Source organism: Salmonella sp. SAL04202, assembly GCF_046550775.1.
GTDB lineage: Bacteria > Pseudomonadota > Gammaproteobacteria > Enterobacterales > Enterobacteriaceae > Salmonella > Salmonella enterica.
Genome location: NZ_JBGDXK010000002.1, coordinates 154,907 through 563,676 on the forward strand (window position 1 = coordinate 154,907; position 408,770 = coordinate 563,676).

The window sequence follows — 408,770 nt, forward strand, 5'->3', positions numbered from 1 at the left end:
TATCCATTTCGAGTTTTGAATCTTTTCCCGGCGCGCCTAAACCATCAATATCCTGAACCATTTTTTGTAATGGCGTCAGATCAACGGTGACGACATAACCGGATCCATAAGATTTCAGGCAGCTATTCGGCAAATTCAATTCACTGAGCCACTGTCTCGCTTCCGCTTCAGTAGCTACTTTAACGCCGCTGCCTGACTGCGCTGGGAATAAAACGGTATTACTGTTTATTTGATTATATTTATTGACTAAACTGTTTAAATCATTTTTGAGTGAGGTAACATCTAGCTTAACGGTATTACCGTCCTTACCTGGTAATAACCAGCCTCCCATTTTGGAAAGAATATCACTGAAGGCCTGATAAAAATCGGTATAGACTGCGACAACGTTTTCATAAACGCCCAGATAGCTGTCACCTATCGCCGATATATTTTGGGAAACCATATCCCAAATCTCAGCATCAGAAATGGTTGTTCTCGGCTGCGCCATAGGCGAAGCGCTAAATAAGGCCGACGTCGGCGCAGAAAACGCGCTCCGCAGGTTCTCATTTTGTTCTGCGGATAATGACACGCCGGACTTCGCCAGCGCATTCAGGCTGCTGGTCAACTGTTGGCGCGCCAGCGTGCGCTCGTCATTATTCTCTTCAGAAATCGGTGGCGTTGACTGCAGCGTCTGCTGTGCCTGCTGGATTTTAGTAGCCGCCTGCGATAATGAAATGATATCTGTGCCGCGATGTTCTGTGGTAGACGGTACCACGGCAGCCTCGACATGCTCGCTCGCCGAGGGAGTCTGCGGCCGTTCAGCAACGATCCCCGGATGAGGAGAAGCGGAATAATTTTGAATATTAAGCATAATATCCCCAGTTCGCCATCAGGAGCGCGATTAAATCCCCCCCCTGATGGCGTATAGATGACCTTTCAGATTAAGCGCGAATATTGCCTGCGATAGCAGCAAGTGCGGATGCTTTCGACTGGTTAATGCTCTCCATTGTTTTCAGCATTTCCTGAATCAGGCTGGTCGATTTACGTGAACTTTCACGGGCTTCGTCCGATGCGGTGCTGGCAACCCGGTTATTAACCTGGCTAATTTGCTGCTCGGAACGTTCCTGAGTAGCGGCGTACTGCCCGGACGCCCCTGCAATACCACCGACCGTGACCGAGTTCTTCATAATCAGATCGCCCGTCATCTGCATCTTGCGCGCATCGATTCGGGTCATATCCATGGTATTCTGCTCAAGACGAATATCGGATTCGACAGACTCAAGACGTTTCGACAGAATAGCCTGATGTTCAGGGGAGATTTGTTTATTACTGTCTTTAATACCCAGACTTTCCGTGGCGCTGGTTCCGGCATTAGATTTAAGCGTCGCATCATTAAGATTTTTCGTCGCATCGGTACCGGTTTTCTTCATATTTAACGATTTCAGAGAATCGACGCCTTCAGCACCGAGTTTGACGCTATTCTGCCCGTTCAGCACGTTTTTAATACTGTGGCTTTCAGTGGTCAGTTTATCGATCTTCGCGGCATTATGTTTAAGCGCGCCTCTTTCATTCTGCAGCCCCTTATATTCCAGTTTGGCGCCCACGCCAGTGATCCCCAACTGAAGCGCGCTCTGGGAAATACTACCGGACAACGCATTCATCCCTTCGCGCATCATGGAGCTTGCCGTCGTTTTAGCTGCATCAAAACTGACTAATGACAACTTACCAGACAGTTTGCTATCAGCCTGGTTCAACGTCAGCATTAACGTATTCGCGGCAGCCAACAGCGCAACGGCACTGGAAGACATTCCGCTAATATCAAAAAACTTTCCGACTTCTGCCTGCTGCTCGCGTAACTGGGTTTGCACAACCTCATTCGCTTTAGTCGTGACATTATTTGCCAGGGCATTCAAATCCTGATTCATGTCGGTATTTTGAATACTGGCTTTTAAAAAGGACGTGATCGTTCCGGGGGTTTGCGTTAATACCCCTGGCGCAGGCGCGCTCAGTGTAGGACTCAACCCCAGGTCACTGACTTTACTGCTGCTAATACCAATACTATTCAGAATATCTTTAGCGCTAACGGATTGCGAAGCTGTCTGTGAACTATTCTCAACAGAATGATTATTTAAATAAGCGGCGGGATTTATTCCCACATTACTAATTAACATATTTTTCTCCCTTTATTTTGGCAGTTTTTATGCGCGACTCTGGCGCAGAATAAAACGCGAAGCATCCGCATTTTGCTGTACCGCAGAAGACATGGCTTTTTGCAGTTCCGCCGTTACCTTCTGGTTTTCACCAAATATTTCTACGGATTGTTTAAGCCACTGCTGAATCTGATCCATGGCAAAACGGGCGAGCATAAAATCAGCAAGCGCCTCGCTGGCATTTTTAATAAATACGCCCTCGGCAACACCACCGGCTGACTGGGCTGCGGTATTCGTGACTTCCATGCCCAACGCCACTTTATTTAGGGTATTACCTACCAGCTCTTTACTTAAGGCATTCGTTTGCAGGCCCATCTTGCTACCCACATTACCCAGGCCGCTAGTAATACGTTGCATCCCCTGGGTAAAGAGTTTGCTGCCGTTTTGCGCCAACTGTTTCAGCACGTTAGGCACCAACTTCTTAATCGTTTCGCCCATCATTTTGCTCAGCGCGTTACCCAGTTTCGCCGCCGCGCCTTTCCCGACAACTGCGACCACCACAATGACCGCTACCATCGCAATAGCGGCAACAATCGCACCAACAATGCTGCCGGCCATCTCTGCCGTTTTCTTATCGACGCCTAATCCTTCCAGCGCTTTGGTAATCGCCTTGCCAATCAGCTCCATTAACGGCTTCAGCACATGCTCCATAATCGGGTTTAGCGCCTGCTGAATAAACGACACCCCCGTCGCCGCCTTCACAATTTCATCGGCCACCATTACCGCAAGTCCCACCGCAGCCAGCGCCAGACTCGCCCCACCGGTAAAAACAGCGGCCACAACGCTGACAATGGTTAGCAGCGCGCCGAGGACTTTCCCGATACATCCCATAATGCGGTTCGTTTCCTCGGCTTTGCGCGTCTCTTCCTGGAATTCAGCCGATTTCTTTTCCATCTCCGCCTGACGCCCTTCCTGCAAGGCGTTGAAAAGCGCAAGATCGTTTTGCAGGCTTTCTTCCGTATTTTTGCCCACAATCTCAATAAACATGGCCATGAGCATAGTGAGGCGGGCGACATTTGACAGATTATCCTGCTCACCCTGGGAAACCTGATTCTGAGAGGCGGCATTAGCCGTTCCCTGGAATTTGGTCAGAATGTTATCCGCTTTCTCGGCTTTCGCTTTGGCGTCTGTGCCTGCTTTAACCGTCGCATCCGTGGCCTTATCTAAGGCCTCTTTCGCCTCTGTCGCTTCTTTTCCGGCCTGTTCTACCGCGGCTTCAGCTTGTGCATAGCCGGGGTCAGCCGGGTCCAGCGATTGCAATTTATTTTGTGCCTGCGTCAGTTTTTTGGCCGCAGCGTCATAAACACTCTTGGCGGTATCCGTCTTTTTGATGCTGGCTTCATAGAGATCCGTCGCCTCCTGAGCCTCTCCCAGAGCCGTCTGGAATTCTTTCGATACCTGAATCCCCATCTCTTTTTGTGACTCAATCATCGCCTGCCATACCGCCAGACGAGACTCCAGTTGAGACAGCGAAACATCACCCAGTAGCGTCATTAACTTGCCAAGCAGTAATGTCAATTGCCCTTCGCTGGAGAGTTTTTCCCGGGCGGCGTCCGTAGGCGGCTTCAGACCCACCGTATTAATAGCGCTCTCGCCGGACTTTGTTCCGGCTTTAAGGTCGCCCGCTTTCGTTGCCACCACATCTTTAAAAGCTTTATCCGCCGCTTTTAAAAAGTCCGTGTTCTTACGAACGCCTTCAAAAGCCGCCTCAGCGAGGCGCGGATTTTGGGTATATCCGCTACGGCTAATGCTACTTGCGTCATTTACCATAATTATTCCTTTTCTTGTTCACTGTGCTGCTCTGTCTCCGCCGTTTTTAGCGCCTCCAGATAGACCAACGCTTTTGCCCGCAGAGACTCATCTTCAGTACGTTCATTGACAAGTTCAAAACACTGTCTGGCTTTTGCCGCCTTACGCATTAATAATTGACACTGCCCGGTAAAAAAAACGGGGCGATAATCATTTTTAAGTAACGTAAACGCTACTGCATAAAGGTCACATGCTTTCTGAAATTGTTTTTTCAGTTGGCATACCGCCGCCAGTCCCATGGTGTAATCGGGATTGTAAAAATCATAAATGCATAAGAAACGAAAGAACGTCTCAGCTTCATCCAGTCGTCCCTGGTTATAAAACTCATAAGCATGAGCATATAAACCGTCCATCATATCTTGAGGGATCCCATGAACGTCTTTTAGCGTGGCGCCTTCACTAACGGCATCCCAAATCATTTCCGCAACACGTTCTTCGCTGACATTATTTTGATAATCCATTACTTACTCCTGTTATCTGTCACCGACTTTGTAGAACTTAACGACTGCGTTTATCTGATGCAGTTATTAAACCCCGACGGTGGTTAGTGAACATTCAAAAAACGCCCAATGAATACATCGCTACTGCTTTACGCGGCTCAATGCCGTACCTCGTTTTCTTGTGGCTGAATAACGTCTTTGCCCGCGTTTTCTACCTCTTCCAGCCAAACCAGAAGACGTAAAACTTCATCAATTTCTTCCAGACTCACCAGATCATAACGGCGATGGGTTTTGAAAAGACTGCGCGCCAGTTTGATATCGACGATCACAGGTACGCCAACCTTCTCCGCATAGGCGCGGACGGCCAGCGCGCGCTGATTCGTTTCATACACTGAGATCATCGGAATCGGCATCAATTCGGGTTTAAAATAAATCCCGATCGTAATATGCGTGGGGTTGGCAACAATCAGGCGTGAGTTTTCAATATCGGATTTCACCTGTTCAGACAGAATTTCCATATGAACTTCACGTCTTTTAGATTTAACCTCTGGGTTCCCTTCCTGCTCCTTCATTTCACGCTTCACTTCTTCCTTATCCATTTTCATATCTTTCATGGTCAGGAAATATTCCGCAATAGCATCCAATAATAAGACAATCAATGCGCAAGCAAGGCAAGTTAATACCAATGCGAGGAGAAGTTCACGCCAAATGACGGCAATATCCACAACATTGCCATTTAACTGAGAAAAGATTTCAACCTTATATTTCTTCCAGCAAATGATGGCGGCCACCACAAAGGATGAGAGATACAGTAGGGTTTTGACCGTATCTTTAACCGTGCGCATACTAAAAAGTTTTTTCGCCCCTTCTACCGGGTTTAACGCCGATAAATTAGGTTTTAATGCTTCTGTCGCCAGCACGAAACCGGCCTGTAATAACGCCGGTAATGCGGAACACACTAAACAGAGCAGCATAAATGGAATCAGATATTTTAATCCTATCCCAAAAACGGCCAAACTGTAATCAGCCATGCTCTGATCAAAATTATCCGCAATAATGATCTTAATTATCCCCATAAACTCATTAAATGAGCCATACGACACCAGATAGGCAATTCCTCCCAGCGTCAGGCAGGCGATAATGAGATCTTTACTTTTAAATGACTGGCCTTTTTTAGCAGAGTCTTCCAGCCGTTTTTTAGTCGGTTTTTCTGTTTTATTCGAGGACATGCGTCGCCCCTCGCTCGTAAAACCAACTGCTTAACCCTGTGGCCTGGAAAGAGAGTCGCAGTACATTGTCCGGTAGTACCGGAGAGAAATAAAGCAGCATAATTAAAACGGCAATGCCGCTTTTTACCGTCAGTGAAATCGCAAAAGCGTTCATTTGCGGAGCAAAGCGCGACAATAAACCCAGGAATACTTCTGACAGCAACAGCACTAATACCACCGGGCTGGCCAGAACCAACGCGTTTTGAGCCACCTGATTAATAAACGTTAATAGCGGCGGTAATGAAGGCGTGCACTCGTTCATCGGATCGCATAGCTGATAGCTTTTATTTAACACGTCAACCATCGTGACCAGACCGCCGTTTTGTAAATAAACGACAGCGGCAAACATATTCAGGAAATTAGCCATTTCCGAGGTATCAATACCGTTTGCCGGATCGATACTGCTACTTAGCGTTGCCCCTCGCTGGTTATCGATAATACAACCCAGCGCATGCATAACCCAAAAAGGCCATGACAGCAGACAGCCCAGCATGACGCCTACCGCCGCTTCTTGCAGAACTAACGGGATCATCGCCACCGATAAAAACGGCGGCGCCTCGTTCAATGCATGCGGCCATACTCCCAATGCCACCAGGATGATAATGGCGTTTCTCGGCGCACCGCTTAATACCCCGCTATTCAAAAACGGCAGGAAGAAAAAAATCGGCGCCACGCGAGCAAACCCTAGCGCCGCAGACGCAACCAGGTGATGAATTTCAAAGTACAACGCGTAAAACATTTTTTACCCCTTAGCCAACGCCAGGAATATCACCTGACGCCCGTAAGAGAGTAAAACTTCGCCATACCAGCCAGACAGTAAAAACAAGCATAAACACACGCCAAGTAATTTAATGCCAAAAGGCAGCGTCTGTTCCTGTAATTGCGTTACCGTCTGGAATAACCCTACCAGGAGGCCGATAATCGTTGCGACAATCGTCGGCCACCCTGACAGGATCAAAACAAGATAGAGCGCCTTATTACCTGCAAACACTAAATCATCCATTTAACTATCCCGTCTCGTAATGATGTCATGTTGCAATGTCCATATACTGTAATATCAATCCCTTAGACAGTAAGGTCCAGCCATCAAGCGCGACAAAAAGCACCAGCTTAATAGGTGTAGATATCGTCACCGGACTCATCATCATCATCCCCAGCGCCAGTAGCACGCTGGATACCACCAGGTCGACGACGACAAAGGGTAAATAGAGATAAAAACCAATTTTAAACGCGCTTTTTATTTCGCTCAGCGCATAAGCAGGTAATAACGCAAATATTGATGGTTTTTCAATTTCATCTTTGTCACGCTTTACCGTCTCGGTATCTTCTCCATACTGACGCTTCAGTTGCGCGTTTTCAAAAAACTGAACTAACTCGCGATCTGAATATTTGATCAGATAATCGCGATAACCATCCAGACCTTCATCAACGTGTTTACTTAATGACGAAATATCATTAAAGGTGACATCTTCGTCCTCAAAATAGACGTAGGCATCATGCATTATTGGCCACATAACAAACATAGAAAGCAGCAATGCGACGCCGTTAAGCGTCATATTTGAAGGTATCTGCTGCAATCCCAGGGCGTTACGCACCATGACAAATACAATAGAAAATTTAACGAAACAGGTTCCTGACGCAATAATAAATGGCAACAGGGTGGAAAATGCCAGTAAGGCAATTAATGAGATATCATTCCCCATTACCAGACTCGCTCAGCCATTCATGGATCTCAACGCCTAAGGTGTCATTCATCTGTACCAGTTCGCCATTACCCAGCAAAACACCATTCGCCATAATTTCAACGTTAAGTTCAGCATTGGTCGGCAGTGATAATAGCTGTTGCTGCCCCATGGCTTCGAGTTCGGCGAGGGTAACGTTCTTACGATACAAAACAAATTCCAGTTTGACGGGCAATTGGTTCAAGCCAGGCAGAGTTTCTGCAGTTTCAGTTGTATTATTTTCTTCTTCGATATGTTGAATATCTAACGTTTCCACAATAATTCCCCCTTCAACACGGTTGAAATGACCTAACTTTTTCGCGTAGCAATAAACTTCCGCACGGGAAGTACGAATCAGGAGTACATCTCCGATCCCGATTCGGCCCAGCAACGAACGCTGCGTATCACTGCTACCGATTACAAAGCGCAACGGCCAACGCAGCATTTTCGGCCTGCCGCCCCCGACTGCAGGCAGTTCAGGAAGATGCTCAAACCACAGGCCGCCCCGATCGCTCATAATGTGCAACAATTTCCCTTCCGGCAGCGCGCTTCCCGGCACGGGGTTCTCTACGCATAAACGCCGACAGGACAAATGCGGCACGGGCAACTCAAACGGTCGCTCTGTTGCAGCAAGCCAGGGAACGACCAGGTGCTCAGCGCCAGCAGAAACCGCCGCCCCCGCCAGAGCGGGAGAGACATGCTCAAGCCAGTCCCCAGGTTTAATCCAGGCCGACCACCGTTTTTCTGCATCGCTCAACCGAACCCACATTCCCTGTCGCGTCGGATATTCCAGCGTAGCTTCCCGGCCATGGCGCTGGCATTCTGTCGCGGTTTGCGCCAATAGCCATTCGCGACGATCAATCTGTCTCACACGCAATGACATCAGGCGTCATCCTCCTCGCCAGATTGCTGTCTGTGCTGTTGCTGCTGCGGATTTTGTTGATCGTCTCGCGTCAGGTGCCAGCGCTGGGGATTACCGTTTTGCCATTGATCATGCAAACGATGTTCAACCTGCGTATTTGACGGTATTAACGAAAACTCCCCTGCTTGCCGCGCCTGAATATTGACGGAATAGTCATTTCCCCAGCGCTGAAAACGGTAAGTCAGCGAGCTATCCTCTCCTTTCACGCCATCGGCAGTGGGAAAAATAGTCATCATCGGCTTTGATTGCGCCGCTAAAGGCATTTTTTCATCGCCGCCGGTTAATTGGCTAAGATCGGCGATAGTGGTTGGTTGCAGCGGAAGCTGAGAAACATCTTTAACCTTTTTATGATCTTTATCGTCAGGCTTACCGGTATTGGCTGCGGCCATTCGGGCAGGTGCGACATCCCGCGCCAGCGGCGCGCCCTCTTTACGAACGCCTTCGCCCGCGATGGCTTTATTATCCCCAGGCAATGCCTTGATATTATCGTCAGAGATTCCCGTGGCGTTATCGGCTACTTCACTAGCGGATTCCACGGCTTTTAAATCAGCAGATAATTTTTTACCGCTTACGCTTTCTAACGGCCTATTTTTAGACGATAGCAACGCTGCGGATTTATCTACTTTGGCCTCCGCAGAAATCAAACCGACAGATTTTTCAGCAGTGACTTTCAACAGTTTTTCAGCAATCCTGAGTTCGCCTTTTCCGTTATGATGCAGACCAGAAACGTTGCCATTGTGATGTTCTGATTTCGCTGGCGCGCCATGTCGCCATGCCGCCAGTAATACCGGTAAAGCCGTTTCTTTATGCATTACGAAAGCATCGCCATAGTCGCGATCTTTTTTATCACCGGAATATTCTGTCTTATGTTTTTCCACCGCTTTTTTTAATGCTTCTGATAAACCGCCAACCTCATCCTGCTGCGGCAGTAAAATGTTCCCGGATGAACTGACAGCTGACACATCGCCCATTAAATTATCTCCTCTGACTCGGCCTCTTCCTGCTGTATCTCTCGCTGGATATAGTGTCTTTTCTGACGGATTATCCAGCGTTGATAGTTCCCTTCTTTGCGCAACCAATATTTACTTTTTTTCTGAAACTCTTCCCTTTTCTTTTCCAGCTCGCTCCGTTTTTCCTGAATTTGTATAATCTGGAGTTCTAAATCTTTTATCTGCCGGCGAACAATAGACTGCTTACGTAATAACGTATAAATTTCCTCACGACTGAGCTGTCTGTTTTCTGCACGCAGCGTATCTAATAACAATTTCAGACCCGCTATTTGTTCAAGGATCGCCTCCTCCTCGGCCTGCAGCCCGCGGTCCTCATCCTGATAGCGAAGTAATATCGACTCACACTGTGAATGAAATACCGTACAGCGCCGCTGCAATACTTTAATTCTGGTCAGCGAATGCATTCATACCGCTCAACGTGTCATCAAAGGATGAATACTGCGCTACCGGCTGGCATAACCAGGCTTTCAGGCTATCCCGCATCTGCATCGCCCGATCGTTATCGATATTTTCGCCAGGACGATATTCTCCCAAGTCAATGAAAAGCTGGAGCTCTTCCAGACGCGTCATTAATTTACGCACGGCAGATGCCTGTTCAGCATGTGTCGGCGTCGTGACTTGTCCAAAAACGCGGCTTACGCTTTTCAGTACATCGATTGCCGGGTAATGTCCCTGCCCGGCCAGCTTTCTGCTCAGATACAGGTGACCGTCAAGGATAGAGCGAATTTCATCCGCCATCGGGTCCGCCTCTTCCTCGCTTTCCAGCAGTACCGTATAAAAGGCAGTAATGCTTCCCTCGCTGGTCGCCCCGGGGCGTTCCAGCAAGCGGGGCAAATTATCGAATACGGAGGCGGGATAACCTCGACGGGCCGGACGCTCTCCCGACGCCAGTGCCACGTCTCGCAAAGCACGCGCATAACGGGTCATGGAATCGATAAAAAGCACGACCCGTTTTCCCTGGTCGCGAAAATATTCCGCTACGGTTGTCGCCAGTTGCGCCGCATTGCAGCGATCGACCGAGGGGAAATCGGAAGTGGCAAAAACCAGCACGCATTTTTCTTTCTTATGCGAAGCGCGCAACATATCCACGAATTCAGTGACCTCACGGCCTCGTTCACCGATAAGACCAATAACAAAGACATCCGCCTCCGTTTGCTCGATCAGCATATGCATCAGCATGGTCTTACCGCATCCTGCGGAGGCAAAAATGCCCATTCGCTGGCCTACGCCACAGGTCAATAACCCGTCAATCGCGCGCACACCGGTAATCAGCGGTTCACGGACGCCAACGCGCGAAGCGTAAGACGGCGGTGCGACATCAATAACGCGTTCTTCGCTAATCGGCGCCACTTCAGGGGTAAAACGCTCAACGATTTTCCCCGTCGGATCCAACACCGCGCCTAATACCGAGTATCCCACCCACGCCGATAACGCACGTCCAGTGGGATAAAGCACGACATCGCGGCTCAGCCCCTGGGCATTGCCGATAAGGCTCAGCACGGTGCGTTCCCGCTGTAAGCCAACCACCTGCGCACGTGCAACAACCTGTTTTTGGTGCCAGCCACGGCGTATTTCACACAGTTCGCCAATGGCTACATCGCGCAATTCCGCCTCAATAATTGGGCCGGTTATTTTTTGTGGGTAGGCCAGATATTGCAGTAAACGAGGTGTTTTCATCTCATTAGCGACCGACTAAAAACTTCCAGATAGTTGTAAAACCCATTCAAGGCAGTAGAGAACTTTTCACCGTCAGATAAAAAATCCGGATGCACTAAGGCTTTAAGCGTTAGCTCCCCATTCTGCTCCCCCAGTAGTAATTGCCCGCCGCGGGCAAAATGGCATCCTTCCATTATGGTCATTAAGATTTCATAAGCCCGCTGTTGTAATACCACCATGCTGTCAGCACCCAATTGCGCCCAGATCCATACATCATCGTCCTTGACGCTGATACAGATACTTGGCAATGCAAATAAATCCAGAACAATTGTTGAATGGCTATCTATTCCTCCGATGAGTGAAGGATCGCAACCACTTACTTCCAGTGCGGAACGAACTAATTCAGCGATATCCAAATGTTGCATAGATCTTTTCCTTAATTAAGCCCTTATATTGTTTTTATAACATTCACTGACTTGCTATCTGCTATCTCACCGAAAGATAAAACCTCCAGATCCGGAAAACGACCTTCAATCATTTTCTTAATAAATCGACGGACATCGACAGACGTAAGGAGGACAAGATCTTTATGTGCAATCAATAAATCATCCAACTTAAGTGTAATGAGATCCATCAAATTAGCGGAGGCTTCCGGGTCAAGGCTGAGGAAGGTACTGCCAGAGGTCTGACGGATCCCTTTGCGAATAACATCCTCAACTTCAGCAGATACCATTACTGCTCGTAATTCGCCGCCATTGGCGAATTTATGACAAATATAACGCGCCATTGCTCCACGAATATGCTCCACAAGGTTAATGACATCTTTTTCTCTTGGCGCCCACAATGCGAGCGCTTCCATAATTAATTTCATATTACGCACGGAAACACGTTCGCTTAACAAACGCTGCAAAACTTCAGATATACGTTGTACCGTGGCATGTCTGAGCACTTCTTTAAGTAAATCAGGAAATTTCGCTTCCAGTTGGTCCAGCATATGTTTTGTTTCCTGAATACCGAAATATTCATTGACGTTGCGCGCCAGCGTCACCGCCAGACAGTGGTAAAGCTCATCAAGCGCGTTCCGCAACACATAGCCAAGCTCCCGGAGTTTCTCCCCCTCTTCATGCGTTACCCAGAAATACTGACTGCTACCTTGCTGATGGATTGTTGGATTAATACCAAAGGACACGACTTCATCGGAATAATTTACCACTCGCATCAAATCAAAATAGACCGTAAATTGTTCAACACGGATCTCATTAATCAACAATACGATGCTGTTATCGTCCAGGCCCTCGCCATCGCGTAACAATACTTCCGGCAGGCGCACGCCATAATCAATAAAGAACTGACTACGTAGACGCTCCGCAAGTTGAGCTTTTTCCAGATCTTCACGCCGGCTCTTCGGCACAAGTAATATCAACGGTACAGTCTCTGTAGAGACTTTATCGAGATCGCCAATCAGTCCTAACGACGACCCTTCTTTTTCCTCAATACTGAGCGGCTGCTCGCCTTTGCTGGTTTTAGGTTTGGCGGCGCTACGTTTTGCTTCACGGAATTTAAAATAGAAGAGTACGCTTAAAACCACCGATAAAATAACAAAAACCGGCAGCGGGAATCCCGGCAGAGTTCCCATTGAAATGGTCAAAATAGCCGTAACAACCAATACAAATGGGTTGTTCAACAGCTGCGTCATGATATTCCGCCCCATGTTATCGCTATCGCCATTTACGCGAGTCACGATAAAACCGGCACTAATCGCAATCAACAATGCGGGGATCTGGGCGACAAGACCATCACCAATGGTCAGCATGGTATAAGTAGACAGAGCGGAGGACAAATCCATACCATGGCGGGTCATCCCCACCGAAATACCGCCAATAAAGTTCACAAAGATGATAATGATGCCGGCAATAGCGTCACCTTTGATAAACTTCATCGCACCGTCAAAAGAACCGTAAAGCTGGCTTTCCCTTTCCAGTACGCTTCGCCGTTCGCGCGCAGCATCCGCATCAATAATACCGGCCTTCAAATCGGCATCAATACTCATCTGTTTACCGGGCATACCATCCAGAGAAAATCGGGCCGCGACTTCCGCGACGCGTTCTGAACCTTTGGTAATAACGATAAACTGAACCACGGTGACAATAGAGAAGACAACAAAACCCACCGCCAGGCTATCGCCAATAACGAATTGCCCGAACGTGGCGATAATTTCACCGGCATCGGCTTCAATCAAGATAAGACGGCTGGTACTGATCGATAATGCCAGACGAAAGAGCGTGGTAATTAACAGTACCGCAGGAAACGTTGAAAAACTGAGGATTCTGTCAATATAGAACGACCCCATAAACACCAATATCGCCAGTACGATATTCAGTGCGATCAGGAAATCAACCAGATAGGTAGGTAATGGAATGACGAACATAGAAATGATCATCACCATTAGTACCAGAATCAGTAATTCAGGTCGTAAACGAGCACTGTTAAGTAGAGAAAGCAGCACTATAGGTATCCTGTTAATATTAAATTAAGACAGCTTTTCAATAGTACGACGCTGTTCTGCCATTTCATGCTTGTAGGCAATATCGGTCATACTACGTAACGCCATTAACAATTCTTCCTGCCAATATTCTTCATAAAAGAGTGAAGAGGGTATGGCTTTACATACTTGATAAAATATCTGCAAAAAGGATGCATGTTCTTTATGACTAAGCAATAACGCATTCAAACCTATAATATCGGCTAACAGCGAATCCACTTCATGTGGCTGTTGCAATAGCGAAAGCATCAGTAGTAGCCACGACGACTCCTCCGCATTAAACGCTTTGGTAAACGAATACGACAACAATGTACTCACAAACAGTAGGTCAGCGGAGCGCAACATTTTGAGTTGCGTCAGGCGTCGTAAAAGCTGGCCAAACTCCAGACGCGAACAGCTGGCGTCATTCGCGTCAATATCGGTTAATAGCGAACCCTCGATAAAATCCAGTACCACTAGTCGACGTTGATAGCCATAACTGGCTATCCAGTCAGAGTAAATCTCCACTTCATGTGATTCACTCTGGATAAATTGCCGATAACTGGCGCGCAATAAGCCTGGTTTTAACGATAATGTTTTCCCAAAAAGCCGGGCCTTCAACGCACAATTAATCCCTGCCTTGAGGGTCTTCGGATCGGTTTGCTCTTCAACGTGCTTAAGTAACGACTCCAGCTTTTTCCGCACGATCTCTTCCAGGTCTTTACGACGAAGCAATTCGCGTAACACAAGGACTAAATCACTGGGGTCAGGAAATAAGCTACGCGCCTGACGTAAAAAATCTTCTAACGCGCCGCCATGTACGCTAATTAGCTTTAATATTTGCTTCGCCTTCGGTAAAGCCTCATCCTCCAGCACGCGTTCAAAACTGTTAGATAAATTACTGGATTTTTTTTCATAATCGCGACGGTTACGAAATTGCGCCAGCGCCGCTGACATTTCGTCCGTCGACTGGACAAATTTTTGTACTTCCGCCCCTGGAGACGAATCCTCTGCGGCCTGTTGTATTTCCGCCTGTTGCGCATCAGTATGCTGGGTCGCATCCTGATGAGATGCCTGCCGGGACAATATTCTGGAAAATGAAATACCAGAGGTTGAGCCAGGAATCATTTAATTACCTCCTGACCTCTATCCAGATAAACACGAACCCATTTCTGTAACTTATCGTCCCCACTCCAGGCACCGCTTTGCTTCAGAATATTGTTTACCGATTCGCTGGCATCCGGCGTTAACGGGTCGACAATTTCTTTTGGTTCAATCATGAACACACGAACAACATTACTTTTATTCTTACTGGAATAACGGAACAGGCTACCAATAAGCGGTAATTTGCCTAAAAACGGAATACTTTGGACAGTATCGGTATTTGCATCCCGTGTATAACCACCGACCAGCAAACTTTTTCCGTGCGGCACTCTTGCAATAGTGCTAATTAACGTTCGCCCGACTTCGGGTAACGCATCTACGGAGGTGGTAGTATCGGATTGCGGCGTCTTATCGTTGCCATCTTCAATGTCCAGCGACATTTCTATCTGACCATCTGCGGAAAAACGGGGCAGCACTCGGATCATTGTTCCGTATGTTACATGCTCAAGCGCCACATTACGTTCCCCAATCAGCTTGGTGTAAAACGTTCTGTTGTTATCAAAAATAGCGGGAACATTTTCCTGAGTCAGTAATACCGGGCGCGAAACCACCGTCGCCTGTTTCTTCTCTTCTAACGCATTTACCGCGGCGATGAATCGACTGCCATCGAGGGTACTTATTGAAGACTGGTTTAATGACACGCCAAGTTTATCCCCAATAGTAATGCTGCCGCTCCATGAAGTGCCCAAACGCTCCAGATCGCTTTTATTAAGATCGACAATCCACAGGGATAATTCTACGTGACGTTTGGCGACATCCAGCGCTTTAACCAGCATTTCGATAAAATGCACCTGCTCAGCCGTTCCCTTTACTAACAAACTGTTGGTATCCGGATAGGCCACGATTTTAATATTGCCCGCCGCGGCATTTTGCTTTAAAGCTTCCTGCAGACTCATGCCACCGGCATAATTTGCTGCTTTACCTTTTTCTCCATTCGCTGAAAACGCTGGCATCGCCGGGGGTTCGCTACTGACAATATTACCTAAGGGTTGCTCTTCTCCCTGCAACAACCTTTCAATGGCCGTGGCAATACCGGGGATAACCATTTTCTGATCGCGCAGATTGTAGGTACGATCGCCCACGAAGGTATTGTTCAGACGCATCACCCCTATTTTCTGACGTCCCAGCTCAATACCATCGTTTTGCTTGTCCATCATGGTGGCGGCGTTGACCACCATATCAACATAGACGGGTGGCCCTGAAACATAGAATGTTCCTTTACGGTTATCGCCACGTAGCGGGTAATTTTTGTTATATAAACCTGAGCGTTTTAGAAAATTGTTGAACTCATTGAGTGAGACGTTGCGTAAAGAAACCACGGCATTGCGCATTTCACTGGCGTCATAAATATAGATAGCCTGCCCATCGAAATACCAAATCAGCCCCAGTTGTAGGGAAAGCTTCTCCAGTAATGCGTTAGGATCGTGAAACTCAAAGTTGCCCGTAATTTTTTTTCGTGCCGCCATTTTGCTAACAATGACAGGCTCCTTTAGCTGTAGCGCCATGGCATCGAAAAATGTCCGCAGGCTATCGTCTTTCGCAACAAACCCACTTCCCGTTACAGGTATTTTTTCACTAGAATAACCAGGTGCAACCAGAACAAGCGCGGCACATGCCAGCACTCTGGCCAAAAGAATATGTGTCTTCATTTGTCTGCCAATTGAATAATATTTGATAATTTCCGCGGCGAAACGCCGATCAGCTCTTTGATCTCACTAGAAAAATGTGAAGGCGATGAGTAACCATGATTAACGGCTAATTGGGTGATGTTCTCGTGGCCTTCTACACTATTCAGCAGCGATTGCGCCATACGCCAGTTTCGTAATTCACTCTTCGCTTTTCCGCCCAACGCTCTGCTGCACAAACGACGAAAATGGGTATAAGAAACGCCATAGTCTTCTCCCAGCATTCTCATCGTGTTGCCGCTGGTTGACTGAGCGAGTAAATAGCCAACCAACCAGTAACTCTCGCTTTTTCGTAACAGCGCCAGTACCTTATTGAAGGCCGGAGAAGGCGTAATAATTTGCTGCAAAAACCAGTACTCGCAGCGTTTACGATCTTGCCAAATAGCGCGAAACTCAGGACTCAGCAAAACCCATTTATCGGATTCAGCATATGTCGTGTCCACGAATCCTGCGCCATCGATAAATGCCAGTAATTTGCTGAGTACTTCAATTTTTAACGGTCGAAAAACCACGTCTCCTGATACTGGTGCGACAACGGCCTGCTCGCAAAAAAGCAGCGCGCCTTCCTGAATCAGGCAGTTTTCATTGTGTCGGCTTTCAGAAAATGACATATGCAGCTTTTGCGCGGAACACGTCTGTATAAACCATGCTTCCGGGCTGCGGATTTTCCGCTTCTCTCCTTCTTTAAGTACTTCCTGCGTATTTAGCATAGTTGTCAGCACCAGTTAAAAATCATTTTAATATGTAAACAATACCGGGAGCGGGTGGCAAAATCCTGATGCAATCATTATGAAACTGATGCCACCCGCTAATTAAATTAGCCAACTTGCACAGCACCCGCTGATTTAAAATAGAAAATCAGCTCATAGTATATAAATTCTGGCTTATTGTTCTACAGCAGCAAAAATTCAGATATTGTCATCGGGATGGAGAATTAATTATTTATATCAGGAGTTTTTTTTGCTAGCATTCCTGAAACGCATTCGCCCCCTTATAACTATTGTCAGATAACGTTCTGACGGTTGTGTAAAAACATGGCGCCTCATTCTTCTGTAGTTGGAGTTAATATGAAAAAATTTTATAGCTGTCTTCCTGTCTTTTTACTGATCGGCTGTGCCCAAGTGCCCCTCCCTTCCTCCGTGAGCAAACCGGTACAGCAACCTGGCGCTCAGAAAGAGCAACTGGCCAACGCAAATAGTATTGATGAGTGTCAGTCTCTTCCGTATGTGCCGTCAGACCTTGCGAAGAATAAATCATTATCAAACCAGAACGCTGATAATTCCGCATCAAAAAATAGCGCAATCAGCTCAAGCATTTTTTGCGAAAAATATAAACAAACCAAAGAGCAGGCGCTCACCTTCTTCCAGGAACATCCACAATACATGCGTTCGAAAGAAGATGAAGAGCAACTCATGACCGAATTTAAAAAAGTTTTGCTTGAACCCGGAAGTAAGAATTTAAGCATATATCAGACGTTACTTGCTGCCCATGAAAGACTGCAAGCCTTATAAGGCCATATCACCGTTGGCTGAACTCATCATGATATAATTAAGACCATATTTTGCATTGCCACTTAATATCAATATAATTATTATAGCTATGGTCACTTTTACGGTTGGCCATTTGTCTCTTACGTTGCATTTATCAATCTGCTTTTTGATACAGCAGCACCTCGCTGCTGCTTTTTTTATTTGCGATAAAGAACTGCCTCCCAGACTCGGGAAAATAGCCGAAACTTATACTGACAAACTATCGTCTCGTATATCGCGATAAACTGACATCCCCCTCTTGCCCCACATGTTGGCATTCTTACGATACCCCATCCAACGTTCTTTTTACCTGTGACAGCGTATTGACGACCAGGCTAGTATAGCGGCAGAAACGTCCCGATGTCTGGAATGAATGGCAAACAGTCTATAAGGTGATTGAATGGATACGACAGAAGAACTAAACGGAACCTACTTCTACCACGGACAATCGAACCTGTCAGCAGGTGAACTATTTGATGTAATTTTCCTTGAGCAATTTTGTGATGAACCAGGGATTGGCATTGAGTCAGGTGCTGCTATCCTCGCCGGGCAACCGTGGTTAAAAACCAGAACGAAACCGGGAGAGGCAATCAAAGGGACAAGTGTTATCTCCAGGTATGGGAGAATGCTTTTACGAAATGCACGAACTCCTTTTGGTATTAGAATTCCTACACCCGTTGGTATAAGAATGCGAAAAACAAATAATCTTGCCGCAGTCATAGCACGATATGTTCCATGGTTAGGTTGGGTTGGTCTTGTGAATTCAATTTACCAGGTATCAAGGAGAACTCAGGCAAAATACAACCTAATAGCACGCCCTAAAGATCGTATACAATGGACATCCTTTTGATGGACACAATTCAGCAAGAGGTGTTAGCACTCTTCCGTGAAGAGATTCCCGGATATTTAGACAGCAATTGGAAAGAAATCCCTTTAGAACTTGATTCTGATTTATTTGAAGCTCCAGGCGATGACCTGCATGAAGCTTTGGATAAATTTGAAAAAAAATTTAATGTAGATTTATCACAAGTTAAATGGTCGTGTTATTTTCCCTGGGAGAATACTCCACTGCTTACACGATGGTTTAAATTAAAACGGGAAGATGTAGAACGAACTCGTACACCTTTAACAATCAGAATGTTTTCTGAGTCAGCGAAAGCTGGGAAATGGCTTTATGATTAATGAAAAATATTTCGGATTAATCAGGGGTTAATTATTATGAATTTTGTTAATCGATTAAAATTAAAAGTAGTAAATTTCATATGATTTTCAAATTAAAATAGTTTGTTGTATCTACCTTTCGACCACCAGTAACTTTGACGCCATCCGTTTCAAATTGACCATTTTGTTCTGGTGTATATCGCGAGTAGACATTTCTGAACTGCTTGACTATTCACTCTTTTTTAGCCTGCATGTATGGTGGCGACGATGCTGTTACATAGGTACCGGTATATTACCAAATTGATTCTGCCAGATATCCCGCCTCACGTAGAGCATTCATAATTTTATTCGCTAATTCATACTGATATTCATACGAGGTATTCTCCATGAAAAATACTGTTAATTCATATTTATAATACAGCCAACCATCATTCACATTTATCAACTTAGGATTCCAGTCATAATTTCTTTCTATTGTAATCATTGTGTTTTCGTATCTTAAATATAATGAATTCACTTTTATTATGTCTGGAATCCCTTGGGATAAAAAATCAATTAACTCATATTTATCCAGATCAGACTCAACAACGATTGTGAACTCAGCGTTAACTTCTTCCATTATGGAACCTCAATATATGGGCCTCTATTAAACGGTGATGATCCTTTCATTACCGATATCTGTATTTTTGTTACATCATCCGGATGAAAGTGTAGGATATACATCCTCCCGTATGCCACCTTCATCACCAGGGCCTAATGCACGCCGTTGGGCCTTTGTTGATTTTTAACCATCTGATCTTACTCAGCAATAGTGGACACGCAACTAAGTGAGTAAACGCTCAAGCAAGAGGTGACTCACATGACAAAACCAGCATCAACCACCAAAAAGCTACGCAAGTAGCACACGCCTGAATTTCGTCAGGAAGCCCTGAAACTGGCGGAACGCATTGGGGTGGCCGCTGCCACCAGCGAGCTTAACCTGTATGAATCATAGCTCTACAGCTGGCGAAGCAAACAGCAAACTCAGCTCTCTTCTTCTGAACGTGAGCAGAAGATGTCCGCCGCTTAGGGTTGTGTCCCTATTACGCGGGTAGGATCAATCAAGCAGTTACGGCAAAAAAGAGAATCATGAATATATTTAGCAAACTCCCTGATGATACGTAATCAGTGAGATTAAAGTAATGCAATCGCGATAAACCGAAGTTAATCCCCTGTTTAAAGACAGTGAACGACCTTCTTGCCATGTCTGGACTATATTAGCCTCACATGTACGCCTTGAAAGCGTACAAATATGTATTATAATTGTACATATTGTTCATAAACAGGAGGATGAAAACCATGCCTCAGATAGCTATAGAATCTAACGAAAGACTGTCGTTACGTGTATCGACGGATGCCAAAAAGTTGATAGTCCGCGCTGCGGCAATCCAGCAAACCAACCTGACGGATTTTGTGGTCAGTAACGTACTACCTGTCGCACAGAAGATTGTTGATGCCGCCGAACGGGTATATCTGACGGAGCGTGATACTCAAATGATCATGGAAATTTTAGATAACCCGCCAGCGCCGAATGAAAAGCTTCTTGCTGCTGCTTTCGCCCTGCCGGACATGAAGAAATGATGTTTACAGACTGGCATGAGGCCGCGATAGGGAAAACCCACAATCGAATGAATTTTGATTGTGGGGATGCCGATCTGAACCAATTCCTGCAACGCCATGCACGACAAAATCATGAGAAAGGGACAACGAAAACCTATGTTGCGCTTGATAATTCGGATGTTACACGTATCCATGGCTTTTACTCAGTCAGTCCTGCATCACTGATATATGCACAGGTTCCCGGCGCAATAAGCAAAGGATTAGGGAGACACGATGTGCCAGTGTTTCGTCTGGGTCGTTTAGCCGTAGACAAATCTATGCAGGGGCAAGGGCTGGGAGCACAACTTTTGTTATCTGCCGGAAAGCGTTGCATACAGGCGGCTTTGCAGGTCGGCGGCGTAGCCCTGCTTATTGATGCCAAAAATAAACAGGTCTGCGACTGGTACAAAGGATTTGGCGCAGTACCATTAAACGATCAACCCCTTTCCTTGTTGCTGTCGTTTAAAACGCTTTATGCTGCTTTATCTGCATCTGGTAGGTTATGACAACATGAGGCTTTGTTGAATAATTCAGAATCGGCCAACGATAAGGATACAGGACTCCCATCGGAGCACTCGTTATACGAGCCTGACGCTGGTCGGCATTGCCAACAACGTCATCCGGTTCAGCGCTTTGACCATCGCCATCGCTTCACCCACCTGCGCACCATAGTTCCGCTGGCTCAGATGGCCGCCCAGCAAGGTTTTGATACGGAACATCGCTGTTTCCACTACTGAACGACGGTGATAGCCCACTTTCTTTTCCAGACCTCATTGCTGCCGCTCCGATGTTGATTTTAAACTTTTGCTTTGCCATGGGAACCCGATGCTGAAACGACAGTAACGATCAGATCCGCCAATCTCTTTATTCAACAAAGCCCCTTCGGGATAGAGCTTCCGTTGAGCGGGAAAGTATGCCTTTGCAATTAATCAGGAAAGTGTTGCGCGAGAAATCGTGCATCTTTCAAGCACATCGTCTACTTTAATTAACCGATTCATAAAATATATATTCTCTGTTCATTTCTAGCTTGTAGGCTATTTTAATAACTGTGTATTTTAAACAATAAAAATTAATATTACCCTACTTCTTTGTTATAATACCAGCCTCCAAAATTGTGCTATAGGAACATCATGGAATTAATTCGTTATGCTGACATCAACAGCGATCTCTATCGCCACATTTGGGTCGTTGGTGATATTCATGGATGTTACTCCTTATTGTTAACCAGACTGGCTCAATTAAATTTCTCTCCTGATAACGATCTCTTGATCTCCACTGGAGATAACATTGATCGAGGAAAAGAAAACCTTGAAACACTGAGACTGTTAAATACCCCATGGTTTATTTCTGTAGTGGGTAATCATGAAGCTATGGCGCTTGACGCTTTTGAAACACAGGATGGCAATTTCTGGTATGTAAACGGTGGTTACTGGTACGACTCGGTCACCGAAAAAGACAGGCAAGAAGCCACTGACCTATTACTAACTTTTAAGCAGCGTCCTCACATCATAGAGGTTGAAACGTCCTCAAAGAAGTACGTGATTGCCCATGCCGATTATCCAGATGATAGCTACGATTATGGGAAGCAAGTTGATATTGATAGCGTTCTATGGTCACGCGATCGTCTGCTTGGTTCGTTACAGGGGAATATCCATCCAATACGCGGTGCAGATACTTTCATCTTCGGCCATATGATTGTTGACTACACAACAACATTCGCCAATCAAATCTACATTGACACAGGTTCTTTCTGTTCAGGCAATCTGTCTTTTTTTAAAATAAAGTAATCTGGAAATAGAATTATATAATATCAACCCTCCCTGCATTATGGGCAATGATATAGCCTTCAATAAGTACCATTGCCCATTCGTAATAGCGTCTAAATTTCGCGTTTTTCTGCCCATTTCAGCATTAAGATCGCAGGCCAAAAAAACGAAGCCGTAATCAGACGCAGGTAGTTACCCGATCGCCTGAGACGAGTAAAGATCGCACATCTCAAGATACCTTTCGGAAGAAAGCGCAATAACCGTGGTGGCGAAATGGATCGGCTTGCCTTCATGCAACACAATCTTGATTACAGTCTCGAGTTTGGAAGCATCCGTTTCCCTCTTAATTTTGTTGGGATTTCTCTTTGTTGCGAGCATGGTCTGAACTAATTGCCTGGCTACTTGCCTTGTTTCGTCAATATTTGGAAAATCGAACACATTTCCAACTTTTACTTTCAAGACAGAACTTGGCTTCCTACCCTCACTGACATTACGATCTGACGAGGCTACTCTTCGCTGGATTACGTAGGTTTTTTTCGTCAAACTGGCTTTTACCCCGAAACCAGCAGGAGCTTCTCTGTGGTCATCGAAAACAATGTAGAGTTTTTGAGCTGGGTTAGCTTCGAAAACGATTTTTCCAGAGCGACTGAGTGCAGGCTTAACATTGATACTTAACTTGTTGATAATGAAAGGCTGGCTGAGAGTTGTTTTCAAAGTATCACCCCTGTTGTAGTCCAGGAATGATGAGAATGTAACCTGTCACTCAAAAACAAAGTAACCTTCCCAATATCCCCATATATGGGGCAAGTAGTATATTAACTGCACATGGTGCAGGAGACGTATGACATAAAACTCTTTTATTTATGGCATACTTTGTAAATAACTTATATTTTGTTTATGTCAATAGGTTCAGGTTAAATATTTTATAATAATTAATCGCCAGATTTATATTATAGCTTCGCTTGTGCAAGCGAAGATCTTATTGTTCTTTAATGAGTAATACTAATTATAAGATAAGCAAGGGATAACCCTACGAAGATACTGCGTATGCTTCTTCGGGTTGACCTTGCTTTTCCGCCCTAAGGTTGGAAAAGAGGAAACAAAAATATTAAGTCTTTTGCACTATACATTTACAATAAATATAAATTTCCACATATATTTACATAATATATAAATATTAGCTACTTATTGCCTGAGGAAATATGGATAGAAGAATTATAAGTTTTTTTAGCTCTAGTGATATTTTCGATCATATGGTAACTCGCCAACTTAGCCATATAAAGAGTAACTGGGAGCTTACCTGGGATAAAAAAAGAAGAAAAGTTTTAACAAGAAGAAGATAGCTATGCTGAAATTATTAATGAACTGCTTACTGAACTAAGCTTACTACAACCACCGAAGTCCTACCATGATAATGAAGACGAACTCGCAGAATACTGTAAACAATACTTGCGTTGGCCAATTTTTAAATCTGGAACATTCTGGCGTGGCATGGAATATGTGAGCATACTTGAACAAGGTGGATTTAGTGATGAGGATCAAAAGAATCTCTGTCTTTCAATTGCAGGAAGAATCAGAGCAGCAATAAATCGGCACCAATTTCATTTTGACGATATGGAAAAATCACACCAGAAGATATTAGCAGATGTTATAGCAATTATCCTGTATCATCGAAGTGAATAAATTATAGCCATAACATATTCCCTACAAACACAGCAATAACTTGTCACGAGATATTGCTGTACCTTAGTATAAAATTTTACTTTAAATTTTTGCTGCTTTACAAATCCCATCAAACTTTCTAATAAAAGCACTACGAAGCTCATCATTTTCAGGTTGCATTAATAATGCCTTATATTCATTAATGTAGTGAATTATACCAGCCATAAACAATGACCGATGAAGTATTCTTTTACCATCTCTGACAATGATAATTTCATGTTCCTCAATATTTATTACCCAACCATCACAAGTAGAAGCATCATGCAACAATGAACAACGTACACCAATATAAAAACTGTCAGCTAAATTAGGATCGTTTTCAAAAAAATATTTAAATGGTGCTTTAGTTTTTAAAAAATCCGTAAATAATTTTTTACTACAACCATTTCCATATTCATATTCGCCTGGTTGTGAGCGCTTAAAATTTATACCTCTATGAAAAGTTTCCAGATTTTCAATTAAAGCACAAAGCAACGTACAAATGGCAAAACCTGCTCCAAGTAAATTATTATGCCCACCAACGCCTCTTATATTCTCAATAGGATTGAGATAACGTTCATTAATTCTATCTTCAAAAAAATGAAGAGCTTCGCCCCAATTACTTTCAGAAAATTCACCGACTAAACTTCCTGATAAACTTTCCCAATCAGAAACAGTTCTTTTGCAAGCAATCTTTATCATTTTACCCTCTATAAATTTTATAAATTTTTCTGTGAAAAAGCCAGTACAGAATTTTCTCAAAGAAACACTTCAATAAAAATAATTCCAAGTATACACTATTAAATCTATTTCTTTAATTAAATTAATATCAAAATATGACAGACAATAATTGATGCTCTATGTATCAGTAGAACCAACATATCTGAATATATTTAAAATTCACCACACGCCTTGTTATTGTATCAATCTGTTAAATATTTAAAGAAAACATCTCTATTTAATGATCATTATCACAGAATTTTTTTAAATTTTACGACATATTGAAATAAATAAAATCGCCAATGCTTTATAACGATAATAGTCAGTATGAAAAAATATAATCTCAAAATTGATTACTCTAATGACATCCTACCAATTGTTTCAGGTAAGGTGTTCCATGTCACCCCGACTTCTAATATGCCGAGCATTAAAGAAACAGGTGCTTTAATTCCAAACTCTCATCTGCTATATCATTCTGAATTTGGAAACACTGTGAACGGTTTTTTTAGGCTGAAAGGTTGTGTCTCTTTCTTCGATTACAGATGTATTAATACTCCACACTGGGAACAACACGCATATAAATGTTTTCCTACACAAATTCTTAATCATAATGATTCAATATCCATTTTATTTCTTAATGAAAATGAATACGACAAATTAATTCCGTGGACTATATGGAAAAAAGAGAAAGCATGGTCGGAACGTGTAGTTCCTTGGGTTGAAACTGGTTATAAAGGTAATGTGCCTCTTATAAATATTACTCAAGAAATAATAGTAGAGTACAATATTTCTCTCAATCAAGAGTAGCAAAAGATTTAGGACTACAAAAATCTAATGTTTCAAGAGCGTTCAAGGAGTTATTTGAAAAGAGAATATTAATTCGCAATACAGAAGACGACCATGTTTATTTTAATTCTAATTTATGCGTTAAAGGGATTCCTTATAAATTAATGAGGAACAAATGGACAAGTTCAAGAGTTCGAAAGCAGAAACAGAAGATTTTGATAACTCATTTAATTTATATACCCTAAGAAAAAATCGAAAAAAAACATTGCGATAGTTATTAATAATACCTTTAAGTATTTAATATATATAAATTTCTGCTTTTACAAATGAATATAAACATCAGCATAAGTAAGAAATGAACATGCCTAATTTTTTAGCTGGCATGTTCTTCCATAACAAATAAATATTTTATATCGTCAAATTATTCTCAATGGTGTATAAATAATCTTCGAGAAATCCACACTTAATTCATTAGTGAATGGTTCTTCATACGTCTTTGCATCAAATCCAAAAAATTCAATACCGTCTAGTTTTAGTTCTTTAAACACTCTGCATACAGCAGAAATAAAAATTGGGATTACATTGATATAAATTTGGTTAAGTGGATAACGATTGAGGTTTGCATAATTTTTAATATCAGAAAAATTTAACTCTCTATCGAGTAGTTCTATTATCTTTATTCTATTACCAGCACTCATCCGTCGTTCGAGATATGGTGACCCAAGTTTTTCATCAAGTCTCAGATAAAAATCCTCAAGTTTATAGTAATACCTCATCTTTGCAGGTGAGTCTAACACATGATAATCACAAAGAAGAAACTCCGCTCCCAAGTATTTTTTATAATTATCATTAAGAGCAATTGCTCTATTCCAGCTTTTAAATAATAGATGGTCTCTATGATGTATAGCATTGCGCATTAGTATCAAACAGGCCGTATCTCCATGTTCGAAATAATCAATACCAGATTTAGATATATCATATAGGCTATGGAATGCTTCTAATTTTGTTTCAAAAGCCAAATCAAGGTTATCTATTGCTTCTTCTTTATCAATTTCTTTCAGTCTATGAAACTCAAGATGTGTTTCAACATATACTCTCATTGAATTTGACAATTTTTTTATTGCTTGCTGCTTAATTTCCATAGATTCCTCGTTAATTCGAAAAAGCAACTTTCATTTCCATTACTTGTTAATCTATAATTAGTTTAATATACTACTTATAATATGTTTTTGTTGCCCAGCCTTACATCCCTCTATAAGCTCTTCGAAGAATTCTATAAACAAATCATTCCATCTCTGCCGTTCCCTCGCACTACACCAGTCCTCAAATAAAACCTTTTCAATAGAGATCCAGATGACCTCCGAACGAGTAGACTGGAATAATTCGCTAAATACTTCGTCAGAAATGGTAAGTGAATGGGAATAGATTTTATTATCAATAGTCCAAAATGGTTCCAATTTGGTAAAATCACTTAAGCTTGTAAAAGCCAATCCACGGACTTGTGCTGCTTGCATTGAACTTACAACTTTATGACTATTTCTCCAAGCTTTTAAATCACTAAACAAATAATTTACCCGTTGATTTCGAGCCTTGCTATTTCCTGCCTGATATTGAATATAAGCAGGCCCGTCACCATTTTGACGATAGCGAGCAAGTGTTTTAACACTTACACAAAGGTATAAAGCACTAAGCTCAACATTTAATGTAGCATCATCAGGAAGGCCTTTAAATAACTCCCAAGCTTCTGAGTGGTCCCTTAAGGTTTCAACTATAGGCATACATCCTCCACTCATTGGATTCGGTTTAAGTTTATTCTTCAATTACCATCAGTTCTTCCAAACACTCGTTTAATTTATCCATACTAAGAAAATGCCCGGAAATAAAGTTAGAAGCAAGCCAAAATATTAAATTCAAAAACTTCATGTTCGATGTAAATTGACATAAGAGGAAAACTAAGAATCTTGCTAAGTTTTGTTCACATGTTAGGTCATTTTTCATTTTCATTATAGCCTCACAGCAAATATAGAAGATTCTGTCGATTTTTGCTCCATAGGGATTTATGAAAGAAAAATCAGTTTTTTTAATTTCCCCGTTAAATATTTGGTTATTCATATAGGTTTTCTGTAAATACCTAAAAAATAACTGACTCATAAGAGCATATAAATTTATATTATCATTGAATCGACCAGAATATAGCTTGATTAACTCTCCTAAAAAATAACCTGTTTCATCATTTTTAGAGTATGCCAAATTATAAATATCTCCTATTGACAAAGGGTAAGGATACATTCCAGCACTATGTAATAACACCCCCCTTTCCCGTTCACGGTAAGGAGTATATTTAACTGCTTCATTGATATATTTATGAAAGTCAATAACCTTCATATTTAACACTTTGCGAAAGTATATATTGGCCATCAAATCGGCTGTGAAATATGGTGTTTTGTTTGTAATACTTGTATAGATGTTTTTTAAATAGTCATCCCCAACAAATTTACGAAGAATATTTAGTTCATTAGGAATATTACCGATCTTAGGATAATGTATTCTTATTATCTTTTGAATATCATGGAGATTTTTAATGAATTCACCGTGATAAGTTTTAATACTTTCAGATGTATTTATATTAATATTTCCATTTTCATTTAGTCCGATAGTCTTGTATTCATCTTCTTCTATTGCTTCTAACCACAACTTGATTGCCTTGGCATCTTCTTCTATGAGCAAAAATTTAATATCTTTCTCGATGAAAAAATTAACAAAAGAGTTGATGCAAATATAGCATATTGTAAAAATATCTGTTGATATATCACCTTCGATATCATCACCTCCTGCTTCAAAATCTTTTATCTTTATATTTTTATCAGTTAGGCTGATCAGTGATGCTTTAACTTGTTCGTTCTTAGCAATTAGATCTAATCTAAAGTTGACTGGAATATTCTCATTTATGTTTAAATCTTGCTTTGGTTCTTTTTTAGGTAAAAAATCTTTTATAACATTTATCATCTCTTCAGGATCTGAAGGTAAACTAATAGACTGGAATAGATCCGTTCCATCATTTGACTCATTTCTAATTTCGTGAGCTAATCGTAATACCGCAACATATGGAGGCATTCTTTCTTTTAAAATTAGCCTTTTCATCCCCACTTTATTTACTTCATCTAACTTACTATTTAGTAATACTTTTGCAACAGGAGAATCACTGCTCATAAAATAATTGCTATTAATCGAAGAGCCCGCAACAATGATTTTTGTTAGCTCTTTGCCATTATCATTGTAGCTAACACCACAAACGACCCCCTCAACATCATCAGAAGGAATAAACTCGTGATTACTTCTGTTTGACATCATTATTCGCAGACAAATATGCGATACAAACATATAGTTTTTTTCTGGAGAATCCAAAAAAAATTTAATCGCTAAATCATGACCAAAACTTGTATATCCCAGCGATATTATTTTATCGCTTAATCTTAGTAGACTATTAGTTGGCTCATTAAAGTTTTTATAATCAATATTATTTACAACTTTTTCTATCGCTGAAAAATCTCCACTTTTTTCAAAGACATGGAGTTTTAATCTTATAAAATCAAGATCTTGATTCGCATTATGTTCTTCAATTAACGACAATGCCTTTTCCATTTCATTGTGGGAATAATAGATAGACAATGCCATTGTATGTATTAATATAGGTTTATCTGTGTTATCAACAATATCATAAAGAGAACTGAATGCTTGATACAAACCTGTTTCGAACAATCCAATGAGATATTGGTAGACAATTGGAGAACACCAGTAGGAATGTTTATTGTCGAAATATTTCCCCATTATTTCGCATAGATGATTATTTCTCTCAACAACTCTCAAATCCTCTGAAATATTAAAGATAAATGTTGAATTTATTGATTTGAAATCGTTGCTGTCATAATTAACGATTTCCTCAATAATATCATCTACTATCTTACTATTTCTTCGGCTTACATCATTTTGCTCGACATATAAATATAGTTTCAACTTTGAGAACAACTCACTCAATTTTGCAGTGTCCGTTTGTAATAAACCTCCTTTATCGATCCAATCAATTAAACTGGTATCTTCTATCAGTCCTCTTACAAGAATAAAGTCTGATAAAGAAATCAAATCATTAGATAGAACTCCTTTAATTACACTATCCTTATAAGCATTATCATGCTGACATTTTTTAATAATATTAACTGGATGACTTTCTTGCTCTTGATCATTAAGGTGTAATATACGAAAATCATTAGCAAATTCATGGTCTATCTTGTCAACGGATTCTATATTTTTTTTACATATATCTCTCAATCGCTCGTCTGATTCTTTCGTAAACAAATAACAGGGAACAATTACATTAAAAAGCCTAAAATCATTTCCCTCGCTCTCAGTATATAATTTGAGTGTTTCTTCTATTAGGCTCGTAATTCGATCTTTTTCTTTTTGTGATAACAGCCAGTAATCGTCACCAACTATGTCTTGATTAAGTAACATACCTCTTGCGAACAAATGTATAACTCTGGAATTATAACTTGGGAAATAGTCTACTAAAAAAATTGCTACATCTAATGCAGTCTCAAAGTTTTTGACTCTGAACAAACCTGATATCAGACCAATCAATTCCTCTTCGGTTAAACCATGCTTCCCTGTTGAAGCTCTCTCCTGCAAAACTTCTTCACTTAGTGTTAACTCAAGCAACAAAGCCCTACTAAAAGGGCCTTTAACATCTGTTGCATTATACCTGTCCATCATTCTATCTTTGCCAAACTTGTTAAATTCGAGCCTTAATAATAAAGATAGAGATAGATCTTTTATCATTTCATTATTAGATGATAAAACTATTTCATTAAGAATAGAAAATTCTGAATGAGAATTCGCGTCTTCTACTAAATCAGCTTTTATCCTCAGTAATAAAAAAAGATCATTAACTTCTTTAGTTTGATTTTTGATAGATGCAATTAAATCGATTTTCTTTTTTGCATCAACTATTTTCCTATTAGAAATGTCACTTAATATTTCTTTAACAGGTTCCCTAAGATCTTCTGGAACTGTTAAATTAATGAAAGTGTTATAATTCTCAATAAATAAATTTTTATCACGAGCAACATTATCTCCTTGTCCATAATGTTCTTGATTCAAACTTCCCATTACTCATTATTCCCATTAATGATTTTATCTCTTCCAATATTATCACCAGTCCCATAGTGTGTTTGTTTTATTGATACTATTGATGCGTTAGGGATATTTTCAAGTACATTCATCACTTCTGGACTGGCTTTTAAATGTTTTTCAATAGCTTTTTCACTCATATCATCATTAACATTTAATTTTTCTATTTTTTCTGCTAAAAGTTCAGCATTTTCATCGCTTGTAACAAATTCCGTTAGTTTCTTTTTAATATTATCTTTTGTGAAAGATATTCCAGCCACCAATAAATCATAGATAGCCCTTGAAACTATTGCTGTTGTAATAGGTCCCATAATTTAGTCCTCGCGTGATTTGTTTACTCGTTTAGGGGTGAGTATTTTGCTGATGTAAGAATATCATTATACAACTTAGGGCTACTTTTCAAGATATGCAACTCAATCTTTTGTAATGCATCAAATACTCGATCTTCGTCAGGAACGGCATATCTCTCAGTCGGATCAGTTGTGTTTCGGTGATTTAGTAGCCTCTTTACAACAGCATATGTAACAAGTTCCTCAGCAACACGGCCAAAAGTGCGGCGAAGATCGTGCATACCAAGTTTGACAATACCTGCTTCTACACAAAGGTACTCTCTCAAACTTTTGCTGTCTGAGTAATGTCCCACTTTGCTTCGTGAAGAGCGGGCTGGAAACACCCACTTCTGTTTATCCGTCAGGGATATCGTATCCTTCACTATGTCCCTTCTGTCTTCCAGAATAATTTTAACAGCATCACAAATCGGAAGCTCGTGATCATTTCTGTTCTTAGTGTCGTAGAATCGAATGATCCGATTTTCAAGATCTACATAACTTGTCGTTTGAGCTTCTTCCTTGGTAAGAGACTCTCGCCAGCACAGAGAAGCTGTTTCTTCCTTACAAGCACCTAAGAGAATGGTGAGTAGCAAATAATCGCCCCCAAGCCGGTTAAAGCTTCTCTTGTTGTACAATGCTGTTAAAAATCGCCCAAGAGTATCTTTTGGTGAAAGCGGATTTCTGACACCTTTAGCCCGATAATTATCCTCAAGTTCGGAACGAGTCCTGAATTTTTTTGTACCATTAGGATGCTGAAAGGGTTGTAAGACAGTGACGGTTGCCGTTGTTGAGTCTGTGCATTACTTGCTTCGATATCGATTGCATGTCTGACAGCAACATTTGCCCATCGGAAGGTTTGTTCTACGGCAGTCCTTGCTCTTAAAGCAATCTCGTCAAACTTACGAAGGATTTCATTACCAGTGAGATCCTTGATTCGAAGGTTTTGCCACTCTTTTAATCGATTTTCTGCTTTGTCCAATACATTTAGGGTGTTGGGTTTAGCAGGCCTGGTTCTGCCAAGTAAGTGACTTCTGTATTGGGCAAAAGCTTCACTCACCGTCAATTCGGCAAGATCGAGTTCCCTCTTAATTTTGTTGGGATTTCTCTTTGTTGCGAGCATGGTCTGAACTAATTGCCTGGTTACTTGCCTTGTTTCGTCAATATTTGGAAAATCGAACACATTTCCAACTTTTACTTTCAAGACAGAACTTGGCTTCCTACCCTCACTGACATTACGATCTGACGAGGCTACTCTTCGCTGGATTACGTAGGTCTTTTTCGTCAAACTGGCTTTTAGCCCGAAACTAACAGGAGCTTCTCTGTGGTCATCGAAAACAATGTAGAGTTTTTGAGCTGGGTTAGCTTCGAAAACGACTTTTCCAGAGCGACTGAGTGCAGGCTTAACATTGATACTTAACTTGTTGATAATGAAAGGCTGGCTGAGAGTTGTTTTCAAAGTATCACCCCTGTTGTAGTCCAGGAATGATGAGAATGTAACCTGTCACATTTTAGGCTACAGGTGAGCTACAAATTTATGGGTTTATGTGAGTTTATAAGGGTTTTACCCGGGGCCACATGAGCACTTGAAAGAATAAAAAAACGAGTAAAATCAATATGAATGAGTCATTTGATAAGGACTTCTCCAACCACACCCCGATGATGCAGCAGTATCTCAAGCTGAAAGCCCAGCATCCGGAGATCCTGCTCTTTTATCGTATGGGAGACTTTTACGAGCTGTTTTATGACGACGCAAAGCGTGCGTCGCAGTTGCTCGATATTTCGCTGACCAAACGCGGCGCATCGGCTGGCGAACCTATCCCTATGGCGGGTATCCCGCACCACGCCGTAGAAAACTACCTCGCGAAACTGGTCAATCAGGGCGAATCCGTCGCTATTTGCGAACAGATTGGCGATCCGGCCACCAGCAAAGGTCCCGTTGAACGTAAGGTCGTGCGTATCGTTACGCCTGGCACCATCAGCGATGAAGCCCTGTTACAGGAGCGTCAGGATAACCTGCTGGCGGCTATCTGGCAGGATGGTAAAGGCTACGGTTACGCCACGCTGGATATCAGCTCCGGGCGCTTTCGTCTGAGCGAACCCGCCGACCGTGAAACGATGGCCGCAGAGCTGCAGCGCACCAATCCCGCCGAACTGTTGTATGCCGAAGATTTTGCTGAAATGGCGTTAATAGAGGGACGCCGGGGTCTGCGCCGTCGCCCGTTGTGGGAGTTTGAGATTGATACCGCCCGCCAGCAGTTAAATCTGCAATTCGGTACGCGGGATCTGGTCGGTTTCGGCGTCGAAAATGCCTCGCGTGGATTATGTGCGGCAGGCTGCCTGTTACAGTACGTAAAAGATACCCAGCGCACCTCCCTGCCGCATATTCGTTCCATTACGATGGAACGCCAGCAGGACAGCATCATTATGGATGCCGCGACCCGCCGCAATCTGGAAATTACCCAGAACCTGGCCGGCGGTGTCGAAAATACCCTCGCCGCGGTGCTTGACTGTACCGTGACGCCAATGGGTAGCCGAATGCTTAAACGCTGGCTGCATATGCCGGTACGAAATACCGACATATTGCGTGAACGCCAGCAGACCATCGGCGCCTTGCAGGACACCGTCAGCGAACTGCAACCGGTGCTGCGTCAGGTCGGCGATTTGGAGCGTATCCTTGCGCGTCTGGCGCTGCGCACCGCGCGTCCGCGCGATCTCGCCCGAATGCGTCACGCCTTCCAGCAGTTGCCGGAATTGCACGCTCAGCTTGAAACCGTTGACAGCGCGCCGGTACAGGCGTTGCGTAAAAAAATGGGCGATTTCGCCGAACTGCGCGACCTCCTGGAACGCGCCATTATTGACGCGCCGCCGGTACTGGTCCGCGACGGCGGCGTTATTGCGCCCGGCTACCATGAAGAGCTGGACGAATGGCGCGCGCTGGCGGACGGCGCCACCGATTATCTCGATCGTCTGGAAATTCGCGAACGCGAGCGTACCGGGCTGGATACGCTGAAAGTCGGCTATAACGCGGTACATGGTTATTACATTCAGATTAGCCGTGGTCAAAGCCATCTGGCGCCCATCAATTATGTGCGTCGCCAGACGCTGAAAAATGCCGAACGCTACATTATTCCTGAGCTTAAAGAGTACGAAGATAAAGTTCTGACCTCGAAAGGCAAAGCGCTGGCGCTGGAAAAACAGCTATATGACGAATTGTTTGATCTGCTGTTGCCGCATCTGGCCGATTTACAGCAGAGCGCCAACGCGCTGGCGGAGCTGGATGTGCTGGTTAACCTGGCCGAACGCGCCTGGACGCTGAATTACACCTGCCCGACATTTACCGATAAACCCGGTATCCGTATTACCGAAGGTCGCCACCCGGTAGTTGAACAGGTACTGAATGAGCCGTTTATCGCTAACCCGCTCAATCTGTCGCCGCAGCGCCGGATGTTGATCATTACCGGCCCCAATATGGGCGGTAAAAGTACCTATATGCGACAAACGGCATTGATCGCCCTGCTGGCCTATATTGGCAGTTACGTTCCGGCGCAAAACGTGGAAATCGGCCCCATCGACCGTATTTTTACCCGCGTCGGCGCAGCGGACGACCTGGCCTCCGGGCGTTCGACCTTTATGGTGGAGATGACCGAAACCGCGAACATTCTGCATAATGCCACGGAAAACAGTCTGGTATTGATGGATGAAATCGGGCGCGGTACCTCCACGTATGACGGGCTGTCGTTGGCCTGGGCCTGCGCGGAGAATCTCGCGAATAAGATTAAAGCGTTAACGCTGTTCGCTACCCACTACTTCGAGCTGACCCAATTACCGGAGAAAATGGAAGGCGTGGCGAACGTCCACCTGGATGCGCTGGAACACGGCGATACTATCGCGTTTATGCACAGCGTGCAGGACGGCGCGGCAAGTAAGAGCTATGGCCTGGCGGTCGCGGCGCTTGCGGGCGTCCCTAAAGAAGTCATCAAACGCGCGCGCCAAAAACTCCGCGAGCTGGAAAGCATCTCGCCCAATGCGGCGGCAACGCAGGTGGACGGCACGCAAATGTCGTTGCTTGCCGCCCCGGAGGAGACATCGCCTGCCGTTGAAGCGCTGGAGAATCTCGATCCGGACTCCCTGACGCCACGCCAGGCGCTGGAGTGGATCTATCGGCTGAAAAGTCTGGTGTAAACGTGTCAGACCCGATAGCGCCGCGCTATCGGGTCTGCGCGCCGGAACAGGCTTTTCAGGCTGTGGCTGTCGTTTCATGTAAATGACGCCAGACTATCCGTCCTCTTTCCCTTTTTAAAATGACCGTCGACCAGCGTACCGTCTCAGCCTGGCCCGGCAGTTGCTGTCGCTCGCGATAACGCAGCGCGGCGCCTTCCGGCCACTCCGCCACAAGGTCAATGTGCTCAACCACGATAACCAGACCCGGGCGACACGCGCGCTGCGCCTGGAAAAAAGCGCCCAGCGCCGGATAATCCAGACAAACACCGCCTGGCGTTATCATCGTAAAATCAGCAGCAAAACGCGCTATCAACGCCGCCAGGCTCCCCATCCCCTTACTAAGCCAGTTCTCAATCGCCGCATGGGCGTGAATAATTTCTTCTTTATATGGATTCATGGTCTTTCCTTTTTCAGGCACAGAAGCGCCTGTCTATTGTTTAGACAGACAGCGTAAATAAGGGGCAGCAGGGTGATACCGGCGGCGGCAATAAAGGTCCAGCGATAAGCAACCTCAAGCGACATAACGCGCTGGAGCGCATTTAACAGCAGCGTCAACAGCGTCGCGCCAAGGAAAAAGCTGATCTGACGATTAAGATTCCATAGCGCGCTGGCGTCAGGCATGTCCCGGCGAGCAATAGTCAGGAAAGCGCCACTCTGCGCGGTACTGCTGCACAAACTGCCGCCAGCGCCCATTAAGGCGAATATCATCATCAGTACACGGTGCGATGTCGCAGGCGTAACGTTAGTTAAAAGCAGTATCCCTGCGGCCTGAAGAAGACAGCCGACGATAATCAGCGGACGCGGCCCAAGCCGATTGAAGTAACGTCCGGTAAGCATAATGGCGACAAATGAAGCGATCGACCAGGGAAGCATCAGCGACCCCGCCGCCGCAGGCGATAGCTGCGCGACGTTCTGTAGATAAAACATCCCGACCACGCTGATACCAATGAACATACCCGGTACGCACAGATAGACGATCATGGCAAAACGCAGCAGCCTGTCCGTCAACAGCGGCAGATGAAGCAATCTTGCTGACGCCATTGTCGTCGACGCGACGTTCAACCAACGATAAGCGAGCAATAAGGTGAGAACGGCCACCGGCAGCGTGGCAAAGAATATCCAGCGCCAGCCGCACGTTTCCACCAGCAGCCCGCCAATCGCAGGCGAACATGCCGGCGCCAGTAGCGCCACCATCATGACAACCGATGACACGCCAGCGCGTTCATGCGGTTTAAACTGTTGCCAGGTTAACGCCTGACCAACCGGGATCAATAAGCCACCGCCCGCCCCCTGCACAATACGCCAGAAAACAAGGCTGTGTAAGGAATCGGCAAAACCTGCGGCAGCGGCGGCAACGCTAAACAGAATGAGCGAAAATATGATCAGCCGTCGTGCGCCGAGATAACGCGAAAGAAACGCGCTAAACGGAACGATCAGCGTTAATCCTGCGATATAACCGTTACTCACCCATGCCAGCGCCGATATGGACGTATGCAGATCCACGGACATCGCAGGAAAAGCCACGCTGGCAATAAACAGATTAATCAGATCAAGAAAGAAGCCGAGCAGGTAAACCACTGCCACTTTACTGCGATACGTCATTATGCATCCTCCGTCAGAGGCGCTAATGTAGCCGTCCGGAGAAAGCCAGATAAGTCCGCGCTTCAACGATATACTGTCAAAATAATTTTGACAGTAAAGGAGCTCGCCATGCTCAATTTGCAGCGTATGTCGCTGTTTATCGCCGTGGTAGATAGCGGCAGCTTCACGGCGGCGGCGGCCGCATCGGGCCAAACAAAAGCGGTAGTGAGTTTTAATATTCGGCAGCTTGAAAAAGAGCTTGGCGTAACGTTACTGCTACGTTCCACCCGACGATTGACGCTCACAGACGCCGGCGTCCTCTTTTACCAAAAAGGCGTGAATTTACTCAACGCAGCGAAAAATTTGCAGGATGAAGTGCGTGCCAGCCATAGTGGGCTGGGCGGCGAGTTACGTATTACCACTACGCCCGAGTTTGGCGAACAGGTGGTCATTCCGGTACTGGCGCAGTTTAGTCAGCGCCATCCCGATCTCCGTATTCGGCATATGTCCTCATCACATCATGCCGATTTAATTGCCGAGCGCTTTGATGTGGCGATTCGGCTTGGCTCGCTGGCGGACTCCCGCTATCGCGCCGCGCTGATATCCCGCTTTACCATTCTGCCGGTCGCCGCGCCGCAGTGGCTCGCCCGCCACCCCGTGTCGTCACTGGAGTCGTTGGCCCAGGCGGAATGGATTATTCATGAGCGATTACCTACGCCGCTACGGTGGACAGTAACGAATAATCATGGCCAACACTCACGCCTGGAGATAAGCAAAGCCGGCAAAATTTCTGTCGACAGCGCGCGCTCGCTGATGGCCTTCGCTCTCGCGGGAAGCGGCGTCGCATTACTGCCGCAATGGTTAGTCAACACCGCACTGGAGGATGGAACGTTAATTCACGTGTTACCCGACTATCATTTTCCCCGTCAGGGCATTTATGCCGTTTATCCGGACGCCCGCCATGTATCGACAAAAGTACGCGCATTTATTGATTTTTTACGTTCGCAATGGGATTGCGGGGAGCACGCCCCATCATTGTAGCCAGCCCGGGAGCATTGCGCTCCCGGACGGATAATACCGTCTTAATCCTTAACTACCAGCTTGTCTTTGATCCCCTGCGCCTGCCAACGCACCCACAGCATAATTGCCGCCAGAACGACAATCGGCAGTAACGGATCGAGCCAACTGCCGCCGGAACCGAACAGCAGGTTAATCAGCGCCACGCCGGTGCCGCCAATCGCCCAGGCAATGGTCGTCGGTACAGACCAAACCACCATCTGCTGTTTGACATCAGAGACGCCCATCATGCGGTTAACCACCCAGAACAGGCTATCGTTGAAGTAGCCGAAGAACAGCGACCCCATCGTTGCGGCCTGAGCGGCAAGCAACATATTGATGCCGGGGATCTGCGCCAGGATCGGCGCGGAAATCGAGGCGGCAGTGATCATCGCCACCGTCCCCGATCCCTGAATCAGGCGTACCAGCGTCGCCACGATAAACGGGATCAGGATCGGCGAGATCGGCAGGTTGGCAACCTGCTCCGCCAGCTGTTGTCCCGCGCCGCTGTCGCGCAGGATCGCGCCCAACACGCCGCCAGCGCCCGTGACCAGTAAGATAATCCCGGCGCTTTGCAAGCCCTCTTCCAGACGCTCTGCGGTGGTATGTTTATCCATGCGCGGCACCAGCGTATACACCGCCAGCAGAACGCTGATGGCCAACGCGATCACCGGACTTCCCACAAAGTTGATTGCCTGTACCACCGGATGCGTCGCCAGGCCGGACCATCCTTCTACAGTGGCGAGGGTGGAACAGATAGCCTTCAGGAAGATCAGCACGATCGGCACCACAATAGGCAGCAGAGAGAGCGTCAGGCTCGGCAGATCCTTTTGCTCTTTCTCTTTATTGTACTGCTCCAGCGCGGCATTGACTTCATCGGCGTTCAGCGTACGCGGCACGAAATCAGGGTAGCGTTTATCCAGCCACTGCGCATAGAACACAATGCCGATCACACAGGGCACCGCCAGCGCCATCCCGGTCAATAACATTGCGCCGATGTCGACGTTAAAAATCCCGGCTACCCCCAGCGGACCGGGCGTCGGAGGTACCGTATGGTGAGTGACCACCAGCCCGCCCGCCAGCGCGACGCCCAGCGTCAGTAGCGAACGTTTACCGCTTTTCGCCAGCGCTTTCGCCACCGGATAAAGAATGACAAAAGCGGAATCGACGAAAATGGGGATGCTGACAATATAACCCGTGATTGCCAGCGCCCACTCTTCACGGCGTTTCCCCAGCCATTTGATAAAGCTCCAGGCGATACGCTCCGCCGCGCCGGAAACCTCCAGCAAGCGCCCCATCATTACGCCGAGACCAATCACCAGGCCAATGCTGCCCAGCGTCGTACCGAATCCGCTGGTGATGACAGAGAGCGTTTTATCAATGCCCATTCCCCCCAACAGACCGGCGATGCAGGCCGCCGCCAGCATCGCGATCAGCGCATGAACACGGGTGCGTAACACCAGCCATACCAGAACGAAAACGGCAACGATCAGGCCGATAATTGGGGTCGGTAAACTTGTCATGACCTCCCCTCCATATCATCTTGTCGAAAGCGTTCAATAATGTCATCGAAGCGTTTATCGGCGACAAAACCTAACGCCAGCGCACGCTGGTTATCGATACGTCCCGGCCAGGAGGCGACAATTTTCTCGACGCCTTCGTCGCGCTGATGCGTAACCCGATCGCGCGCCGCCTGACCGCCCGCCTGACGCAACGTTTCCAGCATCTCGCCCACGGTTACGCTGATCCCCGGTAAGTTGATGCTGCTCGCCTCGCCAGGCGCGGGTAACGTTGCGGCCAGCGACAGGTTATGGATCACCGTCGCCGGGCTGGAAATCCACAGCCGCAAACTTTCCGATACCGGGCAGACGGTCGTCTCGCCCTGCAACGGTTCACGAATAATCGCGCTGACAAAAGAAGAGGCGGCGCGGTTTGGTTTACCCGGGCGAACACAGATCGTCGGCAAACGCAGCGCCAGCCCATCCACATAGCCTTTGCGGGTATAGTCGTTGACCAACAGTTCACAGGCGGCCTTCTGCGCGCCATAAGACGAGCGCGGCGTGAGCGCGGTGGTATCGGTGACGCATTCCGGCAGCGTACCGCCATAAACGGCAAGCGAGCTGGAGAAGACAAAACGAATTTTCTGCGGTTGCCGACGACACGCCTCAAGTAACTGGCGGGTAAGATCCAGGTTAACTTTCCATCCCAGATCGAAATCGTCTTCCGCATGACTGCTGACAATCGCAGCGAGATGATAAACAATAGAGGTATTAGCGGTAATCACATTCTCCAGCACGCCCGGCTGGGTTAAGTCAGCTTCCAGGCAGCGTAAACGAGGGGAATCTGATAACCGTGCAGGCATTTTTAAATCAACAAGAAGCAGTTCGTTAAACGCCAGCGATGAGTTTAATAAGGCGCTTGCGAGTTTCTGGCCTAAAAAGCCGCCCCCGCCGGTAATGATAATCTGCATCCGGATGTCCTCTTTATTGTTGTGTAGGGTAGTTCAGGGTTAGCGCCAGGCGTTAAACCAGCCAAGCCCGTCCTGCGTGGTATTCCGTGGTTGGTATTCGCAGCCTATCCAGCCGCGATAACCTACGTCATCGAACAGCCGGAACAGCCACGGGTAGTTGATCTCGCCATCATCCGGTTCATGTCTGTCCGGTAGCGAGGCGATTTGTACATGGGCATAGCGGCCCGCGTACTCGCGAATCAGGTGACTCAAATTGCCATCCACTTTTTGCGCGTGGAAAGTGTCGAGCTGGATGAACACATTCGGACGGTCAACCTCTTCTGCGATGCCCAGCGCCTGATATTGGCTGGAAAAGAGGTAGCCGGGTTTAACGCCGGGACTCAGCGCTTCGATCAAAATACGTTTATCGTGGGCAGCAAACCGGTCGGCGGCATAACGCAAATTATCGATAAACGTGGCGCGATAACGTGCGCCATCAGCGCCATCCGGCACTACACCCGCCATGATGTGAACCTGCTCGCATTCCAGCGCCAGAGCGTATTCCAGAGCCAGTTCAATATCAGCGCGCGCGTCGTGTTCGCGCCCCGGTAGCGCGGCACGTCCCCACTCGCCCGCCGCGGTATCGCCCGCCGAAGTATTAAACAGCGCCAGCGTCAGATCATGACGCGATAGCTGGGCTTTAATCTCGCTGGCGGCAAAGCCGTAGGGGAACAGAAACTCAACGGCCTGAAAACCGGCTTCGGCAGCGGCGGCAAAACGCTCGATAAACGGCACTTCGGTAAACATCATCGACAAATTGGCGGCAAAACGCGGCATCGGGTTATCTCCTTAACTGCGCAATTTCTTCGGTGGTTAAATAACGAATCGGGCGTTCGCCAAGGATAAAAATCAGCTTTGCCGTCTCTTCCAGCTCCTCGGTATTATTAGCGGCTTCCTGCAAATTCTCCCCGCACACGACCGGCCCATGATTAGCCAGTAAAAAGGCCTGATGCCGGGCCGCCAGCGCAGCCAAATCGCGAGCAATTCGGTCATCCCCCGGGCGATAGTAGGGAACCAGCGGAATGTCTCCCATCCGCATCACCACATAGGGGGTAAACGGGCGAATCACATTTTGCGGGTCCAGCCCTTCGAGACAGGAAAGCGCCGTTGACCAGGTGCTGTGCAGATGTACCACGGCCTTGCAGCAAGGGTTATTGCGATACAACGCCAGATGAAAACGCACCTCTTTAGACGGTTTATCGCCGCTGAGCCATTCGCCTTGCGGGTCCACTTTGGATAGCCGCTGCGGGTCGAGATTACCCAGACACGAACCGGTGGGCGTCGCCAGAATATTGCCGTCCGGCAGTAACAGCGAGAGGTTGCCTGCCGAGCCGGTGGCATAGCCGCGCTGGAAAAACGAGGCGGCTATCCTGACCATCTCTTCTCGCAAAGCGTGCTCTTCTTTTGCCAGTATCGTCATACCTGAAACTCCCTTTGAGCGCGGATGAAAAAGGATTCATCGCCAAAATTACCTGACTTTAGCGCCAGCGAGACTGGCGCATGGAGCGCGTTGACCCACGGCACGCCGGGTGAAATGCACGGTCCGATGTGAAAACCGGTAATACCGAGGCTTTGCGTCACCACGCCCGAGGTTTCGCCGCCCGCCACAATAAACCGGGTGATACCGCCTTCCGCTAAGCGAGCGGCCAGCAGGGAAAAGAGCGCCTCTACCGCATGGCTGGCTTCGGTAGCGCCATATTGCTGCTGGATGGCGGCCAGCGCCTGCGTGGAGGCGGTGGCGCTAATCATTGGCGCCAGTTCGCTGTCCTGACTGAGCACCCACTGCGCCAGCGCTTCAGCGTAGGCCTCGCGCGTCTCGGATGGCAGGCAGCGCGCCACATCAACGTCGCGTGTGGGAGCATGTTGTCGATAGAAGGCCACCTGCTGATTCGTCATTTGCGAACAGGAACCGGAAAGCACCACCGCGCGACCGCTCAGCGGATAGCCTGCGGAACGGGCCTGAGAAACGCCGTGCTTCGCCCACTGACGCGCCAGCCCCATTGCCAGCCCGGAACCGCCGGTCACCAGCGGGACATCACGCAAAACCTCGCCCTGAATTTCCAGGTGTCGCTCATTGAGCGCGTCAAGTACCGCGTAGCGATATCCTTCCTGCTGTAAACGCGACAGCGCCGCACGGGTCGCGGCAACGCCTTCATCAAGCGTCTGAGCCGGAATAACGCCGCAGCGCCCTTGCGCCTGCGCTTCCATCAGACGCGGCAGGTAGCTGTCGGTCATCGGATTGATAGGGTGGTGGCGCATACCGGACTCCGCCAGCAAGTGGTTCATGACAAACAGATAGCCCTGATAAACCGTGCGTCCGTTAACCGGCAGCGCGGGAGAAATCACGGTAAATGAGGTATCCAGCGCCACCATCAGCGCGTCGGTGACCGGGCCGATATTGCCTTCGGCGGTACTATCGAAAGTCGAGCAATATTTGAAATAGACTTGCTGGCAGCCCTGTTTTTTTAGCCATACCAGCGCCGCCAGCGATTGTTTTATCGCCTCTTGCGCCGGGCATGAGCGGGTTTTCAGGCTGATAACCACCGCGTCGCATCCTTCCGGTTGCGTCCCGGTTGGAACATCATTGATCTGCACTGTCGGCATCCCGTTTTCGACCAGAAAACTGGCGATGTCAGTCGCGCCGGTAAAATCATCGGCAATGACGCCAATTTTTAACATGACGGCTCCTCAGGCGTGACGCCAGGCAGAGTAATCCCTGAGAAAATTTTGATCACAGCGCTGTCATCCTCTTTGCCATAACCGGCGTTACTGGCGCTGGTGAACATATTTAACGCCGTAGAGGCCAGCGGTAAGGGGAAGCGCAGCGCTTTCGCCGTGTCGGCAACCAGCCCCAAATCTTTGACAAAAATGTCGACGGCCGAACGCGGGGTATAGTCGCCGTCAACGACATGCTGCATACGGTTTTCAAACATCCAGGAGTTGCCGGCGGCATGGGTCACGACGTCATACATCACGTCCAGAGGAATACCGGCCCGCGCGGCCAGCGCCATCGCTTCGGCCGCCGCTGCAATATGCACGCCAGCCAGCAGTTGATGAATGATTTTGACGGTTGAGCCTGCGCCCGGCGTATCGCTGATGCGATAAACGTTGCTGGCAACGGCGTCCAGCACAGGCTTCAGGCGGGTAAACGCCGCCTCGCTCCCGGAGGCCATCACCGTCATTTCGCCCTGCGCCGCTTTTACCGCGCCGCCGGAAACCGGCGCATCCAGCATGTTAAGATTCAATGCCGTCAACGCCGCGGCGATCTCTTCCGCGTCGGCGCTTGAGATCGTGGACGAAACCATCACCGCGCTTCCGGGTTTCATCAGATGGGCGACGCCATCCTCACCGAATAACACCTGTCTGACCTGGGCGGCATTGACGACCAGAATGACTAACGCATCCACGACGCCGGCGAACTCCCTGGCGCTGGCGGCAGCCCCACAAGCCCCTTCAGCGAGAAGATTCGCGCACGCTTGCGGGTTAAGATCGGCCCCCCATGTGGAAAGCCCGGCGCGCAGGCATGAACGCGCAGCGCCCATTCCCATTGAGCCAAGCCCCACAATGCCGACATGAAAATCAGTTCCTGTTGTCATTATCACTCCATGTTAATTTACGTGATATTATGTTTTGTTATGTGAATATAGGCGTTTTTGTAAACAATTGCGGTGAGTTGTTTCACAAAAAATAACAAAATGTGTTATTTTTTGTGAAGGCAATCCTCATAGAACTTCACACGCTGTGACGAGAAATCGCGTAAAATCGCGACAGGACTAAAGAAAGGAGCAGACGTTGATACCTACTGAGCGTCGACAAATCATTCTTGATATGGTGGCGGAGAAAGGCATCGTCAGTATCGCTGAACTGACCGAGCGCATGCATGTATCCCACATGACTATCCGCCGTGATTTACAAAAACTGGAGCAGCAAGGCGCGGTAATCCAGGTCTCTGGCGGCGTGCAATCATCGACTCGCGTGGCGCACGAACCCTCGCATCAGATCAAAACCGAACTGGCGACGCCGCAGAAAGCGGCGATTGGCAAACTGGCCGCCAGCCTGGTACAGCCAGAAAGCTGTATCTACCTTGATGCAGGTACGACCACGCTGGCGATTGCCAGGCAGCTGGTTACGATGAATAAACTTACGGTGGTAACGAATGATTTCGTTATCGCCGATTACCTGATGGACAATAGCGGTTGCACAATTATTCACACTGGCGGGGCGGTATGCCGGGAAAACCGGTCGTGCGTCGGTGAAGCCGCGGCGACGCTTTTGCGCGGGCTGATGATTGACCAGGCCTTTATTTCCGCCTCGTCCTGGAGCGTGCGCGGTATTTCAACGCCGGCAGAAGATAAAGTCACGGTGAAACGGGCCGTCGCCAGCGCCAGCCGCCAAAAAATTCTGGTGTGCGACGCGACCAAATACGGCCAGGTCGCGACGTGGCTGGCGTTACCGCTGGCGGAATTCAACCAAATCGTCACCGATGACGGCCTGCCGGAAAGCGCAATTCGGGCGCTGGCTAAAGTGGATATCTCACTGCTGATGGCCAAAAAATAGCAAAGCGGCGCAAGCCGCTTACGTCATCATCTTGCGAACCAGTTGCGTAAACTGTTCGCGTTCTTCAGCGCTCAGTCGCCCCAAAAACTCATCGTCAACGCGATCCCCCAGTGGTATCGCGGCGGCGAGCAACGTTTGGCCCTGAACGGTGAGATAGACAAAACGCCGACGTTTATCCAGCGGATCGTTTTCTCGCTTTACCAGCCCACGATTTTCCATCCGGCTTAACATCTCCGCCAGCGTCGCTTTAGTGCTGACCGCCGCTTCGGTCAGATCGACCTGTTCAATACCCGGATGTTCAGCAATAACGCGCATCACCGCATATTGAGGTTTGGTGAGCTCCGGTAGTTCATGCTGCCAGCGTGCGGTATGTTGCTGAAAAAGTTGGCGTAACAGATGAAACGCGGTGTTTCGTAACTCCATGAGCGCTCCGGATAAATTAACTTTTTCTATCATAACGACTTATGCACGGTTTTTTAATGACGAATGCTTTAGCTAAACGTGCGCAGGCGTCGGGAGCGATCTTGTCGCAAAGACCGTGTGGGCGTATTTTGATCAAAATGTTCGTATACGAACGATATTTGAGGTAAGAAATGAGATTGATTGTGGGGATGACCGGTGCGACCGGCGCGCCGCTTGGCGTCGAGCTACTCCAGGCATTGCGGGCGATACCTGATGTTGAAACGCATCTGGTAATGTCAAAGTGGGCAAAAACCACTATTGAACTGGAGACGCCCTACACGCCCGCTGAGGTAGCCGCCCTGGCAGATTATTGTCATAGCCCGGCCGATCAGGCGGCGACCATTTCCTCCGGCTCATTTCGTACCGACGGCATGATTATTATCCCCTGCAGTATGAAAACACTGGCGGGGGTTCGCGCCGGCTATGCCGAGGGGCTGGTAGGACGCGCTGCCGATGTCGTGTTGAAAGAGGGTCGCAAGCTGGTGCTTGTGCCGCGGGAAATGCCGCTCAGCACGATTCATCTGGAAAACATGCTTGCGCTTTCTCGTATGGGGGTGGCGATAGTGCCGCCCATGCCCGCGTTCTACAACCTGCCGCAAACCGTTGACGATATTATCCAGCACATCGTAGCGCGCGTTCTCGACCAGTTTGGTCTGGAGCATACGCGCACGCGCCGCTGGCAAGGACTGCGACAGGCAGCAAATTTTTCACAGGAGAATGGATAATGGCATTTGATGATTTGCGCAGTTTTTTACATGCGCTGGATCAGCAGGGACAACTGCTGAAAATCAGCGAGGAAGTGAATGCGGAGCCGGATCTCGCCGCCGCTGCCAACGCAACGGGACGAATCGGCGATGGCGCGCCCGCGCTGTGGTTTGACAATATTCGTGGTTTTACCGACGCCCGCGTGGCGATGAATACCATCGGTTCCTGGCAGAACCATGCCATCTCACTGGGTTTGCCGCCTAACACGCCGGTTAAAAAACAGATCGATGAATTTATTCGCCGCTGGGACAATTTTCCGGTAGCGCCGGAACGACGGGCGAATCCGGGCTGGGCGGAAAATACCGTCGACGGCGACGCGATCAACCTGTTTGATATCCTGCCGCTGTTTCGTCTGAACGACGGCGACGGCGGATTCTATCTGGATAAAGCCTGTGTGGTATCACGCGATCCGCTCGATCCCGATAACTTCGGCAAGCAGAATGTCGGCATCTACCGTATGGAAGTTAAAGGCAAGCGTAAGCTGGGTCTGCAACCAGTGCCGATGCATGATATCGCATTGCACCTGCACAAAGCCGAAGAGCGTGGGGAAGATCTGCCGATTGCGATCACGTTGGGTAACGATCCGATCATTACCCTGATGGGCGCAACGCCGCTGAAATACGATCAGTCAGAGTATGAAATGGCAGGCGCGCTGCGTGAAAGCCCCTATCCTATCGCCACCGCGCCGCTGACCGGTTTTGATGTGCCGTGGGGATCTGAAGTCATTCTTGAAGGGGTCATCGAAAGCCGTAAACGTGAAATTGAAGGACCGTTCGGCGAATTTACCGGCCACTATTCCGGCGGTCGCAACATGACCGTGGTGCGTATCGATAAGGTCTCTTACCGCAGCAAACCCATTTTTGAATCGCTCTATTTAGGTATGCCGTGGACAGAAATCGACTACCTGATGGGGCCGGCGACCTGCGTGCCACTGTATCAACAGCTGAAAGCCGAATTTCCGGAAGTGCAGGCGGTAAACGCCATGTACACCCACGGCCTGCTGGCCATCATCTCGACCAAAAAACGCTACGGCGGCTTTGCCCGCGCGGTGGGCCTGCGAGCGATGACGACGCCGCACGGTCTGGGATATGTGAAGATGGTGATCATGGTCGATGAAGATGTCGATCCATTCAATCTGCCACAGGTGATGTGGGCGTTGTCGTCGAAAGTGAATCCGGCAGGCGATCTGGTACAGCTACCGAATATGTCCGTCCTGGAACTGGATCCGGGCTCAAGCCCGGCGGGGATTACCGACAAGCTGATCATTGACGCCACCACGCCGGTTGCGCCAGATAACCGTGGTCACTATAGCCAGCCGGTTGTTGATTTACCGGAAACTAAAGCCTGGGCTGAAAAGCTGACCACCATGCTGGCAAACCGTAAATAAGGAGTAACCGATGATTTGTCCACGCTGTGCCGATGCACATATTGAACTCATGGCGACTTCGCCGGTAAAAGGAGTCTGGACGGTATATCAGTGTCAGCATTGTCTGTATACCTGGCGCGATACCGAACCGTTACGCCGTACCAGCCGCGAACACTATCCACAAGCGTTTCGCATGACGCAAAAAGATATTGATGACGCGCCAATGGTGCCGAGTATCCCGCCGCTGCTGGCAGAAGACAAACGGTAAAAAAAAGGCCAGTCTGTCGACTGGCCTTTTTTTGACAAGGGTACTTACTCGCGGAACAGCGCTTCGATATTCAGCCCCTGCGTCTGCAGAATTTCGCGCAGACGGCGCAGGCCTTCAACCTGAATCTGACGAACACGTTCACGCGTAAGACCGATTTCACGGCCTACATCTTCCAGTGTCGCAGCTTCATATCCCAGCAGACCGAAACGGCGCGCCAGCACTTCACGCTGTTTGGCGTTCAGTTCGAACAACCATTTGACGATGCTCTGTTTCATATCGTCATCTTGCGTGGTGTCTTCCGGACCGTTCTCTTTTTCATCGGCCAGGATGTCCAGCAACGCTTTTTCGGAATCACCGCCCAGCGGGGTGTCTACCGAGGTAATGCGCTCGTTGAGACGAAGCATACGGCTGACGTCATCAACCGGTTTATCCAGTTGCTCTGCAATTTCTTCCGCACTCGGTTCGTGGTCCAGTTTATGCGACAACTCACGTGCGGTGCGCAGGTATACGTTCAGCTCTTTAACAATGTGAATCGGCAAGCGAATCGTACGGGTTTGGTTCATAATCGCCCGTTCGATTGTCTGGCGAATCCACCAGGTTGCGTATGTTGAGAAGCGGAACCCGCGTTCCGGGTCAAACTTCTCGACTGCACGGATAAGCCCCAGATTGCCCTCTTCAATCAGGTCCAGCAACGCCAGTCCACGATTGCCATAACGGCGGGCAATTTTTACCACCAGACGCAGGTTACTCTCAATCATGCGACGGCGAGAAGCGACATCTCCACGCAGTGCGCGACGCGCAAAATAGACTTCTTCTTCGGCTGTTAACAGTGGTGAATACCCAATCTCACCAAGGTAAAGCTGAGTCGCGTCCAACACACGCTGTGTGGCCCCTTGCGATAACAGCTCTTCTTCAGCCAGGTCGTTATCACTGGGTTCCTCTTCACTCAAGGCTTTTTCGTCAAAAGCCTCTACTCCGTTCTCATCAAATTCCGCGTCTTCATTTAAATCATGAACTTTCAGCGTATTCTGACTCATAAGGTGGCTCCTACCCGTGATCCCTTGACGGAACTAGCAAGTCAAAGCCTGGTTCCGCCGCTTTATCGCTGCGGTAAATAACGCAGCGGGTTTACGGATTTCCCCTTGTAACGAATTTCAAAATGCAAGCGTGTAGAGCTGGTGCCGGTGCTACCCATAGTAGCGATTTTTTGCCCCGCCTTAACTTCCTGTTGTTCCCGGACCAGCATCGTATCATTATGGGCGTAGGCACTCAGGTAATCATCGTTATGTTTGATGATAATAAGATTACCGTAACCACGCAGTGCGTTACCGGCATATACGACGCGCCCATCAGCGGTTGCGACGATAGCCTGTCCCTTACTGCCTGCAATGTCGATCCCTTTATTGCCCCCTTCGGAAGCGCCAAAGTTTTCGATCACTTTGCCATCCGTCGGCCAGCGCCATGCGGAAATCGGCGCGCTGGTTGACGTACTGCTTGCATTTGGTTCGGTCGTGCTTACCGTTGGTGCCGTTACAGGCGCTGTGACAACCGTCCCAGCAGGCTTGTTGTTTGGCAACATTTTGTTAGCACTTTGTTCACCTGAGCCCTCAGAATACGTAATTGTTGGTTGAGACGCAACTGCAACGGTGGAATTTTGTGCAGACCTGGTCACAACTCCTTGCTGTGCTGCATCCGCCTGGGTGATCGCATTTCCGCCAGTAATTGGCGTACCGGATGCGTTACCAACTTGCAAAGTTTGCCCTACATTCAGGCTATACGGGGCAGAAATACTGTTTCTCTGGGCCAGATCGCGGAAATCGTTCCCGGTAATCCAGGCGATGTAAAAAAGCGTATCACCCTTTTTCACGGTGTAAGTACTGCCACCCGTATAGCTACCTTTCGGAATATTCCCATACTGGCGATTGTATACGATTCGCCCATTTTCCATCTGCACGGGTTGTTCCGTGACCGGTTGAGTTTGCATGGGCTGCGTTACAGGACGCTGAACGGGTTGAATTTGCGGCGCTTGTTGCGGCGTTTGTTGCGTCGTCGCGCCCATTTTTGGCGGCGGTGTGATCAACATCCCGGAATTGGTATTTGATGACGACCCACTGTCCACAGACGTGACCGGCGCCGGAGGGTTTGACGAACTGGTACAACCTGCCAGCCATAGTGAAACCAGTGATAGTGCCGCAATGCGACTAACGGTGAATTTTGGGCTTCCCGCGCTCATTTATCCCCCAGGAAAAAATTTGGTTAACAACCAGTGACGTAAGAACCGTGCAACGCATTAAGTGAACACGGGAAAATGTGTTCACGATACGCTTAACCCACCGGGAATAACCAGGAAAACTCCAGGTATTCGTTTCGGCTTCATCAGGCGTAAGAGTGGGTGTTTGCAGAGCAAACTAGGCCAGCTCTCCCTTGACTAACGGGACGAAGCGAACGGCCTCCACGGTATCGATAATAAATTCGCCGCCCCGGCGACGCACGCGTTTCAAAAACTGCTGCTCATCGCCCACGGGCAGAACAAGAATGCCGCCTTCATCCAACTGTGCCATGAGCGCGGTAGGAATTTCCGGTGGCGCGGCCGTCACAATGATAGCGTCAAACGGCGCACGCGCCTGCCAGCCTTGCCAGCCATCGCCATGACGGGTAGAAACATTATGTAAATCGAGCTGCTTCAGGCGGCGACGCGCCTGCCATTGCAGCCCCTTAATCCGCTCAACGGAGCAAACGTGATGTACCAGATGCGCCAGAATCGCCGTCTGATAGCCGGAACCGGTGCCAATTTCCAGCACCCTGGATTGCGGCGTCAGTTCGAGCAGTTCCGTCATTCGCGCCACCATATAGGGCTGCGAAATCGTCTGACCCTGGCCTATCGGCAAAGCGATATTTTCCCAGGCCTTATGTTCAAACGCTTCATCAATAAATTTCTCGCGCGGCACTGCGGCAAGCGCATTAAGCACCTGCTCATCTCTGATGCCCTGCGCGCGCAATTGTTCAAGAAGAGCCTGTACACGTCCACTTACCATTGCGTGCCAACTCCCACGCTGTCTAACCAGTCTGAAACCACATCATGCGCGCTGTGCGCGGTTAAATCCACATGCAACGGCGTGACGGAGACGTAGCCTTCATCCACCGCCGCGAAATCGGTATCCGGCCCGGCATCGTATTTATCGCCCGGCGGGCCAATCCAGTACAATGTATTACCGCGCGGATCTTCCTGCGGGATTACTTTATCCGCTGGATGGCGGCTACCACAGCGAGTCACGCGGATGCCTTTAATCTGCGCTAACGGTAGATCCGGGACATTCACGTTGAGAATACGCCCGGTACGCAACGGCTCCCGGCTTAACCCTCGCAAAAGCGCGCAAGTCACGGCTGCAGCCGTATCATAATGCTGATAGCCGTTAAGGGAGACCGCTAATGCCGGAAAGCCGAGATGACGACCTTCCATCGCCGCGGCGACTGTACCGGAATAGATCACATCATCGCCCAGATTCGGACCCGCGTTAATACCGGAAACGACAATATCCGGACGCGGACGCATTAAGGCATTAACGCCCAGATAGACGCAATCGGTCGGCGTCCCCATCTGTACGGCGATATCGCCATTATCAAAGGTAAAAGTACGAAGCGAAGATTCCAGCGTGAGGGAATTAGACGCGCCGCTGCGGTTACGATCCGGGGCTACGACCTGTACATCAGCAAACTCACGCAGCGCTTTCGCCAGCGTTTGTATACCGGGCGCGTGAACCCCGTCATCGTTACTCAGCAATATGCGCATAATCACCCATTGTGTTGATCAGTTCCCTTACTACGCTGGTGGCAAAACTGCCTGCGGGCAGCCAGAAACGTAACTCGACGGTAACGTCATCCCACCAGTTCCAGCTTAATTGTTGCGGATAAAGCAGCATCGCTCTGCGCGACGCCTCTACTTTTTCGCGCAGCAACAGCGATTGCAACACCGTTTCCTGGGCAATGGCATCTTGCTCAAACGCCAGCGCCGCACGCTGTGTTCCCCACTCTCCGCTGCCCGGCAACGATGCTGTAATCATCAGCTCTTTTTCGTCTACCCGGCGCTGCAATTCAGGCAGTTCTTCAGATGTCGCGACGAACCAGCTTCCACGCCCCGCTAATTGTAGCGCATCGCCGTCAACAACTTGATTAAAGTCTGGTTTCTTCAGCCGCTGGTGAACAATTTGATTAAACAACGCGCTACGTGCCGCCGACAACCAAAAACTGCGTTTATTGCGATCGCGCACCGGCGCGTTACTTTGCGCCCAGCGCAGCGCGCCCTGCAAGTTGCTGCCGCCAATGCCGAATCGCTGTGCGCCGAAATAGTTCGGCACGCCGCCATCGCGAATCGCCTGCAATCGTGTTTCGACATCGCGGCGATCGCTTATTTCACGCAACACCAGAGTAAAGGCATTGCCTTTCAGCGCGCCTAAACGCAGCTTACGCTTGTGACGCGCGTATTCCAGCACTTTACAACCTTCCAGTTGAAAGGCGCTGAAATCGGGCATCTCTTTCCCCGGCACGCGCGCGCACAGCCACTGCTCGGTAACGGCGTGTTTATCTTTTTGCCCGGCAAAGCTCACTTCGCGAGCGTGAATTTTCAGGAATTTCGCCAGCGCGTCAGCGACAAAACGGGTATTGCAACCGTTTTTCAAAATACGCAGCAGAATGTGCTCGCCTTCACCATCCGGCGTAAAGCCTAAATCTTCAACCACCACAAAATCTTCCGGATTCGCTTTCAGCAATCCGCTACCTTGTGGTTTTCCGTGCAGCCAGGTGAGATTGTCAAACTCTGTCATTTCGCCGCCTTCATCAGCAGCGCGACCGCTTCGCAGGCAATGCCTTCTCCGCGTCCGGTAAATCCGAGCTTTTCCGTCGTCGTCGCCTTCACGTTAACGTCATCCATATGGCAGCCGAGATCTTCGGCGATAAAGACGCGCATTTGTGGAATATGCGGCAGCATTTTCGGCGCCTGCGCAATAATGGTGACATCCACGTTGCCGAGGGTGTACCCCTTCGCCTGAATACGACGCCAGGCTTCACGCAGTAGTTCGCGGCTATCCGCTCCCTTAAATGCCGGATCGGTATCCGGGAAGAGCTTGCCGATATCGCCAAGCGCCGCCGCGCCCAGCAGCGCATCGGTCAGCGCATGTAACGCCACATCGCCATCGGAATGCGCCAATAGCCCTTTTTCATAAGGAATACGCACGCCGCCAATAATAATCGGCCCTTCTCCGCCAAACGCGTGTACGTCAAAACCGTGTCCAATTCGCATTATGCTTTCTCCTGGTGGATGGTTCGGGTCAGATAAAATTCCGCCAGCGCCAGATCTTCCGGACGGGTGACCTTGATGTTATCCGCGCGACCTTCTACCAGCGCCGGATGAAAACCACAATACTCCAGCGCTGACGCCTCGTCGGTGATGGTCGCGCCTTCATTCAGCGCACGCGTCAGACAATCGTGCAAGAGTTCGCGGGGGAAAAACTGCGGGGTGAGCGCGTGCCATAAATCGGCGCGCTCTACGGTATGGGCAATAGCGTTTTTCCCCGGTTCGCCGCGTTTCATGGTGTCGCGCACCGGACTGGCGAGGATACCGCCGACCCGGCTGTTTTCGCTGATGGTCAGCAACCGCGCAAGGTCATCCTGATGCAAACAGGGTCTTGCTGCGTCGTGCACCAGCACCCACTGCGCCTCTGCAACGGCCTGTAACCCGGCCAAAACGGAATCAGCGCGTTCGTTGCCGCCATCCACAACGGTGATTTGCGGATGATCCGCCAGCGGAAGTTGGGCAAAGCGATGATCGCCAGGGCTGATAGCAATAACAACGCGTGTCACCCGAGGATGCGCCAGCAGCGCATGAACTGAGTGCTCCAGAATGGTTTTATTACCGATTGAGAGATACTGCTTAGGACATTCTGTTTGCATTCGGCGGCCAAATCCGGCAGCCGGCACCACGGCGCAAACGTCCAATAAAGTGGCTGCCATGTTAAATCCCTGGATGGTTTATCGATGAGTTTGCCCCGCCGTTGCCGCGCGTTTTGAGGCGTCAGGCACCAGACGATAGAAGGTTTCGCCCGGTTTGGTCATGCTAAGTTCGTTGCGCGCGCGCTCCTCAATCGCTTCCTGGCCGCCATTGAGATCGTCAATTTCGGCAAAAAGCTGATCGTTACGCGCTTTAAGTTTGGCGTTTGTCGCCTGCTGCGCGACCACATCATCGTTGACGCGGCTATAGTCATGTATGCCGTTCTTACCGAACCACAGCGAGTACTGTAGCCAGACCAGTAAAGCCAGCAACAGCAGCGTTAGTTTACCCATCCTGCCCCCTGAAAAACGGCATCATCATCCCATAACGTCCTCTGTGACTCCACATTCAGGACGGGATTGCCGCGACAACGCCGGCAAATGTACCACATTTGCCGGATGTTACGTATACCCGAGTAAGGAGAACATAATCTCATTGTTGGTTACGGTTTGAATTATGACCGGAGGCGCACTGATAACCCGTCTACCCTAATAGCCATATAAATAACGCGCCAAACAGCGCGCCTACGGCCAGTAGAGTAAACATGATGCTAAAAAGTATTTTGCCCTTTACCAGCAGATGCAACGCAATGCCGATAATCACCGATACCGGCATTAACGCGAGGAAAAAGGGCCAGGTATAGAGGAAAAAAAACAGCGTGTTAGGGCCATAAAGCAGAAAAGGGATCCCCAACGCCAACAGCCATGACACAAAGCCGACCACCGCCCCCGGAAATGCACTGGTGGCGTCATCGTCGACCATGAAGGCGTCTGACCTTGTGAAAGTAATGTTATGGCTATTACGCATATTAAATCCTGTAACCTTGACCATACCGGGCATACAAGCCCGGTGGTGTCTCAGGATCTGATAATATCGCGCCGTCTCAGCAGGTCTAATAATTGGGAAACCAAATTTGTTACTAATTGTTCACCATTAAGATGAACCTGGGGCGAGTCAGGCGCTTCGTAAATGGCGTCGATGCCGGTAAAGTTACGCAACTCGCCCGCACGCGCTTTTTTATACAACCCTTTAGGATCGCGCTGTTCACAGATAGCCAGCGGCGTATTGACATAAATCTCGATAAAACGATCGTGGCCGACGCGCTCTTTTACCAGTTGCCGCTCGGCGCGGTGCGGAGAAATAAATGCCGTCAAAACAATCAGGCCAGCGTCCGCCATCAGACTGGCCACTTCGCCTACCCGCCGGATATTTTCCTGGCGATCGGCATCGCTAAAGCCTAAATCACGGCACAAACCGTGGCGCACATTATCGCCATCCAACAGGTAGGTACTGACGCCACGCTGATGTAACGCCTCTTCCAGCGCGCCGGCCACCGTTGATTTTCCCGAACCGGAGAGCCCGGTAAACCACAGCACCACGCCACGGTGGCCGTGGAGCTGTTCACGAGCTGCGACAGTAACGGGATGAGAGTGCCAGACCACGTTCTCATCATGCAGCGCCATGTTTATCTCCCAGCAAATCGCGGGCGTCCCAGTGCGGAAAATGACGGCGTACCAGCGCATTCAGCTCCAGCTCAAACGCACTGTATTCCACGGGCGGCGTCGCTCCGCGTTCATCCAGTTCCCGCACCATGCCAGCGCCCACGGTGACGTTAGAAAGTCGGTCGATAAAAATCAGCCCGCCCGTCACCGGATTTTGCTGATAAATATCCAGCGCGAGCGGCTCATCGAATGTCATCTCCACCAGACCAATACCGTTTAACGGCAGACTCTCGACGTCTCGTTGGGTCAGATTGTTGATATCAATCTGATAGCGAATAGCCTCGATACGCGCGCGGGTTTTCTTACCCGCGAGTTTAACGTCGTAGCTTTGGCCCGGCGCCAGCGGCTGTTCCGCCATCCATACCACGTCGATCGCGGCGTGCCGCGCAGGTGCCAGCGTCTCGTTTGCCGCCAGCAGCAGATCGCCGCGGCTAATATCAATGTCGTCGTTGAGTACCAGGGTAATGGCTTCGCCCGCACAGGCTTCTTCTTTGTCGCCATCAAAAGTGACGATACGCGCCACGCTGGATTCCACGCCAGACGGCAGCACTTTAATGCGCTCTCCGACTTTGACGCTACCAGACGCCAGAGTGCCGGCATACCCCCGAAAATCAAGGTTCGGGCGATTGACATATTGTACCGGAAAGCGCATCGGCTGACGGTCTACCGCACGCTGTATGTCTACCGTTTCCAGGACTTCCAGCAGCGTCGGACCGCTGTACCAGCGCATATTCGCGCTCTGCGCGGCGACATTATCCCCTTCCAGCGCCGAAAGCGGGACAAAGCGAATATCCAGATCGCCCGGCAACTGTTCAGCAAAGGTCAGGTAATCTTCACGAATACGGGCGAAGGTCTCTTCGCGGTAGTCAACGAGATCCATTTTGTTGATTGCCACCACCAGGTGTTTGATCCCCAACAGAGTGGAGATAAAGCTATGGCGACGCGTCTGATCCAGCACGCCTTTACGCGCGTCGATCAGTAGGATCGCCAGATCGCAGGTGGACGCTCCGGTCGCCATATTCCGGGTATATTGTTCATGGCCCGGCGTGTCGGCGATAATAAATTTTCGTTTTTCCGTGGAGAAATAGCGGTACGCGACGTCAATAGTAATGCCCTGCTCACGCTCGGCCTGCAGCCCATCTACCAGTAGCGCCAGATCGAGTTTTTCTCCCTGCGTGCCATGACGTTTACTGTCATTATGCAGAGAAGAGAGCTGATCTTCATAAATTTGCAGGGTATCGTGCAGCAAACGACCTATCAGCGTACTTTTACCGTCATCAACGCTGCCACAGGTTAAAAAACGCAGCAGGCTTTTGTGCTGTTGGGCAATCATCCAGGCTTCGACGCCGCCTTCATTGGCGATTTGTTGTGCAAGTATGGTGTTCATGGCGGCTCCTTAGAAATACCCCTGACGTTTTTTAAGCTCCATCGACCCCGCCTGATCGCGGTCAATCATCCTCCCCTGGCGCTCGCTGGTGGTAGAAACCAGCATCTCTTCGATAATTTCCGGCAGCGTTTGCGCGTGGGATTCCACCGCCCCGGTGAGCGGCCAACAGCCAAGTGTACGGAAGCGCACCATCCTTTTTTTGATGACTTCGCCGGGCTGGAGATCGATACGATCGTCATCCACCATCATCAACATGCCGTCACGTTCCAGAACCGGGCGTTCAGCAGCCAAATACAGCGGCACGATGTCGATGTTTTCCAGCCAGATGTATTGCCAGATATCCTGCTCTGTCCAGTTGGAGAGCGGGAAGACGCGTATACTTTCGCCTTTATTAATCTGACCGTTATAGTTACGCCACAACTCTGGACGCTGATTTTTCGGGTCCCAGCGATGGAAACGGTCACGAAAGGAGTAAATACGTTCTTTCGCACGGGATTTTTCCTCATCGCGCCGTGCGCCGCCGAACGCGGCATCAAAACCGTACTTATTCAGCGCCTGCTTTAACCCTTCGGTTTTCATAATGTCGGTGTGTTTAGCGCTACCGTGAACGAACGGATTGATGCCCATCGCCACGCCTTCCGGATTTTTATGTACCAGCAATTCGCAGCCGTATGCGTTGGCGGTACGATCGCGAAAGGCGTACATCTCACGGAATTTCCAACCGGTATCAACGTGCAATAGCGGGAACGGTAACGTACCCGGATAAAACGCCTTACGCGCCAGATGCAGCATGACGCTGGAGTCTTTACCAATGGAGTACAGCATGACCGGATTAGCGAATTCCGCTGCCACTTCACGGATAATGTGGATACTTTCCGCCTCCAGTTGCCGCAGGTGGGTGAGTCGTTTTTGATCCATAACCGTTCCTTTGCAATACCGTTTTTTGCTAAACATTTCGATTACACGACTATAGGGAGCGCAGGAGAGTGAATGAAATGACGAATTGGAATGAGTAGTTCCTCAAAGGAATAACGCGGCCCAAAAACCAATATCAAAAAATGCTTAACGTACCGGATTGCCAGCATTTAGGAGCAAATGAAATTGTATTAACACGATCGCGGTTTCATACTAGCCACGTAAAATTTTGTTCTGTATTTAAGGACTCATTATGTTTTCCGCAACGCGCCGCTTTGCCGTCATTCTGGCGCTCGGCGTAGGCTTTATCCTTCCTGCACAAGCAGCATCACCAGGGCCTGGTGAAATAGCGAATACTCAGGCACGACATATCGCCACCTTTTTTCCCGGGAGAATGACGGGCTCCCCCGCCGAGATGTTGTCTGCCGATTATTTACGCCAACAATTTACCCAGATGGGATACCAAAGCGATATTCGAACGTTTAATAGCCGATTTATTTATACCACGAAGGATAATCGCAAAAACTGGCATAACGTGACGGGCAGTACGGTCATCGCCGCCCATGAAGGGCGCGTGCCGCAGCAGATCATCATTATGGCGCATCTGGATACCTACGCTCCGCAGAGCGACGCTGATGTCGATGCCAATCTGGGCGGTTTAACGTTACAGGGAATGGATGATAATGCCGCGGGATTAGGCGTTATGCTGGAACTGGCGGCGCGTCTGAAAGATATACCGACCCATTACGGGATTCGTTTTATCGCCACCAGCGGGGAAGAAGAGGGAAAGCTAGGCGCGGAAAATTTACTCAAACGAATGAGTGACGCTGAGAAGAAAAATACGCTGCTGGTCATTAATCTCGATAACCTGATTGTTGGCGACAAGCTCTATTTTAATAGCGGGAAAAATACGCCGGAAGCGGTGCGTACACTGACCCGCGATCGGGCATTAGCGATTGCGCGCCGTTATGGTATCGCCGCCAACACCAATCCGGGACGCAATCCATCCTACCCCAAAGGAACGGGTTGCTGTAATGATGCGGAGGTTTTCGATAAAGCGGGAATATCGGTGCTTTCTGTTGAGGCGACGAACTGGAATCTGGGTAAAAAAGACGGATACCAGCAACGCGTGAAAAATGCATCCTTCCCGAACGGCAATAGCTGGCACGACGTACGGCTTGATAATCAACAGCATATTGACAAGGCGCTGCCTGGGCGAATTGAGCGCCGTAGCCGCGATGTAGTGCGGATAATGCTGCCGTTGGTAAAAGAGCTGGCGAAGGCGGAAAAAACGTCCTGATAAGCTGGTGAAACGTGTTTATCCCCGCTGACGCGGGGAACACGTAAGTGAACATTTTGGCAAAATATTTTTTCCCCGATTTATCCCCGCTGGCGCGGGGAACACACTTTTGATCCATGCGATTACGGATTTCTGCGCGGTTTATCCCCGCTGGCGCGGGGAACACACCGGGCGTTGCGCGCAGAGCTGCGGACCATTCGGTTTATCCCCGCTGGCGCGGGGAACACTTCTCGGCGCGGCGCAATATCCCGGCGCACGCCGGTTTATCCCCGCTGGCGCGGGGAACACCGGGCGCGGGAGTCCCTGACGATCCTCCCAAACGGTTTATCCCCGCTGGCGCGGGGAACACATCCAATGCCTCTGGCAGCCTGTCCGCCCCACCGGTTTATCCCCGCAGGCGCGGGGAACACCCGTTGGTCAGGCAGGTATGGCGGCGCAAAACCGGTTTATCCCCGCTGGCGCGGGGAACACTCAGCGCAATCAGCGAAACGGTCAGCTCTACTCGGTTTATCCCCGCTGGCGCGGGGAACACATTGAGCGTCGAGCACTCGCCAGGCGACAGCTCGGTTTATCCCCGCTGGCGCGGGGAACACTGCGCAATGTCCCCGGGCGGGTGGTGTCGCTGCGGTTTATCCCCGCTGGCGCGGGGAACACCTCAGCATCTAACGTGCGGCCACCGTCAGCGGCGGTTTATCCCCGCTGGCGCGGGGAACACCGATTTGATTGAGTTAGCCTGATCCGCGCTTTCGGTTTATCCCCGCTGGCGCGGGGAACACTGTGTCGGAATATGCGGGCTGATTTTCGTCTGCGGTTTATCCCCGCTGGCGCGGGGAACACAAGTAACCGCGCCATCATGCGGGCGCTTTTTTCGGTTTATCCCCGCTGGCGCGGGGAACACGCTGTCGTTATTAGCTGCAATAAAAACGAAACCGGTTTATCCCCGCTGGCGCGGGGAACACGCATAGTGTCAAATGTCGGGGCTAAATCGTTGCGGTTTATCCCCGCTGGCGCGGGGAACACTGACGGCTGGCGCGGCGTCTGCACCAGCGGCGCGGTTTATCCCCGCTGGCGCGGGGAACACGCGACAATAAAAAAGTTTAGCGTTTTACTGTACGGTTTATCCCCGCTGGCGCGGGGAACACAATTCCCCGTCGGCACACAGTGCGGCCACCAGCGGTTTATCCCCGCTGGCGCGGGGAACACACGTTGATTGCAGGCGCTCCATTTTCTCTTTGCGGTTTATCCCCGCTGGCGCGGGGAACACATAACTGTCCGAATTCAATCGGTTCAAGCTGTCGGTTTATCCCCGCTGGCGCGGGGAACACCCGCCGATTGCTGCGCCAGCCACGCCAATGACCGGTTTATCCCCGCTGGCGCGGGGAACACGTTGCGGCCAGCCTTGCGGATCAGCTCATGGGTGGTTTATCCCCGCTGGCGCGGGGAACACACATTCCCCTTTTGAATCAATGTTAAATCGCGCGGTTTATCCCCGCTGGCGCGGGGAACACGCACTCAAAGTTAAGCGCTCCGAGTCTGATATCGGTTTATCCCCGCTGGCGCGGGGAACACGGCAGCAACTGGAACGGGTTAGCCCCGTACGCCGGTTTATCCCCGCTGGCGCGGGGAACACGGGACAACCAGGGTTGTTGCGCGAATGCCGAGCGGTTTATCCCCGCTGGCGCGGGGAACACTTACAGACCTCCTTTAAACCATTTTTCATTTGCGGTTTATCCCCGCTGGCGCGGGGAACACCCCTGACTGACGCTATCAAAAAGGCGCTCTCCCGGTTTATCCCCGCTGGCGCGGGGAACACCGGATTGTCGGCAGCAGAACCTCCCACGCCTCCGGTTTATCCCCGCTGGCGCGGGGAACACAATTCCCCGTTTGGATATTGAGGATTCCACTCCGGTTTATCCCCGCTGGCGCGGGGAACACTTAAAAGTAGGCAGCTTGCCACCATCAGTATCCGGTTTATCCCCGCTGGCGCGGGGAACACGGCCAGATGAGGGAAGGCATGAGTTACAGACAAGGTTTATCCCCGCTGGCGCGGGGAACACTGTCGCGCCTGGTATGTGGTGAGATTTGCAAACGGTTTATCCCCGCTGGCGCGGGGAACACAAAATCGCCCCCTGCATCGATAGCGATTAACTCGGTTTATCCCCGCTGGCGCGGGGAACACAAATCACCTTTAAGAAACTACGAGCTATGTTGCGGTTTATCCCCGCTGGCGCGGGGAACACTGCCATCACCACACCATCAAAAAACCCGGCCTCGGTTTATCCCCGCTGGCGCGGGGAACACCCATTAGAATTTTACGGATGCTCGCCTGAAGGCGGTTTATCCCCGCTGGCGCGGGGAACACGTTACCAGAACCAAGCACGCTGTTACCCGTCCCGGTTTATCCCCGCTGGCGCGGGGAACACGATATAACTCAAAAACGATATGAGGATGGTACTGGTTTATCCCCGCTGGCGCGGGGAACACTGTTCTCTGAAACGGGGGGAACGGTAACTTTTCGGTTTATCCCCGCTGGCGCGGGGAACACTATTGATTACTGAATAAAGTCGATTGCGACTACGGTTTATCCCCGCTGGCGCGGGGAACACCCGGTAGTGAGCAAACTGCTCTCTTTCTTGCGCGGTTTATCCCCGCTGGCGCGGGGAACACAGTCTTCCAATAACACAACCAGACTTTGCCCACGGTTTATCCCCGCTGGCGCGGGGAACACAGCTTTCTTTTTGAAAATACCTAACATAGTGACGGTTTATCCCCGCTGGCGCGGGGAACACTCTAAATCTACCCAATTGAATTTAAATACTTTTTTAGCGCACAAAAAACCCACCAACTTTTCCTAATTTTTAAAGATCTATAACTTATTGATTTTCAACAGGTAGAAACGACACCAATCGCAGTCCATCAAGATCTACCGGAATACGTCGATTTACACCAAAAGTCTGAAACTCAAAACCTGATTCTGTATTTGTCGCCCACGCCATAACAACATTTCCCTCATCTGCCAGAACGGAAACCTGTTGCCATATCATCTCGCGGATCTTTGCGGAAACATCACCAACATACACACCAGCTCGAATTTCCAGTAACCAGACGGCCAGCCTCCCCCGCAGACGAGGAGGAACATTTTCGGTAACGACAACCAGCATACTCATCGTTAGGTACTCCGATGACCGGAATCTCCCAACGCAACAGGAAGAGGGATCGCTATGGGTTGTGAATCTTCAGGAGGTAACGGCGGTTGAATTTCCCCTGCCGCGAGAACATCTTCAATAAGAGGAATCAATTTCGCCAATGTTTTTCCACTGCGGAAGATATCCCGGCAGGCAATACGGACATCACGATCAGGCTCGGCAGGATTACGTCGCGCAATTTCAAATGCTTTCGGTACAACGGTCTCAAATTTAATGATATCGGCAATATCATAGACAAAAGAAAGCGGCTTGCCGGTGTGCACAAATCCAATCGCGGGCGCATATCCGGCAGCCAGTATTGCCGCCTCCGTTACGCCATAGAGGCAGGAGGTTGCCGAGCTGATGCACTGATTAATGACATCGCCTTTCTCCCAGTCTTTCGGATCGTAGCGACGTCCCTGCCATTTCACGCCATACTGCTTAGCAAGTAGTGCATAGGTTGCCCGCACACGGCTCCCCTCAATACCACGCAATTGATCTACAGAACGACGGCTCGGCGCGGGTTCGCCAAAACGTAATTCAAACATTTTACGCACGACCTTCAGCCGCAAATCTTCATCCAGTGCAAGTTTCGCCTGATAAAGCAATTTGTCGGAACGGGCACCACCTGGCTGCCCCGAAGCGTAAACGCGTACGCCCGCTTCCCCCACCCACACCAGTAACGTACCCACCGTTGCCGCAAGTCGCACGGCGGCATGGGAAACCCGCGTCCCCGGTTCCAGCATGATGCAGGCCACCGATCCAACAGGAATATGGGTACGTACACCCGTTTTATCGATAAGCACAAACGCACCGTCGATCACATCTATTTGTCCGTACTGGAGAAATATCATCGAAACACGGTCTTTCAACGGGATGGGATTCAGCGGCAGCCAGCTCATCAGCGTTTCCTTTTTACCATCAGCATTCCGCAGCCCAGCGCTTTACTTTTACCTAATCCGGAAAATAAAGCCTGTTTAAACAGTGCTGCATCGGTGATACAGAGCGCACCGCTAAAATCAACGCTACTGAAAGTGATTGGGTTTTCCTGGTCTTTACGGACAAAACGATGCTGCTGATACGCTTGCACGCATCCACAATGCGCCTGCAATTCACTGTACTCGTCACCAGCCCACATAGCGAAATCATCAGGTTCCGGTGCAATCAACCGGAAACCATGCTGCTGCCCTTGTTGTTCCAGCCACGCCTGCGCGGCCTGCTGTTGAAGCTCCCACCACCGCTCTTTCTCCACACCATTCGCCTTCGCCTGATGTTTCGCGTTCATCATCACGTCACTGCGCTTACCGTTACGGGTTATCACCGGGTTAGCTCGTAGTTGAAAATCAAGCTCAAGACCATTTGTCAGTTGCGGATTAAATGGTTTGGTTTCAATAAGAAACAGGGAGTGCTGCGATAACGGCGGTATTGCCGAGAGCATAAAAAAGCCGCCATGCGCCTCTTCGCGAAACAGAAACTGACGCAATTCCTGTTCCGGAAAGAGCTGCCATAACCACTGGTGGCTGGCATAAGGCCTGGCTGAATTCCACTTTGCCAACATCTCCGGTCGCAACTTATTAAACCGGAGTTGAATACGAGAAAGATACATTATGTTCTCTCCTGCAACGGCCCATTGAAGCGGGTGTAGCCGCCAAACTGCCAGCGTTGGCGGCTAACTGGCTGGTTATTGCTATGCTGCTTTTGTTGCCAGACCAGACTCTCCTCATCAGGATCATCCCAATAACAAATGCCCTCACGCAGGGTAAATCCACTTAATTCCGCTGCGGAAATCTCCTCCACAGCATGGGTGAATACCTCTTTTAAGGTGCCGGTCACTAAACGCGCCGCTAACGGTAACGCCAGCGGGCAGGATTTTCTCCCCAGATAGAGCGGAAAATGCGGTGTCAGCAGCGCCTCTCGCAATTCGCTAAGCGAATGTGGTGCATCAGGCGTGGCGCTTATTGCCACATGCCAGTAGCCGTCGCAGCGATATTCTCGCTGCGAGATAAGCGTCCCCACTTCATCCGGCGCGAGAGTCAGTTCATCCCGGCGCGTGTAATAACGATACTTTTTGTTTTCTCGCGGCGCGCTAACCGTGTGATAATCCCGCAACCAGCGATCTTGTGAAGCCAACGCGTGCACCGCCAGATGATAGTGCCGGTTAAAGTTATTCAGCCGCGCTTCTTCGTCGCGACGAATTCCTAACGCTGCGGCAAGCAGACCCAATAGCGCAGAGCGCGTGGGAACCGTAGCTGAGTGGCGAATCTCGCCAGACGCTTCTTCCCCCCACGACGCCAGCGGCGCATAGAGCTGAAAAACCAGATATTCCTTCATTATTCATCCTTACTGGCTAACAAAGGCCAGTAATTCCGCCAGAGATCCCGTACCTTCCTGAACGTTCAACTCGCGATAATCGTCTGCACAGTTTCCGTATACGCTATCGAAGCTGGCGCGCTGCTGTTTTAAACGGGTTATTGCCGCAGGAATTTGATCGGTATCGCGTACCGGCTGGAAAAATGCCGCCGCCAGAGAACGCGGTTGTTTTTGCCCGACTTCGGCCAACGCATAGGTGGCATAGGCACGAGAAGCGAAGCTGTTTTGTTTACCGGTTGGCGAGACGGTTAACGCTGTTTCAGTGAGTGCCGCGATAGTACGCTTCGCCAGTTCTTCGTTACCACCCAGGTTTTCCACCAGCAGATCGCGGCTGATACAGACATAGGTATAGAAAAGCGCCGAGGCAAAACCCTGCTCGCCCATATGCCCGGAACCTGCGTCTTCCTCTTTATTATTCAGATCGTCAACGGCGGTGAAAAAATCAGACTCAACGGTCACGGCACTTACGCCCAACGCATGGGATACCTGACAAGCAGCCTCGACGTTGAACTCAGGCGATGACGCCAGCATACGGCCAAACAGCGCCATATCTACGCTACGCTGCTCTTTGCGCAGAAGCTTCACTTCTTCATCGTTAGGTTCGCGTTTGTCGGAAATTAGCGTATCAACCAGTTGTTTAATCAAACTAATTTCATGGTTACTGACGTGAACGATCTGCTCAATTTCGAGATTTTTTTCCAGTTTCGTATCTTTATCACTTTTAAGCTTGCCAAATTGCTTAGCGATTAAATCAGACGAACTCTTAGCAATTTTTTCTTCAATTCCGGCATCTTTCATCGGACGATAAACATAATCCACGCCAATTCGACGAGTACGCTTACCCATAAAACCATCCATTGCCGCTTCAAAAGTTTCCGACACCCGCCAGGCACGCTTCAGACTTTGCGACGATACGCGTAAACGCTCAACTCCTCCCATAAACGCGGTCTTCGGTCTGCCAGACTCATCACGATTCAGGTTAGCGGGCGCATAAGCAGTCAATAAATGCAGTTGAATAAAAGTTGTCATTATCAAATCCTTCTAAAAATGATTATTTGCCACGCGACGTGGAAAGATATTCGTTCGCCCAACGGATGCGATTTCGTTCAAAGGGGTTACGGAATTCCGGCTGATGGTTTTCGCGTCGTTGCCACTCTTCCATCCACAGGAAAATGCCATCGGCAAGTGAAAGAACATTCACCCCCTCCGTACCGCGAATCTTCACTGCCTGAATCAACAACTGGCAAAATGTTTCCGGGTCGGACGCTTTTTGCAAACGTTCAAAACGCAGACCAGAAACGCACGACGTGGAACCTTTAAGCTTTTCCCCTAACTGCGCAGCGAAACTAATATTCGCCTTATGACTCTTAATATGCACAGCGACGCTGACAAACAGAGCCAGAGCCATCTCATCAAGAGGTTGCAGTCGCATATGTTTAAGCAGAGCCTGGCGGAGAGCGTCATGCCCTTCACATATCATTACGCCATATGGCGGCGCCATTCTTTTCAACTCAGCCCGCCAGGCGCGACCGTTGACTCGTTTACCATCCTTGTGCTCATAACGCTCAGACAGCGTAGCAAACCAGCCAAGTAGCGCCTTCTGCGCATCGGGGTGGAGAATTCTGCATAACGCTGCGGTATTGCTGTTCAGCATATTTGGCTTCCTTCTGTTATTCGACCAGCGCCAACACATCCTTGCGCGCTTTATGTTTACGATAGCTGCTGGCTAAATCCTGTCGGGCCGTCAGCTGGCGCTGCAGGATATCGTCCGGGCAGTCGGGGTTGGTCAGGGCATCACGGTCAAAAACGTGAAATAGATAGTGTGCTAATTCCGCCTCCCACTGACTTACTGCGTGGCGAGTCTGCGTATCCTGCCGAAGCGGATCGACAGCCAGCACCTCTTGCAACGTCCGAAAAGCGGGTTCGGTTTCCTGCCAGAAGGCGATATCCACCATACTAAAATCCATTTTGGCTTCTTTCGGACAATCGAATTTGGCGCTCTTTAACGCGTTCCGTAACAGCGACAGCGACTCACTAGCCAGCACCAGCACGGTGTTAAGTGCAGCGAGAAATTGCTCTTCGTGCGAAACGCTAATGAGCGGAATACGGTGCTGATACCAGCAGCGGACCTTGGCCTTATCCATATCCCAGGCAAAGCACCACAGGCTCATTTTGTTCCGCTGACCAGCGGCACGAACGACCTTTGCAGGCTGCATTTTGTTGAACTTATCCTCACGATTGAGCATCAGCCCCAACCAGTCTTTATAACTTAACCCGCCCGGCTGCCCTTTAAACGCCAGCCAGGGTGCGGATGGATCTTTCAATGCCTGCCGATATGGGGAGAAGGGATGTAGCCAACTGTCGTACTGAACGCCATAATTTTTACTACACATTTGCAGTAGCAGTGATTCGTGATGCTCCCCGCACAAATCGCAGATACCTGCCACAGTGTGGGTGAAATCCAGTTCTATGCGCCGCGGCATCCCCCAGTAGGCTTGCAAGGGGTGCGCATTATCCGGTGTGACCACATTCCCCGCTTTTTCGCTGGTTTTCGTCGGCGCAAGCCAGGGAAAAATGAGTGGATGCTGTGTAACATTCAGCGGCTCTTCCTGCGGCAAAACGTTAAGCCAAAGTTTTTTCCATAGTGGATATTTATCTTCTTCCTGCGGTACCACCAGCGTAGTCAGCGGACCACCGCCGCGCATCCCTACCCGGTAACCCGCCCCGCCGGCAGGTGAATTGGTTTGAATCGCAAATAGCGCTATCGCCGCGCAGTGAGGACATATTTGTTCTACGTTGCCACGTTTTACAAAATGATCTTTATTGAGCTTGAGCGCATTCCCGCCCGGCGCATCCACCAGCAGCCCGGCAATAGAACCATATTCACTATCGAGAGGATCAAAACTTTGCAGGAAGGAAGGTTTTTGCTCGCCGAACTGTAGAGCCAGAGAAATCGTATTTAACGCCTTCTCCCATTGTTCGAATTCGATACTTTCATGCCAGATATCTGCCCATTCTTCTTTATCTTCCGGCGCGACGGTACATTGTAAAATACCAATCAGCATTTGCCATGCCGCCCCCTGAAAATCAGCCCGAGGATAGGCAAGATCCTGAATGCGGTTATCCAGAAGATCGCGTAATGATATTTTCTTTTTATCGCCGTTTGAGAATATGACGGGAAGCCATTTCTCTTTGGTTAAATCCATACCTTTACTCCTGCAGGGCTATTTATTAAGCCAATTTGGAATATTACCTACCTATAGGTAGGTTCCGTCCTGAGGTATCTCTTAAATACTGTCATCGGAGTTATACTACATTTTCTCGAAGACGAAAATATAAATAAAAAGTAGATACAGTCTTAAATCAGACTATGTATTTTTTATAGTTATCTGTTATCTTTAATACGTTCCCTAAAATTATGGGATAAACCGTAGATACAGTCTTAATAGCGCAGCGTTCCCCGCGCCAGCGGGGATAACCTAATCCAGACAAAAAAACTGGCCAATTACCCGTATCCCAATTTATTATCGATTTCATTGTAATCCCCCTGCTACAGGAAAAAGATGACACAGATAGAATATCTGGACTACCTCTGCTATTGGGGGAAAACTGATAAATCAACAAAAAACATAATCTGTAATTATCATTTACTGGCATACCATTGCCTGGACGTTGCTGCATGCGGGAAATACATAATAAAAAACAATATATTCAATTCATGTAATATATTAAAGGAATGTAATATCTCAGGTACAAATGCAGAAAACTGGATAATCTGGTTTCTTGCCAGCCACGATATCGGAAAATTCGCCAGAGGATTTCAAAAATACGCCGAATTCCCAAACTCTCCCTTAGTCTCTCCCGTTAGCGGTGTTTCCGCGTTTGAGAGACATGATTCCTTAGGCTTCTATTTATGGGGTAAATTATTTGAAGCGTGGAGTTCAGGCAGTAATGAAATTATCGCAGGTATTGAACCAGAAAATCGCGCCAGGTTTGAAAGCGCTTTAAATAGCTGGATGCTTATTAGCACCGGGCACCATGGCATCCCACCGGACACCATGAAAAACAGAAGCTCGCTGGCATTCACCGATGAAGACATTGTCGCAGCAACGCATTATCTGGAAGCATTAAGTGAATTATTTCCTTTCACTCTACCTCAGGAGTGGAAAACCAAAGCAGGGAGAAAATGTTTAAAACAGCACAGTTGGTTTTTCGCTGGGCTTGTCACCCTTGCCGACTGGATGGGCTCGGATGAAAGCCAGTTTCCACTGCTCAGCAGCGCCATGCCATTGAAAGATTATTGGCCTCTCGCTTGTGAAAAAGCCCAACAGGCCATCCTCCGAATGCCGCCGTTATCTCAGCACAGCCATTATCAAGATCACCGGGCATTATTTCCGTTCATTCAGACGCTCACCCCTCTTCAGCAACGGGCAAGCGAACTGGATATTTCAGCACCCGGTGCACAGCTGGTTGTCCTGGAAGACGTTACCGGAGCAGGCAAAACAGAGGCCGCGCTGATTCTGACTCACCGCTTAATGTCAGCCAATAAAGGCCACGGTCTCTACGTTGGGTTGCCGACAATGGCCACCGCAAACGCCATGTATCAGCGCCTGGCATCGGCTTATCATGCGCTATTTACCGATGAGTCCAGGCCATCGCTCATCCTGGCACACGGTGGGCGAGAAATGTCGGACTCTTTCCGACAATCCATCTGGCAGCCAACAGAAAATATAGCTGAAGATTATGCCCGTGATGATGGCAACGCGACTACTGAGTGCCATACCTGGTTTGCAGATTCACGCAAAAAAGCGCTGCTGGCGGAAGTCGGCGTAGGTACGCTGGATCAGCTCTTAATGGCGGTGATGCCTTTTCGCCATCAATCGCTCCGATTGCTAGGGATGCGCGACAAAATCCTGCTGCTGGATGAAGTGCACGCCTATGATGGTTATATGGTTAAATTGCTGGAAGGTTTATTGCGCTTCCATGCCGCCCAGGGCGGTAGCGCTATTATTCTGAGCGCCACTCTTCCCGCCGCTTTACGGGAAAAATTACTTAATGCGTTTAGCGATGGCGCGGGATTTATGAGCGCTGGTGGTAGCGATAACGCGGGTTATCCATGGTTAAGCCACCTCACTTCCTCCGGTCTGTTAGAGCAACCACTGGCCACACGTCCCGAAGTCCAAAGGACTGTAGCCGTTAATTGGATACAGCAGCGCCAGGAAGCACTGGACATTATTTATCGCGTTGTGGCAACCGGACAGTGCATTTGTTGGATCCGCAACACGGTTGATGATGCGCTGGATACTTACCAGCAGTTGCTACACGAGGGAATCGTTCCACAGCAGGATCTTTTGCTTTTCCACAGCCGTTTTGCTTTTATCGATCGTATTGCTATTGAAAATAAAACGTTAAACTGGTTTGGTAACAATGCCCCCGTTTCTGAACGACGTGGTAAGGTATTAATCGCCACACAAGTCGTTGAACAAAGTCTCGATCTGGACTTTAACTGGATGATCACCGATCTGGCGCCGATTGATTTATTGATCCAGCGCGCCGGTCGCCTGCAACGCCATATCCGCGATGCCCATGGGCAACGAAAATCTACGCTTCCGGATGAACGCCAGCCACCAATATTGCATATTCTGGCCCCTCACTGGCAGGAGCAGGCAGAAGAGGGCTGGTTGGGGCAAGAGCTAAAAGGTACCGGCTTTGTTTACACCGATCATGCCTGCCTGTGGCGTACCCAGGCGCTGCTGCGTCAACATGGTGAGATCCGTATGCCGGATAATGCCAGAGCACTCGTTGACGGCGTATACGAGCAGAAAATTGCTGCGCCAGCAGGCTTGCAGACGATCTCTGACGTTGCCTTTGGCAAAGTCCTTAGCCAACGTTCAGTGGCTGCGCAAAATTTATTACGTTACGATCTCGGTTACGATCGAGAAGCCAGCGACTTTTTATGGGATAAAGATAGAGAATTTTCTACCCGTCTGGGTGAAGAGAGTGTTGATGTTTATCTCGCCAGAAAAGACATTGATGGACAGCTACGCCCTTTAGTTGATGAAATAGATTTCTGCTGGGAAAAAAGTCGCTTATCCGTCCGAAAATCATGGTGGCAAAAAAATTCTGGTACATTCCAATGTCCAGATGAGGAAACATTAGCCTGTTTCAGAAAACGCCACCATCGCCCTTCCGGACAGGTTGTGCTGGTATCTGATGCCGGAGAAGCTAGCTATTATAGTAAACGTTTTGGATTGGTTGGATAACGGGTATTATTCTAACTCCGTTGTATAGAGAAGTTATTACATTAGATTCACCAAAATCTTTGTAGCTTCTCTATCTACATCCATTTCCATGAATACCCTTAATTAATTAAATTTAACTACTTCATTTCATCATACTTTATCTCTCAGCATCAACACCATTCATGATAAACCAAAATTTAAAAAAAACGACCATTTGCGGCTAATCATCTACCTTTTGTCTGAATTATCGTCACCACAAAGGATTACCAACCATAAATGTGCTGTATTAATAATGTCGTTCAAATTCTCTCCTGGAGTAAACTTTATCTGTTTAATAAAAAAGAGAGAATTGAACGATATATTTTACTCCGGATATTGAATAATATAAATTTGAAGGAAAATATTATGCCAGTCACTTTAAGCTTCGGTAATCATCAAAATTATACGCTTAATGAAAGTCGGCTTGCTCATCTGTTAAGCGCAGATAAAGAAAAAGCAATCCATATGGGGGGCTGGGAGAAAGTCCAGGATCATTTTAGAGCGGAAAAAAAGGACCATGCGCTGGAAGTGTTACACTCCATCATTCACGGGCAGGGCCGTGGTGAACCTGGAGAGATGGAAGTTAATGTAGAGGATATAAATAAAATTTACGCCTTTAAACGGCTACAACATCTGGCCTGCCCGGCTCATCAGGATCTGTTTACTATCAAGATGGACGCCTCTCAGACACAATTTTTACTTATGGTCGGCGACACGGTGATCAGCCAAAGCAATATTAAGGACATCCTCAATATATCAGATGATGCAGTGATAGAATCTATGAGTAGAGAGGAGAGACAGTTATTTTTACAAATATGTGAGGTGATTGGTTCGAAGATGACCTGGCACCCGGAATTACTTCAAGAGTCGATTTCAACTCTACGAAAAGAAGTGACGAGCAATGCACAAATCAAAGCGGCGGTTTATGAGATGATGCGTCCCGCAGAGGCTCCAGACCACCCGCTTGTCGAATGGCAGGACTCACTTACTGCAGATGAAAAATCGATGCTGGCCTGTATTAATGCCGGCAACTTTGAGCCTACAACTCAGTTTTGCAAAATAGGTTATCAGGAGGTACAAGGTGAAGTCGCTTTTAGCATGATGCATCCATGCATCTCCTATTTACTACATAGCTATTCACCGTTTGCAGAGTTTAAACCAACAAATTCCGGTTTTTTAAACAAACTTAATCAGGATTATAACGACTATCATGCAAAAAAAATGTTTATTGATGTAATTCTTGAAAAGCTATATCTAACCCATGAACGTTCTTTGCACATTGGTAAAGATGGGTGCAGTCGTAATATATTACTGACATAAAGATAGTCAGTAAAATAACCAATTTAAAATCCGGCTGCCTGCCGGATTTTTCATAGCAGCAAGTATAATCATACCGCGTAAGGACAATCACCCTTCGTGCAGCCCGCACTCGCGCTTCAGCCCGAAGAAGCGTGTCTCTTCTTCCGCCATGCCCGGCTCCCATTTGCGGGTGGTGTGCGTATCGCCCACCGACAGATAGCCCTGATCCCACAGCGGATGGTATTTCAGACCGTGCTTTTGCAGATACTGGTAAACCGTGCGGTTATCCCAGTCGATAATCGGTAGCACTTTAAACACGCCGCGCTGGATAGCGAGAACGGGTAAATGCGCGCGGCTGCCGGACTGTTCGCGACGCAGACCCGCAAACCAGGTCTGCGCGTTTAACTCTTTTAGCGCCCGGTTCATCGGCTCGACCTTGTTGATGTCATTGTATTTCTCAATGCCTTCAACGCCCTGCTCCCACAGTTTGCCGTAGCGTGCTTCCTGCCAGGCTGGACTTTCGCCCGCGCGGTAAACTTTCAGGTTGAGTTTGAGTTTGTCCGTTAGCTCATCAATAAACTGATAGGTTTCCGGGAACAAATAGCCGGTATCGGTGAGGATCACCGGGATATCCGGGCGAATCTGGTTCACCAGGTGCAGGCTCACCGCCGCCTGGATACCAAAGCTTGAGGAGAGCACATATTCGCCGGGCAGATTTTCCAGCGCCCATGCCACGCGTTCTTCGGCAGTCAGCGTTTCCAGTTGAGCGTTGGTTTCCGCCAACGCCAGTACGCGATCGACTTTTGGCAGTTCATTCAATGCGTTGAGATCGAGTTGGGACATAAGTTCCTCACTGTTTGCCTTGCCTGATGGCGTGTGCTTATCAGGCCTACACAGACGCCATCCGGCAATTCAGGTTATTCCCAGAAATCACGCGCGGGATCGAGCACCGGGCGAATGATGCCCGCACGCACCGTAAAGTCGCCGAAGCCTTCACCCGCTTCACGCTCTTTCGCCCAGCGCCCAATCAGTTCATCCAGCGAGGCCAGAATATCCGGCTCGGTGATATTTTCTTGATACATCCGTGGGATACGACTCCCGATGCGGTTGCCGCCAAGATGCAGGTTATAACGACCAGGCGCTTTCCCTACTAAGCCAATTTCCGCCAGCATCGCGCGGCCACAGCCGTTCGGGCAGCCGGTCACGCGCATCACGATATGCTCGTCCGGGATGCCGTGTTTTTCCAGAATCGCTTCCACTTTGTCCGTGAACGACGGCAGGAAACGCTCGGCTTCCGCCATCGCCAGCGGACAGGTCGGGAACGACACGCAGGCCATTGAGTTTTCACGCTGCGGTTTCACCGCATTCATCAACCCGTGGTCGCGCGCCAGCGTCTCGATCTTCGCTTTCTGACTTTCCGGCACGCTGGCAATAATCAGGTTCTGGTTAGCGGTAATACGGAACTCGCCCTGATGAATCTTCGCGATCTCCAGCAGGCCGGTTTTCAGCGGACGCCCCGGATAATCCAGGATACGACCGTTTTCGATAAACAGCGTCAGGTGCCATTTATCATCAATGCCTTTCACCCAGCCAATCCTGTCGCCACGCCCGGTAAATTCATACGGACGAATGGGTTCAAATGTGATCCCCGCGCGACGCTCGACTTCCGCTTTAAACGTCTCCAGTCCCACGCGCTCAAGAGTGTATTTGGTTTTGGCGTTTTTACGGTCGGTACGGTTACCCCAGTCGCGCTGCGTAGTCACCACCGCTTCCGCCACCGCCAGGGTATGCTCCAGCGGCAGGAAGCCGAACTCGCTGGCTGTACGCGCGTAGGTTTTCTTATTACCGTGCTCAATAGACAGACCGCCGCCAACCAGCAGGTTAAAGCCCACCAGCTTGCCGTTTTCAGCAATCGCCACGAAGTTCATGTCGTTGGCGTGCAGATCGATATCGTTTTGCGGCGGGATCACCACCGTGGTTTTAAATTTACGCGGCAGATAGGTCTGACCGAGGATCGGCTCTTCATCGGTGGTCGCCACCTTCTCCTGATCGAGCCAGATCTCCGCATAGGCGCGAGTGCGCGGCAGCAGATGTTCAGAGATCTTCTTCGCCCATTCGTAGGCTTCAGCATGCAGCTGAGACTCGTACGGGTTAGAGGTACACAGCACGTTACGATTCATATCGTTGGCGGTCGCCAGCGCGTCCAGCCCGACCGAATGCAGCATCTGGTGCACCGGCTTGACGTTCTTCTTCAGAATACCGTGAAACTGGAAGGTCTGGCGGTTGGTCAGACGGATACTGCCATAAATCGTGTTATCCGCCGCGAATTTGTCGATCGCTTGCCATTGCGTCGTAGTAATCACCCCGCCCGGCAGGCGGCAGCGCAGCAGCATGGCGTGGCGCGGCTCCAGCTTCTGCGCCGCACGCTCGGCGCGAATATCGCGGTCATCCTGCTGATACATGCCATGAAAGCGTATTAGCAGGAAGTTGTCGCCTTTAAAACCGCCGGTGAGACCGTCGTTCAGATCTTCCACAATGGTACCGCGCAGATAGTTGCTTTCCAGCTTCATGCGCTCGGCATCGGACAGTTTACCTTCGACCACCAGTGGGCCTGGATGTTTTTCGCTCATTAGTAGACATCTCGCTGATAACGGCGCTCTACGCGCAGCTCACTTAAAAATTCATCCGCCGCTTCGATGTCCATTGCACCGAATTCAGCAATCACTTCCAGCAATGCTTTTTCGACATCTGCGGCCATACGCCTGGCGTCGCCGCAGACATAAATGTGGGCACCGTCATTGATCCAGCGCCACAGCTCGGCACCCTGTTCACGCAGCTTGTCTTGTACGTAAATTTTTTCTTTTTGATCGCGTGACCAGGCGAGATCGATACGGCTTAACAGTCCCTCTTTCACGTAGCGCTGCCACTCCACCTGATAGAGGAAATCTTCGGTAAAGTGCGGGTTGCCGAAGAACAGCCAGTTCTTGCCTTCCGCACCGTCGGCGGCGCGTTGCTGCATAAAGGCGCGGAACGGCGCGATACCCGTACCTGGGCCAATCATAATCACCGGAGTCTGCGGATTCGCTGGCAGGCGGAAATTATCGTTGTGTTCAATAAACACGCGCACTTCGCCCTCTTCTTCCACGCGGTCGGCGAGGAAGCTGGAAGCACCACCGGCGCGGGCGCGGCCTTCAATATCGTAGCGCACGACGCCGACGGTTACGTGTACTTCGCTTTCGACTTCCGCCTGCGCGGAGGCGATGGAGTACAGACGCGGCGTCAGCGGACGCAGCAGGCCGATTAATGCTTCAGCGTCGAGCTGCGCCGGAGAGAAACGCACCATATCAACAATGGGCGTGGTCGCGGCGTAGTGCTGGAGCTGCGCTTTGTCGCCCACTAATGGCAACAGCGACTCACTGCGCGTCAGGGTCGCGTAGTTCTCAACAATGTTGGCGGTATTCACCGTCAGCTCGAAGTGCCACTCCAGCGCTTCGGCGAGCGGCAGGGTTTTACCATCAACCGTCACCGGCTCATCGCCTTTCAGCCACAGCAACTCAACCAGCTCCTTCACCAGAGCCGGATCGTTCTGATACCAGACGCCCAGCGCATCGCCCGGCTGATAGCGCAGGCCGGAGTCGCCTAAATCAATCTCAATATGACGCACATCTTTTTCCGAGTTGCGACCGGTGATTTTCTGATTCACGGAGAGGGTCGCGATCAGCGGCGCGTCTTTGGTATAGGGGCTGGTGTGGATGTCGTTTACCGCGCCAGTAGCGACGGATTGCGAAGGTGCCGCGACAGGTACGCGAGACTTCAGAACATCAACCACGCGGGCGCGCCATTCGCTGGCAGCTGCCTGATATTCAACGTCAGCATCGACACGGTCGAGCAGACGTTCACCGCCCAGTTCCGCCAGTTTGCTGTCGAAATCTTTTCCGGACTGGCAGAAAAATTCATAAGAGGTGTCGCCGAGGCTAAACACGGCAAAAGCGGTGTTTTCCAGTTTCGGCGCTTTTTTCGAGAACAGGAACTTATGCAGAGCGACGGCCTCTTCCGGCGGCTCGCCTTCTCCCTGGGTGGACGTCACTATCACCAGTAGTTTTTCACTGGCAATCTGTTTGAATTTGTAGTCGCCGGCGTTCACCAGTGTCACATTAAGGTTGGCCGCCAGCAGATCATCACGCAGCGCTTCCGCCACACGACGCGCATTGCCGGTTTGCGAAGCGGAGATAAGCGTAACCCCCGGCATCTTCCCCTCAGGAGCAGGCGTGACGGCAACAGCGCCTGAGCGCGGGTTCAGTACGCCCCAAAAATAGCCGGAGACCCAGGCAAGCTGTTCGGGAGTAAGGTCGGTTGTCGCGGCCTGAAGGCGCGCCAGTTGCTCCGGATTAAGCGGAAGCAACCCAGTCAGTGGAGCCGGTGTCGTCATGCGTCGTTATGTTCCAGTAAGCAAAGCGGATCTATACACAAAATCATTCAAGTTCGCCGTAAGCTGAGCGCGCCCCAGGAGCGTACATAAATACGTGACTGGGGTGAGTAAACGCAGTCAACACAGATGCGGCTTGAAGGATGAAGTGTATAAGCGATAAATCCCAAACTAAGGATAAGGGTAACGGTGAGAGGAATAACAATTAAAGAAGGGTTGGAAATAACAAATAACCAAATGAACTAACCTGTTTTAGTTATCGTGATTAACGCCAAAATCGATTTTATAATTGATTGATAATTATTAAATTTTCTGGAAATTCTTAAATTAATTGCCCGTCACAAGGCGGAGAATGGTTTTAGTTAATGATAAAAAATGCGCTTTCCGGTACCCTACGGCGGTTTTTTTATTGCCTGAGAGTTCATCATGTCCACCACGTTGTATAAAGATTTCACCTTTGAAGCCGCTCACCGCCTGCCACACGTGCCTGAAGGGCATAAGTGCGGCCGCCTGCACGGACACTCGTTTATGGTGCGTCTCGAAATTACCGGTGAAGTCGATCCGCATACCGGTTGGATTATGGATTTCGCGGATCTCAAAGCGGCGTTTAAACCGACTTACGATCGTCTTGATCACTACTATCTGAATGATATTCCAGGGCTGTCCAATCCCACCAGCGAAGTGCTGGCAAAATGGATTTGGGATCAGGTTAAGCCCGTCGTGCCGCTACTGAGCGCCGTGATGGTGAAAGAAACCTGTACAGCCGGCTGCGTCTATCGCGGCGAATAAGGTTTATTAACGCGTGGGCTGGATGGCAGATTGATTCCAGCCTATCCACACGACGTTTCATCAGTGAAAACATTGTCCAGCGCGTGGTGTTAAAAGCGCAGTACATCACCGGTTGCAGGTGCGGTTATTTCCGGTAGCCACAACCGCCCCCAGGCCCCTGTACAGTGACAACCGCATAGTTTTTCAGGTTTATGTTCTTGCAGAAAGCGCCTGACTCGCCACAGCGTGAACGGTGATGCGCAGCGAAGATGAAATCCGCCGACAAGCGCGTAAATCTGCTTTATACCGGTAATGTTCTGACAGTGCCGGACAATATTTGCGATCCCCCGATGCCCGCATCCCGTAATGATGACTAATCCTTTTGTCGATTGGTAAATCAGTACGCCCTCATCCAAAATAGAGTCCGGCTCCGCATCGTGGCCGCCAAAAATACCGTAGGCTTCAGGTGCGACCACCGGTATTTCCCCTGACCAGATAAAGTTTTCGCCAATCGGCAGGGGGTCACGCGTGTACATCATTCGGTAGCGTGAATAGTCCACCTCACGCGACAATTTTTTTATTTTTCGGGTAATACCGAGAAAAGTCATTGCCGCATAACGTTCGCGCGCAATATCGGGATGGCAGATGATTCGACTGTTATCAGGAAGCCACGGCACGCCGCCGCAATGATCGTAATGACCATGCGAAAGCACCACAGCAGACACATCGGACAGGTCGATCCCCATCGCCAACGCGTTTTGCATAAAACTGCCATCAGGGCCGGTATCGAACAAGATAGACGTAGACTCATCCTCGACCAACAGGCTTAACCCTGGCCGGGCCTTCAACGATTTATCCGCTCCAGCTCCCTTATGATTTTCGAGCAATACCCTGATCCTTAACGCCATGGCCTTCTCCTGTATAAAAGCCTCCCCGGGAAAACGCGGCCTTTTTACTTTACAGGTTTGTAGCAGCCATTACTGGTACACAGATTATGATTATGCAACGGCTATCCCCGCTGACGTGGGGAACACACGGCAACGGATGCGACCGCCAGCGCGATCCCCGGTTTATCCCCGCTGGCGCGGGGAACACTTCAGAGGCTCGATACCAGGATGGGATCGGGCCGGTTTATCCCTGCTGGCGCGGGGAACACATCGTCTGCTGTGGAATAAAAGGTGAGAAACGCGGTTTATCCCCGCTGGCGCGGGGAACACTGCAGTTGCAAAAATAATAATTTTCATATTCCCGGTTTATCCCCGCTGACGCGGGGGACATGTTACGCCGGGCCAGGTGAGAGACGTTACATCCGGTTTATCCCCGCTGGCGCGGGGAACACTAATAACCGGCGTTCGCAGCTATCTGCGGAAACGGTTTATCCCCGCTGGCGCGGGGAACACATGGGGCGTGTGCATCGCTCGCATTTCTGCATCGGTTTATCCCCGCTGGCGCGGGGAACACGCGTAGCGCTCGGCGAGGCGGTGATTCCCCTCCGGTTTATCCCCGCTGGCGCGGGGAACACTTTTGTCGAACTGATAAATACGTGGTAAATAGCGGTTTATCCCCGCTGGCGCGGGGAACACGGCGTGTCAGATGAAATGACGCGGGTTAGCGCCGGTTTATCCCCGCTGGCGCGGGGAACACCCGTAGTCAGTCAGTGAAATACTTATGAGCCCCGGTTTATCCCCGCTGGCGCGGGGAACACGACAGCACCGTTTCTAAGCCTATCGCCATTTCCGGTTTATCCCCGCTGGCGCGGGGAACACACAAATCAAAATATAATCGTTCTGAACATTCTCGGTTTATCCCCGCTGGCGCGGGGAACACCCAGCGAACTGAGACCGTCTCAAGGTCGTTATCGGTTTATCCCCGCTGGCGCGGGGAACACGCCGGTAGTCAGCACATCATTAAAATCACCCGCGGTTTATCCCCGCTGGCGCGGGGAACACCAAAAATCGTTGCGCCAGTGGAAATGGTATGGCGGTTTATCCCCGCTGGCGCGGGGAACACTCCAGCCAGCGGTAAGGCCAGCTTTATATGCGCGGTTTATCCCCGCTGGCGCGGGGAACACTGCGCCAGTGGTTTACCGTGCTCCCATGCATCCGGTTTATCCCCGCTGGCGCGGGGAACACGCCAGCTCCCGTCCGCTCAAAATCTTGAGGCACGGTTTATCCCCGCTGGCGCGGGGAACACACTAAACGTATATTGTTGTTTATAAACTATTTTTTATCAGCACCACATTCTACCAACATAATCGCAACAATTTAAATTATTAAAGAACAGCTAATTTGCTGATTTTGATGCAAAAAAGTTCATAGAATGATTTTTTCTTTAAATTTACCAAAATAGCGTGATCCGTGCATCGCTATGGAAAAATTTATCAGCGCTTTTATACACTCATCGAAATTCACATAGAGAAAATAAACAATGCAAGGTAATGGATGAGTCACAGACGGCATCGGCAGGCCGTCTGTAAGATTAGTAATGCATCAGGCGATATTTAAATATTTATGCGTTTGCATAGACAGCCGCCAGTTACGTGCAATACAAGTTTCAATACACAGACGCGTCGCGTCTTCTTTCTGGCTAATGGGCTGCAAAGCAATCACGCGCGGTTTATCATCGCTCAACGTGGCTAACAGTTCATCCAGCGCCTCAATATCACGAACTCGCCCAACGGGATGCTTGATTTCATTGGCGCGCTCCAGCGCCTGGGAAAGCACGTCATATCCTCCGCGCATATTCACTTTTGGTGAAACCGTGACCCAGGTGTTAGGCGTACAGCGCACTTCGTGCGTCCCGCTGGTTTCAATCTGACAACTAAAACCACTCTTTTCAAGCAGATCGGTGAGCGGCATGAGGTCGTGAATACAGGGTTCGCCACCGGTGATGACAACGTGACGCGCGGTATAGCCCTGACGATTAATTACTGCCAGCAGATCTTCACTGCTCGCAGCACCCCATTTGTCGCTCTCTTTGGTTTTTGCCAGAATGCTGAACAGAGACACTTCCCGATCGCTCAGTTTATCCCAGGTATGCTTAGTATCACACCAGGCACAGCCGACCGGACATCCCTGTAAACGAATAAAAATAGCGGGGACGCCGGTAAAATAACCCTCGCCTTGTAGGGTCTGGAACATCTCGTTAATCGGGTACTGCATAGCGTTCTCTGTTAAGGGGATAATCATTAATTATTGCAGATTTCGTCTGCCCGGTCATGCACAGCGGCTGCGCTATTGAACAGATACAAAAAAACCCGCCGAAGCGGGTTTATACGTTAAGAGGTAAAAGCAGGATTACGCCTGGCCTTTGATCTCTTTACGACCGTTGTACGGTGCTTTTTCGCCCAGAGCTTCTTCGATACGAATCAGCTGGTTGTATTTAGCAACGCGGTCAGAACGGCTCATAGAACCGGTTTTGATCTGGCCTGCAGCGGTACCAACAGCCAGGTCAGCGATGGTAGCGTCTTCAGTTTCACCAGAACGGTGAGAGATGACAGCAGTATAGCCAGCGTCTTTCGCCATCTTGATTGCAGCCAGAGTTTCGGTCAGAGAACCGATCTGGTTGAATTTGATCAGGATGGAGTTAGCGATGCCTTTCTCGATGCCTTCTTTCAGGATTTTGGTGTTGGTTACAAACAGGTCGTCACCAACCAGCTGGATTTTGTCGCCCAGTACTTTGGTCTGGTATGCAAAACCGTCCCAGTCAGACTCGTCCAGACCATCTTCGATGGAAACGATCGGGTACTGTTTGGTCAGTTCTTCCAGGAAGTGGGTGAATTCTTCGGAGGTGAACGCTTTGTTGCCTTCGCCAGCCAGAACGTATTTACCGTCTTTGTAGAATTCAGATGCTGCGCAGTCCATCGCCAGGGTGATGTCTTTACCCAGCTCGTAACCAGCCGCTTTAACCGCTTCAGCGATAACAGCCAGCGCTTCCGCGTTGGAGCCCAGGTTCGGCGCATAGCCGCCTTCGTCACCCACAGCGGTGTTCATGCCTTTGCCTTTCAGCACTTTTGCCAGGTGATGGAAAACTTCAGAACCCATACGGATGGCTTCTTTAACCGTTTTCGCGCCAACCGGCTGGATCATGAATTCCTGGATGTCGACGTTGTTGTCAGCGTGCTCGCCGCCGTTGATGATGTTCATCATCGGAACCGGCATGGAGTATTTGCCCGGAGTGCCGTTCAGTTCAGCAATGTGCTCGTACAGCGGCATACCTTTAGCGGCAGCAGCAGCTTTGGCGTTAGCCAGAGAGACAGCCAGAATGGCGTTTGCACCGAAGTTAGATTTGTTTTCAGTACCGTCCAGGTCGATCATGATTTTGTCGATGCCAGCCTGGTCTTTAGCGTCTTTGCCAAGAATAGCCTGAGCAATCGGGCCGTTAACCGCGCCAACAGCTTTGGTTACGCCTTTACCCAGGAAACGGGATTTGTCGCCATCGCGCAGTTCCAGCGCTTCGCGGGAACCAGTAGAAGCACCTGACGGAGCCGCCGCCATACCTACGAAACCACCTTCCAGGTGTACTTCAGCTTCAACAGTCGGGTTACCACGGGAGTCGATGATTTCACGACCGATGACTTTAACGATTTTGGACATTAGGTTTTCCTCAAGTCACTAGTTAAACTAAAACTTCAGACAAACGGTGCACCGCTGAGGGTGCACCGCCGTTCTAACTTTTTTACTTCGCCTGACGTTTCTGATGCTCGTTGGCGGCTTTAACAAAGCCAGCGAACAACGGATGTCCATCACGCGGCGTGGAAGTAAATTCCGGATGGAACTGACAGGCCACGAACCACGGATGATTCGGTACCTCAATGATCTCGACTAACTGATCATCACCGGAACGGCCTGCGACACGCAGACCCGCTGCTTCAATTTGTTTCAACAACATATTGTTGACTTCGTAACGATGGCGATGACGTTCAACAATCGTCGACGCGCCGTACAACTGACGTACCAGACTGTCATCGCTAAGCTGGCACTGCTGCGCGCCCAGGCGCATGGTGCCGCCCAGATCGCTTTTCTCGCTACGGACTTCAACGTTACCGTCTTCATCGCGCCACTCGGTAATTAACGCCACAACCGGGTACTTACAGTCTGGCACAAATTCCGTTGAGTTGGCGTTGTCCATGCCGGCCACGTTACGAGCGAACTCAATCAACGCAACCTGCATCCCCAGGCAAATGCCCAGATAAGGAATATTGTTTTCACGCGCATAGCGCGCAGTGGCGATTTTACCTTCAACGCCACGATAGCCGAAGCCGCCGGGGATCAGGATAGCGTCCAAATCTTTCAGAATTTCGACGCCGCGCGTTTCAACATCTTGCGAATCGATCAATTTGATGTTGACGGTAACGCGGTTTTTCAGACCACCGTGTTTCAGCGCTTCGATCACCGACTTATAGGCATCCGGCAGTTCAATATATTTGCCGACCATGCCGATAGTCACTTCGCCTGCCGGGTTCGCTTCTTCGTAAATGACCTGTTCCCATTCAGACAGGTTAGCTTCCGGACAGTTCAAGCTGAATCGTTTACAAATATAATCATCAAGCCCCTGAGATTTCAACAGGCCCGGAATTTTATAAATGGAATCGACATCTTTCATTGAAATAACGGCTTTTTCCGGCACATTACAGAACAATGCAATTTTTGCACGCTCGTTGGCAGGAACCGCGCGATCGGAACGACAAATCAGAATATCGGGCTGAATACCGATAGACAGCAGCTCTTTCACGGAGTGCTGAGTCGGTTTAGTTTTCACTTCGCCCGCAGCCGCCAGGTAAGGTACCAGCGTCAGGTGCATAAACAGCGCGTGTTCACGACCGATATCAACCGCCAATTGACGAATCGCCTCAAGAAACGGCAGCGATTCGATATCACCGACGGTACCGCCGATTTCCACCAGTACCACATCGTGGCCTTCGCCGCCTTCCAGCACGCGCTCTTTAATCGCGTTAGTGATGTGAGGGATTACCTGTACGGTTGCGCCCAGATAGTCGCCACGGCGTTCTTTACGCAGAACGTCGGAGTAGATGCGGCCAGTCGTGAAGTTGTTGCGGCGAGACATCTTGGTGCGGATGAAACGCTCGTAGTGCCCCAGGTCCAGGTCGGTTTCAGCGCCGTCTTCAGTAACGAACACTTCCCCGTGTTGGATTGGGCTCATAGTACCCGGATCGACGTTGATGTACGGATCCAGTTTCATGATGGTCACGTTGAGACCACGGGCTTCCAGAATGGCTGCGAGGGAGGCTGCGGCAATGCCTTTACCCAGAGAGGATACGACCCCGCCGGTCACAAAAATATAGTTCGTTGTCATGCGGAACCTGAGAAGTTAGGTTTAAAAGACGATGGAATAACCAGGACGGGAAAGCAGTATACCCGAACATGACCTACGCCACAAACTTTCATTATTCCTCCTCTTCGTCAGGCTGACATTCACACAGGGAGGGAGAAAATAGCCCCTTTGAGGTAAATGTTTTTGACGTAAATCAAGCGCTTGTTATTTAAAAAATCACACAAATCGCTCTTGACCGCCTAAAACCTTTAGAGATCAATTTCCTGGCGTTTTACTTCCTGCCAAACTTCTTCCATTGTTTCCAGGTCCACCCCGGTCATTTCCAGGCCTCTGGCTGCGACAATACGTTCAACTTCGCGAAAACGACGTTCAAATTTATCGTTCGCTTTTTGCAAAGCGAGCTCCGCTTTCGTACCTAAATGACGCGCCATGTTGACCGTGGCAAAGAGCAAATCGCCCATTTCCTCTTCCAGTTTAGCCTGATCAACAACCGCCTGCCGCGCCTCGAACATCACCTCATCGATCTCTTCATAGACCTTATCGACGACCGGTCCCAGCGTCGTCCAGTCAAAGCCCACGTTTGAACACCGTTTCTGGATTTTTTGCGCGCGCATTAAGGCCGGTAAGCTGCGCGGAATATCGTCCAGCGCGGAATGCTGCGCTTTTTGCGCGCGCTCTTCCGTTTTGATTTGCTCCCAGCGAGCTAAGACTTCTTCGCTATTATCCGCGGAAAGCTCGCCAAAAACATGCGGATGGCGGCGCTCCAGCTTGTCGCTGATGGCAGCGCAGATATCATTAAAATCGAAGCGGCCTTCTTCCTGCGCCATCTGCGCGTAAAACACCACCTGGAACAACAGGTCGCCCAGTTCGCCGCGCAAATCGTCAAAATCCTCACGCGCAATCGCATCCAGTACTTCATAGGTTTCTTCCAGCGTATAAGGCGCGATGCTGGCGAAGGTCTGCTCTTTATCCCACGGGCAGCCGTTTTCCGGGTCACGCAGGCGCTGCATGAGGGTGAGAAGACGGTCAATTTGATGGTTAGTTGTCATGGTTTTTAATCGGTTGTAAATACCAGCGACAATTGTAACGTATTATTCTTAACCATTCACGCACAGAGACACTACGGCAACGCCTATATAATAAAATATATTGTTAACAGGTGTTGAATGCTACCTTTCCCGTATAACTTTAAAATTATTAATCGATACACAACAATATAATAATCATATAACTAATTTATTAAAAAAACAGATATTTGCACCAGACATTATAAATAACATCAATTAAGTAAAAAAATCATGCAAACACTATAAGCACCCCACCCAAAGAGCCTTCCCTTTCAAAAAAAATAAATTATTTCACTTTTACGGAAAAACGAGTAGCATGCACGCCAGTTTAATATTCAAAAAAGACCGCTTTTTTGTTTTTTCTGGAACATACATGAAATAAATATATTGAAAGTATTACATATAATATTCTATGAGCAGGTACGATCATTCAGCTCATAAGAATATACTCATAAAAATGTAGAAATATAATATTTTTATTATGACCTATTTTTTACCCAAAGCCCGCAGCATGGCTCTATGCCGCATATCCCTTGGTATACGCGTACAAAATGTTGCCATAAAACACGTTAATTAAGGATAACACGATGAAGTCATCTCATTTTTGTAAACTGGCAGTAACTGCATCTTTAGTTATGGGAATTGTCTCCGGCGCTCAAGCCGCGGGTAGCAACACAGCGAAGGTCACTTTCCTTGGTAATATTGTTGACTCCCCCTGCTCCGTCACATTGGATACGGAAGATCAAACAGTCAATATGGGTTCAAGTATCGGTAATGGCACGCTGAGTAATGGTAAAACGACCATCAACAATGCCCGTACCTTTCATATCGATCTTGAGGGTTGTACCTGGGCTACCGAGAAAAATATGAATGTGGTATTCACTACAGGTAGTGGAACCACAGCGGCTACAGGCGCCACGGATAATCTCGCGCTGATGAAGACTGACGGCACCGGCGCTATTAGCAATGTAAGCCTGGCAATCGGCGATGCTGGCAAAAACAATATCAAACTGGGCGATACCTATACACAGGCCATTGCGGACCTGGACGGAGATACCATTCTTGATGAGAAGCAAAGCCTGAATTTCACCGCCTGGCTGGTTGGCGCAGCAACCGGCACCGTAGGCACAGGTGAATTCAGCAGCGCCGCCAACGTCACTATCTCTTACCTGTAATTCAGTTAACAGAGTCACGACGATAATACCCTGCCGCTTTAGGTAGGGTATTCCTGTTGAGTTTTATTGCGGAATATATTTGATGAATAACACATGGAAAAGTGTTCTTTGCCCAATAGCGTGCGGAGTGGGAATGCTTCTAAGCGTCTCCCCTTATAGCGCGTCAGGCAAAGACATCGAATTTAATACCGATTTCCTCGATGTAAAAAATCGCGATAACGTTAACATTGCACAGTTTTCTCGTAAGGGTTTTATTCTGCCAGGCGTCTACCTCTTACAAATTAAAATTAACGGACAGACTCTGCCGCAGGAATTTCCTGTTAACTGGGTTATACCAGAACATGATCCACAAGGAAGTGAGGTTTGCGCAGAACCAGAATTAGTTACGCAATTGGGTATAAAACCGGAACTCGCGGAAAAACTCGTCTGGATAACGCACGGTGAACGACAATGTCTGGCGCCAGATTCACTGAAAGGCATGGATTTTCAGGCCGACCTGGGACACTCCACGCTGCTGGTGAATTTACCCCAGGCGTATATGGAGTACAGCGATGTCGACTGGGACCCACCCGCCCGCTGGGATAATGGTATTCCCGGCATCATTCTGGATTACAACATTAATAATCAGCTCCGCCACGATCAAGAAAGCGGCAGCGAAGAGCAAAGCATCAGCGGCAACGGGACGTTAGGCGCGAACCTGGGCGCATGGCGACTGCGGGCCGACTGGCAGGCCAGCTACGACCATCGTGACGATGACGAGAACACTTCCACCCTCCACGATCAGAGCTGGAGCCGCTACTACGCCTATCGCGCACTACCGACGCTCGGGGCCAAACTTACGCTGGGCGAAAGCTATCTTCAGTCCGATGTTTTCGACAGCTTTAACTATATCGGTGCCAGCGTCGTTTCTGACGATCAGATGCTGCCGCCGAAACTGCGCGGCTATGCGCCGGAGATCGTGGGCATTGCGCGCTCTAATGCAAAAGTCAAAGTCTCCTGGCAGGGGCGCGTACTGTATGAAACGCAGGTGCCCGCAGGACCGTTCCGTATTCAGGATCTCAACCAGTCCGTTTCCGGTACGTTGCACGTCACCGTGGAAGAGCAGAACGGTCAGACCCAGGAGTTTGACGTTAACACCGCATCGGTTCCCTTCCTGACGCGCCCCGGCATGGTGCGCTACAAGATGGCGCTGGGCCGCCCGCAGGACTGGGATCATCACCCCATTACCGGCACATTCGCCTCGGCGGAAGCTTCGTGGGGGGTCACCAACGGCTGGTCGCTATATGGCGGCGCAATTGGAGAAAGCAACTATCAGGCCGTGGCGCTGGGAAGCGGTAAGGATCTTGGCGTGGTGGGCGCGGTGGCGGTCGACATTACGCACTCCATCGCCCACATGCCGCAAGACGACGGGTTTGACGGCGAAACGCTGCAGGGTAACTCATATCGCATCAGCTATTCCCGTGACTTTGATGAAATCGACAGCCGACTAACCTTTGCCGGATACCGCTTCTCAGAAAAGAACTTTATGAGCATGAGCGACTATCTGGATGCGAAAACCTATCATCATCTCAATGCCGGTCACGAAAAAGAACGCTATACGGTCACCTATAACCAGAACTTCCGTGAACAAGGCATGAGCGCCTATTTCAGCTACTCACGCAGTACCTTCTGGGACAGCCCGGATCAGAGTAACTATAACCTGTCTCTTTCCTGGTACTTCGACTTAGGGTCGATAAAAAATCTCAGTGCGTCGCTGAACGGCTATCGCAGCGAATATAACGGTGATAAAGATGATGGCGTCTATATCTCGCTGTCTGTTCCCTGGGGCAATGATTCCATCAGCTACAACGGTACGTTTAACGGTAGTCAACACCGTAATCAGCTCGGCTATTCCGGCCACAGCCAGAACGGCGATAACTGGCAGCTTCACGTCGGGCAGGATGAACAAGGCGCGCAGGCAGACGGTTATTACAGCCATCAGGGCGCGCTGACGGACATCGATCTGAGCGCGGATTATGAAGAAGGATCGTACCGTTCACTGGGCATGTCGCTGCGCGGCGGCATGACGCTGACCACCCAGGGCGGCGCGCTACACCGGGGAAGTTTAGCGGGCAGCACACGTTTGCTGGTTGATACCGACGGCATTGCGGACGTCCCCGTTAGCGGTAACGGCTCGCCAACCTCAACCAACATTTTCGGCAAGGCCGTGATTGCGGATGTCGGAAGCTATTCGCGCAGCCTGGCGCGTATCGATCTGAACAAATTGCCGGAGAAGGCGGAAGCTACTAAGTCGGTTGTGCAGATCACGCTCACCGAAGGCGCCATCGGCTACCGTCACTTTGACGTGGTCAGCGGCGAGAAAATGATGGCGGTTTTCCGGCTGGCAGACGGCGACTTCCCACCTTTCGGCGCCGAAGTGAAAAACGAGCGCCAGCAGCAGTTGGGCCTGGTGGCCGATGACGGCAACGCCTGGCTGGCGGGCGTAAAAGCCGGGGAAACATTGAAAGTCTTCTGGGATGGCGCGGCGCAGTGTGAAGCATCACTCCCGCCCACGTTTACACCAGAGCTATTGGCCAACGCGCTATTGCTGCCGTGCAAAATGCTGGAAGGTCAGCCCCCCACCGCACCGCAGAAAAGTTCTCCGCTGCCTGCGCAACCGCTAATCCAGGAACATACGCAAACCGATGGCCAACCGGCCGCGCCGGTGGTGACAACCACTCAAACCCCGCCCATACCGCTGGCTGACAACCATGCGGTGAATCGCAAGGATATGGAATAAAGGGAACCTGTAATGAACAAGACCAACCATTTTAAGCGCCAGGCGCTTATCGCTTCGGTATTACTAGCTGCGCCGCTGGTATCGCACAGCGCGATTGTGCCGGATCGTACCCGCGTTATTTTTAACGGCAATGAAAATTCAATCACCGTCACGCTGAAAAACGGCAATGCCACTCTGCCCTATCTCGCACAGGCGTGGCTGGAAGACGATAAGTTCGCCAAAGATCCCCGCTATTTTACCGCCCTGCCGCCGCTGCAGCGTATTGAGCCAAAATCCGACGGGCAGGTTAAAGTCCAGCCGTTACCAGCCGCGGCTAGCCTACCGCAGGACCGGGAAAGTCTGTTTTATTTCAACGTGCGGGAAATTCCGCCGAAAAGCGATAAGCCTAATACGCTCCAGCTGGCGCTGCAAACGCGTATTAAGTTTTTCTACCGCCCGGTAGCCGTAGCCCGGCAGGTGGATAAGACGCACCCGTGGCAAACGAAGCTCACGCTGACCTACCAGGGCGATGGAGTGATCTTCGACAACCCCACACCGTTTTACCTCGTCATCAGCAATGCCGGTAGCAAAGAGAACGAAACCGCCTCCGACTTTAAAAACCTGCTGATTGCCCCGCGTGAAAAAGTGACCTCTCCCATCAAAGGTGCCTCGCTCGGCAGCTCGCCGGTGGTGGGCTACGTCGATGATTACGGCGGCCATCGCCTGCTGGTTTTTACCTGCTCAGGGAATACCTGCAAGGTCAATGAGGAAAAAACCCGTGACGCTGAGAAGAAAGCGAATAAGTAATCCTGTGCGAAAGAGATCCATGACGATGTTGACTCGCTGGAAAATACTGGTGCTGCTGTGCGGTGGATTCGTTGCCGGCACCGAGGCTGCCGGCACAAAAACCGTGCAACTGGAGCTGCATCTGGTCGTCACTCAACCACCGCCCTGTACAGTAGGCGGCGCTTCCGTAGAGTTTGGCGATGTCCTGACCACCAAAGTTGGCGATGCTTCTCAAACGAAACCTGTGGGCTACAGCCTGAACTGCGATGGCAGAGCGAGCGACTATCTAAAGCTACAAATTCAGGGGACCACTACCACCATCAGCGGGGAGCAGGTTCTGCAAACTTCGGTTCAGGGGTTAGGCATCCGTATTCAGCAGGCGGGCAATAAGCAACTGGTTCCAGTTGGCATAACGGATTGGCTGAACTTCACCCTGAGCGGCAGCAATGGGCCGGAGCTGGAAGCCGTACCGGTTAAAGAGCCCACCACGCAGTTAGCGGGTGGTGATTTTAACGCCAGTGCGACGTTAGTCGTGGATTACCAGTGATGGAGAGATTCATAGTGAAAAGGGTGCTTATCCTGACGCTTTTAATCACCCAGTTTGCCTGCGCCGACAATTTGACCTTTCACGGCAAACTGATAAACCCGCCCGCCTGTACTATCAATAATGGTGAAACGCTGGAGGTCAGTTTTGGTAGCGTGATTATTGATAATATTGACGGCGTCAATTACCTGACCGAGATCCCGTGGACCCTTACCTGCGACAGCAGCTTTCGCGATGACGCATTAACTTTTACGTTGAGCTATCTGGGCACGGCGACGCCTTACTCCGCAAATGCCTTAACCACCAATGTCCCTGAACTGGGCATTGAACTTCAGCAGAACGGCACGGTGTTTCCTCCCGGCACGTCGCTAACCATCGATGAATCATCGCTTCCCACACTAAAAGCCGTGCCGGTAAAACAGCCCGGTAAAGAGCCTGCCGAAGGCGATTTTGAGGCTTTTGCCACGTTACAGGTGGATTACCAATGAACCGTATTTTTCAAACTGCCGGGCATTTGATCGGAGGCGTAATGTTATGGACGGTTTGCAATACGCTACCTGCCGCCACGCCTAATGTGCACTACAGCGGTAAGCTGGTTGCCGGCGCCTGTAACCTGGTAGTGGATAATGACACGATGGCGACGGTGGATTTTCATACTATTGGCAGTGACAATTTCGACGCCAGCGGGCAAACGACTCCTGTTCCATTCACACTTAGCCTCCAGGATTGCAAAACAGCGCTAGCCAACGGCGTGCTGGTGACCTTTCAGGGCGTTGAAGACAGTACCCTGCCCGGACTGCTGGCGCTGGAGCCCTCGTCGGAAGCCAGTGGTTTTGCGATTGGCGTGGAAACGGCTGCACAGCAACCAGTGAGTATCAATGCAACAGAGGGTACAGCTTTTGTGCTGAAGGAAGGGATTACCACCATCAACTTGCAGGCCAGGCTGCAAAAATACGCTGGTGAAGATGTTATGCCGGGGGAATTTAAGGGTACTGCTACCGTGAGCTTTGAATATCAGTAAGCTATAGGTAAAATTATAAGGATATGAAATGCAGCGAATTTTATTACAGCTAATACTGGTAATAATATCTGGTTTTTGGTGTATTGCGCTACAATGCGCTGAAGTAAGAACGGATATAGAATATAATTCTCAAATTATTTCACAGTTTGATAGCCTTGGTGCACTGACTGGCGATCCTACACTCGATACCATCCATACCCCATTACCAACAAACATTCATATCCTTTCATCGTGCACTAAGTCAGGTGGAGGCGATGGGGGTGGTTGTGCTACTCAAGGTACAATTCCCTATGGTCTTGAATCCACCCTTGAGTTTGATCCATCAACTTCTTTCATCAATACAACTGCTGTCGATAACGGTATCACTTATAGTTTTACTGGTGAAGCGGTAAAAGCGACGGCACATGCCGACTGTACGGGTAATCAGGCAACTAACAGCGCAATTTGTGTATGGGATAAATCATTTTCACTTCCCCTCACCTTACTTACCAAACAGAATGGAATAACAATTAACCAGCAAAATCTTACAGTTTCGGTAATACCCGGAGGAGGAAATAATGACACTAATCAATATTCATCCCTTTCCGGCCATATTATTATTGATGAATCGGTAAGCAGTTACGCTAGTTATGAACCGGAAACATCGGGCATTGAGAATCTGAAATTCAAATGGACTGTAACAGTGACAGAAGATACCGAGGGTGATTTCGGTATATGGAACGGATCACTTGTACTTAATGGCTCTCCAGCGTCCACCCTACATCGTTATTTTCCTCCAGAAATATTAGATGCTTCATTTTCTGAAAATACGATAGTGCACAGTACAGAAGTCGCCATGACTGGCGCAAAAAATAATGTCGAGCTAGCCTCTGTATATCTCTACCATGGCAATACGCCATGCGACGATACATCCTTGTGTAACTACAGTCTTAATAAGACGTCAGTTGCTCTTGTATGTCACGATCTGAATGCGCAGCTTGCCTTTAGCAGCACTTGTAATGCTTCAGACACAACACATTGCCTGAACGGCAAAGTAGGTACGATAAATGGTACCTGGGGGAAAGTCAGCATTGATACAACTTGTGCAATCACCGTTTTGATACCCTACGAATAAACACAGGAAAAATGATGACCATAAGCAAAAGAATCATAATTTCATTTATTCTATTTATGTGCTTCACCAACAATACATTTGGATCTGGATACGTTAAGATCAATGCCGAATTGAATAATATGGCAGGCAGAGGGGCAGGTACAGCTGATTTAAATAGTGACCTACGGGTTAGAACATCATTATTACCAGAGAATATTGAGATGTTATGTACTGGTGGAAAACTACGTGGCAGCCAGGTAACGTGCGCCCCTGGGCTATGGGTCGATATTGAATCAACGATAACAATGGATTCCAGTATAAGAATGATCATTGGCAGCACTTCTTTCACACTTCCCAATATGACTGAAACCCGCCGGGCCCGCTGTACATCACATGATAATTCCACACTTGATTGTGTCTGGACCAGCAATATCGATACACAATTAAATATATCACCACTATACGATGCACCAATAATCAAACAAGATTTAAAATTGCATATCGAACCATCTTCATATGATTACGCACAATCGCAATATATTGATGGGGAAATAACTTACAACACCAAAAAACATCAAGTATCCTATGACGCTTATAGTATAACAGATTACGGCTTTACAGACCATAATATAAAAACGGAAATTTCGATTATTGACGCCAATTTTGGGACCAGCATTACCACCATTAATGATAAAATGTCATTTTATAGTGACAGCGTACAAATTATCGCTTCAATCGATCCTGAAAATTTAGCTGCTTCTTTTGATAAATACTCAGAAGTAACCTCAATAAATAAAGAATTTAGTGGACCAAAAACCAATGAGCTCATTGCAAATATTTTTTTAAGACATGGAAATATGCCCTGTGATGTCTATGAATCAGATTCAATTTGTGCACAAATAATAGATAATGCAACAGTATCAATAGCATGTGATGATAAAAACATGCAGATTGAGGCTATTCCCTGTGATCAAAACAATACTGAATGTGCCCGTTCACAGATGGTAGAACTTCGTGGTACCTGGGGACGAGTCAACATTGACACCGATTGTGCGGTAACCGTATTACTGCCATACGAATAGAAATTTGAACAAAACCGATTTTCATGGAACCATACCAGATATCTGGTAAGCAGATAGCTACCAGATATCTTTATAAAACATCAAGCCGTAGCCCCCGATTATCTCCCTACATCCCGAATAATATCTGATAGATGATTAATATATCGATCGGCCTGTATTTCGCCAAAATGCTGCCAGCCGTAATGCCAGATATTTTCCAGATCTTCACTGGCCTTTGGCGTTAATTTTACCGTTCTCATCGGGTTTGATCATCCCTGTTTTGACCTTCCGTAAAAAGGCATCCTTTGCCCAGGCCTGCGGCTCTCCGCTGTTCAGACCTTCAGCCAGAAGTTCACGTAACGCCTGGAGTCGTGACTCGGCCTGTTTTTCCCTCAGCAGACGAAGAGACTCTCTGATCACTTCACTTTGTGTTCTGTAATCACCTGATTCTATGAGCGATTCAATAATCTCGCGCAATTCATCGCCAGGATCAACGGTCATTGTTCTGGCCATAACAGCCTCCACTGTAAGTATAAATCTTACATAAGAGTACACCGGAAATGAAATGTACGTCGAAAACATACCCCATATCTCATGCTTATGGGGTTGGCTAATGCGGCTTTGCTGAACGAGTAGCAAAGCCGCTACATTATTACTGTCTGGGGTTTACCCCCCGTGCAGTCGCCGTGCATCAATCACATCCGGCACCTGGTTCAGCTTACCGAGCACGCGGCCCAGCACCTGCAGGTTGTAGATCTCGATGGTCATATCAATGGTGGCGATCTGCTGTTTAATGTCGCTGCGGCTGGCGACGCCCAGCACGTTGACTTTTTCGTTAGCCAGAATGGTGGTGATATCGCGTAGCAAGCCGCTGCGATCGTTGGCCTGGACGCGCACCACCAGCGAATATCCCGCCGAGTAGCTTTCGCCCCATACCGCCTCTACGATCCGCTCCGGCGCATGGGAGCGCAGTTCCGCCAGCTGTTCGCAGTCGGCCCGGTGCACGGAAATCCCTCGCCCCTGAGTAATGAAGCCGACAATTTCATCCCCCGGAATCGGCTGGCAGCAGCGGGCAATGTGGTGCATCAAATTACCCACGCCTTCTACCACCACGCGCCCGTCGTCTTTACGACGATTTTGCGGCGCGTATGTTTTTTGCTGAAGCTGTTTCAGCGCCGCTGCATCCTGCTCCTCTGCACTCGGCTTATTGAACTGCGATTGCAGGAAATTCACCATCTGATTAAGACGGATATCGCCGCCGCCTATCGCCGCCAGCAACTCTTCCAGCTCATTAAAGTTGTAGCGCGGCAGCAGATGTTTCTCGGCCTCTTTCAGGCTAATCCCCAAATGCGCCAGCTCATCGTCGAGGATCTGCCGTCCAGCCAGGATATTTTTGTCACGGTCCTGTTTACGGAACCAGGCGTGAATTTTCGAGCGTCCGCGGCTGGTCGTCACATAGCCCAGGTTTGGATTCAGCCAGTCGCGGCTGGGATTCGGCTGCTTCTGAGTGATAATTTCAACCTGATCGCCCATCTGCAACTGATAGGTGAATGGCACAATACGCCCACCAATTTTCGCGCCGATGCAGCGGTGCCCGACATCGCTGTGGATGTGGTAAGCAAAATCGAGTGGCGTAGATCCGGCAGGCAAGTCAACCACGTCGCCTTTGGGCGTAAAAACGTAGACCCGATCGTCAAACACCTGGCTGCGCACTTCATCCAGCATTTCGCCGGAGTCGGCCATCTCTTCCTGCCAGGCGATCAGCTTACGCAGCCACGCAATTCTGTCTTCATGACCGGAGCGCACGCCGCCGGACGCGGCGCCTTCTTTATACTTCCAGTGCGCCGCCACGCCCAGTTCGGCGTCTTCATGCATCTGTTTGGTACGGATCTGGATCTCAACGGTTTTACCGCCCGGCCCCAGGACCACGGTGTGGATAGACTGGTAACCGTTCGGTTTGGGGTTAGCGACATAATCATCGAATTCATCCGGCAGGTGACGATAGTGCGTATGCACTATCCCCAACGCGGCGTAGCAGTCCTGCAGACGTTCAGCGACAATACGCACGGCGCGCACGTCAAAGAGTTCATCAAACGCCAGATGCTTTTTCTGCATTTTGCGCCAGATGCTATAAATATGTTTTGGTCGTCCGTAGACTTCCGCCTGCACGCCTTCGTTTTTCATTTCGGCGCGCAGATGTCCAACAAACTCTTCGATGTAATGTTCGCGATCGAGACGGCGCTCATGCAGCAGTTTGGCGATGCGTTTGTATTCCGCCGGATGCAGGTAGCGGAAACAGTAGTCTTCCAGTTCCCACTTCAGTTGCCCGATGCCCAGACGATTAGCGAGCGGCGCATAGATGTTGGTACATTCTTTCGCCGCCAGCACGCGCTCATCTTCCGGCGCCTCTTTCACTTCGCGCAAATGAGCGATTCGCTCGGCCAGTTTGATGACCACGCAGCGGAAATCATCCACCATCGCCAATAACATTCGACGGACGTTATCAACCTGCTCCGAAGAAACAGAGTCGTTATGAGTGGCGTTTAGCTGACGGATCGCCGCCATATCGCGCACGCCATGAATCAGGGTAACGATAGATTTGCCAACGCTTTCGCGCAGTACATCTTCGCTGACTACGTTGGCGTCGGCCAGAGGGAACAGTAGCGCCGCCCGCAGCGTGTCGATATCCATACTCAGCGTGGAAAGAATTTCTACCATCTCCACGCCACGCCACAGCAACAGATCCGCATCCGGATGTCCTTGTGTCTGTTGCAGGCAATACGCCCAGGTTTCGGCTAAGCGCTCACACGACTGCTGGCTGGAAATTCCCAGGCTTGCGATCCACTTCTTCGGATCAAATTCACCAGCTTTATTAATATGTGCACTTCTTACCGCGACCATCGTCCTCTCCTTAAGGGACCAGGCCTACCGAAGTCGGTAAGCCGGTAATCATTACATGCGCTCGAACAGAACCATTGATTCCAGATGTCCTGTGTGCGGGAACATGTCGAGCATCGCTAAACGCGTAACCTCATATCCCGCATTGATTAGCGCTTCACTATCGCGCGCCAGCGTCGCCGGGTTACAGGATACATAAACAATGCGAATAGGTTTTAATTTTATAATATGTCGCATCACTCCTGTAGCCCCCGCACGCGCAGGATCGAGTAAGACTTTGTCAAAGCCGTTTTTCGCCCACGGCTGCTTCGTGACATCTTCCTCCAGGTTCTCATGGAAGAATGTCACATTATGTAAACCATTGCGGATGGCGTTTTCACGGCCTTTTTCTACCAGCGCCGGAACGCCCTCAACCCCAATCACGCTTGCCGCGCGCGTTGCCAGCGGCAGCGTAAAATTCCCCATTCCGCAGAACAGATCCAGGACACGATCCTCGGCGCACACATCAAGCCACTCCAGCGCGCGGGCGACCATTTGCTGGTTTACCGCCTCATTAACCTGAATAAAGTCTCGCGGACTGAAGGCTAAACGTAAGCCGTGCGAATCATACCAGGGCGCTTCGCCAGATACCGTTTCCAGTATCTCGCTAAACGGCGCCAGAAACAGAGACAATCCCTCAGAATGCGAAAAGCGTTCCAGTTTTTCTTTATCCGCCGCACTTAATGGCGCGGTATGGCGCAGAATCATCAGCGTACCGCTTCCCGCCTGTACCAGCTCAACATGCCCAAGATGTCGGGTGTCGTGTAAACTCGCCAGACACGCCCTGATTCTGGGCAGCAATGCTGCAAGCTGGGGTGCCAAAACAGGGCACTGTTCGACATTGACGATATCGCTGGAACCCGCTTTGCGAAATCCCATTTGCAGCGGTTTATCCGGCGGGCAATTCAGACTTAACCGCGCACGACGCCGATAACCCCAGGGCGCGCCGGCGATGATGTCATTCACCTCGTGTTTCATCAAACGCGCCAGCGCCGCGCTTTTGCTGCGTTGTTGCAGGGCGATGCTGACATGCTGTTGCTGACAACCGCCGCAGACGCCAAAATGCGGGCAGCGCGGCGTTTCTCGTTCCGGGCTATCATTCAAACGGCGCGAAACGCGTGCGCGGGCAAATTGCTTTTTATCTTCTGTAATAATGACTTCTGCGCTTTCCTCAGGCAATAAACCGGGGATAAACAGCGCCTTTCCGTTATGACGGGCTACGCCCTGACCAAATGAATCGAGGTCATTGACTTTAACGGTTATGATCTGACGCGTCGTCACGCGCCGTTTTGCAGAGTAGAATTGCGCCATCGACCAGCTTTTTCTCAATTTAACAGTGTGACCCTAATTGTCCCATAACGGAACTCCATGACCAACTACAGCCTGCGCGCACGCATGATGATTCTGATCCTGGCCCCGACCGTCCTGATAGGTTTGCTGCTCAGTATCTTTTTTGTAGTGCACCGCTATAACGACCTGCAGCGTCAACTGGAAGATGCCGGCGCCAGTATTATTGAACCGCTCGCCGTCTCCAGCGAATATGGTATGAACTTACAAAACCGGGAGTCTATCGGCCAACTTATCAGCGTCCTGCACCGCAGACACTCTGATATTGTGCGGGCGATTTCCGTTTATGACGATCATAACCGCCTGTTTGTAACGTCTAATTTCCATCTGGACCCCTCACAGATGCAGCTTCCCGCCGGAGCGCCGTTTCCACGTCGTCTGAGCGTCGATCGCCACGGCGATATTATGATTCTGCGCACCCCGATTATCTCGGAGAGCTATTCGCCGGACGAGTCAGCGATTGCCGACGCGAAAAATACCAAAAATATGCTGGGGTATGTGGCGCTTGAACTGGATCTCAAGTCGGTCAGGCTACAGCAATACAAAGAGATTTTTATCTCCAGCGTGATGATGCTTTTTTGTATTGGCATTGCGCTGATCTTTGGCTGGCGGCTTATGCGCGATGTCACCGGGCCTATCCGTAACATGGTGAATACCGTTGACCGCATTCGCCGCGGACAACTGGATAGCCGTGTGGAAGGATTTATGCTGGGCGAGCTGGACATGCTGAAAAACGGCATTAATTCCATGGCGATGTCGCTTGCCGCCTATCACGAAGAGATGCAGCATAATATCGATCAGGCCACTTCAGACCTGCGTGAAACCCTTGAGCAGATGGAAATCCAAAACGTTGAGCTGGATCTGGCGAAAAAGCGCGCTCAGGAAGCGGCGCGTATTAAGTCGGAGTTCCTGGCGAACATGTCGCACGAACTGCGAACGCCGCTGAACGGCGTCATTGGCTTTACCCGCCTGACATTAAAAACGGAGCTGAATCCCACCCAGCGCGACCATCTGAACACCATTGAGCGTTCTGCGAATAATCTGCTGGCGATCATTAATGACGTGCTCGACTTCTCCAAGCTGGAAGCCGGTAAGCTCATTCTGGAAAGTATCCCTTTTCCACTGCGTAATACGCTGGATGAAGTGGTTACGCTGCTGGCCCACTCGTCGCATGATAAAGGGCTGGAGTTGACGTTAAATATTAAAAACGACGTCCCGGATAATGTGATTGGCGACCCGCTGCGCCTGCAGCAGGTCATTACTAATCTGGTGGGTAATGCCATTAAGTTCACCGAGAGTGGCAATATCGACATTCTGGTAGAAAAGCGGGCGCTCAGTAACACCAAAGTACAGATTGAAGTGCAGATCCGCGATACGGGGATCGGCATTCCGGAACGCGACCAGTCGCGACTGTTTCAGGCGTTTCGCCAGGCCGATGCCAGTATTTCTCGCCGTCACGGCGGCACCGGGCTTGGGCTGGTGATTACGCAAAAGCTGGTCAACGAAATGGGCGGGGATATCTCTTTCCACAGCCAGCCTAATCGCGGCTCGACCTTCTGGTTTCATATTAATCTTGATCTTAACCCAAATGTTATTATTGACGGGCCGTCGACCGCGTGCCTGGCCGGGAAACGGCTGGCTTATGTCGAACCGAATGCTACCGCCGCGCAATGTACCCTGGATCTACTGAGCGACACGCCGGTGGAAGTGGTTTACAGCCCGACCTTCTCCGCGCTGCCGTTAGCACACTACGATATTATGATTTTGAGCGTTCCGGTGACCTTCCGCGAGCCGCTCACCATGCAGCATGAACGTCTGGCGAAAGCGGCGTCAATGACGGACTTTCTACTGCTGGCGCTACCTTGCCATGCGCAAATTAACGCCGAAAAGCTGAAACAAGGAGGCGCGGCGGCCTGTCTGTTAAAACCATTGACGTCAACGCGCCTGTTGCCAGCGCTGACGGAATATTGCCAGTTGAATCACCATCCTGAACCGCTGCTAATGGATACCAGTAAAATCACCATGACGGTTATGGCGGTTGATGACAATCCCGCCAATCTGAAGCTTATCGGCGCGTTACTGGAAGATAAAGTCCAGCACGTAGAACTTTGTGATAGCGGACATCAGGCGGTGGATCGGGCGAAACAAATGCAGTTTGATCTGATTTTGATGGATATTCAGATGCCGGATATGGACGGCATACGCGCCTGCGAGTTAATTCACCAGCTTCCTCATCAGCAGCAAACACCGGTTATTGCCGTTACGGCACATGCGATGGCCGGGCAAAAAGAGAAGTTGCTCAGCGCGGGCATGAACGACTATCTGGCTAAACCGATAGAAGAAGAGAAGTTGCATAATCTGTTGCTGCGCTATAAACCTGGCGCCAACGTAGCAGCGCGCCTGCTGGCGCCGGAACCGGCTGAGTTTATCTTCAATCCGAATGCAACGCTCGACTGGCAGCTTGCGCTCCGCCAGGCTGCCGGTAAGCCCGATCTGGCACGGGATATGCTGCAAATGCTGATTGATTTTCTGCCGGAAGTGCGCAACAAAATTGAAGAACAACTGGTGGGAGAAAATCCCAACGGTCTGGTCGATCTGGTCCATAAGCTACACGGGAGCTGCGGCTATAGCGGCGTACCGCGGATGAAGAACCTTTGCCAGCTTATTGAGCAACAGCTTCGCAGCGGCGTCCACGAAGAGGAGCTGGAGCCTGAGTTTCTGGAGCTGCTGGATGAGATGGATAATGTCGCGCGTGAAGCGAAGAAGATATTAGGCTGATATTCGCCGGATGGCGGCGTGACCGCCTTATCCGGCCTACAACTCAGCGTAACTGTTGCCCCGCTTTCAGCGTTGCAGCCACGTTGCGCGCGGTCATTCGTACGTTTTCACTCGCATTCTTCAGAGCGTCCTCCAGCGTGCAGATGGTATAAATCACGCTGAAAACGGCATCAAGCCCATGTTCATGAACCACGCCAACGTCCGCCGTCAGGCTACCCGCAATACCAATTACCGGCTTGTTATACCGTTTGGCGATGTTTGCCACGCCAATAGGGACTTTACCGTGAATGGTCTGACTGTCGATGCGTCCCTCGCCGGTGATGACTAAATCAGCATCCGCAAGACACGCTTCCAGATGAAGCGCATCGGTGACAATCTCAATGCCACGCCGTAGCTGCGCGCCGCAAAACGCGTATAACGCCGCCCCCATGCCGCCTGCCGCGCCGCCGCCTGCCAGATCCAACACATCGACATGCAGATCGCGGGCAATCAAATGCGCATAGCGAGTCAATGCCGTATCCAGGCGTTCAATCATTTCCGGCGTCGCCCCTTTTTGCGGACCAAAAACCGCAGACGCGCCCTCTTTGCCGGTAAGGGGATTCGTGACATCGCAGGCGACCTCTATATGGCACGCCGACAAACGCTTATCCAGGCCGCTGATATCAATGCTGGCGAGTGTTTCCAGCCCAATGCCGCCTTGCGCAATATCATTGCCCTGCGCATCCCGTAGCCTGGCCCCCAGCGCCTGCACCATCCCCGCGCCGCCATCGTTGGTGGCGCTACCGCCGATACCAATAATGATATGCTCAACGCCCGCATCCAGCGCATGACGGATCAGCTCGCCGGTTCCCCATGATGTGGTCTTCAACGGATCGCGTTGCGCGGGCGGCACCTGCTCCAGCCCGCTGGCGGCCGCCATTTCAATGAACGCGGAACGCGCATCGCCGGAAAGCCCATAAAACGCATTGACGCGATGCCCCAACGGCCCGGTGACCTCAACATGCACGATTCGACCCACCGTCGCTTCAACCATCGCTTCGACAGTACCTTCTCCGCCATCAGCCAGCGGTAATTTCAGGTAATCGGCGTCAGGCCAGATCTCGCGAAATCCTTGTTCAATGGCGGTCGCTACCTCAAGAGCACTCAAACTTTCCTTATACGAGTCTGGTGCGATCACTATTTTCATAAGTCGTCCTTACGCATGTTGATCCTGTTAAGCATACACCCAGAGAAGAACCGGTTCCTTACGGAACCGGCTCTGACTTAACGCACCATGCAAGGACGCTTATTATCAAACGTCCAGCCAGGAATTAAGTACTGCATTCCCATCGCGTCGTCACGCGCGCCTAAGCCATGTTTTTGATAGAGCTCATGCGCTTTCATCACCTGATCCATATCGAGCTCAACGCCCAGACCCGGTTTGGTCGGTACTTGCACCATGCCGCCTTTAATTTCAAACGGTTCTTTAGTCAGACGTTGGTTGCCTTCCTGCCAGATCCAGTGGGTGTCGATCGCGGTGATCTTGCCCGGCGCCGCCGCGGCAACATGGGTAAACATCGCCAACGAAATATCAAAGTGGTTGTTAGAGTGCGATCCCCAGGTCAGACCGAACTCATGACACATTTGCGCCACGCGTACAGAGCCTTGCATAGTCCAGAAGTGCGGGTCCGCCAGTGGGATATCTACAGATTGCAGCGACAGCGTATGCCCCATTTGACGCCAGTCGGTCGCTATCATATTGGTGGCCGTCGGTAATCCGGTCGCGCGACGGAATTCCGCCATCACTTCACGTCCGGAAAAACCCTGCTCCGCGCCGCACGGATCTTCTGCATAGGCCAGAGAACCTTTCAGGTATTTACCAATGCTGATCGCTTCGTTCAGCGACCAGGCACCGTTTGGATCGAGCGTGACGCGCGCTTGTGGGAAACGTTTCGCCAGCGCCACGATTGACTCGGCCTCTTCTTCGCCCGCCAGCACGCCGCCTTTCAGTTTGAAGTCGTTGAAGCCGTATTTTTCATAGGCGGCTTCCGCCAGACGCACTACCGTTTCCGGCGTCATCGCCTCTTCATGGCGCAAACGATACCAGTCGCATTGCTCATCCGGCTGGCTCTGATACGGCAGCGGCGTAGCCTTGCGATTGCCGACAAAGAACAGATAACCCAGCATTTCGACTTCGCTGCGCTGCTGACCGTCGCCTAACAGCGAAGCGACGTTGACGCCCAGGTGTTGGCCCAAAAGGTCAAGCATTGCCGCTTCAATGCCAGTCACCACATGGATAGTGGTACGGAGATCGAACGTTTGTAAACCGCGTCCGCCCGCATCGCGATCGGCAAACTGGTTGCGAACGGCGGTCAGGACATTTTTATATTCACCCAACGTTTTTCCCACCACCAGTGGGATCGCATCTTCCAGCGTTTTGCGAATTTTTTCGCCGCCCGGAATCTCGCCAACCCCAGTATGGCCGGAGTTATCTTTAATAATGACGATGTTGCGCGTGAAGAACGGGGCGTGCGCGCCGCTCAGGTTCATCAGCATACTGTCATGACCCGCAACCGGGATAACCTGCATTTCAGTCACTACAGGTGTCGTAAATTGAGTACTCATAACTGTGTCCTTATTCAGAATTAGTGACGACCAAAAACAGGGCGTTTGCGGTCAAAAGTCCAGCCGGGGATCAGGTATTGCATCGGGCCTGCATCATTACGCGCGCCGCCTGGCAGCTTTTTATACGCGTCATGCGCTTTTCGCACCTGTTCCCAGTCAAGCTCCACGCCCAGTCCTGGCGCATCCGGAACGGCAATTTTGCCGTTTTTAATTTCCAGCGGATTTTTAGTCAGGCGGCAATCGCCCTCCTGCCAGATCCAGTGCGTATCAATAGCGGTGGGTTTGCCTGGCGCCGCCGCACCGACATGGGTAAACATCGCCAGTGAAATATCAAAATGGTTATTCGAATGGCAGCCCCAGGTTAGCCCCCAGTCATCGCACAGTTGCGCCACGCGAACGGCGCCGGTGAGGGTCCAGAAATGCGGGTCGGCAAGAGGAATATCTACCGCGTTGAGCATCACCGCGTGTCCCATTTCACGCCAGTTGGTGGCAATCATATTGGTCGCCACCGGCAGTCCTGTCGCGCGGCGGAACTCCGCCATGACTTCACGACCAGAGAATCCTTGCTCCGCGCCGCACGGATCTTCCGCGTAGGTCAGTACATCTTTCAGCCCTTTGCACAACGCAATGGCTTCATCCAGTAGCCAGGCGCCGTTCGGATCCACGGTAATACGCGCGTCCGGGAAGCGTTTTTTTAGCGCGCGAACGGTATCAATCTCTTGTTCGCCCGGCAGCACGCCGCCCTTGAGTTTAAAATCTTTAAAGCCGTAGCGATCCTGAGACGCTTCCGCCAGCCGCACGACCGCGTCGCTGTTCAGCGCTTCCTGATGACGCAGGCGATACCATTCGTGACTGCCCGGCGTGCTTTCCAGATACGGCAGATCGGTTTTAGTACGATCGCCAATATAGAAGAGATAGCCTAACACGGTGACGGCATCGCGCTGTTTACCGGGCCCTAACAGTTCACAGACCGGCACATTAAGCGCCTGCCCCAGTAGATCAAGCAGCGCCGCTTCCAAAGCTGCCACCGCGTTAACCCGCAGTTCAAACGTCCATGCGCCTTTACCAAAGGTGTCAAAATCAGCAGCCTGGTTGCCTTTATGCACCTGCTGCACCACTTTGTTCAGGCGGGCGACTTCCTGGCCTAATACCATCGGAATAGCATCGACCAGCGTCTGATAAATCACTTCTCCGCCCGGCGCCTCGCCGACGCCAGTATGCCCGGCGTTATCGGTGAGGACGACGATGTTACGGGTGAAGTACGCGTTATGCGCGCCGCCGATGTTGAGTAGCATACTGTCATGTCCGGCAACCGGAATGACCTTCATGTCCGTAATAACGGGACTGGATTGCGTTGTCATGATAATTGTCCTGCGACAGGTTTCAGTTCAATACGCTTAATATCACCTACCAGCACCAGATAGCTGATGATGGCCACCAGAGCATGTACGCCGACATAGATCAACGCGCCGTTGAAGGAGCCGGTGGTGCCAACGATGTAACCAATCGCGATTGGCGTCACAATACCGGAGATATTGCCGAACATATTAAACAAGCCGCCGGAAAGACCGCTGATCTCTTTCGGCGCGGTATCCGCCATTACTGCCCAGCCCAACGCGCCGATACCTTTACCGAAGAAGGCCAACGCCATAAAGCCGATGATCATCCATTCCACGTTCACATAGTTACAGAACACCATAACCATTGACAGCAACATTCCCAGCACAATCGGCGTCTTGCGCGCGATATTCAGGGAGCCAGTACGACGCATCAGCCAGTCGGAAATGATGCCGCCCAACACGCCGCCGATAAAGCCGCAGACTGCAGGAACCGAGGCGACAAAGCCCGCTTTGAGAATCGACATGCCGCGCGCCTGGACCAAATAGACCGGGAACCAGGTAATAAAGAAATAGGTCAATGCGTTAATACAGTACTGACCGATGTAAACGCCAATCATCATACGAGAGCCCAGCAGCTGTTTGATCTGGCCCCATTTGACGCTAAACGGTACTTTCGCTTTGGTGTCTTTCTGATCCATATTGATCAGCGCGCCGCCTTCTGCGATGTACTCCAACTCTTTCTTATTTACGCCCGGATGGTTATTTGGTTCATGGATAACTTTCAACCAGATAAAGCTGATGATGATCCCTAACCCGCCCATAAAGAAGAAGACATGCGACCAGCCCACTTCGTGCGTCAGCCAGCCCATAATCGGCGCGAAAATAACCGTGGCAAAGTATTGCGCGGAGTTAAAGATGGCCACCGCCGTTCCCCTCTCCTGCGCCGGGAACCAGGCTGCAACAATGCGACTGTTGCCCGGGAAAGAAGGCGATTCCGCCAGACCAACCAGGAAACGAAGCGTAAAGAGGGCGACAATAATGCCGAAACCACTAAAGATATCGACAAAACCCTGCAACAGGGTGAAGACTGACCAAATGAAAATAGACCAGAAATAGACGCGTTTGGAACCAAAGCGGTCCAGCAGCCAGCCGCCCGGGATCTGCCCGATAACATAGGCCCATGAAAAAGCAGAAAAAACATAGCCCATACCTACCGGATCAAGGCCGATATCTTTGGCCATTTCTGAGCCGGCAATGGACAATGTGGCGCGGTCGCCGTAGTTGAAGGATGTGACGATAAACAGCATCACCACTATCCAGTAGCGGGCGTTCGTGCGTTTCTCCGCACTGCTCGCCGCGTGACTTAATGAACTCATTGTTGCACTCCTGAAATTTCGCGTTAGCTACGCTCACTCTGAACTGCACAACCGGTAGGGAATCAGAGATAACGTTTCCTTGTTGCAGCTTTTATTAGGTCGTTTGCTTTGCACGCTGCATGCTTTTATTCACTGGCAGGAGAAGTATAAAAAGCGCGCCACACACACTCACCGTGCAACAACACAGTATTTTGGCGATGAATTACGCCTGTTTATGGCAAAAGCCCAGGACAGTGGAAGCCACTTCACGGAAATGAAATCAGAAGGTGCCAGGCGTCGACGCAGGAGGAATAAAAAGAGAAGAATGTGAAACAGGTCGCTTGATTACATGAAAACGCCCGTAAAAAACTGCCGCTTTTGCGGGCATATGCCCAAAGCTAACACGATTCAGTTACTTTACACTGTGTACAGGTCGTGATTTTGCTTACTGGCAACGCAAGCAAACGAAAAGGTACCCTCCCGTAGGGGGGAGGGATTTACCTCAGGAAAGTAAAGTTCCCCAGTTTTCAACCCAGGGATTGGACTGGCTCTCCGGCTCCGGATGTTCGCTGGCGTCAATGAATAATATCTCCCCCACCCGCTGCGCGCTTTGCTCTTGCAACAGGGCATCAAACTGTTTACCGCCATTACAGAAATTGGGGTAGCTGCTATCACCTAGCGCAATCACCCCGTAACGCAGGTTTGGTTGAAAACCGACTGTATCTTTAATGCCGTGAAAGAGCGGCGCAATGCTATCCGGTAGATCGCCCTGCCCGGTCGTCGAGGTAACGACCAGCGCAACCTTATCCTGATATTGCTGCCAGTCGGACAGTTCAGGATCTTCAAACACGGTCGCGCTGTGGCCCTGTCTGGCGAGGATCGCTTCCGCTTCTTCCGCCACCAGCAGTGAGTTGCCATACATGGTCCCGACAAAAATACCAATTTCCGCCATTATGCGTATCTCCCTGAATTATGCCTGATGAGTCTCATCCTGCCGGGACGCCGCCGTAAACTCAACCCTTTCATTGTCAGGGAGAAGTCCACGCCAGCCAAACTGTGTCAGCGCCTGCATCCAGGTTTCATCCAACCCGGCCTGAATTATCAACGGCTGTCCGGTAAAGGGGTGCGTCAGCTCAAGCCGACTGGCATGAAGCATCAGGCGGCGACAGGCAAAATGCTCTGCGGCGCTGCGGTTTTGTCGCAAATCGCCATGCTTGCTGTCGCCGATGATAGGATGACGCAGATGCGCCAGATGACGACGAAGCTGGTGCTTGCGTCCCGTTTTTGGTTCCAGCTCAACCAGGCCATAACGCGTGGTGGGATAACGCCCGGTCGGCACCGCCATTTCGACCGTCGCCAGCCCGCGATACTGCGTTACAGCCGGCTGGGGCGCTTTATCTTCGCGGGCGAATTTATCGGCAATTTTATCGCGCTCTTCCACCAGCGGATAATCCAGTACCGCGTCATCCATCAGCCAGCCGCGCACAATGGCATGGTAGCGTTTACGGATGTGGTGCTGCTCGAACTGCTGCGCCAGACGGCGTCCCGCTTCGCTGGACAGCCCCATTAACAGTACGCCCGACGTGGGTCTGTCGAGACGGTGGGCGGTAAAAACATGCTGGCCGATTTGGTCGCGCACCGTTTGCATGACCACGACTTTTTCGTCGCGATCCAGCCAGCTCCGGTGAACAAGCCAGCCTGCGGGTTTATTCACGGCAACCAGCCACGGGTCTTGATAGAGGATCTCCAGCATCAGGATTCATCGCGGGCGAATAGCGCATCCAGATCCTGCAAAACCGCCAGGATCGCCTCCCGCTGCGGATGATCCGCCGCCAGCGCCATTTCATAATAAGGGGCGACGGCAAACGCCTCGGGCAGCGGCTGCGCATTATCAAGTAGGGTATGCATACGTGGGATCAATACCCATTGCAGCCATTCCAGCGGTTCCATGGTATCCATAAAAAATGGTTGGGTGCTGGTAAACAGGTGCGCCTGCGGCGCATCCTGCCGCCAGTGGCGATGCTCGCGCAGCAGCGTTTCAAGCGCATGTAACTGCTGACGCACACGGTCATGAGTCGTCATGTTAAAACCTCAATGATGAAAATCCGGCGCGAAGAATAACAAAAAAAAGGGAGCACTGTATAAACAGTGCTCCCGGTTCGTTTCGCAGCATTCCAGCTACTTTTCGTGCTCCCTGCTCATCCGTGACAACTTTTCCTGTGACCTTACGGCCTGTTCATCCTGAACGTTTGCATCCTGCGCACATCGCCCGATGTGATAGCTTCTTCCTGAAGCGTCCCTGGTCATCCAGACCCGCCGAACATCCTGATCGGCTCTCGTTCTCCGTCCTGGAGGTGTCCTTTAACGCATCCTGCGCTTTCCACTTTGCTTCATCCTGAAGCCTTTCCTTGTAACACCATCCTGGCGTGTCCTGCTGAAGCGTCATCATCCTGACGTTCGCTTCGTTGTACGACTCCCTGTCGACGAAGATAGAATCGCCTGTTTCACCTTGTCTTACAAGACGCTTACAGACAATACCTTAAGTAAATTTTCATATGAAAGTGCGTAAAAACATTTTAACAGGTTGTTTTATATAGATTTATATAAGAAAACGGGGCTCAGTATCCGCTGATATCCTGGCGATCTCCTACAGACTTTGTAAGAGATCTCTCACACCCGTTAGGGCAAACGATTACAGAAGAGGATTAAGTTGCGTAAGGAATTCCGCAAGCGTTGCGGCAAGAACGGTACGATTACGGGTGCCCAGCGTTTCTTTAATCACCTCGCCGGACAGATTACAGACCGAAATGACCTCAAGCTCATTTTCCTGCGTCGCAATAAAAAGCGTGGGAGGAAGCTTGAGCCGCTTTTGCGTGACCAGGTGGCCTATCAGATTTTCCTGCACGCGCCGAAAGTCATCCTGACTCCAGGTTTGCAGTAGCGTAAGCTTTTCATCCGCAAACTGCGCGGGCATGTCGCCAGCAAACTGCGTGGTGTAAAACGCGTGGAGCGCAGGTTGTACCATAATATCAAAGGCGCGTTCAACCGCGTTTACATTTTCTTCGCCTTCAAAAGGCTGCGGCTGCCAGTAAACGGCATCGCGGGTTGAAGAAATAATGCACGGAGAAGGTACGCCATACAGTTCTTCGCTCAACGGCCAGCTACCGTGTTTTTCTTGCCACGCGTCGCAGTAACGCGTCGTAAAGGCTTTCAATGCCTGCGCTGTCAGTTCGTCCACCAGTTTCTCTCTTCATAAAAGCCAGGATACACTTGACGCATAGTGTATCTGGTTTATGACGGTGAAACATGTCTTCTTATGAAAACCATCAGGCTCTTGATGGCCTGACTCTCGGAAAATCAACGGATTACCGGGACAATTATGACGCCAGCCTGCTGCAGGGCGTACCGCGCAGTTTGAATCGCGACCCGCTCGGATTAACAGCCGATAATTTGCCGTTCCACGGTGCGGATATCTGGACGTTGTATGAACTTTCCTGGCTTAACAGCCAGGGTCTTCCGCAGGTCGCCGTCGGGCATGTCGAACTGGATTACACCAGCGTTAATTTAATCGAATCCAAAAGCTTTAAACTGTATCTGAACAGCTTTAACCAGACGCGCTTTGACACCTGGGAGACGGTTCGCCAGACGCTGGAGCGCGATCTGCGCGCCTGCGCGCAGGGCAACGTTAGCGTGAGGCTTCATCGTCTTGATGAGCTGGAAGGACAGCCTGTCGCCCATTTCCACGGCACCTGTATTGACGATCAGGATATCAGTATCGACAACTACCAGTTTACTACCGACTATCTGCAACATGCGGTCAGCGGCGAGAAGCAAGTAGAGGAGACGCTGGTCAGTCATCTGTTGAAATCCAACTGCCTGATCACCCACCAGCCGGACTGGGGCTCGATACAAATTCAGTATCGCGGGCGCAAAATCGACAGGGAAAAACTGCTGCGTTATCTGGTCTCCTTCCGTCACCATAATGAATTTCACGAACAGTGCGTAGAGCGTATTTTCAATGACATTCTGCGCTTCTGCCAGCCGGAAACGTTAAGCGTTTATGCGCGCTATACCCGCCGCGGCGGGCTGGACATTAATCCCTGGCGCAGCAATACCGATTTCGTGCCCGCCACGGGCAGGCTGGCGCGACAGTAATTTTTTTGTCAATTTTGCGTGCCGGATTGCGCATGTAAGGTTGTGAAAGGTCATCAGCCAGGGCTATTGTAATCAACAGGGAATGGCGTGTTGCGTCCCATAAGGAGTTTACTTGATTACACATATTAGCCCGCTTGGCTCAATGGATATGTTGTCGCAACTGGAAGTGGACATGCTGAAACGCACGGCCAGTAGCGACCTGTATCAACTGTTTCGTAACTGTTCACTTGCCGTTCTTAACTCCGGCAGCCTGACCGACAACAGCAAAGAGCTGCTGTCCCGCTTTGAAAATTTCGATATTAACGTACTGCGCCGCGAGCGCGGCGTGAAGCTGGAATTGATTAATCCGCCTGAAGACGCCTTTGTTGACGGGCGGATTATTCGTGCGCTACAGGCTAACCTGTTCGCGGTGCTGCGCGACATTCTCTTTGTGAATGGGCAGATCCACAATGCCGGTCGTTTCCAGCATCTGGATCTTGAAAGCTCAACACATATCACCAATCTGGTGTTCTCCATTTTGCGCAACGCCCGGGCGCTGCACGTCGGCGAAGCGCCAAACATGGTGGTATGCTGGGGAGGCCACTCAATTAACGAAAACGAGTACCTGTATGCCCGTCGCGTCGGCACGCAGTTGGGATTACGCGAGCTGAACATCTGCACCGGCTGCGGCCCTGGGGCGATGGAAGCCCCCATGAAGGGCGCGGCGGTCGGTCACGCGCAACAGCGTTATAAAGACAGCCGCTTTATCGGCATGACTGAACCTTCCATTATTGCGGCTGAACCGCCTAATCCGCTGGTGAACGAACTGATCATCATGCCGGATATCGAAAAACGCCTGGAAGCGTTCGTCCGTATCGCACACGGTATCATCATCTTCCCGGGCGGCGTGGGTACGGCGGAAGAGCTGCTTTATTTGCTGGGGATTCTGATGAATCCAGCCAATAAAAATCAGGTGCTGCCGCTGATCCTGACCGGACCAAAAGAGAGCGCCGATTACTTCCGCGTGCTGGATGAGTTTATTACCCATACGCTGGGCGAAGCGGCCCGCCGTCATTACCGCATCATCATTGATGATGCGGCGGAGGTAGCGCGGCTGATGAAGAAAGCGATGCCGCAAGTGAAAGAGAATCGCCGTGATACCGGCGACGCCTATAGTTTTAACTGGTCGATGCGTATTGCACCGGATCTGCAGGTACCGTTTGAACCGTCGCATGAGAATATGGCCAACCTGAAACTGTACCCGGATCAGCCGGTTGAGATTCTGGCGGCGGATCTGCGGCGCGCCTTCTCCGGTATTGTCGCGGGGAACGTGAAGGAGGTCGGGATACGCGCCATTGAAGCTAATGGTCCGTATAAAATCCACGGCGATCGAGAGATGATGCGTCGCATGGACGATCTGCTGCAGGGTTTCGTCGCGCAGCATCGTATGAAATTGCCAGGTTCCGCCTACATCCCCTGTTACGAGATCTGCGCTTAACGCTTATGCCCGGTTGCCGCCAGCAGCCGGGCGCTTCTCCCATTCCTTTCATTGCGGTACGGCAATTAACGTATGCCTTCATTTTTTATGATGATCATCAGAGGCATAGCCCGCATTGTTTTATAAACACCATTTATAATTCACCATAAATAGATTGCCAGGCAAACGTTTACCTCACTCCTCTTACCGTGATTTATCGGTCCAAACTCTTATTCTTCGCCAGAATCCACTAAAAACATTGATTTTTATAGTCAAACCTCCGTATCTTGCGCCCCAATCTTTCCGGCCTTATATCGTTAATGGTAGCCTTCGCGCCCGGAAATTCGTTATGACGTTTTTTTAATAGATTAATGGTCCAAATTTATCCATGTAAGAAGCGGATTATTGCATTTGAGATCGCGATCACTGATAGATTCATCAGTTAAATGTATCTTTCCGCCCGAAAATTATTACGGCGAAAAATTATATAAAAAGCGTCCTTAAGCAGATTTCATTTTACGATCAGGTCTTTTTTCATTGGATTAGACCAGCAACCTGATTTTTAGCATCCTCCAGGAGAAATAGATGGAAACCACTCAGACCAGCACTATTGCTTCGATTGACTCTCGAAGCGCATGGCGCAAAACGGATACCATGTGGATGCTGGGCCTTTACGGCACGGCTATCGGCGCGGGCGTTCTGTTCCTGCCGATCAACGCAGGCGTCGGCGGCATGATTCCGCTCATCATCATGGCGATTCTCGCTTTCCCGATGACCTTTTTCGCACACCGTGGTTTAACCCGCTTCGTGCTGTCCGGTAAAAATCCGGGTGAAGACATCACTGAAGTCGTTGAGGAACACTTCGGTATCGGCGCAGGTAAACTGATTACCCTGCTTTACTTCTTCGCGATTTACCCCATCCTGCTGGTTTACAGCGTGGCGATTACTAATACCGTGGAAAGCTTCCTGACCCACCAGTTAGCGATTAATCCGCCGCCGCGGGCGATTCTTTCCCTGATCCTGATTGTTGGCATGATGACCATCGTGCGCTTCGGCGAGCAAATGATCGTTAAGGCGATGAGTATCCTGGTATTCCCGTTCGTCGCTGCGCTGATGCTGCTGGCCTTGTACCTGATCCCGCAGTGGAACGGCGCGGCGCTGGAAACGCTGTCCTTTGATTCCGCCGCGTCTACCGGTAACGGTCTGTGGATGACGCTGTGGCTGGCGATTCCGGTGATGGTTTTCTCTTTCAACCACTCCCCGATCATCTCCTCCTTCGCGGTTGCGAAGCGTGAAGAGTACGGTGAAGGCGCTGAGAAGAAATGTTCTAAAATTCTGGCCTTCGCCCACATCATGATGGTGCTGACCGTGATGTTCTTCGTCTTCAGCTGCGTGCTGAGCCTGACGCCGGCAGATCTGGCAGCGGCAAAAGAGCAGAACATCTCTATTCTGTCTTACCTGGCGAACCACTTTAACGCGCCGATCATCGCCTGGATGGCGCCGATCATTGCGATGATTGCTATCACCAAATCCTTCCTCGGCCACTACCTGGGCGCGCGTGAAGGCTTTAACGGGATGGTGATTAAATCGCTGCGTGGTAAAGGTAAATCCATCGAAATCAACAAACTGAATAAAATTACCGCGCTGTTCATGCTGGTCACCACCTGGATTGTGGCGACGCTGAACCCCAGCATCCTGGGCATGATTGAAACCCTGGGCGGCCCGATCATCGCGATGATTCTGTTCCTGATGCCGATGTATGCCATCCAGAAAGTACCGGCAATGCGTAAGTACAGCGGTCATATCAGCAACGTATTCGTTGTGATTATGGGCCTGATTGCCATCTCCGCTATTTTCTACTCACTGTTCAGCTAAGTCCTTTAGCGCCGCTTACCGCGGCGCTTCTCTATGATACAACCGCAATGGATGCCCTATGATTAGCGTATTCGATATTTTTAAAATCGGCATTGGCCCTTCCAGTTCTCACACCGTCGGACCAATGAAAGCAGGCAAGCAGTTCACGGACGATCTGATTGCCCGCCATATTCTTACAGATGTCACCCGCGTCGTGGTGGATGTCTACGGCTCTCTGTCATTGACGGGTAAAGGCCACCACACTGATATCGCCATTATTATGGGCCTGGCGGGGAATCTGCCGGACACCGTCGATATCGACGCCATTCCGTCCTTTATCCAGGATGTGAACACCCATGGGCGTTTACTACTGGCCAATGGGCAGCATGAAGTCGAATTTCCGGTCGATAAGTGCATGAATTTCCACGCCGACAACCTGTCTCTGCATGAGAACGGGATGCGTATTACCGCGCTGGCGGGCGATAAAGTGCTCTACAGCCAAACCTACTACTCCATTGGCGGCGGCTTTATCGTCGATGAAGAGCACTTTGGTTTGACAAATAGCGAACCCGTTAACGTACCGTACCCTTACAAAACCGCCGCGGATTTACAGCGCCACTGCCAGGAGACGGGTTTGTCGCTCTCCGGTCTGATGATGCAAAACGAACTGGCTCTGCACAGTAAAGAAGCGCTGGAGCAGCACTTCGCCAGGGTCTGGGAGGTAATGCGCAGCGGTATTGAGCGCGGTATCACCACCGAGGGCGTATTGCCGGGCAAACTGCGCGTTCCGCGTCGCGCGGCGGCGCTGCGTCGGATGCTGGTCAGTCAGGATAAGACCACCACCGATCCGATGGCGGTCGTCGACTGGATCAATATGTTCGCGCTGGCAGTGAACGAAGAGAATGCCGCAGGCGGACGAGTAGTCACTGCGCCGACTAACGGCGCATGTGGTATTGTTCCGGCGGTGCTGGCGTACTATGACAAGTTTATCCGCGAAGTAAATGCTAACTCACTTGCTCGCTATATGCTGGTCGCCAGCGCGATTGGCTCGCTGTATAAGATGAACGCCTCTATTTCCGGTGCCGAAGTGGGTTGTCAGGGAGAGGTCGGCGTGGCCTGTTCCATGGCGGCAGCGGGTCTGGCCGAGCTGCTGGGCGGTAGTCCGGCGCAGGTGTGTATCGCCGCAGAAATCGCCATGGAGCACAATCTGGGGTTAACTTGCGATCCGGTTGCCGGCCAGGTCCAGGTTCCCTGCATTGAGCGTAACGCGATTGCTTCAGTCAAAGCGGTCAACGCCGCGCGTATGGCGCTGCGCCGTACCAGCGAACCGCGCGTATGCCTCGATAAAGTGATTGAGACCATGTACGAAACCGGTAAAGACATGAACGCTAAGTACCGCGAAACTTCGCGCGGCGGCCTGGCGATGAAGATCGTTACCTGCGATTAATTCTCAGCACATTTTAGGATCTGTAGGCCGGATAAGGCGCTCGCCGCCATCCGGCTTTTGTTTCCTGATGGCGCTTCGCTTATCAGGCCTACGGATAGCGCTATTTCGCAATGCTCGCCTCCCCCCGCCGTGAATGTTACCCTACGCGCAGGTTTGTAAGGGAGAACACCGTGGCTGCTCATCTGCTTATCGTCGACGCGCTCAATTTGATTCGCCGTATTCACGCCGTTCAGGGATCGCCCTGTGTGGAAACCTGCCAACACGCGCTCGATCAATTGATTATCCACAGCCAGCCAACCCATGCCGTAGCGGTATTTGATGACGACGCGCGCAGCAGCGGCTGGCGTCATCAGCGTTTGCCGGACTACAAAGCAGGACGTCCGCCGATGCCTGACGATTTACATAATGAAATGACCGCCCTACGCGCCGCGTTTGAACAGCGCGGCGTACGCTGTTGGGCATCAGACGGTAACGAAGCGGACGATCTGGCGGCGACGCTGGCGCTAAAAGTTACCGAAGCCGGACACCAGGCAACCATTGTGTCAACCGATAAAGGCTATTGCCAGTTGCTCTCTCCGGGATTGCGCATTCGCGACTACTTCCAGAAACGCTGGCTGGACGCGCCGTTTATTGAAAAAGAGTTTGGCGTACTCCCCCGGCAGTTGCCGGATTACTGGGGTCTGGCAGGAATCAGCAGTTCGAAAGTCCCCGGCGTTGCCGGTATCGGCCCCAAAAGCGCGACCCAGCTATTGATTCAGTTTCAAAATCTGGAGGGAATTTACGCCCATCTGGACGAGGTGCCGGAAAAGTGGCGCAAAAAGCTTGAGACGCATAAAGAAATGGCATTTCTTTGCCGCGATATTGCACGTCTGCAAACCGATTTACATATCGACGGAAACTTACAGCAGCTACGGCTGGCGCGGTAGTTTTGTTGCCGGATGGCGGCGTGAACGCCTTATCCGGCCTACAGGACTGCACGAAATGTAGAGCGGATAAGCGCAGCGCCATCCGGCAAAATTACCAGGCGATATGATACAGTTCGACAATGTCCGCCAGACTCGCTTCACGCGGATTCCCGCCCGTACAGACATCATCGAACGCCGCCTGCGCCAGCGCCGGGATATCCTCTTTTCGAACGCCGACATCACGCAAATGCAGCGGAATTCCCACATCGCGATTTAGCGTAAATACGGCTTCCACTGCGGCATTACGCGCCTCTTCAAGACTCAATCCTTCTACCTTCACCCCCATCGCCCGGGCGATATCACGGAATTTCTCGTTGGTAGACCCGGCATTGAAACGCATCACATGCGGAAGCAAAATAGCATTCGCGACGCCGTGCGGCGTGTTGTAAAACGCGCCCAACGGATGCGCCATCCCATGCACCAGCCCCAGCCCCACATTGGAAAACCCCATCCCGGCAACGTATTGCCCCAGCGCCATCGCCTCACCGGCCTCTTTTTCTCCGGCTACGGCGCCGCGCAGCGCGCCAGCAATAATCTCAATGGCTTTGATATGTAAGGCATCCGTCAGCGCCCATGCGGCCCGGGTAATATAGCCTTCAATAGCATGGGTTAGCGCATCCACGCCCGTTGCCGCTTTCAGCGCGGGCGGCATACCGTCCATCATATCGGCATCGATAAATGCCGCCTGCGGAATATCATGCGGATCGACACAAACGAATTTGCGCCGTTTCTCTTCATCGGTAATCACATAATTGATAGTGACTTCCGCCGCGGTTCCCGCCGTTGTCGGGATCGCCATAATCGGCACGCTGGGTTTACGGGTCGGCGATAGCCCTTCCAGACTGCGCACATCGGCAAATTCCGGATTGTTACTGATAATACCGATCGCTTTGCAGGTATCCTGCGGAGAACCGCCGCCAATGGCGATGAGATAGTCCGCGCCGCTTTGGGTAAAGACCTTAAGCCCTTCCTGGACAACGGAAATCGTAGGATTAGGGATCACGCCCGCATAGATCTCCCACGCCAGCCCTGCGGCATCCATTCTGCTTGTCACTTTATCGACCACACCGCATTGCACCAGCGTTTTATCGGTAACAATCAGCGCTTTATGATAACCGCGGCGCGTCACCTCATCGGTTAATGCGTCCACCGCTCCCCGGCCAAACCATGCCGTTTCATTCAGAATCATTCTGTTCGCCATCGCCTGTCTCCTGACATCACTCTTCAATACGTAACCCGTAAGTTTTAAATTTCTCCAGTACGATAGCGATCGCCTCGTCATCCAGTACCGGTACCGGATCGACAATGGCCAGCGTACTTAAATAGAGCTGCGCCAGCACTTCCACTTCATGCGCCAGCCACAACGCTTTGTCTAAATTTTCTTCACAAGCGATAAGCCCGTGATGCTGTAACAGCGTCGCTTTACGATTTTTAAGCGCCACGGCAACATGGTCAGAAAGTTCGCGGGTGCCAAAAGTGGCGTAGGGCGCGCAGGGAATAGAGTTTCCTCCTGCGGCGGCAATCATGTAGTGAATCGCCGGAATCGGGCGATTCAGGATCGAGACTGCCGTACAATGGACAGCGTGGTTATGTACCACGGCATTGGCGTCAGGGCGCGTCTGGTATGCCGCCATATGAAAACGCCACTCGCTGGAAGGCAGCTTGCCCTGCTCATGCTGACCGTCAGCATCAATAAAAACAATGTGCGACTCTGTCAGCTTCTCGTAGGGGATCCCCGTCGGCGTAATCAGCAATCCGCCCTGATAACGTACGCTCACGTTACCTGCCGTCCCCTGATTTAACCCTAACCGCGTCATTTCCAGACAGGTATCAATAATCTGCCGCGCCAGTCTATTTCGTTCCATTATTTACCTCTCTCTGTGATTCAAAATGAGACAACAAAACCGCCTTTCGCATCGCGCTGCTGTCCTGTTGAAATAATCGAATAGTTAGCAACTATCATCATACTGAATAAAGAGAAGGGAATTTAAATAACGATATTTTGTGATTCACATCAATTAATTCGCCACGATAAACCAGACGCCTACCGTTTCTCTCGCCGATAAATGCCCGCTCTTAATAATATTTTTTAAAACGGGCAAAAATGAAGAATAAGTTACTACTGCCCGTTTTCGTGGCAATAATTTAATTCGGGCATTCAGTCTGTGGTTTTTTAAATTAAACATCTCAAACGGTCATTTTTTTATGGAAATTAAAGTGATGATAATCACAGAACGCTCTGCTCTCAGGTATAAATGTGACCGCCATCATATTAAAAGGCCTTTTTTATTTGAAAATGAATCCATGAGTTCATTCCGGACGCCAATTTATTACCGGAAAGAAAAGCGAACTCACCTAATTTTACGGTCTGGTGACCAGAACCGACCGCACGCAAAAGCTTCTGAACCGATGAGGATGCTATGGGAAACACAACAATACAAACGCAGAGTTTTCGTGCTGTGGATGCAGAGCAAAGCAAGAGCAAGCGCTACATTATTCCATTCGCCTTACTTTGCTCGCTATTTTTTCTGTGGGCCGTCGCCAATAATCTGAATGACATTTTATTACCGCAGTTTCAACAAGCTTTTACGCTAACTAACTTTCAGGCTGGGCTTATTCAGTCAGCCTTTTATTTCGGTTATTTCGTCATTCCAATCCCCGCTGGGATTTTGATGAAAAAACTCAGTTATAAAGCAGGGATTATCACCGGGCTTTTTTTGTATGCTGTTGGCGCCGCATTATTCTGGCCTGCCGCTGAGATAATGAATTACACATTATTTTTAATTGGCCTGTTTATCATCGCCGCCGGTTTAGGCTGCCTTGAAACTGCAGCCAACCCTTTTGTTACGGTATTAGGTCCAGAAAGCGGCGGACATTTCCGGCTTAATCTGGCGCAAACTTTTAACTCCTTTGGCGCTATTATCGCCGTTGTGTTTGGGCAAAGCCTTATTTTGTCTAACGTGCCGCATCAATCGCAAGAAGCGCTTGATAAAATGACGCCGGATCAGCTTAGCGCCTATAAACACAGCCTGGTGTTATCGGTACAAACGCCATACATGATTATCGTCGCCATCGTATTAGTAGTTGCGCTGCTGATTATGCTGACCAAATTTCCGGCCCTGCAAAGTGACGATCATAGCGATGCTAAACAAAGCTCTTTCTTATCTTCTCTCTCCCGACTCATCCGTATCCGCCACTGGCGCTGGGCGGTGCTGGCGCAGTTCTGCTACGTGGGGGCGCAAACCGCCTGCTGGAGCTATCTGATCCGCTACGCCATTGAGGAGATCCCTGGAATGACGCCCGGTTTCGCCGCCAACTACCTGACCGGCACGATGGTGTGCTTCTTTATCGGCCGTTTCACCGGGACCTGGCTTATCAGCCGCTTCGCGCCGCATAAAGTGCTGGCCGCCTACGCCCTGTTTGCCATGCTCCTGTGTCTGATTTCCGCCTTTAGCGGCGGACATATCGGCCTGCTGGCGCTGACGTTGTGTAGCGCATTTATGTCAATCCAGTACCCGACCATCTTCTCGCTGGGTATCAAAAATCTGGGACAGGACACTAAGTACGGCTCGTCTTTTATCGTCATGACCATCATTGGCGGCGGTATTGTCACGCCAGTAATGGGCTTCGTTAGCGACGCCGCAGGCAAAATCCCGACCGCCGAACTGGTTCCGGCATTGTGCTTTGCCGTCATCTTCATTTTTGCCCGTTTCCGTTCACAAGCGGCGACAAACTGAACATTTATCCGAATAACGTGAGGAATCTGTCATGAAAAAAATCAGCTTACCGAAAATCGGTATCCGCCCGGTGATTGATGGACGTCGTATGGGCGTACGCGAGTCGCTCGAAGAGCAAACCATGAACATGGCGAAAGCGACGGCGGCGCTCATCACTGAGAAAATCCGCCACGCCTGCGGGGCTCAGGTGGAGTGCGTCATTGCGGATACCTGTATTGCCGGAATGGCGGAATCCGCCGCCTGTGAAGAAAAATTCAGTAGCCAGAACGTGGGCGTGACCATTACCGTTACGCCGTGCTGGTGCTATGGCAGCGAAACCATTGATATGGACCCGATGCGTCCGAAAGCCATCTGGGGCTTTAACGGCACAGAGCGTCCTGGGGCAGTTTACCTTGCCGCGGCGCTGGCGGCGCACAGCCAGAAAGGCATTCCGGCGTTCTCCATTTATGGCCATGATGTGCAGGATGCCGACGATACCTCCATTCCCGCCGACGTCGAAGAAAAACTGCTGCGTTTTGCGCGGGCAGGGTTAGCGGTAGCCAGTATGAAAGGCAAAAGCTACCTCTCCGTGGGCGGCGTGTCGATGGGGATCGCGGGTTCCATTGTCGATCATAACTTCTTTGAATCCTGGCTGGGCATGAAGGTGCAAGCGGTAGATATGACCGAACTGCGCCGCCGTATCGATCAAAAAATTTATGATGAGGCCGAACTGGAGATAGCGCTGGCGTGGGCGGATAAAAACTTCCGCTACGGCGAAGATCAGAACGCCTCGCAGTATAAGCGCAATGAAGCCCAGAACCGCGCGGTGTTAAAAGAGAGCCTGCTGATGGCGATGTGTATTCGCGACATGATGCAGGGCAATAAGACGCTGGCAGACAAAGGGTTAGTTGAAGAATCGCTGGGCTACAACGCCATTGCCGCCGGCTTCCAGGGCCAGCGCCACTGGACCGATCAATACCCGAACGGCGATACCGCCGAAGCGCTGCTCAATAGCTCTTTTGACTGGAATGGCGTACGCGAACCGTTTGTCGTCGCCACCGAAAATGACAGTCTGAACGGCGTAGCGATGCTGTTCGGCCATCAACTCACTGGTACAGCGCAGATATTCGCCGACGTGCGAACCTACTGGTCGCCGGAAGCCGTAGAACGCGTCACCGGCCAGGCACTCAGCGGCCTGGCGGAACACGGCATTATTCACCTGATTAATTCCGGTTCTGCCGCTCTGGACGGTGCCTGTAAACAGCGCGACAGCGAAGGCAAGCCGACCATGAAACCACACTGGGAAATCAGCCAACAAGAGGCGGATGCGTGTCTGGCGGCCACCGAATGGTGCCCGGCGATTCACGAATACTTCCGCGGCGGCGGCTACTCATCCCGTTTCCTGACCGAAGGCGGCGTGCCATTCACCATGACCCGCGTGAATATCATTAAAGGCCTGGGACCAGTACTGCAAATCGCCGAGGGCTGGAGCGTCGAACTGCCGAAAGCGATGCACGATCAGCTTGATGCCCGCACCAACTCTACCTGGCCTACCACCTGGTTTGCGCCGCGTCTTACCGGCAAAGGCCCGTTTACCGATGTCTATTCGGTGATGGCGAACTGGGGCGCTAACCACGGCGTACTCACCATCGGCCATGTAGGGGCGGACTTTATTACTCTCGCCGCGATGCTGCGTATCCCGGTATGTATGCACAACGTGGAGGAGGCGAAGATCTACCGTCCTTCCGCCTGGGCGGCTCACGGTATGGATATCGAAGGCCAGGATTATCGCGCCTGCCAGAATTATGGCCCGCTGTATAAACGTTAATGCGGCTTAGCCCGGTGGCGCAGGCTTACCGGGCCTACGGGCGCGTGAACCGTAGGCCGGATAAGCGTAGCGCCATCGGGCGGCGTTTATGGAGTTATCTATGAAACAAGACGTCATCCTGGTTCTCGACTGCGGTGCGACTAACGTTCGGGCGATCGCCGTTGATCGCCAGGGGAAAATTGTCGCCCGCGCCTCAACCGCTAACGCCAGCGACATTGCCGCAGAAAATAGCGCCTGGCATCAGTGGTCGCTGGACGCCATCCTGCAACGTTTCGCCGACTGCTGCAGGTCACTCTCCAGCGCCCTGTCGGAGTGTGTTGTTCGCGGTATTACGGTGACTACGTTCGGCGTCGATGGCGCGCTGGTCGATGCGCAGGGTAAGCTGCTCTACCCGGTCATCAGTTGGAAATGCCCGCGAACCGCTGCCGTGATGGAAACGATTGAGCGCTTTATCTCGCCCCGGCAATTGCAGACGCTCTCCGGCGTCGGCGCGTTCAGCTTTAACACGCTGTATAAACTGGTCTGGCTTAAAGAGAATCATTCGCGCCTGCTGGAACAAGCTCACTGCTGGCTGTTTATCTCGTCGCTGATTAACCACCGTCTGACCGGCGAGTTTACGACCGATATCACTATGGCAGGCACCAGCCAGCTACTGGATATCCATCAGCGCGACTTTAGTCCGGAAATCCTGCAGGCGACGGGCCTGGCGCGCCGCCTGTTCCCGCGTATCGTGGAAGCGGGCGCCCCGATAGGCACGCTACAGACAGACGCGGCCAGGCTACTCGGTCTCCCGGCGGGTGTGCCGGTGATCTCTGCCGGACACGATACTCAGTTCGCGTTATTCGGCGCTGGCGCGCAGCAAGGTGAACCGGTGCTCTCCTCCGGAACCTGGGAGATTCTGATGGTGCGCAGCGGTCAGGTGGATACCTCGCTGCTCAGTCAGTATCCGGGCTCGACCTGTGAACTGGACAGTCAGTCGGGGCTTTATAACCCCGGAATGCAGTGGCTGGCCTCCGGCGTACTCGAATGGGTACGAAAACTGCTGTGGACGCCGGAAACGCCATGGCAAACGCTGATCGACGAAGCGCGCGCTATTCCCGCTGGCGCGGAAGGCGTGCGGATGCAGTGCGATCTACTCGCCTGCCAAAATGCAGGCTGGCAGGGCGTGACGCTCAATACCACCCGCGGCCATTTCTATCGCGCCGCGCTGGAAGGCCTGACGGCGCAACTGCAGCGTAATCTGCGCACGCTGGAGAAAATCGGTCATTTTAACGCCACAGAACTGTTACTGGTTGGCGGCGGCAGTCGCAACGCTTTGTGGAATCAAATTAAAGCGAATCAGCTTGCTCTCCCTATCAAAGTGCTGGACGATGCGGAAACCACCGTGGCCGGCGCTGCCATGTTTGGCTGGTACGGCGTAGGCGAATTTAGTAGCCCGGAGCAGGCGCGCGCGCAGGTCAATTATCAGTATCGCTATTTCTGGCCGCAAACCGAACCTGAAATTATTAAGGGAGTATGAAATGCTAAAAACCATTTCACCGTTAATTTCCCCGACACTGCTCAAAGTGCTGGCCGAGATGGGCCACGGGGACGAAATCATTTTTTCCGACGCTCACTTTCCCGCGCATAGCCTGGGCCCGCAGGTGATTCGCGCCGATGGTCTTAGCGTCAGCGATCTACTGCGGGCAATTATTCCGCTCTTTGAGCTGGATAGCTACGCCCCGCCGCTGGTGATGATGGCCGCCGTGGAAGGCGACACGCTCGACCCCAGCGTTGAAGCGCGCTATCGCGATGCCTTGTCATTAGAAGCGCCGTGCCCGGATATCGTTCGTATCGACCGCTATGCGTTTTATGAGCGGGCGCAAAAAGCGTTTGCGATCGTTATCACAGGTGAGTGCGCGAAGTACGGAAATATTCTTTTAAAAAAAGGGGTAACGCCGTAATCTCTTGCCGGTGCGCCCGCATGACGCGGGCGTTCATCGAATGATGGGGTGAGAAAAATGAAAGCGGCACGCCAACAAGCGATAGTCGATCTGCTGATCAATCATAAAAGTCTGACCACCGAAGCGCTGGCCACCCGGCTTAACGTCAGTAAAGAGACCATCCGCCGCGATCTCAGTGAACTACAGACGCAGGGAAAAGTGCTGCGTAATCACGGACGAGCTAAATATATTCATCGTGAAAATCAGGACAGCGGCGATCCATTCCATATCCGCCTGAAAAGCCATTATGCGCACAAAGCCGATATTGCCCGTGAAGCGTTAGCGTGGATAGAAGAAGGAATGACGATTGCGCTGGATGCCAGTTCAACCTGCTGGTATCTGGCCCGCCAGTTGCCGGATATTCCCATTCAGGTTTTTACCAATAGCCATCCTATCTGTCAGGAGCTGGGAAAACGCGAACGCATTGCGCTGATAAGTTCCGGCGGCCAGCTTGAACGTAAATATGGCTGTTATGTTAATCCGTCGCTTATCTCACAGCTAAAATCGCTTGATATCGATCTGTTCATCTTTTCCTGTGAGGGGATCGACGGCGGCGGCGATCTGTGGGACTCCAATGCGATCAACGCCGATTTTAAATCTATCCTGCTCAGGCGCGCCTCGCAGTCTTTATTATTGATTGATAAAAGTAAATTTAATCGTTCAGGAGAGGCGCGCATCGGCCATCTGGATGACGTGACGCATATTGTTTCAGATGCGCCGCAATCGTAGACCGGATAAGCGTGCGTCATCCGGCGCTGATGACGCGCCGGACGACGGCAACGCGTTTTTATCGCTCGTCGCGACGTCCGCCAACAGCCGCCCACAACCGACGCACGTGTACCGTCACTTCTTCGCGATCGTGATAAAGCTGACGCGCCTGGATCTGCGCATTAACGCCATGCTCATCCAACTGCGCCTGAAGATACGCCAGGTTATGCGACACCTCTTCATAGCGTTTTTTCATCGGCAGTTTAAGGTTAAAAATCGTCTCCCGACACCAGCCGTTCACCAGCCACTGCGCCATTAACGCGGTGACTTTGGCCGGCTTCTCCACCATATCGCAGACCATCCATGAAATATTATTCCGGTTCGGACGGTACCTGAAGCCATCCTCACGCAACCAGGTCACCTGTCCGGTGTCCATCAGGCTTTGCGCCATCGGGCCGTTATCTACGGAGTAAACCCACATATTGCGCTTCACTAACTGGTACGTCCATCCGCCGGGACAGGCGCCCAAATCCACCGCATACATGCCGTTCGCCAGACGTTCATCCCACTCATCTTCCGGGATGAAAACGTGGAGCGCCTCTTCCAGTTTCAGCGTTGAGCGGCTCGGCGCATCAGACGGAAACTTCAAACGCGGGATGCCCATATAAAACGGTGAATTGTTATGCGCGAACGAATAACCGGTATAGCAACATCCTGGCGCGATAAAAAAGACATGAACGACCGGACGCTTCGGCGTTTCATAATTCGTCAATACGCCCGCATCACGCAAAGCCGCGCGCAGCGGCACCGTAAATTTGCGGCAGAACTTCATCAGTTCTTTACTTTCATTGGTGTCGGCGACTTCAACCCGCAGCTCGCCGCCCTTTTCCACTACGCCCTGCAACATGCCGACAATCGGCGTAATTCTGTCTTCCGGCGGTAAATGTTGCAGCAGTTCCCCCACCACAAACCACTGGCGGGCGAAAATCAACGAACTGAACGGCAGTTCTGAAATCAGCTTTTCGCCATCTTCCGGCTGGTAGCATTCATAAATGACATAGCCTGCGTTCTCTTTTACGCGTGCAAAACCAAATATTTCCCGTTTTCCCGCTTTATCGGTAATTTCTGCAGCGCACTCTTTTTCAAACCCCGGACGGCAGAGCAATACAACTTTATTCATGGCTCGCGCCCTTACGTTTCATACGAATGGCGCCAATCAGCAATAGCGCCCAGCCCACCAGGAAACTGACGCCGCCGACAGGCGTGATATACGCCCACAGGCGCAGATGCGAAAGCGCAAGGCAGTACAGACTGCCGCTAAACAGCACCGTGCCCAGCGCCAGAAAAACGCTGCTCCAGTAAAACCAGATGCTGATACGGCGCTGCATCGCCACCGCCAGGCCAAAGATCGCCAGCGTATGGAACGCCTGATATTGCAGGCCGGTCTGAATCCAGCCCATTTCAACCACGCCCAGGGTTTTACTCAAAACATGCGCCCCGAACGCGCCCAGAGCAACGTAAATAAAACCGCTGATAGCGGCGACAATCAGCATAAAACGGCTGGTCATGGTCATACCCTAAGTTAATTATTGTTCGTAACGAAAACGGAATTTTTCTTGCTCCGTCGCCGCCTTCGCCAAAATCCACTGACGGAAGGCGGCTATTTTACCCAGTTCTGCCTGGCTGTCATGACAAACCAGATAAAAAGCATTCTTACTCACCAGAACATCGTTAAATGGACACACCAGTCGCCCGGCTTCAATTTCCGACTGCGCCATAACATTATTCGCCAGCGCGATCCCCTGTCCGTGAATAGCGGCCTGTAGCACCATCGCGCTGTGGCTAAATATCGGCCCTTGCTGAACGTTAATATGGTTGAGCCCTAACTGACGAGTATAGGCCTGCCAGTCACGCCGGGAGGCGTCGTGCAATAGCGTGTGTTTCGCCAGATCTTCCGGCGTTTTTAACGGTTTTTCGCCTGTGAGTAATAAAGGAGAACAGACGGGCAGTAAATATTCTGCGTATAATTTTTCGACGCGCAAGCCCGGCCAGTTTCCCCGGCCATAAAAAATCGCGACATCGACATCGTCTGCCAGTTTATCTTCCTGACGGTCAACGGCTTGTATCCGAACGTCAATTCCCGGATAAGCTGAGTTAAAGCTGGAGAGCCTGGGCACCAGCCACTGGATGGCAAAACTGGGTGGTAAACTCACCGTCAGCGCCCCTTTAGCACTGCGCGCCTGGAGCTTACGCGTTGCTTCCGTGAGCTGGGAAAATATCTCTTTAATGTCGAGAAAATAGCTTTGGCCTTCTTCCGTCAGCAGCAGCGAACGATTGCGGCGGCGGAACAGTTTTAGCCCCAAAAAATCCTCAAGTGACTTAATTTGGTGGCTTACTGCGGCCTGCGTCACAAAAAGTTCTTCCGCTGCTCGCGTAAAGCTCAAATGGCGCGCGGCAGCATCAAAAACGCGTAACGCATTTAAAGGAGGTAATCGTTTTGACATGGCCTCTGGACTTAATGTCGAATGAATTTAACAAATAGGTAACAACATGTAACCTATTAGTTTTTTTAATCTGAGACATTATAAATTGTCCGTTGAGGTTCTACCAGCAAATACCTATAGTGGCGGCACTTCCTGAGCCGGAACGAAAAGTTTTATCGGAATGCGTGTTCTGATGGGCTTTTGGCTTACGGTTGTGATGTTGTGTTGTTGTGTTTGCAATTGGTCTGCGATTCAGACCACGGTAGCGAGACTACCCTTTTTCACTTCCTGTACATTTACCCTGTCTGTCCATAGTGATTAATGTAGCACCGCCATATTGCGGTGCTTTTTTTTGTATAACAAACGGTTAGTTTTCCAGAGCCACCATCTCTTTCACGTCAGTACGATTGATCTGCTGTTTGTTGCCATTAGCGTCTTTATACGAAATCATACCGGTATCGTTATCGGTCTGGGGTTTACCGTCGGTCACAATGCTACGTCCATCATTGGTGTGCATAACGTAATTAGGACCGGAACAGGCGCTCAGGGCAAAAGTCAGCATACATGCAGAGATAATTGCGGCAGTCTTTTTCATCTTCTTCTCCTTAAAGCTGTTTGTGCTATTTAAAGCGGACTCCGTAACAGGCTTAAACATTCGCCTAACATTATTCAGCATAACCTCCTTTACATAATTCGCCAGGATATACAGACGATTCCGATGGTTAGGACAAACCTTGTATCAGCCGCGCTTTTACGCCACGATCGGTAAACTGAACCGAGGAATATCATGAACGCTTTTAATCCCACGCAGTTTCGCGCGCAGTTTCCCGCGCTAGCCGATGCGGGTGTTTATCTCGATAGCGCCGCCACGGCATTAAAGCCACAGGCAGTCATTGACGCCACGCACCAGTTTTATTGTTTGAGCGCCGGTAACGTTCATCGTAGCCAGTTTGCGCAGGCGCAGCGCCTGACGGCGCAATATGAAGCGGCCAGAGCAAAAGCGGCGCGACTGTTAAACGCGCCCGATGAAAAAAGTATCGTCTGGACACGCGGCACCACCGAAGCGATCAACATGGTGGCGCAGTGTTACGCCCGTCCTCGTCTGCGCCCCGGCGATGAAATTATCGTTAGCGTCGCCGAGCATCACGCCAACCTTGTGCCCTGGCTAATGGTGGCGCAACAAACCGGCGCGCAGGTCATAAAACTGCCGCTTAATGACCGGCGTCTTCCTGATGTTGAGCGTCTGCCGGAACTGATCACGTCGCGCAGCCGCATTCTGGCGCTGGGGCAAATGTCGAACGTAACGGGCGGCTGCCCGGATCTCGCAAGCGCTATCAGCGCCGCTCACGCGGCGGGAATGGTCGTGATGGTAGATGGCGCGCAAGGCGCGGTACACTTCCCGGCGGATGTTCAGCAGCTTGATATCGATTTTTATGCTTTTTCCGCTCACAAACTGTATGGCCCGACCGGTATCGGCGTGCTGTACGGTAAGCCGGAGCTTCTTGAGGCGATGTCGCCCTGGCTCGGCGGCGGCAAGATGCTCCGTGACGTTAGCTTTGAAGGCTTCACCACTCAAAGCGCTCCCTGGAAGCTGGAAGCGGGGACGCCGAACGTCGCCGGGGTCATCGGCCTGAGCGCTGCGCTGGAATGGCTGTCCGATATCGATATTGAACAGGCCGAAAACTGGAGCCGGGGGCTGGCGACGCTGGCGGAAGACGCACTGGCGAAACGTCCGGGCTTTCGTTCGTTCCGCTGCCAGGACTCCAGCCTGCTGGCCTTTGATTTTGTCGGCGTGCACCACGGCGATATGGTGACACTGCTGGCGGAATACGGTATTGCGCTCCGGGCCGGGCAACATTGCGCCCAGCCATTGCTGGCGGAACTTGGCGTCACAGGGACTCTGCGCGCCTCTTTTGCGCCGTATAATACCCAACATGATGTGGATGCGTTGGTTAACGCCGTTGACCGCGCGCTGGAACTGCTGGTGGATTAATGACAAACCCTCTTTATACCGGACACCCGTTCGGCACAACGGTAACGGAAGAGACGTTACGCGCTATCTTTCTCCCGCTGATCCAGTGGGAGGATAAATATCGTCAGTTGATTCTGTTAGGAAAACAGCTCCCCGCTCTGCCGGATGAATGCAAAGCGCAGGCGAAGGAGATAGCCGGCTGCGAGAACCGCGTCTGGCTGGGCTTTACCCGATCAGATAACGGAACGATGCACTTTTTCGGCGACAGTGAGGGGCGGATTGTCCGTGGCCTGCTGGCGGTATTGCTCACCGCGGTGGAAGGAAAAAACGCCGCCGAATTACAGGCTCGTTCACCGCTGGCGCTGTTTGATGAGCTGGGTTTACGCGCCCAGCTTAGCGCCTCACGTAGTCAGGGGCTGAACGCGCTGAGCGAAGCGATTGTTGCCGCAACGCATAAGGGTTGAAATAGCGTAAATATTCTGTCGCCTGACAGCGCCGCCCGCAGCGGTCAGGCGATGCAGATAAAATAATCCAGTCACTTTATTAGTTTCGGCGTCAGATTTCCCTGATAAACATTCTTTTGATTTTTATCAGCTATCACAATGAAATTACAATGTTAGAATCCATGTTAAAACGGCGTGAAGATTTTAGAGTAAATAAAGCCACTCGATGTAGCGTAGCAGGAGAACTGGAAAATTCATACGCATCGGGTGAAGTTATAACAGGATATGGATAAGTGGAAAAATATCTGCGTAGCGGTACCATGTTTGTGGTACTGGCATTTATATTATGGGGGTTAACACCTTTATATTATCAATATTTATCAGGGGGAAATCTCGCACAAATATTGATATACCGGGTGTTCTGGTCAATTCCATTATTACTGGCAGTAAGATTGTTATTTCGGCAGCGAACGCGATTTCATGATGCCTGGAAAGATAAAAAATCTTTTTTCTTCTGCATGATCGCCGGACTTTTGATGATTGTCTCATGGTCATCTTTTATTTATGCGCTAACCCATCATCTGGTGCTTGATGCCAGCCTCGGCTATTTTATCAACCCGCTATTTGTTATTGCGCTGGGATGCATTTTTCTTAAAGAAAAACTGTCGTTGTTTCAGGCCATCGCCGTTTTTTCTGGTGTCTGTGGCCTGACTTTTCAAATTATCATGCTACGGCATTTCCCGGCGCTGGCGCTAACCATGGGATTATCATTTGCGCTATATGGCCTGGCGCGAAAGTTTATACATTATGATGTGATGACATCGATAACGATTGAAACATTATGGGCATTGCCTGTCTCACTATTAATTTTTCTCTTTAGCGATAGCGGACCAATTATATCCGCTAATACTCCTTTCTTTTTGTATGTCATGACGGCGCCAGTGACGATCATTCCACTGGTATTATTTGCCATCGCGTTAAATCACACCTCGTTGATTGTCACCGGACTGGCGCAATATATAGAGCCGTCTTTACAGTTCTTACTTGCCATTATGATATTTGGCGAGCACATTAATTACGCGGAACTGCTCTGCTTTTGTGCGGTATGGTTCGGGTTGTTTTTATGCATATCTGAAAATTTATATTCCCATTATCTCCGCGCCCGTCTGAAATCGGTGTTCGGCAGGGTACAGCGCTTCTTTCGCTAACGAAGGGCGCAGGGCCGGATACGCGTCTGCGTGACACTCCGCCCCGTCCTTTTATTCTTGTCGCGCCGCTTTAGCCATGATCTTCTTCAGCGCATGGGAAACGGCGACAAAACCGAACGTTGCCGTCACCATCGTCGCCGCGCCGAAGCCAGAGGCGCAATCCATCCGTTTTGGCCCTTCTGCGGTAGCTTTCATCGCGCATACGGAACCGTCCGCCTGTGGGTAAACCAGCGCTTCAGTGGAAAAAACGCAGTCCACGCCCAGCTTACCTTTACTGTTCTTCACTACGCCAAAATTATGTTTCAATCTCTCACGCAGTTTTGCCGCCAGCGGATCCTGTATGGTTTTCGCCAAATCAGCGACCTGGATTTGCGTCGGATCGATCTGCCCGCCCGCGCCGCCAGTGGTCACTAAAGGAACCTTATATCGGCGACAGTACGCAATCAGAGCGGCTTTTGGACGAACGCTGTCAATGGCGTCAATGACATAGGTAAAACCCGCGTCCATATAACCCGCCACATTATCCGGCGTGATGAAATCATCGATAACCGTTACCCGGCACTCCGGGTTAATTTGCCGAATCCGTTCGGCCATCACTTCCGCTTTCGCCAACCCGACGTTATCACGCAACGCATGGATCTGACGGTTCGTATTGGTCACGCAGACATCGTCCATATCAATCAGCGTAATCGCACCGATGCCCGTACGCGCCAGCGCCTCTGCCGCCCATGATCCCACCCCGCCGATTCCCACGACGCAGATATGCGCCTCAGCAAACCGCTGCAGCGCTTTTTCACCGTACAGACGCGCGGTGCCGCCAAAGCGTTGGCGCCAGGCATCACTTATCACCACTGACATATGACCTCAGAATAAAAAAAGGTGAGGTTATTCCTCACCCCTGCTCACTATTTTCAGGCCCGATAGCGATCGCGTTATCGGGCAATCCGGTTGTCGCAGAATACCACAATCAGCCGCTAAACACGTTACCGGCGCCCGGCGCGCTTTTTAACACCCAGACGCGACCATAGTGATTATACCATCCGGCACGATGCCCGGCATCCGGGCCGATCCCCTGGTAAATATCAAAGTGCTGGCCTTTAATCGCTCCGCCGACATCCAGCGCGACCATCAAACGTAGCTCATACTGACCGCTAAATTTACCGTTGTTATCCAGCAACGGTACTTCCGCCAACAAGGTCGTGCCAGGCGGAATGATGCTGCGGTCGGAGGCGACGGATGCTCGCCCAATCAGCGGTACGGCGCTGGCGCCTTTGACCGGCGCAAAAGATTGCGGCTTAAAGAAGACGAACGACGGGTTCTGCTCCAGTAATTCACGCACTTCCGCTTCGCTGTGCTTCTCTCCCCATTCGCGTATAGCCTGCATCGACATATCTTCTTTTTTTACTTCACCGCGATCGATAAGCACTTTACCAATACTGCGATAAGGCCAGCCGTTTTTACCGGCATAACTAAAGAAGTTCAGCGGACTACCATCACCGAAATCAATATAACCGCTGCCCTGGACATCCATAATAAAGTTATCCATCAGCGAATTACTCCAGGCCAGGATGTACTTATCGCTCAGCGCGCCTGCGTAGATCTGAGCGCGGGACGGTAAGCGTCCGCGTTTTGGCGGCATACTATAGATAGGATACTGGAACGCGCCCTGGCGCGTATGGCGAGCCTGAACGACGGGCGTATAGTAGCCCGTGAACTGGACGTTACCGTAGTTGTCGGTGCCTTCCATCTGCCAGGCATCGATACCAAACTGACGCATAGTGCGCGTATCGCCTCCGGAACGTAACCAGTTCTGGACAGCGTTATAGACGTTGCTTTGATTGGTGTATAAACGCGGCGACGCGGAACGGATCTGGTTGACCTGCTCGGCAAAGTCACCAGCATTAATCGGCGCGCCCACCGCGTCCGGCTGGTTTACCAGGGAGAAGGGCTGGGTAAATTTCCCGTCCTTATATTGCTGACCGCGATCGGTCGGTTTTGATGAACAGGCAGCCAGCATTGCCAGCATTACGCCTGTCGCCACATATTTTGCCCAACGTCCTTTCATGGTGTCTCGTCTTCTGCGTAATCGAAAGTGCCCGGTGAAGATAACAAACCGTCCGAAGTAATGAAATGCGATCGCGATCTCATTATGTAAATTCGTTTAAAAATCGCGCTATCTGCGGTGTATTTGCGCAATTCATGAGAAATTAGCGATTTATATGAAAAAAGGGTTGCAACAAAAGCTCAGCGGAGTATAGTGCGCATCCACGGACGCGGGGTGGAGCAGCCTGGTAGCTCGTCGGGCTCATAACCCGAAGGTCGTCGGTTCAAATCCGGCCCCCGCAACCAATTACAATGAGAATGCAAGTTTAGACGGACGCGGGGTGGAGCAGCCTGGTAGCTCGTCGGGCTCATAACCCGAAGGTCGTCGGTTCAAATCCGGCCCCCGCAACCAACTTAATGAACACCCTTACGGGTGTTTTTTTGTATCTGTCGTCTGGTCCGCAACGACAGTGCGGGCAGCATCCTTCTTACCCGCGCAATAAACTCGCCGTCATCTCAGGTTAACTTCTTCTCGCCAGCGTCGCCCCATCGGCAAAATACGCTTTAATGCCCGCCAGAATCGACTCTGCGACCTGTTGCTGGAACGTCGCGGTCTTGAGCTTGCGTTCTTCTTCAATGTTACTGATAAACGCCGTCTCGACCAGAATAGATGGAATATCGGGCGCCTTTAACACCGCAAACCCCGCCTGCTCGACCTTGTTTTTATGCAGGTCATTAATTTTACCAAGCTGCTTCAACACCGCTTTACCGAATTTCAAACTATCGGCAATGGTCAGCGATTGCACCATATCGAACATCGTATGGTCGACATAACGGTCACCGCTTTTGCTCACGCCGCCAATTAAGTCCGAGGCGTTCTGCGTTTGCGCCAGATATTTCGCTGCGGTACTGGTGGCGCCTTTGGTCGATAGCGCGAATACGGATGAACCGCTAGGCTGCCGGCTGGTGAAGGCATCCGCATGAATAGAGACAAACAGGTCGGCGCGCTGTTTCTGCGCTTTCGCCACCCGGACTTTTAACGGAATGAAGATGTCTTCATTGCGCGTCATATAGACCTTCATGTTGCCTTCTTTTTCGATCAACGCGCGCAGGCGGCGGGCTATCTGGAGCACCACGTCTTTTTCACGCGTTTTGTATTTGCCTATCGCGCCGGGGTCTTCGCCGCCGTGTCCCGGATCAAGCATAATGACAATGGGACGATCGCGCCCCGCTTTACCGGGCTGCGGCCCGCTTTGCGAAGGCGGCACCTGCTTATCCAGATCGCCTTTATTGTAGTCTTCCAGCAGCGCCAGCAGCGGATCCTGCATATCCTGCGCATTGGCAGGATAAAGATCCATCACCAGACGTTCTTTAAAGCCTGCCACAGGCGCCAGCGCAAATAGCTGCGGCTTCACGTTTTGTTTTAGCTCAAAGACCATACGCACAGTCTTAGGATCAAACTGCCCTACCCTTGCGGATTTGATATACGGATCGTCGCTGCGAATCTGCGCGCCAATGCCTTTAAGCACCGAGTTCAGATTCACATCCTCAATATCTACCACCACGCGGTCCGGGTTACTTAAGGCAAATTGTTTATATTTCAGCAGACGATTCGACTCTACCGTGACGCGGGTATAGCTGGACGCAGGCCAGATACGCACCGCAACGACCTGGCTTACGGCAGCCAGCCCGACCTGGCTCACGCTTAATAGCCACATGGCGCCCGCGCCTTGTAGTAAACGGCGACGGCTGATTGCTGAATTGGCTCCCGACATGCTTCTCCCGAGCAAAAACTAAATAGAGATCATACAAAGTTCATCCAAATTGACCGGAAACTTTAGCGAATGACGCATAATCTGTCATCTATAAAAGGGTAAACATTCTTTTTATATTCACGGCATTACTAAGAAAAGCGATCGGACCGCATAAAATTTACGCTTGCACAGAGGGCAAAAACAGAATAAAAATACACTAATTTCGAATAATAATTCACTAGTGGGGCGCGCAATGATAAAGGAACGTAAAACCGAACTGGTAGAAGGGTTTCGCCATTCAGTTCCCTATATCAACACCCATCGCGGAAAAACCTTTGTCATTATGCTCGGCGGCGAAGCCATTGAGCATGACAATTTTTCCAGCATCGTTAGCGATATCGGGCTACTGCATAGCCTCGGTATTCGCCTTGTCGTGGTGTATGGCGCGCGACCGCAAATCGACGCCAATCTGGCCGCGCATCATCATGAACCGATTTACCACAAAAACACGCGGGTGACGGACGCCAAAGCACTGGAGCTGGTGAAACAGGCCGCCGGTTTACTCCAGCTTGATATTACCGCCCGTCTGTCGATGAGTCTGAACAATACGCCGTTGCAGGGCGCGCACATTAATGTCGTCAGCGGCAATTTCACCATTGCGCAGCCGCTGGGCGTTGATGATGGCGTGGACTACTGTCATAGCGGCCGTATCCGGCGCATTGATGAAGATGCGATCAACCGCCAGTTGGATAACGGCGCGATCGTTCTGATGGGGCCGGTCGCCGTCTCAGTGACCGGCGAAAGTTTTAATCTGACCTCAGAAGAGATTGCCACTCAACTCGCCGTTAAACTGAAAGCGGAAAAAATGATCGGTTTCTGTTCTTCTCAGGGCGTTACCAATAGCGAGGGCGGCATCATTTCTGAACTCTTCCCGAATGAAGCGCAGGCACGGGTAGAAGAGTTGGAAGCGCAGGGCGATTACAACTCCGGAACCGTACGTTTTTTGCGCGGCGCGGTAAAAGCCTGTCGTAGCGGCGTTCGTCGTTGCCATCTGATCAGCTATCAGGAAGATGGCTCGCTATTACAGGAACTGTTCTCGCGTGATGGTATCGGTACGCAGATCGTCATGGAGAGCGCCGAGCAGATCCGCCGCGCCACCATCAACGATATTGGCGGTATTCTGGAGCTTATCCGCCCACTGGAACAGCAGGGCATTCTGGTACGCCGTTCCCGTGAACAACTGGAGATGGAGATCGATAAATTTACCATTATTCAGCGCGATAATATGACTATCGCCTGCGCGGCGCTGTATCCTTTTGTGGAAGAGAAAATAGGCGAAATGGCCTGCGTAGCGGTACATCCGGATTACCGCAGCTCATCGCGTGGAGAAGTGCTTCTGGAGCGGGTTGCCGCCCAGGCGCGGCAAATGGGGCTGCGTAAATTGTTTGTGCTGACGACGCGCAGTATTCACTGGTTCCAGGAGCGCGGTTTTACGCCTGTCGATATTGAGTTACTGCCTGAGAGCAAGAAAAAAATGTATAACTATCAGCGACGTTCAAAGGTGCTGATGGCGGATTTAGGATAACAAGGTGGGCCTGATGGCGCTGCGCTTATCAGGCCTACGCTCGAAAGCATCATTTGGAGGCCGGATAAGACGCTACGCGTCGCCATCCGGCGAGAACTCGTCTTATCCGGTACGACTGACTTCATCAAATAAGGTGGCTAACCCGCTGCGCCGTTCCGTACGCGTCACAATCGCGCCTGCCAGGATCCGTTCATCGGCATACAGCGATAACCGCCGCCGCGCCCGCGTAACCGCGGTATACACCAGCTCCCGCGTCACGACCGGCGAACGCTGGCTGGGTAAAATCAGTGCGGCGTGATCAAATTCAGACCCCTGTGATTTATGTACCGTCATCGCCCAGGTTGTATCATGTTCCGGCAGACGGCTGGGCTGAACGGACTTGATCGTGCCGTCCGGCATCACAAACCAGACGCGTAACCCCTGCCCGCGATCGAGCGCAATACCAATATCGCCGTTAAATAGCCCCAACGCGCTATCGTTGCGCGCAATCATTACCGGACGCCCTTCATACCAGCGAGAGTGCGGATGCCGCTGAATTTTTCGTTGCTGCACCATCGCCTGCTCAATGCGGTCATTCAGTCCCCTCACGCCAAATGGGCCTTCGCGCAGCGCGCAAAGCAGTTGATACTCATTGAAAGCCTGAAGGATTGCCTCCGGCGTTGCTTTTTCATGCAGCAACCGCAGGTAGCGACCATAGCCCGCCAGCGCTTCATCCAGCATCCCGGCATAATCGTCGCTACTTTGCAATGTACGCTTCTCTATATCGCTAAACCCCTGCTGAAAAACAGCCTGGATTGCCGACCTGTCGCCGCAGTTAATTGCCGCCGCCAGCTTGCCGATGCCAGAATCGCTGCCGAAACGGTAGCTCTTTTGCAACAAACAGAGGCTATCGCGTAAAGACGCGGCTTGCGTTCCGGCCCCCGCCGGAATGGCGCTCCCTGTTAGTCGACTTAGCTGTCGGGCGCGTTCCGCCGTAAACCCTGCGTTGACATAGGCGCAAATATCGCCCAACACAGCGCCCGCCTCAACGGATGCCAACTGATCGCGATCGCCAAGAAAAATGACCCGCCCGTGCGGCGGCAGAGCGTCAATCAAACGTGACATCATCGGCAAATCAATCATTGATGCTTCATCGACCACCAGCACGTCCAGATGCAGCGGGTTGCCCGCATGATGGCGTAATCGCTGGCTGCCGGGCTGTGCGCCCAGCAGTCGGTGCAGCGTACTGGCGTCCTCCGGTATACGCTTTTTCTGCGCATCGGTAAGAGGAAGCTGACGCAACGCCGCGCCGAGCGACTCCGTCAGGCGTGCGGCCGCTTTCCCGGTCGGCGCCGCCAGCCGGATACGGCAACGTTCGCCATCCGCCATTTGAATTAATGCCGCCAGCAGCTTCGCGACGGTGGTGGTTTTACCGGTACCGGGACCGCCTGAAATCACGGAGATACGGCGAGTGAGCGCTACGGCGGCGGCCACCTTTTGCCAGTTCACCTCGTCTGTCGGAGGGAATAGCGCGTCCAGAATACGGGATAACTGATCTTCATCTACGGCGATGGCCTGGTTAACCTCGTTAAAAAAGCGCGCAACCGTACGCTCGTTGCACCACATGCGATTCAGGTAGAGACGATCGCCGCACAGAATTAACGGCGCGGGGCTATCGCCGCAGCTAACCGCCGCAGACGCCAGTAACCGCTTTTTCCAGTCGATTGGCGTAGCCGTTTCGCTTATCCAGGCGACCAGTAAGGGATGCGCCTCCTCCGTTAACGTTAAACGCGACAACGGCAGACACACGTGACCTTCACCTGCGTCATGACTAAGCAGCGCTGCCGCCAGCGTCACGGCGGGATCGTCGTTACCGGCGACGGTTAAAGCAAACTGGGCATCAATGGGCCGTAAGAGTTTTTGTTCAACGGCCTCCAGCAACCGCTCCTGGATTGTCATTGCGCCTCCTCACTCATTTCACCTGCAAACATATCATCCAGTTGGTTAATTAACGCCGCCGCAGGGCGAGTGGTAAAAATACCCTGCTGCGGACGTTCGCTATCCACCCCGCGTAAAAAGAGATAGATGACGCCGCCGAAATGGCGTTCATAGTCGTAATTCGCCATGCGATGACGAAGGTAACGGTGCAATGCCAGCGTATAAAGCTGGTACTGCAAATCATAGCGATGCGCCTGCATCGCCGCAGCCATCGCCGTCTGGGTATAAGCGGCGCTATCCTCGCCCAGCCAGTTAGATTTATAGTCGAGCAGGTAATAGCGCCCCTCATAACGGAACACCAGGTCGATAAAGCCCTTTAACATGCCGCGAACCTGCATAAAATCCAGCGCAGGGCAACCTGCTGAAAGCGGGTCGTATCGACGAATCAACGCATCCAGCTCTCCGGCGGTAAGCGGCTGGGCAATCGGCAGATAAAACTCCATTTCGACCTGTTTTTCACGCTCGGTCAGCACGCTCAGACTAACGCCCGTCTCGTTAAGGGGAACGTGCAACACGGTGTCCAGCCAGCGGGTAAGTACGGGCTCCCATCGCGTTTCAAAACCACTCAGCTCCAGTTTTTCCTGTACCCATTGGGGGTTTATCGGTTGAGTAAAATCAAGCTCTTCAAACAGGCTGTGCAAAAATGTTCCCGGCGATGCCCCGCGAGGAAAGTGATGCGGCGTCATTGCCGGCGCTTCCGCCGCTTCGCCAACGCCTGCGGCGTCAATGTCGAGACGAGGAATAAGATCTTGCGCCACGCTATGTCCCCGCTGCTGCAAACCGGAATAACTGGTGACGCGCCAGCTATCATAAAGCAGGCGTTGCAACGTTCTGGCGCTGAGTTCCGCGTGCGATGCAGCGGCAATTTGCCAGCGGTCGTTATCCGTATTGCCTGGCGTTCGACACACGATATCCTCGTCGCATAGCGCCTCAATACAGGCGCGAAGGCCTGCGGCATCCATCGGTTCGCCTTTTTGCAGGAGTCGCCCAAGCGCGCTTTGGTGCACATCCGTCTCGCCTTTCTTATCGCTGCGACGCCGTACCAGCGGCGCGACGCCGAGGCTGCAATGCCACACTGCACGGGTCAGCGCGACATAAAGTAGGCGCAGGTCTTCCGCCAGGCGTTCGGCTTCCGCCAGTGCTATGCTCTCTTCGGCGTGACTAAGGTCCAGCACCGCCTCGTAGGAGTGCCTGTCGTGATAAAAAGCCTGGTCCTGCACGCGGAAATGGGTGATAAAAGGTAACCAGACCAGCGGGTATTCCAGACCTTTCGATTTATGAATGGTGACGATTTGCACCAGATGCTTATCGCTTTCCAGACGTAGTTGCTGGCTGGAAGCATTGCTATCGGGTTCAAGGATATGTTGCGCCAGCCAACGCACCAGCGCATGTTCGCTTTCCAGCTGCGAACCGGCTTCCTGTAACAGCTCGCTAATATGCAGAATATCCGTCAGCCGACGTTCACCTCCCGCCGTCGCCAGCAGGTTTTCAGCAATATTGCGCGCCGATATTAGCGCGCGCAGCATAGGCATCACGCCGCGTTTATGCCAAATCTGTCGGTAGCCATCAAACTCTTCAACAACCGCATCCCACGCATTTTCATCATTGTTAAGCGTTTCGATATCCAGCGCGGTAAGGCCCATCATTGATGTCGCCAGAGCGCTACGCAACGTATTTTCACGTTCGGGCGCCATCACCGCCTGCAACACCCACAGCATCTCCTGCGCTTCGAGCGTTTCGAATACGCTGTCGCGGTTAGAAAGATAGACGGAGGGGATCGCCAGTAAGGTCAGCGCATCCCGTATCAGCGCGGCTTCCCGCCTGCTGCGCACCAGCACGCTGATATCCGAGGCGCGAACGGGCCGCGACGAATCGCCGTTCGTCAGCAGCGCGTCGCCCGTTTGCCCGGCACGCAGCCAGTCGCGAATTTGCGTGGCGCACACCTGCGCCATATAACTTTGATAATCGCCCGAACCGCAGCTTTCCCCCTCCATTAGCCACAGGGTCATCGCCGGTTGAGGCGCGTCATTCACTTTAAATTGCAGCGACTGGTTTCTGGGCGCAAACTTTACCGGACTGAAGGGAATATCGCGGAACATAAAGGCGTCGTTCATCTGACTGAACAGCTTGTTAACGCTATTCACCATCCCCGGCGCGGAGCGCCAGTTAGTGTCAAGGGTATAGTGCGCGCTCACTTCGCTGCGAGCCTTCATGTAGGTAAAGATATCCGCGCCACGAAACGCATAAATCGCCTGTTTAGGATCGCCAATCAGCAATAGCGCCGTATCGGGTTGATGTCGCCAGATACGGCGAAAAATACGGTACTGCTGTGGGTCGGTATCCTGAAATTCATCGATCATCGCCACCGGAAAACGGGTACGAATCGCCGCAGCCAGCGCCTCGCCGCTTTCACTACGCAGCGCGGTATCTAAACGGCTGAGCATATCGTCAAACCCCAGCTCGCCGCGCCGGCGTTTTTCCTGAGCCACCGTTTCACGGATCTCTGATAGCGCTCGGGTAAGAACCAGATCTTTAATCGATAGCGGTTCGCCCAACAGGTTATCAATGGCGACAAACAATGGGTGCTGGGGCGTCACGCCGCCAGCTTTGGTGCGCTCAGCTAAAAAACGCTGTGAAAATTTTCCCAACGCCTCGGGTAATTGATAATTTTTGGTCTCTTCTTGCGCCCACGCGGTGATCTTTTCGATCCATTTCGCCTGATTGCCGCGGTTGAACTTTCTGCGATCGATGCCGGATGATTCGATCAGCGCGTCCAGCTCGCTAACCGCCTCACACCACTGCTGCTTCACCTGGTTGATGCGCGCCAGGATCTGTTCATGACGCGATGCCAGCGTCTCCTCCTGCGATGGCGGCGCTTTAATGACCGGCGCTTCGCCCTGCAGATAACGATCGATATCCTTTAAGAGCGCCTTCGGTCCCTTCCACACGTCAAACACCACCTGCGCGATGTCGCGCGGCAGCGGATAGCAATGACGCCGCCAGAAATCGGCGCAGGCCTGATAACGCAACAAAGATTCGTCTTCAATAAGCTGTTGCTCAAACAACATACCGGATTCGAAAGCGTTCAGGCTGAGCATACGCTGGCAAAAACCGTGGATGGTAAAAACCGCGGCCTCGTCCATTTGTCGTTCCGCCAGTAATAACCACTGTGCGGCCTGCTTTTTGTCGCTAATTTCTTCCAGCAAGCGGGCATAAAGCGGATTATCCGTGCTTTCCCGCAGACAGGCGATGCGCAACTCATGGATATTACTGCGGATTCGCCCACGCAGCTCTTCAGTGGCGGCCTCCGTAAAGGTTACCACCAGCAGTTCTTCAACGGTCAACGGGCGGGGAAATGCGGCACTGCCGCCCAGGCCGAGCAATAACCGCAGATACAGCGCCGCGATAGTAAACGTTTTGCCTGTGCCCGCTGATGCTTCAATCAAACGCTCGCCTGTCAGGGGCAAGCGTAGAGGATCAAGAGTCTCGGCGACATCATTCATTCTTTTCGCTCATTAGAGGTAACGTTTGCTGCAATGCGCTGACGTTATCCCACACTTTCCAGCCTGTCGGATGCACGTATTCTGCTTTTCCATTCTGGCTACCGGCAATCTGTGACAATATTGCCATACCTTGTGGTTCCACCACCGCCAGGTGGAAGAAGTCGGCAAGCTTTTGTGGCGTCAGCAATTTTATCTGAGCGATGATTTTATCACGCGAGTCAAAGCGCATATTACCCCGATCGAAATCCTTGCTTAAACGGGATGCTTCTTCGCCCAACGTTTGCGGCGCCTGGCGCATTTGCGTAATGATCGCCTGCTGAATTTGGGCGAACTCTTCCGGCTTCATCGCCCTCAGCTTCGCCTCGGCGTCAGGGAAAAATGCCTGGTAGCGTTGCCACAGGTAAGAGGGCTGTTTATCGTTGCTCTGTAGCAGGAATCCCATTCCCCACTGACGGCCAACGCTCATCGGAAAGGCAAAAACGGCGTATCCCAGTTGCTCTTCGGTTCGTAGCTGATTGTAAAACCACGGTTGAACAATCTGACCTAACATCGCGCTGTAGGCGGCGCTGACGTACTCGTCGTAGCCGACCGGGACAAAGACCGCTGCTAACGCGGAGTCGGTGCTACTGCCCGCTTTTTCAAATATTACGGACTGCTTTTTCTCAACCACCACGTCTTTGTTACGACACCACGCCGATCCGTTCGCCGCGAGCTGTTTTTGAACATCTTGCGCCAGAGAGGTCGCCTGGGCTTCGCTCATATTCCCTATAACCAGAAATTCCGGACGAGCGCCCGTTTTTAACGCATTACGATAGGCCATTACCTCTTTCAACGTAATGGACGGCAGTAAAGCGCGACGTTCATCACGGGAAAAATAAGGCACCTGCGAAATCATCTGCACCGGCATAATCGCCTGTTCGTAGGCTTTTCCCTTCTCCGCAGAATCCATCATCTGCGTATACCAGGATTTCGCCTGCGCCAGCTGTTCCTCCGTGGCGTCGTAGCTAAAATATCCTTCCAGCAACGCCAGGAAAAGCTGCGGCAAACGCTGGGTATAACCGTTCGCAGTGACCATCAGACCATTGTTGGCGTTAGTGGAAAAGCTAATGCCGCCCACTGCCGCCTGGTTGCTGAGCTGATCGAGCGCCATTCCCGCCAGATAATCATTAAGGGCGAACAGTACCTGATTGCGGGCGCTGTCCATCGCCTGCGGGTTACGCAATACCACGCTCACGTCAGCTTTTGGCTCGCTGGCGAAATAACGACTCGGCGCATAAACCACGCGCAAATCCGCTTTATCGACAATCAGTTCTGGCCGCACGTAGTTTTTGTCATTCTTAACAAGCGTAAAATCATCAGGAATATAGGGGTTTAACTCCGGCAGCGACAACGCAATGCCCTGTGCTTTTTGCTGCCAGTTTTTAAACGTCTGTTCGCTAATCTTATCGACCTGATAAGGCGCATCCACAAAATACGCCGTCTTATTATGGGGTTCCTGGGGACTGATGTACCAGATGCGCGCATTCTGCGGCGTCATCATCGCCAGGCGATTTTTGATAGCGGCAGGATCGTAACGATCGGCGATATTCGCCGCATCCAGCGTATGCGCTACCGGGACGCGGATCATAGTGTCCGCCAGCCATTCGACATAGTCCATATCGCGGGTAATCGACGGATAGCGGAAGTCGAGATCCAGCACATGCGCCAGCTCGTCAAAGTAACGTTTATCTATCCCTTTTTCACGTAACGTATTGAGATAGCTAAAGATAGCTGCGACGACTTTATCACGATTGGCCAAACCTTTATCAGTCAGCGTTGCCGAAATGGCAAATACGCCGCTGTTACCATTAACAATCGGATCGGAATCCGCGCTAATACCTTCGACCAGTCCTTGTTTTTGCAGCCAGTCAGAGAGCGTCCCCGGGCTACGATTGCCAATCAGATAAGAGACCAGTTCATCGGTCTTGCTACGGAACTGCGCGCTATTGTTATCAATACGAAACTCCACGCGCAGCACTTTACGCGGTAGCGCCGGCACGTAATGAATAATGATGCCCTTCTGCGCCTCGGTGATGACAGGTACGTTAATTTCCGGTTTTTTAATCTGTTTATTCGGCACGCGACCATAGGTTGCGGCGGCAATACGCGCCAGCTCCGGCAAGGGTTTATTACTGTAAATCACCGCCTTCATCAGATTAGATGAATAGTATTTTTCATGAAAAGCGATCAACGCCTGTTGCACCGGATTTCCCGGCTTATCGCTTAACGTTTCCAGATTTCCGCCAGAAAAGTGCGAGCCTGGATGCGCCGGGTTAATGGTTTCGGCGCTTACCTGCGCCATACGCATACCGTCGCGGGTGCGCGCCATCGTCAGCTCGGCATTCACCGCGTTTCGTTCGCGTTCGGCATACTTTTTATCGAGCAATGGCGCGGCAATGGCGTCGGCCAGGCGATCTACGGCGCCTGGAAGCGCGTCGTTTTCAACCTCCAGGTAGAAGGCTGTTCGATAAGGCGCGGTGCTGGCGTTGTGGCTACCGCCATGTCTTTTAAGGTATTCGGCAAGGCTATCCGCCTGCGGATATTTTTTTGACCCCATCAGGCACATATGCTCAAGATAATGAGCAAGCCCCTGATGAGCCTCAGGATCTTCAAGCGATCCAACGGGCACCACTAACGCAGAAAGCGACTTTACAGCCTGCGGATCGGATACCAGCAACACCACCATGTCATTATCAAGACGTATCGCCTGATACTGCCGGGTATCTTTATCGCTTTTACGGATAGTTTCTTGCAGCGGTTGCCAACCGATATCCGCCTGAACTGCAGGCCCCCAGAGGGCGACCAATAACAATAACGCTTTGAACCAGGTGCTGCGGGGCATTCACGGACCTCATCATTAACTTTCATTCCCACTCATCTGTATGGTCACGTAAACCATCGACCTGAGCGGAACGGGATATTATTGTGCTGAACCAGGCAGCATTTTTTTATCAGTAATCAGTCCGTGACGAAGAGCGCATCATAGTCGAAGCCTTTTAATGGCGCGATTTTCATACAATCAACGAGACTGATTAAAACGAAACAGCGGTAACAGGTAATGCCGGGACTGCGCAATGATAGCCTGCAACGTTTCAGATTCCAGCTGACGCCAAAGACGTTGATACCAGATATCTTCGCCTTCGCCGCTCACCATCATGTTGCCTTCATAAGCCTGTAAAAACTTTGTCCTGGCCTTCTGTAAGGTATCATCGTCGTCTAACATGACATCATTTTCAGCGTCATAACAGGCTTTTATCCATGCGCCGCCGCTTTCCGGCAGTACCAATAGCGGAGAAGACATGCCTTCCCGGTAGCCTTCAATCAGTTGCGCCAGGTAAGCCATTGCCTGCGTTTTATCAAGAGGCGGAAATCGCCATTCTCCCTCTTTGCGCAAAAACAGGCGACTTTCGCCACTCCCGCCGCTGGCACAATAGACAAGGTGTTCCAGCCAAAGTTGCACACCTTGCGCCACGCTGATTAAAGCGGGACGCCAGCGCAATAATCCATCCTCCTGTACCTGCGGTAGCCAGCCGGTTAGCTGAACGCCATTGCAAAGCAGATCCACTTCCAGGCTTTGGCTCGGCTTACGACAGGCGATGACCCGGCTTGCCAGTTGCTGCATCTCCTGACATTGCGCATCCCAGAATATTTCGCCAAACGCGCCGTAAGGCAACTCTCCCGCAGCCCGGAAACGGCGGAACAAGCGTTCGGCGTCGTCCTCTTCAACCAGCGTATTGAGCAACTGTTGGTTAAGTTGATACCGCGTCAATCCCTCTAATTCAAACGGTTCCGCATCAGGAATCTCACTCTCTTCCGAGCGGAAATTAACCTGAAGCCGCATCTGAAAAAATGCGCGTACCGGATGGGCCCAAAAACGCTGCAGACTTTCCAGAGTCAATGTTTCCGGCATCGTAAAAGGAAGCGGCTGCACAAAGTCAGAATGCGCTTTCCCCGACTGACTCGCCGCAGGCAACCACTCTCTGGCATAACTTTGCTGTTCGCCGGGTTGGTAATTTTGCGCATCAAAAGGCATACGGGTATGCAGACGCGTAATATGCGCTTTGACTCGTGCTTCGCTCTCATCACAGGTCAGCGTTTCGTCGCCCGGCAAATAGTGGCTTTGCCCGATGTAATCCACCAATTCTTGCACCAGTACAGAGGGAAAGCGTTCGCTATTATCCTGGATGGAGCGACCGATGTAGCTGATATACAACGTCTGCTGCGCCGAGATTAACGCTTCCAGAAACAGGTAGCGGTCATCGTCGCGACGGCTTCGATCCCCGCGCATGGGTTTTTGGCTCATCAGGTCAAAGCCCAACGGCGCAAGCTGGCGCGGGTATACGCCGTCGTTCATTCCCAGCAGGCAAACGACTCTGAACGGAATGGAACGCATCGGCATCAGCGTACAAATATTGATGGGGCCCGCCAGGAAGCGCTGGCTAATACGTTCCTGATCCAGACGCTGCGCCAGTTCATCCCGCAGTAGCGAAATCGGTACCGCGTCGCCATATTCCGCCGCGACGCCTTCGGCGATAATGGCCTGCCACTGCTGTTCAATCAATGTCATTGCCGCTTCCGTGTCCGCATCGGGCAGGAAGAAATCATTGAGCATATCGCGACAAACGGGCAACCACTCTTCCAGCGGTCGCTCCTGCGCCAGACCGCGCCGCCAGATATTAAGCTGCATCAGCAGCGAAGCCAGATGCCCGACCAGCTCAGCAATCAGACCGCTGGATTCGTCATAAGGCAGAACCGACTGCCACTCGCCCTGGGCGCTTTCCATCGCATACCCCAGCAGCATACGCGTCAGGCCAAATTGCCATGTATGCTGCCCCGTGGCAGGAAGTTCCAGCTCTCGTACGTTGTCATCGTCAATTCCCCAGCGAATGCCTGACTCATTGACCCACAAGCGCAAATAACGCAACCCTTCTTCGTTGATCGTAAAGCGGGCAGCCAATACCGGTACGTCTAACAACGCCAGAACATCCTCGGAGACAAAGCGGCTGTCCGGTAACGAAAGTAGGCTGATAAATGCCTGTAACACCGGATGTGACTGACGCGCCCGCCGATCGGAAATGGCATAAGGCAGATAGCGCTCCGTTGGCGCGCTACCAAATACCGCCTGGATAAACGGGCTATAGCTGTCAATATCAGCCACCATAACGATAATGTCGCGCGGCGTTAGTGTCGGATCGGCTTCCAGCATCGCCAGCAGGCGATCGTGCAGTATTTCCACCTCGCGCTGCGGGCTGTGACAAACGTGAAAAGAGAGGCTGTTATCCTCAGGATCGAGCAGACGCTTATTGTCGCTGCGCGAATACTCCTCAAGATTTACGCCCGCCACCTCATGGCTTTCCAGTTCAAGGATATCCGCCTGAATCCGATGCAAAAGATTATCTGGCGTAATATCAACAAACGCATCCAGCTCCTGGCTGTTTTCCAGTTCAGATAGCAGGTAGATATAATCCCGCCCCAGTTTTCCCCATGAGGCCAGTAGCGGATTACCGATATCCTGTTCACCGTCGCTGTTAAATAAGGCTTCCGGATTCTGATTTTCACGGAACAGCGGTAAATGACGGTCTTCAAAACTGTGACGACGCTGGCGAGCCATGAGTTTTGCCAGCCAGGCTGGGTCTTTAATATCCCCCCAGTAATACCGACACGGATTAGTAAAAAGGAGATGGATTTCAATATGTTTACCCAGCGCCTGCAATGCGCTGAGATACACTGGCGGTAACGCGGAAATGCCGCAAATAAAAACGCGGGACGGCAACCCTGGCGGGCAGGCGGTCGCGCTCTCCAGCGTTTGAATAAAGCGTTGGTAGAGATTGGCGCGATGCCAGCGCGGCTGCCCCAGCGCGGCGGTATATTCCACCAATGCTTTCCACAGCGGCGCCTGCCAGTTTTGCGCCTCCCCCAGACCTTCCACAGTTTTTCCCGCTTCCCACTGCGTAAGCCAGTCAGGCCGATAAACCAGATACTGATCGAACAGGTCGGCGGCGCGCGCGGAAAGCTGAAAGAGTTTGCGTTTATCGGTGTCGTCGGTCAGATAATGGCGCAGCAGTACAAACTCATCCTTATCCAGCAACTGCGGCAGCAAGGTCATCAGTTTCCAGCTCATGCTTTGTTTGCTGAAAGCGCTTTCTTTGGGGATATCCGGCAACACGCGGACAAACATCTCCCAGATAAAACTCGCCGGTAACGGAAAAGCGATATTCGCCGCAATACCAAACTTTTGTGAAAGGGTCATCTGCAGCCACTGCGCCATACCCGTGCTTTGTACCAGAATCATTTCTGGTTCAAAGGGATCATCCAGCCGCTCGCGTTCGACGATGAATTCCATCAACGCTTCCAGCACATCCAGACGATTGGAGTGGTAGACCCTTAACATAATTACTCCTGACGATTAACGATTTGGACAATGCAAGCGCGTCATCTGCCCCTGCCTGCCAGAGGGTGAAACCATCGTGACGCTGATGCTGACACATCCCGATTGCGTTGTCTGCATCCGGTTGGCCTTCCAGCCTTCAGCAGGCGAAAATGGATACAGCGCCGTTTGCTGCCACGCCTGCCGCCAGATCTGGAGATACTGGTGTCGTAATGCAAAACTGTGCATTAATACCCGCTGATAGCCTGACAGCGCGGTGACGATCATTACCATTAGAACCATCGCCACTAAAACTTCCGGGAGGCTAAACCCGCGTTGTAAATTCAGGGGATGCGACATAACGCCACCTCTTTTAACGGACAAAAATCACTCCAGCCGTGGGGAGAAAAGACAATGCTTCCCTGAATGACGTTGCCCAAACGCCATAACGTCATGCCGTCATCTTGCGCCGCCATCACCACCTCATCCCCCGATAATCTCCGCAAACAGACTCTTGCTCCTGAAGAGGAATAGCGCCGACATTCCATTTCGGTTACGCCTGACCATAGCTGCCCCCGCCCCCATTCCAGCGCCGACTGTACGAGCGCCTGGCGTTGTATCGCCATGCTCTGCGTCGTCACGCGGGCGGCATAGCTGGCCTGCTGCTGATTTACGCCTTGCAGTAGCAGACTGCCCAGAATCAGTATTAAAAGCGCCAGTATTAGCGAAGAAGCGCCACGTTCCCGATTCACAGATTAAATCCCGTTACGCTGTATTGCGCGTCAATAACCGTCTGAGGCTCGGCTTTGCTGGCGCCGCGCAGATGCAGCATGAGCACTGGCGAGAATCCCGTTATATCCCGGCGCTCAACGGTAAACGCCGTGATGAGTACCGTATTGGGATCGGTCATTTTTTCCCATCCCTTACCCTGGCAAGATGTTGCTCCGCGTAATGTCTCCAGAACGTTATCCTTCACACGAAACCCGGTCTGGTCGGCCTCTTTCGCCGGTATGGCATCCCAGACACCGTTATTATTCCCGTCCCACTGAACGATGACGCATTGCCCCTGTTCGGCAAGATGTAACCCTTCGCCAATACAGTGGCCATGACAGTAACCCGCACGTTGAAGATGCTTCGCTACGGTATAGGTTCGCTGCCAGATTTCATCTTCCAGCGATAACTGTCGCGTGTTGTGCCAGATTTCACGCTGTAGCGCCGGTAAAAATCGTGCGGACCCAAGCAGTAAAATGGAACCTATCGCCATCGCCAGCACAACTTCCAGTAGCGAGAACCCCCGCGTGGTTATTGACACGTGGCGGCCTCATTACGCTCGCATAGCCTGATTCGCCCCCAGGAGGAGACGACCAGACGCCACTCTCCGGCAGCGTTTTTCAGTACGATGTGCCCTGCCCATGCCGTATTGCGCAAGCCAAAGAAGGCTAACGACGGCGTGATATCGGCAAGGACGACATCACGCCAGTCGGGCGTAAACACAAAGGGGGAAGATGGCGTACACGATGTTTGCGTAGCAACAGAGCTGACAAAGCACCATGAACCGCCTTCGCTGACCACGCGAAGAATGTGATCGCGGTTATGCCAGTGAGCGTCCTCACGAAGTTGCAGCAGGTAATCCCGCACCTGACATGCGGTTTGCCACAGGCGCTGTTGCTGCTGCCAGCGTTGCCAGCCATAAAGTCCTGTGGCGCTGAGAATGATAATGAGCGACATCGCGACCACCGTTTCAATGAGCGTATAGCCCTGTTGTTTTTTCATGTCGGCAGTATGGCGGGCGGAAGAAAAATAACGAGCGCCAAATACAGATTGTTCGGCGCGTTACGGAAAAAAGTTCATGTCTTGCAGCGCGTTGCAAAATTTCAGGAATCCGCGCCGAAGATTGAGACGAAGGGTAAAAAAAACCGACGCGCAATGACGTCGGTTATGGCAGGATCGTCAGCGCTTAGATAGCGACCGGCGCTTTAATACCGGGGTGCGGATCATAGCCTTCAATTTCGAAATCATCGAACCGGTAGTCAAAAAGCGAATCGGGTTTACGCTTAATGACCAATTTCGGCAGCGCGCGCGGTTCACGGCTTAATTGCAGGTGCGTCTGCTCCATATGGTTGCTGTACAGGTGCGTGTCGCCGCCGGTCCAGACAAAATCGCCGACGTCCAGGTCGCACTGTTGCGCCATCATATGCACCAGTAACGCGTAGCTGGCAATGTTGAACGGCAGACCGAGGAACACATCGCAGGAGCGCTGATAAAGCTGACAGGAGAGTTTTCCATCTGCGACATAAAACTGGAAAAAGGCGTGACACGGCGCCAGCGCCATCTTATCCAGCTCGCCGACGTTCCACGCAGAAACGATAATACGACGAGAGTCCGGGTCGTTTTTAAGCTGGCTTAAGACCGTGGCGATCTGATCGATATGGCGGCCATCCGGTGTTGGCCATGCACGCCACTGCTTACCATAAACCGGGCCTAAATCGCCGTTCTCATCGGCCCATTCGTCCCAGATGGTGACATTATTTTCGTGCAGGTAAGCGATGTTGGTATCGCCCTGCAAAAACCATAGCAGTTCGTGAATAATTGAACGTAAATGGCAGCGTTTCGTCGTCACCAGAGGAAAGCCTTCCTGCAGGTTAAAACGCATCTGATGGCCAAAAATGGAAAGCGTGCCGGTGCCGGTACGGTCGTTTTTCTGTGTGCCTTCATCCAGCACTTTTTGCATCAGTTCTAAATACTGTTTCATGGTTCCTCAGGAAACGTGTTGCTGCGGGCGGCGGCGATATGCCCAAACCATCATGATCGCGCCAGCGATAATCATCGGGATAGAGAGAATCTGCCCCATGCTGATGTACTGTACCCACGCGCCGGTAAATTGCGCGTCCGGCTGGCGGAAGAATTCAACAATGATACGAAACGCGCCATAGCCAATCAGGAATAATCCGGAGACTGCGCCCATCGGACGCGGTTTGCGAATAAAGAGATTAAGGATGATAAACAGCACCACGCCTTCTAATGCCAGTTCATACAACTGGGAAGGGTGGCGCGGCAATACGCCGTAGGTATCAAAAATAGGCTGCCATTGCGGATGTGACGGCAGCAACGCAATATCTTCCGCGCGTGAGCCAGGAAAGAGCATGGCAAACCGGAAGTCAGGATCGACGCGCCCCCACAATTCACCGTTGATAAAGTTGCCCAGACGCCCGGCGCCCAGGCCGAACGGAATTAACGGCGCAATAAAATCAGACACCTGAAAGAACGAGCGCTTCGTGCGCCTGGCGAAGATAATCATCACCAGTATCACGCCGATAAGCCCGCCGTGGAAGGACATGCCGCCGTCCCAGACGCGGAATAAATAGAGCGGGTTATCCAGAAACAGAGGGAAGTTATAAAACAGGACATAGCCAATACGTCCCCCCAGGAAGACCCCCAGGAAACCTGCATAGAGTAAATTTTCAACTTCGTTTTTGGTCCAACCGCTTCCCGGACGGTTAGCGCGACGCACCGCCAACCACATCGCGAAAACGAACCCCACCAGATACATCAAGCCATACCAGTGAAGCGCGACGGGCCCAATTGAGAAAATGACCGGATCAAAGTCCGGAAAATGCAGATAGCTACTGGTCATCTGTCACCACAATTTCTTGTTATTTCGCTGAAGAGATAGCGATTGATAAGCGCGCCTGCGCGTTGCAGACGCTCCAAAGGTGCGAATAATAGCACAAGGGTTAAAAGCGAGATGCCGATTACCGTTAAAAGATATGTATACGCATTGTCTTTCATCTTGCAGGCGTGTTGTCTGAGCCGTGAATCCACAGTCACTCTCTTTTCCCGCTCCAGTCGTTACAACCCTCCTCGAATCAATCCCCCCATCCCGCGGCGCTCCATAAACGCCGCCACCTGATGACGCACTTCGGTCGCCATCTGCGCCTCAAGGCTGCGTCTGGCAAGGGTTTGCGCGTCTTCAAAATCGATATGCCGCAGCAGATATTTCACACGCGCTACCGAACGGCCATTCATCGAAAGATGGCGATATCCCAGACCGATAAGAATCGCCACGCACATCGGATCGCCCGCCATCTCGCCGCACAAGCGAAGATCGAGGCCATGTTTTTCGGCTTCCTGCGCGATCATGGACAGTGCGCGCAGCATAGCCGGATGCAGACTGTCGTAAATACTGGCCACGCGGGTATTGTTGCGATCTACCGCCAGGATATATTGCGTTAAATCGTTGGTGCCGACCGAGATAAAGTCGATCCGGTTAGCCAGATGCGGCAGCATAAATACCATTGATGGTACTTCCAGCATAATGCCGATACGCGGTTTCGGGATCGCATAGCCGATCATCTCCTCGACCTCGCGCCCGGCGCGTTCGATCAGACGCCGCGCTTCATCGACTTCATCAATACTGGTGACCATCGGCAGCAAAATGCTGAGGTTGCCAGTCGCCGCATTGGCGCGCAGCATCGCGCGGACCTGGATCAAAAAGATCTCCGGCTGATCCAGCGTAATGCGGATCCCGCGCCAGCCCAGACACGGGTTCTCCTCGCTGATCGGCATATAGGGCAGTTGCTTATCCGCTCCCACATCCAGGGTCCGCAGCGTCACCGGTTTATCGTTAAACATTTGCAGCATCCCTTGATACTGCGCCACCTGCTCTTCTTCCGAGGGAAACCCGCTTTGCAGCATGAAGGGAATTTCAGTACGGTACAGGCCGATACCGTCGATCCGACTGCCTAACTTTTCCTCATGCTCGGGACTGAGCCCGGCATTCAGCATCACTTTGACTCGCTCGCCGCTTTTCAGTTGGGCGGGAAGATTGACGTCGTCCTCCGCCAGACGACTGAGTTCTATCTCTTCACTAATGAGCCGCTGATATTCCTGAATAAGCACGGGTTCAGGATCGACCAGTAATTCACCGCGATAGCCATCCACCACCAACGTACGGCGATGTAGCACCGAAGGCTGGATATCAGCGCCCATGACGGTCGGGATACCGAGCGCGCGCACCATAATCGCCGCATGCGAGTTTGCCGCGCCGTCGCGCACCACAACGCCCGCCAGCCTGTCCTGCGGCAGCTCCGCCAGGGTGGTCGCCGACAGCTCATCCGCGACCAGAATAAAACGTTCCGGCCAGGCGTTTGGCCCCTGAACTGAATCATCAAGGTGGAATAACAGCCGCTGCCCCAGCGTGCGTAAGTCTCCCGCACGTTCTTTGAGGTAGTTATCGGTTAGCGCCGCAAATTGCTCGGCAAATTTTTCGATGATTTTTTTAACGGCCCACTCCGCAACAGCGCCTTTGTCGACCTCGGCGAAGAGTTCGCGACGCAGTCTGGCATCTGAAAGCAGGTGTGAGTACAGATCGAAAATGGCCGCCGTCTCTTTTTGCGCGCCGGCGGCAAAGCGTTTGCTGTATCGTCGGAACTCGTTCGCCGCCTCTTCCAGCGCGCCGGTCAATCGTTCGCGTTCAAGAGAGGTATCCAGCGTAGACGCTTCGTAAACCTGTTCCATCAGCGGCATGGTCGCGTCTTGCCAGCCCGTTGCGATAGCCACGCCCGGCGCCGCAGGAAGCGCGCGGATTCGCGTCTGCCGGTATTGCCCGAACAGCGCTGTGACCTGCGACTGTGACAGGATAGCCGCCATCTGCGTAGCGAGCGTGACGAGGAAAGACTCTTCGCTTTCATCGTACTGGCGCAATTCGCGCTGCTGTACGACCAGCACGCCGAGAAGTTGGCGACGCTGAATGATCGGCACGCCGAGAAACGCGCGAAAACGCTCCTCTTTTACCGAAGGAATGTATTTAAAGCTGGGATGTTTTTGCGCATCGGCAAGGTTAATGGGTTCCGCCAGTCTGCCCACCAGACCGACGATCCCCTCATCAAACGCAAGCGCAACGGTTCGACCACGCGGTTTTTTCAACCCCCGCGTCGCCATCAGGTAATAACAGCGTCGGTCATGATCGGCCAGGTAAACCGAGCAAACCTCTGTATCCATCGCAAGACAGATATCCGTGACCAGAATATTCAGCGCCTCGTTCAGACGCGGCGCACTGGCCACTTTTTCGACTATTTCGCGCAGGCGAGTGAGCATAATTTGCGTGGCTTAACCTCTTTTACGTCGATAAGCAGGCGCGCTTTGTAGCTTAGGGGGATTATCCTGAAGCGCCATGACAACACTTGCAAACTCTTTCATTACCCTGCGGTAGACATCGCGTTTAAATGACACCACTTGTCGAACCGGATACCAGTAACTTACCCAGCGCCAGCCGTCAAACTCCGGCGTACTGCTGGTTTGCATATTGATTTCGGCGTCGGCGCTCATTAACTGCAAAAGAAACCACTTTTGTTTCTGGCCGATACATACCGGCTTTGTGTCCCAACGCACCAAACGTTTTGGTAACTTGTAACGCAACCAGTTGCGAGTAGAAGCAAGGATCCGCACATCTTTACGGCTTAACCCAACTTCTTCAAACAGTTCCCGGTACATCGCCTGTTCTGCCGACTCCCCTGGATTTATCCCGCCCTGCGGGAACTGCCAGGAGTGCTGACCAAATCGCCGGGCCCACATCACCTGCCCCTGACGATTACAAATTACGATACCTACATTTGGGCGGTAGCCATCGTCATCAATCACCGGACTACCTCAACATAAACCTTATATATGAACGATTGTTTCATACTCCAGTGAGGCGGTAAACCACTCTGTAATAGTGACACAGCCTAATAACAATTGAATAACTCACAGTAAATAGCCGAGTTATAAACAGATGATGACGCCCTTGCACCATTTTATTCACCTTTTCTGTGGATATAGTTGTGAAGAAGTATGGAATTACCACGGGAAAACCCAGAACAGTCTGAATTCCTCATGCGGAAAACAGTAAAAATAGTGCCTTATATTCATTGTGTTATAGACAAATCTTACATGCCACCTTCATAAAGCGTGACCAGCATCACATCTAAGATCCTTATGCTGATGAAAGATCAACCAGCGTCGGTTTTATCCACAGATTGTGCCAATAACTTACGCACTATTTGTCTGAATTTTCGATTTTCGTCGCACGTCAAGGCTGTAAATGGAAACAGTAGTGGCGGTTTTACACAGTTATCCCAACTTTCTGTGGATAACATAGTGTAAGATCCTGTTTATTGTCAGTGACCAGAATTGGAAAACCCGCTTCAGCGTTGCGCAACACGAAGAAACAACACAAAAAAGGCAATAAAAATCAGTCTATTGAATATAAGACACAGAAAAAGATAAACTCTGCCCATACGGTATAAAATCACTGCTCATTTTTTAATCTAAGGTAATGGTAATGTCCGCTCTTTGTCCGCTACTGACTCCGCCTGCTTCGGAAGCATTGCTGTTAGCCCAGGCGCGGCAGCTTTCCGGCTATACGTTAGGCGAGCTGGCGGCGATGGCCGGCATTACCACGCCTAAAGATTTGAAGCGAGACAAAGGCTGGATCGGCGTCTTGCTGGAGATCTGGCTCGGCGCCAGCGCCGGGAGCAAGCCGGAGCAGGATTTCGCCGCATTAGGCGTAGAACTGAAAACCATCCCGGTGGATAGTCTGGGTCGTCCTCTGGAAACAACCTTTGTTTGCGTGGCGCCGTTAACCGGTAACAGCGGCGTGACCTGGGAGACAAGTCACGTACGGCATAAATTGAAGCGCGTGCTATGGGTACCGGTCGAAGGCGATCGCAGCATACCGTTAGCCGAACGCCGCGTAGGTTCGCCGCTACTCTGGAGTCCGAGTGAAGAAGAGGACAGGCAGCTACGCCTCGACTGGGAAGAGCTGATGGACATGATAGTGCTGGGCCAGGTGGAACGCATTACCGCCCGTCATGGCGAAGTCTTGCAACTGCGACCCAAAGCCGCCAATGCCAGGGCGCTCACCGAGGCTATCGGCGCGCGCGGGGAACCTATTTTGACGCTACCGCGTGGATTTTATCTGAAAAAAAATTTTACGCAGGCGCTGCTGGCTCGCCATTTTTTATTGCAGAATCCGTAACGTCCATTACACGCAAATGCGCCTCCGCTATGGCTACGCATCGGGCCGACGCCGGATAAACGTAAGCGTATTGTCGCCGCTATTTTACACCGTTCCTGGTTGCGCAAATTCAGCCTGGGCTTTCGCCCGTCACTCGACGGGCCTATAATTACCGCTTCTTTTTTTGGCAGGACTTTGTTCGATGTTATTTGCATGGATAACCGATCCTAATGCCTGGCTGGCGCTCGGTACGCTGACGCTGCTGGAGATTGTACTTGGGATCGACAACATTATTTTTCTTTCTCTGGTGGTAGCAAAACTTCCTACGGCGCAACGGAACCACGCACGGCGGCTTGGGTTGGCGGCGGCGATGGTCATGCGCCTGGCGCTGCTGGCGTCAATCGCCTGGGTCACTCGTCTGACTAATCCGCTGTTTGAGCTTTTCGGCGAAGCGATTTCCGCCCGCGATCTCATTCTGTTACTGGGCGGGTTATTTTTAATCTGGAAAGCCAGCAAGGAGATCCATGAGTCCATCGAAGGCGAAGAAGAAGGGTTAAAAACCCGGGTTTCTTCTTTCCTGGGCGCAATTGTACAGATTATGCTGCTGGATATTATTTTCAGCCTTGATTCAGTTATCACAGCGGTTGGCCTCTCCGATCATCTGTTTATTATGATGGCGGCAGTCGTTATTGCCGTGGGCGTCATGATGTTTGCGGCACGGCCCATCGGCGAGTTTGTCGATCGCCATCCGTCGGTAAAAATGCTGGCGCTCTCCTTTCTGATCCTGGTTGGCTTTACCCTGATTCTGGAAAGTTTCGACGTTCACGTTCCGAAAGGGTATATCTATTTCGCCATGTTCTTCTCTATCGCAGTAGAGAGCCTGAACCTGTTGCGTAATAAAAAGAATCCGCTGTAATCCTGTCTCGCTCCCCCGCCGGGGAGCGAATACTCACTTTATTTCCTTTCTTCTCACAGATTAAGATTTTGCTGCTTCCGACATGCAGAGCTGCGCGTTATTACTAGACTATTATCAGATGCAGGCTATGTGAGGACAAACGGATGAAAAAGTGGGCAGTTGTAATTTCCGCAGTAGGGTTGGCTTTTGCGGTATCCGGATGCAGCAGCGATTATGTAATGGCGACGAAAGATGGTCGTATGATCCTGACCGATGGAAAACCGCAAGTTGACGATGATACCGGTCTGGTCAGCTATACCGATGCACAGGGAAACGAGATGCAAATCAACCGTGACGAAGTGTCTCAAATCATCGAACGTTAAGCGGTGGCCTGTGATCGAGGTCAGCGTTCTGCAAGCCTTCAGGCTGCGTCCCGTAACGGTGCGTGGCGACCACGCCCGGTAACAATTACGCCGCGCAGCCTGCAATTTTACTTTCCCTTTTGCCTTCCCTCTGCCATTTTTATTGTCCTTTGTCGGGAATTTCTGACTTCATAATAAAAAGGAAACGGCTATGCACTATCACCGTATACCCCACAGCTCGCTCGAAGTAAGTACGCTAGGGCTGGGCACAATGACATTTGGTGAACAAAACAGCGAAGCCGACGCTCACGCACAGCTCGACTATGCCATCGCAAATGGCATTAACCTTATCGATGCCGCCGAGATGTATCCGGTACCGCCGCGCCCGGAAACACAAGGGCTGACGGAGTCCTATATCGGTAACTGGCTCGCCAAACGCGGCAACCGTGAAAAACTGATCATCGCCAGCAAAGTTAGCGGACCGGCACGTAATAATGATCAAGGCATCCGGCCTCATCAGGCGCTGGATCGTAAAAATATTCGCGAAGCGCTACACGACAGTTTGACCCGATTGCAGACCGACTATCTGGATTTGTATCAGGTGCACTGGCCGCAGCGCCCCACTAACTGCTTCGGTAAACTCGGCTATAACTGGACGGACTCCACGCCAGTAGTAAGTCTGCTGGAGACGTTAGACGCGCTAAGTGAGTTTCAGCGAGCGGGTAAGATTCGTTATATTGGCGTTTCAAATGAGACAGCGTTTGGCGTTATGCGCTATCTGCATCTGGCGGAAAAACATGACCTGCCGCGTATTGTCACGATCCAGAACCCCTATAGCCTGTTAAACCGCAGCTACGAGGTCGGGCTGGCGGAAGTCAGCCAGTATGAAGGTGTTGAATTGCTCGCCTACTCCTGTCTGGCGTTTGGCACATTAACCGGTAAATACCTGAACGGGGCCAAACCCGCAGGCGCGCGGAATACCTTGTTCAGCCGCTTCACACGTTACAGCGGCGAACAGGCGCAAAAAGCCGTTGCCGCCTACGTCGATATCGCGAAGCGTCACAATCTTGATCCGGCGCAGATGGCGCTGGCCTTTGTTCGCCGCCAGCCGTTTGTCGCCAGTACGTTACTGGGCGCAACCACGATGGCGCAGCTCAAGACGAATGTGGAAAGTCTGCATCTGACGTTAAGCGAAGAGGTTCTGGCGGAGATTGAGGCGGCGCATCAGGTTTATACCTACCCGGCGCCGTGATGGTCAGTGCCCGGTGGCGCTACGCTTCCGGGCTTACAGAAACAATGTAAGCCGGATAACGCGCGCTCGCCGCCCGGCGTATTCACTCAGTATGATGCCTGCCGGCGCTGCCAGATCCACAGCGCCGCGATCGCCAGCGCGAACAGCACGCCAAAGCCGATACCTATCGCCACTGCCGGAACGCCAACCAGCACCGCCAGCGAGTACAGTCCCAGCATTAATAGCATGGCGCTATTCTCGCCCAGATTTTGTACGGCAATGGCATTCCCGGCGCCAACGCTCTTCTTACCGCGCTCCTGGAGCAAAGCGTTGAGCGGCACCACAAAAAAGCCGCCCAGCATACCTATCAACAGCAACAAGGCATAAGCAGGCAGCAATGCGTGCTGTAATGAGAAGATCGCAACCACAACGCCAATCAAAATCCCGGCGGGCATACAGCGCGATACGGTCTCCAGCGTCACCAGTTTTGCCGCCGCGCCCGCGCCGACCACAATGCCTACCGCCACCATAGCGTTCAGGTAAGTCGGCGTGGCGTTATCCGTAATCCCCAGCGCCACCGGCACCCACAGCACCAGCAGAAAACGCAGCGTCACGCCTGCGCCCCAGAATAGCCCGGTCCCCACCAGCGAAAAACGCGTTTCACCGTTACGCCAAAGGACAACGCAAGCGCTGAAGAAGCTACGCGTCATCGCCGACAACCGCCAGGATTGTCCTGGACGCGCCGCCACAAGCTTCGGGATAAACAGGTTCGCCGCCACTGCGCCAGCGTAGGCCAACGCGCAGGCAACCAGCGCGGCGATGACATGCCAGTCGGCCAATACGCCGCCCGCGACGGAACCGAGCAAAATCGCCGCAATCGTAGAGGCTTCCATCAGGCCATTGGCTTTCACCAGCTTATCGCCCGTCGTCAGTTCGCCCAGAATACCGTATTTCGCCGGAGAATAAGCCGCCGCGCCAATCCCGACCAACGTATAACCGACAAAAGGATTCACGCCGAGGCAGATACCTGCCGCTCCCGCCAGTTTAAGACCATTGGCGACCATCATCACCCGGCCTTTGGCAAAGCTGTCCGCTATCTGGCCGACAAACGGCGCAAAAAGAATGTAAGCGCCCACAAACACCATTTGCAAAACAGGCTGGCTCCAGTCCGGGTAAAACTGAGCTTTCAGCAGTGCCAGCGTCGCAAACAGCAGCGCATTATCGCCAAAAGCCGAGAGAAACTGCGCGACAATCACCGACAGCATCCCTTTCGACCAGATGGAGGTGTTAGTACGTACTGACTCACTCATGATGTTGTTCCGGCGCATCCACCCAACTTTTCAGCGTCACAAAATCGGGTTTCCCGCTGCCAAGCAAGGGAAGCTGTTTCAGATAACGGATATCACGCGGGACGGCAAGTTCCGGAATACCGTGTTCACGGGCATAGTGCTGTAACTTTTCTCGGGTGAGTTCGCTGTCAGTCGTAAACAGTACCAGCGCTTCACCTTTGCTGGCATCGCTTTTAATGGCGGTAGCGTGCATTTTGTCCGCCGAAACGCCAAGCGCCAGTTGCTCGACCATCTCCAGCGAGACCATTTCGCCAGCAATTTTCGCAAAGCGTTTCGCGCGCCCCTGAATCTGCACAAAACCATTTTCATCGAAGCGTACAATATCGCCCGTGTCGTACCAGCCGCGCTCAGTTTCGCCTCTGGCGTTTTCCGCCGACGGCACCTCCAGCACGCCCGGTTTTTCCACGCGCAGATAGCCATTCATGATATTCGGCCCTTTCAGCTGTAGCCGACCGCCGTTTTCAATACCGGGCACCGCCAGCAGACGCGCGTCCATGCCAGGCAGAATGCGGCCAACAGTGCCAGGCTTAGCCGCCATCGGCACGTTAATCGAGACTACTGGCGCGCATTCCGTTACCCCGTAGCCCTCAAGAATGCGCAGACCGAATTTATCCTGCCACAGTTGTTTGGTGCTCTCCTGAAGTTTTTCCGCACCGGCCACCACATAGCGCAGGCGATAAAAATCATACGGATTGGCAAAGCGCGCATAGTTGCCGAGGAAGGTTGACGTACCAAACAACACGGTACAGTTACGGTCATAGACCAGTTCCGGCACAATGCGGTAGTGCAGCGGACTTGGATAAAGAAACACTTCCGCGCCGGTCAACAACGGCGTAAACAGGCCCACCGTCAAACCGAACGAGTGAAAGAGCGGCAGCGCCGACATAAAACGGTCATTGGCGGTGAAATCCGCAATCGTTTTTATCTGCTCGACGTTCGCCAGAATGCTTTTATGGCTGTGCACCACCCCTTTCGGGTGCCCTTCCGAGCCGGAGGTAAAAAGAATGATCGCCGCGTCTTCCGGCTGCTGTTTTACCTGCGCCAGTCGCGGCGCCAGGAGGTGGGCAAAAATCCACAGCTTGTCGGCGGGTGTGACGTCCGCTTTTAAATCTTCCAGGTAAACCCAGCGAACCTGCGTTAGCTGTTCCGGCAGGTGCCACAATTTACCTTTATCGAGGAACTGGCGGGAGGTAAAAATCGTTTTAATTTCCGCCGCGGTAATCGCGCTGGTCAGCCCTTTTACCCCCGCCGTGTAGTTCATCATGGCCGGAATGCGGCGACGAGAAACCGCGCCGAAAATCACCGCCGCGCTGATGGCGGCATTCGGCAGCATTAAACCGATTTTCTCGCCCTCAACGCTGTACTTTTCCAGAATCCGGCCAACAAAAAGCGTCTTGGTCAGTAACTTACGATACGTATCCGGGGTAAAGTTAATGTCCTCAATACAGTTTTTACCCGCGCCGTAACGATATTGCGCCGCCAGCAACGATTCGTATAACGTCTCGCGTGGGCGCACCGCCATACGCGCTTCCATCATGATCTGGTGCAGCATCTCACCCGCTATCTTACGCCTGTCGCGCGCGCGCGGCGCTTCCGGCATCGGTATTTGCGTCGGCGGTAAAATATGAAGCTGAATGCGGGGGAATAAGCGCCGTTTAACCAGACCTTTCAGGCGACTGAAAGGGGTAAGCTCCGCGCCGTCAATGCGGAGCGGAATGACGGTTGCGCCCGATTTTGCCGCCACAAAGCCTGCGCCGTCATAAATTTTCATCAGCGAACCGGTCACGGAAATCCGCCCTTCCGGGAAAATCACCACTGGACGCCCCTGCTCCACCAGACGTACCAGGTGTTTAATGGACATGGGTTTAGTGGGATCGAGCGGTACAAAATCGATCAGCGGCGTTAACCAGCGCATATACCATTGCTGGCTGATGGAGGTATATACCGCAAAGACAGGCCGTACCGGCAAAAACAGCGCCAGTAGCATACCATCGATAAATGAAACGTGATTGGGGGTAATTAAGACCCGGTTCCCCTGTAGCGCCCGGACATCGCCAGTGACGCGCACACGATAAAGCACGCGAAACAGGTTACGGAAAAATCCAAACAGCATTTCAACTCCCTTTGGCCGACAATTCGCTAAAACATGAATTGTGGCAGATTACACGAGTTGCGTAACAGGAGCGATAGCAAAATAGGTTCGAAAAAAAACCTGCGCATCCGCGCAGGTTGGTGCAAGAGACAGGTACGAAGAGCGTACCGAATAATCTCACCAATCAATACCTCTGGGATCTTGATTGTGGGCTTCGCGCGTCTGCATCGCCAGTCCGAAAACGCAAAGGAATAAACGGAAATGCAACGAGTTGTGTAAATTATCCGTTACTGTTACAGGTTCAGGCGAAACAAAAAAAAACCTGCGCATCTCTACGCAGGTTGGTGTAATTCGTGTGATCAACAATGACGTTGATTCCACCTATCAATACCTCTGGGATCACCACTCTATCAACCTGACTCGCTGGCCTGCCAGCAGACAATCGCAACAGCGCTTCGCAAACTGTAACGAAAGATTTGTATTGTCACTTTACAGACGCATTTCTCCCGTGCAGGTCACATTTGCCCGACACGGCGGGGCAAGAGGCTTGAACAGACGTTCATTTTCCGTAAAACTGGCGTAATGTAAGCGTTTACCCACTATAGGTATTATCATGGCGACCATAAAAGATGTAGCCCGACTGGCCGGTGTTTCAGTCGCCACCGTTTCTCGCGTTATTAACGATTCGCCAAAAGCCAGCGAAGCGTCCCGGCTGGCGGTGACCAGCGCAATGGAGTCCCTGAGCTATCACCCTAACGCCAACGCGCGCGCGCTGGCACAGCAGGCAACGGAAACCCTCGGTCTGGTGGTCGGCGACGTTTCTGATCCTTTTTTCGGCGCGATGGTGAAAGCCGTTGAACAGGTGGCGTATCACACCGGCAATTTTTTACTGATTGGCAACGGGTATCATAACGAACAAAAAGAGCGTCAGGCTATTGAACAGTTGATTCGTCATCGTTGCGCAGCGTTAGTGGTGCACGCCAAAATGATTCCGGATGCGGACCTGGCCTCATTAATGAAGCAAATCCCCGGCATGGTGCTGATTAACCGCATTTTACCGGGGTTAGAACACCGCTGTGTCGCGCTGGATGACCGTTACGGGGCATGGCTGGCGACCCGACATCTGATCCAGCAAGGTCATACGCGTATTGGGTATATCTGTTCCAACCACACCATCTCTGATGCCGAAGATCGCCTGAGGGGCTATTACGATGCGCTGGCGGAAAGCCATATCCCGGCTAACGATCGGCTGGTGACGTTCGGCGAACCGGATGAAAGCGGCGGCGAGCAGGCGATGACTGAGTTATTAGGCCGCGGCAGAAATTTTACCGCGGTGGCCTGCTATAACGACTCGATGGCGGCCGGCGCGATGGGAGTATTAAATGATAATGGCGTGGGGGTGCCGGGCGAAGTATCGCTCATCGGTTTTGATGATGTACTGGTCTCACGCTATGTGCGTCCCCGACTGACCACCATTCGGTATCCGATCGTCACCATGGCGACACAGGCGGCGGAACTGGCGTTAGCGCTGGCAGGGAAATGCCCTACGCCAGAAGTAACTCATGTATTTAGTCCGACACTGGTACGCCGACATTCGGTATCCACGCCGACGGATACCGGGCACCTGTCGACAACCGATTAATCAGGGTAGCATGATGGCGACAATGCTGGATGTTTCCCGCCATGCGGGCGTATCAAAGGCCACCGTCTCACGAGTGCTGAATGGGACGGGGCAGGTAAAAGAAAGCACGCGCCAGAAAGTGTTTACGGCGATGCAGGCTTTGGACTATCGCCCCAACCTGCTGGCACGCTCGCTGGCGAATCGCACCAGCAACAGCATCGGTCTGGTCGTCTCTACGTTTGACGGCTTCTATTTCGGCAGTTTGTTGCGCCGGGCGTCGCGCCAGGCGGAGTTGCATAACAAGCAGTTGATCGTCACCGATGGTCACGATACGCCGGAACGAGAGCAGAAAGCCGTACAAATGTTGGCCGACAGACAGTGCGACGCTATTATTCTTTACACTCGCTATATGGATGAGCCGGCGATTTTGTCGTTGATTGACGCCACGGAAATGCCGCTGGTGATTATTAATCGCAACGTCACTCAGGCCCGCGATCGCGCTATTTTCTTCGAGCAGGAGACGGCGGCCTTCCAGGCGGTGGAATATCTGATTACGCAGGGCCATCGCGATATCGCCTGTATTACGCTGCCTGTTCATACTCCCACTGGCACATCACGCGTAGCGGGTTATCGCAAGGCGCTGGAAAAGTATGGTATTCCCTGGCAACCGGCAAAAGTGAAATACGGCGATTACACGCTGACGCGCGGCTATGACGCCTGCCGGGAATTACTGGAGGAAGGCGTCATGTTTAGCGCGCTATTCGCCTGTAATGATGACACGGCGCTGGGCGCGGCAAAAGCGCTGCGCCAGGCCGGATTACGCATCCCGCAGGATGTGTCGCTGTTTGGTTTTGACGATGCGCCGGGCGCAACCTGGCTTGAACCGGGGCTTTCAACAGTCTATTTACCCATCGCGGATATGATAGCCACCGCGATCGATCAGGCCGTTCGTCTGGCGAACAGCGAGCCGGTCGCCCCGATCCCGCCCTTTACCGGCACGCTGATTCTGCGCGAGTCCGTCGCCGCGGGCCCGTTTTTTCAACGTCCGGTCTAATGATGCGCTTCAGAACATCTCCAGCGCTAACAGCTCCTCAATGGTCTGACGACGGCGGATCAGCCGCGCCTGTCCATTGTCAAACAGTACTTCCGGCAGGAGCGGGCGGCTGTTGTAATTCGATGACATAGACGCACCGTACGCGCCGGTATCGTGCAATACGAGGTAATCGCCGGGGATGACCGCAGGTAAGGCGCGTGTTTCAACCATTCCCCCTTCCTGCTGCGTAAAAACATCGCCTGATTCGCATAGCGGCCCGGCGACCACCGTCTCGACCCACGGGCCATTTTCAAGCGCGCGACCATCCGCCGCCAGCGCCGAAATACGGTGATAGCTACCGTACATCGCCGGGCGCATCAGATCGTTAAAACCCGCATCTACCAGCACGAAATGGCGGCTTCCCATCTGTTTTACGCTACGCACCTGCGTTACCAGCACGCCCGATTGCGCCACCAGAAAACGTCCGGGTTCGATCTCAAGTTTGACCGCATGTCCCAGATGGCGGGCGATTTGCTCGCGCGCCGCGTTCCACAGACCATAGTAATGGCGCGTATCAACGGGCTCTTCTCCCTCACGATAAGGTATCGAGAGTCCGCCGCCTGCCGAAATCGCCTCCACATCCTGACCACATTCCAGCACCTGGCGTACCATCGCGCCGCAAACCTGCTCCAGATGGCCATAATCAACGCCGGAACCAATGTGCATATGGATACCGACAAGTTTCAGTCGGTATTTCTGCATTACCGCCAGCGCCGCCGGAAGATCGCTATGCCAGATGCCGTGTTTGCTGTTTTCGCCCCCGGTGTTGGTTTTCTGGCTGTGGCCGTGACCAAAGCCAGGATTCACGCGCAACCAGACGCGATGCCCAGGCGAAACCTGACCAAGCTGCGTCAGCATATCTACCGAGCCGGCATTGACCGGAATATGCAGTTCACTGACGCGCGCCAGCGTGGCGGCGTCAATCACATCGGCGGTAAAAACGATATCATCAGGGCACGTTTGCGGATCGTAGCCCGCCGCCAGCGCACGTTCGATCTCCCCCAATGAAACAGAATCCACCTTGACGCCCTGCGCGCGCATTAAGCGCAGGATATGAATGTTCGAACAGGCTTTTTGCGCAAAACGCACAACGTCAAACTGCTGCAGGGCGGCTATCTGACGGCGAATAATGTGCGCGTCATAGACCCAGACCGGACAGCCGAATTCAGCAGGCAATCTGAGCAAATTTTCAGCGTTAAGGTCAGTTTCAGCGTGATAATGCGGCAATGACATAACAAACTCCGGAACAGGCTTTTTAACGATTACGCCATACCTTAGAAAGAATAAAAAATATCGTTTTATTGTCAGTCTATGCAAAAATGATATGGGATAAATGATTCAGGGAAACGTATGGCTGCCGTTAATTTACGTCACATTGAAATTTTTCACGCCGTAATGACCGCCGGAAATCTCACCGAAGCGGCGCGGCTGCTGCATACCTCGCAGCCTACCGTCAGTCGCGAGCTGGCGCGTTTTGAGAAAGTGCTGGGATTAACGCTGTTTGAGCGTACACGCGGGCGCTTACATCCGACAGTGCAAGGGCTACGCCTGTTCGAAGAGGTACAACGCTCCTGGTATGGGTTGGATCGCATCGTCAGCGCGGCGGAAAGTCTGCGCGAGTTCCGTCAGGGCGAACTCTCTATCGCCTGCCTGCCGGTCTTTTCACAATCCTTTTTGCCGCCGCTACTACCGCCTTTTCTGGCGCGTTATCCGGATGTCAGCCTGAATATTGTGCCGCAGGAGTCGCCGTTGCTGGAAGAGTGGCTCTCCGCTCAGCGCCACGATTTAGGGCTGACGGAGACGCTTCATGCCCCGGCAGGAACAACCCGTACCGAGTTACTAACGCTAAATGAAGTGTGCGTACTGCCCTGCGACCATCCGCTTGCCGCCAAAACGGTACTGACGCCAGACGATTTTCAGGGGGAAAACTTTATCAGCCTCTCCCGCCTGGACAGCTATCGACAGTTGTTGGATACGTTATTTGCCGAACATCAGGTGAAGCGCAGAATGGTGGTGGAAACGCATAGCGCGGCCTCCGTCTGCGCGATGGTGCGCGCCGGGGCGGGCGTTTCGATCGTTAACCCGCTGACCGCGCTTGACTATGCCGCCAGCGGCGTCACCGTTCGCCGCTTCAGCATTGACGTGCCCTTTACCGTCAGCCTGATTCGCCCGCTACACCGCCCCGCCTCCGCGCTGGTTGACGCCTTCAGTAAGCATTTACAAACGCATCTTTCGCGCCTGGTCGAACCGCTGGAGGTTATTCTGGGGCCGATGACGAAAGCATAAAGCTCACGGCATCTGCGGCATGAATTGCCGTGGTATCGAAAACCGGTAGCGCGCTTTGCGTCTGGGGAACAAGCAAACCTATTTCAGTGCAGCCAAAAATAACGCCCTGCGCGCCTTGCGCAGCCAGTTGTTCGATAACCTGTAAATAATAGTGGCGCGACGCGTCAGTGAATGTCCCTTGGCAGAGCTCGTCAAAAATGACCTGATTGATACGCGCCCGATCGTCCGCCTCCGGCACGATGGTCTCAATCGCAAATTGCTGTTCCAGCCGCCCGCGATAAAAATCCTGTTCCATCGTATAGCGAGTCCCTAATAGCGCCACGCGATGCAACCCCTGACGGGCGATAGCTCGCCCGGTAGCATCCGCGATGTGTAGGAAAGGCAGAGAACAACGAGATTCAATAACGTGCGCGATTTTATGCATGGTGTTGGTACACAGCACAATGCCTTCTGCGCCCGCCTGCTGTAACCCCTGGGCGGCCTGCGCCAGGATATCGCCCGCTTTATCCCACTCGCCGCGGCGTTGACATACTTCAATATCGTGGAAATCTACGCTATGCAGCAGTAAGCTCGCCGAGTGCAGGCCTCCCAGCTGCTGTTTAATGCCTTCATTGATTAAACGGTAATAAGGGATAGTCGATTCCCAGCTCATACCCCCCAACAGCCCGATCGTTTTCACTGCGCTCTCCTTTTTGTAAAGCATTATGGCAGTGAAGCAAACTTACACATCCGTTTCCAGTCTATTTTTCATCATGCCGGATAACAGGCGTCATCCGGCATGGGAGGGGGGATTATACGCCAATATTTCTTAGCTTCTCGCCCGCCATTAGCTTGCGTTCGATATGCTCCAGGGTGACATTTTTGGTTTCCGGAATCAGCCAGAAAGTGATGCAGATAAAAGCGATATTCAGCGCGGTGTAGAGCCAGAATGTACCTGCCGCGCCAATGCTGTCCAACAGAGTCAGGAATGTCGCGCCGATGATCATGTTCGATACCCAGTTTGTCGTGGTTGAACAGGTAATGCCAAAATCACGACATTTCAGCGGCTGGATTTCCGAACACAGTATCCACACCACCGGAGCGGCGCTCATCGCGTAACCGGCGATACACATCATCGTCATCCCAACGGAAAGCCAGGAGAGGCCGCTTGATGCCGTACCGTTATCAAACTGCATCAGGCAGTAGCCCAACACCAATGTCCCTAACGCCATTACGCTGAAACCGATTTTTAACGCTGGTTTACGCCCGGCCTTATCGACCGTAAAGACGGCGATAAACGTCGCGAACATAAAGGTCAGTCCGACCACCAGCGTGGCGATCATTTGCTGTTCCGTGGTGGTAAAGCCGGCCATTTTAAAAATGCGCGGCGCATAGTACATAATGATGTTCATGCCGGTGAACTGCTGCATTGCCTGTAGCAGCATACCGAGGAACACGGCGCGGCGAACATTGCGGTTAGCTTTAAATAATGCCCATCCGCCCTGCTTGAGTTTGAGGCTTTCCCGAATCTCATTCAGTTCATCACGGGCTTTTTCCGAGGTATCGCGCAGCATACGCAGCACCTCTTCCGCTTCAATATGGCGACCTTTTTGCGCCAGCCAACGCGGACTATTCGGCAAGAATACCACCAGAATAATGAGCAACACCGCAGGCAGCGCCAGTACGCCCAACATCGCGCGCCAGTTGCCGCTGTAGCTAAATGCCGTATCGGATAAAAAAGCCAGCACAATGCCTAACGTCACCATCAGTTGATACATACTGATCATTTTGCCGCGAACATTTTCGCTAGCCATTTCAGAGAGATAAAGCGGCGCGGTATAGGAGGCAATCCCTACTGCTACGCCCAGTATCACGCGGGCGCCAATCAATACTTCCACGCTGGAAGCAAACGCCGACCCCAGCGAGCCGAGCACGAACAAAATCGCGCCAGCCATCAGGCTATACTTACGCCCCAGCCGGAATGAAAGCCAGCCGTTAAATAATGCGCCAATTGCCGCGCCAAGCATCATACTGCTGACGACCCATTCCTGCAGCCGGCTGGTCAGTACGAAATGGTCGGTAATAAAAGGCAGCGCCCCGGCGATAACGCCGATATCCAGACCAAATAACAGTCCCGCTACCGCTGCAGAAACCGAAACAAACATATTCATACGTCGTGTGTCGCGAAGCGAACGCGGCGTTAAAGCAGAGTCATGATTAATAGAGACCATATTTTCCTGCCACAACAGAGTAAGACATAGCCTGAAAGTACGGGATACTCTTCCTCAAGTGTCAGGCTGGAAACGGCATAAATATGGATTAAATGGCTACGCTATAGCGATATGTGATGGATATTACACTTTTTAAATTTAACGCCGTTGCCGGGTATTTTTTCAAACCACCAATATTTCAATAAGTTAAAGCATTGATCATAGCTATTATTTAACAATATATGGATTAAGTTAAACCCACAATATGGACTATGCTAATGAGATCATAAAAAAACCCTGTACCAGGACAGGGCTTTATCAGTTTTTCGGCCAAAGCGTCGATTTTCCCAGAAACGCATTTGTCAGTAGCGGATTAACGCGCCAGCCAACCGCCATCTACCGCTATGGTATAGCCGTTAATATAATCAGCAGCGCTGGATGCCAGGAAGACTACCGGGCCCATTAAATCGCCCGGTAGTCCCCAACGTCCAGCCGGAATACGGTCGAGAATTTCGGCGCTACGTTGTGCATCAGCGCGCAATTGCTGGGTATTATTCGTGGACATATAGCCCGGCGCGATGGCGTTTACATTGATATTGTGTTTCGCCCACTCGTTCGCCATCAGACGCGTTATTCCCATTACGCCGCTTTTCGACGCGGTATAAGACGGAACGCGAATGCCGCCCTGGAAGGAGAGCATAGACGCGATATTAATAATTTTGCCGCCGTTGCCCTGGGCAATAAAAAGTTTTGCCGCCGCCTGAGACATAAAGAACACGCTCTTGATGTTCAGGTTCATGACGTCATCCCAGTCTTTTTCCGTGAAATCAATCGCATCTTCACGACGGATCAAACCCGCGTTATTCACCAGAATATCAATATGACCGTATTCCGCCACCGCCCGTTCCAGTAGCGCCGGAATGCCATCGATTTGACGCAGATCGGCTGTCAGGCTTAAAAAACGACGTCCCAGAGCGGTGACGCGCGCAATAGTTTCCGTCGGTTCAACAATGTTAATACCGACAATGTCACAGCCCGCTTCCGCCAGCCCTAACGCCATCCCCTGCCCCAATCCGGTATCGCACCCCGTCACAACCGCGACTTTACCTTCAAGAGAAAATGCATTCAAAATCATTGTTAATCCTTATTTTTGTCATGCCTGTCACGCACAGGCGTTATCACCGGTCGCGACTAGCGCAGATCTTGTACCGCAACGTGATCCATGTCATCGAAGACCTGATTTTCTCCCACCATGCCCCAAATAAACGTATAGGCTTTGGTGCCAACGCCAGAATGTATTGACCAGCTTGGGGAAATAACCGCCTGTTCATTACGCATCACAATATGACGGGTTTCCTGAGGCTGCCCCATCATATGGAAAACGCAACTGTCCTCTTCCATATTGAAATAGAGGTACACTTCCATACGGCGCTCATGGGTATGGCATGGCATGGTGTTCCATAGATTGCCGGGCGCCAGTTCGGTGAGTCCCATACTGAGCTGACAGGTTTCCAGTACATCCGGTACAAAGTATTTATTGATGGTGCGACGGTTACTGGTGAGGTTATCGCCTAAGGTGACGGGCGCAACGTCGGCAGGCGACACTTTTTTCGTCGGATAAGCGGTATGCGCTGGCGCGCAGTTGTAATAAAACTTCGCCGGTCTGCTCGCCTCATTGCTGACGAAGACCAGCTCTTTCGCCCCTTTACCAATATACAGAGCATCACGATGACCAATATCATGGCGCTGCCCGTCAACGATAATGGCGCCCGCGCCGCCAATATTAATGACGCCCAGCTCGCGGCGGTCCAGTAACCGGGAAACGCCAAGCTGTTTACCCACCTCTCCGCCGATTTCAACAGAATGGCTGACGGGCATAATGCCGCCGACAATAATACGGTCGATATGGCTGTAGACCATCGTATATTCATCAGCGACAAAAATATTTTCTATTAAAAACTCGCGTCGCAGCGCCTGGGTGTCCAGCGTTTTAGCGTGCTCGCTATGGATGCTTTGCCTTACGTCCACTTTTCCCTCCAATGATAAATCGATCGCAATGGCATAAAATCAAAACACTGTTTTGATTTATTTAACGGCATCATAGTCGCCTGGATGAAGGTTTTCAATAATAAATAAAACAACGTTTCATTTATATGGTTGGTTATTTTTAAAACTGCTGTAGCGATCACGAACGGCGCTAAAACTTACGCACTTGTCTGATTTTCAGACATGTGCGCCAGATGCTGTATGCGGTTACTCAGATAAAAATTGGGGCTTGTTTTGGAACGGGGTCTGATGTGCGAATTGAATTAAAAGCGGTATGCGTCTGCAATGCCCGACGCGGCAAGACGTTCTGCGCTATAACGAAAAAGGGGGTTCTGTCACTGGCTTTGCCCTCGTGATAGAGGGCTTTTTATAACGGAATACTGAAGCAGGAAAAGGATGGCTGGCGCAGGATCAGTCGCGTTCAATGGTTAAAGCAACGCCCTGGCCGCCACCGATACACAGCGTCGCCAGACCTTTTCGCGCGTCGCGTTTAACCATTTCGTGCACCAGTGAAACCAGAATTCGACAACCGGAAGCGCCAATGGGATGCCCCAGCGCAATCGCGCCGCCATTAACGTTTACCCGTCGCTCATCCCATTCCAGCATTTTTCCTACCGACAACGCCTGGGCGGCAAACGCTTCGTTGGCTTCGATAAGGTCGACCTCCGTCAGTTGCCAGCCGGCACGCTCCAGACAGCGCCGGGTAGCATATACCGGCGCAATCCCCATTAGCGCAGGATCGACGCCGACGCTGGCAAACGCGCGGATGCGCGCCAGCACCGGCAGCCCCAGCGCCTGGGCTTTCGCCTCGCTCATCATCATCACCGCGGCGGCGCCATCGTTGATTGAGGAGGCATTACCCGCCGTCACCGAACCTAAACTATCAAACGCCGGATGCAGCAGGGCTAACCCCTCCGCACTGGCGTCGGCCCGCGGTTGTTCATCCGTATCGACAATTGCGGTCTGCCCATTACGTTGCGTGACGATGGGGACAATCTCATCTTTAAAACGCCCGGTATCAATCGCGGCCCTGGCTTTTTGCTGCGAACTGAGCGCATAAGCATCCTGTAACTCGCGGCTGATGCCATATTCCCGCGCCAGGTTTTCTGCCGTCACGCCAATGTGATAATCGTTGAAGGCATCCCATAAGCCATCATGTACCAGACTATCCACCAGATTGTCGGCATCAGGCAACGCGCCGCTACGGCTGTCATTGAGGACATGCGGCGCACGGCTCATATTCTCCTGCCCGCCCGCAATAACAATGTCCGCTTCGCCGCACTGAATAGCCTGCGTCGCCAGGTGCAACGCTTTTAAACCGGAACCACAAACGTCATTAATGGTAATGGCGGAAACGGTAGTCGGCAGCCCTCCTTTGATGGCTGACTGGCGCGCCGGATTCTGCCCGGCGCCAGCCGTCAGTACCTGACCGAGGATGACCTCATCGATAGCGTTAGCGTCCACGCCGGTGCGCTCAATTAACGCTTTTACGACCATGCTCCCCAGCTCGACGGCGGAATGACGGGCCAGCGTTCCCTGAAAACAGCCGATGGGTGTCCGTAAAGCCCCCACTATCACAACCTCTTTCATTACCACCTCAGCGCAAAATGACACCGCCATAGTAGAGCATTGTTAAAATTAGTTATCTTGATTGTTTAAAAAAAGTGAGTTTTATCACAAAGGAAATGACGCTGATTTGACGGTGGCGCAGCTTATTTCTGCTGCAAATGGTAGCGAAGCCAGTTCCCCGCCGTTCCGGGCGGCGTCTTCTTGTTCCACAACAAATCAATAGCAATCGCCCTCGGCCAGCCAGGAACATCCAGCTGCGCCAGCGGTTTTTCCGCCGCAAACTCTTCCACCAGCGCGCAGGGCAATACGCACCAGCCAAATCCCTGAACCGCCATGCTCAACAGCAATAAATAGTTTGGCGCTGACCAGGCCGGGCCGCGCGTAATGTTGGCGTTAGAGTCAAGGTAGGTATTCAGACGCAGCTCGCGCCAGGTATGCAGTTGCTCCCATTGCAGGTTCGTCTGCGACGCCAACGGATGCGTGGTCGCCACATAAACCCCCATCCAGCTTTGAACAGGCAGACGCGTCGCGCCAATGTCTGTGGGATAGTCATCACGCGCTTCAATCAGACCTATCTGGGCGCGCCCTTTTTGCAACAGGTCGATGACATCATCATTTTCTCCGATCAAGCATTCAAACTCGGTATGCGGAAATTGACGATCAAACTGCGCCATTAACTCTTCCAGACTGTCAGGGTGCAGGGTATCAGAGAGGACGAACGTGAGTCTTGCCTCCGTCTCGCCGGATAACGTCAGCGCCACCTCATCCAGACGATCGCTCGCCGATAAAATAGCCTGAACATAGCTAAGCACCCGTTTTCCTTCTTCGGTCAGAACGGGCTGGCGCGATGATCGATCAAATAATGAAAATCCCAGATCCGCCTCCAGATGCGCAATGGCGGTACTAATGGTGGACTGGCTTTTACGCAGGCGGCGCGCCGCCGCAGAAAACGAGCCGCAAGAGACGGCCTCAACAAATGCCATTAACGCTTCAGGTGAGTAACGCATAACCTATCTACTTTATCGATGGATATTATCTTTTAGGTATCACATTAAACGATAAAATAGCGGAAATTTCTTTAATTTGATTAAGAGTAAGGTTTTTTCGTTTATGCAACATGACGCCATACAACGTCGCTCGCTGCCGGAGCGTATTTTCCATGCTGTCTGTTTTGAAGGTATTGCGACTGCGATACTGGCGCCAACGACCGCCTGGCTAATGCAGCGCTCGGTGCTGGAGATGGGCGGCCTGACGATATTGCTGGCAACAACGGCCATGATCTGGAATATCATTTATAACGCTCTGTTTGATCGACTGTGGCCCGCGCATCAGGTGAGACGAACCGCCAAAGTGCGCGCATTCCATGCGTTAGGATTTGAAAGTGGGTTTATTGTCATTGGCGTGAGTATTGTCGCCTGGGTACTGAATGTCAGCCTGCTACAAGCATTCACCCTGGAAATTGGTTTCTTCCTGTTCTTTTTGCCGTACACGATGCTGTACAACTGGGCATACGATGTTTTACGCCAGCGAATAGTGACCCGCCGCCAACAGCGCGTTAGTGCATGATATTGCTCTTTTTTGCCGGGATCGCAACGCTCCCGGCCCCCTCCTCCACGACATCCATCTGCTTAAAACGCCCCCAACTGACGCTATTTATGGTAAATTGCGCTTCTTTTTGTGTGTTTTATAGTTGATAAATTCAAATAATGTCTAAAATTTGGTCAAAAGATGAGACTCTCTGGAGTTTTGCATTATACGGAACGGCTGTAGGCGCAGGCACTCTTTTCCTTCCCATCCAGTTGGGATCGGCAGGCGCAATCGTGCTATTTATTACCGCGCTGGTCGCCTGGCCTCTGACATACTGGCCGCATAAGGCGCTGTGTCAGTTTATTCTTTCCTCAAAGACTTCTGCAGGTGAGGGAATTACTGGCGCCGTTACTCATTATTACGGCAAGAAAATCGGCAGTATTATTACCACGCTTTATTTCATTGCGTTTTTTGTCGTGGTATTAATTTATGCTGTGGCGATTACCAATTCCCTGACAGAGCAATTAGCGAAGCATATTCAGATAGATATTCGCATCCGGATGGCAGTTAGCTTCGGCGTAGTACTTATCCTGAATATGATTTTCTTAATGGGAAGACATGCCACTCTTCGCGTAATGGGCTTTTTAGTCTTTCCACTTATCGCTTACTTCTTGTTCCTTTCGCTCTACTTAACCGGAAGCTGGCAACCCTCGTTACTGACCGGGCAGATGTCTTTGGATAGTCACACGTTGCACCAGGTATGGATTTCTATTCCGGTGATGGTTTTTGCTTTTAGCCATACGCCCATTATTTCGACGTTTGCCATCGACAGACGGGAAAATTTTGGCGATCAGGCCATGGATAAATGCAAAAAGATCATGAAGGTCGCCTATCTGATTATCTGCCTGAGCGTGCTGTTCTTTGTCTTTAGCTGCCTGCTCTCCATTCCGCCGTCATACATTGAAGACGCGCGCAACGAAGGCGTTACCATCCTTTCCGCGCTCTCGATGATGCCCAATGCGCCGGCCTGGCTCTCTATTTCCGGTATTATCGTTGCCGTCGTGGCCATGTCGAAATCTTTCCTCGGCACCTATTTCGGCGTCATCGAGGGCGCAACCGAAATGGTAAGAACCACCCTACAGCAGGTTGGCGTGAAAAAAAGCCGGGCGTTCAATCGCGCGCTGTCTATCATGCTGGTTTCCGGGATTACGTTTATTATTTGCTGTATTAACCCGAATGCCATCTCTATGATTTATGCCATTAGCGGCCCGCTCATTGCGATGATTCTGTTTATTATGCCCACGTTGTCAACGTACCTGATACCGGCATTGAAACCCTACCGTTCAATAGGTAATTTCATTACGTTGGTCGTCGGTTTACTTTGCGTATCGGTGATGTTTTTCGGCTAAAGTAAAAGATAGCCGGGATATAACTCCCGGCTATTTTATATAAGAATCCAGCACCTTTAATATTACGTCCAGATCTTCTTCACGCCTGGCTTCATCACTCTGATGAACGATATGCTCGGTCAGATGCCCTTTAATCACCTCACGCATTAAGCCATTTACCGCGCCGCGAATCGCCGCCATCTGTTGTAACACGGCCGCGCATTCATGCGGTTCATCCAGCATTTTTTTTAGCGCTATCACCTGCCCCTGAATCTTGCTGGTTCTGGCTTTAAGCTTTTGTTTGTCCCGGATGGTATGTGACATTACAACACCTCACTAACATTAACGAATACAAATTATAGCATTACGATGCTACTGGGGGGTAGTATTCCATACTGGGGGGGAGTAGAATGACGCCCACATAAAACAACTAAGAATCATTCTCATGGGTGAATTTTCGACACTTCTTCAGCAAGGAAACGGCTGGTTCTTCATTCCCAGCGCCATTTTATTAGGTATTTTGCACGGGCTTGAACCAGGGCACTCCAAAACTATGATGGCGGCTTTTATTATTGCCATTAAAGGTACGGTTAAACAGGCCGTCATGCTCGGTCTGGCAGCAACGCTTTCTCATACCGCGATCGTCTGGTTAATCGCTCTGGGTGGGATGTATCTTAGCCGGGCATTCACCGCACAATCAGTGGAACCATGGCTGCAGTTAATTTCTGCGATTATTATTCTGAGCACCGCGTGCTGGATGTTCTGGCGGACATGGCGAGGCGAGCAGCAGTGGCTGGCGGGAAACCACCATCACGACCACCATCACGACCACGGCCATGACCATGACCATGACCATGACCATGACCATCATGGTCACATACATCCGGAAGGCGCAACGTCAAAAGCGTATCAGGATGCCCATGAACGCGCCCATGCTGCCGATATTCAACGCCGTTTTGATGGTCAAACAGTGACTAATGGACAGATCCTACTGTTCGGCCTGACCGGAGGGCTTATCCCCTGTCCGGCTGCGATCACCGTTTTACTGATTTGTATCCAGCTTAAAGCGTTTACGCTGGGCGCCACGATGGTGCTGAGCTTTAGTCTTGGCCTGGCATTAACACTGGTGACGGTAGGCGTTGGCGCGGCGATAAGCGTTCAACAGGCAGCAAAGCGCTGGAGTGGTTTTTCGACGCTTGCCCGGCGGGCGCCCTATTTTTCGAGCATTCTGATTGGTCTGGTCGGCGTGTATATGGGAATTCATGGCTATACCGGGATCATGCAGTAAATATGTAACGCTTCTGCTCAGGCCGTATCATTCACGTCGGGTTTCATTCCAGAAGCGTTTTTACTTATCAAACGGTATGAAAGGCCATACATTCAGCGTCCCGCCTGAATTCTGTATTTTACTCCACTACACCACAGGCAAAACATACCCCACCGCCACCGGGTTTAGCCGGAGTGTCAGTGTTTCTGGATAGGGTTGCCGGAGGCGGGTTATTGCGGAGCGACAAACGGAGTTCGCTGCAGTGATTTACAAAACCGGGTACCAAACAGCAGTTCCCGTAATCGGTTCCGCATTCCCAGCTTCACCAGTAACCGGTATTTGTCCTGCCAGATTTGCTTCTCCTGTGTATTCAGCCTTCCACACAACGCTGACAACCTTCCTCGTCCACGGTAAACTTCCTGAAGCAAGCGTAACTGGGCCAGGCTCACTCCACATGCCAGTATCTCCCGGTGCATCAACTGATCCATATAGTTCATCAACCGCTTCGGATTGTTAAATATCGGCGGCACTTCCAGAAAGCCCGTCACTGGCTCCGGAGATAACAAAAAGGCGTCCAGCGCTCCTGTCCTGCGCAAGCGTGCGCCCCCGGCCCACTGTTCATCCCGCCGCCACCGAATAAGTATCTCCGCCAGTTCCTGCTCCAGCAGCGCCGGGATGCCGCCGTATACCTTCAGTACCACCCGGTCGCTGAAAAACAGCTCATCGCTGATAATCATAACCGGGTAGTCCGGCAGTATCTGCCTCAGGGAATAGAACAAAAAGAGATGTTCACGGGGACGCAGACACAGTATCAGTATGGCCTCCGGTTTCCGACGTAATTGCTGCAACAGAACAGGCAGACTGTATGCGGTTTCACAGTTGCAGCCCGGCAGAAATCTCCGGACCAGGTGTGCCACGGCGATCGTCACCGGCCAGCAGTCACCGTAAACGATAATCTGCCGGACCGGTATCCGGTTATGTTCCGTCATCCTCATCCTCCTTCTTTTTCAGGATCTTTCCCGCATTTCTGTTACTGCACAGCCGGTTCCACAGTTCATTTGCCATCGACCTGTCACCATTACCGACCCGGCGTTTTGATACCGGCGGCGGTCCGGCTTTTTCACGACGCGTGGACGGGGTGGGACTGTCAAGAACCCGGATAACATAAATCTCATAGCGTCGTGCTTTATTGGGCAGGGTCTGGTGACGGCAGATGCTGACCACCCGCGATGTTTTGCTTCGCAGATAGGCAATCAGGTAGCTGGCCCGTCTGGCCGTGATGTGAAACGCCTCTGCTATCTGGTTACGCTGAACCCAGTTCTGCTGCAACAGGCACCAGTGTGCCACGATGATATACAGGGGCTCGCCGGCATACTGGCGGACACTTACCGGAATAAAACAGGCATCATGGTTGGTCTGTCCGGGATAATGAATATCGTTACCAGGGGTAAGGTACTGCTTTTTTGCGTGTGTATTATCAGGGCACATAAAACCTCTCCATAACTGGGTAAATGATTTCCCGGAGGTGAAGAACAACTCTTAAATAGTATTTATTATTAATGTGTGTTTATTCGGGATTAGTTCCCCGATAACTCAGTCAGTTCTTTTATTTTTATTATCTGCCCCCCCGATTAGTTATAGGTAACAGTAACGGGTATTGCAGCAGAAAACTTTCCTGTCTTTACACTTTCCCCCGGGGTCGGGGTTATTACTGCGGTATATACTTTCGACACATTACCGGTGACAGCTCCTGTAATAGTAATATCCCCCAGTACTTCTTGTTTATCAAAAGTAATCTCTTTTGTACCGTCTTTTATTGAAAGCCGGAGTCCATTAGGCTGACCTTTGTTGGGGCCATCCAGGCTGACAAGATTCAGAGTTTGCCCGGTATCCTGTGTCAGTGCACCTTTCCCGAAGGTGATGGCCAGAGGGATCGTGAATTCCTGTCCCATAGCCGGTCGTAAAACCTGCGTGGCGATCACTGTAAAATTTGCCTGCCTGGTCTGTGAAGGTTCATAAGTCGTATAAATATGCCCAAAGTTGACCTGTAATGGAACAATGTCAACTTTACCCAATCCGTTTCTGAGAATTCTCACATTAAAACCAGATAAAACAAATCCGTTTTGTCTCACAGAATAAGGAAAAGGTACAATATTTAAAACATTACTTACCCCCGTAAAAGCTGTAACTGCACTACTCTCTGAATATGCTTTTGTATATAAGAAATCCAGTGTTATCCTTACTTTTCGTTCTGTAGTCCCAACAGGTAGTTTTGTGCCAAACTCTTTTCGCAACTCATTTCCTGACTGAGTGCTCTTTATTTCATCCCAGGAGAACGAAACAACATTTGAAGCATTTTCTGTTTCTTTAACGGACATTCTGAATCCAAGTCCCATCGCATCTAGTGTCTGGGTAAATTTACTGAAGTAGCCCTGATTAAATACCAGTTGTGGAAATTGCGTGCCATATCCCATGTAACATTTAAAAACAGCATCCTGATTGATTGTATAGATAACCGAATCCGGACCAGGTTTAAAATCATCGGTTGTCAAATTTATATTTCTTAAATTAATATTCTGACCGGAAGTGACTGCACATTCATTTATACCTGGCTCAACCGCATACACTTTAGTCACACATAAAGAGCACAACATCATCACCAGCACGGTCAGTTTTGTTTTCAGATTAAAAATCCATTCTGTCATGATGTCGCCCCTGCGTCCTTAAACGCGCAGTTCAGGGCATCGCAGGCGTAGCGGTTCATCTGCAGTCCACCGTAATCATCAATATACCCCACCCACAGCGTCCGGGTTTCTGCCGGCAAAACAGCCTTTAAAGGCAGGCTCCCCAGGGGCGGCACCATCACGCCCTCGCGGAAACCGCTGAGCCTGTGGCTGCGGTCTGCTCCCAGCCACGCCACAGTGATGTAGTACGGCGTCGGGTTTCTGAGGGTCAGATGTCCCGCATTCCGCTCAGCAGTCAGCTTTCTTTCCGGCTGGTCACTGCTGCTTCTGATAATGGCTTTCGGACGGTAAAACAGTTTCAGCTGGCTCTGCATGGCCAGTTGCAGAACGTTGTCGTCTTCTGGCTTCGGGGGAACGCCCCGCACGTTAAACCAGAACAGTGTTTCCCTGTCCTGAGGGAGCTTATCTGTCAGCCCGCGAACCTGGGTGATGCGGACCTGGGATTTCTGTCCGGCATCAATACGCTGCAGCGGCGGCAGCGCCATCAGCGCATCGGTTCTCACCCCGTCAGCGTCCGTCACCCAGGACTGCGCCAGGAACGGCGTGGTTTTGTCATCGTTATTCAGCGTGATGGCCACCGTTTTCTGTGGCGCATCCATGATAATACGGGTCCGGTCGACATTGACGGCCGCCGGGCTGCACTGGCTCCATGCTGCCGCCAGTGCGAGTAAAATCACACGGCTTCTTCTGCTGTTTTTCACCTGTTTTCTCCTTTAGACCTGCTCTGTGACAGGGATATTTTTATCTGCAGGGCAGTAACAGCGGCCCCCGGCTGAGTGTCACCGTTTCCGGCAGGGTGAGTCTGCACTGCACCCGGCCATCCCAGGACACATTCAGGGTCCGGCGGTCTTCCCCGCTGAGACCTGTCAGGTAGGCCAGACCGCCATCTCCGACCATCCCCGCGGTTCTGCCGGTTTTCCCGGACACCACCAGGGCGCCAAACGGCGGACTTGCGCCATCAGCCAGCCGGATATGACCGAGCACCTGCTCCCCCTGGCTGGCGTCAATCTTCCGGTAGCCCACCGCGCCCTCCGTCAGTACCTGACTGATGACGGAGCTGCTGACGTCCACGTCCTCCGGCAGGGCGGCCACATCAACCGAAATATCGCTGCGGCGATAGCTGCTGCCGGCGCTCACCACGCCCACCCCGAAGCGGTTGGTCACCCCGCTGTTGCCGTTCACCGGCACACCGGCCACGTCTCCGGTATCTATCATCATGCGGGGCTCATTCCCGGCCATCGACTGGCTGAAAGCGGCACCGTGGGCGGTGGCAGTCACCGAGCCGTACCAGCTCAGGCCCAGGCTGCGGTACTGTCCGGGCTGCAGGGTGGCGTCCGCTGCCGCCTGGCCCCACGGCAGACGGCTCTGCACGCTGCCGCTGAAGCTGCTGTTGCTGCCGGTGTCATAACGGTTATGACCGGCGCTGATGTTCCATGTAGTGTCCGGGTTATGGAAATCGCTGTAATTCACGGTCTGCTGCAGGCCGCCCCGGTTATCTTTCTGTACGCTGTAACTCACCTGGCGGCTGTCTCCCCACGGGATACTGATGGTGGCGTAGACCTGGTTCTGGCTACCCCCGCCGGTGTACTGGTTACGGGCAAACGACACCGAGGCCGAGAGTCCCTGAAGGTCGCCGAGACTGAACACCTTGTTGAGGCTGAGCATGTAGTTATTGTTGGACTGTGCGTTCCAGTAATTGAGCCGGCTTACCGAGAGGGCCGCGCTCATGTTGAGTACCGGAACGGACTGGCTATAAGTCACGGTGTAGCTCTGTTTTTCATGCCATGCATCGCCGCCGTCAGTGGCCCGACGCTGCAGGTACTCCGGCATGGACAGAAAATGGCGGTCCGAGAAGCGGTATCCGACGAACGCCAGGGTACTGCCGGTTTTATCAAACGTTTTGGCATAGTTGATACGGTAGCTGTAACCGGACTGCTTCTGCCCATGCGGCAACCGCGCATCTGAGCGGGTGACGTCCGCAGACAGAGCGCCCAACAGCCCCATATTCTGGCCGATCCCGAGCGCCGCGGACTGGTAGTCGCCGGTGGAGGCAATGAGGCCGCCATACAGCGACGTGTTGTTAAATGCTCCCCAGGTGGCCTCCCCGAGCAGAAAGTCAGGGCTGACCGTGCTGTTGTTATGCGTCCCGCCGTACAGCGGACGTCCGGCGGCCACCTTATAGCGAACCTGTCCCTGGCGTGCCATAAAGGGGACGCTGGCCGTGTTGACCTGCCAGGTCCGGACGCTACCGTCGCTTTCCCGGACGCTGACATCCAGGTTGCCGCTGATATTCTGGCTCAGGTCGGGAAGCTCAAAAGGCCCCGGCGACACCCGGGTCTGGTACAGAATGCGACCATTCTGGCTGACGGTGACCTGTGCATTACTGTTCGCAATGCCGCTAATTTTCGGGGCATACCCCTGAAGAGAGGGCGGCAGCATGCGCTCATCGCTGGCCAAAGTGAGCCCGGCAAAGCGGAAGGAGTCAAAAATAGCGGAGCTGAGGTACGTCTGTCCGAGCGTCAGTTTTGAGCGCAGTGCTGGCAAGGCACGGAACAGATACGTCTGCGGCAGATAAAAATCGGACTGTGATGCGCCCCGCCCACTGTCAAAACGGCTGTACTGGTAATCGCTCCGCAACCGCCAGGCGCCGAGATTAAACCCGGCGGTGCCGTAGAGGCTGTAGCTGGTAGAGGTTTCCCCCTGCTGCGGCATATAGCGGTTGGCCATCAGGCTGTAATCGAGCAGGCCGGCGGTGACGCCGTCGCTCCAGCGTGAAGGAGGCACCCAGTCCGGGTCCTGATAACGCATCCAGGCTTGGGGGATAATGAAGGTCAGACGCTGATTTTCAGCGCTGTACCGTACCTGACTGTCAGCGGAGCGCAGCTCAAGGCATTGCCCGTCCGGGATACCGGTAACGGGTTTCAGGCCATGAATAATCTTATCCTTAAGACCCAGCATGGCCACCATGTCTGTTGTCACACAGATGACGGCCGCGTCGAGTCCGGCAACCGGTACAACTCTGACCGGATACTGTTCCCGTACCGGCTGGTCATTGAGCCAGATATCGAGAATATAGTTACCGGGCGCCACATACCCCTCGCGGCTGAAGGCCGTGAGGTCCACGTTGGACAGGTTCCCGCTGTCCAGCAGGCTGGCATTGAACTCCGTGGCCTGCGACTTCAGGACGGAAAATGTCAGGGTAATCAGAATGGCAAGCCGGGTAATTTTCATGGCATGGCGCTTTCGTGTTGTCGTCCGTGTAACAGACAGCCCGCAGGCACAGTCAGATATAAAAGCCGTCCGATCCCCTCCGTGGACGGCTTCTCCCTGTCGTTATTTACCGCGTAAAATCACAGGTATTTCAGGGTGTAGGTGACGGAGGCGTTGAAGTCACCGGGAGTGACGCCATTATCCAGTGCTATTAGCCGGGCAAAGAAGTTGAGTTCGTTGTTTCCGGCCTGCAGTTGTTGAGCGTCGCCATCCGGCATCGGGGTGTTGGGATCGATAATTGTGGCGTTGTCACTCTTCAGTAGCTGGACACCAACATGCTGTGCGATACCGCTGGTGGTGTAAGCCTTTTTGCTGGTATTCGCTGCGCCAGAGAAAGATACGGTTACTTTGGACATTTTCCCTGCGGAGCCAGCTGTGTCCGGGGTATTCGGATCGAAAGCACAGTTCTGTAGATGAATGGTGAACGGTTTTGATTCCGTAGTTGCGTCGGCGGTATTCAGTTTACGGTAAGAAATCTGTCCAAACGGAACGGTGATCGCATCGTCGCCCGGTGCGATATCACAGGGTGAGTTGGTGATGGTACCAGTGAAGGTAATTTTACCTGAGCCGAACGGGCCTGCTGTGGGTGGATCGACTGCATATACAGAAGCGCCATACATCATACCGGCAGCCGCCATGGCAAGTATTATTTTATTACGCATAGATAATATGTCCTTTGGGTGAATGAGAATTATTTTGCAAAGGCTGAAAACAACTCTGAGGGTATTAATGAAAGCGTTCAGAAAAGATTCGTATGAATAATAAACGCCTGGTGTTAAACGAAGCACCTGAACTTTCCATCGAAAAATATTGATTTCAGCTAATGCCTAATCAGTTGTAAGAAAATTCTTATTCAAATTAAAACAATAAAAATAGATCGATACGATCGATGATTATGATCGTAATTTAAGAATAATCATCAAAGAAATACTTTTTAATGTAATTATAAGCGGGTGAATACCTAACAGACAGATATTCGCAGCGGACATGAAATATTTTGTAATATGTTATCGGGAATGTATGTTTTGCTTTTCCATTACACTGGATATTTACAAAACATAATACTAATCATATATAACAATGAAATTACTGGTAGCATAAAAAACTAGATATAACGCAAGTAAAAGGCATTTAATTCCAAAACATTAACTTAATAAATCATTATGAACCATCATAAGTGGAAGGAATAAAAAATAATAAATGAAATGATATTCTTCTGTATTTGTGATGGGCATCACAATAGATATAAATGCAGGTACCCTGACATTTCTGAACTTCGCGGATGAAATTTAAAAACAATGCCGACAGCAAAGAACAAACTGGTAATAGCTGTCAGACATAATGCTGCCTGCTGTAATGTATACAGCAGGCTGGGGGATATTAATGCGCGGCGTCGTGCTGCACGGAGTGCGTGGGTGATTCCTGAACTGACTGAGAGTCTACAACTATGCCATCCTGAGCTGATTTCAGTAATAGACCTGCCTGATAGTATTTTCCTTCGTTCATCAAGGAAAGCGCTGTGGTCACATCCTTACGGGTTTGCTGAAGAGGAATGAGTTCCTGATTTTCAATAACACTGACGCCTGCTAGTTTCAGGGCCTCTATAGTCCCTTTTTTATCTCCTTCTTTCATTTTCTGGTTTGCTTTATTAATAGCATCATTTTTCTGGCCCGCAGGGAGATAATCTTCTGCTACCGTAATCGATGAATTTATCCGAATATAGTGGTCTCCTTCAACTGGGGCTTTTTTATCTGATTTGACATACAGCTTCCAATCAGTGCTGTCATCGTTCAGGAGTTTTTCTGCTTGCGCAGCCAGTTGTTCCGCCTTTTGGGTGCGACCATTAAACAACTCGAATCGCGACATTCCGATATCACGCATGGCCTGCCAGGCCTGTCCGGATATCTTGTCATTATTCAGAGTAACGTTATCAGTCATGTTTGTTGCGGCCATAATATTTCCTGAAAACAGGATAACCATCAGCGCAACGCCTGGCATAATATGGCTTTTCATAATCCATCATCTCCACAAAGTAACATTTTTTATCGGATTATCCTATTCAGAACCGGTAACCCACGCCAAGATTAAAACCATTGCTATTAAGGCTTCCGCTGTTATGGGTAGCATCAAAATCCGCTCCCTCATAACCCAGAGTTATAGCGACACTACTGACCGGGGTATAAGCCACGCCAGCAGAATAACCATATCCGACCTTACTGTCGGACTCATTTATCCCGTGATCACGCTGATGCAATAATACGGGGCCCACTTGACTATACAGACTTAACTGATTATTTATTTTCCATGAGGGGCCTGCAAGCAGGGAGTAATAACGGGTTGTTACACGACCATTACTGCTTTCATCGGAATAGCGCTGGCTTCCATTTAGCCAGGCAAATGAGGTTGTCAGCCCCCAGTCCGGTGACATTTCATAGTTGTTTGCCAGCCGAACCCCACGCAACGTCCCGGCGTGATTAGTATGGGACTGGGCGTATCCAAGTGAAAATGTACTGGCATTATCGTCTGCCCATACCGGACTGGCTGCAGCAGACAGCAGAACAATACCGGCACTTCCGGCTAATAGCATTTTGTTCATCTTCTTCTCTCCGGTTATTTTTACCTGATGCCTTACTGGCATGTATTAAGTTAAAATCTTTCCGTGATAACAAACTATAAACAAATCTTTTAAATTATGAGCGCTGTTACGCCAGCAAATACCTTTATCTCCGGCTGTCGGGAGGCTATTCACGAAAATATATCCAGGCCAGAAACAGTATTTAATAATAAATAAACTGAAAAATAAAAACTGACAAAAATAGAAGTTCACTGATATATACCCAAAATAATTCGAGTTGCTTAAAGGCGGCAAGGGAGTAAGTCCCCAGGAGCATAGATAACGATGTGACTGGGGTGAGCGACAAATCTGCCGGGAGCAGATTTGAACGTCGCGTGCGACGGCCCGTCAGGGCGAGGCCCATGGATGGACTGAGTAATCCGTAGCCAACACATAAGCCACTTGAAGTATGAAAGGTATATAACGGGAAAGAAGGCATATCGGCCTGGTAAATCAACGTCTGTGACTTAGTTGCAGGAAACGGCTATGGTGAGGGGGGGCGGCAGTTATCGGGCAGTAACGGCATTGTTCAGTGAGTATCCAGGAAACAAAAAAAGAAGGGAGCGGTACTCCCTTCGTAAACATGTCAGAATACGACATTTTGGTACTCTTTTATTTATTATCTGGCCGTAAAAGTTATGCTGTTGGCAGATATCTCCAGTCAACATAAAAAAATACCACCAGCTAAAAATGTGATGCAAACCACCATTAAGCAGGTAACCAAATTGACTGTGCCACTACAATCCGGAAAAGAGCATGAATCCGGGGATAACATCTGATGCAAAAATTAGCACCAGTCTTCGATTCGGATACCCGGAATGCGTTCAAATTCGCGGAGATTGTTTGTGACGACGACCAGTCCGCGGCTACGGGCATGGCCAGCAATCATCTGGTCATAAGGCCCGACAGGTGTTCCCTTGCGGGCCAGTTCGGAACGGATTTGACCGGTATGTATCGCTGCCTGTGTATCGTAATCCAGCACTCCGCAGGGCATCCTTGTCCAACCCCGGCAATCGGGGAAAGCGAGTTTCCCCGACTCCGGCATTTCTGAATACATCCAATGAAGGAAATACCATGCAAACAATGCATAAAAAACATATGTGCCGATGGCTTCTGCCCGGTTTGCTCGGTCTGGCTCTGTGTGCGCCAGTACCGCATACTTACGCAGCCATCATTGAGGCAGGATTTTATCCGGAAGGTACAGATCTCCAGCTTGTTCTTAAGATAATTGAGACCGCACGACAGGAAATCCGTCTGATGGACTATTCCTTCACCTCTTGGGAGGTGGATCGTTAACCAGAATGGGGTTACATAAGCAACGGCAGACGTTCAGACAGGCAAATTGCTATAAATTCGTGGAGTTAGAAGATATTAGAAGATACTAGAAGATATTTGTCTGGAGCGGGCGAAGGGAATCGAACCCTCGTATAGAGCTTGGGAAGCTCTCGTTCTACCATTGAACTACGCCCGCTTTGAGATGCGTAAGGCATTATAAACCTTACGCTCTGGTTGGCAAGAGACTTACTGGCTGACTGGCGATTAATTCGCCGTCAGCACTTCGGTTTACTCCCCTGCGGCGGCAGATAACGCAGCGGATCGATGGCCGTCGCCCGGTAGCGAATCTGGAAGTGTAGTCTTACGGATGCGGCATCCGTGCTGCCCATCGTAGCGATTTTTTGCCCCGCTTTAACGCTTTGTCCATTATTAACCAGCATGGTGTCATTATGAGCGTAAGCCGTAATGTAATCTTCATTGTGCTTAATCATGATGAGATTGCCGTAACCGCGCAGCTGGTTCCCGACATAGACAACTTTACCCGCTCCCGCCGCATAAACAGGCGTTCCGCGCGCGCCCGCAATATCGATCCCCTTATTTCCGCCCTCCGCGGTGGAATAAGGTAAAATCACTTTACCGTTAGCAGGCCATACCCAACAACGCTGCCCCACCGGCGGCCAGGAGGATTTTGGCACCGAAGATGACGGTCTGACCGCAGCAGTTTTTGTTGCTGTTTTATTGCTGGTTTTGCGTGTTGAACTGCTACTCTTTGCGCTGCCGCGCACTTTAATTCGCTGCCCCACCTCAATAGTATAAGGCGGAGAAATGCCATTCAGTCGGGCCAGTTCTTTCACGCTGGTTCCCGTAGCGCGCGATATACGATACAACGTATCGCCGCGCTTAACGGTATAGACGGAGCCGGAATACGTTCCTGAGCCGGAATTACTGGAACACCCCGCCAGCAGCAGCCCTGTGCATAACAGCACCGCAATACCCAGGCTATTTTTGTTCAGGCGTCCTGCGCTCAAAACCATTCCTCACTCTATTGACAGACGCCTTATGATAGCAGCCAAATGCCGTATGCCCAATCCATTGACGCCGGAAAGGGTCCGCGCGGATGATGATGCCGCGAATATCCGATATGCCAGCATAATATCGACTCACGGCACAATGGTGCTCGTCTGCGTTCTGTCAGGGCCTGTTTTGGTAATGCCTTTCTTTCTGTTATGCGCTACGCTGATCGTCTGAGTATATGGCCTGGCCATGCTGCCGGGTCATTTTAATTTTCAGGAGCTTTCATGACTGAGGAACATGTCGTTTTATTGGATGAGCAGGATAAGCCTTCCGGCACACTGGAAAAGTATGCGGCTCATACGCTTAATACGCCTTTGCATCTGGCTTTCTCCTGCTGGCTATTTAACGAAGATGGTCAGTTGCTGGTAACACGACGGTCGCTGAGCAAGAAAGCCTGGCCAGGCGTGTGGACGAATTCGGTTTGCGGTCATCCGCAACAAGACGAAACCACCGAAGAGGCGATCATCCGCCGTTGTCGGTTCGAACTCGGCGTGGAAATTACCGATCTCACCCCCGTCTATCCGCACTTCAGCTATCGGGCGACAGATCCAAACGGTATTGTGGAAAATGAAGTCTGTCCGGTATTTGCCGCGCGGGCAACCAGTGTGTTACAGGTTAACAGCGAAGAGGTGATGGACTATCAGTGGAGCGAATTTAAAAGCGTATGGAAAAGCCTTCTCGCTACGCCGTGGGCATTTAGCCCGTGGATGGTCATGCAAGCGTCAGACGAACAAGCGCGTGAACGACTGCTCGATTACTGCCAGCGTTAAAAATTGCCTGATGGCGCTACGTCTGAACGAAGAGATGCCGGATGGCGGCTAATGCCCCATCCGGCAATTTACATCTTATTTCACCGGACGCATCGCCGGGAACAGAATAACGTCGCGAATCGTGTGGCTGTTAGTAAACAGCATCACCATACGGTCGATACCAATTCCCAGACCCGCTGTCGGCGGTAAACCGTGTTCCAGCGCCGTCACGTAGTCTTCGTCGTAGAACATGGCTTCGTCATCGCCCGCCGCTTTTGCATTAACCTGATCCAGGAAACGCTGCGCCTGGTCTTCCGCATCGTTCAACTCGCTAAAGCCATTACCGATTTCACGACCGCCGATAAAGAACTCGAAGCGGTCAGTGATTTCCGGGTTCACATCATTACGACGCGCCAGCGGAGACACTTCAGCCGGATATTCGGTGATGAAGGTCGGCTGAATCAGATGCGCTTCAGCGACTTCGTCAAAGATCTCGGTGACGATACGGCCCAGACCCCAGCTCTTCTCGACGTGAATGCCGATGCTTTCAGCAATCGCCTTCGCGGAATCAAAGTTGTCCAGATCAGCCATATCCGTTTCCGGGCGATATTTCTTGATCGCTTCACGCATGGTCAGTTTTTCGAACGGCTTACCGAAGTCAAACACTTCATCACCGTACGGAACCTGGGTGGTGCCCAGAACATCCTGCGCCAGCGTACGGAACAGAGACTCCGTCAGCTCGATCAGGTCTTTGTAGTCCGCATACGCCATATAGAGTTCCATCATGGTGAACTCAGGATTATGGCGCACGGAGATGCCTTCGTTACGGAAGTTACGGTTAATTTCGAATACGCGTTCGAAGCCGCCAACCACCAGACGCTTGAGGTACAGTTCCGGCGCGATACGCAGGTACATGTCCAGATCCAGCGCGTTGTGATGGGTGATAAACGGACGGGCAGACGCGCCGCCTGGGATCACCTGCATCATCGGCGTTTCGACTTCCATAAAGCCGCGAGCAACCATAAACTGGCGAATACCGGCCAGGATCTTCGAACGGGTTTTGAAGGTGTTACGGGATTCATCGTTAGAGATGAGATCCAGATAACGCTGGCGATAGCGCGCTTCCTGGTCCTGCAGGCCGTGGAATTTATCCGGCAACGGACGCAGCGCTTTCGTCAGCAGGCGCAGTTCGGTGCAGTGGATAGACAGCTCGCCGGTTTTGGTTTTGAACAGCTTACCTTTCGCGCCGAGGATATCGCCAAGATCCCACTTCTTGAACTGCTCGTTGTAAACGCCTTCCGGCAGATCATCGCGCGCCACATACAGCTGAATGCGGCCGCCTACGTCTTGCAGGGTAACAAAAGAGGCTTTACCCATAATACGGCGAGTCATCATACGGCCCGCGACGGACACTTCAATATTCAGCGCTTCCAGTTCTTCAGCTTCTTTCGCGTCAAACTCTGCGTGCAGTTGGTCTGAGGTACGGTCACGACGGAAATCGTTCGGGAACGGGATACCCTGCTCACGCAGTGCAGCCAGCTTCTCGCGACGTGCCTTCATTTCATTGTTAAGATCGACTACCTCGTCAGCGCCCTGTGCGTTTTGTTCAGACATGTTGATTCCTCATAGCCCTGCTTTCAAACTTGCTTCGATAAATTGATCCAGACTACCGTCCAGTACCGCCTGTGTATTGCGGGTTTCCACCCCAGTACGCAGGTCTTTAATGCGGGAATCGTCCAGGACATAGGAACGAATCTGGCTTCCCCAGCCGATATCAGACTTAGTGTCTTCCATCGCCTGTTTTTCAGCGTTCTTTTTCTGCATCTCCAGTTCATAAAGCTTCGCTTTCATCTGCTTCATGGCCTGGTCTTTGTTTTTGTGCTGCGAACGGTCGTTCTGGCACTGCGTCACGATTCCGGTTGGAATATGGGTGATACGCACGGCGGATTCCGTACGGTTAACGTGCTGACCGCCTGCGCCAGACGCGCGATAGACGTCGATACGCAGATCCGCCGGGTTAATGTCGATATCGATATCGTCGTCCACTTCCGGGTACACAAACGCGGAGCTAAACGAGGTATGACGGCGACCGCCGGAGTCGAACGGACTTTTACGCACCAGACGATGTACACCGGTTTCAGTGCGCAGCCAGCCATAGGCATATTCGCCGGAGATTTTGATAGTCGCGGACTTAATGCCGGCGACTTCCCCTTCCGACTCTTCAATGACTTCCGTCTTGAAGCCGCGCGCTTCCGCCCAACGCAGATACATACGCAGCAACATGCTGGCCCAGTCCTGCGCTTCAGTACCACCAGAACCGGCCTGAATATCGAGATAGCAATCGGCGCTATCGTACTCGCCGGAGAACATCCGGCGGAATTCCAACTGCGCCAGCTTCTCTTCCAGCGTATTCAGTTCCGCGACGGCTTCGTTAAACGTCTCTTCGTCGTCAGCTTCTACCGCCAGTTCCAGCAGCCCGGAAACGTCGTCCAGCCCCTGAGTCATTTGATCAAGCGTATCGACGATCGCTTCGAGCGATGAACGCTCTTTTCCCAGCGCCTGCGCGCGCTCAGGTTCGTTCCAGACATCCGGCTGTTCCAGCTCGGCGTTTACTTCTTCCAGACGCTCTTTCTTAGCATCGTAGTCAAAGATACCCCCTAAGAACGTTGGTGCGTTCCGTGAGGTCCTGAATGCGGTTATTCACCGGGTTAATTTCAAACATGGTCTGATTTCTTTTATTTGACTTGTCAAAATGCGGTTATAAGGGCGAAATATTAGCGGATTTCGCCCCTTAATTACAGCGAAAGTGTTGTTAAATCGCCCCGATCATAGCGGCCAAATATCATCGATAATAATCTGTAAACTACGGTTGCCGCGAAACTCGTTAATGTCCAGTTTATAAGCCAGTTCTACCTCCCGCACGCCGTTATCCGGCCAACAGGTCGTATCAATATTAAATGCGATGCCATCCAACAGCGGGCCGCCGCCGACGGGCTCCACCATCACCTTGAGGTGGCGCTCGCCCACCAGACGCTGTTGTAGCAGACGGAAACGACCATCGAATAACGGTTCCGGGAACATTTGCCCCCACGGCCCGGCATCCCGCAACAGTTGCGCCACTTCCATAGACATCTCCGCCGCGCTTAATGGACCATCGGAGATCACCTCGCCTTGCAGCAGGGCAGGATCGAGCCATTCCGTCACCAGCTCGCCAAAACGTTGCTGAAACTGCTCGAATTTATGCTCTTCCAGCGACAATCCCGCCGCCATCGCATGACCGCCGAACTTGATCATCAGATCAGGGTAAAGGGTATCCAGCCTTTCCAGCGCATCGCGCATATGCAACCCCTGAATCGAACGGCCTGAGCCTTTTAGCGTGCCGTCGCCCGCAGGCGCAAAGGCGATCACCGGGCGGTGAAAACGCTCTTTAATGCGCGACGCCAGAATTCCGACCACGCCCTGATGCCACTCAGGATGATACATCGCCAGACCGCCCGGAAGCGTTTCACTACTGCGCTCAAGCTTTTCGCACAGGATAAGCGCTTCCGCCTGCATCCCCTGCTCTATTTCTTTGCGCGTCTGGTTAAGCGCATCCAGCTCGCTGGCCAGAACACGCGCTTCGCCGAGGTTATCGCACAACAGTAACGCCACGCCAACGGACATATCATCCAGCCTGCCGGCGGCATTCAGGCGAGGCCCCAACGCGAAGCCTAAATCACTGGCGGCAAGCTGCTGCGGATCGCGATTCGATATCTCCAGCAACGCTTTAATTCCCGGACGGCATTTCCCGGCACGAATACGACTTAGCCCTTGCCAGGTCAGAATACGGTTGTTGGCGTCCAGCGGCACAACGTCTGCTACCGTACCCAACGCCACTAAATCCAGCAGCTCCGCCAGATTCGGCGGCGCGATGTTGCGCTCATCGAACCATCCTTTGTCGCGCAAAAATGTTCGCAACGCCAGCATCAGGTAAAACGCCACGCCGACGCCCGCCAGCGACTTAGACGGGAATTCGCAGTTGCGCAGATTGGGATTAATAATCGCTTCGGCATCCGGCAACGTGTCGCCTGGCAGGTGGTGATCGGTCACGATCACCGGAATCCCCAACGTCTTTGCATGCGCTACGCCGGCGTGGGATGAAATGCCGTTGTCTACGGTGACGATAAGCTGCGCGCCGCGCGCCTTCGCCTGATCGACCACTTCCGGGCTTAAACCGTAGCCGTCCTCAAAGCGATTAGGCACCAGATAACTGATGTTGTCACATCCCAACGCACGCATTCCCAATACGCTTAGCGCAGTACTGGTCGCGCCGTCGGCGTCAAAATCGCCAACAACAATAATGCGGGTACCTTCGCGAAAGGCGTTGTAGAGGATCTCCACCGCGTTATCTATGCCGCTAAGCTGTTGCCAGGGCAGCATTCCTTTCACGCTGCGCTCCAGTTCGCGGGCGCTACGAACGCCCCGGCTGGCATATAAACGTCGTAGTAATGGAGGAAGATCGGCGGGGAGTTCCGCCGTCTCATCAGCCTCGCGCCGACGAAGTTGTCTCTGTTGTTTCACGCGTATTATTTACCACTGGTCTGTTTTTGATGCTCATCAAGAAACGCTTTCATCTCTTTCGGTCCCTGATAGCCAGGCACCACATAGCCGTTACTCAATACAATGGCTGGCGTACCGCTAACGCCCAACTGCACGCCCAACGCATAATGATCAGCAATGTTCACGTCACAGCTTGCCGGTTTCACGCCCTTACCTGCCATGGCGTCATCAAACGCTTTGTTTTTGTCTTTGGCGCACCAGATAGATTTCATATCCTGCTCCGCCTGGCTTTCCAGCCCCTGGCGCGGAAAAGCCAGATAACGTACCGTGATCCCCAGCGCGTTATAATCTTTCATCTCTTCATGTAGCTTATGACAATAGCCGCAGGTGATATCGGTAAAAACAGTAATGACATGTTTCTCATCCGGCGCTTTATAGACGATCATCTCTTTTTCCAGCGCATTTAGCTGGCCCATCAGCAGTTTGTTCGTCACGTTTACCGGATGCGCGCCGCTCACGTCATACATCGGCCCTTGAATAATATGTTTGCCGTCATCAGTGACGTACAGTACGCCGCTGTGAGTGAGGACGGTTTTCATCCCTGCCACTGGCGAGGCCTGAATTTCCGTACTCTGAACGCCCAACTTAGCCAGCGACTGACGGATAGCCGCATCATCCGCATGGGCCACGCCTGAAAACGCCGCCGCCAGTAAAGTGAACATCATAAAACGCTTTTTCATAAACTATCCTTTCCTGTCAGCACTCATGCCCGCGGATGGTGCTGTTGATGAAGTTGACGCAAACGCTCCGTTGCGACATGCGTATAAATTTGTGTCGTCGAAAGATCGCTATGCCCAAGTAGCATTTGTACAACGCGCAAGTCGGCGCCGTGATTCAGCAAATGCGTGGCGAAAGCGTGACGTAAAACATGCGGCGATAGTTTTTCGCTATCGATTCCAGCCAGTACCGCATAATGTTTAATACGGTGCCAGAAGGTCTGCCGCGTCATCTGCTGCGCACGCTGACTGGGGAATAATACGTCAATCGATACGCCATTGAGTAACCAGGGACGCCCATGCTCCAGATACGTTTCCAGCCAATATACCGCCTCTTCACCTAACGGCACCAACCGCTCTTTATTGCCTTTACCGATAACCCGCACCACGCCCTGCCGCAGACTGATATCGCTCATTGTCAGCCCCACCAGTTCCGACACGCGCAAACCGGTGGCATACAGCACTTCCAACATAGCTTTATCGCGCAACTCCAAAGGTTGATCAATAAGCGGCGCCTGCAAGAGCCGTTCAACCTGCGCCTCGCTAAGGTCTTTCGGTAAACGCTGCGGAAGCTTAGGCGAGGCCAACTGCGCGCTCGGATCATCCTCACGATACTTTTCACGGTACAGATGCTGGAAAAAGCGCCGCATAGCACTTAACAGGCGTGCGGAGCTGGTCGCTTTGTATCCGCCCTCCACCCGTTCAGCCAGCAGCGTTTGTAAATCATCAGCCTGCGCCGTCGCAAGCGTTTTTCCGCGATGATGCAACCACGCAACGACCATCGATAAATCGCGACGATACGCGCTTAATGTATTTTCCGCCAGATTTCGTTCCAGCCACAGGGCATCCAGAAACTGCTCAATACGCGCTAAATCCTGTTCCATTCGCGCTCCCCACTTCACGCTGACTTTGGGTGCATTATGCCTCATTGTGCCGTGAATGCAGCGATTCTGTTACACTACCCGCAACGCTATAGCAGAATCGAGATGTAACGTAATGAACATGGGTCTTTTTTACGGTTCCAGCACGTGCTACACCGAGATGGCCGCAGAGAAAATTCGCGATATCCTCGGCCCGGAGCTGGTGACATTACATAACCTCAAGGATGACGCCCCCGCCTTAATGGAGCAGTACGACGTGCTCATTTTAGGCATCCCCACCTGGGATTTTGGTGAAATTCAGGAGGACTGGGAAGCCGTCTGGGAGCAACTGGACGATCTCAATCTGGAAGGCAAAATCGTTGCGCTTTACGGTATGGGCGACCAGCTCGGCTACGGTGAGTGGTTCCTGGATGCGCTGGGTATGTTGCATGACAAACTTGCCCTCAAAGGCGTTAAATTTGTCGGCTACTGGCCCACAGAAGGCTACGAATTTACCAGCAATAAACCGGTCATTGCGGATGGGCAACTGTTTGTCGGCCTGGCGCTGGATGAAACGAACCAGTACGATCTCAGCGATGAGCGTATACAGACCTGGTGTGAACAAATTCTCGGCGAAATGGCCGAACACTACGCCTGAAGCCTTACTCGCTGTATTTCCCTCTCGACGGAACCGCGTTTACGCCGTTCCGTCAGTGTTGGCCTGATATCGGCTGCTGTAACAGTATCCGACGCAACTCACGCCATTCCGCTTCTTCCATGCTATCCGCCGCCAGCCATAAATGCTGATGACGTCCAGACTCTGCGCGTAAACGCAACACCATCCCGCTTTTCAGTAACCAGGGCGGACGCAAGAGCGTCCAGTCCTGCCCCTGCCAGCGTAAGCGCCCGTCCATGAGTAGCTTGATCTCTCCCTGGCAGGTATTAATCCTGCGCTGGCTACGTACACAGTCAAACACGACCAGCGACAGTAGTATCATCCATAACGGGGTATAACTCAGCGGCCAGGGCATCAATAAAATCACCGCGGCAACCAGCCCATGAATGAGCAATGAGATCCACTGAGCGCGCCATGAGACGCGTAAATCAGATTGCCACAGGACCACGTTCCCGATTCCGTGTCTGAATGAGTCGGACCATCTGTTCCAGTTCAGCGTCAGCCGGTTTACCGTGATTCATTAACCAGTTAAATAAATCCGGGTCATCACTCTGCAACAAACGGACAAAAATACGCTTTTCTTCATCACTTAAACTATCGTACTCATGTTCAAAAAACGGCATGATGGAAATATCAAGTTCGCGCATACCGCGACGACATGCCCAGTGAATACGTGCTTTATTGTGAATATCCATGTTCTTCCTGCCTCGCGAAAATGAAGTACCGGGCTATTGTAACGTGTTTTTGGCGTTGTTTTACGGGAATCTCAGTAATCTGGAACGCGATCGCGAAATAAAAGGCTGGGAATCAATATGTTCATCCATTTTGGATACCGCCTCGCAAAACGATCAATCCGCTCTCAATGGGCTATTTAAAGCACTTGCAATGACCGATGGCTCTTTTACCATTAACCATTATTGTTGCAGCTAACCAGGACATTATTTATGGCTTTTATCTCCTTTCCACCACGTCATCCTTCATCGTCAGCCCGCCTGCCGCTGACGCTGATCGCGCTTGACGACTGGGCGCTGTCGACCATTACCGGCGTAGACAGTGAAAAGTATATTCAGGGCCAGGTCACCGCTGACGTAAGCCAGATGACTGAACAGCAACACCTTCTCGCCGCCCACTGCGATGCTAAAGGTAAGATGTGGAGCACTCTGCGCCTGTTCCGTGAGCGCGACGGTTTCGCCTGGATTGAACGCCGTAGCGTGCGTGAAGCGCAATTAACGGAGCTGAAAAAGTACGCCGTATTTTCCAAAGTGGTCATCGCGCCGGATGACGAACGCGTATTGCTTGGCGTGGCCGGTTTTCAGGCCCGTGCGGCGCTGGCTAATGTCTTTAGCGTACTGCCCAATAGCGAAAATCAGGTGGTCAGAGACGGCGCCTCTACGCTGCTATGGTTTGAACATCCTGCGGAACGATTCCTGCTTGTCACCGATGTCGCGACGGCCAACATGTTAACGGAGAAGTTGCATGGCGAAGCCGAACTGAATAACAGTCAACAGTGGCTGGCATTGGATATTGAAGCAGGCATTCCGGTGATTGACGCGGCGAACAGCGGTCAGTTTATCCCCCAGGCGACTAACCTACAGGCGCTGGGCGGCATCAGCTTCAAGAAAGGCTGCTACACCGGACAGGAGATGGTCGCACGGGCAAAATTCCGCGGCGCCAATAAACGCGCGCTTTGGTTGCTGGCGGGCAAAGCCAGCCGGGTACCGGAAGCAGGAGAAGATCTGGAGCTACAGATGGGCGAGAACTGGCGTCGTACCGGCGCTATTCTGGCGGCGACGCAGTTAGACGATGGTCAGTTACTGGTTCAGGCCGTCATGAATAACGATTTAGAAGCCGAAAGCGTCTTCCGTGTTCGCGACGATGCCAACACCCTGCATATCGTCCCGCTGCCTTACTCGCTGGAAGAGTGATATCACGTTAAAAGCCGGATAGCCTGATAGCGCAACGCCATCAGGCTCGCACGTGCTGCTCTCGTAGGCCGGATAAGGTACGACAGCGCCGCCATCCGGCACGGGCATCCGGGAATTACGCCTGTCCCACATACAAATAGATAGCCAGGAAGTGGCACACGCTGCCGCCCAGCACAAAGCCATGCCAGATGGCGTGGTTATAAGGTATGCGTTTGCAAACATAGAAAATTACGCCCAGCGAGTAAACGACGCCACCTACCGCCAGCAGCGTCACGCCGCCTATCGCCAGCTTAATCGCCAACTGATAAACCACTATCAGCGACAGCCAGCCCATTGCCAGATACGTAACCAGTGAAAGCACTTTAAATCGGTGCGCAATCGTCAACTTGAAGAGGATACCGAATAGCGCCAGGCTCCAGATCACAATCATTAGTCCGCGCGCCAGCGGCGAATCCAGACCTACCAGCAGAAATGGCGTATAGGTTCCGGCAATGAGCAGATAGATAGCGCAGTGATCAAATTTCTTTAACCAGATTTTTGCCCGCTGATGAGGAATGGCATGATAAAGCGTTGAGGCAAGAAAAAGCAGGATCATGCTCCCGCCATATAAACTGTAGCTGGCGATAGCCGTCATACCCGCATTCGCCTCTACCGCCTGAACCAACAACAGCACCAGGCCGACAATACCAAATACCAATCCAATGCCGTGGCTAATACTGTTGGCGATTTCCTCAGCCAGCGAATATCCCTGCGTCATTAATGGTTTTTGCACCATAACTTACTCCGGAGAAACGTTCATAACGATGAACTGCGCCTCTAGCGTAACTGAGAATGGTTCCAGTGAACACATGTTAGCTAAAATAAATTCTCAAAATTAAATTTTGTTTATTATTCAATAGGTTAATTACAAAAACTCAACTAACACGCGTTCATATTTATCAAAGGCATTTAAAATCAATCACATAAAATTGCGTCTGGTTGGGATAGATTTCAGCAATGACCCGTTTCAGCTCATCAAGCGACATATTTTCCTGTTGCGCATGTTTTTCGTTCAGCGTATCCAGCATCACAGTTGACGTTCCTGTCACTTCGATTGTGCAAAAATAGCCATCATCTTCGAACCGCCCCACGCGTAGCACATCGCCTGCTTTAAAGTGGGACTCGGAGGCATCACGAATAGTGATGGTTTTACGCCCTGCCAGAATGTCATTCTGGAAACGTTGAAAGAAAGTAATGTCATTTGGCTGCATGTGGTTATCCCCCTGAATATGGCCCCTTGAAGTGGATGTTACGATCTGAATGTGTTCTTGCCCCGACACGCGAGCACCCTGGAATTTTGCGTACGCTTTACATGTCATTTGGTGCAGAATGAATGATAACAGACTAAATAAATTGAGATTATGCAACAATGAGAAAACTCACCCTGCCAAAAGATTTTTTATGGGGCGGCGCGGTTGCTGCACACCAGGTTGAAGGCGGCTGGAATAAAGACGGTAAAGGCCCCAGCATCTGCGACGTGCTAACCGGCGGCGCACACGGCGTGCCACGCGAAATCACCCAGAATGTCGTTGCTGGCAAATACTATCCGAACCACGAGGCGGTGGATTTTTACGGACATTACAAAGAAGACATCCGTCTTTTCGCCGAAATGGGGTTCAAATGCTTCCGTACCTCTATTGCCTGGACGCGTATCTTCCCGAATGGCGACGAATCCCAGCCAAACGAGGCCGGTCTGAAATTCTACGACGACATGTTTGATGAGTTACTCAAATACAACATCGAACCGGTCATTACCCTTTCTCACTTTGAAATGCCATTACATCTGGTACAGCACTACGGCGGCTGGACCAATCGTAAAGTGGTTGATTTCTTTGTCCGTTTTGCTGAAGTCGTGTTTGAACGCTACAAACATAAGGTCAAATACTGGATGACCTTCAACGAAATTAACAACCAGCGAAACTGGCGCGCGCCGCTGTTTGGCTACTGCTGTTCCGGCGTAGTGTATACCGAGCATGAGAATCCAGAAGAAACCATGTATCAGGTCTTACATCATCAGTTTGTCGCCAGCGCGCTGGCGGTAAAAGCGGCACGTCGTATTAATCCACAGATGAAAGTTGGCTGTATGCTGGCGATGGTCGCGCTGTATCCTTTCTCCTGTAAACCAGAAGATGTGATGTTTGCTCAGGAATCGATGCGTGAACGCTACGTCTTTACCGATGTGCAGCTGCGCGGCTATTACCCGTCCTATGTGTTGAACGAGTGGAAGCGCCGCGGATTTAACATCAAAATGGAAGATGGCGATCTTGAAGTGCTGCGCGAAGGCACCTGCGATTATCTTGGTTTCAGTTATTACATGACCAACGCGGTCAAAGCCGAAGGCGGTAGCGGCGATGCGATTTCCGGTTTTGAAGGCAGCGTACCGAACCCCTATGTTAAAGCATCTGACTGGGGCTGGCAGATTGACCCGGTGGGCCTGCGTTATTCATTGTGTGAACTGTACGAACGCTATCAAAAGCCGCTGTTTATTGTCGAAAACGGTTTTGGTGCTTACGACAAAGTAGAAGAAGATGGCAGCATCAACGACGACTACCGAATTGACTACCTGCGCGCCCATATTGAAGAGATGAAAAAAGCGGTGACTTACGATGGTGTCGACCTGATGGGCTACACGCCGTGGGGCTGCATCGACTGCGTGTCGTTCACCACCGGTCAGTACAGCAAGCGCTACGGCTTCATCTACGTGAACAAGCACGATGACGGTACGGGCGATATGTCGCGTTCGCGTAAGAAGAGCTTCAACTGGTACAAAGAGGTGATTGCCAGCAACGGCGAGAAGCTTTAACTCCTGCACGTTACCCGCCAGTCGGCGGGTAACACTTTGAACGAGTCTTACCAGGTCTTACCTATTTTAAATTCCCAGCGTACATCTTCCATTTTGGTTGGCGACTTCGCTTCCTGCATTACCGGGAAGAAGGCTCCGGCGCCAAACCATAATTTCAGTGAATCGACGGCAATATTAAATGACGGACCAACAACCCATTCGGTAGTTCCAGAATGGTTATTAATTACGCTGCTATTAGACAGTTTTTTCGTTCCAGAGGCATTATTGCTGTAGGCACTTTCCAGACCAAGATCCAGCGGTAAATCGCTAAACATATACCGCACCTGGGTATTCCACTGGAATTCGTTACCTCGTTTCACGTCCTGGTTACCGCGCTCAAATGGTCCCTGATATACAAAACCCATATCCCCTTTAATGTTAGGAGTAAATAATTTTGTTAAAGTGAGTGTTACTCTTCCTCCCCAGGCGCTATTCCCAGGCAAATGATTATCTCCATCTTGCCCGGTGGGTAGTAATACTGCCCCACCTACCGTAACCCAAAACGGATCACCTCTTCGCTGGCTCATTAAAGCATAATTGACTCCCACCGATTGGTCGCCCATTCCCTCTATGTGCTCAGGAGACAGATTGTCTCGTTTGTTATTGATATAGGAACCCACAGTTGATAATTCCAGTCTGTCGGTCAAACCGTAACGAATCTTCAATAACCATATCTGGGAGTAAACATCCGGACTTCCGTGCCCCTCGATTTGATGATCTTTATCGCGAAATGAGCTATTCACGGCGGTTAATAACTTTCCTTCCGGCAATACTGAACCACCAGAAATAGCGGTATTAACTGGTGCACCTAATAGATTACTGGGATTATTTTCTCCGTTAGCTGCCATTGCATTCATTAATAGAAAATATGTCATTAATGGCAGAAATATAAATCGTTTCATTATTCCCTCCAGGTATAAAAAACAAAGCGCTAAGTTAATAAATATTTACGTTATTTATGCTTATTTTTAATTTATAATTTAAATTAATAACTTGATGAATTTAATATACGGAAATTTTTGTAACTATATTGAGAGGTAAATAACGATTCCGGAGAGAAACTATTTGTAACTACATGTAAATATACTGTGTTGTTTTGATTAAATAACAGCAAGGTAAAAATGATGCACAATGAATCATTAGGCTCTAAAAAACCGGTAATTTAATTCTGGCTAATACACTGATACAAACGCCAGGTTGCCTGACAGGAGCCAACGATTTACTGTAATGTATTGAATTAGTAACACTTTGTTGCCTGAATAAGGCACTCACATTGCATCCGACATAAACAAAGCGCACTTTATTAACAAGCTGAAAAGGCGCCGAAGCGCCTTTAGAAAACAGTCGAATCAGCAAATTACTGGTAGTCGCTAATCGGTACGCAGGAGCAGAACAGGTTACGGTCGCCATAAACATCATCCAGACGTTTCACCGTCGGCCAGTATTTGTCTGTCACGTCTGCCGGGAATACGGCAACTTCACGGCTGTACGGATGCGCCCACTCGGCGACCAGTTCGCTCTGAATGTGCGGCGCGTTCACCAGCGGGTTATCTTCCAGCGGCCAGACACCCGCTTTCACCTGGTCAATCTCTGCGCGGATAGCCAGCATCGCATCGATAAAGCGATCCAGCTCAGCCTTACCTTCAGATTCCGTCGGCTCTACCATCAGCGTGCCCGCCACCGGGAACGACATGGTTGGCGCATGGAAACCGTAGTCGATCAGACGCTTGGCAATATCCAGCTCGCTGATGCCGGTTTCTTCTTTCAATGGGCGAATATCAAGAATACATTCGTGCGCCACACGGCCATCGCGACCAGTATACAGTACCGGATAGGCATCTTTCAGACGGCTGGCAATGTAGTTAGCGTTAAGAATCGCGACCTGACTTGCCTGCTTCAGGCCTTCTGCGCCCATCATGCGGATGTACATCCAGCTGATTGGCAGGATAGAGGCACTACCGAACGGCGCCGCAGAAACCGCGCCCTGACGGGTTAACATGCCTTCGATTTGCACCACGCTATGACCCGGTACGAACGGTGCCAGATGCGCTTTCACGCCGATCGGTCCCATGCCTGGGCCACCGCCGCCGTGCGGAATGCAGAAAGTTTTATGCAGGTTAAGATGCGAAACGTCCGCGCCAATAAAGCCCGGTGAGGTAATGCCGACCTGAGCGTTCATGTTCGCGCCGTCAAGGTAAACCTGACCGCCGAACTGGTGCACAACTTCACACACCTCACGGATCGTTTCTTCATACACGCCGTGGGTGGACGGATAGGTCACCATGATGCAAGAAAGGTTCGCAGCATGTTGTTCTGCTTTTGCCCGCAGATCGTCCAGGTCGATGTTGCCGTTCTTATCACAGGCGACTACCACCACCTGCATTCCTGCCATATGTGCAGAAGCAGGGTTAGTGCCGTGAGCAGAGGCCGGAATCAGGCAGATATCGCGATGCCCTTCGTTGCGGCTTTCGTGATAGTGACGAATCGCCAGCAGCCCCGCGTATTCCCCCTGTGCGCCGGAGTTAGGCTGCATACAGACGGCGTCGTACCCGGTGAGTTTCACCAGCCAGTCAGAAAGCTGGCTAATCATCTGATGATATCCTTCCGCCTGTTCCGGCGGGCAGAACGGATGCAGTTCAGCGAATTCCGGCCAGGTGATAGGGATCATCTCGGCGGCGGCGTTCAGCTTCATGGTGCAGGAACCCAGCGGGATCATCGCCTGATTCAGCGCCAGATCTTTACGCTCCAGCGAGTGCATATAGCGCATCATCTCGGTTTCGCTGTGGTAACGGTTAAATACCGGATGCGTCAGAATCGCATCGTCACGCAGCATACTTTGCTGAATGGAACGGCTATCAAGCGCCACGTCTTTATCCAGTGTTTCAATGTTCAGACCGTGGCTGTCGCCCAGCAAAACATTGAACAACTGCGCCACATTCTCACGGGTGGTGGTTTCATCAAGGGTAATACCCACCGCGTTATGAATATCGCTGCGCAGATTGATCTCTGCCGCTTCCGCACGCGCCAGTACCGCAGCTTTATCAGCCACTTCCACACACAGGGTGTCGAAGTAGTGCGCATGACGCAGCTTTAAGCCTTTCTGTTGCAGACCGGCCGCCAGAATATCGGTCAGGCGGTGGATACGATTCGCAATGCGTTTCAGGCCAACCGGTCCATGATAAACGGCATACAGACTGGCGATGTTAGCCAGCAGTACCTGCGAGGTACAAATATTGGAGTTCGCTTTCTCACGACGGATATGCTGCTCGCGAGTCTGCATCGCCATGCGCAGTGCGGTATTGCCCGCCGCATCTTTTGAGACGCCGATAATACGGCCTGGCATGGAGCGTTTAAATTCGTCTTTGGCGGCAAAGAATGCCGCGTGCGGGCCACCGTACCCCATCGGTACGCCGAAGCGTTGCGCAGAGCCGAAAACAATGTCCGCGCCCTGTTTACCCGGCGCGGTAAGCAGCACCAGCGCCATAAAGTCGGCGGCGACGCTGACAATCACTTTACGGGCTTTGAGTTCGCTAATCAGCGCGCTGTAGTCGTGAATTTCGCCCGTGGAGCCAACCTGCTGCAACAGCACGCCAAACACATCCCGGTGATCCAGTGCTTTCGCCGCGTCATCCACAATGACGTCAAAGCCAAAGGTTTCGGCGCGAGTACGCACGACGTCCAGAGTTTGCGGATGGACATCAGAGGCGACAAAGAACCGGTTGGCATTTTTCAGTTTGCTGACGCGCTTTGCCATCGCCATCGCTTCAGCGGCGGCGGTCGCTTCATCCAGCAGCGAGGCGGAAGCCATGTCCAGCCCCGTCAGGTCCAGCGTCACCTGTTGGAAGTTGAGCAGCGCTTCCAGACGCCCCTGAGAGACTTCCGGCTGATAAGGAGTGTAGGCGGTGTACCAGCCCGGATTTTCCAGCATGTTGCGCAGGATAACCGGCGGTAGCTGCACGGCGGTGTAGCCCATGCCAATGTACGACGTGAAGCGCTTGTTACGCCCGGCGATGGCTTTTAATTCCGCCAGTGCGGCATATTCGGTTGCCGCCTCGCCAACCTGCGGCGGAGTCGCGAGCTGAATGTCTTTCGGCACAATCTGACCTGTCAGCGCGTTTAACGACTCGGCGCCAACCGCATTCAGCATCTCTTGCTGCTGCGCGGCGTCCGGTCCGATGTGGCGTTCAATGAAAGCGCCGCGGTTTTCAAGCTGGCTTAACGTCTGTGTCATGGGCGATGGTTCCTGAAACGTGCAGTGAATCGTGATTGTCTCTAACTCAATTGCCCGGTGGCGCTGACGCTTACCGGGCCTACGCGTGCGAAAACGAATACGCAAAATAATTCGCGTTGCAGTGAGTAGGCCGGATAAGCATTAGCGCCATCCGGCACAACATTATTCGTCTTCTAACAATGCTTCATACGCAGTGGCATCCAGCAGCGATTCAAGTTCGCTTTCATCGCTGGCTTTGATTTTAAAGATCCAGCCACCGGCATACGGTTCGCTGTTCACCAGCTCCGGGGAGTCGCTCAGCGCATCGTTTACCGTCACGATCTCACCGCTTACCGGCGCATAAATGTCGGACGCCGCTTTTACGGACTCCGCCACGGCGCAGTCGTCGCCCGCGCTTACGGTCGCGCCGACTTCCGGCAGATCAACAAAAACCATATCGCCCAACAGCTCCTGAGCGTGTTCAGTAATGCCAACGGTGTAAGTGCCATCCGCTTCTTTACGCAGCCATTCGTGTTCTTTGCTGTATTTCAGTTCTGCGGGTACGTTGCTCATCAATTAATCTCCAAAAAAGGATGAATCACGCGACGGCTTTGCCGTTACGCACAAAAACAGGTTTAGTCACTTTTACCGGCATTTCACGGTTACGAATTTGTACAATCGCCGTCTCGCCGATGCCCGCCGGAACGCGCGCCAGCGCAATGCTGTAGCCCAACGTTGGGGAAAACGTCCCGCTGGTGATAATGCCTTCTTGCTGATTGCCCTGCGCATCGGTAAAACGCACCGGCAGTTCATTACGCAATACGCCTTTCTCGGTCATCACCAGACCGACAAGCTGCTCATGGCCTTTTTCACGCTGCATCTCCAGCGCCTCACGGCCAATAAAGTCGCGGTCAGCAGGTTCCCAGGCGATAGTCCATCCCATATTAGCCGCCAGCGGAGAGATACCTTCATCCATCTCCTGACCGTACAGGTTCATGCCTGCTTCCAGACGCAGCGTGTCGCGCGCGCCAAGACCGCACGGCTTCACGCCCGCCTCCACCAGCGCACGCCAGAAATCCGCCGCTTTTTCATTCGGCATGGCGATTTCATAGCCCGCTTCGCCGGTATAACCGGTGGTGGCGATAAACAGATCGCCCGCCTGAACGCCGAAGAACGGCTTCATACCTTCTACTGCATGGCGCTGTTCGTCAGTAAACAGAGTCGCCGCTTTTTCCTGCGCATTCGGCCCCTGTACCGCAATCAGCGACAGGTCGTCACGAACGGTAATGTCGATGGCATAAGGTTCAGCGTGTTGGGTAATCCAGGAGAGGTCTTTTTCGCGGGTGGCGGAGTTAACAACGAGACGGAAGAAATCTTCAGTGAAGTAGTAGACGATAAGGTCATCAATCACGCCGCCCGATGCGTTAAGCATACCGGAGTAGAGGGCTTTACCCGTCTTCGTTAGCTTCGCGACGTCGTTGGCCAGCAGATAACGTAGAAACTCTCGTGTGCGGCTGCCATGAAGATCGACAATGGTCATATGCGATACATCAAACATCCCGGCATCGGTGCGCACAGCGTGGTGTTCATCAAGCTGAGAGCCGTAATGCAGGGGCATCATCCAGCCATGAAAATCGACCATGCGGGCGCCGCATAGCGTGTGTTGTTCGTACAAAGGCGTCTGTTGGGCCATCTTTTCCTCGTTGAATTAGCGGGGGCTAACAACCATTTTCATGGGAAATCTTCGCCACGAAACCTGGCATCGACGCCCTTTTTCCTGCGCCGACGCAAACGTTCTCTTGCTCCTGAACTTACCACCGAACCAGGCGCTAAACCATAAGGCTGAATTTACCATCACATTAGCTTATGACTAAAAAACGCCAAAACCCCATCAGCACAAAAAACCACTATTACGCTAAATAACCTCCATAAAAATGAAGCTGATACGATTTATCACAACATAAATTAATATTAAATGCGGAAAAAATGTCGAAAATCGCGTTCGCCAAAAATAGTGTCATTAGAAAATATAATGCGAAATAAGCGGTGAAATTAGATTATTTCAAACGAGGAAAGCCCCCCGGCGCGATAGCCGGGAAAGCAAAGTGTGACGGGTTTCAAACTCTTGCTGGCGTGCAGTCAGACGCTTAACGAAGCCATTGCGGAAGGTCGTTTAGCCCCATTGCCTGGCGAAGCAGTTGGGGTTTGACGCCGGGGAGCGTGTCCGCCAGTTTCAGTCCGATGTCGCGCAGCAATTTTTTTGCCGGGTTTTCGCCGGCAAACAGGTCACGAAAACCTTGCATCCCGGCAAGCATCATCGCCGCGCTATGTTTACGGCTACGCTCATAACGACGGAGATAAAGATGTTGACCAATGTCTTTGCCCTGACGCTGAAGCCGGCGCAGATCGTCCACCAGTTCGGCCGCGTCCATAAAGCCGAGGTTGACGCCTTGCCCTGCCAGCGGATGGATGGTGTGCGCGGCATCGCCGACTAACGCCAGACGATGCGCAGCAAACTGGCGAGCATAGCGGCCCGTCAGCGGAAAAACCTGCCGTTCGCTTTCCAGGCGGCATAAGCCCAGCCGATTATCGAAGGCGATAGTCAACGCCTGGTTAAACGCCTCGTCGCCGCTCTGTTGCATACGCTCCGCATCCTGCGGAGAAAGCGACCAGACAATGGAACACAGATGCGGATCGCTTAACGGCAAAAACGCCAGAATACCTTCACCATGAAACACCTGGCGAGCAACCGCGCCGTGCGGCTCTTCGGTGCGGATAGTCGCTACCAGCGCATGGTGACGGTAGTCCCAGAAAGTTAAGGGAATATCCGCTTTGTTACGCAGCCAGGAGTTGGCGCCATCCGCGGCAATCACCAGACGCGCGGTTAACATCGCGCCGTCTTTTAAAGTCAGGAAGGCGTCGTTCTCTCCCCAGGCAACCTGCTGTAACTCCGCTGGCGCCATTAAGGTGATATCCGCCGCTTGCTGCGCTTTTTGCCACAATGCGTAGTGAATGACACTGTTTTCAACAATATGCCCCAGATGGCTATATCCCATGCTTGCGTCATCAAACGTAATACGGCCAAAGCTGTCTTTATCCCAGACTTCCATACCGTGGTAGCAACTTGCCCGTCGCGCCACAATGTTTGACCATACGCCAAGACGGGTAAGCAGTTTTTCGCTGGCGGCATTAATCGCCGACACCCGAAGCTGAGGCGACGCATCGTTCGCCAACGGCTGGGGGACAACGTGATCCAGTACCGCAACGCGCAAACCGCTCCCCTGCAAGCCGCAGGCGACAGCCAGTCCCACCATGCCTCCGCCAACTATTGCTACATCAACACTTTGCACTATTTACTCCTGGAAACCGGAACAATCAAAACCGTAGGCCGGATAAGGCGAAGCCGCCATCCGGCATTTTTACGAACACGATGCCGGATGGCGGCGTAAACGCCTTATCCGGCCTACAGATCTGCTTAACGCGCAACCCAACCTAAGGTCCGCTGTGCCAGCGCATCGCGCGCAGGCGGTAATAATTCCATTGCCATTAAACCGATATTGCGCCCAATAACCAGCGGCGCCCAACGATTTGCAAACAGATGGACCAGACCGTTCGTTACGCCAATCGTCGTATCCCGGTCAACCTGACGACGCTGCTGATAGCGCGATAACACGTGCCAGGCGCCAATATCTTCGCCCGCGTCCTGTGCCGCGACCAGCGTTTCCGCCAGGCTCATGACATCGCGCAGACCGAGATTAAACCCTTGTCCGGCGATAGGATGCAACGTCTGCGCCGCATTGCCGACCACGACAGTCCGGTGAGTAAACACTTTTGCCGCCGTAGTCAGGGCAAGCGGATACGCGCTGCGCTTACCCGCCTGAGTAATTCGCCCCAGCCGCCAGCCGAACGCGGCCTGCAATGCATGGCAGAACTGCGCGTCGGACCAGCTCAGCACCTCATCGCGCTGGTCGAGCGGGTGACACCAAACCAGCGAACATCGGCCATGCGACATCGGCAACATCGCCAGCGGGCCATTGGGAGTAAAACGTTCAAAGGCGCGTCCCTGGTGCGGGATAGCGGTTGCGACATTCGCTATCACCGCTAACTGTTCGTAAGGCTCCTGATGCCAGTCAACGCCGCAGGCTGACGCGAGCGCGGAGTGGGTACCGTTAGCCGCCACCAGCACGCTGCCAGCTATCACATTGCCGTTTTCCAGAGTGACGTTAACCTGCTGTTGGGTACGCGACACGCTGGCTACGCGCTCCGGGCAGTGCAGCGTAACGCCTGGCGCTTTACGCAAGAGCGCAAACAGACGCAGCCCGATATCATGCAGCTCCGCAACGTGCCCCAACGCTGCCAGACTGTAGTCCTGCGCATCGAGAGTCACAAATCCGGCATGGCCGCGATCGCTGACGTGTACGGTGTTGATTGCCGTTGCGCAATCGGAAAGCGCCTGCCAGACGCCAATTCGCGCCAGTTGCTGACAAGTGCCCACCGCCAGCGCAATCGCTCTGGCGTCAAAGCCGGGATGACCGTCGGCTTCAGGCGCTTTCGCTTCAATCAGGTGTACCGGCAACGTCCCATGACTGAACTGAGAGATGGCCAGCGCCAGCGTTGCGCCTGCCATGCCGCCGCCAACGATAATGACGCTCATTGCTGCCGCGCCGCCGCCATTAATGCTTCAATGTCATCCGCCTTCTTCACAACGCCAGCGGTCAGGTTTTCATTACCGGTTTCGGTAATGACAATGTCATCTTCAATTCGAACGCCAATGCCGCGATACGCTTCCGGCACGTCGGCATCCGGCGCGATATAGAGGCCTGGCTCTACGGTCAGCACCATGCCCGGCTCCAGGATGCGGGAGCGATCCGGCCCATAAACCCCGACATCATGAACATCCAGCCCCAGCCAGTGGCTTAAGCCATGCATAAAGAAAGGACGATGCGCATTTTCGGCAATCAGTTGATCAACCTCTCCTTGCAAAATCCCCAGCTTCACCAGCCCGGTTATCATGATGCGCACGACTTCGCCGGTCACCTCCTGAATAGAGGTACCAGGACGGAACAGTCGCAGGCTGGTCTCCAGCGATTCCAGAACGATGTCATAAATTTCACGCTGAGCTGGCGTGAATTTCCCGTTCACCGGGAAAGTACGCGTGATGTCGCCCGCGTAACCTTTATATTCACAACCTGCGTCGATAAGCACTAAATCGCCGTCGCGCATTTCACTTTCGTTTTCAGTGTAATGCAGAATACAGCCATTTTCGCCGCTGCCGACAATGGTGTTATAGGAGGGATAGCGCGCGCCGTGACGATTAAATTCGTGGTGAATTTCCCCCTCCAACTGATACTCAAACATCCCCGGACGGCATTTTTCCATCGCGCGGATATGCGCCAGCGCGCTAATTTCCCCGGCACGGCGCAGGACAGCAATCTCTTCCGGCGATTTGAACAGGCGCATCTCATGGACGATCGGTCGCCAGTCAGTCATGGTGGCCGGCGCGGTCAGATTCTGGCGGGAGCCTTTACGCAGCTTCTCCAGCGCAGCCAGAACAATTTCGTCGGCATACGCATATTCGCCCTGCGCGTGGTACACCACATCCAGACCATTAAGCAACTGAAAGAGTTGCTGGTTGATTTCGCTAAACGCCAGCGCCCGGTCAACGCCCAGTTTTTCCGGCGCGGCATCCTGTCCTAAACGGCGACCAAACCAGATTTCCGCCGTCAGGTCGCGAACGCGGTTGAACAAAACGCTGTGGTTGTGGGTGTCATCACTCTTAATCAGTACCAGCACGGCTTCCGGTTCGTTAAAACCGGTGAAATACCAGAAGTCGCTACTCTGGCGATACGGATATTCACTGTCTGCGCTGCGCGTCGCCTCCGGCGCGGCAAAGATCAGCGCGGCGCTGCCGGGCTGCATTTGCGCCAGTAATGCCTGGCGACGGCGTTGGTATTCCTGCTGAGTCATGACATGGCCTCCATTTCGTTTTTTCTTAGTGTAGCGTCGGTTTACGCACTTCCGGCTCGGTCGGCTGTTGGCGCGTGAAAGTGTCATGACATAACAGCGCCGCAACACGGACATATTCGATGATCTCTTCGAGCGACATCTCCAGCTCTTCCTGATCTTCGCTCTCATCATAACCAAGCTGCGCAATATTACGCAGGTCGTCAATCGCTTCACCCGTTTCGCCGGTGACTTTATCAAGTTTAGGCTGCGTTACGCCGAGGCCAAGCAAAAAGTGGTTAACCCACCCGGCTAAGGCATCTGCGCGATCGAATACGCTGACATCGTCGCCTTCAGGCAGATAAAGCTGAAAAAGAAAGCCGTCGTCTTCCAGCGCGTCGCTGGTCGCCGCGTGCATTTTGCGCAGCGCCTGAGCAAGCTCATGCCCGAAGGCCAGACCTTCGTTCGTCAGGTCGTGCAACAGCGGCTGCCATGAGCTGTCGTTGTTGCCGCCGCAAATCATCCCGCTGATTAAACCATGCATTTCAGCCGGGGTCAGACCGGCCCCTTGTTGATTCAAAAACCGGTTCATTTCGTTGTAACCAGGCATTTCGTTCTGTATAGACATAAGCATTCGTCATCAAAGGGAGGATATTCATGATATGCTACCACTTTGGACCCTGGTGAACCAGAAAAGGGCTTGTATCTTCACACCAGGGTAGCTATAGTGTCGCCCCTTCGCGGACCCTGGGTCTGGAGACGAAGGCAGCGCAGTCAATCAGCAGGAAGGTGGCATGTCTGCACAACCCGTCGATATCCAAATATTTGGCCGTTCACTGCGAGTGAATTGCCCGCCTGACCAAAGGGATGCGTTGAATCAGGCTGCGGACGATCTGAATCAGCGGTTGCAAGATCTGAAAGTTCGCACTAGAGTCACAAATACTGAGCAGTTGGTTTTCATTGCCGCATTGAATATCAGCTATGAGTTAACTCAGGAAAAAGCGAAGACCCGCGATTACGCGGCGAGCATGGAACAACGTATTCGGATGCTACAACAGACCATCGAACAGGCGTTGCTTGATCAAGGTCGCATAACCGAAAAAACGGGCCAAAACTTTGAATAACACTTTTCGCTTTACTATGGTAAAGTGATTGTGAAAACAGAATTTCTCTGAGATGTTTGCAAGCGGGCCAGTCCCCTGAGCCGATATTTCATACCACAAGAATGTGGCGCTCCGCGGTTGGTGAGCATGCTCGGTTCGTCCGAGAAGCCTTAAAACTGTGACGACACATTCACCTTGAACCAAGGGTTCAAGGGTTACAGCCTGCGGCGGCATCTCGGAGATTCCCCTTCTGACTGGCGACAGCCATGACGCAACTTCCCGAACTCTCTTTATCACGACAAGAAATCCGCCGAATGATTCGGCAACGTCGCCGTGCGCTGACGCCAGAGCAGCAACGCCGCTTTGGTCAACAGGCCGCCGCCCGAATGCTCAGCTTTCCTCCCGTCGTGATGGCGCACACTGTCGCCGTGTTTCTCTCCTTTGATGGCGAACTCGACACCCAGCCGCTGATTGAACAGCTATGGCAAGCGGGCAAGCGCGTCTACCTTCCGGTTCTTCATCCCTTCAGCCCTGGCAACCTCCTGTTCCTGCACTATCATCCGCAGAGTGCGCTGGTGACCAACCGCTTAAAGATCCAGGAGCCACGGCTTGATGTCCGCGACGTATTACCGCTGGCAAAGCTGGATGTGCTGGTAACGCCGTTAGTCGCGTTTGACGAAGACGGGCAGCGCCTGGGGATGGGCGGCGGATTTTATGACCGTACGCTACAAAACTGGCAGCAGCATAAGATCCTACCTGTGGGCTACGCGCATGATTGCCAGTTAGTAGAAAAACTGCCGGTTGAAGAGTGGGATATCCCGCTGCCTGCGGTGGTGACGCCGTCCAAAATTTGGGAGTGGTAGCCGTGTTTTGTCGATTGACAGCGTCGCTTTTTTGACCTAAATTTCTCGGTGAAGGGTGAGGGAGGCGAACCTCCCTCCTGCGTACTCTCTGTTAATATGCTGGGCAAGCGATGATTAACAGGATCAGCAGCATGATGACGTATCTCATCATCGTCCCTTTCCTTTTTAGAGCCCCTGCCTCGGTAGGGGCTTTCCCGTTTCAGCGCTATGCTGAGCCCTTATCGTAAATTCCTTTTATTGCTGTACAACACGCAACGCTGCCTTTAATTACCAATTGCGGCAAGGCTCGAAAACAGAATGTATGCGTTACACGAAGAGATGTTGAGGCAGGGAAACCAGAGAAAGGATGGGCAGGTCATCTCCTGCCCATTTAGAGGAAATTAGTACAGCAGACGGGCGCGAATGGTGCCCGGAATCGCCTTCATCGCCAGCAGCGCTTTCTCCGCCACATCGCCATCGGCTTCTATATCAATCACCACATACCCCATTCGGGCGGAGGTTTGCAGATACTGCGCGGCAATGTTAACGCCCTGCTCGGCAAAGATCTGGTTAAGCGCGGTCAATACGCCCGGGCGGTTTTCGTGGATGTGCATCAGGCGACGACCGCCGTGCAGCGGCAGCGACACTTCCGGGAAGTTTACGGCGGACAGCGTCGAGCCGTTATCCGAGTACTTAATCAGTTTTCCTGCGACTTCCAGACCGATGTTTTCTTGCGCCTCCTGCGTCGAGCCGCCGATATGCGGCGTCAGGATCACGTTATCGAATTCGCACAGCGGAGAGGTAAACGGATCGCTATTAGTGGCCGGTTCCGTCGGGAAGACGTCGATAGCCGCCCCCGCCAGATGTTTCGTCGCCAGCGCGTCGCACAAAGCCGGGATATCCACTACCGTACCGCGCGCGGCGTTAATCAGCAGCGAACCCGGCTTCATCAGGGCAATCTCTTTTGCACCCATCATGTTTTTGGTGGAGGCGTTTTCAGGTACGTGCAGACTGACCACATCGCTCATATTCAGCAATTCAGACAGGTGCTGCACCTGAGTTGCGTTACCAAGCGGCAGTTTATTTTCAATATCATAGAAATAGACATGCATCCCCAGCGATTCCGCCAGAATGCCCAACTGCGTTCCGATATGGCCGTAACCGATAATGCCAAGCTTTTTACCGCGCGCTTCGAACGATCCCGCCGCCAGTTTATTCCATACGCCGCGGTGCGCTTTGGCGTTCGCTTCCGGCACGCCGCGCAGCAGCAGCAATAGCTCGCCAATCACCAGCTCCGCCACGGAACGGGTATTCGAGAATGGCGCGTTAAAGACCGGAATACCGCGTTTTGCCGCCGCATTTAAATCCACCTGGTTGGTGCCGATGCAAAAACAGCCAATCGCCACCAGCTTCTCTGCGGCGTTAATCACTTCTTCTGTCAGATGAGTACGGGATCGCAGACCGATGAAGTGGGCATCGCGGATGGACGCTTTCAACTGTTCAGCATCCAGCGCGCCCTTGTGATATTCAATGTTGGTGTAACCTGCCGCACGAAGGCTTTCCAGCGCCTTTTGATGCACCCCTTCAACCAGCAGAAATTTAATTTTATCTTTCTCCAGCGATACCTTTGCCATTTCCCCGATCCTGTCTTTTTTTGCCATCTGATGTTGTGTGTGGATTTGCATCCGTCCTTCAACATATCAAAAAAAATTATCACGGCAATATGAACGTTTGCGCCAGCGTCGTGAAGGAATCGCATACAGCGGGAAATAGCAGATGAAAATACCGGGAATAACTTTTTCTTTGGAGGGATCGGCAGGGCAAACGATTAAACGTGATACATGTCACCAAATTTGCCCTGACCGAATTTTTTACGCGGCAGGAAATACGCCTGGCGGGATCATTTTACGATGGTTTTCACCCCGTCCGGCGTGCCGATCAGTGCGACATCGGCGCCACGGTTGGCGAACAACCCTACGGTCACGACGCCCGGAATCGCGTTAATGGCGTTTTCCAGCGCGATGGGATCAAGGATTTCCATACCATAAACATCCAGAATCACGTTGCCGTTATCCGTGACCACGTTCTGACGGTACTCCGGACGCCCGCCCAGCTTCACCAGTTGACGAGCGACCGCGCTGCGCGCCATCGGAATCACTTCGACCGGCAACGGGAATTTGCCAAGAATATCCACCTGTTTAGAGGCATCCGCAATACAGATAAATTTCTCCGCCACGGAAGCAATAATTTTCTCACGGGTTAATGCCGCGCCGCCGCCTTTGATCATCTGCATATGACCGTTGATTTCGTCCGCGCCATCGACATAGATACCCAGGCTATCCACTTCGTTGAGATCAAACACATGAATACCGAGGCCTTTGAGTTTTTCAGTCGAGGCGTCCGAGCTGGAGACCGCGCCTTCAATCTGGCCTTTCATTGTGCCCAGCGCATCAATAAAGTGTGCGGCCGTTGAGCCTGTACCAACGCCCACAATGGTGCCGGGCTGTACATACTGAAGTGCCGCCCATCCTACCGCTTTTTTCAGTTCATCCTGCGTCATAGATCGTTTCGCCTGTGGTGTGAAAATACAGCCGCATTATAGAACATTGTCGGGAAAAATCTCCGTGTCCGTACACAGGCTACGGATTTCATCTGTACCGACGGCAAATTTATGTCATAGTGCGGAAAAAAATAACAGGAGCATGACACAACAATGAAACGTCCGGACTACAGAACACTACAGGCGCTGGATGCCGTTATACGTGAACGAGGATTCGAGCGCGCCGCCCAGAAGCTGTGCATCACGCAATCCGCCGTCTCACAGCGCATAAAACAGCTTGAGAATATGTTCGGACAACCTTTGTTGGTGCGTACCGTTCCTCCTCGCCCCACGGAGCAAGGGCAAAAATTACTGGCTCTGCTGCGTCAGGTTGAACTGCTGGAAGAAGAGTGGCTGGGCGATGAACAAACCGGCTCTACGCCGCTGCTGCTGTCGCTGGCGGTTAACGCCGATAGTCTGGCGACCTGGCTGCTTCCGGCGCTGGCGCCGGTGCTGGCGGACTCCCCTATCCGTCTCAATTTACAGGTGGAAGATGAAACGCGCACGCAAGAACGTCTGCGGCGCGGCGAGGTGGTGGGCGCGGTGAGTATTCAGCATCAGGCGCTGCCCAGTTGCCTGGTAGACAAACTGGGCGCACTCGACTATCTGTTTGTCGCGTCAAAGCCGTTTGCCGAGCGCTATTTCCCCAATGGCGTTACCCGGTCGTCGCTGCTGAAAGCGCCCGCCGTCGCGTTCGACCATCTGGATGATATGCATCAGGCCTTTTTGCAACAGAATTTCGATCTACCGCCCGGCAGCGTGCCGTGCCATATCGTTAATTCATCCGAAGCGTTTGTACAGCTTGCGCGTCAGGGCACGACCTGCTGCATGATCCCTCACCTGCAGATTGAGAAAGAGCTGGAAAGCGGCGAGTTGATCAACTTAACGCCTGGTTTGCTACAGCGCCGGATGCTTTACTGGCACCGCTTTGCCCCGGAAAGCCGGATGATGCGCAAAGTGACCGACGCGCTGCTGGAGTACGGGCACAAGGTGCTGCGTCAGGATTAGCCTCTCTATGAATGCCGGATGGCGGCGTGAACGTCTTATCCGGCCTGCATGACCCATTATTCCCTCGTCACTTCTTTGAAGTTCATCACAAAATCATTGCGTTCAGGCGGCAAAAAACGACGCGCCATTGGCTATTTTTTGCTGGCGACAAGGCGATTCAAAACGCTCACCGTATTAGCAAATCTTCATTTCAATGCGTAATACGGAGCAAAAAACGCGAACACTGGGAGAAAACGCGGCCTGGAAGCGCCCAGGCCGGGCGAGATTACTGCGTGCTGGCGGCCGTTGTCGACGTCTGCCCTGTTCCAGGTTCAAGCTGGAATACCACATCGACCTGATCGTCGAACTGAATAGTCGGCTGCTCGTAAGTTTCCTGCGCGGATACCGGCGCAGCATCTGCGGCTTTCATCATTCGCACCACCGGACTCGGCTGATAATTAGAGACATGGTAACGAACGCTGTAAACCGGCCCCAATTTGCTGTTAAAACCGGCTGCCAGCGCTTGCGCCTGATGAATCGCGTCATCAATGGCGGCTTTGCGGGCCTTGTCTTTATAGGCGTCCGGTTGCGCCACGCCCAGCGATACCGAACGAATCTCGTTCAGACCCGCCTTCAGCGCGCCGTCCAGCAGCGAATTAAGTTTATCTAACTGACGCAGCGTCACCTCAACGGTTCGCACCGCGCGATATCCTTTCAAAATGCTTTTACCGTTTTGGTAATCATAATCCGGCTGTGTGCGCAGATTCGCCGCGCTAATGTCTTTTTTCGCAATCTGATTTTGCTCAAGGAAGGAAAGATATTGCGCCACGCGCTCATCGGCCTGCTTCTTCGCCGTCGCCGCATCCTTCGCCGCGACGTTCACTTCAATCGCTAAGGTGGCGATATCAGGCACAGCATCGACGCTTGCCGTACCGGAAGTCACGATGTGCGGGCCTTCCGGCAATTCGCTTGCCTGCGCCGACATTGCACTTAAACCCACTAATGCCGCCAGGGCCATCACTTTGAACTTCACAGTCTCTCCTCCATATTGCAGTCATTGCCCTGATATACAGGGCGCATGCAGGCAAGCTTAGCGGATATCGGCCTGTTGTCCATCAGACAACGCTTAGTTGAAAAGCGCGTGCATATGCGCGACGCCTTCCCGCGCCAGTTGGAAGGCGATAAGCCACATCACCACCCCAACCAGAATGTTGATAATGCGTTGAGCTTTCGCCGTACGCAGTCGAGGCGCAAGCCAGGCCGCCAGTAGCGCTAACCCAAAAAACCATAAGAACGACGCGCTAATCGTGCCGAGGGCGAACCAGCGCTTTGGCTCCATAGCCAGTTGTCCGCCGAGACTGCCCAACACGACAAACGTATCCAGATAAACGTGCGGATTCAGCCACGTTACCGCCAGCATCGTAGCAATAATTTTCCAGCGCCCCTGCTTCATAACCTCGGCGCTGGCCAGCTCCAGATTACTGCTCATTGCCGTTTTCAGCGCGCCAAAACCGTACCATAACAAGAACGCGACCCCGCCCCATGTGACCAGCGCCAGCAGCCACGGCGACTGCATCAGCAACGCGCTACCGCCAAAAATACCGGCGCTAATCAGGACTAAATCACTTAACGCGCAAAGCAGCGCTATCATGAGGTGGTACTGGCGACGAATTCCCTGATTCATCACAAACGCATTTTGCGGGCCAAGCGGAAGGATCATGGCGGCGCCAAGGGCAAACCCTTGAAAATAATAAGATATCACGTTAACTACCCTGAGCTGTTTTTCTTAAAGGCAGACTATAGCGCGGGAATATTATTAGCGGAAATTGATAATTTTAATCACTAATAAGAAAAGCTAATGAAGAGACTGAATAACGGATGGCGGCTACGCTTATCCGCTCAATAACCAGAGAATACTGGAGGCGGATAAGCGCAGCGCGGGAGAAAAATTACTCCGCGGCGTTATCTTTCACGCGTTTAAAATTGACGTCCATCTGCGGGTACGGGAAGCTAATACCAGCGGCGTCGAATTCACGTTTAATACGCTCCAGCACGTCCCAGTAGACATTTTGCAGGTCGCTGCTTTTACTCCAGACACGCACCACAAAATTAATCGATGAGGCGCCCAGCTCATTCAAACGCACCGTCATTTCGCGATCTTTTAAAATACGATCGTCGGACTCGATAATCGTCGTGAGCAACTGTTTCACCTGATCGATATCCGAATCGTAGGCCACCCCAATAATGAATTCGTTACGGCGAACCGGCTCACGAGAATAGTTGATGATATTTCCCGCGATAATTTTGCCATTCGGAATTACAATAATTTTGCCGTCTACCGCGCGCATTGTTGTGGAAAAGATTTGCACATTCAGTACCGTACCGGCAACGCCGCCTAAATCGACATACTCACCGGCGCGGAACGGACGGAACATAACCAGCAATACCCCAGCCGCAAGGTTAGAAAGCGATCCCTGTAATGCCAGGCCAACGGCTAAACCAGCGGCGCCCAGTACGGCAATAACCGAGGCGGTTTGAACCCCCACGCGACCCAGAGCCGCAATCAGCGTAAAAGCGATAACCCCATAGCGCACCAGTGCAGAAAGAAAGTCGGCCACTGTCGCATCAATATGACGCGCACGCATCAGACGATTTACCGTATTGGAGATCACGCGCGCTACAATCAAGCCGATGATGATAATAGCGATAGCCGCAACAATATTCACAGCATAGCTGAGCAATAACGCCTGGTTGCGTACCAGCCAGGTGCCCGCACCATTTATGCTGTCGACAACATTCAAATCTTCCATTCAATATTCCTTGGTCATAGCAAAACAAGCAAATGAGATCATTCTCACGAAAAGAACTTTTTAAAGGTAAACAAAAACAGAGGAATATGCCATTTTTCGGCATCATCCCAAAACCAAAAAAGGCAGGTACATTGTGAGTTGGCCGGATGAAAGCGCTAACTAACGCCGCTCTCCGGAAATAACGATAAAAAAATGGCTTCCCAAGGGAAGCCATTTCAATCAGCAGACTATATTACAGAACGTCAATCGCGTTCAGTTCTTTAAATGCTTTTTCCAGACGAGCGATCATCGAAGTCTGGCCAGCACGCAGCCATACGCGCGGGTCATAGTATTTCTTGTTCGGCTGATCTTCGCCTTTCGGGTTGCCCAGCTGACCTTGCAGATACGCTTCGTTTTCTTTGTAGTAGTTCAGAACACCTTCCCAGGTTGCCCATTGGGTATCGGTATCGATGTTCATTTTCACTACGCCGTAGCTTACGGAGTCTTTGATTTCCTGAGCAGTAGAACCGGAACCGCCGTGGAAAACGAAGTTCAGGCTGTTGTGCGGCAGGTTGTGTTTCTTAGAAACATACTCCTGAGAATCACGCAGAATGGTCGGGGTCAGAACCACGTTACCCGGCTTGTAAACGCCGTGTACGTTACCGAAGGAAGCGGCAATGGTGAAACGCGGGCTGATTTTGCTCAGTTCAGTGTACGCGTAATCAACGTCTTCCGGCTGGGTGTACAGAGCAGAAGCGTCCATGTGGCTGTTGTCCACGCCGTCTTCTTCACCACCGGTGCAACCCAGTTCGATTTCCAGAGTCATGCCAATTTTGGACATGCGCGCCAGGTATTTGGAGCAGATTTCGATGTTTTCGTGCAGAGACTCTTCAGACAGGTCAATCATGTGAGAAGAGAACAGCGGTTTACCGGTAGCCGCGAAGTGTTTTTCACCCGCGTCCAGCAGACCGTCGATCCACGGCAGCAGTTTCTTCGCGCAGTGGTCAGTGTGCAGGATAACCGGAACGCCATAATGTTCAGCCATCTGATGAACGTGATGCGCGCCAGAAATAGCGCCCAGGATTGCCGCGCCCTGAGGTACGTCAGTTTTCACGCCTTTACCCGCGATGAAGGACGCGCCGCCGTTGGAGAACTGAACGATGACCGGTGCTTTAACTTTTGCAGCGGTTTCCAGAACAGCGTTGATGGAATCAGTGCCCACGCAGTTAACTGCCGGCAGAGCAAAATTGTTTTCTTTTGCTACCTGGAACACTTTCTGTACGTCATCACCAGTGATCACGCCTGGTTTTACGAAATCAAAAATTTTAGACATGTTTCGTTGTCCTGTATCGTCGGGCTTTGGGAAAAAACACGGGCCGCCCTGAATGTCAGATCGGCGATAAATCAACGGGCAGGAATCCCTGCCCGTAACGATTACTTCTTAGCGCGCTCTTCGAGCATCGCTACGGCTGGCAGAACTTTACCTTCCACGAATTCGAGGAATGCGCCGCCGCCAGTAGAAATGTAGGAAATTTTGTCAGCAATGCCGAACAGGTCGATTGCCGCCAGGGTGTCGCCGCCGCCAGCGATGGAAAACGCTTCGCTATCAGCGATGGCATTCGCCACGATTTCAGTCCCTTTACGGAAGTTCGGGAACTCAAACACGCCAACCGGGCCGTTCCACAGAATGGTTTTGGCATTCTTGAGGATTTCAGCCAGCTGCTGAGCGGAAGCATCGCCGATATCCAGGATCTGCTCGTCTTCTTTCACGTCGTTAACGGATTTCAGAGTCGCCGGTGCGGTTTCGGAGAACTCGGTGGCAACGCGAACATCGGTCGGAACCGGGATATCGCAAGTGGTCAGCAGACGTTTTGCTTCGTCAACCAGGTCAGCTTCGTACAGGGATTTACCGACGCTGTGGCCCTGAGCGGCAACGAAGGTGTTGGCGATACCGCCGCCGACAATCAGCTGGTCAGCGATTTTAGACAGGGAATCCAGAACGGTCAGTTTGGTAGATACTTTAGAACCACCAACGATAGCCACCATCGGACGAGCCGGTTCTTTCAGCGCTTTACCCAGCGCATCCAGTTCAGCGGCCAGCAGCGGGCCTGCGCACGCAACATCAGCAAATTTGCCGATACCGTGGGTAGAAGCCTGCGCGCGGTGCGCGGTACCAAAGGCGTCCATCACGAATACGTCACACAGGGCGGCATATTTTTTAGACAGCGCTTCGTCGTCTTTCTTTTCGCCTTTGTTAAAGCGAACGTTTTCCAGAACCACCAGCTCACCTTCGGCCACGTCAACGCCGTCCAGGTAATCTTTGACCAGGCGAACCGGGTTAGACAGTTTGTCTTTCAGGTAGTTAACAACCGGCAGCAGAGAGAATTCTTCGTTGTACTCGCCTTCGGTAGGACGACCCAGGTGGGAAGTTACCATCACTTTCGCGCCCTGTTTCAGAGCCAGTTCGATGGTCGGCAGAGAGGCGCGGATACGCGCGTCGCTGGTCACTTTCCCTTCTTTAACAGGTACGTTCAGATCCGCACGGATAAAAACGCGTTTCCCGGCCAGATCCAGATCGGTCATCTTAATTACAGACATGGTGAATCCTCTCAATGATGCTTAAAGTTTTGTCGACGCTGACGCGTCGAGCCTGAAACCAACTGCGGCCATCGCTAACGTGGTGTCGAGCATCCTGTTAGCAAAGCCCCATTCATTATCGCACCAGACCAGCGTCTTGATCAGGTGGGCGCCACTAACCCGGGTTTGCGTGCCATCAACAATGGCGCTGTGCGGGTCGTGGTTAAAATCTATCGAGACCAACGGTGATTCCGTATAGTCAACTATACCATGAAATGCACCTTGTGCTGCTTTTTGCAGCAACTGGTTGACTTCACTGGCTTTTACTGGTTTTTTCACCGTCACGCTTAAATCGATCGCCGTCACATTAATGGTTGGAACGCGCACCGCAATCGCCTCAAAACGATCGTTAAACTGCGGGAATATACGCGTAATGCCTGCCGCCAGTTTTGTATCTACCGGGATAATCGACTGGCTGGCCGCGCGCGTGCGCCGCAGATCGGAGTGATACGCGTCTATCACCTGCTGATCGTTCATCGCAGAGTGGATCGTCGTGACGGTACCAGACTCGATGCCGTAAGCATCATCCAACAATTTAATGACGGGAATTATGCAATTCGTGGTACAGGACGCGTTTGAGACAATACGATGTTCCGCACGCAGTTGGTTCTGGTTCACGCCAAAAACGACGGTGGCGTCAAGATCGTTGCTGCCCGGATGAGAAAAGAGCACTTTCTTCGCGCCAGCGGCAATATGCGCCTCGCCATGCTCCCGGTTGCCATATACGCCCGTACAATCCAACACGACATCCGCGCCCAGTTCGCGCCACGGCAGATCCGCCAGCGTTCGTTCATGCAGAATACGAATGACATCGTCACCGACAAAAAGCTGCTCGCGCTCGTGGCGAACCTCCCATGCAAAACGCCCGTGGCTGGTATCGTATTTCAACAAATGCGCCATGCCTGCGGCATCCGCCAGCTCGTTGATGGCCACCACGGTAATTTCCGCCCGACGTCCGGATTCATACAAAGCACGAACCACGTTACGTCCGATGCGACCAAAGCCATTAATCGCTATGCGTACGGTCATAGGTCTCCTGCAAGGCTATCCCGATTCAGATGAGGCTGACAGAGTAATGCAGCTCATCGTCGAGTAAAACCTCACCTGTCGCAAACTGCGACTGATTGGTTAATTGTCGAACATTTAATTAACTGAAACGCTTCAGCTAGAATAAGCGAAACGGGGAATAAAAGGAATGTTTGTCCAGTCGAAGAAGACAGTTATCTGACCTGCATCACATTTCATGGCCGCTTACGCTGCAATTTATTCCATATTTAAGAATCACCAGTACATCCGTCAGATCTTTTCATCGTCGCGTCACAAATACTGATTTATATCAGAAAGCGCTGTCGCCAGCGTCTATATTATCAGCGCCACGTCCGAGTCTCGGAGTCCTGTAACGATGACTGTATCTCACCACAATGCCTCTACAGCGCGCTTTTACGCGCTTCGTCTGCTTCCCGGCCAGGAAGTGTTTTCCCAATTACACGCCTTTGTGCAACAGAACCAATTACATGCCGCCTGGATTGCAGGGTGTACCGGCAGTCTGACCGACGTTGCGCTGCGTTATGCCGGGCAAGAAGCGACCACATCGCTCACCGGCACGTTTGAAGTTATCTCGCTAAACGGCACGCTTGAATTGACCGGCGAGCATCTGCATCTCGCGGTATCGGATCCCTACGGGGCCATGCTCGGCGGCCATATGATGCCAGGGTGTACCGTGCGTACCACGCTGGAACTGGTTATCGGCGAGCTGCCAGCGCTGACGTTCAGCCGTCAACCGTGCGCCATTTCCGGTTATGACGAACTGCATATTTCTTCCCGTTAATTGACGACTCTTTAAGAGGTACTTTATGGCGCGTCGCCCGTTTTCCAGCCAGTCTCTTGTGCTGATTGTCATCGCTATTGCCATCAATATGATTGGCGGACAGCTTATTAGCATGTTGAAGCTGCCTATTTTTCTCGACTCGATCGGCACCTTAATTAGTGCGGTACTGTTAGGACCGTTCATCGGCATGTTGACTGGGCTTCTGACCAACTTGCTGTGGGGGCTGCTTACCGATCCTATCGCTGCCGCGTTTGCCCCGGTAGCGATGGTTATCGGTCTGGTCGCCGGGTGGCTGGCACGCGCAGGCTGGTTTCGTACCCTGCCCAAAGTGATCGTCAGCGGCGTCGTCATTACGTTAGCGGTGACGCTGGTCGCCGTACCGCTTCGTACCGCGCTTTTTGGCGGCGTTACCGGCAGCGGCGCTGATTTATTCGTCGCCTGGATGCATTCAATGGGCCAAAACCTGGTGGAGTCGGTCGCGATTACCGTCATAGGCGCTAATCTGGTCGATAAAATTCTGACGGCGATCATCGTTTGGGTGCTGCTGCGTCAGCTACCGTTACGTACGACACGGCATTTTCCTGCGATGTCAGCCGTACGCTAAATGCATCCGTTTACCTCGTTAACCTTATGGGCGCTGGCGGCTTGCACCACGCTGCTACTCCCTGCGCAGACCGTGCTCCCGGTTTATAGCGCGGCGGCCTTCCTCTGTCTGCTGGCGCTGAAATCAACGCGGCGGCGGGCGAAGTATGTCGCCTGGCTGATGCTGTCTTTAGGGTTTGGGCTATGGCTGGTACATGGCGGTTGGCTAACGGAATGGATAAGCGGGCAGCCTCGCGATCCGCAACGCTGGATATATGCCGTTACGCTATGGCTACGCCTGCTGGCGATCGTGTCGACGTCGCAGCTATGGATGCAGTATGTGCCGGTTCAGCGGTTTATTCGCGCCCTGTTCGCTTCACGTCTGCCCCCCGGCATCGCTTACCTGTTCGCTGGCCCGCTGCTGGTCGTCGAACAGCTCAAACGACAACTGACGATCGTTTATGAAGCCCAGCGCGCGCGCGGCGTACCTCTGGATGAAGGCTGGTATCAGCGGCTACGGGCGATGCCTGCGCTGATCGTGCCGCTTACGCAAAATGCGCTTAACGATCTGACAATACGCGGCGCGGCGTTGGATATGCGGGGGTTTCGGCTGCATCGAGCCCGAACCACGCTGTGGGCGCCGAAAGATAGCGTGTTACAACGGGTTGCGCGGTATGGCATGGTACTGCTAATACTGGCGGAAGCGGGAGTATGGATATGGTTACGTTAGAGCAGTTTCGTTATCTTCCGTCCGATGCGACACGCCCGCCGGCATGTTTTGATTTCCACTATTCAACACCCGGAATAGTGGCAATAGTCGGCGATAACGGCAGCGGAAAAAGTACGCTGGCGCAACTGATGGCTGGCTGGTATCCGGATTATCTTCCCGGCGATATTGACGGCACAGGCTTACTGCTTGGCGTCCCTATCGGGCGGCTCCCGCTGGTAGAACAGTCGCCCACCATCCAGTTGGTGCAGCAATCGCCATATTTACAGCTTTCCGGCTGTACCTTTAGCGTAGAGGAAGAGGTGGCGTTTGGCCCGGAGAATCTCGGCCTCCATGAAGCGGAAATTCTACGGCGCATTGACGAGGCGCTAACCCTGACAAACTGCCAGTCGTTACGCCATCGCCATCCCGGCACGCTCTCCGGCGGCGAAACGCAGCGGGTAGTGATTGCCAGCGCGCTTGCCATGCAGCCCAGGCTATTAGTTCTTGATGAAGCCTTCAGTCGACTGACCTCAGCGGCCACCGGGACACTGCTGGAACGGCTACAACAGTGGGCGCTGGAACGTCATTCTCTTATTGTGCTTTTTGAGCGTAATCATTTCCCCTTTCTGACGCGATGCCAGCGGGTATGGCAATTGCGCGACGGAGCGCTAACCCCATTATGTTGACGTTAAATCAGGTCGCTTATCGCTGGCCGAATGCCGCAGCTGACTGTCTGCACGCTATCTCGCTTGAACTTCAGGACGGCGAATGGCTGGCGTTGACCGGCGATAACGGCGCGGGAAAATCAACGCTGTTACGGATTATGGCTGGCCTGCTTTCCCCCACTTCCGGCTCGGTAACGCTTAATGGAGAGCCGATTGCGCAACTTAAAAATCGTCAACGCGCCGCCGCTATCGGCGTACTCTTTCAGGAAGCGGAAAACCAGATTTTCCACAGCAATGTCGCACAAGAGGTCGCTTTTGGGCTGAAACTACAACGCTTATCGGCGGAGGAAATTTCACGGCGCACGCAGGCCGCGCTGCGGTTATGCCAGCTAACGGACGTCGCCGAGGCACACCCGCTTGATCTGCACGCCGCGCAGCGCCGGATGGTGGCGGTCGCCAGTCTGGAGGCGATGGCGCCGCCTGTGTTATTGCTGGATGAACCCAGCCGGGATTTTGACGCCCACTGGCTAACCGTATTTGAACACTGGCTGGCGACATGCCGGGCACGGGGAACCAGTGTCGTGGCGATTAGCCATGACACTGCGTTTACCCGGCGTCATTTTTCACGGGTGGTACGGCTGGAAAACGGCAGGTTGTCAAAGGGGGAATAAAAAACGGGTCGCCGAAGCGACCCGTTTTATGCCGTATTAAGGATTACAGCAGCGCTTTCGCTTTGGCGATCACGTTGTCTACCGTGAAGCCAAACTCTTCAAACAGCAGCTCTGCCGGAGCAGACTCACCGAAGGTGGTCATCCCGACAATAGCGCCGTTCAGGCCGACGTATTTGAACCAGTAGTCAGCGATACCCGCTTCAATCGCCACACGCGCAGAGACCGCTTTCGGCAGGACAGCTTCACGGTAGGCCGCATCCTGCTTGTCGAACGCGTCGGTGGACGGCATGGAAACCACGCGCGCCTTCACGCCTTCGGCAGTCAGTTTTTCGTAAGCGGCAACCGCCAGCTCAACCTCAGAACCGGTCGCAATGAAGATAATCTGCGGCTGGCCCGCACAATCTTTCAGTACGTAACCACCGCGGGCGATATTCGCCAGTTGCTCTTCAGTACGTTCCTGCTGCGCCAGGTTCTGACGGGAGAGGATCAGCGCGGTTGGGCCATCCTGACGCTCTACGCCATATTTCCACGCCACCGCGGATTCCACCTGGTCGCACGGACGCCATGTGGACATGTTCGGCGTTACGCGCAGGCTTGCCACCTGCTCGACCGGCTGGTGCGTCGGGCCATCTTCGCCCAGACCGATGGAGTCGTGGGTGTAAACCATCACCTGACGCTGTTTCATCAACGCTGCCATACGCACTGCGTTACGGGCATATTCGACGAACATCAGGAAGGTGGAAGTGTACGGCAGGAAACCGCCGTGCAGGGCGATACCGTTGGCGATAGCGGTCATACCGAATTCGCGCACACCGTAGTGAATATAGTTACCCGCTGCGTCTTCGTTGATAGCCTTAGAACCGGACCACAGGGTCAGGTTAGACGGTGCCAGGTCAGCGGAGCCGCCGAGGAATTCCGGCAACAGCGGACCGAAGGCTTCGATGGCATTCTGGGACGCTTTGCGGCTGGCGATTTTCGCCGGGTTGGCCTGCAGTTTAGCGATGAACTCATTCGCTTTCGCATCGAAGTCAGCCGGCATGTCGCCTTTCATACGACGAGTGAATTCAGCAGCTTCCTGCGGGAAGGCTTTCTCATAAGCCGCGAATTTCTCATTCCATGCAGACTCTTTCGCCTGGCCGGCTTCTTTCGCATCCCACTGGGCGTAGATTTCAGACGGGATTTCGAACGGCGCGTATTTCCAGCCCAACTGTTCGCGGGTCAGCGCGATTTCCGCGTCGCCCAGCGGCGCGCCGTGGGAATCGTGGGTACCCTGTTTGTTCGGCGAACCGAAGCCGATGATGGTTTTGCACATCAGCAGGGACGGTTTGTCAGTCACGGCGCGAGCTTCTTCCGTGGCACGTTTAATGGCGTCGGCATCGTGACCGTCAATGCCACGGATAACGTGCCAGCCGTAGGCTTCAAAACGTTTCGCGGTGTCATCGGTGAACCAGCCTTCAACATGACCATCGATAGAGATACCGTTGTCATCATAGAACGCGATCAGTTTGCCCAGTTTCAGAGTACCAGCCAGAGAGCACACTTCGTGAGAAATGCCTTCCATCATGCAGCCGTCACCCATAAAGACGTAGGTGAAGTGGTCAACGATGTCGTGGCCAGGACGGTTAAACTGCGCCGCCAGAGTTTTCTCGGCAATCGCCATCCCGACGGCGTTGGCAATACCCTGACCCAGCGGGCCAGTAGTGGTTTCAACGCCAGCGGTGTAGCCCACTTCCGGGTGACCAGGGGTTTTTGAATGTAGCTGACGGAAATTCTGCAGTTCGGACATCGGCAGGTCATAGCCGGTGAGGTGCAGCAGGCTGTAAATCAGCATTGAGCCGTGGCCATTGGACAGCACGAAGCGGTCGCGGTCGGCCCAGGACGGGTTGGTCGGGTTGTGGTTCAGGAAATCACGCCACAGGACTTCGGCAATGTCAGCCATACCCATCGGGGCACCCGGGTGACCGGATTTGGCTTTCTGTACTGCGTCCATGCTCAGCGCACGAATAGCATTGGCAAGCTCTTTACGTGAGGACATTTTGACTCCAGATCGGATGTTGAAAGGCCATGCCCGTAACGACTTGACGACAGCGCGTTTTGGGCTACGCCGGAAAATTTGCCAACAATTTACCCCAAGCCGCGCGTCATGTACATGGAACATCCTTTTACCGCTTCAGAAATCTCCGGATCATGCTCGTATGTTGCGCAATTAGCTAACTTGCCTGCCATGCTTTTCTTTATACTTAACCCAGGCGCTAATTCATCTGCAACGGGCGCATTTCAAAATAATATTGATTCGTATGGAAGAGAAAAATGAAAATTCGCGCTTTACTGCTTGCTTTGGGCATGGCGACGGTGCTGACCGGTTGCCAGAATATGGACTCTAATGGACTGCTTTCTTCGGGCGCTGAAGCTTTTCAGGCCTATACGTTAAGCGATGCGCAGGTAAAAGCGCTGAGCGATCAATCCTGTCAAGAGCTCGACAGCAAAGCGAAAATCGCGCCGGCGAGCAGCGAATACACTAAACGACTGGCAAAAATTGCCGCCGCGCTGGGGGATAACATTAACGGCCAGCCGGTGAACTATAAGGTTTACGAGACGAAAGACGTCAACGCGTTTGCCATGGCGAACGGTTGTATCCGCGTCTACAGCGGACTAATGGATATGATGACCGACAACGAAGTTGAAGCCGTGATCGGCCATGAAATGGGCCATGTCGCGCTGGGTCATGTAAAGAAAGGGATGCAGGTCGCGCTGGGCACTAACGCAGTGCGCGTCGCGGCGGCATCGGCAGGAGGCGTTGTCGGCAGCCTGTCGCAATCACAGCTTGGCGATCTTGGCGAAAAACTGGTGAACTCGCAGTTCTCCCAGCGTCAGGAGTCCGAAGCGGATGATTATTCTTACGATCTGTTGCGCAAACGCGGTATCAGTCCGGCAGGACTCGCCACCAGCTTTGAGAAACTGGCAAAACTGGAAGCGGGTCGTCAAAGCTCGATGTTCGACGATCACCCGGCGTCCGCCGCACGCGCACAGCATGTGCGCGATCGTATGAGCGCAGACGGGATCAAATAATCCCCGAACAGTGCCGGATGGCGGCGTGAACGCCTTATCCGGCCTACAAGCATCAATCAGCTGTAGGCCGGATAAGCGCAGCGCCATCCGGCAAAACAACTTACTCGCCTTTTTTCGCCGCCTGGATATAGAGCATTTCTAATGCCAGCGTCGCGGCCGCCAGAGCGGTGATCTCCGACTGATCGTAAGCCGGCGCGACTTCCACTACATCCATACCGACAATGTTCAGATCTTTCAGACCACGTACCAGCTTAATGGCGCGATCGGAGGTCAAACCGCCGATCACCGGGGTACCGGTGCCAGGCGCAAACGCCGGGTCCAGACAGTCGATATCAAAGGTCAGATAGACCGGCATATCGCCGACGATCTGTTTCACCTGAGCGAGAATATCATCCACGCCGCGATCGTTGACCTGGCAGGCATCCAGCACGGTAAAGCCATTGTCTTTGTCAAACTCAGTGCGAATACCGATCTGTACCGAATGATGCGGATCGATCAGGCCTTCTTTCGGCGCGGTGTAGAACATCGTGCCGTGATCGAATTCGCAGCCGTTAGCGTAGGTATCGGTATGCGCGTCAAAATGTACCAGCGCCATTTTGCCAAAATGTTTCGCGTGGGCGCGCAGCAGCGGCAGCGTGACGAAGTGGTCGCCGCCGAAAGAGAGCATACGCTTGCCTGCAGACAGCAGTTTTTCAGCGTGCGCCTGTAATTTTTCGCTCATTTCACGGGCATCGCCAAACGCATACACCAAATCGCCGCAGTCCACGACGTTCAGGCGCTCGCGCATGTCAAAATTCCACGGGAAACGGTGATGTTCCCAGGCGAGGTTGGTCGACACCTGACGGATCGCCGCCGGGCCATGACGGCCGCCAGCGCGACCGGACGTTGCCATATCAAACGGTACGCCAGTGATCACCCAGTCGGCATCGCTGTCATACGGCTGGAAGTTCATTGGCAGACGTAAAAAACCAAACGCATTAGAAACCAGTGAGTTATCGTACTGATGACCTAAGGTGCTCATGGCAAAAACCTCTTCTTAGTCAATATAAAAAAACCCTCCCGCGTCGTTAGGCCCGACGAGGAAGGGTTTGAATTTGTTTACGGCTCAAAGTTTACTCTGACAGACCGCATTATTGAAGTCAGTTTAGCCAGGTACAGTAGACAACGCCCGAAAAAAATATATATCCAGCGCAAATCAGTAGGCTCATACGTCCATCGCGGCCAGTTAAGAGGCCTTAGGGATTTGCCGCTGTAAAAACTCAAGCACTAATGCGTAAAACAGCGGTGTTTTCCCCGGCGTCTGGAAAATGGCGTGACCGCTACCGGGAATGAGGGTCATCTCCGCCTGAGGCATTCCTTTACCATAAAAAATTTCCATCCCCTGCATGTAATGGGCCGTAGCAAAGCGATGCGTTGCGCCGCCGACGATAGCAGCGCGCGCTAGATCCGGGTATCGGCTGGTTAACTTCAGAACGACCATGCCGCCATCGCTGTAACCCATCACCAGCGGTTTTTCCAGCTTCAGCGCTTTAACAAAAGCCGCCATATCTTCCGCCATCAGATCATAGCTAAACGTTCCTTGCGGGTTATTGGTTAATCCATGTCCACGACTGTCCGGCATGATGACGCGAAAATATCGAGATGCCTCTTTCGCTAATCCCTGCCAGCTTTTCGCCGTCAGACCACCACCGTGAATCAACAGCAGCGGAGGCCCCTCGCCCTCTTCAACGTAATGAATTTTGATACCATTCGCTTCCACAAATTTATCTTTGTCCATCATTGTTGCTGAAGCATTTATTAAAAATATAGTATTGATAATAAAAATAAATGCGAATTTAAAAATATGATTCATAACACCTCGCCAATCACTTTCCGTGTAAAAGACCATATTATTCAGGTTGAACAAAAAACAATATCAAAATCGATTTGTATCATTTTCACTTATTTACCGTGGAGACCCCGCATCATCTTTTTACAGAACGTAAAAAGCCTTTCCGCGATTAGCCTCAACGCGAAAAGGCTCTGAAGTCAGAAAAGTGCCACCTTATTCATTCTGGCTGCAATTCAGGATGACTTGAAGGTCTCTTCCTGAATTGCATTTGGCACTTTCTTTATTCCTTCGCCTGACAAGACGAGCTTGACTCGCTAAATGCCGTGGCCGGAATTTTCACAATCGCTTTTTTAACCGGCGCAGGTTTACCACGCGTACAAAGCGGACGGTGGACCTGGTTGGGGTAAAAAAGCGCGAAATCGCCAGGATTTAATGTAACGAACTGCTCATTAGCGACACATTCAGGAAAGATGATGTCATCAGGAAGATGCTCAAGCTCCTTTATCCTGGTATCAATTTTATTGGAATAGCCAATCTCCTCATAACCGCTTAGTAAAATCTGAACATCGATATATTTTTTATGAAGTTCAGCTTTGCGGTTTAACGAAGAGTGCGTTTCTCCTTCGCTTATCATAAGAAATGATTCCGGGAAAGAAAGTTCATATCTACCAGCAGGCTGGTCTTCAGCTATCTTCACCGCTTCGATGATAAGTTTTTTAATAATGTTGTTAACGTAAGGTAATAAAGTAAGCTGCTCTATATTTCCATATAGCATACTATAGTTATCCTAAATAATGGTCGTAATTATAATTATCAGCCAATCAGGTACTGGTAAATACCTTCAGCCACAGGAATACCTTCTTTTAAACATTTTTCTTTATAGGCGATTTGCGGATCGTTTGGCGCCAGCACTTTATCAACACCGGGCATCGGTTTTACAGCCCTTAGCTCATTGACCATTGTGCTCATTATTGAGGAAAACAGCGGATTGCCCAACATCTGCGGATCAATAACGATAACCAGACTCGCTAACTTGCGCATCTTGTCATAGTCGCCATACATCCGAACAATATGGTTGCTAAAGTTTGCCCCCATCAGGACGCCCGTGAGCGCATCAATCGCCAGGGCAATACCAGAACCTTTGTGTCCGCCAAAGGGCAGCAGATTTTCAATTTTATGCGGATCGGTAGTGATATGTCCCTCTTTATCCAGCGCCAGACCATGACCTATTGGTTTCCCGGTTTCTTTGGCGTGCAGAATTTTACCAAACGCAATGGCGCTGGTCGCCATATCGACGATCATCGGATGGCTGTCTTTAACGGGGAAGCCGAAGGCGATTGGGTTAGTCCCCAGAAAGCGCTCCGCGCCGCCATACGGCGCAACGCAGGTATCCGTTTGCGTCATGGCGATAGCCACCATTCCCTGGCTTGTCGCCTGCTCAATAAACCACGAGAGCGCGCCGCAGTGGGACGTATTTTTGACGCTGACGAAGCCCAGCCCCGTCTCTCTTGCCAGACTAATAGCGTGGTCTGTCGCCTTTATCAGCGCGCAGTGTCCCATTCCATCATCAGAGTCCAGAATAGCGACAGAAGGCGAAATCTGTTCGATGCTGAATGTTGCTTTTGGATTGAGCCCGCCTGCGTTCAGGCGGGTACAATAGTGCTCTACGCGAATAACGCCGTGGGAGTGAACACCGGTAATATCGGCATGAACCAAAACGTCGGCTACCTGCTGCGCCGTTTGCGCGTCAAGGCCCGCCTGGGTGAGTTTATTAAACGCCAGCGCTTTCAATTCATTTTCTTTGACTAATATTGTTGACATAACTATCCCGCTATTAAAATTTGATAACGCCTTTAACCAATTTTTTGTTTTCTACCACGTTCTTCTGGTACTGGTTGCCAAACGTATAGAAATCGAATTCCTGGTTTTTCATCATTGTTTCGCTAATAGCGCCCTGAGCCATTAGCTCAATGACACATTCGAAGTCTTCCCGCGTCGCGTTACGGCTGCTCAATAGCGTGGTCTCTTTTTTATGGAAGGTCGGATCGTCAATGACGAGCTCGCCGATATACAGCCCGATGAAGACGATTTTTCCGCCGTGACGAATCAGATCGACAGCGCGGCTCATGGAGGATTTATTGCCGGTGGCATCAAGCACAGTGCCGGCTAATTCACCGGAGAAACAGGCTTTCAGCGCATCAATATAGTCGTCTGACGACGGATCGAGCGTTGCAACGCCTACCTTTTCGGCTACCAGACGACGGCGTTCGGCGTCAATATCAGCTACCGCGACGCGAGCGCCTTTGGCTTTTGCTATCGCGGCGGCGGCCAGCCCAATCGGCCCGGCGCCGACCACCACAATGTTTTGCTGCGGCTTCACGTCAGCGCGGCGTACTGCGTGGGCGCTGATGGCGAAACACTCAACCAGCGCGCCCGCGCTGTCGGTGAGGTTATCCGACAGTTCAACCAGATTTTGTTCACGAACGGCCAGATATTCGCTAAAGCCGCCGTCCTGGTGAACGCCATACAGCGAGACGTTCTCACAGCAGTTGGTTTTTCCTTCCCGGCAGGCTGCGCAAGCGCCGCAAGGAATACAGGGAATAACGCTATAGCGTTGGCCGACCTTCGCCGTGCTGCACGATTTACCCAACATTTCCGCCACGCCGCAAATTTCATGACCCAGCACGCGCGGATAGGCAAAAAAGGGCTGGCGGCCGGCAAACGCATGGATATCGGTGCCGCAAATACCAACCGCTTTAATTTTTAACAGTACTTCATCGTCTTTTAAATGAGGAATATCTCTTTCAATGTATTCGATATTTCCCGGATTATTACAGATAAGCGTTTTCATACTTAACCCTTTGAAGATAAACGGTGAATGGTGGCCGTGACGCCATGTAACTCAATATGGTTAAAGGCCTGCTGAATGTCGTTTAAAAAGTCTGCGTTGTCGCCGGCCAGCGTTCCAAAGATGCTATTTATCTGCAGCAAAGACAGCGCTTGTTCCCATCGCGTGTTTTTATTTTTAATAGCCGCATTGAAGGTATCATTGAGCGGGTCGGCCACACTCTGCCCCTGAGAGAGTGTATTAATGACGTAATGGAGCCAGCCCGCAATCAGCGTCGCTAACGCCCTGCCCTTAACGCCGCGCGCCTGAAGCGTCAGATAAGGATCGACGGCCCGCTGAGGCAGCTTCTGAGAACCGTCCATCGCAATCTGTCCGGTCTTATGTTTAATGTTCGGGTTGCTGAATCGATCAATGAGCAACTGCGCATATTGATGTACATCTACCGCCAAATTCGGGCGCAGCGATTTTGCCTGCTCTTCCGTCATTAAATGATGTACGGCGGTTTTAAAAGCGTCGTCTTCCATGCACTGATAGATAAACTCATATCCAGCCAGGCTGCCGTTATAGGCGAGAAACGAATGGCTGCCATTCAGCATACGAAGTTTCATTTCTTCATAGGGAAGCACGTCCGAGACGAACATCGCCCCTGCTTTATCCCAGTCAGGACGACCGGCAACGAAATTATCTTCGATAACCCACTGACGGAAATCCTCGCATACGATGCCGCAGGGATCGGCAAAACCGATCTGGTCTTTAATCATGTCAAATTGCTCTGGCGTCATTGCCGGCACGATGCGATCGACCATGGTGCCAGGAAAGGTGACATGCTTCGCTATCCAGGCCGCCAGTTGCGGATCGAGATTATCGGCAAACGTAACGATCGCCGTTTTGGTCAAATGACCGTTTTCCGGAATGTTATCGCACGACAGTACACTAAACGGGGGAAGCCCTTGCTGGCGGCGTATCCGTAGCGCTTCGACGATCAGTCCGAGTGCTGACCGGGGATGTTCAGGATCGGCAAGATCGTGTTTGATGAGCGGATGGCTGAGATCGAGCGTTCTGGACCGTGGATCGGTGCAGTAACCTTTTTCCGTTATCGTCAACGAAACAATTTTTACCTGCGGCTCAGTCAGCTTCTCGATCGCCGCCTGAATACCTGACTTCGGCGTATGCAACGCGCCGGTGATGGTACGAACCAGGCGACTATTGATGGCGCTGGCTGACGTTTCCACCACTGAAAACAGCCCCTGTTGCGCATTTAGCGCATCCACCAGCTCCGCATCGCCGAACAGATTCAGTTCAAAAATCCCCCAGCGGTTGCCGGTTATCTCATTCGTGAGATCGTTATAAACAGCCTGATGACCACGGTGAAAGGCGCCAAATCCAATATGTACGATGTTGGCTTCCATTCCCTGACGTGAATAAGTCGTTTTGAATTGGTGCCTTGCGGCGTCTAACTGGCGAGCTATGGTGTCCATGAATTTTTCCCACTCCTGTTTTGTTTACCAATTCTGCTTAAACAGCATACCAAAATCCGTGAATATGATCACACTCACGGCACCGGATTCTTCACCATGGTATGCTGACTAATAGCCAATGAATAAAAATAATTTATTTATCAATTAGTTACAAAAAGCACTTCTCAGGATAAATTTTACGATTCACAAAAGCGTGATTTTGATTAGAAAAATCGGCCACGAATTGGCATACCACCCATACAACCCGCAATCATTAAACCCCATTAAAAACAATATCTTATTGAATAACACCCCGCTGCGAGCGTATATGTCACGCATGATTGGTTCAATAATTACCCGAAATACAGCAAACAAAATCTGATAATTTGTCTAGTGAATTAATGAACTCAATTTATTATCAGCATCAACGTTAACCTAAGAACATCAGTTACGGTTTTGATCATCCGGGTCGCTGCTAAAGCGATGGGGAGTGAGCCGCCTTTAGACGTAATTGGCAAATTAATCCATTGATTAAAAACAGGAAAAAATTAATGAAGACGCAGATTAGGCACGTTGAAACAAAGCTTTCAAAGCCCCTCTGGCCGAGGTCTTAGTTGACGTGAAACATGGCATAATAGCCATTTCGAACTGGTAACCACGACGATTACGCTGGAAGACGGTTCAACTGGCAACAGATATACCTATACCGGCGGAAAGGGAGGGTATGCAATTAAAGCGATGATCGATCACGATCTTGCCCCGGTACTGTCAGGGATAGATGGCGCTGCGATTGACGATATCTATGACTTTATGGAATAGCATATTCACTATGTGGGTTGCGGAGGCATCGCGTCGTTTGCGATGTCTGCGGTGGATATCGCCCTTTGGGATTTGAAAGGCAAACGTGAAAAACTGCCGCTGTGGAAAATGGCTGGTTGAAGGCGGCGCGTCTGTCGACGAATGGCGGTCGTTTGGTATGCTCGCTCGGTATGCAGGAATTACACGTCAGACTGGTTTCCGCATTCGAGACTGGCTGACTGGAGGTTCACAGTTTCCCGATCAATATACCAAACATCCGCTGGTGGTCGACAATTATCGCGCCGTGGCACCGGACACCTACGGCATTGGCGTAGAGTTTGACTGGGATAAGCTGAGCGTTTACGAAGCCTGATTCCCTCTCTCCGGGCTTGTTTTTGGCGGCAGGCCCGGTTAATCGCTGACAAAAATGTCATCCGCCTGAAAATAGCCGTCAGGTGGCGAAGAAAAAATCATCAAAATCTTCCAGCGAATCATCCTGTTGGAAGATTTTTACCAGCTCATTTTTACTGTTTTCAAGATGGGTCCACGAGGCCTGTCTGGCCTGCTCAGCATCGCGTTTTTGCAATGCAAGGAAGATACTACGGTGATCTTCCACCCATTTCATTCTTAACTCTTTCTTATGTAAATACTTATAGTTTAACTGCTTCCAGCGCGGATTTTCGGTCCTGACAGCCCGCCACAGCTCGGCAGATTGTTTCATTAATACACGATTTTGCGTGGATTCCGCGATGATATTGTGGAACTGGCGATCCAGTTCTTCAAATTTGTCGCTGTCGCCGCCAATCTGCTTTTCCTGCTGCTCAATAATACGTTTAAGCTGCTTAAGTTCATTAAATCTTATTTGCGTAGCGGCAAAACCGGTGATGTTGCTTTCGATAACCTGCCGGGCCTGTAGCAATTCAAAGGGGCCTATGTCTGAGTAAGGCAAGAGCGCTTTTTGATTGATTTTCTCCAGACTATCAATAAAGTAAGTGCCTGCGCCTTGCTTAACCTCTACCACTCCCTTCAGCTCAAGCATAATAATCGCCTCACGAATCGTCGTGCGGCTGGTTTGAAAACGCTCGCTGAGTTCTCTCTCCGCCGGAAGTCGCTCGCCAGCTTTAAATACCCCTGAATAGAGTAGTTCTTCTATTTGCAGCCCTATATCAAAATAGCGCCGCTTGGTTAAAATTTGTTCCATGCACATACCTATGTAGACAGCAATTGCTCCACTTGAGGGTAGTGTAAACAAATCCTAATGTTTATGGTAAACAATTTCCCTGCCAGAGAGTGGTCGTTTCTTTCCCGCAACCTACGGCTATGCGCGTCACACAGTCCTTCCCCACCAGACTCGGCAGGAAAGGCGCTGATTCCCATAACGCATATTTGACGTTTGATGCCGGGTTTATTTGCGGCAGGGCGGCGGCGCATACCCGTTGTTGTCCGCCGGGAAAGCCTGCGAGGAACAAGGCGGTAGCGTATTTGTTGCTTTACCCTGCAATGCAAAAGCGGCAAAGCCAATGACGCCGATGTTGCGTACGTCGCCCTGCGCGGAGTGGGCCGCATAAGCGTCAGCTACGTCGGCGAACTGGAATGCCGCCTCAGTGTGTTTATCTTTGCGAAACCCTTTAATCGCCAGTGAATCGCCGGCGTTAACAATATAGCCATGATGATTCAGCGAGCCAGCTTTTCCGTTCAACACGTCCAGGCCATCAACCGTTGCGACGATTTCGTAATTGGTATCATGACTGTAATTACGGATATATAACTGATAGTTCATCCCTGATCTTGCAGGAATACTATATTGCCATTGTCCCATTGATGCGTTGTAGCGACGAGTAATTGGAATCGAATTAAAATTAGCGTCGCGCACAGCATATTCAAGATCGCTGATACGTATACTATAAACTTTATCGTAACCTGACGGATATTGAGTGGAGTAATTTATTACCACCATTTCGGCAGGTTCTCGATCGGCACGTTCTACCGAAACGCTTTGTACCGATGAATGCACGTCGCCGCCCCAGGCGGTGCCGACGTCGGATGAAGAGCCATTATTAGATTGCATTCCGCTGGAACAGCCGCCTAACAGCAAAAACAAGCCAACAATGACGGCGTTAAATTTAAATTTACTCATACTCACACCCCTTTTTAATTATTAGGGGGATTGTAGGCCCATAAAATTACATAGAGAAGCGACGCGCTGATAATTAAGAATTTATAAAATATAAAAGGGTCGATTTAAATAATTAAATCGACCCACAAGCGGAATACTCTTAATTACTCATCTTCAAGATAAGTATAACCGTACAGTCCCGCTTCAAATTCCTCAAGGAACTGCTGCTGCAACGCATCGTCCAGATCCGTCTGTTTTACCTGGTCGCGGAAATGCGTTAACAGCGTTTTCGGATCCAGTTGCACATATTGCAGCATATCCGCAACGGTATCGCCTTCGTCCGACAGCTCAACCTCGACGCTACCATCCGGGAAGACAAACACGTCAACCGCTTCAGTATCGCCAAACAGGTTGTGCATGTTACCGAGGATCTCCTGATAGGCGCCGACCATAAAGAAGCCGAGCATCGGCGGATTCTCTGGATCGTATTCCGGCATCGGCATCGTCGTGGCGATACCGTCGCCATCGATATAGTGGTCGATAGCGCCATCGGAATCACAGGTTATATCCAATAGCACGGCACGACGTTCCGGTACCTGATCTAACCCTTCCAGCGGCAACACCGGGAAGAGCTGATCGATTCCCCACGCGTCCGGCATCGACTGGAACAGCGAGAAGTTGACGTACATTTTGTCCGCCATCCGCTCTTGCAGTTCGTCGATAATCGGACGATGCGCACGGTTTTGCGGGTCCAGTTGCTTCTGCACTTCATGGCACATGCTGAGATAAAGTTGCTCCGCCCAGGCGCGCTCCTGCAAACTAAACGCGCCGGAAGAGTAGCCGATATGAATATCGTGCAGATCCATTTGGCTATCATGCAGCCATTCACGCAGCGAGCGGCGGGTGCCAGGCTTATGCATCTCCTGCCAGGTTTCCCACAGATTTTGCAGCGCGCGCGGCGCATCTTCAGCAGGGGCAGTCGGATCCGTGTATTCGTTACGCTCCACGCCGATAATGTTAGAGACCAGTACCGTATGGTGCGCAGTGACGGCGCGGCCAGACTCGGTAATCACCGTCGGATGCGGTAAACCATGCTCTTCGCAGGCATCGCCAATCGCCCAGATGATGTTATTGGCATATTCGTTCAGGCCATAGTTCACCGAACAGTCGGACTGCGAACGAGTACCTTCATAATCCACGCCCAGACCGCCGCCCACGTCGAAGCACTGGATATTAACGCCCAGCTTATGCAGCTCAACATAGAAACGCGCGGACTCGCGCACGCCGGTCGCGATATCGCGAATGTTCGCCATCTGCGATCCCAGGTGGAAGTGCAACAGTTGCAAACTGTCCAGGCGCCCGGCGTCACGCAGGGTCTCCACCAGTTGCAGCACCTGCGTCGCCGCCAGGCCGAATTTTGATTTTTCGCCGCCGGAGGATTGCCACTTACCGGATCCCTGAGAGGCCAGACGCGCACGCACGCCCAGGCGAGGAACCACGTTCAGGCGCTCGGCCTCTTCCAGCACAATCGCGATTTCAGACATCTTTTCGATGACCAGATAAACCTTATGGCCCATCTTCTCGCCAATCAGCGCCAGCCGAATGTATTCACGGTCTTTATAACCATTACAGACGATCACGCTACGGGTCATGCCGGCATGCGCCAGCACCGCCATCAATTCCGCTTTCGACCCCGCTTCCAGCCCCAACGGTTCACCGGAATGGATAAGGGACTCGATCACGCGGCGATGCTGATTGACCTTAATCGGATAAACGAGGAAGTAGTCGCCGTTATAACCGTAAGATTCACGCGCACGCTTAAACGCCGCGTTAATTGAACGCAAACGGTGTTGCAGGATCTGCGGGAAGCAGAACAGCGCCGGCAGACGCTGACCTTGCGCTTCGCGCGCTTTCACCAGTTTGGCAAGATCGACACGCGCTTCCGGTACGTCGGGATCGGGGCATACGCTAATATGGCCCAGCTCGTTGACGTCGTAGTAGTTATTGCCCCACCAGGCAATATTGTAAGTGCGCAGCATCTTGCTGGCTTCCTGGGAGCTCATTGCAACCTCCTGCATGGAGCGTAGTACACCCTGTTCGCCTGCTGACGAAGGCGAACCCATAGACATGTCGTCAGACATAGCGAACCTCAATTTTTATTAGCAAGTGTAAAACAGTTGACTACTATCGCAATCCGAAGACGCGATAACAACCCATAGACAAGCGGATTTTCCAGCAGATAGCGCTGATGCTCCGCCTGCGCGACCGGTTTCTTTTTCATATCATTGTAAACACGTAACCGAACTCACAGATAACGGTTCGGCGAAACCACGAGAAAACTCTTGCGTTAACAAGAGCGCCCTTGTTCAGTCTTCAGCGCCATTGCCGGCTCTGGAATCCTGAGAAGCGCCGAGATGGGTATAACATCGGCAGGTATGCAAAGCAGAGATGCAGATTGCGGGGGACATGCGCGCACCAGAACGATGCGACAGATTCAGCAGAATACAACGGTTCATTATCTCGTATCACCTCCACGGCCGCCCCGTAAGACGAACCCACAAGCCAAAGCAACGTTTTAACCCGGCTGGAAGTGGCGACACGAAGAAAACGTCGTGTGCTTTTGTATGAGCCGCGCGTCGCGTTTTATACCCAGAACGCAGAAAAAAAGCAAAGCATAAATGCGCATAATGTCAGCATTATCAGAAACGTTTACCGCCTGATTTTGACCGACATTGCGACGGCCTTCAAAAAAAGCTGGAAATTGGGCGAAGAAGTGACCTAAAATAGCCGTCCAGATGTTAATCCATCCATACTGATTAACACTCAGACTGCCAGTGTCAGTAACCTTCAGACTCATGGTAGAATCTTCTGTCATGACTATTCCGCACAACAGTTTGAGCTAACTAAATTCTCCTTAGGTGAAATTAAATATGGCAAAACACCTTTTTACGTCTGAGTCCGTATCAGAAGGGCATCCTGACAAAATCGCAGACCAAATCTCTGATGCCGTGTTGGACGCTATCCTGCAACAGGATCCGAAAGCACGCGTCGCCTGTGAAACCTACGTTAAAACCGGCATGGTTTTAGTTGGCGGTGAGATCACCACCAGCGCCTGGGTCGATATCGAAGAGATTACCCGTAATACGGTGCGCGAAATTGGCTATGTGCATTCCGACATGGGCTTTGACGCCAACTCTTGCGCGGTACTGAGCGCAATTGGCAAACAGTCTCCGGATATCAACCAGGGCGTTGACCGCGCAGACCCGCTGGAACAAGGCGCGGGCGACCAGGGCCTGATGTTTGGCTACGCGACAAATGAAACCGACGTACTGATGCCTGCGCCAATCACCTACGCGCACCGTCTGGTACAGCGTCAGGCTGAAGTGCGTAAAAATGGCACCCTGCCATGGTTGCGTCCGGATGCAAAAAGCCAGGTCACTTTCCAGTATGACGACGGCAAAATCGTCGGTATCGACGCCGTGGTTCTCTCTACGCAGCACGCAGAAGATATCGACCAAAAATCGCTGCAAGAAGCGGTGATGGAAGAGATCATCAAACCCATTCTGCCGTCTGAATGGTTAAATACGTCCACTAAGTTTTTTATCAACCCAACCGGGCGTTTTGTTATCGGCGGCCCGATGGGCGATTGTGGTCTGACCGGTCGTAAGATCATCGTTGATACCTACGGCGGTATGGCGCGTCACGGCGGCGGCGCCTTCTCCGGTAAAGATCCGTCTAAAGTTGACCGTTCTGCAGCTTACGCTGCGCGTTATGTCGCGAAAAACATCGTGGCGGCAGGTCTGGCGGATCGCTGTGAAATCCAGGTCTCCTACGCTATCGGCGTAGCGGAGCCGACGTCCATCATGGTGGAAACGTTCGGTACTGAAAAAGTGCCTGCTGAACAGTTGATTCTGCTGGTGCGCGAATTCTTCGACCTGCGCCCGTACGGCTTGATTCAGATGCTGGATCTGCTGCACCCGATCTACAAAGAAACTGCGGCTTACGGCCACTTCGGTCGCGAAAACTTCCCATGGGAAAAAACCGACAAAGCGCAACTGCTGCGCGATGCTGCCGGTCTGAAATAATCGCCCGCGCCTGACGCTGTTTTTCAGTCAGGGAAACCATACCGTACTTATCAAGGCCAGCGCTCTGCTGGCCTTTATCATTGCTGATACACGCAACGTTATCAGATATTCCAGCGTGAATTTATACTGACCTTTTTGTGATGCGCAGCACAATCCACTCTCCCCTTTCGTTTCTTCGACTACACTTTTTATCATTCAGTTTCAGTCATCATGAAAGCGGTTACATTCATTTTCATTAAGAACTGACTACATCACTATCAGTATGCTAATTCTGCGATGAAAATATTACATAATTTTTCAACTTTGTCTGAATACCAGGCGATTGATATGGTTATAAGATTATTAAAACTATTATTTTTCAGATAATTAAATAATCACCGAGATAAATAGTAGTGTAAACGATTACACCATTGTGATTAGCCTCACATCTTTTTACGGCGTACTCACCTACTCTTAACATCGATAAAATTGCTAACCCAACCGGAGGGCATAATGCCTGACAATAAAAAACAAGGGCGTTCCAACAAGGCCATGACATTTTTTGTCTGCTTTCTTGCAGCCCTGGCAGGATTACTTTTTGGCCTGGATATCGGCGTTATCGCCGGTGCTTTACCCTTCATTACCGACGAGTTTCAGATTACCGCACACACTCAGGAATGGGTGGTCAGCTCCATGATGTTTGGCGCGGCCGTCGGCGCTGTCGGCAGCGGCTGGCTCTCCTTTAAGCTGGGTCGTAAAAAAAGCCTGATGATCGGCGCTATCCTGTTCGTCGCCGGTTCGCTGTTCTCCGCTGCGGCGCCTAACGTTGAAGTCCTGATTATTTCTCGCGTGCTGCTGGGTCTGGCCGTCGGCGTCGCTTCCTACACTGCACCGTTGTACCTGTCCGAGATCGCGCCGGAAAAAATTCGCGGCAGTATGATCTCAATGTACCAACTCATGATCACCATCGGGATTCTGGGCGCTTATCTGTCAGATACCGCGTTCAGCTACAGCGGCGCATGGCGCTGGATGCTCGGCGTGATCATCATCCCGGCCATTCTGCTGCTGATCGGCGTCTTCTTCCTGCCGGACAGCCCGCGCTGGTTTGCGGCGAAACGCCGTTTCCATGATGCTGAACGCGTCCTGTTGCGCCTGCGTGACACCAGTGCGGAAGCAAAACGTGAGCTCGATGAAATTCGCGAAAGTTTGCAGGTTAAACAGAGCGGTTGGGCGCTGTTCAAAGAGAACAGCAACTTCCGCCGCGCCGTGTTTCTTGGCATTTTGTTGCAGGTCATGCAGCAATTTACCGGGATGAACGTCATCATGTATTACGCGCCGAAAATCTTCGAACTGGCGGGGTACACGAATACCACGGAGCAGATGTGGGGCACCGTTATTGTTGGTCTGACTAACGTGCTGGCAACCTTCATCGCTATCGGCCTGGTTGACCGCTGGGGCCGCAAGCCGACCCTGACGCTGGGCTTCCTGGTCATGGCGATTGGTATGGGGATTCTGGGTACGATGATGCACATCGGCATCCATTCGCCGTCTGCGCAATACTTCGCTATCGCTATGCTGCTGATGTTCATCATTGGATTTGCGATGAGCGCTGGTCCGCTGATTTGGGTACTGTGCTCCGAAATCCAGCCGCTGAAAGGCCGCGATTTCGGCATCACCTGCTCCACCGCGACCAACTGGATCGCCAATATGATCGTCGGCGCAACGTTCCTGACCATGCTGAACAATCTGGGTAACGCCAACACCTTCTGGGTCTACGCTGGCCTGAACGTGCTGTTTATCCTGCTGACCCTGTGGCTGGTGCCGGAAACCAAACACGTTTCGCTGGAACACATTGAACGTAACCTGATGAAAGGTCGTAAACTGCGCGAAATCGGCGCCCACGACTAATCCCTCCACGCTTCCTCCTGCCACAGGAGGAAGCGTTTTTCTTGCAGTCCCTCTTCCGTCGCACTATTCTCTGCCGCTATGAAAACCCCTCGTCTCCCTATCGCTATCCAGCAGGCCGTGATGCGCCGTCTGCGGGAAAACCTCGCCCAGGCGAACCTCAAGCTCGATAGACATTATCCGGAGCCGAAACTGGTGTATACGCAACGCGGCACCTCGGCGGGCACCGCCTGGCTGGAGAGCTACGAAATCCGCCTCAACCCGGTGTTACTGCTGGAAAACATCGACACCTTTATAGCAGAGGTCGTGCCGCATGAACTGGCGCATCTGTTGGTGTGGAAGCACTTCGGACGCAAGGCTCCGCATGGCAAGGAATGGAAGTGGATGATGGAAAGCGTGCTGGGCGTTCCGGCCAGACGTACTCATCAATTTGCGCTGCAATCCGTACGGCGCAATACCTTTCCCTACCATTGCCAATGCCAGCAACATCAACTCACCGTCCGCCGTCATAACCGCGTAGTACGCGGCGAAGCGGTTTATCGTTGCGTTCACTGCGGCGAACCACTGGTCGCCGGGTAGTTTCCCGAAACGTCCGGGAACTTTCCTGAGCGGACTGATTGCATACAGACACAACTTTCGTTACGTTGCGGGCTCGTTTTGCTATGGAGTGTGCAATGTACCGTAATTTCTCTTTTGCCGCTGTGTTGCTGGCCGCAGCGTTTTCAGGCCAGGCCCTGGCCGATGGCATTAACAATTTTTCTCAGGCCAAAGCAGCGAGCGTCAAAGTCAATGCCGACGCGCCCGGCAGCTTTTACTGCGGGTGCCAAATCCGCTGGCAGGGTAAAAAAGGCGTCGTAGACCTGGAGTCCTGCGGCTATAAGGTGCGTAAAAACGAGAATCGCGCCAGACGCATTGAGTGGGAGCACGTTGTCCCCGCCTGGCAATTCGGTCATCAGCGCCAGTGCTGGCAGGACGGCGGGCGAAAAAACTGCGCTAAAGACCCGGTCTACCGCAAAATGGAAAGCGATATGCATAACCTGCAACCCGCGATTGGCGAAGTGAATGGCGATCGCGGCAACTTTATGTATAGCCAGTGGAACGGCGGCGAAGGTCAATACGGGCAATGCGCCATGAAAGTGGATTTTAAAGCGAAAATCGCCGAGCCGCCCGCCCGCGCCCGTGGCGCAATCGCCCGCACTTATTTTTATATGCGCGACCAATACCAACTGAAACTTTCCCGCCAACAAACGCAGCTTTTTAACGTCTGGGATAAGCAGTACCCCGTTACCGCCTGGGAGTGCGAGCGCGATGCGCGTATCGCGAAGGTCCAGGGTAATCATAATCCCTATGTGCAACGCGCTTGCCAGGCGCGAAAGAGCTAACCTACACTAGCGGGATTCTTGTTAACCCATGCCCTGGATAGCCAAACGCCGGGGCCATGACGCGGATTTTTTTATTATGCGTATTCCCCGCATTTATCACCCTGAATTGTTGACGTCCGGTACGCAGATTTCGTTATGCGAAGATGCGGCCAACCATATTGGTCGTGTACTGCGCATGGGACCGGGACAAGCGTTACAGCTGTTTGACGGCAGTAATCAGGTATTCGATGCTGAAATCATTAGCGCCAGTAAGAAAAGCGTTGAAGTGCAAGTGATGAAAGGCGAAATCGACGATCGTGAATCGCCGCTACATATCCATCTGGGCCAGGTGATGTCGCGCGGTGAAAAAATGGAATTTACTATCCAGAAATCGATCGAACTGGGTGTAAGCCTCATTACGCCACTGTTCTCTGAGCGCTGCGGCGTTAAACTGGATAATGAACGTCTGAACAAAAAGCGCCAGCAGTGGCAGAAGATCGCCATCGCCGCCTGCGAACAATGCGGGCGTAACCGGGTGCCGGAAATTCGCCCGCCGATGGCGCTGGAAGCCTGGTGCGCCGAGCAAGATTCCGGGCTGAAGCTCAATCTTCATCCGCGCGCCCATGCCAGCATCAACACTCTGCCGCTGCCGGTTGAACGCGTCCGACTGCTGATCGGCCCGGAAGGCGGGCTGTCGGCGGACGAAATCGCGATGACCGCGCGCTATCAGTTTACTGATATTCTGTTAGGACCTCGCGTTCTGCGTACTGAGACAACCGCGCTCACCGCCATTACCGCGCTACAGGTGCGTTTTGGCGACTTAGGATGAAGCGTTAACGGAGAAAATAATGATCAAGCTCGGCATCGTGATGGACCCCATCGCACACATCAACATCAAGAAAGACACCAGTTTCGCTATGCTGCTGGAAGCCCAACGTCGTGGTTATGAACTTCATTATATGGAGATGGCCGACCTTTATCTGATTAACGGCGAAGCCCGCGCCCGCACGCGAACGTTGAGCGTGGAGCAAAATTACGATAAATGGTACGAGTTCGGCAGCGAGCAGGAGATTAAACTCGCCGATCTGGACGTCATTTTGATGCGCAAAGATCCGCCGTTTGATACCGAGTTTATTTATGCGACCTATATTCTGGAACGCGCTGAAGAGGAAGGGACGCTGATCGTCAACAAACCGCAAAGCCTGCGCGACTGTAATGAAAAACTGTATACTGCCTGGTTTTCCGACCTGACGCCGGAAACGCTGGTAACGCGCAATAAAGCGCAGCTCAAAGCGTTTTGGGAAAAGCACGGAGATATCATTATGAAACCGCTGGACGGTATGGGCGGCGCGTCCATTTTCCGCGTTAAGGAAGGCGATCCTAACATAGGCGTTATTGCCGAAACGCTGACCGAGCTGGGCAACCGCTACTGCATGGCACAGAACTATTTGCCCGCTATCAAAGATGGCGATAAGCGCGTCCTGGTCGTCGACGGCGAGCCGGTGCCTTACTGCCTGGCGCGTATTCCGCAGGGCGGCGAAACCCGCGGCAACCTGGCGGCTGGTGGTCGCGGCGAACCCCGTCCGTTGAGCGAAAGCGACTGGGAAATCGCCCGCCGCGTTGGGCCGACGCTTAAAGCCAAAGGGCTTATTTTCGTCGGTCTGGATATTATCGGCGACCGCTTAACGGAAATTAACGTGACCAGCCCAACCTGCGTGCGTGAAATTGAAGCGGAATACCCGATCTCTATCACCGGGATGTTGATGGACGCCATCGAAGCGCGTCTGGCGAAGTAAAGGTTTATTGCCCGGTGGCGTGCGCTTACCGGGCCTGAGCAATCACGCCGCCCCGGTCGGATAAGGCGGCGCATCAGCATCGCCATCCGGCAATCTATTGCCCGATAAGGCCGCCGTCCTTTGGCAAAAGACGGCTTATATGAGTGACAACCGTCCGCTTTCCCCACATACTGAACGCTGTCGTTTTTTTGAACCAGGAAACAGAACCTCTGACAATGAATTTACAGCATCACTTTCTTATTGCCATGCCTGCGCTCCAGGACCCGATTTTCCGCCGTTCCGTGGTGTATATTTGCGAGCACAACCAGGACGGCGCTATGGGGATTATTGTTAATAAACCTTTGGAAAATCTGCAAATTGAAGGGATTCTGGAAAAACTAAAAATTACGCCGGAACCGCGCGATTCGGCAATTCGTCTTGATAAAGCCGTGATGCTCGGCGGCCCGCTGGCGGAAGATCGCGGATTTATTCTCCATACTCCGCCGTCACGTTTCGCCTCCAGCATTCGTATCTCAGACAATACCGTGATTACCACCTCCCGCGATGTGCTGGAAACGTTAGGAACCCAACAACAGCCTTCCGATGTGCTGGTCGCGCTGGGCTACGCCTCCTGGGATAAAGGCCAGCTTGAACAAGAGTTGCTTGATAACGCCTGGCTTACCGCGCCCGCCGATCTCAATATTTTGTTCAAAACGCCCATTGCCGAGCGCTGGCGCGAAGCGGCAAAACTTATTGGCATTGATATTCTGACCATGCCTGGCGTTGCGGGGCACGCCTGATGAGCGACACCTTACTGGCCTTTGACTTCGGCACAAAAAGCATCGGCGTTGCAATAGGACAACGCATTACCGGCACCGCCCGTCCGCTTCCGGCAATCAAAGCACAGGACGGCACGCCCGACTGGACGCTCATTGAACGTTTGCTGAAAGAGTGGCAGCCAGACGAAATTATTGTCGGGCTACCGCTTAATATGGATGGCACTGAACAACCGCTGACGGCGCGCGCACGTAAATTCGCTAACCGTATTCATGGGCGTTTCGGGGTAACTGTCACGCTGCACGATGAACGACTCAGCACCGTTGAAGCACGCTCCGGTCTGTTTGAACGAGGTGGGTATCGCGCGCTGAACAAAGGCAAAGTGGACTCAGCCTCCGCCGTGATTATCCTCGAAAGCTATTTTGAACAGGGGTATTAAAGCCGTTTTTGTCAGCAGGCGGATAACGCGGTCACGGTTGCCAGGCTTACTGGGCAATAAGCTGGTTTAATGCCTTCAACGCCTGTAAACGCGCAGCCGCCTCCGCCTCATCAATCCGCCACATTCCCGCAAAGGCCAGCGCTGCGGCGTGCTTGTCTAGCGGTTGCGCCATAGAAACTTCACCATCAGCGTGATGCCACAGCACGTATCCCCGCTGGCGCTGCTGCGCCACATGCGGCGCCAGATTACGCCACTGCTCCGGAGTAAAACGCTGCATTAGCGCCTCATCGCTTTCTGCCGCCAGTAACGCCACTCCTGTTACCGACTGCCAGGCCGGGCACATACGAAACCCCGCCAACGCCTGACTTCCCTGCGAACCCGGCCTAGAGTGATAAATATAGATAATCTGGTCTTCCCATAGCACGCCTAATGCCACCACGATGTCTCTGGGCGCATGGCGCTCAAGGATAGGCAACGCATGGGAGAACAGCGCTGAACCGCGAATCGCCTGCGCCGCCAAAGCATGAATGCCTGGCCCGGGTAAATAGCGTCGGTGCTCATCCTGCATCGTGAGTCCAATAGAGGCCATCGTCATTAACAGGCGATTAACGCGCGTGGTATTAATATCCATCAGCCGGGCAAGCTCGCGACATCCGATAGCACGGTCGCTGGAAACCAGATATTGCAGACAGCGAATGCCATCTATCAGGCTTTGATTCGGTTGTGATGACATCGTTAAATGGCTTCGCTGTGGTTTTAACAAAGCTGCGATTTTAACGCCGGTTCGCCAGGATACAAGCCTGCATGCCGTTCAATCCACCGCGCCAGTCAACACTTTACAACCCCCCTACGCCACCATGTTCGCTACAGCCGTCCCTGCGCCTGACGCCATTGCGCGCTCTGGGCGAATGTCATCATCCCCTGCTGCTGCCCGGTTTGTATCACGTGGGCCAACTGATGGAGTTTGCCTTCACGGATCAAATTCCCTGTGGCTGGCGTATTAATCAGTAATTCAAACAACGCCACGCGCCCATCCTGTCTGTCGACCTCCAGTTTTTGCGATAGTACGGCGCGCAGACTACCCGCCAGTTGACTGCGTACCGGTTCTTTTTCCTGCGCCGGAAAACTATCCACTAATCTTTCCACCGCCTGCGCCGCGCCGCGAGTATGCAGGGTTGCCAGTACCAGATGCCCCGTTTCCGCCGCCGTCAGCGCCAGGCGAATGGTCTCGCTGTCACGCAGTTCTCCCAGCAAAATGACATCGGGATCTTCACGCAACGCCGCGCGCAGCCCGGCGGCAAAAGTGGCGCAATGCTGGCCGATTTCCCGCTGATGTATCAGGCAACGCTTGCTGGTGTAACGGTACTCAATAGGATCTTCCAGCGTCAGGATGTGTTTATCGGCATGTTGATTAAGATGTCCCACCATCGCCGCCAGCGTGGTGGATTTCCCGCAGCCAGTAGCGCCAGTGACCAGAATCAGTCCGTTCTCGCTGGCAAGCAGTGCGGGTACTATCGGCGGCGTCTGGATTTCCGCCAGATCAGGACAACGCTCGGGCAATAGCCGTAGCGCCAGCGACGTTCCCTGTTGATGTGTGAACGCACTGGCGCGCAGGCGCCGCGTGCCAGACAGCGAGACGGCGAAATCAAGCTGGCCGTGCGTTCGCCACTGATATTGTTGCGCATCATTAAGCCAATCAAGCAGAAGCCTGTCGACATCAGGCGCGGTAAAAGGCGCGTTCTCCATGCGTCCTTGTTTGCGCCATCGCGCAGGCCAGGCGTTACACAGGTGTAGATCCGAGACGTTATGCTTTACACTAAGCGTCACAATTTCTTCCATATTCATATAAACATCCTCGGAAAATGAACGATATCGCGCATAACCTGGCATACATCCGGGACAAAATCTCCGCCGCGGCGACGCGTTGCGGCCGCTCTTCAGAAGAAGTTACGTTGCTTGCAGTGAGTAAAACCAAACCTGCGAGCGACATCGCAGAAGCCATTGCCGCCGGACAACGGGCATTTGGTGAAAATTATGTACAAGAGGGGGTGGAAAAAATCCGCCACTTTCAGGAAGCGAAAGTGGAAGGCCTGCACTGGCACTTTATTGGCCCTTTACAGTCCAACAAAAGTCGGCTGGTGGCCGAGCATTTTGACTGGTGTCATACCATCGATCGCCTGCGTATCGCCTCGCGGCTGAGCGAACAGCGCCCGGATAATCTGCCGGCGCTAAATGTTCTGATCCAAATTAATATCAGCGATGAAAACAGCAAATCAGGCATTCCGCTGGCGGAACTGGATGAGCTGGCCGCGGCGGTGGCAACACTGCCGCGTCTGCGGCTTCGCGGACTGATGGCGATCCCGGCGCCAGAGTCAGATTATGTAAGGCAGTTTGAAGTCGCACGTCAAATGGCTGTAGCATTTGCCGGGCTGAAAGCGCGCTACCCTGACGTTGATACCTTATCTCTGGGTATGAGCGACGATATGGAAGCCGCGATTGCGGCAGGTAGCACAATGGTGCGCATCGGCACCGCTATCTTTGGTGCTCGTGATTACACAAAAAATTAAGGAAAACTGAGGAACGCCATGAATACGTTGACCTTCCTGCTCTCAACGGTAATTGAGCTGTATACCATGGTGCTATTATTGCGCGTGTGGATGCAGTGGGCCCGCTGTGACTTTTACAACCCTTTTTCCCAGTTCGTGGTGAAAATTACGCAGCCCATCATCGGACCGCTGCGTCGTATTATCCCGCCAATGGGGCCGATTGACAGCGCTTCCCTGCTGGTGGCGTTTATTCTTAGCGTTATTAAGGCGATAGTGCTGTTTAAGGTAATTACGTTTCAGGCGATTATCTGGATTGCCGCGGTGCTTATCTTGCTTAAAACAATCGGCCTGCTGATCTTCTGGGTGCTGCTGGTCATGGCTATCATGAGCTGGGTGAGCCAGGGTCGTAGCCCGATTGAATATGTATTGATTCAGCTTGCCGAGCCGCTGCTCAGCCCGATTCGCCGTATACTGCCTGCGATGGGCGGCATCGACTTCTCGCCGATGGTTCTGGTGCTGCTACTGTATGTCGTTAATATGGGGATCGCTGAAGTCTTACAAGCGACAGGCAACATGTTGCTGCCGGGGCTGTGGATGGCGCTATGAGTGCTGTGACTCGCTGCGAAGACGGTCTGGTGTTACGGCTTTATATTCAGCCGAAAGCCAGCCGCGACAGTATTGTGGGCTTACATGGCGACGAGGTGAAAGTCGCCATTACCGCCCCGCCGGTTGACGGTCAGGCAAACAGCCATCTGATCAAGTTTCTCGGTAAACAGTTTCGCGTGGCGAAAAGTCAGATCGTCATCGAAAAAGGCGAGCTGGGCCGTCACAAACAGGTAAAAATTATTCACCCGCAACAGATCCCGCCGGAAATTGCGGCGTTAACTGAGTAGGTATTCCATGCAAAAAGTTGTTCTCGCAACCGGCAACGCCGGTAAAGTGCGCGAGCTCGCGTCGCTGTTAAGCGATTTTGGGCTTGATGTGGTAGCGCAAACGGAACTGGGCGTTGACTCCGCGGAAGAAACCGGCCTAACGTTTATTGAAAACGCGATTCTCAAAGCGCGCCATGCCGCTAAAATGACCGGTCTGCCCGCCATTGCCGATGACTCCGGTCTGGCCGTTGACGTTTTAGGCGGCGCGCCGGGTATCTATTCCGCGCGCTATTCTGGCGAAAACGCGACAGATCAGCAAAATCTGGAAAAACTGCTGCATACTCTACGGGATGTTCCGGACGACAAACGCCAGGCGCGATTCCATTGTGTGCTGGTTTACTTGCGTCATGCCGAAGATCCCACACCGATAGTCTGTCACGGTAGCTGGCCTGGCATCATTACTCGCCAGGCGGCCGGAAATGGCGGATTTGGCTATGATCCCATTTTCTTCGTACCGTCTGAAGGCAAAACCGCCGCAGAACTGACCCGTGAAGAAAAAAGCGCGATTTCCCATCGTGGACAAGCGCTCAAGCTGCTGCTGGATGCGTTACGCAATGGCTAAACTACCGCCGCTCAGTCTTTATATTCATATTCCCTGGTGTGTACAAAAATGTCCATATTGCGACTTCAATTCCCATGCGTTGAAGGGCGAGGTGCCGCATGACGACTACGTCCAGCATCTGTTAAACGATCTGGATGCCGACGTCGTCTGGGCGCAAGGGCGTGAAGTAAAGACCATTTTTATTGGCGGCGGTACGCCAAGCCTGCTTTCCGGGCCGGCGATGCAAACGCTGCTGGACGGCGTGCGTGCGCGCCTGAATCTGGCGGCGGATGCGGAAATTACCATGGAAGCGAACCCCGGCACGGTCGAAGCCGACCGCTTCATCGACTATCAGCGCGCCGGCGTAAACCGGATCTCCATTGGCGTGCAGAGCTTTAGTGAGCCTAAGCTGAAACGTCTTGGCCGTATTCACGGTCCACAAGAGGCGATGCGGGCAGCAAGACTGGCAAATGGGCTTGGGCTACGCAGCTTTAACCTCGACTTGATGCATGGATTGCCGGACCAAACGCTGGAAGAGGCGCTGAACGATTTGCGACAGGCGATTGCGCTTAATCCGCCGCATCTCTCATGGTATCAATTGACGATTGAACCCAACACTCTGTTCGGTTCGCGTCCGCCGGTTTTACCGGACGATGATGCTCTGTGGGATATCTTTGAGCAGGGCCACCAGTTATTAACCGCCGCGGGCTATCAGCAATACGAAACGTCGGCCTATGCCAAACCCGGTTATCAGTGCCAGCATAATCTGAACTACTGGCGCTTTGGCGACTATCTGGGTATTGGCTGCGGCGCCCACGGTAAAGTCACCTTCCCGGGCGGCAGGATCTTGCGCACCACCAAAACCCGTCACCCACGCGGTTATATGCAGGGACGTTACCTGGAAAGCCAGCGTGACGTGAGTGATGACGATAAACCCTTTGAGTTCTTTATGAATCGTTTTCGGTTGCTGGAGCGCGCGCCTCGCGCCGAATTTGTCGACTATACCGGGCTTACGGAAGCGGTTATTCGTCAGCCAATCGACGAGGCTATTGCCCAGGGCTATCTGACCGAATGCGAGCAATACTGGCAGATTACCCGGCACGGTAAACTGTTTTTAAACTCTCTTCTTGAGTTGTTTCTCGCGGAATAACAAGGAATAAGCCTGTAGCGCCAGCGGGTAAAATACCTGATGGCGCGACGCTTACCGACCTGTGGCGGTTAATGTGCCGCCGGCAAGCGCATTATTTAATAACGCCTTTACGACGCAAATCGTCGGTATCTTTTTTCCAGCGCTCGTAACCGTCATTAATATCCATGATCTTCATGCGGATATCACTCTGTTGCATCTGAAGTTTCTGTACCGCTATATTCAGCGGATATTGTCCTTTCTCTAACGTTATCCAGTCATTCTGCGCTTTTCGACGCAGCTCTTCTGATTTCAAAAATACCTGCCGCCGTTGCTCGTGTATGTCTAAATCTCTTTTCTGCTGAATAGCCGCTTCATTGCACGGCTCACTCTGCTTACGGCACGCGTCTAATGCCGGTTGATAGACCTCTTTTTCGTATTTCTCGGCATATACGCTGCTATCGTTGGCTTTTACATAATCATCGCGCTCTTTTAACGTCTTTTTAAACGCCTCGGCGCGGGTCAACGGTTTCCCATCAGCGCCTTTTCCCCAATATGCGTCCGCTTCTTTTTTAGCTACCGCTATTTTCTTATCCAGGGCAGAGAGTTGTTCTTCAAGACCGGGGATCGACGCTTTCTGCGCACGCCAGGAGGCTTCAATGTTGCCAAACCGATAGTTAAAGTCATCGCTGTTGACGATCAGGTATTTATCATTCGTTTTAATGTCGTCAATAGCCCGGCCCTGATCGCTGGCTGCCATTTGTAATGAGTAATAGCTCACCGTCCAGCCAGAAGCTGGCGTCCCTTTGCTGGTTAACATGGCAGAAAATTTAACGGGACGATCTTTGGTCCAGGTTTTTTCAACAAAATAATAATCCGCCGCCATACCAACGCCGGTATACATATCTTCACGGGAAGAAATATCCCCTTCGGCAGACCAGGTGGCCTGATTGCCCGTCGAATCAAGATTTTTTAAGGTAATGGAATCCAGTTTAAGTATGCCGTGGTACTGCTTACTAAACTGTTCTTTTAAGATGTTATCGGAGGGTTGAGCAACCTCTGCCCAGCTATAGCCTGAAATCAGGGCAAACAGCGCTGCGCCAGCAATCCATTGTCGAACCACTTGTGGACCTCCCGTCCAGAGACATGACGCCCACAATTATCATAACCAGGATGATAATTAGCAAGATAATAGTGTTGGTTGTGCGAGAGGTCTTCCAAAGATAGCCCCGGCCTTCCGACCGGGGCATTATCTTTAATACTGATTGAACATCGACTGGATCTGTTTTGGATCTTTAGTCTGGGTTAACGCCAGTTGCAGTAAGACACGCGCTTTTTGCGGGTTCAGCGTGCCGGAAGCGACAAAGCCGTATTTTGCATCGTCAACTTCCGCATCCTGCGTGGTTGCGCCAGTCGGCACACGTGAAGAACGCACCACTACCGTACCGTTGTGCGCGGCGGTCGCCAGGGTATCAAAGACCGTTTTATACAGGTTGCCGTTACCCACACCTGCGCTCACGATCCCGTCATAACCCGCGTCTACCAGCGCTTTTGCCGGCAGATCGGACGCATTCGCATAGTTATAAACGATACCGACTTTCGGCAACGCGGTCAGCTTCGACACGTCGAACGGGGTGGAAGTGGTATGTTTACGCTCTGGCGTACGCTGGTAGTCAATTTTACCGTTGTGGATATAACCCAGCGGGCCGTAGTTAACCGCTTTAAACGTCGCCACGTCAGTCGTATTGGTCTTAGTGACGTCGCGTCCGTCCATAACGGTATCATTCATTACCACCAGCACGCCGCGGTTGGCAGACTGTTTATCAGCCGCTGTTACTACCGCATTATAGAGGTTGAACGGGCCATCTGCGCTCATTGACGTGGAAGGACGCATCGCGCCGACCAGTACCACCGGTTTATTGCATTTCACGGTCAGATCGAGGAAATAAGCGGTCTCTTCCATCGTATCAGTACCGTGGGTGATCACGAAACCGTCGGTGCTGTCGCACTCGGTATTGATTTTTTTCGCCAGCGTGAGCCAGACTTCATCGTTCATATCCTGCGAGCCAATGTTAACGACCTGCTCGCCTTTCACTACCGCAATGTCCTTCAATTGAGGAACGGCATCCACCAGATTTTCGACGCCGACTTTACCTGCCGTATAATTTGATTTTGTTGCTGAATCACCACCGCCAGCGATCGTTCCGCCGGTCGCTAAGATGGTGATATTCGGTAAAGCGAACGCTGCGCCGCTGAAACCCATTACCAGAGCAGCTAATGCCGTTTTCCTGAAAAACTCCATGTTATATCTCCAGTTATGTCAACTGGTCGCATTATCCCTATATTGCAGACGAATAATGTGATGTCATACGATTAACCAGCGATATATATCCAACAGAGAGTATTTTTTAGAGATGGATAACAAAATGCAGGAAAAAACAGAATAAAAAGGCGCAGATACGATCTGCGCCATTGTTTAAAAAGGAAAGATTACTTCAGGCTGCCAACCAGCGCTTTGCGGCTATCTTCTAAGGTCACTACGCGGCTACAGACATCTTTGCCAAACTGCTGGAAATCTTTCTCCTGGTTTTTCCATTCGTTCTGGATAGCGGTTTGCAAACCACCGAGACTGCCCATCACGCCCTGTAAAGGATTGCCGCCGCCTTTAAGCACCGCTTTGGCGCCCATTTCGTTAATGCTGTCCTGCAAAATACCGCCCATCGCCTGATTCACCAACTGCTGACCGTCGGCACGCACCTGGTCGATAGCCTTATAGTGGAACGTCAGGCCGTCCGTACGATGTTCGATAATGCGGTTCATTTGCGCTTTTAATTGCGCATCAAGCTTCGTCAGACGGCTACGCATGTTGCTGCTTTCGCCCACCTCTTTAGCGATGATTTTATCCAGCGCCACGCGGCCTTTTTCGACGCGCGATCGGGCGCCCTCATCAATCCACGGCAGCGCGCTTCGCAGCTCCGCCTGGTAATCTTTCGCTTGCTCGCGCTGCGCGGCGCTAAGGGTGTACTGCTTACCGTTGTACATCACATTGCCGTCCGGCGTGATCACCAGGTTGCCGTTTTCACCTTTCACCTGCACCGTTTGTGGACTCAGGACCACATCGTCACGCGGCGTGACACTGCATTTGTAATCTGCATGAGCGGCCATCGCCGTAAACGTTAGCACTGTCGCCAGCAGCGTTTTGCGCATCATAACTTTCCCTCAAGACAAAGCGGGCCGGCATTTGCCGACCCTGTACTTATTAGTCCCACCAAACGTCGAAAAGTTCGCTGGTTCGGACTTCTTCAAGGTTGCGCGCTTCCAGCCACTTACGCACAATCGCCTGATGTTCTTCGGTACATTTACCGATTTCCTGCATACAAATCAGCCCTTCCCAGGCCAGGTAGCCGCTGCCGTCAAACGCCAGTTTATTAGGCTCAATAACGTCATTAATAAAGTCATCGACAGTCTTATCGACCTGCTCTTCAGATGTACCTTCCGGAAAACGCCATGCCACCGAAAATCCTAATTCCTGGAATTCGTCAATGTGCATTTTTTTACGCAGACGACGACTACGGTTCTTTGCCATTATTTCACCCTCTCGAACATTAAGTCCCATACGCCATGACCAAGACGATGGCCACGTTGTTCAAATTTCGTTACCGGGCGCGATTCCGGGCGCGGTACATAATCATTGCTCTCTGACAGATTTTTGTACCCGTCGATAGAAGACATGACTTCAAGCATGTGTTCCGCATACGCTTCCCAGTCGGTCGCCATATGGAAAACGCCGCCCAATTTCAGCTTGCTCAATACCAGTTCAGCAAACGGCACCTGAACGATACGGCGTTTATTATGACGCGCTTTATGCCACGGGTCAGGGAAAAAGAGCTGAACCATCGATAAAGAATTGTCAGGAATCATTTTATGCAACACTTCTACCGCGTCGTGGCACATGACACGCAGGTTTTCAACGCCCTCTTCATGAGCGGACGCCAGACACGCGCCGACACCGGGTGAATGCACTTCAATGCCGAGGAAATTCTGCTCCGGGCGCGCTTTCGCCATCGCCACGAGAGACGCCCCCATGCCAAAACCAATCTCCAGCGTCACCGGCGCTTCGCGACCAAACAACGTGGCGAAATCTACCGGCGCTTCGCTGAACTCGACGCCCATCACCGGCCAGTAGTTTTCCAGCGCGTGCTCTTGCCCCTTTGTCAGTCGCCCCTGGCGACGAACAAAACTACGAATACGGCGCAGCGGGCGACCGTTTTCATCAAATTCCGGTGAAATGACGTCGTTTTTCATAAAAGTGTAGTCTGCTGTGTTTGAGTTCTGAAAACGGGCATTATCCAAAGTTAGTTGCCGGATGCAAGCATGAAGCGCACTGCGGAAAGTTCCGGTTTACACCCTGCGGCCTCTGTGCTGCAATCTTGCCCCCGGCAATAATGAATGAGTTTCCATGCAAGCGTCTCAATTTTCAGCCCAGGTTCTGGACTGGTACGACAAATACGGGCGGAAAACGCTGCCCTGGCAAATTAACAAGACGCCTTACAAAGTATGGCTCTCGGAAGTCATGTTGCAACAAACGCAGGTGACGACGGTGATTCCTTACTTTGAGCGATTTATGGCGCGCTTTCCCACAGTGACGGATTTAGCGAATGCGCCGCTGGATGAAGTACTCCATTTATGGACCGGGCTCGGCTATTACGCCCGCGCACGTAATTTGCATAAAGCGGCGCAACAGGTGGCGACGCTTCACGGTGGAGAATTCCCGCAAACTTTTGCCGAAATCGCCGCGCTACCCGGCGTCGGGCGTTCAACCGCCGGCGCAATTCTCTCCCTCGCGTTAGGTAAACATTATCCGATTCTTGATGGAAACGTTAAACGTGTGCTGGCTCGCTGTTATGCTGTTAGCGGCTGGCCTGGAAAAAAAGAGGTGGAGAATACGCTGTGGACGCTGAGCGAGCAAGTGACGCCCGCACGCGGCGTGGAGCGTTTTAATCAGGCGATGATGGATCTGGGCGCGATGGTTTGTACGCGTTCAAAGCCAAAGTGCACCCTGTGTCCGCTGCAAAACGGTTGTATCGCCGCTGCGCATGAAAGCTGGTCATGCTATCCGGGTAAGAAACCGAAACAGACGTTGCCGGAGCGGACGGGTTACTTTTTATTGTTACAGCATAATCAGGAGATTTTCCTGGCGCAGCGCCCTCCCAGCGGTTTATGGGGCGGACTCTACTGCTTTCCGCAGTTCGCCAGCGAAGATGAATTACGTGAATGGCTGGCGCAACGGCATGTTAACGCTGATAATTTGACCCAGCTTAACGCGTTTCGCCACACATTTAGCCATTTCCACCTGGATATTGTGCCTATGTGGCTTCCCGTGTCGTCACTGGACGCCTGCATGGATGAAGGCAGCGCGCTCTGGTATAACTTAGCGCAACCGCCGTCAGTCGGACTGGCGGCCCCCGTGGAGCGCTTGTTACAGCAGTTACGTACCGGAGCGCCAGTTTAACGCCCCGGTCGATGAAGAGGATGACTTATGAGCAGAACGATTTTTTGTACTTACCTGCAACGCGACGCTGAAGGGCAAGATTTTCAGCTCTACCCTGGCGAACTGGGAAAACGTATCTATAACGAGATCTCTAAGGACGCGTGGGCGCAGTGGCAGCATAAGCAGACCATGTTGATTAACGAGAAAAAACTCAACATGATGAACGCCGAGCACCGTAAGCTGCTGGAACAGGAGATGGTGAGCTTCCTGTTCGAAGGCAAAGACGTTCATATCGAAGGTTATACGCCGGAAGATAAAAAATAGGCCCGTTGCTGAATGACGCTGCGCTTATTCGGCCTGTGAGTTATGCCGGATAAGCCCTTAGCGCCGCTGCCCGGCAACATGGCATAACGACAACACAACATGCACTCCCGGAATGATGAAAAAATTACTCGCGCTTGCTGTTATTGCGCCGTTGCTCATCTCCTGCTCCAGTTCGACCAAAAAAGGCGAGACGTATAATGAAGCCTGGGTCAAGGATACCAACGGCTTTGATATTTTGATGGGGCAATTTGCCAACAATATTGAAAATCTGTGGGGATATAAGGAAGTCCTGATTGCCGGGCCGAAAGACTACGTCAAATATACCGATCAGTTCCAGACCCGTAGCCACATCAACTTTGATGATGGGACCATTACCGTTGAAACCATCGCCGGGACGGAACCTACCGCACATCTGCGCCGGGCCATTATTAAAACGTTGCTCATGGGTGACGACCCAACCTCCGTCGATCTTTACTCCGATGTCGATGACATAAAAATTTCTAAAGAACCCTTTCTGTATGGTCAGGTCCTCGACAATACCGGCCAGCCTATTCGCTGGGAAGGCCGCGCCACGACATTCGCGGATTACTTGCTGAAAACGCGGCTCAAAAGCCGCAGTAACGGCCTGCGTATTATTTACAGCGTCACCATTAATCTGGTGCCGAACCACCTTGATAAACGCGCGCATAAATACATTGGCATGGTACGCCAGGCCTCCCGTAAATACGGCGTTGACGAGTCGCTGATTCTGGCGATTATGCAAACGGAGTCCTCGTTTAACCCGTATGCGGTCAGCCACGCGGATGCGCTGGGCCTGATGCAGGTGGTGCAACACAGCGCCGGGAAAGATGTTTTCCGTTCTCAGGGTAAGTCCGGCACGCCAAGCCGTAACTTCCTGTTCGACCCCGCCAGCAATATCGATACCGGCACAGCGTATCTGGCGATGTTGAATAATGTCTATCTGAGCGGTATTGAGAATCCGACGTCGCGGCGCTATGCGGTCATTACTGCCTATAATGGCGGCGCAGGCAGCGTATTACGCGTATTCTCGAACGATAAGATTCAGGCCGCGAATATGATTAACCGCATGTCGCCGGGGGATGTGTACCAGATATTAACCACCCGACATCCATCTGCGGAGTCGCGCCGCTATCTGTATAAGGTGAATTCCGCCCAGCGATCGTATCGCCGCCGATAAACCATCGCATCCCGCCTCTGGCTGGCAAATGACAGAGGCGGGAAAGGTAAAAGTGTTAACTCCGTCACCCTTTTGCTTTGCAATCAGAAATTGTTTGCAAATATTTGTCACAGGTAACAAAAAAAGCCCGCCTCTCATTGATAGAATCACACCAAATCACAACGGCAAATGTGCCTTTTAAAACATTCATCCGCTCTCAGGTGTGAGGAAATTAACATGAATCTTAAGCTGCAGCTTAAAATACTCTCTTTTCTGCAGTTCTGTCTGTGGGGAAGCTGGCTCACTACCCTGGGCTCGTATATGTTCGTCACCTTAAAATTTGACGGCGCATCTATTGGCGCAGTTTATAGTTCACTGGGGATTGCCGCCGTCTTTATGCCGACCTTGTTAGGCATTGTGGCTGACAAATGGCTGAGCGCGAAATGGGTCTATGCCCTGTGTCATGTTGTCGGCGCCATCACGCTATTCATGGCCGCGGAAGTCACTACGCCTGGGGCGATGTTCTTTGTGATCCTGCTTAACTCGTTGGCCTATATGCCGACGTTGGGCTTGATCAATACCATATCGTATTACCGCCTGCAGTCTGCCGGCATGGATATTGTGACTGACTTCCCGCCTATCCGTATCTGGGGCACCATTGGCTTTATTCTGGCGATGTGGGGCGTGAGTTTCTCCGGTTTCGAGCTGAGCCATATGCAGCTTTATATCGGCGCGACGCTTTCCGTTCTGCTGGTACTGTTTACCTTTACCCTGCCGCACATTCCGGTGGCGAACCAACAGAAAAACCAGAGCTGGACATCAATGCTGGGCCTTGACGCTTTTGCGCTGTTTAAAAATAAGCGGATGGCGATTTTCTTCATCTTCTCCATGATGCTGGGCGCGGAACTGCAGATCACCAACATGTTTGGCAACACCTTCCTGCATAGCTTTGATAAAGATCCGCTATTCGCCAGTAGCTTTATCGTGCAGCACGCCTCGGTGATGATGTCGATTTCGCAGATTTCTGAAACGTTATTCATCCTGACCATTCCGTTCTTCCTGAGCCGTTATGGTATTAAGAACGTTATGCTTATCAGTATTGTGGCGTGGATGCTGCGTTTCGGCCTGTTCGCTTATGGCGACCCGACGCCGTTCGGTACCGTTCTGCTGGTATTGTCGATGATTGTGTACGGCTGCGCCTTCGACTTCTTCAACATTTCTGGCTCGGTGTTTGTCGAAAAAGAAGTACGCCCGGAAATCCGCGCCAGCGCGCAGGGGATGTTCCTGATGATGACCAATGGCTTCGGCTGTATCCTGGGCGGCATTGTGAGCGGTAAAGTGGTGGAGTATTACACTCAAAACGGCATTACCGACTGGCAGACCGTGTGGCTCATCTTCGCAGGCTACTCGCTGGTGCTGGCCTTCGCGTTCGTAGCCTTGTTCAAATACAAACACGTTCGCGTTCCGGCAGGTTCGCAACCCGTTGCACATTAATTCTTGCCCTGTTTCGCAGGCCGGATAAGGTGTAAATGCCTTATCCGGCCTGCAGGCAACGTTACTTTAAAACATATCCGTACAAACGTTGAATTCCATCGGCATCGGTCTCGCTATATACCCCCTGCAATTCCGGCGAAAAACCAGGCAACAGATTGATGCCCTCTTCCAGCGCCAAAAAATAACGCTGCGCCGCGCCGCCCCAAATCTCCCCCGGCACCACGCACAGTACGCCCGGCGGGTATGGCAATGCCCCCTCGGCAGCAATACGCCCGCCCGCCTCGCTGATACGCACCAGCTCTACATCGCCGCGAATAAAGGCGCTGTTGGCATCCTGTGGGTTCATCGCCACATGCGGCAGGCTTTCTTTGCGGAACATCGCTTTTTGCAGATCCTTAACGTCAAAGCTAACGTACAGATTGTGCATCTCCTGACATAGCTCACGCAGGGTGTAATCGCGGTAGCGCACCGGGTATTTCTGAAAAACCGTCGGCAATACATCCGCAAGCGGCGTATCGTCTTCAATGTGCCGTTCAAATTGCGCCAGCATCGCGACCAGCCGCGCCAGTTTCTCTTCGCTCTCGGCGGGTGTCAGCAAGAACAGAATCGAGTTGAGATCGCACTTCTCAGGCACAATACCGTTCTCACGCAGATAGTGGGCGAGAATGGTCGCCGGGATGCCGAATTCGGTGTACCGACCACTATCGGCATCAATACCTGGCGTGGTCAGTAACAGTTTACAGGGGTCGACAAAATACTGGTCATCCGCATAACCCTCAAAGCCATGCCATTTCGCCCCGGGTTCAAAACTGAAGAAACGACGATTGCTGGCAATGGTCTCCGTCGGATATGCCTGCCACGGCTTGCCGTCAACCTCCAATGGGATAAAGGGCTGAAGCAGTTTGCAACGGGCGAGAATGGCTTTACGCGCGTCAATGCCCAGCGCAACGCACTCCGCCCACAGGCGGCGACCGCTCTCCCTTTCGTGGATTTTGGCATTGATATCCAGCGCCGCAAACAGCGGGTAGAACGGACTGGTCGAGGCGTGCAACATGAAGGCGTTGTTCAGGCGTTTGTGCGGGCAAAAACGCGCCTGGCCGCGAATATGGTTATCTTTTTTGTGGATCTGCGAGGTTTGTGAGAACCCCGCCTGTTGCTTATGTACCGATTGGGTCACAAAGATCCCTGGGTCGTTTTCATTAAGCTCCAGCCGCAACGGCGAGGTATCCGCCATCATATTGATAAACTGCTCATAGCCTACCCACGCGGAGTCAAACAGAATGTAATCGCAGAGATGTCCGATTTTATCCACCACCTGACGGGCGTTGTAAATAGTGCCGTCATAGGTACCCAGCTGAATGATCGCCAGGCGGAACGGACGCGACGCATCGGCGCTTTCCGGCATCACGTCACGAATCTGGTCGCGCAGGTACGTTTCATCAAAACAGTGCGCATCAATACCACCGATAAAACCAAACGGGTTGCGCGCCGCTTCAAGATAGACCGGCGTCGCCCCGGCCTGAATCAGGGCGCCGTGGTGGTTGGATTTGTGATTATTACGATCAAACAGCACCAGATCGCCGCGCGTCAGCAGGGCGTTGGTGACCACTTTATTCGCCGCCGAAGTGCCATTCAGCACAAAGTAGGTTTTATCCGCATTAAACACTTTTGCCGCAAATTTCTGCGCGTGTTTGGCAGAACCTTCATGTATTAGCAGATCGCCAAGTTTCACATCGGCGTTACACATATCCGCACGAAACAGGTTTTCACCAAAAAAGTCATAAAAATGGCGGCCTGCGGGATGTTTTCTAAAAAACTCGCCATGCTGGTGCCCCGGACAAGCAAAGGTACTATTCCCCATGTCGACATACTGGGTCAGGGTGCCATAAAAGGGCGGCAGAAGTTCCGCTTCGTAGCGACAGGCAGCGTTTTCCAGCTCCAGCCATTCCTGCGCGTTCCCGACTATTACCGCCGTAACGCCGACAGGCGCGCTGACGGGTTCATCCGCAAGCATAAACACCGGCAGGTGAAAACCGGTGCGTTTAAGCAACGCCAGAATACCGCTACGGCTGTCGGCAGGGGTAATGACGACTGCGGCCACATCGGTAAAGTCGGTACTGTCCAGCGCCACTACGTTTCGGTGGGTGGAGAGACGGGGGATGAGTTCACCGCTGGCGGCAATATTCATTGATTTCATAAGCGCAAATACCCGTTTCGGGAGTAGAGTAACCCCGGACAAGGCCCGATGCCTTGCCCAACGAGATGCCGGGTCAAACTGGATACCAGCTCCGACCGCCAGACATCAGTAAAAACAGACTGTTTCTGATTTTACTGTTGTCCTGCAGTGAGCGTGCGCTGCCCTCACCGCATAGCGGGGATGACAAAAAAAAGGAAAGAAAGGGGCAAACCTCGCGCAGTCAGGCGACAGTGAAGACAATATAAAGGCGCTATGTTCATCCCGGCGAGCCCCATGCTGGCAGGAGAAATTTCGCGCAATCATGGCACCTTTCACCAGACGGCGCAAGGTAAAATCAGCGCTCTATACGTCACAGATAATCAAGCTATTAACAGCTTAATCGCGTGATAATAAGGCAATTTGAAAGACAAATAACAGGAGTCATTGTGGTAATTGGACCTTTTATTAACGCTGGCGCAATTTTATTCGGCGGCGTTATTGGCGCGCTGTTAAGTCAGCGTCTGCCAGAACGGATTCGCGTCTCAATGACGTCTATTTTTGGTCTGTGCTCTCTGGGTATTGGCATTCTGCTGGTGATGAAGTGCGCTAATCTTCCGGTGATGGTGCTGGCGACGCTGGTCGGCGCGCTTATCGGCGAGTTTTGTTTGCTGGAAAAAGGCATTAATGGCGCAGTCGCGAAAATCCAACAATTATTTATGGCATCGGGTAAGAAGCCAACACACGACTCATTTATTCAAAGTTACGTCGCTATCATTGTACTTTTTTGCGCCAGCGGCACCGGTATTTTCGGCGCGATGCATGAAGGGATGACCGGCGATCCAAACATTTTGATCGCTAAATCTTTTCTGGATTTTTTCACTGCCATTATTTTCGCCTGTTCGCTTGGCATCGCCGTTTCGGCGATTTGCGCGCCGATGTTGATTATCCAGTTAACGCTTGCCGCCTGCGCCACCCTCATTCTTCCACTGACCACGCCGGCAATGATGGGCGACTTTAGCGCCGTGGGCGGACTGCTGCTGGTGGCGACCGGCTCGCGTGTATGTGGAATCAAAATGTTTCCGGTAGTGAATATGCTTCCGGCGCTGTTGCTGGCGATGCCGATTTCCGCCGCATGGGCGATGTTTTTTACCTGATTCTGCGTGCAATAACAACAAAGTGGTGATAGATTGTGCAGTCTACGTTGATTTGAAGAAATTTCGTTGACGAAGCGAGGCGATTACGGTTTAATGCGCCTCGTTGCCCGGATAGCTCAGTCGGTAGAGCAGGGGATTGAAAATCCCCGTGTCCTTGGTTCGATTCCGAGTCCGGGCACCACCTTCCCTTTTTATACTTCCTTAAAAATCCCCATGTGTTTTTAATTCAATGATTTAGTGGAAAAACTCTTCCCAGCGAATTTCTATTTATCCGCCCAAATCAGGGGCTTTTGGTGGTCAACTCGGTGCTCAGTCCGGTTAGATAAAGGAGTGCCCTCAAATGGCATTAACCGACAAACAAGCCCGTAGTGCAAAGCCTTCTGATAAACCCTACAAACTCGCTGATACACTCAGCCTGTATCTTCTGGTAAAACCCAACGGTTTTCGTATCTGGTATTTCAAATATCGTTTTGAGGGAAAAGAGTCCGGGGTATCATTCGGTCCTTATCCCGAAACCTCATTCGCCCTTGTCCGCGAAAAACGCGATGCCACCCGGCGCGTACTAAAATCCGGCTTTACCCCTTCTCAGCAGCGCCGGGACGAAAAAAGGTTATCAATGAATGACTAATGTTCCAGTACATCTCTAGATTGTGGCATACCGGCTGCCTGAAACTCTGGTCAGAAGGTCACGCCAATAAAATTCTTGTCTGCCTCCAACACTACGTTTTCCCTGATATCGGCGCAATGGATATTTCGGCGACTTAAACCCTACATCTCGCGCGACTGGTCAGAGACATTGATGATAAAGGTGTGCATGATGTTGCCGGACGTATACGCCAGCATCTGACCAAAATGATGCGCCACGCCGTACAACAGGGAACGATTAAATATAATCCGGCATTCGATCTCGATGGCGTTGTAACTCCTGTTGTAACCCAGCATCACCCCGCCCTTCCCCTGAAACGCCTGCCTGAATTGCTGGGCTATATCGACACTTTCCGGTATGCCGCACTGCCAGGACAACACCAAACGTGAGTTCACACATCTGGTTAGAGTTTCTCTGGCTTACCACAAAATTGAGTGGGAACACGTTTCAACAGGCACTTCAGGTGCTGATGACTGGCGTGCGCCGCTGGAAGCATAAGAGTAAATCCACAGCATTCCGCCTTAATAGTGGGATGCTGTTTTTGTCCGGGAACGGAGACAAAAAGCCCGTGCCAGCAATGAGTTACGTCTGTTACGTTTCATATATGGGAGATGGTGGATGCCGGAAACTTTGGCGGTAGCGTGCCTGAAGCGGCTGTCCTCCCCATTGCCACTGCCACGAGCGGACCGTGGTTCCTTTTTCGTCAATAAATCCAGAACAAGGTTATGTCACAAAATGGCCTGCGTTTTACGCTGGATGTGGACGGATTAACGCCGACGGCAACCACTGTCGTCAGCTTCACCCTCCAGAGGTATCAACAGTTCAACAGGTGCAAGCTGGAATAAGAATGAAAGACTAAAAACACCAGATGATGCATCCAATGATAGCATTAAATCAGGCCATGGTTCACAGGAGGAAATATTACCATCTTACCTTTACTTAATAAGATCATTTTTAATGAAAATAGGTTTATCAATAAAACAAAAAATATTCTTGACAGCGAAATCGCATCTTTTCTTGCATCTTCAAGTCAGGAAGGATTTGATTTAGTGGATGATAACAATAATTATCTTTTTGATCGCACAGTTAAAAAAATTAGGCGCATTAGCTGATAATGAAATGTTTGGTTTGGAACCTGCATATATTTTTGGCGGGGAAATAAAATTTTTTCTTTATTAAAAAAATTGAATTTTCTGATGGGAAGATTATCATTGATAATGAATCTGTGTCATGGTCACTAAAAAATTTAGTACACAAACAGAATACTCATACTATATCCAAATTCATAGAAAAAAGAAAGAGAAACTTTATCTAATAACAAATTTTAAAAAAATTAGCAGTGCGTTGAGAAAACCAATACATACATTCCCAGATGGAATTATGCCATCAAATAGAAGAGAAAATAAATTAATTAATATCCTGAATTCGCATAAAAAAGATTCAGATCTTATATTTTTATTAAAAGAATTAATTATTTCTATTGAAGTTGCAGTAAGTACAATGTTCCTATCACTTATTAACTTCTAATAAATAATTATTCTTATTTTCCAGGATAATCTCACAACTTATTATTTAGTAAGGAAGCTATGGAGGAAAATGCCCACAGCCGTCCGACTCAACGATAAAGGCACCCAGTACGACGATTATTACGAGACCGTGATTATAGCGGGTTTCCCCACGGTATTTATTGACGGCCTGCCCGTTGCCAGAATGGGTGATGCGGTGGACTGTGGCGGGGTGGTTAATATGACTCGAATGAAATCAAGTAAGGCATCAAAGGTTAGAAAAGTTGACAGAGTCGGAAAACAGGGGTTCGAGCTTCATCATATAGATGAAGTTGCAAATAGAGGCGATGTTTACAATGTAGACAATCTCCGTGTGAACACCATATTGACATACACAGGCGATTTATGAAATTAAAAGAAAATATTAGTGATTATACGGAAAGTGAGTTCATTGATTTCTTGAGAGTGATATTTTCTGAAAACGAGTCGGATACAGATGAAACATTAGATCCATTACTTGAGTATTTTGAGAAGATCACTGAATACCCAGATGGAACAGATCTTATCTATTATCCTGAAACGGAAAGTGATGGAACACCTGAGGGTATTCTGAACATAATTAAAGAATGGAGAGAATCTCAAGGATTGTCTTGTTTTAAGAAAAGTAAATGAAAATCAGGTGTAGGGGAATGCCCAGAGTTACTGGCGCAGTTTAGTAAATCGAATCAAACTTTGATAAAAAGAGGTCGAGCGCCGTACACCTTGATAAGGCAACAAGTCGGAGGTAGGTGGGCTTATGAAATTTACCACGTTGGAAAGATCCAGTATGGAGGAATGGTGTTTGATGTTGATAACCTTAGGATAAACACTCCTAAAAATCATATACGATTGCATAAGTAAGGTTTGAGGTGAAAATGGAACTAAAAAATAACCTTGAAGATTATACAGAAGATGAGTTTATCGAGTTTTTAAATAATTTCTTTGAGCCTCCTGAAGAGTTGACTGGAGATTAATTATCGAAGTTTATTGATAATCTTCTACGACATTTTAATAAAATTACTCAACATCCTGATGGCGGGGATCTGATATTTTATCCATCAGAGGAACGAGAAGATAGTCCTGAAGGAGTTATTGAAGAGCTAAAACGCTGGCGGAAGTCTCAGAGACTCCCCTGTTTTAAGGAAAATAAGTAGCGATCAGTGGTGAGGAGTTTGTCAACCGGAACCGGGATGATAATGCAGTGACCGTTAAAAGGCAAAAATATGTCAGTTAAGGGAGCAACTATCAAAGGCATAATTCTGAGAGTTTTTACATTGAACCGTAGTGCCAGAGGATATATTTGTCTGACGCGAATCGTATGAAATGAGAGCTTTACGTACGGTTTGTGAGAGGCTGTAGGGAAAGATCCTACGGCCTACTCACTAAGAGTCTATTTTTGTACATTGTTTCATGTTCTGGAAACACGATAAAGTATGAGCCTGACGAACTCTCGCCCGCTAAAGTTCCACGCTGGAGGCTGACGGCCAGGAGTCGGACACCTTTGCGGTGGCGAATTTACATCCGTTCAAAAAAATCTAATGTAAGAGATAGATGATATGGCTAAATATATATTCCTCTTTATCTGGATTGTGACATTTTCTGTCAGCGCTGGTGAGCGAGGATATTATTTATTCATATGGGGTAACCCAGAAGGGAAGGAATATTTTAAAGAATATAGAGCTGATGAAAGAATATATGCGGTCAATAAATCCTGTTGGAATGAAAGAGCAGGGAACTCTATACGAATAGTATATGTTGATACTTATCCTCATGGAATAACCGATTCTTTAATCAATTCCTTTTTGGCTGGGAATAATAAATCCATAATAAATATTAGAGTATCATTGAGTAATTTTAGTGACGATCAAATACTTCATGGTTTTGATGGCATGTTAATAATAAATAAAAAAAATGAAGAGATCGAGATTTTTACTATTCCAGTAGTTGGTGCTAATTACTCATATAAAGATAAATTTTTTGTAAACGTCCATGATTTTGAATTATTTGATGGAAAGATCTGTAACGCTTTGATGCCTATAGATAGTTATTTTTCACCATAAGAAGGGTTGTTGAATAAATCAAATTACCCTGTACCGTCAAATGTACCTACAGTCGACACGGGTAACGGATCTACATCTTCTGGGAAGCAAAAGGCAACAACAAAAGATGCGGAACAATTGCCGACAGAGAGAAATAAAATCGTGGAGGGCCTATAGCTACGGACTGAGATTATCTGTTCATGATATGTATGCCACGCACGTTACCATAATATCATTGAATGTATCAAAAATGCCTACGCAGCAAACGGGCATTACAGGATGCAGGATCATTTTAGTCTTGACAGTAATGATATAACACATTGGCTTTATAGCCATTGGGATGTCTTTAAAATTTAGTTTGTACTTCAACATTATGAGAAAGAGGGGTATGAGTTTAAGCCATTTATACACAAAATCATTCTAGATGCATCGCGGCGGCAAGGGAAGAAATCCCCGGGAGCATAGATAACTATGTGACCGGGGTTTCTGAGCGCAGCCAACAAAGAGGCAGCTTAAAGGATGAAGTGTATATTACAGAAATAAATACCACCGTAAAAATCTCAGGTGTCAGAGGATATTACTCCTGATTTGGTATGTATTGTCGGCAAGGTATTTGTTTGTATTGTTAACATAGCATAGTCCGATATTTTGCATAAGGAATGTGATTGTGTCATGGGTAATAACGAAAAAATTCATTTATATTGTGACAATCGCCATATTATTTTGTTCTGTTGTTATATACTTATGGTCAGACAGACCAGTAGAAATCGTGGATGTCCATTATTATTCAGGTAAAGACATTAACATTCTTGCCAGGCATTTCCCCATTACGGACAGGGGAAAGCTGAATTGGTGGAGAGAAAATGAAAGAAAAATTCTGGAAAAATATAATCTCCCTGAAAATGATTTTTCGGTATATATATGGGATTTTGGTGACGGTTATCAAAAATTATCGCCCTATGATTCCGAGGATGAATTTTATTGTTTTCCTGATATAAAATCAGAATCAAAATGTATCAAAAAAGATATATATATGTCTGCTGAATCTGGTGGTAATTATTATCGGATGTTTTTATTTTCTGGTTCTGGTTATTTTTATCAACCGAAAAAAGATGATGATAAGCTTATCGAATCAAATAACTCCACCAAGCTCAACCAGGATAAAAGCCATGAAAAAAATCACTATCATTAGTTTGTTTCTTATCTTACCTTTGAAAGCAAATATTATTCCATCTATATCATTACCAGACAAATTAAGTGAGTCGAAATATTCTGTAAGAATGCTTCGCATTGATGCAAGGATTGACTATCGCGTGGAAACCCCTGAGTGTAAGAACGTAAAATTTAATGATTACTTTTTCTTAAATGAAAATATTAAAGATCTCAATGATAAAAACCATGTTTATGATCCTGAGTTTTATCCAATTACATTATGGAGTTGTTCATATAGCAGAGAGGTGTATGATGTTGGTGAGTATGGCTCACATATACAGCACATCGTTTTTGATAAAAATAAAAACATATGGGTGATAGATGATGATGCAACAAAAATAAATAATGAATTTAAACCATCAGTTTTATATAATATAAGTTCAGTGAATGCACAGGGTTTCTTAATCATTGATGAGAATATTTCGGAGATGGATAAAACAATATACGAAGATGATAACATAAAAAAGAAATTTTATTTTTGTATGATTGATGGCTCACATGCTTTATGCGGCGCAGGCAGTTTAATCAGAAAAATAGATAATCAGTTGATTGATTTTACGCCATACATATTAAAGTCACTGGAAAGTATGGAGATTGGCGTTAATTAAAAAGGAATATCCGATATTAATATACTCTAAATAATTTGAGTTACAGGAATGCAGTAAATTTCCAGGAGTCTGGATGTTGGATACTGAGATGAGCGTATCATTAATGACGAGGTTACTCTGCGTTATTTAAGTGGTTCATGCCGCTTTAGTTCTGTCTTTGACACAGACGAGTGGCTTAAAATTTCAGGTGAGAGCAATTATCATTTTTCTGTTCCACTTGATAATATGTATCATTTTTATCAGGTCAGCATCGTTATAGTATACGTACAGTGGATTATTTAATCGTTGATAGAAACTGGCCTTCAAAACAAGAAAATTACTATCATGCGCTACGCCTGTTGACGTTTACGCCTAATAAGATATGCCAGAAAACAGATAATGGCAGGGTTATTCTTCAGCATAAAATTAACTGTCATAAGAATGGTAATGGCGACACAAAAAGAAAAACCATGAAATATAATGAAGGTACTTTTAAATATATGCTCAAAAAAATCATTGGCGCTCTCGCGTCAATTATTGGTGGGCTACTTGTTTTTTTATGTGTCTATTGGTTATTTCGTCTGGATACCTGGACAGAACGAGGGATTTATATAGGCGCCTCTATATTTTTGGCTCTTATTCTCATAAAAATACTATCATTTTTCAATGATGAATAGACGGCAGGAAAAAACCGTGAGTGTCTCACACCGATTCTTACTGGATGTCAAATTTCGAAAGCCTGCTCTGCTGATACCCTATACAGAAGAACTGGTTCAACAATTATCAGACAGTAGCAGGAATCAAACCCACACCGGGAAAATCATGTAGATAATTCTGTAATGGTTAGTTTTGTAGTGGTCTTGATAAACGGTCAAAAATAGCTTTAACAGTCCATTAGCCCAAAGGACTTCTCCGAGTCCGGGCACCAACCATTCAGATGCGGACGCCCTATGGCGTCCGTTTTGCTTTATAAAATCAACAGGTTATTCCGTTCTTCATGTTCACTACTGTTCATTAAAATATACTGGCAACCACCGCTTTTTGTGGGTAAAAACCCCGGTTTTCTGCATAGCGCATGACGCTATTGAAACGTTATTTAGCAAATCCTGTCTGAACCAGAAATTAAGTCTCTGTTAACCTGCGCTATTACAGAAAATCATAGAACAGGCGTCTCAAAAGAATATCGTCCTGAAGGACGAGAACCCACAGCATTTTCAGGAGATGAGTCAACCGCGACAGAAAAAATTATATTAATAATTTTTAATTATTTTTTATAAAGCCAGACAAGATTTAAATTAAAAGCATTTATTTTCAATCGGTTATAAAAAATATCGCAACACGCGTCACATTATTAACATGTGAATGATTGTGTTAACCGAATGTAAACTGTATGTTTCAACATACCACTATTTTACTGCGTCCCGGCGCGCTCATCCGGATGGAAGGAGATAACATGTCAGCCTTATCAACTACTGGCCATAATGACGGGATCACTCTCCATTGTTTACAGAGCATTGCGCAACTCATTCCTCTGTCGTCGGCGGTTTTTTATCGTGTTAATGCTTATTTAAAGCCGGAAGCCTATGTTTTACATAACATTTCCAATAGCACACACCAACAATATCTGGAGCATTTTCAACCATTAGACCCGCTATCGCCTTCCCGGTTCGGCCAACAGGTTATTACCGTAGCGACGATGACGCCCGGTATCTGTGCCCGTCATCGCCATTATTATCATGAATTTATGCTACCTAATCATGTGTGCGACATGATTGAGATCTTTATTCGTCGGGGCCATCGTATTATCGCGGGCATTTCATTAATGCGCGATATACCTTTTTCCAGCGAAGAGCGTTTACGAGCCCAGGCAGTACAACCATTACTGGGACTGGCAATTCATGATTCTCTTCAGGAAGACAACAATCTGACGTCAATATTGACCGCCAAAGAGCGTGAAATTGTGGGAATGGTCTGCGAAGGGGCCAGCAACAAATTGATTGCCCGTCAGTTGAATATTTCTCTCTCAACAGTGAAAACGCATTTACGTAATATTTTTGCTAAAACAGAAGTGATAAATCGCACGGAACTGGTTTCCCGAACCAGAATGTCTTCGGTACAACATTCACAGCATATGTGAAAGCGTGCTTTTTAACCCGCGTCAATTGCGGGTCTTTTCCCCATTGTCATATATGCCTGAATTAATACCACTCTCTGAGCTGATGCCGTAATAAAATGTCATATTATCTGGCGTCGGCATCCTGTTGCAGCCATTGATTCATGGCCTGATTGATCATATTTATCACACTAAGCAGAAGAACACGCTGGTGCCGCTCAAGCCGCAGATAACGGCGCAGCGGCGGCATTTTACAAACCACTTCGCTAGCAGCCCATAGCTCAATGCTGCAATACCATTCCTTATGATGTAAAACCAGCGTAAACCGACGATAATCCAGTTCACTCAGTGCCTGTTGTAAATTGGGGAAACGATTGAGATAGTTAATCAGCCCGGCGGTACTTTTGCTGCCAGTAAAAATGACGGGATAACGTTTCAGCCATCCGGGCTGATGAACGCGAATTTTGCCCTGCAAAGGATAATTGATTGTGCCTTTCACCCCGAACTCACAACTGTGAATACTGGCCATGAATAACCGTTTTTGCTGAACATGGCAGATAACCTGGGTAAATGCATTCAGATGCAGCACGGCGCTATGTTCGGTCAATTTTTCACAACGCCAGCCGCTCAAATCACGTAACACCATATTCATTAATGCGTTCTTAAACCAGGGGACGGAGGACATCTGGCGTCATCTCTTCATTGTTTCGCTTTTCATAATTGCCCATCGCCCGTTCCACGACCTCTTCTACCGGAAGCGGGAGGAAAGGATTAACCCGTTGCACACATAATGTCCAGAATAAGGCATAGGCGGCAGTCAATCCAAGCATAATACCGAATGGTATAAGTACATCCCGACTGTTCATTCCTGGAGGCGCGATATTAATAATGGCGATAATAATACCCACGCTCGAAATAATCTGAGGTAAGGGAAACCAGGGGGCCCGGTAAGCGCGTGGTAAATCGGGGCGCCGAATACGTAAGATAACGACCGATAACGTTACCAGCAGATAAGCTACTCCCCAGGCGCAGACCGCAGCGAGGATCAGCGGAACAATGTGGTCGATATCACCGTTCAGATACCAGGCATGTAAACAGGGAATCGCAACACCGAATGCGATGGCGATGACCGGTGTTTTAAAGCGGGGGTGCAACCAGGTCAGAAACCGCGGCAAAGCGCCGTCCAGCGCCATGCCGTATATAATACGCGGTACTGCCGCCATTAGCGTATTAATCGTCGCACATCCCGCTAACAACAACCCCACGCCCAGCCAGTATTGCCCGACATGTCCCATGACACGATTGGCAAAGGCGGGAATAGCCATCGGCGTATCCAGTAAAAAGATATGGTTTGCCGCATCGACCACCACATTATTTACCTGCCGGTTAATCGCAGCGCCATAGAGGAACATACAACCTGCCACCGCTAAAAGGCCAAGCGCCATCGCTCTGGGAATCGTACGATGCGCTTTTTTAATTTCCGGCGCCATTGGCGTGACCAGTTCACAACCGACGAACATAAACATCGCCATGCCAATATAACCAAACAGACCAGAAAGATTACTGACATCAAGCGGTGCGCCAAACCACCCGGAATGATGAGTGACCGGGGATAACAGGATCCCGCATAAACCGAAGATGGTCAGGGTAGTCCACATACCGAAAGTAAGAAATACCTCCACCTTGCCAAATACTTCAACACCAATGGCATTCAGTATCCCGAAAACCACTACCATGCCGACGCCAACCATCCAGGTATTGTGCTGCATGGCCACGTGTTCGCTAACAGACTCAAAGTTCACCAGCGCCATGACGCCAGCGAGAATCGTTTCTGCCGTGCCGGCAAAAATGTGTACGATCAGGTAAGCGCAAAGCGCACCGGTGATAGCGAAAAAACGCCCCATCCCGCAGGAAATATAGTCGTAGACGGAGCCAGTCGTGGGAATGAGCGTTGCCGCTTCGGCAAAGGTGGTAATCTGCGCTTGCATCATAATAAATGCCAGTAATACCGCAAGGGCAAAGGTATCTCCCCCTGAGCCAAAACCACTGGTCACGGTCAGGATCACCGGGCTTGCCATAATCAGCCCGACGGAGCTGGCAAGCGTCGTGGGGAAACCAATAACGCCACGTTCAAGATGGCTGGCAAGTCTGTTTTTAAACATGGTCAACCTCTTCACTATTATTACAACAATAAATTACCGCTCCGGAATAACGTTTATTTATGGCAGGCACCACATCTAACAGGTATCGTCCTGAAGAGGGATAACGGTAAATAAATTTGTGACGCCGTCCCCGCATGCGCTAATAGCAAGTGGGGAGCGCGTTATTCTCCCCACTGATGCCAACGCTACTGACGAACAATTAAAGGATTCAACCCTGTTTGTGGCTTTCGACGTTTGCCAGATAATGTTTTACAAAACGGGGCGTTAAAACTTTCCATGCCACTTCGGTTCCCTGTTCAACAAACCAACTATCGCCTGGTGAAAAACGTATCGGTTCCTGACCCGCAACAGTGAGTTCCACTTCCCCTTCCAGCACGGTTGCGTGCTCGGTAAAGGGATAAATCATCGTGAAACCGCCGCGGGTCGATGAAAACAGTCCACAGGTAAATACGTCCTCAGGTTTACCGTAAATCATCGCAACGGCGACCTGGGGATCGCCTTCTGTTGGCAACGCCCCCAACAGGCTGACACTCCCGATTGGCTGTAATTCAGGAACAGGTTGATTGAGTTTAAAAGCGTGCATTAATGTTCTCCTGGTTAATTCCGGCCTTTCCAGAAACCGGCTGTTTGATGTATCAGTTTTCCCGCACTGACCAGCAATAGACGTAGACTGTCGCGACCATAAATTGTCGCGTGGGGAATGCTACTCATCAGACGATACCGCTCGGAACCGCCATTTATTCCTTCGGCCAGGATTTTGCATACAATATGGGAAGGCGTGACGCCAAATCCGGAATAACCCTGAACATAAAAAACATTATTGTGTTCACGAAGCGTGCCAATCTGCGGAAACAGATTCGCGCTACAGGCCATCGGTCCGCCCCAGGCAAAATCGATTTTAACGTCTTTCAAATAAGGGAAGACCTCCGTCAACAGAGTGCGGTTCCAGGCAGCAAAATCGTGCGGGGTATATTCAAGAAACCTTGTGGCGCTGCCAAACAGCAGACGGTTTTCTTTTGTGAGACGGTAGTAATTTATAACCGGGCGGATATCGCTAAAAGCCCCGCGCAAGGGACTGATCCGCTCAACAAGCTCGCTGGAGAGAGGTTCTGTAGAGACCTGATAAGAATAAGTAACCAGCGTTTTCTTATAAATTTCTGGTTCCAGATTATTGAGAAAACTATCACAGGCCCACAGCAATTTGGCTGCTTTTACGCTGCCCATCGCAGTACGTACCCGCACAGTTTTACCGTAACTGACCTCAACCACAGGTGAATATTCGAATATCTTCACCCCCAGCGAATTCGCAGCCTGAGCGGAGCCCAGCAATAAATTCAGCGAGTGGACATGCCCTCCCCCCATATGCTTGAGAACACCGCAGTAGACGTCGGAACCGATAACCTGCTGCACGTCTTTACCGGTATAGAGTTCAATATCGTCTTCCGGCGTAGCGGCTTTGAATTCTTTTTCCCATTGTTGCAGCGTTTTTAACTGCCGCTGGTTGTAGGCCAGATAACCATATCCGGGGACAAAATCAGCATCAATATGGTATTTACGAATTCGCTCCCGAATAATGCCTGCGCCGAGGTTCGAGATTTTAAACAGCGTCTCCATTCCCGCTGCGCCTACATATTTTTTAACGGCTTCGATGTCGTGACCTATACCGGCCATCACCTGACCGCCATTTCGCCCGGTGCCGCCATACCCAAGATGGCGGGCTTCCAGAACGACAACATTAGTGATCCCCTGCTCCGCCAGTTCCAGCGCGGTATTGATGCCTGAAAAGCCACCGCCAATGATCACCACATCGGCATCAATATCGTCTTGCAGAGCAGGAAAATGCAACGGGTATTTTTTCGTCGCGCCGTAGTAATTCAACGCATCGATTTTTGTATTCATCGCGTTACCTTGTCATCACGCTTGACTAAGACCGCTATCACAGCACGGTAACGTTTTACAAAATATCGTCCGGAAGAATGACGTTCTTTGGAACGATATTCAGCCCCGAAAAAGTATGTTGGGATGGAAAAACGTACATTCCTGACCTACAGGCACTTCTGATGAGCGATGTGACATTACTTGCCGAAGTAACCACTTTTTTACGACAACGACACGGACAATTTATTGCAGGTGAACGTCAGGCCGGAAACGGCACGAACTTTTCGGTCACTAACCCAGCCACCGGCAAAATTATCGCCGACGTTGTGTCGGCAACCCCTGCGCAGGCAGAAGAGGCCATGCAGAGCGCCAGACGGGCGTTTGATGTCTGGCGTAAAATGCCAACGTTACAACGCGGCGCATTACTGCTGAAACTGGCTGATACTCTTGCCGCTCATCGTGAAGAGTTAGCTCAACTGGAAAGCGTCTGTTCAGGTAAAACGATTACGCTGTCGCGCGGTCTTGAACTCGATCAGTCAGTGGCCTTCCTGCGTTACTTTGCCGGTTGGGCAGGAAAAATAACCGGTGAAACGCTGAATGTCTCCCTGCCATCAATGGGAGAAGAGAGATACACAGCGTTTACCCAACGCCAACCCATTGGTGTGGTCGTCGGTATTGTGCCGTGGAATTTCTCAATTATGATTGCTATCTGGAAACTGGCCGCAGCGCTGGTATGTGGCTGCACCATCGTCATTAAACCAAGTGAATATACCCCGCTGACACTGCTGCGAGTTGCTGAACTGGCTAAAGAGGCAGGTTTCCCTGATGGCGTAATTAACGTGGTAAACGGTGCTGGCGGTGAGATAGCGCAACAGCTGATCGCGCATCCAGATTGCGCCAAAGTGAGTTTCACCGGGTCAGTTGCGACAGGTGAGAAAGTCCGGCGTTCGGCAACATCGTCAGGAAAACGCGTTACCCTCGAACTGGGAGGGAAAAATGCGGCGCTGTTTCTCAATGATCTCACGGCACAAGCCATGGTCAACGGTATTCTTGAAGCCGGTTATCTGAATCAAGGACAGATTTGTGCTGCCGCAGAGCGTTTTTATCTGCCCCAGGAAAAACTGGATACGGTCATGACGCTCCTCAGGCAACGGTTATCGGAGATCGTGCCCGGCTCCCCTTTAGATGAAAAAACGGTGATGGGCCCGCTGGCGAATCAGGTTCAGCTTGAAAAAGTGCTGCATCTGATTCAACGCGCACGGGAAGAAGGGGATACCATTGTTTACGGCGGTGAAACTTTACCCGGCGAAGGGTACTTTTTACAGCCGACGGCGGTAAAAGTGCGTAGTAAAAACAGTATGCTGATGCACGAGGAGACTTTTGGCCCTGTCTGTAGCTTTATCGGTTATCAGAATGAAAAAGAGGCGCTTTCGCATATCAACGCTTCGCCATTCGGCCTTGCTGCAAGTGTGTGGTCGGAAAATATGTCTAAGGCATTACGCTACGCTGAAGATATTGATGCTGGCATGGTATGGGTCAATATGCATACCTTCCTCGATCCCGCAGTACCCTTTGGAGGGATGAAGGGATCGGGTAGTGGTCGTGAATTTGGCAGCGCGTTTATTGATGACTATACCGAACTTAAATCTGTCATGGTCCGTTATTAACCATCCTGAAAATGATGCAGGCAGATCAACCATACCGAAAGGTGGACTGTCTGCCTGATTATCAGGTTCGTTCGCTGCGTTTTATTGCTTGTGGGTAATGTTAAACGCCCGGCCCGGCGTTCCTTCCTGCATTACTCGCGCCATCTACCGTTAGAGTAGGCTATCTCCAGTCTTAACGGTTCAGACTCATCCTGTAACATCGCTTCCAAAGACAACGCCAGCGTCTGATGATAGGCATCTTTTACACTGACTTTCAGCATGTTGATGCTCGGTTCATAACGTAAAATAGCAGCGCGAAGCTCACGGCAAAACCAGTTGAGAACCCGTTTGTCACCCACATTCACCTCGTGCCATTCCGGCATACCCCGAGTGAGCAGCGGCGGTAATGTCTCGCCACCTGGCACGGCGCAAGAGTTGAATAAACACATTAACTTGCAGCGTACCAATTCATGTGGGCTTATCCCCTCAACCAAGAGCCTGTCGAATAGCGCGACCGGAATGGTTGGCGTCATCATCATTTCCCTATCTGGTCCATCGCCAGATCCCATACTGACGCTCTGGACTCCTGTTGAGCGCCGTCTGATTTCTCGGCAGTGATTTGCCATTTGATTTTCGTGAAGTTCAGCGACATCGTTTCCACCGGCTTACCGCCGGCGCCGCCGCTAACACTGAGTTGTGATATCAGCACGTTTGTCAGGGTATAAACGATAAGCGACCGCATTTTGCCGCCGTCATTGTGGCACAACGTCAGCACCGCGGTTCTAATTAGCCTCCCGCTACAGCAGTACTCATTGAGCACAGGCGTGGCGAGGTCGACAAATTTAGTGAGCGACATTTCACCAACATGCGCACGCCCGGAAGTCCGCTCGGTGAGGCTAACATCGTTATTTACCTGCATTGCCACATTGTGGCTATAAGACATGATCTCTATCTGATCTTCAAAGCCTTCAACCTGGCTTTCGCCTTTGATATTGTCGAGCTTTAAAAAAATCGCATCCATGATTTATCTCCTTGTTGATCAGGTGGCAGTTCAGCAGCCAGACGAATACCGGCGGCCAACGCTTGTGACTCTTATTAAAAGCGCAACTACCAAAAAACACAGCGTGAAAAGCGCCAGGTTTGCAGGGATTTTGCCAACGTTTACCCACGTCTGATGAACGTTATTCCGCTGGTTGCAATGCAATAGAAGGTTTTGGCCCGCTGTGGCCAAATACAATTGAGGTTATACTGAACGCTCTCTGCCATATTCAATCCCTTTTATCGCAAAGTATCCCTGGTGCCGGTATCACAGCGTCGTTATTCAAAAATTGACATTTCAGAATAATAATCAGCTATATATAAAAAACACATCAAAAAGCAAATATCAACTTAATTTTTACTTATTTAATAAAAAAACACAAATTGATTTACATTAATTAACACATACAAAAGCATTAAAAATCAAAGCATTAAATAAAAATTAATCACTATGGAAATTTTATTTTTCTTAATACTCACATTATAAATGTTATTTGCTTATTTACCTGTGAACACTAAAAAATGATTTAAATCAAAAAACAAACTATTCTCGTTGATTAACGTTTTGACCGAAATAAAAAAGATTTTATACGTCCCGGGATAGTCTCCCTTTCTGATGGACAATATGCATTAACGAGCGGGCAAACAGGTAACTTCTGCCCGGGTAATCCGTTACCCGACTGATATTAACATTGTCATGAGGTGATATCATTTGCCTGGCCAGCCATAATCATCCGGAACCGGCGCTACGCCACGAACATCAGGACGGAGCATTTTTTGTCGATCCTCTTCGTCATCCACCCAGACACTGGCTATCTCTTCACAGGTTGCAAACCATACTCCATCATGCCCTTTAATATGTTCAATCAAACGTGACAACATCATCATATGATGCCCATGACCGATTATCTGCGGATGAAGAGCCATCGCATATAAACCGTTTTCCTGATGGTTATAAGCATAGGTAAAAATATCCTTCCAGCGTCGCAGAACACCGTCAGTATCGCTCATCCCCTCCTGGTTGCCGGTATACGCCAGTGCGGGAAAATCATCCAGATACCAGCTAACAGGAATTTCCAGAATCGCGCTGGCCGGGCCTGCGATATTTCCCGTTTCCCAATTCACCTGCCAACGTTGAGGATGGTAAGGCACAAGATCTCTCGCCATCAGGCTACTGTCATAGAGAAAACCGGCTTCCTCCAGAAGATCCAGCGTATTCTCGCTATAATCCCAATAGGGAGAACGGTATCCCACAGGGCGTATGCCGAAATGTCTTTTATAACAGGCGAACGCCAAATCCATTAGTCGGCGTTCTGTATCACGATTCACCAGCGTCGGATTTTCATGATAGTAGCCATGGTGAGCGATTTCATGCCCGGCATCAAAAATCGCTTTACTGATTTCCGGGAAGGTGTCTACAGTGTGTCCGGGAATAAAAAAGGTGGTTTTGATATTATTTTCTTTGAACAATTTCAGAAGCCTTGGTACGCCAACTTGTGCACCAAACTCTCCCCGTGACATAAAGGATGGCGACGGTCGATTAAATCCGCCCAGCCATAAAGACTGAGCATCTACATCAACACCAAGATTGACCGCAATCCTTTTACCCTCAGGTAATTTTAAATATCCCATAACGACCTCCAGCTAATACATAGAAGGGACACATTCTGTTATTTAATGTGTGATGGCCAGATATTATATATGCCTGCTTTTCTGCGTCTGTCCTTGAACGTTGTTGCTGCCCCCCCAAGTCTATTTTCATATAGAACATCGAGGTTAATTTCTCCTGAAATGACATCCTCTTGATTGACGTGCGCCTCTGCGATAATACCTTGTGGATTTTTCCACACGACATCACAGGGGCTTAAAATTGAACTTCGGGCCCAGCAGCCTGGCAGTGGCCCGCCCGGGTTTCCGCCCAGGCAACAGTGAACAAGATAAATTTGATTTTCAATACAACGTGCGTGGCAACAATGCCTGACTCGCCAAAATCCCTGTTCAGTAAACGTAGCGGAAGGCGTTAAAATTAACTCCGCACCCTGTTCCGCCAGCGTCGCGGCACACTCCGGTATTTCTGCTTCATAACAAATATTAAAACCCACCTTTGCAAATGGCAGTTGAAAAACAGCCATTTTATCGCCTTCCTGAGTATACCAACCCCGTTCAGCCGGGAAGATATGCGTCTTACTGTGAGCATAATGTTCGCCATCGGGTCCCCATATATGCGCAACATTCTCATAGCGATCTGCTCCAGTCTGCTCCAGATGAGAGCCAGCAATAATGAACTGTCCTCTTTCTTTCGCTTCCTGTTGAAAAAGCTGCTTATAGGCATCCGTGAACTGATCAATTAAAGTAAGGTGTGAAATGGGTCTTTCTTGCCATTTTTTCAATAATGTAAATAACTCAATGGTAAATAGCTCCGGGAAGATAACGACATCAGCCCCCTGACTTTTATTAAGAAGTATCCTTACCTTTGTTATGAAATCTTCAAAAGTGTTTATTTCGGTAACAATATACTGACAGGCTGAAACAGTAAAATTACGTGACATCGTGATATCCCCGGCATGAAATTTAAACTTAAATTAACGTATAGCGCATGGAGAATATTAGGGAGCGGACATTACGACATCAGGTTATTTTTTTGTGAAGCTGCGCAAAATATATGGAGAAAAGAGTAGAAGCATTGAACATTTATTTACATAAAGGGGACTTTATCGATGATCGCAGCGAGACAGAGAGTCGATAAAAATCCAGGAGAAAAACAATAACCCTTACCACAATATTATTTTCAGCATCTGAAAATAATCAGGCAAACTAAATGATAACGCGCTGGTATAAAACCAACGCGTATTTTTACCGATAAGGGTAATGAAGACGGCCACCCGAAGGTGGCCGTTAGAACCCGGTAGCGCTTCGCTTATCAGGCCAGTGAAACCGAGACAGCTTTAGCGGTGAGACGCCAGCGGCTGTTCCGTCATTGGCGGGTGGTGCTTTTCCGGATCTTTAATCAGTACCCACAGGATGATGGCGCCGATAATATCGAACAGACTGAGCGCAATGAAGAACGGGCCGTAACCGATAATAGCGACCAACGCCCCCATAAACAGGTTGAAGCTTAACTGTCCCATCCACGCCGCAGATCCTGCCAGACCGGCAACCGTCGCAACCTCATTTTTCTTGAACAGGTCAGCGCTCATGGTAATCACGACGGTAGACAGCGTCTGGTGCGCAAAACCGCCAATACTCATCAATGCAATGGCGACATACGGGTTAGTCGTAATGCTGACAAAACCAATCGAAATCATCAAAACAGCGCCGATGGTAAAGCTACAACGACGCGCATTGATCGTGGTCATGTGCATCTTTTCCATGAAGAACTTCGCCAGGAAACCGCCTGCAACGCAGCCAAAGTCCGCCGCCAGGAACGGCAGCCAGGCAAACATGGCGATCTCTTTTAACGGCAGATGCATCACGTTAATCAGATACAGCGGCATCCAGAAACTCAGCGTTCCCCATGCCGGGTCGGCCAGAAAACGGGTAATCGCCAACGCCCAGAAGTTACGCTTTTTAACGATCTCTTTAACGGCCGGTTTTTTATTATCGTCCTGGAGATAGCTTTCCTGGCCGTCTTCGATATAACGCAGCTCTTTGTGGGTGATCCACGGGTGTTTATTTGGCGAGTTATAAATCAGGAACCAGGTGATGGCGAACAGCACGCCGATCCCACCGGTAATCACAAACGCCATTTCAGTACCGATGCCGCTATCAGCAAAGGTCAGCATCGCCCAGACCACCAGCGGCGGCGCCAGCATCGCGCCAATCGAAGTACCGATATTAAACAGGCCCCCCGCAATACCGCGTTCTTTCGTCGGGAACCATTCGGCGCTGGCTTTAATCCCGGCCGGAATCGCTGACGCTTCGGTTAGCCCCATCAGACCACGCAGAAATGCCAGGCTTATCCAGCCGCCGGCCAGCGCGTGCGCCATGTTAATCAGCGACCATAACAAGGCAAAGATAAAGAAGCCGATTTTCAGTCCGATGACATCCATCAAATAGCCGGTGATCGGCTGCGCAATGGTGTAACAAAGCTGGAAGGCGCTCACCACCCAGGAATATTGTTGCTCATCAAAATGGAGTTCTTTCATCATCGCTGGCGCCGCAACGCTAAGCGAGCTACGGGACAGGTAGTTTACGATGGTCCCTACGCAGACCAGGCCGATAATCCACCATCTTAATTTTGTCATCTTCATGATAAAGCCTCGTTAAAAAACATTAGCTCCGCGCCGTCTGACCTGTAGCGGGAAAACTGAAATCACAAAATTGGTTGACCAATCAATATTTTCTCATCCGGACCGGTCAAAATCTGGCGGCAACTCCCGCCCTTAATATTCTTGAAATAAATACATCAACTCATTTCAAGTTGAATGGTGAATGCTTTTCACCCAGCAAAAATTGACACAGATCAAATAAATAAAATTGGCAGACCGTGAATGATGATATTTGTGATTTGGTTAGCCAATTTAGACAATAAGGTTGACATGAGAAAAATTTTGGTTGAATTTAGGGGGCAGAACGGGTTTACAAAGCACGTTTCGAAGTTGGCTGGCAATGGGTCAACCACGAAGACGTTATCGCAAGAAGAGGAAACGAGATATGAAACAAACCTGGCGCTGGTACGGACCTAACGACCCGGTAACGCTGTCAGATGTACGCCAGGCTGGCGCAACCGGCGTGGTAACGGCGTTACACCATATCCCGAATGGAGAAATTTGGTCGGTAGACGAGATCCAGAAACGTAAAGCAATCGTTGAAGAGGCGGGTCTGGAGTGGTCTGTGGTAGAGAGCGTACCTATCCACGAAGACATCAAAACCCACACCGGTCAGTACGATTTATGGATCAAAAACTACCAGCAAACGCTGCGTAACCTGGCGCAATGCGGTATCTATACGGTTTGCTATAACTTTATGCCGGTGCTGGACTGGACACGTACGGATCTGGAATACGTATTACCGGATGGTTCAAAAGCGTTGCGTTTTGACCAGATTGAATTCGCCGCGTTCGAACTGCACATCCTGAAGCGTCCGGGAGCAGAAGCCGACTATACGGCAGAAGAGATTGCTCAGGCAGAGCGGCGTTTCGCCACCATGAGCGAGGAAGACAAAGCACGTCTGACCCGCAACATTATTGCCGGTTTACCTGGCGCGGAAGAAGGCTATACGCTGGATCAGTTCCGTCAACACCTGGCGACATATAAAGATATCGATAAAGCAAAACTGCGTGAACATTTTGCCTATTTCCTGAAAGCCATTATTCCGGTTGCCGACGAGGTTGGCGTGCGTATGGCCGTTCACCCTGACGATCCGCCGCGCCCTATTCTCGGCCTGCCGCGCATTGTCTCTACCATTGAAGACATGCAATGGATGGTGGAAACCGTTAATAGCATGGCGAACGGCTTCACTATGTGTACCGGATCTTACGGCGTGCGCGCCGACAACGATCTGGTTGATATGATCAAACAGTTTGGTCCGCGCATCTACTTTACGCATCTGCGCTCTACGCTGCGCGAAGAGAATCCGAAGACCTTCCACGAGGCCGCCCATTTGCACGGCGATGTGGATATGTATGAAGTCGTTAAAGCGATTGTGGAAGAAGAGCACCGTCGTAAAGCCGAAGGTAGCGACGATCTGATCCCAATGCGCCCGGACCACGGTCATCAGATGCTGGACGATCTGAAGAAGAAAACGAATCCGGGTTATTCCGCCATTGGCCGTCTGAAAGGGCTTGCGGAAGTCCGCGGCGTCGAACTGGCTATCCAGCGCGCTTTCTTTAGCAAATAACCTTCTTTCGCATGGCGCGACGCGTCATGCGATTTCCCCTACTCAATGCAATAGCAACATGCCTCGCCCCGGAGATCGCGGGCGAAGACGTCGAATGACAGGAGTTTGCAATGGAACAGAATATCGCCACCGCCCAGGTTTCCGTCGCCCGCCCAAACTGGGACAAATCACGTCTGGTATCCCGTATTGTGCATCTGGGCTGCGGGGCGTTTCACCGCGCGCACCAGGCGCTCTTTACCCATCATTTACTGGAAAAGAGCGACAGCGACTGGGGCATTTGTGAAGTGAACCTGATGCCGGGTAACGACGCGCGGCTGATCGCGAACCTGAAAGCGCAAAATCTGCTGTACACCGTTGCAGAACGCGGCGCAGAAAGCACCGAACTGAAAATTATCGGTTCAATGAAAGAAGCGCTGCACCCTGAATTCGACGGCCATGCAGGGATTCTGGCGGCAATGGCGCGCCCGGAAACCGCCATCGTCTCCTTAACCGTGACCGAAAAAGGCTACTGCACCGACCCCGCCAGCGGCGAGCTTGATGTCAATAACCCGCTGATCCAAAACGATCTTGCCCATCCACAGCAGCCTAAATCCGCCATTGGCTATATTGTCGAAGCGCTAAACATGCGCCGGGAGCAAGGACTGAAAGCTTTTACCGTGCTGTCGTGTGATAACGTGCGCGAGAATGGTCACGTCGCGAAGGCTGCCGTCCTCGGCCTGGCGAAAGCTCGCGATGCCGCCCTCGCCGCATGGATTGCCGACAATGTGACCTTCCCCTGCACCATGGTTGACCGCATTGTTCCGGCGGCGACCGAAGAGACGCTACAACTGGTTGCCGACCAGTTAGGGGTTTATGATCCTTGCGCTATCGCCTGCGAACCCTTCCGCCAGTGGGTCATCGAAGATAACTTTGTGAATGGTCGCCCGGACTGGGACACCGTCGGCGCGCAATTCGTTGCAGACGTCGTACCGTTTGAAATGATGAAGCTGCGTATGCTTAACGGCAGTCACTCTTTCCTCGCCTATCTGGGTTATCTCGGCGGGTATGACACTATCGCCGATACCATGACCAACCCGGGTTACCGGCGCGCGGCGCTGGCGCTGATGCTTGATGAACAAGCGCCGACGTTGTCAATGCCGGAAGGCACCGATCTGGAAGGGTATGCGAATTTGTTGATCGCGCGTTTCACTAACCCCTCGTTGAAACACCGCACCTGGCAGATCGCGATGGATGGCAGTCAGAAACTGCCGCAGCGTCTGTTGGACCCGGTACGTCTGCACTTGCAACAGGGCGATGACTATCGCCGCCTGACGCTGGGCGTCGCCGGATGGATGCGTTACGTCGGCGGTGTCGATGAGCAAGGTAAAACCATTGATGTCGTCGATCCGCTGCTCGCGCAGTATCAGGCGATTCATCAGCAATATCAGACGCCGGAAGAACGCGTTCGCGGGCTACTGGCCATCGAGTCTATCTTTGGCAACGACCTGCCGAAGAACCACGAATTTGTGCAAGCCGTTACCGACGCTTACCAACAGCTATTGCAGAATGGCGCGAAAGCCACGGTAGAAGCGCTGGCTAAGTAAGGAGATAAATCATGGCTACGTTTATGACTGAAGATTTTCTACTTAAAAACGACATTGCCCGCACGCTGTACCATAAATACGCCGCGCCCATGCCGATTTATGACTTCCACTGCCATTTAAGTCCGCAGGAAATCGCCGACGATCGCCGTTTCGATAACCTCGGTCAGATCTGGCTGGAAGGCGACCACTATAAATGGCGAGCGCTACGAAGCGCAGGCGTGGATGAGTCGCTGATCACCGGCAAAGAGACCAGCGATTATGAAAAATATATGGCCTGGGCCAATACCGTACCAAAAACGCTGGGCAATCCGCTGTATCACTGGACGCACCTTGAACTACGCCGTCCATTTGGCATTACAGGTACGCTGTTCGGACCGGATACCGCGGAAAGTATCTGGACGCAGTGTAATGAGAAACTGGCGACGCCGGCCTTTTCCGCGCGCGGTATTATGCAGCAGATGAATGTGCGGATGGTCGGAACCACCGACGACCCGATAGATTCTCTGGAATATCACCGCCAGATAGCCGCCGACGACAGCATTGATATTGAAGTCGCGCCAAGCTGGCGCCCCGACAAAGTTTTCAAAATCGAACTGGACGGCTTTGTCGATTACCTGGGGAAACTGGAAGCGGCGGCAGATGTCAGCATTACCCGTTTCGACGATTTACGTCAGGCGCTCACTCGCCGTCTCGACCATTTCGCCGCCTGCGGCTGTCGCGCGTCCGATCATGGCATTGAAACGCTGCGATTTGCGCCGGTGCCCGACGACGCGCAGCTTGACGCCATTCTGGGCAAACGTCTGGCTGGCGAAACGCTGAGCGAACTTGAGATCGCCCAGTTTACCACGGCGGTGCTGGTCTGGCTGGGCCGTCAGTACGCCGCGCGCGGCTGGGTGATGCAGCTACATATTGGCGCGATCCGTAACAATAATACCCGGATGTTCCGCCTGCTGGGGCCGGATACCGGCTTTGACTCCATTGGTGATAATAACATTAGCTGGGCGCTCTCCCGTTTGCTCGACAGTATGGATGTGACCAATGAACTGCCCAAGACTATCCTCTATTGCCTGAACCCACGTGATAACGAAGTCCTGGCGACCATGATCGGTAACTTCCAGGGGCCGGGAATTGCCGGAAAAGTGCAGTTTGGTTCCGGCTGGTGGTTTAACGATCAGAAAGACGGGATGCTGCGCCAACTGGAGCAACTGTCGCAAATGGGACTGCTAAGTCAGTTTGTCGGGATGCTGACCGACTCCCGCAGTTTCCTTTCTTATACGCGACATGAATATTTCCGTCGTATTCTCTGTAACCTGCTGGGACAGTGGGCGCAGGACGGAGAGATTCCTGATGATGAAGCGATGCTAAGCCGTATGGTTCAGGATATCTGCTTCAATAATGCCCAGCGTTATTTCACGATTAAATAATCGCTATTAATCTGTGAGCACAGGTCTCAGGTATTTCGAGGGGCAGGAAGGCGGTAAGAGAGTGAGAAATTTAGCAGTAACGCACTTTTCCAGCCAAAGTCTGGCCGCCGATAAAAAGCAAAGATGTTGCTGATTAATCCCGAATCACTTACTAAGGTAAGTGATTCGGGTAAACAAACACAGCCATCTTCTGCGTCATGCTTTTTTTCTCTGTCCGGAATAACTCCAGTGCAGAAAGTGTGATACATCAGTCCTGTTGATGATGGCTCCAGTTGGTTATACGGTAATAACTTATGACTTCACAGTGTGGTTTCTTTTAATAAATCGACAGCCAGCATTTCCAGCTGGTTAACCACCTCATTACTGGATCGCTCCATTCTGTCGAGTTCTTGCGACATCGCATTCATATCGCCTGCGGCAAAATAGTTCAGCGCAGAGTGACCAGCGGTATGCACCTCTTTATGCGGCGCTTCCAGACTACGGAAACTGTAGTAATTGCTAAACTGCTGCCCTTCAAAACCGTAGTACCATTTCCCCAGCCGACACTGATCGTGCATCGTTATTTTACTGTTTATGTCTTTATTTAAGAGTAATTTGTAGACTTCCATTTTCCAGATAACATGGTCAACTTTGACAATATTCAAAAACTGCACCGTAGAGATGTACTGCATGACCGATTTCATGCTCAGCGATTTATCGATGACGATGCCAATAGACTCCACAATTTGATTTATGTTAGTCGTAATATTATCAATAACCGGCTGTTGGTTATCCAGCACCTCACTCACTCTGGCCGTATTATCTTTGATTACAGAGGTTAACGTACTGACGCTTTTCGAACTGTGTTTAACATCTTCGGACAGGTTTTTCACCTCTTTCGAAATAACGCTAAAACCACGCCCGGCATCCCCTACGCGCGCGGCCTCGATCGCGGAGTTAATCGCTATCAAATTGGTCTGGTTAGCGATCTTCTGTATCTCTTTAATACACGCATTAATTTGCGTTAAGGAGGTATTTAAGTCGCCCATACGACAGCCAATATCCGATGAAGTCGTGCCAATTTCGGTGATAAATTCCACGAGCGATTTTAATGAACTTCTGGCTTTATCATTCTGTTCATTAAGTTCATTAATGCGTTCTTTTTCAATGTTGAGCTGCTCACAGGATTTAATGATGGCATTACGAATGATATCGATCGTCGAGATCCCCATCAGAATTTTTTGACACAGTATCCGCTCATAAGGCTCAGGAGTATCCACCACCACGTCAGACGCATTAGCGCCAGATTCTGCTGCTGGCGGCGGTATTTTTACAACATTATTATTCCAGTGGCGCAAGCCTAATACTTTTTTAAACATATACCATTCTCCTTATTATATGTGGACATCCTGATCTATGCCTGGATAAAGTATTATCGACTCATGCTAACATAATGAAAAATCGGCTGTCATCTGCCATAGCCATACGCTCACCAGAATAAGACAAAACGTCCACCAAACTTAAATAATTACAAAGTAAACTATTCAACAATACCATTAATAGTCATGATGGAAGTCGCTTCGCTTTATACGGAAATATTATTTACAAGGCTGACAACAATAGCTGAATAATAATTAACTGCATTTACTTAGGTGTATCTATATCTCGCCACGAAGATTGCAGACAGGGTTTAAACGCAAACTTTTGCAATAGAAAAATAACCTAACGTAAACTTTTTATATGACCAATAATATCATTTGGACTCATCAATATATTATGCTGTCCGTTTACCAGCCAAACAGGCATGACCTAAATCCAAAGGGATAGGGGCGGCGTAACCAGCCGCAAAAAGTATCGATTAGTCGAAAATCAGGAAACGGATGCGCCAACGCGGCGAGCGTCACCGCCTGCGTCAGAAAAGTTAAGAATAATTTGTGATATTATTTCTCATATGTTACCAGTAAATGGCAGGCTGACAGCCGTTCGCTGGTAAACACAACAGGCGGGATATCGGCACCCACGCCGATATCCCGACGAGAATGACCCCGTTACGCTTTGATGACGATTAACGGTTCAATATCGCTCTCTTTTTTAATGACTAATGAATCATCGCCGCGCAGGCACGTACCGCCGTAGTTACCGCCCACGGTAAACGTACAGACCTGAATATACTTCCCGGCGACCTTCGGCAGGCACCACAACTGCTGATAGATATTTTTCTGCGTGGCGAACTTGCCGCTGGTTTTATCCAGGAGCTCTTCCTGATGGCTCACCAAATCAATATTACTACCGCAACGTCCGGCAATCGGTTTTACCGCATAGCCGGTCTGCACCAGCTCATCGTTAACGGTAAAATCCGTGTCGAGCAAATAGCGATGATGCGGGAACAGCGACCACAGGATGGGCAGGATCGCTTTGTTACCCGGGATCACCGTCCACAGCGGTTCAAACACCAACACTTCCGGGCGCAGTAATACATCAATCAGCCGGACTTCATTTTCCGGGTGCCCGGTACGAATAGGCACTGCGGCATACTCCGTCTCGCTGACTTCGCGTATCTGCTCCATCGCCGTTTCCCACGCCCAGGTTTTCCAGACACAATTCACCAGCCGTCCGTCGCCATCGATCAACTGCCCGGCGTCATCCCAGCGCAACTCGCCCAGCCCGCGGAGAATTTTGCTCGCGAAACCAGCCTGATGCAGCGCCTGCTGCATAAACTGCGCGTGATAGTCCTCCTCGATATCATCATCCTGCATGATATGGACGAAAGGACGCGCTTTACTGTGTTTCCAGGCGCCTGCCAGCTCGTTAATTAAGCCCTCCGCCGGGTTATGCCCTTTACCGGTATAGCCCTGCTCAGCCCATTTTTCGAGAATTAATCCCGCTTCGGTATGGCATGATGCGGAATCGGCATTGTATTCATAGACTTTCAGCCCGCGTTCATCCATGCAGAAATCCATACGGCCGGTGATCATATGGTGACGACGGCGCTGCCAGGAGAGGCGCAGACGCGGCCAAAGAATTTTGGGGATATCGAATAGCGCCAGCAGATTATCGTCTTTTAAAACTTTATCCGTGGCGTGCAGGTACATCAAATGCAACTCATTGGTCGCTTTGATAAGCTCCTGTTCGGCGCTCTCGGTGATGGTAAAATACTGGTACGGGTCCTGATTGATAACGTGTCCGTTCGCCTGTACATAGGCTTTTTGTAACGGATCGCGCTCATCCAGCCACTGACCGTCAAACTGACCTTTCTCTGGCAGTCTTGCGCCGCGAATCGCCAGCGACTGATTCGCGATGTCAGGCTGTGACAAACTGTATTGCGTGTCGTCGGTCTGGATCATCCAGCCTAAAATCGTCGTGTCATCAAAGGTGTCGCGCAGGGTGTAACACCCGTTTTCTACGACCATTTCCAGTTCGCGAGTCCACTGCTGCCCTGGCGGCAATGGCGTGTGGATAACGTTTTGCTCAGCAATACGAATTTTGTTATCCAGGAGTTGGGTGATAATCGCGACGTGCCCGGTTTCGTTAAACTCGCCGCCCTTTTGCCAGATGAGCAGCGCCCCAGCCTCCGGCGCGCGCGGCGAACCGTTCGGGAAGGCCTGCAAAGGCAAAATATTGTCATTCACGACCTCGCGCAGAAAACGTAGCGAGAAGATTTCCCAGGCCATGCCGACGTCAGTAAAAACAACGCCATAATTCAGAAAGAGAAAACGGCGGGCAAATTCCACGCACTGCCATTTATGCCCCATGTATTCATCGTCGATGTAGCTACGAAAAGCTGCGTCGTCGTCGTCCCACGGATCGAGGGAATTGTAATCTGAAGAGTAGATCGCTACGCCGCCGGGGGCGTAACCCAATAATGTCCCGAAGGGGGCATCCTGACTGGTGGTTCCTTTGCTCATGCACTTACCTCAAAACAAGACCGCCTGAGCAGCCTGGCGTGATTTCGCTCTGATTGTCTGCTCTGTGACACTAACCGGACAGAGGTCGACATAATCATACACCTCAATAAGGCACACTGAGGCCAGAAGGTTAAAATTTCACTCGCCGGAATGTCCCAATCGGTTAAATGTCCGACTAGCAAGCTGCTACACTGCTTCAACACCACCACTGTGAAGGCAGGTCAATATGGCAGATAATACTTATCAACCCGCAAAAGTCTGGACGTGGGATAAATCCGGCGGCGGCGCGTTCGCTAACATTAATCGCCCGGTTTCCGGCCCGACGCACGAAAAAACGCTGCCCGTCGGCAAACATCCGTTACAGCTTTATTCGCTGGGGACGCCTAACGGCCAGAAAGTGACCATTATGCTGGAAGAGCTCCTGGCGCTGGGCGTGACCGGCGCCGAATATGACGCCTGGTTGATTCGCATCGGCGAGGGCGATCAGTTCTCCAGCGGCTTTGTTGACATCAATCCGAACTCAAAAATCCCGGCGCTGCGCGATCACTCACACAACCCACCGATTCGGGTTTTTGAGTCGGGCGCAATTCTTGTTTATCTGGCGGATAAGTTTGGCCATTTCCTGCCGCAGGATCTGGCTAAGCGCACAGAAACCCTTAACTGGTTGTTCTGGCTACAGGGCGCGGCGCCGTTCCTCGGTGGCGGTTTCGGTCATTTCTATCATTATGCGCCGGTAAAAATTGAGTACGCCATTAATCGCTTCACCATGGAAGCCAAGCGTCTGCTGGACGTGCTGGATAAGCAGTTAGCTCACCACCCGTATGTCGCGGGGGAAGAGTACACTATTGCCGATATGGCCATCTGGCCGTGGTTCGGCAACGTGGTGCTGGGGAATGTCTATGATGCAGCGGAGTTTCTGGATGCCGGAAGTTATCAAAACGTACAACACTGGGCGAAACAGGTAGCCGAACGTCCGGCGGTAAAGCGGGGGCGCATTGTCAACCGGACCAACGGCCCATTGAACGAACAGCTTCACGAACGCCATGACGCCAGCGACTTCGAAAACCATACCGAAGATAAACGTCAAAGTTAAACCATAATGCCGGATGGGGTAGTAATGTCGTCATCCGGCATGGTATTCCCTGCTGACGATTCGCTTATCAGTTCTGCGAGTGTGTCATATGCGGCGCTTCACTAAACCCATGTTGCATGAGAATCAACCTCGCCCGTGCTGACAGTAAAAAGTCGGCAAGCGTTTTTCCCTGCTCGCTCAGGCAGGCAAAGCCATATTCAGCCACGGGATTATAAGGTTCCGGGATATCAACCACTCGCAGCGAATTAACCTGCCGTAGCCTGGGAGCATAGCTGGCATAGCCGATAAAGATATCGGTGTAATCATGATTGATGAGCCATTCCGCCGCCAGCCGGCCCACCGGTAACGGCAAAGTCTGTCTGCCGCCAACCAGCGCTACCGCGCGTTTTCGGACCGCTTCGCCCTCCTTGCCCATCCGCGAAAAAAGCTGCTGCGTATAATCGCCGGAAGGATCGCAACCTGCTGTTGAGGTGCCGATCCGCAGATCCCGCCGGGTTAATAGCGACAGCCAGTCCTCGCCTTCACGCATCGCCTGTGCCCGCACGCTCAGACACAAACGGTTCGTCGTAAAAGGCGCGACCCGCAGCGCCCGCCCGCTCTCCAGCAGCGCCTGCGGATGCGCCAGGTTCGCCGAAGCAAAAAAGTCGCACGCTTCGCCCGCTTCGATGCGTTCACGTAACAGCCCCGCCGGACCGAAATCACATACCGCATCCGCCTGAAACGCCGCCATTAGCTGCGGCCAGACGACGCGCAAGCTCCCCGCAGCCAGTATTCGCATTACTGTACGCCCTGATAGTCAGTACGGTAAAAACGTTGATACCAGTCGTTAGCGGCCTTTTGCATGTCAATATCGTGGAATTTTTTCGGATAGAGTTTTTTCGCCATCCACAGTTCGCCGATTCCCACCGCCTCCGGCATCGGATATCCCCAGGCTTTGGCATAATCTGGCATCAGGTAAACCCGATGATGCTTCACCGCGTCAATGACCTGCCACTGGGGATTGTGCAGGATCTCATTGACGACCTTTGGATAGCGATTCTGGACAAAGATCACCTGCGGATCCCAGGCGATCACCTGCTCCATTGTCACCTGCTTAAAGCCTTTCACCGAGGATGCCGCTACATTCAGCGCCCCCGCATGGGCCATCATCAGACCGGTATATTTACCGGAACCGTAGGTGGTCAGCTCCGGATTCGCCATATAGGCGCGAACCCGCCCATTTTCAGGAACCGACTGCAAACGGTCGCTGACCATCTTGCGACCTTTATCCATCGCCTCAATCAGCGCTTTCGCCTCTTGCGGTTTATTGACGATATCGCCAATCAGCGTTATTCCTTCACGCAGCCCGCGATTATAAGCCTGCTCTTCATCGGCCAGGGTCGGGTTCATTTTAGCCTGCTCGCCAGCAATATCATGGCGCAGCGAAATCGCCACTACCGGAATGCCAAGACGGCTGATCTTGTCGATCATCTCCTGCGGAGCGTAATTCGTGACAAACACCACCTGCGGGCGCAGCGCCACCAGTTTTTCAGGATCAACGTGCGTTAGATCGCCCAGCGAGGCTTTTTGCGCCAGTTCCGGCGCCAGACGCGCATAGCCGTCGCCTAATTGCTGTTTCCAGTTCGCCATGACCCCAACGATTTTGTCAGTGGCATTCATCTGTACAAGGAGATTGAGCGTTTGATGCTGGAGCACCACCACTCTGTCGACGGTGTCCGGAACCGTGACCTGGCGGCCAATTTGATCGGTAAAAGTACGCGCCGCCTGTGACATTAACGGCCAGCAAAAAAGCAACGCCAGCAGAGAGAGCTGGCGCAAAAATTTATTCATAGGTTTCGCCCCACAATCGATATATAAATAATTATACAACGATTATAGAGCGATATAATAGAGGTGATTAAGGGATCACGCGCTGGTGATGTCGTACTCCATGCGGCGCAGCGCATCTAACGTGGCTTTCGCTTCGTCTTCGTCAATGATGCTCATCGCAAAACCAACGTGTACCAATACCCATTGCCCTATCAGCTCGGCTGGCTTACCTTCACAAATCAGAGCAATATTGACATCACGTTTGATGCCACACACTTCCACCTGCGCAAGCTGGTGAATATCATCTCCGACGGCCAGCACCTGACCGGGGACGCCAATACACATAATTAACCACCTGAAATAAAATGCGGGTTATTCGACCTCAATACTTTTTACTTTCAACGAATCGCCGGTATCCACCCGCAGGCGATCGCCATGACAATGCGGACATTGCGCGTCATGCCTGAGAATTTCCACCACCTGACTGCAATCCCAGCACCAGGCCTGGGCCGGTCTGTAGTCGATGTGCAATTCGCACCCTTGCGCTAAAGTCCCCTGGCAGGCGATATCAAAACTGAAACGAACCGCGCGCTCTTCAACGCACGAAAGCGCGCCTATCTCCAGCCATACGCCGGTGACGCGCGCCACGCCGTGCTGTTCTGCCTGCTGCTGAATAATTTCAACGGCGCTTTGGCAAAGAGACAGCTCATGCATTCTCACAGCTCCGACGGCCAAACAGCAACGCACGCCGGCTTGTCTGCGGCGCATCAGGATTGCTTACCGGCAGGGATAACAGCATCCGCGCGCAGTCATCCGCCAGCCGGACGCCCTCTTCCGGCGACAGGCTACGGGAAAGCGGCGACATCAACGAGCAGGCAAGATATTGCGAAACGCCTTCCAGTTCGCCAACGGTAAAGGTCATCGTGCCATAAGGCAGTTGCAGACCGAGTTTTTCACCGACGGTACGCCCGGGCCAGATCTGGTCCGGGCCAGGGAAGATTAATGCGCTTAACATCCACGGCGTAATTACCGTGCCCGTCCATTGTCCTTCAAACAACGTAAAATCAGAGACATGCACAGGCATAGTCGGATGCAGAAACGAAAGATCGTGCATCGAACGATGGGCTATCTCTTCAAATGCCGCCTGAACCCGGGCGACGGGCGCCGTGTCGAATCCGGAAAACGTTTCAGACATGCGCCGTCTCCTTAGGAATTGCTTCGACGCCGGACTCACGCAGCGCAGCAAGAACCTGCTCAAGCGCAGGTTCAATCATCGCTTCTACGGTTGGCGTTAAGCCGATGTGCGGTTCCAGCGACTGTGGAATAACGCCGACCAGGGTCAGTTTCTTCGGAAACTCGCCGGTAAAGCGGAGGGCCGACAATACGTCGGCCAGTCCAAGCTGATGGGGGGAGATTTTGTTGGTGAACAGCGCCGGAACTTCATCGTCGCGCAGTACCATAATGGTTCCCGGCGCGTTCTTTTTCGACACGATGGCGTCGGCAATGATCAAATGATCACGATTCGCCATATCGCCAAGAAGTTCCATTCCCGCCGTACCGCCATCCAGAATCTCAACGAAATCCGGCAGGGTGTATCGTTGCTCTAACGCTTCAACAATACGCACCCCGATGGCTTCATCGGTCAGCAAAATATTGCCGACCCCTAAGACTAATATCCGCATTACAAAACCTTCACCGAGACCACTTCATTGCCATCGACGTCCACCACGTGCACCGCGCACGCCATGCAAGGGTCGAAGGAGTGGATGGTACGTACCACTTCCAGCGGCTTCGCCGGATCGGCGATCGGCGTACCGACCAGCGACTGCTCGTACGGCCCCACGTCATCGTTGAAGTTACGCGGACCTGAGTTCCAGGTCGATGGCACCACCGCCTGATAGTTACTGATAATGCCGTCTTTAATCACCATCCAGTGAGACAGCATACCGCGCGGCGCCTCCAGGAAGCCCACGCCTTTGAACTCGCCCGTCGCCGGAATGTTCGGCTTCACAAACGTGGTGTAATCGCCTTTGCCGATATTTACAATCAGCGCGTTGTATTGATCCTGCAATATGTTTTGCAGTTCACAACAGTGAACGGTACGCCCGATGATACGACCCAGCGTAGAGTGAAGTTGCGCCATTTCCAGCGTTTTGCCGGTCAGCTTCTGATAAAGCGCAATGATTTCATTGAGCTTGGTCTGCGTGGATTCACGACCTGCAGCCAGTTTACACAGCATGTTCGCCAGCGGCCCGACTTCGACGGTTTTGCCGTAGAATGTCGGCGACTTGACCCATGAGTATTTACCGTCATCCGACCAACCGTCGTAAGCCGGGATCGTAGTGCCTTCCCACGGCGCCTGCGGCGCTTCATCTTTGTACCAGGCGTGCTTCGCGCTCTCCTGAATACCTTTAATCAGGAACTCGTCGGAGTGAGAGGTGATCGGACGGTATGTCGACAGATCGGCATTGGTAATGTAACCGCCCGGGAACAGGAAACTGCCGTTTTTACCGTCGGTCGGGAATTCCGGCGCGCTCAGGTAGTTCACCGCGCCTTTGCCGCGCTCCAGCCATTCCGGATAGTAGGCCGCGATGACTGCGGTATCCACTTTATACACCTGCTCGACAAAATCGCTCAGCTTATCGATAAACGATTTGATGTACATCAGGCGTTCAAGGTTCAACGTACCGATACTGTCGAGATTGATCGGGTTCGCCACCCCACCGACCGCCAGGTTCTGGATATGCGGCGATTTACCGCCCAGCAACGCCACCACGCGGTTAGCGTCACGCTGACATTCCAGCGCCTGCAGATAGTGGGCGACCGCAATCAGGTTGACCTCCGGCGGTAACTGCATTGCCGGGTGCCCCCAGTAGCCATTGGCGAAAATACCTAACTGACCGCTGGCGACAAGATCCTTGATCTTGTTCTGAACTTTCGTGAACTCTTGCGCGCTGTTCAGGTGCCAGCTCGACACGCCATCCAGCATCGCAGAAGCTTTTTCCGGATCGGCTTTCAGCGCAGAGGTAATGTCCACCCAGTCTAGCGCAGAGAGCTGGTAGAAATGGACAATGTGGTCATGGGTGGTATGCGCCGCCAGAATAATATTACGGATATACTGCGCGTTGACGGGAACATCAATATTCAGCGCGCTTTCTGCCGCACGAACAGAAGAGATCGCGTGAGTTGTCGTACAAACGCCGCAAATACGCTGCACAATCATCCACGCATCGCGCGGATCGCGGTTCTTCACGATCTCTTCCATACCGCGCCACATGGTGCCGGACGCCCATGCTTTGGATACGACGCCGTTCTCAATTTCGCAGTCAATGCGTAAATGACCCTCAATACGGGTTACCGGATCAATAGTAATTCTCTGGCTCATGCTTTGCTCGCCTCATGACGATTATGATCGTTTTGTTTTAAAGGAGGAAGTATCGGCAGTAGACGAATGAGTACGATGTATGCACAAATCTCAATAGCCACAAAACCAATAGAAATCAACAATTCTTCCCAGGTTGGGAAGTAGTGGTAGCCGCCACCCGGGTTGAATGCCACCAGCGAATAGGTCAGACGCCACGTCGCGCAGCCCAACAGCGCGCTCAGCGCCGACAGGTACAGCATACGAGAGTCATTACGCAGTTTCGCCACACGCAGCACCACTAACGGGAAGACCATCAGGACGACTTCAATCCAGAACATAGCGGAGTAAAAATCGCCGGCAAACGCATAGGACAGCTTGTCGCGATAAATCAGTTCGCCAAAGCGCAGGACGACGAAAATCGCCAGCAGCACGCTGATGGTATTCGTCAGCTTAACAAACAAATTTTTCTCATCCGGACCGTTTCCTTTCAGGCCTGCCTGAACCAGCGACCCCTCAAATATGACAATGGAGAAGCCCATGATAAACGCGGTCAGAACCGAGAACAGCGGCAGCATTTCATAGCTTTGCCATAGCGGATGCACTTTATAGCCCGCCGAGATCATCAATGACCCCATTGAGGACTGGTGCATCGTCGGCAGCAGCGCGCCCAGCGCGATAATAAAGAACATCACCTTATTCAGACGCTTGAGCGACACTTTCCAGCCCAGACGTTCAAACAGGGCAGGCGCAAACTCCAGCGCCATCACGCCGATGTAGATGGTCATACAGACCGCCGTCTCAAACAGTACCGAGTTCACGTTGAAGTGACCTGGAATGTAGAAGTACGGCAGGTTCCAGTAACGACCGACGTCGATAGTGATCGACAGGCCGCCCAGCGAGTAACCAAACAAGCTTGCCAGCAATGCCGGGCGCACCAACGGATGGTATTGCCCACGGTTAAAGACATACACCGCCCATGCCAACGCCCAACCGCCGCAGGCAAAGCCGGTGCCGATCAACAGGTCAAAGGCAATCCAGACGCCCCACGGGAAACCGCCGTTCAGGTCGGAAACGGAGCCCAACCCGAAGACCAGACGCTTCACGATAAGGAGCATACACAGGACGATTAACGGTCCAAAAATAATGACCGGTTTACTGATGATTTTTCCGCCCAGCGGTTTTGGATCATGACTCATGATCGTCTCCTCCATCGTGATGGTCGTTTTTGCTATTACGACGAACCAGCACGGTTAAGCCCGCCAGCGCAGCCAGGGGTAGTATCATGCCTTTATAAAGCGTGTGTTGAACATGCTCGGAGCGCGCTCCGGTTGAAAGGTCATCCAGCTTCGGCAGATCCAGATCTTCATAAGGAACGCCTGTCAGCACCAGCACCTGAGTACCACCGCCCTCTTTTTCACCGTAGAGGTGTGGGTAGTATTTAGGCACCGTATGCAGATAGGTGTCGTCCGTTTTCAACGTCTGGCGCGGATAGTGATATTCACTGCCTGGTTTGAGGGCCAGACGTTTTTTCGCTTCCGCCATCAGCTCTTCACGAGTACCGAAAATGACGGCCCCTGCCGGACAAACTTCCACACACCCAGGCAAACCACCTTTATCCAGACGCTCAACGCCTTTCTGGTTACACAACTCACACTTGTGAAGCGCGCCAAACGGGTTGTTGTAGTCGTACTTAGGTACGTTGTACGGGCAGGCAACCATACAGTAACGACAGCCGGTGCAGACATCTTTGTCATAGTGGACGATGCCGGTTTTCGGATCTTTTTTCAGCGCCGACACCGGGCAAACGGAAACGCAGTTAGGATCGACGCAGTGCATACACTGTTTCTTGATGTAGGCATAGCCGTTCTCTTCCTGATCTTTGTTCACGCCCGTACCGCTACGCCATACCTGAATAATGTTATTGGTATACGGCGACAGCTTGTCGTTGTTCGACCAGGTCTGCTCCCCTTCCGGGTTACGCGCCGGGAAGTTGATATCCTGACACTTTGTGACGCAGGCCTGACAGCCCACGCACAGAGTGGAGTCATACAGCATACCCAGCGAACCTGGAATCGGCGGACGGTTTTCTGCAGCCGCATGGCTGACAGACGGCGCGGCGCCCAACAGCAATGCTCCACCGGAGGCTGCTTTAATAAAGTCACGTCTGTTCACGGTTATTCTCCCCGTGAGTCAGCGTTATCTTTCTTTTGCTGACGCCCCAGTTCACGTACCGCCATCACGCTGACGCCGGCAACCAGACCGACTACGCCGCCAAGCAGACCGACAGCGCCCGCAGAGATATTGCCGCCTTCTTTCATATTGACGTCAGGTTTCTCTGAACGCGGAGTTTGGTTTTCGACATGAGCAAGCTGGTGAATGCCCTTATGGAAGCCGATACCTTCTTCGTTACAGCCATAGCAAGGATGGCCGATCGCCACTGGCCAGACGCCGCCAACGTCACAGAACTGTAACGTAGAACAGTTGCCCCAGGTTTCCGGCCCTTTACAGCCAAGATGGTAGAGACACCAGCCCTGACGGTGGCCTTCGTCGCCAAATTCTTTGGCAAAACGGCCTGCGTCGAAGTGTGGACGACGTTCGCAATGCTCATGAATCAGACGGCCATAGGCAAAGGTTGGACGATTTTTCGCATCCAGCTTCGGCGGCGTGCCGTAAGTGATGATATGCGCGACGGTCGCCAGGAAGTTATGCGGGTTTGGCGGACAACCTGGAATATTGATAACCGTTTTGCCCGGTAAGACTTCCTGCAGACTGACAGCGCCGGTTGGGTTTACGCCAGCCGCAGCAACGCCGCCCCATGCCGAGCAGGAACCGATAGCGATAATCGCGGCTGCGCCGTCAGCGGCTTTGCGGATGTGATCCACGATCGGCTCGCCGGCAACCATGCAGTAGATACCGTTATCTTTTAGTGGGATAGAACCATCCACCACCAGAACATATTGCCCTTTATACTTCTCCAGAGCGTTATGTTTGTTTTCTTCGACCTGGTGACCGAATGCGGCGGAAAGTACCTCGTGGTATTCCAGAGAGATAGTCTCCAGAACGAGGTTTTCAACGGTTGGGTGTGTAGCACGAAGCAGTGATTCGGTACAACCGGTACACTCCTGAGCGCCAATCCAGATAACGGGCGGACGCTGTGGATTGGATACCGATTCTGCCATTTCTGCGGCGGCTTTGCTACTGAGCCCCATAGTAGCGGCCAGTGCTGCACAAAGCTTCATGAAATCACGACGGTTAATGCCGTGAGAAGTGATGAGAGTATTATCTCCAGTCATTTTATAGTTATTCCGTTACGAAGACCTGGCTTTTATTTTGCACTGTTCGCGAAGAAGTTATTGCGATCGGTACGCCATTTACCACACTTTTTTTATGGTTATGTGCGCCATAATACTTCGACGGAACAGTAAAACGAAGGGAAGAGGCGATAGTGTAATTAATTAAAGCAAGATAATACCCCTGTTGGATCAACCTTCGAGTCGATAACCGGCCATAAAGAAGCGAACCGCCATCCCGGAATGATTCTCTTTAAAGAAATCCATCACCATTTCTTTATCCAGACCATAGCGACGCGTCAGAATTCCGGCCTCCCACGCGCTAAGTTGACGATCGCCGGTCTTTTCGAACATACGGTGTGTAAAACCCAATACAAAGCCACGTTTATACTCAGAACAGAAATTCACCGCATGATGCGCGCTATATGCATAAGGCGCGTGCAACCCGGCCATTAACCCTTTCCCAAAATGATTATTCATCTGACCTCCTTAGTCGCTATATAATAAATTATATAGCGACTGGTTAAATGAAGGCCAGCGCATTACGCGCTTTTTTGCTTCACATCAGAAGGCAACCCATTCATCAGTAGACTGTGCGGGAGCCGACGCCATTCTCTGAACGCCAGGCGCCGCTTTCGCCGTTACGCATTGTTGCGGCTCACTAGCGGAAAGCCGGAACTGCTGTACGGAGCGTTGCAAATCCTCCGTCTGCCGTTCCAGCGCCGCCGCCGCCGCGGAAACCTGCTCAACCAGCGCGGCGTTTTGTTGCGTAACGCTATCCATTTGCGTGATCGCCACGCCAACCTGAGAGATACCTTTACTCTGATCTTCGGAGGCGGATGCGATCTGTTTCATAATCGTCGTCACTTCCGTGACGCCGCGCAGGATGGCTTCCATCGTCGCGCCGGTCTCCTGGACCAACTGCGCGCCCTGCGCTACGCGACGTACCGATTCGCCAATTAAGGCTTCAATTTCTTTCGCCGCCCCCGCGCTGCGGCTGGCCAGGTTACGTACCTCACCGGCGACCACCGCGAAGCCGCGTCCCTGCTCGCCCGCTCTGGCCGCTTCTACCGCTGCGTTCAAGGCCAGAATATTGGTCTGGAAAGCAATACTATTAATCACGGTAGTAATTTCGGCGATCTGCTGCGAACTAGCGGAAATACCGTTCATTGTTTCTACCACATCGGAAACCAGTTCACCGCCTTTTCCTGCCGTTAGCGAGGCGGCATCCGCAAGCTGACTCGCCTGGCGAGCGTGTTCGGCGTTCATTTTCACCGTTGCGGTAAGCTGTTCCATGCTGGCGGCAGTTTCTTCCAGCGCGGCGGCCTGTTCTTCCGTTCGGGAAGAGAGATCGTTATTACCGGTAGAAATTTCCGTCGCGCCGCGCCAGATATTGTCGCTTCCGGCGCGGATCGTACTCACGGCTTCGCGTAAACTGTCCTGCATCGCGCGCAGTAGCGGCACCAACCGGCCTACGCAGTTACGCCCCAACGCTTCAATCGGCTGGCTAAGATCGCCCTGCGCGATGCGCTGAAATTGCTGGCGGATGCGCTCCAGCGGTTTCACCATCATTGCAACCAGATAGCGATCGGTAAAAATCAGGATGGCAATGCCCAGAATCACCGCCGTGATAAGCAGGATGCGGATGGTATAGGTTTTACCATCGACCATCACACGTGTGTTATCCAGCATGGCGCCAGCTTCATGACTAAACCGTTCCGCGCTGGCGCCGAACGCGCGACTGAGTGCGGGCGTGACCGTACTGGCATGTTCGCTCCAGGCGGTTAGCGATCCTTGCTGCGCCAGTTGCATTTGAGGAACGACGCCTTTCTCCAGCAAGGCCTGCCAGTTGGACAAGACCTCCCTTGAGATATCAGGGTTCATCGGCCCTGGCGATAGCGCTTTCATCTCCTCCAGCTTCTGACGCATATTCTCGAGCGACTGCCGGGCGGGCGCAAAATCGGGCGTGCCGCCGCCGATTTTTACATCCATCGCGCGGCTAAGGCGGGTAACAAAGCGGAAATATTGATCGTTACCCTGGCTTAGCACCGTCATTTGCCGCACAAGATGCCGGTCAATATCATTTCCTTCCGAAACTTCGGATAAAGCATGGACGCTGTATAACCCCACCCCCGACCAGAGTAGACAAAAAAGTCCCAGTATCGTCAGCATGACCATACGAATAGTAAAGTTTTGCAGCAAACGCATATGAATTTCCTTGCTGAATATAAGAGATTAGTCATCAGACGATGACGCACTCTCGTTATCGGCAAGGCGCGGAGAATATATAATGCATTCTCCATTTTTTTACAGTTATTGCCGTTTACGTACCCGCAGATGTTATATATCTGTGAACGCAGAGAAAATCTTTTAGTCTTATTACTGGGTAAATGAATAGATGTAGTAAAAATATTGCGTAAGACTGCAGGGAGACGGTTATCCGCCGTTAAAGAAGCGCTGTTTTACAGCCGGGCTCAGTATCCTTTGCCCGACTGCCCCGCCGTTGACGGCGGCTCAATGGTTATGCCGCGTCAATCTGTCCAGATAGCCCATCACGAATGCCGACAGGACAAAGGTCAGATGGATGATGACATACCACATTAATTTGTTATCCGGGACGTTTTTCGCGTCCATAAACACGCGTAACAGGTGAATGGAAGAGATAGCGACTATCGATGCCGCCACCTTATTTTTTAGCGAAGTCGCATCCATTTTCCCCAGCCAGTTCAGCTTCTCCTTGCCCGCAGAGATATCCAGCTGAGAGACAAAATTCTCATACCCGGAGAACATGACCATTACCAGCAATCCGCCGACCAGCGTCATATCAACCAGCGATAACAGCACCAGAATCAGATCGGCTTCCGCCAGGGCAAAAACGTTCGGCAGAACGTGTAGAATTTCCTGGAAAAATTTTAGCGCTAAAGCGATCAGCGCCAAAGAGAGGCCAAAATACACCGGCGCGAGCAGCCAGCGAGACGCATACATTACATTTTCAAGAAAGCGTTCCATAGGGACCTGTCAGGTAACTAAAACCAGCAACAGTATATCTCAACCATGCAACATCAGATCAACATGTCAGTTAAGAGCCTATCCCACCAGGCGTTATTGGCGCAGCCAGTTTGGACACGGACAGCGCGCAAAAACCGGAGCGTACACGTAGTACGTGAGGTTTGACTCGCTACGCTCGCCCTTCGGGCCGCCGCTAGCGGCGTTCAAAACGCTAACGCGTTTTGGCGAGCACTGCCCAGGTCCAAAATGGCAAGTAAAATAGCCCTAATGGGATAGGCTCTAAATCTCATCCGGTTTAACCTGTGGGCGCTGATATTCCGGCCATACCAGCGCGACCAACGCCGGGTAGGCTTCAAGACTGAACTCACGAAAACACTGGCGTAAATTAAGGACGTCCAAATCCGAATACGGCACCTTTTCTCCGTTCAGACAACGCTTCTTAATATTGTCGTAATACTTATAAACGGCAGAGTTAAGGTCGCTGCAACGACGCTGTGCGTCAAATAATCCTGGCGTTTCATTCAACTCAGTCATTGTCATTCGTTTTATCGTTGCATGAAGGAAATCGATATATTCATGGTTAACGCGCCAGTACCATACCGGCGTTATCGAATTCATTAATACTGAGAAATGATCTTCGCCCTCTTCCTTTGTCATGGGTTCAGTTTGATTTAAATTTACGACTTTTCCACCAGGACGTTTTTTATTAACCTCCCACATCAGGAAGAGTATCGCGCCGGTCAGTAATAGCAATATAATAACAGAATAAAAAATACTGTTCATAGCAGGCTCCATTTTTTTTGATTTTAAAATTACGCCATGTTATTGTCAACGAAACCTACACTATTAAAAATAGTATACCACTGATCGTAAAGGATATTTAGTCATGCTTCCTGAGCATCTGGTTTCCTCTCATTTTCGCCTGTCATCGCCGCCCCCTGAAGCCACAGAAAACAGTAAAAATTTGCCTAAGGGAAAGACAAAACTCAGCGATTTCGAGCCCGATATTTTAATTAGCGCTAACGCTGCCGGGCAACACAGAAACGTATTATTTGAAGAACGCGACCGTCATATTAAAGAACGTCTGTATTGTGTGGCTAAAATTGAAACGTTTGCCCGCCTGATAAACGCACTACAGGCAGAAGGCGATATTGATGCCCAAACGCTAAGTAAAATACTGGCGGATAAAACCGCAATGATAAATGAAAAAGGCAATGCCATTTGGCTTAATTTAATCACTCGCGAAACCAATATGCCGCTATTTTATTCACTGGAAGATAAAGATGAAAGAAGTTGAAGACAATAACGTTTATTTGGCTTTAGACAACCATAAAAGTGATGAATTTATCTTAAAGCAAAATCTTGCAGCACTAATCGCCAGTAAAAATGCCACCCTGGAAAAGGTAACGCAGGAGGTGGTATCCATACCGGCGGCGTTAGTGCGCCTGAAGTGGCAAAACCGACGGGAGATGTATGCGTTACAGGTCAAAGAGGAGATTTATGGCGCGACCATCAATGCCATTATCGAGCAGCATCCTGAAGTACGAGACAAAATTATGTCTCGTCTTGAAAGTGACTGGCAGCATCTGCTGGCTCGCGAGACGGCAACCTTACGTCTGATGCGTAAGCTTTCCGATGGCGACTACCGGACGCGCAACGTCACCACCGTCGCACGGCAAGAAAAATAACCTTCATGGCTAGTTAACTCTGTTGTGAATACGGGCGAAGCATAAGGATCGTTCTGATTCTCCCTCTTACGGTAGTAAAAGTGTCTACGCTTAAAGGGTGTTCAACCTGAAGGGAGAAGCTCAATGTCTCATCTATACGACCCTACCACGCAGTATTACACCGGCGAGTATCCTAAGCAAAAACAGCCGGCGCCCGGCGTCCAGGCGAAAATGACGCCTGTTCCTGACTGTGGTGAAAAAAGTTATGTCGGCAGTGGTCGCCTTAAAGATCGTAAGGCGCTGGTGACAGGGGGCGACTCCGGGATTGGGCGCGCTGCCGCTATCGCTTATGCGCGTGAAGGCGCAGATGTCGCGATCAACTATCTGCCAGCGGAAGAAGAGGACGCCCAGCAGGTTAAAGCGCTGATTGAGGAGTGCGGCCGTAAAGCGGTGTTATTGCCAGGCGATCTTAGCGACGAATCTTTCGCCCGTTCGCTGGTCCATAAGGCGCGTGAAGCGCTAGGCGGGCTGGACATTCTGGCGCTGGTGGCCGGTAAACAGACGGCAATCCCGGAGATAAAAGATCTGACCAGCGAGCAATTTCAGCAAACCTTCGCCGTTAACGTTTTTGCTCTGTTCTGGATAACCCAGGAAGCGATTCCGCTGCTGCCAAAAGGCGCCAGTATTATCACGACGTCGTCTATCCAGGCGTATCAGCCCAGTCCGCACCTGCTGGATTATGCGGCAACCAAGGCGGCAATCCTCAATTACAGCCGTGGCCTGGCGAAACAGGTGGCGGAAAAAGGAATTCGTGTGAATATTGTCGCGCCTGGCCCTATCTGGACAGCGCTGCAAATTTCCGGCGGTCAAACCCAGGATAAAATTCCGCAGTTTGGTCAGCAGACGCCAATGAAGCGGGCCGGCCAACCGGCAGAGCTGGCGCCGGTGTATGTCTATCTGGCAAGCCAGGAATCCAGTTACGTTACCGCAGAAGTGCACGGCGTGTGCGGCGGGGAACATTTAGGCTAACGATGAAGTCGATTAAGATAGCGCACTTCTGTTAAGCAAGGCGCCACTTTAGGCAATAAAAAAGCCGGGTGGCGACTTCGCCTTACCCGGCTTACAGCATCAGCAGAATACTTATTTCGCTTTCGCGGTCTCTTCGCCGACCAGACCAATCTTGAGATAGCCCGCCTGATGCAGCATATCCATCACTTTCATCAGGGTTTCATACTCTACGGTTTTATCCGCGCGGAAGAAAATCGTAGTATCCTTTTTCCCTTCCGTCAGGGCCGTTAGCTCGGCAATCATCGTATCATCCGTCACCGGATCGTTACCGATAAACATGGTGTTATCCGCTTTCACCGACAGATAAACCGGTTTTTCCGGACGCGGCTGTGGCGTACTGGTAGAAGCGGGCAGATTCACCTTGACGTCCACCGTCGCCAGCGGCGCAGCCACCATAAAGATAATCAGCAGAACCAACATGACATCGATAAACGGCGTCACGTTGATTTCATGCATTTCGCCGTTGTCATCCAGGTTCTCGTTAAGACGCATTGCCATGACGCATTACCCTACCCGTAATTTCTGCGCGGCGCGTACCGGCTGCGCACTGGCGCTCGCATTCAGATCGAGATCGCGGCTTTGCAGCAGCAATACCTGCGCCGCCACGTCGCCCAGCGTTGCTTTGTAACTGCCTATCTGACGTGCGAAGATGTTGTAAATGACGACCGCCGGGATCGCGGCTACCAGCCCAATCGCCGTCGCCAGCAGCGCTTCCGCAATACCAGGAGCAACCACCGCCAGGTTGGTGGTCTGCGTTTGCGCAATACCGATGAAGCTATTCATAATGCCCCATACGGTGCCAAACAACCCGACGAAGGGGGAAATGGCGCCGATCGTCGCCAGATAACCGTTGCCTCGCCCCATGTAGCGGCCAACTGCCGCGACGCGACGTTCCAGACGGAAGCCGGTACGTTCCTTAATCCCTTCGTTATCTTCGCTGCCCTGAGAGAGTTCCAGTTCATTCTGCGCTTCATTGATGAGCTGTGCGCTGAGGCTTTTTGCGCTGAAACCTGCCGCAATGTCGGAAGCCTGATCTAAGGAGCGCGCATCGGCTAATTGCAATTGTTCGCGCTTTAAGCGGCGCTTTTGCGTGAAAAATTCAACGCTTTTACTGAAGAAGATAGCCCAGGTGACGACTGACGCCAGAATCAAACCAATCATCACGCACTTCACGACAATATCGGCGTGCTGATACATGCCCCAGACGGAAAGATCCGTCTGCATCAAATTATTACCCACTCTGTATCTCCAGGACGCAAATCACAAAATCTGAGCATAATAATATCAAAACAACGTCGAATTGATAGTCGTTCTCATTACTATTTACATACTGCCGCACCTTTACTGCTTTTTCTTTGCGCTTACGCATTAAAAAAGCCACCTGTTTTTATTTTGGCAAAATTTTCATCTGTATCACACGTCGCCAGGGTGCAGATGGTTATATTCATGCTAGTTTAGACATCCAGACGGTTAAAATCAGGAAACGCAACATGACGGATAAACAGTTGGATACCAAACTGGTAAACGCAGGACGCAGCAAAAAATACACGCTTGGCTCAGTGAATAGTGTGATTCAACGCGCTTCTTCACTGGTGTTTGACACCGTCGAGGCCAAAAAACACGCTACCCGCAATCGCGCCAACGGCGAATTATTTTACGGACGCCGGGGAACGCTGACCCACTTTTCGCTCCAGGAAGCCATGTGTGAACTGGAAGGCGGCGCCGGATGCGCGCTCTTCCCGTGCGGCGCGGCGGCGGTCGCCAACACCATTCTGGCATTCGTTGAGCAGGGCGACCACATCCTGATGACCAACACAGCCTATGAACCCAGCCAGGATTTCTGCAGCAAAATTCTCGGCAAACTGGGCGTGACGACAAGCTGGTTCGACCCGCTCATCGGCGCTGATATCACTCAACATATTCAGCCGAACACGAAAGTCGTATTTCTGGAATCCCCCGGTTCTATTACCATGGAAGTACATGATATTCCGACCATTGTCAGTGCGGTCAGACGCGTCGCGCCAGAAGCCGTCATCATGATTGATAATACCTGGGCGGCTGGCGTTCTGTTCAAAGCTCTGGAATTCGATATTGATATCTCTATCCAGGCGGGCACTAAATATCTGATTGGTCATTCTGATGCGATGGTCGGGACTGCCGTTGCAAATGCGCGCTGCTGGGAACAATTGCGGGAAAACGCCTATCTGATGGGGCAAATGCTCGACGCCGACACGGCTTATATGACCAGCCGCGGGCTGCGCACGCTCGGCGTCCGACTGCGCCAGCATCAAGAAAGCAGCCTCAAAATCGCCGCGTGGCTGGCGAACCATCCTCAGGTCGCGCGCGTTAATCATCCGGCCCTGCCGGGTAGCAAAGGTCATGCGTTCTGGAAACGAGACTTTACAGGTAGCAGCGGCCTGTTCTCCTTTGTGCTCAATAAAAAGCTGACCGAGGCTGAATTATCAGCCTATCTGGATAACTTTTCGCTGTTCAGTATGGCCTACTCCTGGGGAGGCTACGAATCGCTGATTATTGCTAATCAGCCGGAACAGATCGCCGCGATTCGTCCCGCAGGCGGCGTAGATTTTACCGGTACGCTGGTTCGGGTGCATATTGGTTTAGAGAGTGTTGATGATTTGATCGCTGATTTAGCCGCCGGCTTCGCCAGAATTGTGTAAAGTTGCCGGGGATGGACATATATGCAGACAATTTCCGTGGAAAAGTCTGCGTTTGTTGCGTCCGGGATCAAGGCATCCCGGACGATTCAGGAGTACAATAGGCGAATAAAAGCATAAATGCTGTTCCACAGGAAAGTTCATGGCTGTCATTCAAGATATTATCGCTGCGCTCTGGCAACATGATTTTGCCGCGCTGGCGAATCCACACGTTGTTAGCGTCGTCTACTTTGTCATGTTCGCCACGCTATTTTTAGAAAACGGTCTGCTGCCAGCATCATTCTTACCTGGCGATAGTCTGCTGCTACTGGCAGGCGCGTTGATCGCCCAGGATGTGATGCATTTTTTGCCGACGATTGGCATTCTCACCACCGCGGCCAGTCTCGGCTGCTGGCTAAGTTATATCCAGGGACGCTGGCTCGGTAATACGCGTACCGTCAAAGGCTGGCTGGCGCAGCTTCCGGCAAAATATCATCAGCGCGCCACCTGCATGTTTGACCGCCACGGTTTGTTAGCGTTGCTTGCCGGGCGCTTTCTGGCGTTTGTCCGCACTCTGCTGCCAACAATGGCGGGTATTTCCGGCCTGTCCAACCGCCGGTTTCAGTTTTTTAACTGGTTAAGCGGCCTGCTGTGGGTGACTGTCGTGACCAGCTTCGGCTACGCGCTCAGTATGATCCCGTTTGTTAAGCGCCATGAAGACCAGGTAATGACATTTTTAATGATCCTTCCCGTCGCGCTACTGGTCGCCGGACTGTTAGGTACGCTGGTCGTGGTGATTAAAAAGAAATACTGTAACGCCTGACGTATCCATAATCGGCCAGGATGGCCCGGTTACGCTTCGTTGACCCGTGGCGGGATGCCCCACTTAGCTCCCTTGCATTGTCCGCATTCTTGCCGCATCTTCGCCCGGCGTAACGCCAAAATAACGTTTAAACTCCCGGCTAAACTGCGATGCGCTCTCATAGCCGACCCGCATCGCCGCGGCGCTGGCCTTCATACCGTCGTGAATCATCATCATTCGCGCTTTATGCAGTCGGTAGCTTTTTAAATACTGCAACGGCGAGGTGCTGGTGACCGCCTTAAAATTATGGTGAAACGCCGACACGCTCATGTTCGCTTCTGCCGCCAGTTGCTCAACATTCAGGTTCTCGGTGTATTTCATTTCGATCTGTTTAAGTACGCGACTGATCAGGCTAAAGTGCGTCTGGCGACTAACCAGCGCAAGCAGCGCCCCGCCGCGCGGCCCCATCAGCACATGATAAAGAATTTCGCGAATAATCTGTTTTCCCAGAATCCGCGCATCCAGCGGGCGCTCCATCACATCCAGCAATCTTTCCACCGCACATAAAATCTCGTCCGACAGCGTGGCGGAGTTAATCCCACTGGCCGCCATCGGCAACTGGAAACGCTCATCTTCGCCAATGTCCATGAGCAACTCTTGCAGTTGCAGCACATCAATATCGAGCCGAATACCGGCCAGCGGTACCTCCGGCGTCGCCCAGGTCTCGCATTCAAAAGGGAGCGGCACGGTCAGTAAGAGATATTCATTAGCGTCATAACGAAACTTGCGCTTGTTAATATAGCCAATTTTATGGCCGGAAAAGAGAAATATGATGCCAGGCTGATACATGACCGGCGTGCGCGGCCCCGGTTCAACACCATACAACAGACGAATGCCCGCCAGCCGCTCGCTGATTATTTTATCATTATTTTTTAAATGATTAATTTTATCCGCCAACTGTAAGCAAATTGCTTCACGATTCATAACGCGCCATTTTTTCATCAAATCCACTCCGCTGGATTGTGCGCATTTTTAGCGATTTTCTCCAGCATTCTGGAGAAATAGGCAAAACATTGGCAGAAATGTGCATTGAGAGACATCCCTCACAAGACCACAATGATGACCATCAGGCAGACAGCCGCCTGCCCTCTTTTTACCCACATAAGGGAATGAGCAATGAACAATTTCAAATTACATACCCCTACCCGCATTCTGTTTGGTAAAGGCGCTATCGTCGATCTCCGCGATCAGATCCCGCAGGACGCCCGCGTGCTGATTACCTATGGCGGCGGTAGCGTGAAAAAGACCGGCGTACTGGCGCAAGTTCAGGAAGCGTTAAAAGGACTGGATGTTCGGGAGTTTGGCGGTATTGAACCGAACCCGTCCTATGAAACGCTGATGAAGGCCGTGCAGCTTGTGCGCGACGAAAATATTACCTTCCTGCTGGCCGTTGGCGGCGGTTCCGTACTGGACGGCACCAAATTTATCGCCGCAGCGGCGCAGTATACGGACGGCGTCGATCCGTGGCACATTCTGGAAACCGGCGGTACTGAGATTCGTAGCGCAATCCCGATGGGGTCTGTGCTAACCCTACCGGCAACCGGCTCAGAATCGAACGCCGGCGCAGTCATTTCCCGTAAAACCACTGGCGACAAACAAGCCTTCCACTCCTCGTTCGTGCAACCGGTGTTTGCCGTACTGGACCCGGTCTACACCTATACATTGCCGCCGCGCCAGGTTGCGAACGGCGTCGTGGATGCTTTCGTCCATACCGTTGAGCAGTACGTCACTTACCCGGTTAACGGCAAAATTCAGGATCGTTTCGCCGAAGGCATTTTACTCACACTGATTGAAGAAGGTCCCAAAGCGCTGCAAGAGCCTGAAAACTATGACGTCCGCGCTAACGTGATGTGGGCCGCTACTCAGGCGTTAAATGGCCTGATTGGCGCTGGGGTTCCGCAGGACTGGGCGACGCATATGCTGGGCCACGAGCTTACCGCGATGCACGGTCTCGATCATGCCCAGACGCTGGCTATCATTCTGCCTGCGCTATGGAACGAAAAACGAGACGTTAAACGCGCAAAACTCCTGCAATATGCTGAACGTGTATGGAATATCACCGACGGTTCCGACGACGAGCGTATTGATGCCGCCATTGCCGCCACCCGCCGTTTCTTTGAACAGATGGGCGTGCCTACCCACCTGTCCGATTACGGTCTGGATGGCAGCACTATTCCGGCGCTACTGGCTAAACTTGAGGCGCATGGATGCACAAATTTAGGTGAAAATCAGGATATTACGCTGGATGTCAGCCGTCGGATTTATGAAGCGGCGCGCTAAGGTTTTTTCGCCTCTGACTTTCGTTTTTGGCCATTTCGTCCAGACTTAAGTCACTTAGTCTCGCCGGCCCCGACTCCGGCGAGCCAATTAAAAGAGGAACACATCATGGCTAATCCAACCATTATCAGGCTACAGGATGGCAACGTAATGCCACAACTTGGGCTGGGAGTCTGGAAAGCAAGCAATGAAGAGGTGATCGCGGCGATTCATAAAGCGCTGGAGGTGGGCTATCGATCGATTGATACCGCCACAGCATATCAGAATGAAGAAGGCGTCGGCAAAGCGCTAAAAGCAGCGAGCGTAGCGCGGGAAGAGCTGTTTATCACCACCAAGTTGTGGAATGACGATCAAAAACGTCCCCGCGAAGCCCTGCAGGAGAGTCTGAAAAAACTGCAGCTTGATTATCTCGATCTCTATCTGATGCACTGGCCCGTACCGGCTATCGATCACTATGTCGACGCCTGGAAAGGCATGATCGCGCTGCAAAAAGAGGGGCTGGTAAAGAGTATCGGGGTCTGTAACTTTCAGATCCATCACCTCCAGCGTCTGATCGATGAAACCGGCGTTACCCCTGTGATCAACCAGATCGAGCTTCACCCCTTGATGCAACAGCGCCAGCTACATGCGTGGAATGCGACGCATAAAATCCAGACCGAGTCCTGGAGCCCGCTGGCGCAGGGTGGCGAAGGCGTATTCGATCAGAAAGTGATTCGCGAACTGGCGGATAAATACGGCAAAACGCCCGCCCAGATTGTTATTCGCTGGCATCTGGACTGCGGGCTGGTCGTCATTCCGAAATCCGTCACCCCTTCCCGTATCGCGGAAAACTTTGCTGTCTGGGATTTCCGTCTCGATAAAGATGAATTAGGCGAGATCGCAAAACTGGATCAAGGAAAACGCCTCGGCCCCGATCCGGATCAGTTCGGCGGTTAAGCCGGATTTATCGCACGCCATGCCCGACGATGTCGTCGGGCTTTTTTGCATTCCGAAACATTAAGAAACAATTACGCGCATTTAACAGTATATTTCCCCCACACACAAGCGCAGAATTATTCTGATTTTATGAATAATTATTCATATTTATTATGAATTTACTTAATGCATATAAAATATTTATGGATGTGTGATTGTGGCGGAAAAAAAATCTCAGGGCGTCAAATGGCTCCCATTCATTCTTATTCTGGTTATCGCCGCCGGACTGTGGCAGCTAACGCCCCCTTCCGGGTTAAGCGCGCCGGCCTGGCATTCCGCGATTATTTTTGTCGCGACGATCGCCTCTATCGTGGCGAAAGTGCTGCCTATTGGCGCGGTCGGTATTATTGGTATCACCGTCTTTGCGCTCGCCTATGCTGCCGGCGACAAAACGGCCAGCGGCGCGATTACCACGGCCTTGAGCGAGCTGAACAGTTCGCTGATCTGGCTTATCGTCGTCGCCTTTATGATTGCCCGTGGGTTTATCAAAACCGGGCTGGGTCGGCGTATCGCCCTACAAATGATCCGTCTGTTAGGTAAACGAACGCTGGGTCTGGCTTATGGTCTGGCGTTTGCCGATCTGATCCTCTCCCCCGCGATGCCCAGTAACACCGCGCGCTGCGGCGGCGTGATTTACCCGATCGCCGACTCGCTGGCGCGCAGCTTTGATTCACATCCGGAAGATGAGTCTCGCAGCAAAATCGGCACCTTTCTGATCACCTGTATTGGCAATGTTAACGACGTCACTGCCGCACTGTTTATGACCGGTTATACGGGTAACCTGCTGGCGGTAAAACTGGCGGCGAACGCCGGCGTTACGTTGAGCTGGGGAAGCTGGTTTATCGCCGCGCTCCTGCCTTGCCTGGTCTCTTTTCTTATCGTCCCGCTGCTGGTCTACTGGCTGACCCGTCCGGAAATTAAACATACGCCGGATGCGCCGGATTTGGCGCGCAAAGAGCTGGCGCAAATGGGCAGTATGACGCGCGGCGAGTGGCTCATGCTGGCGACCGTCGGCGTGTTGCTGGTGCTATGGATTTTTGGCAGCTCGCTCGGCGTGGATGCCACGACGGCCTCTTTTGTCGGTCTCTCTATTTTATTACTGAGCGGCGTGCTCACCTGGGAAGACGTTAAAAGCGAAAAAGGCGCCTGGGATACGTTGATTTGGTTTGCCGCGCTGCTGATGATGGCTAACCAGTTGAAGAAACTAGGATTCACCAGCTGGTTTGGCAACCTGATTGGCGACAGCATCGGCAGTACGATGCATGGAACCAGTTGGATAATCATCCTGCTGCTGCTTAACGCAGCCTATTTTTATACCCACTATTTTTTCGCCAGCGGCAACGCGCAAATCGCCGCGCTGTATGCGGTATTTCTGGGTGTCGGTCTGCATCTGAATATACCGGCAGCGCCGATGGCGCTTATGCTGGCGTTTACCAGCAGCCTGTACTGCTCTCTTACGCAGTATACCCACGCACGCGGCCCCATTCTTTTTGGCGCCGGCTATGTACCGACGGGCGTCTGGTGGCGAACGGGATTTATTATCAGCCTCTTTAATCAGGCGGTCTTTTTGACAGTCGGCCTCGCATGGTGGAAAGTGCTGGGTCTTTACTAAACTCAGTCGCGGAGATAATCGAGCGGTTAACCGTCTCTTCCGGCCCGACATTTGTCGGGCTTTTCGGAAATCATCAACTCCCCCCGTTAGCCCGCACTTGTTAATATTTACAACTCCGCCTCTTCATCAAGGATGTCATCATGAAAGCGTGGTCAACAGGGTCGTTGCCTCTGCTTCTTCTGCTATTTAGTACTGCGGTGTTTGCCGGAGAATCCCCGGAGCAGGCGATTACCCGACTGTATCAGCCGCTGGTGGAAAATAGCGACAAAATATTGTCAGGTGGATTTATCGTCGATTTACGGACGAATGCCAATGTGACAACGGGAGGTATAACGCCCTGGCTGAGCAATAATCTTCTTTGCCGCTGTCAGGACGAGATGTTTGTCTCCGCCGAATTGATTGATACCACGCCGCTGAATGCCGGACGTATTCATGCTCTGGTACAACTGACGCTTAATAAAGAGAACGTCGGCGCTCATCGCTTGTTAGGGCTAACGCTGGTTCGCGATCGCGACAGCGAACTCTGGTTAGTGGAAGATACCGACGACGGAAGCGAACTCCCCAAAAGTCTGCGCAGTGAAATCCGTGAAGATACGAGGATAAAAAGTACGGCGACAAGTGCTGAACCGGGGAGAGATTCATTCTCCTGGCCGATATCTATGGCGGCCTTGCTGGCCAATCCAGAAAAATACCATCTGCAAAAAATAGTGGTCATCGGCGTCGGAAATATCGAATTTGAAGGTAACGCGCTATTCCTTGATAAAGACGCCTGGTTGAATAACGTTGACGGCAACAGCCTGTGGCTGGATATCGGCTTTCCTAACCCGGTCATTACCCTCGCCAAAGCGCGTCAGCTTAACGGCGATTATGTGATGATCGCGGGAACGTTCGATATGGACATGAACGGCCATTTCGGCGCGTGGCCCGGCGGCATTACCGATATCACACGCTACGAGCGCGTAGTATCGCGGGCGGAAAATGAACGTAAAAGGCAGCAGGATATTAAAGAACTCGAGGCCGAAATGGCTAAACAAAAGAGTAAAAAATAATACTGCTTACAGACTCAGATCGGATGGATTAAACCGGGAATAAGGAAACGCCCAATGAAACATATCCTCCTCTTGCTCAGTTTTTTTTTGACGATTCCCGCGCTGGCGCAAACGCCGCCGTTATCGCCAGATCAGACGGTCAGACAGATTTACCATAGCTATGAAATAGGATCTGATTCCCTCTATTTTGGTGATACAACGGAAAAATCGCTTATTTCCACGCGGATGAAAAACGTCATTCTCCTGAACGATCGGTTGACCTTACCGGGCGATATTGGCTGGCTGGACTCCGATCCGCTTTGTGACTGCCAGGAATATGACCACCTGGTGTTGGAAAATATAACCATTCACCAGACAGATGTCTCTCATGCTGACGCCACCGTACAGTTTCGCCCTTTCAAAGACTCTCCGGAAGCCATCACACAAACGCTGAAACTGATCGCCGAAGGCGACCGCTGGCTTATTGACGATATTATCAGCCCGCAAGGCAGTCTCTGGCAGGCAATTAATAGCGAAAATCAGAAAACCCTTGCGTCGCTGCGATCGCTGCAAAGAGAGCGCCCACAACATTTTGTCCGTGAACTTTTCAACCGTCTGGATGATTATAGCTGGCCGTGGACATGGGTTGTTTCCGCACAGTATCGCCAGGCGGTGAATGATTATTCTCAGACAGCATATAAAAATAATGATATTCCTGCATTTGGCCGCCTTAGCCATTTTGCCTGGCCGTGGCGCTGGACGACATCATCTGCGTATCGTAACGCCTTTCTTGCCGACGCCCCTATAACCATCGAACCTGATAACGATCAGGATACGGAAATGGAAACCGATAAGTTATATTTCTATGATAATCCGATATTTTTTGGCAAAGAATCGCAATTTGCCAGGTTGAATAGCATTCAGGTGATTGCAGAAAATAACGATCGCGCACGTATCCATGTCCGTTTTACGCTGACCGATTCGTCAACGAAAGTGCAGGATTTATTGCTTCACCGCACGCAGGGCCAATGGGAGATTGAAGACTTTATCCGCCCGGATGGTGGAAGCCTGCTAAAAGCAATGCAACAGACCACCCGCCGGCGCTTATCTACTATTTCACCCAAATAAGAGAAAATTAAGGAACAATAAATGAAAAAATTTTTACTGTGGGAACCATTATTCTGGCGACCAGTCTGTTAAGCGGTTGCGTGAATGAAGAAAGAGTTAATCATTTGTCCTCTGATATTCAGACTCTGAATGCCAAAATAGACAGACTCCAGCGGGATATCAACGCCCTGCGCCCGGAGGTTTATGCGGCCAAAGCCGAGGCCAGTCGTGCGAACACGCGTCTTGATGCGAAGGATTTCTTCGATTGCCTGCGCCTGTATTCAGATTATTAAGCTGTTGCGTTGCTGGCTATCGCACAATAACAAGATATCGCCGGGTTCAGATCCATCCAGATAAACGAAGCGCCGTTTATTACGCTGGTACGGAGATTTCCCGCCAACAAACACAGGAGAAAACGATGACCGTTGCAGATACCGTATTGATTAACGGCAAAGTGGCGACAGTCGATCGTCATTTTCGTTTCACCCGCGCCATCGCGGTGAAAAACGGCTGGATCATCAACGTCGGCGAAGATGAAGAGATAAAAACACATATCGGCCCCGACACGCAGATTATTGATCTGCAAGGCAAGCTGATTCTGCCCGCCGCCCACGATGCCCATGTGCACATTAGCTGGTTGGCGGCGAGCTGGAAATGCGTTAATTGCAGCACGGCACGCACGCTGGAGGCGCTTTTAGCGCTGCTGCGCGAGCGAGCGGCAACAACGCCTCCCGGCCAGTGGATCCACGCCTGCGGCTTCAACCCCGCCATCATCGACAGCCGCCGCCCGCTGACGCGTCATGACATCGACAGCGCGACGCCCAACCACCCTGCCTTTCTGGCCCTCTGGGATGGTCACTCCTGCCTCGTCAACAGCAACGCGCTGGAGATCGTCGGCATCACCCGCGAGACGCAAGATCCCATCGGCGGGTACATTGGTAAAACGCCAGACGGCGAACCGGACGGCAACTTCCTGGATATCCCGGCGCTGCAATTGATTACACAAGCCATGCCGCGCCCGACGGTGGAAGAACTAAAAGAAAACATTATCGCGGCCCAGCGCTTTATGAACCGTGAAGGCTATGCCAGCTATACGGAAGGCGCTATGGGGCCGGGCGAGACGGGCGCCGCTGGCGTATCCGGCATTGCCGCTTACCGCCAGCTACTGGAAGAAAAAAAGCTCACGGCGCGCGTCTCTCTCGCCTTTTATGCCGCCGATAAAGGCGTTCAATCTTATGAGATTTTAAAACACACGCTGGACGCCAGCGGGCTACCGGAATTCCCCGATAAAAACTGGCTGGACTGCCACAGCGTGAAGATATTCTGCGACGGCGTGCCGATGTCGCACACGGCGTGGATGAATCAAGATTACGCCGACAGGCCGGGTTGGGCTGGCCGTTCGGTATTTTGCGGCCCAACGGCCAGCGAAGAAGAACAAATTCAGGAATTTCATAAAATGGCCCTGCTGGCGCATCAGCGCGGCTACCAGTTAGCCGTTCACGCGGTCGGCGATAAAGCGGTAAAGGTCACCATCGACGGCTTCATTAACGCCATTCAAACCTGCCCTGGCCCGCAGCGCCGCCACTATGTGCTGCATGGTTCAATGGGGGATCGCGAAGATTTCGTCAAGGCGGCGAAATACGGCATTATCTTGTCCGAACAACCCTCCCCCAGCGGATCGGCATACGACTACGAGCGCCGGGCGCAGGTCTGCGGAATCAAAGGCGAAATCGGTAAGGGGCTGAAAGATATCATCGACCTTGGCGTCACGGTGGCGGGCGGCTCCGACGGTATTATGGATCTCGTCAACTGGCGGCAAATGGTGCAGGCGGCGGTCACGCGCAAATCGGCGTCCAGCGGCAAGATTATCCGCCCAGAGCTGGCGATAAGCGTGGCGGACGGCGTGCGAATGTACACTATCAATGCGGCGTATCAGGAGTTTCAGGAACAGGTTCGCGGCTCTATCGAAGTGGGAAAAGTAGCCGATTTTCAGGTACTGGACAGGGACATTTTCTCGGTGCCGCATGAGGATATCGGCAATAGCCAGGTACTGCTGACGATGGTTGACGGCAACATCGTCTGGCAATGCCAGGAACAGGTATTGCAGATAAGGAAAGGCGGATGAAAACCGGGCGGCGGTGTTTTTTCTTGTTAATACTTTGCGCTTTTAGCCATGGCGCGCAGTGCAGTGAAACGCTTGCGCAGGCGATTACGCGTATTTACGGCTCCCCACAGGATCGGATGAATTATGACATCTGGCTGCGCGGTGAAATGTTAGAGAACCACCGTACCGCATCCGTCGCCAGCAAACCACTTTTTGACACGCCGGCTAATGCACTGTGTTTTTGCCATAACCCAAACGATATCTCCGTTGAAATACGTCAGGCAAACTCCTTTGCCAGTGATAAATTCGCTGAGGCGGACATTACCCTGAAAGAAAAAAATCACTCGCGCTGGCTAACGCTTCAGTTGCATAAACCGCACGATCGCTGGCTGATTGCCGATGTTGATAATATCGATGATCCGCTGCCGTCACTGGGGCGACAGCTTCACAATGACACACAATTAAAATTATTAATCGCCCCACAACTGGCAACCAATAATCAAAAAATCGCAGATGTGACTATTGCAGAATTACTTGCTCATCCAGACGAATACCATAGTAGAAAAGTTCGCGTTCGTGGTCTGGTCCTCACTGGCTTTGAGCGCCACGCTATTTATGGCGATCCACAGCAAGATGGATTATGGCTGGAAAATTTTCTCGTGCCCTATACCGTAAGCCGTAACCACACAGAGGAGTCGATGGTAGTTGAAGGCACCTTTGATATGCGTGTATCCGGACATTTAAGTCAATATCCCGGTGGAATAACAAATATTACCCGTTATGAGAAAGTGCAGCCCACAAGGGCGAGTACTGTTACAGATATTTCATTCACCGATCTTCTTCAGCACCCGGATAATTATCATCAGAAAAAAATACGTTTACGCGGATACGTTATTCTCGGTTTTGAACATGCGGCGATTTATGCCAATAAAGATGCAATGCAGAGAGAAAATGGATTTTGGTTGGGAAACTTCGTCACTAATATTCCTCTCGACCTCCAGAAGGACGGAGGATACGAGGTGCTAATTGAAGGCTCTTTTAATAAAGACGAGCATGGTCATATGGGGCTCAGCGCAGGCGAAATAACCGACATCTCTCATTACGAGGCAATAGCGCTACCAGAAAACGTAATTCAGATTAAAAACCAGGGAGCAAAGGAATGAACAACACCCTGATTTTAAATAGCAATAATATTCTCTCTACCGGGTTTATCGTCGATTTACGCAGTAATGCAAATGTCACTACAAGACGGCAGCCTGCTGGCGCAAATGCGCACGGTAACCACCCGCATAGAAAGGAGTAAAAATATGTATCGTTCACTTTGCCCAATCTGCCGTGTAAACCGGCTAATGACGCCTCACGAAGTGTGCGACGTCTGTTTTAATAAGATAAAGAGGCGCTGGGTTCATTCCCGTCAATTCTGGGAGAACGTTTCAGGAGAGAGCGAAGCACAACGGCGCGGCCAGAGAGAAACCAGTGTAACGCAAGAGCAACATAAACATAACGTTGATTTTCGCATCAACAGCGAAATAGAACGCTGGAAAATCCGCACATCCCCCAAGTTAACCGCCGTCAGCGTAGCCATAGACATTATTGATGGCACGGGCGAGGCAATAATGGATTGCGGCGCAGAAAGTGAATTAGCCTGGCATTTACAGCGGCTTAATTTCGTCAGCGATTGTATCGACCGGCTTAATGACGATCTTTTTCTCCCGGCAAGCAGAGAGCAGCTCAACAACTGTAAGAAAATGGCCTTCGATTTCTGGCGTCAGAAAGACCCTGATGGCAATCTGCGTGAAATATCTCAATATATCCGTCATGTCACTGACGATAAACACCGTGCGAAATGGGATGCTAAAACGCTATTAGGCATGATGGCTTCAGACGTAGACGATCTGGATTTTATGTGGACACAATTTATTGAAAGCGCTGTGGCCTGCGTAGAAGATGAGTTCAGCACTGCAACATGGATGATGTTATTTGATAAACACTTTTCGGCTGAGATCCAGCAATGGGCCATATCAACAGAAGAGTCGTGGTGAGCTGTATTTTTAACCAAACTGTTATGAAGTGGTGATTATGTTCATTTCAGGTATGGTGTCCGGCGCAATAATGGGAGCGATGATAACGTATTTGCCGGGATTACGAAAAGTGATGCGTGATAATAAACAGGATTAACAAATGAAACGGAAAAATTTAACACCAATACTCATCACCATTATGCTAAGTGGTTGCGCCAATCATGAAAAAATCGATAGGCTAGCTCGCGATATTCAGACATTGCAGGCCAGAGTTGCGCAGGTGGAACAGGACATTAATGCGCTACGCCCAGAGGTTATCGCGGCAAGCACGGCGGCGGCACAAGCCAATTTGCGCCTTGATGCTGTCTGCATGCAGCCTGGTAGCCCTTGTTACCATCCACGTTTGTAGGCTGATAAGCGCAGCGCCATCAGGTTATTTTTAAACAAGATGCAGGCTTAGAAAAACTTAGCCCGGAATAAACCACAAGGAAGAAAAATGAATAAAACCATAATATTAATTTCGCTAACATTGTGTCTTAGCGGCTGTTCCAATAGCGCAAAAATTGAACAGCTGGATCAAAATATTCAGGCATTAAATAGCAAAATTAATCAACTTCAACAGGATATTAATGCCCTGCGCCCGGAAATTCAGGCAGCAAAAGACGAGGCGGCAAGAGCAAATTACCGGATAGACGATCGTAACAGCCCATTCTCACCAAGATTATAAATCTCCCGGCAGCATTAACGCTGCCGGGATAACCTTCTTAACGACCTGCTGACGTTTTAGCGCGCTTTTTCGCACCTGCATTCACAGGACGAGATGGCGCAACCGGTGCTTTCTTTGCTCCCGCAGGCGTCTGCCGCTGATGTTCCACCGGCGTATGCTTGGTCAACGCCGGGCGCGTGTTGCGGTTCTGGCGACGCGCTTCGCGCATCTCTTCAATGGTCGGCGCAGGCACCAGACACTCACGGCGACCGCCAATCAAATGCTTTTTCCCCATCGCTTCCAGCGCCTGGCGAATCAGCGGCCAGTTCGCCGGATCGTGATAACGCAGCAGCGCTTTATGCAGGCGACGTTGCCTGTCTCCCTTCGGCACCACCACATCTTCACTCTTATAACCAATTTTACCCAGCGGGTTTTTGCCGGTGTAATACATGGTGGTCGAATTCGCCAACGGCGACGGGTAGAAGTTCTGCACCTGATCCAAACGGAAGCGGTGGCGCTTGAGCCACAGCGCCAGATTCACCATATCCTCGTCCCGCGTGCCCGGATGCGCGGAGATAAAATACGGGATCAGATACTGCTCTTTTCCAGCCTGTTTAGAGTAAAGGTCAAATAACTCTTTAAAGCGATCGTAGCTGCCCATACCCGGCTTCATCATTTTCGACAGCGGACCTTCTTCAGTATGCTCCGGCGCAATCTTCAGATAGCCGCCCACATGATGGCTCGCCAGCTCTTTAATGTAGCGAGGATCTTCTACGGCGATGTCGTAGCGCACGCCGGAGGCAATTAAGATTTTCTTAATGCCTTTCAGCTCACGGGCGCGGCGATAAAGATTGATCGTCGGCGTATGGTCAGTATCCATATGCGGACAGATATCCGGATAGACGCATGACAGGCGACGACAGGTCTGCTCCGCACGCGGCGACTTACAGCGCAGCATATACATGTTCGCGGTAGGACCGCCCAGATCGGAGATCACGCCGGTAAACCCCGGCACCGTGTCGCGGATCGCTTCGATCTCGTTGATGATAGAGTCTTCTGAACGGCTCTGAATGATGCGCCCTTCATGTTCAGTGATCGAGCAGAAAGAGCAGCCGCCAAAGCAGCCGCGCATGATATTGATCGAAAAGCGGATCATCTCATAGGCCGGAATACGGGCATTGCCGTAAGCCGGGTGCGGCACACGCTGATACGGCAGCGCAAACACGCTATCCATCTCTTCAGTGGAGAGCGGTATGGCGGGCGGGTTGATCCAGACATAGCGGTCGCCGTGTTTTTGCATCAGCGCCCGCGCGCAGCCAGGGTTAGTTTCGTGATGCAGAATACGCGACGCATGGGCGTACAGCACCTTGTCGCCTTTCACCTTTTCAAAGGATGGCAGCAGGATATAGGTTTTTTCCCACGGCTTCGGACGCGGCGGCTGCACGGTAATCGCTTTAGCTTCCTGCTTTTTCGGCGCGACCGGCTTGTTATCCGCGCACGGCAGATCCTCACCATAGGGGTGGGGAATTGGATCGATTTTACCCGGCGTGTCCAGACGAGTGGAGTCGACGCCGCTCCAGCCAGGCAGCGCTTCTTTAACCATAATCGCAGTGTTACGCACGTCGCGAATCTGATCGATGGTTTCGCCCATTGCCAGACGGTGCGCCACTTCCACCAGCGGACGCTCGCCGTTGCCAAACATCAGCATGTCGGCTTTGGAATCGACTAACACTGAACGACGCACAGTATCAGACCAGTAGTCGTAATGCGCGGTACGGCGCAGACTGGCCTCAATGCCGCCGAGGATCACCGGGACATCTTTCCACGCTTCTTTGCAACGCTGGGTATAGACCAGCGTGGCGCGGTCCGGGCGTTTGCCCGCGACGTTATCTGGGGTGTAGGCGTCATCGTGGCGCAGCTTACGGTCAGCGGTGTAACGGTTGATCATCGAGTCCATGTTGCCGGCGGTGACGCCGAAGAACAGGTTCGGTTTTCCCAGACGCATAAAGTCGTCTTTGCTGTTCCAGTCCGGCTGGGCGATGATCCCCACGCGGAAGCCCTGCGCTTCCAGCATACGACCGCAAATCGCCATGCCGAAGCTCGGATGGTCGACGTAGGCGTCGCCGGTTACCAGAATAATGTCGCAGCTATCCCAGCCAAGTTGATCCATCTCGTCACGTGACATCGGCAAAAACGGCGCCGGCCCAAAGCAGGCGGCCCAGTACTGCGGCCAGGAGAAAAGGTCGCGATCCGGTTGGATCAGGGAGATAGCGCTCATATTGCTTCCAAAACGATTGGCAAAAAAATAATCAAAGGTCGGGGATTATAAGCCGTATCTATAGCGAAAATGAAGGAGATTATCGCCTTATATGCAGGGCTGGCGCGAAATAGAAACAACTTTCAACGGCCTGGCCTGAGGTGTTTGAAATTGGTCTTATGAATATCTTCAAATTGGTATGCAATTAATTATACCCACGTCTAAAAACGCAGTATCGTCATAACAACAAAAAGTAAAAAAACATTACATTATCAGCAATATATAAAAAATTTTCGCCGAATTTCTCACGACACTGTTTTTACCATGACTTTCTTCTGTGAACCAGATCTCTTTCTTTGGTCTATTGATTAAATTAAATTGGCTGACAGAATTCAGGGGATAAAGAACACCATCAACACGCCTTTCCCCTACGCAATACCTTACGTATCAGCAGGTTATTAATTAATCAACGATAACCACAGGAATCCCAACCTATAAGGAAGCAGATATGAAAAACACACGTTCATTCACAACATCAGCGGTATTACTGGCCGGCTGTTTGCTACTGGCATTTCCATCGCTCGCCAAAACCACGCTGAAACTGAGCCACAATCAGGATAAAAGCCACGCCGTTCACAAAGCGATGAGCTATCTGGCCGATAAAGCGAAAGCCTATTCGGACGGCGAATTAAATATTCGTATTTACCCCAACGCCACGCTGGGCAACGAACGTGAATCGCTGGAATTGATGAACTCCGGCGCTCTGCAAATGGTGAAAGTCAATGCGGCATCGCTGGAGTCTTTTGCGCCGGAATATAGCGTGTTTAGCCTGCCGTTTTTATTCCGTGACCGCGATCACTACTACAACGTACTGAAAAGCGACTTAGGGAAACGCATTCTCGCGTCCTCCGAAAGCAAAGGCTTCGTCGGCTTAACCTGGTACGACGGCGGCGCCCGCAGTTTTTACGCTGGTAAGCCCATCACTCAACCCGACGATTTAGCCGGTATGAAAATCAGAGTGCAGCAAAGCCCCAGCGCTATCGCGATGGTGAAAGCGCTCGGCGGCGTGCCGACGCCGATGGCGCAAGGCGAACTCTATACCGCGCTCCAGCAAGGCGTGGTCGATGGCGGCGAAAACAACCCCGTGGTTTATGCCGATATGCGTCATGCGGAGGTGGCGAAATTCTATTCCCGCGACGAGCACACGATGGTGCCGGATGTCCTGGTCATCAGTACCAAAGTACTTAACAAATTGAGCGATAAAGAGCGGAAAGCGTTATATAAAGCCGCAGATGAATCCATGCAGCAAATGAAAGACGTCATCTGGCCCGCCGCGGAAAAAGAGGCTTATGAGAGCATGAAGGCCATGAACGCGACCGTTGTTGATATTGATAAATCCGCGTTCAAACAGCGTGTTAAGCCCTTGTTTGATGAGTTCCGCGCGAAAGATGCTCAGTCAGCGAAGGATCTGGAATACATCGAGAATATGTAAATCTGCCGGGCAGGGTTCTCCTGCCCTTTACAGGATGTAATATGCGAATACTCACCAATGCACTGAACAAAATACTGGCCGGGTGCTGCTGTATTATTCTGGCGGTCATGGTTGCCTGCGTATCCTGGCAGGTGGCGGCGCGCTTTATATTCAACGCGCCAAGCAGCACGCTCGACGAATTCACCCAGATTCTTTTTATGTGGATGATTCTGTTAGGCGGCGTCTATACCGCCGGATTAAAAAAACATTTAGCTATCGATTTGTTAGCGCAAAAACTCTCCCGAACGCCCGCCCTCGTGCTCGACAGTATCATTCAGGTGATTATTACCGTGTTCGCGCTGATTTTTATGGTGTACGGCGGTGATATTATTGTTGAAAAAGCGGCGCACGTCAGCCAAATGTCCCCGGTATTAAAATGGCCTATGGATAAAGTCTATTGGGTCATGCCGATTAGCGGCGTCATCCTGGTGTACTACACCATTGTGAACGTTATTGATAATTATCATCAGCGCCATCTTCGCTAACGAGGGATATATGGACTTTGAATATATTTACCCAATAATTGTTTTATTTGGCAGCTTTGCCATTATGCTGGCGGTCGGCGTTCCTATTACATTCGCTATCGGGCTGTCGTCCTTATTCTCAATCCTGATAGCCCTTCCCCCGGATGCGGCAATCTCGGTTATTTCACAAAAAATGACCGTCGGTCTCGATGGCTTTACGCTGCTGGCGATCCCCTTTTTTGTGTTAGCCGGCAATATCATGAATACCGGGGGAATCGCCCGGCGCCTGGTGAATCTGGCTCAGGCGTTAGTTGGCCGCCTTCCCGGTTCGCTGGCGCACTGCAATATTCTGGCGAACACCCTGTTTGGCGCGATATCCGGCTCGGCTGTCGCTTCTGCGGCCGCGGTGGGCGGCATCATGTCGCCATTACAGGAAAAAGAGGGCTACTCTCCGGCGTTCTCTACGGCGATCAACGTCGCTTCGGCGCCGATTGGCCTGATGATCCCGCCCAGCAACGTGCTAATTGTCTATTCGCTGGCTAGCGGCGGCACCTCTGTCGCCGCCCTGTTTTTGGCGGGCTACCTGCCCGGCATCTTAACCGCGCTGGCTTTAATGACGGTAGCGGCGCTGTATGCCCATCGCCACCATTACCCGGTTGCCGAACGCATCAACCTGCGACAGTTTCTGTCGGTATTCCGCGATTCGTTGCCCAGCCTGTTGCTGATATTTATTATTATCGGCGGCATTATCGGCGGCGTATTTACGCCAACAGAGGCCTCTGCGATCGCGGTAATCTATAGCCTGGCGCTGGCGGCCATTTATCGAGAAATTAATGTGAGTAAGTTGCGCGATATTCTGCTGGATTCGGTAGTAACCAGCTCTATTGTTCTCTTACTGGTCGGCTGCTCAATGGGAATGTCATGGGCGATGACCAATGCCGATGTTCCTGAACTGATTAATGAAATGATTACCAGCGTGTCCGAAAATAAATGGGTCATCTTGCTGATTATCAATCTCATTTTGTTACTCGTCGGGACGTTTATGGATATTACCCCGGCTATTCTGATCTTTACGCCTATTTTCCTTCCCATTGCTCAACATCTGGGAATCGACCCTGTCCATTTTGGCATTATTATGGTTTTCAATTTAACCATCGGACTGTGTACGCCCCCGGTAGGCACTATTTTGTTCGTCGGTTGCAGTATCGGCAAAATCAGTATTGATAAAGTCGTCAAACCGCTATTACCGATGTTTCTGGCACTCTTTATGGTCATGGCGATGATTTGCTACTTCCCGCAGTTGAGTCTGCTGCTTCCCACGCTGTTTGCTCCTTCCTGAAAACCCTGACGGGTCTGCGCTATTCAGACCCGTACTCGGACGCTTTACGACGCTGGATTCACCAGCATTTGCCCAATCGAGCCGCGGTCAGCCATTTCCAGCGTCTGGCTGTTGAAATAGAACGGGAAGTGCGGCCAGGACGGCTGACCGTAATAGACCAGCAGTTCGACTTGCCCATCCACCCAGACGGTATCTTTCCAGCCTCTATCTTCCGGGAACGGCATAGCGCCGTTGACGTTACGAATCAGGAAAGAGACGCCCTCAATATGGAACGACTGCGGCATATCGGCGCGTACCGTCCAGCGCTCCCAGGTGCCTTGTTGGGCGGTAATATCAATGCGATTCACATCCCACAGTTGGCCGTTAATCCCCGGATCGTCGCCAAGACTGATGTCCCGACTGCGGACAGGCGCGCCGCTCATGATCTCCGTCGGCAACAGACGCATCGGCAGATTATCGGTCACCAGCGGCAGCAATCCGGTTGGCCGTAACGTCAGCACCAGGGTCGAAACCAGAATACTGGAAGGCTCAAAGAAACCGCGAATCCGATCGACTATGCTGGCCGCTTCCCCGCAGGTGATCGAGACTTCGTCGCCGTTGGTCATATCAACCAGGATTTCACGTCGCTCGCCGGGCGCCAGTGACAACTGTTTGACGGAAACCGGCGCAGGTAAAAAGCCCTGATCGCCTGAAATCACATGCAGCGCCCGGCCATCGCTCATCTGAAGCTGATAGCGCCGCGAGTTCGAGGCGTTCAACAACCGTAACCGCACCCAGCCGCGGGACACTTCGACATAGGGGCTTTGCGCGCCGTTCACCAGCAGAGTATCGCCGACAAAACCACCGCTTCCCGGTTCGCTATACTCCGGCGTCCCAAAGTTATCCAGCCGTTTATCCTGGATAATGACGGGAAAATCATCCACGCCGTAATGGTTCGGAATGGGCAGCGTTTTACTGATGTCGTCTTCGACCAGCCACATTCCGGCCAGGCCGTTATACACCTGCTGCGCAGTGCGGTTAGGCGTGTTAGCGTGATACCACAGCGTGGCGGCGCTCTGACGAATCGGCAACACCGGCGCCCAGTCCGCGTTCGGCGACATCATACGCGCCGGGCCACCCATCAGCGGCCCCGGCACCAGTAAACCAGCAACCGTCATGGAGACATTTTCTGCCAGGCGGTTGCTATAGATGAGTTTAACGTCATCGCCTTTCCAGACGCGGATTGTCGGCCCCAGATAACGACCGTTCACTCCCCAGACCGGCGCGCGCGTGCCTTGCGTAAAGGACCAGTGCGCTCGCTGTAGCGTCATAAACAACGGCTGCCCGCGACGGGACTCCAGCAACGGCGGAACAGGCAACGGCTGTTGCTGACCGGCAGCATTCGCCCTGAGGGGAATCGCGCCTGCACATAGTGCGATTCCCGATGCCTGAAGAAACTGACGCCGACTGAATGACATATAAGCTCCATGTAAAACAGGCTAAAGAGTTGTGCCTGAAAAAATGATTTCTACAATAACAGAGTAAGGCTGCTTAAACCTTACCGGTCGCTTCACGTTCCGCAACCTCTTTATCAAGTTCCGCGATTTTTTGCTCCATTAACGCACGGCAGTGGGCCGCCAGCTCGCGAACCTGATCTTTACCATATTCGCTGACGTCGACTGGCGGCAGCATTTCCACAATAACCAGTCCGTTGTTCAGGCGGTTTAGATTGACTTTGTTAGAGGTGTTGGAAACGCAGACAGGAATGATCGGCACACCAGCCGCGATAGCCGCATGAAACGCGCCGGTTTTAAACGGCAGCAGACCGCGTCCCCGGCTACGCGTACCTTCAGGGAACATCCAGATAGAAATACGGCGCTTTTTAAAATGGTTAACCACTGCCGCAATGGTGCTATGCGCTTTGGCGCGGTTATTACGGTCAATCAGCAGATTACCGGTCAGCCAGTACAGTTGCCCAAAAAACGGGATCCAAAGCAGGCTTTTTTTCCCCACCGTCACCGTTGGCGGCTGCACAATATTCGCCGCCGTGACCATATCATAATTATTCTGATGGTTAGCAATATAGATAGCATTGCCATAATTTTCCGCGTCGGCGGGTTTGCGGCACTCCACTTTCAGGCCAAACAGCGGGGCCAGACGGCCGAACATATGCCCAAACGTCGCCACGTGTTTTGGGTTACGTGGGCTGAAAAGGCAGTAAATAGAACCGAAAACACAGACCAGAATGGAGTAAATAACGGTAACAATAAGACGAAAAATATATAGCATAACAACCTCTGAAGGCCTAAGAGCCCGGCATTCTACGTCACCTGAAATTCAGGTTAGGATTTTGGTAAGTGTGGCTCTCTGGAAAAACGTATTGTTAATCGCAATGCACGAATAAACAACGGTTTTACGGGAAATTTTAATGTTAATCCGATCTGAAACCGTAGGCCGGATAAGACGCTACTGCGTCGTCATCCGGCAACGGCAGAGCGCCGGATGGCGGCTTAGATGCCTTGTCCGGCCTACGGGCGCCCCTGTCTTACTCTTCGCTGTCGCCATGACTTACGCGATGCGGCGAATCAATCTCAATGCGATCGATACGCTGCAGGCCGCGCATTAATGTGCCACGGCGTCCGCGTTCGCCGACCACCTTTTGTAACTCTTCAGGGCGCAGTTTGATTTTGCGCTTCCCGACATGGATAGTCAGAGTGCTTTGTGGCGGCAGCACGTACAGGTGCGCCAGTCCATCATCGCCTTTCGCCGCTTCTGCAGAGGGGATATTAATGATCTTATTCCCTTTGCCTTTCGACAGCTGCGGCAGAGAGTCTACCGGGAACATCAACATCCGTCCGGCCTGGGTAATCGCCAGCAGCATATCGTGCTCGTCTTCAATCACCAGCGGCGGCATGACGTGCGCATTTTCCGGCAGTGTAATCAACGCTTTACCGGCACGGTTACGGGCAACCAGATCGTTAAACGTACAAACGAAGCCGTAGCCCGCATCCGACGCCATCAGCAGTTTCTGGTCATCGCCTTCCATCAGCATATGCTCCACGGTCGCCCCCGGCGGCAGCGTGAGTTTGCCGGTCAGCGGCTCGCCCTGCCCACGCGCCGACGGAAGCGTAATGGGATCAATAGCATAGCTGCGCCCGGTGGTATCAATAAACACCACCGGTTGATTGCTCTTACCTTTCACCGCGGCTTTAAAGCTGTCGCCCGCTTTATAGTTAAGCCCCGGCGCATCAATATCATGACCTTTGGCGCTGCGCACCCAGCCCATCTGCGACAGCACGATAGTCACCGGTTCGGACGGCAGCATATCGTGTTCGCTCATCGCTTTAGCTTCTTCGCGCTCACGCAGCGGAGAACGGCGATCGTCGCCATAGGCATCGGCGTCCGCCTGTAGTTCTTTTTTCAGCAAGGTATTCATTTTGCGTTCGGACGCGAGAATGCCCTGCAACTGGTCCCTCTCTTTTTCCAGCTCGTCCTGCTCGCCGCGAATTTTCATCTCTTCCAGTTTGGCGAGATGACGCAGTTTCAGTTCGAGAATCGCTTCCGCCTGGGTTTCGCTGATGCCGAAACGCGACATCAGCGCGGGTTTTGGCTCGTCTTCGCTACGGATAATCTCAATCACTTCGTCGATGTTGAGAAACGCCACCAGCAAACCTTCGAGGATATGCAGGCGTTTAAGCACTTTCTCCAGACGATAGTTCAGACGACGGCGTACCGTGTCGCGACGGAACGCCAGCCACTCGGTGAGGATCTCCAGCAGGTTTTTCACCGCCGGACGACCATCCAGACCGATCATGTTCAGGTTAATACGGTAGCTTTTTTCCAGATCGGTGGTGGCGAACAGATGGTTCATCACCTGCTCCATATCCACACGGTTGGAGCGCGGGACAATCACTAAACGCGTCGGGTTTTCGTGATCTGATTCATCGCGCAGATCGTCCACCATCGGCAGTTTTTTATTACGCATCTGCGCAGCAATCTGTTCCAGCACTTTCGCGCCAGAGACCTGATGCGGCAGCGCGGAAATTACCACGGCACCGTCTTCTTTGGTCCATACCGCGCGCATACGCACGGAGCCCCGCCCGTTTTCGTAAATTTTACGAATTTCCGCACGTGGGGTAATGATCTCCGCTTCGGTCGGGTAATCCGGCCCCTGGACGATATCCAGCAACTGATCCAGCGTCGTTTTCGGCTGCTCAATCAGCGTAATCGCCGCTTTCGCCACTTCGCGCAGGTTGTGCGGCGGGATATCTGTTGCCATGCCCACCGCAATACCGGTGGTGCCGTTCAGCAGGATGTTCGGCAGACGCGCCGGTAACATTTTCGGTTCCTGCATCGTGCCGTCGAAGTTTGGCACCCAGTCCGCCGTCCCCTGACCGAGTTCGCTTAACAGCAGCTCGGCATATTTGGACAGGCGAGATTCGGTATAACGCATTGCCGCGAATGACTTCGGATCATCCGGCGCGCCCCAGTTCCCCTGGCCATCGACCAGCGGGTAACGGTAAGAGAACGGCTGCGCCATCAGCACCATGGCTTCATAGCAGGCGCTGTCGCCGTGCGGATGATACTTACCCAGTACGTCACCGACGGTACGGGCGGATTTTTTAAATTTAGCGCTGGCGTTCAGCCCCAGCTCTGACATCGCATAGACGATGCGGCGCTGTACCGGCTTCAGGCCGTCGCCAATAAACGGCAACGCACGATCCATGATCACGTACATGGAGTAGTTTAAGTAGGCGTTTTCCGTAAATTCATGTAGCGCAAGGCGCTCTGCCATATCGCTCATTAACAGGGGATCCTCAATCTGCATGCTGACCGTTCGGACGGCAATATTGCCGCAGATAATACCCTATCTCACGGTCTGAGTCACAAACCGTGAGACAGGTGGCGAGGAAGTTAACGAAGCGGCAGATAGATATCCGTCAGCAGCTCATGTTCCGCCACCTCATTGACGAAATTCAGGTACTGGAAGAAGACCGGAAAATCGCGCAGCGTCTCGCCGCTGGCCGGTAGCCATTCGCGGAATAAATACCACACGCTCTCCGGGAGGCTGTCGAGCGATCCCTGATGGCGCACCACCGCGCAGCGCCCGCCAGGAATCTCGCTATTCACCACGCCAACGTCATTTTCGGCTATCGGCTGGCGGACGCTGCCGCAGATATCAAAGCGGAATTGATCCGGCGGCGTCGTCTGCGGGTCGTGCCAGGCAATACCAAAGGTTTGACTGCTGGCAATCGGCGACTGCCCCGTTTCGCGCCGCCATGCAATAAATTTCGCCGCGCTGGCGTTGACCTTATCCGGATGCCCCAGATGCGTCAGCATCGCGACGCGGGTAGGTAGAAATTCAACGATTTTTACGTCCATGACATGCTGCTCCTGTAACGCAAGTTTAGGAACGCGTTGGTGCCAGGCCAGCCAGTCCGGCGATTGCCGAAACCGGCGCGGGCTTTGACCAAACGCGGTTTTGAAAGCACGTGTGAACGACTCCGGATTCTGAAATCCGGCATCCAGCGCGATATCGATAACTTTATCTTGTGGATTAAACGCCAGCCGCCATGACGCCCGGCGCAAACGCAGCCACTGGATATAGCGATAGAGCGGAAGCCCGCTCCAGACGGTAAACTGCCGGTGAAAATGAAACGGCGAGCTGTGCGCCATCCGGCTTAACGCCTCAATCGACAGAGGCTCATCCAGATGACGCTCAATGTGGTCGCAAACGCGCCGCAGACGTTCGGAATAAGCCGCGCTGATCAGGTCATTCATCACTGCCTCCTTGTGGCCTATTCTGCCCACCGGGCGGCTGTGAATCCTGACCGATCTTGCGCAATGTGGGATTACGGATTCACTTTACGAATCTGTTTTACGTCGATTTCGACAGAGTTCCAGTCTTTATCCACTTCACCCTGAATTTCAACGGTATCCTGCGGGGTTACGGTCAGGCCGTTCCAGCGCTTGTGGTCAATATCCACATTGATAGTACCGGTCGCATCTTTAAACACATACAGGTCGTCGGAAATGCGCTCGACGATATTCCCGCGCAGCGTTACCCACGCATCGTCACGCAGCGATTTAGCGCTCTCTACCGTCGTGCTGCTGCCGTTCGGGCCGACAAATCCGCCGCCTTGCGTTTGCGTCGCCGACGGGCCGGAGAAACCGCCCTGCTGAGCCGCCAGAACCGGGGTAGAACACAGTGCCATAACGGCAACGATTGCAGCTAATTTTTTCATGATTACTTTTCCCTTTCATGTCGTTTCAGATCCATTTAATAAGGTAATCCTTAACAACTTCTTAAGGCAAAAAAAGAATCTTTTTTTCTGTACATCGCCTGCGGCGACAAGGTTAACTGACGGCAACGCGAGTTACCGCAAGGAAGAACAGATGCGAATTTTACTGGTAGAAGATGACACACTTATTGGCGATGGCATAAAAGCGGGCCTGAGTAAAATGGGTTTCAGCGTCGACTGGTTTACCGAGGGACGTCCGGGCAAAGAGGCGCTTTACAGCGCGCCTTATGATGCGGTTATTTTAGATTTGACGCTGCCAGGCATGGACGGACGGGATATTTTGCGCGAATGGCGCGAAAAGGGTAAACAGGAACCGGTACTGATCCTGACGGCGCGCGACGCGTTAGCAGAGCGCGTCGAGGGGCTACGTCTGGGCGCCGACGACTATTTATGTAAACCTTTCGCGCTCATTGAGGTCGCCGCCCGTCTGGAGGCGCTGGTACGCCGCGCCAGCGGTCAGGCCAGTAGCGAATTGCGCCACGGCCAGGTGACGCTCAATCCAGGCAATCTCGTCGCGACGCTTGCTGGCGAACCACTGGCCCTAAAACCAAAAGAGTTCGCGTTGCTGGAACTCTTACTGCGCAACAAAGGTCGCGTGCTGCCGCGCAAGCTTATTGAAGAGAAGCTGTATAACTGGGATGACGACGTATCCAGCAATGCAGTGGAAGTCCATGTTCATCATTTACGCCGCAAGCTCGGCAGCGAATTTATTCGCACCGTACACGGCATCGGCTACACCCTGGGTGACGCATGAAATTGACGCAACGTCTCAGCCTGCGCGTCAGGCTGACGCTTATTTTCCTGATTCTGGTCTCCATCACCTGGGCAATTTCCAGTTTTGTGGCCTGGAGAAAGACGACGGATAATGTCGACGAGCTGTTTGACACACAGTTGATGTTGTTCGCCAGACGGCTTAGCACCCTCGATCTTAACGAGATCAACGCCCCGCAGCGCATGGCGCATACGCCAAAGAAATTAAAACATGGGCATATCGATGACGATGCGCTGGCGTTCGCCATCTTTTCCGCTGATGGCAAAATGTTGCTGCATGATGGCGACAACGGCCAGGATATTCCGTATCGCTATCGCCGGGAAGGTTTCGACAATGGCTATCTGAAGGATGACAACGACCTCTGGCGTTTTTTGTGGTTGAACTCGGCGGACGGCAAGTATCGTATCGTCGTCGGTCAGGAGTGGGATTACCGCGAAGATATGGCGCTGGCGATCGTGGCGGCGCAATTAACGCCGTGGCTGATCGCCCTTCCCTTCATGCTGCTGATTTTATTGCTCCTGCTTCACCGCGAGCTCAGACCGTTGAAAAAACTGGCGCAGGCGCTACGCTTCCGGTCGCCGGAATCGGAAACGCCGCTCGACGCCAAAGGCGTACCGAGCGAGGTTCGCCCACTGGTCGAAGCGCTTAATCAGCTTTTTAGCCGCATCCACTCCATGATGGTGCGCGAACGGCGATTTACCTCCGACGCCGCCCATGAATTGCGCAGCCCGCTGGCCGCGCTGAAAGTACAAACCGAGGTGGCGCAGCTCTCGGGCGACGATCCGCTATCGCGTGATAAAGCGCTGACCCAGCTCCATGCGGGGATCGATCGCGCCACACGGCTGGTCGATCAGCTACTGACGTTATCGCGTCTCGACTCGCTCAATAATTTGCAGGATGTGGCGGAGATTTCGCTGGAAGAGCTGCTGCAGTCCGCGGTAATGGATATTTATCATCCGGCGCAGCAGGCGAATATCGACGTGCGTTTACAGCTTAACGCCCATGACGTCATACGTACCGGCCAGCCGCTACTCTTAAGCCTGTTAGTGCGTAACCTGCTGGATAATGCGATTCGCTACAGTCCGCAGGGCAGCGTCGTCGACGTTACCTTACATGCCCGCAGCTTCACCGTCAGAGATAATGGCCCCGGCGTAGCGCCAGAGATTCTGACGCATATCGGCGAGCGTTTTTACCGCCCGCCAGGCCAAAGTGTGACCGGCAGCGGTCTGGGATTATCAATCGTCCGCCGCATCGCTACGCTGCACGGCATGACGGTGTCGTTTGGCAACGCCGCGGAAGGTGGATTTGAGGCCGTAGTAAGTTGGTAACAGAGACTTTTGCCAAAAACGCAAAAGACTTTGCACATTTTGCTAATTTCACCGCACCGCCCGTCAGCGTAGAATCAGCAGCAAACGCATTTCTTGAGGACACAAAATGAGTAACATCCTGATTATCAACGGGGCGAAAAAATTCGCGCACTCCAACGGCCAGTTAAATGACACCCTGACCGAAGTTGCCGATGGGCTTCTGCGCGATCTGGGTCATCAGGTTAAGATCGTCCGCGCCGACAGCGACTATGACATTAAAGAAGAGGTGCAGAATTTCGTCTGGGCTGACGTGGTGATTTGGCAGATGCCAGGCTGGTGGATGGGCGCGCCATGGACAGTAAAAAAATATATGGATGATGTCTTTACCGAAGGTCACGGTACGCTCTATGCCAGCGATGGCCGCACGCGTTCCGATGCCGCTAAAAAGTACGGTTCCGGCGGTCTGGTGCAGGGGAAAAAATATATGCTGTCACTGACGTGGAACGCGCCGATGGAAGCATTTACCGAAAAAGATCAGTTTTTCCACGGTGTAGGCGTAGATGGCGTCTATCTGCCATTCCATAAAGCCAACCAGTTCCTGGGCATGGACGCGCTGCCAACGTTTATTGCCAACGACGTGATTAAAATGCCGGATGTTCCGCGCTATACCGCAGAATATCGCAAGCATCTGAGCGAAATTTTTGCTTAACTGGTCATCCTGGAATTAGAAGGAGTTAACCATGCTTACCGTCATTGCCGAAATTCGCACGCGTCCGGGCCAACATCACCGTCAGGCCGTCCTCGACCAGTTTGCGAAAATTATTCCAACCGTTCTTAAAGAAGAGGGGTGCCACGGTTACGCGCCGATGGTGGATCATGCCGCGGGCGTGAGTTTTCAGACTCTGGCGCCTGACTCGATCGTGATGATTGAACAGTGGGAAAGCGTTGCGCACCTTGAGGCGCATCTGCAAACCCCGCATATGAAAGCCTATAGCGACGCGGTAAAAGACGATGTGCTGGAAATGAATATTCGTATTCTGGAATCCGGCGTTTAAGTTATTACCCTCGTCTGACGTCGCCCTGATGCGATGCGCAAGTGTCGCCATCAGGCTGCGGCGTCATGTCGGATTCGCTTATCCGGCCTGCGCCGCGCAGACCGGATAAAGCGTGCAACAACCGTTACACGTCGAGATCCGCGAGATCGCCTTTTTCCTGTAGCCAGTTGCGTCGATCTTCAGAACGTTTCTTCGCCAGCAGCATATCCATCATCGCGTTAGTACGCTGATCGTCTTCATCGCTAATGGTGAGCTGCACCAGGCGGCGAGTATTTGGATCAAGCGTGGTTTCGCGTAACTGCATCGGGTTCATTTCACCCAGGCCTTTGAAACGCTGTACGTTCGGCTTGCCTTTCTTACGCTTCAGTTGTTCCAGTACGCCTGCCTTCTCTTCTTCCGTCAGCGCGTAATAGACCTCTTTACCCAAATCGATACGGTATAGCGGCGGCAGCGCGACGTAGACATGACCATTCTTCACCAGCGCGCGGAAATGTCTGACAAACAACGCGCAAAGCAGCGTAGCGATATGCAAACCATCGGAGTCCGCATCCGCCAGGATACAGATCTTGCCGTAGCGCAGCTGACTCAGATCGTCGCTGTCCGGATCGATACCGATCGCCACAGAAATATCATGCACCTCTTGCGAGGCCAGCACTTCATCGGAAGAGACTTCCCAGGTGTTAAGGATCTTACCTTTGAGCGGCATGATCGCCTGATATTCGCGATCGCGCGCCTGCTTGGCGGAACCGCCCGCCGAATCCCCTTCCACAAGGAACAGCTCGGTCCGATTAAGATCCTGCGCGGTACAGTCCGCCAGTTTCCCCGGCAACGCCGGGCCGCTGGTGAGCTTTTTGCGCACCACTTTTTTTGCGGCGCGCAGTCGCCGCTGCGCGCTGGCAATCGCCATCTCTGCCAGTTGTTCCGCCGCCTGCACGTTCTGGTTCAGCCACAGGCTGAAGGCATCTTTCACCACGCCGGAAACAAATGCCGCACATTGACGCGACGACAGACGCTCTTTGGTCTGCCCGGCAAATTGCGGGTCCTGCATTTTCACGGAGAGCACATAAGCGCAGCGATCCCAGATATCTTCCGCCGACAGTTTGACGCCGCGCGGCAGAATATTGCGGTATTCGCAAAATTCGCGCATCGCGTCGAGCAGGCCCTGGCGCAGACCGTTGACGTGCGTCCCCCCCTGCATGGTCGGGATCAGGTTGACGTAGCTTTCCGTCAGTAATTCGCCGCCTTCCGGCAGCCACAATAGCGCCCAGTCAACCGCTTCCGTTTCACCGTTAAAATTACCGATAAACGGCTTTTCCGGCAGCGTCGGCAGGCCGTTTACCGCTTCGCCCAGATAGTCGTTCAGACCATCCTGGTAGCACCAGCGCTGCTCGCTGTTATTCACTTCATCTTTAAAAGTGATTTCCACGCCGGGACACAGCACCGCTTTTGCTTTCAGAACGTGCATTAAGCGAGAGACAGAAAAACGCGGGCTGTCGAAGAAACTTTCGTCCGGCCAGAAATGGACGCTGGTGCCAGTATTACGTTTACCGCAGGTGCCGACAACCTGCAAATCCTGCACTTTTTCGCCGTTTTCAAACGCGATGTTATAGACCCGACCGTCGCGGCGCACGGTCACTTCCACGCGCTTTGACAGGGCATTTACTACCGAAATCCCCACCCCATGCAGACCACCAGAGAACTGATAGTTCTTATTGGAGAATTTACCGCCGGCATGAAGTCGACAGAGGATCAGTTCTACCGCCGGAACCCCCTCTTCCGGATGGATATCCACCGGCATCCCGCGTCCGTCGTCAATCACTTCCAGCGATTGATCGGCATGTAAAATGACATCCACGCGTTTGGCGTGACCTGCCAGTGCTTCATCCACACTATTATCAATCACTTCCTGACCCAAATGGTTGGGGCGGGTCGTATCGGTGTACATCCCCGGGCGGCGGCGTACCGGCTCAAGCCCAGTGAGTACCTCAATGGCATCAGCGTTATAAGTTTGCGTCATGGTTTAATTAGCAATTCGAATTGATTGTCAGCAACTGTGCAGTCCAAGAAAATCGACAATCTGGTTGAAATAATCTTCGAAGCCCGTGAATGCGTGATTACCACCCTCGGTCACTGTCTGACGGCAGGAGGCGTAATATGCCACCGCCTGGCGGTAATCCAGCACTTCATCGCCCGTCTGTTGCAGTAGCCAGATCAGGTCCGGCGCTTCCAGCGGGTCAATCTGCATGACTTTAAGATCATAAATATGGCGAGACTCTAGCACATATTGCTGCCCGGTGTAGGGGTTCTCGTTCTGACCGAGATAGTCGGTCAGTAATTCAAAGGGCCGCACGGCGGGATTCACCACCACAGCCGGCAGCATAAAACATTGCGACAGCCAGGTGGCGTAATAACCACCCAGCGACGATCCTACCAGCCCTAATGGCGCACCGCCATGCTCAAGCACGAGAGATTCCAGCAACTCCGCCGCATCGGCAGGATACGGCGGCAGCTGAGGGACGATCATCTCAACATGCGGATGACGCTCCGCCAGCCAGTTTTTTAGCTGGCACGCTTTTGCCGAGCGAGGGGAACTGTTGAATCCGTGCAAATAGAGAAGCGTAGACATCAGTATCCTTCCGAAGCGGTATCGGGTCGGAACCGGGTATCCTGCAGGCGATGCACTTCCGTCTCCAGGACGCCGTTCGCCCGGAGCTCCAGCGTACGCCAGCCCGGCGCGATAGTATCCAGCGTAAAGTTCGCGCAGTGCGGTTTGAACTGCACGCAGGTTGACGGCGACGCCAGCAGACGGCGACCGTTCCAGTCAAGATCCAGCTCCTGGTGAATATGTCCGCATAACAGATATTTTACACGCGGGAAATTCGCCAGCACGCTATCCAGCTCACCGGCATTACGCAAGCTGTGCTGATCCAACCAACTGCACCCTGCCGGCAACGGATGGTGGTGCAACAGGAGCAATGTCTGTCTCTCTGGCGCATCGGCGAGCTTACGCTCAAGCCATTCCAGTTGGAACTCGCTCAGTTCGCCATGCGGGACGCCAAACACCTGGCTATCCAGCAACAAAATCTGCCATTGTTCACCGATTAACACGCGTTTAGCCGGGGAAATCCCCGCCTCTTGCAGCGCGCTGTACATTGCCGGCTGAAAATCATGATTGCCCGGTAGCCAAACGCAAGGCGCGCGAAAGCTTGCGATACCCTCAGCAAAATGCTGATAAGCCGCAGCGGATTGATCCTGCGCCAGATCGCCGGTCGCCACGATCAGATCATATTCATACTGTTGCGCCCGAATAGCCTCCAGCACGGCCTGGTAACTTTCCCAGGTATTGACGCCTAACAGCGTTTCATGCTTTTCGGCAAACAGGTGAGTATCTGTAATTTGTAAAATCCTGACTCGGGCCTCACCAGCCAGAGGTAGGGTTAACAGGCTTTCCAAATGGTGTCCTTAGGTTTCACGACGCTAATAAACCGGAATCGCCATCGCTCCATGTGCTAAACAGAATCGTAGCCAGTCGGCCAGAAACTGATTAATTTGATGCTTTTCGTCGCGTTGATGCAACTTTTTATTTGGATAATCATACCGCGCTTTGAAGCGAAAGATCTGCTGGCTTGAACACACTTCAGCCACCATCGCATCATGGTAGAGGCGCACCGTCAGCGACGGCAGGCTCCAGTAGGTGATGGCTGGCGCCGTTTGCTCGATCGTTACAAGCGTAGTGTATCGGGTCGATTCCACAATCGTTAACCGATATTGTACGTTGCCCACCTGATAGCTCACCGTTTCACCGGGGGCGTCATTGCGCGGCAGCAGGCGGCGCAATTGCGAAAAATTGGTTTCGCACAAACGCATCATTTCTGGGAAGTCAGGTGTATAACGCTTCATTTTTTCCACTCGTTTTTTAACTCTTGATGATGCAACTGAAGCCATTGCAAAGCGATGACTGCGGCTGCGTTGTCGATTTTCCCCTCTTCTACCCACTGGTATGCCTGTTCCCGGCTTACCACATGAACCCGAATATCTTCGTTTTCATCCGCCAGACCATGAATACCTGCCGCGGTCGTGGCGTCCACTTCACCCACCAGAATAGATGAGCGCTCGCTGGTTCCTCCTGGGCTCGCCAGGTAACTGATGACCGGTCGGGTACGGCCCACGGTCAGCCCCGCTTCTTCCATCGCCTCCCGCCGGGCGACCGCCTCAATGGTTTCGCCTTCTTCTATCATGCCGGCGACCATCTCCAGCAGCCACGGCGTAACGCTTGTGTCATACGCGGCAATACGAATCTGTTCGACCAGCACCACCTCGTCGCGTTCAGGGTCAAAGGGTAGCAAGACGGCGGCGTGCCCGCGCTCAAAAATTTCGCGCTTTACCTCGCCACTCATTTCTCCGTTGAATAAACGATGGCGGAATCGATACACATCTAATGAAAAAAAACCGCGATAGCGCGTTTCCCGTGCAATAATTTCTACATCGCTTTTGGTGAAAGTAACTGGCAAGTTGTCTGATTTACGCATTGTGCTGCCCTGCTAGCAATAATGATTAAATGATGAATTTCAAGGGTGGTTGACTGCTGTTTTATCACCCTTGTGGTAAATTGGTGCCAATTAAGGCTCGTATGGCACGTAACGCCAACTTTTTGCAGTGGCGGATTCTGCTAGAATCAGCAATTATTTTTACAAATTGATCAGCGCTAAATACTGCTTCACAACAAGGAATGCAAATGAAGAAATTGCTCCCCATCCTTATCGGCCTGAGCCTGTCGGGGTTCAGCACACTAAGCCAGGCAGAGAACCTGATGCAAGTTTATCAGCAAGCACGCCTGAGCAACCCGGAATTGCGTAAATCCGCTGCCGATCGCGATGCTGCATTCGAAAAAATTAACGAAGCGCGTAGTCCTTTACTGCCGCAACTGGGTTTAGGTGCCGACTACACCTACAGCAACGGTTATCGCGATGCGAACGGTATCAACTCCAATGAAACCAGCGCTTCTCTGCAATTAACGCAGACGCTATTTGATATGTCGAAATGGCGTGGGCTCACCCTGCAAGAAAAAGCAGCAGGCATTCAGGATGTCACCTATCAGACCGATCAGCAGACGCTGATCCTCAATACCGCGAACGCGTATTTTAAGGTATTGAACGCTATTGATGTGCTTTCCTATACCCAGGCGCAAAAAGAGGCTATCTACCGTCAGTTAGATCAAACGACGCAACGTTTTAACGTGGGTCTGGTCGCCATTACCGACGTGCAAAACGCCCGTGCGCAATATGATACCGTACTGGCGAATGAAGTGACCGCCCGCAACAACCTGGATAACGCGGTAGAAGAGCTGCGCCAGGTAACCGGCAATTATTACCCGGAGCTGGCGTCGCTTAACGTCGAGCATTTTAAAACCGACAAACCCAAAGCTGTTAATGCGCTGCTGAAGGAAGCGGAAAACCGTAACCTGTCGCTGTTGCAGGCGCGTTTAAGTCAGGATCTGGCGCGCGAGCAAATCCGTCAGGCGCAGGATGGTCATCTGCCGACGCTGAATTTAACGGCCTCAACCGGCATTTCTGATACCTCTTATAGCGGTTCTAAAACCAACTCCGCTCAGTACGACGATAGCAACATGGGGCAGAATAAAATCGGCCTGAACTTCTCCCTGCCGCTGTATCAAGGCGGGATGGTTAACTCGCAGGTAAAACAGGCGCAGTATAACTTCGTCGGCGCAAGCGAACAGCTGGAAAGCGCGCACCGTAGCGTGGTGCAGACCGTACGTTCTTCCTTTAACAATATTAACGCCTCCATCAGCAGCATCAACGCGTACAAACAGGCAGTCGTTTCCGCGCAAAGTTCTTTGGATGCAATGGAAGCCGGTTACTCGGTCGGTACACGTACCATTGTTGACGTACTGGATGCCACCACCACTCTGTATGATGCCAAGCAGCAACTGGCCAACGCGCGTTATACCTATTTGATTAATCAGTTAAATATCAAATATGCGCTCGGTACGCTGAACGAGCAGGATCTGCTCGCGCTTAACAGTACGTTGGGTAAACCTATCCCGACGTCGCCGGAAAGCGTAGCGCCGGAAACGCCAGATCAGGATGCTGCCGCAGACGGTTATAATGCTCATAGCGCCGCGCCGGCAGTACAGCCGACCGCCGCTCGCGCCAACAGCAATAACGGCAATCCATTCCGGCATTGATAAGTTATTCGCTGGCGCTGCGCTTATCAGACCTGTGCCCTTGTAGGTCTGGTAAGCGCAGCGCTACCTGTCATGAAGCCGCGCCTGAACGTAAGGCAACGTAAAGATCCTGCTATTCCGCCGCATTCTCGCCTTTTCTCGCTTCAATTTCGACCAGTCATCCTCTATTCTGAAGGCATGTTGTATTTACCACTGGGTCCTGGAAGACAAATATGAAACGGACAAAATCCATCCATCACGCATCATTTCGCAAAAGCTGGAGCGCGCGGCATTTAACGCCGGTCGCCCTGGCGGTTACGGCTGTTTTTATGCTGGCTGGCTGTGAAAAAAGCGATGAAACCGTATCGCTGTATCAAAACGCTGATGACTGTTCAGCGGCGAACCCGGGCAAAAGCGCGGAATGTACAACCGCGTATAACAATGCGCTGAAAGAGGCCGAACGTACTGCGCCTAAGTACGCTACACGCGAAGATTGCGTCGCTGAGTTTGGCGAAGGTCAGTGCCAGCAAGCGCCCGCACAGGCTGGCATGGCGCCGGAAAATCAGGCGCAGGCCCAACAATCCAGCGGCAGTTTCTGGATGCCGCTTATGGCAGGTTACATGATGGGGCGTCTGATGGGCGGCGGCGCAGGCTTTGCGCAACAGCCGCTGTTTAGCTCGAAAAACCCGGCCAGCCCTGCATACGGCAAATATACCGATGCGGCAGGTAAAAACTACGGCGCGGCGCAACCGGGCCGGACAATGACCGTACCGAAAACCGCGATGGCGCCGAAACCTGCCACCACAACAACCGTTACCCGCGGCGGTTTTGGCGAATCCGTCGCCAAACAGAGCACCATGCAGCGTAGCGCTGCCGGTACTTCAACACGTTCGATGGGCGGCTGATACGCATGGAAAGAGTCAGTATTACCGAGCGCCCGGACTGGCGCGATAAAGCGACTGAATACGGGTTTAATTTTCACACTATGTATGGTGAACCGTACTGGTGTGAAGATGCTTATTACAAGTTAACGCTCGCCCAGGTGGAAAAACTGGAAGACGTTACCGCCGAGCTGCACCAGATGTGCCTCAAGGTAGTAGAACGCGTCATCGCCAGCGATGAGCTGATGACGAAGTTTCGTATTCCAAAACATACCTGGGGTTTTGTTCGCCAGTCCTGGCAAACGCAACAACCGTCGCTCTATTCCCGCCTCGATCTGGCCTGGGACGGCATCGGCGAGCCTAAGCTGCTCGAAAATAATGCCGACACGCCAACATCGCTGTATGAAGCGGCGTTTTTTCAGTGGATTTGGCTGGAAGATCAGATCAACGCGGGCAATCTGTCGGAAGGCAGCGATCAGTTTAATAGCCTGCAGGAAAAGCTGATTGAACGCTTTGCTGAACTTCGCGAGCAGTATGGTTTTCAGTTGCTGCATCTCACCTGCTGTCGCGATACGGTTGAGGATCGCGGCACCATTCAGTATTTACAGGACTGCGCGGCCGAAGCGGAAATCGCCACCGAATTTCTCTATATCGACGATATTGGTCTGGGGGAAAAAGGCCAATTTACGGATCTGCAGGATCAGGTCATTGCGAACCTGTTCAAGCTCTATCCGTGGGAATTTATGCTGCGCGAGATGTTTTCCACCAAGCTGGAAGATGCCGGCGTGCGCTGGCTGGAACCGGCCTGGAAAAGCATTATCTCCAATAAAGCGTTGTTGCCGCTGTTGTGGGAGATGTTCCCGGACCATCCGAATCTGTTGCCTGCGTATTTCGCCGAAGACGAACATCCGCCAATGGATAAATATGTCGTGAAACCGATCTTCTCCCGCGAAGGGGCGAACGTATCGATTATTGAGAACGGTAAAACGATCGAATCCGTGGAAGGCCCGTATGGCGAAGAGGGTATGATCGTGCAACAGTTCTATCCGCTGCCAAAATTCGGCGACAGTTACACCCTGATTGGTAGCTGGCTGATTAACGATCAGCCCGCCGGAATTGGTATCCGTGAAGATCGGGCGCTGATCACCCAGGATCTCTCCCGCTTCTATCCGCATATTTTTGTCGAAGGATAGATTCTCCTGTAAGCCCGATGCGCGTAGCGCCATCGGGCAATCATTCAGCGCCTTATCCGGCCTACCCCACCTGCACCGACAACATACTTATACTGCCCATCTCAATACCGTCGACCGGGATGGTGATAGGTTCCTTGCCGTCCCAGGCGCCAAGTACATACAGCAAAGGTAAAAAGTGCTCCGGCGTCGGGTTCGATAAGGCACCCCCTTCATGTTGCAGATAATTCACCAGCGGGTGCTGTTCTCCCGGCCCCTGCCACGTCAGATTGGCTTTCACAAAGTCATTAAATGACGCCGCCCAGGGATACGGTATATTGTCACCGTGCCAACGCACAGTCCGCAGGTTATGAACCACATTCCCGCTGGCCACCAGCATCACGCCTTCGTCACGCAGCGTCGCCAGTTTACGGCCCACCTCAAAATGCCATGCCGCCGGTTTGGTACTATCAACACTAAGCTGCACCATCGGGATATCCGCATTCGGGTACATCTTGATCAATACGCCCCAGGAGCCGTGATCAAATCCCCACGCTTCTTTATCGAGCGCGACGGGAACGGGAGCCAACAGTTCAACCAGACGCTGCGCCAGCGCAGGCGATCCCGGGGCCGGATAATGCGTGTCATACAGCGCCTGCGGAAAACCGCCAAAATCATGGAGAGTTTGCGGCCTTTCCATCGCTGTGACGCCAGTCCCACGGATATACCAGTGCGCCGACACCACCACTATCGCCTGTGGTCGCGGCAGGGCTTCCCCCAATCGCCGCCAGGCGCGGGTATAATCATTATCGTCCAGCACGTTCATCGGGCTGCCATGCCCCAAAAACAATGCTGGCATACACGTTAAAGACATGATGTTATCCTTACAGGAAAGACATTTTGTTAACATCACCATACGCTTTCTTCACAGAGGAAGAACTCAGATAACTATGATGAAGATCATCAGTTATTTTGAAGGTCAGGTTCGGACGGCAAATTGATAAGGAGTAATGGATGTCAGTACCACTTATTCTGACCTTACTGGCGGGCGCCGCCACCTTTATTGGCGCGTTTCTTGGCGTTCTCGGCCAAAAACCGTCTAACCGCGTGCTGGCTTTTTCGCTGGGCTTCGCCGCAGGGATCATGCTGCTTATCTCGCTGATGGAGATGCTGCCCGCCGCGCTTGATACCGAGGGGATGTCGCCTGTACTGGGCTACGGAATGTTTATTATCGGCCTGTTGGGCTACTTCGGGCTGGACCGCCTGCTTCCTCACGCTCATCCGCAGGATCTGGTGCAAAAAAGGCAGCAGCCGCTTCCCGGCTCGATAAAACGCACTGCGATTTTATTGACGCTCGGCATTAGTCTGCACAACTTTCCGGAAGGGATCGCCACCTTTGTCACTGCCAGCAGCAATCTTGAACTGGGTTTCGGCATCGCACTGGCGGTGGCGTTGCACAATATTCCTGAAGGTCTGGCGGTTGCCGGTCCGGTTTATGCCGCGACGGGCTCAAAACGTACCGCGATTTTTTGGGCCGGTATCTCCGGCATGGCGGAAATTCTTGGCGGCGTGCTGGCGTGGCTGATTTTGGGCAGCCTGGTTTCGCCAATCGTTATGGCGGCTATCATGGCGGCAGTCGCCGGCATTATGGTGGCGCTCTCCGTCGATGAACTGATGCCGCTGGCAAAAGAGATCGATCCTAACAATAACCCCAGCTATGGCGTGCTTTGCGGTATGTCCATCATGGGGCTCAGTCTCGTCATTTTGCAGACTATAGGTATCGGTTAAGAGAAACGTCGCGCCGGATGCAGGCCTTTAGCCAGGCAACATCCGGCTGCCCGTCAAGGATATGCGCTATTTCTGCTCATTCATCACGCTGTCGCCTTCGCTCGTCTGGCGAAAACGTTTCGTTCGCGCTTCAAGTAATGCATCTCTGTCCTGCCGAAACGCTCTGCAATAACGCTTCATATGGCAAATATACCCTACTACCACCAGAACGATTAATATTATCCAATACCAGGCAATAAACATCCTTTTTACCCTTAAAATTTAACATCACTAAACATTTAACGTTAAAATTTTACATACCCTTATTTTGACGTATTCATATACTGGCATATTTGTGGAACAAATAAATGATTTTGATCATATAAATCAGTGGTGAAACACAATAATGAAAGAGGTATTAAGCAGAAAACAATGTCGATAAGATCACACTTCGTACTAATTTATATTGTTCTTAAAATATCACACTCCTACTATCGACTCACTCAGGCAATTAAAAGATATTGATACAGAATATACTTTAAAATAAGCAACAGCATCATGACTTATATTTAAAGACCAATCATTTACCTCATTTATCATTCATAAAAACATAGTATATTCAGAAGTATTATATTTAGAAGTTGTATATAAGGAGATATATCCATGTTTGACCAATACCGGAAAACAATACTTGCCGGTGCCGTCGCACTGACATGCGGACTCACCGCAGCCAGTACGTTTGCCGCAGGTTTTCAACCGGCGCAGCCCGCAGGGAAATTAGGCGCAGTCGTTGTCGATCCTTACGGTAATGCCCCTCTCACCGCGCTGGTGGAATTAGATAGCCATGTTATTTCAGACGTTAAAGTTACTGTACATGGCAAAGGGGAAAAAGGCGTTCCCGTTACTTATACCGTTGGGAAAGAGTCTTTAGAAACCTATGACGGTATTCCTATTTTTGGCCTTTATCAGAAATTTGCCAACAACGTCACGGTAGAATATAAAGAAAACGGCAAAGCCATGAAGGATGACTATGTGGTGCAGACGTCCGCCATCGTCAACCATTATATGGATAACCGTTCTATTTCAGATCTCCAGCAAACGAAAGTTATTAAAGTCGCGCCAGGATTTGAAGATCGTCTTTATCTGGTAAATACCCATACCTTTACGCCGCAGGGCGCTGAATTTCACTGGCACGGCGAAAAAGATAAAAATGCGGGCATTCTTGATGCCGGTCCGGCGGGCGGTGCTTTGCCTTTCGATATCGCCCCTTATACGTTTGTGGTCGACACCCAGGGTGAATATCGCTGGTGGCTGGATCAAGATACCTTCTACGACGGCCACGATATGAATATCAACAAACGCGGCTATCTGATGGGTATTCGTGAAACGCCTCGCGGCACCTTTACCGCGGTGCAGGGCCAACACTGGTACGAGTTTGACATGATGGGGCAAATTCTTGCCGATCATAAACTGCCGCGTGGGTTCCTGGATGCGTCTCATGAATCCATCGAAACCGTGAACGGCACCGTACTGCTGCGCGTCGGCAAACGCGATTACCGCAAAGAAGACGGCATACATGTTCATACGATTCGTGACCAAATCATTGAGGTTGATAAGTCTGGCCGCGTAGTAGACGTTTGGGATTTAACCAAAATCCTCGACCCTATGCGTGATGCGCTGCTCGGCGCGCTGGATGCGGGCGCAGTATGCGTGAACGTCGATCTGGCCCATGCCGGACAGCAGGCGAAACTCGAACCGGATACGCCGTATGGCGATGCGCTTGGCGTTGGTGCCGGTCGTAACTGGGCGCACGTCAACTCTATCGCTTATGACGCGAAAGACGACTCCATCATCCTTTCTTCCCGCCATCAGGGTATTGTAAAAATTGGTCGCGATAAGCAGGTGAAATGGATACTGGCACCGTCTAAAGGCTGGAATAAGCAGCTAGCCAGTAAATTGCTGAAACCGGTAGACGATCATGGTAAGCCGTTGACCTGTGACGAAAACGGCAAGTGTAAGGACACCGATTTCGATTTCACCTATACCCAACATACGGCATGGCTTTCCAGCAAAGGCACGTTAACGGTCTTTGATAACGGCGATGGTCGCGGCCTGGAGCAACCGGCTCTACCGACCATGAAATATTCCCGTTTTGTCGAATATAAGATCGATGAGAAGAAAGGCACCGTACAACAAGTTTGGGAATACGGTAAAGAACGTGGATATGATTTCTATAGTCCTATTACCTCGGTTGTTGAATATCAAAAAGACCGCGACACCATGTTCGGCTTTGGCGGTTCTATTAACCTGTTCGACGTTGGTAAACCCACAGTCGGCAAACTGAATGAGATTGACTATAAAACGAAAGAAGTGAAAGTTGAAATTGATGTGCTGTCGGATAAACCCAACCAGACTCACTATCGTGCATTACTGGTTCATCCAACGCAAATGTTTAAATAAATAACGGGAAGGAATTAATATGTCATCTAAATGGATTACCTCTTTATTTAAAAGCGTAGTATTAACCGCGGCATTGGTCACTCCTTTTGCGGCATCGGCTTTTACCGAGGGCACAGATTATATGGTTCTGGAGAAACCGATTCCTAATGCGGATAAAACGCTGATTAAGGTATTTAGCTACGCCTGCCCTTTCTGCTACAAATATGACAAAGCCGTAACAGGTCCGGTTTCTGACAAAGTAGCCGATCTCGTTACGTTCACTCCGTTCCACCTGGAAACAAAAGGCGAATATGGCAAACAGGCCAGCGAAGTATTTGCAGTCCTGATCGCCAAAGATAAAGCTGCCGGGATTTCGTTATTTGATGCTAAATCACAATTCAAAAAAGCGAAGTTCGCCTGGTATGCGGCTTACCATGATAAGAAAGAGCGCTGGTCAGATGGGAAAGATCCGGCGGCATTTATTAAAACCGGGCTGGACGCCGCAGGCATGAGCCAGGCTGATTTTGAAGCAGCGCTGAAAGATCCTGCCGTTCAGGAGACTCTGGAAAAATGGAAAGCCGCCTATGACGTTGCCAAAATTCAGGGTGTTCCGGCTTACGTCGTCAACGGCAAGTACCTTATCTATACCAAAAACATCAAATCCATCGATTCTATGGCTGAACTCGTTCGGGAACTGGCCACTAAAAAATAAGCAGGGAAACGATTATGGATTTTATTAAGGGATTATGGCGAGACCTACGCGCAAGACCAGTGGATACGCTGGTGAGATGGCAGGAACAGCGCTTTCTGTGGCTGTTAATGGCCATCGCGATGGGAGGGTTAATTATCCTGGCGCACTCGTTCTTCCAAATCTACCTCTACATGGCGCCGTGCGAACAGTGTGTTTACATTCGTTACGCGATGTTTGTGATGGTAATTGGCGGGGTGATTGCGGCGATAAATCCCAAAAATATCGTGCTGAAGCTGATTGGCTGCATCGCGGCGTTTTATGGCAGCATTATGGGCATTAAGTTTTCTATTAAGCTTAATGGTATCCATCATGCGGTACATAATGCGGACCCCGATTCACTTTTTGGCGTGCAAGGATGTTCGACTGACCCTACCTTTCCTTTCAACTTACCGTTGGCGGAATGGGCACCGGAGTGGTTTAAACCTACCGGAGACTGCGGTTATGACGCGCCTATCGTCCCTGATGGCGTAACGCTCAGTAGCGTACAGCAGTGGTTTGTCGATCTCTACCAGCAGTCCGAAGGCTGGTATCTGCTTCCGCCCTGGCACTTTATGAACATGGCGCAGGCATGTATGTTGGCCTTTGGGTTGTGCCTGATTCTGCTGCTGGTGATGAGCGGCGCCTGGGCATTGAAACTGGCCAGAGGCAAATAACCTGAATAGATAAACCAAAGCAGAGGTCTGCATTCAGGCCTCTGCTTTTCTCACAATAATTTTACCATTCAGCTTATTCGTCGTTCTTTGAAACTGAACAATATGGCACCGAAGGAATACAAAAAAGCCGATGACATCTCATCGGCTTTTTTCAACCATGATCCGTTCGATCAGCTGGCTTTGCGCTCATGCGCCTGGCGGTAAGCCACCAGATCTTCAATCGTGACTACCGCCATATTATGCTGGCCTGCAAACGCGATACACTCCGGCGCGCGCGCCATCGTCCCATCGTCGTTAGTCAACTCGCACAGTACACCTGCAGGTTTAAAACCGGCCAGCGTCATCAGATCGATGGTCGCCTCCGTATGACCGCCGCGCGTCAGCACGCCGCCCGCCTGAGCGCGCAGTGGGAAAACGTGCCCCGGACGGTTAAGATCGGACGGTTTTGCGCCATCCTTAATTGCCGCACGCACCGTAGTGACACGGTCAGCGGCGGAAACGCCGGTGGTCACGCCTTCTGCGGCTTCAATGGTCACGGTAAAACCGGTGCCGTAGGCGCTGGTGTTGTTTTCCACCATCATTGGCAAGTCGAGCTGCTTACGACGGTCTTCAGTAATACACAGGCAAACAATACCGCTACCGTGACGAATGGTTAACGCCATCTGTTCTACGGTCATCGTCTCTGCGGGGAAAATCATATCGCCTTCGTTTTCACGATCTTCATCATCAAGCACCATCACACCGCGTCCTTCACGCAGCGCATCCAGTGCAAGTTCAACACGTTCAAAAGGCGTACCAAAAGAGGAAAGTAGCGTCTGATTCATGGTAAAAAAACCTCATTAACATTATGGTTACCAGAATCAGGGCAGTCTTAGGAGTGCCGACAAGCGGCAAAAAAATAACGTGAGCGGGTCCATGCCCGACTGGATCGTTACCCTCTCCCATCCGGACTTTAACCGTCGGCCCCGGAATTACACCGGATCTGCTGACCTTTTCGCTATGGCAAAAAGCGCTCGCGGGCTTTCAACCTGCTCTCCGCGTTCCGTCACGGCGCGCCGTGATGAGAAATGCGTTAAACATCGCTGATTTACCGCCGGTGGGGAATTTCGCCCCGCCCTGAGAATAAGCGGGTTAACTATAACGCTATTGATTACCTTCATCAACGCCTTTACTCCGTATGACGTCACACAATTCTGGTTTATGGCGTCCACATATCGCACTACAATAAGAGCTAACACTTACCAGTTCAGGGAAACCACAATGATTGACCCGAAAAAAATTGAGCAAATCGCACGCCAGGTTCATGAGTCAATGCCGAAAGGTATTCGCGAGTTCGGGGAAGATATCGAGAAAAAAATCCGTCAAACGCTGCAATCTCAGTTGACGCGTCTCGATCTGGTGAGCCGCGAAGAGTTTGATGTCCAGACTCAGGTCTTGCTGCGCACCCGGGAAAAACTGGCGCTGCTGGAGCAACGCCTCAGCGAACTGGAAGCTCGCGACAAGCCTGAAGAAGTAAAACCTGCGCCCGCCATCCCGCCAGTCGATCCACAAGAGTAAAAACGTGAACGGGCCTGACGGCCCGCTCATATAAGATCTGAATAATGCCCTGCACCTGTAAAGGGAGCCTGCATTAGTGTTCTAATTCTAACCTTTTCGCCTGAGTCGCCTGCTGGCAGTAAAGCGCGTAACGCTTGCAAAACCAGTCGCGATGCTCCTCGTCCATATTGCCGGTTACCGCCTGGATATCAACAGGACGCCCCTCCGCCTGCATTCTGGCAAAACTGCGCGCCAGAAAATCGAAATTATTTAATGAATAGACGTTATTGTTGTTCATCAGCATACCCTCCAGTTATTGAATTCTGTTAAGGCTATATGCTTTTTCTAATTTCAGTATTTCCCTATATGTACGGCGGTTTTATACATAACGTGCGCAAATTTAATGCGCAAAATCACAATATTCACCAAAGATAACGACGGATAAATCGCTTTTCGGACTTAAGGAGATATGGGTCACATGATATTGTAACGCAATGAAATAACAAGCATGAAAATTATCACGCAAACACCCTTCTGAAGGCGGCGACAAGGATAGAAAATATGACCTTATTTGCGGAGTATAACAGCCCCTATCTGTTTGCCATTGCGTTCGTTTTCTTTATCGGCGTGCTGGAGATGATTTCTCTGATTTTTGGCCACTTTCTTTCAGGCGCGCTCGACGCCCATCTCGATCATTATGACGCCCTGTCATCCGGCCCTGCGGGCCAGGCGCTTCATTATCTGAATATTGGACGCGTTCCCGCCCTGGTCGTCCTCTGTCTATTGGCCGGTTATTTCGGCCTCTTCGGTATCCTCATCCAGCATGGCGGGATCATGCTCTGGCAAGTGCCGCTCAGCAATCTGCTGCTGGTCCCGTTGAGCATTGTCCTGTCGGTCTTTGCCGTGCATTACAGCGGAAAAATCCTCGCGCCCTGGCTACCCAGAGATGAAAGCTCCGCCCTCAGGGAAGAGGAATTTATCGGCGGCATGGCGATTATTACCGGCCACGCCGCCGTCGCCGGTACACCTTGCGAAGGAAAATTTACCGATAAGTTCGGCCAGATTCACTATTTACTGCTGGAACCCGAAAAGGGAAAAGAATTTAAAAAAGGAGACAAGGTGCTGATTGTCTGCCGACTTTCCGCAACGCGCTATTTGGCTGAGCGTACCTTCTACGTTTAATTGAGAGGAACTTACATAATGGATGATGTTTTTGGCATATTGCCATCATGGATGTTTACCGCCATCGTGGCGGTTATCGTCTTACTAATTATCGGGATCATTTTTGCTCGCCTCTATCGCCGCGCATCTGCGGAACAGGCGTTTGTCCGTACCGGGCTTGGCGGGCAAAAAGTGGTGATGAGCGGCGGCGCTATTGTGATGCCAATCTTTCACGAAATTATTCCGATCAATATGAATACCCTAAAACTTGAAGTCAGCCGTGCTACCGTCGACAGCCTGATCACCAAAGATCGTATGCGCGTTGACGTGGTCGTCGCTTTCTTCGTACGTGTAAAACCCTCTGTTGAAGGTATTGCCACCGCCGCACAAACGCTTGGCCAGCGAACGCTGTCGCCGGAAGATCTGCGTATGCTGGTTGAGGATAAATTCGTTGACGCCTTACGCGCTACCGCGGCCCAGATGACGATGCATGAGCTACAGGATACGCGTGAAAACTTCGTTCAGGGCGTACAAAACACCGTTGCGGAAGATTTGTCGAAAAACGGCCTGGAACTGGAAAGCGTCTCATTAACCAACTTTAACCAAACGTCCAAAGAGCATTTCAACCCAAACAACGCCTTTGATGCCGAAGGTCTGACGAAACTGACGCAGGAAACCGAACGCCGCCGTCGTGAACGTAATGAAGTGGAACAGGATGTGGAAGTGGCGGTGCGCGAAAAGAACCGCGACGCGCTTGAACGCAAGCTGGAAATCGAGCAGCAAGAAGCCTTTATGACTCTGGAGCAGGAGCAACAGGTTAAAACCCGCACCGCCGAACAAAACGCCAAAATTGCCGCTTTTGAGGCCGAGCGCCATCGTGAAGCAGAACAGACGCGCATTCTTGCTGAGCGGCAGATCCAGGAGACGGAGATCGAACGTGAGCAAGCAGTACGGTCCAGGAAAGTTGAGGCCGAGCGTGAAGTACGTATTAAAGAGATCGAACAGCAACAGGTGACAGAAATCGCCAACCAGACGAAATCTATCGCCATTGCCGCCAAATCCGAGCAGCAATCACAAGCAGAAGCGCGCGCCAACGACGCGCTGGCCGATGCGGTTCGCGCCCAGCAAAACGTAGAAACCACCCGCCAGACCGCCGAAGCGGATCGCGCCAAACAGGTCGCTCTGATCGCCGCGGCGCAGGATGCGGAAACCAAAGCGGTCGAACTGACCGTTCGGGCAAAAGCAGAGAAAGAAGCGGCAGAATTGCAAGCCGCCGCCATCATCGAACTGGCGGAAGCAACGCGTAAAAAAGGTCTGGCGGAAGCCGAAGCGCAACGGGCGCTGAATGACGCTATCAACGTACTATCTGACGAACAAACCAGCCTCAAATTTAAACTAGCGCTCTTACAATCGTTGCCTGCTGTTATTGAGAAGTCTGTTGAACCGATGAAATCCATCGACGGCATTAAGATTATTCAGGTCGATGGCCTCAATCGCGGCGCGACGGCGGGCGACGTCGCCGCTGGCGGCGCTAACGGGGGAAACCTGGCGGAACAAGCGTTATCTGCCGCGCTCACCTATCGTACCCAGGCGCCGCTGATCGATTCGCTGTTAAACGAGATTGGCATCGCTGGCGGCTCGCTAAAGGCGCTGACCACGCCGTTGGTTTCATCGGCAACGGATGAGATTAATCGCGAAGCAACGGTAAAAGAGCAATAACCCCCCGCCATATCTCCTGTCCCTGGTCATAAGACCGGGGATTTTTTTATCTTTTTTCCACCTTGTCTGTACAAAGCGTTATGACCAGCAGGCCGTTTTGCTTGGGCGATCCAGTAACGCAAAATCGGCGGGAGAAAGCCCTTGCGCCAGACAGGCCACTCACCAACAATCGCGATGTCAGCAAGGGGCTGAAACGAGAAAGCCCCTCCCGAGGAAGGGGCTTTAATAAGGAAAGGGTTATGATGCACCAGGTCATCATACTGATTGTTCTGTTACTGATAAGTTTCGCAGCTTACTAACAGACAATCAGAGGGGGGAGAGATCCCCTCTCACCCTTATTCCTTTACTTTAGGTCGAAAAAAAAGCAGCGTCAACCGCGAGATACGCGTCGAAACAAAATGTCCGACGCGCCTTCAAAATCAGCGCCCGCCGCGTCTGTAACGCCTGATGACGCGGTTTTACTTCTCGCTCTCGGTCTGGATCTTTTTGATGATATTGGTCGTGGAACAACCATCTTCGAAGTTCAGCACCATGACTTCACCGCCGTTGGCCCAGACCTCTTCGCTGCCCGCGATCTCTTCCGGCTTATAGTCGCCGCCTTTTACCAGCAGATCCGGCAGAATACCGGCAATCAGTCGTTGCGGCGTATCCTCTTCAAAAGAGACAACCCAGTCGACCGACTCCAGCGCGCCCAGCACGATCATACGCTGTTCGAGCGGATTAACCGGACGGCTTTCGCCTTTCAGACGTTTAGTCGAGGCGTCACTATTGACCGCAACAATCAGGCGGTCGCCCAGTTTGCGCGCGTTCGCCAGATAAGAGACGTGGCCCGCGTGCAGAATATCGAAAACGCCGTTGGTCATGACCACTTTCTCGCCACGCTTACGCGCGCTGGCGACGGCCTGTCTCAACTCCTCTTCGGTCATAACGCCGAAGCCGGTATCCGCGCGTCCGCGCACTGCGTTTTCCAGCTCAATAGGGGAAACCGTTGACGTCCCGAGTTTACCTACCACTACGCCCGCCGCCGCATTGGCGAAATAACACGCCTCTTCCAGGGTATTTCCCGCCGCCAGCGTCGCCGCCAGCACGCCGATCACCGTATCGCCCGCACCGGTAACATCATAAACTTCCTGCGCCTGCGTCGGCATATGTAGCGGCGCTTTATTCGGTTGCAGCAGCGTCATTCCCTGTTCGGAACGCGTGACCAACAGCGCGGAAAGGTCGTAATCGGCAATGAGTTTCATGCCACGTTCAACCAGTTCGTCTTCGCTTTTACATTTCCCCGCGACCGCCTCAAATTCAGAAAGGTTTGGCGTCAGCAGCGTGGCGCCGCGGTAACGTTCAAAATCCGTTCCTTTCGGATCGATGAGCACCGGCACGCCCGCCTGGCGCGCCAGGGAAATCATAGTCTGCACGCTGGTCAGAGCGCCTTTGGCATAATCGGACAATACCAGCGCGCCGATCGATCCCAGCGCCTGGTTGATACGCTCATGCAACGGCTGCGGGTCCACCCCCTCAAAGCCTTCTTCAAAATCAAGACGAATGAGCTGCTGATTACGTGATAGCACGCGCAGTTTGGTAATCGTCGGATGCGTCGGCACCGAGACGAAGTCGCACTTCACATTGACCTCCGCCAACGTTTTGCTCAGCGCGCGCGCGGCGTCATCAATACCCGTCAGGCCGACCAGACGGGCGTTCGCTCCCAGAGACGCAATGTTCATCGCCACGTTCGCCGCGCCGCCCGGACGTTCCTCAACGGTATTTACCTTAACCACGGGCACCGGCGCTTCCGGTGAAATACGGCAAGTGGGGCCATACCAATAGCGATCCAGCATTACATCACCCACAACCATGACGCCTGCACGTTCAAACGCTGGCAGATTTACTTTCATTCCTGTCTCCTGAGAGATTCAAAATTTGCGCGCGATAATAGCATAATTCAAACGGCTACCAGCCACTTCCGCCAGCTTGCCTGCACCAGCGCGCGCTCTTTGCTAAAACACGTCTGCGCCACATGACCGGGAAGCTCCTGCAACGCCAGGTGGTGCAGTTCATCACGCAGTGTGGTGTAGGCTACCGTCAGCGCCTGCGCTTCGTGTTCATCCATAATGCCGTTTTGCGCCAGAAGCTCCAGGATGCGCACGTTATCAGACCAGCGCGTTAATTTAGGTTTTTCATGAGCGTAGCGCAGTACCAGATATTGCGCGATAAACTCAATATCCGTAATACCGCCTTCATCAGCTTTAATATCAAAACGATCGCGATGCTTATTGCCGAGATGCGCCCGCATTTTCTCGCGCATTTCACGCACTTCAGTCTGCAATGTCTTGCCGTCGCGCGCCGTCGTCATGATAGTGCGGCGCACCGTATCAAACTGTGAGGTAAGCTGCGGGTCGCCATATACCACGCGAGCGCGTACCAATGCCTGATGTTCCCAGGTCCAGGCTTCATGCTGCTGATAATCGGCAAACGCGTCCGCTGAAGTCACCAGCATTCCCGCCGCGCCAGAGGGGCGTAGACGCGCATCCACCTCATACAAAATGCCGGAGGAGGTGCGCGTACTGAACAGATGCATAATGCGCTGCGCCAGGCGCAGATAAAACTGCCGCCCGTCGATTTCGCGTTCGCCGTTGGTCATGACGTCCATCGGACAGTCATGCAGGAAGATGAGATCCAGATCGGAACTGTAGCCCAGCTCCCATCCGCCCAACTTGCCATAACCGACAACCGCAAACCCCCGCCCCTGGCGCTCGTCCAGATGCGCTGGCTGACCATAACGCGCAACCATTTGCGTCCACGCCTGCTGCACCACAGCATCAATCATCGCCTCCGCCAGCCATGTGAGGTGATCGCTCACTTTCATCACCGGCAGCGTACCGGCAATATCCGCCGCCGCAATCCGCAAAAGCTGTGCCTGTTTAAACTGGCGTAATGCCTCCAGTTGTTGCTCTTCGTCCTCTTCCGGCACGCGCAGCAAATACTGGCGTAATTCGTCGCGGTAAGCGTCGGTAGCCGTCGGCTGATAAAGCGTGCCGGGGTCGAGCAGTTCATCAAGCAACAACGGATAACGCGCCAGTTGGCTCGCTATCATTGGCGAAGCGGCGCAGAGCATAATCAGGTGTTTCAGCGCGCCAGGAAATTCGCTCAGCAGCTCCAGATAGGTGGTGCGAGTGACAATCCCCGCCAGCAACGGCGTTATCCGCGATAGCGTAACAGCGGCGTCTTCGCGAGAACAGACATCAGCAAGCAGGTGCGGCATCAGTTGGTCCAGCACTTGCCGCCCGCGCGGGCCGATAGGGCGTTTATCCAGTTCCTTACGGAAGTCAGCGATGAGGGTCAGAACCTGTCGCCGATCCTCATCGGCTAAATGCGCCAGCACTAGCGTCGAATCATCCTCCTGTAGCGCATCCTGCCATACTTCACGCCACGGCTCTGAACGTTCTTCCTCCTGCGGGGTATCGGCTTCATCATCGCCAATTAATTCGTTGAATACGCGGCGTACATTAGCCATATGATCCGTCAGTTCGCCAACAAGCTGCGGCCAGTTCTCCGCCTTCATTCCCCAGGCCAGCCGCGCCCGATTCAGATCGTCGGCAGGCAACGTTTGCGTCTGTTCGTCATTGATGCTTTGCAGCAGATTCTCCAGACGACGTAGAAAAAGATAGGCCACGCGCAGTTGCGCCACGTCATTCTCAGGCAGCAAATGCAGCGCAGCGATAGCATCCAGCGTTGGCAGTAACGAACGCGACTGTAGCGACGGCTCGCGCCCGCCGCGGATGAGCTGGAATACCTGCACGATAAACTCAATTTCACGAATACCGCCCGCGCCAAGTTTAATGTTGTCTTTCAAACCGCGGCGTCGCACTTCGCGGGCGATCATCCCTTTCATATTACGTAGCGACTGGATGACACTGAAATCGATATAGCGGCGGAAAACGAAAGGCCGCAGCATGGCGCGTAATTCACGAGACCAGGCGTCGTCGTTATCGCCCATTAGCCGCGCTTTCACCATGGCGTAGCGTTCCCAGTCGCGTCCTTGCTCCTGATAGTAATCCTCCAGCGCGGCAAAACTCAGTACCAGCGGGCCGCTGTCGCCAAACGGTCGCAGGCGCATGTCCACCCGATAGACAAAACCATCCATTGTGGGCTGATCCAGCGCTTTGATCAGCCGCTGCCCGAGACGCGTAAAAAACTGGGCGTTATCGAGTTCACGACGCCCGCCCCGGGTCTCGCCATGTTCCGGCCAGGCGAAAATCAGATCGATATCAGACGAAAAATTCAGTTCGCCGCCGCCCAGCTTGCCCATGCCTAAAATCAACAGCGGCTGCGGAACGCCCTGCGGGTTACAGGGGGTTCCCCATTCGCGGCAACAGGCGGCATACAGCCAGTCGCGCGCCCCCACAATGAGCGTCTCCGCCAGATGGCTCAACTGTTGTAAAATAGTCTCATCGTCCACCAGCGACAGCGTCTGCGCCCAGGCGATGCGTACCATGATGCGACGACGAAAAAACCTCAGTTCACGCATCAGCGAGGCGTCGTCACAGACACCTGCCAACGCCTCCTGTAACCAGCCAGCATAATGTCGCCATTCATCAGCCTGCGGCGATGCGGATTCCAGTTCGGCAAGCCACTCCGGATGCGCTATCACGCTATCCAGCGCAAAATCGCTAAATGTAAGTACTGACTTCGCCTGCACGCTAAGCGATGTCTCAGTAAATCCTTCTGGTAGGCGCTCAACAACGGTCTGCCAGTACTGCGATAAGGGTGAAGAGAGCGGCGTCATTTAGGGGATATCCTTTAAATAATGCCGGATGGCGGCGTTTCGCCTGATCCGGCCTACAAGTCCGCATACCGTAAGCCTGATAAGCGCAGCGTCATCAGGCGCTTTCTACGGTTCTGATTATCGTTTTCCGCTGTGCAACCAGAACGGCTGCTGGTTAATGGCCTCATTACGGAAATGTTCAATTTCAATACGTTGCCCGGTAATAATAGCGTGACGCAATCCCTGCCAGTTCTCCAGCCATGCCTGCGCGATCATCGCATCATAATACCCGGCCAGCAATAAAACGCTGTCGATATCGCGAGTCAAACGCGGCAGCTGGTCGCGATACTTATCACCCAGAGGTTGTCCAAAAACTTTTTTTAATTCAGCAGCATGACGAGAAAGATGAATGTCGGCGAAACGCTTAAAAGAATCGGCCATTTTGGCCTGCGCCTTCGCGTCCAGAAATGGCTGCCAGGCTTTCGTCACCAGCCATTCCGTCAATGCCAGTTTCGCCATCGCCGTTTGCGTACTATAAACGGCTGTGACGGCGGACACCGCGGATGTCATCGTCGCTTCCGCCTGGGTAAGTAGATCACGTAAGTGAGCGCTCGCTTTACGTGGAACAATGCCACCAAAAAGCATTAAGGCATGGCGCACTAATCCCATAGCATCCAGCACGTGTTCTTTCGCCGACTCGTCGCCGCGCAGCCAGAGCTCTTCATGGTACTGCCACTGTGACAACGCCAGATCCAGCGAGGCCTCCAGCCCTTGCTCTACCGTGGCTTTCGCGGCAGTCCGCAGAATTGCCGTTGGTGTATTCTCTCGCGGCGCATTCCCCTGCGCCAGGTGATAACCTCGCGCCGCCTTACTCAGACTGCCCTGACGCAAACCGGTTTGCGACAGCAGTTGCTTCGCCAGTTTTAACACGGCGCGCGTATCGCCGCGAAGCAACTCAAGCTCCAGCTCACAAATCGGTTCGGCAAACTCGCCCGCTTTTACGTCGCCGAGATCGAGCGCAATTTCAATCCTGCTGCCGTCAACGTCCAGACACCATTTTTCCCGGTAAAAATCGGTACTGAACAGCGGCTGTACGTTTGATGCCAGGCCAGCGGGCAGGTTGCCATCAGGCCAGACCTCCGCCGGAAGTTGCGTCAGATCCAGCACGGGTTCGCTTAGCGCGACATTGTATTCGGGTCGCTGGTGCAGCCCGCCCGTTACCCGGCCGGCAATTTTCATGGTCATTTCATAGCGCCCATTTTCACCACGAATACGCAGCCCCATATCATGGCGGCGTAGCCAGTTATCAGGCGTTTCGAAGTAGATATTCAGCAACTGGCTGGGCGCATGATGCTCGCCGCCGAGCGTATGAAGATGATTTCGCAGCGCATCTACGGCGTCGTGATTGACGATAAACTTTAATTCGATTTCCTGAGCCATGGCCTTGTACTTATGGGTTATGTCACATCTGGGAAGATTCTTGGCGAACTTACCCGCATTATTTTTGTCAGTAGATAGTATTTTGCGCCAAATTGCCATGCAACGAGCAATTTGACGGGCGTAAAAGTTTGACGTAGCGGCAAAGGCGACACAGATGATTCCGATTGATGTCGACTACTTTGCGTAGCGACACTGATGCCGTTACTATCGTTCCACTTTCTCTGACAATAACGACAGCCTGATGCCAAAATTACGCCTGATTGGACTAACTTTACTTGCGCTTAGCGCCACCGCCGTCTCTCATGCTGAAGAGACGCGTTACGTTTCTGATGAACTGAATACCTGGGTCCGCAGCGGTCCGGGAGATAATTATCGCCTTGTGGGTACCGTCAACGCCGGCGAGGAAGTCACGCTCTTACAGAGCGATGCCAACTATGGTCAAATTAAAGACAGTTCTGGTCGTACTGCCTGGATACCGTTAAAAGAACTGAATACTACGCCAAGCCTGCGTACCCGCGTGCCGGATCTGGAAAATCAGGTCAAAACGTTGACCGATAAACTCAACAATATTGATACCACGTGGAATCAGCGCACCGCCGATATGCAGCAGAAAGTGGCGCAAAGCGACAGCGTCATCAACGGGCTAAAAGAAGAGAACCAGAAGCTGAAAAACGAGCTGATTGTCGCGCAGAAAAAAGTTAGCGCCGCGAATCTGCAACTGGATGACAAACAGCGCACCATTATTATGCAGTGGTTTATGTATGGCGGCGGCGTATTGGGTATTGGCTTGCTGTTAGGGCTGGTGCTGCCGCATATGATCCCAAGCCGTAAACGCAAAGACCGCTGGATGAACTAAATCGCCTTCTCTGCGGCACTGTCTTATCATTAGAGGATGATCGTTTTTAAAAGGAAAGTGGCGTGAAGATTTATCTGGTCGGTGGTGCGGTTCGGGATGCGTTGTTAGGGCTACCGGTTAAAGATAAAGATTGGGTCGTTGTCGGCGCCACGCCGCAGGAGATGCTTGATGCGGGCTACCAGCAGGTAGGCCGTGATTTTCCTGTGTTTCTCCATCCGCAAACTCACGAAGAATACGCGCTGGCGCGTACTGAGCGTAAATCCGGTTCCGGCTACACGGGCTTCACCTGTTATGCCGCGCCGGACGTTACCCTGGAAGCCGATCTCCAGCGTCGCGATCTGACCATTAATGCTCTGGCGCGCGACGATGACGGACAGATTATCGACCCTTACCACGGGCGCCGGGATCTGGAGGCGCGTCTACTGCGCCATGTCTCTCCCGCGTTTGGCGAAGATCCCTTGCGCGTATTGCGCGTGGCGCGTTTTGCCGCCCGTTACGCCCATCTTAGTTTCCGTATCGCCGATGAAACACTGGCGCTAATGCGCGAAATGACCGCGGCAGGCGAGCTGGAACATCTGACGCCGGAACGGGTATGGAAAGAGACGGAAAATGCGCTTACCACCCGCAATCCGCAGGTTTACTTCCAGGTATTGCGCGACTGCGGCGCCCTGCGCGTCCTGTTTCCGGAAATCGACGCCCTGTTTGGCGTACCCGCGCCGGCAAAGTGGCATCCGGAAATTGATACCGGAGTTCATACGCTGATGACGCTGTCGATGGCCGCTATGCTCAGTCCGCAGCTTGATGTCCGTTTCGCCACGCTTTGTCATGATCTGGGCAAAGGCTTAACGCCGAAAAACCTCTGGCCGCGCCATCATGGCCACGGCCCGGCGGGCGTGAAACTGGTCGAACAGTTATGCCAGCGTTTGCGCGTCCCCAATGACCTGCGTGATTTAGCTAAACTGGTCGCCGAGTACCACGATCTGATCCACACCTTTCCGATACTCCAGCCGAAAACGATCGTTAAGCTGTTTGACGCCATTGATGCATGGCGTAAACCGCAGCGCGTCGAGCAGATTGCGCTGACCAGCGAAGCCGATGTCCGTGGACGTACCGGCTTTGAAGCGTCGGATTACCCGCAGGGGCGCTGGCTGCGCGAAGCCTGGCAGGTGGCGCAGGCGGTACCGACGAAAGAGGTGGTGGAGGCCGGATTTAAGGGCATTGAGATTCGCGAGGAGCTGACGAAGCGACGAATTGCAGCGGTCGCCAACTGGAAAGAGAAGCGCTGCCCGAACCCCGCCAGCTAAACGCCATCCGGCACGATAAATTGCCTGATGGCGCTGCGCTTATCAGACCGACAAAACAGTTAGGCCGGACAAGGCGGTACGCCGCCATCCGGCACGGTCAATCATCAGAAGAAGACGACGTAAACGGCAGCCGCCACCACAAAGCGGTAAATCGCAAACGGAATAAACGAGATACGCTTAATCAGTTGCAGGAAGGTCTTGATGGCGATCAGCGCCACCACAAACGCCGTCACAAAGCCCACTGCGAACATCGGAATATCCGCTGCGGTCAGGAATGACCAACTTTTGTAGAGATCCAGAACCGTTGCGCCCATCATCATCGGCACAGCCAGTAAGAACGAGAACTCAGAGGCGGCGTAACGGCTGACGCCCATCAGCATCCCACCGGAAATGGTCGCTCCGGAACGCGAGAAGCCCGGCCACAGCGCCAGACACTGGAAACAGCCAATCATAAACGCCTGACGATACGTCATATCATCCAGCCCCGGCGCGCGCGGTTCTTTCGGCTTCAGGCACTCGGCGGCAATCAGCAACAGACCGCCTACCACCAGCGCGTACATCACGTTAATCGGGTTAAATAGCGACTTGATCGTGTCATGAAAGACTAACCCCAGCACCACCGCCGGAATCATGCCCAGCAGGATGTGAATCAACGTTAATCGACCTTTACTTTCACCTTCACGCTGTAGCGGGCGGCCAAAGTGAATACCGATGAGGCCAAACAACCGCCGCCAGAACATCACCACGACCGCCAGAATAGATCCAAGTTGAATCACCACTTCGAATGTCTTGGCCGTATCGCCTTCAAACCCCAGCAGATGACCCACAATAATCATATGGCCCGTGCTGGATACCGGCAAAAACTCCGTCAATCCTTCGACCACACCCAAAATTGCCGCTATCAGCAGCGAGTGCATATCGCTCATCAATAAACCCCTAAAATGAAAAACACTGCAAAAATGGATCTCGCGTTAAGACCCCATATATAACCGTTTGGTTTAAAAAATATAAAATTATTTATTTTTATTTCAGATTATTGCCACGCTCAATAATTACCCCTACGTTCGCCGCGCGCGCGACGGCGCCAGGCTTGCTCAGTTTGATGCGAACCCACGGAGAATTGAATCGGCTAAGCAGCAGATCCGCCACCTCTTCCGCCACGCGCTCGACCAGAGCAAAACGCCCGCCTTCGACATGATTTATCACCGTGTCGGCGATATCCGCATAACTTAGACAATCTGCGACATCATCGCTTTTCGCCGACTTGCGGTTATCCCATGCCATTTCGATATCGAACACCAGTTTTTGCTCGATAGTCTGTTCCCAGTCGTAAACACCGATAGTGGTGATTACCGAAAGTTGCTCTATAAATACAATATCCATCACGACCTGCCTGCTTTTTGGCTAACCCGGATACCACTTCCGGCGAAATGTGCGTATTATCCACAGAAATAGTAAATAAAACGACACTTTCAATACGGAACAGCTTATGAGTGCAATCGCGCCTGGAATGATCCTCTTCGCGTACCTCTGCGGCTCAATTTCCAGTGCCATTCTGGTTTGCCGCATCGCCGGGCTGCCCGATCCGCGTGAAAGCGGCTCCGGCAACCCGGGCGCGACGAACGTATTACGAATCGGTGGCAAGGGAGCGGCTGTCGCGGTACTTATTTTTGACATCCTTAAAGGCATGTTGCCCGTCTGGGGCGCGTATGCGTTAGGCGTTACCCCTTTCTGGCTTGGGCTTATCGCTATCGCCGCCTGTCTGGGGCATATCTGGCCGGTCTTTTTTGGCTTTAAAGGTGGGAAAGGCGTAGCAACCGCATTTGGCGCCATTGCGCCCATCGGCTGGGATTTAACCGGCGTCATGGCTGGCACCTGGCTGCTTACGGTCCTGTTAAGCGGTTATTCATCGTTAGGGGCGATTGTCAGCGCCTTGATTGCGCCGTTTTACGTCTGGTGGTTTAAACCGCAGTTCACCTTCCCGGTGTCGATGCTGTCATGTCTCATTTTGCTGCGCCATCATGACAACATCCAGCGTCTGTGGCGTCGACAGGAGACGAAAATCTGGACGAAGCTGAAAAAGAAACGCCAGAAAGATTGAGCTGGAACTGCGTCTGGAAGAGGGCCTCAACCGTCTGGGGATCGGCTCACAAGGGTTGACCGGCAATAGCTCGGTGATGGGCGTACATATCGAATCCGCCGCGCGTCACCCTTCCACCATTGGCGTGGTTAGGCGCGATTTTCGGCCTGATCTTCCTGGTGCTGCTGATCGTCTCCAGGCTGTTGTGGATGCCCATCGTTTTGCTGTAAATCCGTTGGGGCGGCATGATGTCGCCCCCTTTTTCCGCTTTTACGCCGCCGGCAGCTCGGCCAGCGGCCAGCGCGGACGTACCGTTACGCCAAGATCCGCCGTAACACCCGCCTTAAACCGCACCATTCCGGCATAGGCGATCATCGCCCCGTTGTCAGTACAAAACTCCGGGCGCGCATAGAACACTTCGCCGCGGCGTTTTTGCATCATTTCGGCAAGCTTCGCGCGCAGCGTGCGGTTAGCGCTGACGCCGCCCGCCATGACCAGACGCTTAAAACCGGTGCTTTCCAGCGCGCGCTTGCACTTGATCATCAGCGTATCCACGACCGCATCTTCAAAAGCGCGCGCGATATCAGCGCGAGTTTGTTCGTCGTCGCCATTACTACGAATGGTGTTAGCTGCAAAGGTTTTCAGACCGGAAAAACTAAAATCCAGCCCCGGGCGATCGGTCATCGGGCGCGGAAAGACAAAACGTCCCGCCGTCCCCTGCGACGCCATTTTCGACAGCATCGGGCCGCCAGGATAATCCAGCCCCAACAATTTGGCGGTTTTATCAAACGCTTCACCGGCGGCATCGTCAATCGACTCTCCCAGCAGTTCGTACTGACCGATTCCGGTCACGCTAATGAGCTGCGTATGTCCGCCGGAGACCAGTAGCGCCACAAACGGGAATTCCGGAGGGTTATCTTCCAGCATCGGCGCCAGCAGATGACCTTCCATATGGTGTACAGGAATGGCCGGCACATTCCAGGCAAATGCCAACGAACGCCCGACGGTTGCGCCGACCAGCAGCGCGCCGACCAGGCCCGGGCCTGCGGTATAGGCCACCGCGTCGATATCGCTCGCCGTCAGACCGGCTTCTTTTAATGCCGCCTGAATCAGCGGCACGGTTTTACGCACATGATCGCGGGAAGCCAGTTCAGGCACTACGCCGCCGTAGTCAGCATGTAATTTCACCTGACTATACAATTGGTTGGCTAACAGACCCTTTTTGTCGTCGTAAATAGCGATGCCGGTTTCATCGCAGGATGTTTCAATACCCAGTACACGCATGACTTGTTTTACCTCGCTCTAATACCGCGCAGTGTAGGTCGAATGCGGGTGGATGTATACCCTCAGTCCCGACTTCGTGTATACTCCCTCCCCTTATAAAAGTCCCTTTCAAAAAAGGCCGCGGTGCTTTACAAAGCAGCAGCAATTGCAGTAAAATTCCGCACCATTTTGAAATAAGCTGGCGTTGATGCCAGCGGCAAACCGAATTAATCAAAGGTGAGAGGCACATGCCGGTAATTAAAGTACGTGAAAACGAGCCGTTCGACGTAGCTCTGCGTCGCTTCAAGCGTTCCTGCGAAAAAGCAGGTGTTCTGGCGGAAGTTCGTCGTCGTGAGTTCTATGAAAAACCGACGACCGAACGTAAGCGCGCTAAAGCTTCTGCAGTGAAACGTCACGCGAAGAAACTGGCTCGCGAAAACGCACGCCGTACTCGTCTGTACTAATCTTTTGAGAGCGGGCTGCTCTCAATTCAGATCGAGTTGTAGTTGTAAGGCCGTGCTTCCGAAAGGAATGCGCGGCTTGTTTTCGTTTATGCATTAGCATATACACAAAATCATTCATGCTGCGTCCAGGCGGCAAGAGAGCAAGTCCCCGGCGCTTACGCAAGTCAGCGACAGGGGTGAGCGAACGTAGCCAACACTACGGCAGCCTGAAGAATGACGTGTATAAAAGGGGCATATGGCTGGACGAATCCCACGCGTATTCATTAATGACCTGCTGGCGAGAACCGATATCGTCGATCTGATCGACGTGCGCGTAAAACTCAAGAAACAGGGCAAGAACTATCACGCGTGTTGTCCATTCCATAATGAGAAAACCCCTTCTTTCACCGTAAACGGTGAAAAACAGTTTTATCACTGCTTTGGATGCGGCGCGCATGGCAATGCGATCGACTTTTTGATGAATTACGACAAGCTCGAATTTGTCGAAACCGTCGAAGAATTAGCGGCCATGCATAACCTGGAAATTCCCTATGAAGCAGGCACCGGGCTTAGCCAGATAGAGCGCCATCAACGGCAAAACCTCTATCAGTTGATGAATGGTCTGAATGACTTTTATCAGCAGTCGCTTACCCATCCTGCGGCAAAACCTGCGCGTGACTATCTGCAAAAGCGCGGTCTGAGCGCTGAAATTATTCAGCGTTTCGCCATTGGCTTCGCGCCGCCAGGGTGGGATAACGCGTTAAAGCGCTTCGGTAATAACAGCGATAACAAGGCATTGTTGCTGGATGCCGGGATGCTGGTCAATAACGAGCAGGGCAGCACTTACGATCGTTTCCGTAATCGGGTCATGTTCCCTATTCGGGACAAACGCGGCAGGGTGATTGGTTTTGGCGGCCGAGTTCTGGGGAACGACACGCCGAAATACCTTAACTCTCCGGAAACGGACATTTTCCATAAAGGCCGCCAGCTATATGGTCTTTATGAGGCTCAGCAATATAGTGCTGAACCGCAACGCTTGCTTGTGGTCGAAGGTTATATGGATGTCGTCGCACTAGCGCAATACGACATTAACTATGCGGTCGCCTCGCTGGGTACCTCAACCACGGCAGACCATATGCATATGTTATTCCGGGCGACAAACAACGTGATTTGCTGTTACGACGGCGACCGGGCTGGCCGTGATGCCGCCTGGAGAGCGCTGGAAACAGCAATGCCTTATATGACCGACGGTCGGCAGGTACGCTTTATGTTTTTACCTGACGGCGAAGACCCGGATACGCTGGTGCGTAAAGAAGGCAAGGCGGCTTTTGAAGCGCGGATGGAGCAGGCGCAGCCGCTCTCTACGTTTCTGTTTAATAGCCTCCTGCCGCAGGTGGATTTAAGCTCGCCGGATGGCAGCACGCAGTTAGCCGCGCTGGCGCTGCCGCTCATTAATCAGGTGCCTGGCGACGCGCACCGTATTCAGTTGCGCCAGACGTTGGGGCTGAAGTTAGGCATTTTCGATGATAGTCAGCTTGATCGTTTAGTGCCAAAACAGGCGGAAAGCGGCGTTTCCCGCCCGGCTCCGCAGATAAAACAGACGCCTATGCGTATACTTATAGGACTGCTGGTGCAGAACCCAAGTCTAGCGCCGCTGGTGCCGCCTTTACAAGGGCTGGCGCAGAGCAAATTACCGGGACTTAGGCTATTCTCCGAGCTGGTGAGTCTTTGTGTCGCGCAGCCGGGTCTGAACACCGGGCAGCTGTTAGAGAATTATCGCGGGACAAGTGAATACTCAACACTTGAAAAACTCTCAGCCTGGAACGATATAAGGGATGAGAATGTTGAAAAAATGTTCACCGACACGCTAAACCGAATTTTTGATGCAATGCTTGAACAGCGACTGGAAGAGCTGATAGCTCGCGATCGCACACACCGTTTAAGCAGTGAAGAACGCAGGGAGTACTGGGAAATCAGACAAGCCCTGGAAAAAAAATGAATTTAACGGCTTAAATGCCGCATATCGATCGGGAAGCCCCCGACAGCCGCAGTGAGAGGCAGCGGCCAAAATATAAGTATGCCCTCGCTTTAAATGTCGACAGCTATACCGTCGACACCAATCAAACGAATAAGTGTGGATACCGTCTTATGGAGCAAAACCCGCAGTCACAGCTGAAACTTCTTGTCACCCGTGGTAAGGAGCAAGGCTATCTGACCTATGCTGAGGTCAATGACCATCTGCCGGAAGATATCGTCGATTCAGATCAAATTGAAGATATCATCCAAATGATCAACGACATGGGTATTCAGGTAATGGAAGAAGCGCCTGATGCCGATGATCTGCTGCTGGCTGAAAATACCACCAGCACCGATGAAGATGCGGAAGAAGCTGCTGCACAAGTTCTGTCCAGTGTTGAGTCTGAAATCGGTCGTACGACTGACCCGGTACGCATGTATATGCGTGAAATGGGCACTGTTGAACTGTTGACCCGGGAAGGCGAAATCGACATCGCTAAACGTATCGAAGACGGGATCAACCAGGTTCAATGCTCCGTTGCCGAATACCCGGAAGCCATTACCTATCTGCTGGAACAGTACGATCGCGTTGAGGCTGAAGAGGCTCGTTTGTCCGATCTTATCACCGGCTTTGTCGATCCGAACGCGGAAGAAGAGATGGCGCCGACCGCAACTCACGTCGGTTCTGAACTCTCCCAGGAAGACCTGGATGATGACGAAGACGAAGATGAAGAAGACGGCGACGATGACGCCGCCGATGACGACAACAGCATTGACCCTGAACTGGCACGCGAAAAATTCGCTGAACTGCGCGCGCAATACGTCGTTACGCGCGACACTATCAAAGCGAAAGGCCGCAGCCATGCTGCCGCGCAGGAAGAGATTCTGAAGCTGTCTGAAGTGTTCAAACAGTTCCGTCTGGTACCGAAGCAATTCGACTATCTGGTCAACAGTATGCGCGTGATGATGGATCGCGTGCGTACCCAGGAACGTCTGATCATGAAGCTCTGCGTCGAGCAGTGCAAAATGCCGAAGAAGAACTTTATCACGCTGTTTACCGGTAATGAAACCAGCGAAACCTGGTTCAACGCCGCTATCGCGATGAACAAACCGTGGTCGGAAAAACTGCACGATGTCGCGGAAGAAGTGCAACGCTGCCTGCAAAAACTGCGGCAGATTGAAGAAGAAACCGGTCTGACCATCGAACAGGTGAAAGACATCAACCGTCGCATGTCTATCGGGGAAGCGAAAGCCCGCCGTGCGAAGAAAGAGATGGTTGAAGCGAACTTGCGTCTGGTTATTTCTATCGCCAAGAAATACACCAACCGTGGCTTGCAGTTCCTTGACCTGATTCAGGAAGGCAACATCGGTCTGATGAAAGCGGTAGATAAATTTGAATACCGTCGTGGTTACAAATTCTCCACCTACGCTACCTGGTGGATTCGTCAGGCGATCACCCGCTCTATCGCGGATCAGGCGCGCACCATCCGTATTCCGGTGCATATGATTGAGACCATCAACAAGCTCAACCGTATTTCTCGCCAGATGCTGCAAGAGATGGGCCGCGAGCCAACGCCGGAAGAGCTGGCCGAGCGCATGCTGATGCCGGAAGATAAGATCCGCAAAGTGCTGAAAATCGCCAAAGAACCTATCTCCATGGAAACGCCGATCGGCGACGATGAAGATTCGCATCTGGGTGATTTCATCGAGGATACCACCCTCGAGCTGCCGCTGGACTCTGCCACTACCGAGAGCCTGCGTGCCGCCACTCACGACGTTTTGGCTGGCCTGACCGCTCGTGAAGCGAAAGTGCTGCGTATGCGTTTCGGTATCGATATGAACACCGACCACACGCTGGAAGAAGTGGGTAAACAGTTCGATGTTACCCGCGAACGTATCCGTCAGATCGAAGCGAAGGCGCTGCGTAAACTGCGCCACCCGAGCCGTTCTGAAGTGCTGCGCAGCTTCCTCGACGATTAATTGTAAATATGTGCATAAGCCCTCCATCGTGAGGGCTTTTTTATTAAGGAAATCTGGCAATGCAGCAAGGATACTATTCTCTCCCCGCCCTTCTTTCCGCTCTCGATGCCGGGAAAAAAGTGAAATATCTGTGGTTCTGGGGTCATCAACCTGCCGCGAATAACGAAATTACCGCCTCTTGCTTTAGTCAGTGGTGGCAGGGTTCACCTTTTACCTATGATGGTATAACTTACGCCACCGCAGAACACTGGATGATGGCAGGAAAAGCGCGGCTGTTTAACGACAGTAAAACACTTGCCAGAATTCTGGCAGCGGCAACCCCGGCTGAAGCAAAAAAGCTGGGGCGACAGGTGACAAACTTTGATGAACAACGCTGGCAAGACTGCTGCTTTGAGCTGGTCAGTGAGGGGAATTATCACAAATTTAGCCAACATTCGGCATTAAAAACATTCTTGCTAAATACGCAGCCTCGCATTCTGGTTGAAGCCAGTCCGGTGGATAAAATCTGGGGAATTGGCCTTGCAAAAGATCATCCCCATGCCGGTGTGCCATCTCACTGGAAGGGGAAAAATCTGCTGGGATTTACGCTTATGGTAGTCAGAGACCGTTTGGCGGAAGAATAAATCCGTATCTGTGAGGAGCGGTGCTTTGCCCACTCATAACTTCGTTACACTGTACTTCACAAGCCCCGCATCACCAGCGCCTGGTCCAGCTCGTGATATGCTTCCACCAGCTTCTCAAGTGAAACGCGACTCAAACCACTCGGATTTGGCAACACCCAAATTTGCGTCGCGCCAATGGTGTGCGTTTGTTTTCCCCACTGTGTGCCGCGCTGGCTGAATCCCTGTTCAAAAGCCTGTTTACCAAGCACCGCCAGCGCCGCGGGCTGGTAGTCCTCTATCTTTTCAATCAGGTTTCGTCCGCCGCTACGTAATTCATGCAACTTCACCTCAGTCGCTTGTACCGTCGGTCGATCGACGAGTTTCGTTACCCCGCAGCGAAAATCCAGTAATTTTTCCGCCTCTTCCGGTTTCAACTGTCGATCGGTGAAACCGGCCAAATGAATAACTTTCCAAAAACGATTCGCGGGATGCGCAAACGGAAAGCCGGTATTCGCCGAGGAGAGTCCCGGATTGATGCCGCAAAAAACCACCCGTAGCCCTGGCGCCAGTATGTCCTTAACCATTATTACTCCTGAGCAATACAACGTTCTTTAAGTATAACGGGTTGAAAACACATTGTTTATAAAAACAGCACCCGCACGGTTACGGCTGGATTACAGCGTAAAGTTACATTATAATCCACCGCCACGGCCCCTTAGCTCAGTGGTTAGAGCAGGCGACTCATAATCGCTTGGTCGCTGGTTCAAGTCCAGCAGGGGCCACCAAATTTTAGCTTTAAAATCATATAATTAAGCCACTCTAAAGAGTGGCTTTTTTGTTTCTGACAGGGCTCGCCCCATACCGCTATTTACGATGCCAATAGGCTGCCGTACGTACCAGGTGTGGATCAAACCCCTTTTCAAAGCACTGACTTAAACGTTTTACCGTTTTGCCTTCGCCAGTAATCCAGATGAAATAGTCTGATTCTGGTATTGCCAGCTGCGACAGGCGCGTTTGCAATGCCTGTTCATCGCCGCCAACAACATATTCCACAGTAATATCCGTCAAATGGGCGAGATAATCGCGATATGCGGCATCCTGAATGCTCACCAGCGCGGTTACCGCAGGGCGCGCAGGCAGACGACTAAGCGATTCCAGACGACGACGCAGCGCAGGCATACCGGACTCATCGCAGACATAAACCTGACAGGCATAATCTTCCGGCACCACCAGCGAACCGCGCGGCCCGCCGATCGTCAGTGTATCGCCTTCACGGGCTTCCATTGCCCAACGGCTGGCTACGCCGCCATCGTGGATAAAGAAATCCAGCGCCAGCTCGCGACGCGCCTCGTCATACAGCGGCGTGTAATCCCTGGAGACCGGACGAATGCCCTCCCCCCAGATAATGCCTTCCTCAGTGACTGTCGGAGGCGTAAAGCGACAGCCTGGCTCAGGGAAAAAAACTTTCGTGTGATCGTCAAAGCCCAGGGAGGTGAAACCGTCCAGCGCCTCGCCGCCAAGTACGATCCGCTGAAATCCTGCGCTAATACGTTCTACCCGCAGAACGGTCAGCTCGCGAAAACGCAGTTCATTACGAACACGCTGTGGATAGCGTGCGGATGATGTCGTCATTTTTTGCCTTCGTGAAGTAATACGATATATCTAAATTAAAGTTTTAAATGATAATGATTGTTAATCAGTAAAAATGCAACTGTTTTTTGATAGTGTTCTGGCAACGCGTCGCTAACTATAACCTTAGAATAAAATGTTATAAATTAATAGATTATCGCAACAATGGCTTTTACCCTTGCTAAAACCCATCATTTAGATATAAATTAGATATATCTAAATAAGCAGGAGGCAATGATGCAAAATCAACATGAAGGGTGTTGCAAAAACCGGGATCATAAGCACGACGGCTGCTGTAAAGATCGAGAACATCAGCATGAAGGCTGCCATAGCGCGCATCAGCATGAGAACGCCAGTTGCGGCGGCGAACACCGTCACGGACACGGCTGTGGTCGTCATGGACAGGGCGGTGGTCGACGTCAGCGATTTTTTGGCCACGGGGAGCTTCGGCTGGTCATTCTTGATATCCTGACCCGGGACGCCAGCCACGGCTATGAACTGATTAAAGCGATAGAAAACCTGACGGGGGGCGGCTATACGCCAAGCGCTGGTGTGATCTACCCTACGCTGGATTTTTTACAGGATCAGCAATTTATCACGATTAGCGACGAAGAAGGCGGGCGGAAAAAAATCGCGATTACCGCGAACGGCGCGCAATGGCTTGATGAAAATCGCGAACACCTGACGCATATTCAGGCGCGGCTAAAAGCCCGTTGTGTGGGCATGGAGTTACGTAAAAATCCGCAGATGAAGCGGGCGCTGGATAACTTCAAGGCCGTGCTGGATCTGCGGATAAACCACAGCGATATCAACGACGCGCAAATCAAACGCATTATCGGCGTGATTGATCGCGCGGCGCTGGAAATCGCCGAACTGGATTAAGCGGGCTGCGTGTCCTCTTCGCGGACGCGGAACACGTTAACCAGCTCTTTTAAATGTAACGCCTGTTCGTTCAGCGACGCCGCGGCGGCAACAGACTCTTCCACAAGGCAGGAGTTTTGTTGCGTGGCGGCGTCAATCAGGCCAATCGCGCTGTTAATCTGCGAAATACCGTCAGTTTGCTCGCGGCTGGCCTGCCCAATCTCACGTAATATCACATCCATCTCTTCGACGTTATCCACCATACCATTAATCAGGGCGCTGGCTTTCTCCACCAGGTGCATCCCTTCCTGAGTCTGACTGGTTGAATCTTCAATCAAATTACGGATTTCACTGGCTGACGAGGCGCTCTTTTGCGCCAACTGGCGAACCTCTCCGGCGACAACGGCAAAACCACGTCCATGTTCGCCCGCGCGCGCCGCTTCAACCGCCGCGTTCAGCGCCAGAATATTGGTCTGAAAGGCAATGGAATCAATGATATTGATGATATCCGACATACGATTTGCCGTATCGTTAATGACGCGCATTTTCTGCGTCACTTGATTCATCATCTCCCCATTGTTTTTCACTACGCTGGCGGCGCCGGCAGAGAGTTTGGTCGCTTCACTGGTATGATCGGCTGTGTTTTTAACCGTGGCGGTAATCTGTTCCATCGACGCCGCCGTTTCTTCAACCGAGCTGGCCTGTTCTTCCGTACGCGCGGCCAAATCCTGGTTACCGGCGACAATTTGCGCCGCCGCCGTGGAGATACTCTCTGAACCGTTTTGCACTTCCTGTACGATATCCAGCAGACGCGTTTTCATCGCCATTAATGCTTGCAGTAGTACGCCTGTTTCATCTTTATAGTCGGTGGTGATATGACGAGTCAGATCGCCATCGGCAATCGCCTCGGCAAAGCGTACTGCGTCATCAAGCGGCCGGGTAATAGAACGCACAATATACCATCCCATTACGCCTCCGGCGGCGATGCTTATCAGCGCCAAAGTGATTAACAGCGTCCGATTATTTTTAAAATCCTCTTTGACCTGCACGCTCGCTTCATGCATCTGCGCGTCCTGAACAGCGATAAGCTCCTGAACTTTATCCTTATAGACCTTTTGCACCTGCACCGTTCTGGTCATCATCTCCTGAATGGCCGCCTGACGATTATTGCTTTGAATATCTTTCAAAATACGGAATCTGGACTCCAGGTATTGCTGGCGCGCTTCACGGATCTCATTAATGATTTTCTGTGAATCCGCATCGTGACTATTTTCCCTGGAAAGCTCATCCAGTAACGCCGAAATGCGCTGGCTTATCTCACTGAGTTCTTTCTGCGAGCTCTGGCTCCAGCGCCCCTCTTCATCCAGTAACATGAGCTGCTGCGCGATGATGAAATCATTAAAATTATCGATTAACAGATTGGCTTTTACCGTGGTGGGATAATCATTGGTAATAATGTCCTGCATACCCGTATTAGCCCGATCAAGGCTAAACAAAGACAGAGCGGAACTCACCACCATGAGAACAATGAATAAGCCAAAGGCCATAAATAATTTTGAACGTATTTTAATGTTATGCAAAAACATATTTTCTCCCTGGGATTGCATATCCTCATACAGGAAGATTTATCGGCAATAATGTTACTAACTTTATGATATTGATCGCTTTTTATTTCGGAACATTATTAGTAAGTAATATTTATTGTTCACAGAAAGATGAACCAAAAGTGACATAAATTGGCACTAATAATGAAAGAAATACGCTAAAAGGTTAACCATTTCTTATTTATTAACTGAGTTTATACCTATTAATAGGTAGGCAAGGGAGAAGGAATAAATATCACATTATTTTTAACATCACAGGCCACTGATACTCTCTATGATGGCAGGCACCGCCTTCTATCAGAGCGCATCCGCCCGGTAAGTTTGTTGCTACCGGGCGGATGTCATTACCGTTGCGACCTACAAATAAACTTAATGCAGTACCGTGACCGCATCCTCCAGCCGGCTGGCACGGTGTTTTACCATTGCGGAGACTTGTACGCTCTCTTCCACCAGCGCCGCATTTTTCTGGGTTATGCGGTTCAACTCGTCCACGGCGCGAGTCAGACTGGAAAGCCCATCTGTCTGTTCCTGCGTCGACTGACTGATCCGTGCGATAAGCAGGGTGACATTTTGCACCTGGGCTACAATATCATCCATGGTACGGCCTGCGGCGTGAACCTGCTCGGAGCCTGACTGCACCTTTGTTGCGCTGGCATCAATTAATTTACGAATATCGTTCGCCGCGTTAGCGCTGCGGCTGGCAAGATGGCGTACCTCGCCAGCAACCACGGCAAACCCTTTCCCCTGCTCGCCCGCTCTCGCCGCTTCTACCGCCGCATTCAGCGCCAGGATATTCGTCTGAAAAGCGATATCGTTAATTAGCGTGGTGATCGTCCCGATACGTTGCGTACTGTGAGCGATATCATCCATCGTTTTAATCACCGTATCCATCGCCTCACCTCCCTGAGTCGCCGCGCTACTGGCCGCCAAGGAAAGCTTATCCGCAGCGGAAGCCGTCTCGGAATTGAGCTTCACGGACTCCGCCATCTGGTTCATGGTCGTTACCGTTTCCTGAACATTCTCCACGGTCTGACGGGTGTGTTCGTTCAGATCATTGTTACCCTTCGCCAGCCTTTCACTGCCGTTTCTGACGCTGGAAACCTGACTTGATACGTCATTGATCAGCCAGCGGCACATCAAGCCAAGCTGCCCCACGGCCCTCAGCGTCAGCCCCAACTCATCGCTACGATTAAGATGTTGTACGCTGTTGCGTTCGCCGGTCGCCACTTTCAGCGCCTGCGTCGCCACATTTTCAATGGGACGCACAATTTGCCATTCAAATAGCGCCGTACCTGCCAGCATCGCCAACGCGCCCAACAGCAACGCCTGCCATGACGCATCCGTACCGAACAGCGCCAACGCCAGCATTACGGCCATTAGCCCCATAATACTACGCACTCGCCAGCGAACAGGCATAGCGGGTAGTTTGCCCAGCAAGCCCTGACGAACCACCAGGCCTTTATGAATACGTTTACTACACCGCCCTTCATTTAGCGCCTGATATAAAGGCTCGACGGCGGCAATCTCATCATCCGTGGCGCGGGTACGGATCGACATATATCCCGTCACACGCCCTTCACGTATCATCGGTACCGCGTTGGCCCGCACCCAATAATGGTCGCCGTTTTTACGCCGGTTTTTCACAATGCCGCTCCACGGTTCGCCCTGTTTTAGGGTGTACCACATATCTGCGAAGGCAGCTTTCGGCATATCCGGATGACGCACCAGATTATGTGGCTGCGCCAGTAACTCGTTTAACTGATAGCCGCTCACCTGGACAAAAGTGTCATTGGCGTGAGTGATATAGCTTTCCAGGTCGGTCGTAGTCATCAGAGTGGTATCATCATCCAGCGGGGTATTTAGCTGGCTGACGTAGGGATGAGAAGACATGATAGCGTCCTGTGCAGGTTATCTGAATGTTAATTTTTCGCTCAGATGTTATTTCGGCGCTAATCTATTTATCTTTAGTTGTTAAAATTGCTCTGGATCGCAATTTGCGATTAATCCTTAATATTTGTACGATTTTCACCTCATCCTGCGCCTTATTTTCATTATGAAATTGTTTAGCGTGGACAACCTTTTTCTTTAAAATCTGCCCTGGCTCACCTTTTTCTCACGCTGCCGCTAACGCAACACACCGTAAACCGTAAAACAAGATCTGCTCAAAATGCATCCAATTGTTAACACATGACATTAAATGTTGTGTAAATGTGATTATTCCTGGTGTTTATCCCGATTTTCACTATGGGCTTAGACCCCCGCTAATCCCTGCAATACTTAATTCAGTATCATGTGATACACGGCCCTCTGGAGCTCATTTTGAACAGGTTACCTTCCAGCGCATCGGCTTTGGCCTGTAGCGCGCACGCACTGAATCTCATCGAGAAGCGAACGCTAAACCATGAGGAAATGAAAGCACTAAACCGAGAGGTCATTGACTACTTTAAAGAGCATGTAAATCCAGGATTTCTGGAATACCGGAAATCTGTTACCGCCGGCGGGGATTACGGAGCCGTAGAGTGGCAAGCGGGCAGTTTGAATACGCTTGTCGACACCCAGGGGCAGGAGTTTATCGACTGTCTTGGGGGGTTTGGCATCTTTAACGTGGGGCACCGTAATCCTGTTGTGGTATCCGCCGTCCAGAATCAACTCGCAAAACAACCTCTCCACAGCCAGGAGTTACTTGATCCCTTGCGGGCGATGCTGGCAAAAACGCTGGCGGCGCTGACACCGGGGAAACTCAAGTACAGCTTTTTCTGTAACAGCGGCACCGAATCCGTCGAAGCGGCGCTAAAACTGGCAAAAGCGTATCAGTCGCCGCGCGGCAAGTTTACCTTTATCGCCACCAGCGGCGCATTTCATGGCAAATCATTGGGCGCGCTCTCCGCCACGGCCAAATCCACCTTCCGCAGACCCTTTATGCCTTTACTGCCGGGCTTCCGCCATGTGCCGTTTGGCAATATCGACGCGATGAGCATGGCATTTAGCGAAGGCAAAAAAACGGGCGACGAGATAGCAGCCGTGATTCTGGAGCCTATTCAGGGTGAAGGCGGCGTGATCCTGCCGCCGCAGGGATACCTGACAGAGGTACGTAAGCTCTGTGACGAATTCGGCGCGCTGATGATTCTGGATGAAGTACAAACCGGCATGGGGCGTACCGGCAAGATGTTTGCCTGTGAGCACGAAAATGTGCAGCCTGATATTCTGTGTCTGGCGAAAGCCCTGGGCGGCGGCGTGATGCCGATTGGCGCCACCATCGCGACTGAAGAGGTGTTTTCGGTTCTGTTCGACAACCCCTTCCTGCATACCACCACTTTTGGCGGTAATCCGCTGGCTTGTGCTGCCGCGCTGGCGACCATTAACGTCCTGCTGGAGCAAAATCTCCCGGCCCAGGCGGAACAAAAAGGCGATACGCTCCTGGATGGTTTTCGACAACTTGCGCGTGAATATCCCAATCTGGTACACGATGCGCGCGGCAAAGGTATGTTGATGGCCATTGAATTTGTCGATAACGAAACGGGCTACCGTTTTGCCAGTGAGATGTTCCGTCAACGCGTGCTGGTCGCTGGTACGCTGAATAATGCGAAAACAATTCGTATCGAGCCACCGCTCACGCTAACCATTGAACTGTGCGAACAGGTATTGAAATCAGCGCGTAATGCGCTGGCGGCAATGCAGGTGAGCGTTGAAGAGGTTTAAAAACGATGCCGGATGGCGCTGTGCTTATCCGGCCTGTTTTCTCCGGGTCGCGGCCTCTTTTTTGAATCCCATCACAATCACCACATTCCCCTTTTCCCTTTTATCTCGCGACGGCTACAGTAGTAACTCATCCGACCACATAACAATAATTTTACATACTGGATACGCTTATGAGCTACCCGTCGCTGTTCGCCCCGCTCGATCTGGGCTTTACTACTCTCAGAAACCGTGTGCTGATGGGATCGATGCACACGGGTCTGGAAGAACATCCTGATGGCGCTGAGCGCCTGGCGGCATTTTATGCCGAGCGCGCACGACACGGCGTAGCGTTAATCGTCACCGGCGGTATTGCGCCCGTTCCCTCCGGGGTCGTGATGACCGGCGGCGCGATGCTGAACGACGCCAGCCAATTAACGCCTCACCGCGTGGTGACCGATGCCGTACATGCGCAAGGCGGTAAAATCGCGCTGCAAATTCTGCACACCGGACGTTACAGCTATCAGCCGCACCTGGTCGCGCCGTCGGCAATTCAGGCGCCAATCAACCGCTTTATGCCACATGAACTGACGCATGATGAAATCTTGCAGTTAATCGACGACTTCGCACATTGCGCGCAGCTGGCGCGGGAAGCAGGCTACGACGGCGTAGAGGTGATGGGATCAGAGGGCTATCTGATTAATGAATTTCTCACGCGGCGAACTAACCATCGCGATGACGAATGGGGCGGCGACTATACCAGCCGTATGCGCTTCGCGGTTGAGGTAGTACGCGCGGTACGCCAGCGGGTAGGGAACGACTTTATTATTATCTATCGCCTGTCGATGCTCGATCTGGTGGAAAATGGCGGCACGTTCGACGAAACGGTACAACTGGCGCAAGCCATTGAAGCCGCAGGCGCAAGCCTAATTAATACCGGCATTGGCTGGCATGAGGCGCGAATCCCGACCATCGCCACGCCAGTACCGCGTGGCGCCTTTAGCTGGGTGACACGGAAACTCAAAGGTCATGTGTCGGTTCCGCTGATCGCGACCAATCGCATTAACGATCCGCAGGTCGCCGAGACGATCCTGACGCGCGGCGATGCCGATATGGTGTCGATGGCGCGTCCCTTCCTTGCCGATGCTGAATTCCTGACTAAAGCGCAATCCGGACGCGCAGATGAGATCAATACCTGTATCGGCTGTAATCAGGCCTGTCTGGATCGGATCTTCATCGGCAAAGTGACCTCCTGTCTGGTGAACCCGCGCGCCTGTCACGAAACCCACATGCCGATAACGCCGGCCATACGCAAAAAGAACCTGGCCGTTGTCGGCGCAGGCCCGGCGGGGCTGGCTTTCGCGATTAACGCCGCGTCGCGCGGCCATCATGTCACGCTGTTTGACGCTCAGAGTGAAATTGGCGGTCAGTTTACTATCGCCAGGCAGATCCCGGGCAAAGAGGAGTTTTATGAAACGCTGCGCTACTACCGTCGAATGATCGATGTTACTGGCGTTACGCTGAAACTGAACCAACGGGTGAACGCAGAGGATCTTCAGCCGTTTGACGAAGCGATCCTCGCCTGCGGAATAGTACCGCGCCGCCCGCCGATAGACGGTATCGATCATCCAAAAGTATTGACCTACCTGGAGGTATTGCGCGATAAAGCGCCGGTTGGTAAGCGAGTGGCGATCATTGGCTGCGGCGGGATCGGTTTTGACACGGCCATGTATCTGAGCCAGCACGGCGAATCCACCAGCCAAAATATTGCTGAATTTTGTACGGAATGGGGAATTGATACCAGCCTGCAACAGGCAGGCGGTCTGCGCCCGGAAGGCCCGCGCCTGGCACGTAGTCCACGGCAAATCGTCATGCTGCAACGCAAAGCCAGCAAGCCGGGCGAAGGGTTAGGTAAAACCACCGGCTGGATCCATCGCGCGACGTTACTGGCGCGCGGCGTGAAGATGATCCCGGCGGTCAGTTACCAGAAGATCGACGACGACGGATTACATCTCTTGATCGGCGGCGAACCGCAGTTGCTGGAAGTGGATCATGTGGTGATCTGCGCCGGACAGGAACCTCGCCGCGAGCTGGCGGACCCGTTACGCGCCGCAGGTAAAACGGTACATCTTATCGGCGGATGCGATGTCGCGATGGAGCTGGATGCCCGACGGGCGATTGCCCAGGGCACCCGACTGGCGCTGGAGATTTAACGACTTTACCTGATGGCGCTGCGCTTATCGGGCTTACGTCGTCATACCGGTTTTATAGGCCGGTATGACGCTTGAGCGCCTTATCGACGGCGCCCCTGCTTCACCGCTTTCAGAATAACAAATTTATTGTTGGTTGCTACCGTCGCACAATTACCGAAAATCTTCTTCAGCTTGTGGAAATAGTCCAGATGGCGGTTCGCCACAATATACAGTTCGCCGTTGATTTTCAGGCAGCGGCGGGCATGATGGAACATCTCCCAGGCGATATTATCCGTCAGCGCATGTTTCTGGTGGAACGGCGGGTTGCAGAACACAGCGTTAAAACGGAACGGCTCCACGCCGGAGAGCGCGTTGTTGATCATAAATTCGCAGCGTTCGAACGCTTCCGGCAGGTTCGTTTCTACATTCAAACGGCTGGAATCTACCGCCATCGGCGATTCATCGACAAATACCACTTTCGCCTGCGGATTTTTCGCCAGTAAGCTCAGGCCAATCACCCCATTGCCACAGCCAAGATCGACAATCTCCCCGTCGAGGTTTTCCGGCAAATGCTGCATAAAGAAGCGCGCGCCGATATCCAATCCGGTACGAGAAAACACATTCGCGTGGTTGTGAATCGTCCAGCCTGTATCTTCCAGTTTCCAGCTTAGCGTTTGCGGCGCGTCGGCCAGTTGCGGATGACTGAAGGTACAGTTAATCAGGCGCGCTTTCTTCCACGCCAGCGTCGTCGTGGTTGGGCCCAGCACTTTTTCAAACAGTTCCAGCGTAGAGGTATGAATATCACGCGCTTTCGCGCCGGCGATAATACGCGTTTGCGCCGTAACGACCTTACGCAAAGCGCGTAACTGCTGTTCCAGCAACGCCAGTGTTTTCGGTACTTTAATCAATACCACGCCCGGCGCCTGCGGGTAGTCAGCGGTACTGTCGAGAAACGTTACGCTGGACTCCGCGATGCCGTTATGGCGTAAATTCTCTCGCGTACCCAGTTCGCTTAAATACGAATCGCCAATACTGTATGGCGAATGCTCCGCCAGCGCACAGCTTAGCGCGCCAAACGTATCATTCAGGATCAGCACCGGGCCGCGAATTTCCGTCTCATCCAACTGTTGCAGCAGATACTCATCGGCCGCCTCCCACGCCAGAAGCGGGTTAACATCATCCGTTTGCGGAAAACGTTTCAGCGTCAGTGAACGGAAACCGTCGTCTACGTGGCTCATTAGGCCTCCTGAATGGTAAAATTGCGGCGTTATCCCTGAAAAGGGTGCGTGAGTATACACTTTTTATCAGCAACATGGAGCTTTGATGACCTCACTAACTTACCTTCAGGGGTATCCGGAACATCTCCTTGCCCAGGTGCGCGCCTTAATCGCCGAGCAGCGCCTGGGAGCGGTGCTGGAAAAACGTTATCCCGGCGCGCATGATTACGCCACTGACAAAGCGCTATATCACTATACTCAGGAACTGAAAAGTCAGTTTCTGCGCAATGCGCCGCCCATCAATAAAGTGATGTATGACAGCAAGATCCATGTGCTGAAAAATGCGCTGGGACTGCATACCGCTGTCTCGCGCGTTCAGGGCGGCAAGCTCAAGGCAAAGGCGGAGATCCGCGTCGCTACCGTGTTTCGCAACGCTCCGGAGCCATTCTTACGGATGATTGTGGTTCACGAGCTGGCGCACCTGAAAGAGAAAGATCATAACAAAGCGTTTTATCAGCTCTGCTGCCATATGGAACCGCAGTACCATCAACTGGAGTTTGATACGCGACAGTGGCTGACGCATCAGGCGCTGTCGGCACAATAAATTCTGAAAATGCCCCTTCCCCCGTATCTTTTTAACGGCGTGGGCATAAAATCGGCGCGTTCACATTTCGCTCATTGCCTGCCGCCACGTCAAGGATGACGATCTGTAGAGGGTATTTTTTATCCACCGCCAACGGAACCGCGCAACAACCATGCTCTCACAATGTGCCCGTGTTATCCGCCGCCTCTGTTTTACACGCCGGGCGTTAACAGTGGCGTGTTTTCTGCTTGTCGCAGCAGGCGTCGCGCTTTTCTATTCCAACTGGCTTATCGTCAACGCCTCGCAGCATCTGACATGGAATGACATTCAGACCGTTCCCGCCCGCAACGTCGGGCTGGTGTTAGGTGCCAAACCCGGCAATCGGTATTTTACCCGGCGGATTAATACTGCCGCCGCGTTGTATCACGCCGGTAAAGTGAAGTGGCTGTTAGTCAGCGGCGATAACGGCAAAAAAGAGTACGATGAACCTTCGGCGATGCAGCAGGCGCTGATAGCGAAAGGTGTGCCGGAAGCGGCCATTTTTTGTGATTATGCCGGATTCTCCACGCTGGACTCCGTAGTTCGCGCCCGGAAAGTGTTTGGCGAAAGCCGCATTACGATTATCTCGCAAGCATTTCATAATCAACGGGCGATCTGGCTAGCGCAACAATATGGCATTGACGCTATCGGCGTTAACGCGCCGGATCTGAATAAAAGGCACGGAACCTACACACGACTTCGGGAAAAGCTGGCGCGGGTTAGCGCGGTGCTGGATGCCAAAATTTTGCACCGTCAGCCTAAATATCTGGGCGCTGGCGTCACTATTGGGGCTGATAGCGCACACGGGTGCCCTTCTCGCCAGTAAAATGCCAGAGTGCGTCGCAGCGCACTGGCAAGGGCAGAAAGGCGTGCTACATTGACGAAAAATCCCTTTCTGGAGTCCGCTGACGTTTATGATACGTTTCGCTGTAATTGGGACTAACTGGATCACGCGCCAGTTTGTCGACGCCGCCCATGAAACCGGCAAATTCAGGCTCGCCGCCGTTTACTCCCGTAGTCTTGAACAGGCGCAGTCTTTCGCAAATGATTATCCCGTCGAGCATCTGTTTACCTCGCTGGAAGCGATGGCGCAAAGCGACGCGATTGAGGCGGTTTATATCGCCAGCCCGAATTCCCTGCATTTCTCCCAGACGCAGCGCTTTTTGCAGCATAAAAAACATGTCATGTGCGAAAAGCCGCTGGCTTCTAACCTGGCGGAGGTTGATGCCGCTATCGCCTGCGCGCGCGATAATCAGCGGGTACTGTTTGAAGCCTTTAAAACCGCCTGCCTGCCCAACTTCCTGCTGCTGCGGGAATCGTTGCCGAAAATCGGCAGAATGCACAAAGCATTCCTAAATTACTGCCAGTACTCTTCACGTTATCAGCGCTATCTGAACGGTGAAAATCCGAATACGTTTAATCCGGCCTTCTCCAATGGTTCGATTATGGATATCGGGTATTACTGTCTGGCGTCGGCGATCGCGCTATGGGGCGAGCCGCGCAGCGTTCAGGCGTCGGCGAATTTATTGGAAAGCGGAGTAGATGCGCACGGCGTCGTGGTTATGGATTACGGCGATTTTAGCGTCACGCTACAGCATTCCAAAGTCAGCGACTCGGTACTGGCCAGTGAAATTCAGGGCGAGAGGGGATCGCTGGTCATTGAAAAGCTGTCGGAATGCCAGAAAGTGTGTTTTGCGCCGCGCGGCGCGCTGATGCAGGATCTGACCCAGCCTCAGCATATTAATACCATGCTGTATGAAGCCGGGGCGTTTGCCCAGCTTATTGAAAACCACGCCGTGGAACATCCGGGGTTGTCGCTAAGTCGCGCCACGGCAAAATGGCTGACAGAAATACGCCGTCAAACCGGGGTCATCTTCCCGGCGGACGATCTGACCCATCCCCTTACTGCGTAAAATTATGTAAATCATATGTTACAGGTCATTGACTCTACGCGTGGCCTGTCATACTTTGTTACGCGCAAAGGGGAGTAACTTCATTGCCGGTCGATCGTCATTACGATGTGTGCAAAACCACATCCGGTCACCGGGCAGCCATAAAGGAATGCGTCAGCGTATTCCTTTATTGTTGTAAGTGAGACCTTGCCGAATGGCAAGGTCTATGCATAAAAGCAACGGCTAATGCCATTCGGCGTTAGCCGTTTTTTTTTTGCATAGGGAGAAATAATGAATACTGTTGGTACGCCATTATTATGGGGTGGATTCGCGGTTGTTGTGGTGATAATGCTATCCATCGACCTGTTGTTGCAGGGACGCCGTGGCGCACATGCGATGTCGATGAAACAAGCGGCAGGATGGTCAATCCTGTGGGTAACGCTCTCGCTACTGTTTAACGCCGCTTTCTGGTGGTATCTGGCTGAAACGCAAGGGCGCGAAGTTGCTGACCCGCAGGCATTAGCGTTCCTTACCGGCTATCTGATTGAAAAGTCGCTGGCCGTAGATAACGTCTTTGTCTGGCTGATGCTGTTTAGCTATTTCTCCGTCCCTCCGGCTCTGCAACGCCGGGTGCTGGTGTATGGGGTTCTTGGCGCGATCGTGTTGCGTACTATCATGATTTTCGCCGGTACCTGGCTTATCACTCAGTTCGAATGGCTGCTGTATGTGTTCGGTGCCTTCCTGCTGTTTACCGGCGTAAAAATGGCGCTGGCGAAGGAAGACGAATCCGGCATTGGCGAAAAACCGATGGTGCGTTGGCTGCGCAGGCATCTGCGCATGACTGATACGATCGAGAACGAGCACTTTTTCGTACGTAAAAACGGCCTGCTGTATGCCACGCCGCTGCTGCTGGTGCTGATTATGGTTGAGTTCAGCGATGTGATCTTCGCCGTTGACAGTATTCCGGCGATCTTTGCGGTCACCACCGACCCGTTCATCGTACTGACCTCTAACCTGTTTGCCATCTTAGGACTGCGCGCGATGTACTTCCTGCTGTCCGGCGTGGCGGAACGCTTCTCGATGCTGAAATATGGTCTGGCGGTCATTCTGGTCTTTATCGGCATTAAGATGCTGATCGTCGACTTCTACCATATTCCTATCGCGATTTCGCTGGGCGTAGTGTTTGGCATTCTGACCATTACGCTGGTGATTAACGCCTGGGTTAACCATCAGCGCGATAAGAAACTACGAGCGCAATAATCTTTTATCGGGGTAAACCTGCTCCGTCAAAAACGCCCGGCAGCGCACACCTGTCGGGCGTTTTGTTTAACATGTCACAATACTGTTAATATAAAGTTATAAAACATGATCACAGCAAAAAATCCAGGATATTTCGCTTCCCGAACCTTCAACTTTCCTTATACTCAACCAGGCAAACACTTTGTTACATCCTGAAAGATGCGCCGTAAGAGCGTGCAGGGGATGACCAGCAACACAATACAAGGAACATGAAATGGCTACGCAACGAGCATCAGGGCTACTGCAGCGTTTAGCGCAAGGCAGTCTGGTTAAACAAATTTTAGTGGGTCTGGTACTGGGGATTTTACTGGCATGGATTTCTAAGCCTGCGGCGGAAGCGGTTGGCTTGCTTGGCACCCTGTTCGTCGGCGCCTTAAAAGCGGTCGCCCCCGTTCTGGTGCTGATGCTGGTAATGGCCTCGATCGCCAACCACCAGCACGGCCAAAAAACCAATATTCGCCCTATTCTCTTTCTTTACCTGCTAGGCACCTTTTCAGCCGCGCTGGCGGCCGTTGTGTTCAGCTTCGCCTTCCCTTCAACGCTGCATCTGTCCAGTAGCGCCCAGGATATCGTGCCGCCGTCCGGCATTGTAGAAGTCCTGCGCGGTCTGCTGATGAGCATGGTGTCGAACCCCATCGACGCGCTGCTGAACGCTAACTATATCGGGATTCTGGTGTGGGCCGTCGGTCTGGGATTTGCCCTGCGTCATGGCAATGAAACCACCAAAAACCTCGTGAACGATATGTCTAACGCCGTGACCTTTATGGTGAAACTGGTGATCCGTTTCGCGCCAGTCGGTATTTTTGGTCTGGTTTCATCAACGCTTGCAACCACCGGCTTCTCCACCCTGTGGGGCTATGCGCACCTGCTGGTCGTCTTGATTGGCTGTATGCTGCTGGTCGCGCTGGTGGTCAACCCGCTGTTGGTATTCTGGAAAATTCGTCGCAACCCTTATCCGCTGGTGTTCGCCTGCCTGCGTGAAAGCGGCGTTTATGCCTTCTTTACCCGCAGCTCTGCCGCCAATATTCCAGTGAATATGGCGCTGTGCGAAAAGCTGAATCTGGACAGGGATACTTACTCCGTTTCCATTCCGCTGGGCGCCACTATCAATATGGCCGGCGCGGCAATTACCATTACGGTTCTGACGTTGGCGGCAGTTCATACGTTAGGCGTCCCGGTGGATCTGCCTACAGCGCTGCTGCTGAGCGTGGTGGCCTCGCTGTGTGCTTGCGGCGCCTCCGGCGTGGCAGGCGGTTCATTGCTGCTGATCCCGCTGGCGTGCAACATGTTTGGCATCCCGAACGATATCGCGATGCAGGTAGTAGCGGTCGGCTTTATTATCGGCGTATTGCAGGATTCGTGTGAAACGGCGCTGAACTCATCTACCGATGTTCTGTTCACTGCGGCAGCCTGCCAGGCAGAGGACGAACGTCTGGCGAATAACGCCTTGCGTAGCTAAGTGATTATCGATGCCGGATGGCGTATGCCATCCGGCGTAACGATAGATCTGAATCTCCCAATCCGTAGGCTGTGACGGAAAGCGAATTGATGTTCACGCGCGACATCCTCGCGTAACGTTATATGTAGATGGCGTCTGCCGCGGCGCTCGGTCAGCGTACAGTATAAAGTGTCAGCCTGTGTAAATCCTCTCGCCACCCTCCCTTGCGATAAGCAAAATCAAAGCTCAACGACGCGTAATTTCTATAACGGACTTCGTTGACCTTTGTTACAATTAGATGCATTTTGAATTTTTGTGTGTTAGTGCTTGCTTACTTCACAACTTAACAAGGAATAGTTCAGGCCGCGAATTTGCCGTTTCCGCAACGCTGATAAAAACTCCAACTCTGTTGCGGCAGTGCAAACCTCAGATCACCGGCGTGACGTTAACCGATTCTCCAGGAATACTGAATGGAACTACTGACTCAATTGCTGAATGCCCTGTGGGCTCAGGACTTTGAAACACTGGCCAATCCTTCCATGATTGGCATGTTATATTTTGTGTTATTTATGATTTTGTTTCTGGAAAATGGGCTGCTCCCTGCCGCCTTTTTGCCTGGCGACAGCCTGTTGATCCTGGTCGGCGTGCTGATCGCCAAAGGCGCGATGGGTTATCCACAAACCATTTTGCTGCTTACCGTCGCGGCCAGCCTGGGTTGCTGGGTGAGCTATATTCAGGGCCGCTGGCTGGGGAATACCCGCACCGTGCAAAACTGGCTCTCTCATCTCCCCGCACATTATCATCAACGCGCCCATCACCTTTTCCATAAACACGGCCTGTCGGCATTATTGATAGGCCGTTTTATCGCTTTTGTCAGAACGCTGCTGCCCACCATTGCCGGCATATCCGGCCTGAATAACGCGCGCTTTCAGTTCTTCAACTGGATGAGCGGCTTGTTGTGGGTGCTTATCCTGACGTCGCTGGGCTATCTGCTGGGCAAAACGCCCGTCTTTATGAAATATGAAGATCAGTTAATGTCATGCCTGATGCTGCTGCCCGTGGTGCTGCTCTTTTTTGGCCTGGCGGGTTCACTGGTCATGCTGTGGAAAAAGAAGTATGGGAGCCGGGGATAACTTATGCTTAAACCACGCATAACTGCCCGACAACTCATTTGGATCAGCGCTTTTCTACTGATGCTGACCATACTCATGATGACGTGGTCAACGCTGCGTCAGCAAGAGTCGACGCTAGCCATTCGCGCGGTTAACCAGGGCGCCAGTATGCCAGACGGCTTCTCAGTTCTGCATCATCTGGATGCGAACGGCATTCATTTTAAAAGCATTACGCCTAAAAATGACATGTTGCTCATTACCTTCGATTCCCCTGCGCAAAGCGCCGCAGCAAAAACGGTACTGGATCAAACGTTACCACACGGTTATGTCGTCGCTCAGCAGGACGATGACAACGAAACGGTACAGTGGCTGTCCCGCTTACGGGAAAGCTCACACCGCTTTGGCTAACCTCCAGGAATCCGAATCATATCACTCACTTTGGTGATTTCATTGTTTAATGACTATGATTAATAAAGCGGTGTTTAACCCACCGCGTTATTATCGGGATCACCGCCCCGGACAACGGGTCCGAACATAAGGGAAAGTTCAGGAATGAAATACCGCATCGCTTTGGCTATCACGCTTTTTACACTTAGCGCCGGTAGCTACGCTAATTCGCTTTGTCAGGAAAAAGAGCAGGATATACAAAAGGAAATTAGCTACGCTGAAAAGCACAACAATCAGCGCCGTATTGAGGGTCTGAACAAGGCGCTCAGCGAAGTACGCGCCAATTGTACTGACAGCAAGCTGCGCGCCGAGCATCAGAAAAAGGTCGCTGAGCAAAAAGAAGAGGTAGCCGAACGCCAACGTGATTTAGCCGAGGCAAAAGCAAAAGGCGATGCGGATAAAATAGACAAACGTGAACGTAAGCTGGCCGAGGCTCAGGATGAGCTAAAAAAACTTGAGGCCAGAGACTACTAAATTAACGCCGAATGTAAATACTCACTCACCTGGAGAAAACTATGTCGAAAGATAACACTACGGAACATCTGCGCGCTGAGTTGAAATCCCTGACCGATACGCTTGAAGAAGTGCTGAGCTCTTCGGGCGAAAAGTCGAAAGAAGAGTTGAGTAAGATTCGTAGCAAAGCCGAGCGCGCGCTGAAAGAGAGCCGTTACCGCCTGGGCGAAACGGGTGATGTGATTGCCAAACAGACTCGCGTCGCCGCCGCCCGTGCCGATGATTATGTGCGCGAAAATCCCTGGACAGGCGTAGGCATTGGCGCCGCTGTCGGTCTGGTGTTGGGCGTACTGCTGACGCGTCGTTAATTATGGCGGATTCTCGACAGGCACAAGGACCAGGCAAAAGCGTACTGGGTATCGGGCAGCGGATTGTCACCATTATCGTTGAAATGGTGGAAACCCGGCTGCGACTGGCGGTAGTAGAACTGGAAGAAGAGAAAGCGAACCTCTTTCAGCTTTTGCTGATGGTAGGTCTTACCATGCTCTTCGCGGCGTTTGGCTTAATGAGCCTGATGGTTCTGGTCATCTGGGCTATCGATCCTCAGTACCGTTTGAACGCGATGATCGCTACCACAGTTGTGCTGTTAGTGCTTGCGCTAATCGGCGGCATCTGGACTTTGCGCAAAGCGCGTCAGTCCACGCTATTGCGCCATACGCGGCACGAACTGGCTAACGATCGGCAAATTCTGGAGGACGATCAGTCGTGAGCAGCAAAGGCGAACGCGAAAAACGTAAAGCGCTGCTTCTCAGTCAGATCCAGCAGCAACGGCTGGATCTGTCCGCCAGCCGTCGCGACTGGCTGGAGACCACCGGCGCGTACGATCGCGGCTGGAATACGGTGTTAAGCCTGCGCTCCTGGGCGCTGGTCGGTAGCAGCGTAATGGCCATCTGGACCATCCGTCATCCTAATATGTTGGTACGCTGGGCGAAACGCGGCCTGGGTATCTGGAGCGCCTGGCGCCTGGTAAAAACTACCCTCCGTCAACAACAGCTCCGCGGTTAATATCTTTTCTTTTATAGCATCGCGCCATCAGGTTATCGCCCGATTACACCTGGTGGCGCGATACTTTTATGCATATCGTCTCTTTACCAATCACTCAAATTTTTTGAAAAAATTTGGCAATTTTCCTTGCTAACAATTCCTTTACGCCACGTTTATGATTCTCTCCAGCGATAACAATGACGCGCTAAACCGCGCCATTGCTCATGAAAATAGCAGCAGCAGCCGAATCGGCCTCCTGGAGAATAAAATGAAAAAATTAGAAGATGTTGGTGTACTGATAGCGCGTATTTTAATGCCAGTTCTGTTTATTACCGCAGGATGGGGAAAAATTAGCGGCTATGCGGGCACACAACAGTATATGGAAGCGATGGGCGTACCAGGATTCCTGCTGCCGCTCACCATACTGCTTGAGTTCGGCGGCGGTCTGGCGATTCTGCTGGGGTTCCTCACCCGCACCACTGCGCTTTTTACCGCTGGTTTTACGTTGCTGACGGCATTGATCTTCCATAGCAATTTTGCAGAAGGTGTAAACTCGCTGATGTTTATGAAAAACCTGACCATTGCCGGCGGATTCTTATTACTGGCGTTAACCGGGCCTGGCGCGTTCAGCCTTGACCGTCTGCTGAATAAAAAGTGGTAAGCAATCTATACTCAATTAAAAAAGCGAGGGAATAGCGCCTCGCTTTTGTCATCTGAAGGAGAGAGACATGGGACAACTGATCGATGGCGTCTGGCACGATACCTGGTATGACACCAAATCTTCCGGGGGGAAATTTCAGCGTTCAGCGTCGGCTTTCCGCAACTGGCTTACCGCTGACGGCGCGCCCGGACCTTCCGGCGAAGGCGGATTCGCCGCAGAAAAAGATCGTTACCATCTGTACGTTTCCCTTGCCTGCCCCTGGGCGCATCGCACGCTCATTTTCCGTAAACTGAAAGGTCTGGAGCCGTTTATTCCGGTTTCCGTCGTGAGTCCATTGATGCTGGAAAACGGCTGGACGTTTGATGATACTTTTCCGGCGGCCACTGGCGATACCCTCTATCAGCATGAATTTCTCTACCAGTTGTATCTGCACGCCGATCCACACTACAGCGGCCGCGTCACCGTACCGGTCTTATGGGATAAAAAAAATCATACTATCGTCAGCAACGAGTCCGCCGAAATCATTCGTATGTTTAACTCCGCCTTCGATGGGCTGGGCGCTAAAGCCGGGGATTACTATCCCCCCGCGCTGCAAAGCAAAATTGACGAGTTAAACGGCTGGATTTATGACAACGTTAATAACGGCGTTTATAAAGCAGGCTTCGCCACCAGCCAGCAAGCGTATGATGAAGCGGTAGAAAAGGTGTTTACTGCGCTGGCGCGCCTGGAGCAGATTCTCGGACAGCACCGCTATCTGACGGGCGACCAGTTGACCGAGGCGGATATCCGCTTATGGACGACCCTGGTACGCTTTGATCCGGTTTACGTGACTCATTTCAAATGCGACAAATACCGAATCAGCGACTACCTGAATCTGTACGGTTTCCTGCGCGATATCTATCAAATACCGGGCATTGCTGAAACCGTTAATCTTGACCATATTCGTCACCACTATTTCCGTAGCCATAAAACGATTAACCCCACGGGTATCATTTCCATCGGACCGTGGCAGGATCTGCTCGAACCTCACGGGCGCGACGTGCGCTTTGGCTAATTTCAGGCGTCCTCCGGGACGCCTTATTAATAAATACCACAAATATTTACCAACATTTCATTCGCGGCTATTCTTAGTTTGATTACTTTAAAAACAAGTGATTGAACCATTATTGAGGCGAAAATGGATTGGTATTTAAAGGTTTTAAAAAATTATCTGGGATTTGGCGGCCGCGCGCGACGCAAAGAGTACTGGATGTTTATTCTGGTCAATATCATCTTTACCTTTGTGTTGGGCCTGCTGGACGCCATGCTTGGCTGGCAACGCGCCGGGGGTGAAGGCGTTCTGACCACCATTTACGGCGTTCTGATCTTTTTACCGTGGTGGGCCGTGCAGTTCCGTCGTCTGCATGACACTGACCGCTCCGCATGGTGGCTACTGTTGCTACTTATCCCCATTATCGGCTGGCTTATCATCATCGCGTTCAACTGCCAGAATGGTACGCCGGGCGACAACCGCTTCGGCCCCGATCCGAAACGTTTTTCCTGATGGCGGCGCGGCGCCGCTTTTAAAGCGCCGCGCGCTATTTATTTTCCGGAGAATAGCTTAGGTATTTCCCGCAGGCACCAGGCTTTTGCCTCCCCCATACTGTCACGCCGCCAGGCCATAATAATATCGATTTCGCTGGTCGATTCCGGGCTGACTACGCGTAGCCGCCCTTCGGCAATATCCTGTTCCACCATCGAATATGGCATGGTCGCGACGCCAAGCCCGGCCAGCAGCGCCTGACGTTTATCTTCAATCGTGCTTACCGTCAGACGTGGCTGCTTATCCAGCAGTTGCACCGTTAATACCGGCCGCTCGCGCGCGGTATCCGCTACCGCTACGCCGCGGTATTTAACCCGCGTCACTTCCGAAAGCGGCTCCGGCTCCTGATGAATAGGATGGTCAGGCGCGGCGACATACACATTCATAAGCGTATACAACTTACGGGAGTTAATTTCCGACGACGATCGAAAATGCATATCCGGAGCGATGACGATATCCGCCCGTCCCTGCTCAAGCCGCTCCCATGCGCCAGCCAGTACTTCGGTAATCAATGAAAGCTGCGTATTGGCTTTAGCGGCCAGCCGGTCGATCAGCGGAAAAAAAGCAGGCGTCGGTACCAGAGCTTCAGTGACCAGCGTCAGATGCGTTTCCCAACCGCGGGCCAACGCTTCAGCATCCGTCGTTAACTTGTCTGCCGCTTCCAGCAATACCCGCCCGCGTTCCAGCAGCATACGTCCGACGTTGGTGAATTTTGTACGATGGCCGGAGCGATCGAACAGTACAACGTCCAACTCTTCTTCCAGCTTCTGCATGGTGTAACTCAGCGCGGAGGGCACCCGCCCCAACTCATCAGCCGCTGCGGCAAAACTGCCCCGGCGGTCAATGGCGTCCATCACACGCAATGCTTCAAGCGTCAGCGCTCTCTCTTTAGCCATAACGTTCTCATTCAGGAAATTTGAACATACCGGGCAGAATATCTGGCTAACAATGCAGCGTCCAGCCCCTTAACATAAAAGGAAGTAAAGAGAGGTTAATAACGATGATTACGACCCGAACCGCCAAACAATGTGGACAGGCAGACTACGGATGGCTACAGGCCCGCTATACCTTCTCCTTTGGACACTACTTCGACCCTACACTGCTGGGCTACGCGTCGTTGCGCGTACTGAACCAGGAAGTGCTGGCGCCGGGCGCCTCTTTTCAGCCTCGAACTTATCCAAAGGTGGATATTTTAAACCTGATTCTGGACGGCGAAGCGGAATACCGCGACAGCGACGGCAACCATGTACAGGCTAAAGCGGGCGAAGCGCTACTGCTCGCCGCGCAGCCAGGCATTAGCTACAGCGAACATAATCTCAGCAAAGTTAAGCCGTTAACCCGAATGCAACTGTGGCTTGACGCCTGTCCTGAACGGGAAAACGCGCTGGTACAAAAAATCCCACTCCTGGCGGCGCAACAACAGCTTCTTGCCTCGCCCGACGGTGAGCAAAACAGCTTACAACTGCGCCAACAGGTATGGGTACATCATATTACGCTGGAGAAAGGCGAATCGCTTAATTTCCAGCTTCACGGGCCGCGCGCCTATTTGCAGTCGATTCACGGTACGTTCCACGCGCTGACGCACAACGAAGAACGCGAGGCGTTAACCTGCGGAGATGGCGCATTTATTCGTGATGAACCTAACATTACGCTGGTTGCCGATACGCCGCTGCGCGCATTACTGGTAGATTTACCGGTGTAGTCAGCCAGAAAAGGAGTCACAAGATGAGCAAAAAATCGGCGAAGAAACGTCAGCCCGTGGTAAAACCTGCCGTACAGGAGGCGATGAGCGCCACTGTGCCGCTGGGCTATGAAGAGATGCTAACCGAACTGGAAGCCATCGTGGCGGACGCCGAAGCCCGGCTGGCAGAAGAAGAGGCCGCAGCCTGAAATCATGCCGGATGGCGACGCAAGCGCCCGATCCGGCTGATAACAGGTAGACCCGATAAGCGCAGCGCCATCGGGCAACACGCTGCCCCGACGACATGCCGGGGCGTTATTATTAATGCGCTTTACTGGCCATAATCTCGATGATCTGCTTGTCTGTCTGCTGCATTGAGCGACACGCCAGCGAACACAAATTCGAAATAGATTGTTCGACATTGTGCGCCACAATCCCTTCGTTTCCGGTCACCGCCGTATCATCCAACGCCATCAGTACGGCTTTCCACGCCGCCGACGCGCTGGTAGAGACTTTCATCGCGCAGCTATTCGACGCGCCATCGCAAATCATCCCGCTGACATCGCCGATCATACTGCTGATAGCCATTGCGATAGTGTCATAACGACCATCTATCAGCCACGCCATACCCGCCGCCGCGCCCATCGCCGCCGTGGTTGCCGCGCACAGAGCCGACAAACGCGGAAGCTGATGGTGAATATAGATAGCGCTCAAATGCGATAACATTAGCGCGCGCGCCAGACGCTCGTCATCGGCGCCGACATGTTCAGCAACCACCATGACTGGCACCGTGGCGGTAATCCCCTGGTTGCCGGAGCCGGAGTTGCTCATCGCGGGCAACGTGGCGCCGCCCATTCTGGCGTCTGACGCCGCGCTGGTACGGATCAAAATCGCCGTGGAGAGATCTTTCGCCAGCAGACCGCGATCGCACTGTTTGGCCAGCGTCGAACCGATATGCAGCCCCCAGGAACCACGCAGTCCCTCCTGCGACAACGCGCCGTTTAGCCTGGCCGCATCGAGAATAAAGCGAATAGCGTCAAAGGGCACCGCATTCACAAACGCCAGGATCTCTTCCAGCGAGGTATGAGACAGCACTCCCAGCGGCGAGGTTTTTTCTTCTTCCTGCGCATTATCGGCCTGGGTAAATACCACGCCCTTGTCGGTTTCTATCCGCACAATGTTTGTATGATCGCCGACGATCGTGACACATGCCCAGCTATCGCCGCTATACACTTTCGCCCGTGAAAACAGGATATCGTTACATGGCTCCTGCAACATCACTGCGACATGTCCGGCGGCCAGCATCGCTTTTGCATCGGCAACGGCTTTAGCGGAAGCGTCTTTTAACACCTCCAACCCGGCTTTCGCATCACCGCCCAACGCGCCAAGCGCCGCGGCGATCGGTAGCCCTACCATTCCCGTTCCTGGAACGGTAACGCCCATACCATTTTTCATCAGATTAGGCGAAACCCACGCGTCAATGCGTTCAACTGTGCCGTCAAGTTCAGCCGCCGCCGCCGCTGCCGCCAGCGCCAGTGAAATTGGCTCAGTACACCCCAGCGCCGGTTTTACTTCTTCCTGTACGGCCAGGATAAAACTTTGCCACAATGGATTTATTTTAGATTCAAACATAACAACAACCTTAATCTCAGGTATATCAAGAGAATGCCAGGAACGGAGAAACGCATAGCAGCAGACCGGTAATAATAATCAGGTACAACGAAGCGCCTTTATATTTGTGCAATGCGGGAACCTTGTAGACCAACCATGCCGGAATTAAACAGCCCACCATACCGAAGATAGGGCTACAAATAGAGGTGAAGCTCAGTACCGGCGCGTTGAGCACAATGGCGCTCCAGGCCAGCAAAATAGCGAAAATCATAATGCCGCGCTGTACCAGATTTTCCTTAATCTTCTCGGCGGGCATTTTGCGGCGCAGGATATTCATCACAATGCCTTGCGTCGCTTCGCGGAATCCTAAATAAACGCCAAAGAAGGCGGTCATGACGGCAAAGATGTTCAGAATTACGCTAACCACTTTGACCCAGCCAGCGCCATCGCCGCTAATAAATTGCGCGGCGATCGCCAGGGCGGAAATATTCTGCTCGTAGGCTTTCACCGCTTCGTCATGCCCCATCGCCAGGGTGAAGGAAACCGCATAGAAAAATACGGTAACGAACAGGATGCCAAACGCAATATTCATGGCACGCAGCGCTTTATGGCGTGCGACCTCAATAGATTTTTCGCGTGAACGGTAAGAGATCACCATTGGGCTTAACGTCTGGATAAATAAAATCGAGGTCAGCGTAAATGGCAGGGTAATAATGGCGTTTTTAATCAGCAGGGCCATCGGCGGCAGCGCGCCAATGTTATACAGATGCCACATACCCACCATAGAGACGCCCAGCGCCGCCACTACCAGTAGCTTGGTCAGCACCATGCCGGTGGAGATTTTGAACAGTAATTTTTCACCGCGTGAGGAAATCGCCACCAGGATGCAGATCAGCACCAGACCATAAAATGGACTATCGGAAAGTAATCCTTCCGTTACGCCGAAAGTATGCAGATAAGAGGCGCTGTCGTTAGTAATCGCCGTAGAATAGACGAACATCCAGATGACGAGCATCACAAAGTACAGCGCACCTAATAAAATACCCCAGTTTTTGCCCAGATAGCCGCTGATCACGCTGGGGTAGTCTTTACATTCCGGGGATTCCGCCAGCGTATTAATAAACAGCCGCTGGAACAGGTACATAGCCGGATAGCCAATAATAGAAGAGAGTAAAAAGACCCAAAGTCCCATCAGGCCAACCTGGACAGGAAGAAAAACGATCCCTGCGCCAATCGCCATCCCGATACTCATAATGACCCAACCGGTGTCGGTACTATCAAATTTGATGGCTTCACGCCATTCGCTTTCTGTCATCCCTGCCCGACGCGCCGGGGCTGATGCGTCGAGGATTACGCTGGTATTACTAGCCGATTCCATAGAATTCTCGCTCAATGTGTAGGTAGAGGTTTTTTTTATTTTTCGTGCCGCAGCAAGGCGATATGCAGAACGTGAGGTGCAGGTACTTTCTTGTAATAAGAAAATCATACGCGCACGATAAGAGAAAAACTTACCAATAAAACGCCTGTATTTCTTGTGGGTTAAGAATTATTTTCTATTTACTATTGGTTTAATATTGTTATTTTCTCTATTTGACGCGTATCACAACAAAAAAGGGCGCACGTTGGTGCGCCCTTTTCTCAGCTTCTGTCTTCTGCGTTATCCCATAGCCTGCTCACTCTGCGCCTGTCGGGCCTATCCACAAACGACTTTAATCGCCAGACCGCCGCGCGACGTCTCGCGATATTTGTCGTTCATGTCTTTACCCGTTTCGTACATGGTTTCGATCACTTTATCGAGCGAAACCCGCGGCTCAGAGGTACGGCGTAGCGCCATTCGCGCCGCATTTACCGCTTTAACGGCGTTAATCGCATTACGTTCAATACAAGGGATTTGTACCTGACCCGCCACCGGGTCACAGGTGAGGCCAAGGTTATGCTCCATCGCAATTTCCGCCGCAATACAGACCTGCGCCGGGCTGCCGCCCAGCAGTTCTGTCAGCCCCGCCGCCGCCATCGAACACGCGACGCCAACCTCGCCCTGACACCCCACTTCCGCGCCGGATATCGAGGCGTTCATCTTGTACAGCATGCCAATCGCCCCCGCCGACAGCAGATAGCGGGCGATAGAGTTGGCATTGACCGGGCGACGGAATTTGTCGTAATAGGCCAGCACCGCGGGAATAATGCCGCACGCGCCGTTGGTCGGCGCGGTGACCACTCGCCCGCCCGCCGCGTTCTCTTCGCTCACGGCCAGGGCGAACATGTTAATCCAGTCAATGACGTTCATCGGATCGCGGGAGAGATTATCGCTGGAGACCAGCAGACGCCGTAACGCTACCGCGCGGCGTGGAACGTTCAGCGGCCCCGGCAGCACGCCCTCAGTATTCATGCCACGTTCAATTCCGGTCGCCATCACCTGCCAGATGCGGGCAAAGCCAGCGTCAATCTGCTCTTTGCTCCGCAACGCCAGTTCATTTTGCATCATCAGGCCGGAAACCGAGAGCCCCTGTCTTTCACACAGCGTCAACAGTTCGCTGGCGGAATGAAAATCATACGGCACCGACTTTTCTACGTCGTGCGACTGACCAAAACGCTCCTCTTCGACAATAAAGCCGCCGCCAATAGAGTAATACGTTTTGTGTAAAAGTGGCGTTTGCCCGTGCCAGGCGGTAATTCGCATACCGTTTTCATGGCGCGCCAGGGTTTCAGCGTGAAAGAGAATACTGTCGGCGACGGGAAAATCCACCACATGCGCGCCACCCGCCACCGATAAACGGCTGCTGCGGGCAACCTCCTGGATAAACGCCGGAATGCTATCAATATTGACATCCTGCGGCGTATTGCCCGCCAGGCCCATAATGATGGCGGTATCGGTCGCGTGGCCTTTGCCCGTCAGCGATAGCGATCCGTAAAGATCAACCGTGATGCGCGTCGTTCGCGGCAGGTCGCCGCTGTCGATCAGCCGATCGATAAAACATTTTCCTGCATTCATTGGCCCTACGGTATGGGAGCTTGAAGGTCCAATGCCAATCTTAAAAATATCAAATGCGCTAATCATATCTCCCCCTAAGATTACCGTTCAGTGAAGATCCGTCGCGGGGCGATCCACACGATCGCCCCGTTCACGTTACATCGCCTGAGTAAAGGTGCGCGAAATAACGTCCTGTTGCTGCTCACGAGTCAGCGCATTGAAGCGCACGGCATAGCCGGAAACGCGGATCGTCAGGTTCGGGTAGTTTTCCGGATGTTCAATCGCATCCAGCAACATTTCACGGTTCATGACATTGACGTTCAGATGCTGCCCGCCTTCTACCTGTGCTTCATGATGGAAATAGCCGTCCAGCAGGCCGACAAGATTGGTTTTCCGCACCGCATCTTCTTTCCCGAGCGCCGCAGGCACAATCGAGAAGGTGTACGAAATACCGTCTTTGGCGTAGGTAAACGGCAGTTTCGCCACCGACGTCAGCGAGGCCACCGCCCCTTTGCGGTCACGACCGTGCATCGGGTTCGCCCCCGGCGCGAACGGCGTTCCGGCGCGGCGTCCATCCGGCGTATTGCCGGTCTTCTGCCCGTACACGACGTTCGAGGTGATGGTCAAAATGGACTGCGTCGGCACCGCATTGCGATACGTCGGCAACACGCTAATTTTTTGCATAAAGCGTTTCACCAGGTCGCAGGCGATGCTGTCCACGCGCTCATCGTTGTTGCCGTACTGCGGATACTCGCCTTCAATAGCAAAGTCGATGGCAAGGCCATTTTCGTCGCGAATCGGCTTCACCTGAGCGTACCTGATGGCGGACAGGGAATCCGCCGCCACCGACAGTCCGGCGATGCCGCACGCCATCGTCCGATACACATCACGCTCGTGCAGCGCCATCAGCGAAGCTTCATAGCTGTACTTATCGTGCATGTAGTGAATGATGTTCAGCGCGCTAATGTACTGCACCGCCAGCCAGTCCATAAAATGGTCGAGGCTCTCCATTACTGCGTCATAATCCAGCACCTCATCCGTTAACGGCGCGGTTTTCGGCCCAATCTGGATTTTCAGTTTCTCGTCAACGCCGCCATTGATAGCGTACAGCAACGTTTTGGCAAGGTTGGCGCGCGCGCCGAAGAACTGCATCTGCTTGCCGATGACCATCGGGCTGACGCAACAAGCGATGGCATAATCGTCGCTGTTAAAGTCGGTACGCATTAAATCGTCGTTTTCATACTGCAAAGATGAGGTCACGATGGAGACCTGCGCAGCATATTTCTTGAATGCCACCGGCAACGCTTCTGACCACAGTATGGTCAGGTTCGGCTCCGGCGCTGGCCCCATCGTGTGCAGGGTATGCAGATAACGGAAAGAGTTCTTCGTCACCAGCGTGCGGCCATCAAGCCCCATTCCGCCAATAACTTCGGTGGCCCAGATCGGATCGCCGGAAAAGAGCGAATCAAATTCCGGCGTGCGCAGGAAGCGCACCATGCGGATCTTCATGATGAAATGGTCGATCAGCTCCTGCGCCTGCTGCTCTGTCAGAAGGCCCGCGTTGAAATCGCGCTCAATGTAGATATCAAGGAACGAGGCGGTTCTTCCCAGCGACATTGCACCGCCATTTTGCGATTTTACCGCCGCCAGATAAGCGAAGTAGAGCCACTGTACCGCTTCCTGCGCGTTCCGCGCCGGGCGGGAGATATCGTAGCCGTATTTCGCCGCCATCTCCTGCATTTGCAGCAGCGCGCGACGATGCTCCGCCAACTCCTCACGCAGGCGAATCGTCGCCTCAAGATTCTGTCCCCGCTCCAGATTCGACTGCAGATCGGCGAATTGCAGCTCGCGTTCGCGCACCAGATAACGGATGCCATACAGCGCGACGCGACGATAATCGCCAATAATGCGCCCGCGACCATAACCATCCGGCAAACCGGTTAATACGCCGGATTTACGGCAGCGCAGCATATCCGGCGAGTAAACATCGAATACGCCCTGATTATGGGTTTTCCGCAGATCGGTAAAGGTATATTCAAAATCGGCGTCCATTTCGCGGCCATAAGCGTGGAATGAACTTTTGATCATGTTAACGCCGCCAAACGGATGCAAAGCGCGTTTAAGCGGCTTATCCGTTTGTAAACCGACGATTTTTTCCAGCTCTTTTTCAATATACCCCGCATCGTGCGCGGTAATCGTCGTCGCGATATTAGTATCGAAATCCACCGGCGCATGGGTCGCATTCTCGATACGTATTCCCGCCATCACCTTTTCCCACAACGCCGTGGTCGCTGGCGTCGCGTCGGCGAGAAAAGATTCATCCCCCTCATAGGGCGTATAGTTATGCTGAATAAAATCACGGACATTAATTTCTTCTTTCCAGTCCGTACCTTTAAAATCACGCCATGCTTCGGCATACAGCATATCGCTGGTATCGATATTTACCTTCATGAAAAATAATCTCTCTACAGAACAGCCGTTAAGTTATGCAAATTCCACTGGTGCTTTCACGTTGCCTAAATGAATGGCATCAAGGGCAATCATTTTCTCTTCATTCGTGGGAATAACAGCGCAAATAACCTGAGAAGGGTTAGCGGAAATAATGCGCTCGCCGTGAGAATTCGGCTGCTTATTCATTTCAACGTCTAACGTAAGCCCCAGTACGCCCAAATGTTCAATTACCAACTGACGAATTAATACTGAATTTTCACCAATACCGCCGGTAAAAATAATGCCATCCAGCCGATGTAACGATGCCGCGTGTCCGGCAATATGACGGGCGATACGGTGGACAAATGTTTTTATCGCTAACCGGGCGCGCTCATGTCCTTCGTGCCAGGCTTTTTCCAGGACTCTAAGGTCGGATGACAACCCGGAGATGCCGAGCAAACCGGACTCTTTATTCACCACTCGCTCCAGATCGCTCAACGTCTGCCCGGTTTCTTTGGCTATCCACGCCATCGCGCCGAAATCAACGTCGCCGCTGCGAGTGCCCATCATCAGCCCCTCAAGCGGCGTCATCCCCATTGAGGTATCCACGCTCTGACCATTGCGTACCGCGCAGATAGACGCCCCATTGCCCAGATGCGCGACAATCAGACCCGAGTTTTTTTCATCGAGGTCAAGCAGTTCATACGCGCGCCGCGAAACATAGCGATGCGACGTACCGTGAAAGCCGTAGCGACGCACACCCAGGCTGGAAAAATATTCCCACGGCAATCCGTATAAATAGGCTTCCGGTGCCAGCGTCTGGTGGAAACTGGTATCAAATACCGCCACCTGACACACGGCCGGGAAAAGGTGCCGCGCCGCGTCAATGCCGCTTAAATTAGCGTAATTATGCAGCGGCGCTAAAGGCGATACCCGACGAATATTATCGATAATCTCATCGGTAATAATGACGGACTGCGTAAATAGCTCTCCACCGTGCGCGATACGGTGACCAATTAATGCCACGCTATCCGTTAAATCACGTTTTTCCAGCTCAAAGGCAATGGCTTTTAACGCGTCCTCATAATTAGAGTGCGAGAGGTTTATCGGCTTATCGCCATTAATAGATAAAAAGGCGTTTTCAGTATTCATTCCATCTGCTATTCCCGCCATTAAAACATCACAGGTAGCGACATCCAGTACAGAGAATTTGATAGAAGATGATCCGCAATTAATGACCAGAACGACCGGAAATTCATTCATGTAGTGCCTCCGTCGATGTCAGCCTGCGTCCACGCCCTGGGGCGGAACGCAGGCTAAACGTGAGGATTAGAACAATTTGTAGACAATATTCAGGATGGTCAGCAGACCAATCAGGGTGACGAACACGTTATCCAGACGACCACGGTACTTCGCCAGCGACGGCGCTTTACGAATGGCGTACATCGGCAGCAGGCATAACAGCGAGGCGATAATCGGCGCGCCCATCGCTTCAATCAGGTCCAGAATGTTGGGGTTTGCGTAAGCTACGACCCAGGTAGACCCCATAATGAAGATCATGCTGATGGTATTAAGCTTGCCCATAGAGACTTTGGTTTTATCGCCTTTATAACCAAATTTCAGCACCAGGCCGTTCAGCCCTTCCAGCGTCCCCAGGTAGTGGCCGAAGAAAGATTTGAAAATAGCAACCAGCGCGATGATAGACGCGCCATACTCCAGCACCGTTGCAAAAGTGGATTTTGTCCCCGACAAAGAGGCGAAATGGTTGGCCAGGTAGGAAAGTACCGGAATGTTCTGCGCTTTCGCATCCGCCATGTTCTGTGGAGAGAGCGTAAACAGGCAGCTAAAGGCGAAGAACATCACCACGGCGACCATCAGCATACTGGCGCGCGAGATGATCTGTGAACATTTACGCTCGGTAAATTCGCGGCCAAACTCTTTCTCATACTCTTCCCGCTTAGACACCACGAAGGAAGAGACGATGGGCGAAAAGTTAAAGGAGAACACCATGATAGAGATGCCCAGCCACACCGTAACCAGTATGCCATCGTGCCCGGTCAGCGCGATATTACTGAGATCAACCTGATCAATAACCGCCGAGTTCCAGTAAGGAATCAGCGATAATGAGATTAGTACCAGGCTGGCGATAAACGGCCATACCAGGTAACTCATCACCTTAACCATCAGATCCTTACCAAACCAGATCACAAAGGCCATCAGCAGCAGCAAGAACAGCGCCACGAAACCGCGATTCAACGCTGGCATCTGCAACTGGTTTTCCCAAAACGTCATGAACGTGTTAGTAATGGTGACGCCATAAATCCACAGCAGCGGACAAATCGCAAAGAAGTAAAGGAACGTGATAACTACCCCGCCCGTTTTACCAAAGTGCTCTTCGACCGTTTCCGTAATATTGCCGGACGGATTAGATCCGGATAAACACAGACGCGCCAGCGCCCGGTGACAATAGAACGCAATGGGGTAAGCTAAAACCAGCATCAGCAGAATGGGGATAAGCCCGCCAAACCCGGCGCGGATAGGGAAAAACAGCACCCCGGCGCCGATGGCGGTACCAAATAAACCCAGCGTCCACGTCGTGTCCGATTTACGCCATGACGACTGTTTTGCCTGGCTGGATACAATGCTATCAGTAGTACTCATATCCTATCCTCACGAAAAGATTAAGCGTCAACTAAACCCGTAATTTGTGATACACGAGAAAGATCGATATTGCCGCCAGAAATAATACTGACCGTTTTTCTGTTCTGAATATGGCTATCTAATTTCCCGCTTAATAGTGCGGCGCAGGCCAGAGCTCCAGCGCCTTCAGTAATAACCTTATTGCGCTGAATTAAAGCGATCATGCTGTTACGAATTTCATCTTCGCTAACCAGGACAATGTCATCGACTAATTCACGAACGATTTCATAGGTTAAATTACCCGGGCGGGAGACATCACAACCATCCGCCAGGGTGCCGGTCGTTCGGTGCGTGGTTATTTCGCCAGCATAATAAGACGCCGCCATACCGTGAACATTTTCGGCCTGTACGCCGATAACTTTAATGGTCGGGTTAATCGATTTAATCGCAATGGCAATACCTGCAATTAAACCGCCGCCGCCAATAGGCACGATGACATTATCGACATCGTACAGATCTTCCATAATTTCCAGACCAATAGTGCCCTGTCCGGCAATGACTTTTGGATCGTCGTAAGGCGGAATAAAAATGCGGCCTTCGGTTTCGACAATTTCACTCACCTTAGCGATGGTGTCATTGAAGTTGTCACCGTGGAGCACCACTTCCGCCGAATAATCACAGGTGGCCGCCACTTTTGACTTTGGCGCGCCCTTCGGCATCACGACTTTGCCGTCAATACCCAGCATTGCGCAAGAAAGAGAAACGCCCTGTGCATGATTACCTGCGGAACAGGCCACGACGCCTTTACGTTTTTCCGCCTCCGTTAACGAGCTAAGTTTGTTAAAAGCGCCACGAATTTTAAATGAACCCGTACGCTGCATATTTTCAAACTTGAGAAATATTTCGCCTTTGCAACGTTCACTAAAATAGTTAGAGCGAGGCATTCCCGTTTTATATATCTTCCCCGCCAGTCTTTTTTTCGCTTCGAGGATATCTTCAATTGCAACCGGGAGATCGTATGTAATGTGCATTATAACCTCTTAACCTGGGTATTAAAAATAAGTTACCGTTGCCCACTGTTCAAAAGAAACAGGTGACGTCAATTTCGCTAAATATGTTTATTCCATATCATTCAATTTCTATTAACTGCCTGCGTCTGCATCCATTATATGATGAATATTGCTTAGCCAATTCTACTAATACTGAAGCGGCTTTTTTGATACGATAATTTTTAGACCATACCGCCGCATAACGTGCGACGGGTAATGTGTCTTTGATTGGTATCGTGATAAATTGATTAGAGCCAAAAGGCGTGGTCATATCGCAGGGAATAACAGTTAAGAAATCAGCATTGAGAACAAGATTATATATTGTGACAACGGAATCTGTTTTAACAATGTTTTCGATGCTGATGCCATTTCGTTGTAGAGTGGTGAGTAATTCGCTGTAGTAGCCCATATTCGTTTGCGGCAACACCCACTGTTCGTCTTTTAACGATTCCAGTGTGATGGTGCCGGTGCATGTTCGGGACTTGCTGGCTACCAGGACAAACTCTGATTCAAACAGCGGCTCGACATGCAGATCCTGTAGTTGCATTTCATTACTGAGCGTACCGATAGCAAAGTCCAGCCGCCCGTCGCGCAGGGCCGGCAGGAATGAAGAGAGCTGGGCTTCGTACATGGATACCTGCGCTTTTGGAAATACCTCTTTGAACTTATGAATCATATCGGACATGAAGGTAAAGCCAATCAGCGAAGGAAAACCAAACGAGACGTCGACAACGGTATTGCACGTCATACTGTTCATCTCGTTGATCATGTTTTTCATTTCGCGGGTGATAGATTCAGACCAGGAAAGCAGTACCTGTCCCGCTTCGGTCAACGTAACGCCGGTATTTTTGCGTACAATTAGCTCAACGCCAAAATAGGCCTCAACATCGCTAATGATTTTACTGACGGCGGGCTGGGTTAACCCTAACGATTTTGCGGCAGAACCGATAGAACCACTTCTAATGACTTCCTGAAAGACCACCAAATGCTGTGTTTTAGGGAGAACAAGAGTATTCATATCTACCGCTCTGAAATAACATTGTGAACGGCAGGAAGTGTAGCAAATTAAATCTTAAAGGTTATGTGCGACCACTCACAAATTAACTTACCGCAATTTTTACATGGTCTTTATTAAATAAATAAAACCTATTATTTCAATGAGTTACAAAAATAAAACAGCAACTTAGCCTGATTTCAATCAAAAAATAGGGTCGGAATAACGATATATTATGGCGATAACCAGCCTATTTTATCTCCTATTTTCGACATCCCATGAAGACGATATTTCAATCAATTACGGGACATTTTATCGGCAATTCCAGCGTTAAATTTAAAGCGTAATTTCTCAAATTTAAGTATAAACCGAAGGTTTATGCGCTTAAAAACCGTTACGCGTCACATTTTTTTACCTTATTTGTTTGTAAAGAAACATTTAATAAAATTTTAACCAAAATATTTCATACATTTAATTTTCATTTACAACAAATAATTTACACCGCTTTCTTGCTGTTTTTCAGAATGTAATTTTGTGAAAGAAATCGATTGCTTTTCACTTCAACTAAAAATAGCGCAATCCATAGCGTTTTGTGTTTCTCATCACAAAAACGAATAATATTATGTCACCACGGCTGTCAATTAATTGCCGGATGGTGACGCTGGCGTCTTCTGCAACCCTCTATACCCTTCACCGGCCTGATAAGCAAAAACCCGCCGAAGCGGGTTTTATGAAGAGATGAAACTGACCGATAAGCCGCTTTCTTTTGGGTATAGCGTCGTGGACAGTCATTCATCCTGCCGCCCTGTAAAAGCAAAACCCCGCCAGCTTACACTGACGGGTTTTATGAAGAGGTGAAACTGACCGATAAGCCGGGTTCTTTTGGGTATAGCGTCGTGGACAGTCATTCATCCTGTCGCCCTGTAAAAGCAAAAACCCGCCAGCTTACACTGACGGGTTTTATGAAGAGGTGAAACTGACCGATAAGCCGCTTTCTTTTGGGTATAGCGTCGTGGACAGTCATTCATCCTGCCGCCCTGTAAAAGCAA

The 408,770-nt window shown here is 51.5% G+C and carries 379 protein-coding genes, 5 tRNA genes, 1 other RNA gene, 13 pseudogenes, 2 CRISPR repeat arrays and 1 riboswitch (1 of these 401 cut by a window edge); of the genes and pseudogenes, 171 read left to right on the top strand and 227 right to left on the bottom strand.

Going from position 1 to position 408,770, the window contains the following annotated elements; translation table 11 throughout:
* From sipD to invF, 17 genes are all read right to left on the bottom strand, one after another.
* On the bottom strand, nt 1-850 hold the 5' portion of the coding sequence (gene sipD, locus ACLJQJ_RS11020) for an SPI-1 type III secretion system needle tip complex protein SipD (RefSeq protein WP_023202619.1). The gene continues 182 nt to the left of window position 1, outside the view; only the first 850 of its 1,032 coding nucleotides appear in the window; the start codon lies at nt 848-850; the stop codon falls past the left edge of the window.
* 70 nt (nt 851-920) lie between these two features.
* Nucleotides 921-2,150, bottom strand: coding sequence for an SPI-1 type III secretion system needle tip complex protein SipC (gene sipC / locus ACLJQJ_RS11025; protein ID WP_000909019.1), 1,230 nt, complete (start codon nt 2,148-2,150; stop codon nt 921-923).
* Between the two features lie 27 nt (nt 2,151-2,177).
* The gene (gene sipB, locus ACLJQJ_RS11030) at nt 2,178-3,959 is read right to left on the bottom strand and encodes an SPI-1 type III secretion system needle tip complex protein SipB (protein ID WP_000245782.1); all 1,782 of its coding nucleotides are present in this window, start codon (nt 3,957-3,959) and stop codon (nt 2,178-2,180) included.
* A 2-nt stretch (nt 3,960-3,961) separates the two neighbouring features.
* The gene (gene sicA, locus ACLJQJ_RS11035; RefSeq protein ID WP_000386309.1) at nt 3,962-4,459 is read right to left on the bottom strand and encodes a SycD/LcrH family type III secretion system chaperone SicA; all 498 of its coding nucleotides are present in this window, start codon (nt 4,457-4,459) and stop codon (nt 3,962-3,964) included.
* A 137-nt stretch (nt 4,460-4,596) separates the two neighbouring features.
* The gene (gene spaS / locus ACLJQJ_RS11040; protein ID WP_000097721.1) at nt 4,597-5,667 is read right to left on the bottom strand and encodes an SPI-1 type III secretion system export apparatus protein SpaS; all 1,071 of its coding nucleotides are present in this window, start codon (nt 5,665-5,667) and stop codon (nt 4,597-4,599) included.
* Nucleotides 5,654-6,445, bottom strand: coding sequence for an SPI-1 type III secretion system export apparatus protein SpaR (gene spaR / locus ACLJQJ_RS11045; RefSeq protein ID WP_000498965.1), 792 nt, complete (start codon nt 6,443-6,445; stop codon nt 5,654-5,656). Before spaR ends, spaS begins: the two co-directional genes overlap by 14 nt.
* Before the next feature lie 3 nt (nt 6,446-6,448).
* The gene (spaQ, locus tag ACLJQJ_RS11050; protein ID WP_000342503.1) at nt 6,449-6,709 is read right to left on the bottom strand and encodes an SPI-1 type III secretion system export apparatus protein SpaQ; all 261 of its coding nucleotides are present in this window, start codon (nt 6,707-6,709) and stop codon (nt 6,449-6,451) included.
* Nucleotides 6,710-6,734: 25 nt separating this feature from the next.
* Nucleotides 6,735-7,409, bottom strand: coding sequence for an SPI-1 type III secretion system export apparatus protein SpaP (gene spaP, locus ACLJQJ_RS11055; protein WP_000526014.1), 675 nt, complete (start codon nt 7,407-7,409; stop codon nt 6,735-6,737).
* Nucleotides 7,399-8,310, bottom strand: a complete 912-nt coding sequence (spaO, locus tag ACLJQJ_RS11060; RefSeq protein WP_000058734.1) for an SPI-1 type III secretion system protein SpaO — start codon at nt 8,308-8,310, stop codon at nt 7,399-7,401. Before spaO ends, spaP begins: the two co-directional genes overlap by 11 nt.
* Entirely contained in the window at nt 8,310-9,320 is a 1,011-nt protein-coding gene (spaN, locus tag ACLJQJ_RS11065; protein ID WP_023137851.1) for an SPI-1 type III secretion system protein SpaN, read from the bottom strand. The genes spaO and spaN overlap by 1 nt, the downstream gene beginning before the upstream one ends.
* Nucleotides 9,320-9,763, bottom strand: coding sequence for an SPI-1 type III secretion system protein SpaM (spaM, locus tag ACLJQJ_RS11070; protein ID WP_000555884.1), 444 nt, complete (start codon nt 9,761-9,763; stop codon nt 9,320-9,322). Before spaM ends, spaN begins: the two co-directional genes overlap by 1 nt.
* Nucleotides 9,741-11,036, bottom strand: coding sequence for a SctN family type III secretion system ATPase InvC (invC, locus tag ACLJQJ_RS11075; RefSeq protein WP_000856766.1), 1,296 nt, complete (start codon nt 11,034-11,036; stop codon nt 9,741-9,743). The genes spaM and invC overlap by 23 nt, the downstream gene beginning before the upstream one ends.
* Complete coding sequence (gene spaK / locus ACLJQJ_RS11080; RefSeq protein ID WP_001164066.1) at nt 11,033-11,440, bottom strand: SPI-1 type III secretion system chaperone SpaK; 408 nt, start codon at nt 11,438-11,440, stop codon at nt 11,033-11,035. Before spaK ends, invC begins: the two co-directional genes overlap by 4 nt.
* A 23-nt stretch (nt 11,441-11,463) precedes the next feature.
* On the bottom strand, nt 11,464-13,521 hold the full coding sequence (gene invA / locus ACLJQJ_RS11085; RefSeq protein ID WP_000927219.1) for a type III secretion system export apparatus protein InvA: 2,058 nt from the start codon (nt 13,519-13,521) through the stop codon (nt 11,464-11,466).
* 24 nt (nt 13,522-13,545) lie between these two features.
* Complete coding sequence (invE, locus tag ACLJQJ_RS11090) at nt 13,546-14,664, bottom strand: type III secretion system gatekeeper InvE (protein WP_000612166.1); 1,119 nt, start codon at nt 14,662-14,664, stop codon at nt 13,546-13,548.
* Entirely contained in the window at nt 14,661-16,349 is a 1,689-nt protein-coding gene (invG, locus tag ACLJQJ_RS11095) for a type III secretion system outer membrane ring protein InvG (RefSeq protein WP_000848102.1), read from the bottom strand. Before invG ends, invE begins: the two co-directional genes overlap by 4 nt.
* Nucleotides 16,346-16,996 (bottom strand): type III secretion system transcriptional activator InvF, encoded by a 651-nt coding sequence (gene invF / locus ACLJQJ_RS11100; protein ID WP_074182111.1) that lies wholly within the window; start codon nt 16,994-16,996, stop codon nt 16,346-16,348. Before invF ends, invG begins: the two co-directional genes overlap by 4 nt.
* A gap of 456 nt (nt 16,997-17,452) precedes the next feature.
* On the opposite strand from invF, the gene invH reads away from it, so the two are divergent.
* From invH to ACLJQJ_RS11115, 3 genes are all read left to right on the top strand, one after another.
* Nucleotides 17,453-17,896 carry an SPI-1 type III secretion system invasion lipoprotein InvH gene (gene invH, locus ACLJQJ_RS11105; protein ID WP_000715096.1) on the top strand — a complete coding sequence of 148 codons (444 nt, stop codon included), beginning with the start codon at nt 17,453-17,455 and terminating at the stop codon, nt 17,894-17,896.
* Between the two features lie 418 nt (nt 17,897-18,314).
* The gene (locus ACLJQJ_RS11110) at nt 18,315-18,764 is read left to right on the top strand and encodes an STM2901 family protein (RefSeq protein WP_000381616.1); all 450 of its coding nucleotides are present in this window, start codon (nt 18,315-18,317) and stop codon (nt 18,762-18,764) included.
* The gene (locus ACLJQJ_RS11115; protein ID WP_001555786.1) at nt 18,749-19,096 is read left to right on the top strand and encodes a DUF1493 family protein; all 348 of its coding nucleotides are present in this window, start codon (nt 18,749-18,751) and stop codon (nt 19,094-19,096) included. Before ACLJQJ_RS11110 ends, ACLJQJ_RS11115 begins: the two co-directional genes overlap by 16 nt.
* A gap of 271 nt (nt 19,097-19,367) precedes the next feature.
* Here the strand turns inward: ACLJQJ_RS11115 and ACLJQJ_RS11120 are convergent, their stop codons facing one another.
* Nucleotides 19,368-19,694, bottom strand: a complete 327-nt coding sequence (locus ACLJQJ_RS11120; protein ID WP_000393297.1) for a hypothetical protein — start codon at nt 19,692-19,694, stop codon at nt 19,368-19,370.
* 240 nt (nt 19,695-19,934) lie between these two features.
* Here ACLJQJ_RS11120 and ACLJQJ_RS11125 point away from each other — a divergent pair.
* From ACLJQJ_RS11125 to ACLJQJ_RS11135, 3 genes and pseudogenes are all read left to right on the top strand, one after another.
* A pseudogene (locus tag ACLJQJ_RS11125) lies at nt 19,935-20,135 on the top strand (IS3 family transposase); the annotation flags it as partial.
* 269 nt (nt 20,136-20,404) lie between these two features.
* Nucleotides 20,405-20,695: a DUF1778 domain-containing protein gene (locus ACLJQJ_RS11130; RefSeq protein WP_000855694.1), complete on the top strand. Its 291-nt coding sequence runs from the start codon at nt 20,405-20,407 to the stop codon at nt 20,693-20,695.
* Nucleotides 20,692-21,219 carry a GNAT family N-acetyltransferase gene (locus ACLJQJ_RS11135; RefSeq protein WP_000971653.1) on the top strand — a complete coding sequence of 176 codons (528 nt, stop codon included), beginning with the start codon at nt 20,692-20,694 and terminating at the stop codon, nt 21,217-21,219. Before ACLJQJ_RS11130 ends, ACLJQJ_RS11135 begins: the two co-directional genes overlap by 4 nt.
* Before the next feature lie 72 nt (nt 21,220-21,291).
* On the opposite strand, the pseudogene ACLJQJ_RS11140 reads toward ACLJQJ_RS11135, so the two are convergent.
* Nucleotides 21,292-21,506, bottom strand: a pseudogene (locus ACLJQJ_RS11140) (IS5/IS1182 family transposase); the annotation flags it as partial.
* A 337-nt stretch (nt 21,507-21,843) separates the two neighbouring features.
* On the opposite strand from ACLJQJ_RS11140, the gene pphB reads away from it, so the two are divergent.
* Nucleotides 21,844-22,500 carry a protein-serine/threonine phosphatase gene (pphB, locus tag ACLJQJ_RS11145; protein WP_063809077.1) on the top strand — a complete coding sequence of 219 codons (657 nt, stop codon included), beginning with the start codon at nt 21,844-21,846 and terminating at the stop codon, nt 22,498-22,500.
* A gap of 171 nt (nt 22,501-22,671) precedes the next feature.
* Here the strand turns inward: pphB and ACLJQJ_RS11150 are convergent, their stop codons facing one another.
* Together ACLJQJ_RS11150 and ACLJQJ_RS11155 are read right to left on the bottom strand one after the other, a co-directional pair.
* Nucleotides 22,672-23,193 (bottom strand): cytoplasmic protein, encoded by a 522-nt coding sequence (locus ACLJQJ_RS11150; RefSeq protein WP_080189009.1) that lies wholly within the window; start codon nt 23,191-23,193, stop codon nt 22,672-22,674.
* 1,050 nt (nt 23,194-24,243) lie between these two features.
* Nucleotides 24,244-24,882, bottom strand: a complete 639-nt coding sequence (locus ACLJQJ_RS11155; protein ID WP_063809715.1) for a hypothetical protein — start codon at nt 24,880-24,882, stop codon at nt 24,244-24,246.
* A gap of 345 nt (nt 24,883-25,227) precedes the next feature.
* Between ACLJQJ_RS11155 and ACLJQJ_RS11160 the strand changes: the two genes are divergently transcribed.
* Nucleotides 25,228-25,707 (top strand): hypothetical protein, encoded by a 480-nt coding sequence (locus tag ACLJQJ_RS11160; protein ID WP_074182170.1) that lies wholly within the window; start codon nt 25,228-25,230, stop codon nt 25,705-25,707.
* A pseudogene (locus ACLJQJ_RS11165) lies at nt 25,689-25,960 on the top strand (helix-turn-helix domain-containing protein); the annotation flags it as partial. The gene ACLJQJ_RS11160 and the pseudogene ACLJQJ_RS11165, both read left to right, overlap by 19 nt.
* Before the next feature lie 142 nt (nt 25,961-26,102).
* Here ACLJQJ_RS11165 and ACLJQJ_RS11170 read toward each other — a convergent pair.
* The 6 genes and pseudogenes from ACLJQJ_RS11170 to ACLJQJ_RS11195 all read right to left on the bottom strand — a co-directional run.
* Nucleotides 26,103-26,828, bottom strand: coding sequence for a hypothetical protein (locus ACLJQJ_RS11170; RefSeq protein WP_063814170.1), 726 nt, complete (start codon nt 26,826-26,828; stop codon nt 26,103-26,105).
* 57 nt (nt 26,829-26,885) lie between these two features.
* Nucleotides 26,886-27,464 (bottom strand): hypothetical protein, encoded by a 579-nt coding sequence (locus tag ACLJQJ_RS11175; RefSeq protein WP_063809713.1) that lies wholly within the window; start codon nt 27,462-27,464, stop codon nt 26,886-26,888.
* 31 nt (nt 27,465-27,495) lie between these two features.
* Nucleotides 27,496-30,849 (bottom strand): hypothetical protein, encoded by a 3,354-nt coding sequence (locus tag ACLJQJ_RS11180; protein ID WP_063809712.1) that lies wholly within the window; start codon nt 30,847-30,849, stop codon nt 27,496-27,498.
* Nucleotides 30,849-31,181, bottom strand: coding sequence for a hypothetical protein (locus ACLJQJ_RS11185; RefSeq protein WP_063809711.1), 333 nt, complete (start codon nt 31,179-31,181; stop codon nt 30,849-30,851). The genes ACLJQJ_RS11180 and ACLJQJ_RS11185 overlap by 1 nt, the downstream gene beginning before the upstream one ends.
* 23 nt (nt 31,182-31,204) lie before the next feature.
* Complete coding sequence (locus ACLJQJ_RS11190) at nt 31,205-31,792, bottom strand: tyrosine-type recombinase/integrase (protein ID WP_223229641.1); 588 nt, start codon at nt 31,790-31,792, stop codon at nt 31,205-31,207.
* Between the two features lie 467 nt (nt 31,793-32,259).
* A pseudogene (locus ACLJQJ_RS11195) lies at nt 32,260-32,655 on the bottom strand (cytoplasmic protein); the annotation flags it as partial.
* Nucleotides 32,656-32,813: 158 nt separating this feature from the next.
* Here ACLJQJ_RS11195 and mutS point away from each other — a divergent pair.
* Entirely contained in the window at nt 32,814-35,381 is a 2,568-nt protein-coding gene (gene mutS / locus ACLJQJ_RS11200) for a DNA mismatch repair protein MutS (protein ID WP_001005807.1), read from the top strand.
* A gap of 55 nt (nt 35,382-35,436) precedes the next feature.
* Here the strand turns inward: mutS and ACLJQJ_RS11205 are convergent, their stop codons facing one another.
* Together ACLJQJ_RS11205 and ACLJQJ_RS11210 are read right to left on the bottom strand one after the other, a co-directional pair.
* A complete protein-coding gene (locus ACLJQJ_RS11205) occupies nt 35,437-35,817 on the bottom strand; it encodes a DUF4440 domain-containing protein (RefSeq protein ID WP_063809421.1) in 381 nt (126 codons plus the stop codon).
* Nucleotides 35,814-37,022 (bottom strand): MFS transporter, encoded by a 1,209-nt coding sequence (locus tag ACLJQJ_RS11210; protein ID WP_001522859.1) that lies wholly within the window; start codon nt 37,020-37,022, stop codon nt 35,814-35,816. The genes ACLJQJ_RS11205 and ACLJQJ_RS11210 overlap by 4 nt, the downstream gene beginning before the upstream one ends.
* Before the next feature lie 87 nt (nt 37,023-37,109).
* Here ACLJQJ_RS11210 and ACLJQJ_RS11215 point away from each other — a divergent pair, with 87 nt between their 5' ends.
* Entirely contained in the window at nt 37,110-38,042 is a 933-nt protein-coding gene (locus tag ACLJQJ_RS11215) for a LysR family transcriptional regulator (RefSeq protein ID WP_000216305.1), read from the top strand.
* Nucleotides 38,043-38,083: 41 nt separating this feature from the next.
* On the opposite strand, the gene ACLJQJ_RS11220 is transcribed toward ACLJQJ_RS11215, so the two are convergent.
* The 6 genes from ACLJQJ_RS11220 to ltnD are packed head-to-tail and all read right to left on the bottom strand — an operon-like array spanning nt 38,084 to nt 44,162.
* Nucleotides 38,084-39,580 carry a GntP family permease gene (locus ACLJQJ_RS11220; protein WP_410967690.1) on the bottom strand — a complete coding sequence of 499 codons (1,497 nt, stop codon included), beginning with the start codon at nt 39,578-39,580 and terminating at the stop codon, nt 38,084-38,086.
* Entirely contained in the window at nt 39,577-40,527 is a 951-nt protein-coding gene (gene denD / locus ACLJQJ_RS11225) for a D-erythronate dehydrogenase (protein ID WP_017465868.1), read from the bottom strand. The genes ACLJQJ_RS11220 and denD overlap by 4 nt, the downstream gene beginning before the upstream one ends.
* A gap of 39 nt (nt 40,528-40,566) precedes the next feature.
* Entirely contained in the window at nt 40,567-41,343 is a 777-nt protein-coding gene (locus tag ACLJQJ_RS11230; protein WP_001136901.1) for an HPr family phosphocarrier protein, read from the bottom strand.
* A 4-nt stretch (nt 41,344-41,347) separates the two neighbouring features.
* Nucleotides 41,348-41,986, bottom strand: a complete 639-nt coding sequence (locus tag ACLJQJ_RS11235) for an aldolase (RefSeq protein WP_000153636.1) — start codon at nt 41,984-41,986, stop codon at nt 41,348-41,350.
* Entirely contained in the window at nt 41,983-43,245 is a 1,263-nt protein-coding gene (otnK, locus tag ACLJQJ_RS11240) for a 3-oxo-tetronate kinase (RefSeq protein WP_063809420.1), read from the bottom strand. The genes ACLJQJ_RS11235 and otnK overlap by 4 nt, the downstream gene beginning before the upstream one ends.
* A complete protein-coding gene (gene ltnD / locus ACLJQJ_RS11245) occupies nt 43,239-44,162 on the bottom strand; it encodes an L-threonate dehydrogenase (protein WP_000206947.1) in 924 nt (307 codons plus the stop codon). Before ltnD ends, otnK begins: the two co-directional genes overlap by 7 nt.
* 196 nt (nt 44,163-44,358) lie before the next feature.
* Here ltnD and ygbI point away from each other — a divergent pair, with 196 nt between their 5' ends.
* Nucleotides 44,359-45,123 (top strand): DNA-binding transcriptional repressor YgbI, encoded by a 765-nt coding sequence (ygbI, locus tag ACLJQJ_RS11250; protein WP_000613180.1) that lies wholly within the window; start codon nt 44,359-44,361, stop codon nt 45,121-45,123.
* Nucleotides 45,124-45,141: 18 nt separating this feature from the next.
* On the opposite strand, the gene ACLJQJ_RS11255 is transcribed toward ygbI, so the two are convergent.
* The gene (locus ACLJQJ_RS11255; protein ID WP_000423338.1) at nt 45,142-45,546 is read right to left on the bottom strand and encodes a MarR family winged helix-turn-helix transcriptional regulator; all 405 of its coding nucleotides are present in this window, start codon (nt 45,544-45,546) and stop codon (nt 45,142-45,144) included.
* A gap of 170 nt (nt 45,547-45,716) precedes the next feature.
* On the opposite strand from ACLJQJ_RS11255, the gene ACLJQJ_RS11260 reads away from it, so the two are divergent.
* The 3 genes from ACLJQJ_RS11260 to ACLJQJ_RS11270 are packed head-to-tail and all read left to right on the top strand — an operon-like array spanning nt 45,717 to nt 47,984.
* Complete coding sequence (locus ACLJQJ_RS11260) at nt 45,717-46,310, top strand: non-oxidative hydroxyarylic acid decarboxylases subunit B (RefSeq protein WP_001237181.1); 594 nt, start codon at nt 45,717-45,719, stop codon at nt 46,308-46,310.
* Nucleotides 46,310-47,737: a non-oxidative hydroxyarylic acid decarboxylases subunit C gene (locus ACLJQJ_RS11265; protein WP_023181894.1), complete on the top strand. Its 1,428-nt coding sequence runs from the start codon at nt 46,310-46,312 to the stop codon at nt 47,735-47,737. Before ACLJQJ_RS11260 ends, ACLJQJ_RS11265 begins: the two co-directional genes overlap by 1 nt.
* Nucleotides 47,738-47,747: 10 nt before the next feature.
* Nucleotides 47,748-47,984, top strand: a complete 237-nt coding sequence (locus ACLJQJ_RS11270) for a non-oxidative hydroxyarylic acid decarboxylases subunit D (RefSeq protein ID WP_000562964.1) — start codon at nt 47,748-47,750, stop codon at nt 47,982-47,984.
* 44 nt (nt 47,985-48,028) lie between these two features.
* Here ACLJQJ_RS11270 and rpoS read toward each other — a convergent pair whose 3' ends face one another.
* Together rpoS and nlpD are read right to left on the bottom strand one after the other, a co-directional pair.
* A complete protein-coding gene (gene rpoS / locus ACLJQJ_RS11275; protein ID WP_000081498.1) occupies nt 48,029-49,021 on the bottom strand; it encodes an RNA polymerase sigma factor RpoS in 993 nt (330 codons plus the stop codon).
* 62 nt (nt 49,022-49,083) lie between these two features.
* The gene (nlpD, locus tag ACLJQJ_RS11280; protein ID WP_223149274.1) at nt 49,084-50,166 is read right to left on the bottom strand and encodes a murein hydrolase activator NlpD; all 1,083 of its coding nucleotides are present in this window, start codon (nt 50,164-50,166) and stop codon (nt 49,084-49,086) included.
* Between nlpD and ACLJQJ_RS11285 the strand changes: the two genes are divergently transcribed.
* Entirely contained in the window at nt 50,096-50,254 is a 159-nt protein-coding gene (locus tag ACLJQJ_RS11285; protein WP_223148970.1) for a peptidase, read from the top strand. The two genes, nlpD and ACLJQJ_RS11285, sit on opposite strands and share 71 nt — an antisense overlap.
* Nucleotides 50,255-50,392: 138 nt before the next feature.
* On the opposite strand, the gene ACLJQJ_RS11290 is transcribed toward ACLJQJ_RS11285, so the two are convergent.
* The 10 genes from ACLJQJ_RS11290 to cysD all read right to left on the bottom strand — a co-directional run bounded on the left by ACLJQJ_RS11290 (nt 50,393) and on the right by cysD (nt 57,834).
* Nucleotides 50,393-51,019 carry a protein-L-isoaspartate(D-aspartate) O-methyltransferase gene (locus tag ACLJQJ_RS11290; RefSeq protein ID WP_000253545.1) on the bottom strand — a complete coding sequence of 209 codons (627 nt, stop codon included), beginning with the start codon at nt 51,017-51,019 and terminating at the stop codon, nt 50,393-50,395.
* Entirely contained in the window at nt 51,013-51,774 is a 762-nt protein-coding gene (surE, locus tag ACLJQJ_RS11295) for a 5'/3'-nucleotidase SurE (RefSeq protein ID WP_001221537.1), read from the bottom strand. The genes ACLJQJ_RS11290 and surE overlap by 7 nt, the downstream gene beginning before the upstream one ends.
* Nucleotides 51,755-52,804, bottom strand: a complete 1,050-nt coding sequence (gene truD, locus ACLJQJ_RS11300) for a tRNA pseudouridine(13) synthase TruD (protein WP_000134246.1) — start codon at nt 52,802-52,804, stop codon at nt 51,755-51,757. Before truD ends, surE begins: the two co-directional genes overlap by 20 nt.
* A complete protein-coding gene (gene ispF, locus ACLJQJ_RS11305; protein WP_001219244.1) occupies nt 52,801-53,280 on the bottom strand; it encodes a 2-C-methyl-D-erythritol 2,4-cyclodiphosphate synthase in 480 nt (159 codons plus the stop codon). The genes truD and ispF overlap by 4 nt, the downstream gene beginning before the upstream one ends.
* Nucleotides 53,280-53,990 (bottom strand): 2-C-methyl-D-erythritol 4-phosphate cytidylyltransferase, encoded by a 711-nt coding sequence (gene ispD, locus ACLJQJ_RS11310; protein ID WP_000741642.1) that lies wholly within the window; start codon nt 53,988-53,990, stop codon nt 53,280-53,282. The genes ispF and ispD overlap by 1 nt, the downstream gene beginning before the upstream one ends.
* Before the next feature lie 18 nt (nt 53,991-54,008).
* Nucleotides 54,009-54,320, bottom strand: a complete 312-nt coding sequence (ftsB, locus tag ACLJQJ_RS11315) for a cell division protein FtsB (protein WP_000517480.1) — start codon at nt 54,318-54,320, stop codon at nt 54,009-54,011.
* 190 nt (nt 54,321-54,510) lie between these two features.
* Nucleotides 54,511-54,834, bottom strand: a complete 324-nt coding sequence (locus tag ACLJQJ_RS11320; RefSeq protein ID WP_001537530.1) for a DUF3561 family protein — start codon at nt 54,832-54,834, stop codon at nt 54,511-54,513.
* 50 nt (nt 54,835-54,884) lie between these two features.
* Nucleotides 54,885-55,490, bottom strand: a complete 606-nt coding sequence (gene cysC, locus ACLJQJ_RS11325; protein ID WP_001173663.1) for an adenylyl-sulfate kinase — start codon at nt 55,488-55,490, stop codon at nt 54,885-54,887.
* Nucleotides 55,477-56,916, bottom strand: coding sequence for a sulfate adenylyltransferase subunit CysN (gene cysN / locus ACLJQJ_RS11330; protein WP_001092256.1), 1,440 nt, complete (start codon nt 56,914-56,916; stop codon nt 55,477-55,479). The genes cysC and cysN overlap by 14 nt, the downstream gene beginning before the upstream one ends.
* Nucleotides 56,917-56,925: 9 nt before the next feature.
* Entirely contained in the window at nt 56,926-57,834 is a 909-nt protein-coding gene (gene cysD / locus ACLJQJ_RS11335) for a sulfate adenylyltransferase subunit CysD (RefSeq protein ID WP_000372384.1), read from the bottom strand.
* A 250-nt stretch (nt 57,835-58,084) separates the two neighbouring features.
* Between cysD and ACLJQJ_RS11340 the strand changes: the two genes are divergently transcribed.
* Entirely contained in the window at nt 58,085-59,131 is a 1,047-nt protein-coding gene (locus ACLJQJ_RS11340) for an aminopeptidase (RefSeq protein ID WP_000490481.1), read from the top strand.
* Nucleotides 59,132-59,145: 14 nt separating this feature from the next.
* Nucleotides 59,146-61,920: direct repeats of the CRISPR family, unit length 29 nt; unit sequence CGGTTTATCCCCGCTGGCGCGGGGAACAC.
* 84 nt (nt 61,921-62,004) lie between these two features.
* Here the strand turns inward: ACLJQJ_RS11340 and cas2e are convergent.
* From cas2e to casA, 7 genes are read right to left on the bottom strand one after another with little or no spacing between them, the layout of a single operon-like run.
* Nucleotides 62,005-62,298 (bottom strand): type I-E CRISPR-associated endoribonuclease Cas2e, encoded by a 294-nt coding sequence (gene cas2e / locus ACLJQJ_RS11345; protein WP_000062282.1) that lies wholly within the window; start codon nt 62,296-62,298, stop codon nt 62,005-62,007.
* A 2-nt stretch (nt 62,299-62,300) separates the two neighbouring features.
* Nucleotides 62,301-63,218, bottom strand: coding sequence for a type I-E CRISPR-associated endonuclease Cas1e (gene cas1e, locus ACLJQJ_RS11350; protein ID WP_000118674.1), 918 nt, complete (start codon nt 63,216-63,218; stop codon nt 62,301-62,303).
* Nucleotides 63,218-63,922: a type I-E CRISPR-associated protein Cas6/Cse3/CasE gene (gene cas6e, locus ACLJQJ_RS11355; RefSeq protein ID WP_063809722.1), complete on the bottom strand. Its 705-nt coding sequence runs from the start codon at nt 63,920-63,922 to the stop codon at nt 63,218-63,220. The genes cas1e and cas6e overlap by 1 nt, the downstream gene beginning before the upstream one ends.
* Nucleotides 63,922-64,647 carry a type I-E CRISPR-associated protein Cas5/CasD gene (gene cas5e, locus ACLJQJ_RS11360; protein ID WP_063809721.1) on the bottom strand — a complete coding sequence of 242 codons (726 nt, stop codon included), beginning with the start codon at nt 64,645-64,647 and terminating at the stop codon, nt 63,922-63,924. The genes cas6e and cas5e overlap by 1 nt, the downstream gene beginning before the upstream one ends.
* A 9-nt stretch (nt 64,648-64,656) precedes the next feature.
* Nucleotides 64,657-65,715 (bottom strand): type I-E CRISPR-associated protein Cas7/Cse4/CasC, encoded by a 1,059-nt coding sequence (gene cas7e / locus ACLJQJ_RS11365; RefSeq protein ID WP_063809720.1) that lies wholly within the window; start codon nt 65,713-65,715, stop codon nt 64,657-64,659.
* A 22-nt stretch (nt 65,716-65,737) separates the two neighbouring features.
* Nucleotides 65,738-66,340 carry a type I-E CRISPR-associated protein Cse2/CasB gene (casB, locus tag ACLJQJ_RS11370; RefSeq protein WP_023181493.1) on the bottom strand — a complete coding sequence of 201 codons (603 nt, stop codon included), beginning with the start codon at nt 66,338-66,340 and terminating at the stop codon, nt 65,738-65,740.
* Nucleotides 66,341-66,356: 16 nt separating this feature from the next.
* Entirely contained in the window at nt 66,357-67,892 is a 1,536-nt protein-coding gene (casA, locus tag ACLJQJ_RS11375) for a type I-E CRISPR-associated protein Cse1/CasA (protein ID WP_063809719.1), read from the bottom strand.
* Between the two features lie 357 nt (nt 67,893-68,249).
* On the opposite strand from casA, the gene ACLJQJ_RS11380 reads away from it, so the two are divergent.
* A complete protein-coding gene (locus ACLJQJ_RS11380) occupies nt 68,250-70,949 on the top strand; it encodes a CRISPR-associated helicase/endonuclease Cas3 (RefSeq protein ID WP_063809637.1) in 2,700 nt (899 codons plus the stop codon).
* A gap of 384 nt (nt 70,950-71,333) precedes the next feature.
* Complete coding sequence (sopD, locus tag ACLJQJ_RS11385) at nt 71,334-72,287, top strand: SPI-1 type III secretion system effector SopD (RefSeq protein WP_074182167.1); 954 nt, start codon at nt 71,334-71,336, stop codon at nt 72,285-72,287.
* Nucleotides 72,288-72,374: 87 nt separating this feature from the next.
* On the opposite strand, the gene cysH is transcribed toward sopD, so the two are convergent.
* The 3 genes from cysH to cysJ form a co-directional block, all read right to left on the bottom strand.
* Complete coding sequence (gene cysH, locus ACLJQJ_RS11390) at nt 72,375-73,109, bottom strand: phosphoadenosine phosphosulfate reductase (RefSeq protein ID WP_039518597.1); 735 nt, start codon at nt 73,107-73,109, stop codon at nt 72,375-72,377.
* A 74-nt stretch (nt 73,110-73,183) separates the two neighbouring features.
* Complete coding sequence (cysI, locus tag ACLJQJ_RS11395; protein WP_063809639.1) at nt 73,184-74,896, bottom strand: assimilatory sulfite reductase (NADPH) hemoprotein subunit; 1,713 nt, start codon at nt 74,894-74,896, stop codon at nt 73,184-73,186.
* Nucleotides 74,896-76,695, bottom strand: coding sequence for an NADPH-dependent assimilatory sulfite reductase flavoprotein subunit (gene cysJ, locus ACLJQJ_RS11400; protein WP_063809640.1), 1,800 nt, complete (start codon nt 76,693-76,695; stop codon nt 74,896-74,898). The genes cysI and cysJ overlap by 1 nt, the downstream gene beginning before the upstream one ends.
* Nucleotides 76,696-77,118: 423 nt before the next feature.
* Here cysJ and queD point away from each other — a divergent pair, with 423 nt between their 5' ends.
* Complete coding sequence (gene queD / locus ACLJQJ_RS11405) at nt 77,119-77,481, top strand: 6-carboxytetrahydropterin synthase QueD (RefSeq protein ID WP_000108313.1); 363 nt, start codon at nt 77,119-77,121, stop codon at nt 77,479-77,481.
* 89 nt (nt 77,482-77,570) lie between these two features.
* Here the strand turns inward: queD and ACLJQJ_RS11410 are convergent, their stop codons facing one another.
* The 5 genes from ACLJQJ_RS11410 to mazG form a co-directional block, all read right to left on the bottom strand.
* Nucleotides 77,571-78,368 carry an MBL fold metallo-hydrolase gene (locus ACLJQJ_RS11410; protein ID WP_063809641.1) on the bottom strand — a complete coding sequence of 266 codons (798 nt, stop codon included), beginning with the start codon at nt 78,366-78,368 and terminating at the stop codon, nt 77,571-77,573.
* 158 nt (nt 78,369-78,526) lie between these two features.
* A CRISPR array of direct repeats spans nt 78,527-79,653; the repeat unit is 29 nt; unit sequence CGGTTTATCCCCGCTGGCGCGGGGAACAC.
* Between the two features lie 296 nt (nt 79,654-79,949).
* On the bottom strand, nt 79,950-80,621 hold the full coding sequence (queE, locus tag ACLJQJ_RS11415; RefSeq protein ID WP_001199961.1) for a 7-carboxy-7-deazaguanine synthase QueE: 672 nt from the start codon (nt 80,619-80,621) through the stop codon (nt 79,950-79,952).
* Nucleotides 80,622-80,756: 135 nt separating this feature from the next.
* A complete protein-coding gene (gene eno / locus ACLJQJ_RS11420; RefSeq protein WP_000036734.1) occupies nt 80,757-82,055 on the bottom strand; it encodes a phosphopyruvate hydratase in 1,299 nt (432 codons plus the stop codon).
* Between the two features lie 82 nt (nt 82,056-82,137).
* Nucleotides 82,138-83,775 carry a glutamine hydrolyzing CTP synthase gene (gene pyrG / locus ACLJQJ_RS11425; protein ID WP_000210863.1) on the bottom strand — a complete coding sequence of 546 codons (1,638 nt, stop codon included), beginning with the start codon at nt 83,773-83,775 and terminating at the stop codon, nt 82,138-82,140.
* Nucleotides 83,776-84,002: 227 nt separating this feature from the next.
* Nucleotides 84,003-84,803, bottom strand: a complete 801-nt coding sequence (mazG, locus tag ACLJQJ_RS11430) for a nucleoside triphosphate pyrophosphohydrolase (protein WP_000210454.1) — start codon at nt 84,801-84,803, stop codon at nt 84,003-84,005.
* Between the two features lie 605 nt (nt 84,804-85,408).
* On the opposite strand from mazG, the gene ACLJQJ_RS11435 reads away from it, so the two are divergent.
* From ACLJQJ_RS11435 to ACLJQJ_RS11470, 8 genes are all read left to right on the top strand, one after another.
* A complete protein-coding gene (locus ACLJQJ_RS11435) occupies nt 85,409-85,996 on the top strand; it encodes a fimbrial protein (RefSeq protein WP_000842512.1) in 588 nt (195 codons plus the stop codon).
* A gap of 82 nt (nt 85,997-86,078) precedes the next feature.
* Nucleotides 86,079-88,775, top strand: coding sequence for a fimbrial biogenesis outer membrane usher protein (locus ACLJQJ_RS11440; protein ID WP_074182165.1), 2,697 nt, complete (start codon nt 86,079-86,081; stop codon nt 88,773-88,775).
* Between the two features lie 12 nt (nt 88,776-88,787).
* Nucleotides 88,788-89,561 (top strand): fimbria/pilus periplasmic chaperone, encoded by a 774-nt coding sequence (locus ACLJQJ_RS11445; protein WP_063809491.1) that lies wholly within the window; start codon nt 88,788-88,790, stop codon nt 89,559-89,561.
* A 19-nt stretch (nt 89,562-89,580) separates the two neighbouring features.
* A complete protein-coding gene (locus tag ACLJQJ_RS11450) occupies nt 89,581-90,087 on the top strand; it encodes a fimbrial protein (RefSeq protein ID WP_063809492.1) in 507 nt (168 codons plus the stop codon).
* Between the two features lie 14 nt (nt 90,088-90,101).
* Nucleotides 90,102-90,572, top strand: a complete 471-nt coding sequence (locus ACLJQJ_RS11455) for a fimbrial protein (protein WP_000832396.1) — start codon at nt 90,102-90,104, stop codon at nt 90,570-90,572.
* Entirely contained in the window at nt 90,569-91,105 is a 537-nt protein-coding gene (locus ACLJQJ_RS11460; protein WP_063809493.1) for a fimbrial protein, read from the top strand. Before ACLJQJ_RS11455 ends, ACLJQJ_RS11460 begins: the two co-directional genes overlap by 4 nt.
* A gap of 28 nt (nt 91,106-91,133) precedes the next feature.
* The gene (locus ACLJQJ_RS11465) at nt 91,134-92,219 is read left to right on the top strand and encodes a hypothetical protein (protein WP_063809494.1); all 1,086 of its coding nucleotides are present in this window, start codon (nt 91,134-91,136) and stop codon (nt 92,217-92,219) included.
* Nucleotides 92,220-92,230: 11 nt separating this feature from the next.
* On the top strand, nt 92,231-93,280 hold the full coding sequence (locus ACLJQJ_RS11470; protein ID WP_072276138.1) for a hypothetical protein: 1,050 nt from the start codon (nt 92,231-92,233) through the stop codon (nt 93,278-93,280).
* A 119-nt stretch (nt 93,281-93,399) separates the two neighbouring features.
* On the opposite strand, the pseudogene ACLJQJ_RS11475 reads toward ACLJQJ_RS11470, so the two are convergent.
* From ACLJQJ_RS11475 to rlmD, 4 genes and pseudogenes are all read right to left on the bottom strand, one after another.
* Nucleotides 93,400-93,519 (bottom strand): annotated as a pseudogene (locus tag ACLJQJ_RS11475) (type II toxin-antitoxin system RelE/ParE family toxin); the annotation flags it as partial.
* The gene (locus ACLJQJ_RS11480) at nt 93,485-93,841 is read right to left on the bottom strand and encodes a type II toxin-antitoxin system ParD family antitoxin (protein ID WP_074182166.1); all 357 of its coding nucleotides are present in this window, start codon (nt 93,839-93,841) and stop codon (nt 93,485-93,487) included. The gene ACLJQJ_RS11480 and the pseudogene ACLJQJ_RS11475, both read right to left, overlap by 35 nt.
* Before the next feature lie 84 nt (nt 93,842-93,925).
* Nucleotides 93,926-96,160: a GTP diphosphokinase gene (gene relA / locus ACLJQJ_RS11485; protein WP_000226841.1), complete on the bottom strand. Its 2,235-nt coding sequence runs from the start codon at nt 96,158-96,160 to the stop codon at nt 93,926-93,928.
* A 51-nt stretch (nt 96,161-96,211) separates the two neighbouring features.
* On the bottom strand, nt 96,212-97,507 hold the full coding sequence (gene rlmD, locus ACLJQJ_RS11490) for a 23S rRNA (uracil(1939)-C(5))-methyltransferase RlmD (protein WP_063809496.1): 1,296 nt from the start codon (nt 97,505-97,507) through the stop codon (nt 96,212-96,214).
* Between the two features lie 57 nt (nt 97,508-97,564).
* Between rlmD and barA the strand changes: the two genes are divergently transcribed.
* The gene (gene barA / locus ACLJQJ_RS11495; protein WP_000186398.1) at nt 97,565-100,321 is read left to right on the top strand and encodes a two-component sensor histidine kinase BarA; all 2,757 of its coding nucleotides are present in this window, start codon (nt 97,565-97,567) and stop codon (nt 100,319-100,321) included.
* 43 nt (nt 100,322-100,364) lie between these two features.
* Here barA and ACLJQJ_RS11500 read toward each other — a convergent pair whose 3' ends face one another.
* The 8 genes from ACLJQJ_RS11500 to syd form a co-directional block, all read right to left on the bottom strand.
* Entirely contained in the window at nt 100,365-101,507 is a 1,143-nt protein-coding gene (locus ACLJQJ_RS11500; protein WP_023209186.1) for a glycerate kinase, read from the bottom strand.
* A gap of 77 nt (nt 101,508-101,584) precedes the next feature.
* Entirely contained in the window at nt 101,585-102,925 is a 1,341-nt protein-coding gene (gene gudD / locus ACLJQJ_RS11505) for a glucarate dehydratase (protein ID WP_000107113.1), read from the bottom strand.
* 20 nt (nt 102,926-102,945) lie between these two features.
* Nucleotides 102,946-104,286 (bottom strand): enolase C-terminal domain-like protein, encoded by a 1,341-nt coding sequence (locus ACLJQJ_RS11510; RefSeq protein WP_000211801.1) that lies wholly within the window; start codon nt 104,284-104,286, stop codon nt 102,946-102,948.
* Nucleotides 104,283-105,641, bottom strand: coding sequence for a galactarate/glucarate/glycerate transporter GudP (gene gudP, locus ACLJQJ_RS11515; RefSeq protein ID WP_000097015.1), 1,359 nt, complete (start codon nt 105,639-105,641; stop codon nt 104,283-104,285). The genes ACLJQJ_RS11510 and gudP overlap by 4 nt, the downstream gene beginning before the upstream one ends.
* Nucleotides 105,642-106,122: 481 nt before the next feature.
* Entirely contained in the window at nt 106,123-106,572 is a 450-nt protein-coding gene (locus ACLJQJ_RS11520; protein ID WP_000807738.1) for a flavodoxin, read from the bottom strand.
* An 18-nt stretch (nt 106,573-106,590) separates the two neighbouring features.
* Entirely contained in the window at nt 106,591-107,373 is a 783-nt protein-coding gene (truC, locus tag ACLJQJ_RS11525; RefSeq protein ID WP_000890028.1) for a tRNA pseudouridine(65) synthase TruC, read from the bottom strand.
* Nucleotides 107,373-107,702: a YqcC family protein gene (locus ACLJQJ_RS11530; RefSeq protein ID WP_000207014.1), complete on the bottom strand. Its 330-nt coding sequence runs from the start codon at nt 107,700-107,702 to the stop codon at nt 107,373-107,375. The genes truC and ACLJQJ_RS11530 overlap by 1 nt, the downstream gene beginning before the upstream one ends.
* A gap of 610 nt (nt 107,703-108,312) precedes the next feature.
* A complete protein-coding gene (syd, locus tag ACLJQJ_RS11535; RefSeq protein ID WP_000343990.1) occupies nt 108,313-108,858 on the bottom strand; it encodes a SecY-interacting protein in 546 nt (181 codons plus the stop codon).
* 68 nt (nt 108,859-108,926) lie between these two features.
* On the opposite strand from syd, the gene queF reads away from it, so the two are divergent.
* From queF to xni, 5 genes are all read left to right on the top strand, one after another.
* Nucleotides 108,927-109,775 (top strand): NADPH-dependent 7-cyano-7-deazaguanine reductase QueF, encoded by an 849-nt coding sequence (gene queF, locus ACLJQJ_RS11540; protein WP_000100463.1) that lies wholly within the window; start codon nt 108,927-108,929, stop codon nt 109,773-109,775.
* Between the two features lie 112 nt (nt 109,776-109,887).
* Entirely contained in the window at nt 109,888-111,252 is a 1,365-nt protein-coding gene (ppnN, locus tag ACLJQJ_RS11545; protein ID WP_000627973.1) for a nucleotide 5'-monophosphate nucleosidase PpnN, read from the top strand.
* A 564-nt stretch (nt 111,253-111,816) separates the two neighbouring features.
* The gene (gene sdaC / locus ACLJQJ_RS11550; RefSeq protein ID WP_000450462.1) at nt 111,817-113,106 is read left to right on the top strand and encodes an HAAAP family serine/threonine permease SdaC; all 1,290 of its coding nucleotides are present in this window, start codon (nt 111,817-111,819) and stop codon (nt 113,104-113,106) included.
* A 58-nt stretch (nt 113,107-113,164) separates the two neighbouring features.
* On the top strand, nt 113,165-114,532 hold the full coding sequence (sdaB, locus tag ACLJQJ_RS11555; protein ID WP_000626381.1) for an L-serine ammonia-lyase II: 1,368 nt from the start codon (nt 113,165-113,167) through the stop codon (nt 114,530-114,532).
* 170 nt (nt 114,533-114,702) lie between these two features.
* A complete protein-coding gene (xni, locus tag ACLJQJ_RS11560) occupies nt 114,703-115,458 on the top strand; it encodes a flap endonuclease Xni (protein WP_063808801.1) in 756 nt (251 codons plus the stop codon).
* A 91-nt stretch (nt 115,459-115,549) separates the two neighbouring features.
* Here xni and fucO read toward each other — a convergent pair whose 3' ends face one another.
* Together fucO and fucA are read right to left on the bottom strand one after the other, a co-directional pair.
* Complete coding sequence (gene fucO / locus ACLJQJ_RS11565; protein WP_000013564.1) at nt 115,550-116,698, bottom strand: lactaldehyde reductase; 1,149 nt, start codon at nt 116,696-116,698, stop codon at nt 115,550-115,552.
* A gap of 16 nt (nt 116,699-116,714) precedes the next feature.
* Entirely contained in the window at nt 116,715-117,362 is a 648-nt protein-coding gene (gene fucA, locus ACLJQJ_RS11570; protein ID WP_000440819.1) for an L-fuculose-phosphate aldolase, read from the bottom strand.
* 555 nt (nt 117,363-117,917) lie between these two features.
* Between fucA and fucP the strand changes: the two genes are divergently transcribed.
* The 5 genes from fucP (at nt 117,918) to fucR (ending at nt 123,752) form a co-directional block, all read left to right on the top strand.
* Nucleotides 117,918-119,234 (top strand): L-fucose:H+ symporter permease, encoded by a 1,317-nt coding sequence (gene fucP / locus ACLJQJ_RS11575; protein ID WP_000528622.1) that lies wholly within the window; start codon nt 117,918-117,920, stop codon nt 119,232-119,234.
* 31 nt (nt 119,235-119,265) lie between these two features.
* Nucleotides 119,266-121,041: an L-fucose isomerase gene (fucI, locus tag ACLJQJ_RS11580; protein ID WP_023204017.1), complete on the top strand. Its 1,776-nt coding sequence runs from the start codon at nt 119,266-119,268 to the stop codon at nt 121,039-121,041.
* A gap of 100 nt (nt 121,042-121,141) precedes the next feature.
* Complete coding sequence (gene fucK, locus ACLJQJ_RS11585; protein ID WP_063808802.1) at nt 121,142-122,560, top strand: L-fuculokinase; 1,419 nt, start codon at nt 121,142-121,144, stop codon at nt 122,558-122,560.
* Between the two features lies 1 nt (nt 122,561).
* Nucleotides 122,562-122,984, top strand: a complete 423-nt coding sequence (gene fucU / locus ACLJQJ_RS11590; RefSeq protein ID WP_000920848.1) for an L-fucose mutarotase — start codon at nt 122,562-122,564, stop codon at nt 122,982-122,984.
* 57 nt (nt 122,985-123,041) lie between these two features.
* A complete protein-coding gene (gene fucR / locus ACLJQJ_RS11595) occupies nt 123,042-123,752 on the top strand; it encodes an L-fucose operon activator (protein WP_000642330.1) in 711 nt (236 codons plus the stop codon).
* 58 nt (nt 123,753-123,810) lie between these two features.
* Here the strand turns inward: fucR and rlmM are convergent, their stop codons facing one another.
* From rlmM to ACLJQJ_RS11615, 4 genes are all read right to left on the bottom strand, one after another.
* On the bottom strand, nt 123,811-124,911 hold the full coding sequence (gene rlmM / locus ACLJQJ_RS11600; protein WP_001045494.1) for a 23S rRNA (cytidine(2498)-2'-O)-methyltransferase RlmM: 1,101 nt from the start codon (nt 124,909-124,911) through the stop codon (nt 123,811-123,813).
* The gene (locus tag ACLJQJ_RS11605; RefSeq protein ID WP_000203913.1) at nt 124,904-125,299 is read right to left on the bottom strand and encodes a DUF423 domain-containing protein; all 396 of its coding nucleotides are present in this window, start codon (nt 125,297-125,299) and stop codon (nt 124,904-124,906) included. Before ACLJQJ_RS11605 ends, rlmM begins: the two co-directional genes overlap by 8 nt.
* Nucleotides 125,300-125,317: 18 nt before the next feature.
* A complete protein-coding gene (gcvA, locus tag ACLJQJ_RS11610; RefSeq protein ID WP_000044409.1) occupies nt 125,318-126,235 on the bottom strand; it encodes a glycine cleavage system transcriptional regulator GcvA in 918 nt (305 codons plus the stop codon).
* Between the two features lie 346 nt (nt 126,236-126,581).
* On the bottom strand, nt 126,582-126,809 hold the full coding sequence (locus ACLJQJ_RS11615; RefSeq protein ID WP_000750393.1) for a YgdI/YgdR family lipoprotein: 228 nt from the start codon (nt 126,807-126,809) through the stop codon (nt 126,582-126,584).
* Nucleotides 126,810-127,001: 192 nt separating this feature from the next.
* On the opposite strand from ACLJQJ_RS11615, the gene csdA reads away from it, so the two are divergent.
* The 3 genes from csdA (at nt 127,002) to rarD (ending at nt 129,837) form a co-directional block, all read left to right on the top strand.
* Complete coding sequence (gene csdA / locus ACLJQJ_RS11620; RefSeq protein ID WP_050067876.1) at nt 127,002-128,207, top strand: cysteine desulfurase CsdA; 1,206 nt, start codon at nt 127,002-127,004, stop codon at nt 128,205-128,207.
* Complete coding sequence (gene csdE / locus ACLJQJ_RS11625; RefSeq protein WP_063808803.1) at nt 128,207-128,650, top strand: cysteine desulfurase sulfur acceptor subunit CsdE; 444 nt, start codon at nt 128,207-128,209, stop codon at nt 128,648-128,650. Before csdA ends, csdE begins: the two co-directional genes overlap by 1 nt.
* Nucleotides 128,651-128,949: 299 nt before the next feature.
* Nucleotides 128,950-129,837, top strand: coding sequence for an EamA family transporter RarD (gene rarD, locus ACLJQJ_RS11630; protein ID WP_077950933.1), 888 nt, complete (start codon nt 128,950-128,952; stop codon nt 129,835-129,837).
* A gap of 51 nt (nt 129,838-129,888) precedes the next feature.
* Here rarD and tcdA read toward each other — a convergent pair whose 3' ends face one another.
* Complete coding sequence (gene tcdA, locus ACLJQJ_RS11635) at nt 129,889-130,695, bottom strand: tRNA cyclic N6-threonylcarbamoyladenosine(37) synthase TcdA (RefSeq protein ID WP_000117742.1); 807 nt, start codon at nt 130,693-130,695, stop codon at nt 129,889-129,891.
* A gap of 109 nt (nt 130,696-130,804) precedes the next feature.
* Entirely contained in the window at nt 130,805-131,902 is a 1,098-nt protein-coding gene (mltA, locus tag ACLJQJ_RS11640; protein WP_000678626.1) for a murein transglycosylase A, read from the bottom strand.
* Nucleotides 131,903-132,109: 207 nt separating this feature from the next.
* Here mltA and ACLJQJ_RS11645 point away from each other — a divergent pair.
* Nucleotides 132,110-132,186, top strand: a tRNA-Met gene (locus tag ACLJQJ_RS11645).
* 29 nt (nt 132,187-132,215) lie between these two features.
* Nucleotides 132,216-132,292 (top strand) — tRNA-Met (locus ACLJQJ_RS11650).
* Between the two features lie 109 nt (nt 132,293-132,401).
* Here ACLJQJ_RS11650 and amiC read toward each other — a convergent pair.
* The gene (amiC, locus tag ACLJQJ_RS11655; RefSeq protein WP_000011919.1) at nt 132,402-133,655 is read right to left on the bottom strand and encodes an N-acetylmuramoyl-L-alanine amidase AmiC; all 1,254 of its coding nucleotides are present in this window, start codon (nt 133,653-133,655) and stop codon (nt 132,402-132,404) included.
* 232 nt (nt 133,656-133,887) lie between these two features.
* On the opposite strand from amiC, the gene argA reads away from it, so the two are divergent.
* On the top strand, nt 133,888-135,219 hold the full coding sequence (argA, locus tag ACLJQJ_RS11660) for an amino-acid N-acetyltransferase (protein WP_000588964.1): 1,332 nt from the start codon (nt 133,888-133,890) through the stop codon (nt 135,217-135,219).
* Between the two features lie 102 nt (nt 135,220-135,321).
* Here argA and recD read toward each other — a convergent pair whose 3' ends face one another.
* The 12 genes from recD to rppH form a co-directional block, all read right to left on the bottom strand.
* Entirely contained in the window at nt 135,322-137,157 is a 1,836-nt protein-coding gene (gene recD / locus ACLJQJ_RS11665; protein ID WP_000155137.1) for an exodeoxyribonuclease V subunit alpha, read from the bottom strand.
* The gene (gene recB / locus ACLJQJ_RS11670) at nt 137,154-140,699 is read right to left on the bottom strand and encodes an exodeoxyribonuclease V subunit beta (protein ID WP_063808805.1); all 3,546 of its coding nucleotides are present in this window, start codon (nt 140,697-140,699) and stop codon (nt 137,154-137,156) included. Before recB ends, recD begins: the two co-directional genes overlap by 4 nt.
* Entirely contained in the window at nt 140,692-143,580 is a 2,889-nt protein-coding gene (ptrA, locus tag ACLJQJ_RS11675) for a pitrilysin (protein ID WP_063808806.1), read from the bottom strand. Before ptrA ends, recB begins: the two co-directional genes overlap by 8 nt.
* Before the next feature lie 177 nt (nt 143,581-143,757).
* Nucleotides 143,758-147,129, bottom strand: a complete 3,372-nt coding sequence (gene recC, locus ACLJQJ_RS11680; protein WP_063808807.1) for an exodeoxyribonuclease V subunit gamma — start codon at nt 147,127-147,129, stop codon at nt 143,758-143,760.
* Nucleotides 147,130-147,144: 15 nt separating this feature from the next.
* Nucleotides 147,145-147,465: a prepilin-type N-terminal cleavage/methylation domain-containing protein gene (locus ACLJQJ_RS11685; protein WP_000019294.1), complete on the bottom strand. Its 321-nt coding sequence runs from the start codon at nt 147,463-147,465 to the stop codon at nt 147,145-147,147.
* Nucleotides 147,450-147,857 carry a DUF2509 family protein gene (locus ACLJQJ_RS11690; RefSeq protein ID WP_001078536.1) on the bottom strand — a complete coding sequence of 136 codons (408 nt, stop codon included), beginning with the start codon at nt 147,855-147,857 and terminating at the stop codon, nt 147,450-147,452. Before ACLJQJ_RS11690 ends, ACLJQJ_RS11685 begins: the two co-directional genes overlap by 16 nt.
* Nucleotides 147,854-148,417, bottom strand: a complete 564-nt coding sequence (locus ACLJQJ_RS11695) for a prepilin peptidase-dependent protein (RefSeq protein WP_063808808.1) — start codon at nt 148,415-148,417, stop codon at nt 147,854-147,856. Before ACLJQJ_RS11695 ends, ACLJQJ_RS11690 begins: the two co-directional genes overlap by 4 nt.
* A complete protein-coding gene (locus ACLJQJ_RS11700; protein ID WP_000744668.1) occupies nt 148,408-148,878 on the bottom strand; it encodes a prepilin peptidase-dependent protein in 471 nt (156 codons plus the stop codon). Before ACLJQJ_RS11700 ends, ACLJQJ_RS11695 begins: the two co-directional genes overlap by 10 nt.
* Before the next feature lie 184 nt (nt 148,879-149,062).
* Nucleotides 149,063-149,857 (bottom strand): thymidylate synthase, encoded by a 795-nt coding sequence (thyA, locus tag ACLJQJ_RS11705; protein WP_000816247.1) that lies wholly within the window; start codon nt 149,855-149,857, stop codon nt 149,063-149,065.
* A gap of 6 nt (nt 149,858-149,863) precedes the next feature.
* Complete coding sequence (gene lgt / locus ACLJQJ_RS11710) at nt 149,864-150,739, bottom strand: prolipoprotein diacylglyceryl transferase (protein ID WP_000204645.1); 876 nt, start codon at nt 150,737-150,739, stop codon at nt 149,864-149,866.
* 215 nt (nt 150,740-150,954) lie between these two features.
* Nucleotides 150,955-153,201, bottom strand: coding sequence for a phosphoenolpyruvate--protein phosphotransferase (gene ptsP, locus ACLJQJ_RS11715; protein WP_000957887.1), 2,247 nt, complete (start codon nt 153,199-153,201; stop codon nt 150,955-150,957).
* Between the two features lie 12 nt (nt 153,202-153,213).
* Nucleotides 153,214-153,744, bottom strand: coding sequence for an RNA pyrophosphohydrolase (rppH, locus tag ACLJQJ_RS11720; RefSeq protein WP_000564481.1), 531 nt, complete (start codon nt 153,742-153,744; stop codon nt 153,214-153,216).
* Nucleotides 153,745-154,426: 682 nt separating this feature from the next.
* On the opposite strand from rppH, the gene mutH reads away from it, so the two are divergent.
* From mutH to ACLJQJ_RS11740, 4 genes are all read left to right on the top strand, one after another.
* Entirely contained in the window at nt 154,427-155,122 is a 696-nt protein-coding gene (gene mutH, locus ACLJQJ_RS11725) for a DNA mismatch repair endonuclease MutH (protein ID WP_001274930.1), read from the top strand.
* Nucleotides 155,123-155,303: 181 nt separating this feature from the next.
* The gene (locus ACLJQJ_RS11730) at nt 155,304-156,017 is read left to right on the top strand and encodes a TerC family protein (protein ID WP_000895635.1); all 714 of its coding nucleotides are present in this window, start codon (nt 155,304-155,306) and stop codon (nt 156,015-156,017) included.
* 143 nt (nt 156,018-156,160) lie between these two features.
* On the top strand, nt 156,161-156,379 hold the full coding sequence (locus ACLJQJ_RS11735; RefSeq protein WP_000758662.1) for a YgdI/YgdR family lipoprotein: 219 nt from the start codon (nt 156,161-156,163) through the stop codon (nt 156,377-156,379).
* 190 nt (nt 156,380-156,569) lie between these two features.
* Nucleotides 156,570-157,610, top strand: a complete 1,041-nt coding sequence (locus ACLJQJ_RS11740; protein ID WP_000558960.1) for an NADP(H)-dependent aldo-keto reductase — start codon at nt 156,570-156,572, stop codon at nt 157,608-157,610.
* Nucleotides 157,611-157,696: 86 nt separating this feature from the next.
* Here ACLJQJ_RS11740 and lplT read toward each other — a convergent pair whose 3' ends face one another.
* Nucleotides 157,697-158,899: a lysophospholipid transporter LplT gene (gene lplT, locus ACLJQJ_RS11745; RefSeq protein WP_000004686.1), complete on the bottom strand. Its 1,203-nt coding sequence runs from the start codon at nt 158,897-158,899 to the stop codon at nt 157,697-157,699.
* Nucleotides 158,892-161,051, bottom strand: coding sequence for a bifunctional acyl-ACP--phospholipid O-acyltransferase/long-chain-fatty-acid--ACP ligase (gene aas / locus ACLJQJ_RS11750; protein ID WP_000896101.1), 2,160 nt, complete (start codon nt 161,049-161,051; stop codon nt 158,892-158,894). The genes lplT and aas overlap by 8 nt, the downstream gene beginning before the upstream one ends.
* 592 nt (nt 161,052-161,643) lie before the next feature.
* Between aas and galR the strand changes: the two genes are divergently transcribed.
* Nucleotides 161,644-162,672: an HTH-type transcriptional regulator GalR gene (galR, locus tag ACLJQJ_RS11755; RefSeq protein WP_000201030.1), complete on the top strand. Its 1,029-nt coding sequence runs from the start codon at nt 161,644-161,646 to the stop codon at nt 162,670-162,672.
* Nucleotides 162,673-162,682: 10 nt separating this feature from the next.
* Nucleotides 162,683-163,705 (top strand): LacI family DNA-binding transcriptional regulator, encoded by a 1,023-nt coding sequence (locus tag ACLJQJ_RS11760; protein WP_074182131.1) that lies wholly within the window; start codon nt 162,683-162,685, stop codon nt 163,703-163,705.
* Nucleotides 163,706-163,714: 9 nt separating this feature from the next.
* On the opposite strand, the gene lysA is transcribed toward ACLJQJ_RS11760, so the two are convergent.
* A complete protein-coding gene (gene lysA, locus ACLJQJ_RS11765; RefSeq protein WP_001657232.1) occupies nt 163,715-164,977 on the bottom strand; it encodes a diaminopimelate decarboxylase in 1,263 nt (420 codons plus the stop codon).
* Nucleotides 164,978-165,094: 117 nt separating this feature from the next.
* On the opposite strand from lysA, the gene ACLJQJ_RS11770 reads away from it, so the two are divergent.
* The gene (locus ACLJQJ_RS11770; RefSeq protein WP_000741798.1) at nt 165,095-166,030 is read left to right on the top strand and encodes a LysR family transcriptional regulator; all 936 of its coding nucleotides are present in this window, start codon (nt 165,095-165,097) and stop codon (nt 166,028-166,030) included.
* On the opposite strand, the gene ACLJQJ_RS11775 is transcribed toward ACLJQJ_RS11770, so the two are convergent.
* The 6 genes from ACLJQJ_RS11775 to ACLJQJ_RS11800 form a co-directional block, all read right to left on the bottom strand.
* On the bottom strand, nt 166,002-166,709 hold the full coding sequence (locus tag ACLJQJ_RS11775; protein ID WP_000848633.1) for an aspartate/glutamate racemase: 708 nt from the start codon (nt 166,707-166,709) through the stop codon (nt 166,002-166,004). The genes ACLJQJ_RS11770 and ACLJQJ_RS11775 overlap by 29 nt on opposite strands.
* A 112-nt stretch (nt 166,710-166,821) precedes the next feature.
* Nucleotides 166,822-168,240: an arabinose-proton symporter AraE gene (gene araE, locus ACLJQJ_RS11780; RefSeq protein ID WP_063808811.1), complete on the bottom strand. Its 1,419-nt coding sequence runs from the start codon at nt 168,238-168,240 to the stop codon at nt 166,822-166,824.
* A gap of 352 nt (nt 168,241-168,592) precedes the next feature.
* Nucleotides 168,593-169,354, bottom strand: a complete 762-nt coding sequence (kduD, locus tag ACLJQJ_RS11785) for a 2-dehydro-3-deoxy-D-gluconate 5-dehydrogenase KduD (protein WP_000602494.1) — start codon at nt 169,352-169,354, stop codon at nt 168,593-168,595.
* Between the two features lie 56 nt (nt 169,355-169,410).
* Complete coding sequence (gene kduI / locus ACLJQJ_RS11790; RefSeq protein WP_000383274.1) at nt 169,411-170,247, bottom strand: 5-dehydro-4-deoxy-D-glucuronate isomerase; 837 nt, start codon at nt 170,245-170,247, stop codon at nt 169,411-169,413.
* Between the two features lie 429 nt (nt 170,248-170,676).
* Nucleotides 170,677-171,855 carry an acetyl-CoA C-acetyltransferase gene (locus ACLJQJ_RS11795; RefSeq protein WP_000665977.1) on the bottom strand — a complete coding sequence of 393 codons (1,179 nt, stop codon included), beginning with the start codon at nt 171,853-171,855 and terminating at the stop codon, nt 170,677-170,679.
* A gap of 122 nt (nt 171,856-171,977) precedes the next feature.
* A complete protein-coding gene (locus ACLJQJ_RS11800; RefSeq protein ID WP_063808812.1) occupies nt 171,978-172,841 on the bottom strand; it encodes a LysR family transcriptional regulator in 864 nt (287 codons plus the stop codon).
* A 103-nt stretch (nt 172,842-172,944) separates the two neighbouring features.
* On the opposite strand from ACLJQJ_RS11800, the gene ACLJQJ_RS11805 reads away from it, so the two are divergent.
* Both ACLJQJ_RS11805 and ACLJQJ_RS11810 read left to right on the top strand, forming a co-directional pair.
* The gene (locus tag ACLJQJ_RS11805; RefSeq protein ID WP_017465480.1) at nt 172,945-173,400 is read left to right on the top strand and encodes a multidrug/biocide efflux PACE transporter; all 456 of its coding nucleotides are present in this window, start codon (nt 172,945-172,947) and stop codon (nt 173,398-173,400) included.
* 140 nt (nt 173,401-173,540) lie between these two features.
* Complete coding sequence (locus ACLJQJ_RS11810; protein WP_000036836.1) at nt 173,541-174,770, top strand: amino acid permease; 1,230 nt, start codon at nt 173,541-173,543, stop codon at nt 174,768-174,770.
* A gap of 30 nt (nt 174,771-174,800) precedes the next feature.
* On the opposite strand, the gene rcnR is transcribed toward ACLJQJ_RS11810, so the two are convergent.
* On the bottom strand, nt 174,801-175,073 hold the full coding sequence (gene rcnR, locus ACLJQJ_RS11815; protein ID WP_063808813.1) for a Ni(II)/Co(II)-binding transcriptional repressor RcnR: 273 nt from the start codon (nt 175,071-175,073) through the stop codon (nt 174,801-174,803).
* A 121-nt stretch (nt 175,074-175,194) separates the two neighbouring features.
* Between rcnR and ACLJQJ_RS11820 the strand changes: the two genes are divergently transcribed.
* Entirely contained in the window at nt 175,195-176,037 is an 843-nt protein-coding gene (locus ACLJQJ_RS11820; RefSeq protein WP_063808814.1) for a nickel/cobalt efflux protein RcnA, read from the top strand.
* 209 nt (nt 176,038-176,246) lie between these two features.
* Here the strand turns inward: ACLJQJ_RS11820 and ACLJQJ_RS11825 are convergent, their stop codons facing one another.
* The 9 genes and pseudogenes from ACLJQJ_RS11825 to vapC form a co-directional block, all read right to left on the bottom strand.
* Nucleotides 176,247-177,005, bottom strand: coding sequence for a hypothetical protein (locus ACLJQJ_RS11825; protein ID WP_063808815.1), 759 nt, complete (start codon nt 177,003-177,005; stop codon nt 176,247-176,249).
* Complete coding sequence (locus ACLJQJ_RS11830; RefSeq protein WP_000336260.1) at nt 176,992-177,504, bottom strand: CaiF/GrlA family transcriptional regulator; 513 nt, start codon at nt 177,502-177,504, stop codon at nt 176,992-176,994. The genes ACLJQJ_RS11825 and ACLJQJ_RS11830 overlap by 14 nt, the downstream gene beginning before the upstream one ends.
* A gap of 143 nt (nt 177,505-177,647) precedes the next feature.
* Entirely contained in the window at nt 177,648-178,721 is a 1,074-nt protein-coding gene (locus ACLJQJ_RS11835; RefSeq protein ID WP_000141332.1) for a hypothetical protein, read from the bottom strand.
* Nucleotides 178,718-179,461: a fimbrial biogenesis chaperone StdC gene (gene stdC / locus ACLJQJ_RS11840; protein ID WP_000798493.1), complete on the bottom strand. Its 744-nt coding sequence runs from the start codon at nt 179,459-179,461 to the stop codon at nt 178,718-178,720. Before stdC ends, ACLJQJ_RS11835 begins: the two co-directional genes overlap by 4 nt.
* 40 nt (nt 179,462-179,501) lie before the next feature.
* Complete coding sequence (gene stdB / locus ACLJQJ_RS11845) at nt 179,502-181,991, bottom strand: fimbrial outer membrane usher protein StdB (RefSeq protein ID WP_039589325.1); 2,490 nt, start codon at nt 181,989-181,991, stop codon at nt 179,502-179,504.
* Between the two features lie 119 nt (nt 181,992-182,110).
* Entirely contained in the window at nt 182,111-182,692 is a 582-nt protein-coding gene (locus tag ACLJQJ_RS11850; protein WP_001244651.1) for a fimbrial protein, read from the bottom strand.
* A 718-nt stretch (nt 182,693-183,410) separates the two neighbouring features.
* On the bottom strand, nt 183,411-184,043 hold the full coding sequence (locus tag ACLJQJ_RS11855; protein WP_023208692.1) for a YfdX family protein: 633 nt from the start codon (nt 184,041-184,043) through the stop codon (nt 183,411-183,413).
* Between the two features lie 46 nt (nt 184,044-184,089).
* On the bottom strand, nt 184,090-184,626 hold the full coding sequence (locus tag ACLJQJ_RS11860) for an STM3031 family outer membrane protein (protein WP_001038502.1): 537 nt from the start codon (nt 184,624-184,626) through the stop codon (nt 184,090-184,092).
* Nucleotides 184,627-185,431: 805 nt separating this feature from the next.
* Nucleotides 185,432-185,626: pseudogene (gene vapC / locus ACLJQJ_RS11865) on the bottom strand (tRNA(fMet)-specific endonuclease VapC); the annotation flags it as partial.
* Between the two features lie 101 nt (nt 185,627-185,727).
* Here vapC and ACLJQJ_RS11870 point away from each other — a divergent pair.
* Nucleotides 185,728-185,940: a hypothetical protein gene (locus tag ACLJQJ_RS11870; protein ID WP_063808845.1), complete on the top strand. Its 213-nt coding sequence runs from the start codon at nt 185,728-185,730 to the stop codon at nt 185,938-185,940.
* Nucleotides 185,941-186,041: 101 nt separating this feature from the next.
* Here ACLJQJ_RS11870 and ACLJQJ_RS11875 read toward each other — a convergent pair.
* Nucleotides 186,042-186,115 (bottom strand) — tRNA-Gly (locus ACLJQJ_RS11875).
* 79 nt (nt 186,116-186,194) lie between these two features.
* Nucleotides 186,195-186,953, bottom strand: coding sequence for an amidase activator ActS (gene actS, locus ACLJQJ_RS11880; protein ID WP_000244328.1), 759 nt, complete (start codon nt 186,951-186,953; stop codon nt 186,195-186,197).
* Between the two features lie 264 nt (nt 186,954-187,217).
* On the opposite strand from actS, the gene idi reads away from it, so the two are divergent.
* Nucleotides 187,218-187,763: an isopentenyl-diphosphate Delta-isomerase gene (idi, locus tag ACLJQJ_RS11885; RefSeq protein WP_000133985.1), complete on the top strand. Its 546-nt coding sequence runs from the start codon at nt 187,218-187,220 to the stop codon at nt 187,761-187,763.
* A gap of 75 nt (nt 187,764-187,838) precedes the next feature.
* Here idi and lysS read toward each other — a convergent pair whose 3' ends face one another.
* From lysS to xerD, 5 genes are all read right to left on the bottom strand, one after another.
* Nucleotides 187,839-189,356, bottom strand: coding sequence for a lysine--tRNA ligase (gene lysS / locus ACLJQJ_RS11890; protein WP_000003339.1), 1,518 nt, complete (start codon nt 189,354-189,356; stop codon nt 187,839-187,841).
* A gap of 9 nt (nt 189,357-189,365) precedes the next feature.
* Nucleotides 189,366-190,464 (bottom strand): peptide chain release factor 2 gene (prfB, locus tag ACLJQJ_RS11895; RefSeq protein ID WP_010989230.1). Its coding sequence is split into 2 segments (ribosomal slippage): nt 189,366-190,388 and nt 190,390-190,464, totalling 1,098 coding nucleotides; the frame shifts between segments, so codons are not numbered across the junction.
* 104 nt (nt 190,465-190,568) lie between these two features.
* On the bottom strand, nt 190,569-192,302 hold the full coding sequence (gene recJ, locus ACLJQJ_RS11900) for a single-stranded-DNA-specific exonuclease RecJ (RefSeq protein WP_063808816.1): 1,734 nt from the start codon (nt 192,300-192,302) through the stop codon (nt 190,569-190,571).
* A gap of 5 nt (nt 192,303-192,307) precedes the next feature.
* The gene (gene dsbC, locus ACLJQJ_RS11905; RefSeq protein WP_063808817.1) at nt 192,308-193,021 is read right to left on the bottom strand and encodes a bifunctional protein-disulfide isomerase/oxidoreductase DsbC; all 714 of its coding nucleotides are present in this window, start codon (nt 193,019-193,021) and stop codon (nt 192,308-192,310) included.
* A gap of 23 nt (nt 193,022-193,044) precedes the next feature.
* The gene (gene xerD / locus ACLJQJ_RS11910) at nt 193,045-193,941 is read right to left on the bottom strand and encodes a site-specific tyrosine recombinase XerD (RefSeq protein WP_000434302.1); all 897 of its coding nucleotides are present in this window, start codon (nt 193,939-193,941) and stop codon (nt 193,045-193,047) included.
* 112 nt (nt 193,942-194,053) lie between these two features.
* Between xerD and fldB the strand changes: the two genes are divergently transcribed.
* Nucleotides 194,054-194,575 carry a flavodoxin FldB gene (fldB, locus tag ACLJQJ_RS11915; protein WP_001055885.1) on the top strand — a complete coding sequence of 174 codons (522 nt, stop codon included), beginning with the start codon at nt 194,054-194,056 and terminating at the stop codon, nt 194,573-194,575.
* A 52-nt stretch (nt 194,576-194,627) separates the two neighbouring features.
* Here fldB and ACLJQJ_RS11920 read toward each other — a convergent pair whose 3' ends face one another.
* Together ACLJQJ_RS11920 and sdhE are read right to left on the bottom strand one after the other, a co-directional pair.
* A complete protein-coding gene (locus ACLJQJ_RS11920; RefSeq protein ID WP_000244756.1) occupies nt 194,628-195,041 on the bottom strand; it encodes a protein YgfX in 414 nt (137 codons plus the stop codon).
* Nucleotides 195,022-195,288: an FAD assembly factor SdhE gene (gene sdhE / locus ACLJQJ_RS11925; protein WP_000351186.1), complete on the bottom strand. Its 267-nt coding sequence runs from the start codon at nt 195,286-195,288 to the stop codon at nt 195,022-195,024. Before sdhE ends, ACLJQJ_RS11920 begins: the two co-directional genes overlap by 20 nt.
* Nucleotides 195,289-195,537: 249 nt before the next feature.
* Here sdhE and ygfZ point away from each other — a divergent pair, with 249 nt between their 5' ends.
* Nucleotides 195,538-196,518: a tRNA-modifying protein YgfZ gene (gene ygfZ / locus ACLJQJ_RS11930; RefSeq protein ID WP_000874178.1), complete on the top strand. Its 981-nt coding sequence runs from the start codon at nt 195,538-195,540 to the stop codon at nt 196,516-196,518.
* Nucleotides 196,519-196,633: 115 nt separating this feature from the next.
* Here the strand turns inward: ygfZ and trhA are convergent, their stop codons facing one another.
* Both trhA and yqfB read right to left on the bottom strand, forming a co-directional pair.
* Nucleotides 196,634-197,293, bottom strand: coding sequence for a PAQR family membrane homeostasis protein TrhA (gene trhA / locus ACLJQJ_RS11935; RefSeq protein WP_000250289.1), 660 nt, complete (start codon nt 197,291-197,293; stop codon nt 196,634-196,636).
* Nucleotides 197,294-197,456: 163 nt separating this feature from the next.
* The gene (yqfB, locus tag ACLJQJ_RS11940) at nt 197,457-197,768 is read right to left on the bottom strand and encodes a N(4)-acetylcytidine aminohydrolase (RefSeq protein ID WP_001727953.1); all 312 of its coding nucleotides are present in this window, start codon (nt 197,766-197,768) and stop codon (nt 197,457-197,459) included.
* 158 nt (nt 197,769-197,926) lie between these two features.
* Between yqfB and bglA the strand changes: the two genes are divergently transcribed.
* On the top strand, nt 197,927-199,360 hold the full coding sequence (bglA, locus tag ACLJQJ_RS11945; RefSeq protein ID WP_063808818.1) for a 6-phospho-beta-glucosidase BglA: 1,434 nt from the start codon (nt 197,927-197,929) through the stop codon (nt 199,358-199,360).
* Between the two features lie 47 nt (nt 199,361-199,407).
* Here the strand turns inward: bglA and ACLJQJ_RS11950 are convergent, their stop codons facing one another.
* The 8 genes from ACLJQJ_RS11950 to ACLJQJ_RS11985 all read right to left on the bottom strand — a co-directional run bounded on the left by ACLJQJ_RS11950 (nt 199,408) and on the right by ACLJQJ_RS11985 (nt 210,180).
* Complete coding sequence (locus ACLJQJ_RS11950) at nt 199,408-200,301, bottom strand: transporter (RefSeq protein ID WP_063808819.1); 894 nt, start codon at nt 200,299-200,301, stop codon at nt 199,408-199,410.
* Between the two features lie 455 nt (nt 200,302-200,756).
* The gene (gene gcvP / locus ACLJQJ_RS11955; protein WP_063808820.1) at nt 200,757-203,630 is read right to left on the bottom strand and encodes an aminomethyl-transferring glycine dehydrogenase; all 2,874 of its coding nucleotides are present in this window, start codon (nt 203,628-203,630) and stop codon (nt 200,757-200,759) included.
* Nucleotides 203,631-203,792: 162 nt separating this feature from the next.
* The gene (gene gcvH, locus ACLJQJ_RS11960) at nt 203,793-204,182 is read right to left on the bottom strand and encodes a glycine cleavage system protein GcvH (RefSeq protein WP_063808821.1); all 390 of its coding nucleotides are present in this window, start codon (nt 204,180-204,182) and stop codon (nt 203,793-203,795) included.
* Nucleotides 204,183-204,207: 25 nt separating this feature from the next.
* On the bottom strand, nt 204,208-205,302 hold the full coding sequence (gene gcvT, locus ACLJQJ_RS11965; protein WP_000068733.1) for a glycine cleavage system aminomethyltransferase GcvT: 1,095 nt from the start codon (nt 205,300-205,302) through the stop codon (nt 204,208-204,210).
* Nucleotides 205,303-205,756: 454 nt separating this feature from the next.
* Nucleotides 205,757-206,959 (bottom strand): FAD-dependent 2-octaprenylphenol hydroxylase, encoded by a 1,203-nt coding sequence (ubiI, locus tag ACLJQJ_RS11970; RefSeq protein ID WP_001192149.1) that lies wholly within the window; start codon nt 206,957-206,959, stop codon nt 205,757-205,759.
* Between the two features lie 125 nt (nt 206,960-207,084).
* A complete protein-coding gene (gene ubiH, locus ACLJQJ_RS11975) occupies nt 207,085-208,263 on the bottom strand; it encodes a 2-octaprenyl-6-methoxyphenyl hydroxylase (protein WP_063808822.1) in 1,179 nt (392 codons plus the stop codon).
* The gene (pepP, locus tag ACLJQJ_RS11980) at nt 208,260-209,576 is read right to left on the bottom strand and encodes a Xaa-Pro aminopeptidase (protein WP_000193681.1); all 1,317 of its coding nucleotides are present in this window, start codon (nt 209,574-209,576) and stop codon (nt 208,260-208,262) included. The genes ubiH and pepP overlap by 4 nt, the downstream gene beginning before the upstream one ends.
* Before the next feature lie 25 nt (nt 209,577-209,601).
* Entirely contained in the window at nt 209,602-210,180 is a 579-nt protein-coding gene (locus ACLJQJ_RS11985; protein ID WP_129330069.1) for a YecA family protein, read from the bottom strand.
* Nucleotides 210,181-210,346: 166 nt separating this feature from the next.
* Between ACLJQJ_RS11985 and zapA the strand changes: the two genes are divergently transcribed.
* The 3 genes from zapA to ACLJQJ_RS12000 all read left to right on the top strand — a co-directional run bounded on the left by zapA (nt 210,347) and on the right by ACLJQJ_RS12000 (nt 211,518).
* Nucleotides 210,347-210,676, top strand: coding sequence for a cell division protein ZapA (gene zapA / locus ACLJQJ_RS11990; protein ID WP_001276011.1), 330 nt, complete (start codon nt 210,347-210,349; stop codon nt 210,674-210,676).
* Nucleotides 210,677-210,717: 41 nt separating this feature from the next.
* A non-coding RNA gene (ssrS, locus tag ACLJQJ_RS11995) (6S RNA) lies at nt 210,718-210,901 on the top strand.
* A gap of 20 nt (nt 210,902-210,921) precedes the next feature.
* Nucleotides 210,922-211,518: a 5-formyltetrahydrofolate cyclo-ligase gene (locus tag ACLJQJ_RS12000; RefSeq protein WP_063808823.1), complete on the top strand. Its 597-nt coding sequence runs from the start codon at nt 210,922-210,924 to the stop codon at nt 211,516-211,518.
* Between the two features lie 380 nt (nt 211,519-211,898).
* On the opposite strand, the gene serA is transcribed toward ACLJQJ_RS12000, so the two are convergent.
* Together serA and rpiA are read right to left on the bottom strand one after the other, a co-directional pair.
* On the bottom strand, nt 211,899-213,131 hold the full coding sequence (gene serA / locus ACLJQJ_RS12005) for a phosphoglycerate dehydrogenase (protein WP_001151627.1): 1,233 nt from the start codon (nt 213,129-213,131) through the stop codon (nt 211,899-211,901).
* A gap of 266 nt (nt 213,132-213,397) precedes the next feature.
* On the bottom strand, nt 213,398-214,057 hold the full coding sequence (gene rpiA / locus ACLJQJ_RS12010; protein ID WP_000189741.1) for a ribose-5-phosphate isomerase RpiA: 660 nt from the start codon (nt 214,055-214,057) through the stop codon (nt 213,398-213,400).
* A 153-nt stretch (nt 214,058-214,210) separates the two neighbouring features.
* Here rpiA and argP point away from each other — a divergent pair, with 153 nt between their 5' ends.
* The gene (argP, locus tag ACLJQJ_RS12015; RefSeq protein WP_000828345.1) at nt 214,211-215,104 is read left to right on the top strand and encodes a DNA-binding transcriptional regulator ArgP; all 894 of its coding nucleotides are present in this window, start codon (nt 214,211-214,213) and stop codon (nt 215,102-215,104) included.
* 265 nt (nt 215,105-215,369) lie between these two features.
* Here argP and ACLJQJ_RS12020 read toward each other — a convergent pair whose 3' ends face one another.
* From ACLJQJ_RS12020 to epd, 6 genes are all read right to left on the bottom strand, one after another.
* Nucleotides 215,370-216,116 (bottom strand): oxidative stress defense protein, encoded by a 747-nt coding sequence (locus ACLJQJ_RS12020; RefSeq protein ID WP_000669854.1) that lies wholly within the window; start codon nt 216,114-216,116, stop codon nt 215,370-215,372.
* A gap of 93 nt (nt 216,117-216,209) precedes the next feature.
* Nucleotides 216,210-216,845, bottom strand: a complete 636-nt coding sequence (gene argO, locus ACLJQJ_RS12025) for an arginine exporter ArgO (RefSeq protein WP_000626863.1) — start codon at nt 216,843-216,845, stop codon at nt 216,210-216,212.
* A 187-nt stretch (nt 216,846-217,032) separates the two neighbouring features.
* Complete coding sequence (locus ACLJQJ_RS12030) at nt 217,033-217,893, bottom strand: small-conductance mechanosensitive channel MscS (protein WP_000389833.1); 861 nt, start codon at nt 217,891-217,893, stop codon at nt 217,033-217,035.
* A gap of 232 nt (nt 217,894-218,125) precedes the next feature.
* Complete coding sequence (gene fbaA / locus ACLJQJ_RS12035; protein ID WP_000034387.1) at nt 218,126-219,205, bottom strand: class II fructose-bisphosphate aldolase; 1,080 nt, start codon at nt 219,203-219,205, stop codon at nt 218,126-218,128.
* Nucleotides 219,206-219,306: 101 nt separating this feature from the next.
* On the bottom strand, nt 219,307-220,470 hold the full coding sequence (gene pgk, locus ACLJQJ_RS12040) for a phosphoglycerate kinase (RefSeq protein WP_000111274.1): 1,164 nt from the start codon (nt 220,468-220,470) through the stop codon (nt 219,307-219,309).
* A gap of 21 nt (nt 220,471-220,491) precedes the next feature.
* Entirely contained in the window at nt 220,492-221,538 is a 1,047-nt protein-coding gene (gene epd / locus ACLJQJ_RS12045) for an erythrose-4-phosphate dehydrogenase (protein ID WP_063808824.1), read from the bottom strand.
* A gap of 373 nt (nt 221,539-221,911) precedes the next feature.
* Between epd and ACLJQJ_RS12050 the strand changes: the two genes are divergently transcribed.
* Genes ACLJQJ_RS12050 through ACLJQJ_RS12070 form a run of 5 tightly spaced genes read left to right on the top strand, consistent with a single transcriptional unit; the run spans nt 221,912 to nt 224,964 of the window.
* Entirely contained in the window at nt 221,912-222,337 is a 426-nt protein-coding gene (locus tag ACLJQJ_RS12050; protein WP_000218564.1) for a PPC domain-containing DNA-binding protein, read from the top strand.
* Between the two features lie 25 nt (nt 222,338-222,362).
* Nucleotides 222,363-222,941 carry an ECF transporter S component gene (locus ACLJQJ_RS12055; RefSeq protein ID WP_000124001.1) on the top strand — a complete coding sequence of 193 codons (579 nt, stop codon included), beginning with the start codon at nt 222,363-222,365 and terminating at the stop codon, nt 222,939-222,941.
* Nucleotides 222,942-223,649 carry an energy-coupling factor transporter transmembrane component T gene (locus ACLJQJ_RS12060; RefSeq protein ID WP_000553266.1) on the top strand — a complete coding sequence of 236 codons (708 nt, stop codon included), beginning with the start codon at nt 222,942-222,944 and terminating at the stop codon, nt 223,647-223,649.
* Nucleotides 223,637-224,314 (top strand): ABC transporter ATP-binding protein, encoded by a 678-nt coding sequence (locus ACLJQJ_RS12065; protein WP_001517914.1) that lies wholly within the window; start codon nt 223,637-223,639, stop codon nt 224,312-224,314. Before ACLJQJ_RS12060 ends, ACLJQJ_RS12065 begins: the two co-directional genes overlap by 13 nt.
* Nucleotides 224,308-224,964, top strand: coding sequence for an ABC transporter ATP-binding protein (locus ACLJQJ_RS12070; protein ID WP_063808825.1), 657 nt, complete (start codon nt 224,308-224,310; stop codon nt 224,962-224,964). Before ACLJQJ_RS12065 ends, ACLJQJ_RS12070 begins: the two co-directional genes overlap by 7 nt.
* A 43-nt stretch (nt 224,965-225,007) precedes the next feature.
* On the opposite strand, the gene tkt is transcribed toward ACLJQJ_RS12070, so the two are convergent.
* Nucleotides 225,008-226,999: a transketolase gene (tkt, locus tag ACLJQJ_RS12075; protein WP_000098647.1), complete on the bottom strand. Its 1,992-nt coding sequence runs from the start codon at nt 226,997-226,999 to the stop codon at nt 225,008-225,010.
* 275 nt (nt 227,000-227,274) lie between these two features.
* Between tkt and ACLJQJ_RS12080 the strand changes: the two genes are divergently transcribed.
* On the top strand, nt 227,275-228,033 hold the full coding sequence (locus ACLJQJ_RS12080) for a M48 family metallopeptidase (protein WP_000701830.1): 759 nt from the start codon (nt 227,275-227,277) through the stop codon (nt 228,031-228,033).
* A gap of 12 nt (nt 228,034-228,045) precedes the next feature.
* On the opposite strand, the pseudogene ACLJQJ_RS12085 reads toward ACLJQJ_RS12080, so the two are convergent.
* The 7 genes and pseudogenes from ACLJQJ_RS12085 to ACLJQJ_RS12115 form a co-directional block, all read right to left on the bottom strand.
* Nucleotides 228,046-228,130 (bottom strand): annotated as a pseudogene (locus ACLJQJ_RS12085) (hypothetical protein); the annotation flags it as partial.
* A 3-nt stretch (nt 228,131-228,133) separates the two neighbouring features.
* Nucleotides 228,134-229,054 carry an agmatinase gene (gene speB / locus ACLJQJ_RS12090; RefSeq protein WP_000105550.1) on the bottom strand — a complete coding sequence of 307 codons (921 nt, stop codon included), beginning with the start codon at nt 229,052-229,054 and terminating at the stop codon, nt 228,134-228,136.
* A 204-nt stretch (nt 229,055-229,258) separates the two neighbouring features.
* The gene (locus tag ACLJQJ_RS12095; RefSeq protein ID WP_077950931.1) at nt 229,259-229,921 is read right to left on the bottom strand and encodes an alpha/beta fold hydrolase; all 663 of its coding nucleotides are present in this window, start codon (nt 229,919-229,921) and stop codon (nt 229,259-229,261) included.
* Between the two features lie 223 nt (nt 229,922-230,144).
* Entirely contained in the window at nt 230,145-230,639 is a 495-nt protein-coding gene (locus tag ACLJQJ_RS12100) for a YhcH/YjgK/YiaL family protein (RefSeq protein WP_024156679.1), read from the bottom strand.
* Nucleotides 230,640-230,677: 38 nt separating this feature from the next.
* Nucleotides 230,678-231,685, bottom strand: coding sequence for an Ldh family oxidoreductase (locus ACLJQJ_RS12105; RefSeq protein ID WP_000104231.1), 1,008 nt, complete (start codon nt 231,683-231,685; stop codon nt 230,678-230,680).
* A gap of 13 nt (nt 231,686-231,698) precedes the next feature.
* Entirely contained in the window at nt 231,699-232,715 is a 1,017-nt protein-coding gene (locus ACLJQJ_RS12110) for a zinc-binding alcohol dehydrogenase family protein (protein WP_000853913.1), read from the bottom strand.
* 2 nt (nt 232,716-232,717) lie between these two features.
* Nucleotides 232,718-234,190, bottom strand: a complete 1,473-nt coding sequence (locus ACLJQJ_RS12115) for a mannitol dehydrogenase family protein (RefSeq protein ID WP_000379523.1) — start codon at nt 234,188-234,190, stop codon at nt 232,718-232,720.
* Between the two features lie 840 nt (nt 234,191-235,030).
* On the opposite strand from ACLJQJ_RS12115, the gene ACLJQJ_RS12120 reads away from it, so the two are divergent.
* A complete protein-coding gene (locus ACLJQJ_RS12120; protein WP_023228383.1) occupies nt 235,031-235,108 on the top strand; it encodes a hypothetical protein in 78 nt (25 codons plus the stop codon).
* On the top strand, nt 235,074-235,340 hold the full coding sequence (locus tag ACLJQJ_RS12125; protein WP_274595809.1) for a hypothetical protein: 267 nt from the start codon (nt 235,074-235,076) through the stop codon (nt 235,338-235,340). Before ACLJQJ_RS12120 ends, ACLJQJ_RS12125 begins: the two co-directional genes overlap by 35 nt.
* Before the next feature lie 78 nt (nt 235,341-235,418).
* Here the strand turns inward: ACLJQJ_RS12125 and ACLJQJ_RS12130 are convergent, their stop codons facing one another.
* The 6 genes from ACLJQJ_RS12130 to ACLJQJ_RS12155 form a co-directional block, all read right to left on the bottom strand.
* Nucleotides 235,419-236,219, bottom strand: a complete 801-nt coding sequence (locus tag ACLJQJ_RS12130; protein WP_001576357.1) for a FadR/GntR family transcriptional regulator — start codon at nt 236,217-236,219, stop codon at nt 235,419-235,421.
* A 153-nt stretch (nt 236,220-236,372) separates the two neighbouring features.
* On the bottom strand, nt 236,373-237,104 hold the full coding sequence (locus ACLJQJ_RS12135; RefSeq protein WP_000032796.1) for a hypothetical protein: 732 nt from the start codon (nt 237,102-237,104) through the stop codon (nt 236,373-236,375).
* A 143-nt stretch (nt 237,105-237,247) separates the two neighbouring features.
* Nucleotides 237,248-239,224 (bottom strand): biosynthetic arginine decarboxylase, encoded by a 1,977-nt coding sequence (gene speA / locus ACLJQJ_RS12140; protein WP_001278580.1) that lies wholly within the window; start codon nt 239,222-239,224, stop codon nt 237,248-237,250.
* Between the two features lie 8 nt (nt 239,225-239,232).
* Nucleotides 239,233-239,364 carry an acid stress response protein YqgB gene (gene yqgB, locus ACLJQJ_RS12145; RefSeq protein ID WP_000729109.1) on the bottom strand — a complete coding sequence of 44 codons (132 nt, stop codon included), beginning with the start codon at nt 239,362-239,364 and terminating at the stop codon, nt 239,233-239,235.
* Between the two features lie 85 nt (nt 239,365-239,449).
* Complete coding sequence (locus ACLJQJ_RS12150) at nt 239,450-239,599, bottom strand: hypothetical protein (protein ID WP_001751809.1); 150 nt, start codon at nt 239,597-239,599, stop codon at nt 239,450-239,452.
* 59 nt (nt 239,600-239,658) lie between these two features.
* Nucleotides 239,659-239,958 carry a hypothetical protein gene (locus ACLJQJ_RS12155; RefSeq protein ID WP_001543499.1) on the bottom strand — a complete coding sequence of 100 codons (300 nt, stop codon included), beginning with the start codon at nt 239,956-239,958 and terminating at the stop codon, nt 239,659-239,661.
* Between the two features lie 55 nt (nt 239,959-240,013).
* Between ACLJQJ_RS12155 and metK the strand changes: the two genes are divergently transcribed.
* The 8 genes from metK to ruvX all read left to right on the top strand — a co-directional run bounded on the left by metK (nt 240,014) and on the right by ruvX (nt 247,404).
* Nucleotides 240,014-241,168: a methionine adenosyltransferase gene (metK, locus tag ACLJQJ_RS12160; RefSeq protein WP_001062140.1), complete on the top strand. Its 1,155-nt coding sequence runs from the start codon at nt 240,014-240,016 to the stop codon at nt 241,166-241,168.
* 492 nt (nt 241,169-241,660) lie between these two features.
* A complete protein-coding gene (gene galP, locus ACLJQJ_RS12165) occupies nt 241,661-243,055 on the top strand; it encodes a galactose/proton symporter (protein WP_001113171.1) in 1,395 nt (464 codons plus the stop codon).
* A 78-nt stretch (nt 243,056-243,133) separates the two neighbouring features.
* The gene (locus tag ACLJQJ_RS12170) at nt 243,134-243,631 is read left to right on the top strand and encodes a SprT family zinc-dependent metalloprotease (protein WP_000856775.1); all 498 of its coding nucleotides are present in this window, start codon (nt 243,134-243,136) and stop codon (nt 243,629-243,631) included.
* Between the two features lie 95 nt (nt 243,632-243,726).
* Entirely contained in the window at nt 243,727-244,434 is a 708-nt protein-coding gene (endA, locus tag ACLJQJ_RS12175; protein WP_023232637.1) for a deoxyribonuclease I, read from the top strand.
* A 76-nt stretch (nt 244,435-244,510) separates the two neighbouring features.
* Nucleotides 244,511-245,242 carry a 16S rRNA (uracil(1498)-N(3))-methyltransferase gene (rsmE, locus tag ACLJQJ_RS12180; protein ID WP_001222488.1) on the top strand — a complete coding sequence of 244 codons (732 nt, stop codon included), beginning with the start codon at nt 244,511-244,513 and terminating at the stop codon, nt 245,240-245,242.
* A 19-nt stretch (nt 245,243-245,261) separates the two neighbouring features.
* Nucleotides 245,262-246,209 carry a glutathione synthase gene (gene gshB, locus ACLJQJ_RS12185; RefSeq protein ID WP_023232636.1) on the top strand — a complete coding sequence of 316 codons (948 nt, stop codon included), beginning with the start codon at nt 245,262-245,264 and terminating at the stop codon, nt 246,207-246,209.
* Nucleotides 246,210-246,424: 215 nt separating this feature from the next.
* Nucleotides 246,425-246,988 (top strand): YqgE/AlgH family protein, encoded by a 564-nt coding sequence (locus ACLJQJ_RS12190; RefSeq protein ID WP_001053171.1) that lies wholly within the window; start codon nt 246,425-246,427, stop codon nt 246,986-246,988.
* On the top strand, nt 246,988-247,404 hold the full coding sequence (gene ruvX / locus ACLJQJ_RS12195; protein ID WP_001285491.1) for a Holliday junction resolvase RuvX: 417 nt from the start codon (nt 246,988-246,990) through the stop codon (nt 247,402-247,404). Before ACLJQJ_RS12190 ends, ruvX begins: the two co-directional genes overlap by 1 nt.
* A 46-nt stretch (nt 247,405-247,450) precedes the next feature.
* Here the strand turns inward: ruvX and ACLJQJ_RS12200 are convergent, their stop codons facing one another.
* Nucleotides 247,451-248,137 carry an IclR family transcriptional regulator gene (locus tag ACLJQJ_RS12200; protein WP_063808827.1) on the bottom strand — a complete coding sequence of 229 codons (687 nt, stop codon included), beginning with the start codon at nt 248,135-248,137 and terminating at the stop codon, nt 247,451-247,453.
* Nucleotides 248,138-248,268: 131 nt separating this feature from the next.
* On the bottom strand, nt 248,269-249,249 hold the full coding sequence (locus ACLJQJ_RS12205) for a type IV pilus twitching motility protein PilT (RefSeq protein ID WP_063808828.1): 981 nt from the start codon (nt 249,247-249,249) through the stop codon (nt 248,269-248,271).
* A gap of 17 nt (nt 249,250-249,266) precedes the next feature.
* Here ACLJQJ_RS12205 and ACLJQJ_RS12210 point away from each other — a divergent pair, with 17 nt between their 5' ends.
* The 5 genes from ACLJQJ_RS12210 to hemW are packed head-to-tail and all read left to right on the top strand — an operon-like array spanning nt 249,267 to nt 252,573.
* The gene (locus tag ACLJQJ_RS12210) at nt 249,267-249,971 is read left to right on the top strand and encodes a YggS family pyridoxal phosphate-dependent enzyme (RefSeq protein ID WP_000997812.1); all 705 of its coding nucleotides are present in this window, start codon (nt 249,267-249,269) and stop codon (nt 249,969-249,971) included.
* Between the two features lie 18 nt (nt 249,972-249,989).
* A complete protein-coding gene (locus tag ACLJQJ_RS12215; protein ID WP_001094848.1) occupies nt 249,990-250,556 on the top strand; it encodes a YggT family protein in 567 nt (188 codons plus the stop codon).
* Nucleotides 250,553-250,843, top strand: a complete 291-nt coding sequence (gene yggU / locus ACLJQJ_RS12220) for a DUF167 family protein YggU (RefSeq protein WP_001277203.1) — start codon at nt 250,553-250,555, stop codon at nt 250,841-250,843. The genes ACLJQJ_RS12215 and yggU overlap by 4 nt, the downstream gene beginning before the upstream one ends.
* 7 nt (nt 250,844-250,850) lie before the next feature.
* Nucleotides 250,851-251,444 carry an XTP/dITP diphosphatase gene (locus ACLJQJ_RS12225; protein ID WP_063808830.1) on the top strand — a complete coding sequence of 198 codons (594 nt, stop codon included), beginning with the start codon at nt 250,851-250,853 and terminating at the stop codon, nt 251,442-251,444.
* Nucleotides 251,437-252,573, top strand: coding sequence for a radical SAM family heme chaperone HemW (hemW, locus tag ACLJQJ_RS12230; RefSeq protein ID WP_063808831.1), 1,137 nt, complete (start codon nt 251,437-251,439; stop codon nt 252,571-252,573). The genes ACLJQJ_RS12225 and hemW overlap by 8 nt, the downstream gene beginning before the upstream one ends.
* Before the next feature lie 91 nt (nt 252,574-252,664).
* Here the strand turns inward: hemW and ACLJQJ_RS12235 are convergent, their stop codons facing one another.
* The 5 genes from ACLJQJ_RS12235 to trmB form a co-directional block, all read right to left on the bottom strand.
* Complete coding sequence (locus tag ACLJQJ_RS12235; protein ID WP_000252198.1) at nt 252,665-253,672, bottom strand: DUF1202 domain-containing protein; 1,008 nt, start codon at nt 253,670-253,672, stop codon at nt 252,665-252,667.
* Nucleotides 253,673-253,804: 132 nt separating this feature from the next.
* Nucleotides 253,805-254,851 (bottom strand): L-asparaginase 2, encoded by a 1,047-nt coding sequence (gene ansB, locus ACLJQJ_RS12240; protein WP_000394188.1) that lies wholly within the window; start codon nt 254,849-254,851, stop codon nt 253,805-253,807.
* Between the two features lie 188 nt (nt 254,852-255,039).
* Entirely contained in the window at nt 255,040-255,759 is a 720-nt protein-coding gene (locus ACLJQJ_RS12245; protein ID WP_063808832.1) for a DUF2884 domain-containing protein, read from the bottom strand.
* 49 nt (nt 255,760-255,808) lie between these two features.
* Entirely contained in the window at nt 255,809-256,135 is a 327-nt protein-coding gene (locus ACLJQJ_RS12250) for a YggL family protein (RefSeq protein ID WP_001107574.1), read from the bottom strand.
* Nucleotides 256,135-256,854 (bottom strand): tRNA (guanosine(46)-N7)-methyltransferase TrmB, encoded by a 720-nt coding sequence (gene trmB, locus ACLJQJ_RS12255; protein WP_000786890.1) that lies wholly within the window; start codon nt 256,852-256,854, stop codon nt 256,135-256,137. The genes ACLJQJ_RS12250 and trmB overlap by 1 nt, the downstream gene beginning before the upstream one ends.
* Nucleotides 256,855-257,008: 154 nt before the next feature.
* Here trmB and mutY point away from each other — a divergent pair, with 154 nt between their 5' ends.
* From mutY to ACLJQJ_RS12275, 4 genes are all read left to right on the top strand, one after another.
* A complete protein-coding gene (gene mutY / locus ACLJQJ_RS12260; RefSeq protein WP_001148955.1) occupies nt 257,009-258,061 on the top strand; it encodes an A/G-specific adenine glycosylase in 1,053 nt (350 codons plus the stop codon).
* 27 nt (nt 258,062-258,088) lie between these two features.
* On the top strand, nt 258,089-258,364 hold the full coding sequence (locus ACLJQJ_RS12265; protein ID WP_000091706.1) for an oxidative damage protection protein: 276 nt from the start codon (nt 258,089-258,091) through the stop codon (nt 258,362-258,364).
* A gap of 112 nt (nt 258,365-258,476) precedes the next feature.
* A complete protein-coding gene (mltC, locus tag ACLJQJ_RS12270) occupies nt 258,477-259,562 on the top strand; it encodes a membrane-bound lytic murein transglycosylase MltC (RefSeq protein ID WP_000976289.1) in 1,086 nt (361 codons plus the stop codon).
* A gap of 216 nt (nt 259,563-259,778) precedes the next feature.
* Nucleotides 259,779-261,035: a nucleoside permease gene (locus ACLJQJ_RS12275; protein WP_001049803.1), complete on the top strand. Its 1,257-nt coding sequence runs from the start codon at nt 259,779-259,781 to the stop codon at nt 261,033-261,035.
* Nucleotides 261,036-261,096: 61 nt separating this feature from the next.
* Here the strand turns inward: ACLJQJ_RS12275 and ACLJQJ_RS12280 are convergent, their stop codons facing one another.
* On the bottom strand, nt 261,097-263,232 hold the full coding sequence (locus ACLJQJ_RS12280) for an ornithine decarboxylase (protein WP_063808833.1): 2,136 nt from the start codon (nt 263,230-263,232) through the stop codon (nt 261,097-261,099).
* A 425-nt stretch (nt 263,233-263,657) separates the two neighbouring features.
* Between ACLJQJ_RS12280 and ACLJQJ_RS12285 the strand changes: the two genes are divergently transcribed.
* The 14 genes and pseudogenes from ACLJQJ_RS12285 to ACLJQJ_RS12350 all read left to right on the top strand — a co-directional run bounded on the left by ACLJQJ_RS12285 (nt 263,658) and on the right by ACLJQJ_RS12350 (nt 272,530).
* The gene (locus tag ACLJQJ_RS12285; RefSeq protein ID WP_063808834.1) at nt 263,658-264,365 is read left to right on the top strand and encodes a DUF554 domain-containing protein; all 708 of its coding nucleotides are present in this window, start codon (nt 263,658-263,660) and stop codon (nt 264,363-264,365) included.
* 105 nt (nt 264,366-264,470) lie between these two features.
* Nucleotides 264,471-264,546, top strand: a tRNA-Phe gene (locus ACLJQJ_RS12290).
* A 159-nt stretch (nt 264,547-264,705) separates the two neighbouring features.
* Nucleotides 264,706-265,367, top strand: a pseudogene (locus ACLJQJ_RS12295) (tyrosine-type recombinase/integrase); the annotation flags it as partial.
* Nucleotide 265,368: 1 nt separating this feature from the next.
* Nucleotides 265,369-265,509 (top strand): annotated as a pseudogene (locus ACLJQJ_RS12300) (type VI secretion system tube protein Hcp); the annotation flags it as partial.
* Between the two features lie 732 nt (nt 265,510-266,241).
* Nucleotides 266,242-266,538: a hypothetical protein gene (locus ACLJQJ_RS12305; RefSeq protein WP_024147227.1), complete on the top strand. Its 297-nt coding sequence runs from the start codon at nt 266,242-266,244 to the stop codon at nt 266,536-266,538.
* 69 nt (nt 266,539-266,607) lie between these two features.
* Nucleotides 266,608-266,925 (top strand): PAAR domain-containing protein, encoded by a 318-nt coding sequence (locus tag ACLJQJ_RS12310; protein WP_063808835.1) that lies wholly within the window; start codon nt 266,608-266,610, stop codon nt 266,923-266,925.
* Complete coding sequence (locus tag ACLJQJ_RS12315; RefSeq protein ID WP_063808836.1) at nt 266,922-267,188, top strand: bacteriocin immunity protein; 267 nt, start codon at nt 266,922-266,924, stop codon at nt 267,186-267,188. Before ACLJQJ_RS12310 ends, ACLJQJ_RS12315 begins: the two co-directional genes overlap by 4 nt.
* A gap of 21 nt (nt 267,189-267,209) precedes the next feature.
* Nucleotides 267,210-267,416: pseudogene (locus ACLJQJ_RS12320) on the top strand (type VI secretion system tube protein Hcp); the annotation flags it as partial.
* A 14-nt stretch (nt 267,417-267,430) separates the two neighbouring features.
* Nucleotides 267,431-267,709 (top strand): annotated as a pseudogene (locus tag ACLJQJ_RS12325) (bacteriocin immunity protein).
* A gap of 402 nt (nt 267,710-268,111) precedes the next feature.
* Complete coding sequence (locus tag ACLJQJ_RS12330; protein ID WP_020899242.1) at nt 268,112-268,615, top strand: hypothetical protein; 504 nt, start codon at nt 268,112-268,114, stop codon at nt 268,613-268,615.
* 222 nt (nt 268,616-268,837) lie between these two features.
* Complete coding sequence (locus ACLJQJ_RS12335; RefSeq protein ID WP_223164411.1) at nt 268,838-268,951, top strand: DUF3289 family protein; 114 nt, start codon at nt 268,838-268,840, stop codon at nt 268,949-268,951.
* A gap of 310 nt (nt 268,952-269,261) precedes the next feature.
* A complete protein-coding gene (locus tag ACLJQJ_RS12340) occupies nt 269,262-269,786 on the top strand; it encodes a DUF943 family protein (RefSeq protein WP_031625888.1) in 525 nt (174 codons plus the stop codon).
* Complete coding sequence (locus tag ACLJQJ_RS12345; RefSeq protein WP_063808837.1) at nt 269,764-270,414, top strand: hypothetical protein; 651 nt, start codon at nt 269,764-269,766, stop codon at nt 270,412-270,414. The genes ACLJQJ_RS12340 and ACLJQJ_RS12345 overlap by 23 nt, the downstream gene beginning before the upstream one ends.
* A gap of 1,432 nt (nt 270,415-271,846) precedes the next feature.
* The gene (locus tag ACLJQJ_RS12350; RefSeq protein ID WP_001275358.1) at nt 271,847-272,530 is read left to right on the top strand and encodes a helix-turn-helix transcriptional regulator; all 684 of its coding nucleotides are present in this window, start codon (nt 271,847-271,849) and stop codon (nt 272,528-272,530) included.
* A 103-nt stretch (nt 272,531-272,633) separates the two neighbouring features.
* Here the strand turns inward: ACLJQJ_RS12350 and ACLJQJ_RS12355 are convergent, their stop codons facing one another.
* The 4 genes from ACLJQJ_RS12355 to ACLJQJ_RS12370 all read right to left on the bottom strand — a co-directional run bounded on the left by ACLJQJ_RS12355 (nt 272,634) and on the right by ACLJQJ_RS12370 (nt 276,567).
* The gene (locus ACLJQJ_RS12355) at nt 272,634-273,191 is read right to left on the bottom strand and encodes a DUF3156 family protein (protein WP_063808838.1); all 558 of its coding nucleotides are present in this window, start codon (nt 273,189-273,191) and stop codon (nt 272,634-272,636) included.
* Nucleotides 273,169-274,668, bottom strand: a complete 1,500-nt coding sequence (locus ACLJQJ_RS12360; protein WP_000475953.1) for an APC family permease — start codon at nt 274,666-274,668, stop codon at nt 273,169-273,171. The genes ACLJQJ_RS12355 and ACLJQJ_RS12360 overlap by 23 nt, the downstream gene beginning before the upstream one ends.
* Nucleotides 274,669-274,876: 208 nt before the next feature.
* Nucleotides 274,877-275,251 (bottom strand): cupin domain-containing protein, encoded by a 375-nt coding sequence (locus ACLJQJ_RS12365; protein ID WP_000542980.1) that lies wholly within the window; start codon nt 275,249-275,251, stop codon nt 274,877-274,879.
* A gap of 14 nt (nt 275,252-275,265) precedes the next feature.
* The gene (locus ACLJQJ_RS12370) at nt 275,266-276,567 is read right to left on the bottom strand and encodes an NAD(P)/FAD-dependent oxidoreductase (RefSeq protein WP_001092814.1); all 1,302 of its coding nucleotides are present in this window, start codon (nt 276,565-276,567) and stop codon (nt 275,266-275,268) included.
* A gap of 161 nt (nt 276,568-276,728) precedes the next feature.
* On the opposite strand from ACLJQJ_RS12370, the gene ACLJQJ_RS12375 reads away from it, so the two are divergent.
* Complete coding sequence (locus ACLJQJ_RS12375; RefSeq protein WP_063808839.1) at nt 276,729-278,213, top strand: NAD-dependent phenylacetaldehyde dehydrogenase; 1,485 nt, start codon at nt 276,729-276,731, stop codon at nt 278,211-278,213.
* A 131-nt stretch (nt 278,214-278,344) separates the two neighbouring features.
* Here the strand turns inward: ACLJQJ_RS12375 and iraD are convergent, their stop codons facing one another.
* The 5 genes from iraD to ACLJQJ_RS12400 form a co-directional block, all read right to left on the bottom strand.
* Nucleotides 278,345-278,728: an anti-adapter protein IraD gene (iraD, locus tag ACLJQJ_RS12380; RefSeq protein WP_023202720.1), complete on the bottom strand. Its 384-nt coding sequence runs from the start codon at nt 278,726-278,728 to the stop codon at nt 278,345-278,347.
* Entirely contained in the window at nt 278,728-279,213 is a 486-nt protein-coding gene (locus ACLJQJ_RS12385) for an Hcp family type VI secretion system effector (RefSeq protein WP_023138735.1), read from the bottom strand. The genes iraD and ACLJQJ_RS12385 overlap by 1 nt, the downstream gene beginning before the upstream one ends.
* 725 nt (nt 279,214-279,938) lie before the next feature.
* The gene (locus ACLJQJ_RS12390) at nt 279,939-280,862 is read right to left on the bottom strand and encodes a polysaccharide deacetylase family protein (protein WP_000540892.1); all 924 of its coding nucleotides are present in this window, start codon (nt 280,860-280,862) and stop codon (nt 279,939-279,941) included.
* A gap of 38 nt (nt 280,863-280,900) precedes the next feature.
* Nucleotides 280,901-281,779, bottom strand: coding sequence for a carbon-nitrogen hydrolase family protein (locus ACLJQJ_RS12395; protein WP_000089254.1), 879 nt, complete (start codon nt 281,777-281,779; stop codon nt 280,901-280,903).
* A 396-nt stretch (nt 281,780-282,175) separates the two neighbouring features.
* Complete coding sequence (locus ACLJQJ_RS12400) at nt 282,176-283,480, bottom strand: MFS transporter (RefSeq protein WP_000784371.1); 1,305 nt, start codon at nt 283,478-283,480, stop codon at nt 282,176-282,178.
* A 403-nt stretch (nt 283,481-283,883) separates the two neighbouring features.
* Between ACLJQJ_RS12400 and uxuA the strand changes: the two genes are divergently transcribed.
* From uxuA to uxaC, 3 genes are all read left to right on the top strand, one after another.
* Nucleotides 283,884-285,068: a mannonate dehydratase gene (gene uxuA / locus ACLJQJ_RS12405; protein WP_000815487.1), complete on the top strand. Its 1,185-nt coding sequence runs from the start codon at nt 283,884-283,886 to the stop codon at nt 285,066-285,068.
* Between the two features lie 110 nt (nt 285,069-285,178).
* Nucleotides 285,179-286,651 carry a fructuronate reductase gene (locus ACLJQJ_RS12410; RefSeq protein WP_039589290.1) on the top strand — a complete coding sequence of 491 codons (1,473 nt, stop codon included), beginning with the start codon at nt 285,179-285,181 and terminating at the stop codon, nt 286,649-286,651.
* 11 nt (nt 286,652-286,662) lie between these two features.
* Nucleotides 286,663-288,075, top strand: a complete 1,413-nt coding sequence (gene uxaC, locus ACLJQJ_RS12415) for a glucuronate isomerase (protein WP_000190180.1) — start codon at nt 286,663-286,665, stop codon at nt 288,073-288,075.
* Nucleotides 288,076-288,374: 299 nt separating this feature from the next.
* Here uxaC and ACLJQJ_RS12420 read toward each other — a convergent pair whose 3' ends face one another.
* Together ACLJQJ_RS12420 and gss are read right to left on the bottom strand one after the other, a co-directional pair.
* A complete protein-coding gene (locus tag ACLJQJ_RS12420) occupies nt 288,375-289,433 on the bottom strand; it encodes a methyl-accepting chemotaxis protein (RefSeq protein WP_000475246.1) in 1,059 nt (352 codons plus the stop codon).
* Nucleotides 289,434-290,102: 669 nt separating this feature from the next.
* On the bottom strand, nt 290,103-291,959 hold the full coding sequence (gene gss, locus ACLJQJ_RS12425) for a bifunctional glutathionylspermidine amidase/synthase (protein ID WP_000033690.1): 1,857 nt from the start codon (nt 291,957-291,959) through the stop codon (nt 290,103-290,105).
* 226 nt (nt 291,960-292,185) lie between these two features.
* On the opposite strand from gss, the gene yghU reads away from it, so the two are divergent.
* Nucleotides 292,186-293,052 (top strand): glutathione-dependent disulfide-bond oxidoreductase, encoded by an 867-nt coding sequence (gene yghU / locus ACLJQJ_RS12430; protein WP_063808840.1) that lies wholly within the window; start codon nt 292,186-292,188, stop codon nt 293,050-293,052.
* Between the two features lie 67 nt (nt 293,053-293,119).
* On the opposite strand, the gene ACLJQJ_RS12435 is transcribed toward yghU, so the two are convergent.
* From ACLJQJ_RS12435 to ACLJQJ_RS12500, 14 genes are all read right to left on the bottom strand, one after another.
* Complete coding sequence (locus ACLJQJ_RS12435) at nt 293,120-293,830, bottom strand: molybdate ABC transporter substrate-binding protein (protein ID WP_063808841.1); 711 nt, start codon at nt 293,828-293,830, stop codon at nt 293,120-293,122.
* Nucleotides 293,830-294,882 (bottom strand): ABC transporter substrate-binding protein, encoded by a 1,053-nt coding sequence (locus ACLJQJ_RS12440; protein WP_063808842.1) that lies wholly within the window; start codon nt 294,880-294,882, stop codon nt 293,830-293,832. The genes ACLJQJ_RS12435 and ACLJQJ_RS12440 overlap by 1 nt, the downstream gene beginning before the upstream one ends.
* 75 nt (nt 294,883-294,957) lie before the next feature.
* Nucleotides 294,958-295,206 (bottom strand): hydrogenase maturation factor HybG, encoded by a 249-nt coding sequence (gene hybG, locus ACLJQJ_RS12445; RefSeq protein WP_000334890.1) that lies wholly within the window; start codon nt 295,204-295,206, stop codon nt 294,958-294,960.
* A gap of 27 nt (nt 295,207-295,233) precedes the next feature.
* On the bottom strand, nt 295,234-295,575 hold the full coding sequence (hypA, locus tag ACLJQJ_RS12450) for a hydrogenase maturation nickel metallochaperone HypA (protein WP_000544945.1): 342 nt from the start codon (nt 295,573-295,575) through the stop codon (nt 295,234-295,236).
* Nucleotides 295,568-296,056, bottom strand: coding sequence for a hydrogenase-2 assembly chaperone (gene hybE, locus ACLJQJ_RS12455; RefSeq protein ID WP_000004951.1), 489 nt, complete (start codon nt 296,054-296,056; stop codon nt 295,568-295,570). Before hybE ends, hypA begins: the two co-directional genes overlap by 8 nt.
* Entirely contained in the window at nt 296,049-296,543 is a 495-nt protein-coding gene (locus ACLJQJ_RS12460; protein ID WP_001221960.1) for a HyaD/HybD family hydrogenase maturation endopeptidase, read from the bottom strand. Before ACLJQJ_RS12460 ends, hybE begins: the two co-directional genes overlap by 8 nt.
* Entirely contained in the window at nt 296,543-298,246 is a 1,704-nt protein-coding gene (gene hybC / locus ACLJQJ_RS12465; RefSeq protein WP_023228387.1) for a hydrogenase 2 large subunit, read from the bottom strand. Before hybC ends, ACLJQJ_RS12460 begins: the two co-directional genes overlap by 1 nt.
* Complete coding sequence (gene hybB / locus ACLJQJ_RS12470) at nt 298,243-299,421, bottom strand: Ni/Fe-hydrogenase cytochrome b subunit (protein WP_000017678.1); 1,179 nt, start codon at nt 299,419-299,421, stop codon at nt 298,243-298,245. The genes hybC and hybB overlap by 4 nt, the downstream gene beginning before the upstream one ends.
* Nucleotides 299,411-300,397, bottom strand: a complete 987-nt coding sequence (hybA, locus tag ACLJQJ_RS12475) for a hydrogenase 2 operon protein HybA (protein ID WP_001081721.1) — start codon at nt 300,395-300,397, stop codon at nt 299,411-299,413. The genes hybB and hybA overlap by 11 nt, the downstream gene beginning before the upstream one ends.
* 2 nt (nt 300,398-300,399) lie before the next feature.
* Complete coding sequence (gene hybO, locus ACLJQJ_RS12480) at nt 300,400-301,518, bottom strand: hydrogenase 2 small subunit (RefSeq protein WP_000145429.1); 1,119 nt, start codon at nt 301,516-301,518, stop codon at nt 300,400-300,402.
* Nucleotides 301,519-301,707: 189 nt separating this feature from the next.
* Nucleotides 301,708-301,995, bottom strand: a complete 288-nt coding sequence (locus ACLJQJ_RS12485) for a DUF2623 family protein (protein ID WP_001059119.1) — start codon at nt 301,993-301,995, stop codon at nt 301,708-301,710.
* 84 nt (nt 301,996-302,079) lie between these two features.
* Nucleotides 302,080-303,723: a methyl-accepting chemotaxis protein gene (locus ACLJQJ_RS12490; protein WP_063808843.1), complete on the bottom strand. Its 1,644-nt coding sequence runs from the start codon at nt 303,721-303,723 to the stop codon at nt 302,080-302,082.
* Between the two features lie 306 nt (nt 303,724-304,029).
* On the bottom strand, nt 304,030-304,524 hold the full coding sequence (locus tag ACLJQJ_RS12495) for a TIGR00645 family protein (protein WP_000439335.1): 495 nt from the start codon (nt 304,522-304,524) through the stop codon (nt 304,030-304,032).
* Nucleotides 304,525-304,803: 279 nt separating this feature from the next.
* A complete protein-coding gene (locus ACLJQJ_RS12500; protein ID WP_001534190.1) occupies nt 304,804-305,307 on the bottom strand; it encodes an ESA_00282 family adhesion-associated protein in 504 nt (167 codons plus the stop codon).
* A 103-nt stretch (nt 305,308-305,410) separates the two neighbouring features.
* Between ACLJQJ_RS12500 and ACLJQJ_RS12505 the strand changes: the two genes are divergently transcribed.
* The 3 genes from ACLJQJ_RS12505 (at nt 305,411) to ACLJQJ_RS12515 (ending at nt 307,220) form a co-directional block, all read left to right on the top strand.
* The gene (locus ACLJQJ_RS12505; protein ID WP_000936441.1) at nt 305,411-305,821 is read left to right on the top strand and encodes a hypothetical protein; all 411 of its coding nucleotides are present in this window, start codon (nt 305,411-305,413) and stop codon (nt 305,819-305,821) included.
* Entirely contained in the window at nt 305,808-306,212 is a 405-nt protein-coding gene (locus ACLJQJ_RS12510; RefSeq protein ID WP_000665659.1) for a hypothetical protein, read from the top strand. The genes ACLJQJ_RS12505 and ACLJQJ_RS12510 overlap by 14 nt, the downstream gene beginning before the upstream one ends.
* A 123-nt stretch (nt 306,213-306,335) precedes the next feature.
* Nucleotides 306,336-307,220 (top strand): SDR family oxidoreductase, encoded by an 885-nt coding sequence (locus ACLJQJ_RS12515; protein ID WP_000019032.1) that lies wholly within the window; start codon nt 306,336-306,338, stop codon nt 307,218-307,220.
* Between the two features lie 111 nt (nt 307,221-307,331).
* On the opposite strand, the gene exbD is transcribed toward ACLJQJ_RS12515, so the two are convergent.
* Nucleotides 307,332-307,757 carry a TonB system transport protein ExbD gene (exbD, locus tag ACLJQJ_RS12520; protein ID WP_001251476.1) on the bottom strand — a complete coding sequence of 142 codons (426 nt, stop codon included), beginning with the start codon at nt 307,755-307,757 and terminating at the stop codon, nt 307,332-307,334.
* A 6-nt stretch (nt 307,758-307,763) separates the two neighbouring features.
* Entirely contained in the window at nt 307,764-308,498 is a 735-nt protein-coding gene (gene exbB, locus ACLJQJ_RS12525; protein ID WP_000527859.1) for a tol-pal system-associated acyl-CoA thioesterase, read from the bottom strand.
* A 251-nt stretch (nt 308,499-308,749) separates the two neighbouring features.
* On the opposite strand from exbB, the gene metC reads away from it, so the two are divergent.
* Together metC and yghB are read left to right on the top strand one after the other, a co-directional pair.
* Nucleotides 308,750-309,937 (top strand): cystathionine beta-lyase, encoded by a 1,188-nt coding sequence (gene metC / locus ACLJQJ_RS12530; protein WP_000130270.1) that lies wholly within the window; start codon nt 308,750-308,752, stop codon nt 309,935-309,937.
* A 139-nt stretch (nt 309,938-310,076) separates the two neighbouring features.
* Nucleotides 310,077-310,736: a DedA family general envelope maintenance protein YghB gene (yghB, locus tag ACLJQJ_RS12535; RefSeq protein ID WP_000268444.1), complete on the top strand. Its 660-nt coding sequence runs from the start codon at nt 310,077-310,079 to the stop codon at nt 310,734-310,736.
* A 63-nt stretch (nt 310,737-310,799) separates the two neighbouring features.
* On the opposite strand, the gene ACLJQJ_RS12540 is transcribed toward yghB, so the two are convergent.
* Nucleotides 310,800-311,699 carry an AraC family transcriptional regulator gene (locus tag ACLJQJ_RS12540; RefSeq protein WP_001078198.1) on the bottom strand — a complete coding sequence of 300 codons (900 nt, stop codon included), beginning with the start codon at nt 311,697-311,699 and terminating at the stop codon, nt 310,800-310,802.
* A 192-nt stretch (nt 311,700-311,891) separates the two neighbouring features.
* Between ACLJQJ_RS12540 and yqhD the strand changes: the two genes are divergently transcribed.
* From yqhD to ACLJQJ_RS12595, 11 genes and pseudogenes are all read left to right on the top strand, one after another.
* Nucleotides 311,892-313,055, top strand: a complete 1,164-nt coding sequence (gene yqhD / locus ACLJQJ_RS12545; RefSeq protein ID WP_001058720.1) for an alcohol dehydrogenase — start codon at nt 311,892-311,894, stop codon at nt 313,053-313,055.
* 105 nt (nt 313,056-313,160) lie between these two features.
* Complete coding sequence (gene dkgA, locus ACLJQJ_RS12550) at nt 313,161-313,988, top strand: 2,5-didehydrogluconate reductase DkgA (RefSeq protein ID WP_000013100.1); 828 nt, start codon at nt 313,161-313,163, stop codon at nt 313,986-313,988.
* 165 nt (nt 313,989-314,153) lie between these two features.
* Nucleotides 314,154-315,639: pseudogene (locus tag ACLJQJ_RS12555) on the top strand (DASS family sodium-coupled anion symporter).
* Nucleotides 315,640-315,779: 140 nt separating this feature from the next.
* Nucleotides 315,780-316,688 (top strand): hypothetical protein, encoded by a 909-nt coding sequence (locus ACLJQJ_RS12560; RefSeq protein ID WP_063809382.1) that lies wholly within the window; start codon nt 315,780-315,782, stop codon nt 316,686-316,688.
* Nucleotides 316,689-316,742: 54 nt separating this feature from the next.
* Nucleotides 316,743-317,795, top strand: a complete 1,053-nt coding sequence (locus ACLJQJ_RS12565; RefSeq protein WP_063809381.1) for a DUF3828 domain-containing protein — start codon at nt 316,743-316,745, stop codon at nt 317,793-317,795.
* Between the two features lie 29 nt (nt 317,796-317,824).
* On the top strand, nt 317,825-318,067 hold the full coding sequence (gene yqhH / locus ACLJQJ_RS12570) for a lipoprotein YqhH (protein ID WP_229578409.1): 243 nt from the start codon (nt 317,825-317,827) through the stop codon (nt 318,065-318,067).
* 125 nt (nt 318,068-318,192) lie between these two features.
* Nucleotides 318,193-319,899, top strand: coding sequence for an amidohydrolase (locus ACLJQJ_RS12575; protein WP_000214882.1), 1,707 nt, complete (start codon nt 318,193-318,195; stop codon nt 319,897-319,899).
* On the top strand, nt 319,896-321,041 hold the full coding sequence (locus ACLJQJ_RS12580; RefSeq protein WP_063809380.1) for a hypothetical protein: 1,146 nt from the start codon (nt 319,896-319,898) through the stop codon (nt 321,039-321,041). The genes ACLJQJ_RS12575 and ACLJQJ_RS12580 overlap by 4 nt, the downstream gene beginning before the upstream one ends.
* A 105-nt stretch (nt 321,042-321,146) precedes the next feature.
* The gene (locus ACLJQJ_RS12585; protein WP_223229627.1) at nt 321,147-321,920 is read left to right on the top strand and encodes a hypothetical protein; all 774 of its coding nucleotides are present in this window, start codon (nt 321,147-321,149) and stop codon (nt 321,918-321,920) included.
* 139 nt (nt 321,921-322,059) lie between these two features.
* Entirely contained in the window at nt 322,060-322,308 is a 249-nt protein-coding gene (locus ACLJQJ_RS12590) for an LPP leucine zipper domain-containing protein (protein ID WP_000823890.1), read from the top strand.
* An 87-nt stretch (nt 322,309-322,395) separates the two neighbouring features.
* A complete protein-coding gene (locus ACLJQJ_RS12595; RefSeq protein WP_023213918.1) occupies nt 322,396-322,626 on the top strand; it encodes an LPP leucine zipper domain-containing protein in 231 nt (76 codons plus the stop codon).
* A 37-nt stretch (nt 322,627-322,663) separates the two neighbouring features.
* Here ACLJQJ_RS12595 and ACLJQJ_RS12600 read toward each other — a convergent pair whose 3' ends face one another.
* The gene (locus tag ACLJQJ_RS12600) at nt 322,664-324,883 is read right to left on the bottom strand and encodes a YgiQ family radical SAM protein (RefSeq protein ID WP_001727589.1); all 2,220 of its coding nucleotides are present in this window, start codon (nt 324,881-324,883) and stop codon (nt 322,664-322,666) included.
* A 487-nt stretch (nt 324,884-325,370) separates the two neighbouring features.
* Here ACLJQJ_RS12600 and ACLJQJ_RS12605 point away from each other — a divergent pair, with 487 nt between their 5' ends.
* The 3 genes from ACLJQJ_RS12605 to ACLJQJ_RS12615 are packed head-to-tail and all read left to right on the top strand — an operon-like array spanning nt 325,371 to nt 328,196.
* Entirely contained in the window at nt 325,371-326,354 is a 984-nt protein-coding gene (locus tag ACLJQJ_RS12605) for a TRAP transporter substrate-binding protein (protein ID WP_063809379.1), read from the top strand.
* 41 nt (nt 326,355-326,395) lie between these two features.
* Nucleotides 326,396-326,878 carry a TRAP transporter small permease gene (locus tag ACLJQJ_RS12610; RefSeq protein WP_001221828.1) on the top strand — a complete coding sequence of 161 codons (483 nt, stop codon included), beginning with the start codon at nt 326,396-326,398 and terminating at the stop codon, nt 326,876-326,878.
* A 10-nt stretch (nt 326,879-326,888) separates the two neighbouring features.
* Nucleotides 326,889-328,196, top strand: a complete 1,308-nt coding sequence (locus ACLJQJ_RS12615; RefSeq protein WP_000345260.1) for a TRAP transporter large permease — start codon at nt 326,889-326,891, stop codon at nt 328,194-328,196.
* A 44-nt stretch (nt 328,197-328,240) separates the two neighbouring features.
* Here the strand turns inward: ACLJQJ_RS12615 and ftsP are convergent, their stop codons facing one another.
* From ftsP to ACLJQJ_RS12640, 5 genes are all read right to left on the bottom strand, one after another.
* Complete coding sequence (ftsP, locus tag ACLJQJ_RS12620; protein WP_000010658.1) at nt 328,241-329,653, bottom strand: cell division protein FtsP; 1,413 nt, start codon at nt 329,651-329,653, stop codon at nt 328,241-328,243.
* Nucleotides 329,654-329,726: 73 nt separating this feature from the next.
* On the bottom strand, nt 329,727-330,464 hold the full coding sequence (gene plsC / locus ACLJQJ_RS12625; protein ID WP_000965730.1) for a 1-acylglycerol-3-phosphate O-acyltransferase: 738 nt from the start codon (nt 330,462-330,464) through the stop codon (nt 329,727-329,729).
* 256 nt (nt 330,465-330,720) lie between these two features.
* Nucleotides 330,721-332,979 carry a DNA topoisomerase IV subunit A gene (parC, locus tag ACLJQJ_RS12630; protein WP_001281855.1) on the bottom strand — a complete coding sequence of 753 codons (2,259 nt, stop codon included), beginning with the start codon at nt 332,977-332,979 and terminating at the stop codon, nt 330,721-330,723.
* A gap of 110 nt (nt 332,980-333,089) precedes the next feature.
* The gene (locus tag ACLJQJ_RS12635) at nt 333,090-333,956 is read right to left on the bottom strand and encodes a GyrI-like domain-containing protein (protein WP_058108738.1); all 867 of its coding nucleotides are present in this window, start codon (nt 333,954-333,956) and stop codon (nt 333,090-333,092) included.
* A gap of 71 nt (nt 333,957-334,027) precedes the next feature.
* Nucleotides 334,028-334,420, bottom strand: coding sequence for a YgiW/YdeI family stress tolerance OB fold protein (locus ACLJQJ_RS12640; protein WP_000731552.1), 393 nt, complete (start codon nt 334,418-334,420; stop codon nt 334,028-334,030).
* A 151-nt stretch (nt 334,421-334,571) separates the two neighbouring features.
* On the opposite strand from ACLJQJ_RS12640, the gene qseB reads away from it, so the two are divergent.
* The 4 genes from qseB (at nt 334,572) to ACLJQJ_RS12660 (ending at nt 337,611) form a co-directional block, all read left to right on the top strand.
* On the top strand, nt 334,572-335,231 hold the full coding sequence (gene qseB, locus ACLJQJ_RS12645) for a quorum sensing response regulator transcription factor QseB (RefSeq protein WP_001221574.1): 660 nt from the start codon (nt 334,572-334,574) through the stop codon (nt 335,229-335,231).
* Nucleotides 335,228-336,577: a quorum sensing histidine kinase QseC gene (qseC, locus tag ACLJQJ_RS12650; protein WP_000779328.1), complete on the top strand. Its 1,350-nt coding sequence runs from the start codon at nt 335,228-335,230 to the stop codon at nt 336,575-336,577. The genes qseB and qseC overlap by 4 nt, the downstream gene beginning before the upstream one ends.
* Nucleotides 336,578-336,683: 106 nt before the next feature.
* Nucleotides 336,684-337,265: an NAD(P)H-dependent oxidoreductase gene (locus ACLJQJ_RS12655; RefSeq protein ID WP_000065416.1), complete on the top strand. Its 582-nt coding sequence runs from the start codon at nt 336,684-336,686 to the stop codon at nt 337,263-337,265.
* A 31-nt stretch (nt 337,266-337,296) separates the two neighbouring features.
* Nucleotides 337,297-337,611, top strand: a complete 315-nt coding sequence (locus ACLJQJ_RS12660) for a putative quinol monooxygenase (RefSeq protein ID WP_000958587.1) — start codon at nt 337,297-337,299, stop codon at nt 337,609-337,611.
* 124 nt (nt 337,612-337,735) lie between these two features.
* Here the strand turns inward: ACLJQJ_RS12660 and parE are convergent, their stop codons facing one another.
* Genes parE through nudF form a run of 5 tightly spaced genes read right to left on the bottom strand, consistent with a single transcriptional unit; the run spans nt 337,736 to nt 342,140 of the window.
* Nucleotides 337,736-339,628 carry a DNA topoisomerase IV subunit B gene (gene parE, locus ACLJQJ_RS12665; protein ID WP_063809378.1) on the bottom strand — a complete coding sequence of 631 codons (1,893 nt, stop codon included), beginning with the start codon at nt 339,626-339,628 and terminating at the stop codon, nt 337,736-337,738.
* A gap of 27 nt (nt 339,629-339,655) precedes the next feature.
* Nucleotides 339,656-340,237: an esterase YqiA gene (gene yqiA / locus ACLJQJ_RS12670; protein WP_000105725.1), complete on the bottom strand. Its 582-nt coding sequence runs from the start codon at nt 340,235-340,237 to the stop codon at nt 339,656-339,658.
* A complete protein-coding gene (cpdA, locus tag ACLJQJ_RS12675; RefSeq protein WP_000444735.1) occupies nt 340,237-341,064 on the bottom strand; it encodes a 3',5'-cyclic-AMP phosphodiesterase in 828 nt (275 codons plus the stop codon). The genes yqiA and cpdA overlap by 1 nt, the downstream gene beginning before the upstream one ends.
* A gap of 24 nt (nt 341,065-341,088) precedes the next feature.
* Nucleotides 341,089-341,511 (bottom strand): DUF1249 family protein, encoded by a 423-nt coding sequence (locus tag ACLJQJ_RS12680; RefSeq protein ID WP_000833404.1) that lies wholly within the window; start codon nt 341,509-341,511, stop codon nt 341,089-341,091.
* Complete coding sequence (gene nudF, locus ACLJQJ_RS12685) at nt 341,508-342,140, bottom strand: ADP-ribose diphosphatase (protein WP_001231950.1); 633 nt, start codon at nt 342,138-342,140, stop codon at nt 341,508-341,510. Before nudF ends, ACLJQJ_RS12680 begins: the two co-directional genes overlap by 4 nt.
* Before the next feature lie 200 nt (nt 342,141-342,340).
* Between nudF and tolC the strand changes: the two genes are divergently transcribed.
* The 4 genes from tolC (at nt 342,341) to ACLJQJ_RS12705 (ending at nt 345,869) form a co-directional block, all read left to right on the top strand.
* Nucleotides 342,341-343,816, top strand: coding sequence for an outer membrane channel protein TolC (gene tolC, locus ACLJQJ_RS12690; RefSeq protein WP_015899378.1), 1,476 nt, complete (start codon nt 342,341-342,343; stop codon nt 343,814-343,816).
* Nucleotides 343,813-343,920 carry an SEC-C metal-binding domain-containing protein gene (locus ACLJQJ_RS12695; RefSeq protein ID WP_108679518.1) on the top strand — a complete coding sequence of 36 codons (108 nt, stop codon included), beginning with the start codon at nt 343,813-343,815 and terminating at the stop codon, nt 343,918-343,920. The genes tolC and ACLJQJ_RS12695 overlap by 4 nt, the downstream gene beginning before the upstream one ends.
* Nucleotides 343,921-344,028: 108 nt before the next feature.
* Nucleotides 344,029-344,700 (top strand): DUF1190 family protein, encoded by a 672-nt coding sequence (locus ACLJQJ_RS12700; RefSeq protein WP_000831528.1) that lies wholly within the window; start codon nt 344,029-344,031, stop codon nt 344,698-344,700.
* A 5-nt stretch (nt 344,701-344,705) separates the two neighbouring features.
* Nucleotides 344,706-345,869 carry a glutathionylspermidine synthase family protein gene (locus ACLJQJ_RS12705; RefSeq protein ID WP_063809377.1) on the top strand — a complete coding sequence of 388 codons (1,164 nt, stop codon included), beginning with the start codon at nt 344,706-344,708 and terminating at the stop codon, nt 345,867-345,869.
* Nucleotides 345,870-345,930: 61 nt separating this feature from the next.
* On the opposite strand, the gene ygiD is transcribed toward ACLJQJ_RS12705, so the two are convergent.
* Nucleotides 345,931-346,719 (bottom strand): 4,5-DOPA dioxygenase extradiol, encoded by a 789-nt coding sequence (gene ygiD / locus ACLJQJ_RS12710; protein ID WP_063809376.1) that lies wholly within the window; start codon nt 346,717-346,719, stop codon nt 345,931-345,933.
* Nucleotides 346,720-346,859: 140 nt separating this feature from the next.
* On the opposite strand from ygiD, the gene zupT reads away from it, so the two are divergent.
* Entirely contained in the window at nt 346,860-347,633 is a 774-nt protein-coding gene (zupT, locus tag ACLJQJ_RS12715) for a zinc transporter ZupT (RefSeq protein ID WP_000115874.1), read from the top strand.
* A 66-nt stretch (nt 347,634-347,699) separates the two neighbouring features.
* On the opposite strand, the gene ACLJQJ_RS12720 is transcribed toward zupT, so the two are convergent.
* Nucleotides 347,700-347,876, bottom strand: a complete 177-nt coding sequence (locus ACLJQJ_RS12720; protein WP_000469259.1) for a hypothetical protein — start codon at nt 347,874-347,876, stop codon at nt 347,700-347,702.
* Nucleotides 347,877-348,275: 399 nt separating this feature from the next.
* Here ACLJQJ_RS12720 and ACLJQJ_RS12725 point away from each other — a divergent pair, with 399 nt between their 5' ends.
* The 3 genes from ACLJQJ_RS12725 to dsbI are packed head-to-tail and all read left to right on the top strand — an operon-like array spanning nt 348,276 to nt 351,455.
* Nucleotides 348,276-350,072 carry an aryl-sulfate sulfotransferase gene (locus ACLJQJ_RS12725; protein ID WP_000460265.1) on the top strand — a complete coding sequence of 599 codons (1,797 nt, stop codon included), beginning with the start codon at nt 348,276-348,278 and terminating at the stop codon, nt 350,070-350,072.
* Between the two features lie 19 nt (nt 350,073-350,091).
* Nucleotides 350,092-350,763, top strand: coding sequence for a thiol:disulfide interchange protein DsbA/DsbL (locus ACLJQJ_RS12730; RefSeq protein ID WP_000096230.1), 672 nt, complete (start codon nt 350,092-350,094; stop codon nt 350,761-350,763).
* A gap of 14 nt (nt 350,764-350,777) precedes the next feature.
* Nucleotides 350,778-351,455, top strand: a complete 678-nt coding sequence (dsbI, locus tag ACLJQJ_RS12735) for a protein-disulfide oxidoreductase DsbI (protein WP_000345576.1) — start codon at nt 350,778-350,780, stop codon at nt 351,453-351,455.
* Between the two features lie 170 nt (nt 351,456-351,625).
* Here the strand turns inward: dsbI and ribB are convergent, their stop codons facing one another.
* Entirely contained in the window at nt 351,626-352,279 is a 654-nt protein-coding gene (ribB, locus tag ACLJQJ_RS12740) for a 3,4-dihydroxy-2-butanone-4-phosphate synthase (protein ID WP_001076978.1), read from the bottom strand.
* 105 nt (nt 352,280-352,384) lie between these two features.
* A riboswitch (FMN riboswitch) is annotated at nt 352,385-352,583 on the bottom strand.
* Nucleotides 352,584-352,715: 132 nt separating this feature from the next.
* Between ribB and ubiK the strand changes: the two genes are divergently transcribed.
* Nucleotides 352,716-353,012 (top strand): ubiquinone biosynthesis accessory factor UbiK, encoded by a 297-nt coding sequence (ubiK, locus tag ACLJQJ_RS12745; RefSeq protein WP_000566824.1) that lies wholly within the window; start codon nt 352,716-352,718, stop codon nt 353,010-353,012.
* Nucleotides 353,013-353,085: 73 nt separating this feature from the next.
* Here the strand turns inward: ubiK and glgS are convergent, their stop codons facing one another.
* The gene (gene glgS / locus ACLJQJ_RS12750) at nt 353,086-353,295 is read right to left on the bottom strand and encodes a cell surface composition regulator GlgS (RefSeq protein WP_000928927.1); all 210 of its coding nucleotides are present in this window, start codon (nt 353,293-353,295) and stop codon (nt 353,086-353,088) included.
* A gap of 257 nt (nt 353,296-353,552) precedes the next feature.
* Between glgS and ACLJQJ_RS12755 the strand changes: the two genes are divergently transcribed.
* The 3 genes from ACLJQJ_RS12755 to ACLJQJ_RS12765 all read left to right on the top strand — a co-directional run bounded on the left by ACLJQJ_RS12755 (nt 353,553) and on the right by ACLJQJ_RS12765 (nt 356,170).
* On the top strand, nt 353,553-354,173 hold the full coding sequence (locus ACLJQJ_RS12755; protein ID WP_001650725.1) for an OB-fold-containig protein: 621 nt from the start codon (nt 353,553-353,555) through the stop codon (nt 354,171-354,173).
* 18 nt (nt 354,174-354,191) lie between these two features.
* Nucleotides 354,192-355,871, top strand: a complete 1,680-nt coding sequence (locus tag ACLJQJ_RS12760; RefSeq protein ID WP_000342879.1) for a flotillin family protein — start codon at nt 354,192-354,194, stop codon at nt 355,869-355,871.
* A gap of 239 nt (nt 355,872-356,110) precedes the next feature.
* Nucleotides 356,111-356,170, top strand: a complete 60-nt coding sequence (locus ACLJQJ_RS12765; protein ID WP_001804776.1) for a type I toxin-antitoxin system Ibs family toxin — start codon at nt 356,111-356,113, stop codon at nt 356,168-356,170.
* Nucleotides 356,171-356,329: 159 nt separating this feature from the next.
* On the opposite strand, the gene hldE is transcribed toward ACLJQJ_RS12765, so the two are convergent.
* From hldE to ACLJQJ_RS12780, 3 genes are all read right to left on the bottom strand, one after another.
* Nucleotides 356,330-357,763, bottom strand: a complete 1,434-nt coding sequence (gene hldE / locus ACLJQJ_RS12770) for a bifunctional D-glycero-beta-D-manno-heptose-7-phosphate kinase/D-glycero-beta-D-manno-heptose 1-phosphate adenylyltransferase HldE (protein WP_000867682.1) — start codon at nt 357,761-357,763, stop codon at nt 356,330-356,332.
* A gap of 47 nt (nt 357,764-357,810) precedes the next feature.
* Entirely contained in the window at nt 357,811-360,654 is a 2,844-nt protein-coding gene (gene glnE / locus ACLJQJ_RS12775; RefSeq protein WP_063809375.1) for a bifunctional [glutamate--ammonia ligase]-adenylyl-L-tyrosine phosphorylase/[glutamate--ammonia-ligase] adenylyltransferase, read from the bottom strand.
* Nucleotides 360,655-360,771: 117 nt separating this feature from the next.
* Entirely contained in the window at nt 360,772-362,073 is a 1,302-nt protein-coding gene (locus ACLJQJ_RS12780; RefSeq protein WP_039589275.1) for an inorganic triphosphatase, read from the bottom strand.
* Nucleotides 362,074-362,314: 241 nt separating this feature from the next.
* On the opposite strand from ACLJQJ_RS12780, the gene ACLJQJ_RS12785 reads away from it, so the two are divergent.
* Complete coding sequence (locus ACLJQJ_RS12785) at nt 362,315-362,929, top strand: TIGR04211 family SH3 domain-containing protein (RefSeq protein WP_001125344.1); 615 nt, start codon at nt 362,315-362,317, stop codon at nt 362,927-362,929.
* A 62-nt stretch (nt 362,930-362,991) separates the two neighbouring features.
* A complete protein-coding gene (locus tag ACLJQJ_RS12790; RefSeq protein WP_000708447.1) occupies nt 362,992-364,233 on the top strand; it encodes a multifunctional CCA addition/repair protein in 1,242 nt (413 codons plus the stop codon).
* A 104-nt stretch (nt 364,234-364,337) separates the two neighbouring features.
* Here the strand turns inward: ACLJQJ_RS12790 and bacA are convergent, their stop codons facing one another.
* Together bacA and folB are read right to left on the bottom strand one after the other, a co-directional pair.
* Complete coding sequence (gene bacA / locus ACLJQJ_RS12795) at nt 364,338-365,159, bottom strand: undecaprenyl-diphosphate phosphatase (RefSeq protein WP_001281933.1); 822 nt, start codon at nt 365,157-365,159, stop codon at nt 364,338-364,340.
* Between the two features lie 97 nt (nt 365,160-365,256).
* On the bottom strand, nt 365,257-365,616 hold the full coding sequence (folB, locus tag ACLJQJ_RS12800; protein WP_000355776.1) for a bifunctional dihydroneopterin aldolase/7,8-dihydroneopterin epimerase: 360 nt from the start codon (nt 365,614-365,616) through the stop codon (nt 365,257-365,259).
* Between the two features lie 106 nt (nt 365,617-365,722).
* Here folB and plsY point away from each other — a divergent pair, with 106 nt between their 5' ends.
* Together plsY and ACLJQJ_RS12810 are read left to right on the top strand one after the other, a co-directional pair.
* Nucleotides 365,723-366,334 (top strand): glycerol-3-phosphate 1-O-acyltransferase PlsY, encoded by a 612-nt coding sequence (plsY, locus tag ACLJQJ_RS12805; protein WP_001272784.1) that lies wholly within the window; start codon nt 365,723-365,725, stop codon nt 366,332-366,334.
* Nucleotides 366,318-366,461, top strand: a pseudogene (locus tag ACLJQJ_RS12810) (fumarate hydratase); the annotation flags it as partial. The gene plsY and the pseudogene ACLJQJ_RS12810, both read left to right, overlap by 17 nt.
* Before the next feature lie 122 nt (nt 366,462-366,583).
* On the opposite strand, the gene tsaD reads toward ACLJQJ_RS12810, so the two are convergent.
* Nucleotides 366,584-367,597 (bottom strand): tRNA (adenosine(37)-N6)-threonylcarbamoyltransferase complex transferase subunit TsaD, encoded by a 1,014-nt coding sequence (tsaD, locus tag ACLJQJ_RS12815; protein WP_001264391.1) that lies wholly within the window; start codon nt 367,595-367,597, stop codon nt 366,584-366,586.
* 227 nt (nt 367,598-367,824) lie between these two features.
* Here tsaD and rpsU point away from each other — a divergent pair, with 227 nt between their 5' ends.
* The 4 genes from rpsU to ACLJQJ_RS12835 all read left to right on the top strand — a co-directional run bounded on the left by rpsU (nt 367,825) and on the right by ACLJQJ_RS12835 (nt 372,638).
* Nucleotides 367,825-368,040: a 30S ribosomal protein S21 gene (gene rpsU, locus ACLJQJ_RS12820; RefSeq protein ID WP_001144069.1), complete on the top strand. Its 216-nt coding sequence runs from the start codon at nt 367,825-367,827 to the stop codon at nt 368,038-368,040.
* A gap of 235 nt (nt 368,041-368,275) precedes the next feature.
* A complete protein-coding gene (dnaG, locus tag ACLJQJ_RS12825; RefSeq protein ID WP_000918860.1) occupies nt 368,276-370,018 on the top strand; it encodes a DNA primase in 1,743 nt (580 codons plus the stop codon).
* A gap of 14 nt (nt 370,019-370,032) precedes the next feature.
* Nucleotides 370,033-372,015, top strand: a complete 1,983-nt coding sequence (gene rpoD, locus ACLJQJ_RS12830; RefSeq protein WP_001120159.1) for an RNA polymerase sigma factor RpoD — start codon at nt 370,033-370,035, stop codon at nt 372,013-372,015.
* Between the two features lie 59 nt (nt 372,016-372,074).
* The gene (locus tag ACLJQJ_RS12835) at nt 372,075-372,638 is read left to right on the top strand and encodes an NADAR family protein (RefSeq protein ID WP_063809374.1); all 564 of its coding nucleotides are present in this window, start codon (nt 372,075-372,077) and stop codon (nt 372,636-372,638) included.
* Between the two features lie 56 nt (nt 372,639-372,694).
* Here ACLJQJ_RS12835 and mug read toward each other — a convergent pair whose 3' ends face one another.
* A complete protein-coding gene (gene mug, locus ACLJQJ_RS12840; protein WP_000237780.1) occupies nt 372,695-373,201 on the bottom strand; it encodes a G/U mismatch-specific DNA glycosylase in 507 nt (168 codons plus the stop codon).
* A 125-nt stretch (nt 373,202-373,326) separates the two neighbouring features.
* Between mug and ACLJQJ_RS12845 the strand changes: the two genes are divergently transcribed.
* Nucleotides 373,327-373,402, top strand: a tRNA-Ile gene (locus ACLJQJ_RS12845).
* 79 nt (nt 373,403-373,481) lie between these two features.
* Here the strand turns inward: ACLJQJ_RS12845 and ACLJQJ_RS12850 are convergent.
* The gene (locus ACLJQJ_RS12850; RefSeq protein ID WP_063809373.1) at nt 373,482-374,249 is read right to left on the bottom strand and encodes a siderophore-interacting protein; all 768 of its coding nucleotides are present in this window, start codon (nt 374,247-374,249) and stop codon (nt 373,482-373,484) included.
* Nucleotides 374,250-374,480: 231 nt separating this feature from the next.
* Between ACLJQJ_RS12850 and ACLJQJ_RS12855 the strand changes: the two genes are divergently transcribed.
* A complete protein-coding gene (locus ACLJQJ_RS12855; RefSeq protein ID WP_000983434.1) occupies nt 374,481-375,128 on the top strand; it encodes a PadR family transcriptional regulator in 648 nt (215 codons plus the stop codon).
* Here the strand turns inward: ACLJQJ_RS12855 and ACLJQJ_RS12860 are convergent.
* Both ACLJQJ_RS12860 and ACLJQJ_RS12865 read right to left on the bottom strand, forming a co-directional pair.
* Nucleotides 375,125-376,693 carry a methyl-accepting chemotaxis protein gene (locus ACLJQJ_RS12860; protein WP_000478462.1) on the bottom strand — a complete coding sequence of 523 codons (1,569 nt, stop codon included), beginning with the start codon at nt 376,691-376,693 and terminating at the stop codon, nt 375,125-375,127. The genes ACLJQJ_RS12855 and ACLJQJ_RS12860 overlap by 4 nt on opposite strands.
* A 387-nt stretch (nt 376,694-377,080) precedes the next feature.
* The gene (locus ACLJQJ_RS12865; RefSeq protein ID WP_063809372.1) at nt 377,081-378,601 is read right to left on the bottom strand and encodes a PAS domain-containing methyl-accepting chemotaxis protein; all 1,521 of its coding nucleotides are present in this window, start codon (nt 378,599-378,601) and stop codon (nt 377,081-377,083) included.
* A 429-nt stretch (nt 378,602-379,030) separates the two neighbouring features.
* Between ACLJQJ_RS12865 and ygjG the strand changes: the two genes are divergently transcribed.
* A complete protein-coding gene (gene ygjG, locus ACLJQJ_RS12870; protein WP_001520281.1) occupies nt 379,031-380,410 on the top strand; it encodes a putrescine aminotransferase in 1,380 nt (459 codons plus the stop codon).
* 170 nt (nt 380,411-380,580) lie between these two features.
* Complete coding sequence (locus tag ACLJQJ_RS12875; protein WP_000121533.1) at nt 380,581-382,599, top strand: NADPH-dependent 2,4-dienoyl-CoA reductase; 2,019 nt, start codon at nt 380,581-380,583, stop codon at nt 382,597-382,599.
* Nucleotides 382,600-382,679: 80 nt separating this feature from the next.
* Here ACLJQJ_RS12875 and rlmG read toward each other — a convergent pair whose 3' ends face one another.
* Entirely contained in the window at nt 382,680-383,816 is a 1,137-nt protein-coding gene (gene rlmG / locus ACLJQJ_RS12880; RefSeq protein WP_063809371.1) for a 23S rRNA (guanine(1835)-N(2))-methyltransferase RlmG, read from the bottom strand.
* An 85-nt stretch (nt 383,817-383,901) separates the two neighbouring features.
* On the opposite strand from rlmG, the gene ACLJQJ_RS12885 reads away from it, so the two are divergent.
* From ACLJQJ_RS12885 to ACLJQJ_RS12950, 14 genes are all read left to right on the top strand, one after another.
* The gene (locus ACLJQJ_RS12885; protein ID WP_063809370.1) at nt 383,902-384,399 is read left to right on the top strand and encodes a M48 family metallopeptidase; all 498 of its coding nucleotides are present in this window, start codon (nt 383,902-383,904) and stop codon (nt 384,397-384,399) included.
* Between the two features lie 151 nt (nt 384,400-384,550).
* Nucleotides 384,551-385,243, top strand: a complete 693-nt coding sequence (locus ACLJQJ_RS12890) for a vancomycin high temperature exclusion protein (protein WP_063809369.1) — start codon at nt 384,551-384,553, stop codon at nt 385,241-385,243.
* A gap of 88 nt (nt 385,244-385,331) precedes the next feature.
* The gene (locus ACLJQJ_RS12895; protein ID WP_000617682.1) at nt 385,332-386,330 is read left to right on the top strand and encodes a Gfo/Idh/MocA family protein; all 999 of its coding nucleotides are present in this window, start codon (nt 385,332-385,334) and stop codon (nt 386,328-386,330) included.
* 270 nt (nt 386,331-386,600) lie between these two features.
* Entirely contained in the window at nt 386,601-387,569 is a 969-nt protein-coding gene (locus ACLJQJ_RS12900) for a TerC family protein (protein ID WP_023202103.1), read from the top strand.
* A gap of 253 nt (nt 387,570-387,822) precedes the next feature.
* Nucleotides 387,823-389,067, top strand: a complete 1,245-nt coding sequence (sstT, locus tag ACLJQJ_RS12905; protein WP_000235363.1) for a serine/threonine transporter SstT — start codon at nt 387,823-387,825, stop codon at nt 389,065-389,067.
* 449 nt (nt 389,068-389,516) lie between these two features.
* Nucleotides 389,517-390,179 carry a DedA family general envelope maintenance protein YqjA gene (gene yqjA / locus ACLJQJ_RS12910; protein ID WP_000422143.1) on the top strand — a complete coding sequence of 221 codons (663 nt, stop codon included), beginning with the start codon at nt 389,517-389,519 and terminating at the stop codon, nt 390,177-390,179.
* A gap of 3 nt (nt 390,180-390,182) precedes the next feature.
* Entirely contained in the window at nt 390,183-390,566 is a 384-nt protein-coding gene (gene mzrA, locus ACLJQJ_RS12915; RefSeq protein WP_000917516.1) for an EnvZ/OmpR regulon moderator MzrA, read from the top strand.
* 144 nt (nt 390,567-390,710) lie between these two features.
* Nucleotides 390,711-391,079: a DUF1090 domain-containing protein gene (locus tag ACLJQJ_RS12920; protein ID WP_000877300.1), complete on the top strand. Its 369-nt coding sequence runs from the start codon at nt 390,711-390,713 to the stop codon at nt 391,077-391,079.
* A 41-nt stretch (nt 391,080-391,120) separates the two neighbouring features.
* A complete protein-coding gene (locus ACLJQJ_RS12925) occupies nt 391,121-391,426 on the top strand; it encodes a YqjD family protein (RefSeq protein WP_000031219.1) in 306 nt (101 codons plus the stop codon).
* 2 nt (nt 391,427-391,428) lie between these two features.
* Entirely contained in the window at nt 391,429-391,827 is a 399-nt protein-coding gene (locus ACLJQJ_RS12930) for a phage holin family protein (protein WP_000785626.1), read from the top strand.
* Nucleotides 391,824-392,123, top strand: a complete 300-nt coding sequence (locus ACLJQJ_RS12935; RefSeq protein ID WP_000095496.1) for a YqjK-like family protein — start codon at nt 391,824-391,826, stop codon at nt 392,121-392,123. Before ACLJQJ_RS12930 ends, ACLJQJ_RS12935 begins: the two co-directional genes overlap by 4 nt.
* A gap of 247 nt (nt 392,124-392,370) precedes the next feature.
* Nucleotides 392,371-392,763, top strand: coding sequence for a DoxX family protein (locus tag ACLJQJ_RS12940; protein ID WP_001592732.1), 393 nt, complete (start codon nt 392,371-392,373; stop codon nt 392,761-392,763).
* 67 nt (nt 392,764-392,830) lie between these two features.
* Nucleotides 392,831-393,817 (top strand): glutathione S-transferase family protein, encoded by a 987-nt coding sequence (locus tag ACLJQJ_RS12945; RefSeq protein ID WP_063809368.1) that lies wholly within the window; start codon nt 392,831-392,833, stop codon nt 393,815-393,817.
* A gap of 123 nt (nt 393,818-393,940) precedes the next feature.
* On the top strand, nt 393,941-394,306 hold the full coding sequence (locus ACLJQJ_RS12950; RefSeq protein ID WP_000384139.1) for a DUF805 domain-containing protein: 366 nt from the start codon (nt 393,941-393,943) through the stop codon (nt 394,304-394,306).
* A 38-nt stretch (nt 394,307-394,344) separates the two neighbouring features.
* Here the strand turns inward: ACLJQJ_RS12950 and yhaJ are convergent, their stop codons facing one another.
* The gene (gene yhaJ, locus ACLJQJ_RS12955) at nt 394,345-395,241 is read right to left on the bottom strand and encodes a DNA-binding transcriptional regulator YhaJ (RefSeq protein WP_023226579.1); all 897 of its coding nucleotides are present in this window, start codon (nt 395,239-395,241) and stop codon (nt 394,345-394,347) included.
* Between the two features lie 104 nt (nt 395,242-395,345).
* Between yhaJ and ACLJQJ_RS12960 the strand changes: the two genes are divergently transcribed.
* Complete coding sequence (locus tag ACLJQJ_RS12960; RefSeq protein ID WP_000633548.1) at nt 395,346-396,047, top strand: pirin family protein; 702 nt, start codon at nt 395,346-395,348, stop codon at nt 396,045-396,047.
* A 23-nt stretch (nt 396,048-396,070) separates the two neighbouring features.
* On the top strand, nt 396,071-396,235 hold the full coding sequence (locus ACLJQJ_RS12965) for a hypothetical protein (RefSeq protein ID WP_000039326.1): 165 nt from the start codon (nt 396,071-396,073) through the stop codon (nt 396,233-396,235).
* 112 nt (nt 396,236-396,347) lie between these two features.
* Here ACLJQJ_RS12965 and ACLJQJ_RS12970 read toward each other — a convergent pair whose 3' ends face one another.
* The 8 genes from ACLJQJ_RS12970 to tdcA all read right to left on the bottom strand — a co-directional run bounded on the left by ACLJQJ_RS12970 (nt 396,348) and on the right by tdcA (nt 407,745).
* Entirely contained in the window at nt 396,348-397,658 is a 1,311-nt protein-coding gene (locus tag ACLJQJ_RS12970; protein ID WP_000463071.1) for a serine dehydratase subunit alpha family protein, read from the bottom strand.
* A 25-nt stretch (nt 397,659-397,683) separates the two neighbouring features.
* Nucleotides 397,684-399,015: an amino acid permease gene (locus tag ACLJQJ_RS12975; RefSeq protein ID WP_000443187.1), complete on the bottom strand. Its 1,332-nt coding sequence runs from the start codon at nt 399,013-399,015 to the stop codon at nt 397,684-397,686.
* 315 nt (nt 399,016-399,330) lie between these two features.
* On the bottom strand, nt 399,331-400,695 hold the full coding sequence (gene tdcG / locus ACLJQJ_RS12980; RefSeq protein WP_000622071.1) for an L-serine ammonia-lyase: 1,365 nt from the start codon (nt 400,693-400,695) through the stop codon (nt 399,331-399,333).
* A 69-nt stretch (nt 400,696-400,764) separates the two neighbouring features.
* Nucleotides 400,765-403,059 carry a formate C-acetyltransferase gene (gene pflB / locus ACLJQJ_RS12985; RefSeq protein ID WP_063809366.1) on the bottom strand — a complete coding sequence of 765 codons (2,295 nt, stop codon included), beginning with the start codon at nt 403,057-403,059 and terminating at the stop codon, nt 400,765-400,767.
* A gap of 33 nt (nt 403,060-403,092) precedes the next feature.
* A complete protein-coding gene (gene tdcD, locus ACLJQJ_RS12990) occupies nt 403,093-404,301 on the bottom strand; it encodes a propionate kinase (RefSeq protein WP_063809365.1) in 1,209 nt (402 codons plus the stop codon).
* A gap of 66 nt (nt 404,302-404,367) precedes the next feature.
* A complete protein-coding gene (gene tdcC / locus ACLJQJ_RS12995) occupies nt 404,368-405,699 on the bottom strand; it encodes a threonine/serine transporter TdcC (protein ID WP_000108129.1) in 1,332 nt (443 codons plus the stop codon).
* Nucleotides 405,700-405,719: 20 nt separating this feature from the next.
* Nucleotides 405,720-406,709, bottom strand: a complete 990-nt coding sequence (gene tdcB / locus ACLJQJ_RS13000) for a bifunctional threonine ammonia-lyase/L-serine ammonia-lyase TdcB (protein WP_000548368.1) — start codon at nt 406,707-406,709, stop codon at nt 405,720-405,722.
* Nucleotides 406,710-406,806: 97 nt separating this feature from the next.
* Complete coding sequence (tdcA, locus tag ACLJQJ_RS13005) at nt 406,807-407,745, bottom strand: transcriptional regulator TdcA (protein WP_001094907.1); 939 nt, start codon at nt 407,743-407,745, stop codon at nt 406,807-406,809.
* Nucleotides 407,746-408,770: the final 1,025 nt, after the last annotated feature.

Excerpts from the sequence above, each read along its gene's own strand:
- sipC (WP_000909019.1), bottom strand. The coding sequence starts at position 2,150 with ATGTTAATTAGTAATGTGGGAATAAATCCCGCCGCTTATTTAAATAAT.
- sipB (WP_000245782.1), bottom strand. The coding sequence starts at position 3,959 with ATGGTAAATGACGCAAGTAGCATTAGCCGTAGCGGATATACCCAAAAT.
- sicA (WP_000386309.1), bottom strand. The coding sequence starts at position 4,459 with ATGGATTATCAAAATAATGTCAGCGAAGAACGTGTTGCGGAAATGATT.
- spaS (WP_000097721.1), bottom strand. The coding sequence starts at position 5,667 with ATGTCCTCGAATAAAACAGAAAAACCGACTAAAAAACGGCTGGAAGAC.
- spaR (WP_000498965.1), bottom strand. The coding sequence starts at position 6,445 with ATGTTTTACGCGTTGTACTTTGAAATTCATCACCTGGTTGCGTCTGCG.
- spaQ (WP_000342503.1), bottom strand. The coding sequence starts at position 6,709 with ATGGATGATTTAGTGTTTGCAGGTAATAAGGCGCTCTATCTTGTTTTG.
- spaP (WP_000526014.1), bottom strand. The coding sequence starts at position 7,409 with ATGGGGAATGATATCTCATTAATTGCCTTACTGGCATTTTCCACCCTG.
- spaO (WP_000058734.1), bottom strand. The coding sequence starts at position 8,310 with ATGTCATTGCGTGTGAGACAGATTGATCGTCGCGAATGGCTATTGGCG.
- spaN (WP_023137851.1), bottom strand. The coding sequence starts at position 9,320 with ATGGGCGATGTGTCAGCTGTCAGTTCATCCGGGAACATTTTACTGCCG.
- spaM (WP_000555884.1), bottom strand. The coding sequence starts at position 9,763 with ATGCATTCGCTGACCAGAATTAAAGTATTGCAGCGGCGCTGTACGGTA.
- invC (WP_000856766.1), bottom strand. The coding sequence starts at position 11,036 with ATGAAAACACCTCGTTTACTGCAATATCTGGCCTACCCACAAAAAATA.
- spaK (WP_001164066.1), bottom strand. The coding sequence starts at position 11,440 with ATGCAACATTTGGATATCGCTGAATTAGTTCGTTCCGCACTGGAAGTA.
- invE (WP_000612166.1), bottom strand. The coding sequence starts at position 14,664 with ATGATTCCTGGCTCAACCTCTGGTATTTCATTTTCCAGAATATTGTCC.
- invG (WP_000848102.1), bottom strand. The coding sequence starts at position 16,349 with ATGAAGACACATATTCTTTTGGCCAGAGTGCTGGCATGTGCCGCGCTT.
- invF (WP_074182111.1), bottom strand. The coding sequence starts at position 16,996 with ATGTCATTTTCTGAAAGCCGACACAATGAAAACTGCCTGATTCAGGAA.
- invH (WP_000715096.1), top strand. The coding sequence starts at position 17,453 with ATGAAAAAATTTTATAGCTGTCTTCCTGTCTTTTTACTGATCGGCTGT.
- ACLJQJ_RS11110 (WP_000381616.1), top strand. The coding sequence starts at position 18,315 with ATGGATACGACAGAAGAACTAAACGGAACCTACTTCTACCACGGACAA.
- ACLJQJ_RS11115 (WP_001555786.1), top strand. The coding sequence starts at position 18,749 with ATGGACATCCTTTTGATGGACACAATTCAGCAAGAGGTGTTAGCACTC.
- ACLJQJ_RS11120 (WP_000393297.1), bottom strand. The coding sequence starts at position 19,694 with ATGGAAGAAGTTAACGCTGAGTTCACAATCGTTGTTGAGTCTGATCTG.
- ACLJQJ_RS11130 (WP_000855694.1), top strand. The coding sequence starts at position 20,405 with ATGAAAACCATGCCTCAGATAGCTATAGAATCTAACGAAAGACTGTCG.
- ACLJQJ_RS11135 (WP_000971653.1), top strand. The coding sequence starts at position 20,692 with ATGATGTTTACAGACTGGCATGAGGCCGCGATAGGGAAAACCCACAAT.
- pphB (WP_063809077.1), top strand. The coding sequence starts at position 21,844 with ATGGAATTAATTCGTTATGCTGACATCAACAGCGATCTCTATCGCCAC.
- ACLJQJ_RS11155 (WP_063809715.1), bottom strand. The coding sequence starts at position 24,882 with ATGATAAAGATTGCTTGCAAAAGAACTGTTTCTGATTGGGAAAGTTTA.
- ACLJQJ_RS11160 (WP_074182170.1), top strand. The coding sequence starts at position 25,228 with ATGAAAAAATATAATCTCAAAATTGATTACTCTAATGACATCCTACCA.
- ACLJQJ_RS11170 (WP_063814170.1), bottom strand. The coding sequence starts at position 26,828 with ATGGAAATTAAGCAGCAAGCAATAAAAAAATTGTCAAATTCAATGAGA.
- ACLJQJ_RS11175 (WP_063809713.1), bottom strand. The coding sequence starts at position 27,464 with ATGCCTATAGTTGAAACCTTAAGGGACCACTCAGAAGCTTGGGAGTTA.
- ACLJQJ_RS11180 (WP_063809712.1), bottom strand. The coding sequence starts at position 30,849 with ATGGGAAGTTTGAATCAAGAACATTATGGACAAGGAGATAATGTTGCT.
- ACLJQJ_RS11185 (WP_063809711.1), bottom strand. The coding sequence starts at position 31,181 with ATGGGACCTATTACAACAGCAATAGTTTCAAGGGCTATCTATGATTTA.
- mutS (WP_001005807.1), top strand. The coding sequence starts at position 32,814 with ATGAATGAGTCATTTGATAAGGACTTCTCCAACCACACCCCGATGATG.
- ACLJQJ_RS11205 (WP_063809421.1), bottom strand. The coding sequence starts at position 35,817 with ATGAATCCATATAAAGAAGAAATTATTCACGCCCATGCGGCGATTGAG.
- ACLJQJ_RS11210 (WP_001522859.1), bottom strand. The coding sequence starts at position 37,022 with ATGACGTATCGCAGTAAAGTGGCAGTGGTTTACCTGCTCGGCTTCTTT.
- ACLJQJ_RS11220 (WP_410967690.1), bottom strand. The coding sequence starts at position 39,580 with ATGACAAGTTTACCGACCCCAATTATCGGCCTGATCGTTGCCGTTTTC.
- denD (WP_017465868.1), bottom strand. The coding sequence starts at position 40,527 with ATGCAGATTATCATTACCGGCGGGGGCGGCTTTTTAGGCCAGAAACTC.
- ACLJQJ_RS11230 (WP_001136901.1), bottom strand. The coding sequence starts at position 41,343 with ATGCCGCGTTTTGCCGCCAATTTGTCGATGATGTTTACCGAAGTGCCG.
- ACLJQJ_RS11235 (WP_000153636.1), bottom strand. The coding sequence starts at position 41,986 with ATGACGATACTGGCAAAAGAAGAGCACGCTTTGCGAGAAGAGATGGTC.
- otnK (WP_063809420.1), bottom strand. The coding sequence starts at position 43,245 with ATGTTAAAAATTGGCGTCATTGCCGATGATTTTACCGGCGCGACTGAC.
- ltnD (WP_000206947.1), bottom strand. The coding sequence starts at position 44,162 with ATGACAACAGGAACTGATTTTCATGTCGGCATTGTGGGGCTTGGCTCA.
- ACLJQJ_RS11255 (WP_000423338.1), bottom strand. The coding sequence starts at position 45,546 with ATGGAGTTACGAAACACCGCGTTTCATCTGTTACGCCAACTTTTTCAG.
- ACLJQJ_RS11260 (WP_001237181.1), top strand. The coding sequence starts at position 45,717 with ATGAGATTGATTGTGGGGATGACCGGTGCGACCGGCGCGCCGCTTGGC.
- ACLJQJ_RS11265 (WP_023181894.1), top strand. The coding sequence starts at position 46,310 with ATGGCATTTGATGATTTGCGCAGTTTTTTACATGCGCTGGATCAGCAG.
- ACLJQJ_RS11270 (WP_000562964.1), top strand. The coding sequence starts at position 47,748 with ATGATTTGTCCACGCTGTGCCGATGCACATATTGAACTCATGGCGACT.
- rpoS (WP_000081498.1), bottom strand. The coding sequence starts at position 49,021 with ATGAGTCAGAATACGCTGAAAGTTCATGATTTAAATGAAGACGCGGAA.
- ACLJQJ_RS11290 (WP_000253545.1), bottom strand. The coding sequence starts at position 51,019 with ATGGTAAGTGGACGTGTACAGGCTCTTCTTGAACAATTGCGCGCGCAG.
- surE (WP_001221537.1), bottom strand. The coding sequence starts at position 51,774 with ATGCGCATATTGCTGAGTAACGATGACGGGGTTCACGCGCCCGGTATA.
- truD (WP_000134246.1), bottom strand. The coding sequence starts at position 52,804 with ATGACAGAGTTTGACAATCTCACCTGGCTGCACGGAAAACCACAAGGT.
- ispF (WP_001219244.1), bottom strand. The coding sequence starts at position 53,280 with ATGCGAATTGGACACGGTTTTGACGTACACGCGTTTGGCGGAGAAGGG.
- ispD (WP_000741642.1), bottom strand. The coding sequence starts at position 53,990 with ATGGCAGCCACTTTATTGGACGTTTGCGCCGTGGTGCCGGCTGCCGGA.
- ftsB (WP_000517480.1), bottom strand. The coding sequence starts at position 54,320 with ATGGGTAAACTAACGCTGCTGTTGCTGGCTTTACTGGTCTGGCTACAG.
- ACLJQJ_RS11320 (WP_001537530.1), bottom strand. The coding sequence starts at position 54,834 with ATGCGTAATAGCCATAACATTACTTTCACAAGGTCAGACGCCTTCATG.
- cysC (WP_001173663.1), bottom strand. The coding sequence starts at position 55,490 with ATGGCGCTGCATGATGAGAACGTGGTCTGGCACTCTCATCCCGTTACT.
- cysN (WP_001092256.1), bottom strand. The coding sequence starts at position 56,916 with ATGAACACCATACTTGCACAACAAATCGCCAATGAAGGCGGCGTCGAA.
- cysD (WP_000372384.1), bottom strand. The coding sequence starts at position 57,834 with ATGGATCAAAAACGACTCACCCACCTGCGGCAACTGGAGGCGGAAAGT.
- ACLJQJ_RS11340 (WP_000490481.1), top strand. The coding sequence starts at position 58,085 with ATGTTTTCCGCAACGCGCCGCTTTGCCGTCATTCTGGCGCTCGGCGTA.
- cas2e (WP_000062282.1), bottom strand. The coding sequence starts at position 62,298 with ATGAGTATGCTGGTTGTCGTTACCGAAAATGTTCCTCCTCGTCTGCGG.
- cas1e (WP_000118674.1), bottom strand. The coding sequence starts at position 63,218 with ATGAGCTGGCTGCCGCTGAATCCCATCCCGTTGAAAGACCGTGTTTCG.
- cas6e (WP_063809722.1), bottom strand. The coding sequence starts at position 63,922 with ATGTATCTTTCTCGTATTCAACTCCGGTTTAATAAGTTGCGACCGGAG.
- cas5e (WP_063809721.1), bottom strand. The coding sequence starts at position 64,647 with ATGAAGGAATATCTGGTTTTTCAGCTCTATGCGCCGCTGGCGTCGTGG.
- cas7e (WP_063809720.1), bottom strand. The coding sequence starts at position 65,715 with ATGACAACTTTTATTCAACTGCATTTATTGACTGCTTATGCGCCCGCT.
- casB (WP_023181493.1), bottom strand. The coding sequence starts at position 66,340 with ATGCTGAACAGCAATACCGCAGCGTTATGCAGAATTCTCCACCCCGAT.
- casA (WP_063809719.1), bottom strand. The coding sequence starts at position 67,892 with ATGGATTTAACCAAAGAGAAATGGCTTCCCGTCATATTCTCAAACGGC.
- ACLJQJ_RS11380 (WP_063809637.1), top strand. The coding sequence starts at position 68,250 with ATGACACAGATAGAATATCTGGACTACCTCTGCTATTGGGGGAAAACT.
- sopD (WP_074182167.1), top strand. The coding sequence starts at position 71,334 with ATGCCAGTCACTTTAAGCTTCGGTAATCATCAAAATTATACGCTTAAT.
- cysH (WP_039518597.1), bottom strand. The coding sequence starts at position 73,109 with ATGTCCCAACTCGATCTCAACGCATTGAATGAACTGCCAAAAGTCGAT.
- cysI (WP_063809639.1), bottom strand. The coding sequence starts at position 74,896 with ATGAGCGAAAAACATCCAGGCCCACTGGTGGTCGAAGGTAAACTGTCC.
- cysJ (WP_063809640.1), bottom strand. The coding sequence starts at position 76,695 with ATGACGACACCGGCTCCACTGACTGGGTTGCTTCCGCTTAATCCGGAG.
- queD (WP_000108313.1), top strand. The coding sequence starts at position 77,119 with ATGTCCACCACGTTGTATAAAGATTTCACCTTTGAAGCCGCTCACCGC.
- ACLJQJ_RS11410 (WP_063809641.1), bottom strand. The coding sequence starts at position 78,368 with ATGGCGTTAAGGATCAGGGTATTGCTCGAAAATCATAAGGGAGCTGGA.
- queE (WP_001199961.1), bottom strand. The coding sequence starts at position 80,621 with ATGCAGTACCCGATTAACGAGATGTTCCAGACCCTACAAGGCGAGGGT.
- eno (WP_000036734.1), bottom strand. The coding sequence starts at position 82,055 with ATGTCCAAAATCGTTAAAGTCATCGGTCGTGAAATCATCGACTCCCGT.
- pyrG (WP_000210863.1), bottom strand. The coding sequence starts at position 83,775 with ATGACAACGAACTATATTTTTGTGACCGGCGGGGTCGTATCCTCTCTG.
- mazG (WP_000210454.1), bottom strand. The coding sequence starts at position 84,803 with ATGACAACTAACCATCAAATTGACCGTCTTCTCACCCTCATGCAGCGC.
- ACLJQJ_RS11435 (WP_000842512.1), top strand. The coding sequence starts at position 85,409 with ATGAAGTCATCTCATTTTTGTAAACTGGCAGTAACTGCATCTTTAGTT.
- ACLJQJ_RS11440 (WP_074182165.1), top strand. The coding sequence starts at position 86,079 with ATGAATAACACATGGAAAAGTGTTCTTTGCCCAATAGCGTGCGGAGTG.
- ACLJQJ_RS11445 (WP_063809491.1), top strand. The coding sequence starts at position 88,788 with ATGAACAAGACCAACCATTTTAAGCGCCAGGCGCTTATCGCTTCGGTA.
- ACLJQJ_RS11450 (WP_063809492.1), top strand. The coding sequence starts at position 89,581 with ATGACGATGTTGACTCGCTGGAAAATACTGGTGCTGCTGTGCGGTGGA.
- ACLJQJ_RS11460 (WP_063809493.1), top strand. The coding sequence starts at position 90,569 with ATGAACCGTATTTTTCAAACTGCCGGGCATTTGATCGGAGGCGTAATG.
- ACLJQJ_RS11465 (WP_063809494.1), top strand. The coding sequence starts at position 91,134 with ATGCAGCGAATTTTATTACAGCTAATACTGGTAATAATATCTGGTTTT.
- ACLJQJ_RS11470 (WP_072276138.1), top strand. The coding sequence starts at position 92,231 with ATGATGACCATAAGCAAAAGAATCATAATTTCATTTATTCTATTTATG.
- ACLJQJ_RS11480 (WP_074182166.1), bottom strand. The coding sequence starts at position 93,841 with ATGTTTTCGACGTACATTTCATTTCCGGTGTACTCTTATGTAAGATTT.
- relA (WP_000226841.1), bottom strand. The coding sequence starts at position 96,160 with ATGGTCGCGGTAAGAAGTGCACATATTAATAAAGCTGGTGAATTTGAT.
- rlmD (WP_063809496.1), bottom strand. The coding sequence starts at position 97,507 with ATGGCGCAATTCTACTCTGCAAAACGGCGCGTGACGACGCGTCAGATC.
- barA (WP_000186398.1), top strand. The coding sequence starts at position 97,565 with ATGACCAACTACAGCCTGCGCGCACGCATGATGATTCTGATCCTGGCC.
- ACLJQJ_RS11500 (WP_023209186.1), bottom strand. The coding sequence starts at position 101,507 with ATGAAAATAGTGATCGCACCAGACTCGTATAAGGAAAGTTTGAGTGCT.
- gudD (WP_000107113.1), bottom strand. The coding sequence starts at position 102,925 with ATGAGTACTCAATTTACGACACCTGTAGTGACTGAAATGCAGGTTATC.
- ACLJQJ_RS11510 (WP_000211801.1), bottom strand. The coding sequence starts at position 104,286 with ATGACAACGCAATCCAGTCCCGTTATTACGGACATGAAGGTCATTCCG.
- gudP (WP_000097015.1), bottom strand. The coding sequence starts at position 105,641 with ATGAGTTCATTAAGTCACGCGGCGAGCAGTGCGGAGAAACGCACGAAC.
- ACLJQJ_RS11520 (WP_000807738.1), bottom strand. The coding sequence starts at position 106,572 with ATGGCGGAAATTGGTATTTTTGTCGGGACCATGTATGGCAACTCACTG.
- truC (WP_000890028.1), bottom strand. The coding sequence starts at position 107,373 with ATGCTGGAGATCCTCTATCAAGACCCGTGGCTGGTTGCCGTGAATAAA.
- ACLJQJ_RS11530 (WP_000207014.1), bottom strand. The coding sequence starts at position 107,702 with ATGACGACTCATGACCGTGTGCGTCAGCAGTTACATGCGCTTGAAACG.
- queF (WP_000100463.1), top strand. The coding sequence starts at position 108,927 with ATGTCTTCTTATGAAAACCATCAGGCTCTTGATGGCCTGACTCTCGGA.
- sdaC (WP_000450462.1), top strand. The coding sequence starts at position 111,817 with ATGGAAACCACTCAGACCAGCACTATTGCTTCGATTGACTCTCGAAGC.
- sdaB (WP_000626381.1), top strand. The coding sequence starts at position 113,165 with ATGATTAGCGTATTCGATATTTTTAAAATCGGCATTGGCCCTTCCAGT.
- fucO (WP_000013564.1), bottom strand. The coding sequence starts at position 116,698 with ATGGCGAACAGAATGATTCTGAATGAAACGGCATGGTTTGGCCGGGGA.
- fucA (WP_000440819.1), bottom strand. The coding sequence starts at position 117,362 with ATGGAACGAAATAGACTGGCGCGGCAGATTATTGATACCTGTCTGGAA.
- fucP (WP_000528622.1), top strand. The coding sequence starts at position 117,918 with ATGGGAAACACAACAATACAAACGCAGAGTTTTCGTGCTGTGGATGCA.
- fucI (WP_023204017.1), top strand. The coding sequence starts at position 119,266 with ATGAAAAAAATCAGCTTACCGAAAATCGGTATCCGCCCGGTGATTGAT.
- fucK (WP_063808802.1), top strand. The coding sequence starts at position 121,142 with ATGAAACAAGACGTCATCCTGGTTCTCGACTGCGGTGCGACTAACGTT.
- fucU (WP_000920848.1), top strand. The coding sequence starts at position 122,562 with ATGCTAAAAACCATTTCACCGTTAATTTCCCCGACACTGCTCAAAGTG.
- fucR (WP_000642330.1), top strand. The coding sequence starts at position 123,042 with ATGAAAGCGGCACGCCAACAAGCGATAGTCGATCTGCTGATCAATCAT.
- rlmM (WP_001045494.1), bottom strand. The coding sequence starts at position 124,911 with ATGAATAAAGTTGTATTGCTCTGCCGTCCGGGGTTTGAAAAAGAGTGC.
- ACLJQJ_RS11605 (WP_000203913.1), bottom strand. The coding sequence starts at position 125,299 with ATGACCAGCCGTTTTATGCTGATTGTCGCCGCTATCAGCGGTTTTATT.
- gcvA (WP_000044409.1), bottom strand. The coding sequence starts at position 126,235 with ATGTCAAAACGATTACCTCCTTTAAATGCGTTACGCGTTTTTGATGCT.
- ACLJQJ_RS11615 (WP_000750393.1), bottom strand. The coding sequence starts at position 126,809 with ATGAAAAAGACTGCCGCAATTATCTCTGCATGTATGCTGACTTTTGCC.
- csdA (WP_050067876.1), top strand. The coding sequence starts at position 127,002 with ATGAACGCTTTTAATCCCACGCAGTTTCGCGCGCAGTTTCCCGCGCTA.
- csdE (WP_063808803.1), top strand. The coding sequence starts at position 128,207 with ATGACAAACCCTCTTTATACCGGACACCCGTTCGGCACAACGGTAACG.
- rarD (WP_077950933.1), top strand. The coding sequence starts at position 128,950 with ATGTTTGTGGTACTGGCATTTATATTATGGGGGTTAACACCTTTATAT.
- tcdA (WP_000117742.1), bottom strand. The coding sequence starts at position 130,695 with ATGTCAGTGGTGATAAGTGATGCCTGGCGCCAACGCTTTGGCGGCACC.
- mltA (WP_000678626.1), bottom strand. The coding sequence starts at position 131,902 with ATGAAAGGACGTTGGGCAAAATATGTGGCGACAGGCGTAATGCTGGCA.
- amiC (WP_000011919.1), bottom strand. The coding sequence starts at position 133,655 with ATGTCGGGAGCCAATTCAGCAATCAGCCGTCGCCGTTTACTACAAGGC.
- argA (WP_000588964.1), top strand. The coding sequence starts at position 133,888 with ATGATAAAGGAACGTAAAACCGAACTGGTAGAAGGGTTTCGCCATTCA.
- recD (WP_000155137.1), bottom strand. The coding sequence starts at position 137,157 with ATGACAATCCAGGAGCGGTTGCTGGAGGCCGTTGAACAAAAACTCTTA.
- recB (WP_063808805.1), bottom strand. The coding sequence starts at position 140,699 with ATGAATGATGTCGCCGAGACTCTTGATCCTCTACGCTTGCCCCTGACA.
- ptrA (WP_063808806.1), bottom strand. The coding sequence starts at position 143,580 with ATGCCCCGCAGCACCTGGTTCAAAGCGTTATTGTTATTGGTCGCCCTC.
- recC (WP_063808807.1), bottom strand. The coding sequence starts at position 147,129 with ATGTTAAGGGTCTACCACTCCAATCGTCTGGATGTGCTGGAAGCGTTG.
- ACLJQJ_RS11685 (WP_000019294.1), bottom strand. The coding sequence starts at position 147,465 with ATGTCGCATCCCCTGAATTTACAACGCGGGTTTAGCCTCCCGGAAGTT.
- ACLJQJ_RS11700 (WP_000744668.1), bottom strand. The coding sequence starts at position 148,878 with ATGAAAAAACAACAGGGCTATACGCTCATTGAAACGGTGGTCGCGATG.
- thyA (WP_000816247.1), bottom strand. The coding sequence starts at position 149,857 with ATGAAACAGTATTTAGAACTGATGCAAAAAGTGCTGGATGAAGGCACA.
- lgt (WP_000204645.1), bottom strand. The coding sequence starts at position 150,739 with ATGACCAGTAGCTATCTGCATTTTCCGGACTTTGATCCGGTCATTTTC.
- ptsP (WP_000957887.1), bottom strand. The coding sequence starts at position 153,201 with ATGCTCACTCGCCTGCGCGAAATAGTCGAAAAAGTGGCCAGTGCGCCG.
- mutH (WP_001274930.1), top strand. The coding sequence starts at position 154,427 with ATGTCCGCTCTTTGTCCGCTACTGACTCCGCCTGCTTCGGAAGCATTG.
- ACLJQJ_RS11730 (WP_000895635.1), top strand. The coding sequence starts at position 155,304 with ATGTTATTTGCATGGATAACCGATCCTAATGCCTGGCTGGCGCTCGGT.
- ACLJQJ_RS11735 (WP_000758662.1), top strand. The coding sequence starts at position 156,161 with ATGAAAAAGTGGGCAGTTGTAATTTCCGCAGTAGGGTTGGCTTTTGCG.
- ACLJQJ_RS11740 (WP_000558960.1), top strand. The coding sequence starts at position 156,570 with ATGCACTATCACCGTATACCCCACAGCTCGCTCGAAGTAAGTACGCTA.
- lplT (WP_000004686.1), bottom strand. The coding sequence starts at position 158,899 with ATGAGTGAGTCAGTACGTACTAACACCTCCATCTGGTCGAAAGGGATG.
- aas (WP_000896101.1), bottom strand. The coding sequence starts at position 161,051 with ATGCTGTTTGGATTTTTCCGTAACCTGTTTCGCGTGCTTTATCGTGTG.
- galR (WP_000201030.1), top strand. The coding sequence starts at position 161,644 with ATGGCGACCATAAAAGATGTAGCCCGACTGGCCGGTGTTTCAGTCGCC.
- ACLJQJ_RS11760 (WP_074182131.1), top strand. The coding sequence starts at position 162,683 with ATGATGGCGACAATGCTGGATGTTTCCCGCCATGCGGGCGTATCAAAG.
- lysA (WP_001657232.1), bottom strand. The coding sequence starts at position 164,977 with ATGTCATTGCCGCATTATCACGCTGAAACTGACCTTAACGCTGAAAAT.
- ACLJQJ_RS11770 (WP_000741798.1), top strand. The coding sequence starts at position 165,095 with ATGGCTGCCGTTAATTTACGTCACATTGAAATTTTTCACGCCGTAATG.
- araE (WP_063808811.1), bottom strand. The coding sequence starts at position 168,240 with ATGGTCTCTATTAATCATGACTCTGCTTTAACGCCGCGTTCGCTTCGC.
- kduD (WP_000602494.1), bottom strand. The coding sequence starts at position 169,354 with ATGATTTTGAATGCATTTTCTCTTGAAGGTAAAGTCGCGGTTGTGACG.
- ACLJQJ_RS11795 (WP_000665977.1), bottom strand. The coding sequence starts at position 171,855 with ATGAAAGAGGTTGTGATAGTGGGGGCTTTACGGACACCCATCGGCTGT.
- ACLJQJ_RS11800 (WP_063808812.1), bottom strand. The coding sequence starts at position 172,841 with ATGCGTTACTCACCTGAAGCGTTAATGGCATTTGTTGAGGCCGTCTCT.
- ACLJQJ_RS11805 (WP_017465480.1), top strand. The coding sequence starts at position 172,945 with ATGCAACATGACGCCATACAACGTCGCTCGCTGCCGGAGCGTATTTTC.
- ACLJQJ_RS11810 (WP_000036836.1), top strand. The coding sequence starts at position 173,541 with ATGTCTAAAATTTGGTCAAAAGATGAGACTCTCTGGAGTTTTGCATTA.
- rcnR (WP_063808813.1), bottom strand. The coding sequence starts at position 175,073 with ATGTCACATACCATCCGGGACAAACAAAAGCTTAAAGCCAGAACCAGC.
- ACLJQJ_RS11820 (WP_063808814.1), top strand. The coding sequence starts at position 175,195 with ATGGGTGAATTTTCGACACTTCTTCAGCAAGGAAACGGCTGGTTCTTC.
- ACLJQJ_RS11825 (WP_063808815.1), bottom strand. The coding sequence starts at position 177,005 with ATGACGGAACATAACCGGATACCGGTCCGGCAGATTATCGTTTACGGT.
- ACLJQJ_RS11830 (WP_000336260.1), bottom strand. The coding sequence starts at position 177,504 with ATGTGCCCTGATAATACACACGCAAAAAAGCAGTACCTTACCCCTGGT.
- ACLJQJ_RS11835 (WP_000141332.1), bottom strand. The coding sequence starts at position 178,721 with ATGACAGAATGGATTTTTAATCTGAAAACAAAACTGACCGTGCTGGTG.
- stdB (WP_039589325.1), bottom strand. The coding sequence starts at position 181,991 with ATGAAAATTACCCGGCTTGCCATTCTGATTACCCTGACATTTTCCGTC.
- ACLJQJ_RS11850 (WP_001244651.1), bottom strand. The coding sequence starts at position 182,692 with ATGCGTAATAAAATAATACTTGCCATGGCGGCTGCCGGTATGATGTAT.
- ACLJQJ_RS11855 (WP_023208692.1), bottom strand. The coding sequence starts at position 184,043 with ATGAAAAGCCATATTATGCCAGGCGTTGCGCTGATGGTTATCCTGTTT.
- ACLJQJ_RS11860 (WP_001038502.1), bottom strand. The coding sequence starts at position 184,626 with ATGAACAAAATGCTATTAGCCGGAAGTGCCGGTATTGTTCTGCTGTCT.
- ACLJQJ_RS11870 (WP_063808845.1), top strand. The coding sequence starts at position 185,728 with ATGCATAAAAAACATATGTGCCGATGGCTTCTGCCCGGTTTGCTCGGT.
- actS (WP_000244328.1), bottom strand. The coding sequence starts at position 186,953 with ATGGTTTTGAGCGCAGGACGCCTGAACAAAAATAGCCTGGGTATTGCG.
- idi (WP_000133985.1), top strand. The coding sequence starts at position 187,218 with ATGACTGAGGAACATGTCGTTTTATTGGATGAGCAGGATAAGCCTTCC.
- lysS (WP_000003339.1), bottom strand. The coding sequence starts at position 189,356 with ATGTCTGAACAAAACGCACAGGGCGCTGACGAGGTAGTCGATCTTAAC.
- dsbC (WP_063808817.1), bottom strand. The coding sequence starts at position 193,021 with ATGAAAAAGCGTTTTATGATGTTCACTTTACTGGCGGCGGCGTTTTCA.
- xerD (WP_000434302.1), bottom strand. The coding sequence starts at position 193,941 with ATGGAACAGGATTTAGCGCGTATTGAGCAGTTTCTGGATGCCCTGTGG.
- fldB (WP_001055885.1), top strand. The coding sequence starts at position 194,054 with ATGAACATGGGTCTTTTTTACGGTTCCAGCACGTGCTACACCGAGATG.
- sdhE (WP_000351186.1), bottom strand. The coding sequence starts at position 195,288 with ATGGATATTCACAATAAAGCACGTATTCACTGGGCATGTCGTCGCGGT.
- ygfZ (WP_000874178.1), top strand. The coding sequence starts at position 195,538 with ATGGCTTTTATCTCCTTTCCACCACGTCATCCTTCATCGTCAGCCCGC.
- trhA (WP_000250289.1), bottom strand. The coding sequence starts at position 197,293 with ATGGTGCAAAAACCATTAATGACGCAGGGATATTCGCTGGCTGAGGAA.
- yqfB (WP_001727953.1), bottom strand. The coding sequence starts at position 197,768 with ATGCAGCCAAATGACATTACTTTCTTTCAACGTTTCCAGAATGACATT.
- bglA (WP_063808818.1), top strand. The coding sequence starts at position 197,927 with ATGAGAAAACTCACCCTGCCAAAAGATTTTTTATGGGGCGGCGCGGTT.
- ACLJQJ_RS11950 (WP_063808819.1), bottom strand. The coding sequence starts at position 200,301 with ATGAAACGATTTATATTTCTGCCATTAATGACATATTTTCTATTAATG.
- gcvP (WP_063808820.1), bottom strand. The coding sequence starts at position 203,630 with ATGACACAGACGTTAAGCCAGCTTGAAAACCGCGGCGCTTTCATTGAA.
- gcvH (WP_063808821.1), bottom strand. The coding sequence starts at position 204,182 with ATGAGCAACGTACCCGCAGAACTGAAATACAGCAAAGAACACGAATGG.
- gcvT (WP_000068733.1), bottom strand. The coding sequence starts at position 205,302 with ATGGCCCAACAGACGCCTTTGTACGAACAACACACGCTATGCGGCGCC.
- ubiH (WP_063808822.1), bottom strand. The coding sequence starts at position 208,263 with ATGAGCGTCATTATCGTTGGCGGCGGCATGGCAGGCGCAACGCTGGCG.
- pepP (WP_000193681.1), bottom strand. The coding sequence starts at position 209,576 with ATGACTCAGCAGGAATACCAACGCCGTCGCCAGGCATTACTGGCGCAA.
- ACLJQJ_RS11985 (WP_129330069.1), bottom strand. The coding sequence starts at position 210,180 with ATGTCTATACAGAACGAAATGCCTGGTTACAACGAAATGAACCGGTTT.
- zapA (WP_001276011.1), top strand. The coding sequence starts at position 210,347 with ATGTCTGCACAACCCGTCGATATCCAAATATTTGGCCGTTCACTGCGA.
- ACLJQJ_RS12000 (WP_063808823.1), top strand. The coding sequence starts at position 210,922 with ATGACGCAACTTCCCGAACTCTCTTTATCACGACAAGAAATCCGCCGA.
- serA (WP_001151627.1), bottom strand. The coding sequence starts at position 213,131 with ATGGCAAAGGTATCGCTGGAGAAAGATAAAATTAAATTTCTGCTGGTT.
- rpiA (WP_000189741.1), bottom strand. The coding sequence starts at position 214,057 with ATGACGCAGGATGAACTGAAAAAAGCGGTAGGATGGGCGGCACTTCAG.
- argP (WP_000828345.1), top strand. The coding sequence starts at position 214,211 with ATGAAACGTCCGGACTACAGAACACTACAGGCGCTGGATGCCGTTATA.
- ACLJQJ_RS12030 (WP_000389833.1), bottom strand. The coding sequence starts at position 217,893 with ATGGAAGATTTGAATGTTGTCGACAGCATAAATGGTGCGGGCACCTGG.
- fbaA (WP_000034387.1), bottom strand. The coding sequence starts at position 219,205 with ATGTCTAAAATTTTTGATTTCGTAAAACCAGGCGTGATCACTGGTGAT.
- pgk (WP_000111274.1), bottom strand. The coding sequence starts at position 220,470 with ATGTCTGTAATTAAGATGACCGATCTGGATCTGGCCGGGAAACGCGTT.
- epd (WP_063808824.1), bottom strand. The coding sequence starts at position 221,538 with ATGACCGTACGCATAGCGATTAATGGCTTTGGTCGCATCGGACGTAAC.
- ACLJQJ_RS12050 (WP_000218564.1), top strand. The coding sequence starts at position 221,912 with ATGACTGTATCTCACCACAATGCCTCTACAGCGCGCTTTTACGCGCTT.
- ACLJQJ_RS12055 (WP_000124001.1), top strand. The coding sequence starts at position 222,363 with ATGGCGCGTCGCCCGTTTTCCAGCCAGTCTCTTGTGCTGATTGTCATC.
- ACLJQJ_RS12060 (WP_000553266.1), top strand. The coding sequence starts at position 222,942 with ATGCATCCGTTTACCTCGTTAACCTTATGGGCGCTGGCGGCTTGCACC.
- ACLJQJ_RS12065 (WP_001517914.1), top strand. The coding sequence starts at position 223,637 with ATGGTTACGTTAGAGCAGTTTCGTTATCTTCCGTCCGATGCGACACGC.
- ACLJQJ_RS12070 (WP_063808825.1), top strand. The coding sequence starts at position 224,308 with ATGTTGACGTTAAATCAGGTCGCTTATCGCTGGCCGAATGCCGCAGCT.
- tkt (WP_000098647.1), bottom strand. The coding sequence starts at position 226,999 with ATGTCCTCACGTAAAGAGCTTGCCAATGCTATTCGTGCGCTGAGCATG.
- ACLJQJ_RS12080 (WP_000701830.1), top strand. The coding sequence starts at position 227,275 with ATGAAAATTCGCGCTTTACTGCTTGCTTTGGGCATGGCGACGGTGCTG.
- speB (WP_000105550.1), bottom strand. The coding sequence starts at position 229,054 with ATGAGCACCTTAGGTCATCAGTACGATAACTCACTGGTTTCTAATGCG.
- ACLJQJ_RS12095 (WP_077950931.1), bottom strand. The coding sequence starts at position 229,921 with ATGGTCTTTTACACGGAAAGTGATTGGCGAGGTGTTATGAATCATATT.
- ACLJQJ_RS12100 (WP_024156679.1), bottom strand. The coding sequence starts at position 230,639 with ATGCTATATGGAAATATAGAGCAGCTTACTTTATTACCTTACGTTAAC.
- ACLJQJ_RS12105 (WP_000104231.1), bottom strand. The coding sequence starts at position 231,685 with ATGTCAACAATATTAGTCAAAGAAAATGAATTGAAAGCGCTGGCGTTT.
- ACLJQJ_RS12110 (WP_000853913.1), bottom strand. The coding sequence starts at position 232,715 with ATGAAAACGCTTATCTGTAATAATCCGGGAAATATCGAATACATTGAA.
- ACLJQJ_RS12115 (WP_000379523.1), bottom strand. The coding sequence starts at position 234,190 with ATGGACACCATAGCTCGCCAGTTAGACGCCGCAAGGCACCAATTCAAA.
- ACLJQJ_RS12120 (WP_023228383.1), top strand. The coding sequence starts at position 235,031 with ATGTCTGCGGTGGATATCGCCCTTTGGGATTTGAAAGGCAAACGTGAA.
- ACLJQJ_RS12135 (WP_000032796.1), bottom strand. The coding sequence starts at position 237,104 with ATGAGTAAATTTAAATTTAACGCCGTCATTGTTGGCTTGTTTTTGCTG.
- speA (WP_001278580.1), bottom strand. The coding sequence starts at position 239,224 with ATGTCTGACGACATGTCTATGGGTTCGCCTTCGTCAGCAGGCGAACAG.
- yqgB (WP_000729109.1), bottom strand. The coding sequence starts at position 239,364 with ATGAAAAAGAAACCGGTCGCGCAGGCGGAGCATCAGCGCTATCTGCTG.
- ACLJQJ_RS12150 (WP_001751809.1), bottom strand. The coding sequence starts at position 239,599 with ATGAACCGTTGTATTCTGCTGAATCTGTCGCATCGTTCTGGTGCGCGC.
- ACLJQJ_RS12155 (WP_001543499.1), bottom strand. The coding sequence starts at position 239,958 with ATGACAGAAGATTCTACCATGAGTCTGAAGGTTACTGACACTGGCAGT.
- metK (WP_001062140.1), top strand. The coding sequence starts at position 240,014 with ATGGCAAAACACCTTTTTACGTCTGAGTCCGTATCAGAAGGGCATCCT.
- galP (WP_001113171.1), top strand. The coding sequence starts at position 241,661 with ATGCCTGACAATAAAAAACAAGGGCGTTCCAACAAGGCCATGACATTT.
- ACLJQJ_RS12170 (WP_000856775.1), top strand. The coding sequence starts at position 243,134 with ATGAAAACCCCTCGTCTCCCTATCGCTATCCAGCAGGCCGTGATGCGC.
- endA (WP_023232637.1), top strand. The coding sequence starts at position 243,727 with ATGTACCGTAATTTCTCTTTTGCCGCTGTGTTGCTGGCCGCAGCGTTT.
- rsmE (WP_001222488.1), top strand. The coding sequence starts at position 244,511 with ATGCGTATTCCCCGCATTTATCACCCTGAATTGTTGACGTCCGGTACG.
- gshB (WP_023232636.1), top strand. The coding sequence starts at position 245,262 with ATGATCAAGCTCGGCATCGTGATGGACCCCATCGCACACATCAACATC.
- ACLJQJ_RS12190 (WP_001053171.1), top strand. The coding sequence starts at position 246,425 with ATGAATTTACAGCATCACTTTCTTATTGCCATGCCTGCGCTCCAGGAC.
- ruvX (WP_001285491.1), top strand. The coding sequence starts at position 246,988 with ATGAGCGACACCTTACTGGCCTTTGACTTCGGCACAAAAAGCATCGGC.
- ACLJQJ_RS12200 (WP_063808827.1), bottom strand. The coding sequence starts at position 248,137 with ATGTCATCACAACCGAATCAAAGCCTGATAGATGGCATTCGCTGTCTG.
- ACLJQJ_RS12205 (WP_063808828.1), bottom strand. The coding sequence starts at position 249,249 with ATGAATATGGAAGAAATTGTGACGCTTAGTGTAAAGCATAACGTCTCG.
- ACLJQJ_RS12210 (WP_000997812.1), top strand. The coding sequence starts at position 249,267 with ATGAACGATATCGCGCATAACCTGGCATACATCCGGGACAAAATCTCC.
- ACLJQJ_RS12215 (WP_001094848.1), top strand. The coding sequence starts at position 249,990 with ATGAATACGTTGACCTTCCTGCTCTCAACGGTAATTGAGCTGTATACC.
- yggU (WP_001277203.1), top strand. The coding sequence starts at position 250,553 with ATGAGTGCTGTGACTCGCTGCGAAGACGGTCTGGTGTTACGGCTTTAT.
- ACLJQJ_RS12225 (WP_063808830.1), top strand. The coding sequence starts at position 250,851 with ATGCAAAAAGTTGTTCTCGCAACCGGCAACGCCGGTAAAGTGCGCGAG.
- hemW (WP_063808831.1), top strand. The coding sequence starts at position 251,437 with ATGGCTAAACTACCGCCGCTCAGTCTTTATATTCATATTCCCTGGTGT.
- ansB (WP_000394188.1), bottom strand. The coding sequence starts at position 254,851 with ATGGAGTTTTTCAGGAAAACGGCATTAGCTGCTCTGGTAATGGGTTTC.
- ACLJQJ_RS12245 (WP_063808832.1), bottom strand. The coding sequence starts at position 255,759 with ATGATGCGCAAAACGCTGCTGGCGACAGTGCTAACGTTTACGGCGATG.
- ACLJQJ_RS12250 (WP_001107574.1), bottom strand. The coding sequence starts at position 256,135 with ATGGCAAAGAACCGTAGTCGTCGTCTGCGTAAAAAAATGCACATTGAC.
- trmB (WP_000786890.1), bottom strand. The coding sequence starts at position 256,854 with ATGAAAAACGACGTCATTTCACCGGAATTTGATGAAAACGGTCGCCCG.
- mutY (WP_001148955.1), top strand. The coding sequence starts at position 257,009 with ATGCAAGCGTCTCAATTTTCAGCCCAGGTTCTGGACTGGTACGACAAA.
- ACLJQJ_RS12265 (WP_000091706.1), top strand. The coding sequence starts at position 258,089 with ATGAGCAGAACGATTTTTTGTACTTACCTGCAACGCGACGCTGAAGGG.
- mltC (WP_000976289.1), top strand. The coding sequence starts at position 258,477 with ATGATGAAAAAATTACTCGCGCTTGCTGTTATTGCGCCGTTGCTCATC.
- ACLJQJ_RS12275 (WP_001049803.1), top strand. The coding sequence starts at position 259,779 with ATGAATCTTAAGCTGCAGCTTAAAATACTCTCTTTTCTGCAGTTCTGT.
- ACLJQJ_RS12280 (WP_063808833.1), bottom strand. The coding sequence starts at position 263,232 with ATGAAATCAATGAATATTGCCGCCAGCGGTGAACTCATCCCCCGTCTC.
- ACLJQJ_RS12305 (WP_024147227.1), top strand. The coding sequence starts at position 266,242 with ATGGTCACTAAAAAATTTAGTACACAAACAGAATACTCATACTATATC.
- ACLJQJ_RS12310 (WP_063808835.1), top strand. The coding sequence starts at position 266,608 with ATGCCCACAGCCGTCCGACTCAACGATAAAGGCACCCAGTACGACGAT.
- ACLJQJ_RS12315 (WP_063808836.1), top strand. The coding sequence starts at position 266,922 with ATGAAATTAAAAGAAAATATTAGTGATTATACGGAAAGTGAGTTCATT.
- ACLJQJ_RS12330 (WP_020899242.1), top strand. The coding sequence starts at position 268,112 with ATGGCTAAATATATATTCCTCTTTATCTGGATTGTGACATTTTCTGTC.
- ACLJQJ_RS12345 (WP_063808837.1), top strand. The coding sequence starts at position 269,764 with ATGAAAAAAATCACTATCATTAGTTTGTTTCTTATCTTACCTTTGAAA.
- ACLJQJ_RS12350 (WP_001275358.1), top strand. The coding sequence starts at position 271,847 with ATGTCAGCCTTATCAACTACTGGCCATAATGACGGGATCACTCTCCAT.
- ACLJQJ_RS12355 (WP_063808838.1), bottom strand. The coding sequence starts at position 273,191 with ATGTCCTCCGTCCCCTGGTTTAAGAACGCATTAATGAATATGGTGTTA.
- ACLJQJ_RS12360 (WP_000475953.1), bottom strand. The coding sequence starts at position 274,668 with ATGTTTAAAAACAGACTTGCCAGCCATCTTGAACGTGGCGTTATTGGT.
- ACLJQJ_RS12365 (WP_000542980.1), bottom strand. The coding sequence starts at position 275,251 with ATGCACGCTTTTAAACTCAATCAACCTGTTCCTGAATTACAGCCAATC.
- ACLJQJ_RS12370 (WP_001092814.1), bottom strand. The coding sequence starts at position 276,567 with ATGAATACAAAAATCGATGCGTTGAATTACTACGGCGCGACGAAAAAA.
- ACLJQJ_RS12375 (WP_063808839.1), top strand. The coding sequence starts at position 276,729 with ATGAGCGATGTGACATTACTTGCCGAAGTAACCACTTTTTTACGACAA.
- iraD (WP_023202720.1), bottom strand. The coding sequence starts at position 278,728 with ATGATGACGCCAACCATTCCGGTCGCGCTATTCGACAGGCTCTTGGTT.
- ACLJQJ_RS12385 (WP_023138735.1), bottom strand. The coding sequence starts at position 279,213 with ATGGATGCGATTTTTTTAAAGCTCGACAATATCAAAGGCGAAAGCCAG.
- ACLJQJ_RS12390 (WP_000540892.1), bottom strand. The coding sequence starts at position 280,862 with ATGGGATATTTAAAATTACCTGAGGGTAAAAGGATTGCGGTCAATCTT.
- ACLJQJ_RS12395 (WP_000089254.1), bottom strand. The coding sequence starts at position 281,779 with ATGTCACGTAATTTTACTGTTTCAGCCTGTCAGTATATTGTTACCGAA.
- ACLJQJ_RS12400 (WP_000784371.1), bottom strand. The coding sequence starts at position 283,480 with ATGAAGATGACAAAATTAAGATGGTGGATTATCGGCCTGGTCTGCGTA.
- uxuA (WP_000815487.1), top strand. The coding sequence starts at position 283,884 with ATGAAACAAACCTGGCGCTGGTACGGACCTAACGACCCGGTAACGCTG.
- ACLJQJ_RS12410 (WP_039589290.1), top strand. The coding sequence starts at position 285,179 with ATGGAACAGAATATCGCCACCGCCCAGGTTTCCGTCGCCCGCCCAAAC.
- uxaC (WP_000190180.1), top strand. The coding sequence starts at position 286,663 with ATGGCTACGTTTATGACTGAAGATTTTCTACTTAAAAACGACATTGCC.
- ACLJQJ_RS12420 (WP_000475246.1), bottom strand. The coding sequence starts at position 289,433 with ATGTTTAAAAAAGTATTAGGCTTGCGCCACTGGAATAATAATGTTGTA.
- gss (WP_000033690.1), bottom strand. The coding sequence starts at position 291,959 with ATGAGCAAAGGAACCACCAGTCAGGATGCCCCCTTCGGGACATTATTG.
- yghU (WP_063808840.1), top strand. The coding sequence starts at position 292,186 with ATGGCAGATAATACTTATCAACCCGCAAAAGTCTGGACGTGGGATAAA.
- ACLJQJ_RS12435 (WP_063808841.1), bottom strand. The coding sequence starts at position 293,830 with ATGCGAATACTGGCTGCGGGGAGCTTGCGCGTCGTCTGGCCGCAGCTA.
- ACLJQJ_RS12440 (WP_063808842.1), bottom strand. The coding sequence starts at position 294,882 with ATGAATAAATTTTTGCGCCAGCTCTCTCTGCTGGCGTTGCTTTTTTGC.
- hybG (WP_000334890.1), bottom strand. The coding sequence starts at position 295,206 with ATGTGTATTGGCGTCCCCGGTCAGGTGCTGGCCGTCGGAGATGATATT.
- hypA (WP_000544945.1), bottom strand. The coding sequence starts at position 295,575 with ATGCATGAGCTGTCTCTTTGCCAAAGCGCCGTTGAAATTATTCAGCAG.
- hybE (WP_000004951.1), bottom strand. The coding sequence starts at position 296,056 with ATGTCTGAAACGTTTTCCGGATTCGACACGGCGCCCGTCGCCCGGGTT.
- ACLJQJ_RS12460 (WP_001221960.1), bottom strand. The coding sequence starts at position 296,543 with ATGCGGATATTAGTCTTAGGGGTCGGCAATATTTTGCTGACCGATGAA.
- hybC (WP_023228387.1), bottom strand. The coding sequence starts at position 298,246 with ATGAGCCAGAGAATTACTATTGATCCGGTAACCCGTATTGAGGGTCAT.
- hybB (WP_000017678.1), bottom strand. The coding sequence starts at position 299,421 with ATGAGTCATGATCCAAAACCGCTGGGCGGAAAAATCATCAGTAAACCG.
- hybO (WP_000145429.1), bottom strand. The coding sequence starts at position 301,518 with ATGACTGGAGATAATACTCTCATCACTTCTCACGGCATTAACCGTCGT.
- ACLJQJ_RS12485 (WP_001059119.1), bottom strand. The coding sequence starts at position 301,995 with ATGAATAATCATTTTGGGAAAGGGTTAATGGCCGGGTTGCACGCGCCT.
- ACLJQJ_RS12490 (WP_063808843.1), bottom strand. The coding sequence starts at position 303,723 with ATGCGTTTGCTGCAAAACTTTACTATTCGTATGGTCATGCTGACGATA.
- ACLJQJ_RS12495 (WP_000439335.1), bottom strand. The coding sequence starts at position 304,524 with ATGGAACGCTTTCTTGAAAATGTAATGTATGCGTCTCGCTGGCTGCTC.
- ACLJQJ_RS12500 (WP_001534190.1), bottom strand. The coding sequence starts at position 305,307 with ATGAACAGTATTTTTTATTCTGTTATTATATTGCTATTACTGACCGGC.
- ACLJQJ_RS12505 (WP_000936441.1), top strand. The coding sequence starts at position 305,411 with ATGCTTCCTGAGCATCTGGTTTCCTCTCATTTTCGCCTGTCATCGCCG.
- ACLJQJ_RS12510 (WP_000665659.1), top strand. The coding sequence starts at position 305,808 with ATGAAAGAAGTTGAAGACAATAACGTTTATTTGGCTTTAGACAACCAT.
- ACLJQJ_RS12515 (WP_000019032.1), top strand. The coding sequence starts at position 306,336 with ATGTCTCATCTATACGACCCTACCACGCAGTATTACACCGGCGAGTAT.
- exbD (WP_001251476.1), bottom strand. The coding sequence starts at position 307,757 with ATGGCAATGCGTCTTAACGAGAACCTGGATGACAACGGCGAAATGCAT.
- metC (WP_000130270.1), top strand. The coding sequence starts at position 308,750 with ATGACGGATAAACAGTTGGATACCAAACTGGTAAACGCAGGACGCAGC.
- yghB (WP_000268444.1), top strand. The coding sequence starts at position 310,077 with ATGGCTGTCATTCAAGATATTATCGCTGCGCTCTGGCAACATGATTTT.
- ACLJQJ_RS12540 (WP_001078198.1), bottom strand. The coding sequence starts at position 311,699 with ATGAATCGTGAAGCAATTTGCTTACAGTTGGCGGATAAAATTAATCAT.
- yqhD (WP_001058720.1), top strand. The coding sequence starts at position 311,892 with ATGAACAATTTCAAATTACATACCCCTACCCGCATTCTGTTTGGTAAA.
- dkgA (WP_000013100.1), top strand. The coding sequence starts at position 313,161 with ATGGCTAATCCAACCATTATCAGGCTACAGGATGGCAACGTAATGCCA.
- ACLJQJ_RS12560 (WP_063809382.1), top strand. The coding sequence starts at position 315,780 with ATGAAAGCGTGGTCAACAGGGTCGTTGCCTCTGCTTCTTCTGCTATTT.
- ACLJQJ_RS12565 (WP_063809381.1), top strand. The coding sequence starts at position 316,743 with ATGAAACATATCCTCCTCTTGCTCAGTTTTTTTTTGACGATTCCCGCG.
- ACLJQJ_RS12575 (WP_000214882.1), top strand. The coding sequence starts at position 318,193 with ATGACCGTTGCAGATACCGTATTGATTAACGGCAAAGTGGCGACAGTC.
- ACLJQJ_RS12580 (WP_063809380.1), top strand. The coding sequence starts at position 319,896 with ATGAAAACCGGGCGGCGGTGTTTTTTCTTGTTAATACTTTGCGCTTTT.
- ACLJQJ_RS12585 (WP_223229627.1), top strand. The coding sequence starts at position 321,147 with ATGCGCACGGTAACCACCCGCATAGAAAGGAGTAAAAATATGTATCGT.
- ACLJQJ_RS12590 (WP_000823890.1), top strand. The coding sequence starts at position 322,060 with ATGAAACGGAAAAATTTAACACCAATACTCATCACCATTATGCTAAGT.
- ACLJQJ_RS12595 (WP_023213918.1), top strand. The coding sequence starts at position 322,396 with ATGAATAAAACCATAATATTAATTTCGCTAACATTGTGTCTTAGCGGC.
- ACLJQJ_RS12600 (WP_001727589.1), bottom strand. The coding sequence starts at position 324,883 with ATGAGCGCTATCTCCCTGATCCAACCGGATCGCGACCTTTTCTCCTGG.
- ACLJQJ_RS12605 (WP_063809379.1), top strand. The coding sequence starts at position 325,371 with ATGAAAAACACACGTTCATTCACAACATCAGCGGTATTACTGGCCGGC.
- ACLJQJ_RS12610 (WP_001221828.1), top strand. The coding sequence starts at position 326,396 with ATGCGAATACTCACCAATGCACTGAACAAAATACTGGCCGGGTGCTGC.
- ACLJQJ_RS12615 (WP_000345260.1), top strand. The coding sequence starts at position 326,889 with ATGGACTTTGAATATATTTACCCAATAATTGTTTTATTTGGCAGCTTT.
- ftsP (WP_000010658.1), bottom strand. The coding sequence starts at position 329,653 with ATGTCATTCAGTCGGCGTCAGTTTCTTCAGGCATCGGGAATCGCACTA.
- plsC (WP_000965730.1), bottom strand. The coding sequence starts at position 330,464 with ATGCTATATATTTTTCGTCTTATTGTTACCGTTATTTACTCCATTCTG.
- parC (WP_001281855.1), bottom strand. The coding sequence starts at position 332,979 with ATGAGCGATATGGCAGAGCGCCTTGCGCTACATGAATTTACGGAAAAC.
- ACLJQJ_RS12635 (WP_058108738.1), bottom strand. The coding sequence starts at position 333,956 with ATGAATGACCTGATCAGCGCGGCTTATTCCGAACGTCTGCGGCGCGTT.
- ACLJQJ_RS12640 (WP_000731552.1), bottom strand. The coding sequence starts at position 334,420 with ATGAAAAAATTAGCTGCAATCGTTGCCGTTATGGCACTGTGTTCTACC.
- qseB (WP_001221574.1), top strand. The coding sequence starts at position 334,572 with ATGCGAATTTTACTGGTAGAAGATGACACACTTATTGGCGATGGCATA.
- qseC (WP_000779328.1), top strand. The coding sequence starts at position 335,228 with ATGAAATTGACGCAACGTCTCAGCCTGCGCGTCAGGCTGACGCTTATT.
- ACLJQJ_RS12655 (WP_000065416.1), top strand. The coding sequence starts at position 336,684 with ATGAGTAACATCCTGATTATCAACGGGGCGAAAAAATTCGCGCACTCC.
- ACLJQJ_RS12660 (WP_000958587.1), top strand. The coding sequence starts at position 337,297 with ATGCTTACCGTCATTGCCGAAATTCGCACGCGTCCGGGCCAACATCAC.
- parE (WP_063809378.1), bottom strand. The coding sequence starts at position 339,628 with ATGACGCAAACTTATAACGCTGATGCCATTGAGGTACTCACTGGGCTT.
- yqiA (WP_000105725.1), bottom strand. The coding sequence starts at position 340,237 with ATGTCTACGCTTCTCTATTTGCACGGATTCAACAGTTCCCCTCGCTCG.
- ACLJQJ_RS12680 (WP_000833404.1), bottom strand. The coding sequence starts at position 341,511 with ATGAAGCGTTATACACCTGACTTCCCAGAAATGATGCGTTTGTGCGAA.
- nudF (WP_001231950.1), bottom strand. The coding sequence starts at position 342,140 with ATGCGTAAATCAGACAACTTGCCAGTTACTTTCACCAAAAGCGATGTA.
- tolC (WP_015899378.1), top strand. The coding sequence starts at position 342,341 with ATGCAAATGAAGAAATTGCTCCCCATCCTTATCGGCCTGAGCCTGTCG.
- ACLJQJ_RS12700 (WP_000831528.1), top strand. The coding sequence starts at position 344,029 with ATGAAACGGACAAAATCCATCCATCACGCATCATTTCGCAAAAGCTGG.
- ACLJQJ_RS12705 (WP_063809377.1), top strand. The coding sequence starts at position 344,706 with ATGGAAAGAGTCAGTATTACCGAGCGCCCGGACTGGCGCGATAAAGCG.
- ygiD (WP_063809376.1), bottom strand. The coding sequence starts at position 346,719 with ATGTCTTTAACGTGTATGCCAGCATTGTTTTTGGGGCATGGCAGCCCG.
- zupT (WP_000115874.1), top strand. The coding sequence starts at position 346,860 with ATGTCAGTACCACTTATTCTGACCTTACTGGCGGGCGCCGCCACCTTT.
- ACLJQJ_RS12720 (WP_000469259.1), bottom strand. The coding sequence starts at position 347,876 with ATGTTTATTGCCTGGTATTGGATAATATTAATCGTTCTGGTGGTAGTA.
- ACLJQJ_RS12725 (WP_000460265.1), top strand. The coding sequence starts at position 348,276 with ATGTTTGACCAATACCGGAAAACAATACTTGCCGGTGCCGTCGCACTG.
- ACLJQJ_RS12730 (WP_000096230.1), top strand. The coding sequence starts at position 350,092 with ATGTCATCTAAATGGATTACCTCTTTATTTAAAAGCGTAGTATTAACC.
- dsbI (WP_000345576.1), top strand. The coding sequence starts at position 350,778 with ATGGATTTTATTAAGGGATTATGGCGAGACCTACGCGCAAGACCAGTG.
- ribB (WP_001076978.1), bottom strand. The coding sequence starts at position 352,279 with ATGAATCAGACGCTACTTTCCTCTTTTGGTACGCCTTTTGAACGTGTT.
- ubiK (WP_000566824.1), top strand. The coding sequence starts at position 352,716 with ATGATTGACCCGAAAAAAATTGAGCAAATCGCACGCCAGGTTCATGAG.
- glgS (WP_000928927.1), bottom strand. The coding sequence starts at position 353,295 with ATGCTGATGAACAACAATAACGTCTATTCATTAAATAATTTCGATTTT.
- ACLJQJ_RS12755 (WP_001650725.1), top strand. The coding sequence starts at position 353,553 with ATGACCTTATTTGCGGAGTATAACAGCCCCTATCTGTTTGCCATTGCG.
- ACLJQJ_RS12760 (WP_000342879.1), top strand. The coding sequence starts at position 354,192 with ATGGATGATGTTTTTGGCATATTGCCATCATGGATGTTTACCGCCATC.
- hldE (WP_000867682.1), bottom strand. The coding sequence starts at position 357,763 with ATGAAAGTAAATCTGCCAGCGTTTGAACGTGCAGGCGTCATGGTTGTG.
- glnE (WP_063809375.1), bottom strand. The coding sequence starts at position 360,654 with ATGACGCCGCTCTCTTCACCCTTATCGCAGTACTGGCAGACCGTTGTT.
- ACLJQJ_RS12780 (WP_039589275.1), bottom strand. The coding sequence starts at position 362,073 with ATGGCTCAGGAAATCGAATTAAAGTTTATCGTCAATCACGACGCCGTA.
- ACLJQJ_RS12785 (WP_001125344.1), top strand. The coding sequence starts at position 362,315 with ATGCCAAAATTACGCCTGATTGGACTAACTTTACTTGCGCTTAGCGCC.
- bacA (WP_001281933.1), bottom strand. The coding sequence starts at position 365,159 with ATGAGCGATATGCACTCGCTGCTGATAGCGGCAATTTTGGGTGTGGTC.
- folB (WP_000355776.1), bottom strand. The coding sequence starts at position 365,616 with ATGGATATTGTATTTATAGAGCAACTTTCGGTAATCACCACTATCGGT.
- plsY (WP_001272784.1), top strand. The coding sequence starts at position 365,723 with ATGAGTGCAATCGCGCCTGGAATGATCCTCTTCGCGTACCTCTGCGGC.
- tsaD (WP_001264391.1), bottom strand. The coding sequence starts at position 367,597 with ATGCGTGTACTGGGTATTGAAACATCCTGCGATGAAACCGGCATCGCT.
- rpsU (WP_001144069.1), top strand. The coding sequence starts at position 367,825 with ATGCCGGTAATTAAAGTACGTGAAAACGAGCCGTTCGACGTAGCTCTG.
- dnaG (WP_000918860.1), top strand. The coding sequence starts at position 368,276 with ATGGCTGGACGAATCCCACGCGTATTCATTAATGACCTGCTGGCGAGA.
- rpoD (WP_001120159.1), top strand. The coding sequence starts at position 370,033 with ATGCCGCATATCGATCGGGAAGCCCCCGACAGCCGCAGTGAGAGGCAG.
- ACLJQJ_RS12835 (WP_063809374.1), top strand. The coding sequence starts at position 372,075 with ATGCAGCAAGGATACTATTCTCTCCCCGCCCTTCTTTCCGCTCTCGAT.
- mug (WP_000237780.1), bottom strand. The coding sequence starts at position 373,201 with ATGGTTAAGGACATACTGGCGCCAGGGCTACGGGTGGTTTTTTGCGGC.
- ACLJQJ_RS12850 (WP_063809373.1), bottom strand. The coding sequence starts at position 374,249 with ATGACGACATCATCCGCACGCTATCCACAGCGTGTTCGTAATGAACTG.
- ACLJQJ_RS12855 (WP_000983434.1), top strand. The coding sequence starts at position 374,481 with ATGATGCAAAATCAACATGAAGGGTGTTGCAAAAACCGGGATCATAAG.
- ACLJQJ_RS12860 (WP_000478462.1), bottom strand. The coding sequence starts at position 376,693 with ATGTTTTTGCATAACATTAAAATACGTTCAAAATTATTTATGGCCTTT.
- ACLJQJ_RS12865 (WP_063809372.1), bottom strand. The coding sequence starts at position 378,601 with ATGTCTTCTCATCCCTACGTCAGCCAGCTAAATACCCCGCTGGATGAT.
- ACLJQJ_RS12875 (WP_000121533.1), top strand. The coding sequence starts at position 380,581 with ATGAGCTACCCGTCGCTGTTCGCCCCGCTCGATCTGGGCTTTACTACT.
- rlmG (WP_063809371.1), bottom strand. The coding sequence starts at position 383,816 with ATGAGCCACGTAGACGACGGTTTCCGTTCACTGACGCTGAAACGTTTT.
- ACLJQJ_RS12885 (WP_063809370.1), top strand. The coding sequence starts at position 383,902 with ATGACCTCACTAACTTACCTTCAGGGGTATCCGGAACATCTCCTTGCC.
- ACLJQJ_RS12890 (WP_063809369.1), top strand. The coding sequence starts at position 384,551 with ATGCTCTCACAATGTGCCCGTGTTATCCGCCGCCTCTGTTTTACACGC.
- ACLJQJ_RS12895 (WP_000617682.1), top strand. The coding sequence starts at position 385,332 with ATGATACGTTTCGCTGTAATTGGGACTAACTGGATCACGCGCCAGTTT.
- ACLJQJ_RS12900 (WP_023202103.1), top strand. The coding sequence starts at position 386,601 with ATGAATACTGTTGGTACGCCATTATTATGGGGTGGATTCGCGGTTGTT.
- sstT (WP_000235363.1), top strand. The coding sequence starts at position 387,823 with ATGGCTACGCAACGAGCATCAGGGCTACTGCAGCGTTTAGCGCAAGGC.
- yqjA (WP_000422143.1), top strand. The coding sequence starts at position 389,517 with ATGGAACTACTGACTCAATTGCTGAATGCCCTGTGGGCTCAGGACTTT.
- mzrA (WP_000917516.1), top strand. The coding sequence starts at position 390,183 with ATGCTTAAACCACGCATAACTGCCCGACAACTCATTTGGATCAGCGCT.
- ACLJQJ_RS12920 (WP_000877300.1), top strand. The coding sequence starts at position 390,711 with ATGAAATACCGCATCGCTTTGGCTATCACGCTTTTTACACTTAGCGCC.
- ACLJQJ_RS12925 (WP_000031219.1), top strand. The coding sequence starts at position 391,121 with ATGTCGAAAGATAACACTACGGAACATCTGCGCGCTGAGTTGAAATCC.
- ACLJQJ_RS12930 (WP_000785626.1), top strand. The coding sequence starts at position 391,429 with ATGGCGGATTCTCGACAGGCACAAGGACCAGGCAAAAGCGTACTGGGT.
- ACLJQJ_RS12940 (WP_001592732.1), top strand. The coding sequence starts at position 392,371 with ATGAAAAAATTAGAAGATGTTGGTGTACTGATAGCGCGTATTTTAATG.
- ACLJQJ_RS12945 (WP_063809368.1), top strand. The coding sequence starts at position 392,831 with ATGGGACAACTGATCGATGGCGTCTGGCACGATACCTGGTATGACACC.
- ACLJQJ_RS12950 (WP_000384139.1), top strand. The coding sequence starts at position 393,941 with ATGGATTGGTATTTAAAGGTTTTAAAAAATTATCTGGGATTTGGCGGC.
- yhaJ (WP_023226579.1), bottom strand. The coding sequence starts at position 395,241 with ATGGCTAAAGAGAGAGCGCTGACGCTTGAAGCATTGCGTGTGATGGAC.
- ACLJQJ_RS12960 (WP_000633548.1), top strand. The coding sequence starts at position 395,346 with ATGATTACGACCCGAACCGCCAAACAATGTGGACAGGCAGACTACGGA.
- ACLJQJ_RS12965 (WP_000039326.1), top strand. The coding sequence starts at position 396,071 with ATGAGCAAAAAATCGGCGAAGAAACGTCAGCCCGTGGTAAAACCTGCC.
- ACLJQJ_RS12970 (WP_000463071.1), bottom strand. The coding sequence starts at position 397,658 with ATGTTTGAATCTAAAATAAATCCATTGTGGCAAAGTTTTATCCTGGCC.
- ACLJQJ_RS12975 (WP_000443187.1), bottom strand. The coding sequence starts at position 399,015 with ATGGAATCGGCTAGTAATACCAGCGTAATCCTCGACGCATCAGCCCCG.
- tdcG (WP_000622071.1), bottom strand. The coding sequence starts at position 400,695 with ATGATTAGCGCATTTGATATTTTTAAGATTGGCATTGGACCTTCAAGC.
- pflB (WP_063809366.1), bottom strand. The coding sequence starts at position 403,059 with ATGAAGGTAAATATCGATACCAGCGATATGCTGTATGCCGAAGCATGG.
- tdcD (WP_063809365.1), bottom strand. The coding sequence starts at position 404,301 with ATGAATGAATTTCCGGTCGTTCTGGTCATTAATTGCGGATCATCTTCT.
- tdcC (WP_000108129.1), bottom strand. The coding sequence starts at position 405,699 with ATGAGTACTACTGATAGCATTGTATCCAGCCAGGCAAAACAGTCGTCA.
- tdcB (WP_000548368.1), bottom strand. The coding sequence starts at position 406,709 with ATGCACATTACATACGATCTCCCGGTTGCAATTGAAGATATCCTCGAA.
- tdcA (WP_001094907.1), bottom strand. The coding sequence starts at position 407,745 with ATGAATACTCTTGTTCTCCCTAAAACACAGCATTTGGTGGTCTTTCAG.